Origin of the sequence: Paenibacillus sp. B1-35 (genome assembly GCF_050474385.1) — a bacterium.
Taxonomy (GTDB): Bacteria; Bacillota; Bacilli; order Paenibacillales; family Paenibacillaceae; genus Paenibacillus_B; species Paenibacillus_B alvei.
On sequence record NZ_JBCHVJ010000001.1, the window covers coordinates 230,687 to 692,059 of the forward strand.

Consider the following 461,373-nt stretch of genomic DNA (forward strand, 5'->3'; position numbering starts at 1 on the left):
ATTACTATAAGACATTGAACCAAATCATCCGTATGTTCTGCGACTGCATTACAATGGGCGGTAACATGCTGCTGGACGTTGGTCCAATGGAGGACGGTACCATTCCGAAGCGTCAAGAAGAAACTCTCATTGGTCTTGGCAACTGGATCCGTACGCACGAAGAGGCAATTTACGAGACGGATGAAGGCATTCACACTCGTTATTATTTGGGCGGCAGCACCGTATCCAAGGATCGTCAGACCTTATATTTGTTCGTGTACGATGATCCGAAGGAAAGCGTTTGCTTGAAGGGTCTGTCCAATAAAATTAAGAAAATTACGGTATTACATTCCGGCAAGGAATTAACATACGATATCCATGGCGGTGTGCCGTGGTTCAATATTCCGGGTACAACGTGGATACATATGACGCCGGAAGATGCGCATGAAAATGTAACTGTACTGAAAATTGAACTGGAAGGCGAGTTGGATATGTACGGCGGATCTGGTGCGGTTGTTACGCATAACTAAGCGATGATTGAATATTGAGGACTAACATGGAGAGAGGAAGACGACAGCATGAGCAGCAACAAGCTAATATTGGCCGGGTATGCTGGTGATTCTGTACTGCCGCAGGTAACGGCAGAAGATGCGAAGAAGCTAACCCATCTGAATGTGGCGTTCGGCCATGTGAAGAATGACCGGATTACGATTGAGCATTTGCAGAATTTGTCTCAATTGCGAGTATTGAAGTCTTACAATCCTGAGCTGCTCATTTTACTGTCTGTGGGCGGATGGAGTGCGGGAGGCTTCTCTGAAGCGGCCTCAACTGCAGAGGGAAGACGACAATTTGCAGAGTCCGCAGTGCGTGTGCTAGAGACAGCTTCGTTCGATGGGATCGATCTTGACTGGGAGTACCCATGCTACTCGGAAGCAGGAATTGCCTCCAGCCCAAATGATAAGCAGAACTTTACTTTGCTCCTCAAGGAGCTGCGCGAAGTGCTTGATGCCAAAGGGCAGGCAGATGGAAAACACTATTTGCTGACGATAGCTGCGGGCGCAGATCAGTACTATATCGATGGGACAGAGATGGATATTATCTATCCGTATTTGGACTTCATTCAGCTCATGACCTATGATATGCGCGGCGGCTTCCAAACTTTGACCGGACATCATACGAACTTGTATACATCGACAGGTGACTTGTTCCGCATCAGTGTGGATACATCTGTACGGCTGTTCACGGCTGCAGGGGTTCCGCGCGAGAAGCTCGTTATCGGTGCGGCCTTCTACTCTAGAATGTGGAAGGACGTTCCGAATACGAACAATGGCTATTTGCAAATGACGGCTGGATCGGGTGGATATGGATCGGATTACACGAAGCTGGATGCAGCGTATATCAACAAAAATGGTTTTGTTCGCCATTGGGACGATGAAGCGAAAGCGCCGTATTTGTATGATGGTCACAGCTTTATTACGTATGATGATCCAGAGTCATTAACGCACAAGTGCAAGTATGTGAAGCAGCAGGAACTTGCAGGCATTATGTTCTGGGAATATAGCTGCGATCATACGCATACTTTGCTTGAAGCGATGCATCGTGCCTACACAAGCTAGTTATGAATGATGAATAAAGAATCCCCTGCATACGAGCTGTATGATGCTCAAGCATGCAGGGGATTTGTCAGTTAGTGGATGTCGTTTTTCTGGAAATTGCCGCCGAGGACATCCGAAACGCTTTCGATCGCGATGAACGCCTTGCTGTCAATCTCTTGTACGATTGCCTTCAGCTTTGCCAGCTCCAGACGCGTAACTACACAATAAATAATTTGAGTATCTTCCTTGCTATAACCGCCTCTGCCATAGATGAAGGTTGTGCTACGGCCCAAACGGCTTTGAATTGCTTCCGATACTTCCTCATACTCCTGCGATATGATGGTTACCGATTTCGATTCATTCAAGCCCTCAACGACGATATCCATCACCTTCGAAGCAATATAGAAAGTAAAGATCGAGTACATCGCCGAATCCCAACCGAAGACAGATCCAGCAATAATAAAGATGAACACGTTGATAAAGAGAATGATTTGACCAACAGGAATCCGGGTCTTCTTGGATACGAGAATCGCTACGATCTCTGTACCATCTAACGAACCGCCAAAGCGAAGAACTAGGCCGACACCAAAGCCTAGAATAAAGCCGCCGAACAATACCGCCAATATTTTTTCATTCGTAAATGCACTCCAGGGATGCAGATAGAATGTCGTACCCGACATAACTATGATCCCATATAAGGTAGAGAAGGCAAATGTTTTCCCGATTTGTTTGTACCCCATTATGAGAAACGGAACGTTAATAAGGAAGATGAACACACCGAGCGGCAAGCCTGTAAGCTTGGACACTACGATCGAAATCCCTGTTATCCCGCCATCAATTACATTGTTCGGAACGAGGAATAATTCCAACGCGATACCCATTAAAATTGCGCCAGACGTAATGAAGATAAATCTCTTCAAGTAGTCAAAAAAGGACATTTTCTTATGAACTCTAGCCATGCAACAAATCCTCTCTGTCTATAGGATGATACTAACTTAAAGTATGTATATATCATAACATTTTCATGAATGATGAACAATAAAGTGAGAATTGTCATAATTTGAAGCTACTTGTGTCCTAAGGGTGGACATTCATTGTTGAAACTCGTGAATAGTAAGCTTGCAACAAGAAAATAATAATCGAACGGTATTCATTGGATAAAAAGGAGAACTTCATGTACTTGCGTCATCTATGGCTTGCTCTGTGGCTGCTGCATCCACCTGTCGCTGCAGATCAACTCCTTGTTGAACATCAGGGTCGGCAATTAGCAGCTGTACATCGTTCCGATTATTCACTGCCAGGCGTGACCGTCGTGGATAATCACAAATTGAATAAGCTCATGGATTCGCTGGATCGCCAAGTGGCTGTTGCACCGCTCAATGCGTCATTGAATGAACATGGGGGCATTGTATCGGGACGAAACGGTGTAAAGCTGGACAGAAATATGTTCACAGAGCAGTTGTATCGTTACATGTACAGGAAAGGCACTGTGAAAATTGAGGTGCCTATGCAGCTAGCCTATCCGAAAGTGGACAGCGAACTTTTGTCTCATATCCGCGAGAAACAAATCGGTCAATATACGACCTATTACAATACGAATAACAAAAATCGATCCATTAACATAAAGCTTGCTGCAGAAGCGATCAACAATCACGTCATATTTCCAGGGGAGACCTTTTCCTTTAATGAGATCGTAGGTCAACGTACAGTAGAAAGAGGGTATGTAAGCGCCCCTATCATCGTGAAGGGAGAAATGTCAGAAGGGGTCGGCGGGGGGATCTGCCAAATCTCATCCACCCTGTTCAATGCAGTTGATCGAGCAGGACTGCAAATCGTGAAGCGTTATTCCCACAGCAGAAATGTCACCTATGTACCGCCTGGTCGTGATGCGACGGTCAGTTGGAATGGGCCTGACTTCACCTTTCATAATCATTACAATCAGCCTATATTGATTCGAGCCTTTGCCTACGGGGGGACAGTTCACATTGGTGTATTTTCATCAGAAGAAATTCGCTACAAGCAGCGGGATATTCCAGGCGCCTCGAAGGAACTGCCTGAAGAAGTGACCGATATCAATGTAGACAAGGATGGGTAGGAGTAAAGTAGAAAAATAAGAGCATTACTGTAGTTCATGTGTAGTAATGCTCTTTTCAAGTTGTTAACAAATTAGGGAGTACAATCTTGATTTTTCAAAAACGGATTCATAATCATCTTCAATAGTTGCATGGACGAATACGGTATGATCCAAGATGAACAGCTTCATTCAAATCCTCTCCAAGATCGTTGGAGGGGTTTTTTATGTTTTACTTGATGAACGAATTCGCAGGGTAACACGTACTATAGCTGTTCAGATCCGATAGGGGAGGGGAACGAAATGGGGAGAGGTATAGCGGCTGTCCTTGCACTGTTTGCTAACATGTTGTTTTGAAATATTGATTTCCGCGAGAACAGCTAGAGAAGTTTACTCTGAATTATCCATACGGACTTGCGAAAGGCGAAATGGAAATCTTGGAGCTGAAAACGAGAGGGGGGAGTCTACTCAGGACTTTATGTTGTTGATATATGAATTCGATGTTAATATATGAGGGTATTTGGGTTTGTGGTACTATATTCCTATAAATATGAAGGCTGAGCACGATAGGAATGGGACCAAGTGACCTGTTTTATGTCTATGAACATTCGATATGATAATAGTAAGGATTCGTCGAAGCTTTGCTTTCGGCGTTTTTTTTCAGAGTGGAACGAAACATATGTTCGATAATTTGAGGCTTATTGATGCAGCAGCTTTGAACGGCAGGGAGGGTAAGATGGACAAGAAGGCAAAGCAAATCGTAATGAAAACATTCTGGAGCAGCGCGGGATGGAAGGACACTCGCAGCATTTCCTTTGCCGGTGATGAGTTTGAGTATGCAAAGAGCAAAGGGCTAATGTTCGATCCAGTGACGAAAAGTCATGACAAATGTGTGATGCGGATAGTCGAGCTGCATCAAGTGGTTACCAAGGAGATGGCTGTTCGAGCTTTTCTGCACAGCTTGTCTACACGGAAAGTGTACATGCGAAGCGCGCTCTCCAGTTGGGCACTCACGCATGCTATGAGTGTCCATATGTTTACGAGCAATATCGGCAGGTGTACAAGCAGCACGTATGCCATGTATGGGGATTGCTATGAATGTGATAAGAATGGGGTTGCCACTCTTGAAGCCTATACGAATGAAGATATAAATGTGCTGAACTTCGAGCGGATAAAATGGGGAGGTGTTCGACTTAACCATATGCTTTATTGCATATTGGATATGGAGCAGCTCCTTGCCGAAGGGACAGTTGACGTTATGGAAGAGGATGTGTCCATTCTTGAACATATACTTACAGCGATAAGAAGCTGTCAGCCGAACGATGCCGCACGCCAGTTGGAAGCGAAGCTTAGCAGTGTACTGCCATCCAATAAGCAGGAACGCGATGTGTTAATGGAAATTTTGGCTTACGCCGGTGTGCTGCGAGCCGGTTCGGAGAACAGACCGGGCAGGGGCGGGAGAAACGACTTCTTCGCTGTCGTAAACTGGCGCGGCGAGGATGGATATTGCGAGCAAGCGGTTGAGGATTACTTTGGAAAGTGGTTACATGGATCGCATACATAAAGGATAGATGATATTGGACAGATAGGAGGAATCACCATGATCGAAATTACAGAGTCATATGTAGATTCGTTGGCTCCGAACGCCTCGGCTATCAAAAACGCGCAGGGACTGGTCAAAAAACGTAGTTTCGTGCAGTTGAACAGTTCGGAAGATGGATCCCTTTTGTTCGGGGAATGTTCGGGCAGCGGGAAATCCAATTATCAATGCTCGGCAGACTTCATTCAGCCTGAAAAGCCGATACTTCGCTGCTCCTGCCCGAGCAGACAGCTTCCATGCAAGCATGCGCTGGGATTGCTGTATGCATATGTGGGGGGAGGAGCGTTCGCTGCTGCACCTGTGCCTGAGGATATCATCTCTAAAAGGGAAAAAGCGGAGAAACGGGAAGAGAAGAAGCAGCAGGCTGCGGAGGGCGCCGAATTGAAGCCGAAGAAGGTGAACAAGTCTGCATTGAAGAAGAAGCTTCAAGCGCAGCTTGATGGGCTTGAATCCCTGGAAAAGCTAGTGTTGTCAATTGTTCGAGGCGGAATAGGCACGGTAGATAAGAAAGCAATTAAGATGATTCAGGATCATGCCAAGCAACTGGGCAGTCAATATTTGCCCGGAGCGCAGCATGAATTGCGCAGATTAGCCTTATATTTATCCAATGATGGGGATATGGAAGATATTTATACTCATGCGATTGAGCAGTTGACCATCCTGCACGCCTTCATTAAAAAAGGTCGAAGTCATTTGACCGCCAGACTTGCCGATCCAGAACTAGCGCTGGATCATGAGTCGACTGTAGAAGAGTGGCTTGGCCATGCGTGGCAGCTTAGCGAATTGAAAGCATGCGGCATGATGAGCGAGGATGTGGAGCTCATTCAGCTCTCTTTCCTTAGCTATGATGACCCGGCCAGACAAGAATACATTGATCAGGGCTATTGGATAGAAAAAGCGTCGGGAGAGATTCATCGTACGATTCAATACCGCCCCTATAAAGCAGCGAAGCAGATGAGGGCCGACGACAGCTTCTTCGATGTTGCGCAGGTGAAGTCGCTTTATCGCTATCCAGGGGACATGAATCGCAGAGTACGCTGGGATGAAATGATCACGAGAGCGGTTGAGCCTAAGGATGTGGATCTCATATCTGGTCATGCACATCGTGTTTATACAGACGTATTGAAGAGCGTGAAGAATCAATTGAAAAATCCGCTGGGAGAGAAAAATCCGGTTGTGCTTCTGCACGTATCAGATATGAAACAGACGGATCAGGATGAATTTGTATTACAGGATGAGCGTGGTCAGCAGATCGTGCTGAGGGATATATGTGGTTTCCATCATTCTACGGTGTCCTTGCTGCCGCTACTGCCAACTGGATGGACACAAGATGCAGCGATGTTGGTTATGTTCGAACATCGGCTGGAAAGCGGACGACTGATTGCACAGCCGTTAACGATAATGAAGGATGCGGAAATGATCCGTCTCTTGTATTAAGGAGGATGGTTGATGAGTACAGCATTGTTGCAAGAGCTTCATCAAGAAGTGAAACGCCTATACATAGCAGGCAGCGAGTTGGCAGTCGGTGACTTCCGCTTGAAGCGGCTTCTGCCGCAGTTCCAGCAGCTTGGGGAGCGGGCGCCTGTATTCAAGCGGCTCGGTGAGGGGATTGCCGCATTAATCGAACCGCCTGCGGGGAAGGAACCATCCTCAGCCGAGATGCTGCAGGATATTGGCATGCTCCTTCATTCCGTCTTATACACACAGGGCAGCACAACTCCCACTGGTGAACTTACGGCCATAGATAGCCATCCGAGCAGTCTATCAACGAGATTGTCCTACCGCAAGTTGGCGGCAGTCCAAGAGGCGTTGACGACGACTGGTGGCGGACGCTTTGAAGTAATCGTTCAGGCCTTCGAAGATGGCATGTTTGCCGATATGCGCTTGCTGCACTACGCAATTGAGGCGCTTGGCGATCCATATACGGAAATTGCAGATATGGCCATGGAGAAAATTCTTCCATCCTATGGAGCGCAGATTGTTCCGCATCTGATGAAGACGTTCCGAGCTGATGGCGGCAAGCTGGAAGCAAGGAAGCTGCGCGTTATTGGCAAAGCCGGTGGAGACGAGGCTGCCGCATTCGTTTATCAAGCTGCACAAACCGGTTCGGATGAGGTTCGATCGACGGCAATTCGGCTTTTAGCGGGGTATGTTCAGTATGAAGAATCCGTACTTGAATGGACGAAGGAGAAGAAGAAGGCAATTCGGGAGGCGGCCTATCACGCACTGGCTGCAAATGGAACGGAACGAGCGGCGGAACGCTTGCATGAAGCTTTTTCAGGCAAAGATATCGAGATAGTTTCAGAAGCGGCGGCCGGATGTGATCATCCGCTGCTGAATGCTCGATTAGTACAGGATTTGGATCATAACCTGGATTTGGCGTTGGAGCAAGCGGACGATAAGAAAAAGCTAGAAAAGATTTGGGAGAGTATGAAGTTTGCAGTGCGATCATTGGAATTTAAGAAGTGCAATGAGCTTTTCGACGTATATGCGAAAGTCGTAAGCCGATTTCAAGATTTCGTATCATTTCAATGGATGGAGCTGCTCCACGCAGCGGCTCGATATATGGAAGCACATCATTCGGCGGAAGCCCATGCTTACTTGAAGGAAATGGAGCAACATGATGTCCGATTCATGTCCTATACTGTCCGTTCCTCATTCAATCAGCTCACGAAAGAGGACATGTATGAGGACTACGTGGCATCGATGCGCAATAAGTGGAAGCTGCAGACGAACAGAGACGTGCAAAAAAGAAAGAAAGCACTGTTTAGTGCCATAGAAGAGATTGTGCTATCCAGAGAATATAAGGAATATCCATCATTGTGGAATCATTCAACGGAGCTTACCTCCATTTATATGACTGTTATGCAGTCGCTGCCAATCATTTGCGATACGTGGGATGAGCGTTGGCTGGATTGCTTCATTGAACAGAACGAACTTGCGCTCGTATGTGCTTTTGCACGACCGGGACATGAGGCATGCATCGAGTTTTTGCGAAGCAAGATGGAGAAAAACCCTGAATTCCGCAATCCGTTCGCAGGCTTGATATTATGTGGATTGAAACGAGCCGGCGTTGATCAAGAAGTTCTATGGGAGGCGCTTGTGGCCGCCATCGAAGATAAGCGCAATACGAGTTGCTATGTCTTTGATGGATATGTGCTTGAACAGCTCTATGAGCTGCCATCATCGTATCATGATCGTTTATCCGCTGTGCTGCCTAAGTTCAGGTATACGGCTGGCGAACAGCTTCGTTACATCGTCGAACAAATGGAAGCAAAACAAGCTGCGGTTGCGGCAGAATCGGTATAGTTATTCCTTACGAAACTGCAAGAAGCGCTGGAGCAGCCTTACGTCTCAAAACGATAGAATGTCAGGAACGAGCCTAGATTACGTCATGGGAGATGATGAAATGGCAGTGAGCCAACAACAAATGCAGGATATAATGCGATTGCCTGCAGAGCGCTTGTATGAAGAGGAAATTGCGGCACTGCGAAAGGCTGACAAAGGAAAGGTACCGACTGGATGGCAAATGTCGCCGCAAGCGGTACTCACGTTCATTACAGGGGGCAAGGCAGGCAAAACGTCGATTACACCTAAATACATCGGCAATAAACGTTTGGTGGAAATGGCGATTGCAACACTTGTGACCGACCGGGCGCTACTTCTGATCGGAGAGCCCGGCACGGCCAAATCATGGCTATCCGAGAATTTGACGGCAGCCATTTACGGTCATTCCGGACTTGTTGTACAGGGAACAGCGGGAACGAGCGAGGAGCATGTGCGCTACTCATGGAATTACGCCATGCTGCTTGCAAACGGTCCGACGCCGGAGGCTCTTGTGCAAAGCCCGATTATGCGGGCAATGGAAGCGGGCGGGATCGCTCGGTTCGAAGAAATCTCCCGCTGTGCTTCAGAAGTGCAGGATGCATTGATCTCGATCTTATCGGAAAAGACGATTTCTGTGCCTGAACTCGGCAAGGAAGTAAATGCGCGCAAGGGTTTTTCTATCATTGCGACGGCTAATACAAGAGATCGCGGGGTCAACGAGATGTCAGCGGCTTTGAAGCGCCGCTTCAATATTATCGTTCTGCCTACGCCATCGGATATGAACACCGAGGTAGAGATTGTGAAGAAGCGTGTTCAGGAAATCGCCTCGTCATACGATTTGCAGTCAGCTGCGCCTTCCGACGAAGCCTTGCATAAGGTCGTTACGATATTCCGTGAGCTGCGGAGCGGCATGACGATCGACAGGAAGGAGAAGGTAAAGTCTCCAGCGGGCGTTATTTCAACGGCGGAAGCGATCTCTCTGCTCACGAACAGTATGGCTCTAGCAGCCAGCTTCGGTAGCGGAGAACTAAGCGACGAAGACTTAGCGGCAGGGCTCCAAGGGGCCATTGTAAAGGATGATGTCAAAGACAAAATCGTCTGGAAGGAATACCTCGACAATGTCATGAAGAAGCGCGGGGCGGAATGGCGCGGACTGTACACGGCTTGCAAGGAGCTGAACGAGTGATGAGCCTGACAGCGGCTTCTGCCGTGAACATTTTCGGAGTACGGCATTTATCGCCGGGTGGCGCGAAGCATATGCTGGATGAGCTTGACCGTATTCAGCCGACGGTGGTGCTTATCGAGGGACCCTCAGACGCGACAGCATCCATCTGTCATCTCACGAACGAGGTAACAAAACCGCCTATTGCCATACTTGCGTTTACCGATGATCTGCCTGTACGAACGGTCATGTGGCCGTTTGCTTCCTATTCGCCAGAGCTTCAGGCAATGAAATGGGCTGATCAACATGGCGCGGCTGCAGCATTTATAGACCTTCCATCCTCCGTCACGCTTGCCTTGCACGATAAGCGGCATCACACAGAATCGTGCTCTGAAGGAAGCGAAGTCAGCGAAGGCAGCAAGCCCGAGTCATTGGAACAAGAGATGGGAAAAGGCAGCGAGCGTTCCATTTACAATCGAATTGCTCAACTAGCAGGCGAGCCTGATTATGATACCTATTGGGAACGGAACTATGAGCACAACATGAATCCAGGTGCCTATCGCGAAGCCATACTGGCCTTTTCCGAACAGATGCGGCTGCTAACCGAGGAGACGGAGCGACTTCACGATCGTACTGAATACGCTTATAACGCAATCAGAGAAGCATATATGCGTCGAAAGATCGTTGAGGCGCTTAACGCCGGGCATGCGCCTGACAAAATTGTTGTCATATGCGGCGCGTATCATGCTTCCGCACTCGCTGATCTTACGGTGGCGATGACGGATGAAGAATTCGAGCTGCTGCCAAAGCGCAGCTCGAAGCTTACGCTGATGCCCTATTCCTATTTCCGCTTGTCCTCGCGTTCTGGCTACGGTGCGGGCAACAATGCGCCGGGTTACTATCAAATGATGTGGGAACACATGCTGGACGGCACATTGGATGATTTGAGCATGCATTACTTATCCGCTGTCGCCCGCTCACTTCGAGAGTCAGGGACTCACCGCTCTACGGCCGAGGTAATCGAGGCTGTACGAATGGCTGAATCGCTCGCGGCCCTCCATGGCGGAAGCGCGCCAACCTTGCTGGATTTGCGAGATGCGGCGCTTACGCTGCTTGGCCGCGGCGACCTGTCTGTTATCGCCGAAGCATTGGTCCGGATCGATGTCGGCACTGCGATCGGTATGCTTGCAGATGGTGTTAGTCAGACGCCGATTCAAGATGATCTGAATCGATGGATGCGGAAGCTGAGGCTGGAAAAGTACAAGACGACAGTGGCGACTGATTTGGCGCTAGATCTGCGGGAGAATCGCCGGGTTTCTTCTGAGGACGCAGCATTTCTCGATTTGAATCGCTCCTTCCTATTTCACCGGTTGACACTGCTGGGCATATCGCTGGCTAAGCAGAAGCCAAGCGGGCAGGAGCAAGCGGCGTGGGCGGAGCATTGGGTGCTGCAATGGACACCTGAGGTAGAGATTGAAGTGGTTGAATCGACACTTCTTGGCGAGACCGTTCAAGTAGCTGCCGCTTATGTCCTGCAACAAAGGCTAGATAGCTGCACAACGATAGACGAAGCATCTAAGCTGATACGCGTGGCTTGCGAATGCGGAATGCTGACGCAGATGGAAGCAGCGCGGCAAGCGCTTCAGCGGCTTGCGGTGGACAGCCGTGACGTCGTACAAATTGCAGCGGCAGCCAGAGATCTGTCTACGATTATTCGGTATGGGGACATTAGACGAATGGACATGACTCCGTTAATACCGCTCTTGGAGCAGTTGTTCGTCCGTGCTTGTCTTTTCTTGCTGGATGCGAGCGGCTGCAATGATGAAGCTGCAAATGCGATGATCTCGGCGATGAACGAGCTGAACCGTGTTGCCATAGATCATAGCGAACAGGTAGATGAATCGTTATGGCTGCAAGAATTGCTTCGCTTGGCTGAGCGGGATGATCGGAATCCACGTTTGTCCGGCTTCGCATGCGCCATATTGATGGAGCGCAACGTGATATCTCCGCAGCAATGCGCGGAAGAGGTGTCTCGTCGTTTATCCCCGGGCATACCGGCCGATCTAGGCGCAGGATGGTTCGAAGGATTGTCCATGCGCAATCGATATGCGCTGCTGTCCCGTATGACACTATGGGAGCAGTTGAATGAATATATTCTATCTCTCGACGATAACGAATTCGTGAGAGCGCTTGTCTTCCTTCGACGGGCATTCAGCACATTCGCTCCGCGGGAGAAGACAATGATCGCCGAGCTGCTGGGTGAGCTGTGGGGCGTGCAAGCTGAGCAGGCGGAGGAATTGTTGATGGGTGAGCTGAAGGAGGAAGAAGCGAGCATGATTGACGAATTGAACGATTTTGATTTTGGGGACATTTGATATGAACAAATTCGCTGAATCACAAGCACTGACGCGTTGGCGTCTTATACTTGGCCAGCCAGTCGAAGGGCAGCTTTCTAGCTATTCCATGAACGGCAGTACTCCCCTGACCGAAGAGGAGCTTATCATGGATCAAGCGTTGGCGTCTATTTATGATGAGACGAGTGATGCATCGGGCGGAAACGGATCAACAGCGGGGGGCAAGGGGGCTGGACTCGGGAAATCAGCACCGCGCTTATCGAAATGGCTTGGAGATGTTCGATCCTTTTTCCCTGATGATGTTGTGTCGATCATCCAGCATGATGCGATGGAGCGAAAAGGTTGGAAGCAGCTTCTGTTCGAGCCAGAGGTTTTGGCACAGGTGAAGCCCGACATACAGCTAGTAGGCACACTGCTGTCCTTGAAGGGGAAAATCCCAGAGAAGACGAAGGATACCGCAAGGATGCTTGTGCAGGCAGTTGTGGATGAACTCGTAAAGCTGCTTGAAAATGACTTGCGTCGAGCGGTTACCGGGGCGCTGAACCGTAGACAGCACACTCCGCTCCCATCCGTAAGCGGCATCGATTGGAAGAGAACGATTGCTCGCAATTTGAAGCACTATAACATCGAACGAAAGCAAATCATCCCGGAACGATTCTATTTCTTCGACCGTGCGCAGCGCAGCAAAGAATGGACGGTTATCGTTGATATTGATCAAAGCGGATCGATGGCGGATTCTGTAATATGGGCTTCCGTTATTGGTTCCATTTTCGCTTCCATTCCGGCGTTAGATACGCGGGTCGTCGTGTTCGATACAGAAGTTGTGGACTTGACAGAGCAATGCGCCAATGACCCGGTAGATATGCTGTTCGGGATTCAGTTGGGCGGAGGAACGGATATTAACAAATCAGTTGCGTATTGCGAACAATATATTACGGAACCAAAGAAGACATTGTTCATTATCGTCTCCGACCTGTATGAAGGCGGCAATCGGGGGGCTCTCATCCGCCGCATGCGAGAGCTTAGAGAGGCAGGGGTAAGGACGATGTGCCTGCTCGCGCTCTCCGACCAAGGTCAGCCCTTCTATGATGAGAATCTTGCGCGAGTGTTGGCGCGGGATGGCACCCCTTGCTTCGCCTGTACGCCAAGTCTGCTACCGGAGCTGGTGGAAGGTGCGTTGAAGGGGCATGACTTGGCTGAGCTGGCCAAGCGTGTGGGGACAAAGTGATACATCGCACATATATATTTGCTAAAAGTGAAAAGGACGGCATTTGCCGTCCTTTTTTGATGCCTATGGTGAAGGTGAAATGGTATTATCTTGACATCTGAAAATTTGACGAAAATGATGATCCATGTAGTCTTGAATTAGCTACTCGAGGGTATCAACCTATCTGCCAGGAAGCTTGCAGCGAGGGCTAAGATAGATTCATAAAGGTGCCACCAGGGGGAGTCGAATATTTCAAGAAGAGCTTGGATTTGATGGGGGAAATCATTAAAAACAGCTTTCAGTCTGAAAATTGAATTTATATTAAAATATACTCTTCCTTATGTAACCTAACAAACTGCCTGCGGCCCATTATTATCAGAAAAAGTCAACACCCCATATGAGCCGCAAGGATTCACTTCATTGAAGTGTCCTTACGGCTCAATGACATTGGTGAATGCATGGTAGTGCACGATGGGATAGGCAGCAACGACGAGAGTTGATATCAAGTAATTCCAACGGTTTACTTGGGTTAATCGTATGATGAATAATTGATCTAGCTACAGATAGATCAATTTATTAAGCGATTAAAATCATACATACTACATTCCGTGCGATTGTCAATGCACATATATGCTACCTGAAATAAATGCGCTATAAGTTTGCATTTGTAAAAAAGCACGAATTTGAGAAGTGTTATGCAGATCTCCGTTTGAGCAAAGCATGTTGATGAGCAGAGCGTAAATCACGAGGTTATACTGAGGGTGAAGTGGAGCTTTGAGGTGATTGGCGTCTAGACAGCTTTAATCTGTGGAGCAAGTAATAATCTACACCGAAGCGGCCTGCATTTGTATAAGCGACAAGTATGAACATCGTAAGAATAATCATGATAGGATTGCTGCTGATGGATCCGCTCAAAAGAAACGCTAAATTCATGACGATAGCGAAGAAAGCAGCGGTACGAGTAAGAGCGCCCAGAATGAGTCCGGTGCCGACGAGCAGTTCACCCCATTGAACCATAAAGCTGAACACTTGCGAATGCGGGATGGCGACATGTTGGAGGAAGGAAGCCCACCAATCTTGTACGATCGGCCGATCGCCGCTTGCTTTTTCCACGGCACCCTTTAAAAATCCACTTGCGTCAAAGCCACCTCCAAACAGCTTTTTCAGGCCTGCGGATACCCATACATAGCCTACATAGAGCCGTACAGCAAGGAGCAATGCAGCTGCCCACACGTTTTTCCTTAAAAAATCAATCATTAATCAATCCTCCTTTGGTTTTAGAGCATTCCCATATATAGGATGCATAAACACTTTATAGTGATCGGATCTATTTTGCAAGACCCTTTCGAGCTATTTATTGCATAAAAGATTGGATTTTTTGCATGATTATAACGAATATCATATCTTTATGAACAAATAAAAGAGCTCATGCGAAAAAATGACATGCCGATGATCCGAAGGCGAGTGCGATTGATGTGTTCACATCTGTGCCCTTATATTTTCCAACACAGACTCGGGCATCATCTTCGAATCCTAAAATTTTAATCTGATAGGATTAGTATGAATAATAGAGCAGAAGAGGAGAAATGTCAATATATTACTATGTAAACTTCAGAATGTAAGAATCTATTTCATTTGGACCCTCCTAGTTTAGGGACATTGCATTAAAACGGCAGAACAGTATGCCATTTAGGCTCAAATCATTGATTGATCAGGTATATACTGGTACAATTGGTTAATGTACAATTTAATCCAATTCTAATTACATACTGAAATGAGGGATTTTTTTGTTATACATGAGAATCGACTTAGATCAACTCCATGCAAAGTCTATATTATGGACATGAACGGTTGCTAGCCTGGAGTGTAATACCCGAACCGTTCACTTTCATTTTGACTTTCATGGTGAAAATACGTTTATAATGTAGGCTTTGCTTCCTTAGAAAAGTTCAAGATTTTTTAAGGAGCGGAGTAATCATGAAATATGTGAAGGCGAATGAATGTTTACCCGAGCATTTATTGCAGGAAATTCAGAAATATGTATGCGGAGAGTTTATATACATTCCTGCACCAGTGGGTTCTCGTAAAAGATGGGGCGAAAACTCTGGAATTCGAAGAGAGCTTCAACTGAGGAATGAGAAGATTCGGAAATGTTTCCGTGAAGGTGCATCGATTGATCAGCTATCGGAACTATATTGCTTATCCATAGATAGCATCAAGAAAATCGTATACAAAAAAGAATGATACTAGACCCGAGACCCGCTTTGCTTCATATGCAAAGCGGGTCTTTTTGCGCAAAATAGGTGCGGATACTGTAAGTAGTTCCTTTCCAGTCATTGCAGGTTACTGTAGCTGCTGAGTCAATAGAGGTATCTCCAGAGATAAAAAGTTGCGTAAGCCTCCCAGCCGCTCCAATTGACAGACATTGCTCGCAGTTCACTCTTAGTTGGCTTTCTGTCTGATGCGAGAACATGGCGAACGGCATTATGAAGCCCGACATCATCAATTGGGAATGCTGATGGCATTCGCAAACAGCGCATTAAGACATAATTGGCCGTCCATGGCCCGATTCCCCTGATTTGGGTTAACATCTCCTCTGCCTGCTTACAGCCGCCAGCACCAAGCAGCATTTCCTTAGTCAACTGCTTATTCGCAATTAATTGTGCAGTTTGGATAAGATACTCGCATTTCCGTTCTGTCATGCGCAATTGCTGCAAATCTTGAATCGACAAGGCTGCAATATCTTCCGCGGTTGGATAGATCCAGTAGGAACGGTCTTCACAAATAAGTTGCTTTCCAAATTGTTCTACAAGCCTTCTCTTTAACGTATACGCGTAAGTAAGATTAATTTGCTGTCCTATAATTCCCCAACTGAGAGCTTCAAAAAGATCGGGAATACCCATTATCCGCAAGCCGGAGAATGCATGAACGGCATCATGCAGCAGTGGATCTCGATGCGCAAGCTCATAAAATGGCGACAGATCAGTATCTAAGTCGAACCAATCACGGATGTAATGTTGAACAGCTTTATGCTCAGATGAATCAAGAGGAACCTCATTTCCGATATAGGCCATACGCAATGACTGATCCTGATTGGCGCTGATTTCGATTATGGGAGTTCGATTTCCGAGTGGGATGGCTTTGTATACCTTCTGATTGTGAATCTCATATAAGCATTCATTGGATGCACGAGATAGATAATTCAAGTTCTCGGTGAAGCTGAACTCGCGGGGCACATCTAGCTTGATTAGGTCGTAGGCATACTCATTCGTCATTCTTTTCCTCCCAACTCAATTGAAAATATCTTCTAATCTAGTTGTATCATAACTGGTTCGCTCTATGATTTCGATATGTTGCGTTTCTATTCCTGTTCACGTACATGGAGAGCTCTTACCGGTTATACTGGAAGTGGAGGTGAGTATTAGTGGGCAAAGTAGGAGATCAACAAGATATACGCACGGACTTGTCAGGTGATGAGAAAAAGCGGGATTCTGCTGATGGAATCATGTCAGAGGAACAATGGAATGCCATCCTTTATAATGATCCCACCTATGATCATCGATTTATTTATGCAGTGAAAACAACAGGAATCTTCTGCAGGCCTTCATGCAAGTCCAGGCCTCCGATTAGGGAAAATGTATGCACATTTTCAAATGCCGCACAAGCGCTCCTGGCCGGATTCCGTCCCTGTAAGCGATGTAAGCCAACGGGAGATCGAATGCCCGATCAGGAATGGGTTGCGCAAATCATACAATGTATCCAAAACCATTATGCAGATACGTTGACGCTTCACTCGCTAGCAGAATTATGTCATGGAAGCCCGTATCATTTGCAGCGCACATTTAAGCGAATTATGGGGGTTTCTCCAATGGAATATATCCAGCATGAACGTATAAATCGTGCTTCGGAGCTGCTGAGAAATTCGACGTTCACGATTAACGACATCGCACATACCGTCGGATTTCCAAGTACGCCCTACTTTATTACCTTGTTCAAAAAGATAACTGGCCATACGCCGGCAGTCTTCCGCAAAAGACATCAAATGCTTGATGCAGGAGCGGGAAAATGAAGGAGAGAACTAAAATGGTAAAGAAGCAGCAATATATATATTGGTCCATGTTGAATCGAGAGAATTGGCAGCTATACGTGGCAGCATCGAAACAGGGAGTGTGTTATATTGGAGGACAACACGAATCCTTTGACCATTTGAGCGAGTGGGTGGCTATTCGATACCCACAAGCAATGCTCGTACGGTCTGACGAACGCTTGCACCCGCATATTGAAGAATTGGCGGAATATTTGCAAGGAGATCGCAAGGGATTCACGATGCCGTTGGATATTCAAGGGACGCCATTTCAACGTGCAGTATGGAGAATCTTATGCGAGATTCCGTATGGGGAGACGAGAACCTATTCCGAGATCGCTGCTTATTTGCAGAAGCCTATGGCAGCTCGTGCGGTAGGTACTGCGATTGGCGCAAATCCCATTCTAATTACGGTACCCTGCCATCGTGTCATCGGCAAGAATGGGCACATGACTGGATACAGAGGCGGGCTTGATATGAAAAAACGATTGCTGAAGGTAGAGCACTTATCTTCTGATTAAACATATAGAATTGCAGATGAATTTCTTTACTCAGGAAGGAGTGAAGCGAATGGAATTTCAGTACACATCTCCAAAGTCCATGCTTAATAAGGGCACTGGTTTTTTGGCTGATTACACCCATACCTTGAATCCATATACAGGCTGCTCCTTCGCTTGTTCCTATTGTTATGTACGGCAGATGCCCGTAGCTAAGTTCCGCAAGACGGAATGGGGCAGCTGGGTTGATATTAAGCAGCAAGCAGCAGAGGTGCTGCGCAAGGAGCTGCGGCGAGCGAAAGCAAAAGGAAGGGTCACGATATTTATGTCATCCAGCACAGACCCGTATCAGCCAGTGGAATACAAGGAACGGGTGACACGCTCGCTGCTAGAGGCCATAGTAGAGGAACAGCCTGATTTTTTGCTTGTGCAAACACGCAGCCCTCTCGTTCAGCGAGATATAGATTTGCTGCAGCAAATGCAAAATTCCGTACGAGTCAGTATGACGATTGAGACGGACAGGGAAGACATACGAAAGTACTTTACACCCGGCGCACCTCCAATAGCTGCAAGGTTGAAAGCGCTGGAGCGATTGCAAACAGCCGGAATACCAACACAGGCGACAATTGCGCCAGTTTTGCCGAGCAGTACTGCTTTTCCGCAGAAGTTGATCAATATAACAGAGCGAATCTGTATTGACGATTACTTCATGGGGGATGGAAGCGGAGGAGCAAGAACTCGACAGTTAGGTATAAGCAAGCTGTATGGGGAGCTTGGTTTGCAGGAGTGGTATCAGCCCGATGCATTCCGAATTGTGCTAGAGCGATTTCGCAGCGTATTTCCGTCGAATTGCATTTATGTGAGTCAGAAGGGGTTTGCGCCATTCTAGAAAGGCATCGTAGAGACAGTTATCGTCATCGATAGCTGTCTATTTTTTGCCTCTATACAAATGGATGGAAATACGGTAATGTCTATATGACTAATAATGTTTATTTAGTCATATAGACAAGGGAGTGGATGACGATGCAAAATGTTCATGTTCAGGGCTGGGTGGCAGCAGGGTTCGAAGAAGTGGAGAAGGAGTTTGTGCGGAACTTTACGACGCGTAACGAAACTGGAGCGGCATGCGCCGTCTATGTTCGAGGAATGAAGGTTGTAGATTTATGGGGAGGAGTAGCCGACCCTTACCGCAGGACACCATGGGAAGAGCATACGATGGTTCCGGTATTTTCAAGTACAAAAGGCTTTGCTGCGCTGGCTGGGGCACTGGCTGTATCGCGTGGGCTGCTGGATTATGATGAGAAGGTTTGCACTTATTGGCCTGAATTTGCAGTTCATGGAAAGGAGGATATTTCGGTTCGGCAGCTGTTGTCCCACCAAGCTGGACTGTGCACGTTGGATACATTACAATTGGAGAAGTTTGATGATTTAGACACTGCTCAGGTTGCTCCTAAGCTTGCCCAATTGAAACCTGAGTGGACACCAGGTACGATGCACGGTTATCACGCTTGGACGTTAGGCTGGTATATTGGAGAGCTTATTCGGAGAGTAGATTCAAGAGGAAGAAGCTTGGGCCGATTTTTTCAAGAGGAAATTGCGAACCCGCTTGGAGCGGAATTCTTTATCGGGCTGCCAAAGGATGTGCCGGATACAAGGCTGGCTCAAGTAAGAGGCATTAACAGCCCTGTTCAACTATTGAAGCATTTACGTGGGATTCCATTCTCAATGCTGCTGGCTTTCATGAATCCACGCTCGTTGACAGCGCGCAGTATGGTAGATCCGAAGCGCTTAGTTGCGAATGATCATTTCAATCGCCGCGAAATGCTGGCCATTGAGTTCCCATCCGGCAACGGAATCGGAGAAGTGCGGGCAATGGCCTGTATATATGGGGAATTTGCTGCTGGGGGCAAGCAATTGAAGCTGTCCGAAGCAGCAAAACAAGCGTTAGAGGCACCGCCGAAGCTGCCGTCAACTGGCGTATACGACCATGTCAATCGGACGAAGCTGGCGTATTCTGTCGGCTTATGGAAACCGATTGAAGGGCATAAGTTCGGCAGCAGCCATCGAGCTTATGGACACCCAGGCGCTGGCGGATCATTCTGTTATGCAGATCCGGATTATGAGCTGGGCTATGCTTATGGATTAAATGTAATTGGTGGATATATGGATAATAATCCGCGTGAAAATGCGGTGCGCCAAGCGGTATATCGCTGTTTGAAGTAAAGGAGAGATTAATTATTCCAAAGTTCAGTGAAACCGAGAAAGAAGCCGTTCGTGCTTGTCTGATGACTACGGGCAAGAATCTGTTCATTCAATATGGATTGAAAAAAACGAGCGTAGATGAAATTGTAAAAGCATGCGGCATTGCAAAGGGATCTTTTTATGCTTTTTTCCAATCGAAGGAAGAACTATATTATGCCATTATGCAGGAGGAAGAGGCTTTCAAGGAGCAAAAGATTCAAGAAATGCTGGCCAGTGATCAATCTCCTAAGGAATTGCTAAAGGGTTTATTCGAGTTGTCCTTTGAGCTGCTGGAGACGAATCCTTTCCTGAAGCGGATTCAGCAACGAGAAGAATATGAACTGTTAATCCGCAAACTGCCGAAGGAAACGCTCGAATCCCATATTCAAGCTGATAATGATGCCGGCGCTGCCCTAATTAAGCAATGGCAACAGAAGCATGTAATCATAGATGAAGATCCAGAGGTGATTATCGGGTTGCTTCGGTCAGTCATGATGCTCTCGATGCACAGAGATGAAATTGGCTCTAAGTTCGTGCAGGTGAAGGATTTACTTTTGGAATGCGTTACAGAAGGACTGCTTCGTAAATAACGGCATAAGGTAAATCAGAGCGCAAGAAGGCCCCAAGATGATATCTCAGGGCTATCTTGCAAGTGCTGCGTCCAACTTTTATAGCAATTTATCTCTGAAAGGCGTTACCAGTTGTAATTCTGCGCGTTCTCGGAGATCCTGCATATTTCTTATAAGGTCCGTGCGATTGTTCTGAATGTAGCTTGCTGTTTCTAGCAATGCTGTCTCCATGTGAGCGGCATGGGTTGGGATGATGATCGTTGGTAGATTCATAGAGTGTACGAAGTCGTATGACTTGAATCGATAGCCTAAGCAGATGAATGGAATGCCAGCCGCTGCTGACAATACGTTGGCGTGCAGTTTGAAGTTTACCGTAAAGTCGAATTTTTGTGCTAATTTTAAATAGGCATCAAGCGAATGGAGCTCAGGATCGAATACAACATGTTCCGGAAATCCGATCTTTTGCTGCAATCGTTTTGTGGCTTCGCGATCTGGGCCCCATACAACATAAATATAGATTTTGTACCCCTCTCGAATCCAGCGCTGCGCTGCATGGGCAAGCTCATCTTCTAATGCTGCCTCATTCCGGCCATAAATGCGGTTGTAAGACGTTCCCCAATTGAGTCCGATCCAGCGTTCATCTGTTCGTTCTGCTTGATGGACGGAAGACGGGAGTGGAGCCAACATAGCAGGATCTCCGCTTATGGAGACCCGATCCATTGGTGCGCCGCTGTGTGACAAATATTCATGCGTCCATGGACCTCGTATGCCGCAATATGCCGCACTTCGGATAACTTCCTGCAGCATTGCACGATATACGGCACTATCAGCTGCAGGCTCAGGGCTGAAGGATCGGTCGTCATTGATCATTAATCGACTGAGGCGATCATGCCCGCTGCCCCAGATGATTGTCGTCTTGTTCTTCTTGGCCGCATTGTACATGATATCAACATATCCCGGAATAAGGAGAGATCCTCCCCCGAGCACAACGGTGTCATACGGGTCAATATCGTTCAAATCAACCCCAGGCAATGAAGGAATGATTTCATACTTATCCTGTTCGAGATAACGGCTGGACATATGCCGGAACATGTCCCACATCCACTCATCCCCAAAATTATTGTAACCAATCCATCCAAGATATAATATTTTTCTTTTCATTAACGACTAGCCTCCTGTCGGCAAGCTTGCAGGATGACTTTCTGATAAAGCTCTGCCAGCTGAATCACGATTTTGTGAATATCGAAATGTTCTAATGTCCATTGACGACCCTGAAAACCGATTTTGCGCAAAGTCGCTTTATGAGTAAAAGCCTGGCGCAGTGCATTGGCGATCACTTCCTCGGAAGGCTTGCACTTAGACGCATGGTCTCCGAAATACTGATCCCACGCTTGTGCATACGCTGCTGGAGTAACAAGACCGAAATATCCGTGGTTGCCGACAGCAAGCACCGGCTTACCGCAAGCCATCGCTTCCAAGGCTACTCTTCCTGTACCAACGACAATATCAGCCAGACTTAAATAATCGCGTACGTTTTTTTTGCTTCCTACCATATGAATGAACCTCTTGCCAATTTCATGTTCGATGCTGTTGGCCAACTCGTAAATTTCCTGATATTGATGTCCATCTCCGACGATGACAACATGCAGCTGTGAGCTGCCTTCCAAGTGCAGTCTTCTAGCAGCCCAAATAAGCATTGTACACACATAGGCCTTATCCCATGACAATCTGCTTGTGTATACGATGGTATCCGCACTGTCTGGTAAGCCGAGCTGGCTCCGAAGAGAGGAGGAGTCTACTTCAAAGAAGTCGTCTGGATTTACTCCGTTTGGAATGAGCTCGGATCGTATATTCATGCGCTCTAAAAATTGCTGCACAGGCTTGCTTACACTAATAATGGCGTCGCTATATTGATTCATACGCAATAATTGTTCTTCGGGATAATACATGCCATGAGCGGTGAATACAACGGGAATTCCCAGTTCCTTCGCAGCCATTGCAGCATATAGACCAGATGGTGTCTGATGGACGTGAACGACGCTAATTTTCCGCGATTTCATTACTTGTTGTAAAGTGGAGATGATTTTCTGGAGCCTGTAATCCTGCAAATGAAGAAGGACTCCTGGAGATACATCCACTGCATGAATTGGACAGCCTGCTCGGGCAAAAGCTCCATACATACTACCGCTTGCTCCCGCGTATATGGAATGTATTCCGAGTTTCCTCAGCGCTTTGACAATGCTCAGCACATGCGTTTCCGTACCGCCAACTGCTAAGCTGTCCATCACCATCAGCACGCGGATATGATTAGATTTCATTCTTAGGATCCTGCTTTTTTGAAAAATATTTTCGGGAACGTTGGTTTGGATGACTGCGGTAGTAATAGAGAACGTCGGGGAGATTTTCAATATTTAAATGGTTCGGATCCAGACAACGCGCAATAAATTCATAATCTTCTGCACCTTTTATACGTCTTGAATGCCCGCCCTTACGATCAAATAGAGCGCCACGCATCATGACCGTACCATGGCACACACAGTGTCCGCCGTTATTATAGGTTGTGCGGATATGCTGTCCATAGCGAAGCCATTTGGGCTTGGTCTCTATCTTATTCGGATCGTTTTCGAATACGTAATAGTTTGTTCCAAGCATTTCAATATTTTGATGTTCTTCAAGATAATTAATCTGCTTCTCCAGCCGTTCTGCATGGGAAATGTCGTCAGAGTCTTGGATTGCAATATATTCGCCTTTTGCCATAAATAAGCCTACCGTCATTGCTCCAGCATATCCAATATTTCGCGGCAGCGTCATTGTAAGAAAGGAATTATGATTGGGCAAATATGCGCGGTTGTTGAGAAGCCAGTCATGAATCTGTTGAATGGAATCATCAGTGGATCCATCATCAACCAGGATGATTTCCCAATTCGTATACGTCTGCTGAAGAATGCCGTTCAGACAATCCTGCAGGTAATTTGCACGGTTGTAATTCGGGATTACCACACTGACGAGCCCTTTTATTCGAGAATATGTCATGTTTATACCACTCCACCTTCATAATGTAGCCAAATAAAATTATATAATGCGAATATAAGATATGGATTTCAATTGAAATATGGCGTACTGGCCATTCTCATAGCCAGACACGCTTGACGTGCGCAATGTTAATTTGTTTTCATCCACCGATACAAGCGTACCGGTTGTTGTTTCCAACGCAGTCGCAACTTGCAGGTTAGAACCGATTAAAGGTCTAAGCTTGTCCATCATATTCATCACCTCCTTGCTCAGATTAACCGGCTTGCAGAGAAATCGCATTGGCCAATTGCACGATAACGACCATGTCATCCGTCTCCAAGATTTCTACATAATCGCTTCCAACTTCTGTGATTGTGCCTTCTACGATACCAGCCGGCGTATTAATAGATACGGATCGATTCACATATCTTTCAACCATTTCATGCAGGGCAGAGGCGGGTGTGGGCAATGGCATATTCAGCTTCTCTATTTCTTTTTTTACTTCTGCTTTGAGTCTTGTAATGATAGGATTATCCTCATTTGCATTGCTAAGCAGGGAATCGTGCAATGCTTGCTTGACGATGTTGCTTATTCCTCCTAGCAAAGCCTGCAGCTCTTTTTCATTTGCTCTAAACCACATAAGGTCTCACCTAATTTCTATTTAATCGATATCTTTTTGATCATAGTTTATACGCGTTGCAGAGCATTTGATTGAGCTAAGTTGCATCCTTTGTGAAAATGGTTTGTTTTTATGACAGTAAATGTCATTTATTTTCAAAAACTTTACGTTTCTTTCAAAGTAATATTGGCTTACATTTAGATATTTCCTAGAAAGAGTTGACTTTCCTCTTAGTTGTAACTATAATGGTTACATCAAGTGGGATATTTTTTTTTGCTAGATGTAACGGTTTATGTTACAGCGAGTTTATATACAGAAGGCGAGGAAACGATAATGACAGTAAAGATTAAAGCCTATTCTGATTTTATATGTCCATTTTGTTTTCTGGGCAAAGGACCATTGGATGAGATTGTAAAGGAAAAAGATGTTGAAGTAGAATGGATGCCGTTCGAATTGCGTCCGGAGCCATATCCGAAGATCGATCCATGGAACGAACCGGATAAGTTGGGATCATGGGATGCATTCATTAAGCCAACAGCGGAGAAATTGGGAATAGATATGCGTTTGCCGCATGTATCTCCACATCCGTATACGAATTTGGCTTTTGAAGGATATCAATTTGCGAAAGAGCAGGAGCTCGGCAATGAATATATTCATCGCGTGTTCACAGCCTTTTTCCAAGAAGAGCAAAATATTGGGGAAATCGATGTGTTGACGAAGCTAGCTGAAGAGCTTGGCTTGGATGCAGAAGCATTTCGCACGGCGCTCGTTTCTCGAAAATATCGTGAAGTGCATCAAGAGGCGATCAAGCATGCCTATGAAGCTCGCATTTCGGCAGTGCCAACATTCATCATCGGTGATCAGGTCATTCAAGGGCTGGCCAGCAAAGAACGGTTGGCTCATGCAATTGATCAGGCAGCAGCCAAGGAGCCTTTTGACTCTGTTGAAGGTATGCAGTGCGACCTCAATGGAAACTGCTAAGTTTATCTAGTATACAAATCAAATCATTCCTAAATGGAGGAAATTCCAATGACAACATTAAAAGAGGCAATCATCAACCGCCGTTCCATTCGCAAAGTAACTAAAAATCCAGCTATTACAGAAGAACGAATCCGCGAAATTTTGAAAACATCCTTGCATGCCCCAACGTCATTTAATATGCAAAGCGGCCGTGTGGTCGTATTGTTGGACGGTGAGCATGAGAAGTTCTGGGACATCGTGAAAGAAACGCTGCGTGCTCGCGTTCCGGCAGAGAACTTTGATGCGACTGTACAAAGACTGGCAGGCTTCCGCGATGGCGTGGGAACAATCTTGTTCTTCGAGAACCACGCAACGATTCAAAGCATGCAAGAAAATGCTCCTAGCTATAAAGAGCAATTCCCGTTCTGGTCTCATCAAGGCAGTGCGATGCTGCAATATGCAGTATGGACTTCGTTGGAAGCGGAGGGCATCGGAGCTTCCCTTCAGCACTACAACCCTATTGTAGATGAAGAAGTGAAGCGTACATGGAATATTCCACAAGAGTGGACGTTGATCGCGCAAATGCCGTTCGGTGAGCCGAATGAACAACCAGGCGAACGCAGCTTCCTGCCGTTTGAAGAAGTTGTAAGTTTCCATAAATAAGATTATGCATCCTATTGTTACAGTGGGAGGGCTGGATATGGAAAGTCAGCAAGCGAATGTAGACATTATCCGCCGCACCTATGAGGGACCTGAATTTCTGCTTGAAGCATTAACTGATAGCACAGTATGGACGGAAGCAGAAGGGTATCCGTACGGTGGCACGTTCCATGGAGCAGCCAGCATCAAGAGCAACGTATTTGATCGCTTAGGAACAGAATGGGACAACTTTGTTGCCACTGTACACACCTACCATGAGGTTTCAAGTCAAAAGATTGTAATTACAGAGGGCGTTTATACCGGAACATACAAGGCTACAGGGAAATCCATTCGTGCAGACTTCGCACATGTATGGAGGCTTGCTGATGGGAAGATAGCAGCATTCAAGCAATACGTTGATAGTCATATTGTTGTTCAGGCTATGTCTTAGCATGATTAATAGAAGAAGCATGTCTCTCCTCGCGAGGGCATGCTTCTTTGTGTGTGGAGCGCCGTCTCCTATTCATTATCCCATATCACTCATCAATTAACTCCAATAAATAATCCGTGTAATGCTCCTCATTCATTGTCGATATTGCGGTACGAAGTTCATCCTGAGCTTGATCAGGAGATAGAGCTTCATAGTCAGATACCTGCATATTTGTCATTCGTGCCTGAAAATCAGTTGAACTATGTTGTTCGATATATTGAATCACTTGCTGCATGGGCATTTTTTTGAGTGCCCATATACTGATGCTGCCACTCATTGAAGAAGCCTCCCTTGATTGATTGTATTCGTAAGATCGTTAATGTTATCGTGTCCGATTTCCTATGCTTAGATTCTCAATCTTGTTCGATGAAGTTGACAGTGCAGCAGCGGAGGAGTAGGATGGGTATATCAAGAATTGAACAACTGTTCAAAACGTTTGTTCAAAACAGTGATTCAATGAATGTGGCAAGTCAACTTAGCACTTATACATCAATAACATCATGAGAGGAGAACAGGTATGGTACAAAATACAAATGACGTGAAGGTGAAAATTCTCGATGCAGCGAAGAAGCTGTTTGCACGCAATGGATTCGAAGGCACTTCAGTGCGTCAAATTTGCGAGGAAGCAGGAGTGGCGATTGCGCTAGTTTCCTATCATTTTGGCGGCAAGGAGAAGGTGTTCTATGCACTTTTTGAATCGTTGATTCCCCACTATGTTACGACAACCTATACGTTGAAAGACCCAGTTTCGGATTTTACGCATTTCATCCATCAATTTGTCGTGCTGCGCCAGTCCGAGCCTGAACTTATCAATTTACTGCAGCAGGAGATCATTATGCAGAGTCCGCGCATGGAGAAATTGCAGGCTTATGTGTACACGTTATGGAAGCAGCTTCGCGACATAATAGAAGCAGGAAGAGAGCAGGGATGCTTCCACTTCACATCCTTGAAGCAGACACTGCATTTCATTATAGGAGCGCTAATCTTCACGCGGAATGTACCTGCACTTGATGATTTGTTCGAGACAACGGGGAAGGAAGAACACACAGAGAGTATGGAAGAGATTTCGGCTAGCACCGTTCATTTTCTATTGAATGGATTACAGTAAATTCTTATCGTTACCATCACGAATACTTGCAATTGCTTGAATGTTCCAATAGGGAGGACTACAATATGAATACATCCATTATTCTATTATTTTTATTTGCCTTTACGATTCACAATTTAGAAGAGGCAGTGTGGCTGACCAGACAATCTTCCGCAGCAGGGAAGGTTAAGCTGCATAAAGCAGTTTCTCAGGATCAGTTTTTGTTCGGTTTATTTTGGGTTACCGGATTAGCCTATTTGATTACGGCTCTCTATATCATCTATCCAGACATTTCGTTGTTCAAATACGCGTATTTTGGCTATGTGGGCGGAATGATCTTCAACATCATCTTCCCGCATTTGATCTCAACGATTATCGAACGCTGCTACTCGCCAGGTTTAGTTACTGGTCTATTGGTCATCATTCCGATTGATAGCCTCATTATGAAAGCGGGGCTTACTGCAAATGTAATTACAGCTAGTGAGCTTATTATCAGCACAATCATTGCCGGTGTTGTCATTATGACCAGTATTCCATTAAGCTTCAAGGCAGGCAAAAAGCTTATTACATACTAACCTTTTAAGCATATCAATACTTACGAAATTGAATACCGGATCGTATAAGCAGTATGCGCCAATCGGGTAGAAAAACTATTCGGTTGGCGCTATCTGTTTTTTATTTTGGATAGGTGTCACAAATCGTAGATTATGGTTGTTATATAGCTTGGAAAGCATCAAGGGAGGTGAACCTGTGGAACTATCCAGCCCGGGGGAACGACAACAAAAGCAGCAATTTATCGAAGCCATTGTTGTTAAAGTGCAAGAAGGAGATGCTGAGGCCTTTGCAATCCTCATTCATCATTTCGAAAAGCAGATATACAGCTATTGCTACTATCTATTAGGAAGTCGAGAAGAAGCAGAAGATGCTTTGCAGGAAATTTTCATACAGGCTTACCGCAATATAAAGCAATACATACGGAACACAAACTTTGCAGCATGGTTGTATAAAATCACTTATAACCACAGCATGAACGTACTGAAGAAAAGGAATCGCTGGTATCGGCTGCTCTTGCGCTGCAGAGAACTTGAACCTAGTTCTTCTCCAGCACATCAAGAAGCAATTGTTGAGAATCTGCTCGAACTGTTGACCGTGGAGGAGAGGCATATTTTGCTGCTCCGAGCGGTTGAGCAATACAGCTTTAATGAAATAGCGGATATTATGGACACCAACCCGGCCACGATTCGAAAGAAATATGAGCGGCTGCGCACGAAGCTTCGGAATAACGATAAGGAGGTCTTTGCGAATGGCGAAATGGTCCAATCGAACTAAGCTGACCGATCAAGAAATCAATCAGCTTGAACAAATCATTCACGATACCGAAATGCCGGTCTATACATACAGTCATCGGATCATGAATCGGATTCGGGAAGAGAAGGCAGCGAAGAAGAAATCGATCTGGAAGCCAGCATTGATCGCTACCTCCTTAGCAGCCGTTATTAGCGGCGGTTTAGTTGGAAGCGGGTTCGTCTCATCAACGATGGCGCATGCATTAAGCAAGCTGCCCTTCATCGGCGTCGTGTTCCAGCAAACCGGCGATTTTGGCCTTTCTTACGCGGTTGATAACAATTTGGTTACGAAAATCAATCAATCCATCACTCATGACGGGGTTACGCTTCGAATTAAAAACATAGTTTATGATGGCATCCGCTTGGCTTTTACGTGGGAGCGTGAAGGCGAAAATCTGTCTTCCTATCTGTTCAGTCCCTCTTTAACAGACGATAGGGGAGTAATTCGTCGAATTCGTTTCTTAGACTCTTCACTTGAGGAGATAACATACGACTTAAGTTTAAGTATGTACCAAATTCCTGGAGACCCAGATTCGGGTATTTCAGTTAGTTGGAGTGAACCCTCAGTAACGAGAAACGGAAATCTCAGCAGCGAGCCGAAACCGCTACCCGATGAGTTCAATATCCGCATGAATGTATCATTATCGGGAGTTCGGGAGGTGTTCATGTTCAATATTCCGGTGAAGAAAAATACGAAAAATATTAAATTTACAGAGAATATGACGAAATCTTATGACGGTCTTAGCCTGTCGCTTGAGAAATTGGAGTTAACCCCAATCACGACGCGAGTGATGCTGAGAGGAATAGGAGAAATGCAGCATGTACCCGATAAATTTATAGGTCCGAAAAAAGACTTTGGACTGCGCGATAACCTGCTGTTCAGTGCAGACGTGTTCGATGATCAGGGGAACAAGGCAAAAGGACTGGTAGATGCGGGCCTTGGAGGATTAGCTAATAAGTACGAAGAGTCGAATGATTATGGATTGGATTTGCTGTTCGAGCCGTTCCCGCAAAGGCCGAAGTCGATTACGATCAAGCCTTTTTTGTATGATTATGAATCGTTAGAAGCCAGAAAGGTAGAAAAGCATTATATGAAAGAGCTAGAGTTCACCATAGAGCTGGAGAAGGAATAACGTCGTAGGATCGAGGAAGGAGAGGCAGCAAGTATGGGGAAATGGAGAGTCGCGATCATGCTGCTTATGATCATCGCATTGATAAGCGGATGTGCCGGGAAGATGCAAGAGCAGGATAAGCCCATTCAGGAAAGTAAAATCAAGGTGCTGTATCAGGATGAATACGCGTACTACGTCGATATCGATAAAATAAAAATGATGAACTATCCACTGGATCAAATCGAATTTATTGTCCAGACGAATGAGTTTGCCAAGTTCAAGGATGGAAAATCACTCGATGAGTTTTACGAGGGGCAGAAAAAGTTTCTAGACAGGCACAAGCCGGATGTCATTGTTGTTGATGAGAACCTGTTCTCGGATACCGCGCGCGAAGGGAAGCTCTATGACATGGAGGCTGATCTGCAAGATGAAAGCTTTCATCTAAACGAGTTTATGCCCGGACTGATCGAGCGATTAAAAAGCAGAGGGGACGGGGAGCTGTATGGAATAGCCCCCTATTTCTACAGACAAGTCTTATTTTACAATAAGGACTTGTTCGAGAAGCATCACGTTGCGCCTCCGCGAAGCAATATGACATGGGATGAGGTGCTGGAGCTGGCTGGACAAATCTCCGATCCCGGTTCGGGAAAGCGGGATTTTCACGGCATTTATCATACATATTCCGCCGCCCCGGCGATGATGTACCAGATCGGTTCTTCTTCCGGACTGAGCTTGTTCGACGAGAAGGGGGAGAAGCTGCTGATCGATACAGACGGATGGAAGCATGTCATAAAGAAAATGACAGAAGCAGTGAGAAGCCGTGCGCTGCTCGTTCATCCGAAAGAGCGCAACATGACCCATGATGGGATTTTTTTAGATGGGGATTCTGCCATGTTGATCGGTGATCCATCCTTTATTCATAAAGATGTGATGCAGCCGGACGATAAGAGAAAATTACACAAAAAATGGGGCGCCCTGTCGCCGCCTGGCAATCCGAAGTTGGCAGAGGCGAATATGAAGCTGCCCTATGTGTATGCAGTAGCAGCAGATTCCGATAACAAGCAGGCCGCGATGGAATTCGTGAAATTCATCAATGGCAAGAAAACAATGGCGACACATTCCCAACGCTTTATGTATGACTATGCGCCGACGCGCATGGGCAATCTGAATGATTTTGATTCAACAGTAACAGAGCCGTTCTATCAATTGAAGCCGCAGAGGAAAGACGGCATATGGGACAACCGGAATGTACCTCGTGATTTCTTTCTCGTTTTCGAACCAATCTTGTCGGAAGAACTGCAAGCGGTCATTGACGGGAAGAAAACAGTAGACCAAGCCGCTGCCGAATTAAAGGAGAAGGGGCAAGCTGTATTACGCCGATTACGGGAGGACAAAGCGCGTTCGAGTGATCCAACTGCTAAGTAAACACATGTGCACCCATCTCGGTAAGTAGGCCTGTTGCGATAAATAGGTGAGAAGGAGAGTAGGAGGATATCTATGAAAAGGGTATGGAGAACGGGAATTTTCATGCTGACGATCTTATCCTTGCTGAGTAGTTGCGGCGAACAAAAAGAAGAACTCGAGCCACTTCAAGCAGGAACAATCAAGGTCGTCTATCTCGATGAGGAATCATTCTTTGAGGATTACGGGAAATACTTCAAATTACAATTTCCGCAAATTGACGTGGAAGTGATTAGCAAGTCGAAGCTCATTACCGAATTCAATCATGTCAATGATTATGAGGAAGCGACTAGGAAGTTCCTGAATACATACAATCCTGATGTATTGCTGTTAGATGAGGAGATGTTCAAAGCCTTCGTTGAGGAGGGCAAGCTGTATAACTTGGAGACAGCCATTCATCAAGATAACTTTGATGTGGATGGGTTCATGCCTGGACTTATCGACAAGCTCAAGGCATTAGGCAAAGGGGATCTGTACGGCCTTGTGCCGCGCGTCACCGTACATGCCCTGTACTACAATGAGGATCTGTTCAAGGAATATCAGGTTGAACCGCCGAAAAATAAAATGTCTTGGCAGGAGCTAATGGATTTGGCAGGCAGATTTACGGGTCAAGGCAGTGGCGGGCACGTGTACGGCTTGGAGGAAACCTATTCCGATCCCGGACGCGAGGTACTGAATATCGGCTTCGACTCTGGCTTACAGCTATTCGACGAGAAGGCAGAACAAGTGCTTATCAATACGGACGGCTGGAAAAGCGTTATGAAGCTCGTCACGGATGGAGTCCGCAGCGGGTCGATTATTTTACATTCTAATGGCAGCAAAAAACATTTTATGAACAAAGAAGCGGCAATGACGTTCGATTCGCCAGGTCTCATGCTGTCGCTCAAGCATACCGGAATCCATATGAATTGGGGCATCGTAACCATGCCCGTGCTTCGCAATGATGAGTCCGTGAATATAAATTCGCGTGAAATCTTCGCCATATCAGCCGATTCTCCCAATAAGCGGGCGGCTTGGGAGTTGGTCAAGCTCGTGAACGGAGCTGAAATGGCAAAAGCCCTTTCCAAAACATACAACGGGACATTGCCATCGCGGACAGGATATTTGAAAGAATATGACGGCAAAAGTCTTGAGGCCTTCTATATGCTAAAAGTGAGGGAAACAGCGAAAAAATGGGGGAACGCTCATGTTCCGGAGCCCTTTTTCCGCATGTACGTAGAGCCGCTGCGAGCAGAAATGCAGGCCGTGATAGAGAATCAAAAAACGATTGATGAAGCAGCCGCCGTGTTGGAGAAAGTTGGACAAAAGGTGCTGATGCAAGCACGCAACGAAACCAGAAAATAAGTAATCATTGATAGGAAGCTATAAGGCAGCATACAACATATGTGTCGTCCCAAAAAAGACAATAAAAGGTGAAAGTGAGAGAAATATGTATAAAAAATGGAAATTTGGACTCCTATTGCTGACAATCACGTCACTATTGGGCGGTTGCTTTGGTGGAAATTCAGAGATGGCGCCGTTGAAAGACGGCAAAGGGAAGCTCAGGATCGTGTATAAGGATGAGGAATCATTCAATCGAGATTATGGGAACTTATTTCTGATGAAATATCCGGATATTGAAGTTGAAGTCATCGCCCAGGATGAATTGTTTGAACAAGCTAAGAATTCCCCCTTTGACTTGAACGAGGAAAAGAAGAGAGTAATAGAAAAGTATAAGCCCGATGTATTGCTGCTGAACGAGAGCATGTTCGAAGCCTTTGCCCAAGACGGGAGGCTATATGATCTCGATATGGTCATTAACCAGGATAAATATGATATTGCCGGCTTCATGCCGGGACTTATCGACAGACTGAAAGAGAAGGGGAACGGGAAGCTGTACGGATTGGCACCCTATTTCGAGACTCCTGTGTTGTATTACAATCGTGGGCTGTTCAAAGAATACAATATCGAACCGCCGAGAGATAAAATGAGCTGGAAAGAATTGTTGGACATAGCGGGCAGATTCGCGAACGCAGGGGTATATGGACTGTATCAGACGGAGAAACCCGAAAAGCTGTTGTATGATATTGCGGCTGCCTCTGGGATCCGTCTGGTTGACAATAAAGGACAGAAACTGCTGATTCAATCCGAGGGCTGGAAGGAAGCTGTAACGATGACTGCGGATGCAATCCGCAATAAGTCCGTGTACATACCAGAGCAAGACGCAAACAATGAGCGCATGGATCGTTTTTACGAGCCTTTTCACCAAGAAAAAGCCGCGATGACATTTCAAGAGTCCTGGTTCACTGTTCGTTTGAAAGAAGTTCCGATGTATGAAAAAACGCCGAAGATTGATTGGGGCATCGTCACAACTCCGGTCGATCCGGCCAGCCCGAATGAATCAGCCTATGTACACTTATCGGAAATTTATGCGATATCCGCAGATTCAGAAAATAAGCGAGCGGCATGGGAATTTATTCAATTCGTAAATGGAACGGACATGGCTCAGATTGCCGCACTGGGGAATAACGGGAAGATGCCGACGCGCACGGGCTATTTTAAGGAGCTGGATGGCAGAAGCACGGAACCGTTCTATCTCCTAAAGCCGAAAGAAGGCAGAGGGCTGCTGGAAGACAAGAACATTCCTCACGGATTTTACGACTTATTTGACCCGCTGTTGTCAGAGGCATTGCAAGCGATCATAGATAAACAGAAGACGATAGAAGAAGCGCTCATGGAGCTGGATATGAAGGGGCAGCAAGCATTAATAAAAGCGCGTGAAGCGGCAGCGAAGAAATCGTAAGGTAATCTTATAATCTGGTTCTGTGCATGCGGAGCCAAATGCATAAATTTCACAGGGGAGAGAAGAGAATTGCGAGTGCAAAAAATCTGGAAAATGGGGATAATGCTCCTTCTCATCATGTCCTTGGTAAGCGGCTGTTTCGGGAACGACTCGGAAGCGGAGTCCGTCAAGAAGGTTAAAGGGACAATTAAAGTCGTCTACCAGGATGAAGAGGCATTTTATCGAGATTATGGGCAATTGTTCAAATTGAAGCACCCCGAAATTGACGTCGAAGTTGTCAGTAAATCGGAGCTGTATTCCAAGTTCAACCAGCCCGATTTCGATTTTGGGAAGGAGTCGCAAAAACTGCTGGATAAGTATCAGCCGGACGTATTGCTGCTGGATGAGGAAAAGTATAAAGAATTTGCCCAAGGCGGGAAGCTGTATGCGATCGACGGGGTCATTAAGCAGGATCGCTATGATATGGAAGGTTTTATGCCAGGACTTATCGACAGGCTCAAAGTGTTGGGCAAGGGGACGCTGTACGGGCTGACGCCCAGCATTGATACCTCTGTATTATACTACAATCGAGATATATTCAAGGAGCATAATATCGAGCCTCCTCGAAATCAAATGAGCTGGAAGGAGTTTTTTGAACTGGCTGCAAGAGTAACAAATGCAGGCAGTAAAGATAAACATTTATATGCGATAGACCAGGATATTGGTGGAGCAGACAGCCTGATGTATAGAATTGCTACTTCAACCGCCTTAAGGCTGTTCGATGCTAAGGGAGAGAAGCTGTTAATCGACTCGGATGACTGGAAAGAGGCCATTCGGCAGGCGACGGATGCGGCGCGGAGTAAGGCGCTGTATACTCCGACCCAAAAAGGCCCTCAACCTATTGAACCGGAAAAAGGGCTTTTCTTCACAGGACAGGCTGCGATGAAGCTTGGCAATCCATGGGATTTGAGGGTTCTAAGAGACAAGAAAGGTGTGAAAATCAATTGGGATGTCGTGACAACTCCGGTCGATCCTTTAACGCCCAACGAAACGGGAGATGTGTACTTTCGCGACATTTATGCGATCGCTGCAAATTCCCAGAATAAAGATGCCGCATGGGAATTCATTAAATTTGTAAACGGTGAGGATATGGCGAAGGTGACATCTCGGACGAATGTCGGCATGATTCCTTCTATTCCTTCCCGGCCGGAATATTTCAAAGAGCTGGACGGCAGAAGCACAGAAGCTTTTTATGCGTTGAAGCTGAAAGAGTTTTCTTCGATGGATGTACTGTGGGGCAACAAGAACGTCCCTGAAGAATATATCAGTTCTTTCCAGGCATTGCTGAATGAAGCGCTGCAAGCCATTTTGGACAATGAAAAGTCTGTAGATGAGGCGGTAAATGAGCTGCAAATGAAGGGGCAAGAAGCGCTTCGGGTTGCGCATGAACTGCAACAGAAGACGCGATTGAACGGAAAAAATAACAAATAAAATAGTCCGACATAGGTGGAAAAATCCGTTGAAGCCCAAACTTTAACGGATTTTTTTATTGCTCACCTCTTACGATTGATACCCGAATGACTTGCAACTGACTTACGTCAAGTATATGGTTCGTCGATCAGTTGACGGTCTCTGTTTCATTTAATTTTACAATGTGTCACATTTCACATCGCGAGGATTGTTATATATTAGGAGAGCTTCTAAGAGAGTAAATGTGAGAAGTGTTTCAACCCCGGGGAAAAAGAACAGAGATGGAGAAGAAGCATGCGCAAAAATTGGAGAATAGCAGTTCTACTTTTATTGGTCATGTCTCTCATCGACGGCTGTATTGGGAAGAAGGAAGTGCTGGAACCGATTAAGCCAAGCAAGATCAAGCTGGTCTATCAAGATGAGGACGCATTTTACCGCGATTACGGAAAGTACTTCCATATGAAATATCCGCAGATTGAGGTTGAAGTCATTCCGCAGGTTCAGGTGCTCAAAAATCTCGGAAAGATGATTCGCGCGGATGAATACGAGGCGGAAGTAAAGAAGCTGCTCGAAGAAGCGGACGCAGATGTATATATGCTGGACAGCAGGATGTTCAAGGAATTCGCCGCCGACGGCAAACTCTATGACATTGAAGAAGCCATCCGGCAGGACGGCTATAATATCGAGGAGTTTATGCCGGGGCTTATCGATTCGATTAAGAACCTGGGCAACGGCAAGCTGTATGGGCTGGCTCCCCAAGTAAGCGTTGGAGCGCTGTACTATAACACTAAATTGTTCAAGGACAATCAAATCGAACCGCCGACGAACAAGATGACCTGGGAAGAGGTGCTGCAACTAGCAGCGAGATTTTCTAATGTGAAAAATGGAAGCCGTCCTGTACATGGCTTGTACTTTTCGTATGGCCATGCAGGCATGTTGATGATGGATATCGCTGATACTTCCGGCTTAAAGCTGTTCGATCCGAAGGGGGAGAAGGTGCTCATCAATTCGGATGGCTGGAAAAAAGCAATGAAAATGGCTGCGGATGCCGTACGCAACAATGCAGTTCATTTCCGTCCAGAAGATCAGATGTATTCGTCAAAAAACGACTTCTTTGATGATGGTGTGGCTGCGATGACCGTATCCGGCCCTCCCGCCACATTTGTTGTTAGATTTAACGAGGGAGAGCCGGTAGATTGGGAGGTCGTCACTGTCCCAATTGAGCCGGGGGTGGAATCGACGAACGTTTCCTTTAATTCCCTTTTTGCGGTTTCTGCGAATTCTGCCAACAAGCGCGCCGCCTGGGAATTCGTCAAGTTTACGAGCGGATCGGAAATGGCTCATGCCCGTTCACGCACGATGACCGGAAGTTTACCTTCACGTACCGGTTATTTGAAGGAATTCAAGGGCAAGAGCATGGAACCGTTCTATATGCTGAAGGCCCAGCACAATAGCGTTTGGATGAATGAGTATGTCCCATTTCCCTTCTTCGGGATGTTCAATAAGACGCTGGAGGGAGAGCTTCAGGCCGTTATCGATAATAAGAAGTCAGTAGATGAAGCGGCTGCCGCCTTGGAGATAAAGGGGCAGGAGCTATTGCTCAAATTGCAAGAAGAATCAAAACAGAAGACAAAAGGAAACTCTTAAGTAAGGAAAAGGGTGAGAAAATATACATCACAAATGGAAAATAGCGATTCTGCTGCTAACGATCGTCTCCTTAATGAGTGGATGCTTCGGGAAGAAGGAAGTGCTGGAACCGCTGCAGCCAAGCAAACTCAAGGTAGTCTATCAGGATGAGGATGCATTTTACCGCGATTACGGAAAGTATTTTCATATGAAATATCCGCAAATTGAGGTCGAGGTCATTCCCGAGATGCAACTGCTTAAAAAGCTTGGGAAAATCATTAATGCGGATGACTATTTTGTAGAAAAAAAGAAGCTGCTGGAGAGCTCTGGCGCAGATGTATTTCTACTGGACGATTATGTATTCAAGATCTTTGCCCAGGATGGAAAGCTGTACGATTTGGAGGACGCGATTCGCCAGGATGAGTATGATGTCGATGGCTTTATGCCAGGATTGCTGGACAAGATCAAAAGTTTGGGCAACGGGAAGCTGTACGGACTGGCTCCATCCTTCAACAGGCAGGTTCTATATTATAACAAGGCCTTATTTAAGGAGCATCATATCGAACCACCGAGGAACAACATGACCTGGCAGGAACTATTTGATTTGGCCGCGAGATTTTCTAATGTCGGTGCGGGCGACAATAAAGTGCACGGCTTGTATGAAATTGTGGGAGACCCGGGCAGGCTGATGTATCAAATCGCTGATACTTCCGGCTTGAGGCTGTTTGATCCGAAGGGAGAGAAGGTGCTTCTGAATTCGGATGGCTGGAAAGATGCAATGAAGCTGGCAGTGGGTGCGGTACGCAATAAATCGGTCTATTTCCATCCTGAGAGCCAAATGTATACACAAAAAAGCTACTTTTTCAAAGGGAAAGCCGCAATGATGGTTGCGGATGCTTTCGTAATGATGGAATTGAAGCAGCGACCTACTTATGTGGAGGGAGAAAAGCCGATAGATTGGGGCGCGGTCACGGTGCCGATTGATCCTGCGGAGCCATCGCAATCCATTTCTCTTTTCGAAATCGCTGCAATTGCAGCCGACTCGCCGAATAAACGTGCAGCCTGGGAATTCGTCAAGTTCGTGAATGGAGAGGAAATGGCCCAATCTCGTTCAAGAACAATAAACGGCTCACTCCCTTCGCGTACCGGCTATGCAAAGGAGATCGACGGCAAGAGCACGGAAGCCTTCTATCTGCTGAAGGTCAAGCAGGGGAACACGGTATGGATGAATGAGCATGTTCCAGATGTCTTCTTCCGATTGTTCGATAAGCCGTTGCAGGAAGAGATGCAAGCCGTTATTGATAATAAGAAGTCAGTGGACGAGGCGTTAGCCGAGCTGGAGATCAAGGGGCAAGAGGTACTCCTAAAAGCGCGTAAAGCAGAGGAGAAGAAGCCTTGAAGAAGAAATAAAGAAGCTTCGTAAGGCGGAAGTAAAGAAGCTGCTCGAAGAAGCGGACGCAGATGTATATATGCTGGACAGCCGGATGTTAAATTTTACAATAGAAGAAATCAGGGTTCATTGTGAACTGCGCTTAAACAAAGAAGGAGAGCTAGAAAGATATGCATAATAGATGGAAAATAGCAATACTGATGCTGACGGTCATTTCTCTGATAAGCGGCTGCTTCGGCAAGAAGGAAGTGCTGGAGCCTTTGCAGCCAAGTAAAATCAAAGTGCTCTACCAGGATGAGGATGCATTCTACCGCGATTACGGAAAGTACTTCAATATGAAGTACCCGCAGATTGAAGTCGAAGTCATCCCACAGGTTCAAGTGCTCAAAAATCTCGGGAAGATGATTAGCGCGGAAGCTTGGGAAGCGGAGGTTAAGAAACTGCTCGAGAATTCGGAGGCGGATGTATACATGCTGAACGACACTACGTTCAAGCAATTCGCAACTGACGGCAGGCTCTATGGTCTAGATGAAGTGATAAGCCAGGACGGTTATGATATCGAGGGCTACATGCCGGGGCTCATCGATACGATCAAAAGTTTAGGTGACGGCAAGCTATATGGGCTGGCTCCATATGTGAGAATGAAGGCACTGTATTATAACACGAAATTGTTCGCGGAGAATCAGATCGATCCGCCTACGAACAAGATGACTTGGCAAGAGGTATTCAATTTGGCTGCCAGATTCTCTACCGTCAAGAATGGAGGCCGTCCGGTGCATGGCTTTTACCATACCTATGGCAATATTGGTGAACTGATGTATGACATCGCCGATACCGCCGGCTTAAAGCTGATCGATCCGACAGGAGAGAAGGTATTCTTCAATTCGGATGGCTGGAAACAAGCAATGAGGTTGGCGACGGATGCCGTACGCAACAATGCGGTTTATTTCCGTCCTGAGAGTCAACTGTACTCCTCACAAAATGACTTTTACGATGGCGTGGCTGCAATGACAATATCTGGGCCTCCGACTTCATGGGGCTATAAATATCAGGAGACTGTTGATTGGGAGATTGTCACTGTCCCAATTGAACCTGGGGAGGAATCAACAGGCGTGTATTTTGACGAGCTCTTCGCGGTTTCAGCCAACTCACAGAATAAGCGGGCGGCCTGGGAATTCGTCAAGTTTGCGAGCGGACCGGAGATGGCGCATGCCCGTTCGCGTACAATGGATGGCAAATTGCCAACACGAACTGGTTACTTGAAGGAATTTAAGGGGAAGAGCATGGAAGCGTTCTATATGCTGAAGGCCAAGGAAGGCAATAACATGTGGGGGAATGTTTCCAGATTTGAATTCTATCGAGTGTTTAATAAAACGCTGATGGAAGAACTTCAGGCCGTCATTGATAATAAGAAATCTGTGGACGAAGCGGCTGCCGAATTGGAATTTAAAGCGCAGGACGCACTGGTGCAGCTGCGTGAAAAGTCGAAAAAGAAGCCAACAGGCAGTTCATAACTCAAGATGGTTAAGGGGCACGTCATGCATGACGCTCGTAAATGTAAAGCCCGGTGAGCCGTTCGATCTCTCAAATCCTGAGGGAAGCGAGAGCACTATGGGGCAATAAGAACATCTAATAGATTGAGTGATATTGTTTATAACATAGACTAGGGAGAGTGTGAAATACGTGCTAAAAAAGTGGAAGATTTGTATAGTACTGCTGACAATGATATCACTTATAAGCGGCTGTTTCGGAGAGCGGTCAGAACTAGCGCCACTTAAAGATGGCAAGGGGAAGATCAGGGTCGTCTATAAAAGTGAAGATGCATTCTATCAGGATTATGGGAACTTCTTCAAAATGATGAGCCCTGATATTGACGTCGAGGTTATTAGTCAAGAGGAGATGTTCGGCGGTGCCGACAAAGAGGAATCATTCGATTGGAATGAAGAAAAAAAGAAGCTCCTTGATAAGTATAAGCCGGACGTGCTGTTTTTGAATGAAAGTATGTTTGAGACCTTCGCTCAAGAAGGGAGGTTGTATGACATAGAGCCGGCCATTAGCCAGGATCAATACAAGCTGGACGGATTCATGCCTGGACTTATCGATAGGCTGCGGGCAAAAGGGAACGGAAAGTTGTACGGGCTTACTCCATCCTTTGAGACAAATGTCATCTATTATAATCGCAATTTGTTCAAGAAGTATCAAATCGAGCCGCCTAACGGGAAAATGACGTGGAAGGAGCTTCTTGATCTGGCAGAGAGATTTGCGAGCGTCGAATCAGGAAAGAAGCAAGTGTTTGGCTTGTATCAAACGAAAGGGCCAGCAAGTTTGATGTATGATATCGCCGCTGCATCTGGACTAAAGCTTGTTGACGAGAAATCAAGCAAGCTGTTGATCGATTCGGATGGTTGGAAGGAAGCGATGAAGATGACGGCAGATGCCGTCCGCAATCATGCAGCCTATGCGCCTCCCCCGATGAAGGAGGGCGAACAGCTTGATGGATACGACGATAGCGACTTTGAGAAACATAGAGACTACTTGAAACAATACAGCCGATCGAACGAGTTGTTCTACATAGGTCAAGCTGCAATGACGATTCAAGCACCGTGGTTTGCTTCCTTTTTGCGGGATATTCCCTACTATTCGAAGACACCGGAGATCGACTGGGGCATCGCGGCCGCGCCTGTTAATCCTGCTAAGCCCGATGAATCAGCTTACGTGAAATTATCAGAGATCTATGCCATATCTGCGGATTCTCCGAACAAGCGGGCGGCTTGGGAATTCGTCAAGTTCGTGAACGGGCCGGAAATGGCGCAGGTTGCTGGGAAGGCAATGAACGATACGCTCCCCACGCGGTCAGACTATTTCAAGGATTTTAGAGGGCGGGAAACGGATGCGTTCTATCTGTTAAAGCCAATGCAGGCCAGTGGAGTGTCTGATAAAAAGAGTATTCCGGCGGGTTTTCATTCTGAGTTTGATGTTTTACTGTCGGATGTGCTGAAATCCTTGATTGACCAAGAGAAAACGCTGGATGAGGCAGTTGCTGAGCTTCAACTCAAGGGGCAAGAAATGTTGGATCGGTCACGGGAAAAAGCCAAGCAAGATCAATAAATGAATGAAAAAGAGATCAAGCTGAAAGATCGAGTGAAGGAAAAATAATTTATCAAGACCATCAAGACCTAATTTAATGGTATTAAAACACTGTCCCTAACATTTTAGACATATATAATATGTTAGGGGCTGTAGCTTTGAAATAAAGTCGTACCGTTTATAAAAAAGTTGTACCGTTTTATCCCTTTGGATTTTTACTTATCTAGGGAGATATTTTTATTAATAAAAGAAGATATATAAACTGAATATAAAAATGTTTTGATTTCCTGGAAAAATTCTATAATTTAATATTGCTTATGTATGGAATATTTTGTTTGTACGAAAGGGGGAATGGCATGGTTCTTACTATGAATCGCAAAGTAAACTCTTTAAATCATATAAAATAAGTAAATTAGTTACCAAAAACCATAATTTTTGCAACTTATTTAATCTGAATTAAGGTGCTCAGTATCAATTAATTATAGGATGGGTTATTTTGCCTGTGATTCGATCCATTTCTCTAAAAAAAGGAGAATAATAAGGATAGGACATTTTTATAAAAACCAATCTTAAATCTAATGGAAAAGAATCTATTTTGATTAATCTTTTTTCAAAATAGATTCTTTTTGTATTCCGTAAAGTAAGGGTGATGAGTCCCAGCAAGCAAGTAAATTGAATCGTCAATTCCAGCAATATGAAGCTAAACGCGTTGTAGTCAGCGACCTAACCTATGTCAAAGTCAAAAACAGAGTGCACTACATCTGTATGTTTGTCGATCTCTTTAATCGAAATTATTCCAGTGTGGGATCTAACCAAGATGCTGCACTAGTAGAGTAGCACGGACATTTGCTTCGAACAAGGTGATCTACGTCTGATTCAATTATTCCATACCGATCGAGGCAGTGAATTTAAGAACAAGCTGATCGATGAAACGTTGACTGAGTTCCTAATCGGTCAAGCATGAAAGGTTGTCCTTACGACAATGCCGTTGCTACAAGCCACATTTAAAATCATGAAAACGGAGTTCATTAACCAAATGAATTTTCATAGCCTTCAGCATCTGAAATTGGAGTTAAATGATTATGTGAACTGGTACAATAAACACCGATTTCACGGAACACTAGGCTATATGAGCCCAGTTGATTACAGAAAATTGGTCTAGTTTTGTGTGACAGTCCACGATCCTGACTGGAAATATAATTTAAATACGGGACAACTAACCATAACATGGAACCAGGAATAATATATTTTAGAAAAAAAGGAGGGGGAAACTTTGAGAAGACCATTATACAGCCAGCTACCTTTTTATCCATATCCAACATGGTACCCATCATCGCCATATTCTGTTCCATCTCTATTTGGATATGACGGTTCTTCAAGATATCAGGTAAACGGTAGTGTCAGGAATCGTCCAGTTACGACTGCCTATCCTGGGTCATCTTTAGCAACAGAACGACAGACTGAAGACCAGATTGATATTTTCTACGTAGACGATCAAGGCCGCGTAAATGTCATGTGGGTAGTCGGAACTGGGGCTTGGCAAGGGCCGGTTACTTTGACCGGTCCGAACTTCGCTCCACCTGGCGCAGCTTTAGCAACCGAACGACAGACGGCCGATCAGATCGACCTGTTCGTCGTAGATAATCAGGGTCGCGTAAACGTTATGTGGGTGGTCGGAACCGGGCCTTGGCATCCACCAGTCGCCCTGACTGGTCCGAACTTCGCCCCACCTGGCGCAGCTTTAGCAACAGAACGACAGACAATGAACCAGATTGACCTGTTCGTCGTAGATAATCAGGGTCGCGTAAATGTTATGTGGGTGGTCGGAACCGAGCCTTGGCATGCACCGGTCGCCTTGACTGGTCCGAACTTTACTAAACCTGGTGCACATTTAGCAACCGAACGACAGACGGCCGATCAGATCGACCTGTTCGTCGTGGATAATCAGGGTCGCGTAAATGTTATGTGGGTGGTTGGAACTGAGCCTTGGCATCCGCCGATCGCCTTGACCGGTCCGAACTTCACTAAACCTGGTGCACATTTAGCAACTGAACGACAAACGCCCCACCAGATTGACCTGTTTGTCGCGGATAATTTTGGTCGCGTAAATGTCATGTGGGTGGTCGGAACCGGAGCTTGGCAAGGGCCGGTCGCTCTGACTGGTTCAGTCGCCTTTGATGGAGTTTTTGCAACAGAACGACAGACAATGAACCAGATTGATTTGTTCTTCGTGGATAGTCAAGGGCGTATAAATGTCATGTGGGTGGTCGGAACCGGGGCTTGGCAAGGACCGGTCGCCCTGACCGGTCAGGACTTCGCCCTCCCAGGTGCATCTTTAGCAACTGAACGACAGGCAGGAAACCAGATCGACTTGTTCGTCGTAGATAATCAGGGTCGTGTAAATGTTATGTGGGTGGTCGGAACCGAGGCTTGGCAAGGGCCGGTTGCTTTATAGTCTGTATTATCGGTGTTTTACTGTTGACTACAACGAATGCGAGAAAGTAGACCTCTTACTAGCTTTCTAAGTTATGTTAACAAAATAAGGGGTAAACAAAGGGTGGTCATAACTCTGTCAAATAAACACAAAAAAAGAGACGCCTTTATGCTGCGACCGTTTCCCGATATTCTACCGGGGAGCGGTCGTTTAATTTCTTTTGGAAGCGTTCATGGTTGTAGAAGGAAACATGTTCTTAAATAGCTTGCTCTAATTCAGACATCGTTTGCAAATGAGTTAGATAAATCTTTTCTGTTTTAAGATGTGAAAAGAACGATTCAATGCATGCATTGTCAAAGCAGTTTCCACGTCTAGAATGACTGTCTAGTATTCCAAGCTTCGTGAGCTTGTTGTTAAAAGGCTTTGATGTATATTGAAATCCTTGGTCAGGAATGCAGGAGAACACCATTGAGATCCGTCTTCTCGCTAAGGATGTCCAAAGTCTTCGTAACGAGTGCGAGATCACGATCAGATAATTGCTTAGCCATAATCTCGTTATTGAAGAGATCCTGTATCGCGGATTGATATACAAAGCGATCTCCTACCCGAATATAGGTAATGTCGGTTACTAATTTACGCAGAGAGGCTTCTACATAAAACTTTCGTTCAAGTCGATTCGGATGAACAACAGATACCTGCTTGCCAGAATAACGACGTTTCTTTCGAATGACAGAGCGAATACCAAGTTACTTAATAATCCGATAAACACGCTTATGGTTAACATGAATCCCTTCGCGTTTCAAAGCAACGGTCATACACAGATAGCCAAAGTACAGATGTAGTCGGTATATGACCATTTCTAGTAACTGCGCTCGGTTAAAGACCTCACTACGTCTCCCGCTATGGGATACGTCCTCCGCCTAAGTATGCTCTATTTTCTGGATATTTTCTGAATATTATATACATATTGAACTGTATTTTCAGTATCTGTATAACTAATCTAATATGTATAAGAAAAGAGGATACATGCTCATATATTGAACATAATATCCTCTTCTTAGTTTAGTCTATTTAACGAAAGTTCTCGCATCCGATCTTTTTTATGTCTAGTATTGTACTTTTTTGCTGATTCCATATTGCTGACGACTCAAATGAAGTACAGCCAGAAAAGTTGTTGTTGCAAGGAAGAAAAAGGTTATGTATTATATTTATGGAAATCGTGGTTAAAAAAGTATCCCCGTCGTTGCTTCAAATGCTCCTATGTTTGCAATATACCATTCTATTGTTTGCTAATTATATCACTTACCGAACCAATAATCTTCACAATTTTTTTGATTTTAATGTCACATTTTCGGAATTCGCATCGTCATAGACGGTGAAAAGCACTTTTCGCATTGTAATCATACTCATTGAGGAGTTGAAATGCGTGACATTGAAGGAAAGAATACAAGAGCTCGATGCTTATCGGGCACTTGCAATCATGGCGGTTCTGGCGATACATGCGACATCGGAAGCGGTAGCATTAACGATAGGCACTCGTTCATATCCACTTTATTTAGTAGTGAATATCTTTAGTAAGTTTGCAGTACCCGTATTTATTTTCTTAAGTGGTTTCGTATTGTTTTATAATTATATGGACAAACCGTTAAGCGGCGGTGTCATCCGCCAATTTTACCGGAAACGATTACTTTACATTTTAGTGCCATACCTTGTTTTTTCTGTATTATACTTTGTCTTGCAGCTTTATCGTAATGGTGTGCTATTCCATTTATCGTGGTCGGTTGCTTATGATTTTGTGAGAGATCTACTGAGTGGAAGGGCATATACGCATCTGTATTATATTATTATTATCGTTCAGTTCTATGTACTGTTTCCACTTTTGTTAGCCATAATCCAAAAGATGCGCCAGGCCGTCCCAATTCTGTTCTTGGCCGCAGCATTGCTGCAATGGGGATTTATTATCGGCAATAAATACGGTTGGCAAATTCCAAGAGGAAATCTGGCAATCTCATATTTGTCTTACTTCATATTGGGGGCATGGATTGCCTTGCAATACGAATCGCTCCGTAATTGGCTCGTTCGCTTCACTAATGGATATAAGCAATTGTTGGGCTGGATTGTTTTATGGGGTGCGTGGATCATGCTCGGAATTTATCATGCATACATCTTTTACCGCGCGAATGTGAGCAAGATATTCGTCAACACGTTGTGGTATGAGCTCGTCTGGTATGTACATTCGATACTGTCGTGCATTATTCTTATTCAAATCTCATATGTACTATATTACTGCTGTGGGAGAAAAATATCTTCCTGGACGACCTCGTTGGGAGTTTGTTCTTTCGGTATCTATTTGCTGCATCCTTTGCTGCTCGCTATTTATCGAAAGATAGGTGTAAAAGGAAATACAATCGAGTATGCACTGTATATTGCAGGTGGCTGGATATTCGCGTTATTCGGCACTTGGTTCATCGTATATATCATATCGCGTGCAACTCCGTGGTCGTGGGTGGCATTTGGCGCTGTACCGGTTCATGGCAAGGAAAGCGGAAGTCGAATTGCAGGCAAGCCGCACCAAGAGGCGAATGCACCAAGCATATCGGAATAAATGAAAAGAGGAAGGCCTTCATCGCGAAGGTCTTCCTTCTTAATTTTAATGGTGGATTATGATTGAACGCTAGCTTCACGGGCGCCTGTTTTGTACATGAAAAAGGATTGAAGGAATAAACCTCCAACAAGAACCGCACCTGTAAAATAGGGGAGATTGGCAGGATTTTCATTCCGCTCAAGCAAGGCACCGAAGGACATTGTACCGATAGATCCTGCTAAATAGTTAATCGAACTAAGCAAGGCGATAGAAATTGTCGCGTGTCGAGGGCTGATTTCAACCAGTGTTTTTTGCTGGGTTGCAATGGAGGCCCACCCCGAAGCTCCCCACAGCATGAGCAAGAAACCGAGACCAGCCGCATATGGATGAACCATATCCATGAACATCATCGACAGCATTAACAGCATGATAAGAACAAGCATAATTGTTCTCGGACGCTTATATCGATCCATGATCGACCCGATGAAGAAGCTGCCGGCGATCCCGCCAAGCCCCCACAACCAAATGAACCAAATCGAATGCTCATATTCGAATGCAGAGATGATCTGATCCAAATACGTATACAGCCCTAGACTGCAAAAACTTAAAATTGCCGTAACGAGCATTACAAGCGTAATCTGTTTATTTTTGAACATCGACAATCTATCGCTCAATGTCGGCAAGCTGTTGCTCCGTATTTCTGGAAACCGGCTTGCGATTGCAATGATGCCAATAAGACCAACACATACAATTGACCACATTGTCAATCTCCAGTTATGCAGGGAAGAAATATAAATTCCAAGCGGCACACCGATTACCGTACCGGCACTCATGCCAAATAAGATCAAACTTAGAGCTCTGCCGCGATGCTGCTCGGAAGCGAGGTGAACTGCCGCAGAGGATGCTAATGGCGAATAGAGCCCGGCTCCGATTCCTGCAATTCCTCTAGATAGGAGGAAAATGGCGAAATTCTGCGTAACTGCAGTCATCATATTAGCAAGGGTGAACATCGATAGTGCAGCGATTAGAATATGCTTTGTGTTCGTTCGGCTCATCATGGCGGCGAATAGGGGAGCCGCGATTGCATAACACAACGTAAACGCGCTTACCGATTGCCCTGCTGTTCCAATCGATACGCCGAAATCTGCCGCAATAAGCGGCAATATTCCAGCCATGACATAGGCATCGACGCCTAAGGCAAACATGCCGAATAATAGTAATGTTATTTTTTTCATTTCAGCACCAACCTTTATATGATCTACATTTTTGCGCAATGAGCTGTTCAATGCCTATTGTAACGAGTATACTTATATTAGTGAAATTAATGTTTTGCATGGAAGGTATGAGGACATTTCATGACGATAGCACGCTATGAAGTATTCATGAAGGTAGTAGAGCAGGGGAATTTTACGAAGGCTGCTGAACAGCTCAATATGACACAATCTGCTGTCAGCCATGCAATTGCAAGTTTGGAGAAGGAGATCGGTTATGCGCTTCTGAATCGAAGCAAGCAAGCGAAGATAAGCACGACTGTACTGGCAGATCGTCTCATTCCGCACATGATGCAGATCCTGCGCAGCGAAGCAATTATCCGTGAGGAAATATCAGTGGAGAATCATCAACTAGAGGGGACATTAAAGATTGGCGCCTTTACAAGTGCTGCATCTCAATTACTTCCGCCTATGATCGCACAACTTAAAACAAATCATCCCTGTGTCAAGGTCGTCCTTTTTGAAGGTACCTATGATGAAATTCTTACATGGCTTACAAATGGAACGGTGGATATCGGGTTTGTAATGAATACGGAAGAGAAAGGTCACCTGCACAAAATTCTCATTCATGAGGATGAACTGGTAGTTGGTATGCCTCACAATCATCCATTCGCACAGTTGGAAGTGCTCGATATAAAGCAATTAGAGGGTATCGATTTCATCATGCCAAGGGCTTCCTATCAACGGCAAGTGCTTGCGTGCTTGACCGATCATAATGTGACGCCTAATGTGCTAATGGAAGTATTGCATTGTGACACGATTATCAATATGGCATCGCAAGGAATAGGAGTTACGATCGGGCCGAAGCTGCTGTTCCAGTCTTACGAGCAAATGCTCCATAAACCGCTCTTACAGGATACCAGTCGACCTATTTGTCTTGCCTATCGTATAGGCAGCCCCACGATAGAAGCTTTCCTTGTCAGTAATCAACTAGAATGCTAATCAAAGAACATATATACAGGCATGCAAAAACTCCCGCGAATTCCAGAATCCGCGGGAGTTCTGATTCATTTTTGTAAAGGCTGGCCATTACTAAATCGCTGCCGTGCATATCGATTAACTGATGGAAGCTTCGTAAATCGATTGGATGGAGCGGGACAATGTCTCATCGAATTGCTCCGATGTCTGCTGCGCAGTCAATCCAACGGACAAGGCGCGTGAGAAACTGGCAATTAAACCATGGTTGCGAGCCAATCTCTCATTTGCTTCTCCTTGATCGTAACCGCCTGACAATGCCACAACGCGGAGAACATGCGGATCTTCAATCAATTCACGATAGAAATCATCTGCTGTAGGGATGGACAGCTTGAGCATTACTTTTACATCTTGATCAAGCGCCGCCAATTGCTTAAGAAGCTCATTCTTCAAGATTTGCTCGGATTGCTGTTTATCAGGGCTATAGATATCGACTTCTGGTTCAATTATAGGTACAAGACCCATCGACCAGATTTGTTTGCCGACTTCGAACTGCTGCTCGACGACTTTACGTATTCCTACTTCGTTCGCTTCTTTAATGACCGAGCGCATCTTTGTCCCGAAAATATGTTTGTCAACTGCTCGCTTTAATAGGTCGTCAAGCTCAGGCATAGGCTTCATTAATTGAACGCCCTGTTCAAGATCAGCCAAACCTTTATCGACCTTCAAGAAAGGAACGATGCCTTTCTTTTCCCACAAGTAGTCTGCGGTAAATTGACCTTCGATCGTCCGATCCATCGTATTCTCGAATAAGATGGCCCCCAAAATATACTTCGAATCAAATGCCGAGCTCGTAATGATCCGTGTTCTCATCTCGTGAACGAGCTCGAACATTTCTTCGTCATTGGAGTAACGATCCTCTGTAATGCCATACTGCAGTAATGCCTTTGGCGTGCTTCCGCCGCTCTGATCTAATGCTGCAATAAAACCCTTTCCCGTATGAATTCGTTCCAGTTGTTCTTTGTTCATTGAAGATTCTCCTTCCTGTAAGTGGGATGGAGCTCTCAACGGAGTAGATGTTTCCATCCATCTGTTGAGGCTACAATAGAAACAGAACTTGACGCGTTCACATTAGCCTAGGACGGTCACACATATGCAGCCAAGCTGAATATAGGCTGTTGGGTTAGGCTTGTCCCGTACGTCAGGTAGAGTTTCCTTTATTGTACAACAAATTGTTGTATGACGCACGGTGTCAGATCAGAGCTGGCGGCATATTGCTTTAAAGAATGTTCTTATCGAATAACACGTCTAGCCGTAACAAAAGTTTTGTCCCAAGCGCTGCCTTTGAAGTTCGAGATCGTTACACCTACACCCTTTTTATAGGTGTGGATGACTTTGTTGTTGCCCATATATACAGATACGTGATTTATGACACCGTCACGATTTGTATCCGAGAAAATAAGGTCGCCAGGAAGCAATTTAGTTTTAGAAACCTTTGTGCCAACCTTGGATTGTTGTCTTGAAGAACGAGGCAGTTTTATACCGTTTTTCTTGAAAATATATTGGGTAAAGGAAGAGCAATCAAACGCAGTTGTTCTTCCAGTCTTTGCACCAAATACATAAGGAGTGCCTATATATTTTTTCCCTGTTTGGATTACTTTATTCGCTACTGAAGTAGAGTATGCGGCTTCTGCCTTCATAACGGTAGCGTCGCTCAGAATGCTCCCCGATAAGGCGACCGTTGAGCAAATCCCGATACTCAGCAATGTTTTTCCAATTCTTGTTGTCATTAATTTGTTCATAGTATCCTCCTTATGGATGAGAAAATAGTATTAGCCGAATGACTGGGACTAGCATAGCACACCAAATTCCACCCATAATCTTCTGCGAAATCTGCAAACCAGCATTACAACAGGAAAAACAGAGCTTTATGATAAACAGATGAGAATAAGATTAAAAATGCAGTTGATAATGATAATCAATATCTTTATAATGAGAATCGTTATCATAAATGTGATAATCATTCTCATATATTGAGTTATCAAGGAGGTATACATAATCAATGAAAGCTATACAGTACGGGGTCATTGCCCTAATGGTCATTGTGCTTGCTGCTTGCGGCAACTCGAACGGGGCATCTCCCGCATCAAGTCCGAACCCAGCGGCCGAATCTCCCGCAAGTTCATCACAAGATACGAATAGCCTAGCTGAGGAAAAAGGGGATCATGGAGAAGTAGGGAAGCTAATGCAGCAATTCGGCACGAAGAAGCCAGAGAAGATTGTGACTTTATCCGTGTCTATTACCGAAATCTTGCATGAAATTGGTGTTGTTCCAGCAGGAGTCCCTAAATCTAGCAGCAAGCTCCCAGAAGCATTCGAACATGTTCCGCGCATCGGTTCCTCTCACCAGCCTGATTTGGAGCAAATCGCTAAACTGCAACCGGATATTATCGTAGGACCAATGTCGATTAAGGACAGCATAGAAAAAAAGTTGAAGCCAGCATCAATTCCGACTGCCTATTTGCCTGCGGATTCCTTAGAGCAATTGAAGCTAAGCACAACCGTACTTGGACGTGTGTTTGGACACGAGAATAAGGCAAAAGCCTATTTGGAGAAGATTCACCGTGAGGAACAAGCGATACTTGCTTCGGTGAAGGGCAAGCCTGCACCGAAAGTCATGATACTATTCGGTTCTGCTGAATCATTAATGCTCATGAATGACAATACATTTGCTGGCAGCATTGCTCGCAATTTGGGTGCGACGAATGTGCTGTCTGAATTCATGAAGAAAGCAGAAGACTATGTACCAATCAATATGGAAAGTGTAATTGCGGCCAATCCTGACGTTATTTTATTGGTTGCACACGGTGATCCGAATGCAATTGCCAAGAAGTTCGAGGATGATGTGAAGAAGAATGGAGCATGGGAGAAAATGAACGCCTTTAAAAACGGAAAAATGAAGGCTCTGGATCCTCAACTGTATGGTATTGCGTCTATTGTGAAGGCTCCAGCAGCATATAAGGACATGGCGCACATTTTATTTGATAAATAAGGGGTTTCAGCTGCGTGAAGAAGAAAACATCAAGTTATAAATCCATTCTTCTCCTCTTAGCTGTTATATTGCTTGCCATTCTGACATTACTGTCCATCGGAATTGGAAGCGTACAGTTCAGTCCTAAGGAGACAATAGATGCCGTATTTGGAGCCGGAAATGACGTTTCCAATACGATATTGTGGGACATTCGAATACCAAGAGTACTGATGGCTTTATTTATAGGGGCTAATTTGGCAGCTTCAGGTGCATTAATGCAGGCGGTAGTCCTCAATCCACTTGCTGATCCAGGGTTGACTGGAGTATCAAGCGGTGCGGCTGTTACAGTATTGTTCATCATGCTGGCGATGCCAGGCTATTATTCGATGGTTCCAGTTTCCGCTATCATTGGGGGCAGTATCGCGGCGTTAATGGTGTATGGGCTAGCTTGGAAAAAGCATTTTGGATTAACTCCGGTACGGATCATTTTGTCAGGGGTTGCTGTAAATGCTGTCTTCGGGGGAATGATTGGCCTGCTGTCTATGATGTACAGTGATCGTCTTCCATCTGCCTTGCAATGGCTGAACGGCAGCCTATCGAGCACCGGAATGGCGGATGTGCTCGTCATTTTGCCATACTCCATAGTCGGATGGGCAGCAGCACTGCTTTGCATACGACATGCGAACATCTTGCGATTGGGTGAACAGGTAGCGCATAATTTAGGACTGAATTTGACTCATATTCGGATCATCCTATCTTTTGTTGCCATATACTTGGCTGCGATATCAGTGTCCACGGTTGGGCTTGTCGGTTTCGTTGGGCTTCTCGTACCGCACATTGCTAGAATTCTTATCGGATCTGACTATCGCTATCGTCTTCCGCTTAGCCTGTTTCTCGGTTCGATGGTGCTGCTCGTGGCAGATACCATTGGACGGACAATCTTCAGCCCGATAGAGATTCCTGCGGGTATTGTTATGGCCATGGTTGGCGGTCCGTACTTCTTATATTTGATGCGGAAAGGAGATGCCTGACTGATGCTGCAAGTGTCGTCTTTAAACATTAGGTATGGGGAAAAGAAGATCATTCGTGATTTTACACTAGATGTAAACGAGGGGGAGGTTCTCACGATTATCGGCCCCAACGGTTCCGGCAAATCTACCGTACTGAAGGCCATAACGAGGCTTATTCCTTGTGAGAGCGGCCGAATTTGTATTGCAAATCAGGAATTACAGCAATTCAACTCAAAACAACTGTCGCGTATCATGTGCTTGCTGTGCCAATCGAATATGAGTCCGGCGGATATGACTGTAGAGGAATTGGTAGGGTATGGGCGAATGCCGCACAAGAAATGGTATGAACGAATCAATGTGGAGGATAAGGAGATTATTCATTGGGCTATGGAGCTCACAGGCATGACTCTATTTCGTGAACGAAGATTAGTGACATTGTCCGGTGGAGAGGCGCAGCGTGCCTGGTTGGCAATGGCCTTGGCCCAGCGTCCCAAGGTGCTTTTGCTCGATGAGCCTACAACCTATCTTGATATTGCTCACCAACTAGAGGTACTGGAATTGGTTCGCACGTTGAATCGTGAGCTGAAGCTTACGGTCATCATGGTGCTGCATGATTTGAACCATGCCAGTGCATATAGTGATCGGGTGTGTGTGATAAAAGAAGGCGGGATTCGTATGTGCGGGACACCACGAACCGTATTCACTTCCGAACTAATAAGAAGTGTATATGGAGTAGATACAGATATTCAGGATTCTCCAGATGGAGAACATCCTCGAATACATGTGTTGAATAAATGGAATAAGGAAGCGAGGAATGTCAATGAAGCAGCAGGATAATGAAAAGATGAAGCGTCGATATATGGAGTTCATTGATAGTGTGCAATCCGTAACGCTCAGTACGATTGCAGAAGATGGAAGTCCGTTTGTCTCATATGCTCCTTATGTGAGAATGAAAGGCAAGCTGTATATTTACATAAGCAAAATTGCTCAGCATTATCGTTATCTTGAGGAAAATCCTCGTGTCGATATTATGATGATTGAGGATGAATCTAAGACCAACAATATGTTTGCGAGACAGCGTGCCCGGTTTGCATGCTTGGCTTCGAAGTTGGAGAGTGTAGCAGAAGATGCGATTTTCACACAATTCGAAACATCATTTGGAGCAAGCATGATTCAAATGCTTAGGGGACTTGATTTTTCATTATTTGAGCTGATGCCTACAGAGGGACGATACGTTGCAGGCTTTGGTCAAGCCTATAATATTGATTTGGAAGCTTTGCGATTTGATCATGTTGCTAGAGACGGGCATCAACAGGCTGATCAGATCAGCCCAGCATAAGAGGAGGCCAGGACGATGACTTATGATACTGTATCCGTCATATGGGAGACGATTCAGGAACGATTCTATCATATGGTGAAGGAATTAACGGATGATGAATTAAGCTACGGAGTGGGCAATGCTACGATTGGCTACATGATCAGACACAATGCAGAAGTGGAATATTTGTTTGCGGAATGGTACTTTGGTCAAGAATTGCCAATGAATATGGAAATTCGAACAAGTCGGGGCCCAGCGGGAGACCCGAACTCGTATACTAGCATTTTCGAAATGCTCCAGTTAATCCGCGAATCGCAAGAGCATATTGGCCATGCAATGCGTGCTCTGCCTGAACAATCGTGGCATGTTCCCGTGAAGTCTCCTATGGGTACGATCACACCGCTGCAAGCGGTTGGACGGCTGCTATATCATACGAGCCTGCATGCGGGACAAATTGCGCTGCTTCTCAAGCATACGAATCCGAACTCAGTTCCGGCAAGAAAGCCAAAAACCGTATCCACTACCTTACATTGAAATCAGCCTTACGGTTGATTTCTTTTCTTTGTGTGGAGTATGATAGCACCCGAGAGAATTGATCTGGAGGATGATGGTAAATGATAACGTACCACAATTGCTCAGAAGTCGATATTTCTCTGGCTTACAGAGCGTTTACAGTTGGTTTTTCTGACTACATCGTGAAAATGGATCATTCGCAAGATTTGTTCATATCACGCTTCTTTGGCGCTGAGGGGAACCAATTGGAATATTCCTATATTGCGATGGATGAGGACAAGCCAATAGGGTTAATTTTGGGCGGATTGAAACGGTATGAGGGTGTGCTGACGATGCGGTGCGGTACACTTGCAGTACATCCTGATTATCGCGGTACTGGGGTCAGCTCAAAATTGTTCGAGCTGCATAAAGCGAACGCGCTTGCATGCGAGTGTAAACAATTATTCCTTGAGGTTATTGTGGGAAACAACAGGGCAATTCAATTTTATAAGAAGCTTGGTTACCGCAAAGTATATGACCTTCGTTACTATACGCTGCACCAACCGTTGCGTTTGACAGAACGAAAGGTTGAGGGGCTTGTAATTAAACCAATTGCATTTGACAGCTTCGAACACTACGTACAAAACTTGCGCATCGAGCATATCAATTGGCAGAATGATTTGGACTATATGAAGCGGTCAGAAAATAATACCTATGCTGTCGCTTATCTGGACGATATGATCATTGGAACGGTATGTATGAGCGATTCTGGCAAGGTTAGTTTTCTATATGTAGATGCCGGTTATCGACACCAAGGAATTGCGACAAGCATGCTGGCAAAGCTTGTAGAGGAGAAACAGCCTGAACGATTATCGATATCATTCCCTAACAATCATCAGTTGGAAGGTTTTTTGCGAAGTCAGCGCTTCGAGAAAAATCAGCTTGAGCAATTTGAAATGTATTGCTTCTGTGAATGATAGGATAAATGACTTTCTCATAGAGCAGGAGTAGATAAGCCTAAATAAGGTCAATGAACTAAAGGCACCTGTACAGAATATGATGATCATACTATCACGTATGCTGTAAGGATGTGTAGATAATGTCATTCATATTGCGCTTCAGTACGATAACGAGAGGTGCGATTACGTTTACCGGGAACTCCCTCGGAATTAGCCGCGCCTCCAGATTTTCACCTGCTTGCACACCGGGTACGGCTGATGCGATCGGCTCCTTTATTATCAATAATCCGAACTCGGTGTGCGGCACAGTTCCGTCCAGTCCTGCGACTGGCGGGGGAACGACGAATATGTATATGATGAATTTTTCAACAAACTCGCTTGTTCTCACTCCGGGAAGTACGGTTGTATACGCTGAATTAGTATGGGGTGGAACCTATTTAATCAATACGCCAGGCGGGGAAGACTTATCAGCCCGCTTGAATGACCCCGTCAGATTCAGCACACCAACAGGCACGTTCAATATCCAGCCAGAGACATTCTTCAATTATGCGGTTAATATTCAAGGCGATTTAGGCTATGTTCGCTCTGCGAACGTAACAGCGCTTGTTGCTGGAGGCGGTGCGGGCACTTACGGGGCTGGCAAAATCGTTGGAACACTGGTTCCGGATCCGAATACGACTAGCTTCGCCGGCTGGACACTCGGGGTCGTATACGTAAATCCTGCATTACCATTCCGCAGCATGAATTTATATGTCGGGAACGTGCCGATTCAATCGGTATCTCCGCCAGTTAACGAGATGATTGGGAACTTCCAAACCCCTTCATTCGGGCCTATTACCGGGCGACTGCTCGTTAGCGCACAAGAAGGAGATGCTGGGATTACGGGTGACTTCGTACGATTTGGACCCACTCTGGCCAACCTTACTACGATCCCGCAGCCGGCAGGGTTTACGAATAACTTTTTCCAGTCGTTAATCTATGATGATAACGGGAATATCAATCCGACTGCTACATTCGGCGATCGCAATCCGATACCTGGGCAGCCAGGGACGAATATCATTGAAGGAAATCGCCAAGGATGGGATATTGCCAACGTAGACATTTCTTCCAGCCTTGTGAATGGGCAAACTTCAGCAGCCCTTCAATTCGGAACGAATGGCGACGGATATACCGTCAATTTGCTGGCGATTCAAATTGACAACATCCCGCCAACCTTGCTGGTAGAGAAGAACTCCTTCCCGGATACAGTAACTGTTGGAGAAGAAATTGTATATACCATTGTCGTCAGCAACGATGGAGATTCCCCGCTTGTGAACACCGTACTTACTGACCCGCTCCCTGCTGGTGTAACGTTTCAATCCGTGCAAACCACACAAGGTACGGCATCGTTTGCTGCTGGCACGGTTACCGTAGATATTGGGACGATCCCTGTTGGTCAGAGTGTAACCGTCAATATTACCGTGCTGGCAACAGCGGCTGGTCTCATATCCAATACTGCTTCAGCTCAAGCAAATCAGACCGGCATCATTTCCTCAACCGCAGTCAATACCGTAATTCCACTGCCGCCTCCAATTCTAGAAATTGAGAAATTGGACTTTCCCCCCATCGTCGCCGTAAATTCGGAGCTCGTCTATATTATATTTGTCTCAAATATCGGGGGGAGCACAGCAACCAACGTCGTCATGAATGATCCGCTGCCAGCAGGAACCACCTTTGTATCTGCTGAATCGGATCAAGGTACGATTTCGTTCGACGGCACGACAATTACGAATGACATTGGTTCACTAGCCCCAGGAGAGACAGTGGTCATTTTTATCGTCGTAATCCCAACGGTTACAGGTACAGTCTTGAACACGGCAACGACTTTTTCAGATCAGACTGAACCCCAAATCTCGACAACAGAAACTCTAGTTATCGAACAACCGATACTTGAGTTATTGATATCGAAGTTCGCTGGACCGGATCCCGCAACTGTCGGTGAGGAGCTTGTATACACGATCGTAGTGTCTAATGAAACTACAGATTTATTAACCGGAGTAGAAGTGGTGGATGTACTACCACCTGGCCTCGTCTTCGTATCTGCTGAATCTACACAAGGAACCGTAACTGAAGTAGCTGGCACGGTAACTGCATTAATTGGCGCCCTTGCTCCAGGTCAGTCTGAAATCATCACGATTACGGTTATTCCTACAGCTCCGGGCATCGTAACGAACACCGCTACAGCGACATCTGATCAGACGCCTCCAGTATCATCCATAATTGAGACGACTGTCAATGCGCTTCCTCCTGCTTTTTTAACTATTGAGAAGCTTGCCGAACCGGATCTAGTAACGCTTGGCAATGAAGTCACATTTCAAGTGACGGTGTGCAACATGGGAGAGACAGTGGCAACAAATGTGGTTGCAGTGGATACATTGCCTGCAGGCGTTGATGTCACTGACATCCAAGTATCTGAAGGCACATTTGTGCAGGTAGGGCAAACGATAACAGCGTCGTTCGGCAACATTGCCCCTGGGTCATGTGCAAATCTTACGATCGAAGCAATTGTATCTATAGTAGGAACATTAACGAACACAGCAGTGGTGACCGCAGATAATGTCGAAGACTCTGAAACAGCAACTGCAGACGTTACGGTATTACAGCCGCTCGCAATTTCGAAGCAAGCTTCAAGCAACCCAGCACTTCTCGGCAGTCCGCTGCAATATACAATCAGTGTCGCGAATTTAGGGGAGCTTCCTCTAACGAATGTAATCGTAAATGATGTCATTCCCCCTACGGTCGAATTTGTCAGTGTTCAATCTGAAGGAGGTACCTGTTCTGTATCTGGGCAGACCGTCACTTGTTTCTTGGGTACATTAGAAGGGCAGCAAGAACAGACGATTGTCATTACGGTCATTCCTTTGTTAGAAGGGACGGTTACCAACAGCGCTACTGCACAGGCAGATAATACGCCTCCTGTTACAGCTACGGTTACGACGCTCGTTGTTCGTACTTTAGAGTGTATTTCTGTCAGTAAACTGTTCGATTGGGTGGTCAATCGGAGTGATTTTGTCATTGAAGAGTCTATTCCGGAAGACTGCAGAGCTTTCGTAGAACAAGCAATTGCTGGCGGTAGGCAAGTGCTTGTGAGCTGCAATGTAGTGCCAGTTTCGGGAGAATGCAGCGTCACGGTTGTAAAGCGGCTGCCGCTGCCCATTATCGGATCGCAAGCAGCTATTGTATTGACCACGTGCTCTGCAGAAGTAACTATTACATTAACGGATAGCGGAACAGGAGAAACATGTACGTTTACACTATTAGTCAAGCATAACGAGAAAGTATCACTCTGCTTACCACTCCCATTAGATGAATCCAACATTACTTCTCAAATATTCGATATCCATTGTGATGCTCGACTCACTGACAGCTTAACGATTGAGCTGCAATTGGATTGGTGTTTGGAACTTGTAGTGAAATTTATAATACCGATGATGGTTGAAGCTACATTTTGTCAACCTAGAGCATTAATACCGATACCAGAGGTATGCAGCATCAGCTTTCCAAAACAATGCCCAGAAGTATTTCCGTTTGTGTAAAAGAATAATGGACTTACATTTTGCAGAAAACTCATGCTCGCATGAGTTTTTCTTTTGTTCAACAGGATTGAATCCGGAGCAGGATTCTGATTTTGCTTCTCATCTAAGTTCATATGATAAGTTCAAATCATACGCAGCGCTTGTGATATAATTATTGCTGCAGATTATAAAATGAGGAGTTGATCGTCATGCAGTATCGTCGTCTCGGCAAGAGTGGATTGAAGGTATCTGTGCTTGGATTAGGAACTAATGCATTCGGCAAGCGTGCAGACAAGCAGGCTTCGACTCGCATCATTCATCAGGCATTAGATTATGGCATTAACTTTATTGATACAGCTAATATTTATGCGGGTACTGAATCTGAACGTATTATTGGAGAGGCGCTCTCAGGAGTCAGGCATAATATTGTGCTCACAACGAAGGCCGGGTTAATTCGGGGGGAGGGGCCAAATGAGAGGGGTTCATCGCGTTTTCACTTGCAGCAGGAATTAGACAGCAGCTTAAAGCGACTGAACACCGATTATATCGACTTGTATCAAATACATACTTTCGATCCGCATACTCCGCTGGAAGAAACGCTTAGAACGCTTGATGATATGGTTCGTTCCGGCAAGGTTCGATATATTGGAGCATCGAATTATGCGGCTTGGGAGCTTATGAAGGCTATAGGCATTAGTGAGCGGCTAGGCCTCAATCGTTATGTGTCCATGCAGACGTGCTATTCATTGGCCGATCGAACCCCAGAGCAGGAGATGGTTCCACTTTGCAAAGATCAAGGAATAGGGATTATTCCGTATTATCCGCTTGCAGGGGGAATTCTGACCGGGAAATATCGTATTGAAGAGCAAAGGCCAATAGGATCAAGAGCAGATACTGATCCAAACTTCCACCGATTTTTCAATAAAGAACGTTTCGCATTAAGTGAGCAGGTGAATGAATTGGCAGCTGGTGCAGGATGTACCCCAAGTGCACTTTCACTAGCTTGGCTCATGCATCAGCCTTGCGTCTCGACCGTTATTGTAGGAGCGACGAAGGTGGAGCAGCTGCATGACAACATAAACAGTGTTGATGTTGAATTGAAGATGGAGCAATTGGATCGGTTGGATCAGATAAGTCGTCCATTCCGATTCGGTGAACCGTTTGCGGCTTATCGATTGCCTGAATAATTCGGGCTCAGGAACTCGTCTCTATTTTCTAGAGACGAGTTTTTTATATCAATGGGACTGACCCCATCATAATATGGAAAACTGTACCTTTTCAATGAGGCGCATTATTTGTAATCTTGAACACGAAAGAAACGGCGCCGTCAAGGCGGTTCAGATATGAAGGGGGTTAGCTTTGATTTATGGTACATTTACATCCAACACTTGATCTGTCAACAGAAGAACAGATGGAGTTAGGGAAATATGCGATCGATCAAATCTGTCATTATCTTGAACATACGGATGAGGTAAACGTATCTCCCGAGTTAAACCCAACAGACATTGTACAGTATGCGGAGCAAATCGATTTCCACAACCCAGTTACACCGAAGGAAGCTGTACATTACATTGTAGAAGGGTTGCGGAGATATCAGGTACATACGGCACACCCGGGATATTATGGCTTGTATAATCCGCGTCCGAACTTTATGGGAATCGTGGCAGATACGATAACGGCAGCCTTTAATCCGCAGCTGGCTGTTTGGAGTCATGCTCCTCTGGCAGTTGAAATTGAGAACTATGTATTGCGAGAGTTCGCTGTGCGATTCGGCTACCCGCGAGAAACGTCAAATGGAACATTTACGACGGGAGGAGCAGAAGCTAATTTGACAGCCGTACTTACAGCTCTCTGCGATCATTTCCCGGAATATACAACAAAAGGGCTTGCAAGCCTGGATAAGCCCCCTGTGATGTATGCTTCAAGTGAGAGCCATCATTCCTTAGTAAAAGCGGCTCGTGCCTGCGGATTGGGTACGGATTCTATCCGAAGTATACGATCGAATGCATCTTTGCAGATGGATGCGGAAGCGCTAGCCCTTCAAATACGGCAAGACCGCGAAGCTGGCTTTGCCCCTTTTTTGATTGTGGCTACGGCTGGAACGACAGGTGCAGGGGCCATTGACCCGATTGCGCATATTGCGGAGCTGGCTGAACAGGAAATGATATGGCTGCATGTTGATGCAGCGTATGGCGGTGCTATGATATTGGCGCCAGAATTGGCCAATTGGCTGCAAGGAATTAATAGGGCAGATTCCATTACATTCGATGCACATAAATGGCTGTCTGTACCAATGGGAGCAGGTATGTACTTCACCCGTCATCCCCATATATTGCAGCAGACCTTCCGAATGACAGCGGACTATATGCCCAAGGAAGGCACCGAATTGGAGACGTTTGATCCATACACCCATTCCATTCAGTGGTCACGCAGATTTATCGGGCTGAAGCTATATATGTCGCTTGCAACGGCGGGATGGGAAGGGTACCGGTTACTCGTACAACGACAGATTGAGAGCGGCAATTTTTTGCGGCAGGAGCTTGAACGATCGGGATGGTCGATTATGAATGATACGATAATGCCAGTTGTTTGTTTTAATGATCAGGCAGCATTAGCAAATCATGATATGGATTTCGTACGATTCATACATGAGAAGGTACTTGCTACAGGCAAGGCATGGATCTCGATTTTCACCATACAGGATACCCCGGCGCTTCGTGCTTGTATTACCAATTTTGATACGACCGAACAGCATATGAAAGAATTGATTCACCTACTGAACGAGGCTCGGCAGGAGTATATGACGCAAAATCCATCCTATAATGGGATGATTTACTAAGCAGTTCATATTGCTTAATTCGATGGGGTCAACTATAATATAACCTACAACTTTATAACTGGATGAAGTTTGCGGGAGATAGACAACACGTCTAGCCGAAGGGGTAAGCTCTCAGGCGCTTGGCATACCGAGCAGCAATTGCGAGTATGTATAAGCAGGACCGTAAATGGACAGGACTCTGGAGAGACTCCATCATTGGGGCACCGAAGGGGCAAGACGAATCGCATTGATCGAATCGTTAAAACTCTCAGGTAAAAGGACAGGGATGCAGATGCATAGGAAACATAAGTTTTATTTGGGTTGTATTATCATGTTCCTGGCGAAAGCTTTTTTAATTCTGCACGCATGTCCCCAGAGTCAAATCATACGATTTGGCTCTTTTTATTATTCAAGACGAGGGGAAATGATTTTGCAATGATTGAACATTGGTTAGACAAATTGAACAGTTTCGTATGGGGGGCGCCGCTTCTTATTTTGTTGGTAGGGACGGGGATATTACTCACAATTCGTTTAGGTGTCCTTCAATTGTTTCGCTTGCCGCTTGCCTTGAAGCTCATATTTAAGTCAAAAAACGAGGGGGCTGGTGATGTATCCAGCTTCGGTGCGCTTGCGACTGCACTTGCCGCCACAATCGGAACGGGGAATATTGTTGGTGTTGCGACTGCAATCAAGGTAGGGGGACCAGGTGCGTTATTTTGGATGTGGGTCGCTGCTTTCTTCGGAATGGCTACCAAATATGCGGAGGGGCTGCTAGCCGTTAAGTACCGCAATATTGATGATAATGGACAAATACTCGGTGGGCCAATGTACTATATTGAGAAGGGCTTAGGCATGAAATTCAAGCCTTTGGCTGTGTTCTTCGCCATTAGCGGCGTGCTGGTCGCACTTCTTGGAATCGGTACCTTCCCGCAAATTAATGCGATTGTTACCTCTACTGAGACGAGTCTTGGTGTGCCGGCAATTGTAACTGCGGTCATTGTTACAATTGTTACTGCCCTTGTTACAATCGGGGGGATTCAAAGTATTTCGCATGTGACGACTACGATTGTTCCTGTTATGGCTATCATTTACTTTATCGCTAGCTTCGTCGTGCTCATCACGTTTGCGGATCAGATTCCCCATGCAATGTCCTTAATATTCCATGGGGCATTCAATGCGACTGCAGCTGGAGGAGGTTTCCTCGGCGCCACGGTTATGATGGCGATACGCAACGGAATCGCGAGAGGGGTATTTTCGAATGAATCCGGTCTCGGAAGCGCACCGATTGCTGCAGCAGCTGCCAAGGTGAAATGGCCAGCCGAGCAAGGTCTTATTTCGATGACGGGGACATTCATAGATACGATTATCGTATGTTCGCTGACCGGCTTAACCTTGATCGTAACCGGAGTCTGGAATGGCCCTATGGAAGGTGCTGCTTTGACACAGGCTGCATTTGATGCAGCATTGCCATATGGTTCCTTTGTACTCACGCTATGCTTGATATTGTTTGCCTTTACGACAATATTAGGATGGAACTATTATGGCGAGCGCTGCATGGTTTACTTGTTCGGCGTGAAATCGATCCTGCCTTATCGGCTTGTCTTTATTGCAATCATTGGTTTTGGTGCATTTATAAAGCTCGATATGATATGGAAGCTTGCAGATATCGTAAACGGGTTGATGGCATTGCCGAACTTGATCGCACTGCTTGGGTTGTCTGGCGTAGTCGTTCATGAAACGCGTCTGTACTGGAAACATAAAGAGACGGAAAAATAAATGTTTACATGTAATACTGGTGAGAAAAAGCTGGCAAATGACACGAAAGTGAACATTTGCCAGCTTTTTTTTCGCGAAAGGAAACTTTTTGGCAATCTTATGCATCTAATTAACAGCTAGTCGCGTGTATGGGGTAAAGAAGGGAGAAGAAACGGCTTGTATACCGATATAGAAATCGATATAGAGACAGATGTGAGGTTGGCTAAGGAAGGAAATAAAGAGGCTTTCATTCGTCTCATCAAGAAGCATGAAGTCCAAATGTACAATATGGCCAGATCCATTGTCAGAAGGGATGAAGACTGTGCGGATGCAATGCAGGAAGCCGTGTACAAAGCTTACCGTGCGCTGCCAAGCTTAAATCATCATGCCTACTTTAAGACATGGCTTTTTCGTATATTGATCAATGAGTGCAATATGATCTTGCGGAAGCAGGCTCGTGTTATTATGTTAGCGGAGCTGCCGGAAATCGGAGAGGCTCCTCCGGAAATCAGTGATCGTCTTGATTTGCGTCAAGCGATTTACCGGCTTGAGGAAGTATCTCGAAATATTGTTATCTTGTTTTATTTTCAAGATTTGCCCATGCATCAGATTGCTGAAATGATGGACATGTCCGTCAGTGCGGTAAAGACCCGGCTGCACAGAGCCCGACATACTCTTGCAGATTGGCTGGATGACTCTGTAGAAAGGAAGATGAACGGATGAAACAGATACAACTGCCTATCGAGCAGCAGCTCGAACAACTTAGAGAACCATATAGGAATGAGCTGCCTGAATTCATTCGCAGCCGAATGGATCAGACGTATCATATCATTGAAGACATGCTTCCATTACGGAATCGGCGAAGACGGGCGAGCCGATGGCTGCGGCGAATGTTGATATCAACGGCAGGTGTCGCAGGACTCGGTGTTGTGTTGATTTTTTCAGGTCTTGCCTCTCCAGCGATTGCCCAGACATTGAAGCAGATTCCTCTGATGAACAGTGTGTTCAAGCTGGTTGGGGATCTTGGACTTCAATCTGCAGAGGACAAAGGGATGCTTACTTCCGTTAATCAACGCGTTACCCACAAGGATGTAACATTATCGATTTCGGAATTGATATATGACGGCAGCCGGCTCTCTATTGTACTAAGCAGAGAGGATAAGGAAGGAACTGCGGACTCTTTTTTTCAAAAATGGAACAAGCAGCGAATGCAGGGAACTCAGGGGAATAGTATCGATTTTTACATGCAAGACAAGCAGATAAATACATCAATGGGTCTGCAGCCAGGGGGAGAGCATGCTCCACATTCGATTATTGTTACGGCCTTGGATTCAGCCGATCTGGAGCTTCCTGATTCATTCGAGATGAAAATGGTTGTGTATTTAGCGGATGTTGATCAGAAATACGAGTTCCGCTTCCCGATTAAGAAAGATACTGCCCGCAACATCATTTTGAGAACAGCAGAGAAGAAATTGCATGATTCGATAAATATGAGTATAGATCGCGTTGAAATGACCCCCATCACAACCCGCTTGCTCGTCGGTGTCCACGGGGTAAGCGGAGACGAAGATTATCATAGCATGCTGGAAGCAATACCGGACAAATATAAGGTGGATGATTTCCTCAATCTCGAGTTCGATATCGAGGATGAGCAAGGAAATCTACAAAATGCGATTGCAGGAAATGCTTCAGGGGAGGGTAAAGGCATGATCTTTTCTACGTCATATGAGCCCTTCAAGGCAAAGCCTAAGCTGATCGTTATTAAACCATTTATTAGAAAAGGCTCGGATAAGAACTATATCCCAGAGCTGGAGTTCAGAATACCGGTCAAATAAAAATTGCAATCTTCGACCTTTCCTGTGTAACATAAATACAGATGGATAAATACCACTGAAATCTTGCACTTCAGTCAGAGGAGAATCGGCATAATGGAGATCTTGAATCAATTGGAACCAGGAATTCGAGAAATAGTGAAGCAATTTATTGAAGCAGGACGTCCTTCTGCAAGACTGCAGAGCTTCAATGAACGACGTCAAGGCTATTTGGACTCAGTTGCGCTCGCTGGTGCAGCGGAACCCGTAAGTGAGATCACGGATTGCACGATCGATTCTATCCCTTTACGCATATATCGTCCTTCGCACGAGTCGGATCTTCCCGTCATGATTTACTATCATGGCGGATGTTTCGTTAGTGGTGATTTAGAGACGCATGATCGCCAGCTCAGAGCGCTGGCTAATCTAGCGAAGATACTGATAGTAGCTGTTGACTACCGCTTAGCGCCAGAGCATGTCTATCCTGCTGGACATGATGATGCTTATAAGGCTGCGCATATTGTACGAGAGCATGCCAAGTCGTGGGGAGGAGACCCGAACGAGATTACATTGGCTGGCGACAGCGCGGGCGGACATATAGCGTTAATTACGTCCTTGCGGCTTAAGGCTCAAAAGGAATGGATGCCCACCAGACAAGTCCTGATTTATCCAATGCTAGACGCAAGCGGTTCCAGCAATAGCTATCAACGATACGGAGATGATTTCGTTATTACTCGGGATACGCTGCTTAGCGGGTTTGAAGCTTATCTGCGAAATATTCCAGTTGATCATCCGGAGGCTAGCCCGCTTCTGCGTAACGACTTGGAGGGACTACCTTATACGCATATTCTGCTTGCCGAATTCGATCCATTAGCAGATGAGGGAGAAATGCTGTATCGGCGGCTGCTAGAAGCGGGTGTTGGTGCGGAATGCATGAAGTACTACGGAGTCAATCATGGTTTTTTCCAGCTTGCCGGTATAAGCGGCGCTGCACGGACCGCAATCCATGACGTTGCCTCTCTTATAAAACATGCTCATCAATAGAATGATGGATCAATGAAAAATAAAACAGATAAATAAAACAGATAAATAAAACAGATAAATAAAACAGATATATAGAATATAAGATATAAAAAGGTGAAATGAGGCCTGGCTTCGTACAGCGGCAAGTAGAGAATAGATGATAAAAAACAACAGATATATGCCGCTGTACAGCTGGGTTACGGAATGAGAGGATTGCGATAACTCTTTTTCCACTTCCGAATCTTCGTCCGAAATGATGTGAACGGTGCAACAGAATTAATATGAATCCAGCGAGCCATCGGCCAATTCGGCTTGTCTCCCGTCCATTTGCGCATTCCTTGCGTAAATAATTCCTCTTCACTGCAACCATCAATCCATTCTATCCATTGTTTCACCGTCTCCTTTAGTTGAAAGCGTAATTCTGTTAAAGAGTATGGTGAAGATGCATCATAGAAAGATTGATATAAAGCCCCCAGTTGATTCCACTTGTATTCAGGAGAAGGCATTTGAACGATTTCTCCACTCTGTTCCTGTTTGTCCCACTCCATCACCAGATTCAGCCAGCCCAATTGGTAGGCGATAATTTCAGCAGGAGTTCGATCAACCCCCGTTATTCGGATGTCCCTTACATGATCCTCAATGTCATGATACTCCTTGTCGAGAAGCCCGTATCTTTTGTGAATTTCATCGATTAACGCAGCCTTGCTTGTATAACGAATCGCGGTCATGAATTCAATTCCTCCTTCACTTTCCTATTATTCATAGTATGCCATAGAGAACATGACAACAGTATGTCAACGATTGCAAACCATGATGAGGCGCAGCTTGAAGCACTGCTATTCGGTTTATTTCAAGGATGAGTGGGGGGTCATGGAGTTTAGAAAAAATCCACAATCGTCTATTGAGCGAATCTCTATGGGCCTGATAGAGTAAAGACAGCAATATAAAAATATAAGATGAAGATGCTGGTTCTATATCTTTAAAACAAGATAGAAAGGTGCCTGCATAAAATGAATAAATGGTGTGCCACATTAAGCGCGGTCATCGTATTGGCGTGCTCATTATTGGTATACAGGTTTGTTGAGGATACATCGTTAGAGAAGCAGATCGGCGCTCGCAGCCAATTGACGCTTCTTGATGCACTATATGTTGGCATGTTCGCGGCAAAGAAATGGAATCCCGAAGCCGTTCCCCTTTATTTGACAAGCGTGGATGACGATTTAGGAGAAGCAAGCGGACAAGAAGGAACGAGAGGCCGTTGGAACTTGCAGGTTGCTGCTCCAGGAGTCCAGCGCGCTGTTGTTGCTATTCGATATGGAAAGGTTGAGAGGATCATAACCGGAGTAGGGCCTTACAGACCTGAATATATTGTAGCGGCTGATCGGGTTAAAATCGACAGTACGACTGTGGCTGACCAAAGCAAGCGGGCAAGCAACCTGAAGCCTGGCAGAGGATGGGCAAATGGATATCACTTTATTCTTCAGGCCGTTGAGGGAGTTCCAATGATTACAATTGTCGGACAAGATGAACACAATCAGCTGAGGCAGATTGATTTTGATGCAGGGACAGGGAGGATATTGTCCGAATAAGGGGAGTGGTTCAGATGAAAAAATGAATGGCGACCATTATGATCTCAACTGCGCTACTTTCTACCGGTGTACCTTCAGTGAAGGCGGATGCGACATATGTAAATGAAGATTTTACCGCCTATACAGGGGCATCTGGGGATAACAAGCCTGTATTTGCTAGTGGCAAGGCTGCTTACATTGGTGGTGTTGCTGTACATCCGACTTCTTGGGGGACAGGGAACTGGAACAAGCCTGTTTATCCGTTCGGAACGATGATTGTACTCAATAATAACGAGCATATTACGATTCCTGGCGGAAATGTCCTGAATACATTTATTGTAGAAGACACAGGCGATCTGAAGAATACGGGCAAACTTTCCTATCGCTGGATTGATGTTTATTTCGGGAAGTACAGCGCGGCTAACCATCAGGCTGCAATTAACTTTGGTAAGAAGAAGTTTAGTTACACCGTTATTTCTTAATTCGTGGAATAGGATATTACCAAGCTTCAGCATTTCTCCGTATAAGGGTGAAATGCTTTTTTTCTATTTTCAAAAACAATCTTGCCTATGACGTAACGTCATGGTGTACATTGATGGTAATAGGGCGAGAGGAGATGTTCGAGTGAAACACATGTATACTGTTAAGGCTTTTGCAAAACTCATTGGTGTAACCGAACGGACGCTTCATTTTTATGATCGAAAAGGATTGCTTGCACCCTCCAGCTACAATGAACATGGGCATCGTCTCTATAGTAAGGATGACATTCCCACTATGCAGAAAATTATTACGTTAAAATATTTGGGGTTCTCGTTGCAAGAAATCTTGGATTACCTTGCGAACCATGATTCACATCAGATACGCGATACATTGCAAAAGCAGAAGGTTATGCTGGAGAAGAAACGCGAAGAGCTGGATTATGTAATCAATACGATAACACGGGTTGAGCGGATCATGCAGGATGAGGAGCTGGACAGTGATCTGTTATTAGCGATTATTCACTCGATTCATCATGAAAAGAAGCAAGAGGAGTGGCTATCAGCGCGATTACCCAAATCAGTGATCGAGCATGTCCTTCTACAGCATCTTTCCCCTCAGGAACGGCTCGAATTTGAAAGGGAGATGCTTACGATTGTGAATCAATTGCAGTATTACTGCAAGCAAGGTATATCACCAGTTGAAGAAGAGGTTCAGCGTGTAATCGAGCACATGATTAGCAGTATGAATGAACGTATTGCACCACATTATCAGCAGAAAATCGCAGAAATCGATCTGAATGATCATCCCCAAATAAATGTGTCTATCTTCTCCAAGGAAGTAGAGGAATATATCAAAGAGGCCGTAACCGATTTGAAGCAAATCAATTAAGCCTATCCCATGCAGAAAACAGGGTTTAGAGGAGGAGAGCCGTGTTAGAAGTGGGGGTATTGTTGTATTCACTATGTTTAATGGGAAAGGGGGGTTGAAGATGTCTAGCATCGTGTCGGATGCACGCCGTATGTTCTATTTTTCAATTGTGATCTGGATGTTAAAGCCGTCTAAGGAGCGGGGAGAGCTGTTTCCGTATCATCAACACTCTCAGTTCAAAACTATGGCCATTTTTTTGTCTATTTTACTTGTAATTGAAGGTGTACTGTTTCATTTTCTCGTCTTAATGTGGAGTCAACTTGCAGCATGGCTCCTTTCAGCTATAAATATTTACGGACTGTTCTATATGATGGCATTGTATAATTCAGCGAAATACTTGCCTCACTTAATCAAAGGAAATCGGATCATTATACGCTGCGGCTATCTAAACAGTATTGAAGTGGGTTTGGACAATGTTGCCGAAATACAGAAAGCGAAAGAAATAAATATGGGTGAGAAAATACCGAAAGATGTACACTATGCCGTCCTTATTTTTGATACTCCGCAATTTGAAATCGTACTCAAAGAACCTGTCGAGACAAAGAACTTGTTAGGGAAGACGATTTTAATCCGTTCTGTAGTGTTCAGATGTGACAATCCGGAAGCTATGCTGCTGAGGCTAAATCAAGGGATTCAACATACTGTTGAGGGGGGATGCATATAAGGTTAAATCATACATAAAGGGGAATAATTTGAACTTTTCTTATCGTTTATCCGTACTATATTTAAGTTTATAAATTGGGGAGGCGTCTAAGTGAAGAAAAGGTTATCCTGGTTGATGGCACTGTGTTTAATGGTAACCATGATTGTTCCGACAAGCGCGTTAGCTGCGAATGCAAAAGCGGACTTGAATTACGCGGCTACCAAAAAAGCAGCGGCCGAAAAGGCAAAGCTCCTGACGGAATCATTCGGCACAACAAGTGTACAGTATGCGCTCATTGATCATGGTAAGATCGTTGTATCCGGCCAAGTTGGAAAAAATGATGCATTGGGAAAAGTTCCTCTTACAAAAGACACCATATATGGAATTGGATCAACGAGTAAGGTGTTCACCGCTGCAGCCGTCATGAAGCTCGTTGATGATGGCAAGGTAAGCCTAGATTCGCCTGTTGTGCAGTACATTCCGGATTTCACGATGAAGGACGAACGCTATAAAAACATTACAATCCGGATGCTGCTTAATCACTCCTCTGGGTTGAGAGGCACTACGATGGGGAGTGCCTTCTTGCTTGGAGATAACGACTCGCAAGCTCATGATACGCTGTTGAATCAACTGCAAAAGCAAACGCTAAAGGCAGATCCTGGCGCCTATTCTGTATATTGCAATGATGGGTTTACGTTAGCTGAAATTGTCGTAGAGCGAGTCAGCGGCATGAGCTTCACCGAATTCCTTCATAAATATTTTACAGAACCGTTAGCAATGAACCATACGAAGACACCATTAGATCAGGTTGATTCCAAAAAATTCGCTGGAATATATCATCCGGCCTTTGAAGGACAACTCCCGACTGAAAATACGAACCTTATTGGTTCAGGCGGCATATATTCCACGGCTGAGGATCTTGTTCGCTTCTCGCAAATTTTTACGGGACAAAACGATAAAATCTTGTCTTCTGACTCTGTCAAGGCAATGCGTGCGGAAGAGTTCAAAAAAGGAATGTGGCCCGAAGGTGATGCTGACACAACACTCAACTATGGTCTTGGCTGGGACAGTGTGGAGCTGTATCCATTTAACAGCTACGGGATTCAAGCGGAAAACAAAGGCGGGGATACATTTATGTATCATGCATCACTTGTCGTGTTGCCAGAACAGAATATGGCAGCTGCGGTGCTGTCATCGAGTGGAAGCAGTATGACCAATACGATGCTGGCCAACGACATGATACTGCAAGCGCTGAAGGAGAAGGGAACGATCAAGGAGTTCAAGGCAGCAAAATCATTCGGCAAGCCTGTCAAGGCTTCAATGCCGGCTGATGTCGCAAAGCATTCAGGCTATTATGCAGCAAATGATCTTATTATGAAGGCAGCAATAACGAAGACAGGCGAGTTGTCTATTCGTTACAACCAAATGCCGGGTATGCCAGAAGAAAAGTATGTATATACCGCTGACGGATCGTTTGTAAACGCTGAAGGGACGGCAAAGGTTCGATTTGTTACGAGAGATAACGGACGCACTTATTTATGGGCAAGCTCGTACATGAATAGGCCAGGGTTCCCTCAAATGGCCGTGTCTCATTATTCAGGCGAGAAGATTACGGGGAATGAGATTTCCAAGGAAGTGGACGCCGCCTGGGCGAAGCGTACCGGGAAGAAGTATTTTCCGGTTACCGAAAAATATAATTCTGCTTTTTACTTGCTTGTGGATAGCATAAAAATGAAGAAGATTGACGGTTTGACTGGTTATGTTGACGGTAACGAAATTCTAGGGCCAGATTCAGCAAGCAATCCTGTACAAATCCCTGGAATGAACGGAAGAGACACGATGGAGTATAATTTCATTACGAATGATGGCATCGAATATTTAGACAGAGCTGGGACATTGTTCGTATCTGAAGATACGCTGAAGCCATTTTATCTAGGCTCGCAGTCTACGGTAACGATTCAAGAGAATGGATATGCAAGATGGTTCAAGCTGCCTGAAGCAGCTGCTGGCAAGAAGCTGACAGTTACATCAATGCCTAAGCATGCTTCATTTACGGTATACAATGAGTTGGGTCAGCCCGTACAATATATGATATCGTCGGCAGCTAAAAAAGGAATTGAGCTGCAAAGCAGCGGCACGATTGTATTCGCAGGCGAAGCGGGAGCAAAATTCGAAATCAAGATGAACTAGGGGACTTATAGCTTGGTAATCATTATACAAATATATAACTTAACCAATACAAAGCCGCTGGTGTGACTCCAGCGGCTTTGTTTGTTGTAAGACTAAGAAATTGTTGTTTTGCGGATCATGATGAAGGATAGTAAAGAGTAGAGAAGTGACAAGGCGAATAAGCAAGAAGCAAGTTGCGCAGCCGAATGGCTGCTGAACCACGTAAATATGCTGCCCCACCAGCCGAAAGATGTGCAGAGATAACTGAAGATGGAGAAAATGACAAGCATGACTGGGAACAAGATGAACATTCCCATACGGCCATAACGCCGGAAAAATATAGCAGTGACAAACCCTAAGGAGCAAAGATGTATAGCTGTAGCGAAGTAAGTCCACCATTGTTCAAATAGACTGCCGTCTGTAAGATACGGCAGGCTAAAAAAATGGAAATTCGCGCTTAAGCTATGTGTAATGCTACTTTCACTAATGGACAAAAGCATTACAATCGTGGCAACTGTTACGCTGGATAGCAGGAGCATCAAATTGGTTCCAAAATAGTAGTCTGTTCTGCGGATGCTAATGCCAAATGCGAAGGGGAAAGTTTGAGTTACGGCTACGATGCCGAGGACTAGTAGATAGATAAAAATGGAGACCATCCCACCGCTGTAGTATCCTTGTTCCGGTTTCAGCAAATAGCCGACCAACACATTAATCAGAAAACTAGGTAGCAATACAAAACACCACGGGGCAAGAAACCATAGTATGTGATCCTTGCTGTACATTTTCATAACGGTTGTTACTCGATTCATCGCGACTCCACCGCCTTGCGATCAGATTTTCTTTTTGTGAGGTGAACAATAAGCTGCTGCAGGGATACTGTTGAGAGATCAAGGCCTAACGATGCGGCTTGTTCCTGGATATGAGGAGTTAGATTGTCAAGTACGGTTGCAGACAATAGTCCGCCTAACGGCTGGCGATCGATGATTGTATGGCCAGCGATGAATGACTCGACAAGTTCTCTCTGTCCAACGACGGAGTAGGCACGGCCTCGCAAAGCATCACTTTCCTCATTCAAAAGGATCTTGCCCCCATCAATAACAATCACATGCTCTAAAAGTTGACTGACTTCATCAATTAAATGTGTGGACAGCACGATCGTTCGGGGGTGCTCCGCATAATCCTCAATCAAACGGTCATAGAACAAATTACGCGCTGCTGCATCCAGTCCAAGGTATGGCTCATCGAAAATGGTCAGCGGTGCCCGACTTGCCAATCCAATAATAATGCCAACGGAAGACAGCATGCCGCGTGACAGCTTCTTGATACGCCTCCTTAAAGGAAGATTGAAATCATACAGCAGTTTGCTTGCCAATTCCTGATCCCAATTCGGGAAGATGGAAGGACAGAGACCAATGACATCAATGACTCGAAAGCTGTCTGGATACTTCTGGCTTTCTTTAATGAAGCAAATCTTGCTCAAAACGCGATTATTCTCATAAGGGGCTTCTCCGAATACAAGCAGTTCACCGCTTGTTGGAAATAACTGTGCCGTCATCATATGCATAATCGTTGTTTTTCCTGCGCCATTGCGCCCAAGCAGACCATAAATTTTGTTAGCTTCGAGTGTAAAGCTTACATCGTGTACGACAGTTACATCACCGAATGACTTGGTTAATCCCTTAACTTCAGCAATGGTTCTCAATTCGTCCGATCTCCTCTCTGAATCATGTCTGTTAATTGTTCCTTGGAAATGCCAAGCTTCTCTGCTTCGCGAATCATGGATACCACATACTGTTCGTAAAAAAGTTCTTTCCGCTTTTCCATGAGTTTTGCTCTCGCTCCTGTCGCTACGAACATGCCTATCCCACGCTTTTTGTACAAAATGTTCTCATCAACCAGCAAATTAACACCCTTGGCCGCAGTAGCTGGATTTATCTGGAAAAATGAAGCGAATTGATTCGTTGAAGGCACTTGCGATTCTTCAGGCAATCGACCTTCGATGATGTCGTCTTCAATGCGTTCGGCAATTTGCACAAAAATGGGGCGGCTGTCGTCCATCTTGATTGTCATATCTACACCACCAAACTGGTTAATTACTCATGTAACTAACCATATAACTGATGGATAATCATGTCAACATGCATTTGCCTATTTCGGAATTTTGAACGAGTGACTCGTGGTTATAGTGGGGTTTGGAATTACGCTAAGCGCAAAAAACTCGCAGCCAGTTGGCTTGCGAGTCTATTGAAGGGGGACATGTGATGGGTTATTCATCGGCTAGATGGTGTTTCTTACGATATGCCATACAGAATCGAGAGAATGAAAGCAAATGATAAAAATGCGCATAGGGGTATATACAAGCAGGTGTCCATTTTCGAAAATGTTGTACTTCGATTTTTTTTAAACAAGCCTACATAGTTAAATTCACCGATGACTCGCAGTGCAAATATGCACGCACAAACCCATGCTCCCCATTGAATAATACTTGAGTCGATAAATGATGGAAGGAATGATGCACGCACGAGCAGAATGACGCCGGCAAAGGCAAGCAGTGCAGCGATGAGCAAGGTCATTCCGGAATGGGGTGAGAATACTTGCTTGCCATCTCGCTCTGGAATGACAGCACCCTTGCCCCATGTACCGTGGAATGCCCAGTACACATGCAGCAAACTGATGACGAATAGCATGCAGGCCGCAATAAAACTGATTGCTGACAACATTTTTACTTCCTCCTTTTATTGCTGAATAAACGAAGCGATTGTGATGAAGCAATGGTGTCTTTATTGCTGCTAATTGAATTAATGATAATAAAAGAGGTAGCATACGGTAATATAAGGTCATTAATTTCTGGAAATATGAGAAATAATTGCTAATTTGATTATAGATCCATTTGTCAATAAGGGAGAGGAACGTCAGCAATCAGTTGTTCTGTTGCTCTGCAAATCTATTGGATATCCTGAATCCCTGTCATATCTAACGGCTGCAAGGTTGTATGCTGAGCACAGGGCTTTATATCCACCTGCCATAATTCCAAGTGCAAGCACACCAGCTGCAATTGCCACCATGAAACCCATATGTACACCAAAATGATCCACCACCCAGCCAGCAATCGCAGAGCCAAGTGCAACCCCAATACCTAGTCCTGTAGTTGCCCATGTCATGCCTTCGGTCAACTGATGTCCAGGAACGATTTTTTCCACCAGTCCCATCGTAATAATCATCGTAGGTGCGACGGACATACCTGAGAAGAAGACGGTAATAGCCAGTGTAGTCAGATTGTTCACGATAAACAGAGGAAGCAAGGTTACCATCGAAAAACTAACTGCAATTGCAAACTGACGATTTAGCGGCATGCTGATTTTGAGTGTGCCGAAGATGAGACCTGCCAAGCATGATCCGATAGCGTAGACAGACAGAACGTAGCTGGCTGCAATTGTGTGCCCCTGCTGCTCGGCAAAGGCAACACTTACAACATCTACGGTTCCAAATATCGTGCCGATTGCAGCAAGCGTAAGAGCCAGCAAACGCAGTGCGCCGATTTGGAACACAGACCCCTGACTCGCGTTGTGCTGCGGCTGTACTGCCGGCTCGCTGCCCTTATGCAGCGTAAAAAGAACAATGCCAAATGCCATAAATAAGCAAGCAGCGAGAGGGCCGGCTTCCGGAAAAACGGACACGCATAATCCAACTGAAATGACAGGTCCGATAATAAAGCAAATTTCATCTACGACGGATTCAAAGGAATAAGCGGTGTGTAGTTTGGGCGATCCTCGATACAGTTCCGTCCAACGTGCACGCACCATTGCGGGCATGCTGGGTATGCAGCCAGCCATAACCGCAAACAGGAAGAGCGTCCAATCGGGCGCGCCCAATCGGGCACATAGCAGCAGAGCCAATATGGAGATTATGCTTAGCGCTGCTGCGGGGCGAAGAACTCGTGATTGTCCCATCCGGTCAACCAATCGGGATACTTGCGGGGCAAGCAGCGCCGAAGCCAAGGCAAAGGTGGCGGCGATGGCCCCAGCGAGGCCGTATTCCCCGCGCATCTGAGCAATCATGGTAACCAAGCCGATTCCAGTCATAGAGATCGGCATTCTGGCAATAAATCCAGCGGAAGAAAAAATAAACGAGCCAGGAGCGGTGAATAATTCTCGATAAGCACGTAACATATTACAATGATCCTCCTTGCTAAAAATAGAGTGATTCCCATTTACATACGAAGCGTATGCAAATATAATATTCACATACGTTGCGTATGTCAATAAAAAGATGAGGAAAAATACGGTATGAAATAACCCGGTTCTATAGTTTATCAATCTTGTTAATTTCAAATTTTGTTGTAGAATAGAACGAAATATAAAACTGAGCTAGCATCGTGCAAGCAGCAAACGGTGCAGGAGGGGACATGGTTCGAAAAGCAAGAAAAGAAATGATCGAAGAGACAAGGAGGAAACTGCTCGAAGCGGCAAGAGAAGCTTTCGGAACAATCGGATATGCAAATACGTCCATGGATGAGTTAACCGCTTCCGTAGGATTGACGCGAGGTGCGCTGTACCATCATTTTGGCGATAAAAAAGGCTTACTCGCGGCAGTTGTTGAAGAAATTGATCTAGAGATGGATAATCGTCTTCACGATATTTCGGAAGCGGCAGCAACGACATGGGAAGGCTTTGTAGGCCGATGCCGAGCGTATATCGAGATGGCAATTGAGCCTGAAATTCAGCGCATCGTCCTTAGAGATGCGCCTTCCGTCCTAGGCAATGGATTTACTCTTCCATCTCATTCTCAATGCTTGACGACAATGGCATCTATGCTTCAGCAATTTATGGACGAAGGAATCATTGCGGTCACGGATAGTCATGCATTAGCACGGATGTTGAACGGCGGACTTGTGAACACAGCCTTTTGGTTAGCTAATACTCCGGATACAGAGAAGGAGCTGGCCGTTGCGTTGCATAGCTTGGAAGTCGTATTGGGAGGGTTACGAATGAAACCAAGTTAGTCGCAACGATCACGTAAATCGATAGAATCTATGAAAGCAAAGCTGATTAGTAAATATTCCATGCATCATTCAATAAGAAGGGAAGAGCAGATCGTTTGATAGATAAACGATCTGCTCTTTTTCAATTCGATCAGAATGATGCCTATGCGCAATATGGAACGGGATAGCTGCCAATGCTGCAAGTAATGCTGATGATATCTCCGTTACGCCATACGGTTAGGCTAAATTGCTCATCAATCGCCAGTTCACGGATGGCTGCTTCCAAGTCTGAGTAGCTGGAAATGGTCGTGTTGTTGATGTTCACTATGATGTCATCAGGTTGGAGTCCAGCAGCAGCGGCTGGGGAAGAGCCCTTAACCGTCAATACTTTAGAGCCAGCCGGCTGCCCGTCTTGCGGATGGACGTCATATGCTGAATGCCGATCCATGTTCTCCACATCTTTTCGCGTGTTCCTGACCAGTCTCATATACGCACTTCAAGTTTTGAAGGAAAAGTAGAGTTCTAGAGCGAGTTAATTGCCCTGCTTCTGTTAATGCGCTCCATACCTTCTCAATGGGTGCTTCGATAAGCATATCTCTCTTCACGGATTGTAAGCTGTTCATTGGTTTATCCTCACCTTCAAATAATGTTTTGAGTCGAGTTAAGCGATCTCCTAATATGTACCCCATATCTTAAAAACAAGAGGGATTGATATTCAGATTGCAGCAAGGCTTGCTCCAAACGGTAAATTCGGTATTTCCCTTGCTTCTGCTCGCTGATCACTCCTTCTTCTAATAAAATTTGCAAGTGCTTTTTAACGGCGGGTTGAGAGATGTGGAAAAACTGAACAAAATCCGACTGCGTTCGATCACCTTGCGCAAGCATATGAAGAATCGTCCTCCGTGTCGGGTCACTTAGAACACGATAAATATCCGTAATACTCACCCCACATATAACCATATGGTTATATAATATTCAACGAAAAAGTCCTTGTCAGCAGAATTGTTAACAACATTTGCATTTAATTTGGTAATATATCACTTATATGTGGCTGTACCTGTAAAAGGCTTGTTTAACAATTAGATATTTTCAAGATAGATAGGCAGATTAAGAGGATTCCGTGTTGTTAGAAAATGATTGAAAAATCTTGCTCACAAGGGTGACCAGACGATGATTACAAAAATGCATGTGGAGAACATGTTGCAGGAGTATATGGAAGATACAGTTGAATCCTATCGATTAATTGATAATAGCTGGGAGGACGAACACCGATATGTCGCGATCGTTAAGGCGACGAGTGGAGAAAACATCGTTTTAAAGTGCTATAACAATTCGTATACGGATAGCAGCAAAATCGCGGGATGGGCCCGGTTAGCTTCCGTGTACCGCCGAAATGGCATTGCTACGCCACAATTTTTTTGTTCGAGGAATGGCGCTTACGGGTCTGTCATAACAATCGACAATAAACAGTTCCATTACTGGGCAGAAGAATTCATGCCTGCTAAGACATTAGATGATTTGGAGATCGACTTGGAGGATTTGGATCCCGAATTTCTACATCAAGTGGGAGCCTGCATAGGTAGTATGCATACTGCTGCGAAGCGTGAGGGGATCGAATATGCATGGGGCAGCCCGTATGTTCTGCTAGATCCAGATGAGGAAAATTATAGTGATGCGCTGTCGTGGTATGAGCAACTGAGGCATTCGCAAGCAGATGTTCGATTGGTAGAAGAAATATGGCAGATATACAATCACAAACGCAAGCAATTAGAGGCTATATTTCCATCTTTGCCTGCAGGCGGCGTACAAGGAGATTTCTCGACAAATAATATTTTAGTGAATGAAGAGAAGAGATTTGCAGGGATTATTGATTATAATTTAGCTGGTAATGATAAATTCGTGACGTATATGATGCAGGAGGGTATTTTTCTTTGCTTTGAATGTTACCGGGAAGAATGGCTGGATCGGGAAAAATGCGCATATATGGAGCAGCGCTTTAAGCATTTTTATAACGGCTACAGCCAGCAATACTCGTTAACAGATGTGGAACGGTCTGCTGTTAAAATGCTGTATAACATCATTCGGCCATTCCGTATGGATAAAGTGGACACAACGCTTCGCAAAGCAGAAGAGGGACTATGGCAAGAAGTCAACGAGCGGCTGCGCTGGATGCATTACGAGCTGACTCGTGACGATATATTGGCATGCTTAGAAAGCTAGCAGGAGGCGAGGGAGATCACAATAGATTACTCTATTGTTCTCCCTCGTATGTCGACAGCATATTTCGTATTTCGCTTATGACTTTGCCTCGCAGTTCTGCGGGTTCAAGAGCTACCATAGCAGCACCAAATCCAAGGATGATCTCGGCAGCTGAATCAAGCGTATGGAACTCCACATCAGCATAATACCAGCCTTGATGAGCAGGCTCGATTTGCAGTAATTTCGTGTATCGTTCATGCTTGAGTCGCTGAAGTAAATCATCTCTTACACGAATTCGTACAGGATAGCGAGGCAGGGTAGATGTAAATTGCTTCGTGGATTCCTCCCAATAGAGAGCCAGGTCGAACCCGTCAGGACGAGCAAAAGCTTGATTCAACATTTCTGCATCGCGTATCCGTGAGATGCGATAGCTGCGGTATCCGGCTTCTACTTGAGCTGCGACATACCATACTCCTCGTTTGGCAACTAATCCGAGCGGCATGATGTCTCGAACCACAATACTGTCATGCCGTTCATAAGTGATGCGCAGCTTATGCTGTATCCATACGGCCTCCTGCACAATTGATAAGTATTGAGCAGTATCTTCCGTTTGGCGCCATCCCGCGCCGTCAATGTGTATGCGTTCTCTGGCGATGTCGGCGTCTCTCCTCATTCCAATCGGACTAGCGGCAAGCAATTTGTGATAAGCATTGTCGAGTTCTTGTCGAAGACCGAGATCGTCCACTAATGACGAGGACTTCATTAAGAGCAATGACATCAATTCTTGCGGCTTCATTCCCGTTAATTGCGTTCGATATCCTTCTGACAACGACCATCCTCCGTTGGAACCACGCTCCGCATAAACCGGGATACCGGCTATACTTAGGGACTCCATATCACGCATAATGGTTCTTTCAGATACCTCCAGTTGCTGGGCTAGGTCTCGTGTTGTCATTTTGCCATAGCTTTGCAGCATGAGCATAATAGACATTAATCGATCGGCTCGCATGTGACAGCTCCTTTCTCTTATATCAGGTAATGTTTATCTGATCTATTTTAATATGACAGTGGTTGTCATATATCTTCCTTTACACTAAAGAAAAAGTCAAATCTAATGAGGAGGTAACTGCATGAAACCATTGCAGAATCAAATTGCGGTTGTAGCGGGAGCTACGAGAGGGGCAGGGCGCGGGATCGCGGCAATGCTGGGGGAAGCGGGAGCGACTGTATACTGCACAGGGAGAAGCACACGAGCGGTGCAATCCGATATGCAGCGAACGGAAACGATCGAGGATACGGCAGAAATCGTAGCGGCATATGGAGGAATCGGGATACCGGTACAGGTGGATCATACGAAGGAAGATGAAGTGAAAGCCCTGTTCGAAAAAGTGCGGAACGAACAAAATGGTCGCCTTGATATTCTGGTGAATGATGTATGGGGCGGTGATCCATTGACGGATTGGGGCAAGTCATTCTGGGAGCATTCACTTGAAGATGGATTGCTCATGCAGGAACGGGCGGTTCATTCCCACATGATAACGAGCTATTATGGCGCACCGCTGATGGTAGAACGGAAGCAAGGGCTTATTATCGAGATTACGGATGGCGTTGACTATCGTTATCGTGGAAACTTGTATTATAGTTTAGCAAAAGTGTCGGCGATTCATTTGGCAGCAGCTATGGCGGAAGAATTGCGTCCGCATGGGGTTACTGCTGTTGCGGTTACTCCCGGATTTTTGCGTTCAGAGGCGATGCTCGACCTTTTCGGCGTTAAAAAGGAGAATTGGAAGGATGCGGTGAAGCAGGATCCACATTTCATCATGTCGGAAACACCCATATATGTCGGAAGGGCGATTGCTGCGCTTGCGGCTGATCCGAAGAAAATGGAGAAAACGGGACAGACTCTCAGCTCCTGGGGACTTTCTGATTGGTATGACTTCGTTGACGAGGATGGGAATAGACCACACTGGGGCAACTATGCCACAAAACTTGGACTGTAAAGTGTTATGCAAATAAGGGATATCAAATAATACTTCCGTTATCCATGTATCTTAGCTAGGACAACCTGTAACTTTCTGCCAAGGCTGCAAATGAAGGGCATCCCGAACGAACTAGGATGTCCCTTGCAACCTAACCTTGTTTTTCAATGACAATGAGACAAGTCCTATCAGGGAATGGAACGGGTATCTTAATCTATCATATCGATTTCATTTGGATTGACGGTATTGGTACATATAGCGCATAGTAAGTCAGGTAGACATCGTGATGGAGAGAAGGTTATTCGCACATTCTATCAACAAGAATATCATGTCGCAGAAGGGAATGAGATCATGAGTAATGCCGTGAATGAGCAGACATGGAAGGAGATTCTCCAGTTATTCTTACACACAATCTAGGAATGGAATGGAGAGCGAACAATGACGAAGGACAAAATCAAACTAGCGATTGTCGGCCTAGGAAATATGGGCAGGTACATGATTCGAACCATTTCCAGTCCAGCGTTGGCAGAACAGGTGGAATTGGTAGCGATATGCGAGGCGAATTCTGAATCGCGAGAGCAGTATCAGCAAGATTACCCGCATGTGAAGTACTATGCTGATTATAGCAAGATGCTAGAGGAAATGGACATCAATCTTCTATACGTATCTGTTCCTCCTGCCTATCATTATGATATCGTATGCACGGCATTGCGCAAGAAAATCCATGTCTTCTGTGAGAAGCCGCTTGCTAACAATTTACAAGAAGCAGCTGAATTGCTCAAACTGGCAGAAGAAGCGAACGTTGTTCATGCTATTCATTTCTCGATGCCGCATGAGCCGTCTGTGAAACGAATGGAGCAGATGATCAAGGAACAGGCCATTGGAACGATCCGCAGCATGGAACTTATCCTGCATTTTCCAACATGGCCGCGCAGCTGGCAGCATAACAGTTGGATCTCGACCCGGGCGCAGGGGGGGTTCGTTCTAGAGGTAGGCGTTCACTGGATTCATGTTATTCAGAAGCTGTTTGGCACGATTACGCATGTTCAGAGCGAACTGGAGCTGCCAGCAGATGAAGAACGCTGCGAAACGGGGATACGAGCAAAAATGCTGCTGAACAGTGAAATTCCGATTTATGTGGATGGCTTATCGGGCATGGCAGGAGAGGAACGAGTTTCTCTCGTTATTTATGGCAGTGAAGGTACGATTTCTCTCGAAAATTGGAATCGGCTTCATGTTGGAGCAATTGGACAGCCACTGGCGAATGTCGCCGTAGAAGATATGGAGGAAGTTCCGATGGCGGCGCAGGTCATTCGTGCCATTCACGGAGAGCGGGCCGATTATTTCGATTTCCGAGATGGGTATGAAGCTCAGGCTGTTTTGGAGGCGTTACGACATCCTTCGTCAGCACAGCTTGCGGACATTCGGAAGGCAGCAGAATGAACAGCTTCTTTGAACTGATTGCGCTGAGCCCCGCTTATGTGCGACAGCGATGCAAACCGTTGGAAGCAAAGGCTATGACGGATTTGTTATGGCGTTAGTGGTCGAACCTTGAGTAAAAATGAAGAAAAGCCCTGCCCTCATGAACTGTGATCCATAAGAAGAACACTTAGAAAAAAAACGACCCTCTTATGGGTCGTTTTGCATTATACACTCTAGAATGAGGCTGTCATTGCTAAGGCAGGCTTCAAGCAATCCATGTCTCTTAGGGGGAATTGTTGGGACAATGCCTCAATGGAATGGCTCTTCGTCATATGAAAGACGAAGTCCATTTTATAGATTGTCAAACTATTAAAAGAATACATGTAAACAATGTGTAGCCCCTTATATTGCATCAATCACATACATTTTATGATCCTCGGGACCAGCTTGGATAGAACTGGGCTGAGCATTTAAATAGACAACTTCCGGTGTGGAGAAACCCTCTAATGTTCGTTTTTGCGGAAATATAAGGAATCCTGTCCCTGTTTGCCGTAGTTCGCCATTTAGTTCTATAAATATAAATTCATTTTTAATGACTCTACCCCATAATCAGTGATTACAGTCCTATAACTTTATTTCTAGCTATTCTTCGATTCAATCCTTTTTAACCGTGATCATTTGGCTTCATAATGCCATGAATTACACAAGTACTAATGTTCTGTTTTGAGCCTAAGAAAGGATTAGCACAGCATGTTTAAAAAAATAACATTCTCCGTTTTACTCCAAATGCTCATCTTTTTCTTTCTGGTGTCCGTCAGTCATACTGGTGCACTTAGTCTGAATGAAGAACGAGTAGAAGATTCGTTGCTTCGAAAGCTTCAAGAAGGGGGCTACATCCTTTATATACGGCATGGCGAGACGACGGGACAAGATAAACCTAATCTGTCTTTCAATGACTGCTCAACCCAAAAAAACTTGAACGAAATTGGAAAAAAACATGCAAAAGCGTTGGGCACCATTTTCGAGAAACAAAAGATTCCCGTTGACTATCCCGTTTTGACAAGTCCTTACTGTCGTACCAGAGAAACTGCCGAAATTGCTTTCGGAAAACAGAATATGGTGGTCAATGAGAATTTAGCTTACATTTATTATTTAGAAGATGGCCAATTAGATGATAAGCAGAAGAAAATAAAAGCAAACATCATTCAAATGCTTGAAACCCAACCTCGGCATGGCACAAATAAGGTAATTGTCGGTCACAGTTATCCATTCCATGAATCGATCAAGGGTGAAATTCCGAACGTAGGTACGGTTGTGTTAAAACCGAAAGGCCAGGGGAATGGGTTCGAGTTTGTTGCTCTGATCAAATTGGAAGATTGGATCAGATGGTCTGTCGATAATCGTTCCTGATCCGGAATGAAAGAGATCAAAAAAATCGGTAGTCCCCAAGGTGGGGGCTTCCGATTTTTTTTCTTGTACGCTCAACTGAGCAAATTCATCTTTAGGGTGCAAGTCCCACACGGGGGGAGGAGGCGAACGCCGACGCGTTCGTGCTAAGAGCAACGACAGCTGTTTCCCGCAAGGGAGCTGCCGACAATCAGGGTATGTTGGCGCGCCGAGTTCTTCGCAGACACAACTCTCCCCTTCCTCTCGCAAAGTCCATAACGACCTGCTGGAACGAATGCTCGGTACGTAATGCTAGAACTTTATATGATATAATGAGAAATGAAATTCATATCATAAAGTCAGTGGTTATTTGATCCATGGAGGAACGAATCATGCAACTTATACAACCAGATCGCGTTCAACATCAGCTGCAAAGCTTACAGGATAAGTTCTTATATGCGCATCTTGAGATGACAACGGGTGCTTATGCTGCACATCGGGATAAATCAAAAATGACGGCATCCGTATTTTTTAAAAACGCCCCCGTCCGCTATTCACATGGCACGTTAGCAGGAACAGGCCCCTATCGAATCGGTCTAAAAACAGAGCATGGGTGGATTTATGCGGAAGGTCTAACACATTGGGAAGAAAGCGATGAGCGCCGACTGATTATGGCGGGCCATGATTCGGAGGGACGATTGCTTGTCAGCTTCATGCTTAGTGAGCAGCCATTCTAAGCAAGGCGAGCCTTCTCACTGCTGATTGCGAATGATTCAATTAATAGAGACAACTGAAGAGGGGACATCAAATGGAATCACAACATCGCATTGTCGTCGTGCTGCCTCATCCCGATGATGAAGGGATTATGGCAGGTACATTGGCGAGACATATTCATCAAGGCAAGATCGTTACTTATGCATGCTTGACATTGGGAGAGATGGGACGGAACATGGGCAACCCTCTCTTTGCCAATCGGGTGACATTGCCGCTCATCCGTAAACAGGAATTGCTGGAGGCGTGCAAGCGGATCGGAATCGAAGATGTCCGCATGTGGGGGTATCATGATAAAACGATTGAGTTCGAGGAGCAGGATAAGCTGTCGCAGAGAATTGCTGAATTACTGCTAGAGCTGCAGCCGGAAATCGTATATACGTTCTACCCGGGGCATAGTGTTCACCCGGATCATGATGCGACCGGCGCTGCTGTTGTGCAGGCCGTGAAGAAGCTTCCTGTAAGCGGTCGGCCGGTCGTTCGGTGCGTCGCGTTCTCATCCAATCGCAAGGATGCTCTAGGTCAGCCGGATGTAGTGAATGACGTCAGTAACTATGTCGAGCAAAAGATTCATGCGATTCATGCCCATCAATCTCAGGTACGGTTTTTATTGAACAATGGAACATTGGATGACCCGGCTTTTCGGGCGAAATACAGCAAGGAAGTATTTTGGCAGTATCGATTCGATGATTAGAGAGCTCCAAAGATCCATTAGAAAGTAAAGTTACTGATATCGGAAAAATACAATGTGCAGACACTCGATTCATCAAGTGATTATCGCTTGTGAATCGAGTGTTTTTTGCATACGAATGATTCAGATGTGAATTCCTGCGAAAATGATTATTTTTGACTCTAACTCAATTACAAAGTAAAGAAGAGTGATTCCTTAAGAATCGCTCTCTTTCTGCTTAGCTGAATTCGAACCTGTGACTTGTTCACAATCTGTAGATTGGCAGTCAATTAATATTAGCGCTGAATACGACGGCAACTACGTGATTTGCTAGCAAGCTTCCCAGCGTAAATCCGACATCTGGATTTAATGTTGGCTGTACAACTCCGTTGATTTAGGTATCGCCTACATTGGCATAACTTTTGTCAACACTCTTCACATTGCTCAGTCTGACAACATTCACCTTTGTCATCATTGTATTCGTTGTGGCGGATACTTGAATATCTCGTGCAATGCTTGGATAGCTAGGCGAACCTCACTTTGTTCAGGTTGGGGCATAATCTTCGTCTGCTCCCAATAGCCCATCTGGTTTATGTCATACTGATAATGATAGGATACAGCAAGATGCTTCAAGATATCGTGATGTAGCGTCAATGAAGTGAGATGCTCAGGAACGTGAATGGATAGCTCGACCGAAGCAGTTTGACCCATATGAAGGACGGGAAGCAAGAGCTGATTGGAAAGTAAACGAACAGTCCCCGAAGCTGCAAACATCGTGCTACAGGATGACATATTATACAGCTTTGCTTGGGCAGGCAGATTCAGTGCAAGATTATAAGCTGTACCTCCGCCCACATTCATAATTGTTAAGGTCAGGAGAGCATTTCTCTTATTCTGATGAGAAGACGCTGCAAACTGCGATGAGATTTGCAAAGCATGGTTGTGGAGATGAACATACACTACATTGCCGTAAGCGTTATGCAGCGAATTCACTTCATGAAGCTTTGTGTGACAGAAATACAGCACCTTAATTTGATTCCTTAACAGTGCTGAGAGAGGCGGGTCTACCATTTTTGCTTCGTGATATAAAATAACTGCTTCTCCAGGCTTCAAGCATTCCAAGCATAATTCGCTGAGATGCGAAGGAACACATTCATCATTGACGGAGGTTGGGATAGGCATGGATTCGGACAAGAACCGCTTCTGAGAGGCCATAAGATCCTGCACACAAAGGGACAACGCGTCCATCGTGCCGCAATTGTGAATGATCGTTCGGAAACGCAGGACATCGCCAATTGCTGCTACTGTCTTATCAACCGTCGTATGCACCTCAAGTTTACTATAATGGATCAATGTCATTACGCTGTTGCTGAATGCTTTATGGATTTTAGCTCGGACTGCTTGCGAATAGCTGTCGATCCGATAGAGTGCCGTCGCTGTATAGATGAAGCAATTCGACACTGGTGGCGTGTACACTTCAATCTCAAACCGTACAGTTACACTTTCGCCAGAATGGATACGTCCAATTTTGATCTGATGTGCAGATGTTGGAGCAAGATGGCGCATGTCATTTTGTTCGAATCGACATGCACGGATAAGTCTGGCTTCGGCAGGAAGCGGGAGCATGAGACTGACCTGTTCGGCTGAAGAATGTCCGATATTGCAGATTATGAGCGTGTATTGGTTAGGCTCGCCACATTTGACATCTTTATGTTTACCACTCAGTCGCATGATTAACTTAGCTGGTTGAATTCTGTTCTTGAGAAGCGGAATACAAGAATTGGACAGGAAAGGAATGGCTTGAATGAGGACAGGATTAGCCTTTGAAATCCCTTGCTTGCATCCGCAAAATTTGGGAATCCGATACTGATAGTCTACTTCTGATTGAATGATGAAGCTTTTCGTTCTCGGGATACCATTCACATGTATCCGGAAAGATATCAATACCGTTGTTCGAGGAAAAATAGAACCGATATAAAATCCCCGTATGGGACATACTTCAGGCCAATGCTCTCCATTTACATGTACAGATCCGCTAACGATTCGAAGTTCATCGGGTATTGCGGTCGAGAACCACACCTCATCAGCAGTTGCCGTACCTGCATTCGACACGGCCGCCTCAATGACGTGCTCTTTACCGAGCGTAATGTATCGGTGTGACGAGGCTGCATGGACGATTATGCGTCCATGGTAGATATAAGTATGAACGGTATTGCTGCAGGTTCGACGTTTCATTAGAGAAGGCTGATCATGCGAAGGATAGCAATATTCAGCATCTGCCACGTTCGCTAACCATCCTGTTACAGGAGCTTCTCTGACTAGGCAGCGATATGAAATGACACGGCTGCAGCCAGGGTGAAGCGTGCCGAGATGGAGTTCGAGTGCATTTCTGCATACATATGCCTTTCCGTCAATGCGAAGACTGCCTGATAAGAAGGTAAGGACATCTGGTAGCAAGTGGATAAAGTGAATATCCCTTAATGGAACAAGCGCCGTATTTCGCAAAATAAATGTAAATGACTGTTGTTCTCCCAGTTGTACGCATTCTCGATCCACACTCATGTACATGTCTAAAAGCGTGGCTTGTACCATAATGCATGCCGTATTCGATAGCTTCGTATCATATTTGATATGACCCCCGTTATGGAACATAGTGGAGTAGCTTACCCAGGAGGTATGGCAGATAAGCTGGTTTACAGCAATATCCATCACTTCGGCCAACAGGCTTACATATGTCTTGCCGCCGGGCATGATCCGATGCAGACGAAATCCGCAGATCGGATCAGCATACGGCGCAGGAGCGCCGTCAATACGGACACTTGATGGTATCCAACGCAGCTGAGAAGGCAGCGGGTCAGCAAACCATGCATGTTCTAGTGTCACATTCCCTTGATTGTCAAGGCGATGATATAAACGAATGATCTCTCCTGGCATGGCAAGGCGGGTATTCGCATATTTGTACAAACTGACGCGATGATAGCGAACATACGTCTTGGTTTTGTTGCTGTAAGTGGTTCCCGTATGTATCCGGCAAGAATCGTGCTGCGTATAGTTGTAGGTAATCTTAGCTTGATTGCTGATATATCCGGAGATCGGCCTTGTGGTAATCAATGCGGTGAAGGTAACCATAATCACCGTGCCTATCAATAATCGGCCTAATGGATAGCCGCGCGCAAGGTTGCAATATTTACAAGGGATACCATTCACCTTAACTGAGCCTGGTAAAATGCTAATTCCGTTATCAACCCTATCGCGCAGCTCTGTATTCGTTACGGTCACACGGCCTTCATTCGCAATACGAATCGTATATATCAGATGATCGCCTACATCAGCATATCTGTGATCTACCATTTTCGTTATGTAAATGTTGAGATCATCATGATTGTGGGCCAGGATCATATTGCTTGGTTGTGATGTCGTGATAGATGGTCGATTTGGAGCAATTTGATATCTGTACGGAATGATCGCCTGATTGCCTACGATCTGTGTGCCATGTATTTCAACGATCACAGGATTACTATCAATGGTAATTTGGGGCCCTCTATATTTGCTCGAACGATAGACACTATAGGTCAAATCAGCTTTTGTTTCAAGGCGGCCAGAAGACGGAACATGATGCAAGTTCAATTCATATTGGATGACCCGGGGAGTAAGATCATGGATATCTTCTATGCAAAAGCCAACTAAGGGATCCTCTGGTGAGATCGGCATCCCGTTGACTGTTAATGTGCCGGGAACATAGCAGCATTCATTGTCTGCGATAACTCGAAAGGATAAGTTAGCAAGTCTTCTGTTGCTGTTCGGCGTAATCGTTGTTGTAAATGAAATTCGATCCTGCCAATATGCTCTCGACATCGAACATTGCTGCGTTACGATCACATCGCATTCAGTCGAGGGAAAAGTGACCTCTACTTGATTGGACTGTACGCGAGTGCGATACATATTAGATGGAGATGCAGGATCATATGTGACGGAAGCAATGCATACCACCTGATCTTGTGAAAGCTTACTTTTTTGAACAGCAGCGGCAAAAGTAATCGTGACCGTTGCATCCTGCGCCAAAGAAGGTATGATGAGCATTCCGCTCTTGCAGTTAACCGACATGGAATTGTGACAACTGTCTTGGACACAAATATATGGCTCAAGCAGCGTTGCCCCTTCCGACAAATAGAGCGTCACATATATCCGTTCAGCTGCCCTGTCTCCAATATTGCACAGTTGGAGGGAATAGAACACGGTATCGCTAGGTTGAAGCTCCTCACTGCCCTTGTATCCCTCTATGTCCTTCAAGCTTGCCTGTATTATCGCTCCTGAGCAATCGAGCTGTACAGCTATCGTATAAAGTTCTGAATGAGCTGAATCATCTCGGGCAGATAACGCACATATCAGTTGATCTTGAATGTAAGTAGAGTCAGTACGATCGAGGGATAATTCATATTGCCGGAACCCAGCAGATCCCGGAAAAGGATCTGCCTCGCACATCTGTGAACATGCAGAGTAATAAGACCCTGCCTTTCCGACTAGGGACTGTACATTGCTCGCGCAAAACCACAGCTTTATATGGACATCACTGTATGGAAGATTGAACCCCAAAAAAATATGGGGATAAGATTTCTGTTGATGAATATGTTCGTGACCAGCGGCCAATTGAATGTATTGCAAGGGCAGGGAGAAATGTTTCATGATGACGTGCAATACCCATCCGCATTGAATCATTTCTTTGCAGTGGACCCATGAAGGAATATGTAAGGAATAAGCACCAGCTGTCCATTCTTTTATTCGAATTGTAACGTCTGCGGTACATATCAATTGAGTTGCTTGTCCTTTCGCAACGCAGGTCGAGCAGTCTTGTGCTGACAATTCATACTCACCCGAAGGAGCATGCAAAATGACTTTTGCTTCTTGCGCCCAATACACATGCTCTTTTTCCAATTGCTGTTCAAATGTCCCGTACCATGTGAGCTCTGCATGCAAGATGTCACATGCTGTGATCAGATCCAGTAATCCAACACGATCGGTCAAGCACTCCGAGGAGCCATTCACAAATTGACCTGCAATTGATATAGCCGCTGTATCTATCGTGGAAAATCGGGGGATAAGCGGCATTGTTCTGCCCTCCATTTTCATGGTATCTCTTATAGAGTGTATGAAAGGATTTGCAGGTTATAACCTTTCGCGCATACACTTCGGCATAAGAAATGGCATGCAATAGCAATAGACATGAGGCCTTAGGAAAATTGATTTTTTCGTGATGAAGAATGGTTTCAGTGGCACACTAAGGGAAATGAGGAAGGAAGTGAGTCATGAAATCGTATATACATGCTTTATTTGTATTGTTGATGCTGTTCGTATGGGCTGCACCCTCAAGCGGATGGACAAAAATACAGCCTTATACAGCTGCATTTATTCGTGACAATGACCTGTGGATTACGAGCGGAACACAAGAGAAGCGGATTACAACCGGGGAGTATATACGGAATCCGAAATGGTCCTTTGACGGGAAATGGGTCGCTTTCACGAAGGGGAAGGAACAACAGGAGGTGTGGGCATATCACACCGTTACAAAATCTCTTAGACGGATAGGAGAAGGAGAAAATGTGCAGTGGTCGCCCAAGTACAGCATCCTTGCCTTTCAGACAAATAATACGCTTCGGATAGCTAATGTGGATACACCCGCTACCCCAATTATTACAACGATTGCAGATCAAATCGGCAACTATGCATGGAATCCAAGCGGAAACGGATTGTTAGTATCTACACTCTCCAAGCTGCTGCCTAATGGGAAGTGGGAGGATATCTATTTATACAACATAAGGCTTGAAGCGGGATCAAGTGCGCCCAATAAAGAACTGCTGTACCGGATTTCAAATCAAACCGATGATTTCTTCGCCGTATTAACCAGTACATTCAAATGGTCGCCCGATGGGAAATGGATCGCTTTCATCGCGATACCGACTGCGTCGCTATCCGCTGACGACAATACACTGTGCTTGCTGTCTGCAGATGGGAAAACCTTCATTAAAATCGGTAATATGCTTCACAATACCAATTGGTTCAATTGGGCTCCGAAAAGCGATAAGCTGGCTTACATAGCAGGAGTGGGAAGAGAAGCGACAAGCAACAAGAAGCTTACCGTAGTCAAGGAGCCATTCCCTCTTAATCAGCGTTCTTATACACCTGATGGGAGGGTAGATACTGATTTCACATGGCGGGATAATCATACGATAATTGCCTCAAGAGCAACCGAAGCTCAATGGACGAGCAATCCCGATAAGAGGCCGCTGCCAGAACTCGTGTTCATCGATCTCGATACCGGAGTGCAAGCGAAGCTCACTGCTCCTCCCACTGGGTTTGGGGACTATTATCCGTTATTCGTGGAAGATGGCCGCAAGCTTTCATGGATCCGAACGGACCGATCTACAGCAGAAGTCCTGCTGTCTTCACCCGATGGCAAGCACATGCATGTATGGATTCCGGATTTAACGCTCGGTACCAATTATTATGAACGTTGGAACTGGAGTGAAGTGTTTCAACCTTACAACACCAGTACAAATTGATAAGATTGGAAAAGTGCTGCGCAGCATTATACATGCAACATTTTGGATCTAAGAATAGATTGTTTTGTTTCAATAAGCCGACATTCAAGAAGAATGAAGGCTTTTTTATATCGATTGAATGGTACATGAATGTCTCAAAAAGAGATAGGGAATGTGCATTGCCAGAAGAAAAGTTGAATCGTAGAATGATAACGTATAAGTGATAATGAGAATCGTTATTATAAGCGGACTCGATTCACAATACTTATTATTTATTTCATAGAGGTGAAGGATTCATGATCGGGGGAACATGGAAGAAATCAGCTTGGCTGATTGTATTGGTAGCGGCAGTATTGGGCTTATCCGCTTGCGGCTCAACAGGGGCTCCACAGACGAAAAAGGAGTCTTCCACAGCGGCTGAGGCAACGGATCATTCCACTGCCAAGAGCGAAGCGGAAACGAAGGACACAGATACCCGTGTAGTGAAGGACGAGTTCGGGAAAGTATCGATTCCTGCAAATCCGAAGCGTGTGATGGGAGTGTATTTGCAAGATTATATGACTGCCTTAGGCGTGAGACCAGTCATGCAATGGTACCATCCTAGCTGGGGGAAGCAGGATTATCTAGGACTGGATGTACCGGCATTTGATATTACCGGCAGCATGGAGGCATTGCTGGCAGCCAGCCCCGATCTCATCATCGTTGATGGTGGTGTGGATGCTGCGAAATACGCGCAATACTCCAGGATCGCTCCTACTTATCGGCTCCAGGAAGGGATATTGCAAAATCCCCTAGAAATCTTAAAAAAAGTTGCTGATTTGCTTAATATGAAGGAAAAAGGGGACAGTGTGCTTGCACAGTACAACCAAAAGATAACAGAGACGAAGGACAAGCTACAAAAAGCGGTTGGAAACGAGACAGTTGCCGTAATTCGTTTGAATGTAGGCGATAAAACGCTGGCTCTATTTGGGATCGAAAACCGCTATATCGGCAGCATATATAAGGAAATGGGGCTGACTCCACATCCACTGGCGAGGGATATGAAGGAATTCCACGCGATCTTGTTGGAAGAGAAGCTTCCGGATTTGAATGCAGATCATATCATTGTGTTCCCGTCTAATGGTACATGATTCTCGGAAGAGAATAAAGAAGCAGAAAAGCTGCTTGACAGTACACTGTGGAAAGGGCTGCCTGCCGTGCAAAATCATTGTGTGCATGAAGTGGATTTTTTGACATGGATGAATTATGGGGTCATTTCCAACAAGAAAAAAATTGATGATGTACTTACGCTGCTCACATAGACATCAGTATCATCAGATGAATAAGTAGTAGCTTTGAGTTCATGAAAATGCCCTACGATTCCTTGCTGCATTATTCAATTTAGATAACGGACATGGGACTGATGCTCTGGTACAATATATAAAGCAAGATAGAACTGGGAGTTGAAGCAATGAAGCCAATTACGATCTTAATCGCAGAGGATGAACCGGAAATTGCCGATCTCATTGCCCTGCACATTCAGAAGGAAGGATATAACTATATACAAGTATTAGATGGTCAAGCAGCCGTTCAAGCCGTTCGCAAGCATCCAATTGATTTGGCGATCTTGGACATTATGATGCCAAAGCTCGATGGATATGAAGTAACTCGTCAAATTCGAGAGCAGCATACCATTCCGATTATTTTCCTTAGCGCAAAAGATTCAGACCTCGATAAAATTACCGGCTTGGTAAGAGGAGCTGATGATTATATGACAAAGCCGTTCAATCCAATGGAATTGGTAGCGCGCGTCAATGCACAGCTGCGCCGTTCCATCCAGCTAAATCAGCCGACGACAGGAACAGGCAAAAACGTGCTGCAGGCAGGTGGTCTTGTTATACATGCTGAACAGCGTACCGTCAGTCTGTATGGGGAAGAAATCGAGCTGACGCCAAAAGAGTTTGATATTTTATACTTGTTAGCGAGTTCTCCCAAAAAGGTATACAGCTCAGAGCTTATTTTTCAACAGGTATGGGGAGAAGCCTACTATGAAGGCAGCAATACCGTTATGGTTCATATTCGTACCTTGCGCAAGAAGCTAAAGGAAGACAAGGCCAACAACAAGCTGATCAAAACGGTATGGGGGGTGGGCTATTCGTTCAATGGGTAAGCTGCTGAGAAGCTTTCGCTTCAAAATGATCTTGCTGCTGGCATGCAGCATGCTGTTATCTGGAATCATTACATATTCGCTTTTTAAAGCAATGCAGCTCTATTATCATACTACGAGATTGGAGGATCCGTTCACAGTCGTCCGATATTTTATGCGCGATGTGGGGGACATCTATTTTTTCTTAATTATTTACATCCCCCTTACCATAACGCTATTCTTTTTGTTCACGAGACGATATAGTGCTTACTTTCGAGAAATTTCAACAGGCATTCGCTATTTGGCTGACGGGGATTTTACGAGAGAAGTCCAAATAACTTCCAACGATGAATTTGAAGAAATCGCCCGCGATTTGAATCAAGCCAGCTTAAAGCTGCGAGGGGCTTTAGAAAGAGGAGACTTTGCCGAAAGAAGCAAGGATCAATTGATATTGAATTTGGCGCATGATCTGCGCACCCCGCTTACGTCTGTGATTGGATATTTGGACTTCATTCTTCGCGAAGAGGCACTGTCAGATGAACAGCGCAGGCACTTCACTGAAATTGCATTTGCCAAGTCGAAGAAGCTGGAGAAGCTGCTTGAGGAGCTGTTCGAATTGACCCGAACGAATTACGGGAAGCAGTCGATAAGCAAAAATCAAATTGACGTTGGCGAGCTCCTGATGCAATTGAATGAGGAGATGTATCCGGTCTATGAAAATCAGCAGCTTATTTCCAGAATGAGTATAGATCCTCACTTGACTGTGCTTGGTGATGGAGATATGCTGGCCCGCGTATTTGAAAATTTGCTGATGAACGCAACTCGCTATGGCAGTGACGGTAAGTATATCGATATCCATGCACGCTCAGAAGCAGGTGAGGTAGTCATTCAAGTTGTGAACTACGGCGCATATATCCCGCCTGAGAAGCTCCCTCACATTTTCGACATGTTTTATATCGGTGACGAATCCCGAACGCAGCGTGAAGGGAGCACGGGACTGGGCTTATTTATTGCAAAGAACATTGTTGAGCAGCATCATGGATCCATAACAGCGCAAAGTGACGTGATTTGTACAGAGTTCAAGGTGTGCCTGCCCATGTATATAGCTCCCTCTCATGAAGCAGGCTCCAATGAAGTTGCTTCTAAATAATCCAATTTAAGAAAAACTTTATTTTTACCACCACTTCTTTTTTATTCGTGTTCCTTATCCTGATTACAGGACAAGAGAAGACCTTAGAAATGAAGTGGTTTTTTTATGTCGAATGATGAAGAGTGCAGCTATGAAATAGGATGGGAATGATGATGAATCGGAAGATGAAAAAATGGTTTCGCAAAGATGCCGCTGCAGCCCTGTTATTTCTTTTGCCTAGTGGAATCGGATTCGCCATGTTCTACCTGATTCCATTCGGAATGGGAGTCATGTATTCGTTTCAGGACAATGCGGTCAATGATCAATTTGTCGGTCTTACAAATTATCGTGATCTGATGGCGAGCGATTCCTTTCGCAAGGCTGCCATACATACTTTTTATTTTACTGCGCTAAGTGTTCCGCTAATGATTGCACTTTCATTAGGCCTGGCTCTATTGCTGAACAAAAATGTATATCTGAGAAAAGGACTGCGGACAGCTTATGTATTGCCGCTTGTCGTACCAACGGTATCCATTATCTTAATTTGGCAGGTGCTTCTAGACTGGAATGGGTCGCTGAACGCCTGGCTTAGTGCCTTTTCCTTCGAGCGCGTGGATTGGATGAAGTCTGATGCCGCCCGAATAGCCGTCATTGTTGTCTTTATGTGGAAAAATATAGGGTATAACATGATTTTATTTCTGGCAGGTTTGCAGCAGATTCCGAATGATTATTATGAGACGGCAGCGATCGAGGGGGCGGGTCGCATGCGTATGTTTAGCAGTATAACGCTGGTTTATTTGACTCCGACGATGTTTTTCGTTGTACTGATGTCCATCATTAACTCATTTAAAGTATTTCGCGAAACATATCTTGTCGCGGGTGATTATCCGCATGACAGCATCTACATGCTGCAGCATTACATGAATAATATGTTCATGTCTCTTGACATTCAGAAGCTGACAGCGGCGGCAACCATAATGGCGGTCTGCATACTTTTCATTGTCCTGGCACTGTATGCGATCGAGCGTCGGTTCCGACAGTCAATGGAATAAGAATGGAGGGAGTGAGTTGCACACAACGCAAAATAAGCTTCGCGCATGTCTGTTAACGATCGTCATGACATGCATCGCAGTCATCATGCTAGCACCAATAGTGATAACATTCACAAATTCAATAATGACAGCGCAGGAAATTGAGCGGAACTACGTTTTAATCGGCAAGATGAATGATGCTGCCGTTCCACATTCGCATCAGTTTGCCAATTTGAAGCTATTACCGGATCAAGTGTCAGCAGAACAGTATCTCAACATTTTGATAAAAAGTCCGAAATACCTGTCCATGTTTTGGAATTCCGTATTTCTGGTTGTGCCGATCATTGCTGGGCAAACAGCAATAGCAGCACTGGCAGCTTATGCCTTCTCCAAGCTGCGATTTCGCGGCCGGGAAGCGATATTTTTAATATACCTGTTGACTATGCTTATGCCGTTCCAAGTAACGCTTGTACCAAATTATATTATGGCGGATCGGCTAGGCTTGCTCAATCATTCAAGCTCCATTATTTTACCGGGAATCTTCGCTGCATTTGGTGTGTTCATGCTCAGGCAGTTCATGCTTCATATTCCGTATGCCTACATTGAAGCTGCGAAAATAGACGGGGCCAGTCATATGCGGATATTTTTCACCATTATTTCGCCGCTGGTCAAGCCGGGAATCGCGGGACTTGTCATTCTGCTGTTCGTCGATTATTGGAACATGGTAGAGCAGCCGCTCATTTTTTTCAATGATCCATTGAAGCAGCCGTTGTCGGTCTATTTGTCCAAAATCAACGAAGGGGCAAAGGGCGTTGCATTTGCCGCCTCCATGCTTTACATGGCTCCTATGGTGCTGCTGTTTTTATATGCGGAATCATACTTCATCGAGGGCATTCAATTGTCCGGCATTAAAGGGTAGCTTTCAGAGTAGGAGGAATAGCGAGTGTCAGTTGCTGGGCTGCAAGAAGATAACCATGATCGCAAACGCAAGCAGGTTGTAAAGAGGATATCCATATTTTTAATAGTCGTGTTGGCTGTACTCACCTTGTTCAGCAACACATTTGAATCACTGATGCTGCCCAAAGTGATAACCGAAAAGGCAGTAAGCGGCAGTCTTGACCATAAGCTGGTTGGGGGCGGCATACTGCGTCCTATTTTAGAAGTCAAGTTGATGAATCCTGCTGGCTGGAAAGTAAGTAAGGTATTGGTGAAGGAAGGTGCGCAAGTCAGAAAAGGGCAGACTTTAGTAACTTACGACAGCATCACTGCAGAGCGTGAATTGCTGGACGAAAAGGCGAATTTAGAGAAGCAGCACATTGAGCTGCAAACCATTCAAGATCAGTTTATTGCTTCTTCTACCGTAGATAGGGATGAGATGAAGCTCCGAAGCGCATCCCGAGATATACATACACGCAAGCTGGATATCGAGATTCAAACACGTAAAGTGAATGAACGAAGCAGACAATTGGCGAAGCAGAATCGTATTGCTGCCCCATTCGATGGGATCGTCACCAAAATTCATGCTGTTGAAGGATTGGCATCTGCAGGTGAGCCTGATGTTGTGGTTTCTAACAGCAGCGGCGGTTACTTTTTCGAACTTACAATGGATGCAGCGCGCTCGACAAACCTTGCTTTAACGATTGGCGACATCGTGCAAACTGAAGTACAGGTCACCCAACAGACTAAGAAACAGTCACGTCAGCTTGATGCTACGATAACGGAAATAAAGGATACGGCGGTAAGCTCTAACGATCCAGTCGCAGCGGGGAGCAGCGCGGGGGAGATATCTGTCCCACAGGTATATAAGATTGTTCGTCTTAAAATTACAGACAAGAGCTTGAGAGGCGGTGAAGAAGCACGAATTACGTTGATGAAGCGATCTCACCAAGAAGGAATTATCATATCCAATCAAGCGATTCATCGCGATCGGGAAGGAACGTATGTTTACGTCGTGGATGAACAGATGGGCCTGCTTGGCAATGCATTCACTGCACGCAAGGCCCTCGTTACGATTTTGGAAAGCAACGACAAGGTCACATTGGTTCAGCCTGACGGCATTTACGAGCAGGAACTGATTATTATGAATAGCAGTGAACCTATACAAAATGGCAACCGAGTTCGATTGCAATAATTTGCAATATGTCTGATGTCGAAAAAAGAAAGAGGAGGAGATAGCGGTGAAAAAACGACTACTGATAGTGTTGGCTTGTATGGCGCTATTGACAATGACAATGGCTTGCGGCTCTAGGGAGCAAGGGGAAAAGCCGAAAAAAACAAAGGATGGAAAGACGATCGTTACGATGTCAATGATGGGCACGGATTCGTTCTATAAGGCCGCTGTCAAAAAATTCGAACAAAAAAATCCGGACATTGAAGTGCAGCTACACATATATAAACAACCGAATGAAAAATGGGAGGAGAATGATCACGACAAATATGTGCAGAAGATAAACACAGAGCTGTTGGCTGGAAGCGGAGCAGATATTTTAGAGGTAGCGAGTCTGCCTGTCGGGAAATATGTAAATAAAAAGTTGTTCGTCAATTTGAACGAGTTCATAGATAAAGAGGAACTCCTGCAAAAAGGGGATTTATACCCCAATATTATTAATTCGATGAAAATCAACGATGGACTATACTCAATGCCGCTTACCTTTTACATGTTATGTTTTATTGGCGATGGAAATGTATTGAAGAAGGCTAATGTTCAGGTCGATGACAAGAATTGGACATGGCAGCAATTCGAACAAGTGGCTCAGCAATTGAAACAACATTCAAGTGATGATGGGGGGATCCGTTATGCATTGGCCAACTACCCGCCAGAGGATCTGCTGCTAGAGATCGTTAGCAGTCGATATGCGGAGTTTGTTGATAGTCGCATTCAAAAAGCAAGCTTCGATGCACCGCGCTTTATCGAACTGATGGAGCAAATCAAGAGCATGTATGATCATCAAGTTGTTACATCGAAGGAGGCGGAAATCGGCAAGCAGCTATTCTATTCCACTATGCTGATGTCTTCAGCTGACTTTGTCGAATGGCCGCATACTTTATATTCCAATCCAGTACTGATGCATCGGCCGCATACAGCAGAGCAGGACAGCGGCGTTAATTTTTATGCCCCCTATCAGCTTGCTATTTCAGCCAAGTCGCAAGTTCAGGAGGAGGCATGGAGATTCCTATCCTTTTTAGCATCCGAAGAAGCGCAATCCATGCAGGAGAGACGCGGGTTCTCCGTACTTGCCTCGGTGAATGAGAAGAAGTTCAGCGATGTACAAAGTAAAGTGAACAGTGGGGCATTCAAGCTAGAATCGGGAAAAACCGTTAAGGTGGCTGATGGGTATTTTGCCAAGGCCAAGCAGCTTCTGGCAGCAGCAAATGGCTACTCATCTGGCGATGACAAGTTGTTCTCAATTGTTAAGGAAGAATCGAAGTCGTATTTCAGCGGTCGAAAGTCAGCACAGGAAGCAGCAAAATTAATTCAGAACCGTGTGACCACCTATTTGAATGAATAATGAAGCGGAGAGAGGGGCAGCTATACGCTCCTCTCTTTTGATTGTGATTCATCGCAGTAACATCCATACATGAGAAGGTGAACTACATGCTCGTCGTATTTTTAGCCTCCGAACAAGCTTCCTTCATGAATGGCAGTAATCTTCGGGTTGACGGTGGATCGGTTGCGAGCATGTAACCAGTGAAAGGGAATCACGGTTTTTGACACTAACCTTGATGTAAGTACCTGAACTAAAAGTGCGTACTTACAATTTGATAGTGATCATCTTATACTCAAGAGGCACACCTATCTAAGGAGGTCAAATCGTTGAAAACTCTTGTAATCGTAACACACCCAAACCTTGAAACTTCCGTTGTCAACAAGCGCTTGGCAGAGGAACTTAAAAAGCATCCAGACAAATATACAGTTCACGAATTGTATAAGGCATATCCTGATGGCAACATCGATGTGCAGCAAGAACAACAGTTGATAGAGTCGCACGGGAATCTTGTATTGCAGTTTCCGATTTATTGGTTTAACTGTCCGCCGCTGCTAAAAAAATGGCTGGATGAGGTTTTCACGTATGGATGGGCTTATGGTTCAAACGGTGGAGACAAATTAAAAAATCGAAAAGCTGCATTGGCTGTGTCTGCTGGCATTAAAAAAGAGGATATTGAGGATGAGGGGAAATATCGTTATTCACTTGCACAAATTTTATCCCCATTTGAAATGAGCTTTCAATACTGTAAAGCAGAATATCGCTCATTCTATGCGTTTTACGGGGCAGAAAATGACCCTTCCGAAAGCAAGTTGGAACAAAGTGCTCTTGAATATGTGAATTTCATTGACAACCTGTAAGCAGTAATTTCTATTAGCAAAATATATAGTTTTCGTTGTGGTCGGCTAGGGATAGGATTAAAGTGAAAATGCGAATGTAAAGAAGACGAGGTGCTTGCTCCTCGTCTTTTGTGATTTTCCCTATTGTAATGCCTTTTATAAATCGTCATCACTAACAAGCATTTCGCTATTCTTCATCTTCATCTTCATCTTCATCGTCTTCATCGTCGAGATCGAGCTCCTCGCTGACATCTTCTTCATCATCGTCGAGATCGAGCTCCTCGCTGACACCTTCATCATTAACGTCGATATCGGGCTCTTCACTGACATCTTCATCATCAACGTCGATATCGAGCTCTTCACTGACATCTTCATCATCGTCTTCATCTTCATCGTCTTCATCTTCATCGTCTTCATTGTCGTCGTCATCGTAATCATCTTCATCATCTTCATCGTCGTCATCGTCATTGTCCAAATCTATGCTAGTCTTATCTCCATTCTCAAACTCGATCTCGATATCATCAACTTGTTCCCAGTCGATGTTTTCTAGAAAAGAATTAAGGTCGTTGCCTTCATCAGTATTGTACTCGACTTTCTCTCCGTCAACATATTCGATTTCGATGCTATCAATATCCGCTAACTCTTTGATCTTGTTCACATATTCATTCTTACTCACTCGGATCCATCCTCTCTAGATTGGATTAGTAACATTATGAACGTTCCTTCTATTTTATGTTTATATTTTAGGAAGGTATGGACAAATGAAACCGCTGTTGCGTGGAATTTTGACTATTTCTCTGTAGTTCAGATGGCAACCGTATATTTTCTCTATGAAGCTCCAGATGCCCTTACTAGGAAGAGTAGTCAGTCATATAGTGGTATATGGTTTTAACTAATAAAGGAGCGAGCATAATGAAGGGGTTAATCCTCAGTGCTGGCAAGGGTTCTCGGGTACAACCATTTTCCTTTACGACCCCCAAACCTTTGCTTCCCGTTGCAAATATTCCGCTTCTCTATTACTGCATCGGTAACCTTGTAGAAGTTGGGATTCAAGAAATAGGAATTGTGATCCAACCTGGACACCATACGTTATTTGCGGAACAGTTAGGACGAGGGGAACGTTGGGGAGTGGAAATAACGTATATATACCAACATATACCGCTAGGAATTGCCGATGCAGTTAGGCAGGCAGAAAGCTATATTGGCTTGAACGATTTTGTACTTATGCTTGGAGATAATCTAATTACCGAATCATTGGCAGGTCTCTGTGAAAGCGTTCTGCGAAAAAGGCACGACGCATGTATGCTGTTAGGAGAGGTAGCTCAACCGCAGGATTATGGAATTGTAGAAATATGCGATGATCAAGTAAAAGGGCTGGAAGAGAAGCCCGAGAATCCAAAATCGAATTTAGCGTCGCTTGGGGCATATGTGTTTACTTCTAACATATTCGAGGCAGTTCGTTCTATATCTCCGTCAGCGCGGGGAGAGTATGAGATTACACATGCTATTCAGTGGTTGATAGACCAAGGATATTCGATTGGTTATACGATTACGGATAAAAACCATACAGACATCGGAACGATAGGACGATGGTTAGAGGCGAACCATTGGGTACTGGATGATATCGGGGATGATAATCTTCGTGAATTGCACTTCCAGTATCCGGGATGTCGACTGATCCCGCCGGTTGTAATCGATCCGACCAGTGAATTGAAGGATTGCATCATTGGTCCCTATGTAACTGTCGGACCTAGAGCCAAGATCAGTCACTGCAGCATCAAGAACAGCATTGTGCTGCAGGATGTCAGCATTACAAATGCACAACTCAACAATGTGATCGCGAATCAACATGATATCGCTTCACCGTCGAGGGGGTGAATAGCATCGATATTTTGGTCATAGGTCTTGGATATGTCGGAACAACTACTGCTCTTGCTTTTGCTGAAAGTGGATGGAAAATTACTGGATTCGACACGGATCATCTCAAGCTCTGCTCCTTGGAGAAGGGAGAACTCCCCTTCTATGAGCCAGGCCTAGAAGAGCTGCTGCAAAATCATGCACAGCAGGGGAACATCAGGTTTGTTAGGGATGTAAAGCAAGCTATTGAAAATCATCAAATCTTTTTTATTTGTGTGGGCACACCGTCTCGAGAAGATGGAAGTGCTGATTTATCATATATACAACGGGCAGCAGAATGGATTGGCGAATATATGCAAGAACACAAAGTCATTGTTGTGAAAAGCACGGTGCCAGTAGGAACTCAGAAAAAAGTCGCAGCATGGATTGGCAGCAAACAAAGGAAACCAATATCATTTGATGTCGTATCTAACCCCGAATTCCTCCGGGAAGGCAGTGCACTTCATGACGCGCTTCATCCGGATCGAATTATTCTTGGTACCGATTCGCAAGTTGCGGCTGATGTTGTAAGCAGCCTTTATCGGACTTACACGGGGCCTATAATCCGGACACAACCCTCTACAGCAGAGCTTATCAAATATGCCTCCAATGCTTTTCTAGCGACTAAGATTTCTTATATGAATGAACTAGCCAGATTGTGTGATCAATGTGGTGTATCGATTTCTGATGTTGCACAAGGTATGGGGCTAGATCCCCGAATCGGTTCTTCTTTCTTGCGAGCAGGCATCGGATACGGAGGCTCGTGCTTCCCCAAAGACGTTAACGCATTGCTAAGCACAGCGGAGCAGTATGGCACTCATCTAAGCTTGCTAGAGAAAGTAGTACAAATTAATCAGAGCCAAGTTTCATATTTTCTAACGAAGCTGACAGCCAAGCTCGGTACACTTGAAGGAAAAAGGATAGCGATCCTCGGACTAGCTTTCAAGCCGGGAACGGATGACATAAGAGAGGCGCCTTCACTTGCTATCATTACTCAATTATTGAACAGTGGTGCCATCGTTAGCGTTCACGATCCCGTTGCTAAACTTCCTTTCAACGATCCAGCAGCTCGGTTGACTCAATATTCCCATATTTCAGATGCGCTGCAGAATACGGAAGCAGTCATCATTTGCACAGAATGGCCGATATATGAAGCGATGAATTGGAAAGAGGCCATTGATGTCATGCAAACTCCAATTCTGCTGGATGGCAGGAATATGCTGAAGGCAGCCGAGATGATAGAGTTCGGATACGATTATCTAGGAGTGGGCGGGCACAAATAGAGAGAAAAATAGAAGATTATTTTAAGCAATAGATAGGGAGGTGAGCACACAAATATGTATGTCTTGGTGACGGGAGCTGCTGGATTCATCGGCTCCCATCTGTGTGAACGACTGCTCCAGGACGAAAATGTACATGTAATTGGCGTTGATGGCTATATTGATTCATCAACACCGCGGCATCATAGGGAATGTAATCTCGACTCGCTGCGGAATCATTCAAGATTTACCTTTCACGAAGCAAATCTTTTAGAATCCAACAACGAATTGCTGCTGAAGGATGTTGATGTAGTGTGCCACTTAGCAGGCATGCCAGGAGTGAGATCAAGCTGGGGATCAGATTTTTATCATTATGCCTCTCATAATATCGTGGTAACACAGCGATTATTGGAAGCTTGCAAGTCGAACCCCGTTCGCAAATTTATTTATGCCTCGACATCATCTGTGTATGGAGAAAAAAACGGGAGAGTCGATGAAAGTGCAGTCACTGAGCCTTTGTCGCCTTATGGCGTCAGCAAATTGACCGGGGAGAACCTCTGTCGGGTATATTTGCACAATGACGGCATTCCGGTCACGGTGCTTCGCTTTTTCACTGTATATGGACCCAGACAACGTCCAGATATGGCCTTTCACCGCTTTATTCGTCAACTGATTCACGGTGAACCGATAAGCTTATATGGAGATGGCAGCCAAACTCGCGACTTTACCTATGTGTCTGATTGTGTAGAGGGGGTTGCAGCCGCCGTTCATGCGAACGGGATTCTAGGGGAAACCTTGAACATCGGTGGCAAGCAGCGCGCCTCCATATTGGAATGTATTGATTTTCTACAGAAGCTGATTCCACATAAGGTTCAGATTCAGTATATGGGCAATACCTATGGGGAGCCAAGTCATACATGGGCTGATATAAGCAAGGCGCAGAAGCTTCTTGGTTACAATCCGCAGGTAGATTTGCTTGCAGGGCTTGAGCAGGAAGTTGCATCGCTTCGACAAGTATATGGTTTATAGGTAAGAAGTGGCGTCGAAGATATCGACGCCACTCTTGATCAAAAGCAGTGACTCAGCTCCATACCTCCAATATTTCTTGGGCGACACGCTGCCATATGAACTGTTTCTCTGCAATTCGTCTTCCTCTTAACCCCATCTGTTTGCATTCTTCCATATTCGAAAGAAGATGGTTCAGCTTATCCGCATATTCGATCGGATTCTCGGGATCTTCAATCAGAAGCCCATTATTATGAAGAACTACTTCTGGATTACCACCGCGTGAAGTTGTGAGAAATGGAAGGCCTGCTGCCATCGCTTCATAATGTACTCTCGCCAACGGCTCATTCCATATTGAGGTACAAACGAATATATCCGCTGCACAAAACCATCGATGTACTTCGTTCGCCTGCACATATCCGGTCGTAATAACTGGAATAGGGGAGCGGGCCGCAATTGCTCTTACATATCCAATATAATCACTGACTTTATTATCGCTGTACCATGCACCGCCAACAATAACTAGCACGGCATCCGAATGTTTCAGATGCGACATCGCACGTACAAGCACGTGGGGCCCTTTTTTTCGAGATAGTCTTCCGACAAATAAAATGACTTTTTTTGAAGAAAGCTGATGCTCTGCGCGAAGGCTGTTGCGAGTATTGCGAGCATAATCGGACTCGACCCATGGTGCGAACAGAGAGGTGTCTGCTGCCGAATATATGGTTCGTATTTTTGTTGCGGCGTGAGGATGATATCTGCATATTTCCTGTCCAATATATTTGCTGATTGTAATAATGGTTTCCGTCTGTTCTACAACGGCTTTTCCTTCTTCCGGATGAATTTTGCCGGGGTGGAACATGTCATTGTGCATACTTAAGATGATTCGTGAATGAGGTGCTACACTCCGCACGGGGAGGACCAAGCGTGGGCGATTAAAGATATGAATTAGATCGTACTTCTCTCCATGCTGAGTGAGAAATCGAATAACTCCTTCGGCATAAAGCTCGAACAATCCCTCTGAAGGAAGACGTACATAACGAATTCCTTCAGCGACCTCAACATCAGGAAGCTCCGGATCTGATCGACCGAGTATCGTAAGGTGGTGCTTCCGGCTCAACAAAGAAGCTACTCCTCCGATATAAGTTTGAATGGCGCCGCCCCTTATATTCGGGACAGGAAGCTTCTCCGTACAGATCATTAATATGTTCATGCCGTATGTGTCCTCCTGTCTTATCCAGTTTTACGGAAGCGTAATTTTTTCCTGTTTTTGCGCAGCTTTGCTGAACGGAGCGATCTCTTCTTTCGACTGACCAATGAACGGAGCGCCCTCTTCTTTCGACTGACCAATGAACGGAACAATCTCTTTTTTCGGCCGACTATGGATATTGTTCGTTGGCCTAAAGATTTTCTTTTACGCTTGCGGCGAAGCGCAAGCTTTTTTTGTGACAACGCTCTATTTGTGCTGTGTCGGCGTGTTCTTCTACGCTTTCGACGAATAGTTTTGCTGCTGCGTTTTCTATCAAAGATCGCTTCAGGTGCGGAATCGGCTGCAGCTGCTGTTGGATTAGATGCTGTAGCATCGGTTCGATCAACGATATCAGAATCCGATATGATGTTTGATATCGTATCAGTTGCAGGTTTACCGTCTGGATGGAGTGCAGGGGCAGATACTGGTTGTATGGAGATAGAAGGAATTGCATTATATACGAATTCACCGCTAGCAAAATCACCGGGAGCATACTTTTCAATATCGCTGGCCAGCTCTTTCAAAGCCTGCCATTTGGTGCTTTCCGTAGCAAGTACGCGTTGCAGCACGCCTTCCAATTCCGTACTCATGAAGGTGGTTGGGTCAAACACGATTTCTTTGACATGCTTATAGAATTCGTTCGGAAATGCCATATCCAAGCAAAGCAGTTCGAACATTTCCCGATCCATTGGGTTGGCTTCATGGTAAGCACTTATCATTCCGCGTATCCAAGTTGTATCCCAGTATCCCATATCATCCATTGTACTCGTAATCAATTTTCGCAAATCGCGAAAAGGAAGATCGTACGCTACCCCATCTAGGTCAATAACCCATATTCCACCGGGTCCCATCTGGCCATTAGACCATCCGTAGTCTTGATGAACCAACCCCCAATATGGCTCTCCCATAGCCACCATGTTGGTGTATTTCGAAACGTTCAGTAATCGATCTAATGTCTCCTTCGCTTGATTCTGGAATTCATCAACAACAGCGAGCAGTTGCTGACTGACAGGGAACTCGCGATAGGCTGAGGCAATGTCCCGGAACCATCCGATTTTTGCAATGATTTTCTCGTAATAATCGGGCCATGTGTATAATCTTGAAGACTTGCCCGCACCTGCAGGAGGAACGTATCCCTTCGAGAATCGATGGAATTCGCCGAGACCGTAACATAGTGCAGCTGCTCCCTCTAAGTCAATCTTAGAAACAGGCTGCATTTGCTCTATCCAGTCCGTTACAATCCATAGCTTTCCTCCTGCTTCAACATATACCTTGTTTTCAACCGTGGAGATAAGTGCTGGTACGCGAGCTCCTTGATCAACCAGATACTGCTGTGCCCCGATACTGAACAAACTGCGAGCAGGGGTACGATGAAGAACCTTAAGGCTTCGTGAACCATGATTCGTTTCAATTCGCCAAATCGCGCCGCCCTTGTCAGGTTTAGAGGTTATCAGCACCATGCTGGATACTTGCATGTCATATTTCGTCATCACATGGCGCGCGGTCTCTTCCACCTCTGGAGGCACATACTGCTCAAGAATGGTTCCTGGCGGTACGGCATCAATTAGATGTTCCCACGGCTGTATTTGAAATGGATCCAACGGCATTCCCTCCACATTGATATTCGTTACTCATAGGAAAAAGGAATTGAATATACATTCAGCTTTTTGTGATTTGTACGGTATGAATCTGTGAATCATAGATGTTCGTCCGGACTGCCATTGCTTCTAATGTGATGCGCCCCGTATCTATCAAATAATTACTTATGCCATGCCCTCATTATTCAGTATTTCTCGATAGATGATGAAGGAATCGCTGGCTTGATGGGACTCTTGTTAGGCGGCTTTGTTCTAGGATTATCACGTTTTCCCTGATTCTTTTTAAGGTCGGTGTCTGTTTGCTTCTCTGTATTGGTGCTCGCCCTTAATAAGGGGATTAGCGCATAGTATATTGATATGTCATAGGAACAAAAGTGAAAGGTACAATCGTATATTTATGAAATCTGCTTGCTGATTGTTAAGCAAATAGAAGGAAACGGCTTCAATGTATGGATGAGTTTATAGTTCAAAGGGTGGAGACGAATTAAAAAATCGAAAAGCTGCATTGGCTGAATGTGAATATCATTGACAACCGGTAAGCAATTAATCCTTATAGCAAAAGAAGTATTGCCCTTATAGGGAAATACTTCTTTTCGTCATTTTAGCGCTCCACGGTATCTAAGGAAGGCAATCTGTTCTTTTCTCCCCAGTCGCACATCATATCTAATAGAGGAATGAGCGAAAGACCACGCTCTGATAAGCAATATTCTACTTTGGGAGGTACTTGCGGATATTCCTTGCGAATAACTAGGCCGTCCGCCTCCATTTCTTTTAACATGACACTTAGCGATTTAAATGATATTGTACCAATGCTGCGCTTCAGTTCATTGTGCCGCATCACCTTTTGTTGAGCCAGCCAGTACATAATGATCATTTTATATTTGCCTCCGATTAAGGATAATGTATAGCCGAAGGCGGTATCTTTGAGGTTCACGCCAGTCGGAACACAGGATTTTTGCAAAGGTCACACGCTCCTTCGTTATTCCGTTCTAATTGAGCCCTATAAGAAGATTAGTCCTCAAACCGCAGCGTAAAAAGAATGGCCTCTTCGATATTGCTCAACGATTCTGGTGACAAAACGGAAGTTATTATTTTGTGAGAACTTGTCATTTGCATACCCCATACCGGAATTGAATCCTTTGCAAGGAAGGATTTAGGGTTGCTGTATGACATAAGCGTACTTCCAACCTCCTTTTTCTTCGATGGATTTGTGAAAACGGTGTACAAGTTTGTACCGGATTCATGGGCTATCCCAACTTTAATCTGTTTCATATTACCTTGCTCGTTAATAGAACCTGACGTATCTATGGATATTATAAGCTCAATTTCTTTGTGTTCCTCTTGATTTGGGGTGAGGAATAAATCGCCAACGCCACCGACGGTTTCAACTTTCTTTCCATGCTTCCATATCTCAATATCCAGGTTTGCATGCGGTTTTTTTCCTTCATAGCGTAACGTAAATGCTCCTGTCATATTACCGAGAAAAGGCTTGAGTTTGGCTGCTTCTCCCTCAAATGGGTCTGCGGGAGTCAATGTTATTTTTGCAGGTGCAGATTTGCCATCTGGTAAGGTCTGCGTTGATTCTGCAGTACATCCTGAAAGCAGCAATACGATCAGGAGAACATATGTTAATCCTCGCTGTCTGTTCATCTTGTTCCTCCTTATGCGGTGCATACCATACCTGTTATTCGAAATGGAAAAGCTAGAGTAGGCATGTGATTATATTGTACTATGAACATGTACTTACATTGTACTTTGAGTTTGATTTGATCTTTGGCTCATGTGAGAAATGAAAAATAACAAATGACAAATAACAAATAACAAAGACAGAGAACATGCGATCGTATGCAGGAAGGAGTCATACATGAACATTTTAGAGAAAAGAAAAGCAGAGCTATATGCTTATTCGGCCGAGCGAACAGCGGCAGATGATTTTGAGCTTTTTTGGGAACGGACACTAGGGGCATCGCGGAATAAGCCGCTGAACGGGAAGCGTGAGGAAGCAGACACTTTGTCCCCGTACATGACAGCATACCAGATTACGTATGAAGGATATGATCATACCCCGATACATGGATGGTATGTACTTCCAAAATTCATGGATGCGGCGAAATTGCCCTGTGTGGTTATCTACCATGGCTACCATGGCAGCAAACGATATCCGGAGAGCTATGCCGATTGGCTTCTGATGGGTTATGCGGTATTTGCAGTTGATGTTCGGGGCCAGGGAGGCGACACCGGAAATGAGCTGTCTCATTCATTCGGCATGACAAAGGGCTGGATAACACAAGGCATACTTCATCCGGAAAAAAGCTATTATCAGGCCATCACCGTCGATGCGATTAAAGCCGTGGAGTGGGTGTTCCAGCAGCCAGAAATTGATAAGGGGCGTATCTATGTTGCTGGTGCCAGCCAAGGGGGAGGGCTGTCCTTGCTCGTATCTGCGCTAAGCGACATTCCTGCCAAGACAATTGCGGATATTCCGAACATGTGCCATATGGATTTCGGCATATTGCACTCCACAGGATCTCTGACTGAGGCAGCAGCTTTTATTTCCGCTTACCCAGAATATGAATCACAAGTGATGCGGACATTAAGTTACTTTGATGTTCTGAATCTAACGGATCGTCTCCGCAAGCCTGTCTTGATGTCTGTAGGGCTGAAGGATCCGATATGCATGCCGGAGGCGGTATTTGCGGTGTACAATCAAATCTTGGTGCCTAAGGAAATGCATGTGTACCCGTTCAACGGTCATTATACGACAGGCGATCATTTCAGAAAGCAAATCGAATTCTTGAGAAAAAGCATCAATTAACGATGTAAATCGATTACTGCATATTCAACATGTCCCTTTCATATTGATCAATGGAATAGTTGCGTATTCAGGGATGTTGATCTAGCGTGCATGTAGATTGCAGGGGGCTTAGAGACGCATCTGTTCCATTAATTTCAAGAAGGGAGCGGTAAAATCATCATGGTATGGAATGATTCGAAGCAAATGCAAATTCCGCAGCCCATCCGCGAAAGTGACGGCGCAGGCGCTACCGATCTTGGCCCACGCGATGTCATGCGAGATATGGAAAATCCAGATATGTTCGTTCCTCCGATAACGGATGCGGGTTTGATTCCCAATTTGAAGTTTTCATTTTCCGACGCTCATATGCAGCTTAATAGAGGCGGCTGGTCACGAGAAATAACGATAAGAGAGCTGCCAATTGCTAAAACGCTAGCAGGTGTGAATATGCGGCTTACCCCCGGCGGAGTGCGAGAGCTGCATTGGCATCAGCAGGCAGAATGGTCGTTCATGATATTGGGGCGGGCACGAATTACCGCCGTCGATCAGAATGGCCGTAATTTCATCGCCGATGTAGGCCCAGGTGATTTGTGGTATTTTCCGCCGGGTATTCCTCATTCGATTCAGGGACTTGAAGAAGGTTGCGAGTTCCTGCTTGTATTCGACGATGGCAGTTTTTCGGACTTAAATACGCTGTCGATCTCTGACTGGTTTGCCCATACACCGAAAGAGGTGTTATCCGCTAATTTTGGAGTGCCGATGTCCGCTTTTGACCAAATCCCTCGGGGGCAGGTTTATATTTATCAGGATCAGGTGCCCGGGACGATTGAGAGTCAGCAGGTGCCCGATCCGTTCGGCACAGTGGAGCCAACCTTCGTCTATCGGTTAATGGCACAGCCCCCACTTACCACGCCGGGCGGCTCAGTGCGCATCGTCGATTCCTCCAATTTCCCAGCATCGCGCACGGTTGCTGCTGCGCTGGTCGAGATTAAGCCAGGAGCCATGCGCGAAATGCATTGGCACCCTAACAATGACGAGTGGCAATACTACTTGAGCGGACAGGGGAGAATGACTGTTTTTGCGGGTAACGGCGCTGCACGCACATTTAACTATAGAGCAGGAGATGTAGGATATGTACCATTTGCATTCGGACACTACATTCAGAACACGGGAACAGATAGCCTGTGGTTTCTTGAAATGTTCAAAAGTGACCGTTTTGCAGACGTTTCCCTAAATCAATGGATGGCCCTTACGCCGAAGCTTCTTGTTCAATCCAACCTAAATGCATCGCCTGAATTAATGAGCGCCCTGCGGGCAACGAAATGGCCGGTTGTAAAATATCCCGGCATTCCTCCGGTTATAGAGTAAGAAGACCAATTGCGTGTGGTTCCACTTTCTTATATATTTCTACTTGGCGTCATGATAGACTTTCAATTTTAAAATTCAATCTGCAGGTGGACTTCAAATTGCAGTACTCAAAGCTCAATAACAGGTGTGATCGTGTTTCTAGCTGCTGTTCTCCTTCGATTGGCAGTTGGGTATTGGGGCAGAGAGCATGCTCTGGTATCAGTAAGTAATGCACTGGTCATGATTCCGCTCGGCAGTGTATGTGCTAGACGCTATTTTCGGTACTTGCGTTATCAGAATATGCAGGGCCAAAGGAGATTTTGATACGCGAAAATCTGATTCAGAAGGTAAGGCAATGAGCAGAGAACGGAAGAAACCATTCATACGATCGCACATGTAAAGCTGCTGCACAAATATAAGGCAGACAATGTGAATACTCATTTATCTTATAGCAAAGAGATCATGAATGAACTGATAACCATGGTCGATCATGCGTTTCAAGAAATGGGAGGCATCTACCAGGAGTGGCATAAGGCTGGCAGACGAGAGCAATTGGAATTATAAGCGAATCAGGTGACAGGTATCATGAAAAATGATACATACGAATGTGCAGCCAAGCCAGTTGTGAATAGATTCAATGGCTTGGCTGTATTCATTTTTTTCCACTATTCAGGTTTATTGCCTACATTCGGATTGGGGACATACGAACTCTTATAGTCTTTGTACGTAACATCGGTCACCATCCCTGCAGAAGCATGATGCAAGTCATGGCAATGGAACATCCAGTCTCCAGGATTATCGGCTTCAAATGCGATGACATATTGCTCCCCGGGTTTTACATTCAATGTATCCTTTATGATAGGTGAGCCCTGTAGTGGCTGGCCGTTTTTGCTCAATATCTGAAAGAAATGTCCATGCAAATGCATCGGATGATCATCAGTTGGCGATCGATTGATGAAAGTAACCATTACTTTGTCGCCCTTCGCGACTTTAATCTTGTCCGTATCCGGAAACACCTTGCCGTTGATGGTGTACACCATTTCCCCATTTTTCATTGCCGTATTCAAATTCATCGTTACCCTTTGATCATACGTCTGTTCAAGTGTAAATAATGATTTCGCTATTTCTCCATAAGCAGCCAGATTGAATTGTGGGAGGGTTTCGGCCGTGTCGGATTGGACAACCGATTTTGTGATGTCCTCATACTGAATGACGGCCCTCATATTGCGGACTCGCTCTTCTTTGCTATGCTCGTCCAACAGCCATGTACCAGGATTGTCTGCTATAAACTCAATATCGTAACGTTCGCCGGGCGCAATCGATAATACTTGATCTTGAATGACAGCTGGGTTGTTTATAGGCTGCCCATCCGTGGCAATTACCTTGAATTCATGTCCTTGCAGGTGCATGCGATGCGAGAGATATCCAGCGTTGATCAAGCGAAGCCGAACCTTATCACCTTGTTTGACCTTAAGCGGTTCTATCGCATCGCCTGATTTTCCGTTGATTGTATACAAATCATACATGCTCATATCGTGGCCGCCCATCTGCATGGTGTTGTGATCCATGCCGTTATTGCTGCTATTCGACATATTCATCTTTGAGTGATCCATTCCAGACATGTCTGAATAATCTTTGGGCTCGTTCTCATTCGTATGTTCTGTATTCATCGCTTCTGCACTCATCCATTCGTCGAGGACGAGCGTATAGTCACGATTATATTGTTCCTTTGGATCCTCGACAATGAGAGATCCGTATAGACCTTTATCCACTTGGTTGACACTGTCTTGATGGGAATGGTACCAATACGTTCCTGGAATTGTTGCTTTGAACTCATAGGTGAATGACTTCCCTGGAGCGACAGCATCTTGGGTGACGCCAGGAATGCCATCCATGCTATTCGGTACGGGATAGCCGTGCCAATGGATCGACACCGGCTCTGGCAATTCATTTTCAAGCGCAATCTTGACGGTATCTCCAACCTTCACTCGAATTTGCGGCCCAGGAACAGAATTATTAAATGTCCATACTGGGAGTACAACCCCATTGGAAACTTCCAAATTACTTTGTTGGGCAGTAATCGTTAACGATGTGCCGTCGACAGATGCAGCATGCGTTGTGCGTTTAACCGGTGAGGCATTTGACTCCAACTTCGATTTTTGGCTGTTCTCCATAGATGAATGATCCATATTTGTCTGATCCTTGTCGTTCCCTCCATTCCAGCATCCGCTTGTTACAAATGCGATTACTGTTGTGATGACCATGGTTTGCATGACTCGAAAGCGAGTTGTGAATAAGCTTTTCAATGCATTGCCTCCTCAATTATCATTTTTGTAGATTACATTCTCAGCATAAGCAACAATTATGGAGAAATGATGGAGATCCATAGAAAATACAAATTTATGCAGTACTTTTTATACTCAAAGGATTTAAGTAGGGAGGAGATTATGCAGAAAGGCAAAATACTGGTAATGAGGGACAATTCGAGCGCGACGGAGCATTTTGGAATTCGATACCGGCAGTAAAAAATCACCGAGTTTATGATGTGGATGGAAAGTACTTTTGGACGTATGATCCGATTGCAGTTCAAGCACAGGTACAAAAAGTGACCGAGATGCTTGTAGAAGGCAGCAAAGCAAAGAGTGAGAAATAATATTTGTACAATAAATCAATTTATTTTGTCCATTGCCACATGAGGAATAATGTCCTAAAATGAATATTGATGCAAATGATAATCAATATCAATTAAATTCAAGAATCAGCAAGGGTGGCATGTATGAGTCAAGTGGCTAAATCTTTACCTAAGGAAGCTGCATCGCGAGCAGTTGAATTTCGCTCACGTCCACTGGCAGCAACACTTATTCTTTTTGGCGGTTTCTTCGCATTAATGTTAGGGATCGCTATATCTGTATCGTTCGGTGCGGCAGATATTCAAGTGACTACGGTATGGGAGTCAATTTTTCGCTTCAATCCGGAAGTAACACAGCATCAAATTATTCAAGAAATTAGACTGCCGCGCGTATTGGGCGGGGCAATGGTAGGAGCCTGCTTCGCTGTTGCCGGAGCCATTATGCAAGGTATGACTCGCAATCCGCTGGCGGATTCAGGATTGCTTGGCTTGAATGCAGGTTCAGGGTTCATGCTGGCTATCTGCTTCGCATTTTTTCCAGGTCTGCCTTACATGTATTTAATTTTGTATTCTTTTCTTGGTGCAGGCTTGGGCGCAGGGCTAGTGTATGGAATTGGATCATTAGCTAGGGGAGGATTAACCCCTGTTCGAATGGTATTGGCCGGGGCGGCACTCAGTGCTCTCTTATCCGCACTGAGCGAAGGGATCGCATTATATTATCGAATTGGTCAGGACTTGGCATTCTGGTACGCTGGTGGAGTAGCGGGCACGAAGTGGCCGCAGCTAGAAGTGATGTTCCCGTGGATTTCAGTTGCTCTTGTAGGGGCGATTGTATTATCACGTTCGATTACAATGCTCAGTCTTGGAGAGGAGATCGCTAAGGGGCTCGGTCAGCGTACACGTCTTGTAAAACTGGCAGGCACAGTCATTGTGCTTATTTTGGCTGGTGCGGCCGTATCTGTTGTTGGAGCTGTTGGTTTTGTAGGCTTGATTATTCCACATGTTACCCGTTATTTAGTCGGTGTGGATTATCGCTGGATTATCCCTTGCTCTGCCTTGCTTGGCAGCTTGCTTGTTGTATTCGCTGATCTTGCTGCTCGCATGGTGAATCCGCCATATGAAACACCTGTTGGGGCATTAATCGCTTTAATTGGTGTCCCCTTTTTCCTCTTCTTAGCTCGTAAGGAAAGGAGGGGGCTGTAAGCGGTGACAAATCTATCTATCACGATGATTCAAAAACGAAAAAAGCAGCGAAGTATCGCGATTATGATCACGATAGCCGTGCTGATTGTCATTATGTTCATCATCAGCATGAATACAGGATTTATTCGCTTATCTCCCATGGATTTGCTGCGAACATTGTTCGGTTCAGGAACGAAGAAAGAAGAGCTAATTTTATTCGACTTCCGGTTGCCACGCATCGTTATTTCTTTGCTTATCGGTGCGGGTCTGGCGGTATCCGGATGTGTTATGCAGGCCATATCGCGCAATCCATTAGCTGATCCGGGGATTTTAGGCATTAATGCAGGTGCTGGACTTGCCGTGATGCTGTTCATCTCATTCTATCCGTCAACTGCACAGGCTCCAATCTATTTATTGCCTGTGTTCGCATGGCTCGGCGCTGGACTAGCAGCGGCGCTCATATGTTTGCTATCCTATAAGCGGCATGAGAATATATCTCCTACGCGATTACTGTTAACCGGTGTTGCTGTTGCTGCAGGTATCAGTGCTGCTATGATCGTATTGACATTAAAGCTTAGTCCAGAAAAATATCAAACGATGGCGACGTGGCTTGCCGGAAGCATCTGGGGTACGAATTGGAAGTATGTGCTTGCACTTCTTCCGTTCATCATTGTGTTATTACCCTACATATTCTACAAGGCTCGAATCATGAACGTTCTTAACTTGGGAGAACAGACGGCAACAGGGTTGGGAGCATTTGTATCAAGAGAACAAATTTTGCTGCTGGCAGCGGCGGTAGGCTTGGCAGGCTCATGTGTCGCAGTAAGCGGAGGCATCGGCTTCGTTGGGCTTATTGGCCCGCATTTAGCTAGACGGCTTGTGGGTTCCAAACACCAACTCCTGCTGCCAACTTCGGCTTTAGCCGGGGCCTTGCTTGTGATTACGGCAGATACGATTGGACGATGGATATTACAGCCATCAGAAGTACCTACGGGAATTGTCGTCGCTGTAATCGGCGCTCCTTACTTCCTATATTTATTAACGCGCTCGAAAGCATGATAAATAAAACTTCGGATTTTAAAAAGGAGGAAGGGAGATTTCCCATTGCTGCGCAGATTTTTTGCATACTATAAGCCGTATAAATGGCTGTTTGTCATTGATTTTTCCTCTGCTCATCATTCATGTGTATTTGAATCATGCTTCGAGGTATGCGCAGCACATGGTTGCGATCAAGGCGGGAACAGTTGTACGGGAAGGTTCGCCAGCCGAGGTCATGAAGATGAAGGTGCTGCGTGAGGTATTCTCCATTGAAGCAGATATTGTGCCTGATCCGCGAACTGGAGTACCTCTGTGTTTCCCTTACGAGTGAAGTACGGTGGTGGCTGCGGGTGCATAAATGAATGAACGGCACAGTCGATCGAATGTGCCGTTTTCCCTCGCTATCTTCCTTCAGCCTTATCTCCGCGCAGTACCATGCAAGTACTCGTTGCATAAGCAACCAGGCTGTTATTGTCGTCATATACATTACAATCAATAAGTCCAATTGTCTTACCCTTCTTCACACTCTTTGCTTCTGCTCTAATGGTTCCATTCCATACAGGCTTCATGAAATTGATTTTTAATTCAATCGTCGTGAAAGTCTCTTCCGGCAACAGAGTGGAGCCGAAGGCCATGCCCATTGTGATATCAGCAAGGGTACAGGTGATTCCACCGTTAAGCGTGCCTTGCGGATTGGAATGCTGCTGATCTACATCCATTTCAAATATGGCATGTCCAGGAACTACTTCGATCGCTTTTATCCCGATAAGCTGCTCTACTGGCGAAGGTTCCACAAGGCCTACGAGCACATTGCGGTAAAACTCTACTATTTTATTTTCCATAAGTCACCTCGTCTTAGCATAACTTGCTAAAAATGTGGAGCTAGCTCTCAACATGTTAGAATTCTCTTATACAAAATATAACATATGAACATGGGATATTATAACATACCATTGATTAAAATTTTCTTTCTTAAAAGCATGACAGCATAGTGTTGATTGCGAACAAAGCAATCTGGCATTCCCATTTCAATCATGCGATAATGTACATACTTCTGGAGTTATTTTCAGCTCTACGAATTGGATACGTGCGCATGTAAAGCTTAACATCAGGTGAGGAGTGCAGAAGAGAATGAAGAGCAATGTTGGAGAGCAGCAGATCAGATTCATGACTTTTAACGTCAAATATGACAACGCTTACGAAAAAGATTGCGAGAATAGCTGGAGCCGCAGGGCGGGGATGGTGGCTAGTATGATTCGATACCATCAGGTAGATGTGGTAGGAACGCAGGAGGCATTGAGGCATCAGGTTGCCGATTTGGAACGAATGCTTCCCGAGTTTGGCTGGATTGGGGCAGGCAGGGACGATGGTGCAGACACAGGAGAATTCGTTGCAATATTTTATCGCAAGGATCGTGTTAAGCCGCTAGAGCATGGAACGTTTTGGCTATCCGAGACACCCGAAATCCCAGGAAAACGAGGATGGGATGCCGCTTGTCCACGCATCCTGACATGGGTCCGGTTTTTGGACAAGTTGACAGGAACCAAGTTCATTCATTTCAATACGCACCTTGATCATATTGGAACCGTTGCAATGAAGCAGAGTGCCCATATGATCTTAAATCGGCTTCCCGAATTGGCGGGTAATGATCCAGTAGTAGTAACGGGAGACTTCAACTGCACGGAATCGTCCGAACCCTATCAGATTCTCACGACTGGCCAGGACGGTAAAGCAGTGCTGCGGGATGCGCGGTACGCCGCAAAGAACTCCCACTTTGGACCATCCTTCACGTTCCACGGTTATCAGCTGACACAATTAATCGACTGTCTATATTACAATGGATCAGTATTCAAAGGGGATAACGGAGAGGATCTAGATTCGCCTATCGATTATGTATTCGTGAACGAGCATGTTGACGTTTTTCAATATGCAATTCTTTCGGATCAGGTTAACGGTCAGTTTCCATCCGATCATTTGCCTGTGGTTGTAGACCTTTCATGGCACTAATTCTTCATATTTATACGGTAAATTAAAGGCCGCGTCAGCGCGGCTTTTTTCATGTCATTTTCGACGAAGGCTGTTCGTAAATGCGGCACAGTTCAAATAACCGGTGTATACGGAGGCAATTATAATTTATTTCCGCTCGGTGCTTTTTTTGCAAGAAATATTACACTAATAATGGGGCAAGCACCGGTTATTCATTATATGCCGGAATTGTACAACAAAATAGTGAAGGGAAGTTTTGATCCCACAGCCATCATTACGCATCAAATGCCATTGGATCAAGCAAGCCATGCGTACCGTATTTTCAATAATCATGAGGATGAATGCGTAAAGGTTGTATTAAAGCCGTAAGTGTTGCTGTAGATGTACCATGACTATGCTTTAAATCCGTTTAATTTTATCGGAATTAGAGAATAAAAAGTTTGGATAAGTGTAAAATAAATCTAAAATGACGTGGATATCCCACGGAGGTGTGCCCGAGTGCAAGCTGACAAACGATTTGACTTATTAGCACTTTCTTCAATTCCATTGATAATGGCTTTAGGGAATTCAATGCTAATCCCTGTATTGCCTGAAATCAGGAGACAGTTGAAGGTTAGCTCGTTCCAAACAAGTCTGCTCATTACTGTATACTCGGTCATGGCGATTTTCCTCATTCCTATTGCCGGCTATTTATCTGATCGCATTGGCCGTAAGGCAGTCATCATTCCCAGCCTTCTCATAACAGGCATTGGAGGCGGTGTGTGCGGTGCAGCGGCGGTCTGGATGGATCATTCTTATTCAGTCATTTTATTGGGAAGGGTTCTGCAGGGCATTGGCGCTGCTGGCGCAATGCCCATCGTTCTGCCTTTAGTAGGGGATATGTTCAGCAGTGAAAAAGATGTGAGCAGCGGTCTCGGCATTATCGAAACGGCCAATACATGCGGCAAAGTATTAAGCCCTATTTTGGGGACAGCCCTGGTAGCGATCGTTTGGCATCTTCCTTTTTGGGCCATTCCGGTATTGTGTCTAATTTCGATCCTGCTCGTTCTTTTTTTTGTCAAGCAGCCCAAAGAATCTGATTCTGAACCGATTCCCATTCGCGACTTTTTAAAACAAGTGATGCAGTTGATTCGAGAGAATTCGCGTTGGCTAATCGCCCTATTTGTTATCGGTGGATTTTGCATGTTCATGCTGTTCAGCTCGTTATTTTATTTATCAGAAACGCTAGAAGACAAGCATGGGTATAAGGGAATAATAAAGGGTTTGCTGCTAGCAATACCTCTGGCCGTATTAAGCTCTTCCTCTTTTATTGCCGGAAAATGCATAGGCAGTAATAAAATCGCGATGAAATGGATCATTGTGTGCGGTTTGGCTTTAACAGCGGCAGGACTTGGCATGTGCATCCTGATGACATCGGTTGTTCCCTTGTTCATTTGGCTAAGCGCAGCCTTTCTCGGAATAGGAGCATCCTTGCCATGTCTCGATTCCTTTATAACCGCTAGCATTGAGAAGAAGCATAGAGGCACGATTAGTTCCTTGTACAGCAGTATGCGCTTTGTCGGCGTGGCAGCCGGCCCAATGATTGCAGCACTGGTGATGAATCATGCACGGATCAATTTATTTCTGATCTTATGTGCTTGTGGGATAGTAGCCGCACTTTCCGGCTTGTTTGCAATCAGAGTTTCACGCGGTTCACAACAATCATAAAGTTAACTCTTACGGCAGTTCCCTTGGCTGAATTGATTTTCGGATAGCTGGCCGAGAAAACTGCCGTAGAGAAGTTGTTAATGAAGGTACAATTGATAGGTTGCAGAAATGTAAAGTGGTTCTTTTGAATTGCAAACTATTAAGATGAACGTGAAGCGGAGAACCGCAGTGTCAGTGACCAAAAAACAATTCCTATAGCACTAACTATGGCACCCAATATGCTTACGCCATTCCAACCCCAAATTGCATAAACATTCGTTGATGCGATTGATCCTAATGCACTGCCAAGTGAATAGAAAATCATATAACCGGCCGTCAAGCGACTTCGCGATTCGGGGCGAACGGCTAATATCATGCTTTGATTGGTAACATGAACGGCCTGAACAGCAAAGTCAAGCAGGATGATTCCGCCAATAAGCGCAAGCAAAGATTGATCTACATAAGAAATCGGCAGCCAAGATGCAAACAGCAGAAATAGTGCCGCCCCAGTCGTACGTTGACCTAATCCTCGATCGGCCCAGCGTCCTGCTTGTGCAGCTGCAATCGCTCCGGCCACACCGGCTAACCCAAATGCTCCGATTGCACTATGGGAGAGGGACAAGGGAGGAATACGCAATGGCAAAACAAGCGATGTCCATAAAATACTGAATGCTGAAAAAATGAGTAGGGCGAGTACGGCACGTATCCGTAATATCGGTTCCTCTTTAAATAAAGTGAGGACAGAATAAAGAAGCTGCTTGTATGACAGAGATGCACGAATGGAATCTTGTTGCGGTAGTATGTTGTATAACGTGATTGACATGATGAGCAGTAAGGCAGCAGACACAAGATAGACCGAACGCCAGCCTGCAATGTCGGTGAGAATGCCAGCTACACTCCGGGCAAGAAGAATGCCGATTACAACACCGCTCGTTACGGCGCCGACAACTTGCCCGCGCTCGAAGGATCCGGCCAAATTCGCCGCATAGGCAACAAGCACCTGTGTCACTACCGCTAACAATCCAACGCAAGCCATGCCAATAAACAAAATCGTGCTGTTCGGAGCAATCCCTACTGCAACAAGCGCTGCTACAGACAGAAGCATTTGTAAAGAAATCAACTTACGCCGGTTCATCATATCGCCCAGTGGCACCAATAACAATAATCCAGCAGCGTAACTAAGCTGCGTGATCGTAATGACGATCCCAATTGTAGAATGCCTAATGCTAAATTCACCAGCTATGGCGTCCAATAACGGCTGCGCATAATATACATTGGCAACGGCCAAGCCGCACGCTGTCGCAAGCAAAAGAACAATGGAGCGGGATAAAGAAACTTCAGATATTCGCGCACTCGTACCCATCATTGCAACTCCTTTTAATTATAATTTTTATTATGTACTGATCGGTATGTTATATAGCCGAAAAATACCATGCTAAAAAGTGAGTTGTCAATATTTTTCTGAAAATCAACTGAAAAATGCTCAATACATAGATCTTGAAATCATATTTCGTTTGACAGATCATGTCCTATAGTATATTTTTATTGTACCGTTAGGTATGATATATCTATTCTACTTCTATCATCATCGTGACAAAAAACGATCTGTAAATAGAGTTTAGAGAGTAAAGGAGGAGGGACATGGCCCGCCCGCGTGAATTTGATGAGGAAAAAGCACTGCATGCCGCGATGCAATTATTTTGGGAAAAAGGATATGAAGCAACTTCCTTAAGCAATCTAACCGCATATATGGGAATACAACGCCCAAGTTTGTATTCTGCTTTCGGGGATAAAATAGGTTTGTTCGAAGCTGCGCTGCGAACATATACACAAGCTCATGCCGCCCGCATTCGCGCGCAGTTGTTGAATAAGCCCTCTGTAAAAGAAGCGTTCCGGAGCATATTCGAAAGCATTGTTCAAGAAGGGAGCGATTTGCATGAGGGAAGCGGCAAAGGATGCTTTTGCATCAATACAATGGTTGAGCTTGCACCTCACGACGCCAAATTTGAAGTTCTGACAAGGGAGCATCAAATGTATCTCGCAGCCATTTTTCAGGAGTCAATCGAACGCGGAATACAGTCTGGGGAACTGAAGTCGGATATGAACGCTAAGGCAATTGCACAGGCTTTAGTCATTTCGCTGATCGGTGTCACCGTTATGATGAAATCTCGTCCGGATGAATTATTTATGCGCAATTCCTTACATGTTATCCTTCAAAGCTTAGAGTAATGATAGCTGCTGCGGTCATTTACATTAAAAGACGATAAAGAGGTGGCAAGACCAATAGAAGAGGGGATTGGTCTCGTAAGCCAGCGATAAAGCAACATCTATACCGAACGTGTATTTTTCGAATCTTGCGAAGTCATATGGCGTCGATTTGATCCTCTCAATCGCAATGATAACTCGTGGATTTTTGAAGGAGGTATGTTTTCAATCTTGATAATATATTTATAAATACCAGCACTTCAATTCAAACACACTATAGTTTATACATTGAATATAAGTTTTTTACACTTATGTAAGCGCTTCATTTCTAGTAGATTTAAGTTGTACTCGAATATAGCACCTCATGGTGCGAGGAGGAGACTTATAGTGGTCAACACGATGAAAAAGAAAATGAAGCTTTTACTCATCACCTCGCTTCTTGCTCTATCTACATTTGGGCCGATTATGGCTTCAACTGCTCATGCGGAGCAGCCGCGCACCTCTTATTGGCATCCGGCAACACTTCTAGAGTGGAGCCCTACAGCCGACAAGGATGCGAAGTTCAATCGGGGAACGATTCCGCTTGCAGAGCGATTTACCGGCCAGAAGGTGAATCCGAATGCACAGACCCAATCGCGGCTTGTTGCTTTGTCTGCGTTAAATGACAATACTAGCGGCGTTCCGTCTCAAGGATCCAGTCAATTCCGTGCGGATACGTTCGGATATTGGCAGTATGTCGATATGATGGTGCTTTGGGGAGGCTCGGCTTCCGAAGGACTTATCGTACCTCCGAGCGCGGACATTATCGATGCGTCCCATAAGAACGGAGTGCCGATTCTTGGAACTATCTTTTTCCCACCGAATGTATACGGGGGCAACTATCAATGGGTACAGCAAATGCTGCAGCAAAAACCGGATGGCTCCTTCCCGGTAGCAGACAAGCTGCTTGAGGCAGCAAGCTATTTTGGCTTTGACGGCTGGTTCATTAATCAAGAGACGTCGGGCGGCAATACGGCTGATGCTGCGAAGATGCAGCAATTCATGCAGTATTTGCAGACTCATAAGCCATCCGGCATGCATGTTATGTGGTACGATTCAATGACGAACAGCGGAAGTATTAGCTGGCAAAATGAATTGAATGCAAGAAATCAGATGTTCTTGCAGAATGGTGCGCAGAAGGTGGCGGACAGTATGTTCCTTAACTTCAACTGGTCTGCATCCATGCTGCAAAACTCCAAAAATAAAGCAGCCAGTCTTAATCGAGATCCGTATGATTTGTACGCCGGCATCGATACAGAAGCGAATGGCTACAATACGTACGTCAATTGGTCAGGGATTTTCCCTAACAATCAGGCACCTGCTACATCATTGGGCATCTATCGTCCGGATTGGGCATATCGCAGCTCTTCCAATAATGATGATTTCTACGCGAAGGAAATGAAATATTGGGTAGGACCGAATAGTGATCCGCGCAATACGGCGACTTCTTCCAATTGGAAAGGAATTGCGAATTATTTTGCAGATAAATCATCGATACAGCAGTTGCCTTTTACAACTAACTTCAATACGGGGCATGGCAGTCAATTTGCGGTTGATGGCAACATTATGAGCACGAAGGAATGGAATAACCGCAGCTTGCAAGACATCCTTCCTACATGGCGTTGGATTGCGGAAAGCTCGGGTACAGCGCTGAAACCAAGCTTTGATTGGAACAACGCGTATTATGGCGGAAGCTCCCTCAAAGTATCTGGTGCACTTAGTCCGCAGAATGCTACTCATTTGAAGCTGTATAGAACTAGTCTGCCTGTGTCTAGCGATACAGAAGTCTCCGTTACATATAAGACTGGGGAGTCAGCTTCAAATATGAAGGTTGGTGTATCCTTCGCCGATAATCCGGAGCATTTTGAGTTCTTTGATGTAGGCGATGGGGAAGCTTCCGCATGGAATACAAAAAGCATCTCGCTGGGCAGCTTTGCCGGCCGCACGATTGATGCGTTGTCCTTGAAGTTCGACAGTGGGAATGCGCTCAGCAACTATGCGATCAATATCGGTCAATTATCTGTTCGCAATGCTGGTTCATCATCAGCACCGGAGACTGTAACGGGCTTGGCCATTGAGGATGTTGATTTTTCTGGAAATACAGCAGATGCGCGTTTAAGCTGGAATCCTTCTTCAGGGGATAAGATTCAGGCGTATGAGGTCTATCGGGTGAAGCCTGATGGCACACGGGAATTCATAGGCGCAACGCCTAATACTGCGTATTATGCACAACCGATGAGCCGACTTGGAGGTGAAGAATCTACGACTCTGGAAGTGGTTGCGCTAGGGGAGAATGGGGCACGCAGTACAGCAGCACAAGTCAGTTTCCAATGGAAGCAGGCATCATCTAAGATGAATCTAGCACTGAATCAGACAGCGACTGCAGACAGCTTTGTGCCAGGCGAGACACCTGCCAAGGCATTCGATGGCACAACAGCGAACAACAGCAAATGGTGTGCAACCGGCTCCGAGCCGCACTGGCTGCAAGTCGACCTGGGTTCAGTCTATTCCATCGATCAATTTATCATTAAGCATGCTCAAGAGGGCGGTGAGTCATCGAGCTTCAACACGAAAGAGTTTAATATCCAGCTTAGCGAGGATGGAACCAACTGGACGGATGTTGTTCAGGTGACGGGAAATACGATGGGAAAAACAACGCATAGCATCGATCCGATGTCAGCGCGTTATGCGCGTTTGAATGTGACGAAAGCGACACAGGAATCCGATACAGCAGCTCGCATCTATGAGTTTGAGGTGTGGGGACAGCAGCTTCAATAATACAAGCGAGCCCTGACAACAAACAGGTTGTCAGGGCTTTGGTTAACGGTTCAGACGAATCATCCCAGAATCCTCTATCTGGACGCGGACGTCAATCCGTTCAAGAGAGTTGGGCGCGAGCTGCAGCAGGGAACCATTTTTGTTTTTTTTCCAAATGGAGAGGTACTTGCGATAAACATGATTTTGCAACGAATAAATGTCAAGGTTTCTATTCAACCCCTGTTGAAATGTTTGTTGTACATCATTCCTTACTTTTTCCTTTGCCGCTGCGATGATAGCTTCTTCGGTTGCATTATCGGCAATTTCTTCGACAGAGCTGCGGACATCAATTACGAGGTTGAACTTGGGGACTTCGCCATGCAGCGACACATTAACGGATACTTTATGTTTATTTATTGTAAGTATCGCATCAGGGCTGGTTGGACGCCCGACTCCTATATGTATATTATGAATTTGATTTGACAGCCACCTCAATCCTAATACTTCTTCCTGCGTCAACCAATTTTTGTACTTTCCGTTTTGAAGGACGAATACTCCATTGAGTTCGTGCTGACTAATTGTTTTTTTGTCCTTCATCCATTCCTCATTGTTGAGTGAAAGGCTGGGCAATAATACAGTACATCCCGGCTCATTCAGCAGTGCGACCATTTTTAGCAGCTGCAGCGGAGGAATGTTGGTCTGCTGCTTCAATATTTCATCCGGGGCATATAGCATAGACGCGATGGGCGACAAATTAAACGGAGGCGTTACCGCGAATAGGTCAGCGATCGGAATTTTGGTGCCGTACACCCATGGTGTATATCGAATTCCTGAAAAACGAAGAAGGGAATCAATCATCTTATTTACGTCCTTATGCAAGGCACGCTCACTGAAGATGAGTACAGTCGTATGATCCCAAATGACTTGCAGGGTAGAAGCGGCATATATGTCATTTACCGCTGAATCAAGTGTGTATCCTTCTCCCTTCCCGATCCATGTCGGCGGTTTGCTCGGGCTTCTGGTTCCTTCCTGCTTCGCTACATTGGTGAACTCCAGCGAGTTCGTGTACACGATATATTTACCATTAACATAATCAATGCCCAAAGCAGTAACATAGTTCATATCCTGGACATTTTTAATGTCCCAACAGCCTGCAAGTGGTAGAACCAGAGACAGGATGCTGACAAGCAGCCATAATCGTTGTTTTCTGCTCCTGTATAGAGATCTCTCTCCTTCATGATAAAATAAGCTCATTTTGGCTCCTTTCCTTCGCGAGTCTTGTCAGTTGTTCGGAGCATAATGGGACGTCGGTTCACAATCTTGACAGGCAATGCAAGAAGCGATTTCAGCATATCCCCGAAAATAGGCGGTGACAGTGGCGATAAGTAGGGCATGCCAAATGAATGCAGTGACGATAAATAGACCAGTATGGCCATGACAGAAATAAAGAAGCCGTACATGCCAAGTATGGAAGAAACGATTAGCACAAAGAGACGCAATATACTTACCGTGCCGCTCAGCGACTGGTTAACCAAAGTAAAGGTAGCTACAGCAGTAACTGCCGCTACGACAAGCGTAGTCGGAGAGCTGAGACCTGCTCGGATCGAAGCATCTCCGACAATTAGTCCACCTACGACGGCAATCGTCTGCCCAACTGCCTTTGGCAATCGAATGCCTGCCTCACGGAATATCTCAAATAGCCCAAGCATCAATATCATTTCCATAGGAGCGGACAGTGGAAGTCCTAAGCGAGAGTTCGTTACCGTTGCCAAAAGAGGGAACGGAAGCTGTTCTAAATTAAAGGCAATTAATGCAATCCAAAACCCAGGCATATAGATAGAGATAAGTAAGCCGATTATTCGCAGCAGTCTTTGAAATGCTACGAAAAAATACGGAAAATGAATATCTTCCGGCGATTTCAAGGTTAATACTAAGTTAGCTGGGCCAATCAGCACACTAGGCATTCCCTCTACAATAATAATGAATCTTCCTCTTACGAGGGATTGTACAGCGTAATCGGGTCTTCCAATGTAATCGAGCAAAGGGAACAAGGAATAAGGCGAGTCGCCAAGCGCTTCACCAAGCTGTGAGCCGCTTACGATTGCATCTGTATCGATTGCTTCGATGCGTTGCTTAATATCACGCATCATGCTTGGATTCGCTATATCCTCAATGTAGAGCAAGGAAACTTTAGTTTGGCTGCGGACCCCAATCACAAAGGATTCGCATTTCAAAGAGCGGGTTCGCAAGCGCTTGCGGATAAGCGCAATGTTCACCGCACAGTTCTCCGTAAACCCATCCTTCGGGCCTTTTATGGATATTTCCGTATTGGATTCTTCAGGAGCTCGATTGGGCGGATCTGCAATATCGAGAGAATAGTAGGCGCTCAATTCTTTGAATTCGATAATGAGATGCCCGGCAAACAACAATGTCTCCACGGCTTGCACACGATTCTTAGCATCGATAGGCTGGAGTGCCAATAAGTTATTGTGAAATAGATCGTGAAGCGAATTGGCACCCTCTAGATTGGCTTTTAACAGCGGAATCACATATTGATTCAACTGTTTAATGTCAGCCAATCCTTCGCAATAGATGAAGGATACAGTGTACGAACGAGTGCTTGATCCAAATGAATACGTTTTCTTCTGAACATCTGCGCAATTCTCCAATGATCGAAACAACTGTTGAAGGGTAAGCGGCTGGTTTTCAGTTGATTGAACATCAAGTTTCTGATTCAACGTTTTATTTGGTTTCACGAATGATCCCTCCATTGTATCTGTACTGTCTGTAGTAGGTGAGAAAAGCGAGTATTACGGACAGAAATACAAGTACATAAGTGACGCTTGGGAAATAGATGTTTCTTAACAGATTGACGAATTGAATGTCATCTCGATAAGCAACAACAGCAAAGCATAATAATACAGCCACCAATACACCAATACCAACTCTCGTGTGATTTTCGCGATGAGGAATGGTGTCTATAATGAGGAACAGGGCCAACGATATGCGGATGAATGAACCGGATATCCATTGATAGATCGATAAAAAATCGAGATGCTCAATGTACTTGCCCGCGGTTACAATTCTCCACTGCTCGAAAGCTGGATACCGCATGTAAGAAGCATTTTCAATTCCGAAGTTGGCTATTGAGCCTAGATAAGGGCCAATTGTAAGGCCGGCTAGAATGATCGCCAGTGTAGACATCCCCCAAAATCGAGGTTTATTTGACATATGCGGCAGTAAGAAGATAATAAGAAGCAGCTCGGCCATTCCAGCTCCAATTAGAATCAGCCCATTTATAATGGGAGTAAACCCATGCTCCAACATCGGGAAAATGAGGGAATAATCCTTGTATTGAAAATTGGCACTCATCACAACATATCCGAGAATGATGACGACCGGAAAAAGAATACCAGCGCAAATTGCAATTGATTGTATGCCAATTAAGGCGCTGAAGAGCGACAATAAAATCAATACACCTGCGATTACAGTTGTCGGGGTGGTGGGCAAATACGATATTTTAGTCCATGTTACTGTGTCTTCCAACGTAACAAATGCCGAAAAAAGCAAATACGCAATCATCAAAATCGTAACCAACCATGCAGCAAAGCTGCCACCCAGTGAATAAACCCATGAGAACAAGGGGAGGGGACGATCCGGTTTGGCTCGAACAGTAAACAGAAGGAGCGGAATCCAGCATAAGGTGAGTACGAGTGCAATCAGTACACTGACCCAACCGTCTTTGTGCGCTTCACGCAGCAGAACAGGAATGATAGTAACGTGATTCATTAGACCTGTTGACAAGATGACAATAAAGCAGGCTTGCAGAAAGGTGATAGAATGACGCGGCATGATGTTTGTTCTCCTTTGTTCGATCTCTAGTCAAATCTGTAGTCAATTCAATCATGTATAACCATTATTTTGAGTCATAGTTAAGAAATTCATCCATGTTTCCTCCTATGTTTAACCCTATATTATGAATGCGGTATCGGCGTTAAATAAGAAGCCTCCTATACCAGAAAAATGGATCCTGCCTGCACTGGAATGTCAGATTATAAAAAAACAGCACCGCCTTCTTATCTTTGCAGAAAGGCAGTGCTGTTGAACGTCCAACAATTTATAATTTAAGCTCCATCCCATCTTCAGCGATATAAAATGCTCGCTCCTGAACAAGATTCGTAAATGCGCTCGCTCGGTCGTTGACAGGATTCGTGTGATTAAAATGTGTAAAATAAATCTCTGTATGCTCCGCCAAGCCCTGCAATCGATCCATTGTTTCTGTCATAACAGGATGGGGGATTTCTTTATAATTGCGGCCCATGCGTTCAATCTCCTCGATCGAGTGGAACGTGCCATCTAATAAGCAAATATCTGCTTCCTTCGCCATGTCATAAATGTCGCGATCCCACTCATCCCAACGATCAATGTCTGGAATATATAGCAGCTTGCGAGTGGGCCCTTCAATCCAAAAACCGAACGTTTTAGATAGCTCATTGCGATGGGGAACCTCGATCGGCGTAATGCGAACAGAAGGCGACATCTGCTCCTGCTGTTCATGCTGGATAGGGCTCAATTGAATATTGTTCAATTCTACTAATTGTGACCATGGAGCATGGCTTTCCAGCATCTGCTTCATTTTCTCTCCACAGAAGACAGGAACATCTTTCGCGCCAATGGCTTCTCTTCCCAAGAACATTAATCCAGGATAGTGGCCGATATGGGCGTGTGTTAGCCAAATTGTATTCATAATCGTCCCTTGAAGATTGTACTTCCTTTGAATATGAGCCATCTGCTCACGCATGTCTGGTGTAGCATCAATAAGATGCCATTGCTTGCGCTCCGGTTCGATAATGGCTAAGGAAGCTGCATACCTGCGAGTCCCATGCTGCAATGCATTCATACAGTGCTGACAAAAGCAATTGGGATGCGGCACACCTGCATCTTGTGCAGTGCCGACGATATTAACGATGACTTCATTCATGACCGATTCCTCCTGCAGTCACATTCATTTGAACTGAGCGTACAGAGTATTCCTTCTTCACGATAGTCCAACCTGTTAATCCGTACAATAAATTGATAAGCGGGGCGAGGAACGCGAAGAAAATGTAAGGAATAAATTGCTCCGCGCTTACCCCCAGCATGTTGGCAGCAAATACGGCAGGTACGCCCCATGGAACTAAGGTGATGCCAACTGTGCCGGCTGCTTCTACACATCGGGATAAATTTTTCGTGTCAATGTTCATGTCCTTATATGTTTGTACAAAGGTTCTTGTCGGTAAAATAATCGCCAGAAATTGCGCTCCGCTGGCAAAGGCAACAAGGAAGGTGGACGCAAGTGTCGTCGCAATTAACGAGCCAGGTGTCTTGATCTTCGCAACGATGGGCCGAACAAGAGCATGAAAGATGTTTGTTCCTTCCAATAATCCACCTAGTGCAGTAGCAATAGTCAACAGACCAATCGTATTCAGCATAGAGACAAGCCCGCCTCGATTCAGCAAGGAATCAACGGCCTTCACTCCGGATTCCGCATGGAATCCATTCGTCATCGTGTTGATCATCGATGTGATTGTGTCTCCCTGCACAACAATGGAAATTACACCGCCAATAATGCCTACCAACAGCAATGTTGGCAGAGCCGGAAGCTTTTTGATCATTAAGAAAATCGTGAAAATCGGCAACAATAGCAATAGGGGATGAATAAGGAATGAATGTTGAATCCCTTTTAAGATCATATCGATATTGGCTGTATCGACCGCGCCCTCTGCCGTGCGTGTGCCAACTAGTGCGTATAAAGCAACGGCGATAGCAAATGCGGGGATCGTATCCCACAGCATATGGCGCACATGACTAAACAAGTCAGTTTCTGCCATAGCTGGTGCAATATTCGTCGTATCCGATAAAGGCGATAGCTTATCGCCGAAAAATGCTCCTGAAATAACCGCGCCCGCAATCAAGCCAGGGGAGAATCCCATTCCTTCACCGATGACCATGAATGCCAGCCCAATCGTTGCAATCGAAGTGAAGGAACTGCCAAGCGTAATGGCAATGATGCCTGTAACGACAGCTACAGCCGGAACGAAGAAAGAGGGATGAATAAATGATAAACCGTAGTAGATCATAGTAGGAATAACCCCACTTGCAATCCATGTCCCGACGATCATCCCAATGACAAGTAAGATGAATATCGCAGGCAAAGCTTTAGCTACGCCATTTACCATCATGTCCTGCAGCTCGCTCCATTTATATCCGCTAATCACCCCTACAAGAACGGTGAAGATGATGCCAATTATTAATGGGATGAACATGCCAGCTTTCCAAATAGAGATAGAGGCAGCTCCCGCAGCGATTAGCGCAAAAATAGGCAATAGCGCTAGACCAATGGATACTTGTCTTTTCATGTTCGTTTCACTCCTTTATATCGTAGATGTAATGGTTCATGTTCATAAGTCGACTTGTTGAACAATCTCTATAAAATAAAAAAGAACCTCCATCCCACATAGGGACGGAAGTTCCGCGGTACCACCCTGATTAACAAAAATAAGCTTTTGTTCACTTAATCTATAACGGCATTGCCGGACGCAAGTCAGCTCCCTAATTGTAATTCGCTGCATGCCCCGGCTTAGTTCGCACCAACCACCAAGTCTCTGATTTTCCGCCACAGACAGCTACTGTATTAGTTCAACGCTTTTTGATATTCTACTGTTTTGCTTTTTGACTTTCTTGCTTTCTTGCTTTTGGGCTTTCATGTGATAAATCACATTATAGTCCTCTTGAAACGTTTGTCAACCGTATTTTTCTGTTATCTTTGCTATAGCTCTGATTTCAATCGATTCAAAAAACGCTTCGCCACTTGTGAAATATGCTTATCCGAAGCGTGAACCCAGCCATAATAAAATCGCTCTATACTCGGTATTTCCAGCGCTAAGGGGATGATATGCAGACCATCTTCCTTGAAGGAGTAATCAATCCCGATGGTCACTCCAATTCCTTCTTTTACCGCATTATGAATTGCTTGTGTATTGTTGCTGATAAACAAGATGTCAGCCTCCCCGTACACTTCAATGAACTGGGTCATAAAGTTCCGAATATGCTCATCATCATAGAGAACGAACGTTTGATTGATCAGTTTTTCAGGTGTTAGAGCTTGTTCCCAACGCAGGGGAGATTGTTGATTGACACCTACGACCAGCTTACCTTCTAGCAGCTTCTGAAACGTTACATTGCGCTGCTGCTGGAGCAGGCTTTCCGATAATGCAATCAAGCCAATATCAATTTTATCCTGCTTTATGAGATCTAATATTTCTTTTGGTCCTTTTTCCATTATTTCGATTTTAACGCCCGGGAAATCACGCTTGAAGCTGGAAATGACGTCAATCAGCAGATGCATGGGGCCTGGGATGGTTGCAATTCGCAATTGTCCGCTTATCGTGTTGCTATAAAACTGCGCCTCTTTTTTTAACTCATTGATTTTCATGAGTGCTTCATTTGCAATGCGAATAATCACTTGACCTTCAGGCGTTGGAACCGCTCCTTGTCCGCGGGCACGCTGGAATAAGCGAATCCCAAGCTCTGATTCAAGCAGGGAAATAGATTGGCTGATTGCCGAAAGGGTTACGTGCGCTTGCTCTGCGGCTTTGGTCAGCGAGCCTGATTTGGCAACCTCAACAATGTTTTCCAACTGTTCGATATTCATAATCATGCACCTCAATTAAGTATTTCTTAATTATAGATTAAATTAAATAAATTTTAGTTAATAAATTACAATGATACAATATAGGCATAGCAAGAAACAACTGTCAATGAACAACCTCATATCTATATGTACATGAATAACAATCAAAAGAGGAGGAAACGAACATGACTGAAAAAAGAGTTGCTATTATTACAGGTGGCGCAAGTGGAATTGGGAAAGAGACGGCTTTGAAATTTGCTAGAAAAGGAGATCGTGTCATTGTCGCCGACTTCAATGAGCAAGCAGGCAATGAGGTCGTAAAGCTGATTACGGAGCAAGGAGGAGAGGCAATCTTCGTCAAAACAGATGTGTCCAAGCTGGAGGATGTAGAAGCGGTAGTGGACAAGGCTGTTGAAGCGTTTGGTCGTATTGATGTTATGTTCAACAATGCAGGGATTGGACGGATTACACCTGTACTTGATCAGAATCTGAAAGATTATCATGATGTCATTAATGTCAATCAGCACGGTGTGACCTACGGCATTATTGCTGCTGGGCGCAAAATGAGAGAATTGGGCATCAAGGGCGTCATTATTAATACTGCCTCTGTCTTCGGATTTTTAGCTTCTCCCGGCACATACGCTTATCATGCGACTAAGGGAGCTATTATCATGATGACAAAATCGGCTGCACTTGAGCTCTCTGCATATGGAATTCGTGTTCTGGCGGTTGCACCTGGCGCTGTCGACACGCCAATCATTCAAGGATACAAGGATAATGGCATGGTCGATGCGATGAAGGCAAAGGTCATTGGCAATAAGCTGACCCTGCCGGAACAAGTTGCAGATACGGTATACTTACTATCCCTCGATGAGGCCAGCGCGATTAACGGCAGTGTAGTCATGGCGGATGAAGGCTACGCTTCGTTTAAATAATATTTTGCGTTGACATGAGATGTTGATAAATGGACAAGCACCTCGCATCCTAAAATAAAGGATCAAGGTGCTTGTTTTGTTATTGAGAAGCGCTTGCGGCATGAGTTCAGGAATACACGATAAAAGGCGATGGTACAGCGAAAAGGAGCATAATTATCTTGTTTTTGGGAGATAGTTTCCTTGAGGTGATGACAATGAAAAAGAAGTGGCCTGCAATTGCAATCTCTTCGCTATTGCTCTTTGTACTTTTTATGCCTTTACAAACATACGCACACAATGGGCACGTCCCATCCAGTACTGATACTCTTTTGTATCAAGATATGCTGTTACTTATGCTGCTTCCGCACATCCAGAAAGCTGTCAACAACTATTACGATAAGATATTGACGACCAACCCCATCGTATATCCCTATGAAATCAACATTATAGAGGCAGCGAGAGCTTCAATGAACCGAAGGTATGACTTCCTTATTATGTTTGAGGTTCAACCGGTCGTTGGACCGCATATTGCGGTGGGGAAGGATCGAATCACCCTCGAATTGTCACCGCTCCTTCTGAGCACTGTAAAAATAAACAGTTATTCGCACATTGAAACGAACGAGCTTCCACCAAATTGGCAGCATATTTTACGAATAAAATTTAGTTCTACAACATCACTGTTGCAAAATAGTGATACGCACATATGATGTTATGATATTTGGTTGGTTTTGATTGGAGAGGTACTGCGAATGACAATTACACCTTTACAACGAATTGCTAGCAGCAATAAGAATGTTTTTGTCGCTGATTCTGTTGGCGAGGCTGTAGTATTATTAATCACTGGCACCCCCCCGAACGCTGTAAACATTGGAAATGTAAATGGCATTTGGCCTCAATTTGAATCCTTCAATAATGACAATAATGTGTGGTTTCAACAGGTTACGGGCCCAATGTTTGTTTGGGCCAAGCAAGGCGATAAGTCAGGGAAGGGATACAGTTTTGCCGCAGCATCTGTACCTTTACCTATTGTTGAAGGAACGGATGAACTTTCTTATCTGATTTTTTTTACTTTATTTTGTAATCAGCCTAGCAATATGCGCATTACGTTAATCGATGCTTTTGGAAATCCAGTGGTTCCAAATTTCCCGGATGATTTAAATGTTGAACTTGTGGCAATCCCCTCGGACTTGGAATCTATCAAGGAGGGGGTTCCTTGGCAGAATGTTCGATTTTATTCGGTTTCAGTGTCATTTAATCCTGAGTTTGTCCTTCCTGGCTCTCGTTTTCTGTTTACTTTCCAGGTTATGAATCATTTGCAGGGAGAGGTGGGTTTAGCCTTCGTTGCTGATATTTACCAAATAGCTGAATATTGGTATGACAATGGTGTGACGGGCCCAACAGGTCCAACTGGACCAACAGGCAGCACCGGAGCAACAGGAGTCGCAGGAGAACCGGGAGTGACGGGAAGCACCGGGGCGACAGGAGCAACCGGAGCGGCAGGAGAACCGGGAGTGACGGGAAGCACCGGAGCAACGGGAGCAACGGGAGCCGCAGGAGCACCGGGAGTGACAGGAAGTACCGGGGCAACAGGAGCAACTGGAACCGCCGGAGAACCGGGAGTGACGGGAAGCACCGGAGCAACGGGAGCAACGGGAGCCGCAGGAGCACCGGGAGTGACAGGAAGTACCGGGGCAACAGGAGCAACTGGAACCGCCGGAGAACCGGGAGTAACGGGAAGCACGGGAGCGACAGGAGCCGCCGGAGAACCGGGAGTGACGGGAAGCACCGGGGCAACCGGAGCAACAGGAGCCGCCGGAGAACCGGGAGTGACCGGAAGCACCGGGGCGACAGGAGCAACTGGGATTGCGGGTGAACCAGGAGTGACCGGAAGCACCGGAGCAACAGGAGCCGCAGGTGAACCGGGAGTGACCGGAAGCACCGGAGGAACTGGAGCCGCAGGAGAACCGGGAGTAACGGGAAGCACCGGAGCAACAGGAGTCGCAGGAGAACCGGGAGTAACGGGAAGCACCGGAGCAACTGGAGCAACAGGAGTCGCAGGAGAACCGGGAGTGACGGGAAGCACCGGGGCAACAGGAGCAACAGGAGTCGCAGGAGAACCGGGAGTGACGGGAAGCACTGGGGCAACCGGAGCAACTGGAGCCGCAGGAGAACCGGGAGTGACTGGTAGTACGGGAACGACTGGTGCAACTGGGGCCGCAGGAGAACCGGGAACGACCGGAGCGACAGGAGCAACTGGAACCGCAGGAGAACCGGGAGTTACGGGAAGCACTGGGGCAACCGGAGCAACCGGAGCCGCAGGAGAACCGGGAGTGACTGGTAGTACGGGAACGACTGGTGCAACTGGGGCCGCCGGAGAACCGGGAACGACCGGAGCGACAGGAGCAACTGGATCCGTAGGAGAACCGGGAGTGACGGGAAGCACCGGAGCAACAGGAGCAACTGGAGCCGCAGGAGAACCAGGAGTGACTGGTAGTACGGGAACGACTGGTGCAACTGGGGCCGCCGGAGAACCGGGAACGACCGGAGCGACAGGAGCAACTGGATCCGTAGGAGAACCGGGAGTGACCGGAAGCACCGGAGCGACAGGAGCAACTGGGATCGCGGGTGAACCAGGAGTAACGGGAGCGACCGGAGCAATAGGAGCAACTGGAGCCGCAGGAGAACCAGGAGTGACGGGAAGCACCGGGGCGACCGGAGCAACTGGAGCCGCAGGAGAACCGGGAGTAACGGGAAGCACCGGAGCAACTGGAACCGCCGGAGAACCGGGAGTGACCGGAAGCACGGGAGCAACAGGAGCCGCGGGAGAACCGGGAGTGACGGGAAGCACTGGGGCAACAGGAGCAACTGGAGAACCAGGAGTGACAGGAAGCACCGGAGCGACAGGAGCCGCAGGAGAACCGGGAGTGACGGGAAGCACCGGGGCAACAGGAGCAACAGGAGCAACAGGAGAACTGGGAGTGACGGGAAGCACTGGGGCGACCGGAGCAACTGGAGCCGCAGGAGAACCAGGAGTGACTGGTAGTACGGGAACGACTGGTGCAACTGGGGCCGCCGGAGAACCGGGAACAACCGGAGCGACAGGAGCAACTGGATCCGTAGGAGAACCGGGAGTGACGGGAAGCACCGGAGCAACAGGAGCAACTGGAGCCGCAGGAGAACCAGGAGTGACTGGTAGTACGGGAACGACTGGTGCAACTGGATCCGTAGGAGAACCGGGAGTGACGGGAAGCACCGGAGCAACAGGAGCAACTGGAGCCGCAGGAGAACCAGGAGTGACTGGTAGTACGGGAACGACTGGTGCAACTGGGGCCGCCGGAGAACCGGGAACGACCGGAGCGACAGGAGCATCTGGATCCGTAGGAGAACCGGGAGTGACCGGAAGCACCGGAGCGACAGGAGCAACTGGAGCCGCAGGAGAACCAGGAGTGACTGGTAGTACGGGAACGACTGGTGCAACTGGGGCCGCCGGAGAACCGGGAACGACCGGAGCGACAGGAGCATCTGGATCCGTAGGAGAACCGGGAGTGACCGGAAGCACCGGAGCGACAGGAGCAACTGGGATCGCGGGTGAACCAGGAGTAACGGGAGCGACCGGAGCAACTGGAGCCGCAGGAGAACCAGGAGTGACGGGAAGCACCGGGGCGACCGGAGCAACTGGAGCCGCAGGAGAACCGGGAGTGACCGGAAGCACTGGGGTAACAGGAGCAACAGGAGCCGCAGGAGAACCGGGAGTAACGGGAAGCACCGGAGCAACTGGAACCGCCGGAAAACCGGGAGTGACCGGAAGCACGGGAGCAACCGGAGCCGCGGGAGAACCGGGAGTGACGGGAAGCACTGGGGCAACAGGAGCAACAGGAGTCGCAGGAGAACCAGGAGTGACAGGAAGCACCGGAGCAACAGGAGCAACTGGAGCCGCAGGAGAACCAGGAGTGACTGGTAGTACGGGAACGACTGGTGCAACTGGGGCCGCCGGAGAACCGGGAACAACCGGAGCGACAGGAGCAACTGGATCCGTAGGAGAACCGGGAGTGACGGGAAGCACCGGAGCAACAGGAGCAACTGGGATCGCGGGTGAACCAGGAGTAACGGGAAGCACCGGAGCAACAGGAGCAACTGGAGCCGCAGGAGAACCAGGAGTGACTGGTAGTACGGGAACGACTGGTGCAACTGGGGCCGCCGGAGAACCGGGAACGACCGGAGCGACAGGAGCAACTGGATCCGTAGGAGAACCGGGAGTGACTGGTAGCACTGGGGCAACAGGAGCAACTGGGACCGCAGGAGCACCGGGAGTGACCGGAGCAACAGGCAGCACCGGAGCCACGGGAACAAGCGGAGTAACGGGAGCGACCGGAGCAACAGGCAGTACAGGAGCCACGGGAACAAGCGGAGTAACGGGAGCGACCGGAGCAACAGGCAGCACCGGAGCCACGGGAGCAAGCGGAGTAACGGGAGCGACCGGAGCAACAGGCAGCACCGGAGCCACGGGAGCAAGCGGAGCAACGGGAGCGACCGGAGCAACAGGCAGTACAGGAGCCACGGGAGCAAGCGGAGTAACGGGAGCAACAGGCAGCACAGGAGCCACGGGAGCAAGCGGAGCCACGGGAGCGACCGGAGCAACAGGCAATACGGGAGCCACGGGAGCGACCGGAGCAACAGGCAATACAGGAGCCACGGGAATAACCGGAGTAACGGGAGCGACTGGACCGGCCGCCTCGGTTTCTACAAAAGCTATTTTATTTGGGGGAGCCAACTCAGGGTTTCAGCGGATTTCCGGCTCTCCTGGCGCAGTATCCAATACAATTCCATATGTTGTACTCGGTACAGGAAATGTGTCTGGTTTTTCAGGTTCAATTAATGTAAACAATTTACAAGCAGGCGCATATTTATTTCAAATTTGTGTTGACGTTGCAAATAATGCTACTTCCCCATCTCCAAGTAATATCCTATCAACGATAACGATAACAACCACAGCACCAATAACTGGAACTGTCGTGTTTTCTATCCGATCTACAGATATTGGTTCACAACCAGTATACGTATATAACCCAACACTTTTAACGGCACCGGCAACAGTAACGTGGACTAGTGTAGTACCTGGTAATACAGTAGTAAGGAATAATGCGATATCACTCTACTCTTCGCCTAATATTACCCAAAGCGCTGTCTATACGGTTTTCTTCACAACTACTTCTTAAAAACACACTATTACTCCGTTGCATTAATTTTGAAAAGAATCTTATCTCAGATATGCTGAATAATAAATATAAGCCACTGTACTTGAACAATCAGTTCTTCTGTATAGTGGCTTTGCTTATATACAACTATTACGGTCCGGAATAGAGCCGAAAACCATCGAATCTGTCAGCAAGATTTTCTATTTGTAGCGGATGTATGGCACCAACAATTATATAATTGAATTGCCCGGAGAATTTCACAATGTATGTAGTGGGAAATACTTGCTTGATAGTCTTAACTATTGCTAAGAGCAGTGGTGAATCGGGTGTTGTCACGTTCACATTTAAGGCAATAAGTCCATTTGGACTTATATGCGACCGAAGAGTGCCACAAAACTGCACGGTCGATAAATGAGCAGGAATGTAAATTTGCTGTGAATAGCAATCGACAACGATGACGTCGAATGTGTTATCCGTACCGCTTATATCTACACGGGCCCCTGATTGACAATGTCAGCGTCTTCAACTTCAGCCCCATATATTGATAGCTGAGTTGTATGACCTCTGGATCAAGCTCTAGCCCGGTAACCTTCATATTTGAAAAATCCGCCGATCCAGTAACCAAGTGACAGTGATAGGAATATGAGACCAATCATATTGGCCATACAATCATAGAAGTTCCAAAATAGGGTGCCAAAAAGCGGGATGCCGCAATCTCAATCGCCATAATAGATGCGCCCGTAATACATACATAAACATACAAAAAACGGATTGCGCACTTGCTTGCCACGTTTAGACCTCAACTCTGCAACGATTGAAAAAATGGTTTCTATAGAGTAATCACATACACAGGGAAAATGATTGTACTGCAACAGTTTTCAGACAATTGATCCCTTCATACAGATCAGCAGTAAGTGCAAACTGAACTAAAAATCAGCGAGACAGGGCGAGCTTGACTTCACAGCGCGCATAAAATATCATTGTTCCATAACTATCAAACAATATGATTTTACATACAAGGAGGCTCAAGAATGAAGGGTGTAATCGTAACGAAACCAGGTGGACCTGAGCAATTGGAGCTGGCAAATTTGCCAATCCCCGAGCCCCAGGCAGGCGAACTGTTAATCGAAGTGCACGCAGCGGCTGTGAATCGTACAGATATTGTCACGCGGGAAGGCAAGTCTGGGTATGCGACCAATCCGATATTAGGGGTAGAAGTAGCTGGTACGGTCATTAACGTGAATGGTAAAAGCACCTTTTCAGTTGGAGACAAGGTAATGGGACTTGTCAATGGCGGGGGATATGCTGAGTATGCGGTCATGCCAATTGATCGCGCAATTCCTGTTCCAGATTCCTTCTCATTTGCTGAAGCAGCGGCGATTCCTGAAGTGTTCCTGACCGCATACCAGACGCTTTATTGGCTAGGCAAGCTTCAACAGGGAGAAACGGTTCTTATTCATGCTGGTGCAAGCGGGGTGGGGACAGCTGCCATTCAACTTGCCAAGCGAATTAGCAATGCCACTGTAATTGTAACGGCTGGTTCCGCCAAAAAGCTGGAGTTCTGCCGTGAGCTCGGTGCAGATGTGCTCATTAATTACAAGGAGCAATCCTTTGATGAAGAGGTGCTTCGTGCTACGAACGGGCAGGGTGCTGATGTTATTCTCGATTTTATAGGTGCGGATTATTGGGAGAAAAACCTAGCCAGCATCAAGAAGGAAGGCCGATGGGTGCTCATTGGCGTGCTCGGCGGGGTCAAGGTACCGCAAGTGAACTTATTTGCCTTAATGTCAAAATGTGTGCAACTTACAGGAACCTTGCTGACGCCAAGAAGCGATGCGTACAAGGCGAAGCTGACACAGGATTTCATCCTTAACATTATGAAGCACTTCGAAAATGGGAGCATAAAGCCGATTATAGATACTTCTTATCCACTCGAAAAAGTAAGCGAAGCTCATGTTCACATGGAGAGAAATCAAAATATAGGTAAAATCATTTTAAAGGTGAAATGATTAGCCTTTTTACCAAACAAATAAAATATATTCATGAAAATCGAGGGCCGCTAATATAAGAATAGCGGTCCTTTTTGCATGCCGCATGTGTAGGCAATATTTTATTTGTGTAAACAGGAGGGGAGAGGAGAATCTGCTTAATAACAGGCTTGGACGTGTTACCAATGCATAAAGACAATCATCAATAACATATGAAGGAAGGTAATGGCATGGGGAACAAAAAATGGTTGGCATTGCTTGCTTTATTAATAGGACTAACCAGTTTGATTTCGACTGCTGGCGCTTCTGAGGTCATTTCACCGCAAAAGCGATTGGCAATCTATTATGGCTGGCCTTCTGTCGTAAATGGTGCGGCTGGAAATGTGGCAACTGCATCGAACACCTTTGCACAGTTTGATATCATCGTGTTTGGGGCAGGTCTTGAAGACACGACACATGGAGATCATTCGAACACAGTTGCGATTATTAACAATTTAAATGCACTCGGCGGCAAGAAGGTGTTTGGGTACGTGAATTTAGGATGCACTCCGAACCCTGATACAACAGCGATTAAGCAAAAAATCAACAAATGGAGTGGTATGAACATATATGGTGTGTTCCTTGATTGTGCTGGATTTGATTATGGGGTAACAAGAACAATCCAGAATGATGTCACGGATTATGCGCATGGAAAGGGGCTCAAGGTGTTTATGAACGCCTGGAATCCGGATGATATTGGAGGAGATCTTAACGAAAAAGGAGTGTACCAGCCTTCCCGTATCGGTGCTGGTGACTGGTATCTTGCCGAAAGTTGGCTAATATCTAACAATTCGTATTTATCGATTTCTGACTGGTCAGCTAAAGCTGACAAATGTCTAACTTACAAACGTAACAAAGGCATTGAAACGGCGGTTATTGCCACGAACGCAGCAAATAGCGCACAACCAACCGATAATGGAACCGATAAGTTTAAAATGGCGTGGTGGGCGGCAGCCATGTACGGATTTCCGTTCCAATGGAGCGATATCTGGTATTCCGCTGGTAATAATGTGCTGAACCTTTATCCAACCCCAGTGAATTACGGCACGTCATTTACAGGAGATCCTGTTCATCATACAGGCCCAATCAGCAATTATCGCACAACAGACACCGGCACGATCTATGTGGTAGGTAATGGTGCTAGCACAGGGACAGGATACTTTACGGCGAATTAACAAATTCGCTATAAAGCCAATTTTTTGCTAGCCTACACCACTCTGTATTGTCCGTAGGTACGATTCGATTATAGAAAAGGAAGGGGTGTCCCAGAAGTTGAGAGCGACTAGGAACACCCCTATTAATGTAAGATGAGGGCTTAGTTTCTGCCTGTAATTAGACTTAATACCCCATATCCTTTAATATTTTGGATAACGTGCGCAGACGTTCGCCTATCATCTCATCGTCATTGCTTAACGCTTGGCTGAACAGCTTAATATCCTCATTAATTCGCTCATTGTCCGTACATACCGCCACGGTCATGGCATCTCCTTGCAGGCCAACTCGGTCGATGATAGGCTGCTCGGGATCATAAAGATGCTCATATCGATACGCTTCACGAAAATGTTCCAATGAACGACAAATCAGAATAGACAAATCAAGAACACGATGAAGAGGGAGCTCTTCGGATTGTCTGGACCATTTTTCTCCCGTGTATCTCCACACTTTGGCAGAAATATCGATCTTTCCTCTATCGTTCCATTGGGCCAATCCTAACGAAAGGCCTTTGGCATCTGTATTGGGAGCGAGTCGGCCGTCAATCTGCTCATAGTTTTCCGACACGACAACAGGTTTATGTTTTAACGTAGTAGGTATTTTCACGTTCTGACCCTCTTTTCATTTACTAATTTACTAAATGACTGTTTCATCTTATCTTGGATTTCAATGATAGTCAATCTGTCGGGTATACTGGGACATATAAGAAAACGGCGGGGAAGCTTCCCCGCCAATTGCAGTAAATTACGACAATAACTTAATTCTTAGGAGGCTTATTATACCCTTTGTCTCCATAGGGCTGCAATTTTTCAAGCCATGGCTTTATGATTTGCTTCACTTCCCAGCGTATGTCGGTTACCTTATCAGCTTCCTTCTGCTCCAGAATCTCATAGGTGAAGGCATCCGATCCGAACTCCTTCCAATCCTTTTGAAGCTGAGCATTTGCGAATCTGCCCATGTCCAGCTGCATTTGTATCGTAAGCCACTTATTTTTCAAATTAGGATAGCTGTCAATATAGATTTTGCCGTTGACGGTATTCTTAATCTGGACAACTCCCATGTAAGTCTTGATCTGTTTGAAAGCTTCAATAAGCTCCTTGCGCTTGTTCATATCCATGTTGTTTGTTCTCCTTTTCAAGGTTGAAGAGTGATGTGAATTATATATATCTAGTGATCATCCGAACTAACTTAGCAGGCAGCTCATGCAAATCCGAAATATCCAAAAAACGATCATTCCCGTAGATTTCCTGGATGATGTCCTTGTCTTGACCGATTGCGGCTGCAAGGAATCGAACTCCTCGTCGCTCGTATTCCTCAATCGTTTGCTGCATGTCGTTTACTGCATTATTCCCTGTGTAATCGTCCATTGCTTTGGGCTGTCCATCACTAATGCTAATGAGCAGCTTGGTTTGTTGAGGGGATACGGCTAATCGTTCCGCTATCATTCGCAGCGCCATTCCATCGCGATTATTGCTTCTGGCCTGGATGTTCATGAGCCTGAATCGGTCGCTAGGATCTGGCTTCTCAAAGTCGGTGTAAGCAAAGATCGACATTTGCTCCATCCTGGAAACATCTGCCGTGTCGCCGTAGATGAGTATGGGGATCTGGCAAATCTGACAATATTCATAGACTGCCATTACCGCTTGTTTAGCCGCTTTCAATCTGCCAAACGCAGACATCGATGCGGATTCGTCAATCCTGAGGCCAACCACTAGGGAAGGGGAATCAGATGGAGGGCGTTTTTTAGCAAAATACCGATAATCCCTGTAAGCCACACTATCCGCCTGAAATTTGCTTCCATAGTAACGATTCCTAACATATTCGGAAGATACCTCATGTTCCAGCAGCGGGAGTGTTTTTCGGGCAATCTCCCTCACGATTGGCATGAGTCCTTTGCTGAGACGATCGTATTCGTACTGATCTTCTAGCGTATAGTCTGGACGGTGAACGATAAGCTTCACCTTATCATGAATCGTATTGGACACTAATTCTCTGGCAGCACGATTTAGCTTTTTGCGAAAGTCGCGCTCTTTTTGTTGTTCATCCTCAGTCATTAGATCCGGATTTGCCTGATGATAGTGGGGGGAGCCGTCTTCACCGGTATCTGTACTTATCATTGTATCGTCGTGAGGATCCACAGATGTTCGTGATGAGCTATCCTCACTATCCGCAGACTTTCTCAGTGCTATGCCTCTTTCCTCAGTTAGGCTGTCAGCATCATAGTCAAGATCCGAGTTGATATCTCCCCATGTTTTGATTTCTATTGTATCACCGATTTTTTGTTTTTTTTTTACCTGATTCGCAGTGTCCTCTAAGGCAGCAAGCAATCCATGCTTCTCAAGTGCTTCTTCCAGAATCTTAATTTCTTCGTCATCGGTTGTTATTTTATAGATGACCTTATGATATAGGGACGCTTTGACGGAGGCTCCTCCAGCAACTGCATCTGTCCAGTAGAAAAAGGAACGCATTCCAGCCACGCCTTTGATCGCATTTACTCGGGCTGTTCGATCCAAAATGATAATGACATCTGCTAATAAGCTAAGCACCTTTTCATCCTGATAGCCTGTTTTGGACATCGCGCGTTCCATCATGACCTCTTTGCCGGGCAGATCCATCTTTTCCGAGTGTTGAACTCTGTCGCGTAGTGCTTCGTTTAACGGTCTGGCTCCCGCATAGCTTCGGTTTGTTGTGATGATTGCGATAAAGTCTGGGTGTCTGTGTATGATCTTAGTAGGGAGGTTCATGCTTCCATCCAGTTCCAGAGCAGAGTTTAACGCCATCAATACCGCTGCATCTCGAATCACATTAGGTTCTTGAATTTCTAGAAGATATCCTTTTTGAAACGCTCTAACGATCTCCGATGGGTAAAATCGATATTCAACAGTCTCTCCATCGGTATTTTCAACCGCACGCTTCATTAGCTGCTTCATTTGTAAGGTAGCCTGTTCCTGTGTAATCTCTAGGGCATCCATTAAAATTTCCGTTACGCGATGCATACTATCGCTCTCATAGATTGCTTGCCACATGCGTTGCTCCGCAGGTTCCACCTTCTCTAATTGCTCAGAAGGAATGACTGGCAAAATGGCGCCGATAATATCTGATTTATCCATATCGGCAAAGCAGGTTACTTTCGTATACGGCAATCCGAAATTAGCTGATAGCGCTTTGGCTAGTTGTGTTTTACCGGAACCGGCATCGCCTTCTAACAGAATATTGGCAATTTTCATTTCCCCGCGATTCCAGTTGCGCTTTACTTCTTTACAAATACGCTGTTCTTCTTCACTGATCTGATGAGAGGAAGGCTTCTTCCAAACCAGCGTTTTCTCTTCATCCGTCAGTTGTCTCGCAGGGGACAAGACATAGGTTTCTTGTACGTTCATTTCATGATTCTCCTTATCCATCATGATGCGGAGCTTCGCTTATCGTTTGCTTTTTTTCAAAAAGGAGAGGGGTGAGCAAAAGGGTCCCCGCAATAATCAATATACCGCTCAACACAAATACAGTAAGCAGAGAAAACATCTCCTTCAAATAACCGGATAAAAACATGCCCACGACCATCATGCCCATAAAAACAGGCGTGATCACGCCGGATACTCTGCCCATAAATGCACCTTCTGTATTGCGCACTATAAGTGTCTGAATGCCGCCATGAATACATGGGTAGAACAAGCCGCTAATTACTAAGAGAACAACGGTTAGCCAAATCATGGTAGACGCGCCAATGCCCATCGTACAGACGGCCGCGACAAGCAAGCCGATCATGAGCAGCAACTGCGGCTTTACCTTTTTAGCGATCCCCATGATGGCAATTCCGCCTGCGAACATGGCTGCTCCGTTGGCCATTACAAACCACTGTAAATCTTGTTTGTTCAATCCCAATTTCTCGATGACAAGGAAGATTTGAAGCGGTTGCGTCAGACCTGATGCTAATCCGACAGCCGCGAAGGTCATGCAAAGTGTGCGTAACGATTGATTCGACCCAATATAGCGCAGCCCGGCTGTCAGCTCCTTGATGAAGCTGCCTGCATCGTTTGATTGCGGTTCTTCCTCGTCACGTGGGAGTGAGGACAATATGAGCGAAGATCCCAGGAAGAAGACAGCCGTCAACATTAGAGATACGTGAATTCCAAACTGTATAAATAGAAATGTGCCGATAATCGGACCCAAGACCGTGAAGATGGCGACAAGCGTTTGGAACATCGCCATTACGCCTTGCAGTTGTTCACTTGGTACATGCCGCTTGAATAGTTTCATGGCCGAAGGCTGAGAAAACTGTGACAGACTGGCCGAAATAAATGATCCGATGAGAAGGGCAATCCATCCGTTGTTCAAAACAGCAATCAGCACAGCTACAACGGACAAGGCAGACAGCAGATCGCTCCATACCATCGTTCGCTTCGGCTTCCATCGATCGGCAAAGGTTCCGCCAATTAGTCCGAATAGAAAAATTGGAGCAAATTCCGCAACTGAAATTAGCGATACATAAATCGGATTATTGTTTGTCAATTCGGTAACATACAGCAGAACTGCATAATTCCGGATCCAAATTCCAAGTTGGAGCAGCACCCGGGAGAGAATCACGGTTCGAACATATCGATTGGACAACATGTCAATACCCCATATCCTTTAAAATTTTGGATAGATTGCGAAGGCGCTCGCTGATCATCTCATCATTGTCACTCAGCGCTTGACTGAACAATTTAATGTCCTCATTGATTTGCTTATTTTCCGTATTAATGGCCACGGTCATGGCATCTCCTTGCAGGCCAATCCGGTCGATGACAGGCTGCTGCGGGTCATATAAATGCTCATAGCGGTATGCTTCGTGAAAATGAGCTACAGAGCGGCAAATCAAAATGGATAAATCAAGCACACGATGGAGGGGAAGTTCCTCCGAATTCTGCGCCCCTTTCCCTCCCGTATGTCTCCATACCTTGGCGGAAAGTTCGACCTTTCCTCTGTCATTATGCTGAGCCAATCCCAGGGAAAGAACTTTTGCATCTGTGTTCCTGGCGAATGGGCCATCGACTTGCTCATAATTGTCCGACACGACCACAGGCTTGTGTTTTAACGTAGCAGGTATTTTCATTTTCTCCCTCTTTTCAATTTTGTATTTACTAAATTACTAATTTACTAAATTACTGCTTCAGTTTATATTGGAATGTAACGGGAGTCAATCTTTTTTTGCGCCCGTTTTTTTGCGAATTACGTGAACCTGATCATTTCTCTCGTGATCTAATGAACCGGAGAGAGTAGTTTGAGATCCACATTTTAGGAGGGAATCGAAATGAATGTGAAGAAATCAGTTGTCGCTGTAATGCTTGTAAGTGCACTTTCTGCAGGAGTTTTAACTGACGCGGCATATTTGCCAAGGGCTTTTGCCCAGCAAGCGAAGGCCAAAATCGAGGTTAGCGAAGAAATGATTGCGAAGGTGAAAAAGGCAATAAAGGATGCCATGCCAAATTCGGCTTATGAAATTGTCGATTATTTGCAGGTAGGAATGCCGGATTTGCCTGACGGGGAGTACATTCGTTTCGAGCTAAGGGACAAACGTGGAAATATAGTCGTCAATTCACAATCCGAAGAAATCGTGCTTTTCAGCCTGGTGGCGGATCTCAAGGATGTACCTTTGTCCATTCTAACTGCAGGCAAAAATAAACTGAAAGAATTGGATCCGAAGATGGCGCAGGTAAAAGACGCATCTAGAGGCAAGGATACGTGGACCCTGCACGGTATGAATTTAGCTACTTTTGTCACTATTGATGGAAAAAGCGGAAAAGTAACAAATGCAACCATTAGCTATGCGAAGGCACCAGATAAATCTAAGGTTGATATTGCGCGTAAAACGATGAAACTCTTAAACGGCGGACAGGATGTAAAGGTGCTTGATGGGGTGAACCTAAATTATAATCCTCAGAACAAGGAGGGAAAGGTGCTGAAGTTCTTTGATGAAGGATTGAAGAATTCTATCCTGCACAAAGTGCACATCGGAGCGGATACCGGGAAAGTATGGGGGGCCGAATTGCTTCGAGAAAAAGAATACTATAAATCCGACGATGAATATAAGCAAACGTTCGCCCAGCCGATACTCACGTCCGAACAGGCGATCACCAAGGCTGCGCCGACGGCAAAGCAGCTATTTGGCGTTGATTTGAAGGGATCGAAGGTAGCGATACAGCTCGACCGCTATACGTTCACGAAGCAAGGACAGCCGACCGTTATCGCGCTTGTCAATCCGAAAGGGACATTCCATACATTCGAGCAGCAGCCAATGAAGGGCCTGAAAAATTAACCTGCAAAAGCGATTGAAACCATAATAAGATCACAATAAGTTGCAAACAGAACAAAGGAGCTGTTGGAAAGGTAGAAAAACTACCGCTCGACAGCTCCTTTGTCAGATATGTATAGGTAAATGGATCGTCATACATTATCTGTTGTACAGTCCCTCATACTCCTCTTTCGTTATGCCGAAATAAATCTCGTCATAGTACCTGCCGTTCGTGTAAATCATGTTGCGCAGTCTGCCTTCCTGGATGAAACCCAACTTGCGATGCAAGTTCATAGAAGCTTCGTTGAAGGAGTAAATGCAAACGGTCGCTTTTTGATATCTCAGCTCGAAGAAATAATGCTTCAAAATGGTAAGTATCATATCGCTGGCGTAGCCCTTGCCCCGAAAAGCAGGGAAGACAGAAATCGCATAATCGAAGGTTCCGTTTTTTGAGTCGCAGCCATCGATCTCAATGGTACCAACAACGTTTCCCTGTTCGGCATCCTCGGCGATCCAGTAGAAATCATGGCTATTTTCATCAGCTCCCTGCGAGATTTGCTCGATCCATTCTTCCATTTGCGCTTGTGTCCGTGGAAATGCGATCGAGTCCATATTTTGCAGTATGCTGTCATCCAAACTGTCAAATATGATGATATCATCTGCAACAGGTGCGCGAAACCGAATACGCTTGCCTTTCCAATACGAAATCTCCATTTGTAAATTACCTCAATTCGTTAAAATTAGAATAAAATATGTTCTAGTAGCATCTGTTTTTTATTCGATTAATCTTCTTTTTCTCCTTTTCTATTTTCATTTTATAGTAACGCATGTCTTTCTTTTTTTGGAGCGCTTCACTGCATGCGTATACCTTCTTTAATAGATTTAAGTATACATGATTCGTTTTGCTGATCATCCATTTTCCATTTTCATAGCATAGGAGAGCATTCGTCACATCCTGCTCTTTGCACATGCCAAGACAGATATCGAACCAAGCCTCACTCATTGCTCGGCCCAGACCCGTTTCCCGCCAACTATCAAATTGCAATAATAGCTGTTCCCATTGTCGGGCAGATGCGAAAGCTTGGCTGCAGTCGTTATTCATCACATGCAGCTCGGTGATATTTAGGAGTGCAGATGCCTTCTCACTTGGGTCGCTGATAGACGCTAATTCCTTTTGTTTATAGGAAATGGCTTTTTCATATTTTTTTAACTCTTTTGCTCGGTAAAATAATGACGTTGTGTCAGCTCCAGCTTCCTGTTCAAGGATGGAAAACAGCTTATCAGCCTCTTCATGATCTTGAAAATCAATTGCTCTGGACAACAGACTATCTGTTGACTCCTTGTCGATGCTGTCGGGGAACCATGAGGCCATCCTTTGCAGGAACGCTTCAATTTCTTCCTCGGAATAAAGGGATCTCAATCGATCTTTCCTCTCGAATAAATAGCCGTTCGATTTCGTCAGCTCATATTCCTCAAGGTACTTGCACGTATTTTCGACTCCTGCAGAAAAGAGAAATTCATCAAAATAGCCGCAATAGGTATCAAAATTAGCGCATTTAGCTTTTTCATAGAGCCATACATGTTCTGGTTTACGGAACTTTGCCAACAAATAAGAAAGGAGCAGCAAGGAATCCCCGTAACCTTGAAAAGAATCATGGGTTCGGCTCTCTACTTCATTTTCCATCAAAAATCGAATGAACTCATAATCCTCATGCTTCCAGTCATATTGAATGGCGACTGCTGCCGCATATCGTTTGAAGTAATTTTCGTCTTTTTCTTGGTATTCGAACTCTTTCCATAATGGTTTGGAGTTTCTAATCGTTTCAATATTTCGAATGATTTCTTTAGGCTCCAACACATATCCCTCCAAATCTACATGTGAATGTAATCGATCAATCCATTTTAGTTCTATCCTCTATCTTAACAAAAATTAAGGCGAACCTTAACGTTTTGTTCAAGACAGACACTGTTGAAAATTGATAACGTTATAGGTGTCATAACGGGCTGCTCAACATTTAGAATTCATACCCATCCATGCAAATGCCTATTATTGAGAAGGCAAAGGGAACACCGAATCACAGAGGATTATTATGAGAAGGGGAGAACCGAATGAAGTTTACTACTTTTAAAAAAACATCAATTGAAGTATCAGAAATTGGATTTGGGACAAATGCGGTAGGTGGGCATAACAATTTCGCTAATGTAAATGAACTTACCGGTAAACAAACTGTCCAAGAAGCCATTGATCAGGGAATAACGTTCTTAGATACAGCGGATGCCTATGGATTCGGTCGTTCGGAACAATTGATTGGAAAGGTTATTCGAGATTGCCGGAATAATCTAGTGCTTGCTACCAAGGGAGGGATCGAGAAGCTCGACAACGGCAGCATACGCTTCAATAATGACCCCCGCTATCTAAGAAGCGCAGTGGAGGCGAGCATGAAGCGGCTTCAGACGGATTATATCGATTTATACTATCTTCATTTTATCGATGGGAGTATCCCGCTTAGTGAATCTGTCGGAGAACTTACTCGTCTGAAGTCAGAGGGGAAAATACGTGCAATCGGCATTTCCAATGCGACGATCGAGCAAGTAAAGCAAGCAAATGAAACAAATGAGCTCAACGTGCTGCAAAGCCCTTATCACATGCTGGATCGCTCAGCTGAACAGGAGCTGCTTCCTTATTGTATGGAACATGATATTTCCTTTATTCCGTATGGGCCTCTCGCGTTCGGCATATTAGGAGGAAAGTATCAATCCGATATGATACTGGACGATGGGGATTGGCGCAAGGATTTGGCATTGTTCCAGCCGGATATGTTCACGCGGCATCTAGCTAGAGTAGAGAAATTAAAAGCCATTGCAAGCGAGGAGCAGCTCACGCTGCCGAATTTGGCACTTGCTTGGCTGCTACATCAGCCAGGCGTCGACGCAGTCATTCCTGGCGGGAAGCGGGTAGAACAGATTCGCAACAATGCAGAGGCCAGCGGCATTCCTCTATCTGCATCAACTATGAATCAAATTAAACTCGTTCTCGAAGAATAACGTAAATATACACAAGCCCACACATTCTTCATGATGGAGGGCTTGTGTTGGCTCTGCCGCAGCAATTTACATAGCTTCTCTCCCTGTATACAATAGAATCTAGCGCTTCTATGGCGAACAAGGGGATAATGAAGAGAGGGAAGCGACATGGAATTATCCGTGTATACGAATAACCATTTTTTCTTTACATACGTCAGTCATTTATTCAACGACAAAATGAAGCTTACTCATATTCAAGATTGCCACAGGTTCCGTGAGGCAATCGCTTGCGCAACATCTCGCAGCGTATTCTTATTAGATGCGAATCAGATCGAGGACGACACATGCTTCACCCGCATGATGACAGAGACCAAGGTGCCTATTATGATCGTGAATCCAGAGGAGAAGGATACATTGAAGAAGATGATGATGTGGGAGCAATCCATTTCTGGAATGTTGGGTGACGAAAGCGAAAAAGAACACACAAGGAATTGTCATGCAATTGATAATGCTGTCGTGCTGGATGATAACCAGACATTATTTCAGGTAGCCAACCATTCCATTCAGAAGAACGGAGTAGAACATATATTGTCAACACTTGAATTTAAGCTGCTCTATCATTTGGTTCAACAAGACGGCCAACCGGTATCGGCTCACGAACTTGCTGATAGTTTGGATACTTCTGAAGGTGTGCTCTATATCTATATCAAAAAAGTCCGCGAAAAGATTGAAGAGAACCCAAGTCAGCCTACTATCTTGCAGCACATAAGAGGAAAAGGATACGTGCTGCACATAGCAGGATATTCAAAGATAGCACCCGTGGAATGGTAGTGTTCATTTCAAGATTTTAATAGCCACAGTGCAGGGACATTAGGCGGCTCCCATCCAGCTAGAGACGTATGGGCAACAAGCGCTTCATAGGTTTTGCCGTTATAAGTTACAAGTGCGCCTACGGCATATGAGGTATTAGCCGCCCAAGGAGAAGCAGTCGGTGCAGGTGAAGTTGTGACATTAACCGCATTGCCGCTCGGCGATACATTGCCCGCGGCATCGTAAGCAATAACCGTAAACGTGTAAGCCGTATGAGGTGTAAGTCCTGTTACCGTATAGGTCAAACCGCTTGTTGAGGCTGCCAATGTCGAACCATTGTATATTCGATAACCGGTGACGCCTACATTGTCCGTCGAAGCTTTCCAGGACAGCTTCACACTGGTTGAAGTAATATCCGATGCAGATAATTGAGCTGGGGCAGTTGGCGGTTCCGTATCTGGCTGCGGCGCCGAGGTTTGGAAAGAAGCGACATTGCTGCTAGTGGATTCATTGCCGGCTGCATCCAAGGCTCGCACGGTGTACGAATAGGATGTATTTGGCGTCAGCCCTGTCAACGCATACGTTACTGTGTTTCCGTTCGTGGAGCCAACGAGTGTGGAATCCTTGTAAATAGTATAGCCGGTAACACTTACGTTATCTGAGGAAGCATTCCACGATAATGTAGCGGTATATGCCGTAATGTTCGATACGGCAAGATTCGTAGGTGCAGTAGGCGGAGTAGGATCGACTGGGGAGCCGCCGCCGAAGTCAACATCTATAACATTGTAAAAGGCATTGGCTGTATCCGCGATTTCCCATACCGCTAATATTACTTGATATCCGGTTCGGCTAGGGACATTGCACGTATCGGAATAAGAATGTGGGGGCTGTTTGCCTTTATAGTCCACACTGCAGAACGGAGTTAAGTCGAAGGAGGCGCGGCCAAGCGGCGCATTTGGATTCCAGTCTTGCTTTGTCATGTAATATTTCCAGCTTGTCGTTGCATGGTTTGCTTCAATCGTCCAGTGGAAGGTAGTCGTTCCGGGCGTGATTTTCACCTTACTCCAACGTGTAGCTGATTGCTGATCCAATTCAGGAAAAGCGCCGTTCGCACTGGCAATCTTGCCATCTGAAGGCCCTGCTGCCGGAAAGCCCTTATGTGCTTCCAAGCTTTGTGGTTCATAAATGATGAAACCACAGTTTTTGTTTACCTTTCTCGCACACAAATCCGCTCTGCTGCTAGGCGAGTCGATATAGCCGTGAGCAAATGCGGTGCTAGAGAACAGGAGCAAGACAAATGCCATGGAAAGCATCATTCCGCCAATGACCAGCCATTTGCGCAAATCTAAATTCCACGAACTTTTTTCTGTCAAAATGAAATTCCTCCTTTAATTGGACACGTTCAAAAGCATGCAAATACTTGCTTACTATTCATGCAGCTACTGTGTACACACCTCCTTTTTGGAATCTGATTTCTCAAGTTGAAATGAATGTATAAAAACTCATTATGAGCCTATACCGGATGAAAAGGGGTTGGAGTCAGAACACAAAAAAATGTATACGCTTTAACTTCGAGTATGATGAGAAGAAAATTTTTAAAGCTTGACCCAAACATCCTTTGAACGCGCTTCTGCTAGGGCTGAATTCGGTGATTTCTTAATTTTAAGGAATAATTTAAGGAATAATTTAAGGCAGCGCTGCTCTCATTGTCCGAAATGTTCTCAGATATCATTCATTTACCTCTCTTGATTGCAAGCACGGCTTCATTGACAGTTCTGAACATTGAAGGTAAGATGCAGGAAGTAGAATATGTCCTCGTTAGGTGAGGCTCCTATACGAATATAGGCCACTGCCCGGAAACATCGAGAGATGCCAATGGGTAGAACAGGGATTGCCGGATTAAGGCTTTTCATAATGTGGCTAAGAGGCATGTGCCTCTTTACGTTGTATAGTGCCAAAACTGTACCAGGGGGAACGGTGCTTATTTGAATTGTGCGCAATTATAGCAGCCTTTTTCATCAACAGCTCTCCCGAGGAAGGGAGGGCTGTTTACTTTATTCAGAGTAAGTACGAATCCGATTCGTTACATAAGCAAATCGATTGGGGGAGAATTCGATGAATAAATGGACCAGCTCGATAGAGTCACAAATCCGCAATCATGTGCTAGTCGTTGAGGATGACAGTCATATACGCCGTTTTATTTCGATTAATTTGGAGCGTAATGGTTTTCAAGTGAGTGAGGCGGCAATGGGGATAGAGGCGATGAAGCAATTTACGGATAATCGGCCGGACGCTGTTGTTCTTGATATTATGCTGCCTGATATGGAGGGCTTCGATATTTGTCAACAGATTAGACAAATAGATGCGAATATCGTCATTATCTTTTTGACCGCTAAGGGACAGGACTTTGACAAAATTAAAGGGCTTGAGCTTGGAGCTGACGATTATATTGTGAAGCCGTTCAATCCGCTTGAGCTTGTTGCCAGAATCAAGACGGTTTTGCGTCGTACGAAACAAACATCTTCTGTATCAAATACCGTACTCGAATCTGGCCCGATAAGACTGGATAAGGGAGCAAATAAAGTGTTCAAGCACGGTGCAAAAATCGAGCTGACTCCAAAAGAGTTCGGCATGATCAAGGCATTTCTTGAGCATCCGGATAAGGCTCTATCAAGAGATGAGTTATTGAATTTAGCTTGGGGCGAAGACTTTATTGGCGATCCGAAGACGGTTGATGTTCATGTTCGCAAGCTGCGAGAGAAGATTGAGGATGATTGCTCGAATCCGAGACGGATCGAAACTGTCTGGGGGATGGGGTATCGTTGGAAGAAAGGAGAATAAAGATTGAGCATTCAACAACGGTTAGTTGGCAGTTATTTAGCTGTAATCCTAGCAACCGTATGCATATTAGAAGTCATTTTGATCACTTCAGTCAACTATTACTATCACTATAATGTTGAGCGGGCGCTGATGAATCAAGCTGAAATCTCGGCCTCATTCTTCCAACAATATTTCTCAGAAGAAGAAGTGAATGAGCAAGCGGAAAGGCTCGTTAGAGCATTTTCGCAGCATACTTCCGGACAGGTTCAGATCTTGGATGCCGCCGGACATATGATACAAGATTCATTTGGCGCTAGGTCAGGCATTTCGTTCATCAAATACGCTGACGTACAGCAGGCCTCTGGAGGTGCAGCAGGCACATGGCGCGGCGTTGATGGCGACACCAATGAGAATATAGTTGCCGTTTCTTATCCGCTCCAATCAAAAGGCAAAACAGTAGGCATCGTTCGCTTTATCAGTTCTCTCACGGGAACAATTGAAGCCATTCGTTATGTCTCCGGTCTAATTATTGTAGCGGGCGTGCTCGTTGTCCTCATTGTTGCGATGTTAAGTCTGTTCATATCGCGAACGATAACCAACTCCATAAAAGAACTGACAAAAGCCGCTGAACAGATGGCGGATGGGAACTTTTCTATACGAGCCAAAAAATATTATCGAGATGAGCTAGGAACGCTTGCGGACACGATGAATGCAATGGCGTCCAGAATCAGCCGCAACGATCAGCATAAAAATGAATTTATCTCCTCGGTCTCGCATGAGATTCGTACCCCGCTGACTAATATTAAGGGGTGGACAGTAACATTGAAGGCAGATGCAGCACGTGATGAGTCATTGGTGACGGAAGGACTGGATATTATTGAATCAGAAACAGATCGGCTAGCTCAATTAGTAGACGAATTATTAGACTTCTCCAAGCTGGATAATGGTAGGTTCGAATTGGTACGAAGCTCTATGCATGTTCCCGAACTGATCCAGCAGATTGGCATATTGATGGCTCCAAGGGCTGCGCGTTTAGGAATACGTCTTGATATTTATGCTGACTCCGATATTCCTAAGATCACAGCCGATGAGAATCGCTTGAGACAGGTGTTCATTAACCTGTTGGACAACTCGCTTAAATTTACGGATGCAGGCGGTACTATTGTTGTTCATGCCGAAGTTTGTCATAGAGAAGTTATGATTCATATTCAAGATACCGGCTGCGGTATAGCGGAAGAGGAGCTCAAGTTGGTGCTCCAGAAATTTTACAAAGGAAAGAACAGTCCAACTGGAAGCGGGCTCGGACTGTCTATCTGTCAAGAGATTATACGCCTCCATCATGGCAGGATGGAGATTGATAGTGAGCCAGGTGCTGGCACGACAGTTCGTATTTATTTGCCCATAAATGAGCAAGTCATTGATCGAGAAGAGGAAAAATGATTATGAATTTTAACGATTTCATAACCCTTTCATCCAATTGAAAATATACACTAATACATGGAGTACGATCAGGCAAGGAAGGTGGATATGGATAAATGAGAAGACAGAAGATGCGGCAAATATGGATATTGGGGTTGCTCATGTGGACAGTTGGTTGTGGAGTTCCAGCTGCACCTATCGACCTCATTCAGCCACCACTTCCCGCAAGTCATAGCCATGAAGCTGTTGTTCGGCGGGCACTGCCTGACGGCTCCCGATTATTAATCCCAAAGCATGGGGGAGGGAACACCGGTATATCGTATGGAGATGTCGATGGGGATGGCCACGATGAAGCTGTTATCGTGTATGAAGAGAATGTACGTAATGAGAAGACGCGCAAGGCGGCCTTGCTCAGATACGAAAATAAGCAATGGAACATCGTGTGGGATACGAAGGGCTACGGATACGGACTTGATTACGCTAGCTTGACTGATGTCAACAAGGACGGCTTGCCCGAGATTGTATTAGGCTGGACAATGGGCGGCGACGAAAATGGTCTTGATGTATATACATGGCAGGACCAGGCGTTGAAGTTATGGGACAAAAAAACATACAGTGGCCAGATTGATTTCGATGTAAATGCCGATGAGAAAGCAAGAAATCACATAAGAAATAGGGAATGAAAGAGAAAGGGGCAACAATGAAAATCAATAAAAAATGGATAATCATTTCGCTGGCATTTCTTCTCGTAGTGACAGCGACGGTGGGATATCTATGCCGCAAGCAGATTGCCCTCATGACCTTCGATATGTTTTTATCGAAGCAGGTGGAGAAGAAGCTGGAGGAAGCGTATAAGCCATTAACAATTAAAAATCCATTGGTGCAAGATGAGCCATTCTCGGTTCTGCTCCTTGGAATTGATCAGCGGGACAAGGAAATAGGCCGATCAGATTCAATGATTTATTCTGTCGTGAGGCGCAAGGAGAATCGGATTCTGTTATTGTCCATTCCACGTGACAGCTATACCGAAATTGTAGGAAAGAACAAACAAGACAAGATCGCCCATGCGTATGCGTTCGGCGGAGCCAAAATGAGCGTTGACAGTGTAGAGCATCTGCTGCAGCATCCCGTGACCCATTATGCAGCCATCAACTTCACAGGATTTAAGAATGTTGTGGATGCGCTAGGTGGGATTAAGTTACCGATAACAAAAGATATTGTCAATAAAAACTGGAATCATGACAAATTCAGAATTGAAGCGAACAAGCCCATTTACAACGGTCTCGAAGCTCTTAACTATGTAAGATATCGCGAGGATTCCGATATGGATCGCATGATGCGCAATCGAATTTTTTTACAGGCCGTAGCGGAACGTGCGGTTCAGTTGGATAAATTCAGCCATATTCCTGAACTGCTTGGCATAGCGGGCGAGCACTTTACAACAGACATTTCTCCATCCGATATGATTGATCTGGCCAAATCCATCTTCATGAAGGACACTCTCCCTCAATTCACAACCTATGCTTTAGATGGAGAGGGGATGATGAAGCACGATATTTGGTATTACAACCTGGACGAAGGGGATCTGGCATATGCGCGCGAGCTTATCGCGAATTGGCTCGATCCTGCGGTAACAGCTGAGAAGTTGACGGAGCCCCGATCCAAAAAGTAATTGAACTCACCCCCGTGCAAGAACGGAGGCATAGCTGATGGAACCGACAATGAAAAAAGGCCGCCCAGACTTCCTGTTGTTATTTACCGTCGTGCTGCTTGCATGTTTTGGCATGGCGATGATATTCAGCGCAAGCTCCGCATTGGGCAGCGTGAAGCATGATAATCCCTGGTATTATACATCCAAGCAAATCAAGTTTGCCTGCATTGGACTCGTCGGTATGTTCGTCATGATGAATATTCCCATTCGCGTGTGGAAGAAAACAGCGCCTTATTTGCTGCTTGTTTCTATTGTCCTTCTGCTTGTCGTTGTGGCGGCAGGCAGCAGCATGAATGGAGCGAGAAGATGGATTGTTGTAGCTGGATTTCAGTTTCAACCGGTTGAATTCACGAAGCTGGCACTCATCATGTACATTTCATCTCTAATTAGCAACAAGGGAGAGCGTATCCAAAGCTTTAAGAAGGGGCTGCTGCCCATTCTTATCGTAGTGAGCTTCATCTCATTGCTTATTATGAAGCAGCCCGACTTCGGATCTGTTCTCATGCTATTCTTTATTTGTCTAACTGTTATTATCATTGGCGGCGTTAATTTACGTCAGTTAGGCTTATTATTTATTGGAATTTCGCCTGTAATGATCTATTTGGCAGTAAGCCAAAGCTACCGCTTTAAGCGCATCGCGTCTTTTATGAATCCTTATGAGGATCAGCAAGGCTCAGGCTATCAACTGATCCAATCCATTTATGCTCTTGCTCATGGTGGAATGACAGGAACCGGATTCGGACACGGTATTCAGAAGCTATTTTATCTTCCAGAAGCGCATACTGATTTCATTTTTGCGGTCATCGGAGAAGAGTTCGGCTTTATCGGCGCATGTATGGTGGTACTCGGCTTTTTCATCTTGGTTGTAAAAGGCTTCATGACAGCGCTGCGAAGCGATGATCCCTTTGCCATTATGCTTGGAACCGGAATTGTCAGCATGATCTTTATTCAGGTTATGCTTAATTTAGGGGCAGTCACCGGGCTTCTTCCAATAACCGGTGTTCCGCTTCCCTTCATTAGCTACGGGGGATCTTCCTTACTTTTATGTATGGCAAGCACAGGCATTATCCTCAGCATTTCTCGTGATAACTATCGAAGACGGCAGCAACAGGGCTACGGTCGGAAAGGAAATCAAAAGGAACAGAGCTATGATCATATTTTTGCGCAAACTTAGTAAGATCGATAAGTTTACTCTAGTTATTGTAGGATGTCTTATTGCAATTGGTACAATTGCGGTATATGAGGCAACATTTCAAACGAAGCTGCATGGCATACATGTGAATAATATCGTGCTGTTTGGCGTATTTTGCATTCCAATGCTCTTGCTTGCAACCATTGACTACAATCTATTAGTTGGGAAGCTATCATATGTCATATATGGGTTAGGGATCCTGCTGCTTCTGCTCGTGATGTTCAAGGGTGAAAATATTAACGGTGCAGTTCGGTGGCTGAGCATTGGAAGCTTTCAGCTCCAACCGTCTGAAATGATGAAGATCGCAACGGTACTGCTAGCAGCGCATCTTTTGCAAAAGCGGGGAGGGGAGCAGCTCCGCTTGCTGTACGATATCGTGCCGTTTGCTCTGGTGTTCCTTCTGCCCACCGTTATTATTATGAAGCAGCCGGATTTAGGCACTGCGCTCGTATTTATTGCTGTTATGCTAAGCATGCTGTGGATGGGGAACGTTAAGGCTCTTTACATGGTCATTTGCCTGTCCGTGATCGCAATTGCAGTAGGAACGATTTGCTGGCTTTATTTTGCGGATTATGAGTTGCTCGCGAAGCTCGTCAAGCCCCATCAGATGTCAAGAATTCAGACCTTCCTTGATCCGACGAGCGATCCTGATAAATCTTGGCATGTGAAAAATGCAATGAGCGCCATTGGGACTGGGGGCTTAAGCGGGAGCGACGGGTTTTATATGGATAGAGGCTTCATTCCATATGCATATTCGGATTCCATCTATGTTGTCATCGGTGAAAAATATGGATTTCTAGGTTCATCTGTTCTGCTGCTGCTGTATTTTATGCTGATCTATCGTATCGTCCTCATTGCCAATACAAGCATGAATCTAGCGGGAGGTTATCTTGTAATTGGCTTAGTGGGCATGATCGTATTCCAAGTGTTCGTCAATATCGGCATGCATATCGGACTTGTCCCGCTAACAGGCTTATCTTTGCCATTTATCAGTTATGGAGGCAGCTCCATGCTAACGAATATGCTGACAATTGGCTTAGTGATGAGTGTGCACATTCATAAGGATACCGTCCCTCTCCAAATGTCTGGATAAGAAGCAGGTTTCAAACTTCGAAGGATTCTTTATGAGTGTTTAAGTGTTCATAAGTCAAGTTGCCCCCGCATTTGGGTATATAGTACGATAACAAGGAATCTAAGTGATGGGATATTGTAGCACATATTGAAAAGGATGGGGGCACATCTACATGCTAACGCCACTGAAGGATAAGACGGTTGTTGTGACCGGAGGAAGCAAAGGAATCGGCAAAGGAATTGCAAGAACCTTCGCTGCAAAGGGGGCGAACGTCGCAGTTGTTGCACGCAGCCTGACAAAAGCGATGGAAACCGTAACGGAAATCCAAGAAAATGGAGGCATTGCTCATGCTTTCGAAGGCAATGTCTCCGATTTGGAGTCGATGAAGTGTGTTGCGAACGAAACGGCAAGTACTTTCGGGGGGATTGACGTGCTTTGCGCCAATGCCGGTATTTTTCCGAATGCGTCGATTGAGGAGATGACCGGAGAGCAGTGGGATCAGGTGATGGACACAAATGCACGCGGGACGCTGTTTTCTCTTCAAGCTTGCTTGCCTTTTTTGAAGAAAGCGGAGTACGGCCGGATCATTGTTACCTCTTCCATTACGGGGCCGACCACCGGTTATGCCGGATGGTCGCATTACGGTGCGAGTAAAGCCGCTCAGCTTGGATTCATGCGCAGCGCGGCGCTTGAGCTTGCGCGTTACCATATTACAATTAACGCCGTCATGCCCGGTAACATCATGACGGAAGGCTTGGAAGGCCTTGGGGAACATTATCTGAATGCGATGACGGCGTCCGTTCCGCTCAAGCGGCTCGGAAGCATCGAAGATATCGCTTACGCCGCTCTTTTTTTGGCTTCGAAGGAGGCCGGCTACATTACGGGTCAAACCATCATCGTTGATGGCGGTCAGCTTCTTCCAGAGTGTCTGGAAGCGATGGGGCAGAACTGATAGAATTGGCAAGAACATACATGAAAAAAGACGCCTCCATTCCCACAAATTCAGTGGTTTCGGAGGCGTCTTTGCACGTCTATAGGAACCGAACTATCATTAATTCTCTAAATATCGATAGAGGGTCGACTTACTAATACCCGTTTCATTTTTAATGTCAGCCAAAGTATATTGCTTGCTCTCGTACATGGTAATGGCTCGTTTTACATTTTCATCAGGCTTGCGCGGACGTCCGGTAACTGCTCCATTGCGCTTCGCCTCATACATGCCCTGTCTTGTCTTCTCACTAATTACGTCACTCTGGAATTCCAGTAAATGCGCAACCATCAATCTGAAATTGGCACATGATTCCTTTCGTGTATCGATTTCTTCCTGCAATGAGCAGAAACACGACTGCTTTTCATCGAATAATTCGAGCATTTCCATGAGATGTCGCGTTGAATCTGCCAAGCTGTACAGCTTCGACACCATCACGGTATCACCAGGTTGTAGTTGATGTGCCATATCATATAATGCGACTCTTCTCTTGGCAGAGGAGTGCTCTTCCTGAACGATTCGATCACATTTGTCCTCCAGCAGCTTCAACTGTTCCTCACAGCTATCATCTTCAAAATAAGGCCTTATGTATCCGATTATCACCTGATTCGCTCCTTTATCACAGCTACTCTCATCATATCATATCTCAATTTTGAAATAAAAAAGTCCCAAAATGGTTCCATTTAGAGGCTTGTCGTGATACACTGTTGCTATTGTTTTATAAGTTGTTTCTAGATTTGTATTGAACATAAGTAAGAGGTGTGAAATTGTGGGGGAAAAAATAAAACAACAATGGTTTTCTAATGTAAGAGCTGATTTGCTGTCAGGAATCGTGGTCGCTCTAGCACTCATTCCGGAAGCTATCGCATTTTCGATTATCGCAGGTGTAGATCCGATGGTGGGCCTATATGCTTCCTTTTGCATTGCCGTCATCATTTCCTTTGCCGGTGGAAGACCAGGCATGATTTCAGCAGCCACAGGAGCGATGGCGTTGGTAATGGCGCCTTTAGTAAGGGAGTATGGCTTGCAGTATATGCTTGCTGCAACCATTCTAACTGGAGTTATTCAATTTATTCTCGGTATTTGTAAAATTAATAGACTTATGAAATTTATCCCGAGAGCGGTCATGATCGGGTTTGTAAATGCACTCGCCATACTTATTTTTATGGCACAGGTGCCGCACTTCTGGGGAATTTCAACGATGACCTATGTATTCGTCGGTATCACATTACTGCTTGTATACATGCTGCCTAGATGGATTAAATCCGTGCCGGCTCCCTTAATTGCAATTGTACTACTGACAGCCGTATCTATTTTCGGCCATGTTGAGCTCGGGACTGTTGGGGATCTGGGAAATATTCAGCAATCCTTGCCGTCCTTCCTTATTCCCGATGTGCCTTTTACGCTCGACACAGTGATGATTATTTTACCATACTCCTTTGCTATGGCCTTGGTCGGGTTATTGGAATCACTTCTAACCTCCACGATCATTGATGAAATGACGGATACGGGAAGCGACAAGGCAAGAGAAGCAAGAGGGCAAGGAATTGCCAATATGATAAATGGGTTCTTTGGAGGTATGGCAGGATGTGCCATGATCGGGCAATCGGTCATCAACGTCAAATCAGGAGGCCGCAGCCGATTGTCTACATTCGTTGCGGGCACATTTTTAATGTTCTTGATTCTCGTGCTCGGCGAGTTGGTCGTTCAAATTCCGATGCCGGTGCTAGTCGGCATTATGATTATGGTATCGATAGGCACGTTCGATTGGTCATCTTTTACGTATATGCGCAGGGCTCCTATAACTGATGCTGTTGTTATGGTGGCTACCGTCATCATCGTTGTAGCTACGCATGATTTATCCAAAGGTGTCATTGCAGGCGTATTGCTGAGTGCCGTGTTCTTTGTTGCGAAAATCTCTAAAATTAAGGTTGTTCAAGAGAACGATGGGCAGTCTACAAGAATTCAGGTTACAGGCCAACTATTCTTTGCTTCTACAACAAGCTTCGTGAAGGCGATTGATTTCAATTGCCAATCCAATCATATCGAGATTGATTTCACTTATGCACATATTTGGGATGACTCAGCCGTTCATGCAATCGATAAGGTGCTTAACAAGTTTCGTGAAAATAAGAAGCAAGTAATGCTGACGGGCTTGAACTCGTCTAGTCTGCATATGCTGCGGACATTATCTGGAGAGGCGCCTCTTCATGAGACATTCCAGCAAACAGCATAGAATCAACATGAAATTTAAAAGATAAGTATTCAGATAACTTGAGCGCTAACTAATGGAATGAAAGCTTGCCGATGCTGATTTGACTATTTCCAAATATAGCTTGTAAAATGATGGGTAGCTGGAAAATTGATGTTGTAATCGATTCGAATGGCAAAGGGAGAATGTGTGATGTCGTATATGGGTTGGAGCCGTGTAATTAAGATCATTAATAAATTAGGGAAAGGAGCGTGATAAAAAAATAGGAGGATTGTTTTATGAAATACAGAAAAGCGACAGAAAATGATCATGAGCTTATTTTGAATTTGTGGGATAGATCCGTAACCGCTACCCATCATTTTTTGAAACTCGAGGATAAGCTGGAAATTCGCGAAGAAATCCCTTTGTATTTTCCTCATCTTGATGTGCGTCTTTGGTTTGTTGAAGGCTCTTTCGTCGGATTTTCGGGTACTCATCAGAACCATTTGGAGATGTTGTTTTTAGATCCCGACAAGAGCGGAAGAGGGTACGGAACACAAATCATTCAATTGCTTATCAAGGAGTTTGGGGTAAATTCAGTTGATGTCAATAAAGATAATGAGCGTGCAAAAATGTTTTATTTGAAAAATGGTTTTTCGATCGTAAACGAGTCGCCAACGGATAGTAGCGGACGTCCTTATCCGATATTGCATTTGAAACTGCAGCAAAATCGCATTTCAAGGTAATCATTGGCATAATAGTACACATTACACATTTCATTTAGTGATAGGAAATAAGTTTTATAAAAGGATGAGTCATGAGAGGGTCATTTCCCTTGCTTAAAGACTCATCCTTGTTTGTTTTTAGTTAGAAAATATGCTTGGTTCTAGCATGCTGCACCTTAATTCAAGGATGATATAAATGATAATAGATGATAAAGAAATCAACATGAATGGTCTTTGTTATACGATTCGATCTGCGGTAAACAGCGATGCGACAGCGTTATCTGCGGCAAGAGTGCAAATTGATGGGGAGACCGAAAATATGGATCGCGAACAAGGTGAGGCTTTCATCGATGCCAGCGGATTTGAACAAATCATCAAATCGGACTCCGAGAGCTCAAGAAATTTGTTTCTCGTTGCTGTAGTGCAAAATCGTATCGTCGGTTTTTCCAGATGCGCGGGAACTTATTTGAAGCGATTCTCACACAAAGTCGAATTCGGAGTATGTGTATTGAAAGAGTATTGGGGATACGGCATTGGCAAAAACCTGATGCAGCAGTCGATTGCATGGGCAGAAGCCAATGGGATTAAGAAAATTACGTTGAATGTACTGGAAACGAATGAAGGTGCGATTCACCTTTATAAAAAGCTCGGTTTTGAGGTAGAAGGAATTTTAAAAAAGGACAAGCTCATGTCAGACGGCCATTATTATAACACGATCGTAATGGCACGATTCACAGACGAAAAACAGCCAAGCTAGCTATATCTGCTGCAATTGTATCGAATGAACCCTCTGTCAGAAAAGTATAAATAAGTACCAATACGATGAGGAGGAATGGAGATGCAAATAGCTGATCTGCGTTCGCTGAAACCAGAACGAGGATGGCTGTATGGCCTGATTTTTTTACTTGTGATTAGCTTAGCACCAACCCAAGCTTTAGCTTGGAGCAGCATTGCTGGGGAACCATTATCAGCAACCGTCAGGGGTGATGCGAAGGAGATAACTTGCAATACGACATCCTGTCTATCCAAGGCATTGAAGAGGATTACTCCAGGGAGCTCAGTCGTGCTTGCGCCGGGAATATATAAGGGCAGCTTTTCCTCAGACATTAACGGAGCATTTGGCCAGCCTATTGTAATTCGCAGTGCTGACCCTAGCAATCCTGCTGTACTATCCGGAAATTCAACCTCATCGGGTTATGCCATGCGGGTACGAGGCGATTATTGGGAGATACGCGATCTTAAATTCACGAATGCACAGAAGGGGATCATCCTGGATCATTCCAATTATTCGCTCATCACTGATGTAGAAGTGTACAATACGGGCATGGAAGGCGTCCATTTTCGAGACGGCAGCTCGTTCAGTACGATTCAGAATTCAAGCATTCATCATACGGGCAGAACTGCACCAGGATATGGGGAAGGGGTATACGTAGGTTCTGCCGACGGCGCAGGCTATAATCAAGCCACCCATCACAATACGATTCGAAATGTTGTGTTTGGCCCGCAAGTGACCGCTGAACATGTTGATATTAAGGAAAGAACGTTAGGAACAATAGTAGAAAACTGTATTTTTCACGGCGAAGGGATCAGCGGAGCCAACTATGCAGATAGCTTCATGGATGTGAAAGGCAATGATGCGATTATACGCAATAATGTGGGATATCAGGAGGGCAATCACACGATCATAGATGCATTCCAGCTTCATGAGGTTGTCACGGGATGGGGCAGCAACAATATCTTTATCAATAATAAAGTACATATGGACAATTCGGAAGCCTATGTCATTGCTGCCTACAATAATGCCAATGCCAAAGCTGCCAATATGATAAGAACGCCGTCTGGGAATATGTATAAAGGAAATATTACTGCATATGTAACCGATGTTCAATTGAAGTGAGAAGGAGAACGTTTACAGATAAATCTTCATGTGGTAAGGTGAATGTAAATATATGTAATGTATGCGATTGCATATAAACAGCAGGAGTAAAAACGATCGGATAAGTTAACAGCCCCTTAGATGCTGCTCCAAATTCCGATCTGCACAGCATGGAAGCGGAAACCTGTGTACGATGAAGCAAATAAGGGGGAAAGCAGAAATGGAGCAAGATCTTTTACAGGGTAAAGTGGCTATCATCACGGGTGGATCGTCCGGGATGGGGAAGGATATGGCCTTCTATTTTGCACGTCTTGGAGCCTCGGTCATGATTTGTGGCAGAAGTATGGAACGTTTGCGTCCAGTCGTTGAAGAAATCACATCGCTTGGAGGCAAGGCACAGGCCTATGAGTGTGATGTACGCAACCCCGAAATGGTGCAATCCATGGTGAATGAAACGGTGCAGACATGGGGCGGCATCGACATTCTCGTGAATAATGCAGCAGGCAATTTCGTGTGCAGGGCCGAAGATTTGTCCGTGAATGGTTGGAACGCGGTGGAGAATATCGTGCTCAACGGAACATGGTACTGCAGCCAGGCAGTTGGAAAACAAATGATTGCAGCTGGTAAAGGAGGCGCGATGCTTAATATTGTTGCCAGCTATGCATGGACAGGAGGCCCAGGCGTCGTGCATTCTGCTTCGGCGAAGGCTGGAATTATTGCAATGTCGCGCACGCTTGCTTCGGAATGGGGGAAATACGGAATACGCATCAACTGTCTTGCACCCGGTCCAATTGAAGGAACAGGTGGAATAGATAAGCTGATGGCCAATGAGCAAATGAAGGAAGCCGTAATTGATAACGTCGCACTGAAGCGATTAGGAACGAAGGAAGAAATCTCATCTGTCGCCGCATTCCTGGTGTCCCGATATGCTTCATACATAACGGGCGACGTGATAACCGTGGACGGCGGAAGCTGGCTGGATAAAGGCTTTCTTCACCAATGGGAACGTACTGGAGCAATGTAAGACATCATACCCTGCTGATCATGGAAATTAAAAACTGTTGGACGTATACAAAAGCGACTTCTTTATGGGGAAGTCGCTTTTTATTATGCCTGTCAGGAAGTGATCGATAGGGATGAATCAATATTGTGTGTATGTTAGAACACGATTTTTATTTGCATCTGATTTTCTATAAAATAAAGAATATGGAATGAAGAATGAGATTTAGCTCAAAGCGAAAGCAATGGAGGAGACATCGATGAGCAATCCGATATACGAACTCATTGAAACGGACGAGGCATTGCCCTTCGACGTTTCATTGCACAGCGTGAATTATGTGCCCAATCACTGGCACAACAGCATTGAAATCATATTCGTGCTGCAAGGCAACCTAGAGGTGACTTTGCACGATCAACAATATTCTTTATCGGAAGGCGATGTATTGGTGATCAATCAATGTCATGTACATGAAGTCATCGGGCTTGGCGTGAACATCATTGCCACGTTCCTTATTCCGCTAAAATATATAAAGAAGAATATAAACGGGATAGAAGGCATCAATTTCGCGTGTTATTCGCATAGCGCAAGCAAGGAACAGAAGCCCGCTCTGGATCGTCTTCGCCAATGCCTGGCGGAAATGGTTCAGTTGAAATATAAGAAGGGCGAGGGGTACCAGCTTGATATGCAAATATGCATGCTCGGCGTATTCTCCATTCTAATCAAGCAGTTCAAACGTCCTGTCTTGGAAGGGAAAATAAATGAGAAGTATATGGAACGCATGCTGCGGATCATTACGTTCATTGACGAGCATTACCAAGAGCCGATAACACTTCAGGCGATTGCAGAAAGAGAATATTTGTCAGTACCCTATCTTTCCAGATTTTTCGGCGATAATATCGGCGTGAACTTTCAGTCTTACTTAACCAGCATACGCTTGAAAAACGCGGTCGAGGAGCTGCTCCGCAATGATGATGCGCCAATAGCGGATATCGCCATGATGCACGGCTTTCCAAATGCGAAGTCCTTTTATGCGGCCTTCAAACAGAAATATCGTATGACTCCGAGCGATTATCGCAAACAATATCGGCCGCATACGGGAAATAAAGAGAAGCCTCTTTCATCAAACTATTTATCATTTAATCAATCAAATGCCCTTGGGATTATTAATCAATATTTGCGGCGCACTCCGTCCATTGGTACAGCAGAAATACGCAAGGTAGAGCATGAGACCTACGAGGTGGGTGCATCCGCTCTGGGTCGTCCTGTCCAGCATACATGGAAAAACCTGATTACGATCGGAAAAGCCAAAGAAGGACTTCATACGGATGTACAGGAGCATTTGCGTCACATTCAGCGCGTATGTCCTTTTCGACATTTGCGTTTTCACGGCATATTCGACGACGAAATGATGGTTTACGACGAGGATGATGCGGGCAGGGTTCACTATAATTTCAGATTTGTCGACCAGCTTTTCGACTTTTTACTATCCATTGGTTTGAAGCCGTTTGTAGAGCTTGGATTTATGCCATCTCTTTTGGCGGCCAACCCGAGCAAAACGGTATTTTATAAAAAGAGCTGTGTTAGCCCTCCGAAGTCGAACGCTATATGGTGCGAGCTCGTCGAACGATTCCTGCGCCATTGCATGAATCGTTACGGGTTCGAAGAGATGGCAAGCTGGAAGTTTGAATTTTGGAATGAGCCTGAGTTGCTGGCATTCTGGCCGGGAACCATAACCGAATATTTAGAATTGTACATGCGTACTTACCGGACGCTGAAGGGCGTATCTTCTCAGCTGCAAATAGGCGCCCCCGGCCGCATTATTACTTTTCGCTCGAACGAGCTGAACGATGTCTTTTTTGCATACTGCAGGAAACATGACTGCATGCCTGATTTTATTCCGCTACATTTCTACCCGCATGACAATCTGGAGGACATTCGCAGCAAGGAGCAGTTGGATCAACGGTGTCCATTGCAGACTTATCGCAAGCTGCTGGAGGAATTCAGGGGGATATCGTCCAATCCGGATTACCTGCGGGACATGCTATCTCGGGAAAAGCGATTGCTGGCCGAGCAAGGGCTAACCGACAAAAAACTGTACATTACGGAATGGAATTCTACTGCCTATCATCGGGAATTAACCAATGACACCCTATATAAGGCCGCCTATATTGTCAAGAATGTTATTGATAATTTGGACAGCATTAACGGTTTCGGCTATTGGGTACTGAGCGACAACATCGAGGAGACAGCGGCCTCGCCGCACATATTCCATGGGGGACTCGGTCTGATCGCTCAATTCGGCATTCCGAAGGCGGGCCTCATTGCATACGAGCTGCTATCGAAGCTGGGGGAACGTCTCATTGCACGCGGAAATGGGTATGCCGTAACAGCTGGGCGGGGCGGGTATCAAGTCCTTACCTTCAATTATTGCCATTTCGATGACCTATACGCGCTGGGAGATACATCCTTCATCGATATGACGAACCGATACAATGGCTTCAAAGATGAGAAAACGATCAAACTTAGCATTGTTATGAAAGGAATACCGAGCGGGAAATACCGAATGACAACCTATGCGCTCGATCGGAACAATGGAAGCAGCTACGACCGTTGGGTAGGGATGGGGGCGCCCGAATCGCTCACATCCGATGATATCGAATATCTGAAGGCCGGCTCTCGACCGCGGTTGGAGGTGCGGCAAATAGATATCGACGGCGGCTCGATAAACCATATCTCCGTATTGGAGCCTCATGGCGTAGAATTTATGGAACTTCGTCCGATTTACTGATGTTTGTGTTCATTTTTAACCTGCGCGGCATATCTCATGACAGCGTTACCAAAAAAGACATTAAAAATAGCTATAAAAGTCTGCAAAAAGCCACCTGCCTGAAGCCGGTGGTTTTCTTTATAATGATTTATGTAAGCGATTTCAAACATCTCTAGGAGGCAATAACATGACTGAACCAAGAGTAAAAGGGCAAGTCAGAACCCCGCTAGGCAGATTAACGTTTGGAATTATACTCGGATACGGCTGCATGATGCTTGGACTCATGACCCCCGCCATGCTGCTGTTAACCTTTAAGATGATAGAGATCGATCCGAATGGATACACATCATCTTATGGGCTGATTGCCGGAGTGGGCGCGTTTTTTGCCTTGATCGGCAACCCGTTGGGCGGGGCGCTTAGCGATCGGTCGAACAACGCTTTCGGCCGGCGGCGCACTTGGATGCTCATTGGGCCGCTTGTCGGCTGTGCCGCCTTATTCTGGGTCGGGTATGCGACGGAAGTGTGGCAAGTGATGATCGGCTGGGCGATCGCTCAACTATTTTTTAATTTTGGCATGGCTGCTTATACGGCACTCATTCCGGATCAGGTCAAGGAAGAAAGACAGGGTACGATTTCAGGAATCGTCGGACTTATCCTGCCTGCTGCCGTATGCATCGGCATGGTGCTCATGATTCTCATGAACGGCGCAACCTCTGACGTAAAGTGGTTGTCGCTCTCCATCATCGGCATCGTTGGTCCGATCATAAGTTTATTCGTCATTCGCGACGGGAAGGTTGAGATTATCCAGACCGAAAAACGAAAAGAAACGTTCGGCGAGAAAATAAGCAAAATTTATCCCAGCCCAAGGAAATTCCCTGCATTTACGTGGGCAATCATCTCGAAATTCCTGCTTATGATGGGTTATTGCAGCACGTTATACCTTACGGTCATGCTCGTGAACCGGATGGGTTACACGGAAAGTCAAGCAACGAACAGCGTCGGGACGCTCAATATTGTCTGCTTGATCGCTTCGGCTGCTACCAGCATTGTAGGCGGCATTCTGTCCGATAAATTCAAGAAACAGAAACCGTTCTTGTATGGTTCGGCTTTCATCATGGTCGTAGGCATACTGTTGTACGCCTTCATTCCGGAGTATACCGCTTATATAATCGCGTCCGCTATTATCGGACTGGGCTTCGGCTGCTTTAGCGCCGTCGATATGGCATTGGTCGCTCGGATTCTGCCGCGAAAAGAAGATGCCGCCAAGGACTTCGGCCTGATGAACGTTGCGAATGCACTGCCGCAGTCCATTGTGCCTGCGATTGCACCGCTGCTGCTAGGAGTGGGGGGCTGGACGTTCTTCTACATTGTATTAGCGATTTGCGTGGTGCTCGGCATGCTTGCCGTTAAGCCATTGCCTGAAGTCGGAAGTTCGAATGGTCGCATACAAACAGATAATCACATTACAGCACCGCAAATGGGAGGTTTATCGCATGAATAGAAATGTACACGACATCATAAAGCAAATGACGCTCGAAGAAAAAGCAAGCCTTTGTTCGGGGCTGAACATGTGGCAGACCAAAGCAGTAGAACGCCTCGGCATCCCATCCATCGTCCTGACGGACGGACCGCATGGACTTCGCAAACAAGCCGATCCTGCGGACATGTCGAGCAAAACGGTACCGTCGACATGCTTTCCAAGCGGAGCAGGTCTTGCCTCTTCTTGGGACAGACAATTGATTGAAGAGGTAGGTCAAGCGCTTGGAGAGGAATGCCAAGCCGAGGGCGTTCACATTATTCTCGGGCCGGCTGTTAATATTAAACGTTCTCCGCTTTGTGGACGCAACTTTGAATATTTTTCCGAAGACCCGTACCTCTCATCGGAAATGGGAACCCATCATGTATTGGGCGTACAAGGACAGGGGGTCGGAACCTCAGTCAAGCATTTTGCAGCCAACAACCAAGAGACACTGCGCAATTCCATTAACGCGGTCGTCGACGAACGAACATTGAATGAAATTTATTTGCGCAGTTTCGAAGGGCCGATCATCGACGCTAAGGCGTGGACGGTCATGTGTGCCTACAACCTGGTTAACGGCGATTTCTGTTCGGAAAATCCGTATCTGCTTACAGAGATATTGAAGGAAAGATGGGATCACGAGGGTTTTGTCATGACGGATTGGGGAGCCATTAATGAGCGGATGAAAGGATTGAAGGCAGGTCTAGAGCTAGAAATGCCTTACGCTGGTCCGGAACGCGATCAGATGATCGTGGATGCTATCCGCTCCGGCGAGCTGGAAGAAAGCGTGTTGGATGATGCAGTGGAACGGCTGCTGAAGGTTATCTTCCATACGATCGACAATAGGAAAGAAGGCTTCATTTACGATAAGGAAGCGCATCATGAACTGGCACGGAGAGCGGCAGGTGAGTGCATGGTGCTGCTTAAAAATGACAATGCATTGCTGCCGCTCAACACCAAGCAATCTGTTGCCGTGATCGGAGCATTTGCCGCAACTCCTCGTTATCAGGGTGGGGGAAGCTCGCATATAACGCCTACGCGTCTGGATGCAGCGCTGGATGCGATATCTGCGCTAGCCGAAAGGGGAGTGGCGTATGCGCCAGGGTATTCTCTGATGGAGGATGTCGTCGATGAAGCAATGATTGCGGAGGCCGAATCGATCGCGGCGCAACAGGATGTCGCCATCATTTTTGCAGGCTTGCCGGATGCGTTCGAGTCGGAAGGGCTGGATCGCACGCATCTTAATATGCCGGCTTCGCAGTGTGCGTTAATCGAACGTGTAGCAGCCGTGCAGCCGAACACGGTCGTTGTTTTGTCCAATGGCTCGCCGATCGCAATGCCGTGGCTGAACAAGGTGAAGGCTGTGCTCGAAGGTTATTTGGGTGGACAAGCAACAGGCAGCGCGGCGGCGGACGTGCTCTACGGTTTCGTGAACCCGAGCGGCAAACTTGCGGAAACGTTCCCTTCATCATTGGAGCAGACACCGTCTTATCTAAACTTTCCTGGCGGCAAAAACGAAGTATTCTACGGCGAAGGCATTTTTGTCGGTTACCGTTACTATGAAGCGAAAAAAGAAAAACCGCTATTTCCATTCGGCCATGGACTGAGTTATACGACGTTCGCGTATGAACGGATCCATATCGACAAACAGAGCATGAAGGATACGGATACCGTGACCGCAACTGTAACCGTGCGCAATACAGGCAGCCGTGCCGGAAAAGAAATTGTGCAGCTATACGTCAAGCCTTCGGAAAGCTCTGTAGTCCGTCCGGTAAAGGAGTTGAGGGGCTTTGCGAAGGTCAGTCTAGAAGCAGGCGAGGCAACGACGGTGAGCTTTACGCTCAATAAACGATCCTTCGCTTACTTCAATACCGATATCCATGATTGGTTCGCTGAAACGGGCGATTATGAAATCGTAGTCGGTCCGTCATCCGCAGACACGCCGTTATCGGCAAGCATTCATGTCCGTTCGACGGAAATTCCATTCTCGAAGGTAACCCGAAATACGAAATTTCATGAGCTGCTGGCAATTCCGGCTACGACTCAATTTGCCAAAGATGCGATGAAGGAGAGCATGGCGAGCTTGGAGCACATGGGAGCCGTCTTCGCAGAGGGCATGGGCGATGAGGGCATCGCACAACTGCTGAAAGCTATGAAAGAATGGAAGAAATATGATGGAATACGCTCTCTGACAGGAATGCTGGGGAGCGGCATGACGGATGCTCAGCTGAATCAGATAATTGGACAACTGAATGAGACCTTAGGGTTAAAGAACGCTTCGACGAAATAAATCCCTGTGGATGCTTGCTTAGCAGCGGTGGAATCAAATATAGAAAATCGCATGGGGATAGGAGAGGAATCGGATACATGAAAGATATAGAAACAATGGCTCATCAACATGGAAATGCTATTTCATATATTCAGAACGACGGCGGCCCAAAGCTCGGATATTGCATGCATTCGGGCGTAACGATTTTGGAACAAGACGGATACTTTTTCAAGGATTTGAACAAAGATGGCAAGCTTGACAAGTATGAAGACTGGCGCCTGTCTCCGGAGGAGCGGGCGCGGGATCTTGCTTCCAAGATGACGATTGAGCAAATCGCGGGATTGATGCTATACAGCAGGCACCAATCCGTTCCGGCAGCGAGCGGCGGATGGTTCGCCAGCACATACGGCGGGAAATCGTATGAAGATAGCGGAGCGAAGCCTTGGGAATTGACGGACGAGCAAATGAAATTTCTCTCGGAGGATCATTTGCGCCATATTCTCGTGACGAATGTGGAAACTCCGGAAGTGGCTGCCCGGTGGAGCAATTTGGTTCAAGCTTTCGCAGAAAGCACGGGGCTCGGCATTCCGGCGAACAACAGCTCGGATCCGCGGCACAGCTCGGACTCCAGCTCCGAATTCAATGCTGGAGCAGGCGGGGCCATCTCCATGTGGCCGGAGCCTCTCGGGCTGGCGGCAACGTTCGACCCGGCATTGACGCGCAAGTTCGGCGAAATCGCGGCTAAGGAATATCGGGCGCTGGGGCTGACGACCGCCTTGTCCCCGCAAATTGACATCGCTACCGACCCGCGCTGGTTCCGCTTCAACGGTACGTTCGGTGAGGATACCCGATTGGCGACGGACATGGCGCGTGCTTATATTGACGGGTTCCAAACCTCGTCGGGTGAATCAGAGCTTGCGGACGGTTGGGGTTATGACAGTGTCAATGCGATGGTAAAGCATTGGCCGGGCGGCGGTTCGGGCGAAGGCGGACGGGACGCTCATTACGGCTGCGGAAAGTACGCGGTATATCCGGGAAATAACTTTGCGGAACACATTAAGCCTTTCTCTGAAGGCGCATTTCGATTGCATGGCCGTACAGGCAAGGCTTCAGCCGTGATGCCGTATTACACGATCTCCGTTAACCAGGATACCGTGAACGGGGAGAATGTCGGCAACTCGTACAGCTCGCACCTGATTCGAGATCTGCTTCGCGAACGATACGGCTATGACGGCGTCGTCTGCACCGATTGGCTGATTACGGCCGACGAATCGGGAGGCAAGGATACCTTCCTGTCGGGCAAACCATGGGGGGTGGAGGAGCTGTCCGTTGCGGAGCGCCATTATAAGCTGATCATGGCAGGCGTCGATCAATTTGGCGGCAACAACGAAATCGAACCTGTACTGGAAGCGTATCGAATGGGTGTTGCGGAGCATGGTGAAACGTATATGCGAAACCGCTTCGAGCAATCAGCCGTGCGCCTCTTGAAGAACATCTTCCGTCTCGGCCTGTTCGAAAATCCATACTTGGATGTGGAAGAAAGTGCGCATATCGTCGGGAACCCGAGCTATATGCAGGCCGGTTATGAAGCGCAACTGAAATCGATCGTCATGCTGAAGAATAAGCAGCAAATCCTTCCTCTGCCGCGTCAAAGCACGGTTTATATTCCAAAACGGCATATGCCGGCAGGGAAGGATTGGTTTGGCAATCCAACGCCGGAGACGGTTGAGTATCCCGTGAATATGGAGGTTGTTGCTAAATACTTCAAGGTAACGGATAACCCGGATGAAGCCGATTTTGGCCTTGTCTTTATGAGCAGTCCGAAGTCGGGAACCGGTTATAGTCAAGAAGATGCGGACAACGGCGGGAATGGATATGTCCCTATCAGTTTGCAGTACAAGCCGTACACCGCTGAACATGCTCGCAAACAAAGCCTTGCAGGGGATGCGCGCCCAGATGAGGTTCTGAACCGAACTTATCTAGGGAAAACCGTGACAACGCATAACGAATCAGATTTGGATGCCGTTATGGACACGGCAGAGAAAATGAAGGGGAAGCCCGTCATAGTCTCGCTTTCATTATCTACGCCTATGATCGTGGGAGAGTTCGAATCACATGTCGATGGAATCATCGCCCATTTCGGCGTCCAGGATCAAGCCATTCTCGATATATTGACGGGAACTGCTGAACCATCTGGACGATTGCCGATGCAAATGCCGGCAAACATGGCGACCGTCGAATCGCAATTCGAGGATGTGGCGCATGACATGGAGTGTCATGTTGATACGGAGAACAATGTCTATGATTTTGGATACGGCTTGAACTGGAGCGGACTTGTTGAAGATGAACGTACGCGAACCTACAAGAAGAAGCAGTCTACAATAGTTTTTAGCACCAGTTCACTATAAACGGCAAGAGAGGAGACAGTGTCGGCGATGATGCTGTCTTTTTTTCGTATTTATCTTGCCTTCGTCAAAATATAGTATTCTTTTTTATGGTATTGTAAGACATAGTAGCAGGTATTACAGAGAGGAGCGGCAACATGACTCGCGAACAAGAACAAACAATGGATTGGGAAGACGAAAAGATTGATGACCCTGCGCATTTTTTGCTTCATCATGGGATGAGAGGAATCTTTGAGGCAGAGGAAATGGTAGAGGGGGACTGCATCGTTATCCCAGAATGGGAGCTTACGATACGCCCGCATGTGGCGAAGTGGACGGATCAGACTGTTATGCTTCAATTTCAAGTAAGCTCGCCTAAGTGGGATCGTGATATATATGAAACGACGGCTGGTATCGGCAGCAGCTTGAAAAATGCATTTGGTACGGCGATAGGCGGCTTTGCCTTTTCCTTTATGGAGGGAATCGCCTCCATGGAGCAGGAGCGAAATCCCGAGACGCTGCATTCGACATACGGAGACACGGTGCATCACTGGAAGGCTTATAAGAGCAATATCGTCGGTTTGGGAGAGTCGTCGCCTGAAATGGAAGAGTCCCCATACTGGGAAACGCTTAAGGACGAAATCGCAAAGCGGATCGGTGATCAAAAGCTTTGCTATATCAAAATTTATGCTGCGAAGCACGAGGACGACATTACCGGCGAGTGTCGCATTAATGATATTCCGAGCCCCGAGCTAGGACAAATCGTAGCGGAGATCGCAAGCAAGTGGCAGGTGGAAGGTTTTGCATCACAAAAGCAGTTTATTTTCTTGTTGCAGTCGGAGGAAACATATACACCGTATCCTTATTCTCCCGAGCATGTTGCGGAGGCGACGCATACAGCGGTTCGCCTCTTTATGGAGTGCGATACGCAGGAGAAGTACGATAATTTCACAGATATATTAGTCGAGCGATTGCAGGATAGCGATTTAGCTCAGGAGTTATACTCCTTTTTACCTGAAATCTGTGCAGAGCATGCCTTCGATATGCTTAGTTATAACGAAGAATTGCTTTTGTACAGGGGAGAGGAGTCTTTCAATGTATACCGGACTCAATTTGCCAGCTATTCGATGATTTCAAATGCATTTTTTGAAGGCTTTCGAACGGGAGAATTTGATGATGACGTATATAAGCAATACATAAGTGTCAGCTCTATTTACAACGTGATTTGCCAAGCGAGGGAGCAGGGAGCGGATTTGGTGAAGGACGGCGGCGTTTTGACGCTTTCCTACGGAATGTCGGAGCAGTATCGCTTTAGATGAGGAAGTGAGAGGTGTACGAATTTCGACATTACAAAAAATGTAACGTGGAAGGAAGAGGTAGGCGAGACTAGGTCCTAATGTACTTGTCTTTTACAGGAAAGGAATGCCATACTGTGTATATCAATCATGGGAGGTGTGTCAATGGAGCGTCGCGTGATTACAGCAAAAGATTTGTACCGGTTCGTATGGTTATCTGATCCGGCCGTCAATCCAGTAGACGGGACGATTGCTTATGTAGCGAAACAGGTGAATGAAGAAAAGAGCGGTTATCGATCGCGCATACATATTACGACAGCTGACGGGACGAAAAGCAAGGTATTTACACATGGAGAACAAGACAACGCTCCTATCTGGTCGCCTGACGGTCAAAAGCTGGCCTTTCTTCGCAAGAAGGGGAAGTACCAGCAAATCTGGCTAATGGCAGCTGACGGCGGCGAAGCGGAAGCTCTCACAGACACAGAGTTTGGTGTAAGCGCATTCCTGTGGTCGCCTGACGGTTCCCGCTTGTTGTATACCACGAGCACCAATCAAGCAGAGATTGAAAAAGTGAACGCGCAGGGAGACTGTGAGAATAAGCCTGGCAAGCAGGCAATCGTTGTCGATCGGTTAAAATGCAAGGCGGACGGCAAAGGATTGCTGGACAGCAAGCGTTCGCATTTGCACGTGCTTGATCTTCAATCTGGCTCGACCGTCCCCTTAACTTCTGGAGATTATGATATCCATGATTTTGCATGGTCACCAGATGGGGTTCATGCTGCTTTTTCAGCGAATCGCATCGAGGAAGATAGGGTCGACCAAGATCTGGTCTTCACGCAAGATATCTACATCGTGAATTGCAAAGACGGAGTATGTCGTCGTGTGACAAACTCTGGTCTTGTGATTGGAAATATTGCCTTCTCACCAGATGGGCAAACGATTGCTTTCCTAGGACATAACCGCCAATATGAGAACGCAACATTAATTCTTCTGTATACCGTGCCTGTTACAGGCGGAACAGCAGAATGTATACATCCTGACCTGGATCTATATCTCGATAATGCAGCCGTGACCGATATGAAAGCTCTCGGTTCTTCGGCTCCTGTCTTTACACCAGACGGCTCAACTATTTATTCGCTCGTATCGGCGGAGGGCAGTGTCCAACTCGCGCGCTTCTCCTTGAATGGAGACTATGAAATTCTGAGCTCTGGTGATCGTGAGATTACTCAATTTACGGTGGCACAGGACGGGAAGCAAATTGTCTTTATCTCAGCCGATCCGCTGCAGCCAGGTAATTTGTGCACGATGGATATGACCACAGGGCGAGAGCAGCGCTTAGTAGCCCCGAATGACAGCTTTCTAGCTGAGTTGAATCTGAGCCAGCCGGAATCGTTCTGGTTCCAGACGTCTGACGGCTGGAAGGTGCAAGCTTGGATTATGAAGCCGCCAGGCATGTCTGCAGGCGACAAGGTACCGACAATTGTTGAAATTCATGGCGGCCCGCATACGATGTACGCGCACTCCTTCATGCATGAGTTCCAACTGCTTGCCGCCCAAGGTTATGCGGTTCTCTATTCGAATCCGCGCGGCAGCCACGGCTATGGTCAGAAATTCGTTGATGCTTGTCGCGGGGATTACGGCGGGAAGGATTACGAGGATATTATGGAGACGCTAGATCAGGCGATTGCCCGCTACTACTTCATAGATAAAGATCGGCTTGGCGTTACGGGCGGCAGCTATGGCGGCTTCATGACGAACTGGGTTGTTGGCCATACGAACCGCTTCAAGGGAGCTGTCACACAGCGTTCGATCTCGAACTGGTTCTCGTTCTATGGTGTCAGCGATATCGGATACTTCTTTACCGAGGATCAGATCTGTGCACAGCCATGGGAAGATCCGGAGAAGTTGTGGAAGCATTCACCGCTCGCATATGTAGACAAAGTGCAGACGCCGCTCCTTATTTTGCACGGAGAGCAAGATCTGCGCTGTCCGATCGAACAGGCTGAGCAGCTATATGTGGCCTTGAAGCGCCTAGGCAAGACCACACAGTTGGTGCGATTCCCAGATGCGAATCATGATTTATCGCGAAACGGTCATCCAGAGCTCCGTGTAGAGCGGCTGAACCGAATTGTTGGCTGGATGAAGCAATATGTGTAGGGTCAACGAACAAGATTCCCTCTTGCAATAATAAAATCGATTAAGAAATGGATAAGAACAGATTGGAAAGGGGGAGCTTTCCATCTGTTCTTTTTTATATGATGAGATGAAGGCGATCGATTTTTTCAACTTAAATGTTAAGTCTCATTGCGAAATGAAACCTATATAAATTAACTAATTTAATTTTATAAACACATGTAACTTAAAATTTACGTATTTTATGTCATTTCATTTAAATATACCGATTAGTCACTATAATAAAATTAATCATTTTAAGAAGAAGGGTCAGTGGAGGAATGGATACAATTGATCGCTCAATTTTGAATGCGTTAAAAGAAAACGGCAGAACGACTGCTTCAGAAATTAGTAAAAGAGTGAATCTCTCAATTCCCGCTGTAACAGAACGAATAAGGAAATTGGAAGAAGCAAATATCATAGAAGCTTATACGATCAAAATCAGTCGTGAGAAGATGGGCTGCAACTTACTTTCCTTTATTTTTGTTACCATTGACCAGTCCAAGCATATCGAGGATTTCAGGAAAGCAATAGTCGCATGTAAATCTGTACTTGAATGTCATCATGTTGCGGGCCAATACGATTATTTATTGAAGGTGATCGTTGCAGATACGCAGGAATTGGAACATTTTATATCTCATACGCTGAAAAATATGATCGGTGTTCATAGCAGTAATACGATTATTTCCCTATCTTCTTTGAAAGAAAATATTAATCTATAGGAGATCGTACGATGTTAAAGAAGGGGTTTTTCTTTGGTATGACACTGCAGTTCGCTGTAGGACCGGTATGTATTTTTATCTTTCAAACAGCTTCGTTCCAGGGATTTCTAACTGCTGAGACCGCAGTGCTAGCTACTGTATTCATTGATCTTATCTTTATGTTAGCCGCCATTTTTGGTGTGGCAGCAGTAATAAAGTGCAAACGAATCAAAATGGGATTGAACCTATTTGGAGCTATCGTCTTGTGCCTATTTGGGATGAGCTTTGTTGCGAACGCGCTGGAAACTAATGATTATTACAGTATAGGCGATAGGGTTCATTCTCGTACAACTAGCGTCTTTTTGCCTGCTGTCCTATTGGTCGCTTCAAACCCGCTCAGCATCGTTTTTTGGGCCGGTGTATTTTCGACAAGGGTGCTTGAAGATGAGTTGAAGAAGATGGAGGTTTATGTATTTAGTTTGGGTGCTTTATGTTCTACACTTTTCTTTTTAACTATGGTTGCATGCATCGGAGCCTGGATTGGCAGCTTTGTGACACCTGCAATTATGCGAAGCATGAATATAATAGCTGGAATGTTATTAATCGGTCTTGGAGCTGAGTCTCTATTGAAGGTGTGGAACGTGAGGAAATCAATCTAATTTGGAGGATTGTCCTGGATTGACTGCCTCCTCATGTACTGTCCCTCATTCTGAATGATGAACACAAAGACAGGGCAGTCCCCGGTGAGGGAGCTGCCCAATCTATTTATTGCTGAGCGAGTCTATCTCTCCGTTCATGCTCAGGCTCAATATGAATCAATACTTCTGCACGCTCGAAGGAGCTCTGAATGGTATGTTCGATCTCATCACATAGATGATGCGCGGTGGCGATATCCATGCCAGAGGGTACCACGAGGTGAAAGTCTACGTATTCGACCGGGCCGGAGCGTCTTGTACGAAAATCATGAAATTCTATATACTTCTCCTTATGAAGGAGTATCAGCTGCTGAAGCTGCTGTTCTTCCTCTTCGGACAATCTAGCATCGAGCAGGGGAGGAAAGGATTCCTTCATAAGTGTAAATGCTTCCTTCATAATGTACATCGCAAGAAATATCCCGATAATCGGATCTAAGATTGTCCATCCCGTCAATGTAACAAGAAGCAAGCTTGCCCCTACGCCTAGCGATGTATATACGTCCGTGAGCAAATGCAGGGCATTAGACTTCATCGCTACCGAATGAAGCTCATCCGCCGTTTTGCGCACCTTTTTCGCAACAATAAAATTAATGGTCGCTCCAACAAACATGACAGCGATCCCCAAGTATGGCATTTCAATTTCCGCAGGCTGCATGATTTTATGGGCACATTCGTAAATAATCCAAATACCGGCTGCAAATATGAGCAGGGTTTCGATTGTTCCTGAAATATTCTCAACTTTCCCATGTCCATAGGGATGGTTGCGATCCGCAGAACGACTCGATATGCGTACAGAGAAACATGCAATAACTGATGCTGCTAAATCTAAAAATGAATGTATCGCTTCAGAAATTATCGCGATAGATCCCGTTAAGATTCCTACGATCAGCTTTAATATTACGACAGTCGTGTTGCTGAGCACAGACAGAAATGCAACTTTTTGACCGTTCAATATCATCACCCTTACTATTGTCATCGTTTGCTAATTCCAACATAGCAGATGAAAATCGTGTGGGTCTACAGAAACCTTTTTTCGTGTTTGCAGGTAAATAGTGCATGTTGAAAAAAGTTGATGGAATGCAAAAAAACCGAATAATCCCATCTTATACCATAATATTCTGTGTTGTGCGAAGATTGTGTGCTATTAAATGGATATCTGATCCAGCTTGTTAAGGAGGCAACCAGTATGTCTAACTTGATATCAAATGGCTCTCCTATTATGGGGATACCTGTCCCAAAAATAACAATGAAGGGTTTTCAAACCAGATAACCTGAAATGGCTGCATCGGCTCATAAACCAGCCATCGAGATAGAGAAGGCAATTGATTTTGCAGCCGATTTGCCGTTAAAGCCGTCTTCTACAAAGAAAATAAAGGATGAGCAGACCTAGCTAAATGGGTTGAAGGGAAGGAAGAAAAGCACTTTGGAGTTTGTATCTATTGCGAGCCTCCATACGAAATGGTAAAGGGAAGGACAGCATTCCCTTTTTGTGATACCTGTGTGGATATGGGAGAGCAACATTTCGAATATCGCCTTGTGCTATAACATAATGGATCAAATACACAAGGAGATGAGCTTATGAGCAAATTACAAGGGAAAGTCGCTGTCGTAACAGGTGCAAGCAGGGGGATCGGACGAGCCATTGCGCTGCGTCTTGCACAGGAGGGCGCTTTAGTCGCTGTACATTACGGGAAAAGACAAGAGCAAGCAGAAGAAGTGGTTCGGCAAATCCAACAATATGGAGGAGCTGCGTTCAAGGTAGGCGCTGATGTAAGTAATGTTAGCGGGATCAATCAACTTTATGAAGTTTTGGATGAGACGATTCGAGAATATACGGGGGATCCTCGATTTGATATTTTGGTGAATAACGCTGGAATTGGGCAAATTCTGTCCATTGAGGACGCAACGGAAGAGACATTTGATGAAGTGATGAGCGTCAATGTGAAAGGGCCATTTTTTGTTATTCAACAGGCGCTGCCTCGCCTAAACGATTATGGACGAATTATTAATCTCTCTTCATTTGTGACACGCGCGGCCTCCCCGAGCGTGTTCGCTTACAGTATGACCAAGGGGGCAATTAATACACTTACTATCGCCTTAGCTAAGCAATTAGGGTCGCGTCATATTACAGTAAATGCAATTCTTCCCGGTATCGTTAATACGGAGATGAATGCCAGGACTTTGGGAAATTCTCATGGACAGAAGCTGGCTGCCGGATTATCCACCTTTAACAGATGGGGAGAACCCGAGGATATAGCAGATATTTCCGCCTTTTTGGCCTCACCCGACAGCCGCTGGATAACCGGACAGTTGATTGATGCAAGCGGGGGATCACATTTGTAACAAATGTAACAATTATAGGGAGAAGGCCAGCCTTCTCCTTTTTGTTTTGTTGAATATCAACTTTCTTTATCTATTTATGCGATTTGCCGTTTATTTAAAATTTGATCTTGTAATGTGTGAGTGATAGGATTATGATATAATTGTTTCGTATGTAACAATTACATGACCACTTTTTGTACTCTCTTTAGATAACATTGTTCGATTATAGAAAGGAGGATTAGCGGAGTATGTGGTGAACTTATTTACAATCATATTGTTACATATGTAACAAAAATAGGTTGATGGATGTATTTTCAGTTCACATTATGCTCAAAGGAGTTGATAACATGGATTATCAAGCTATAATCGTCGGAGCGGGGCCTGTTGGATTGATGTTGGCCTCTGAGCTTGCCTTGTTTGGCGTGTCCGTTTGCATTGTTGAACGCTTGCCTCAGCCGGGAACATTTTCAAAAGCATTCAACCTGCATCCTCGTTCCTTGGAGATACTGGGAATGAGAGGACTTCTGAAAAGATTTATGGATGAAGGGCAAATCATACCGAGTGGTCATTTCTCTGCCTTGGAAACAAGACTGGACTTTTCAGTGTTGGATACAGGCTCGAATCATATGTTATTGATTCCACAGAGGACAACCGAACGATTACTGGAAGAGCACATTCGCAGTTTGAATGTTCCAATTTACAGAGGAATGGAAGTCGTGGCGGTTCGCCAAAATGATGAAATAGCCGAAATCGTTGCTGTAGGTACAGAGGGTATGATTTTACTCCAATCGCACTATGTTATTGGTACGGATGGCGCTGGCAGTATTGTTCGCAAGCAAGCGGGAATTCCGTTCGAAGGCACGGATAGCAATATCACGGCTGCCTTAGGCGATGTAACGCTTTCGAATCCACCTAGTGACAACCTATTATTCGTATTCAATCAACGCGGAAACGCATACATTATACCTTTGCCGGAGGACAAGTATCGAATTGTTGTTGTCGATCCGATGTGCACGCAGACACCTAAGGAAAGGCCTGTGTCCCTAATGGAATTAAGCACTAGTCTGCAGCAGATATGCGGCACGGATTATGGCATATCCGATCCGATATGGATGTCGCGCTTCGGCAATGCCACACGAATCGCGAAATATTATCGAAACGGCCGCATTTTACTGGCTGGCGATGCAGCGCATATCCATTTCCCGTCAGGCGGCCAAGGCCTAAATGTTGGTTTGCAGGAAGCTATGAACCTTGGTTGGAAACTGGCGGGTGAGATTCAGGGCTGGGCTCCAGCATGTCTGCTTGACAGCTATCATAGCGAGCGGCATCCGGTGGCAGAACAATTACTGCATAACACAGAGGTACAGACAAAATTAATTGACTTCAGCCCCGCTGGCTTAGAGCTTAGAAAAACGATGGCCGATCTGCTGAAATTCCCTGACGCTAATCGATACTTATCAGAACGGATATCTGCAATCGGTGTAAATTACGAACCAGACTCACAGCTGCCTATCCATCCTCTTCATGGGAAGAGACTTCCTGATTTAGACATCCTGTTAGCAAACCGGGAGGCCACATCCTTATACTCACTTCTTCATGCTGGTAGTTATGTATGCCTCTTGCTGGAAGATCACACAGATGAGTCTGCACATTGTGGCGCTTCCGCTCCACTCCAGATGATACATGCCACCATTGCTGAGCAGCGCTCTGAATGGGCCGATGTCCATGCAGCTCTGATACGTCCTGACGGACATGTCGCATGGGCATTAAGCAAGCAACAGCCAGATCTCCCTTCACTTTTGCAAAAAGCTATACATCGGTGGTGCGCACGATAAATTCTTCAATTGACCGAAGGCTGCGCATACATGATAAACAGTATCTATAGCTATAAATTTGGTTCGATTATAGTAGGATGCTATCAGCTCCCGATTCAGGAATGCCTATGTCTCCTGCTACTCCGCTGATGCAAGATCGGGTATAATAAAAGAATTAATTCAAGCGGAGGATAGGCATGGATCAGGTAAATTCTACTTACAGTAAGCATGCATTTTACGAATTATTTATTGATCTCATTCATCAACAAGAGCAGCACGAATTTATGATTCAAAAGCATATTGCTAAAGTGCTAAATAAGCTGGGGGATGAGTTTGATCAAGAACTTCAGTTGAATATTACAGAACTTCATGTGATATCCTGCATTGGGGAGCATGAACCGATCAATGTCACATCACTGGCCGAACGATTACGGATCTCCAAAGCGACGGTGTCACGAATTTGCTCCAAATTGTTGTCGAATGACATCATACGCAGAACCCAACTGAGCGATAACAAAAAAGAAGTTTATTTTCGTTTGAATCCAAAAGGGAAGCGATTGAACGTACTGCATGATCGAGCGCATCAAGAACTGGAGCAGCGATTTTCGGACATTCTGGATCAATATAACGAAGAAGAGCTTCTCATCGTACAAAGGCTGTTCCAAGATATATTGAACAATTGGCTGTATATCCATGAGACTTTGGAATCTAAAGACTAGCTTGTTTATTTTGCGCCCAGTCCATACTCGAACGGGCTGGGCGTAATCTCACACATGGATTTGTACGTATCAAGCGGGAAGAAGTTTATTAAAGCTAATTAGTTGGAATCATCCAGTGCTTTTCTGACTTTTCTAGCGAAGATTAGCGGTTTTTCTACCGCTTCAATATTGACATAAATCAAACGCGGACGTTCAAACAGCCATTCATTGTGAACAGAAGAGACGAGTATGCCCTGTTTGCGAATAGCAGATAGAAAACGATTGGTTTCGTTTTGCAAAAGAGCGATTCTTCCTAAGCATAAGGCTTTGCCTGTTATTTTATTTTTTGATTCAAACGAGAAAGAAGAGGTTACACGGAATCTTTTCCCCAAAATGAAAGTCCGTAGATGCTTTCGAGTTATCGTTGCCACGCACTTTCCGCCGGCGAATCCAGATTGTCCACCGATGATCAGTGCGAATCTCTTGCATAGGCGTTCATCATTGCTCATGTTAGACTGATCCCCCTTCCGAGAACATTCCCATGAAATCCCCATTACGTTAATTCAATACACGAATTGAAAACCGAAAAAGAAGTTGGTGGATGCATGTTAAGCATTCTATAGTCAACATAATTTATGTGTTATGGACTTCACTTGACTAGGCGCTTCCCTAAATGTGATGTAAAAGTCCTGACATTGAAGTCCGCTGTTGAGGCGATGTACACATGATGAACACATTGGATTTCTATAATAGCCTTTGTAAACCTGATTACAGGAGGCTATTGCCATGAACAAAGGTATAACAATATTATTTATAGGTGCGATGGTTACGATGTCTGTACTAACGAGTCAAGCATACTCTCATGAGCTGAAGACGCCACTCGGTATTGTAAAAGGGTTCACGGAGGGATTGCAGGACAATGTCGCACTAGAGAAACGAGATCGCTACTATCAGCATATTTTGTCTGAAGTGGATAAGATGAATGCCCTGATCATGGATATGATGGAACTGTCCAGATATGAAGCGAGGGCGATTCAACTTAAGCGAAGCTCTTATTCCATCAATGAGCAAGTACGAGGCGTTGTTGAAGCGTTCGATGTTCAAGCGGGCAGGAAACACTGCAACATAGCTTGGTGGACTGCGCAAGAAGATTTTCGTGTATCGGCTGATGCATGAGTTGTGTTTTATTTTTCATTAAATGAATCAGAGGGTGACAATATTGAACCTTGTTAAATTAAGCGGACTCATCTTATGCTGTGCAGCTATTCTAGCAGCTTCAGCGTGCGGAAAAAATGGAGAAATAAGCTCTAACGCAAAAAAACAGCCAGCTCCACCAGCGCAAATGCAGACTGAGCCTGAGGAGCCCATCTTAGTCGTTGTGGATCAGACGAAATATCCAGGCCAGCCAGAGCGGCATTTTTATTTCCAAGTCGAGCAAATCCCTAAAGGTTATTCTTTGGCCGAAATGAGATGGAAGTCAGATAAGACAACTGTTATCAATACAACAGAGCAAGCGATCGAACATGGCGGCAATGGAGAAGACGGGTTTTATATTAGTGGCAATGGCCAATTTTCCGGATTTATTTATGATGAAAAACGAAAGGGAGAGACTGGGGAAGTTACATTCGTATTCCGCAATGATTCAGGCAAGGAACGTACGTGGACCAAGAAGCTGACGTTACAATAATCAACTCTCATCGTTCTGTAAGTTGAGAAAATCGATTAGCCGGAGAGGGGAGGGACACCACCCCCTTGCTCCGGCTTCTTTATCTTGTTATAGCTGTAATCCGAATCGCTTTAGTTCGATGAAAATTCCTTCTAAGAGCTTGCCTTTGTCAGTAAGCGTATACTCGACCCGCGGAGGGACTTCGGGGTATACGTTCCTATCCACTATGCCGTGATCCTCTAGTTCCTTTAACCGCAGCGATAGTGTTTTCGGGCTGATTCCATCCATTGCTCTCAATAAATCGCTAAATCGCATTGTGCCTTCTATCAACAAATCCCGGATGATCAAAAATGTCCATTTTGTCCCAATCACATCGAGTGTTTTTGCTATCGGACAAGTTTGTCCGGGCGTTCCTTTGGTCAACGTAATAGAATCAGATGAACCAGTCATAACGAATCCTCCTAAAATATGACGATTTAGTCCCATCATATCACAATACTTCATTTACGGAAATAATGTGAATAAAATATCAGTACTTCCCTAAATGAATTAATGGAACATATAATGAGTTTGCAGCCAATACATCAAAATTAAGGAGCTGAATCCGATGAAAAATATTCTGATTATTAACGGTCATCAGCAATACCGTTCTGCGGAGGGAAAGCTGAACAACACATTAGTGGAGAACATGATTCGAGTGCTGAGTCCGTACAACAACGTCAAGACAACAGTCATTCAAAACGGTTACCACGCAGAAGAAGAACAGCAGAAATTTTTGTGGGCCGATGTAGTGATTTATCAGACACCCATCTATTGGTTCAGTGTGCCGGGACTGCTTAAAACGTATATGGACGAGGTCTATGCATACGGAACATTCTTCACTGGCGCGGATCAATACGGAACTGGTGGGTTGCTGACAGATAAAACATATATGCTCTCCACAACCTGGAATGCTCCGGCATCTGCATTTGAGGATGAGACTCAATTTTTCGAAGGGAACAGCTTGGACGAGGCGCTGCAGCACCTGCACCGGATACACAAATTTTTAGGTATGAAGCCGTTAAAAAGCTTTTCTTGCTACGATGTAGTCAAAAATCCAAACATCAAACAATATATTGCCAATCTTGAACAGCACTTGAAGGAGGCACTTACAAATGAACCAGTTGCAAAATAAAAAGATCGTAATTATCGGTGGCAGCTCCGGGATCGGACTTGAATCTGCAAAACAAGCGATTGCGCATGGAGCCGAAGTAGTCATTGCGAGCCGCTCTATGAACAAGTTGCAGCTTGCCAAGGAACAGCTTGGGACGAAAGCAGAGACACATCAACTTGACCTGACGATTGAACATGAGGTAGAGGCTTTCTTCCAGCATGTCGATGCATTCGATCATCTTGTCGTGAGTGCGGCCGAGACTTCTGGCGGCTCCTTCCTGAAGTCGGATACCAAGCAAGCGAGACAATTGTTCGAGAATAAGTTTTGGGGACAATATCATGCTGTAAAGTATGGCGCGCCTAAGCTCTCAACGAACGGCTCGATCGTTTTATTTTCTGGAGTTGTAGCCTATAAGGCTATGATTGGTTCGTCTATTCTTGGCGCAGTCAATGCGGCCGTATCCAACTTAGGCAAGACGCTGGCATTGGAACTTGCTCCAATAAGGGTGAACGTCGTATCGCCAGGCATCATTGACACTCCTTCCCGCAGCAAGATGCCGGAAGAAGCGCGCCAGCAGTTGTATGAGACAATTGCAGAGAAGCTTCCTGTACAACGCATAGGCAGTACTGAGGATGTCGCTCAAAGCGTGCTCTATTTACTTACGAATTCGTTCGTGACCGGAACGGTCATTCATACGGATGGTGGGCATTCGCTAACGTAATTTTTTCGACTGTATGTCGTTTTCATGCACATGAAGTAAACAGAAAGATAGGCTAGAAAACATAATAACCCCCAGCTGTTATGCTGGGGGTTTAATTGTATGTATATCGCTGTAAATAATAGGTATTGATAAATGATTAGGTATATGATACTATAGTGTGTGCTCTTATTTCTTACAGATCTAATTAAAATAAATCATATCATAGACCTTTTTCTTTGTCAAATATGAGTAATCCACGCATATTCCGTAAACTTAACGGTTCGATACGTACGCATATTTTTAGGGGGGCGACAGATTGACTAACGAAGAACGCAATGAGCAAACTCATTCAGATGCAGATATTGATTTACTACCTCCAGGAGTCAAAATAGATGACTCTGTGCGGATGTATCTTAAAGGGATTGGCCGAGTTGGTCTTCTCAGCACGGAAGAAGAAGTAGATTTGGCAAAACGCATTGCTGAAGGCGATGAAGAAGCGAAGAAGATGCTGACAGAGGCTAACCTTCGCTTAGTCGTTAGTATTGCGAGACGCTACGCAGGACGAGGCATGTCACTCCTTGATCTTATTCAAGAAGGGAACATGGGTCTAATTAAAGCTGTTGATAAATTCGATTATACAAAAGGCTTTAAGTTCAGTACCTATGCAACGTGGTGGATTCGTCAAGCCATTACGCGCGCGATTGCCGATCAAGCGAGAACGATACGTATTCCTGTACACATGATCGAGACCATTAATAAGCTTGTTCGTGTTTCCAGACAATTGGTGCAGGAGCTTGGCCGTGAACCAGAGGTAGAGGAGATCGCCAAGGAAATGGAATTAAGTGTTGAAAAGGTTCGCGAGATTATGAAAATTTCGCAGGATCCAATCTCACTGGAAACACCGATCGGTGAAGAACACGATACGAAGCTGGGCGATTTTATCGAGGATCAGGATGCGCAGTCTCCTGTTGAATCGGCAGCATATGAGTCGCTAAAGACCCAATTAGGGGACGTGCTTGATACACTAACCGAGAGAGAAGAGAATGTCCTTCGACTTCGCTTCGGTCTTGATGATGGACGTACCCGTACATTGGAAGAGGTAGGTCAAGTGTTCGGTGTTACACGTGAAAGAATTCGCCAAATCGAAGCCAAGGCTCTTCGAAAATTAAGACATCCGAGCCGCAGCAAGCGCTTGAAGGACTACATCGAATAACATTATCATATGTAAACGATCAAAGCCGCGTTACTCTAATCCGTTAGAGCGCGGCTTTTTTTGTATTTCTTAATAAAATATTCAGATTTACAGCGGAAAATCATTCATTGTTAATTTCATCTTCATATTATCTTCATATCTTTTTGATATCGTATTCGTGAAAGAAAACTCCCTAATCAAAAAAATGAAATTAACAACTTAGTCGGGGATAAGGATATGCGGAGGAATCATGGGATACAGCCTAGATCAAGTTCAAAAACAACTGCTTGCCGGAGATGAAGGCATATATATTCAATTATACAATGACTATCGAGGAGTGCTGCTGCAGCATGCCTATCGCTTTGTTCGCAATCAACAAGATGCAGAAGATGTGGTTCAAGAAGCGTACATTCGCATCATACGGAATTTGCATCGGTACAACTTTTCCTGCAAAATCATTACTTGGATGCAGATGATTGTGCGTAATTTATGCATTGATCTTATTCGACAACGCAAACGCAAGCCGACGAGCCACTTTGTCGAGTACATTGCTTACGACAATCAGGACCATCCCACACTGGAATCTCTACAGGATCAACATAACGGACCTGAGCAGCAAGTACTGGAGCAAGAAAATCAGAAACAGGTCTTGAACATGATGAACGGCCTGCCGGAGGCGTATCGGGACGTATTTCAGCTCCGTTACCTATCAGAGTATTCGCTTGCGGAAATATCTAGCGTGCTATCACTTGAAATCAATACGGTGAAGTCAAGATTGTTCCGTGGAAAGAAATACTTGCGGAAGCAATATGATTGCACCATCTGTTCCTAACGAAAGAAATTTTAGCATGAAAGTATTTTTGTTGATCACGATTGATTGGACTAGCGTACAATAAGAGGTGACAGCTCGTACATCATTTCACGGTCAAAAATGATATAGTGAGATTGGTGAAGGGCTGCCACTAATCATTTGGAGGTTCTTATATGATACGCAAAGCAATTCCAGAAGATAGTAAAAGCATTATTCCACTAATGATGGAGGCGATAGGCACTATTGCCTATGAGCTGTCAGGTACAACGAACATAGAGGATACAATTGAGATTTTGGAGCAATATTACTTACAGTCCGGCAATCGCTTGAGCTGGGAAAATTGCATTGTCTGGGAACAGGATCAAGTTCCTGTTGGGTATGGACTAGCCTATCCAGGCTATAAGCTTATAGAATTGGATCGTCCGCTGGAAGCGCGCTTGAGCGCAATGCAAGGCAAGCCTGTACAGCTCGTTAAGGAAACAGAAGGGGAAGAGTATTATTTGGATTCCTTAGCTGTTCATGCTTCCCAGCGAGGTATGGGCGTTGGAACCAAATTAATGAAGGCGTTTGAGGAGGAAGCAGTGCAGCTTGGATTCCATACAACTTCATTGATTGTTAACGTCGATAACACCCGAGCAAAGCAACTGTATGAAACACAAGGTTACGCAGCAGACGGCATCATTATTTCCATTGCTGGTGAAGATTATGAGCATATGGTGAAAAAGGTTAAGTAACGACCCTCGTCAAAAAATTACATTAGCTTCAGCACCTTGCACAGCTTTACAAGCACATGAACGCCAAGAAATTGTTGTTGATTTCGTTCATGAATGCTGCGGATGGCTTTTTCCGTCACTCTTTTGGCATGTTCAACACGATGATGGTCAAGAGCCTGTACAATTTCTTTCATACTTTTGAGAAAATAAATCGTACTGCGCAAGGTGCGAAGCAGCAATATTTTACGAAGGTGAAGCGGGCTGAACATCCGATATCCATTCTCAGGGTTGCGGTCTGGCGTAATGAGCCCTTCCTTTTCCCAATGGCGGATCGCAGAGGCAGCGACACCCGTATATGCAGCAGCTTCACCAATCGTCATATGTTCCTTTATCGCTTTGCTGGTCACTGAGGGCAGCTCAATCTGTTCCAGTATTGTTAGTGTTTGATCGGCAGCTTCCTTCTCTTGGTGCAGCTTGGCCTGCTCGCGGTTTACGAGCCAAAATGCATCATTTATTTCCTCTTTCTGAATATGCCTCAGAACATCACAAGTCAATCCGACACCAAACCCCGGAAACATCGTGCGCAGACAGCGAAAATAAGCCAAATGAGCATCTGTGTACAGCCGATATCCATTGTCGTCGCGAGCTGGGGAGGGAACAACGCCCCATGATTCATAATGCCTCAGCGCACTCGTACTAATTTGAAGCATCCTGGCTATGTCAATAGGTTTGTAGTGCTTCATCGCACACCCTCCTCTTATCATTTCGATTCCACTGTATCAGAACGTCTCAGCATGAAGCAAATCTTATAGTAAAACCTTAAAGCACCATGCTAAGGTTTCGTATCCCTCATATTGATATATTCACATGAATTATGAACTGCTTTAGCACTTGCATGAATGTTGTAAAGTGGATGATGTAACACGCATTTCACCATCATTATCAATATGGAGGGTGCTGTATGAAAGAAGTTATCCACATTCGAGGAGCTAGAGAGAACAACCTGAAAAATGTATCATTGGATGTTCCTAAGCATCAACTGATTGTTGTTACAGGTCCATCCGGGTCAGGAAAATCAACACTTGCCATGGATATCCTTCAGCGTGAATGCCAACGGCAGTATATAGAGTCCAGCGGAATATCGTCCGAGTCCATTTCCAAGCCCAATGTAGACTCTATTAACGGTTTATCGCCATCTATTTCCATACAGCAGCATGTAACGAACCGCAATCCTCGTTCAACAGTAGGTACGGTTACCGATATGTATACGTATTTGCGCATCATATACGAGAAGAAAGGTATCAGACGCTGTATGGCGTGCGGCGAGGAATTCCCCGCAGGCAATAATTCAGGAGAACAGGGAGTTACGATCTATTGCCCCGTTTGTTCACATCCCCATGCCCCTTTGACGAAGGCGAATTTTTCCTTCAATACGCCCTATGGGGCCTGTTCTTCATGCAGTGGATTGGGCTCGGTTGTCGATATCCAAGTGGATGCTGTATTTAATACGGCTAAAACGATCCGAGAAGGTGCTGTGAACATCTGGCATGATTCACTAGCTGAATACCAGGCCGGTATTATTGAAGCAGCAGGAAGGCATTACGGGTTGGATATGACCAAGCCTCTGGATACATTCAGTCCTGTTCAATGGGAACTGTTAAAACATGGAGTGGAGAGTGAAGCATTCGCTCGTCAATTTCCACAGATCGAGGCGCCTAAGCATGTAACAAAAGGCAGGTTCAAGGGCGTGCTCACCTCCATGTGGCAAAAATATAAAGAGAAGGAAGGGCAGTCAAGTGAAGCTGCCTATTTTCAGGCACAGACCTGTCCAGATTGCAATGGTGATCGGCTTAAGCTGGAGAGCCGACTGGTTACGATTGAAGGACGCACCTTACCCAGCTTGGCCCGGTGCACGCTTGATGAACTGTATAAGTGGCTGAAATCCGTACATGCAAAATCACAGCTAGAAGCGGATGTAATTCTTGATGCTGCGCTCCATGAGCTCATTGTGAAGGTAGAACGAGTCATCCTCGTAGGACTCGGATACTTGTCGCTGGATAGACAGACCGTATCTCTGTCTGGCGGAGAAACTCAGCGTCTGCGGCTTGCCTCAATACTCGGTTCAGGACTTACCGGCGTATTGTATATCCTTGACGAGCCTACTACGGGTCTTCATCCAAAGGATACCGACGGATTAATTCAAGTAATGAAGGAGCTCCGGGACATAGGAAATACAGTGCTTATGATTGAGCACGATACAAGGGTCATGCAGGAAGCGGATCATATCATTGATATCGGACCAGGGGCAGGCCGATTCGGCGGGGAAATCGTAGGGCAAGGGACTCTCCGGGAGATTATGGAACAGCCATCCTCTGTAACTGGAAAATATTTAAGAGAACAATCGACGTTAAAATCCAAAGGTCGAGCTGGCATTGGTGATGTGATTACGGTTCATGACGCCGAACTTCATAATTTGAAGCAGGTAACCGCATCATTCCCGCTCGGAATGTTGATTGCAGTGTCTGGAGCTTCCGGCTCCGGCAAGTCAACCTTAGTCTTTGACCTATTGGCGAATGCCGGTGGGGAACACTCTCACATTACAGGCTGCCGTGCAATTACTGGCTTGAATAAAATCAATCATATTGTAACGGTTGATCAGTCGCCCATCTCTCGAATGCAGCGGTCAAATGTCGCGACCTACACGGATTTGTATACGCTGCTGCGCAAGGTATTTGCTTCACTTCCTGAGGCCAAAAGGCTAGGGTTAAGTGACAAGCATTTTTCCTTCAATTCGCCAGGTGGGCGATGCGAGCGCTGTGAGGGATTGGGTGAAGTTGAAGTTGATATGCATTTCCTCCCGCATTTGCGCGTGGAATGTCCGGTATGCAATGGTAAGAGATTTCATAATGAGGTCCTGTCTGTAACATTCAAAAACTACACCATATCCGATATCCTAGAGCTAAGTATCGAGGAAAGCCTGTCACTGTTCACCGAACAAAAGAAGATATCTCAACTGCTAAAGCTGCTGTGCGAAGTAGGGATTGGATATCTTCAGTGGGGGCAGTCTGTCACAACGCTTTCCGGCGGTGAAGGACAGCGTTTAAGGCTAGCTCGCGAGTTAAGCACGCCAACAAGCGGCCATTCGTTATATTTATTGGACGAACCATCAACCGGCTTGCACCCAATTGATGTACAGAAGCTGTATATCCTGTTGGATAAGCTTGTTGAGGCGGGAAATACAGTTATTATGGTCGAACACAATACGGATCTTATTGCGGCAGCGGATTGGGTGATTGACATGGGGCCAGGTGGGGGAGATTCTGGAGGTCAGATCGTAGCGGCCGGTACACCAGAACAAATCGCTCGCTCTAAAGCGTCTTGTACAGGGGTCTTTTTATCGAAATAACTGTGCTTGAGTCATGTCTTATACGCATACATGCAATTGAATTGGACACGAAAAAGCCGGTCGGATCCATGATTCGATCTGACCGGCTTTTTTCAGAACCGTTGCAAAGTATGCTTTGCTATCACCTTGTATCGCAGCTTCTATACCTGCTCATGTCAGCAGGCTAAGCACAACCGACTTATTTCTTTACAGCCGTTTCTGCAAACTTGATCAAATCTTCTTTTGTGAGCGGGTTGCCCGGATTGGTTGTGATGCTATAAAGATGATCCTGATCTGACCAAATCAGCTTATTTCGAACCAGGCCAGGGATCTTCTTGCCTTGTTCGGCATCAACTTCAGTTGATTTCATGTACCGGTATCCGCTGCTGGCCGTATTTCTACCAAGTTTGTGCACGACTTGCATTTCTAAATTGTCTTTTCCATTTGCAAATGTAAGATTGATTTCGCCCATTTCGTTCCATTCGAATTTTTTGTAATATACGCTTTTTCCTTGAGCTTCCGCTTCCGCTTTCACTTCTTGTTGAAACTCTTTAAGATTCTTTGCAATCGGGGGTTGGATGTTTCCGTTCTCAAATTTATAACCTTCAGGCAAACCTTCAGGCTTTTGAAGCACAGGACCCTGTAGTTTGGCTGCCTGTTTTAAATAATCATCATAATTTGTGAATTTGAACATGTCCAGGTAATACAAGAATGCAGATCCGCCATTGAGACTTGGATCGCTTACGTACAAGAGGTACGTATCTCCTGTATTCTCACCATTATTTCCCCTTACTTTTTGGGAGAGTTCTGCTTTTGCCGCTTCAACAGCTTCCTTACCAACCGCCGGCGTTTTCGTTTCCATTTCCTGTGCGGAGTTATAGGTTGTTTGGATTGCAAATGCCTCTGTCATATTTGCGGTGCCAAACAGCATCGCGATACCCGTTGCTACAACGGCTGCCTTCTTTGCGTATTTCATGTGAATATGACTCCTCTCATTTCTGCATGTTTTTGATGTGAAGACTGGATTCTATCTTTTGGGATCCCTTTGTATCCAGCTTCAATGATATAAACACAGCCCAGGAAAATTTGGTTCACTCTTTTTGAACTATTTTTAAGAAAAAATATCAATTAGTTATATAATTTGCAAAAGTAAAGCTGCTAAGGAAGTCCACACGTACTATAAGGCCGCTCACGTCCACTAAGCGGTCTTCGTCATTTTTTCCAAAACTCTTGTGTGGCATGTTAAAATAGAAATAAACATATAAACGTAATAGAGATTATCGTCTACGCAACCGCTTCATGTGAGGAATACGATAAGTGAAAACCAATTGCAGAAAAGAGAGCTTTATTGTTTATTACTTGAAACGATTAGCTCTTTTGCCTCGTACTAATAAGTGATAGTAAGTATCAGTGCAATTCATGGGATACCGTTGACTGCTTGAAGGGATCAGGCAACATAAGATCGTCTATTCCGGAGAAGGGGTTACATCTTGCTTGCTGCTTCTGTAATGATTGCCAACATTACAAAGTGTAATCACTCATAGCCTGAGATCGGGTACAATGAGTACGTAGAATCAACGTATAGAAGAATTTTTTCCGGATAGGAGTAGGTTATGTTTCAAAATATCATTGATTTTCTAATGAACTACGGAGTGTGGGGGCTTGTCATTCACTCATTCGCAGATGCAGTTATTTTTCCGATACCAGCCTTCTTCTTGCAAGTGCCGTTAAGCTTGCTCGATCCGTCCAATGCATTATGGCTTGCGACTGCAGGGTATGTTGCTTGTCTATTAGGGACGCCTGTAGGTTACTTGATTGGTAAGGTATTAGGCCACTCCGTGCTCGAAAAGATCCTTAAAAAATCATGGATTGACGGCGCAAACCAAATGTTCAAAAAAAATGGGGAAGCCGCCATTCTAATTGGATCGTTTACACCTATCCCGTTCAAAGTATTCACGATTTTGTCCGGCTGCATGAACTTTCCGCTTTGGCGCTTAATCGGGTATGCGGCTCTTGGGAGAGCAGTAAAGTTTTATGCGGTGGGTCTGTTATTTTATCTATACGGAAGATCCGCTGAGGGAATGGTTCAGCACGTCTCGCTGTACATCTTCCTGATTGCTGTTCCCATTTTGGCTATCTACTTGATTATTCGCAAGCGGAGAAGAAACAAAGCTGCAGCGAAAGCAGAACATACGGAATCCAACACAACCTCAATCAGCGAATAAGAATCGTTAAGAAGGTCGACCTTTGGGGTCGGCCTTTTGTTTTCGTTCAATAACTTAAAGCAGAGCCGGCCTGAGTGATCTCAAATAAGGGGTATGCAATCAAATAGCATCAATCCAAATCAGGAGAAATCTTTTTCCGGTGTCCCTCCTGTTTGACCTCGTCGAACAGGTTTTCTATCTCTTTAGACTGTTTGGGAATTGGCTTATCCCAAGACTTTAGCAGTTTTTCCAATTCACCGATCGTTACCGGCTTTGCATGGCGCATCAATTCAAACCCGATATGTCCGCTCATCTCGATCGTAGCTGTTTTTACTTCAGTTAGGGAAGTAATCCCCTTCGTTCTTAATTTCGCCTCTAGCTGATCCACAGTTAAGCGCAGCTTTTTTAAATTCGCCTCTAAAATGGCTCCATTTTCGATTACAACTGTAGATCGCCCCATAACCAATTTTTCGACCCAATCAAACTTAATCGCAAGACGCTGCAAGGTAACCAGAAGTCCTACATAAATACATAGGGTAATCAATGTTTTAAAAAGCCCATAAGCGGATACGGCATGACCAATCATAGAAGCCATTGCGAGCAAAGTGATGATTTCCACACCCGTCATTTCGCCAACTGTTTTCTTGCCTAGAATTCGAAGCAGGGCATATCCAACGCTTAATACGATCAATGCTTCCCAAGTGAATTTCCAATCCATAAGTAGGCACCCCCGGCTCCTTTTCATATCTGAATTGGAGCGTAATTCATGGATTTACTGAACCTGATAGGGGTAGTATGCTTACTTGTTCAGAATTTACTCGAATGTAGCTTATAACAGCTTAATTTCCTTCAGACTGAAGAAACTGTTGAACGCAGCGCTTACATACGCAGGCTTTTCTGCGTAATTCTGACGGAATTTTCTCCAGTAGTGCTTTAGGTACGGATATATTCATGCACCAGCATTCCTGGGGCGGTCTGCCTGCCTGGTATGCGCATTGATTATCATTGCCGCAAAGGGGACATATTTTAGGATTTATTTCTGTAGTCATCCTCATACACCTGCTTTTTGTGAGTATAGTTGCAGATCACGCTCGCTCTGAAATAATCATAGCCCATGAAAGGATATTTACAAATACGAATTATCACATCGGGCCGCATCGTTTTATTTTTCCGGAGTCGTTCTACAACCGAAATATAATCGGCGAATGACGTTTTAGATGATAGCGAAAACTGTTTTCCACTTTCAAGCGTCTAATAGAAATGAAGAGTTTGCAAAGCTCCTTGAGTTATACAGCAGAGCAGTATCATCTCAAAGCTGTCGAACAGTTGTCGACGGCTTCTTTGTTTACCGAACGTCAGCACGCGAATGGTATCGCTTCATTTTCTTCACTGCCATAACGAAATGCCTGCTCCTATACATAGCAAACACTTTAGAAAAGAGGGATAAGTTGATCAAGCGAATCAAACTACGGACATTTTTGATTGGAGGTATATTTTCATTCTTTTTTCTTGTCATTATATTGAGGCTGTTCTGGTATCAGGTTATCAATCAGCCGTTTTGGATGGAACAGGCGAGAGACACGTGGGCTTTGAAAAAGGAACTGATTCCTGTTCGAGGTACTATTTATGATAAAAATGGGGATGTGCTTGCCATGGATGCCCCCGCATACACCGTTGCGGTGAGCCCAAGGATGATTCAAGAGCTGCGAAAAAATAAGGAGCTAAATGAGCAGCAAATCGATATGGAACGAATTATCGTGGACAAGCTTCACAGGGTGTTGAAAAAGCCCGAACAGGAACTATATGAGCTTACACGCAAAACGAGACGAAAAAATGATAAGGAAGAGTATTTATCCACAGGTTGAAGTTCGCAGCGAGGGTTGGAAGGTCGATGATGAAAAGGCAAAGCAGCTTCGTGAATTTATTCAGGATCTGAAGAAAGAAACAGAGTTGAACGATATAGGGCTTTACTTGCTTCCAGAGGTGAAACGGTTCTATGTGAAGGAATCGCTGGCATCGCATATTCTTGGGTATACGGATAAACAGAATAACCCGGTAGGTGGCATTGAACAAATGTATGACGAACAGCTTCGCGGCTCTGTCGGATTTCTGCAATATGAGAAAGACCGGCTGGGCAACAAGCTTCCGAGAGCAACGGAGGTCTTTACGCCATCTCGAGACGGAAGCAGCATCTACTTGACGATCGATCGTACGATTCAACTATACATAATAAATGCGATGCAAAAGGTGTACGACAAATATACACCTACAAGCATGACGGTTATTGCTGCCGATCCGAAAACAGGCGATATTTTAGGATTAGCAAATATGCCGGATTTTGATCCTAATACATATTGGAAGGCAAAAGATCTCTCCGCTTTTTATAATCATGCTGTCCAGTCACGATATGAGCCAGGTTCGACGTTCAAAATTGTGACACTCGCAGCTGCCGTTCAAGAAGGGCACTTTGACCCGGATGCCAAATTCGTATCAGGTTCCATTATAGCTGGAGGAGTCAGAATTCCTGACATTAATCAAACATGGGGAACGATCAGTTATTTAGAGGGGTTAAAGCGATCCAGTAATGTCGCGTTTGTCAAATTGGGTTATGAGATGCTGAAGGAAGAGAAGTTAAAGAGCTATATTGAAAAATTCGGATTTGGCAAAAAGACAGGCATTGAAATGCTTGGAGAAAACAGCGGTCTCATTCGTTTTCAGTATCCGGCTGACGTTGCTGCTGCATCATACGGTCATGGACAGGTGTTGGTTACACCAATACAGCAGGTAATGGCGGTATCAGCCGTGGCTAACGGGGGAAAGTTGATGAAGCCGCATCTCATTCGCAAGATGGTCGATCCGGTTGCCGGCGAAACCACGGAGCGACAGCCAGAAATCGTGCGCGAGGTCATCGATCAAAGCACCGCTAAGAAGGTGAGTGAATATTTAGAGCAAGTCGTAGCCGATCAAGAAATTGGTACGGGGAGACATGCCTATATTGATGGATATCGTGTAGCAGGGAAAACAGGAACTGCAATTAAGGTCATAGATGGAAAATATGATAATGACCGGGCTGTGGTGTCCTTTATCGGCTTTGCCCCTGTAGAGGATCCGCGCATCGTACTGCTTGTTGTTGTGGATGATCCGAAGGATTTTTATAAAGGCGGGGGCTTCGTCGCTCCTTACATGTTCAAGGAGATTGTATCGCAATCTTTGCGATATATGGGCGTCCCTTTGTCTTGGCAGCCGAACAGCGCAGGCGGCGACAAGCTGGGCTCTCGTCCGTCCGTGCAGGCACCGGATATGCAAAACGTGAAAGTACGCGATGCAAAGCAGCGGCTTGCGGAGCAAGGAAGGGTATTTGACACAATAGGAGCAGGGGATATGGTGAAGCGGCAATATCCGAGACCGGGTGAACCGATGGCTATTAGACAGCGCATTTATTTGCTGACAGATGAACCTGATAAACTGCCGCTGCCAGATTTCAAAGACAAATCGCTGCGTGACGTAATGGAAATTACATCATTGCTCGGTTGGGAAGTTCGAGTAGAAGGGGAAGGATACGTGACCGAACAGAAAGAAAGCAAAGAGAACGGTATGCGCATCGTCCATGTAAAATTGGAACCAAGGCATTCCGGCTGACACCTCAAAAACATACTCGCATAAATACTACCCGCTCTATGCATTTGAGGTTCACAAGAGAGATTTAGTCAATAACTTGTCAAATGGTTGATTTAGATGGTTAATAATTGAAGTAACAAGCTGGCTGTCGATTGTATACGACAGCTTTTTTATGTGGATTTTTATATAGAGGATTTGCATGATTTACATTATTATTGTGACATCTTTATAATGACATCAAAAGAGGAGGGGAGCGAATGGCTGCACCACTATCGAAGTCACAACGATCCGCACTGCATTATATCGCTACCTATGCGAGAGGCCGCAAAATGAACGCACAGCATACAATAGCGGAAATCTTGCAACGTTCCGCCATTTCGCAATACAAATATGATCAAGCCGTACAGATGATAAAGTCATATGCTAGAGTGGCCCTTCACTTCCACCCAGATAGACCTGACCCGAACATGAAAAGTGTCGCTGAGGCGCTTTTGGCACAAGGATTATACAAAAGTCAATTTGAAACGCGCCTGTCCAATGGAAGCGTTTCGGCTTTTCCCGGCGGTGAACGCGATCTTTGGGAGCAAAAGTTATTTGGCGGCGCCTATCAACGAGAAGGAGTGACCAATAGCGAGCGTCCCAAATATGGGGCGCTTAACCTGATGCTGCATCCTGATGGCCCCGCTCCACGTTTTGGGTCGTGTTACTTCCTTTTGTCACCCAAGGTTTCTGAACGTTGCACCTTCACGTACATGGATTCGCATCAAGGCCCGCCAGAAAAGGGGAATTATGACGAGTTAGATGATATATTGGCGGCACTCCTGACAGATGCGCATAGGAATGAATATGCACTTGGAGAAAAAAATCTCAGTTCTCTCAAGCTAATTGATCATTTGCGCTTCAATCTTGCAAAATCTTTTCCAGATCCTTCATACAGAGAGCCGAAACGCAATCTAGATTACTATATTGAAGCGCAAATTCATGGCGACATATCGCTTATGGATGACGTTGACATGCTAGTAGCTGATCCTTCTTTCCTCCATACCTCCATCGGCAGAACACTCGAGGATTTATGCCTGAAGTATGCAATTGATCTATACTGGCATAGGGGATTCTCTCTGTTGGCACATGAGGTTCCTACCGATTTTAGAGGTCCAGCGATGCCGTCTTTAGCGATGCGAATTGCTCGTAACAGCAGGGTGGATGCCAGCGTGATAGGGGAGGCTGCCATGGACTTGAGGCGCGAGCCCTCGCGCTGGATTGATCGTGGAAGCTACAAGGAAGTACTTCAGGAGTTTAAATTGCTATGGCATGTACTCGTGAAGTATGGGAAGCCGTTGTCGTAATGCCGTACAACGAAAAAGGCAATCAAAGTAAAGAGGAAGCAATTTAAGCTATCATAGGAAGTATTGGGATGGCAAGTAATTTCCTATAAACGGAAAATATTGTGTTCCTGTATGTCATGTTCTTCCGTATTTATGCATTAACAAATCTGTAGACATCAGCAAATATCTTGGATTTTGTTTTCTGTAGGTTTTGAGCGGACTCGATACAGACAAAAAATGAATAGGCATTTGGCTGATCCATTTAAAAGCGCGATAGAACGGATTATGAATCTGTACGATATCGAATCCCAAATGAGTGCATCCTCGATGCAGCATCGTAATCCCGATAATGGCTTTAATTTCAGAAAATTTTGGATGGGATTGAATGTATCTGCACACTCCGGGCAGGGACTGCTCTACCGCACGATAAATAATTCGTCCCTTCTTGACGTCGTTGTCCAGGGGGAGAATTTCCGTAAGCAAACGTACATTATGAAGATGTATTTTCAACAATAGATCGCTATGTTCGATGTGAGTTCCGTCAGACAGCATAATTGCCTTTCCGCGATATCGGAGTAATCGTACCCTGAAAATATTCGAAAGCGATTGATCGGGAAAGGTTAATCGGGTTAACGAATAATATATTGGATCAAACCTATTCCATACGGATATTATAAACATTTTTAGTTTCATATGTTCTGATTGCCCCTTAACTTGGAATACAGTCAATGATAATCTGGATTAGACAAAAGGTTTTTATTCGGCAACTGAAAGTAGAGCGGCATAAATCGAACAAGAAGCTGAGGAATTCAAATAACAAGTTGCGCCAGAGGCGGAATTTATTTTATAATGTTTACTGAACAGGGGAGGTGGCAAGGGATGGCAAAAAACTTTGCCAGAATCAGCAACGACTCATGCAAAGCCTGATTTAGGGGCGATACTTTGCATGGGGCTGGACAACACGAAGGAATGATTGTCGCCCAAGATCGCTTATATCGTTTCTAATAATGGGCTTTGCACCTTATTTAACTAACCATTCAAAATAAGGAGCTGTAAAGCATGACAACACCATTTATTAGAAACCACCAATATAACTTGATCAAGAAGCAAGCGACTTTGCTTCAACATACTTGTCAGACAGTAGCGGATCCGAAAATTGTTGACACGGTACGATACAGTGCGTATACCAAGATTACAGAGGCGTTCCCGCAGGCAGACGAGCACCAGCTGCAACTGCTCGAGCGGATTACAACCTTGGACAAAACGGAAGAATTCTCTCAATTCCTGCTTTCTCTGGAACCATATCTGATTGAGTTCGAACAGGTAACTGACAAGCAACTGAAAAAGCTCTTTCCGAAGAGTAAGAAGCTGAAGCTTCCGAATATGGAGGAATTGGATCTCCGCCATACGACGTATCTTGGATGGACGGACATTGGAACGAATCGCATGTATCTAATCCATCAGCTAGACGGGGGACTTGTCGGTATTGAGGGGAAATTCACCCAAGCAAAGAAGAAGAGTACGTGCTTCTTATGCAATCGTCAGGAAGAGGTGGCCTTATTTACGGCAGAAACGAAATCCAAACCTGCGAATGCTTCTTCTGATTATTACAAGGCCATTGGGAACTATATGTGCATGAATAGCCACGTCTGCAATCAGAACATTACAGACACGTCTGCATTAGAAATGTTCATTCGCACCATTAATGGCTAGATCGCAATATACGCAAAGAAGGATGCCAATACAGGCATCCTCTTTTTAATTATCTCACTTCATAACTTCAAATCAATAAACTTCGTTACTTTGGAGGAATACCACTTTTTAATACTGAAGCCACTTTTTTAAATTGGATATCTTCTTTGCTCATCTTTTCCATCTGATCCTTTAGCACCTCAGCAGTAATTCTTCCGCCGGCGCCTACATGACCAATTGCAATACATACATCATGACGACGAAAATGCTCGCGCATTAACATGAATTGCTTATGAACAGCCGCCTTCGTATGTACATCATCCAGGAAAATGTGATTTTCAAGGCTAGGCACTTGCATCTCGTTTGCCACCTTACCGACAATGCTGCGGAAATTGGTATGGCTGTCTACGAAGAATAGCCCGCGCTCTTTGCATACCTTCAATACATTACGCATCACCCGTTCATCTACAGTTGCCTTTGAACCCATATGATTATTCATGCCGATCGCGTGAGGAACATTATCAATCGCCGCATGAACCCGTTTTTGAATCTCGGCATCACTCAAATCTGTTGTAATCGCTCCAGGTCCAAGCCAGTGTTTTTTGCCTGACAATGCTTCCATAGGCATATGAACAATCACGTCATGCCCTGCGGCATGTGCACGTTTTGCGTCTTTCTCTGTACTTGGCATAAAGGGCATGACAGCAGCTGTCACTTTAAAGGGCAGCTCCATGATTTCCTTTGTTCCTTTGGCATTATTTCCAAAATCATCAATGATGATCATGGCTGTTTTTTGACCCTGCTGCTGAACCGGTAAGGAATGAATACCTTCAGGTAACATCGGCAGGATGAGAAATACCAAGATAATGCACAGTATTCTACGGACTAAAAAACGTTTTTTACGATTTCTCACATCAGCACCTGCTTTCTTGCTTCAATGACTTCCTTACTATCATTGTTCATCGGAATCGATAATTCCATGCTGATTATTTTTTAGCAGTATCAGTTATTCGATGCAGGGCATAGTAAGCTGAAGAGATTAGATAGCTATAGCTGAAATTCCATGCACGATGAAATAAATGGCAAGGGGTGATCAACGTTAACATGTATGGACGGCTGTGTACAGCTATACTGGTTATCGGTTTCTTCTTTGCTTCCATCGCATGGCAGCCTGTATGCTCGGCAGCTCAGCAGGTTGTTGATCAGGAGATCACCATGTATATACAGAAGCTGTTCGCGAATCGAGCTCAATATTTGCTGTCACAGAACGATGACGTGCTTCGAAATTTTTATTTGCCTGAGCGTTCATCAAGTATGAGAGCGATGAAGCATGAACAATTGCGAGCAAAATACGTACAAGCATGGGCCGAACATAGAGGGGTTCGCTTCGTGGAAGCCGGCAGTAATGCCAAGGTGGTTCGCATAAATAAGAGGGGCGATAACGTATTTATATCGGCGGTTGATTCCTTACGGCTCGCTTATTCTTACAAGGGGAGCTCCAATACGATTGAACAATTCGGGATTGGAACTCGTCATGCACTGACACTGACACGTAACAACGGAAACTGGCATGTTCTCAGAGAATGGTATTTGGATCCATTGGAAGAAAACCCAAAGTTGATTCCTAGTTTAAGCAAGAATATTCCTCGCACCGTATCTAGGCAGCATCATAGCTCGAAGGATATCAACCCTTCTAGCTCCGCCAAATCCACTAAAAGATACAATCGAATAAATGCGGTCCACTATGCCAACACATATGCAGGATTAGCATGGGGAGCGGGGAATAACAATCGGTACAACAAAAAATACCGTGATTATACCGGATTAGGCGGTGATTGCACAAACTTTGCTTCTCAATGCCTCGGCGACAAAGAAGGAGGCGGCTTGAAGATGAAGGGAGGGTGGCATCACTATCGTTCGGGGGGAAGCAGATTATGGGTTCAAACCGATGCTTTCAAAAACTTTCTGTTATATAGTGGATACGGAAAACTTATTAAGCGGGGAACTTTCTCGGACATTACAGAAGCGCGCAATAAGCATCCACAAGGAGCTTGGGCAGAGTTGCAACCAGGTGATCTTATCGCTCATGAGCTCGATGGTGATGTGGATCATTTTTCAATTGTGGTTGGCTTCGACGCCAACGGTTATCCATTAGTGAATTCTCATACTGCTGATCGCTATCGCGTTCCATTTGACTTAGGATGGGATCAATACACGGTTTACTGGCTCATTCATATCCGTGATTGAATTACTCACCTTGTAATAATCTTGTTCCAACACATACCCCGTCCGTTCTGCTCATACAATGATGAGGACAAGATGGATTGGTCGGTAGGTGAAAAAATGTTATCTTCTCTCGTGAAGCAAACGGCGCTGCGGAGCGCCGTACTCATCGTCGGAAAATGTATTGGACTAGCAGGTAGAGTTGGATTATCCAGAATACTTGGTGCTGAGGGCATTGGGTTATATCAAATGGCATACTCCTTCTTCGGTTTGATCTTAATGACCATTTCAGGAGGAGTGCCAACTGCACTTGCTTTATTTACGGCCAAGCAGCCAAATCGAGGGTGGAGAGCGCTTCAGCTTCTATCCGTGTATACCATAGTTATCGGATTAGTCCTCTCGTACTGGATGCATAATCATGCAGGAGATATTGCGGCGTTCGTCGGCAATCATGAATTGATTTGGGCGATACGCGCATTGTCTCCTGCTTTAATTGCTGTACCGCTGCTGCAACTGGCACGCGGATATATGCAGGGAGTTCGGAGCTATGAGGCTATTTCCGTGTCTGAATTGACCGAACAAGCTTTGCGTATCGCCATTTTGATCATACTTATAAGCCTACATGCATCTCAAGGGATTGGATATGCAGTAGGAATGGGACTATACGGAACAACAATCGCAGCAATCGGCGCATTTCTCGTATTAACGATTTTTGCGATAACCTCGAAGCAGTCTACAATGATGATTATTTACTCTCCGATGAACAAGGTTGGCCTGGGAATCATGCTCAGAACCTCAGTGATTATTGGCGGCACAAGAATGCTTGTCCCATTTTCTGATTTTATTGATTCTCTCCTTATTCCACACCGGCTGCAGGTTGCCGGTCACTCCTTATCAGAGTCAATTGCCATGTACGGCATTATCACTGGCATGGCTGCTGTTATTGTCTATATGCCCACCATGATAACCGCGGCAATTTCACATACCGTCACGATGAAGATAGCCGCGAACTATGAAGAAGGCAAGCAGAGCCGACGCGATATTGAGAAAGTGCTCCGATTTGTATGGACATGGGGAATCATAAGCGGACTATTTATTTTTATTTATGCAGAAGAAGCAGCTGGGCTTATATTTGGGGTAAAGGAAGCAGCAGAACCAATCCGCTACTTATCCGCTATCCCGCTAATCGTAGGCTTGCGGGAATTTACCACTAGTATTCTTTGGGCCCAAGAACGTAAGCATACCCCATTATTCGGCCTAGTTATAGGGATTTGCATATCTGTACTGCTCCAATACATTGTTATCGCAATTCCAGGGTTCGGCTATACTGGAGCCTCTATTGGCATTCTCTTGCTGGAAGCTATAGCAACGCTGTGGAATTTGCGTGCACTACACAATACGGGGTGCACCTTGTTTTCATTCAAGTGGGTCGGTTTGGATTTACCTTTCTTTTGCTGTGTTATGCTTCTCTTCGTTCCACCACTACTTCAAGGTGAACAACATCTCGTCACAATCGTGCTGACTGCGGTGTTTTTCTGGATATGTGCTTCACTTCTAATCGGAATGCGATACCGAAATAAGTAACTTACATAATCCGTAGCAGAAAGCACCCTATGCCTCCCCACTCGAACATCATTCAAGAGAATCAGCATAGGGACTCGTTATCCTGTTTTTGGCTACGAGGCTACAGAAAGAACGGGAGTAGGAAAAAATCTGCTATAAAGGGAAATGGGATACGGCGAAAAAAGAATCGGCGTCTAGGGAAAAATCCAGGGTGGAAGCCGAACTGTCTGTACGTTGACGTTTGAGCTGGCATGCCGCTCATTTGTGTCATCATTTGATCGCTTGGAATCGCAAGTGTTAAACCATCTTGATCAACATGAGCAATAAATCCATCATGACACATATTGTCCTTTGTCCGAATACCTACATAATTATTGACACAGTTCCAACTCACTTGGTGATAATAATTTGGATCCATAATAGCCTCCTTGGAAATAAATCTTCTCAGCATTAGTCTATCCGCGGATCCCTATATGGCTCACGGCAATAGCCCATTTCCAAAATAAATTTTTTGTCTTATGTCACAGTCATAGATGTTAATGTCATTGACAAGCAGCCGCACATCTCTGAAAAGTAATCATGAAAAATACACATAAAAAATCATACTAAAACGGATTGACAAAAAAGTAGTTAGGAACCATACTATATACATGACCAATCATCCAATAATCCCCAAATCCAATGATGCTGTACCTTCACTCATTCAGTCCAAGCGCCAGATCGAACGTTATAAACTGGATGCTGACGCACAAGCTATCCTCGTTGCTGCCAGACTGCTGGAGACAGGCGCCAAGCTGGGACAGGCGGCAGAGGTTCATTTCTCCCGCTTCGGTCTATCAACAGGGCGTTATCGCTTGCTGGCAGATCTTGAAGACAATGGCGGAGAAGAGCTGCCCTCTCAATTGGCCAACAATCTCGGTGTAACACGTGCGACTGTCACCGGGTTAATTGACACCTTAGAACGGGATGGTTTCGTATCACGCCGTGCAAGTGCAGTCGATGGCCGGCAAAAATCGGTCATGCTGACAGAGCAGGGAGCTAACAAGCTGCGCGAAATGGCTCCCGAGCATTTTGCAAGGTTGGAAGCCATGGTTGGCTTGCTCACAGTTGAAGAACGAAGTGTGTTTCTCGATCTGCTTGGCAGGGTAACACAAGGCATCTCAGCACTGACTGAGGAACCAAAACTGAATGTATAGGCACATGAGAAACGTATGAAAATGGGCTAGTGAAAAACTAGCCTTTCTTCACCCTATATAATTAGGAGCCTAATTATATAGGGTGAAGAAAAATACTCACAGAGAGGGTGCGCATATCACAGTGAACAAGCCGATGCGAACAAGCTGCATTGAAAAAGTCAACGACATGAAGCCTCATCCGTATGTACTATGGCGCGAGATGCTTGTAGCCTATGCTGCCCCTGCAGCAATGGCGGGAATCGGCGGCATAGTGAGCGGGGACAGGAGCCTATTCATCGCGGCTCTGACATCGATAGGCGGAACATCGGCATTTACAGCTTGGATCCTTAGTTATTGGTTGCAAAAGCGAAGTGTTCATTTGCGTTGGCTGTACAAATCGAAGCTTGTCATTGTAGCAATTGCCTTCGCCTTATTTGGCTGCTTAACAGGCATTGTAGTAGTCGTGGTTGTTTTTGGAATGCTGGGCCTAGTGTACACACCTGAACAGCTATCATGGCTGAATCGAATATGGTTCGATATTCCGCTTTCTACGACGATTGCCTGTATAAGCACAGCCTGTCGATGGCACTTATCCATGCAGAAACAGGTTTCAATGAAAAGGAGCGTGTCAAAATGATCGTGATCATAGGAGCAACGGGAACAATTGGAAATGCACTGCTCACTCAACTGGTTCAGACAAACACACCTGTTCGTGCAATAAGCAGAGAAACGGAGAAATTAAAAACACAATTAGGAAAGGTAAACCAAGCAGATATTGAGGTCGCACAAGCGGATGCTTCCGACATACATTCTCTGCACTGTGCTCTACAAGGAGCTGATCAGCTTTTTGTAGCTATATCCAATAGTCCGTTACAAGTCGAACTCGAAAGCAACGTAATTCGCACAGCAGCCGAAGTTGGGATTGAGCACATTGTAAAAATATCGAGTCCTGAATATCGTCAACATACACCTGTTGAAGTAGCCAGATGGCACCAAGAAATCGAGCAAATTCTTCATGATTCGAATATGCTGCATACGATACTGCGTCCGTACGCATTTATGCAGAACCTGCTGAGAATGAAGGGATCTATTTCCAAGCAAAATGCCTTTTACGGATCTATGGGGGACGCTGTGTGCAACTTCATCGATTGTCGCGATATTGCGGCCGTCGCTGCTGTAACATTAACGAATCGAGAGAAGGCAGGAAGAACCTACACGCTTACCGGCTCGGAATTATTCAATTATGAACAAATAGCGGCAAAATTTACAACTCTACTCGGACGAGCCGTCCGCTACATTGATCTGGATAGAGAAACCCATCTTCGCAATTTAATGGAATATGAACAAATGCCAGCATGGCTTGCAAATCATGTCGTAGAAATTCAAGCGATGTCGGCAGCCATTCCTGAGCAACCGACAAGAACAGTAGCTAACTTGCTCGGCCAGGAACCTCGAACGCTTGATGCTTTTTTACAAGAACATATCGGCCTGTTCCGGTAGTCGGATGGAGGAGGGAGAGTGCAGGTGTCTGACGGAACACAGTTGGATGGGGCATAAGGCTTTAAGGCTTGGGATATCATTATGCGTATCTATGAATATTAGCCGACAACATACGTGCAGTGACAAAAAAGTTTCGCTTCCATAGCATTTTTGCTAGTGGAAGCATTTTTTTATGAACGTATTCATAAAATTGGGCTTATTCACATAATCTTCGCATGAACATGCACTTCCATTAATACTTCAGTTGCATAATGATTTTTGAACGAAACGATTCTAATCCCAATAGTTCATGATGAGGAGGCGAAGAAGAAGTGAATATGCTTACAATGTTGAAGAGCAAATGGTTGAAGGTCGTACTTGCTGCCATGATTGCAGTACCTGTATTGTCTACTGGAGCAGGTTCACAAGCTTATGCAGAAGGCCCTGCCGATCCGGCGCCGTTTATTTCTGCCAAAGGTACACCGAACGGAAAGAAAGTATTGTTTGACAATACACATGGACAGACAGCAGGCGCAGCAGACTGGGTTATTGACGGCGGCTTCTCTGATTTTGCTAATGCGATTGCAAACAAAGGCTATGACGTAAAGGAACTGCGTAAATCAATGCCAATTACGTACAACGATCTGAAGGATTATCAGATATTTGTCATTGGCGAGGCAAACATTCCATACAAAACATCAGAGCAAGCAGCTATGCTGCAGTATGTGAACAACGGGGGCAGCATTTTCTTCATCGCAGATCATTATAATGCAGACCGTAATAAGAATCGTTGGGATGCTTCAGAGGTATTTAACGGCTATCGCCGTGGTGCATGGAGCAATCCAGCGCAAGGAATGAGCACGGAAGAAGCAAATTCATTTGCCATGCAGGACGTAGCCAACTCCGATTGGCTGGCAGATAACTTCGGTATGCGGATTCGCTATAATGCGTTGGGTGACATTAACGCGAATATCATCGTCCCTCCGCAGCAAGCATTAGACATAACGAATCAAGTAAATAGTGTAGCAATGTATGCAGGCTCGACAATTGCGATTACGAATCCTCAAATCGCTAAGGGCATTGTATATGTTCCGGCTCTTACCAGCAGCCAGAAATGGCCAAACGCAGTCGATCAAGGAGTTTATAATGGCGGTGGCGTAGCTGAGGGCGCTTATGTTGCCATCGCGAAGGTCGGATTGGGCAAGGCAGCAGTCATTGGTGATTCATCTCCTGTTGAAGATGCGACGCCTAAGTACTTGCGTGAAGAGAACGGCCAAAAGAAAAAAACATATGACGGCTTCAAAGAACAGGATGATGCCATCCTGCTAATGAATCTCATCGACTGGCTGTCGAATCAGGAATCCTATACCAATTTTACCCAGGTGCCTGGCCTTCAACTTGACACTTCGACAGCACTTCTTCCATTCGAAACACCGCAGCTAAGCACGGAACCGCAGCCTGAGCCTTGGGCAGCCCCAGCAGCAGGATATAAATGGTGGGATGCATCAACGTTCAAGAGTGGATCGTATGGTGCTTCAAGCGGCGGACAGAATCCTTCCGGCAATCCTTCCATGACACACCCTGCTTCCTTGACTGCCGGAACGCCATTCGACGTGACTATTTCAGCAAGCGGCTTAACACCGAACAGCACGATCACGCTGCAAATTGGAGTATACTTAACAGGCGGGCTGCAGGTAGGCCAAGTTCAACACCCGAACGGATCATGGCCGAGTGGATATGGATATCAGAATGTGACGCTTTCAGCCGATGGGAGCGGAACTGCGGTGCAAACGATTCAAATGCGCACACAGTCCGGTAAAAGCGGTGCAGCCAATATTCGTCTGCGCAAGGATAGCAGCAATGTGTACCAAACCGATTCGGTAACGATTACGCCTTAACCGATACTGCACGCAAACAAAACATATCGAGCAGCCCCCGCCGCTTCACGCAGCAGGGGCTCTCTGTGATTTCACTTATACAGCAAGAATGAGAAGGAGTTTGACGATGAACAAAGATATTTCGAATCATTCACAAGCAACTAATCTTACATTTCCATTCGCAATCATACATACGAGTGACATTCACGGCACTGTTATGCCGTACCGCTATGCCGATCAGCAACCGATCGAAGCAGGGCTAGCCAAAATCTCAACAGCACTTGACCTATTGCGGCAGCAATATTCGGATACGATTTATATCGATAATGGCGATCTGATTCAAGGTACACCGCTTTCGTATTATCATGCACGCATGCAGCCAGAGCTGCCTAATCCATTAATCGCCTGCATGAACATTATGAAGGCAGACGCTGCCGTGATCGGCAATCATGAATTTAACTATGGACTGCCTTATTTACAGCAGGCGATCAAGGAGTCTCACTTCCCATGGCTAAGCGCCAATTTGCTCCGAGGTGAGGAGGGGGAGCCATTTTTCGGCAGTCCCTACATCGTGAAGGAATGTGCAAATGGTCTGAAAATAGGTATTCTAGGCGTAACTACTCCTTATATTCCGAATTGGGAACTGCCGCAGAACATAGCGGGTATTTATTTTGAAGATGCGGTAACCGCTGCGAAGCGCTGGGTCGACATCCTGCGGAACGAAGAGCGGGTCGATCTCGTCATCGTATCCTATCACGGTGGATTTGAGCGAGACTTACACAGCGGAATGCAAGCAGAGGCTGATACCGGCGAGAATCAGGGGTACCGAATCTGTATGGATGTGCCAGGAATCGATATTTTGCTTACTGGACACCAGCACCGCTTGATTGTAAACGAGCAGGTGAACGGAGTATGGGTTGCTCAGCCGAGTTCTCATGCTCAAGGGATGGGTTACATGGAAATCAGCATGACCAAAACTGAGGAGGGATGGTCATTGGCAAGCTGTCGCTCTGAATTTATGGATGTCGATGGAGCGGCTTCTGACGAGCGGATTTTAGATGCTATTGCTGATACTGAACGTAAAGTGCAGGCCTGGCTGGATCAACCGATTGGCAGGGTAGAGGGAAGTATGGCAATTGACGATCCCGCACGAGCACGCCTTGCCGATCATCCCTTGATCACATTCATCAACCGCGTGCAGATGGAATACGGTCACACCGACATATCCAATACAGCCCTCTTCGATGACAGTGCGCCCGGATTCCTCGGCAGCATTACAATGAGACATGTAATGGCCAATTATATGTATCCGAATACGCTGCGGGTCATTCGCATTTCGGGTCAAGATATTAAGGACGCCCTGGAGCAATCTGCTACTTATTTTACGTTGTCAGAACAAGGTGACAGCATACAGGTGAGTGAATCATTTTTATACCCGAAGCCGCAGCATTATAACTATGACATGTGGTCAGGCATCGAGTATGAAATTCAGGTGTCTCAACCAATCGGGGAGCGCGTGACAAAGCTAACGGTCAGTGGGGCGCCAATTGAACTGCATGCATTGTATGACGTCGCCATGAACAATTACCGAGCAGGGGGCGGGGGGAATTACCACATGTTTGCCAATAAACCTGTTGTTCGCGATCTGCCGACGGATATGGCTGAGTTAATTGCGGATTATATTATGAAGCGAGGAACGATTACCGCTGTGCAATGCAATAGTTGGAAAGTTGTCATTTAGCTTATCACATTGGCTTGCGTTTAAAGGCAAATTGCTTGGAATATCAATGATTTAAAACCCCTCATACATCGAACGAGTCAGCGCCCATTTTTACACAATAGATGAATATGCACTATACCGTAGATAACAGGCACTCATAGTATATGATTAGTTCGATTATTTCCTTTTTTACACTTTAAAAATGTATGAGGAGTGATTGTATGTCTCAAGCGAATGTGCCAAATATAACGCCTGTAATAACCCTTACTCGTGGTGAAGCATTTAACCTGTTACTTGCGTCGATTGCGTTGGAAGAGTTGGGGCTTAGCCATATTATTAATGCAGAAGGGGAAAAGATTCAGTTCGCACTTGGAACATTACCGGGAGTTACCAGTCCGCCAGCAACCATTAGTAATATCCTGGCTGTAAATGCAAGTGTACAACAAACCATATCGGCCATTACTAAAAAAGAATTGGTACTGTTAGATAAGCTGGAAAATGTGCTAGATGCAATAGAACGTCTAGGTGGTTAACAGGTGCCAATTGGTAATGAAGTGGTTGAAGATTAAATTGTACAAATGCTAAAATCTTTCACCTCGTAAAAAATGCGTTAGTCATTCGTGCTATTTGCAACCGTACGAATGACTAACGCTTCATTCAATCTAGTAATCCCGGATCATCATGATATGGAGGCTATCCATTATTCGATCAATCCAAGATGAATATATATTGCAAATGTAACTACTCCATCCTGAGACAATTGATGATCTCGTTGGTAACGCTTAAGGGCAGAGGTAGTGTTAGATCTAAACTTGCCGTCGCACCTTCCGGTAAAATAGCCGGCACTCTGCAGACGGGATTGGATCAACTGCACATCTCCTCCAGCATCACCTTCCGCTAAGTTACGCGGATCATGCTTCAAGTCCCCTAACACATGACCCATGATGACCACTTTCGTGCCGATCGGAATCATTTCATATAATTCCATAACATCCTTATTGCGCATCCGTATACATCCGTGACTAACATGCCGACCTATGGAATGGGGCTTATTCGTACCATGAATTCCATAGTGCCCCCAAGACACATTTAAGCCAAGCCAACGCGGGCCGAATGATGGGCCCCAATTCTCTCCCTTAAAGATAATCCGAAATTCCCCAGCAGGCGTAGGAGTAGTGGGATTGCCGACAGCAATGTGATAAGACTTAGTGGTAATCCCGTTCTTCATTACGACAAGGCGGTGCAAGTGAGGGAATATGACAATTGAAAAAGCATTTGGATCGGACTGTACTGTACGTATAGGCTGGGCGCGGGCAAGATTATGGTCAAGCATATCTATTCCAAGATGGATAAGCAAAAAAATGGACAGTAATCGTAAGCATGTTATTTTCAATCGATATACACTCATTAACATCTCCATTCCCCAAACACTGAAAAATTTCCTTTCGGGTAGTTTCACCGAATCTGAACAATCTATACAAAATAACAACTAGGATAAGCATTTCGCTTTTACGCGAAATTATTAAAATATCCTTAACACAACGGCATATCACAGCTACAGGATCGAAGAAGTTTTTACGAATCGTTACGTAAGCAGTATACTAGTATCTTTCCAGTCTGTTGTAGGGAAATTCGCGCCGTATCCAGATGCCGATCTGTTTCTCTCTTCTCGTGATCATCCAATGGACATGGTGATGGCAATGAATTTGGGGGCTGATGATTATATGCAGAAGCCATTCCATATTGAAGTGCTGTTCGCTAAGGTTCAAGCCGTTCTGAGACGTACATATGCATACGGAGAAGAGACTGTCGATCTTATCGAATGGAATGGAGCGTCTGATGTTTTTCCGTTATGTAAACGAGATGAAGAGCTGAATTGGATTCTTTTTGGGCGCATTGTGCCTTTTTTGATCACATAAGTGTTTTATATAGCATTTAACGGCATACATAACGTATAAGGGACAGCAATTAATGCTGTCTTTTTTTTGCGTACAAATAATCATTTTACCACTAGAAATAGTAATGATACTCCCCTGTTTATTTGATTTATTTATAGCTACAATAAATTCAACTTCAGTAGTACACTTCAAACTTATTGATGCAAACAACATTAAATTAGGAGGAACATTTAATGAAAAAGTCATTAATTCTTATGACTGCGGCTGCTACGCTCTTGATGGCTATCCCAGCATATGCACAACCATCTATTTCAAATGTGACTCAAGCTAAAAGCTCTGTTAAAGCAGTAAATTACACGTGGGGTTTTGAAGTCAGAGCAGGTAAAACAGAGTCTTCTGGCTCATTCTATCCAACTGGTGACAGAATAACTTTACAGGCGAAGCAATCCAGTGACGGAAACACAAAAATTGAATATACGCTTTATGAAGAAACAAATCGTGATAGTGATACTGAAATAGCCAGTAAGACAGTGCGGAGAAACCATGATGAGAAACTTGTGTTTGAAGATGTTCTAGTTAATAAAAATAAGAAACACTATGTAGTGGCTCACAACTTAGGTGATAAAACAACTAAAGGAGTAGCATACATCTCCCGCTAAAATTAATTCTATTGAAGCCCGTTATCCCCTTTTGTGGGAAGCGGGCTTTCTCTTTGTTAATTACGCAATAAGGGGTGTTCAACGTAATGACACAGCCAATTGAGGGCAGCGAGCACGAGATAAAAGCATTTGTTCACGAACCGCGCGTAGTGCAGTATACAATTGGAATTACGGCTGCTGGACGAATCGGAGTTGTAATTGAAAGAAGCCCAAGGATCCCTAGGCTTTCTTTGTAATTGTGCTACAAGTCCGCGCCAGCTTTAAGATTTTTTTCTAAAAAACAGAAGAGAAATCAGGATAATTACTAGAATTGCTAAAATATTAAAGATCACTTGAAATGTTCCAACTTGTGTCCGAGAAATAATAAAACCCATAATAGCAATAACTAGAACCACTAACCCAAAAAAGATATTTTTTTTATTCAAATTAACCCCTCCTACCGGTGAAAAATATATTACAGAATAACATACTCATTAGTATAATATACGCTATATATTGGTAAAGTAGGGGAGTACACCCATGAATTATTTTTTCAAGAAGACTATTTCTGGGGCGTAGCTTTGGTGCTGTTGTTAAATTTAATAGGAGTTGGTTCAGCAAGTGCTAGTAACGAAAACACATACCAATTTAGCCAAACTGAATTTGCTGAGTTGGAAAAAAACCTATACCTAATTGAAGCTATACCTGATGAAGTAATTGAACAAGGATCCCAAACAACTGCCGAATGGCTGAGTGCTTACACAGGTGATATGTATATTACAGATGGAGAGAAATTCTATAATACATTAAAAGTAGAGACTTTAGGGGTAATTGGGTGTATTTCAGCAGTAGGACTGGCTATTGCCGAAAACCTGTTCTCATTTACAAAGATTGCAAAAAAATTAAAGACGTTATTAAAGCAGGTGGAGGAGTAACAAAATTTATTGGTAACTTGGTTCCTGCTTTTAAAGTTGCTAGAAGTGAGTGGGTTTACAGCATAAGTGAAGCAATTGGATATGCTGTTAAAACCGCTGCACAAGATGCAGGCCCTGAATTAATTAGTGCGGCAATTGGTTTTTTTAGTATAGGGGACATCTATTCTTCTTGCTTTGAATAAAAACTACCATTCAAAAGGAATTTGTATATTATTAATAAAGTAAAAACGAACTCAACACAAACAAAAAAGAGCTCTTTTCGAGTGTCGCGTGACCAGAAGGAGCTTTTTTTTGTGTTCAGTAAGGAGTTAACTTATCCCAGTCGTACCAGCGTCGTTGACACCACCCGCAGCGTGTGTTTTACGTCATTTGTTGGCTAGATCCCTAATCGTGATCATTCATTTACATATTTTGCGCGATTACATGCATCTATTTTATACAATTTAAAATAGGTGTCTCGTCGCGTCTAGGGTGCTTGAACAAAAAAAATCTCCAGACATATGTACCAAATGCCGGGATCTTGTGAAATAGTTTAGCCCTTTTATCGCTGTATTCTGGCAAATTAAGCCCTGAGCGGCGATTTTGCTTCCGTGGAACATCACAAAAAAACGGGTAAATCGCAACATTTACGTTCTCCCGTTTTCTTCGTATTTCTTTGATTTAGGTATTGATCCATTTTCCTTCAATGAATGAAATAACTTCTTCGGTCGATGATACATAATCCATATCCAAGCAAATCATGAGCGCAAACTTCCCGACCTTATATTCCCCTTGGGTCACTCGATGCACTTCGTACCGATCATCATTCCGGCTACTACTCCGCCGAACGACACGTTATCGCCCACATTCATCTGACGGATTTTCTCTTTCTCCACGTTACTCAATATCACGTTCCCATCTACTCACTTTCATCGTTCATGTCACACATTTGGGAAGCTGCCACCCAGCGAGGGAAATTACATATGTGTGTTATTGTCGTACACATCAAAAAACATAGTGTGTTATTGTGTGTGATTATAACACACTGGGATTTTAACCCCTTTGGCCGCGGCGGCAGTTTAATCAAGCCCGAATTCCTTGCGCAATCTCTTTTCATATTGCTCGTCCACATAATCCCGAACAAATCGATCACATGCTGCAGCTTGATTTTGTTGCTGGATGATGTGACCGAGTGCACGAATGATTTCATTCTGTTCGTTCACCGTTATGATCGTAGGTGCTCCAGTTGCAGCCAACACGTCCTCCACATCATCTATACTCTTACCGGCTGCATACGCTTCTCTAATCTGCACAAGAACGTCTACCGAAACTCTCCTGACTTCAAAATTATTCCTGATGCTCATATCTAGGGCAGGAAGGAAATACAAAAAACCGCAGCCATGCCACCGCGGTTAATGATCAAGTATTTTTTGATTCCTATTTGAGTTATTTACCTTGGTTAGAATCGAGTTGTTGCCTTCTGTCTTTTTTAACTGCACCTAATGCAGTACCAGCATCGACCTGAATCAGTTTTGATTTTGATACCTCGATGTGTTGGGACGTGTAGATTCCTGTATGGCCAGAAAATAAATAACTGACTAAGCTAGCAATAAACATATATATTGCGCCTTCCGAACCGAATAGCTCTATTCCCATCAGAAAACAGGCGATAGGCGTATTCGTAGCACCGCAAAATACAGCGATAAAGCCCAATGCCGCCAGAAAGGGAGCGTGCAGTTGCAGCAGGCCTGACAAGGCGTTGCCCAACGTAGCCCCAATCGCGAATAGCGGGGTAACCTCACCGCCCTGAAAGCCTGCTCCTAATGTGAAGGAGGTGAAAATGAGCTTGCCAAGAAAGGCGAAAGGGGATACGTTCTCCGTAAAAGAACTTTGAATTAACGGTATACCTAGACCTAAATAGTCACGCGATCCGACGATATACACAAATCCGATAATGACAAGACCGCCTACTGCGCTTTTTATCATCGGATTAGCAAACAGCTTGGTGTAGCCTTTTTTTAAAAAGTGAGTGAGTTGACTGAACAGTCGGCTTGTTAGTCCAAAGAGAACCGATGCTAGTATAACCTTACCTAGTACGATTGCCGACAACCCAGGAAACTCGTGTACCGCATAGTGAATATGAGTAATTCCCCATACATTCGAGGTGACGATATTGCCTACGAAGCTTGCTACAAATGCAGGGATAAGAGCCTCATGCCGAATAAGACCAATCGCAAGCACTTCAAGACCGAATACCGTACCTGCAAGCGGGGTGCCGAATATAGAGCCGAATCCGCCGCTTATTCCACATATGAGCAAAATTTTGCGATCTACTGCATCCACCTTCAACAACTTTCCAAGCCATTCTGACAAGCTGCCTCCCATTTGAACTGCCGTGCCTTCACGTCCAGCCGATCCGCCGAACAGATGGGTAACAAGTGTGCCAAAAAGAACTAACGGGGCCATGCGCAGCGGAATCGTTTCCTTGCCATCGTGAATTTGCTCCAGGATTAAATTGTTCCCTTTAGCACTGTTCTTGCCGAACTTCCAATATAGAAAGCTTACCAGCGCTCCGCCGAGCGGCAATAAGTACAATAACCAGGGATGCTCCAGCCTCGTGATTGTGACATAATCCAAACTCAATAAAAAAATCGCAGAAGCCGTACCTGATAATAGTCCAACAAGGCTTCCCAGTACAATCCATTTCAAAAAAGATACTATAATGGCGGGGTATGTAGTTGTTTCTAATAGCCGTTGCAGCTTGCCTTTCTGATTATTTACATACATAACTTCCTCAACGTCCTTTCCTCTCCTTCTATTGTGGACAAAAAAACAGACTCCTACCAGGGAAATGAAAATTCTCTGGTAGGAGTCATTAGCCTCATCGGCGGTTATGGCGAACTCCATCGCCTATTCATGCTAACGTAATTGTATTTTAATTCATGATTCAAGTCAAACCTATTCCATTACCATATTCGCGATTCGCGGATAGTTGATAGACGTTATTCCATAGGATTCATTTCCTTATTGAAACTCCAACAATTTCGAAGAAGGGAAGCACAAGGGAATTATACATATGTACAGTGCTCCTGATACTCGGAACGATATTATGCGTATTACTGGCCTTTTTATGTGCAGGTCACAAGTCTTCTGGGAACAGTCGCAATGATCTACCAACCGGTACTAGGCTTTATTATTTTATGTCTTTACCTCTCGATCTTTATCCAAGCCCTTTCTCCATATGTTCATATAATTATAGAGTGGTAGAAAATACAACTTGAGGGAGGGGTTTATTTGTCACAATCTAGTATACCCAACATCACTCCTACTATTTCAGTAACTAGAGATAATGCAATTAATTTATTGTTATCTTCTATAGCTTTGGAAGAGATTGGGTTAAGCCACATTATTAATGCCGAAGGTGAAAAAATTCAGTTTGCTTTAGGAACTCTACCAGGTGTTACTTCTCCATCTGCTACAATTAGCGACATTTTACTTGTAAACGAAAGTGTAAGAGATACAATACGAGACATAACAAAAAAGGAATTAATTCTACAGTCCAAACTAGAAAGCATCTTGTCTATACCGATATCTGTCGGACCAACAGGACCAACAGGCCCAACAGGTCCAACTGGCCCTAGTATTGGTATTACTGGAGCCACCGGAGCAACTGGAGCGACCGGAGTAACAGGAGCGACCGGTGCGACTGGAGCGGCAGGAGCTACCGGAGCCACCGGAGCAACCGGGGCGGCGGGAGTAACAGGAGCTACCGGAGCGGCAGGAGCAACTGGAGCGACAGGAGCGACCGGAGTAACAGGAGCGACCGGTGCGACTGGAGTGGCAGGAGCTACCGGAGCCACCGGAGCAACCGGGGCGGCGGGAGTAGCAGGAGCTACCGGAGCGGCAGGAGCAACTGGAGCGACTGGAGTAACAGGAGCCACCGGAGCGACCGGAGTAACTGGAGCGACCGGAGTGGCAGGAGTAACTGGAGCGACAGGAGTAACTGGAGCGGCAGGAGCCATCGGAGCGACTGGAGCCACCGGAGCCACTGGAGTGGCAGGAGCGACCGGAGCGACTGGAGTAGCAGGAGCTACCGGAGCAACTGGAGCGACCGGAGCGACTGGAGCCACTGGAGTGGCAGGAGCCACAGGAGCGACAGGAGTAACAGGAGCCACAGGAGCCACAGGAGCAACTGGAGCGACCGGAGTGGCAGGAGCTACCGGAGCGACCGGAGCAACAGGAGCGACAGGAGTAACAGGAGCGACAGGAGCGACAGGAGCGACCGGAGCGACTGGAGTGGCAGGAGCGACCGGAGCAACAGGAGCGACCGGAGCAACAGGAGCGGCAGGGGTAACTGGAGCGACCGGAGCCACCGGAGCGGCAGGAGTAACAGGAGCGACTGGAGCGGCAGGGGTAACTGGAGCGACCGGAGCGGCAGGAGTAACAGGAGCGACCGGAGCCACTGGAGTGGCAGGAGCAACAGGAGCGACTGGAGCCACAGGAGCGACAGGAGTAACAGGAGCCACAGGAGCCACAGGAGCAACTGGAGCGACCGGAGTGGCAGGAGCTACCGGAGCGACCGGAGCAACAGGAGCGGCAGGAGTAACAGGAGCCACAGGAGCCACAGGAGCAACTGGAGCGACCGGAGTGGCAGGAGCTACCGGAGCGACCGGAGCAACAGGAGCGGCAGGAGCAACAGGAGCGACTGGAGTGGCAGGAGCAACAGGAGCGACTGGAGTGGCAGGAGCAACAGGAGCGACTGGAGCCACAGGAGCGACCGGAGTAACAGGAGCGACAGGAGCAACAGGAGCGGCAGGAGTAACAGGAGCAACTGGAGTAACAGGAGCGAGCGGAGCAACTGGAGTAACAGGAGCGGCAGGGGTAACTGGAGCCACCGGAGCAACTGGAGCGGCAGGAGCCACCGGAGCGACCGGAGCAACAGGAGCGGCAGGAGTAACAGGAGCTACCGGAGCGACTGGAGTAACAGGAGCGGCAGGAGCGACCGGAGCGACCGGAGCAACTGGAGTGGCAGGAGCAACAGGAGCGACCGGAGCGACAGGAGTAACAGGAGCGGCAGGGGTAACTGGAGCTACCGGAGCGACTGGAGTAACCGGAGCGGCAGGAGCAACAGGAGCGACCGGAGCCACTGGAGTGGCAGGAGCCACAGGAGCCACCGGAGCAACTGGAGCGACAGGAGCAACAGGAGCGACAGGAGCAACAGGAGCGACCGGAGCAACAGGAGCGGCAGGAGTAACAGGAGCGACCGGAGCAACTGGAGTGGCAGGAGTAACAGGAGCAACTGGAGCGACCGGAGTGGCAGGAGCAACAGGAGCGACCGGAGCCACTGGAGTGGCAGGAGCAACAGGAGCCACCGGAGCGACTGGAGTAACAGGAGCGGCAGGGGTAACTGGAGCTACCGGAGCGACTGGAGTAACCGGAGCGGCAGGAGCAACAGGAGCAACAGGAGCGACAGGAGCGACTGGAGTAACAGGAGCGACTGGAGTGGCAGGAGCAACAGGAGCCACCGGAGCGACCGGAGTAACAGGAGCGGCAGGAGTAACAGGAGCGACCGGAGTAACAGGAGCGACCGGAGTAACAGGAGCGACCGGAGCAACAGGAGCGGCAGGAGCCACAGGAGCGGCAGGGGTAACTGGAGCTACCGGAGGGACTGGAGCCACAGGAACGACTGGAGCGACCGGAGCGACCGGAGCCACAGGAGCGGCAGGAGTAACAGGAGCGACCGGAGCCACTGGAGCAACAGGAGCGACCGGAGTAACAGGAGCGACCGGAGCGACTGGAGTGGCAGGAGCAACAGGAGCCACAGGAGCGACCGGAGCAACAGGTGTGGCAGGGGTAACTGGAGCTACCGGAGCCACTGGAGCGGCAGGAGCCACAGGAGCGACCGGAGCTACCGGAGCCACAGGAGCCACCGGAGCTACCGGAGCAACAGGAGCGGCAGGAGTAACAGGAGCGACCGGAGAGACTGGAGTAACAGGAGCCACAGGAGCCACAGGAGCCACAGGAGCTACTGGAGCAGCCGGAGTAACAGGAGCGACCGGAGTAACTGGAGAAACTGGAGCCACCGGAGCAACTGGAGCGACCGGAGTGGCAGGAGCCACCGGAGCGACTGGAGTAACAGGAGCGACCGGAGCGACTGGAGTGACAGGAGCGACCGGAGTAGCAGGAGCGACCGGAGCCACAGGAGCGGTAGGAGCCACCGGAGCGACCGGAGCCACAGGAGCGGTAGGAGCCACCGGAGCGACCGGAGCAACAGGAGCAACAGGAGCCACTGGAGCTACTGGAGCAGCAGGAGTAACAGGAGCGACCGGAGCGACTGGAGTGACAGGAGCGACTGGAGTGGCAGGAGCCACCGGAGCGACCGGAGCCACAGGAGCGGTAGGAGCCACCGGAGCGACCGGAGCAACAGGAGCCACTGGAGCTACTGGAGCAGCCGGAGTAACAGGAGCGACCGGAGTAACTGGAGAAACTGGAGCCACAGGAGCTACTGGAGTAACAGGGGCGACTGGAGTAACAGGAGCAGTCGGAGCGACCGGAGCCACAGGAGCTACTGGAGTAGCAGGGGCGACTGGAGTAACAGGAGCAGTCGGAGCGACCGGAGCAACAGGAGCTACCGGAGCAACAGGAGCGGCAGGAGTAACAGGAGCGACCGGAGAGACAGGAGTAACAGGAGTAACCGGAGTAACTGGAGAAACTGGAGCCACAGGAGCTACTGGAGTAACAGGGGCGACTGGAGTAACAGGAGCAGTCGGAGCGACCGGAGCCACAGGAGCTACTGGAGTAGCAGGGGCGACTGGAGTAACAGGAGCAGTCGGAGCAACAGGAGCAACAGGAGCTACCGGAGCAACAGGAGCGGCAGGAGTAACAGGAGCGACCGGAGAGACAGGAGTAACAGGAGTAACCGGAGCGACTGGAGCCACTGGAGCGACAGGAGCCACCGGAGCAACAGGAGTAACCGGAGCAACAGGAGCGGCAGGAGTAACAGGAGCAACCGGAGCGACCGGAGCGACTGGAGCCACAGGAGTAACCGGAGCCACAGGAGCCACAGGAGCTACTGGAGCAGCCGGAGTAACAGGAGCGACCGGAGTAACTGGAGAAACTGGAGCCACAGGAGCCACAGGAGCCACAGGAGCCACAGGAGCGACCGGAGTAACCGGAGCGACTGGAGAGGCAGGAGCCACCGGAGCGACTGGAGAAACTGGAGCCACAGGAGCAACCGGAGCCACAGGAGCGACTGGAGCCACAGGAGCGACCGGAGCCACAGGAGCCACAGGAGCGACCGGAGCAACCGGAGTAACAGGAGCCACCGGAGTAACAGGAGCGACTGGTTCTTCAGCAATTATCCCACTTGCTTCTGGTGTACCTGTACTGTTGACCACGCTCGCAGGCGGATTGGTAGGAACAGGCGGACTAATTGGATTTGGAAACTCTGCACCGACCACGAGTGCATTAGGTGCAACGATTGATCTTACTGGAGCGGCAGGTTTGCTTTTGAACATGGCATTCTCGATGCCGCGTAATGGCATAATTACGTCTATCTCTGCTTACTTCAGTACGACAGCGGCCCTTAGCCTTATTGGAGCAACTGCAACGGTACAGGCCCAATTGTGGCAATCGACTACACCGAACAACATATTCACTCCAATTCCAGGAGCTATCGTTACATTAGCACCATCTCTTTCTGGAGTAGTAGCAATTGGTACGATATCCCACGGAGTAACGTCAGGGTTGGCAATACCTGTAACAACAGAGACTCGCTTGTTAATGGTCTTCTCAGTTACAACAACAGGTCTTGCAGCGGGTACTACGGTTGCAGGATATGCAAGCGCTGGTGTAGCGATTTCATAATAACTAAGACGAAATAACAAAGAAGCGGCAGTCTTCACGCTTATTCGACGGTGAGGGCTTCCGCTTCTTTGTTTTGTTCATATTAATCAATTTCCAGTTCGGTTCATGTTTATATTGACTATATTCTTTTAAGGGTCATCATATCATTATTAAATTTGTAGATTCGTTCTCACCTACATATTGGACAGGGGTGAATATATAAAATGTTGGCTTCCTCAACTACAACGATTTCTCCTCAAGATCAAAAAGATCAAAAATAATCCGTTTTCCGGCATAATCAATCCGTCTTGCGGTAGCCGCAGCATTCCGATTTCTTATATCATCATAGGGAAACATTTGAAGCAGCTACTTTGGGAAAGGAGTGTCAGTCAAAATGGTTAGAATAAGGTTCAGCGTATTTTTCAGTGTTTTTGTCTCGATGGTGGCGTTAATGATTATTGCACCGGTCATGCCGCCGCTCATTCGTGAATTGGGGTTATGCGAGATGCATTCAGGCATCATCATTTCATTAGGCTCTGTCGCTATGGCCGTGATGGCTCCTGTATGGGGACGCCTCAGTGATCTCAAGGGGAGAAAGCCGGTCATACTATTCGGATTCATCGGAATGTTCGTCAGTTATGTCATATTCACTGCAACGATGTATGCTGGATTAAATGGGGCAATAAAAGGCAGTGTGCTTCTTGGATTGCTCATCGCGGCACGCGCCATGGTTGGATTGTTCATTCCAGCCGTCCCTTCATCCGCACAGGCGTATATGGCGGACGTTACCGATGTGAAGGAGCGTTCTTCAGGCATGGCCCTTATAGGTGCGGCTAATGGACTTGGTCTTGTTCTCGGTCCTGCAATCGCAGGTATATTCGCGTTAATTGGACTAATATGGCCTTTGTACGTTGGAGCGGTATTGCCGATCATCGCATTTCTTGTCGTGTTGCTGTTAATTCCGACTCATAAACCAATGATTCACACCAAGCCGCCTAAGGTAAGTCCGTTTCAGAAAGGAATCTCTCTCTATCTATTTGCAGGGCTAACTACCATGATTAGTATCGTTACACTTCAAGTGGTTGGCGGATTCTACTTTCAAGACCAACTGGCCCTCAGCACGCAAGAAACTGCCCGTATGGTCTCAATGGGTTTAATGCTGACAGGAATCGCAATGATATTGACACAGGGTATTCAAATGAAGTCGTCGAAGCTGAAGCCTAAGCAGTTGCTGCTCATAGGATCGCTATTGCTGCTATGCAGTATCGCCCTCTTCCTATTCATTAACAGCTTGATCAGCTTCTATATTGCGTTCTTTTTGTTCGGGGTAGGGGCAGGATTGTTAATGCCGGGCTTTATGACCGGCGCATCGCTTGCAGTATCAAGCGAACAGCAGGGTGGAGTTGCAGGGCTTATTTCAGCAGTACAGGGGATATCAGCAGTCATTGCACCCATTGTGAGCACGATGCTGTATCGTTTGGATAAGCATATTCCATTCGCAATCATTGGCGTACTCGTACTTCTATTGACCGTTACGTTGGCATCCGCATCGAATAAGCCAGTATTAAATCATTCAGCTATTGAGAAATAGGACAAGATAATGTCAAGAGAATAATCAGCAGCGCATCATCGAAATCGCAAAAAAGGGTGTTACGTTTTTTCATATTGATAATGATTATCATTTTCTTTAAGATAAAGGTATGTGCATGTACTTGCTTTCATCCAGCAAATGATTGAAGGATGGGATTACATGAACGCCAAATCTGATTAATGAAGATTGCAGCAGGATTACAATACAATTCATGGAAAATGGATTTTGAGAGTGGAGGAGAAAAACTTGAAACTGCACATCGAGTCCCGCGATTTAAGCGATGCATTCGGAGAATTCGTAGATGTCACCCCTTCACCACGAGCAAGTGCTCAGAACCGCATCTATTCCATTCCGGCACCAAGCGGATCAGGGCATCTACAGAGGTTTCTTATACGAAGAGGCCTTGAAATTAATTTCTTCAATGCAGAATTCCATCGTCCGGTAACTATGGACGTTGAAATCCACTATCCTCATCTTGAAATATCATATACAACGGCAGGCAACGGAAGCTGGTCGGCATCTTCGCAAGAGATCGCTATAACCCCAGGTATGTCAACGCTCATCTATGTTCAGGAGGCAAACATCTATGCGGAACTGTACCCTAACGAACAAATGCAGCATATGGAGCTACGGATTGATCTGCGCTATTTCGACAATAAGATTCCAGAGCTTGATCGCTTGGCCCGCATTCCCGTCTTCTGCAAGCAAATGGCGGGTTCTTCCCAAATTCCGCTGCTTGTAGAGCAAATGAAGCAATGTCCTTATCAAGGTTCGCTTCAACAACTCTATCTGGAAGGAAAGGCACTAGAGCTGCTTGCACTTCAATTGGATGGGGTAGATAAGGAGGTAGCCGCTCGGCAGGTCATTTCCAAACTGACTGCTGATGATATCCAATGTCTATATGAAGCGAAGGAAATCCTGTCGCATACATGGAAGCAGCCTCCTAGTTTGCTCGGACTGGCACGATTGACAGGACTTAACGATTATAAGCTGAAGCTTGGGTTCAAGGAATTGTTCGGAACTACTGTATTCGGTTACGTGCGGGGACTGCGCATGAACGAAGCAAGGCGAATATTGGAACAAGGTGAAGCGAATGTGAGCCAGACTTCTATCATCGTTGGGTATCATAATGTAAGCCATTTTGCTTCCCTTTTCCGCAAAACTTTCGGCTACAATCCAAGTGAATGTGGAAGGCCCACAGTCTCCGCTTCAAGCAATGCGCTTGTTGTCAAACAATAAGGCGAATTAAGATGGTAAGGGAAATCATTCATCATAAATTATGAAATCTGCAGATCATTTCACTCCTTTGAGCGAAATGATCTTTTTTAGCTAGTTTAAAAAGAAGAGCAACGCCCATAATTGAAATTAGGATGCACAAATGAAAATGATGCGGATATGAATCGAAGAGCTCGGAGGTGCATGTGTCTATGTTGGCTAGTATCGGAATCTTGATTGTTGCCGCCATCACCATCCTTATCGATTATCCAACTCGCTCGAGGAATGGCAGTAAACGCGAAGCAACCATATTTGTCATACTGCTGGCTTTAAGCACACTTATTGGAGTGTTACTGGCCCTTCATGTAAAAGTCCCAAGTCCACTTAATATTCTGGCGGCCATCTATAGACCGATAACTAACCTAATTTCAAGTATACTTCAAGGATGATGAATAGGAGCAATGATGAAGCCAATTGGTGAAAATAATGATATAAGCGTTCGTCAGTTTACCATTCTCGTCTTCTTATATTCGGTTGGTACTGCAATATTGGTTATCCCTTCTGGCCTCGCGGAAGAGGTTAAGCAAGATGCATGGATTGCAGCATTAATCAGTATTGGAATAGGTCTGCTGCTTGTCAAACTTTATCTTGCAGTAGGACAATTACATGCAGGATATACACTTATTCAATTAAATGAGAAACTATTAGGGAAATGGGTCGGTCGAGCGGCATCTATAGGGTTTGTTATCTTTACACTCATAACCGCAGCGGAATTGCTCTATTATATGGGGAGTTTTATGACGACGCAAATATTGCCTTCAACCCCGATGGAGGCTACCAATATTATATTTGCGATAATCGTTATAATGGGAGTGCGCTTGGGTCTGGAGGTTTTGTCTCGATCTGCAGAAATCCTCTTTGCATGCTTCCTGTTCTTAATGTTCATTCTCCTGTTCTGTGCGGCTCCAGATATCAAGGTTCACTACATTCAGCCTGTACTTGAGACAGGAATGAAGCCGCTCATGCGTGCAACGCTGTTGTTCACGTGTATTTTCTCACTCCCTGCAGTCGTCTTCTTAATGATCTACCCGTCATCCACCAATGACACACGCAAAGCAGCGAAAGGATTCTACATTGGCGTAATTCTCGCTGGTACCGTATTAACGCTTATTATTGCCTGTACGATTCTCGTTCTGGGAGCAGAGACAACCGCGCGACAACTATATCCAAGCTATACACTGGCGAAAAGAATTATGCTCGGATCTTTTATCCAACATGTCGAAGTGGTCGTTGCGATCATGTGGTTTATCACGATCTATTTCAAAATGTCTCTCTACTTTTATGCAGCCTGCCTGGGCTTATCACAGACATTTCGCCTTGCGAACTACCGAACGGTTGTCATTCCTTTAGGCATACTTATGGTTGTACTCTCTCTAATCGTTCATCCAAACACTGTTCACTATATTAATTATAATAAGACGACTTGGATTCCATTCGTTGCTACGTTCGGGCTCGTACTTCCAATCACGTTATTATGTGCTTCGGCATTTCGGCAACAGCGATCGCAATCAGCCGCAAATCATCCTCAGGAAGGCGAGTAAGCGTGACATTGTCTATTGGGGGGTCCATCTATTGTCATACTTGCAGATGCTTGTGCAAAATCAAGTGATTTATCAAGCCGGTTCTGCTGCTTTGCAAATGAAACACAATATGGAAAACTGCATTTTCGATCTGGGCAAGCAATATACGGGTAAACGTGTGCGAAAGCACTATATGCTGAAAAGTCCTCCTCACTCCTTAGAGGCGGTGGACTTTTATTTTCATTCCAAGCATATCTCCTTATCAAGAACCATTTTTCTCGAAAGGAAATGATCAAGCTTGAAGCTGAACCATCTTAACCTTACTGTCACGGATGTTGCCGCAGCCAAGCAATTTTTGCAGACCTACTTCGAACTTACTGACAGAAGCCCGAGCGGAAATCCAAGAGAACATTCCTTTGCACTTCTATCTGACGACAACGGCATGGTAATCACCTTAATGAAAGGAACAGAAGTTCAATACCCCAAAACCTTTCATATCGGATTCGTACAAGAAAGTGAAGAGAAAGTGAATGAACTGAATCAGCGGTTGAAGAACGACGGTTTCGAAGTATCTCCTCCGAAACGCTCACACGGCTGGACATTCTATATCAAAGCACCGGGCGGATTTACAGTAGAGGTAATGGCCTTAGAGAAAGGAAGTTAAATACTCATCGACTTATATTGCTGCTAAGTAACAAGCTCTTTCTGAGCACAAACTCAGAAAGAGCTTAGTTCGTTATTGCTACCTAGCGTGTCATTACGACTTAACGCGTCTGAACATCTTGTAAACGTTTCTTAGCTCTTAAGGGTTTCTCAAACAATTGCTTCAGGCTGTCGTAATTGACAATCGCTGTACCAATCAGAATCGTAATCGCTCCAACAGCAGACATCCATGTGAGTGATTCCCTATAGAATAGCACGCCAACGAAAAGCGCCAACATGGGGGATACATACAACCAAGTTGAAGCAAAGATAGGCGTCGTTTTTGCAATCAGCCAATAGAACAGACTGTGTCCAATCATGGAACCAATCACAATTAAGTAAAGCAATGAACCGAGCGCACGAGTTGACAGCATGTTCTGGAAATGCCATTGCTCCGTGAACGCAGAAAGGAGAAGCAATAAGGCGCCCCCATACAGCATCTGAGATGCATTTAATGCAATTGGTGAGATATCGGCGAAGCGTTTAGCAACTCGTTTGGAATAAATCGCGCCGCCTGCGTAGAACAACTCGCCAGCTATAATCACGATGCTTCCTATAAGCATCCATGAATGCTCAGAGACTGCCATGCTCGGAGCCATCATGATAATAACTCCAATAAACCCGATGACGCAGCCAATTAAAGAATGAACTGACGGCTTGTGGCGCATGATGGTGATCTGGATGATCAGAACCAGAATGGGGCCAGTTGCTGACAATACCGCCGCCATTCCAGATGATACATATTGTTCCCCCCAATATAATGCGGAGAATGTACCGAAAGTAAGACCGAACCCTGTAATCAACATTTCCTTATGGAAAAGCAGAGTGAGGCTTGCCTTTTTCCGCCATAGCATCCACATAAATAAAATAAGACCTGCAACGAAAAATCGTATGCCCCCGGATAAGAATGGTGGTGCTGACGCATCGACGCCAATTTTCACGGCAAGAAATGTCGTGCTAAAAATCAGACACATGAGCACATAATTGAACAAAACCATGGTTTCTCCTCCTTTTGAATTGATCATATACGTGAGGAGATAGAACAGTTTAAAAAGAGTAGAACAGATCGGGGATATATTTGGGAATTTATGTAGTACAATGAGGTTGAGGAAGATAGGAGATGTACCCATGCGATCCAAACAAATATACGACTACATCATAACGAATATCGAACGCGGCGAATGGGGTGCACACGACAAGCTCCCTTCGATTCGCTCTCTGGCTGTAGAGCTTAACGTGAATCGATTGACGGTGTTTAAAGCCTACCAATTGCTGAAGCAGCATGAAAAGGTTTATGTAAAGGAGAAGTCCGGTTACTATGTATGTCCGGATTGTGCTGGGACAGCTGCTGATGCGGTTCATCATACACCCAATGGGGTGTCTGCATTGCAGGTGACCAGCCAACTGTCCGACATTCACAGAATAGCGGTAGAGTATCAGTTTTCCCAGGCCATCATAGACCCCAACTTACTTCCAAATCTGTTTTTATCGGATTACGTCAAGAAAGTATTCGACATTTACCCCAAGCTTATGGGGAACTATTCCACACCGCAAGGCGATGAAGAGCTTCGTGATCTATTATGTCAATACTTCAAGCGCAGCAACCGAGTAGAGCTGAACAATGGCGAAATTGTGATTACGACTGGGGCGCAGCAGGCAATTGATCTGCTCTCGCGAATTCTAATCCGGCCGCTTGATGCTGTATTGGTCGAGCGCCCGACATACAGTGCTGCTATTGACATCCTCCGAGGACAAGGCGCGAGATTGATTCCAGTTGAATTCACGCCGGAAGGCTATGACTTAGAAGCGATAGAACGGCTGATGAAGCAGCATCGTCCAAGGATGTTCTATATGAATCCGACGTTCCACAATCCAACTGGATATATACTTCCCGCGTCCCAACGCAAACAGCTCGTGGAATTAGCCGAACGTTATCGGTGCGTCCTTGTTGAGGATGATGCATTTCATGACATGTATTTTCATGAACGACCGCCGCAGCCATTATTCATGTATGATACAGATGGCTGGGTTGTCTATTTGCGCAGCTTTAGCAAGTACGTTGCTCCAGGACTTCGCATCTGTGCCGTATTCGCCCGCAAATCGATGATTGAGCCGTTAATTGCGGCCAAATCACTGGCTGACAACGGGACTCCGCTCGTCACACAAAAGATATTCCTGCATTATTTTCAATCTGAGCGCATGCAGCAGCATCTAAAAAAATTGAGAACCGCGCTGCAAATTCGCAGAGACGTAATGGAGGAAGAACTGTCGGCTGCTTCGATCGATTGGCAATGGACAACTCCGCAAGGCGGATTGAACATATGGCTCCGTTTGCCGAATCATATATCTGCGAGCATGCTGCTGCAAGAAAGCCTTCAGCACTCGCTTTCCTTTGTTCCCGGGCATATCTGTGATCCCAATAACGGCTATCAGTCCTGGGTGAGGCTCAGTTATTCGTTAATGAACGAAATCCAAATACGCGAGGGCATGCGTCAGTTAACACAACTCGCGCAGCAGCTAGCAACACGATTCGATTTTCCGTCATACCAAAGGAAATAAAAATGGGAAGGAGAAGGGGACAATGAAAAACTTCATCATTTTCGGAGCAAGTAAAGGATTAGGAGACGCATTCGTGAGAGGCTTGCCTCAGCAGGGGGATCAAGTATGGGTGGTGTCCCGCAATCGCCCGAACAGCTTGGATGTGGACGACGGGGTGAAGCGAATATGGGTGAAAGCGGATTTGTCTCAGCAGGAAGCAGCCTCGAGTATAGCGCATTCGATTGGGGATGCAGCCATAGATGTATTGATTTATAACGTAGGGATATGGGAACAGAACGGGTTTGAGGACGACTACAATTTTGAACAAGATGAACCTGCGGATATCGCTAACATTATTCAAGTAAATATCACGTCAACCATTACTTGCATTCAAGCGTTGCTGCCGAACCTTCGAAAATCGGATGCAGGCAAAATCATTTTCATTGGCTCCACAGCTGGATTAGAACATACTAACAATTCACAGGTGTCGTTCGTTGCTTCTAAATTTGGATTGCGCGGGATTGCAAATGCTCTGCGCGAGCATGTTCGTAAAGACCAAATTGCCGTTACCTGCGTTAATCCGGGTGAACTGGCCGCAGAAATTCCTTATGAAGAGGGAGCTGAGAAGGCGCTTAAAGCCTATGACAGCAGCCGCATTCCCGTACAAGACATCATTTCACTGGTTACATGCATAATTGGCTTATCCAAAGCAGCCTGCGTAAAGGAAATCGATATTCCTGCAATGCAGGATACGAATGCTTAATCGAAAAGATATACACAACCGTGCCTTGCACGGTTTTTTTTTATACATTTTGGTCATATTCAATATTCATTTATCGTTGACATTTGTAAAAAAAGGAATATACTCCTCTATAACAGGAGATGATCAGATGAATTTGAATGCACCCAAGTTTTCTGCCGTCCCTCGCCGCAAACTGGTGGATCAAGTGCTTGAACAGCTGCACGATGCGCTTAACCACCACTATCGCCCTGGCGATCGCATGCCGACCGAGCCGGAGCTGATGGACATGTTCGGCGTAGGACGTTCGACGATCCGTGAAGCCGTCAAGATTCTGGTGCATGCCGGTGTGCTGGAAGTTCGACAAGGGGACGGGACGTATGTTCGTTCACGCCCCTCTGATTCTGACTCGTTGGAGCAGCGTCTGCTTAGAGCGGAGACCGCACACATTACCGAAGTAAGAAGCATGATGGATGCTCTGGCAGCGCGTTTGGCCTCAGAGCGGCGCACGGACAAGGAGCTTGAGCGGATGAAGCAGCTTCTTGAAGAACGAAAGAAGGCACTGGTGGTTGGCAATTACGCTGCCTATGTAGACCATGATGTGGAATTCCACTGTTCAATTGCAGAGGCGTGCCACAATCCTGTGCTAATTGACCTGTACCGCGCCTTCTGTAGTGCGCTTCGCGGTGAATTGAGCCATCTCATTGTAGACACGCAGCATTATGAGGATCGATCGGAGCTGCATGATCAATTGCTGCAGGCGATTGCGAACAGAGACGCTGATACAGCCGTTCGCTTGTCGATGGCTAATCTGGAGCCCCAACAGGGCCGCAGAGGCAATAAATAACTGTCGGATACACATAGGAGAGGAGAGAAGTTATGGTTATAGATGTTCGCGATGTTGCCTGGAAGAGGGACAAGAAGATGATTCTGGATCAGGTATCCTGGAAGGTAAACCCAGGTGAGCATTGGTGCCTCCTTGGGCTTAACGGTTCAGGGAAAACAACCTTATTGAATATGATTAACGGCTATATCTGGCCGACTTCAGGGAGCGTTTCTGTCCTTGGAAAGCAATTCGGCACGTTCGACCTGCGTGAATTGCGCAAGCAAATCGGTTGGGTCAGCACCTCTTTGCAGCAGAAGCTATATGGGCATGATACGGTGCAGAAGATCGTACTAAGCGGAAAATTCGCCTCGATCGGCATATACGAGAACATCGAGCAGGCTGACGAGGACAAGGCATTATCCTTAATCCGGCTGCTCGGGTGCGAGCGGCTGCTTGACCGCACCTATGATACATTATCGCAGGGTGAGCGGCAGCGCGTGCTCATAGGGCGAGCGCTGATGGCTTCACCGAAGCTTCTCATCCTCGATGAACCATGCACGGGACTCGATATCTTCGCTCGTGATCATCTTCTCCACATGATTCAAGCAATTGCACGCGAGCCTGATGCTCCGACGCTCATCTATGTTACGCATCATGTCGAAGAGATTATGCCCTGCTTTAACAAAACGCTGCTTATTAAGCAAGGAACTGTATTTTCATCAGGCAATACGGCCGATCAACTAACCTCAGCGCATCTAAGCGAATTTTTCGATTCGCCTATCGAGGTGCGGCAGGAGTTGGGCCAGCGCTACTCTCTTCAATTGCTATCCAACGAACTTAATTACAATAAGTGATAATAAAAGCGGGCGAATATGCCCGTTTTTTTATTTTGCAACCTGTAATGTAAAAATTGGATAAAGGTGTTGAAATATCGTAATAAATGATCTAAAATTATATCAAATGATAGAAAGATCTATCATTATAATTTAAATCCTACAAATGAGGATACTGCTATGAACAAAACGCGATCATCGAAAGAAGCGAAGCTCCATATGATTCTGGATGCGGCAACAGAGATCTTAGTCGAAAAGCCTACTGCTTCGTTGAATGACATTGCCGAATATGCAGGTATTGGCATCGCGACACTGCACCGTTATATCGAGAGTAGAGAGCAGCTTATGCTCCAGCTCGGTCTGCGTGCCGTTAAGGTCGTCGGTGAGACCATGGATCAGCTTGAGCGCTTGCAAAGTAACAATGAAGCGTACATTCCCCAGCTCGTGGATGCGCTAATCCCATTAGGGGACAAAATTCACTTTCTGACCCAAGATGCATCACTGTATTACAATGAGGAGATGGTTGCCGCAGAAGAGCAAATATTGCGGCGCTTACGACAATCCATCGAACAACTTCAACATAAGGGACAACTGCGTCAGGATATGAGCACGGATTGGATTGTCAATGTGCTGTACTCACTTCTCATCCTTGCTTGGCAGCAAGTGCATCAAGGAAATATCGCCAAAAATGGCGCAGCAAAACTAGTTGTGGACACACTGTACAACGGCGTGAACGCTTAAGCCTCCATGTAACTGTCCACTTTGCCCCCTGAAGCGCTACCTTCCTACTTACTTGCGGAAATAGACAATGGTTATCTTGTATCAATCCATTTGAGAGGATGTTGTATATGAGAGAAGCAGGACTCATTCCTGAACCAAAATCGTATGGACCGCTTGGCCACTTGCCCCTTATGGACAGCGACCAGCCAACGCTATCCCTCTGCAAGCTCGCAGAGCAATACGGCCCAATATATCGGCTAAGGCTCCCCGGATTCACGAGTCTGGTCGTGTCCGGTCATAAGCTTGTAGCGGAAGTTTGCGACATTACCCGATTCGATAAGAATGTGTACAATGATCTGCTCTTCGTGAGGGCGTTCAGTGGAGACGGGTTATTTACTAGTCATACGACTGAGCCGAATTGGAGAAAAGCCCACAATATTTTGCTGCCAACGTTCAGCAAGCAGGCCATGAAGGATTATCATCCCATGATGCTTGATATTGCGCTTCAGTTGATCCAAAAGTGGGCGCGCCTCAATCCGAACGAAAGCATTGATGTGCCTGACGACATGACCCGTCTCACCCTCGATACGATTGGAATATGCGGTTTTAATTATCGATTCAACAGCTTCTATCGGCAAGATCACAGCCCCTTTATCGTTAGCATGGTGCGGGCGCTGAATGAAGCAATGCAAAAAAGCTCCCGCCTGAAGATTCAAAACTTCTTCATGGTCAAAACAAAACGACAATTTCAATCGGATATCGATACCATGTTTACATTAGTCGACAAAATCATTGAGGAACGGAAAGCACAAGGAAATCAAGGGGAAACTGATTTGCTCTCTCGCATGTTGAACGGGATAGACCCTGACACAGGAGAGGGGCTCGATGATGAAAACATCCGGTATCAGATCATTACCTTCCTTATTGCCGGCCATGAAACGACGAGCGGCCTCTTATCCTTCGCGCTTTACTTTTTACTCAAGCATCCACAAGCATTGAAAAAAGCCTATGAAGAAGTGGAACAGGTACTGGTAAGCCCGCTCCCGACCTATCAACAAGTGCTTCAACTGAAGTATATCCGTATGATACTGAATGAATCGCTCCGCTTATGGCCGACTGCACCGGGATTTGACCTCTATGCAAGGGAGGACACCGTTATCGGCGGCAAGTATCAGGTGCGCAAAGGGGACAATGTCAGCGTGCTCCTACCACAACTGCACCGTGACAAGGAGGCATGGGGAGAGGATGCCGATGAATTCCGTCCCGAGCGATTCGCGGATCCTGCCAAGGTACCGAATCATGCCTACAAGCCGTTCGGCAACGGCGAGCGAGCCTGTATCGGCATGCAGTTTGCCCTATACGAAGCGATGTTAGTTCTCGGTATGATCCTCCAACATTTCAACTTGATCGACCATTTAAATTACCAATTGAATGTGAAGCAGACCTTAACTTTGAAGCCGGGAGATTTTCAAATGCGCGTACAGTTGCGTGATCATAAGCAGGTCGCGAGTATGACGACGGGTGCAGCTTCTATTGTACAGAATGAGGCGGAACAACACAGTTCAACGAATAAAGATGAATCAGCACCTGATGATCGTGCTCTAATAAATTCTGCCCATCTTACACCGCTGCTTGTCTTATACGGCTCGAACTTAGGAACGGCAGAAGGGCTTGCACATCAGCTCGTCAATCAAGCTCGCCTTTACGGATTCCGAAGTGAGGCAGCTCCGCTCCATGATTATGTTGGCAGACTGCCGAAGGAGGGTGCTGTTCTTATTGTGACCGCATCCTATAACGGAAGACCGCCGAAAAATGGAGCAGCGTTTGTAAAATGGCTGGAGGAGACGCAGCCTGGAGAACTCGAAGGTGTGCAGTATGCGGTATTGGGGTGTGGGGATCGCAATTGGGCGAATACGTACCAAAGTGTACCTAAATTTATCGACGAGCAGTTGGAACGAGCAGGCGGCAAGAGGCTTGTACAGCGAGGCGAGGCAGATGCAGGAGGGGAGTTCGAGCAGCTGGTTCATACATGGAAAGATACGATGTGGGTCAATGTAAAGCAGACTCTCGGCATTGAAGAGGACAATTCGTCGGATGACAGGGATCAAACACAAAGCGCGATTCACGTTCAAGTTGTAAGCAGACTATCAGCGATCCCGCTTGTTCGAAAGCATGACGCGTTCTTAGCTGTCGTACAACATAATCGAGTACTGCATATGACAAGCTACAAGACGTGCACGAGGCAGATCGAGGTTGCGCTGCCACACGGAATAATGTACAAGAAAGGGGATTTGCTCGGCGTACTGCCGGTCAACAGCCCAGCGATTGTCGAGCGAGTGGTAAGGCGGTTCCAACTGCAAGAAAATGACCAACTTTTCGTAACTGCGAACGGACATAATGAGGCTGACCATTTTCCACTAGACCGATCCGTCTCTATACAAGATCTGCTTCGCTACTGTGTTCAATTACAAGAGCCTGCAACACCTGCACAGCTTCGGGAATTAGCGGCTTATACGCGATGTCCGCCGCACAAGCGAGAGCTAGAAGCACTGCTAGATGAGAAGGCTTACCGCGAGCACATCCTGACCAAACGCATCACCATGCTGCATTTGCTCGAAACCTATGAAGCATGCGAACTGCCATTCAACAAGTATTTGCAGCTCTTGTCGCCTCTCCAACCTGGCTATTATCCAATCGGCATTGATTCAGAACCCACTTCTCAACAGCCGAGTATCGTAATCGATTACAATGAAGCCGCGTCTAATCAAAGAAAGATGGAACACAACAACGAGCTCACTTCCGCCTACTTATCCATTTGCAATCCGGGAGACGATATCCTTATTTTCATACAAGCAGAGAACCTTGCTGTTCAGCATATCTAAATAAAGATAGATCAACCTATAGAACAATAAAAAGCTGCTGCTAAGCGGTATCATCAGATAAAAGTCATGGGTTGTACACGATGCCCTGAATATCAACATCTCAGCATTTCATAACCGAGGAGAACTAGCATACTGGATTGGTAAGCCATACTGGGGCAAAGGATATGGTACAGAGGCGGCTCAAGCGACTCTACCTTATGGGTTCGAACAGCTTAAACTTCAAAAAATATTCGCTGAAGCATACACCTCCAATCCTGGATCGTGGAGAATCATGGAGAAGATTGGACTCAACTATGAAGAAACACTCAAGCAACATATGTGTCGATTCGGGCAATATCACGATTTAGCATTCTATGGATTAGTAAAAGACGAATATGGACAAAGAACGAGCTGATTGGGCTCGTTTTTTTGTGGCCAGATTTACAGTTCGTATAATAGTAAGGTCCCTGTCACAAAATATTCGTCTGTAATTGTTATATCCTGTCACAAATAGCCGATTTGAAATTGTTATATAGAGTAGAAACAGCAGTTATAAAACAAGAGAGATTGGAGTAGTGAAACAGAATGATCCGTAAAGAGGGAAATCATCAATCGAATGACAAGCTTAGTTTGATCAAAAAATCCATCATTGTCACTTCTACAGCAGTACTGCTTGGCATAGGAACAATCGGCTCCAGCATACCCGCAACGGCAGCACCGAGGATAGATGGCTTCAATGAAAAGGCTGCTATCGAGCAAGGCTACCTTTACAAGCCTAATTTGAGTGTCAAGCATGACGGGATTACCTTAACTTTGACCGACGTTCGTTACGATGGATCAACATTATCCTTCGCATTGCGTCCAGAAGGGGCGAATCTGGATTTTCCCTTTACCTCCGACCCGGAGAAAGAGAAAATCAAAGGCTACATCAAGCCAGATTGTGAGGTGCTTGCCGATGGCAAACCAATTACCTTCAGCAACACTGAGACAAATGGAGCAAACAAGAGTCTGCAATATTTTGCAAAAGGTGTGAAGCTCCCTGACGAATTCGAGCTTTCGATTAAGGCCGAAGTGACGAAAGTGAAGGAAGCTTTTGATTTTAAGGTGCCAGTGAAGTTGAAAAGCAAGCCGCTCGTCGTGAAGCCTGATGCATCGAAAACTTCCGGGAAGTTCACCTATACCGTCAAGCAGCTTGTGCTGTCGCCGTTCTCTACCCGACTTATCCTTGACAGCCAAGGGCCGGTTCCTGCTTCTGCCGAACAATCCGGGAAGTACCATGCAAGTCAGGTTTATTATGAGTTATTAGACAACAACGGCAACGAGATCGCGCCTGAAATGATTGGGTTTTTCAATAAAAAGCCGGAAACCAAGTATCATATCGATAAATTCTACTACCCGATGGACGATAAGGCGACATCTATCACGATCAAGCCATATACGTATACGATTAACAGCAAAAACTGGGCTATCCTCGAAGAGAAGGGGAGCAACGGGAAAATGACGAATAAGAAAACCTATTTGAAAGACTTGGAGCTCACGATTCCAATCAAAACGATAACACAAAAATGATTTACAACTAGAAGGGAAGATTGATAGAAATGAAACCATTCAAAAAAACGGCAATCGTCGCCTTATCCGTGGCAGCACTGCTTGGCATAGGGACAATCGGTTCCAGTATGCCCGCAGCGGCAGCATCGAAACTAGACAAACGCATCAATGAAATGACTGCAATCGAGCAGGGTTACTTGTACAAGCCTAATTTGAGTGTCACTCATGACGGAATCACCTTGACTTTGGCCGAGGTTATCTACGATGGTACAACATTGGCCTTCTTAATTAAGCGAGAAGGAGCGAATCTGGAACGTACCTTGTCCCCATATTACAGCATGGATGATCTAAAGAGAAATCCAAATAATGAGCATATCAAAAAAAATGTCGTTCCTGAGAAGGATCAGCTAAAGGGCTACATAAAGTGGGGGACGAAGGTGTTAGTCGATGGACAGCCGATAACACAGACCACTGGCAGTCACTCTGATCCTAAAGATGAATTTTATTATTACGCAAAAGGTGTCAAAGCGCCCGAAAAATTCGAGCTTGCGATTACAGCTGAAGTTACAAAGGTTAGTGAACCATTTGAATTCAAGATGCCTATCGAGTTGAAAAGCAAGCCGCTCGTCGTGAAGCCCGAAGCAACTAAAACGTCCGGGAAATTCAGCTATACCGTCAAGCAGCTTGTACTGTCGCCGTTATCTACCCGACTTATCCTTGACAGCCAAGGGCCGGTTCCTGCTTCTGCCGAGCAATCCGGGAAGTATCATGCAAGCAAGGTCTATTATGAGCTTGTCGACAACAAAGGGAAGGAAATAAATCAAGAAATGATTGGATTTTTCAATAAAAAGCCGGAAACCAAGTACCATGTTGATCAATTCTACTTTCCGATTGACGACAAGGTGACATCCATCACGATCAAACCATATACGTATACGGTGAATAGCAAGGATTGGAGCATTCTCGGAGCAAAACTGAAGGGCAGTGAAGGAAAGAGAACCTATTTGAAGGATTTACAAGTTACGATACCGATCAATCGATAATACAGTAATAGCAGGGGATTTCTAAAACGGCGAAGGCTTTGACTGGAACTGCCTATTAACAGGCATTTACTCGCATATCATCAGATGATGATTGCGGTAAATGTCTTTTTATTTTGCCTAAATAAAAAAAATTTAGAATGCCTGTCACAAAACCGCCTGTTCCGATTGTTATATATAATAAGTCAACATGAAAGGAGTTAAGCTCTTGCAATCCGACATCTCTGGGGAACGAGTTGTGAAACCTATGAATATTGAAGAGGTTGTAGCGCAGGTACAATCCGGTGATAAGCAGGCATACAGAGTAATTCTGCAACATTACGAACGTCAGATGTATACATACTGTTACTATATTTTAAAAAATCATGCAGAAACAGAAGATGCCGTTCAGGAAATATTTATCCGTGCCTATGAAAATTTATATCAATATAATAGGCGGGTTTCCTTTTCCGCCTGGCTTTATAAAGTCGCCTATCACCATTTGATCAATTTAAAGAAAAAGAAGATCCGATGGCTCAATCTAATTAAGCAGGTTGAGAAGCAGAATGAGCATTTAGAGATTGCCTTTTCCCAGCATGAAACGATAGTCAGTCAACTGTTGACCTATCTCACTGCTGAAGAGAGGCATATTTTGCTTTTAAAGGCAGTAGAACAGTATACCTTTGAGGAAATTAGTGAAATTATGGGCCTTAAGCCTGCTACTGTGCGCAAAAAGTATGAGCGATTACGCGCAAAATTAATGGATCGCATTTGTAAAAAAGGAGAGAAGGTCCATGGAGCATATGCAGCGCACGGATTACGCTGAAATGGATGGAATCGAGCAAATGATTCGTGATTCGTCGCTGCCTAATAGCCGAAGCGATGAAATTATGAATCACATTGAACAAGCAGGCTGGTCAAGAACACAAAAATTTTCGCGTAAGCCGAATGTATGGAAGAAAACTGTTTTAGTTGCTTCTATTACGTTAGTATTGGGAGCGGGAATCATCGCTATGGGGTATGTATCACCGGCAATGGCAGAAGCCCTGAAAAAAGTACCTATGATCGGACAATTATTTGCGGATATAAGCGAGGAATCTGCACAACTGGCGTTTGACCGCGGTATTGTAACACAGCCTAATCTGAGCGTGACTCACGATGGAATTACCTTGAAATTGGCTGAGGTTCTGTACGATGGCACTCGTTTGTCGATTCTTATCGAGCGCAAGGGGGATAATTTGCCCCAAAGCACCATCAGTTCATATATTATGGATAATGATACTCAGCAATTAAAAGGGAATAAACGAGAGAAATTAAAAAAGACGCCTGAGGAAGAAAAGGAAAAGGGGTATATCACGCTTCCCATTATTCTTGTAAATGGACAGCCTTTTCAATACGGATCAGCCAGTTTTGGAGACTATCCTTTAGAGGATGTTGCTTATCGTATCGAATATACGGAGGGTCTGAATTTGCCCGATGAGTTTGAGCTGAGCATGAAACTGAATGTCACCGGAGTGAAGGAAACGTTCGAATTCAAGGTTCCGGTGAAGGTTGAGAATAAATCCATTGTATTCAAGCCGAATATGACGAAATCCGATGGCAAATTCTCTTACACGGTCAAGCAGCTCGACTTTTCGCCTGTGTCCACTAGGCTCGTTCTGGATAGTAAAGGCGCTGTTCCGGCAACGCCGGAGCAAACCGGCAAATATCACGCCAGCCATGTCTATTATGAGATGCTAGATGACCAGGGACGCGTCATTGAGCCGCGAATCTTCGGTTATGTTCATGCAAAGCCCAAAACCGAATATCATGTTGATGAACTATACCTGCCTGTTGAAGGTATACCGAAGTCCATCACGATTAAGCCGTTCACGCTTACAATTTACAACAAAGGATTCATCGTGAAGGGGTTAAGCAAAACGAGTCAAGGGGATCGAACATACTTGAAAGATCTTGAACTCACCATTCCCATTCAGGATTAATTTTTATGTAGAGGGAAGTTTCTCAACTCCATGAATTCATGGCGAGGGGGCGACCCTCTCTATGTGTTTGCTCTGCTCTTCCAAATTTACATTGCCTAAAATTCATGCCATGAAATGGCTTGTCCTAATTGTAGACATTAAAAAAATGAAGTTTGAAAGGGGCTGAGCTCTTGCAGTCCATTACTGCCGAGGGATTAGAAGCAAATTGTATAGATATAGAAGCAGTTATCATACAAGTCCAAGCAGGAGATAAACAGGCGTATAGAAAGATACTCGACCAATATGAACGACCGATGTATACATATTGCTATTATATTTTAAAAAATCATGCCGAGACGGAAGATGCCGTACAAGAGATTTTTATCCGCGCCTTTGATAATCTGCATCAATACAAGAGGCAAGCATCCTTCTCCGCTTGGCTTTATAAGGTAGCTTATCACCATTTAGTGAATGTGAAGAAGAAAAGAAGCCGATGGTTTCGCATGATTGAACAGTGTAAAGAACGGGAATCGGAGCGGCAATTCTCCCAACATGAAACGCTAGTCAGTGAACTGCTGACCTATCTGACGGCTGAAGAGCGGCATATTTTGCTGCTTAAGGCGGTGGAGCAGTACACCTTTGAGGAAATTAGTGAAATTATGGGTATCAAGTCTGCCACAATACGCAAGAAATATGAGCGATTACGTACGAAGCTGATGGAACGTACTTGTCAAAAAGGAGATAATGCCCATGGAACCTATGTCCCATCAAAATAAATACGCTGAAATAGATGCTATCGAAAACATGATCAGAGACTCGTCGCTGACCAACAGCCGAAGCGATGAAATTATGAATATAATTGAACAAAGGGAAACCGCAGGAAAGCAAAAATTTAAGGATAAGCCCAACTGGATAAAGAGATCACTATTCATTGCTTCTGCTGCTGCAATTATCGGCATAGGACTCATTGGAGTCGGATATATATCTCCAACAATGGCGGAAGCTTTGAAAAAAGTCCCGGTTATCGGGCTGCTTTTTTCCGAGACGAGTGAAGATGCAGTTCTCGCAGCGATTGAACGGGGAATTATATCAACGCCAAACATCAGCATTACGCATGATGGAGTTACGCTAAGGGTGAGTGAAGTATTATTTGACGGCACGCGCTTGTCCATTCGTATTGAGCGTGAGGGCAAAAATTTGCCTGAGTATATTGGTTCTCCATATTTTGAGGGTATATCGGAAGAGGAAATGAAAAAGATCGTTAAAAAATACAAAGGGGTAAACGATCATATCGTGGAAGCCTTCGCTACTCCTGTTGAAAAACAGACCAAGGGATATGTTCGAGACCCGAAAGTTCTAATCAACGGTGAGCCTATCAAATCCTCTGGCCATCTTCAAAATTATATGATGGATGATACACACAAGCCGATCTATAAATTGGAATTCAGGCATGTCGCGACATTGCCGGATGAATTTGAGCTGACTGTTCGAACGACAGTAACACAGATCAAGGAAACGTATGAATTCAAAATTCCAGTGAAGGTTGAGAACAGAGCTATTATTCTGAAGCCGAATGTGACCAAGTCAGACGGCAAGTTCTCGTATACGGTCAAGCAGCTTGACATCTCTCCTGTATCCACTCGTCTAGTGCTGGACAGCATGGGCCCTGTTCCGGCCTCTTCGGAACAATCGGGGGATCATCATGCAAGCAGAATGTACTATGAGATAGTGGATGATCAAGGGCGTGTACTAAGCCCATCCAAACTCATCTATACGCCTGCTCTGCCAAAAACCGAGTATCACCTTAATGATTGGTATGCGCCGGTAGGGATGAAATCGAAATCGATCACAATCAAACCTTATAACTTTACAATAAGTAACAAGCACTTTAGTATGAAACGAACCGATAAGAAAGATTATGGAGATCGAACGTATTGGAAAAATCTTGAGGTTACGATCCCAATTCCGCAATCGAAAAGATAAATAGACAGGGTCGGCACTACGAACCATGAAATCATGGGGAAGAGATCGGCCCTGTCTCATTTTTGCATATAGAGGGATTTCTCCCTCTTTTATTGCAATTTATCCCTTATGATCAGCCCCTCTTTTCTAGATAATGATGTTGTAAGGCTGAGCCGCACAGAGCCTTGTAGATGCTCATGCAGGTGTTGTGTCATAAGTCCGGTCATGAAATAGGAGGGATAACCGAATCTTTTATCAACAAATTGCAAGCGCTATCATTATGGATTATAGGAGGATGATTACGTATGTTACGCACAGGGAATACATCCCACAGAAAATGGATGATTGTCTTACATGCTGCTCTAGCATTGTTGCTCCTGCAAGGCCTGGTACTCTGGGCGCCGCAAGCTCAAGCTGCCGTATCCAGCAAGACGATTGTAGGCTACTGGCACAACTTCGATAATGGCTCCGGGTTCATCAAGCTCCGTGACGTATCTCCTAAGTTCGATGTCATTAACGTCTCCTTCGCAGAACCAACGTCTGGCGTCACGAATGGTACAATCGGCTTCACGCCTTACAATTATTCGGATGCCGACTTCAAGGCTGATGTCGCTTACTTGCAGAGCCAAGGCAAGAAAGTCATTATCTCTATCGGGGGCCAGAATGGGCAGGTTCAACTCCCAAACGCCGGAGCCCGAGATAATTTCGTCAATTCGGTTATTGGGATCATTGAGAAATATGGCTTCAACGGACTTGATGTGGACTTCGAAGGACATTCCCTCTATTTGAACGCTGGCGACAGTGATTTCAAAAATCCCACCACTCCAGTTATCGCCAACCTCATTGCAGCTCTCCGTACAATTAATAATCACTTTGGAACCGATAACTTCTATCTTACAATGGCGCCCGAAACCTTCTTCGTACAGCTCGGATATACCTTTTATGGCGGAAGCTGCATTAGCTGCGACAGTCGTGCAGGAGCATATCTGCCTGTCATCTATGCAACACGCGATATTCTGGATTGGCTTCAGGTACAGAATTACAACTCTGGCCCAATTACAGGCCTGGATGATCAGTATCATACGATGGGAAATGCCGACTTCCATGTTGCGATGGCCGACATGCTCTTAACTGGGTTCCCGGTTGCCAAAAATCCAAACAACTTCTTCCCAGCGCTGCGCCAGGATCAGGTCGTGCTTGGATTACCTGCTAATGCAAATGCAGGAGGCGGCTTCACAACAGTTGCAGAGGTACAAAAGGCGCTTGATGCGCTTATTAAGGGCGTGCAATTGCCAAGCTACACAACGCGCGGCAGTTCAACGGGATATCCGAATTTCCGCGGACTGATGACCTGGTCAGTAAACTGGGATAAGTTCAATAACTTCGAGTTCTCCAATAGTCACCGCTCGTATCTGGATGCACTAACTCCGTCGCTTCCAAAGGGCAAAATTTAATTAAAATGTTGGAAACGAGATAGCGTAATACGATGAAATATCATATGACATTTCGTCACTATGCCGTATGACAATGAACAAGTATATTCATCCTGAGAGCCATCTGATTGATGTGCTACACATTAGAGTAAAGGGTGATTGTAATTGTTTAAGAACAGTGTCATCATGTTGATTGTAATCGTTCTATCGGGAATGTTGGCCCAGCCTGCCTTTTCCTTAATAGAACCACCAAATCCAAATATTAAGAATTGTTTAATTGTGCAGGACGTCACCATTGTGGATGTGAAGACAGGCAAGCTGAAACCAAATCAGTCGGTTGTCATTCAGGGCAACCAAATTACAGCAGTAGCTGATACGGTTGACGTTGATGTTCCTAACGATGCGCGTGTGATCAAAGCAAATGGGAAATATCTTATCCCTGGTTTATGGGATATGCACGTCCATATGGAAAATTACATGGATAATGCAGTCCCTCATTTTTTAGCAAACGGAGTGACAGGTGTTAGGGAGATGGGCTCTAGCCTCCACCATGTTCAAGTGACGCGCAGCATTAATAATCAGGGAATCGTAACTCCGCGCATTGTACATTCTGGTAAAGTTATTAATCTATCACCAAATAAAGAGGTTCCTTCGCATCACTATAGTTTAAAAAATAAAGCAGCGGTTCGTAAAGCTGTACAACAGTTGAAGACATATAAGATCGATCAAATTAAAATGTACTCCCACATACCTAAAGACCTGTATGCTGTGGCTATGGAGGAAGCAAAGAAGCTGCAACTTTCGGTTAGTGGTCATTTACCATTTACTGTACGTGCAGATGAAGCTTCTAACGACGGTATGAGGAGCTTCGAGCATTTGCATGGGATGCATATTGCTACAGCATCAAAGAAATCAGGTATTTTCAACAGCCTTGTTAAGAAAACAAAAGCGGGTATTATTAATAACGATCAGTTGTTGTATCTTGAATACGAAAATAAAGCTGCAAAGCATTATGATGCAAAAGAAGCCGGAACGCTGTTTGAGATCTTTAAACGGAACGAAACTTGGCAGGTTCCTACACTTGTAACGGTGACAAGCTTAAATAAGCAGGTGCCTGATGAAAGAGTGCGCTTCTTAGAACCTGCTGTTCAAAAGAAGTGGGCAGCATTAATAGAAAATTGGCACAAGGATAAAAGAGGGGCTGCTATCCATCAGGAACTGGAACAGAACAATTTGCAATTAGTTCGTAAAATGAATAAGGCTGGGGTACCGATTATGGCTGGCACTGATTCTACTTACATGATGCAAAATCTATATTACGGCTTTAGCCTACATGAAGAACTTCAACTGCTAGTCAAAGCGGGACTAAGTCCGCTGCAAGCCCTTCAGGCTGCCACGATTAATCCGGCTCGCTATTTGGAAAATGAGGATAAGCAGGGCACGGTAGAGGTAGGAAAGCTAGCCGATCTCGTCCTGCTAGACGCGAATCCGCTCGCAGATATCCGCAACACAACTCAAATCCATGCGGTCGTCATGAATGGGCATCTAATCGATCGGACAGCGATTCTCAAAAAGCTCAAAACGTACCCGATTAGTAAGGAGTTCTCTCGCAATCAGAAATAAACTGTGGTACGTGGTACGTGTCACGTACTACTATCGCTATGTTCAACTCGTAAAGCCTGAACCTAAAAGGATTCAACCTTTACGGGTTGTTTTTGTGGATTAATTACCCAAACTGCTATAAGGCCAACGACGAAGTTACTTATGCAGGAAAGACTTACTCATAAAGGACTTACTTATGCCGACAAGCGCATACTTCATTGCCAGGGGGGAAACCGTCCAACGCCCCAGCTTTGTGGCAGCTTACATCCTAAATCAAGTGAGACGAGGAGTTCTGAGCTATCAGGACTCCTTTTTTATGTTCGTTCAACTGCGTCGCTTCTCCTATTGACACCTGCCAGCTATTGCTTATAATCAAAAATATCGCTTAACATCACTTAACAATGCTTAACTTTACTTAAAGGGATAGGGGAGAGTTCATGTTTCAAGAAGAACGCTTGGCTGCCATTTTAGAGCACCTAAAGAGGAACAAGCGCATTGAAGTTGAACAAGTATGCGAACTGCTGTCTATATCGCGAGATACTGCGCGAAGGGACATAATCAAGCTCGAAGAACGAGGCTGCATCATTCGAACACGGGGCGGTGCCGTCCTGCCTACCATATCGAAGGAGATGCCAAATTACGGTCAGCGTCTGCAGAAAGAGACGACGTCTAAGCAGATGATCGGGCACGTTGCTGCAAGTCTTCTTCATGACGACGATTACATATATATGGATTCATCCACGACGGTAAGATATGTTGGAGAATACATGAAGACGAAGCGGAATGTTATCGTTACCAATTCGATTGATATGGCCGGCATGTTGGCAGAAAGGAATTTGGCTCGTATTCAGCTGCTTGGCGGTCTACTGGACAATAATCAACGCATGATTTATGGATCGCGGGCGATAGAGATGATGAGCGATTATCACTTCGACAAGGCGTTCCTTGGCACTTGCGGATTGTCTATGAATGGACTGACGACCGACTTTGAAGAAGAGACGTATCTCATTAGGCAAGTGATTCGCAACGCGGACCAAGTCATTATCCTTGCTGACCACTCCAAGTTCGGCAAGACGATGTTCCATCGTGTTGCCGGCTTAGAAGATATAGACTTTATCGTCACAGATCGTGAGCCAGATACGGATTGGCAGCGTCATGTAAATGAAATAGGCGTTGAAATTATCATTGCTAACAAAAGAGGTGCACCATGATTAACAGATTGATTTGGATGGGATGTCTATCGTACATAGTAACTGGGGTAACACTTGTCATGATGGGCGCAGTTCTTCCTGAACTGCTTCTGAACTATGGCTTGAATTATACGGACGGCGGAATACTCGTATTTGTCCAATTTGTCGGCGTGCTGCTCGGCGTTCTCAGTATGCCAGCTATTTCTCGAAGGTTCAGTCGAAAGCGGGGAGTAATGATCGGATTGCTGATGATTAGCGCCGAGCTGCTGCTGTTTTTCCTCCCGCCATGGCCAGTCGTTATTTTGTTAGCTGGATTTGCGGGAGCGGGAGCGGGGCTTGTGGAGTCAGGCATCGGTACAATTATCCTTGTCGCTGTCAAAGAGAAGCAAGCCATCGCGATGAGCAAGCTGGAGGTTACTTTCGGCATCGGCGCCTTGACGATACCATTCGTGGCAAGCTTCTTAATCGCACGCGGGATATGGACTTACTCTTTCCTTCTGCTCGGCATAAGTGCACTTCTTACTGCAATCGCTTGGCAGCGGATGTCGTTCGGCCATGTCGATGCCATGTTGACGCGGACAGTAAATAAGGGCTCTGAACCCAAACGTAAATCTTACTCAAGGAAGTCCATTCCTTTCCTTATTTTATGCACATTATACTTCATGCTCTATGGGGGGAGCGAGGTGTCTGTTGTTCACTTCTTTCCATCCATTTTTATTGAGAGATGGGGTGTTGCAACCTCTGATGCAACATTAACGGTTACGGTATATTGGCTGGCTATGGTTATAGGACGTGCAATGTGCGGAATTCTTGCTGAGAAGCTAACCTATTATCGCTTCTTATGGATGTCCACAACCATTAGTGTGCTCGCACTGCTGCTGATGCCTTTCAGCTCACACGCATGGGTCGGCTACCTAATTAGCTTCCTGCTAGGGTTGGGCATGGCTGGCATGTTCGCAATTATGCTTATTTATGCAAATAAAGCATTGCCTGGTATGACAGAGCGAACAACAAGCATATTGCTTGCAGCGAATGGACTCGGCGGTTCGCTCATGCCAATCGCTGTCGGCAGAATGATGGATATATGGTCAGTACATGCTGTCATGTGGCTATTTTTTGCTGTTATGCTTGTCATGCTGCTCATTGTGTTCGCTTCGAAGCAGCTACAAGGGCTGGCAGCACGTCCCGGACATTTCAAGCAAGAACAACGGGAAGCAACGTTGTGTGAAGAATCATAATTCTGTTGTGTTACACACTTTAGGATAATTTGTGAAAGTTTAAAGAAAAAGCAGTTCCTATCTTCGATTATGTGTTATTATCCCCTTGTAGTAGGCGATGGAAAATTAATCCATGATATCATGGATTAATCATTGTTGACCGGAGGGGATTTTTCATGTCTGCTGTTTACACCCACTCTACGGTTATTTCCGCATACATACTGCACTGCGCACAGGGGTTTCACACACTTCAAAAACATATGCAAACAACTTACGAGTCAGAACCTTATAAGCAGCCACTCAAGACGCGGAAACCGCCTTGAATAACGCGTGTATAGAATCATTTTTCTCGCATCTCAAAACTGAAAATCTGCACTTAGCCAAGCCAAATATAGAATCTAAGGTCGAATATCTTGTTCGCGAATGCGTCGCCTATTATAACCTAGATCGGTTACAGAAATAATTAGGAACCGATCACCGGTAGAATACCGGGAATCGATCGCCGTTTAAATTAACTCTTTTTCAACCGTCTACTTGACGGGGATACGACCAATGAAGGTGGAATTGCTTTTTTCATTATCATAGCAATGCTCCTTAAGCCATATATTTTGACCATTGGTGCAATATCTGAATACGCTTACGAACAATTTCCTAACGATTTGGGCATTTACACATTACTTTCTTGTGTTCATTGTAAATAGAACTTGTAATGAGGGAGGGAAAGTGATGCCTATACAGCTTCACTACACCATCGCTATTGTTGGAGCTGGAAGTGCCGGATTATCGGTTGCGGCACGATTGCTGCGGCAATCAAAAGCGTTTCAAGGATCTATTGTAATCATTGATCCGCAGAAGAATCATTACTACCAGCCCTTATGGACATTGGTCGGAGGGGGTGTCGTTAAAAAGGAGACAACAAGTCGCAGCTTGCAATCGCTTATCCCTAAGGGAGCAGACTGGCTGCAGGAAGCGGTCGCCCAATTTCAACCGAGTGAGAATCAAATCGTCACTGCTGAGGGAACAGTCATCAAATATGATGCGCTCGTCGTCACAGCGGGCATTCAAGTGAATTGGGATCATATTAAGGGGCTCAAGGAATGCATCGGACAAGAAGGGGTATGCAGCAACTACGATTATCGTTACGTGGATAGCACGTGGGAATCCATTCATCAATTCCGTGGCGGCAATGCAATATTCACTCAGCCAAGTACCCCTATCAAATGCGGGGGAGCGCCACAAAAAATTATGTATTTGGCTGACGATGCTTTTCGTCAGATGGGAGTCAGGACTAAAACCAACATTATTTTTGCTTCCGGGAACGCTTCGATATTTGCTGTTCCTAAATATGCAGCCGCGCTTGATCGAGTTGTGGAGCGCAAGGGGATTACGACCAAATACAAAATGAACCTGATCGAGATCCGTGCTGACAAGCGAGAAGCTGTATTTGAGCATGTCGATACAAAAGAACAAGAGACCATGAAATATGACATGCTGCATGTCGTACCGCCCATGTCCGCCCCATCATTTATTCAGAACAGTCCACTTTCAGGCCCGGGCGGTTGGGTAGAAGTCGATAAGCACTCTCTTCAGCACGTGCGGTTTGAAAATGTGTTCGCCCTTGGAGATTGCAGCAATCTGCCGACTTCCAAGACTGGGGCGGCTATCCGCAAGCAAGCACCTGTAGCGGCGCGCAACATTATCAATTGGCTGGCAGGACAACCGCTTGATGCCAGCTATGACGGATACACCTCTTGTCCGCTCGTAACGGGATATAACCGTCTCATTTTGGCGGAATTCGATTATCAATTGACACCGCGAGAAACGTTCCCCTTCGATCAATCGAAGGAACGGTACAGCATGTACGTGCTAAAGAAAGACCTGCTTCCAAAAATGTATTGGCACGGCATGCTCAAAGGCCGGATGTGAGCAAGTAGTACAACGTGCGAACATACGAGAATTGATTATATGAAAATTGATTAAATGGGAATTGATTATAGGAGAATTGCTTAGAGGAATCAAAATAGAAGGGAGGGGCAGTTTCATGCTGCTACGTTATTTTTATGATGAGAAACTGGCTCATGCATCGTATCTCGTAGGCTGTCAAGCAACAGGAGAGGCTATCGTAATCGACCCTGCTCGGGATATTGAACCGTATTGTACTGCGGCACGAGCCGAGGGGTTAGCGATTGTCGCAGTTGCTGAAACCCACATTCATGCTGATTTTGTGTCGGGTGCGCGTGAATTGGGAGTGAGGCAGGGAGCTACGCTCTATTTGTCCGGCGAGGGAGGCCCGGATTGGGCATACAGCTACGTGGACGATACAGGAAGCGGTAAGATCAAGTACCGAATTATTAAGGACGGCTATAAATTTCACATTGGCAACATTAGTTTTGAGGTGCTGCACACGCCTGGACATACGCCGGAAAGTGTGTCGTATTTAGTGACAGATAAGGGTGGGGGAGCCGATTGCCCAATGGGCATCTTCACAGGCGACTTCGTCTTCGTAGGAGATGTCGGACGCCCAGATCTGCTGGAGAAATCAGTTGGAATGGCTGGTACGGCCGAGCAAGGTGCACGGCAAATGTTCCGCTCTCTGCGACGCTTCAAGACTCTGCCTGAATATGTACAGGTATGGCCGTCACATGGAGCCGGCAGCGCATGCGGCAAGGCTCTTGGCGCAATCCCGTCTTCGACGGTCGGTTATGAGAAGCGCTTCAATTGGGCCTTGTCGTTTGATGAGGAACAATCTTTTATTACCGCCTTACTGGCGGGCCAGCCTGAGCCCCCTACCTATTTTCCGCGTATGAAGCATGTGAATCGAGACGGAGCAGTACTGCTCGATCAGCTTCCTGAGCCACAACAGATGGAAGGAGAAATCTCGGCTATAACCCGTCTTGCGGAAAATGGAGCCATTGTACTGGATACTCGTCCATCTTCCTCATTCGCAGCGAAGCATGTGAAGGGGACAATTAACATTCCATATCAGCGTTCCTTTACGACATGGGCCGGCTGGCTTGTTCGTGATGATCGCCCTCTATACGTGATAGGCGATACTGATCAATTCAGAAATATATTAAGGGACTTGCGGTCAATCGGAATAGATCGCATAGCGGGTACAATAAACACGACAGAGATGTGGAGCAACAAGCGAGGCGAGGCCGCATTGTCTGATTTACAATCCTACACGGAGGTCACGCCTTCCGATATCGTGGGCAGGGTTCGAGCGGATGAGGTAACAATAGTGGATGTGCGCTCAACAGCAGAATGGGAGGAGGGGCATCTGCCCGGGGCGAAACATATTCTACTGGGCACGCTGCCCGCTTGCATTCCAGAAGTCCCGTCTAATAAGCCAGTCCTCGTTCAATGCCGGACAGGAGCGCGCTCCGCGATTGCAGCGAGTATTCTGCAAGCGCACGGCTTTTCGAATGTTATGAATTTACTGGGCGGCATCATCAGATGGAAGGAAGAAGGACTTCCGACAGAGAAGCCGCTCGTTCGACTTGGAGAAAGTAATGGCAACTGATAAGTTTTCGGTTAGGGAGAGCAATCTACAGCGATATTCGTTCTAGCTAACATCTAGCTTACTAAAAAGAGCGGCAGGATCAAGAATCATCTTGAGCCATGCCGCTCTTGTTTTATGTGAAATTATGCGAATTCGTTCAACGCTTCCGGCGTCCAGTCCCTTACCCCGTTGTCTTCAATAATTCCGATTACAACGTCCGTAATATCGGGATCAGCAATTAGTTTATCTTGAACGCGGAATATGATATCGTCAGCATCGGCTAATGATAAGCCCTTGCGCGTTTCTATCATGGCATCTACGTGATAGTAACGTCCTTCTTGTGTAATTCGCAGATCGTTAATATCGGTTACATCCTGATCGGAAAGAATAATGAGCGCCACCTTCTCAGCTACATCGCGAGGAGCCGCCACGCCGATAAGTCCGACCATGTTGTCATACCCGACGCGAAAAGCAACACCAACCATTAAAAAGCCGATCAGAATCGTTACTACGCCATCCAACGCCTTGAATGCCGTCATGGATGTAATGACTACTGCAATCATGGCTAGAAGAGCACCCGATACCGCCACTAAATCCTCGTAAAAAACCAACCGGGTAGGCGGTGCAGAGCGTCCAACGTGCTTAAAGGATGCCGGGATAAATCCCAAGCCGCGCGTTTCAACTCTAGCTTCCTTGGTAATTTCCTTCATTGCTTTCAATAGGATTGCACCGTCAACCGCAAGATTAAAAATCAATGCAGCGATATTGATCCAAAATGCACTGCTGCTTGTTTGCGCGGGATGCTGGATTAAATGCCAGCCTTCGCGCACAGTTTCATAGGCCATAATCGTAACGACGATAACGGCCACCATGCAAAAAATATTAATGACTCGACCGAACCCAGTAGGGAATTGCCGAGTAGGCTTCTTTTCAGATAGCACGCTGCCGACAAATACGAAGCCTTGATTCACACTATCCGCCAATGAGTGCATGGAAGATGCGAACATCGCACCACTGCCGCTCATCGCAGCGCCTACGCCTTTCGCAGCTGCAATAAAGGCATTGCCAATCATCGCAATTGCAGAAGACTTGTTTCCTTTCTTAATAAGTTCTAATACTGTTTCTCGTTCCGGTTCGGGATCCATTGCTTCCTCCTAAGATCATGAATAAGTTAAATGAAATTGTTGACTAAGCTTACTTATTTTATTACAAGAAGCTTTATGCAATCAATTATTAATACGGCTAAATTAAAAAAAGTTTCGAGATTTCATTTTTGCATCTATCGTTGATATAATTACCAAGGTAGGAGATTGATAGAATTTCGCTTTAGTTGAGATTTGTTTTTTCGTTATAGCTACATCATAAATGGAAAAGCGCGGGAGGAGACGACACATGAGCGAAGAGACAAGCACCGCCGGTTGGGATGCAATTGATCATGCGTTAGCAAAAATTTATGGCAAACAAGAACCAAAGCATTATGGAACAATGATTCCGTATGCATTGGGCGGTGATGATCCTTTGGACGGAATAAGTGCATACAAAGCGGATTCACCATACCCGCATTGGCATTTTATAACCTATGGATTTTCAGAGCTTTATGATAAGGAATCAGATCACGCTGCATATAGCGGTTACGGGTTTGAGCTCACGTTCAGACTTGCCAGGCAGCCCGAGGAAGAGGAACCTCCCGCATGGGCGCTCAATCTGCTGCAAAATATGGGCAGATACGTATTCAACTCCGGCAATGTATTTCGCTCCGGCGATTATTTGGATGCCAACGGCCCGATATGCTTAGGTTCAGATACACAATTAACGGCCCTAGCTTTCATGCAGGATCTCGAATTGCCTGCAATTGATACCCCGAATGGCAGGATGGAGTTCATCCAGATGGTAGGGATAACAAAAGATGAACTTGAAGCTATGCAAGCTTGGAATACACTCGGCCTACTGAACGCTTCCCAATCGCATCTGCCTTATTACATAACGAATCTAGATCGGGATTCGCTTCTTCGCGTACCTGAAATTGTAAAAGCTGTCGAACGCGGCATGCAGGAAGAAGGCTCGAATACGGGATTCTTATTCGTACAGCAATTAGGATGGGAATCTGGAAAGAATGGCTGGCTGAGCAAGAAGCCGGCTAAGCTTCTTATCGGGGCGAAACAAGCCGCTATTATCGGAAAGCTGATACAGGGTCGGGTACTAAAGCGTAAAGAACTCACATTGGTAGGATCAGAAGTTCGAATCGTGATAAAGTCCAGTGATCATACCTCATATGAAACGATAGAAGATGAAATTCAGTTGTTCGTAGATGATCGTACGGCTGCTGAACTAAGCGCTAAGCTGGAGCCGAAGGCAGGCGTTATTGAACTTGCGTCTGTGCAAGGCATTGTCGTTCAGATCGAAAAAACGGAAATTAAGGATCAAGAAGGCAACGTCGTTGAGGTTATTGGATAAGGCAGGCACAAAAGATACAATGCACAAGGGGAGAATCCGACATTGAGCTGGTTAAAAGAAGAGATTGCGATGAAGTGGCGTGCGGAGGGCAAGCGATATGCCGCAGAAATTAATGAATTCGTACGCATCGGAATGGAAAGCAACTGGGAGCAGGCACAACAAGAGCCTGGGGAAGATCAGCGTTCGAGCATGGCGGCTGACATCGTTGATATGATAAGGGCTGCCAATCGGACAGGCGATACCGAACGGCTGCGGCAGGAGATTCCGCCAGCATCGTGGCCAATTACATCCGCTTTTCAGGAAAAGCAGCAGGCTGTTAAACCCATTGTCTGCTTGAACGATGGAACTATTCTTGTTAGTACAAATGGCGGAAACATATTTATCATCCAGCAGGATCGCATTACAGAGCTTTCAAACCTAGTTCATGTGGGCTGCTCTTCGGATGGAAACGATTTTGCGCTTATAACGGAACATGGAATACATACAAAACGGGGAACAGTCTCAAGCTTGGAAGAGTGCGAAGAGATTGCCGCATGGTCTTGGAAAGACATTCAGCAAAGCATTAAAGCCATTCTGCCTGATTGGGAATCTCTTGCCGACTCAGAGCATCCAGCAAGCCACATTGTGGAGGCGATTCCGTTTGACAACGGAACACGGCTTCTTCTCGTTACAGATTACGGCATCTATTTGATCCAAAAAGATGATGTTGTGCTGCTGCATCCTGAGCTTGCTGATATACAGGAATATGATTACGAGGATACACACATCGATATGGCTCACGGCGTTGTATCGCCTGATGGACGCTGGCTGGCGTACGGCAGTCAGTGTAGTGAGCATCTATTGCGAGATGTTGCGAGTGGAACGGTGCATACGTTCGAGCCGCAATCCAGTTATCCTCATTATGCGTCGTTCGCTAAGGATAGCCGTGCAGTTTGGTACAATGCATGTCATTTCTATAATGGGGCAACGATACAAGTTCCGCTTGATAACATTGGACAGCACCGACCTGAGACAGAATACGAATGGCCGCTTATGAATGATGAGATGCGCGTATATGCTGCTGCCGCATTGTCAGACGGGCATATTTTAGGTGATGCCTATGGATATTTGCGCAAAATAGACAGCACAGGCAAGGAGATTTGGCGATATTTTGTCGGCAGCACATTATACGGTATTGTCGCTTCGCCAGATGAATCTCGATTAGCGGTAGGTACATACGGAGGTATGCTTCATCTCATAGATTTAAAGAGCGGAGAGAAAAGTGCTTACAGTATCGGTACTGCGAATATTGTAGAGGTTGACCGCTGGATTTTGTGGCGGGATGAAGAGCCTCTGCGCTGGTAGTAGGCGTACGGCACAGAGAACTAAGCTGATTTGACAATGAAGATTGCAGACAAAATGGAATACCTGTTTTTCACTGAGGAAGTATTCGAACTTGCTATATTTTTTCCGAATAAAATCAATATGTTAAATTTCTTATTAAAGAAGGAAGGTCTACGATGAGCAAACGCTGCGCATGGGTAAAAGAGAATGAGCCTTTATATGTGGACTATCATGACAAAGAGTGGGGGGTTCCCATATACGACGACCGCAAGTTATTTGAAATGCTGTGCTTGGAAGGTGCGCAGGCAGGGCTCAGTTGGTGGACAATTTTACAGAAGAGAGACAACTACCGTGAAGCATTCGATCAATTCGAGGCGGAGAAAATCGTTCAGTATACGGAGAGCAAACTGCAATCCTTGCTTGATGATACAGGTATCGTACGCAACAAATTGAAAATTCAAAGCGTTGTTAAAAACGCACGCGCCTTTTTGCAAGTCCAGAAAGATTACGGCTCCTTCTCCAATTACATATGGGGTTTCGTAGATAACCAGCCCATTGTGAACCATTGGGCAACCATCAAGGAGGTTCCGGTTACAACCGCCATCAGCGATAGAATGAGCAAGACGCTAAAGAAAGACGGCTTTTCATTCGTAGGGAGCACGATTTGTTATTCATTCATGCAGGCGGTCGGCATGGTGAATGATCATACGTTGGAATGCTTCTGCCATCGGTCGCATCAAACGATTCAATCATAGACTCTGCGTACAGCTGTTATGTTTTCGGCTTGAAAGGAGGTGAGAAATCGATGAGTTCGATTCACATGCTGGCTGGCATACCGGGCAGCGGGAAAAGCCACTACGCCAAGGAGCTTTGCAAGCAGCACAAGGCTATTCATGTAGCAACCGATTCCATTCGTCAGAGGCTGTTTGGAGACGAGGCGAAGCAAAAAAATACGTATTTTGTATTTGATGAAGCGTTTGCCCAAATCGAGCAGGCATTGGCTTCAGGACGCAATGTTGTGTTTGACGCAACCAATGTTAGCCGCGACCGCAGACTGAAGTTTCTGAAGCGGTTCAAGGAGTTTCCGGTTGAATGCCATGTGTTCAGCACGCCCTATGATATCGCTATCCAGCGGGCACAATCAAGAAAGCGCAAAATCGACGAAGCTGTTTTGTCCAAGTTTGCCAAGCATTTTGAGTTTCCGGTTATTGGCGAAGGCTTCCAACAGATTCATATTGTGCATGCACCATCTGAAGTTTTGCTTGCGCGGTCGGAGCTGGAACAGCTGCTGGCTGACAATTCTGATCATGACGAGATGTTTGCATACTTGTCCAAATCCCCACATTTTCAATTGATGGTAGGGTATGACCAGCAGAACCCGCATCATTCGAAAACACTGTCTGAGCATACCTATGCGGTGCTTGAATATGTGCGTGTATGTTATGAAGGGGACAACATGCTGGCTATGCAGCTTGCAGCACTGTTTCATGATGCAGGTAAGCCATTCTGCAAGGTGTGGAAGCAAAGCCGGGGATACTACTCTTATTATGGACATGAACATGTATCTGCCGCGATCGCGTGCCATGTTTTGAAGCAAATGGGGTACGAAGAGGAGCTTATCCTGCAGGTCGTTAATTTAGTCAGCTTCCATATGGAGATCCTGCACGGCGGGGATGCCGGAGCATCCCATATTTATCATTTGCTAGGCGAGGAAATGCTGGCCCAATTGTATTTTTTTGCGGAAGCCGACACTTTCGCGAAATAAGGAGGTGACCGAAGTGAAAATCAAATATCCAAAAACGATGCACCTTCCATGGTCGAGAAGCTATACGAATGACGATAAAATATTGCGGAATACGAATCATTTTATCGGGCGCGAGGTTGTCGTTACAGAAAAGATGGATGGGGAGAATACGACGATGTATACGAATGGTATCCATGCTCGTTCACTGGACAGTAAGGATCATCCGTCTCGGCACATTGTTAAAATGCTGCATGGTGGAATTCAATATCTGATCCCGGAAGGCTATCGATTGTGCGGTGAAAATGTGTACGCGAAGCATTCGCTATACTATACGGATTTGCCGAGTTATTTCTTGCTGTTCTCCGTATGGAATGAGCAGAACATATGCCTATCGTGGGATGATACTCTCGAATGGGCTGATAAGCTTCAGCTTGCTGTCGTTCCGGTGCTGTATCGGGGAATATGGGATGAAGAGGCTGCTAAAAAATGCTATACGATGCAATCGCGCTGCGGTGGGGAACAGGAGGGCTATGTTGTCCGGCTTACGTCAGCATTTCAATATGATGCATTCAAGGACAGCGTGGCAAAGTTTGTCCGTCGCAATCATGTGCAAACCGATGAGCACTGGTTAAGCAAGCCAATCGAGCCAAATAGACTCATAATCCGATAATCGATTTTGCGATTTTTATACGATAAATGACTACAAGAAAGGAATGGGAATCATGTAATCCATAATGGAAGTACCCATCAGAAGCAGAAATACATAAGATCACAGCAAAAAACCAGCTTAACCTCCGTAACACGGCATGCAGCTGGCGTAGATTTCCTATATTATTTTATCTCTGCTTTTTCTTGCTCCAGGGCATACGCTGTGCTTCTTTCTACAAACTCCAATACCTCGTCGGATATCGGAAATAACCCCGTCTCACTGACTGGACGTTTCCTTACTTCCCAGAACTTTTCGATTAACTCCTCATCACCATCAAATGTGATCATCGACAGCTCATGCATCTCGTTTGCAATTTTATAGCCTTCATCGGATTCTGGCAGGATAGACTGTTGGATGCACCATTCAATCCGCCGCAGCAAGGACGCATACTGTTGAGTTAACGGGTCGCTGTTGCCGAGATTAGGTAGTGTACGGCGCAATAATTCGCTTTCTTCCTCTTCGAAATAATCCATCCACTGCTTCGAATTTGCAGGCGCGTTTTGCACAAGATTCGATACCTTCTCCCAAGAAAGATTTCCTTCTATATCAATCATATGTATGAGAGTGGCTGTATTGGAAATGCTCGTCTGCAGCGATGTTAACTGCTCCTGAAGAAGGTTATAATGTGCAGTTAAGATATGGCGGTAAGAGAGCTTGTCTATCAATTGCTGAATATCCTCCAGCGGAAGCGACAATGACTTCAAAAGCGTGATCTTCTCAAGTGTAAATAAATCTGTCTCCGAATAGTAGCGTCGACCGTTGTCTTCCTTTTGACTCGGCGTAAGCAGACCAATGACATCATAATAACGCAATGTTCGTACGGATACATTTCTCATCTTCGAAACCTGTCCTGTTGTCCAACGATTCATGTCAGTCCTCCTGAAAAAAGTGCTTGCAGGTTACGTAACGTCACCTAATATAGTTGGATTATAACACAGAGGATTGAGGGATGAAGTTTGAAGATAACAGAGATGTGGAAGAAAAGTGATCCTTGGACTTGGCGCGAAATGCTAGCTTTACTGGCACTTGAATTCGTATTTGTAATCGTTGTGATTAAATATCCGCTTCAGCAGTTGTACGTCGAATGGTTTGATAATACGCTATATGCCGGGACGCTAACGGGTCTCACCATTGCGATTACATTAATACTGGGCACCTATTTTATTGCTTTGCGACCAAAGTCTCTGTCTTGGCTAGATGTAGGTGTTAGAGCATTTCCTGCTAGAGTTTGGTGGAAAATCATAGGCTGGATCTTGTTACTTATCATATTCAGCTTGGCTGCAGTTTATCTAACCAGCCTGCTTGGGAATACGGTGGAAAACAGCAAAACGGAGAGTCTCAAGCAAAATGTCACATTATTTACGTTATTCCTTGGTATTGTATCGGCAGGGATTATTTCGCCTGTATATGAGGAAATCTTTTATCGCGGCTTCATCTATCGTTGGCTTCGGACACGTGTTGGAATGGGGGGAGCAATCCTTATTAGCGCGTTGATCTTTACAGCAGCGCACTACCCAACGACCAATGCTATGCCCGTTAATTTCATTGGCGGAGTCATTTTCGCTTGGGCTTACGAACGAACGGGTTCTGTTGTGCCCGCTATCCTTGTCCATAGCTTTACGAATACGATTGGTGTTCTATTAACGGTGACTGGGTAAATGATGGTTACCATAATCCTGCAATCATTAGACAACTTCGTTCTGGACGTAGTTGTCTTTTTTTGCATTTTCTGCTGACAGAATACTTATAAAGACAGGGTGAGATCAATTTGACACAGATATTTTAGAGGTATATAATTCAATGGTAAAATAAATAGATAGATAACCTAATTATTTGAATGCCTAATAGTTAGATGATCTAATATAGAGACGAGACTTGGACATATGTTCTAGAAACGATGAGGTGATGCGGAAATGTTTGATCCAGATACGACGGCTTATAAGCTTGTCCAATCGTTTATGCGATTCAATAAGGCAGAATGGAATCAGCGAATGAACGCTGGCAAGAAGCGCAGTGAAATGATGATGCTGTTCTGCATCAAGCGCCATGCTCAAGAAGGGGAGCCTGCAATGCGGGTGTCCGATATCGGCAGTCATTTACGGCTTACCTCACCTACGGTAACGCAAACATTGAACATGCTAGAGAAAAAAGGTCTTGTCGAAAGGTTTATGGATAAGGCAGACAGGCGCGCGGTTCGAGTAAAACTGACCGAAGAAGGTTACAAGACGACAGAAGAAGGTCAGAAACAATTCGAGGAACAGATTAATGGCTTGATTAAGCATCTAGGTGAGGAGGAAAGCCTTCATCTTGCGGATTTATTGAAGAAAGTATATGAATATTACGAAATGCGCAGCCAAGAAAGAGAAAAATAGAGTCACACGATGGAGATGGAGTTGAGGAAGCATGATGAAATTATTTCGGTATTTGAAACCATACCGAGTCCCAATTGGCATTGTATTAGCGCTTGTCTTCATACAATCGCTGTCGGAGCTGTATTTGCCGACGCTTATGTCTGATATAGTGAATTTCGGGATTTCGAAGGGGGATGTCCCGTACATTTGGAAAATTGGAGGCCTCATGCTGGCAGTAGCTATCGGAGGCACAATCTGTGCAATCGTGAGCAGTTACTTATCGGCCAAGGTTGCTATGGGCTATGGGAAATTGATGCGCGGAAAGGTATTTAACCATGTCCAGCATTTTTCCTTGCAAGAATTTGACAACATAGGTACAGCTTCGCTTATTACACGCACAACCAATGACATTACACAAGTACAGCAGGTGCTTGTCATGATTCTGCGCATGATGATCAGCGCTCCGATGATGTGCATCGGGGGAATTATTATGGCCGTTAATAAGGATGCCAAGCTTACGTTGGTGCTGGCCGTTGTCATTCCAATCTTGGCCCTAGCAATCTATTTAGTAGCCAGTAAAGGGATACCGCTCTTTAAGGCACAGCAGAAGAAGCTCGATAAGCTGAACCAAGTGCTGCGTGAAAGCTTGATTGGCATTCGGGTTATTCGTTCATTTAATCGGACGGAGCACGAAAAGGATCGTTTCAATGAAGCCAATACAGACCTGACGCAAACTGCGGTCAAGGTGAACCGCATTATGGCATCACTGATGCCTGTCATTATGCTTGCCTTTAACTTTTCGACGCTTGCGATTATATGGTTCGGTACAGATCGAATCCATGCAGGCAGCATGCAGGTCGGCGATTTGATGGCATTCATTCAGTATGCGGCTCAAATTATGTTCTCCCTTGTCATGGTATCGATCATCTTTGTTATGATACCGCGCGCCTCTGCATCAGCCACTCGAATTAACGAAGTTCTTGACATGGAGCCTGTCATTCGCGATCAAGAGCATGTCAAGAAAGCAGAAGGACTTCGCGGCTATATTGAGTTTGATCGCGTGACGTTCAGTTATCCGGGTGCAGAGAATCCGGCTTTATCCAATATTTCTTTCAGCGCACGTCCTGGAGAGACAACGGCGATTATTGGCGGTACAGGTTCCGGAAAATCAACACTGCTGAATCTGATTCCACGCTTTTACGATGTAGACAGCGGTCGAGTTCTTATTGATGGAATAGACATTAGAGAGCTGTCGCAAGAGGACTTGCGCGAGAAAATTGGTTATGTGCCGCAGAAGGCTGTACTATTCTCAGGCACGATTACAGATAATATCCGTTATGGCAAGCAAGATGCTACTGTTAAAGAGATTCAGCATGCAGCAGAGGTTGCTCAAGCTGCTGACTTCATTGCAGCAATGCCTGATGGGTATGAATCACCGATTTCCCAAGGGGGAACAAACGTATCAGGCGGCCAGAAGCAGCGCTTATCCATTGCGCGCGCATTAATCCGTAAGCCGGAGATTTATATCTTCGATGACAGCTTCTCAGCATTGGACTTTAAGACGGATGCCAAGCTGCGGGCTGCATTGAAGAGTGAAACAACGACAGCTACCGTCATTATCGTTGCCCAGCGTGTAAGTACGGTAAAGAACGCAGATCGAATCATTGTGCTGGAGGAAGGACGAATCGCAGATATCGGCACACATCAAGAACTGTTGGAATCCAGCGAAGTATACCGTGAGATTGTATCCTCACAGCTGTCAGAGGAGGAGATCGCATGAGTGAGCGAAACAAATCAGCACAAGCAGGCCGCAAGCATGGCGGCGGTGGTCCTATGGGTCCAGGTATGATGATGCCTGGCGATAAGGCTAAGGATTTTAAAGGCACATTAAAACGGCTGCTCGGTTATTTAAAACCTAGCCGAACGAAGCTGATTATCATATTTGTAATGGCAATTTGCAGCACCATTTTCTCGATTGTCAGTCCTAAAATTATGGGTAAAGCAACAACTAAGCTGTTTGAATTTACAATGGCGAAATTCAACGGGCTCCCAGCCGTCATGGACTTTGACTTTATTAACAATATCCTGCTGTTGCTCGTTGGCCTCTACTTGTTCAGTGCATTCTTCAGTTATATTCAACAATATGTAATGGCAGGCGTAGCGCAGAAAATCGTATTTGATATGCGGAAGCAAGTCAATGATAAGCTGAACCGTTTGCCTCTCAAATACTTTGATGCTCGAACACACGGTGAGATATTAAGCAGAGTTACGAATGATGTTGATAATATCAGTACAACGCTGCAGCAAAGTTTAACGCAGTTAATTACTTCGATTATTACGATTATTGGTGTAATCGTGATGATGTTAACCATTAGCCCGCTGTTAACCCTTATCTGTATGCTTACATTGCCGCTGAGTGCGATCGTCATTAAAATGGTTGCCTCAAGATCTCAGAAGCATTTTATGAGTCAGCAAAAATCACTTGGTGAGCTGAACGGTCATGTGGAAGAAATGTATACGGGCCATAATATTGTGAAAGCTTTTGGTCATGAAGAGAAGTCGCTCGAAGAATTTAACGAGGTTAATGAACGCTTGTACGAATCAGGTTGGAAGGCACAATTCATTTCGGGTATGATTATGCCGCTCATGAACTTCATCGGAAATATCGGCTATGTGCTGATTTGTGTGGTTGGCGGATTGCTCGTTACAAAGAAATCCATTGAAATCGGTGATATTCAAGCATTCATTCAATACGCACGACAATTCACGCAACCAATTGCGCAAACAGCCAACATTGCAAACGTCATTCAATCGACGATTGCGTCGGCCGAGCGGGTGTTCGAAGTGCTTGATGAGGTAGAAGAGGTTCCAGAAGCAGCGAAGCCACTCGAAATTGCACATCCAGTCGGACAAGTGGACTTCGAACATGTACAATTTGGTTATAAAGAAGATGAACTGCTTATTACTGACATGAATATTCACGTGAAGCCAGGTCAGATGATTGCGATTGTAGGCCCAACAGGCGCTGGCAAGACGACACTCATTAATTTATTGATGCGTTTCTATGAAATCAATGGCGGTGCCATCAAGATCGATGGCGTGGATATAACCGACATGGAACGCAGCCGCCTGCGGTCGATGTTCGGCATGGTGCTTCAAGATACTTGGCTTTTCAATGGCACTATACGCGATAATATTGCGTATGGTCGAAAAGGGGCTTCGGAGGCAGAAATCATACGGGCGGCCAAGGCTGCACACGCCGATCACTTTATCCGGACGCTTCCAAAGGGCTATGATACGGTTTTGAACGAAGAAGCATCCAACATCTCGCAAGGCCAGAAGCAGCTTCTCACGATAGCTCGCGCGATTCTTGCGAACCCATCCATTCTCATATTGGATGAAGCAACAAGCAGCGTCGATACTCGTACTGAAGTTCAAATCCAAAAAGCGATGAACGAACTGATGAAGGGGAGAACGAGCTTCGTGATTGCCCATCGTTTGTCGACGATCCGAAATGCAGACCTTATTCTCGTTATGAACAAAGGTACTGTGCTTGAGCAAGGTACTCATGATGAGCTGCTTAAACAAAAAGGCTTCTATGCTGATCTTTATAATAGTCAATTTGAGGCGACAACACCAGAAGCAATTTAACACGATAGTCCGAGCATACAAATCCTTGAAGGATCTCGTTGCTCGGGCTATTTTTCTTAACTTAATGTGGTTGCCTTATTTTGAACCGCGACAAAAAACCAGCTATTATCTTGTCATGATAGTAGCTGGTTTTTTAGTTTGCGCAATTTATAAGTTCAATCTTCTCTGCTTAGAACGATCTTACCTCGTGTGCGGCCTGTTTGATTGGAAAGATGAGCTCTTCTTACTCCATCGACCGTCATGGGATAGACTTCCCCTATAATCGGTCTAACTTTTTGAAATTCGACCAGTTCTCGAATATGATTCATGTTTTCCCCATCCGGACGCGTGAACACATATTCAACGTTCAGTTGACGCTCCACCTCTATTTTTTTTGTGGAATCAGGCCGAACTTCATTGGGCCCGCCGAATATTGTAGCCACCGTTGATTGAAGCTTCATACAGGTTAATGCTTCCTCGAATGAAGAACCCCCGAGTGTATCGAGCATAAAATCAAATTCTATTTCTGAATCTCGAATGCTTTCCTGATCGTATGCAATCACTTTATCTGCGCCTAATTCTTTTACAAAATCAATGTTTTTAGCGCTTGTTGTCGTTGTCACATGAGCCCCAAGCGCTTTTGCCAATTGAATGGCAAATGAACCAATTCCACCACTGCCCGCTAAAATAAGAACGCTATCGCCAGCTTGAACATTTCCCACTTCTACTAGAGCCTGCCATACCGTCAGGCCCACGAGCGGGAGTGATGCTGCTTCGACATACGTCAAATCACGAGGCATTGGAGCAACAAGATTTGCAGGAACAACAATTTCATCCGCGTACGTGCCTTGTTTCTCCATTTCTGGACGGAAGAAAACATTGTCTCCCACTTGAAAGTCTTTTACATCCGTTCCGCAAGCTGCTATTTTACCTGCCGCATCCCACCCCAAGATTAGAGGGAATTTATATGGAAAGCTTTCTTTCAAATGTCCTTCCCGTACTTTCCAGTCTACAGGGTTTACCCCACTAGCTTTTATTGAAATGAGTAGGTCGTTAGATCCTAATGGTTCTGTCGGAACATGAACCACTTTAAGCGCCGATTCATCTCCATAATTTTCAATACCGATCCCTATCATAATAAAACTCTCCTTCTATATTTATTACCGTAGGTCATTTTATTCTAGTATAGCTTCTTGTATGATGAAAATCCAAAATAGCCCTTAACGGATATATTTTATACTAATATAAAGAGTACATCATTAGTTTACATAACATATATTACGTGCCTTATTGATTGTGATATTTCGTGAATGCAGGCAGATAGGTGCGCTGCGGAAAATAAAATTTGACATTTAATGATTACATATGTAATCATTATGCGAGATATCAATTACATATGTAATCAACAGAGAGAGGGATGTAGAAATGAAAGAGATTCCGCGAATCTCAGAGGCTGAGTGGGAAGTGATGAAGGTCTTCTGGAGTGCGACTGCCAAGGCAACGGCAAATGAAGTCATCGAAAAACTTGGTGAAAACACGGACTGGAAGCCAGCCACCATAAAATCGCTTATTAACAGATTACTTAAAAAAAATGCACTCGGATATGAACAGGAAGGGAAGACCTATCAATATTATCCATTAGTTAGTGAAGAAGAGTGCGTCAGGGCAGAAAGCAATTCCTTCTTGCAGCGTCTATATGGCGGTTCCTTGAAGCCAATGTTCGTTAATTTCCTGAAGCAAGAGAAGCTATCCACGGAAGAGGTAGAGGAGCTTAAGAAAATACTTGATGAGGGGCAGCGCAGAAATGAATAGCTTTTTTACATGGTTAACTACGATCTTCGATTGGATTGCCAAGACTTCCTTAATGGCCTCAATCATTGCCATTCTTATCTTGTTTGTGAGGATTGTATGGAAGGATCGTCTACCGATAAAGTGGCAGTACTTGCTCTGGTTTGTACTGCTTGCCAGGCTGATGCTGCCTTGGGTACCTGAAAGCTCGATCAGCTTGTACAATTTATTTTCAATTGCAGATAAACCAATTGCGTTTCCTTTCTCGGCAGTTGAAGATGATATGACAAGATTATTAGCGGAACGTACAGCCGGCATGGACGGATCCAGCAGCATTCAGGAAAAAAGCATGTATGACACGAATGAGTCAAACGTCACAGATGACGAAAACCCTACATTCATTCAATCTGCATTGTCACTTGGCTGGTTAATCGGTGTATTGGCAATCACGATCTATGTGCTTCTCTCGAATCACAAATTTTCGCGCAGGATGATGAAAGAAGCCCATGCCGTATCCGATGAAGACAGCTTGCGCGTACTTCAGCAATGCCATGGAGATTTGAAAATAAAGAGAACACTGCCGCTTCTAGTATCGAATGGAGTGAACAGTCCTACACTGTATGGGATTTTACGACCAAAAATTTTGCTGCCAGGCAAGTACTTTGCGCAATTCAGCAGTGATGAACTAAGACATATCCTGCTTCATGAGCTTGTTCATTACATAAGAAAGGATATTATCACGAACTGGTTATTTACCATTCTACTTATTCTAAATTGGTTCAACCCGATTCTATGGTACGCATCTAAGAAAATGAGGGAAGATCAGGAATTGTCTTGTGACGATCGCGTCATTTCCAATTTGGAGGCGGATGAGGTCAAGCAATATGGATACACCATTGTCAAGCTGGTGGAAGCGAATATGGCAGGCCGCTTTCGACCTGTCGTTGCGACGAGCTTTACAAGCGACAAATCCCTCATTAAAAGGAGAATCAACATGATTGCTTTATTCAAACGAGGCTCGTATAAATGGACCGTGCTCGGTATTGCGATTATTACTATTTTTTCCTGTGTTGCCTTGACGAATGCAGCGGAGGAAGAACCAGGGGCGAAGAAATCCGAAATTCTAGAGCTGTATGCAAACGAGCTATTATTTAACCAGGTGAATGAAAAAATCCGAAATACAGTGAAGCAAACGGTTAGTGATGTCATGCAGCAACTTGGCAAGCCGCTTGCGCTCAAAAAGATCATGCCCGCAGAAGGAACGAAGGATTTGTTCCTAGAATTCAAAAGCTCACCAAGCGACGGTCCCGGTCATCGCTACATATGGGTAAGTTCGCAAACCGGCAAGCTTAGCAGAGTTGAGTTAGGTTTAAATCTTACACCTGAGGCCGTTGGCCCTGAAATACTGACGAAGGCTGCACAAGCACTTCAAGAGAATGGATACAAAGGAAATCCTAATTTTAAAATAAGTCGTACCATTTTTAATGATCCATACACGAATGAATTTACAGTTCAAACGAGATTGCTACAAAATCAGCACGATCAACGAGTTGAAGTGCTCTTTTTGAATGACAAAATTACTACGTCTTATGATGTGGGCCCTGATCAAATTTCGGAAGATGAAAATAAAAAAGGTCAATATATGCTTGCTGTTCTGCGGGGAAGAAAAGTTGATCAGCTCACTGCTGCATCTAAACTTTTCTCTGACAGCTACAATACCGTGTATTTGTCTTATGGCACTGACGGCGGTGTTAGCTTTGATCCGAAAACCTATAAGATTCGTCAAATCTATGATTCTTCATTATCGCGGTACCCAGTTGACCCCAAAGCTATCGAGCAACGCAATAAGAGGCTGCTTAACATCTCAGATGAAGAGTTAATGACAGCAGCTTTCCCTGTTGTTCCAGAATTGCTGGGTTATGATTTATATGAGTTTGAGATGAAGAGAAATCCAAAGGCTCCTGGTTCTGCTGAATTTATAAAAGATGGGAAACGTATATTTGGGATAGCGTACAACGAGAACGGTCAAATATGGATGATTAACGACTATACGAAATGAAGCAGTCAGTTCTGATTTACTGTATTCGAATTACGAGATAGTTGAGTTTAACAAGTATTGTATTCGTGCATTGAAGGAATCCTGAATCGTTAATATTCAGGATTCTACTATCTTATTCAATGGTTTTTTCGCTGGCCCCTCCATTACCTCACCGTCAATAGAAAACCTAGATCCGTGGCATGGACAATCCCAGCTCCGTTCACCGTGATTCCACTCTAGCTCACATCCCATATGGGTGCACGTCGTATCCACAATATGAAGCGTACCCTGTTCATCTCGATAAGCTCCAGCTCTTTTCCCATCAACAGTAACGACGGCGCCCTCACCATTTGGGACATCCTCGGGTTTGTTGTGAACTGTTTCAAGTTTGCCGCTGATCAGATGTTTGGCTACGTCGGCATTTTGAGCAAAGAAGGTCTTCACATCCGGATCAGCATGGAACCTAGAGGGCGTATACAATTCCCGATATGTGTTTTCTTTTCCCAATATCAAATCTCGAAGCAGAAGCGCAGCAGCAGTACTATTAGTCATGCCCCATTTTCGATAACCGGTTGCTACATAGATATTAGGGGATGTGGATGAAATTTGTCCGACATACGGCATTTTATCCAGCGTTATTAAATCCTGAGCTGACCATCGGTATGATATTTCAGTTGCACCAAATACGGATTGAGCAAAGGCTTGCAGTTCTTCATAATGCTTGATCGTGCAGATGCCCTGTCCTGTTTTATGACTTTCACCGCCTATAAGTATCAGGTTCTCTCCAGTATCCAGTGAGGCAGTACGGATAGACCGCTTCGGATTCTCTGCACTAATATACATACCACCCCAATGGTCGGTCTTGCTTGGAATCCCAATGACATAGGAGCGTTCAGCATGCATTCTTGCAAAATAAAATCCCATTCCATCATAAAACGGGAAGTGAGAGCATGATACGACATGCTTACAGGTCAGCCTGAAACCGTCCCTAGTGATGACAGTAGGTGTCTCAGCCTTCTCCACAGTGTCTACCGTAGTCTGTTCATGGATCACACCGCCGAATTGAATGAACAACTGGATCAGCTTGTCCACATACTTGAGCGGGTGAAATTGGGCTTGCTTGCGCATAACGAGAGCCCTTTTCATCGGTACAGGAAGATCGAAATGGGTGACCAGTTCTCCGGTAATTCCCAGTTTGTCATACGCAGCCAGCTCTTGTTCAAGCTTCGTTACATATTCATCTGAATTCGTGTAGATATAAGCATCCCGCTCACGAAAATCGCATTGAATACCATGTTCCTTAACTGTGTGCCTTATAAATTGCAACGCTTCGTCATTGGCTTGGTAATACAATCGTGCCTGCTCTTGACCGAAATGTTGAATAAACTCATCATAAATGAGATCATGTTGTGCCGTTATTTTCGCGGTCGTATGTCCGGTCGTGCCATTCAGCAGCTGCCCTGCTTCCACAAGCACAACTTGAAGTCCTTCCCTCGCCAAGAGATAGGCTGTTGTAATGCCGGAAATTCCGCCTCCAACTACAACAACATCGGCTTCCTTATGTTCCGCAAGTTTTGGGAAGGAGGTGATCTTCACTGAGTCCCGCCAATAGGATTCTGGAAACTGGGGCAGTTCTTGATTAGACGAGTGGTTATTAAACATGGAGCGATCCTCCTTGATTGCTTATCTTTGTCTATTCATTTCCTTATGAAAACGTATTTAATCCCGTGTAAGATTAAAATTGTACATTCGAAAAGCACGGTGCAAAGGTAGAATGAAATTTAGGAGGGAATAATTCAATCCCTAGGTAGTTAACATTGACATCTCCTCAATTTATAGATATCATAGACAAAATAAGTCTGTAATTAAAGAGGGTATATTCATGAAATTCACAAAGGCAACAAATTATGCACTGCACACCATGCTCACACTGATTGAGGCTTCCCCCGTAAAACCGGTAGGTGTACAACAATTGGCCGAAACCCAGGGCGTGTCTCCAACTTACCTGTCCAAAATATTAACAAGGCTTGTGAAAGCCGGCATGATTGAATCGATTTCAGGAGCGAATGGCGGTTATCGCTTGACTCGTAATCGAGACGAGCTCACATTTTTGGATATTATCCATGCCATTGAAGGGACTGCCTCCTTATTCGAATGTAATTTCGTTCATGGCGATGAATGTTTAATCCAGGCCGTAATGAAGGAAGCAGAAGCGAAAATGGAAAATCATCTCAAGAATAAGAAATTGGTGGATATTGCTCAACAAGTAAACAAGAATAAACACTCGTAAAGCCGTTAGGAGAGTGTTTATTCATTTAGAGTTAGATTTAACTTGTATTCGTAATAATACCAACGGATTTGGTATTGCAATTAGGGAGAGATGCTTTGGCGCTTTACCTGTTTTGTCTACATCGCAAAAATATTTTTTTATTAGTATCATAGATATAATTAGTCCGTAATATCTTAAATAAGGAGATGAGCATCATGATTTATGATTACGATTCCTGAATTTCGGCGCATTGCACATGGCGAGCTGCAGAGATATCCATCTGTCAGTCTGCTGAAAAGCGAAGCAGTTTCGGTTAGCAAAATTGAATCAAATGAATCAAACTTCGAGGTGCAAGATGCATCCGGAAAACGGATTCAAGCCAGAAAATTAATACTGGCGACCGGGGTAAAGGAAATATTTCCGGAAATTGACGGTTTTGCTCCACTGTATGGACGAAGTTTATTCAATTGCGTATATTACGATGGCTGGGAACTGCGTGATCAACCGCTTGTCATTGTTCTGAGCATGTTTCCGGATTCCATACAGCCAAATTGCTTTATCAATGGAGCAGGGATATCGTCGTCTGTACGAATGGACATTCAGTCCTATCAACGGATCAGAAGCTTCAACTGTACACAAAAGGAATAAAAATTATGGAGCAGAGAATCGCGTCGTTCATCGGAACAGACGGCTTGCTGGAACACATTCGATTCGAGGATGGAACGGAAATATCGAGGTCGGGCGGATTTGTTACTCCTAAGTTTATACAGAGTACATCGTTTGCAGAGCAATTGGGCTGCGAATTATCAACATCTGGCGGGATCATGACAGAAGGATTGGGAAAAACTACGATACCCGGTTTTACGCAGCTGGGGATGCGGTCTCCTCTTCACCTTCCCAAGTTGTCTTTGCCGAGGCCGATGGAAGTCGGATAGCAATGCGTGTAAATCAAGATCTATCGGAAGAAGATTTTGAACAGAATACGATATCAGATATCAATAAAGTATCTTCGAAAAATATGTAATTTTTATAGGAGGGGTTATGATGAACATGCCATGGAATGAGCGATATGATTCAACAGAATATTATTATGGGGAAGAGCCAAATGCATTTATACGAGAGCAGGCGTACCGATTAGACAGCCACAAACGCATCATTGCTTTTGCGGAGGGTGAGGGGAGAAATGCAGTCTATTTAGCGCGAGCGGGACATGAAGTGACGGCCGTTGATTACTCAGAGAAAGGTCTGGCTAAAACGCAGAAGCTGGCTCTAAAGCACAATGTCCATGTGCATACCAAGCAGATGAACCTTCTTACAGAAGATGTCCCTCAAAAAGAATATGATGCGGCGATCATGGTATTTGGTCATTTTCATCATAGTGATCAGCTTGTAGTTCTGAATAAGCTTAAGCAGGTTGTAAAGCCTGGCGGCATGATCATGATTGAGGTCTACTCGAAGGAGCAGATCCATTATCGAACAGGCGGACCTTCCGATATTGACATGCTTTACGAGCCTACGGATATCCTCGCTTGGTCTAGGGGATTAAAAGTGCTGCATTTCTTTTACGGAGAGCAGGAACGCGTAGAAGGGAAAGGACACACTGGATTAGCCCATGTTATTCAATTCGTGCTGAGGCTATAATAATTTAGCCTTTTGGAGAGATGCATTACTTTTAATTGGGTTTACTCTACATTTCAAAATAAATCAATTGTGTTAAAATTCCAAGGATTATATTGTAAACAAAATCTATGGGTGCTACTATTTTACAAAGTAGGGCGATTATAGTACCTCTGCCTTTTAGCCAAGACAAACTCCGAATTCGCTTAACCTACTATTACTTATGATAGGAAAACGAAACAATCAGGAGGACTGATGGCACCCACCATGGATAAAAAACTATTTCCTTTAACCCAGGCGCAACGAAGAATATGGTACACGGAGCTTTTATACCCGAATACAACATTAAGCATGATGGCCGGAACGATGGTAATGAGGGGAGCTATTGATGTATCCCTTCTTATGCAGGCTGTTCAAAAGCTCATCAAAGATCACGATGCATTTCGGATTCGCATAACCGAACAGCATAATCAACCCATGCAATGGTTTGAAGATGAGTCCAATATTCATCCCTCAATCGATTATTTGGAAATGGCGAGCCGCACGGAAGCCGAAAAATGGATGCAACGATTTTGCAGCTCCCCGATCAGCATGTTCGAAATCGACAAGTATAAGATTGCCATTATGAAAATCAATGATGAAGAATATTGGTTTAACTTGAAAGTCAACCATATCATTGCGGACGGCGTGTCCATGTATCAATTATGCAAGTTCATCATGAATAATTATACGGCATTAAAAAGCGGGATAAATCCGCTCCCTGTTCCAAAAGGCACATATATGGAGTACATCCATGCCGACCAAGATTATATGAAGTCGGAACGTTATCGAAAAGATAAATGTTACTGGATGAAAAAGTTCGAAACATTGCCGGAAGTCACTGGATTGAAACATTCTTCCCCTGATGAACCATTAACAGACGCAAAAAGGATCAGCGTCACCCTCACCGATGAACAATACTGTCGATTGCGAGCATTTAGCGAAGCAAGCAATATTAGTGCCTTTGTTTTTTTTCTGACCTCCATGTATCTGCTGCTGTACAAACATACGGGAAATGTCGATGTTCCCGTCGGTACCGTGTTTGCAAACCGCACAAGCAGGAACGAGAAAGAAGCCTTAGGAATGTTTGTAAGCACGGTTGCCACCCGATTGTCGTTTGACCCCGATCAAACACTGGAATCCTTACTCCATCTTGTATTCAAAGAGCAGCAAGCCTATTTCCGTCATCAAAAATACCCATACAACCACCTCATCCAAGATTTGCGGGATCGAGATGCGAAAAGAGATATGCAAGACCTGTTTCGCGTGTCCTTGAACTACACGCCAATTCGTTGGACGCAATATGGCGATATCTCTGTTCAACTGAACGCTAGATTTTGCGGCCATGAGACGAATGACTTTTTTGTACATATCGAGGATTTCTTAGATTTACAACAGATGAGCCTGCATGCAGACTATCGGATTCAATTATTTAAAGAACACGAAATTGAGAGAATTATGGAGCAATTGCTTATTATTGCGGATCAGATACTTTCAAACCCCCAACAAACTGTGCGCGAGTTGTCGATAGTCGGGGAAAGGGAGCTAAGCAGATTGTTGACGGAGTTTAATCCTCATTTTCTGCCGCATCGCCCGGAGCGCTTATTGCATCAAGCTTTTGAAGAACAAGCCAAGCAGAATCCCGACCATGAGGCCGTCATCTGTATAGACAAAAAGCTTACCTACAAGGAGTTGAATGAGAAGGGAAATCAGTTGGCAAGAACATTGCAAGCCCACGGTATAGGCAGAGCATCAATTGTTGGAATATTGGCCGATCGTTCCGTCGATATGCTCATTGGCGTTTTGGCTGTATGGAAAGCGGGAGGTGCGTATGTTCCGATCGATGCCGATTATCCTGAGGAACGCATTCAATTCATGATTGTTGATAGCGGGGCGACATTATTGCTGACGCAGTCGCATTTCCTGCAGCGTTCTCCAGTTCTTGGGGAACTGCCGTCCCTGCGAACCGTACTCTGCATGGACGACGAAACGATTAATAACGGAGACAATGCGAACTTGCCTAATCTGAACAAGCCATCTGATCTGGCTTACGTGATTTATACATCAGGCACGACCGGACGCCCGAAAGGCGTCATGATCGAGCATTCGGCCCTTACGAATACAGCCGAGGCCAATCGACGAGAATACGGTCTTGACCAATTCCCTGTAAAGCTCCTTCAGCTTACGAGCTTTTCTTTTGACGTGTTCGTCGGAGACATAGCACGAACGCTTTATAATGGCGGGACGATGATCATTTGCCCGGCAGAAGACCGGGTCGATCCGTCTCGGCTAGATGGCTGGATTCAGAAATTTGAAATTACGATATTCGAATCTACGCCCGCACTCATCATCCCGTTCATGAATTACGCATACGAGCACGATTTCAATATGAGCTCCATGCGCCTGCTGATCGTCAGCTCCGATAGCTGCAGTGTTAATGATTACCGGACATTGCAGGAGCGCTACGGCTCCCAATTCCGGATTATTAACAGCTATGGGGTGACGGAGGCGGCAATCGATTCAAGTTACTATGACGAGCCGCTGGATCTATTGCCGAAGACGGGAAGCGTACCGATCGGCAAAGCTTGGATGAATGCACGATTCTATATTGTAGATCGGCAGCTCAATCCCGTTCCGATAGGAATGCCGGGCGAACTGTGCATCGGCGGCCCGGGAGTGGCCAGAGGATATTTGAATCTCCCGGACATTAGTGAGGAAAAGTTCGTACCAAGCCCGTTCGTTCCAGGTGAACGACTGTATCGCACGGGCGATCTGGCGCAGTGGATGGTTGACGGCAATGTTGATCTCATCGGACGCATCGATTTTCAAGTTAAAATCCGCGGCTTTCGCATCGAACTTGGAGAAATCGAGGCAGCAATGCTAGCATTTCCAGGAGTTCATCAAGCAGTCGTAATCGACCGAATGGACAGCAGCGGGGAAAACTATCTTATTGCTTACGTTGTTTCCGAGTGCTCATTAGATATGAAAGAACTTCGGTGTTTCTTAAAGAAAACATTGCCGACCTATATGATTCCTGCGCGCTTCCTGCGTCTTGACCGCCTGCCTTTGACATTCAACGGCAAAATAAATCGAAATGCTCTTCCAACGCCGAAAGCTATCGAGCCTGTCGAAGAGGAACACGAAGTGGCGGAGACTCCATTGGAAATCAGACTTGTAGACATGTGGAAAGAAATGTTGGGAGTTGAACAGATCGGCGTTAAGCAGAATTTCTTTGATATTGGTGGACATTCTTTGCGCGCAACAATGCTGGTCAGCAGAATTAATAAAGAATTGCAAGTCAATCTCCCGCTGCGTGACGTATTCCGGTTCCCTACGATTAAGGCAATGGCCCAGGCGATAAGCGAATTGGAGCAGCGGACGCACAAACCTATTCCCGTAACGGAAAAAAGAGAATATTACGCGATCTCATCTGCTCAGAAAAGGCTTTATACCCTTCATCAGCTTGAGGGAGCAGATCAAAGCTATAACATGTCCGGCAGTGTGTTGATTTTGGGATCATTGTGTCGAAAACAATTTGAGAAGGCGTTTCGAGATCTGATTGCGCGACATGAAACGCTGCGAACCGGATTCGAGCTGGTTGACGGCGAACCTATGCAGTGCGTGCATGATGAGATCCATTTCGAAATCGAATATATGCATGCTGGCGAGGAAGAAGCGGCGGAAATTGAAAATGCCTTTATCCGGACGTTTGACTTAAGTAAACCTCCGCTTATGCGGGTAGGCTTGGCTGAATTGAAGGACGATCGGCATCTGTTTCTTTTCGATATGCATCACATTATCTCTGACGGCGTCTCGACCGCGATTCTGATCGATGAATTTTCCCGCTTGTACGGCGGAGAGGAACTGATGCCTTTACGCATTCAGTTCAAAGACTACACGGCATGGCAAATGTCCGAAGCACAGCAGAAAGAAGCGAAACTTCAGGAGGCATACTGGTTAAGCGTGCTGGAAGGACAATTGCCAGTATTGGAAATGCCGACTGACTATGCAAGACCTGCCGTGCGAAGTTTCGAGGGAGATACGCATCAATTTGAGTTGGATGCTGAAACGAGCAGGGCACTCGTACGATTGTCATCCGAAACCGGAACAACACTGTTCATGGTATTGTTCACTGTCTATGTGGTCATGCTTCACAAATATTCAGGGCAAGAGGACATTGTGGTTGGCACCCCGATTGCCGGCAGGACGCACGAAGACTTACAACCGCTCATAGGTATGTTTGTCAATACGCTAGCCATTCGCAGTCATCCGAGCGGGGACAAAACATTCCTGACTTACTTGGAAGAAATAAAGGAAACGACATTGGGAGCCTTGGAGAATCAAAGCTATCCTTTTGCGGAACTCGTAGAAAAGGTTCTTGTGGCGCCGGATAAGAGCCGTAATCCAATATTCGACACGATGTTTGTATTGCAAAACACGGAAGAAGCTGAAGTGAATATTCTCGGGTTGCGCTTGAAGCCGCAGCCAAGTTTGCGGCCGGTTTCAAAATTCGACTTGACCTTCCAGGCTTCGGAGGAAGAAGGCCGGCTTGCGTGCAGCATTGAATATGCGACAGCTTTATACAAGCAGGAAACCATAAAACGCATGGCAGGGCATTTCAAGCAGCTTGTCAGCCAGGTAATCAATCATCCGAAGGCAGATTTGGCCTCGCTGCAGATGTTAACTCCCGAAGAATCTGCGTTAATTTTGAGCAACTTCAATAGTACAGAGATGGAATATGCCAGAGAGAGGACGATACATCAGCTTTTCGAGGAACAAGCAGAGAAAACACCGAATTCTGTGGCGGTCGAGTTCGAAGGCATGCGGCTCACCTACCGAGAACTGAATGAAAAAGCGAATAGTCTGGCGCGAACGCTGCAATCGGCTGGTGTCGTGCCGGATGCACGAGTAGGGATCATGGTCGAACGTTCGATCGAGATGATTATAAGCATCCTGGCCATTCTGAAGGCAGGAGGCGCTTACCTGCCAATCGATCCGGATTATCCGCAGGAGCGAGTTCACTTCATGCTGGAGGATTCGGGAGCTCAAATCATAGTGGGACATCGCCGGTTGCTTGATTCAATCCATGTGCAATGCAAAATCGTGGCGTTGGACGATCCGCATCTATATAGCAAAGACATGACAAATTTAGAACCAGTTTCCACTCTATGTCATTTGGCATATGTGATCTACACGTCAGGAACGACGGGAAAACCGAAAGGCATTCTAACAACCAATCGAAATGTAGTGCATTTTGTGCATGCATCGAAATTTCTCGAAATTTCCGAAGAGGATCGTATATTGCAGCTTTCCAGCTTTTCATTTGACGGATCGATATTCGATATTTTCGGGACGTTATTGAACGGAGCCAGACTCATTCTTATCCCGCAAGAGTCGGTATTGAATATCGAACAACTTGCAGAACGGATTGAGCGGCAGCAGATTACGAGAATGGTAATTACAACTGCGCTATTTCATCTTCTCGTCGACACAAACCTGGAATGCCTGCGCCATGTGAAATCAATTCTAGTCGGAGGCGAGCGCGCTTCCGTATCTCACGTACGCAAAGCGCTGAACTGTCTCGGTCCCGGAATTATTAAAAATATATACGGTCCGACAGAAGCAACCGTATTCGCGACTTACCATGATATCAATGAAGTGGATGATAATGCCATAAGCGTTCCAATCGGAAAACCGATCAGCAATACGTCCATTTATATCGTCAATGAGCGCAACGGATTACAGCCTATCGGCATGACGGGGGAAATATGTATTGCCGGAGACGGGATCGCACGCGGTTACTTGAATCGTCCTGACTTAACGAGCGAAAAGTTCGTGGATCATCCATTTTCGAATGGGAATCGGATGTATCGAACGGGAGATCTGGGGAAATGGATGCCTGACGGGACGATAGAGTATGTTGGACGAATGGATGATCAGGTCAAAATCCGTGGCTTCCGCATCGAACTGGGAGAAGTTGAAGCCCAGTTATTAACAATCGATTCGGTAAGAGAGGCATTCGTCATTGCGCAATCTGATGAAAGCGGTGCACAACAGCTTTGCGCCTATGTAGTGGCGGACAGGGAATTAACGGGCAAAGAGCTGAGAGTCGCATTGTCGGATAAATTGCCGGCATACATGATTCCGTCTTATTTCTCGCAGGTTGCGAAAATGCCATTGACGACAAACGGAAAGGTAGACCGGAGAGCACTGGATGATTTGACAGTAAGCTTGCGGCATGACGAGGAACATGTAGCGCCGCGGACAGAAACGGAAATGCAGCTTGCGCGCATCTGGCAAGATGTGCTCGGGTTGCCTGGGAATCGCATCGGCGTAAAGGACAACTTTTTCGAAATAGGAGGCCATTCCCTGCGGGCAAGCACTTTAGTTAGCAAATTGCACAAAGAGATGCGCGTCCAATTGCCGCTGCGAGACGTGTTTCAGTACCCGACGATCGAACAAATGGCTGAAACGATTAAGCATCGGAAACATGCCGACTACGACACGATCCCGAGGATCGGGAGGAGAAATTATTATTCCGTATCTTCAGCGCAGAAACGGTTGTACGTTCTCCAGCAGTTGGAGGGCGGAGAGTTGAATTATAATATGCCGACCGCATTGGAAGTTATAGGGCTTATTGACAGAGAGCGTCTGGAAGCAGCGTTGCAGGCTCTCATCGCGAGACATGAGCCGCTTCGCACCTCTTTCCATATCGTGGATGGCAAGCCCGTTCAACGAATTCATGCGAACACAGAGTTTGAGCTTGCTTGTAAGGAGCTGATTGGAGAAAACACAGAGGAACTCATCCGTTCCTTTATCCGGCCATTTGATTTAGGACAGGCTCCACTGCTGCGCGCAGCTCTTGTAAAGCTTGAGCCGGAACGTCATCTCCTTCTCCTGGACATGCATCATATTATATCCGACGGTACTTCTGTCGCAGTGATAACCGAAGAACTAACTCAATTGTACGCGGGCAACACACTGTTGCCGCTACAGCTGCAATATAAAGAATATGCGGCTTGGCAGCAAACTAGTTTGCGCACGGAGACCATAAAGCAGCAGGAACAATTTTGGATGAAGCAGTTCACCGGGGAGATCCCAGTGTTGAACTTGCCGACTGATTTTCCTCGGCCGGCATTGCGCAGCTATTCGGGAGGATGCGTAAACTTCTTTCTGGATGAGGAAATGACAAGGAATGTAAAGCGTCTGGCAAGACAAACAAATACGACAATCTATATGGTGTTAGTGTCAATTTATGGATTACTGTTGTCAAAACTGAGCAATCAGGAAGAAGTTATCGTCGGAACGCCAGTAGCAGGCCGAAGCCAAGCAGACACGGCAAGGATGGTAGGCATGTTCGTGAACACGTTGGCGCTACGCATGTCCCCAAGCGCCAATCAATCATTCTCTGGCTATTTACAGGTTGTCAAGCAGTTCGTGCTTGGTGCGCTGGAACATCAAGATTATCCCTTTGAGGAACTTGTACAACGAGTTGCTCCGCCTCGGGAGTTGAGCCGCAATCCGATATTCGATGCCATGTTCATATTGCAGAACATGGAGAATGCGGAGCTCGCTTTGGATGGAGCCAGCCTTCGGCAGCACCATTTTGATTACTCGGCCGCTAAGTTTGATGTGACTTTGTCGATAACCGAAACCGAAAAGGGCTTACATGGAAATATGGAATATGCTTCGACGCTGTTCGCCAAGGATACTGCAGTTCGGTGGACAAACTGCTTTATTGAGCTGCTGAGGCAGGCCATTTCCAATCCTGACATAGAAGTAAGAAGCATGGGCCTGATGAACGACGAAGAGCAAAAAAGACTTTGCGCTAGGTTCGCTGGAAAGCAGGTAGCTATTCAGGACGAACAGACTATCCACGGCCTTTTCGAAAGGCAGGCAGCAATAACGCCTGATCAAATCGCGCTTATTTGCAATGGAGAGCAGATGAGCTACGAGGCGCTGAACCGAAAGTCTGCACAGTTGGCACATGCGATTCGATCACTAGGCGTTTCCCGAAATGAAGTCGTTGCAGTGCTTGCCGATCGCTCGATATTGCTAGTGGCAAGCTTGTTGGCTGTAGGCAAAGCTGGAGCCGCATATCTTCCGCTTGACCCGCTTCTGCCGGAAGAACGGATTGCGAGCATCATACACGATAGCGGATGTCGGGTGGTTGTAACGGATTCTGCGCATGTGGCGAAGATTCCTGATAAACAATTAACCGTATTGCTGGATCGGCTGCCTATGTCATGCGAAGAAGACTCCCTTGCATTCCCATGTTCATCCGTTAGCCCGTCAGATCTCGCGTATGTCATTTATACATCAGGCTCTACGGGCAAGCCCAAAGGGGTCATGATCGAGCATCGTTCGGTTCATAATTTGCTCGTGGGCATCATTCAAGAAATACCACTCGAAACGATAAACAATGTATTGTCTTTGACGACTGTCTCATTTGATATTTTCGTACTCGAAACGCTGCTGCCGCTCATGCTAGGTTGTACGGTGGTTATGGCAACGCATGAGGAACAAATGGAGCTTGAGCGACTTGCTCATTTATGCCAGGATCATCGGATCGAGCTTCTTCAAACGACGCCTGCCCGGCTGAGGATGCTGCTGGATAATACCCGCATGGCAGAAGCGCTGGGTTCGCTGCGCTATATGCTAATTGGGGGAGAGGCGCTGACAGAAACGCTATTGCATCGTGTCCGTACGATAACGAGCGCCCGTTTGTTCAATATGTACGGCCCGACAGAAACAACCGTCTGGTCGACCGTCAAGGAACTCACTCATGATACGCGCATTACGATAGGTCGGCCGATTGCCAATACAAGAATTTATATTATGAACGATCACGGCCTGATTCAGCCCGTCGGCATCGAAGGTGAACTGTGCATCGCAGGTAAGGGCCTGGCACGGGGTTATATGAACAATCGGAAGCTTACGGCTGAACGATTCGTACAAGAGCTGAATGGAGATCACGATGATGGATACGGAAAAATGTATCGTACCGGAGACCGTGCCCGTTACCTCAACGATGGAACCATCGAATATTTGGGCCGCCTGGACGATCAAGTGAAAATTCGCGGGAATAGGGTTGAACCTGGCGAGATTGCTGCCGCATTGTCCAACCATCCATCAATCCGTGCAGCGGTAGTCGTAGACGGGGAAGAGGCGGGCAACAGCACATATTTGATTGCCTATTATGAATCGGCAGAACCAGAACCGCTGCCTGTATCTAATCTCCGTGAATATTTAGGATGCCGTCTTCCTGCCTATATGATCCCGTCTTTTTTTGTGCAGTTAAACAGCATTCCTATGAACACAAATGGGAAGGTCAATAAGCATGCACTGTCTCTTCCGAATGCAACAAAATCTCCTGTATCCCGAGATGCCCTGCCGCGCAATGAAGGAGAACGAATTCTTGCTGACATGTGGAAGGAAGTGTTAGATGTGCGGGAAGTCGGACGAAATGATAATTTCTTTGAGCTGGGGGGACATTCACTGCATGCTGCGCTATTAGTTGAAAGAATCCGCAGGGAACGAAACAGCCAGATAAAGCTGACCGACTTTTTCATGCATCCCACGATTGCATCATTGGCAAGCCGCCTGTTCGAGCCGTCCGTTCGCAAAGAGCGGATTGCTGATGTCGAAGAAAGGGTGGAATCACGCAAATCACTGATGAAAAGGCAAAGAGATCTCAGAGGAAAAGCAAGAACATAAAATAAATAGGGGTGAACCACTTGTTACGAGATGAAACATTATGGGAGCAAGGAATCGCTGTCATCGGCATGTCCGGGAGATTTCCCGGAGCTGAGGATGTAGACGCATATTGGAAACTGTTAAGCCAGGGCGATCTAGGAGTTCGCTTCTATACAGATGAGGAACTGCTGCAAGCGGGGGTTCGGGAAGAAGTTCTACAGGATTCCCAATATATTAAAGCAAAAGGGGTGTTGGATGACCCGGTCATGTTTGATGCCGCTTTTTTCGGAATGAATCCCCGTGAAGCGGAATGGACCGACCCCCAGCAAAGGCTGTTTCTCGAATGTGCGCATGAGGCACTGGAGAATGCAGGCTGGATTTCCGACGGCTATCCCGGACGGATCGGGGTCTATGGCGGCTGCTCGCTAAGCACTTACTTGTTGAACCATATTATTGCTTACGGACTCGATCAAGGATTGGGAGATATCACCTCCATTGTATCAAGCAATGATAAGGATTTCTTGACAAGTCGCGTATCATACAAGCTTGATTTAAAAGGTCCTGCAGTGACCGTACAAACAGCGTGCTCCACTTCTTTGGTCGCTGTACATATGGCATGTCAGTCTCTTATGAGCGGGGAGTGCGACATTGCGTTGGCAGGCGGAAGCACCGTTACGTTCCCCAATCATTCCGGATACAAGTACCAGGAAGGCATGATTTTGTCTCCTGATGGAATCTGCCGCGCTTTCGATAGTGAGGCTCAGGGAAGTGTCCCCGGCAACGGCGTTGGGATCGTAGTACTGAAGCGTCTAGAAAAGGCCGCGGCAGACGGGGACTTCATCTATGCTGTAATTCGCGGTACCGCGATTAACAATGACGGTGCACTTAAGGCAGGTTTCACTGCCCCTAGCCCGGAAGGTCAGGCTGACGTAGTTGCAGAAGCCTTGGCGATCGCCGATGTCCATCCCGAGACGATATCATATGTCGAAGCCCACGGCACGGCTACTATAGTTGGAGATCCAATCGAAATCGAAGGATTAACGATGGCTTATCGGCAGTGGACAGATTTAATCGGATACTGCGCAATCGGTTCCGTTAAAACGAATATCGGCCATCTCGACTGTGCCGCAGGAGTGGCAGGATTCATCAAGACGGTGCTCGCCCTTCATCATCGCCAAATTCCACCTTCCCTCCATTTTAAAGCACCGAATCCGCAAATCGATTTTACGGAAAGCCCGTTCTACGTTAATACGGAACTGAGGGACTGGGAAGATGCGAGATATCCTAGGCGTGCGGGAGTAAGCTCTTTCGGCATCGGGTCAACGAACGCTCATGTCGTTCTGGAGGAAGCACCCCTGACAGAAAGCGATGCTTGCTTGCGGCCTTGGCACAGCTTGCTTATATCCGCTAAATCGGAGAAGGCACTTGCCGCAGCTTGCGAAAGGATGGCTGGCTATTTAACTAGAAACCCTTTTATACCATTCGAAGAAATTACTTATACAACGCAGGTTGGCAGAAAAGCATACCCGTTCCGCAAAGCCGTCGTTTGCCGAAATGCCGCCGATGCACAGCGCATGCTGGCCTTTAAACCGGATTCGGAAAAGATTCGGAGCACAGATGAACAACCAATGACTGTATGGATACTTCTCCCTTGGTTGGAGGAGAGCCTTTCCGGGTTACTAGAGTTGTACAGAACTGAACCGCTCTTCTGCCGCGAATTAAATGAAGCAATTGAAAAAGCTGAGTCTGTCAGCGGACTAGAATTGAAAGCCGTATTTAAAGGCTTCTTAAACGATGCCCACGCTAATCAGCAGCATCATCCACTGCAATTGAATTCACGCATAAAACTACTGATCTCAGTAGCGTCTTCTTACAGTCTTGCTTCAGTATTGAATCACATGGGGCAAACGCCCGATCGAATTGGGGGTAAAGAAGAAGGGGAGTATGCGGCCGCCTGCATCGCTGGGTGTTGTTCATTGGAAGAAGCCTTCAAGCTTACGCTTGCCCGGCAAGATTTTATAGAAAACGGAGACATCGAGAAGTTCGCCAATACAGTCAATGGCATACGCTTTGCTGCTCCCCGCATCCCAACCTTGAATGCGGAGATGAATATCGCATTATATAAAGAATCGGAATTGACGGCAAAAATCAGAGAACGGTCGCTAAGTTCAGAAATTACAGAAGCGCTCAAGGATGGGCGATGGAGAGCGATAGCGATCGGATCACCACTGCACACCTACACAAACGGGGATGAAAATGCTTTAAGCTGCTACGACTGTCATTCTTGGGCGGACACTTTGGCAGCAATTTGGGAAGCGGGCAACGAAATGAATTGGCAGGCGCGTTATGCGTTAGAGAAGAGAAGAAGAATGCCGCTGCCAACTTATCCATTTGAAAGACAACGCTATGAAATTCCAAACTCGAGAGGCTTCGACGCTTCCTTCCCGAACGCGAAAAGCAATGAAAGACAGGAGGAACCGGAATACCCGGCTCCACTAGAATACGAGAGCCCGCGTCAGTACGTGGAGCAGAAGCTTATTGTATTTTTCGAAGAGGTTCTCGGCATGCCGGAGCTGGACATACATGCTCCATTCTATGAGCTTGGGGCTGACTCTCTGAATAAAATGCAGGTTATATCACGAATTCGGGAGATGTACCCGATCTCGCTGAATGTGCAGGAATTGTATGCGGCTGAAACCATTTCCGAGCTTGCAGACATTATCGAACTAGCCTATATCGAACTGCTGGAAAAAGAAGAAGAGGAAGGAGAGGAAAAAACCCATGACCAATCGGCATTCGTTAGCACAACGTAGAGCGCAGTTATCGGACAAGCAGCGGGCGATGCTAGAAAAAATGCTTCAAGGGGACGTCAAAGTTGATCACGCTCCTTCCTCTGACAGGCATGAGATTCCGGTTCGCCAAAAAAAAGAAAAGCATCGGCTTTCGTACGCCCAACAGAGGCTATGGCTATTTTCTACCCTGGAGCCGGAATCAACGGCGTATAACTTGGTTTACGGCATGAGGCTGAGGGGAGATTTGCAGGTCGAAGCATTCGAGAAAAGCCTGCAGGAACTCGTAAAACGGCACGAGGTTCTGCGCACCGTATTTCACGAGGAGGACGGAAGTCCTTATCAACTCGTGCTGGATGACATGGATATGCCGCTGGAGCGGAAAGACTTGCGGGAAGTACCGCCAAGCGAACAGGATGAAGCGGTGAAACAGCATATGTCCTTGATTAGTAGGCCGTTTGATCTCACACATGGACCGCTGCTTAGGGCGATTCTTCTATGCCTTGCTGATAGGGAGCATGTACTGCTGATTTCCTTTCATCATATCATTACTGATGGTTGGTCCCACCATGTATTTGGCAAGGAGCTGCTGGAGTATTATCTTTCCTTCGTTAGCGGAGAGGCGGAGCGCATGCCCGCCCTTCGCGTGCAGTATGCGGACTTTGCGGAGTGGCAGCGGGAACGGTACTGCGAGAACGCGCTTCAAGAACAGTTATCGTATTGGAAACAAAAGCTGGCTGGAGCGCCGGAACTGCTTCAGCTTCCGACAGATCGCCCGCGCCCTGCACGGCAGCAATATACGGGAAAGAAGCTTAGCTTCGATCTTCCGCAGCAGTTATCGACAAGGCTTTTCCAACTCGCTGCCGAGGAGAAGGCCACTTCCTTTATGCTGTTAATGGCAGCATTTCAGACGCTTATGCATCGCTATACCGGTGAGGAAGATATTTGCGTTGGAACCGCGATATCAGGCAGAAACCACAAAGATGTGGAATCTATGATCGGTTTTTTTGTCAATACGCTCGTCATTCGTTCTGAGATCACTGCAAATTTGCCGTTCCGCGAGCTGCTTCGCCAAGTTCGAAAGCATGCGTTGGAAGCCTATGCATATCAAGATGTTCCGTTCGAGCTTGTAGTGGAGAAGGTGGCTGGGACGCGAAGCTTGGGTTATTCGCCATTGTTCCAGGTCATGTTCACGCTTCAAAATACGCCTGTAATTGATGTTGAAATAGCTGACCTGACATTCGAGCCTTTACACGTAAATACGGAGACAACTCTCTTCGATCTGACTCTTGAAGTGATTGAGAGGGGCGGGAGCTGGAAAGGAACTTTTACATACAATCAAAGTCTATTTGAAGAAGCAACGGTGAAGAAAATGATAAGGCACTTTCTGATGCTGCTTTCCAGTATTGCAGACCATCCAGACACCCCTGTCAAATCTTTGCCGATATTGCTGGAAGATGAGCGTAATCTGCTGCTGAATGTATGGAACAGGACCGAGCAGGAATTCTCCCCTTGCGAAACCCTTCACCGGATGGTGATCGCACAAGCTGAGGCAGAACCGGATCGGATTGCCGTTCAGAACGGAGCCGAAATTCTAACCTATATAGAGCTAGCGGCTCGCTCTGATCGTCTGGCCCATTACCTGATCAAGCAGGGCAGCGGGCCGGGGACGGTTACTGCAATATGTCTCAACCGTTCGCCTGAACTGGTCATTGCCCAATTGGCCGCGCTTAAAGCGGGCGGTGCGTACTTGCCCATTGATCCTGAGATGCCGGTGGAACGAATTGCTCATATCCTAGCAGATTCCAAGGCGTCTAATTTACTGACGAGTCGTTCTCTGCATGAGCATATCGCATCACGCTGTGAGACCAGAATCAAGATGGAACATGAAGGGATCGTTCTAGCTTCGCGGAATGGTTACAAAGAGGCGAGTCCACTGATCGACAAAGTCATTGGCAGTGACGCAGCTTATGTCATTTATACATCCGGTTCAACGGGTAATCCTAAAGGGACAATAATCCCGCATGCATCGGTTGTCAACTTCATGCACTGGTATAAAGACATTTCGGCATTAACGTCCACTGACCGCGTTTGCTTTGCCGTCGGTGTTGGCTTCGATATGTCCGTCGCGGAAATTTGGGGGTCACTGATCTGCGGTGCATCGTTATGGATTCCGCCCGAAGAAATAAGACTTCAGCCCGAGTTGCTGCGAGACTGGATGGTGGACAATGCGATCACGTTTGCCTTTCTTCCAACACCGATAGTCGAGCTATTAGTCAATATTCCTTGGCCCGAACATACCTCTCTGCGCCGTTTATTCACGGGGGGAGACAAATGGAACGCAACGCTTCCAATCGGACTTCCGTTTGATGTATATGAAGCATATGGTCCCACGGAGTGCACGATCGCCAGCACTTATCGCATCATTGAACCGGGACATGCGCATAGCCCCGCTCATATTGGTAGGCCGCTCGCAAATACAAAAATATATATTGTGGATAAAATGCTGCAGCCAACCCCGATAGGTATTCCCGGGGAACTGTGCATCGGCGGAATCGCGGTCGGCAGCGGTTATTTGCGAATGCCGTCGATGACCAACGAGAAGTTCATACCGGATCCGTTTTCGTTACGAGAGGGAGCGCGGTTATACCGCAGCGGAGACCGGGCCCGCTATTTGCCGGATGGACGTATCCAGTTTCTTGGGAGATTGGACGATCAGGTGAAAGTTCGGGGCTTCCGTATCGAGCTTGGTGAAATTGAAGCGGCGCTTGCCGCACAACCTTCTATAAAAGAAGCGGTCGTGATCCTGAGGGAGGATATCCCTGGAGATAAACGAATTACGGCTTACATGACAGGAAATACAAAGATTGCGCCGGACATAGAAGTCCTTCGTCGCGCTCTTAAAGAGCGTTTACCTGATTATATGATTCCAACGGCATTTGTTGCGCTTGATCGACTTCCGCTCAATAATAATGGCAAAATCAACCGGAAGGCGCTGCCGAAGCCGAATGAGGATAGCATGTCTAATGATCCGTCCGACGAACCACGCAATGATATCGAAAAGCTGTTGTGCGGTATAATGTCTAATCTGCTTGGACTTGGCAGGGTCGGAATACATCAGAACTATTTCGAGATCGGCGGCGATTCGATCAAGACGATGATGCTGATATCCCGTGCAAGACAAGCGGGTGTATCGATATCCCATGAGCAAATTTACCAATATCAGTCTGTTGCGGAATTAAGCGGAGTTATTGCCGAGTGCGACAAGGGAACGGTTGCTGCCCACGACGAAAAAGCAGTGCGAGAGAACGAAGCCGATGCGGGCTTTTCATTAGTAGGATTGAACCGAAGCGATGTTGCCGCTATTGCCTCCTTGGATCCTGAAGAGATTGAGGACGTATATCCGGTTACGCCGCTACAAGATTACATGCTTGATACCTTGCTGAACAATCCTGAACCGGCTCAGTTTTTTGTAAATATGGTCATGCGCTTTACGGACAAATTGGAGCCTGAACTCATGACACAGGCCTGGAATCGAGTGGCAAATCATTATGCATTAACGAGGACGTCCATCTTCCATGAAGGATTCGACCAACCGATACAGGTTATGCGGCGGAATGTTCGTATACCGGTTCACTACGCGGATTGGCGCGAATGGGATGCTGACCGTCAATTTCATGAACTGATGCGATATCAGGATGTTCAACTGTGTGCAAGCAATATTGCTTATATCAAACGGCCGACTACTTATGAAGTCATGTTTGCTCGGATAGGAGATCGCGAGCATTTCCTGGTTATGAGCTGTTCGTATTTGCTGATGGACGGGTGGAGTCATTTTATTGTCTTGGCCGAAGTGCTCAAATGCTATTACAGTCTGGTGGAGAGCAGGTCTTATCAGCTCCCGCCGGTACGCAATTATCGGAATTACATAGCATGGTTGCAGCAGCAAGATATAGAACAATCTAAGCGATATTGGATAGCGGAACTTGCTGGCTTCCGCCATGCGACCCCGCTTATCGAAAATGCTCCGCATAATCGGGGGAGGTCAGGAACTGGCGGCTTCGCAAAACAATACGTCGAATTCGAGGTCTCTGCTCCGCACACGGTGAAAGAGCTAATCCGTCAAAGTGGTGTAACAATGAGCGTAGTGTTTCAATTGTCTTGGGCGCTGCTTTTGGCTCGTTATACAGGTCAGCGCGATGTATTGTTCGGCGTCATGTCGACTGGCAGACACCCGGAATTCGAAGGGATTGAGGAGATAGTTGGTCCTGCAATCAATACGCTCCCCATGAGGATACGTTTGCTTGAAGACGAAAATGTATTGCAGATCCTCAAGCAAATTCAAGCGAAGCAGCTTCGATTGACGAAATATGATTATACACCGCTCAAGAAAGTCCGGGAGTGGAGCGGACTAGCGGATAATCAGATCCTGTTTGAGTCATACATGATTGTTCAGAACCTCGGATCATACTTTGATATCGCCATCGAAATGGATGAGGATGAGATTCCGTTGGTTAACGAGTATGGCAAGTCGCTTGCGATTTTCAACTCCGGTACGCCGCTGCGCATTGATGTCGTTGGGACTTTGGAGGGGAGCTGTCAAATTTATATGACCTATCTTAAAGCGCGTTTCCGCGACGAATCGATCTTGCAAATGCTCTCGGATCTTCAGAATATGTTCAATGACCTCTGCCTCCATCCGCATCAAAGCATTGCAAGCTTGATCTCTGCAACCCCTGAGCCTGCATTCATTTAAGTGAAGCAGAAAGGGGGGATGTGGATACATCCAATAAGAAGGTTGAAAAATTCATGCGAAGGAGCAGAATGCGAAAGCATCTGCTCTTTTCGTTTTTCTTTCAGCAGAAAGCTTCATTACATGCTAGATTTCATTGCACAAAATGAATTTTAGAACTATCGCATTCAGTTCTTGAATCTTCGACTCGCATGGTATATTATGTAAGGGAATGAACATTCATTCCGCATAAAGGGTGATACGATTGTCCACTAACAAAAGAGAAGACATTTTACACGCCGCATTACATCTATTTACCGCACGCGGGTACGATGCAACAACCGTACCAATGATCGCTGATCGGGCCAATGTTGGCGCTGGCACCATTTACCGATACTTTGAGAACAAGGAGGAGCTGCTGAATTCCTTATTCCAAGAATGTACTGAAAAATTTTTCCATGCCGTTTCACAAGGATTTCCTGAAGCTGCAACTGCTCGCGCACAGTTCCATCATATTTTTGTTCAGACCATTTATTTTGCAAAGGAAAATAGAGAGGCTTTTTCGTTCATAGATTCACATTTGAATCCTAGATTGCTGGATGAGAAAAGTCTGAAGACATTCGAAGTAGGAATGGATTTTATCCGACACTTTTTAATCAAAGGACAACAGGAGGGCACAATCTCCCCGTTGCCTCCCAATGCACTGATCTCCATTTTCTATGGGGCTCTTGTTAAATTATTCGAAACAATACGAGCAGAGGTGCTGGAGGAGACGAACGAGCTTCTTGCTGGCGTGGAGGAGTGCTGCTGGAATGCGATCCGAGTCCATTAACTCGGATGTCTTCTGCACATTACGGAATGAATATTCATTCCTATGATTTGAAATCATGATTTTTATTGCTGTCCTGCACAACACGGCATCTTATGAGCTACCTCTTACGAAATGTTAGATACCATCCGAGGAGGCAAAATTATATGTCAATTTCGATTCCACAGCCCAAAACATATGGCCCGTTAGGAAATGTACCTCAATTGAATCCAAATACTCCGATACTGTCATTCATGAACCTTGCCGAGCAATACGGTGAAATCTACCGGATGAAGCTCCCATTTGGAACGCTGCATGTTGTCTCTGGCTACGAGTTGGCTAAAGAATTTAGCGACACTGCGCGCTTCGGTAAAATCGTGGACAAAACAATCTTGAACAATGTGCGCGCCTACGCAGGGGACGGATTGTTTACCTCTGAGACCAACGATCCGAACTGGAAAAAGGCCCATAATATTTTATTGCCAAGCTTCAGCCGTACAGCAATGCGAGGCTACTTCGATAAGATGCTTGATTTAGCGATGCAGCTTATCCAGAAGTGGTCTCGCCTAAATCCCGATGATCAAATCGAGGTGCCAGAGGATATGACAAGGCTAGCTATGGATACGATCGGGCTATGCGGCTTTAATTACCGCTTCAACAGCTTCTACCGTGATCAGCCTCACCCGTTTGTAACGAGTATGGTTCGGGCTTTGGAGGAATCCTTGAATCAAGCGCAGCGGCTTGGCATTCAGGATATGCTTATGGTCAAAACACGGCGGCAATTCCAGCAGGACATTGATGTCATGTTCTCCCTAGTTGATAAAATGATCGCTGAACGCAAAGCTCATGATCATGAAGGGGCAAACGACTTATTAGCTTATATGCTGAAAGGAAGAGACCCTGATACGGGCGAATCATTGGATGATGCAAACATTCGATATCAAATTATTACGTTCTTGGTAGCCGGACATGAAACAACGAGCGGCTTATTGTCATTCGCCCTATATTTTCTACTGAACAATCGTGATAAGCTGCAAAAAGGCTATGAGGAAGTAGATCGTGTACTGAAGGATCCTGTTCCTACCTATACACAGGTCAAGAACTTGAAATATATCCGCATGATTCTCGATGAATCACTGCGCCTATGGCCGACAGCTCCTGCCTTCAACTTGCTTGTGAAGCAAGATACGCTGCTCGCGGATAGATATGAGATGAAGCAAGGAGATCGCTTGCTCCTTTTGCTCCCTCAATTGCACCGTGATCCTGCTGCCTGGGGAAGTGATGCACACGAATTCCGCCCAGAAAGATTCGAGGATCCGAGCCGAATTCCCCACGATGCCTACAAGCCGTTCGGCATCGGACAGCGTGCGTGCATCGGGCAGCAATTTGCTCTGCAAGAGGCGACGCTAATGCTCGGACTTATTCTCAAAAATTTTGAACTCATCGATCATACGAATTATCAATTGAAGCTAATGGAGTCGCTCACGATAAAACCCGAGGGATTTATGATGCGAGTTCGCCCGCGTCGCACTCGCAACGAAGCAATTTCCGTTCATGGCGGTCAGCGCGTTCAATCTATTTTAGAAACAACGGCCATTTCAGAATTGAATTCGAGCTTTCCTCACAATATTCCGCTCCTCGTACTGTATGGCTCTAATCTTGGCACAGCAGAGGGAATTGCCCGCGAACTGGCGGAGAAAGGCCGACAACTAGGCTTCAAAAGTAAAGTAGCGCCCCTTAACGATTATGCAGCGGACTTGCCCAAGGAAGGCATTACGTTTATTGTGACAGCATCATATAACGGTCAGCCGCCCAGCAATGCACGACGCTTCGTAAAGTGGCTAAAGGAAGTGGAGCCAGAATCATTGAAAGGAGTTAGCTATTGTGTCTTTGGTTGCGGCGATCATAACTGGCCTAGTACCTATCAAAGCATTCCCATATTCATTGATGAACAGCTCGCGGCTAAAGGAGCGAATCGTTTGCTGCCTGTCGGACATGGCGATGCCAGCGGTGAATTCGAAACCGAAGTGGAGGAGTGGCGCGATAAGCTGTGGCCAGCAGTTATGCGTTCACTGGATTTGAAATTTGACGGAATTGATGGAATAGAAAAATCGACAGCTTCTTCTTTAACCGTAGAGGTTGTAAACATATCGGTTGAATCGCCGTTTGCCGATGCATACAATGTCCATTGTGCAACGATCCTCGACAATCACGAGCTGCAAAGGGGTGGAAACGGGCGCAGTACACGCCATATCGAGATTGAATTGCCTGAAGGAGTGTCTTATCTTGAAGGGGATCATTTAGGCGTGTTCCCTATCAATGCGGATAATCTAGTCGAACGGGTAATCAGCAGATTTGACTTAAATGGAAGCGATCATGTGGTGTTGCGAACTACAGGGAATAGTCCTTCCCATTTGCCATTACATCGCCCTGTACTGATAAATGATCTTCTAAGCCGGAGCGTCGAACTTCAGGAGCCTGCCACTCGAGCACAAATTCGCGAGCTTGCCGCATTGACGGTATGTCCTCCGCACCGAATTGAATTAGAAGCACTGCTTGAGGCAGAGAGCTACAGACAGAACATCCTTGAAAAGCGAGTATCGATGTTAGATTTACTTGAAAAATATGAGGCTTGCTTAATGACGTTTGAGCGCTTTTTAGAGCTGCTCCCGCCACTAAAAATACGATACTACTCGATATCCAGTTCCCCTCGCGTACAGCCGAATCAGATTAGTCTCACGGTAGGGGTCGTACAGAGCCCAGCTTGGAATGGACGCCATGAATATCGAGGCGTTGCTTCCAATTTTCTTGCAGACAGACAACCAGACGAATCAATCATGATGTTCATTCAGCCGCCGCAATCCAATTTCCGGCTGCCGGAGGATCCGAGTACACCTATTATTATGGTAGGACCCGGAGTAGGGATTGCGCCGTTTCGTGGATTTATTCAAGCCCGGCAGGCCATGAAGGAGCAAGGGATTTCGCTTGGCAGCGCGTATCTTTATTTTGGCTGTCGAGATGCGACGGATCATATCTATGAGGAAGAGCTTAAGCAATATCAATTAGAGGGAATTGTTACGGTACACACCGCATTTTCTCGAATTGCGGGTCAACCAAAAACATATGTCCAGCATCTTATCAAGCAGCAACAGCACGAAGTGATCGGTCTCCTTGATCAGGGAGCAATATTCTATGTGTGCGGTGATGGAAGCGCTATGTCACCAGATGTGGAGGCAACACTTAAGCAGATGTATCAAGACGTTCATGGTGTTGGCGAGACGAAAGCGAACAGATGGCTGGAGCAGCTCGGGGCCGACGGGAGATATGTGAAAGATGTATGGGCAGGCAGAAAGCTTAATTACCAAACAAGTTGTAAATGAGTTGCAGGACAAGGGCGCCCTAGATGGGCGCCCTTTATCATTTGGATAGTTCAACTAGGTCATTCGTGTGATTGTGTTGAAAGGACAGGCTTTATATACTTGATTGGAGGTTGAAAGTAGTGGAGACCTTCTAGGATCAGAGACTAGTAGGGGGAATATCAATGATATATATTGAAGCTGCCGGGGTCGAGGAAGACGATCGGTACTATTTTGAGATAGACGAGAACGGAACGGCATATCGACAAATAAGCAAATATGGCGATTCACATTGTGAGGTTTCCACTTCGCCCGATTTTGTACTGTGCGATCAAGAAGTAATTGTTGAGGCGTACGATCGTATCCTTACGAAGGAACAATTTGAAATAGAATGGCAGCAAGCTATTGAGCCTAATCTAGCGGCATGGAAGCGAACGAAGAAGCAGTATCCACCGGGTAAACCAGTTAGCGGGGAAATTGCAATGTTTTATCCGCAAGGAGCGATCATCCGATTAAGCGATAATGCTTATGCTGTAACAGATTACAATAAATTGAGAGAACGAACGCCGGCACAATATTTATATCCAGGCTACTGGATAGAAGGGATTGTCTCACAATACGATGAGATCAATTTATGGCTGGTTATCAAGAACTGTAAGATAACGGGAGAAAACTCTTTGTAGGTAGTAGCAGCGCTATTGATACTAACTTTTGCAGAAGGGAAGAGGCAAGATGACGAAAGACGAGGCGCTATTTCTTCTCAAATGCCATGCCTTCCATCATGATGATATCGAGCACGAAAAAATGACGAATGGATTTTTAGGCATGCTGAGACCTTTTCGCGGTGAATTGATTGAAGATAATTTCCACGAGCTGATGAAGATCATTGAAGTTCTGGCTGATGAGTTCGCGAAGCCGCAAGTAAACAGAATCTTGATATCGTGCTTCTGGAGCATCTGCCAGCTATCCCGCGCATGGGCTTTATATCCTGACGGCATGCTGCAGAGCAATGGCCTGCTTTCCCAAGAACAGGTTCGAAAAATCGACGAATGGATAGACATGATCTCGTATGCTGTGATGGTTTTATTGGAAGGCGAAGATCAATTGGATGAAGCGTTATGGGGATATCGAGAATACTTGCGTCACCTAGAGAAATGAAAACCGTCGTGAAGGCGAATCAATGGGTTATCGAGGAAAATATAATGCATTTAGGAGAGTTATGGAAGCTGCAAGATGACCTTTTGTTCGATTACGTAAAAAAGTAGATGCAAGCGTTTTTTCTGAAGCAGTTAATGTTATGAAAGCAGTTATCGAGATAACCATTTTTCGATATTGCTTCGTATGAACGATGAAATGGAAGAGGTGACGTGCTTAAATAAATCAACAGCGAGTATAGCATGTACTACTCTTTTCGTTCATTGTCATGGATCCGTGCAGACAATCTACATTTTGGTATAATTTCATTTTTTCAGGAAATGTTACATCTGTAAATGATTTTATACAACGGAGGATGTACGATGATTGAACGAAACGAGTTGCTCACGAACGGAGAAGTCACGATCGAACCCGATATAAGCAACCTTCCGCAATGTGTTGAAGATGTCAGAAAGGCCGTTGTTTCTAATATTCCCGGTCCGCCCGATCCGACGGATTACCACCAACTGCGCGGCAGATTGGAAGCAGTACGCAGAAAGCTGCCTGTTCTGTACCGGGACGCAGTCGTCGAACCATTCCTTAAAGCACTGGATCAACTGGGTCCAGAAGGATTCACCGACATTTTAATTCACGATCCCCTGCGCAAAGGACCGGCTTTTCTGCTGTTCGATATCGCACAAACCATACTGCAGAACGGCGAAGGCTATAATGCGGATGCCACTGACGCTTTTCAGGAGATGGTAAGCGATCTGTACGACGGTTTCTTAAGCGCTGAGGACAGAGCGAGAGTGAAACGTCCAGACTTGAGCATGATACCGCCGCTCGTCAAGTGGGGGATGCCTGAATTCGGTCCGTATACCCTGCCTATTGACATAACAGACCAGATAGGCTTAAAAACGGGTATCGTAAGTCTTCCTCCCGCTCATGCCCGGCGGGGCCTCCTGGCCTGGTCCAGCTTGGGTCATGAAACGGGCGGGCATGATATTTTGCATGCTGATACGGGACTGCTTGAAGAATTGGCGGATACGGTACGAGCGGCTCTTCTCGCGAACAATCTCGGAAATGATTTAGCTGAGTATTGGGCTAAACGCATAGACGAGACGGCATCAGACGTCCTAGGGATACTCAATCTGGGGCCTGCGGCCGGGATCGGTTTAATCGGTTATTTCCGTGGAATCCGGGCGGCCTATTCGGGTATTCCCGCGCTCAAAAATATCGGTTCTGAGAGTGACGTCCATCCTGCTGACATTTTGAGAGGATATTTAGCCGCCTATGCCGTAGGTACCCTGCAGTTCGACCAGGCTAATATATGGGAGCGGCTCATCGAGACAGAAACGGACAAAGATCTGACCCACATCCGTCTGGAAGGAAAAGTTGTCGGCGCCGAGGAAGCCAAGCTGTCTGCAAAGATCGTGGCTGCCGCCATCATGACGACGAAGCTGCATACGCTGGAAAATCATAGCTTGGATCAAATTCAAAATTGGAGAAACCTGGACGAATCCTTCACTGCGCAATTACGGGCTTTGTTGAGCACCGCGGGTCCGCTGCCTGAACATTTGCAATCTGGATTCTACGCAGCTCACGTGGTCGCGGCCGCCGTGACGGGCGCCTTGGTGCAGCATGCGGATATCGACATGATTTTTCAGCGGATGATACTGCTGTTAAAATCGATGCATGATCATAATCCATCGTGGGGACCTTTGCTTGTTTTGCATCCCGGAGATATCGTGCGCCATCGCGTATACCAGGAAGACTGATTCTAGGAACGCTAGGAAGCTCCTCACCCGAGTTGGACTCGGTGGAGGAGCTTTCTGCCAGATGGGGGTTCTGCCCTATGCACCTGAATATGATCCACTATCGTTCTTCATCTATTATTACTATAGTTTTGACTTATTGAAGCAAGCGATGTCTACTTTTACTGCAATCAAGAATGGCAATCACCAGCTTGCTCCTACTATTGATGAACTGCTTCAGTTATTCACCAGCTAACTCATATAGAACCTTTCGTCGTCATTAGAACAATAGAGAAGGTGATGCGTAATTTCGATAATTTATCTACCTTTAGCTTAGCCGTATGCTTACCTGAATAGGTATAATAAATATACGTTAGCAAACCCTAACAGCACGATACATACGAAATAGCAGGAATGAAAAGGAGATACAATGAACGAGAGACCTTCTAATTTAGACGCAGGATGGAACTTCGACAACAGTTTCACCCGTCTTCCACATTCATTTTATTCCAAACTGAATCCAACTCCTGTACGAGCGCCGGGACTTAGTGTTCTGAATGAATCGCTCGCTGTCTCCCTAGGATTAAGTGCAGAAGCATTAAGAAGCGAGTATGGCGTAGCTACGCTTGCCGGCAATACGATTCCTGAAGGGGCAATGCCTCTCGCCCAAGCTTATGCTGGACATCAATTCGGTTACTTTAATATGCTGGGGGACGGAAGAGCGATTCTGATTGGCGAACAGATTACCCCATCAGGAGAGAGATTCGACATTCAATTGAAAGGCCCGGGGAGAACTCCCTATTCGAGAGGCGGAGATGGGCGAGCTGCGCTCGGGCCGATGCTGCGTGAATACATCATTAGCGAAGCGATGTACGGTCTAGGTATTCCAACGACTCGCAGCTTAGCTGTGGTGTCCACTGGTCAACCGGTAATACGCGAATCTGAACTTCCAGGTGCAATTCTCACTCGTGTTGCAGCAAGTCATCTGCGCGTAGGAACGTTCCAATATGCATCCAATTGGTGCGGCATCGAAGATCTTCGCGCACTGGCTGATTATACGCTGCAGAGACATTATCCGGAGGCAGACGGCAGCGAGAACCGTTATTTGGGGCTGCTTCAGGCAGTGATGAAACGCCAAGCATCGCTCATTGCGAAGTGGCAGCTTGTCGGGTTTATTCATGGAGTCATGAATACAGATAATATGGCGATTAGCGGTGAAACGATTGATTATGGCCCTTGCGCCTTTATGGATGTGTATCATCCAGATACCGTATTTAGCTCAATCGATAGGGAAGGCCGCTACGCCTACGGGAATCAGCCGAATATTGGGGGGTGGAACCTTGCCCGATTTGCAGAAGCAATCCTGCCTCTCCTTAATGACAACGAACTAAAGGCTGTGGAGATAGCGGAAGATACATTAGGTGAATATTTTGATCTATACCAACGCAATTGGCTTGATGGCATGAGAGCCAAGTTAGGTATACTCCATGAAGAAGAACAAGATGAGACACTGATCCAGAACCTGCTCAATCTGATGCAGCAGCATCGTGCGGATTATACGAATACGTTCCGCGCACTTACACTCGGCATATGCGAAGAACATTCATCCTTATTTGGCAGCACCGAATATGCACACTGGTATGAGCAGTGGCAAGCAAGACTTGAACGACAACAGCATTCCAAGGATGATGTACGTCAGCTTATGCGCAGAAGCAATCCTGCCGTCATACCGCGCAATCATCGAGTTGAAGAGGCATTGGATGCTGCTTCTCAAGAAGGAGACTACAGTGTGATGCAGCGCCTGCTGCAAGTTCTCTCAGAGCCATTTGCGTACTCGACTGAGCAGGAAGAATACACTTCACTGCCAACTGCATCAACGCGCCCTTACCGAACTTATTGCGGCACATGAATCGGAAACATTGCATTGACTTGACATGAACTTTCCCAGGATGATACGATGATTGCATAATTTTCTAGGGAGAGATGTTGATGTTGGCGGTCGTTCTTAACTAATCGAATTCCATATATGAGGAATATGTAATACCAGTGAGAAGTGTTGCTGCTTAGCAATGTTTATTTGCTGTGGATGTGCGTATCCTCGGAATTAGTTAAGAACAACGGATATCATACATGCCTTAGATGATAGGTATGCCTATTTTTTGAACCCGCATCCGTGCTTCTTCAAGCACGGATTTTTGCTTTATTGTGGGGCTTATTTAGGCATCAATCAAGAAGGGCGTAGAATGACGTTTGTTCATTCTGCGCCCTTTTTCTGCGCCATGAATGAACGTCATTCCGCCATTGAGGAGGGATTTACGAATGCGTAACTTTATCGAAATCGCAAACGAAAGCGTACGCCTTGAAGAAGGCATTTCCATCATCGAACAACTATTGTTGGAGTGTTACATGAACCCTGGTATATCCACCAAAGAACTGGCCCGTGCAGCACTTATTCCCATCCCAGTTGCGGCTGCCGTCAAACGGGAGCTTATCAAGGCTGGAGCAATCGAGCAGGATAAGGGAGCACGCTGCTCGATGAGAGGCAGAGTATGGGTTGAAGAGCAATGGGGCTATCGGGGAATCAACAAAAAACTGTATCAGGAGCTGATGGCTTGCGAAGACTTGTCTCATCCCGAGCTCCACAATCTGTTGGTCGTTCTGAAGGAAATTATGATTCATCGTCCGATGGTCGATGTGCGGATCGATCAATCCAAATGTACGCCGGAGACAAGCCTGAGAAGAGCACTTCTATGTCTCCGGCAGCAGACCTTAGTAGGCAAGCAGATATTATGCGTTGGAGATATGATTTGGTCAGTATCTCCATCGGCTTGCTGCTTCAAGTACTTTTCCCTAATGGAGGGCATTCCAAAACAATCGTACAAGTAATTGATGTGGATGAACGATTTCTACAATACATTCATGATGTAGCGCAGCTAAGGCAATTGCCCATTCAATGCGTCCATCACGACTTAAGGGAACAACTGCCTGCACGCTTGCACGGGCAATTCGATTGTTTCTTTACCGATCCGCCTTATACACTGCAGGGCATGAGCCTCTTTGTATCTCGAGGAATTAGTGCACTCCGGAAGAGAAAAGGATTGCCGATATTCTTATCCTTCGCCCACAAGTCACCTGACTTCATGTTCGCGATGCAGCGTGAATTTATAAGAATGGGAATAACAACAAGTGCAACATTGCCCCGATTCAACGAATACGAAGGGGCGGAGATTATAGCCAATCGAAGTCAGATGATTATTCTCAAGACGACCGAGCGTACTATGCCAGAATGTAAAGGGCGGTTCATGGATGCACTATACACTGGCGAAGTGAGACAAACGATACGCAAGTACCAATGTAAACGGTGCGGGAACAAGATCACGGTTGGCATCCAAGGGAAGATGGCTACAATAGAGCAGCTTAAGCAGCGAGGCTGCTTGTCATGCGGCAACGATTCGTTTCATTTGATTAGTAAGAAAAAAGTAAAATAAAGTAACGGAGGATGAATATGAACATTATGATCCGAAAAGAAACAGAGGAAGACTATCAAGCTACAGAATTAGTTGTGGAGCGCTCATTTGCAGCGATGGAGCACAGCGATGGGAAGGAACATGAGTTAGTATCCCGTATTCGACAATCAGATGGTTTCATCCCAGCGTTATCACTGGTTGCTGCCCACAATCATGGTCAACTTATTGGACATATCCTGTTGTCCCGCATTACCATTCAGGGAGATAAGCACAGCGTGCAATCACTCGCATTGGCTCCGGTAGCAGTCTTGCCAGAATACCAATCCCAAGGGATTGGGAAGAAGCTTATATGCGAAGCTCTGCGACAGGCTGCACAACTTGGATACGAGTCTGTAATCGTACTCGGTCATCCTCAATATTATCCGAAGTTCGGTTTCAAGCAAGCCACTACATGGGGAATAAAGGCACCCTTTGAAGTGCCGGATGAAGCATTTATGGCATTAGAGCTGCGAGAACATGCTCTGGAACATGTAGCAGGGGTTGTAGAATACCCAAGTGTATTTTTTGAATAAAAAGCAAACCAATTCCAAAATTTTCTTCCTTGGAGGGGGTGGAACGGGAATTAGATCATGGGAGATTCTATTTTGGGAGACAGAATCGTTGCATATGGTAAAAAGTATTATGATAATTGAGTAGATATTTGGCATCGCTCTATTCGCATGACACACGCACATTTTTGACAGAAGAAGATATTCAATTTTACCATAACATCATTTGTAATGACGTTAAGCGGCTGAGGTGTGGATCCAGTTGAATGAAAGCAGCGAAGCTAATGGCTTTATCGGACTTGATGGAACGAAGATAGAGATGTTGTTCGTAGATCCAGACAACCATGGATAGGGAATATGATGTTCAAGTCAGTCTCCTCAAAGGAGTGGCTTGAACTCTTTTTGTCTTGAGATTAATTTCACAATAATTCAAGATGATGGACGTCATATTTGGATTGTTCCATCATATGATCGATACTGACCGAAAGGTTAGTAAAAAGTGAAGGAGGCGAAGCTTTGCCTGTAAGGCTCTACGAAAGAGAAAAAGTGTTGAGGGCCTGCATATCCGTATTCGCGAGCAATGGTTATAAGAACACTTCGACCGGGATGCTGGCTGAAGCAGCCGGCACATCGAAGGCTTTAATATTTCATCATTTCACCAGCAAGAAGAAGCTGTATTTCAGCTTATTGGATCATTGCATTGAAAAGTTATCAAGCGAAATTCGAGCGGACTACATACTCGATAACGAGGATTTTTTTGAGGCTATAGATACGATCAGCCGCTTAAAACTCAATTACTTTCGCAAACACGCGAATGAATACAAATTGGTGTACGAGGCTTTCTATTTGACGCCTGATGAACTGAAAGAAGACATTGAGCTGAAGTATGGGCACGCAATTGCCCTCAGGTATCAAGAGTGGGAACGATTATTTGAAAAAGTTCAGCTGCGAGAAGGCGTTCAGCGCAAGCAAGCTTTTGAGCTGATCAAGATTACGCTAGAGCATTTCCAAAGGAAGTTTATTGAGGAGCTCAAGGATATAGATAACATTGAGGAAGAATGCCTTGATGTCTTGCTTGATGAGATGAAAAGCTTCTGCTGCATGATCCGTCATGGAATTGCATCGGACACGACTGACACGAATGCATGACCCAATGATTATGGAAACGGCGAATGTGAAAAGGAGCGAAAATATGAAGAGATTAACGAGTGACGACTTTATCACTACGGAACCAATGCACGATGTCGTCTCATTTTATTCGAAATTTTATGAGCAACATGAACCGCTGTACCGCCTTGATAATTTTTTTGGCATGGGGGAAGCATGGCTCGCATTTCGCCACGATGATGTTGTTGCAATATTGAAAGACCCGCGCTTCATCAAAGACATCCGCAAGCTGACACCAAGGGAACAACCCATAGAGGAGAACGCATCCGTGAATGCCTTGATGGAATGGGTGATCAACATGCCGAATATGCTCACTGTTGATCCGCCCGATCATACCAGGCTGCGCAGGCTGGTATCCAAAGCCTTCACCCCCAACATGATTGAGGAGCTGCATCCCCGTATTCAACAGATTGCCGATGAATTGCTGGATGCTGTGCAGGAGCAGGGAAAGATGGATCTCGTATCGGATTTTGCCTATCCGCTTCCTATCACCGTCATTTCGGAAATGCTCGGCATTCCCGTTGCTAAGCGAAGCCAATTCCGAGAATGGACGCGTACACTTGGGCAAGCCTCACTGGATCCGAAGGAAAGTGAGGCGGTTGTTGCCACACTGAATGAATTTATTCAATATATTCAATTACTTCTAACCGAGAAACGCAAAAATCCTGGAAACGATGTAATCAGCAGTCTCGTTCAGACCTATGACGAAGGTGATCAATTAAGCGAGAATGAGCTCCTATCGACCATATGGCTGCTTATCTCCGCCGGACATGAAACGACATTCAATCTGATCGCGAACGGCACGCTGGCTCTGCTTCAGCACCCAGATCAGATGCGTCTGCTCCAGAACGATTCCTCTTTGGTGCCTTCCGCAGTGGAGGAATTATTGCGTTTCGCTGGTCCAGTCTTGCTTGGCAGCCGCATTGCGGGCGAAGATATAGTGCTTCACGGTCAGACGATCCGCAAAGGCGAAATGATTGTGATCACGCTGAATGGAGCCAACTTTGATCCGCATAAGTTTGCGAATCCCGGTACTTTGAACATTACGCGTGAAGAGAATGAGCACTTAACCTTTGGCAAGGGAATTCATCACTGCTTAGGCGCCCCATTGGCCCGATTGGAAGGTCAGGTTGCTTTCCGCACACTGCTGCGACGACTGCCTAATCTGCGCCTCGCAATTGATCCCGAGCATCTGACCTATAACAAGGACTCAATGCGTTCACTTGCGAGCTTGCCTGTATTGTTTTAGGCTCTTCATCACAGTTCGCTGACTGTAATTCGACGTTCACATGTCTTCAGGTTTTGTCGTATCAATGATACGCAAGCTTGAGGACATTTCTTTTTTATAAACATAAAAGCCTTTAGCAAGATTGGAACAGCATCTATCCCACAGAACAGATACAATAAAGGGAACAACGAACGACTGCTAGAAGAAAGGACAGATCTCGCATTGGATTACAATGACGATATTCAGCGCAGTATCGAGTATATCGAAACAAACCTCACCAGAGAGCTTACCGCCATTGAGATCGCAGAGCATATCGGATACTCGGTATTTCATTTTTGTAGAGTGTTCAGTGTTCACCAAGGCGTGCCTCTGATGGATTTTGTGCGCAAGAAAAGACTGATTCAGGCAAGGAGAGCGCTGCTCACGAACCGCAAAATTATCGATATTGCCCTAGATTACGGGTTCGAAACAGCAAGCGGTTTTTCCAAAGCCTTCCGCAAAGAATTTGGCTACAGTCCGACCGTTTATCTTACTAAGTTCGAAGCATGGCATTCAAGCCATCTATACATTCATTTGGAGGGAGACAGGATGAATCCTATTTTTGTAACGAAATCCGAATTCAAAGTAGCTGGCTATGGTATTCACACGAATCTGGCGAACGGGTATACGAAAGACATCGCAGCCTATTGGGATACGTATATCGGTGACAATTTAGAAAGTAAAATGTATGCGCAATTAACTCCGCCGCAGCACGGTGAGGTGGGAATCTGTATCCCCTCATCCGATGAAGGGAATATTGTCTATTTATTTGGCGTCATCGTTGATGATTATAGCAAGGTTACACCCGACATGATCACTGTCGAAGTTCCTGAGGCGCAGTATGCCGTATTCACAACACCGTCAGTCGATTACTTCGGAAGCGAAGCAGCCTATAATGCAGATCCGCTGGCTGCTGCCGTTCAAGCAACCTGGACATATATTTTCGAAGAATGGTTCCCGAACAGTGAATTTGTATACGATGAATCCAAGCTCGATTTTGAATTTTATGATGAACGCTGCCACGGCCAGTGCAATGTCGTCATGGATATTTATGTCCCAGTTAAAAAAACTGCTCAGGGGGAATAGAGTATGGAGAAGCAATATTATGGAGAATTATGTTCCTTATTTTATGATTTGGATAAGCCGGAAGCGCCGAAGGAGCAAATGGACTTCTGGATGTCTTATGCTGATAAGACAATGAGAATATTAGAGCCTATGTGCGGGTCAGGCCGTTTTCTAGTCCCATTTCTTGAACAAGGCTATCAGATCGATGGATTCGATTTGTCTGCAGATATGATACATAGATGTATAGAGAAACTCACATCATTAGGCTTCAGTACACGTATTGATATATGTGATTTTAACAACTTTGATACGACTGCTGAAAAATATGATCTTATTTTTATTGCGGCTGGATCATTATCCTTGTTAACAAAGCGTGAAGAGGTGATCAAGGCACTGAAGGTCATGAAGAATTGCTTAACCTCAACCGGACGAATTGTGTTAAGCGTTGCAACTGATCTGTCTTATCGGGGAAGCGATCCATCAAGCGTAAACCAGGAACAATTGGAATTGGCAGCGTTCGAGGAAGGCAGGAGGGTAGGGAAGGACTCCGTAGAAGTTGCACTGCGAAGCAAGCATGCTTACGATACGGACAAACAAATTTTGTACTCGATGATTTCCTACGAGTTGTACATCGATAATAGGCATGTACGTACCGAATACGAGGATTTTCATTTGAGACTGTATCAGCCAAAAGAATTTGATCGCATCGCAGAAAAATGCGGGTTAGTGGTAGGACATAAATATGCCGACTTGGATAAATCAAATGTTGATTTTCAGAATGCAGAAGAAATTTATTACGTGCTTCATCAATAGTAAGGGAGGGCGGTTGTTAATCTACAACACGAAGCCGCCCTCTTGAATTCGTTATTTAGCAGATACCGGAATATGTGTAAAGCTGGAGAAATCAAACAGCCCCATATCCGTCAGCTTCAATTCAGGTATTACAGGCAAACATAAGAATGATAATGTGACAAAAGGATTGAATTCCTGAGAAGCTCCAATACGCGCTAAAGCCTCATTAAGCTGTTCCATGTCCTCGAGTACCTTTGTATAACCATTTATCGCCATCAGTCCGGCCAGTGGAAGCTCAATCGCGGCAAGCACCTTGCCACCACTCGTCACAACCAACCCGCCCTCCATCTGACGAAGCGCCTGAATGGCAGTTAGCATATCCCGATCATTGCTGCCGGCCACAACTAAGTTGTGGGAATCATGTGCCACGGTGGAGGCGATCGCACCAGATTGGATGCCGAACCCCTTCACAATGCCAAGTCCGACGCAGCCAGTATGATGGTGCCGTTCAAATACAGCGATTTTCAACTGATCCTTCTCTACGGAAGAACGGAAATATCCGTTCTCAATGTCAACTGCCTCTACAAGATGAGTCGTAATCAGACTATTTGGATTAATGCCGATAATATGACAGTGGCGCTCCTGATTGCCAAGTTCGATTTGCAAATCCCGCTCTGTAATATCCGGCAAATGTACCGTCTTCATTAGTTGAGATGGGATAACAGCAGAATGAAGCTGCGGTCCTGTATATTGTCCGTTATCGCCAACCCTATTGCCGGCTTTATATACCTGAGCAATCGTAAGATCATGCAGATTATCAAGCAGCAGGAAATCCGCCTCGTATCCAGGGGCAATCGCGCCCTTCGTATGCAATCCGAAGCACTCAGCTGCATTCAAGGAAGCCATCTGTATCGCCTGAAGCGGATCAAGACCGCAGCGGATTGCAAGACGGGCGTTATGGTCAACGCTGCCTTCATGGAGCAGCTCATCCAAGTGCTTGTCATCCGTGCAGAACACACAGCGGCGTGCATTGCTTGCCGTTACAGCAGGGATGAGCGCTTCAACATCCTTGGCAACCGATCCCTCGCGAAGCATCACATACATGCCTCTGCGCAGCCGCACTCTAGCTTCCTCGGCTGTCACGCATTCATGATCGTTGCGGATGCCGACTGCCCGGTACACATTGATAGCCTCCTCATCTAAACCTGCGCCATGACCGTCAATCATCCGACCATTCCGATGCGAAGACAGCAGCTTGTCCACCATATCGTCATCACCGCGTCTTACAGAGGGATAATCCATTACTTCCGCCAGTCCCAATACGCGAGGATGAGCGTAGAAAGGTTCCAAACTGCCAGCATCCAACTTAGCTCCTGCATGTTCGAACGGCGTACATGGAACGCAGGAAGGCAGCATGATATATACGTCAAGCGGTAAATTCTCAGAAGCATCAAGCATATATTGAATCCCGGCTGTCCCAACGACATTCGCGATTTCATGCGGATCAGTTATGACTGTTGTAACCCCGTGCGGAAGCACGACACGTGCAAATTCAGCAGGCGTGACCATAGCCGATTCAATATGAACATGAGTATCGATAAAAGAAGGAGCAATATAGCGGCCCTCCGCATCAATGACGCGTTCTCCTTCATAGCTGCCGCCAATACCTACAATCATGCCATCTACAATCGCGATGTCGCCTTCCATGATTTCCAGATTGAAGACATCGACGATTTTTCCGTTCGTGATGACAAGATCGGCAGGCTTCCTTCTGCCTGCTGCGGCAATTCGATTAATCCAATGCTGCTTGCTCCAATTCATTCGAAATCACATTCCTTTTCTCGTTGTATAAATAGTGTGGGAAAGTATTGCCCATATAAATACAAAAGCTTTAGTTTTTGACAACTAAAGCTTGACGGTAAGGAACAAGAAAAGCTTGTCCGTATCAGAAAGTCGATTAAACAGGCTCAAAACGACTCCTTGAGACAAGCGCTCTTATCCTCGTAGTCAAGCTGTTTACGGCAGCTCGGTAGAGACGATTGGACCCTATTTCCAAAGTTATACGAAGAAGTATGCGGTTGTAATTCTCTACATTGTATAGGGCGTCCTAATTCTCGTCAACCCTCGTGAAAAAAGTCAGGTTCTAATAGGATTTTCCTAATAGCAGGAAATGCTGTGGGGGAGGACTTCGTGAGGACTTCGTGAGACGGATTGGGCAGTAGAACAGAGGGAGCGAGGTTCCCTCTGTATTTTTTTGTGATTGATTGTAGAGCATGGATCATTAAGACATATCGGATTCCTTGCTCGGGACATTTAGCTGCTGCTGGTTGACTGGGAGTGTCATGACTGCTCCAGCGTGCAGGTTTAACAATGCGATCGTTTCTTTCGTATTCATACTGAATCCGCTTTGTGGGGAATGCAGGTAGTTGATAGCGACGGGCAGCTGATCGATTTTCGCTGTTTGAAAGCTGTCATTTTGCTGTGTTTCGCTCAATAACACCTTGCTGCCGTCAGGCCTAACGAGATACTGCCTGATGTAACCGTCTTCGCGAGCCGTGACGAGACGGCCTTTTTTGTCCCCTTCTTTTTCTTCTTCCTTGCTCGCGGTTTCTTTCATCGTATCTGCAAATAATGCCTCTTGGCCTCGATTGGTTCGGTTAGCAGCAGGCGAGAATCGGTAAATTGGCGATTCAATGCGCATTTTCTTTATTCACTCCTTCATTTATTAAAAAAGTATCGTCATTTTATGTATCGGAAAAGCAAGTCCGTTTCTTTAATCTTTGTATGGGCTTAATATTTGCACCAATTCATTCGATGAAATAAAAATCCGGCAGGTTGCGCAGCAACTTTCCTGTATATAAGGCTCAACACGAATTTAATAGATTAGTTGATTCACCAGCTTTAATCGGGAGTTTGTAGGGGGACAAACATTTTACTGAACGAGTGGCCTTTTCCTATATTGGAAATGTATTTTATTGGTTAATAGACAGTCCTATGTTGAAATATGATTTTTTTTGATTGAAACTACTAATAAATGGTTGTATCATATAACTCAAGTATGCTTATGGTATAAAATAGAAATTCAGCTATTTTATGCAGTCCTTCGTTCTTACAATTTATGATCCAGGTGGGTGATAAGGTGGAAATAGGACATGAGACGAAAAATCTGACTGGGCGCATTAGGGAATCGCCCTCCGTGCTAGTAAATGAACTTGTGTTGCGACCGCAATTCGAATACGAGCTTCAATACCTATTGCCTTATTACATCCGCATTGAACAAGTAATGGCAAGAGAATATGCGCGCTTAGGAGTGCTCTCCGAGAAAGACATGCTTGCTATCGTCAAACTATTGGAAGAGATTGAGCAGAAGCGTTCTATCGGGGCAGACCCTGAAAGCAATATGTCCGATATCCTGTTTGCACTGGAACAATGCGTGCAGAGCCGCATGAGCCGCATGCATCAGTCATCCTCGGAACTTTGGCATATGGATCGCAGCCGAAATGACGTACAGGCCACAGCGCAGTTGATGTTCGCGAGAGATGCACTAATTCGAGTGACAGAGCATTTGCTGGATTTCACTGAGGCTCTTCACTTTCTCGCTAGGAATACCGCAGATCTTCCCATGCCGGGTTACACTCACTATCAGCCAGCTCAGATTATAACGGCCGGCTTCTACATATCCGCTATGAGCGAACAACTGGGCAGAACAATTCGCCGGCTGCTGGCTGTATTCGACGACATCGACGAATGTCCGCTCGGGTCAGGTGCGATGGCTGGGTTGGAACTGGCATGGGACAGAACATGCTTGGCTCAGCAGCTTGGCTTCTCCCGTCCGGGACGACATGCGTTGTCCGGCGTCGCGTCCAAGGAATGGATGCTGCACATTGCCGCAGAATTATCGACCTTGGGCGTCGCATTGAGTCGATTCGCCACCGATTTTATCAGTTGGGGAAGCAGCGGATATCACTTCATTGATTTACCCGATTCCTTATCGGGTATCTCCTCAGCAATGCCTCAGAAAAAGAATTTTCCCATCTTGGAACGCATTAGAGGCAAGACAGCTCACATCTCTGCCTACTATACGGATTTTGTCATGATTCAGCGTAATACGCCATATACAAACCTGGTTGAAACCGCAAAGGAAGGAGGCCGTCATTTTCAGGATCTCATCGACGCGACCTGCCATACAGCGGCGTTATTCACAACGGTCATTCGCCAATTGAATTTTAAAGATGAACGTCTGCTCGGCATCTGTACGCAAGAGTTTTTCGGAGGGTTCAGCCTAGCCAACCTATTGGCTCTTAGAGCCAATATTCCTTATCGGACGGCGCAGGTTCTGGCGGGCAGGTATATTGTCGCCATGCTTAACGATAAGAAGCTTCCTCAAGAGGCGCCGGCTCCGCTGCTGCAGGAAATTTGCTCCGAAGCCGGATACAGCATAGACATTGGGGAAAGTGAACTTCGCATCGCTTTTTCGATTGATCACAGTCTGTGGGGCAAATGCACCTCAGGCTCAGTTCGCCCTTCCGAGGTTTTGTCGCTGCTGGACGAGCAAGTCAAGGAATGTTTTAGCCACAAAGAGCGATTGCAAGCAAACAAGCGGCGGATCGGCCGCAAATCGGGACTATACGAATGAGTACTTAGCGATATCAAAGATACAGGAGAGAGAGGAAACATGATGCAGCATCAAATGTCCATCATCTGCACGGGTTCGGGTAAGGCTTGCGGCACGTTCGGGGAACTGCTTCAGGGTGTCAGTGTGGACGGCAATGATTTTCTGGTTACAATGCCGATCAATCGTTTTTCAACTGCCACGTTTACCTCTTACGACCAGTGTTCGGATATTATGGTGTATCCGAGCTCCAAGCATAAATCGAAACAGTTGGCTGATTTAATCTTATCTCATTACAGACTTCCGCCAGGTGGAATGCTGGAGATCGAAAGCAATATTCCTGTAGGAAAAGGTTTGGCGAGTTCATCTGCTGATCTTGTAGCTACGATACGGGCGGTCAGCGATTGTTTCCAATTGAGGCTTGATGAACGGCAAACGGAATATTTTTTAAGGAAAATCGAGCCGACCGACGGCGTGATGTACAGTGGAATCGTATCCTTTTTCCATAGGCATGTCCAGCTTCACCGGTTCCTTGGCGAATCTCCTCTCTTGACTGTGCTGGGAATCGATGAAGGCGGCGAGCTTGACACCGTCGAGTTCAACAACAAGCCCAAGCCCTTTTCGAATATGGAGTGTCGGGAGTATGACGATATGCTGTGCCGAATGACAGAAGCGATTCGCGCCAAAGACGTCCGAACGATCGGCGAAATTTCGACGCGCAGTGCGATCATGAACCAGAAACTATGTGAAAAAAAACGGCTGGACGATGTCCTTGCCATCTGTCGACAGGTGGACGCACTCGGGGTTATAGTGGCGCACAGCGGGACTTTTATTGGCATTTTATTTACGGAATCCGATAAAAGACATTTTCAACAGCTTCATGCTGCGCGCCTCTCGTTGCTTCGCCTAGCGGATGAGGTGCACCTGTTCCATGCTTGGAATGAGGATAAAAAGAAAGGAACGGCTGGACGACAGTGCCAGAATGACGAATTTCCTGGCCGGAACGGGAACGGTGCAGTCCAGACAGTAGGTGCGGCGACGCTGCTATACGGCAATGATCAGTAAAGGAGGGACGCGAGATGCTGCATGAAAGCATGGTAGACGCGGTGGGACGCGTACCGCTCGTCAAGCTTAGGCTCGATGAGCAGTGCAGAGGTAATGTGTACGCGAAATTGGAGCTTATGAATCCCTTCGGCATGAAAGATCGCGTAGCCAAACAAATTATCCTAGAAGCAAAAAAAGCGGGGCAGCTCAAAGACGGCGCTCCGATCGTGGAGAGTTCCTCCGGCACTATGGCTTGCGGCATTGCGCTTGTAGGTACGCATTTGGGCCATCCCGTACATATCGTAACCGACCCAAGAATCGACCCGATTACGATGGCCAAGCTTACATCATTAGGATGCCGCGTATACATCGTAGATAAGATGAACGAAAACGGATGGCAGGGGGCACGTCTGGAGAAGCTGCAAGAACTGCTAAACCAATACCCTGACGCATATTGGCCGCGTCAATACGATAATCCCGACAACCCTCGCGCCTATAAGGAGCTTGCCGAAGAGTTGGTGTCAGATCTTGGTCATGTGGATATTCTGGTTGCTTCCGTCGGCAGTGGCGGCTCCATGTCGGGTACGGCTGCGGAATTGCGCAGACATAATCCCAACATGCGCGTCGTTGCAGTTGACGCGACCGGCAGCGTTATTTTCGGTCAACCGGATCGCAAAGACCGATTGCAAAGCGGATTAGGCAACAGTCTTGTAGCGGCAAATGTGAACCATAGCATTGTCGACGAGGTTCATTGGTTAAATGACGAAGAATCGTTTGCGGCCACATTGCAACTGGCGGAACGCGAGAAAATATTTGCCGGCAACAGCTCCGGTTCAGTATATGCCGTTGCGCGGTGGATCAGTACTCGAGTCAATCCGGAGACGAAAATCGTCGCTCTATTTCCGGATCGAGGCGATCGTTACGTCGATACCATTTATAGCGAACGGTATCGGCTTGAGAAGGGAATTCACCAACTAAGGCTTCCCGATGAGCCTTTACAGGTTTCGGAGCAGTGCGTGGTTCATTCCTGGTCTTATACCCAGTCGAAAGGAGCATATGCAGGTGTGCGATAAACTGGTGTTCATAGAAGCCAATACGACCGGTACGGGCATGCTGGCACTGCGCAAAGCTGCCGAAATGGGATGGGAGCCACTTTTTTTGACCAATTGCCCCGATCGATATGACGGACTTATGGAAACGGGCTGTTCCGTACTTGTATGCAACACTAATTCCATTCCTGACATCGAACAAATGCTGGGCTCGGAAATAGACCGCGGTGCAATTTGCGGCTTTGCAACTACAAGCGAGTTTTATATTGAAACAATCGCCACCCTGAGCCAGCGCTACCAGCTTCCGGGCAACTCACCCCAAGCGATCAAGACCTGCCGCAATAAACATATGACGCGCTTGCGGCTGGAGGAGGCAGGAATAAGGCAGCCCGAATTCGCCGTCGTTCGTTCGGTTCATGAACTCGGCCAAGCTATCGGTTGCATAGGATTCCCTTGCGTAATCAAGCCTGCAGACGATAGCGGATCGAACCACGTGAAGCTGTGTAGGAGCCGAGAGGAAGCAGAACAACAAATTCGATTGATTCTGGACGTACAGGTAAATATGCGCGGACAATCCACGTCAATGACAGCACTAGTAGAGCAGTATATTGACGCGCCTGAATACAGCGTGGAAATGCTTTGCTGGCAGGAAACCATGCGCTGTATCGGCATTACGGAAAAACAAGTGGGCGGCGCTCCATTTTTTGTAGAGAAGAGACACATTTTCCCCGCCCCATTGTGCAAGAAAAGCGAAATGGAGATACGATCCGCCGTGGAGTCAGCTCTGCAAGCTGTAGGCTTTCGAAACGGCGCCGCCCACGTTGAAGTCAAATTGACGGAACAAGGCTGCTCTATTATCGAAATTAATGCTCGCCTGGCCGGCGGCATGATTCCAGAATTGATTCGCTACACAACGGGAATTGACGTTCTAGAGCAGCATATTCGCTGCTCAGTAATGAAGCCGGAACCATGGAACGGAGAGATGGTTGGATTTTCCGGCATTCAATTTTTGACAGCGAAAGAAGCCGGGGTGTTGCGCGAAGTGCTTGGCAGAGAGCGAATCGAGCAGTTGCCGGGTATGCGGCAATTGACAATTACGGCCAAGTCCGGTTCCCGCGTAAGGCTGCCCCATAACGCTTATGACCGGTTAGGTTATGTAATCGTTACGGGACGGACATACGAGGAAGTCCGGGATACGCTGGATCGGGCATCCGAGATACTGGAAGTACGGCTGGAGGATGAGGCAGCCGCAGCAAGCATCAATCCTTAAGAGGAGGGTGTATTCGGAATGGAGCGAAAGGAAAAAGAATTCAAATGCGTCATCTGGGATCTGGATCATACAATTTGGGACGGCGTTCTCCTTGAATCTTCGAATGATGTGCGACTGCGCCCAGGAATAGCCGAGGTTATCAAGGAGTTGGATGCACGAGGGATTCTCCACTCGATTGCAAGCAAAAACGATCATGCACATGCATATGCGAAGCTGGAGGAATTCGGAATTGCCGATTATTTTCTGTACCCGGCAATCAATTGGAACGCCAAGTCGTCCAATATCGCCTGGATTCAATCTAAACTAAATATCGGCATGGATTCGATGCTGTTTTTGGACGATCAGCCTTTCGAGCGGGATGAAGTTCAAAGCTTTCATCAAGAAATTGCTTGCTGGGCTCCCGACGATATACAGGGGCTGCTGGTTCATCCAAGGCTGAACCCGGCTTTCATTACGGTCGATTCGGCTCGACGCCGGCACATGTACATGCAGGATCAGAAACGTAACGAGGAAGAACTTCAATTTGAAGGGCCCAAAGAAGAATTTCTCGCCTCGCTTCGCATGGAATTCATTATTTCGGAAGCCCAGCATGAGGATTTAAAGCGAGCCGAGGAATTGACGGTAAGAACCAATCAATTGAATTCTACGGGAATCACTTATGATTTCGAGGAACTGAACTATTATTGCACATCGGAGCAACATAAGCTGCTCGTATGCGAATTAACAGATAAATACGGCTCGTACGGCAAAATTGGAATGGCGCTGATCGAGATGGGGGACACAGCCTGGCATATGAAATTATTGCTTATGTCCTGCCGCGTCATGTCACGCGGGGTCGGAAGCGTGCTTCTCAGTCATATCATGCAAGAATGCAAAGCGTCCAATAAAGTGCTGCGAGGAGATTTTCGCAAGACGGGACGCAACCGGATGATGGAGATGACCTACCGATTTTCCAACTTCAAGGAAATTTACAATCAAGCTGATCTCATTGTATTCGAAAACGACTTGTCGATCATACAGCCGCTTCCTTCCTATATTCGAGTTCGAATTGGAAATCATGCGGGGATTTAAATGAAATAGAGCAGGGAGATGATGTTGCCATGCATAAGGCTGGCATTATTGGCGCAGGTACCATGGGCATCGGCATGACGGTAGATCTCATTTGGCACGGTATCCCGTCTGTGCTGATCGACGTGAGCGAGAATGCGCTTGCCGCAGCGAAATCTGAAATTTTGAAAACCGTGCGGCTTGCTCCGCTCATCAACCGATCAGCCCCCCGGTTAACGGCTGACCAGGCACTTGAACTGGTTACGTTCGACACGGAGATTTCGGCTGTTGCAAACTGTAATTTTATTGTCGAAAACGCAACGGAGAACGAATGCGTAAAAAAGGAGATTTACGGAACACTCGATCAAATATGTCCGACAGAAGTCTGCTTCGCCGCCAACACATCGTGCATCTCCATTACCCGCATCGGCAGCTTTACCGGACGGCCGAGCAAAGTAATCGGGATGCATTTCATGAATCCTGTCTATATGAAATCCTCCGTTGAGGTCATTCGGGGTTATCACACCTCTGCAGATACGATTGATCAGGCTCATCGATTTCTGGACAGCTTGGACAAAGAAGCCATTCTAGTCAACGATATGCCGGGCTTTGTATCGAATCGGATATCTCATTTGTTTATGAACGAAGCGGTTTATGTCGTTCAAGATCAGGTCGCTTCGCCCCAGGAAGTGGACGACATCTTTAAAAAGTGTTACGGACACAAAATGGGACCGTTGGAAACCGCGGATTTGATTGGGCTGGACACCGTATTGGATTCCCTGAATATCCTTTATGAAAGCTATCAGGATACCAAATTCAGGGCGGCCCCCTTGCTGCAGAAGATGGTGGATGCCGGTTTGTACGGCAAAAAAGCGGGCAAGGGCTTTTACAACTATAGTTAGCAAGGAGGCAGAACGATGGAATTCCGGCGACTGACGGACATGCTTCATGCTGTAAGGCGACAGGAGGATAGAGGAATTACCTTTATCCAAGGAGGTGAAAAGGAACACTTTCTTTCTTACAAAAACCTGTATGACCGGGCTCGGCACCTGATCGGTTATTTTCAGGAAAAAGGAATCGTGCCTGGAGACGAAATTTTATTCCAAATTGAAGACGAAGAGCTATTTATTCAAATGTTTTGGGCATGCGTGCTGGGCGGTTTCATTCCGGTACCTGTATCGGTTGGCAGCAATGATGAGCATAAAAGGAAATTGTTTCAAATATGGGACGTGTTGAAGCGTCCCGTGCTTTTGATAGCTGAAACCAGCTATTCGTACGTAGAAGCTTTTTCTCAAAAAGCGGACTACCAAGATCGATGGTCCGATATGAAGAAGCGCACCTTGTTTGCTGACAGCATTGATTTCGCATCCTGCAGGCCCGGAGCCGTCCATGAGGCAGAGCCGTCGGATACAGCTTTTATCCAATTCTCATCTGGATCGACAGGAGAACCAAAGGGAGTCATACTGACCCACGATAACCTGCTTAGTAATATACTTGCGATGATAAACCGCTCGGCTATAGGATCAGAGGATTCAACGCTTAGTTGGATGCCCTTGACACATGACATGGGATTGATCGGCTGCCATATGGTGCCAATAGCCGCACAAATTCAGCAGTATCTCATGCCCACTTCCTTATTCATTCGCCGTCCGACACTATGGATGGCGAAATGCAGCGAACACCGATCGACTATACTTTCATCGCCGAATTTCGGCTATCAATATTTCTTGGGAAAATTCAAACAAGAGGCGGCTTCAGCATGGAACTTGTCCCATGTGCGGCTCATTTTTAATGGAGCGGAACCGATTTCAGCAGAGCTTGCCGCCCGGTTTATGGCTGCATTGGCTCCATGCGGGCTGAAGCAAAATGCGATGTTTCCCGTATACGGTATGGCCGAAGCTTGTCTCGCTGTAACCTTTCCCCCTGTCGGAGATGAATTGAATACGATGCACCTGAATAGAAAGCATCTCTCACTCGGAAGCGTCGTCAAGGAAACGGAAGCCGGAGAGGGCGTGTCCTTTGTCGATGTAGGCAGCCCGGTTGATGATTGCTGTATATACATCGGGGACAGCTCTGGCACGGATTTGGCTGAGCTGATGATCGGCGAAATTTACTTGAAGGGAAGAAATGTCACTTCCGGTTATTACAACAACGAATCGGCGACAGCCGAACGAATCACGTCCACCGGTTGGCTTCGGACAGGCGATCTCGGTTTTATGCGCAATGGAAGGTTATACGTAACCGGGCGCGTTAAAGACATTCTGTTCGTTAACGGGCAGAACGTATATCCTCATGATATTGAACGAGTATGCGAAGCTGTGGAACCGATCAAGCTCGGCACGATAGCGGCCTGCGGAGTAAGCAATCCCGAGGCGGCCAGCGACGATTTGCTCCTGTTCGTTCTCTATCGCGGCAAGCTGGAGGATTTCGCTCCCCTGGCGGTAACGCTGCGGAGCCATGTTCAGCGTCAACTAGGTATCACTGTTGAGCATGTCGTTCCGGTTACCAGGCTCCCGAAAACAACGAGCGGGAAAATACAGCGCTACAAGCTTGGCGAATGGTATCGGCAGCAACATTTCGCCGAAATCATCGAGCAGGTATCCGAGTATGTTCAATTGCACCTGCAGGAACGCCAACTCGCGATGCCCGTTTCGGGGACGGAAGAACGGCTGCTGGAAATATGCTGCCGATTATTAGGAGTCAACGAGATCGGCACACTTGACAGTTTGTTTGATTGGGGCAGCAATTCCCTACAGTTGACCTATTTGATCGCAAACATCAGAGCAGAGTTCGGCGTAAAAATCTCTTTGCACGACATTTTTCATCAGCCGACAATTCGACAAATCGCCCATTTGATCGAACATGCTCAAGCGAGCGATGCGGATGAAGTCATAATGGAGGTCGATCCCTCTGAAAGATCGATATTCCCGACAACGCCGCCGCAGCGCCGAATATATGCCTGGCAGCAATTAAACAAGCAAGGAGTAAGCTACAATATTACCGCCGTCCTGAAACTGGAAGGGCCGCTATCCTTTGAGCAGGTCGAGAAGGCTTGGTCGGCAATTGTCAAGAGACATGGAGCGCTGCGCACTTATTTCAATTTTCAGGACGGAGAACCCGTGCAGCAAATCGCTGCCGTTTCTGACCTTGCTGTCAGACTGGACTACGAAGAAGTCTTTGGCGGCATCGATATCCAAAATTATGCGGACTCGTTCGTTCGACCTTATGATCTTCATCATGCGCCGCTTTGGAGGACAAAGCTGTGCAAGACTTCGGAAGACCAACATCTGTTCCTGATCGATCTTCATCATATCGTGATCGATGGAACATCCATGCACATCATCATGAGCGAATTCGTTCAGCTCCTGTTGAATCAGAGTCTCGGCCCGTCGCCCCTTTCCTTTGCCGATTATGCCTTGTGGCGGGAGAAACAGCCTTTATCTGAAGAGCATCAAGCTTACTGGCTCGCGGAAATGTCGGGAGAACTTCCCATACTTGAGATGCCGACCTGTTCTCCTCGTCCTGCCCTATTATCTGGTGCGGGCGACCACTACTTCGACAGGCTGAGTAAAGAGCTTGCGGAGCGCTGCAGGAGCTTCGCTCGCGAACAATGCGTAAGCGTCTATATGGTGCTTTTGGCAGCATACAAGCTTATGCTCGCCCAATGTACCGGACAGCAAAATCTTGTCGTCGGCACATCGTCTGCCGGGAGAACCATTCCCGGTACAGAACGAACCGCCGGCATGTTCGTACAAACGCTAGCGATTCGGAGTCAGCCGGAAGGCCATAAAACCGTATCCGAATATGTTCGGGAAATCAAAGAGAAGACGCTGCTCGCTCTTGAACATCAGGATTATCCGTTCGAGCGGTTGCTTGAGAAATTGCCAATCCGGCGGGATGCGAGCCGAAATCCGCTGTTCGATACAATGTTTGTCTATCAAAATATGGACAAAGCAGCCTGGCGGGAGAACGAGCTTCACATCGAACGCGTTCCTTATTCCGCGAAATCATCCAAATTTGATTTTTCGCTCATTGTGGAGGATTTGGACGATACATTCGCGCTCGATTGGGAATACAGCCTGGATTTGTACGAGCAGGGCATGATATCGGAGCTAAATGCTTACTATTGCGGGATTTTAAGTCAAATGTGCGAGAATCCGGAGAATCGATTATGCGAATTAAACGTCTTGAACTCGTCCCAGCAGGAGGAACTGCTGCGAATGGGGGCAGGCCCGGAAGCCGATTATCCGAAAGACGCATTCATTCACTGGCTGGTCGAGGATCAAGCTGCCATGACGCCCGATCATACCGCCATAGAGGACGGGCAACGTTCGCTAACTTACCGGGAACTGGACGAGCAGACCAATCGCCTGGCTCGCGTTCTTGTCGCTAATGGCTTGCAGCGGGACATGCTGGCTGCTATTTTGCTGCCTCCGTGCTTAGAGCAGATCGTCTGCATTCTGGCCGTGATGAAGGCAGGAGGAGCCTATCTGCCAATCGATTCCGATTATCCGGCGGAACGCATTGCTTATTTGTTGGAGGATAGCGGTGCGCAGCTTCTGTTAACAGGCGGTCATTTGCGCGATAAGCCGAGATTTTCAGGCAGAGTGGTCGATGTGCTCGATCCGTCCTTACTGGAAAAGAGCAGTCCCGAGCCGATAACGCGCTCTGGTTTACCTCGTCAGTTGGCCTATGTTATTTATACGTCAGGTTCTACGGGAAAGCCGAAAGGCGTCATGGTCGAGCAACAGGGGCTGGTCAATTATATATGGTGGGCACGAAAAGTATACGCAAACGGGGAGAAGGCTGATTTCCCTCTGTATTCTTCAATCTCGTTTGATTTGACCGTAACCTCTATTTTTACCCCTCTCGTAACAGGCGGTAAAATCGTGATTTACGGAGATGACGACAAGGATTTGGCCGTGCAGCGGATTTTCAAAGACAATAAAGTGCAAATCGTAAAGCTGACGCCTTCTCATCTCAAATTCATTAAGGAATGGGACAACCGTCATTCGATGGTAACGGCGTTGATTGTTGGCGGGGAACAGTTGGATATGTGTTTGGCCTCGGAAGTTTTTGACAGCTTTGGCGGAGAGGTTGCGATTTTCAATGAATACGGACCGACTGAAACCGTAGTCGGATGCATGATTTATCAGTTTGATGCGCAAATTCGGCGAGCGTGCGTACCGATCGGGAAAGCTGCCGATAATGTCCGCATCTACTTGCTGGATGGCAGTCAACGGCTTGTGCCGAAATTCAGCGTTGGTGAAATTTACATTGCCGGGGATGGTGTTGCACGAGGATATTTAAAACGGTCCGATTTAACGCGGGAGCGATTCGTAGAAGATCCGTTTGCCGAGCGCCTAGGTGCTGTTATGTACCGGACCGGGGATTTGGCTCGTTGGTTGCCGGACGGCAACATGGAGTATATCGGACGCGCTGATGATCAGGTCAAAATCCGCGGATATCGCATCGAACTGCAGGAGGTTCAGCATGAACTCCAGCAACTATCCGGAGTCCGTGAGGCTGTCGTGGCGGCGCAACAAGATAACGCCGGGCAAGCTTATTTATGTGCGTATGTGATCGCCTCCAGACCCGTTTCGATATCCGTCATTCGTAAAGAGTTGAACCACACGCTGCCGTCCTACATGCTGCCGGCTTACGTCGTTCAGGTCGAGCATATCCCTTTGACTGCGAACGGAAAAGTCAATTTCCATGCTCTCCCCAAGCCTCAAGACAACATTCGTACGAACAGGGTGACAGGGGCGCCGCGCAACGAGACGGAAGAAACGTGCGCGCGCATCTGGGCGGAAGTTCTAGATTTGGACGGAATAGGCATTCATGATGAGTTTTACGAATTGGGTGGAGATTCCATTAAAGCCATCCAAATTTCATCCCGGCTTAAGCAAGCAGGGATTTCGGTCGAAACGAAACAGATTTTGCAGCATCAAACTATCGGTTCGCTGTGCGAGAATCTGGATATGAATGCCGTTGCGAAGCATTATGAACAAGGCCTTATTTCAGGAGATAAGGAAATGTTCCCGATTGATCATTGGTTTTTTGAACAAAAGCTCCGGCATCCCGGTTATTACCATCAGAGCGTGCTGCTGAAAATGAAACAGCCGATCGTGCTGGAACGCCTCCGTACTGCGCTTGGGCAGCTCGTTTTGCATCATGACGGACTAAGGCTGAATTACCGGGCAGACGGCGGCGAATCCCTATTTTATCAAAATAAGCATGCGCATCTATCTTTTCCGCTTGAAACCTATGAACTGAAGCAGCAATCCGAAGAACAAAACATGCTTGAAATCGAAGCAGCAGCAAGAAGCTTGAAATCCAAATTGGACATCTATAAAGATCTGCTCATCCGAGCAGTCGCATTTACATCGCAACTCATAACCGAATATGTGCTGATTACGGCTCATCATCTTGTCATCGACGGAGTATCGTGGCGCATTTTGCTGGAGGATGTCAAGCTTGCATACGACCAGTTATCCGAGTCCCGGCCTGTCGCATTGCCGGCCAAAACAGCCTCTCTTCGCGACTGGCACGAAGGCTTGCGGCAATATGCGGAGCAAGCGGAAGTCAAGCAGCAAATCGACTATTGGAGCGCTAACCAACAGGCTCAGCACTGGTTCTTTCCTCAAGCCGCGGAAGTCAAAGATTGGACTTCTGGCCGCAGAGAATGCCATGTCACATGGATTGATGATGAATGTACCCGCACGTTGCTTACACAATCACATCGGGCATTCAACACCGAACCGGTGGACTTGATGTTAACCGCTTTTGCCAGAACCATGCACTTCTTTACCGGACATTCCTTGATCGGATTGGAACTGGAGAATCATGGGCGTCATTTGGAAGGCATTGACGCTTCACGGACGATAGGCTGGTTTACGGCGCTATTTCCGCTTAGGCTGGAACTGCCGCAGGCCTCTCTATCCAAGCAAATTCAATCAATTAAGGAGCAATTGCGTCAGATTCCGGATAAAGGAATCGGTTATGGAGTTCTTGCTTATATGAATAGAGATCTCCTCGAACGAAGCTGCGAACCTGCGCCGTTCCGCTTTAATTACTTGGGGCAATTCGGCAGGGAAGCGGATAATGACTGGTTTGAGCTGGTTTATCAAGAACATGCCATGGAATGTCATCCGGATAATCGAATGAGCGCCAAATTAGAGCTGAACAGCCTGGTGATGAACGGAAGGCTAAGGCTGGAATTGATGTATCACTGCGAGGCTTATGATCAAGAAACGATCGGGCATTGGATGAGCGTTTATGTACAGCAGTTGCAGGATATTATTTCTCATGCCACCAACGAGCGCGAGGAGCAATTTACTCCTTCTGATTTCGATACGGTCGAAATTTCACAGCAGCAGCTTGATATGTTGTTTAAATGAATTTTTTACTACGTGAACAAAAAAGGACGGAGTCGCATGGCGGAGGCAAAGCAAATCGAAAGGGATCAAGTACAGGACATTATCGGATTGACTCCTTTGCAAGAAGGGATGCTTTTTCATTATCTTAATCCGCAAGACAGGGAGCATTACTTTGAACAGCTCTGCGTATGGCTGGAAGGGGACGTTCAGGCGGATCTGGTTCAGCATGCCTGGAATCTTGTTATTGCAAATAACGAAGCGCTGCGCAGCGTATTTCGCTGGCAAAAGCTCAAATCACCACTGCAAATCGTCCTGAAGAAGTGGGATTTTACCGTTGCGCTTCACGATTGCTCCCAAATGACCGCTGAACAGTGGAGCAATTTTCTCCATCAATTGAAAAAAGACGACCAACGGCAAGGCTTCGACCTGACGGAAGTGCCGTTTCGGGTCACTCTCTGCAAAGAGAGCGAGCAGAAATACGTCATGATGATTAGTAACCATCATATTTTGTACGATGGCTGGAGCAACGGCATCCTCCTGTCCGAATTTCTAGATGCTTATCAGCACTTATACCGAAATGTTCCTTATGCTCCCGGCATCAAGACGAGCAATAAGGAATATCTCAAATATGTACAATCGCAAGGCAAAGCCGGGCAGGAGCACTATTGGCGTTCCTATCTTGCGGGGTTCGATACTAAATCGCTGCTCCCCGCGTTCCCATCTCCTTCCGAGAAGGAAGAAGCGCCCGGCATCCACAACTTCAGGCTACCGGCCGAACAAACGCTGGAACTGATACAGTGTGTCAGGTCTCTTAAAATAACGCTGGCTGCATTTGTATATACGGCCTGGGGGATTTTGCTTCAACGCTATACCAATTCCGCAGAAGCTTTATTCGGCACCACAGTCTCCGGCAGAACCGACAAAGTTCGAGGAATGGAGTCGATGGTCGGCCTTTATATTAACACGCTCCCATTCCGCGTAACTGCCAAGCCGGAGGAGACGGTTTCCGAACTTCTTGCGCGAATGGAAGAGGCGCTGCGTGTACGGAACGATTTTGAAGCGACTGCGCTGATCGATGTTTATGAATATAGCGACATCGATAAAAGGGAGGGACTGTTCGAATCTGTGCTCGTATTCGAGAACTATCCCTTGAACGCAGCAATGCAGGATGAAGAGCAAGTCATCCGCTTTACCGATTATGAAATGAGCGAGTCGACTCCATACGAAATGCTGCTTAGCATACATCCCGGGAACGAATTGAATTTTCAAATGCAATATGCGCTGCATAAATTCCCGCTAGAGCTCGTAACTCAGCTATCCAAGCACTTTCTTTGTCTTATTTATGAGATGATCACGCGTCCCGAAGCTTCGGTCGACGAACTTCATATTATGACGGAAGAGGATACGCATCGATTGTTGACCGATTTCAACGGAAGCTGCCAGCCCATCCCTATACAGCATACCATTCAGCAGCACTTCGAGATGCAGGCTGCATGCTCTCCTCAGCGCACGGCCATTATTTATGGACAAGCAGTCCTGACTTATGAACAGCTCAATAAGCGGGCCAATCTCCTGGCGCATCACTTGCGCGCCAAGCAGGTTGAACCCGAGCAAGTCGTTGGAATTCTCTTGGAGCGGTCAGCCGATGCGATCATAAGTATGCTGGCCGTGCTCAAGGCGGGCGGTGCCTATATGCCGATTGATCCGGAATATCCAGCCGATCGAATCAAGCATATGCTGGAAGGCAGTGGATGCAAGCACCTTCTTACTCAGCGGAATTGGTTGGAAAAGCTGGATAACACCGATATCGAAACGGTGCTTCTGTCCGAATTCGATTTCGAGAAATCCGATCCCGGCAATCCGGCACCCATTAACGAAATAAGCGACCTGGCGTACATCATTTATACGTCCGGCTCGACCGGGAAGCCGAAGGGCGTCATGGTGGAGCATCGCAATTTGAACAGCTTCATTTATTCTTTCATGTATGATCAGCTCCAGGCTGAAGACCGCGGGATATGGCAGTCATCCCTGTCTTTCGATACGTCCGTCGAGGAAATTTTTCCTTTGCTGCTGCGGGGCGGAACTTTGGTCATTTTGCCAAGAGCGGATGTACTGGATATCAATCGGCTAGTCCACTGCATTCAAGAACAACAGATTACGTTCATGTCATGCTCGCCGCATTTGATTCATCAGTTGAATGGGAGGTTGACCGATCATAGGCTGCGTTTGCTGATATCGGGAGGCGATGAGCTCAAATGGTCTTATTGCGACGATTTGCATGGCATGAAGCTGTACAATTCATACGGGCCCTCGGAAACAACTGTTGCCGTTACCTATTATGAATGCTTGAGTCCGACAAAAGGACGGATTCCAATTGGCGGGGCTATCGCCAACCATTATTTCGCTGTCGTGGACAGGCTGGGTCGACTTCAGCCGTATGGCGCCGAAGGCGAGCTATGGATCGCAGGGCCGTCCGTTGTCCGAGGATATTTGAACTCGCCGGAGATGACGGCGGAGAAATTCGACGAAAGTCCGTATTTCCCAGGAGAACGCATGTACAAGACGGGCGATTTGGTGCGCTGGCTGCCTGGCGGATTGCTTGATTATATGGGAAGGGTGGATCAGCAGGTTAAAATTAGGGGATACCGCATCGAACTGGCCGAAATTGAATGTGCGCTGCTGAACTGCTCCGGAATTCGAGAAGCGGCAGTGTTGGCCGTTGAGGTAAATAACGGGCATCGGACACTATGTGCTTACTATGTAGGCATTCAACAATCCGAATCCGCACTGCGATCCTATCTGCAGGAACGGCTTCCCGCTTATATGATCCCATCCTATTTTGTGCATATGGAGAAGATGCCGCTTACGGTCAATGGAAAATTGGATCGGCATTCGCTGCCGGCGCCGGCAATGCAAAGAGATAACGAAACGCGTTGTGTGGCTCCTTCCAATGAAATCGAGCAGCAGTTGCTGCGCATATGGAAAGAGCTGCTGCCGACAGAAAGAATCGGCATACACGACAATTTCTTCGAAATAGGCGGCGATTCCATCCTGCTGATGAGGATGCACGCACAAATCGACATGCTCCACCCAAATCGCGTAAGCATTACGGATTTGTTCGCTTATATGACCATATCCAAACTTGCGCAATTTATTGGGGAAGAGGGGGCACATATTCAGTCAGGGCAGGTATTCGAAGGAGTCGTGTTACCGCAGGTTTTCTTTACCCGCATGCCCAATGGGTCTGCAAGGCAAATCAAGCATTTTGAATGTGCCGAACCGCTATATTCCAAACTGAGAAAGCTTGCGCAAGGGGAAGGGCTTGAAACGCATGATGTCGCTTTGGGCATGTTCATGTATCTCCTTCAACAAGCGAGCGGTCAGCAGGCAGTGGAAGTACAATCCATTGTCAGCCGAACAGACACGGTTGTGCCGATAAGGGTGGATTTTAATGCGATCGAGGATTTCTTCCAGCTCTTTTCTTTTGTGAAGGAAATAAATAATGGAAAATGGATCAACGGATCTCATTCGCTCCAAACGGCAATTGTCGAAAGACGGGGGGGATTGCCGGATACGGCAATAGTGCCCCTTTTTGTAAAGTCCGGCCTGATATCCAACTATTCGGCGTTGACCCGAAGTTATGATCTTATACTCGAATTCCGAGAAACAAGGGATCGGTTGGAATTCTGCTATGAATACAGTAGAAAATTAAGCCAGGAGGGGCTCGATCATTTGGTTCTCGGCTACAATCAATTGCTTGCCGACCTTGTGGAGCAATATGAGCTGCTCGCATAAATCTCTTGCTTGGAATGGGACGAAAGGAGGCTTGCGAATGAAAAGCGTGAATGTAGCCTTGGAAGAAATGAAGCTGGCAGTAACGGGAGTGGGTGGCTTCTTGAAGGACGCCCGTGATTTTCGTGATTGGTGGAATTCATCCCCCATATCGATGGAAGAAGGTACAGCAATCGAAGAAAAAGATCGATTCGATGCCCGCTTTTTTCAGATGACCATTCAAGAAGCGGCAGAGATGCATTCGGCCGAACTCGATTTTTTGGAAGCATCGTGGACGGCTCTGCAGACTGCTGGGTGCACACGAGGTTTCGGCAGAAGAATTTGGATCTACGCCGATAGCAAGCTCATTCAACAGCGGACCGCAGCTCGATTAACGGCCGCTCTATCCTCACTACCGATTACGATCATTCACGGGAACAGTTTGCCGAACATGTTGCTGGATATCCGTGTCCGTCTGAACGGCAACCTGAACGATGTTGTACTGTGTGCGACTTTAGGGAGCAAGGGCGTGGGGACTTTTGTCATAAGTCCATGGAATATTGCGGAGCGGAAGCTGTTATCCATTACGGCCGTCCTTTGTGTGGATGGCGAGCATGTCCGCATAGAGACGGACGGGCAGCCGTCCTTGAATGAACTCGAAACCGTAATGCCCGCGCAACCACGTGCCGGAGAACTGCTCATGCTAGCGGCGGGAACAAGTTCGGCACTGGAGGTCTCAACGGATCAACTTGTCGGCTATCTCAATCAACACGTTGATGCAAATCTGGGAGATGTCGCCTACAGTCTGCATAACATGGCGGCATCACTCCCTGAGCGCCGCATTCTGGTGTCCTCCGGCATTCGTGAGGCCGTCGAGATTTTGCAGAACCGGGATGCGTGTCGATATTGGGACAGTTCATGCGATGCAAGTACTCGCAAGCTCGTTTTCATGTTTTCAGGTCTTGGAGATCATTATGAGAACATGGGACGCGACATCTATGAGCAGGAACCGATCTTTCGCGATACGGTCGATGGCTGCTGTAAATTTTTGCAGCCTCTCCTGGGATTCGATCTGCGCGAAAAGCTTTATCCGGTGCGTTCGGCCAAACACTCAGGCGGAGGAGAACAGCTTAGCACGGTGCCGGAACTGGACATTCGGCGCATCCTTCGCCGAGACTCGCCAGGAACTGCGGGCGAGCAACGGGAGTCGACGTCGTGGGCGCATCCAGCTTTGTTTACAGTCGAGTACGCGCTGGCACGCCTTTTGGAATCCTGGGGCATCAAGCCGCACGTCTTGATCGGCCACAGTCTAGGAGAGTATACTGCGGCCTGCATTGCAGGGGTATTTACGTTAGAGCAAGCGCTGACCATCGTCGCCAAGCGCTCCCAACTCATCAATGGGCTGGAGAAGGGAGCGATGCTCGCCGTCTCGATGACAGCAAGCGAGGTCTCGCCGCTGCTGCCGGAAGGCACGACAATCGCATTGATGAACAGCCCAGGGTCACTGGTCATTTCCGGCACCGCGGAAGGCATCGGCGAGCTGGAGCGGCGTCTTGCCCGTATGGGTGAAGTATCTGTCCGCATTCCGTCCGATCGTGCCTTTCACTCGCCGATGATGGAGCCTGCCGCCTCTGCACTGTCGGCACTGATCTTCGAGCATGAACCGAAGCCTCCGTCCATTCCCTTTTTGTCGAACGTAACGGGGACATGGATAACGGCAGAACAAGCAACAGACCCCGGATACTGGGCAGACCATCTGTGCCGAACTGTGCGCTTCAGCGACGGAATAAACGAAGTTATTCACGACGGGGATGCGATTTTCGTGGAGATCGGACCGGGGCAATCACTATGCAGCTTTGTGCGCCAGCATCCGTCTGCTGCAGATGGCGAGCGGCTTCAGACTATTCCGACCATGCGGTATGCTTACGAGCACGCTTCCGATCACCTCTTCCTGCTCCGAACTATTGGACAGCTATGGCTGAACGGGGTTGACTTTTGTGTGGACGCCTTTTACCGGAAAGGATGCCGGCATTTGCCGCTGCCGACATATCCGTTCGAGCGCATGCCTTTGACGAAGCGCTCCAAAACTATCAAGGGAGGATAAACCGATGGAAGTACAGCATAAGGAAAAAATTCGGGCTTTTTTGGCGAAATATTTCAAACAAGTCCAGTTGCACGACGACGATCAATTGTTCTCGCTCGGATTTGTCGATTCTCTTTTCGTGATGCAACTCGTCACGTTCTTGGAATCCGAGTTCGCCATCGTGCTTGACAATGATGATTTGGAATTCTCACATTTCCGCACCATTCAAAGCATGTCGGATTTGATTGAGCGCAAGCTCGCAATAAAACAATGACATTTGATTGGTGGTGAAAACGATGCATTTCAACCTGACTCCAGAACAGCAATCCCAGTATGAACAATTCAAGCATTTCGTAGACCAGGACATTGTGCCGATCGCAAACTCGTATGACCAACTGGAGAAAACGCCAAGAGCCTTAATTGACAAGCTTGCCTCGCTGGGCTATTTGGGCGCGCTTATCCCGAACTCATATCGCGGTTCTGGCATGGACATGATTACGTTCGGACTGCTGAACGAAGAACTGGGGCGCGGATGTTCGTCTATCCGCAGCCTGCTCACAGTTCATACCATGGCAAGCCAAGCCATCATCCGCTTTGGCACGGAAGAACAAAAAGAGACGTGGCTGCCCGCAATGGCAATAGGCCATACCATCGGCGCGTTTGCCCTGAGCGAGCCGAATATCGGCAGCGACGCTCGGCATATCGAAACGCAAGCCGTGCTTTCCGGAGATCATTACGTGCTGAACGGGACGAAGAAATGGATTACGTACGGACAACTGGCGGATGTATTTTTACTTTTTGCCCAGGTCAATGGTCAACCGACCGCATTTCTAGTCGAAAAAAATCGGCCTGGCCTTTCCATTGAGCCCATTAACGGTATGTACGGCACGCGCGCTTCGATGCTGGCCGAGCTGCGCCTGAACGATTGCCGCATTCCAAAAGAAAATATACTGGGCAAAGAGGGAACGGGATTCCCCTATGTGGCGCTGCATGTTTTAGAGTATGGCAAGTACAGTGTCGCATGCGGGGCAGTTGGTATTGCACAAGCATGTCTGGAAGATTCGATTCGGTATACGGAGAGTCGTATTCAGTTCAAACAACCTTTAAAAGAATTCCAATTGGTACAGGCCATGATTGCAGAAATGCTTGCAAATACAAAGGCCGCCCGCTTGTTATGTCTGAACGCGGGATTTATGAAGCAAAACAAAGCGTTGCAGGCCGGGGACGAGTTGAATGCCGCCAAATATTTTGCGTCGCAAATCGCGGTTAAGGCAGCGAATGACGCCGTTCAGCTTCATGGTGCGAACGGATGCAGCAACGAGTATTCTGTGCAGCGCTATTTGCGAGATGCCAAAATTACGGAAATTATCGAAGGCAGTACACAAATTCAGCAAATGAACATCGCGACATACGGTTATCTGGAGTATGGAACGAGAACCGCAGTCGCATCATGCAATGCCTGAGGTTCAGCAAGCCCTTGGCGCAGCAACGAAGTAGAACTGCCGGATTGTGCCGGCAGTTCTCACAAATTCCGGAGGGGAGCAGCTTATGCCTAATCTCGCCAAAAAGTCCGCTCCCTCATTTGTTACGAAGTGCTTGGCGTTAGCGGCGAGCGCGGAAAATAAGAATGAGGATGCCGGCGTATATGAAAAAGAAGTGATCGAGCTTTACCGCAAGCTGGAAGCAATGAACGAAACGTTGAACAGTGAAGGAAGAAGCCCTGGCGAGGAAGAAAAGCAGCAAGCGGCAGAGTGGCTGAAAAGAATATTGACAACCAAACAAATTCATCCCGCTGAACTGGCGGAACGAATGGATGACCTGTGGAGCTTCTCCCTTAACGCGCATTAACAGATGCATAGAATGCTAAAGGGGCAGAAAGGAAGTCGTTATGGTAAAGAAAAAGCTGGGGTTCGACAAAGTTACATTGCTGAAACGCGATAACATGTCTTCGCATGCCGAGCATTATGAAGCTCCATCTTCAAGAGATGTGGCCATTATCGGGATGTCTCTGCAAATGCCGCAAGCCAACAATCCGGATGCGTTCTGGCAGAACATCAGGGACAAGGTGGATAGTGTCAGGCTGCCTTCCGCAAGTAGACAAAAGCAAGCGAAACGCTATGCGGCGGTCGCATATGGAACGGACTATCAGGCGAAATTCTACAAAGGCGCCTGTCTCGACAATATCGATTCGTTCGATTACCGTTTTTTTAATCTGTCCCCCCGCGAGGCAAGCCTGATGGATCCGAACCAAAGGCTGTTTCTGCAGACTGTATTCTCCGCTATTGAAGATGCGGGATACGACGGCAGAAAACTGGCCGGAAGCCGTACGGGCATATATGTCGGTTACGGAGATGACGGGGAGTATTCGCGGATGTTGCAACTATTGGAGCCCGATGCAATGAGCGTGGCGCTGGCCGGAAATATCCGTTCGATTATCGCTAGCCGAATCTCTTATTTACTGGATTTGAAGGGGCCAAGCATGCTGATTGATACGGCGTGCTCTTCATCGCTCGTTGCCATACATCAGGCTTGCCAATCCCTGCGCGCTGGGGAATGCGACATGGCGATTGCCGGTTCGGTGAAAACCTATATTTTGCCGCTGGATACCTCGCAAAGAATCGGCATCGAATCATCGGACGGACGAACCCGATCATTCGATGACTATTCCGATGGAACTGGTCCGGGCGAGGGGGTGGCAGCGCTTATTTTGAAGCCGCTGCCTCAGGCTGTCAGGGACGGGGACGCGATTTACGCCATAATCAAGGGAAGCGCCGTTAATCAAGACGGAAGCTCCATTGGCATAACGTCGCCGAATGTATTGTCGCAGGAAGATGTTCTTATTCAAGCCTGGAGAGACGCAGGCATTGAGCCGCAAAGCATCGGTTATCTGGAAGGGCACGGTTCTGGGACGGAGCTGGGCGACCCGATAGAAGTCGATGCGATACAGCGCGCTTTTCGCCGATATACCGATAAAAATCAGTTTTGCGCATTGGGATCAATCAAATCGAATATCGGCCATCTCGATCACGCAGCGGGGATTGCCGGGGTTATAAAAGCGGTGCTGGCTCTTAAGCACAAGGAACTGCCGCCAAATCTCCATTTCGACAAACCGAATGCACGAATTGACTTTATCCGCTCTCCTGTGTACGTCAATGACCGCGTAAAGCCCTGGCCACGAGACGCAACGCCTCGTCGATGCGGGGTGAGCTCGTTCGGCATGAGCGGAACAAACTGCCACATCGTGTTACAAGAAGCTCCCGAACCAGGATCGACAAGCTATCCCGAAAGAGAAGAATTGCTGCTTTTGTCGGCCAAAACGCGCGAAGCGCTGCTTCATCTCGTTAAACGTTATACTGCATTTTTGCACGAACATGCGCCCATTCCGCTGACGGAGATATGCTACACCGCCAATACGGGAAGAATCCACCATCCATGGCGGCTGGCCGTACGGTGTTCCAGCATAAGCGATTTACAGTTAAGGTTGGGGGCAATCGAGGCACACGGTCTGACTCATCGCCCGGAGTATGGCCATTATTTTGGCATGGCGGCAGAGGCTGATGTGAAGGATAGCATCTATCCGGCGGATCGTGAGCTTTCTGAGCTGGCGGAGCTGTTCGTGAAGGGTAGCGAGGTGATATGGGAAGCCTGTTATCCATTTCACGTCAATAAGCGGAATTTGCCTACCTATCCATTTGAAGCAAGCTCATGCTGGCTGAATCTGCCCGTTCTTCCGGAGGAGCAGAAATTTCACACGCTCAAATGGATTCAAGAACAGCTTCCTGCTGCCGCGAACAAATCGGATATGGGTACAGTGCTTGCAATTATGGACAAGTCGGGTTTCGGGGCAAAGCTGGTGAAAAAATGGCGTTCGAAAGGGAGACGCGTCATTGAAGTCGAGATTGTACCGGATATCCATAACATGAAGCTGAACGATTACCGTTACGTTACCGACGGCTCGGAAGAAGGTTACCGGTTCGTGCTCAAAAGCGTGGAGGCGGAGCGTCTAACAAAAATCGTCCATATGGGCGGCTTGGACTGCGACCACCATCCCCGTTCACTCGCGGAATTGGAGAACACGCTCCATGCAGGCTTGTACAGTCTTTTTTCTTGTGTCAAATCCCTGGCAATGCTGCAGCGATCCCAGCCTATTGAGCTTATTTTGACCGCACGATATGCGCAAGAAGTAAATCAGCTTGAACCGCAGATTCATCCGGAGCATGCCGCGCTGTTCGGGCTGGGCAAGGTTGTCGGACTTGAAAATCCGCAGCTCAAATGCCGCGCCGTGGATTGGGACGATGAAACTCCACTGGCCACAATCCTTCAGGAACTGGACGTATCGTCCGATTCGTATCATGTCGCATTTAGGGGCGGAGAGCGTTATACGGAGCAATTCGCCCCGCTTTTGTTTGAGGAAGAGCCGGATGTTCCGCTGCAGTTGCATACTGACGGCATCTACGTCATTACGGGGGGGATGGGCGGCATCGGGCTGGAGACGGCGAAATATTTCGCGGCTAAATCACCGGTCAATCTCGCTTTGTTGAATCGTACCCCTTTGCCGGATCGTTCCATGTGGCCTTCAATATTGACTGATGCGAACCAGACAAGTACGGCGCGAAAAATCGCAGCGATTATGGAGATCGAGCAGCTCGGAGCAAAGGTTCATCCCTATAGCGCGGATGTAGCCGATTATGAAGCCATGCAGGAGCTTTTCGCCGCTCTACGTACCAAGCACGGCAGCATCAGAGGCATTGTTCACGGAGCCGCCGTAGGGGGATCGGGATTTCTTTTGAACCGCCAGGAAGCCAAGTTCCGCGAGGTCGTTCGACCCAAAATTCATGGGACATGGATATTGGATAAATGCACGCAGCATGACCAACTGGACTTTTTCATCCTCTATTCGTCCGCAACGACATTGACTGGCGGCCTTGGTGAAGGCGACTATACGGCGGCCAACGCTTATCTCGATGCTTTCCAAGCCTATCGCAATCGCCAAGGAAAGCGCACGCAAACTATCAATTGGGTATCTTGGGCGGAGACAGGAATGTCCTATGAACATGGGGTCGCCGATGACGATTTGTTCGAAAAGCTGACGAATGCTGAAGGCATCGAAGCGCTAGACACCATAATTCGCAAAGGAATTCGCCAATCATTCGTTGGGACAATTGCCTACCGCAGTAAATATCGCAATGAAAATCTTATGCAGCATGGCATACTGCCGTTCCGATTCGCGGACGAAATTGCGGCGAAGATGAACCAAGCACGTTCGACCTCAGTTACGGATGTTGTCCCTGGCGCATCTGATTTCGTTCAAACCGAACGCACCGAAGGGTTGAACCTGAAAGAAATGCAGCTTGCCGACATTGAACAAGCTACGGCTGAAATATGGAAACGGAGTTTGGGCGTTCACCATATCGATCCGGACGACAGCTTTTATGCTCTGGGTGGAAACTCGCTGATCGGGATGGAAATCATGCTGGAGCTTTCCAAAAGAACCGGCATTCAGTTGAACGTTGCCGTTCTGCTCGAGCATGAAACGTTAAGAAAATTGAGTCAGTATCTGGAATCGACCGCCAAAGGACATGATTCAAGGCCTAAAATGAAATCAATCCCGAAGGCAAAGACATTGTCGTAGCAAAAAACTTGGAATTGCAGCTTGCATGATAACCGCATTCAGAAAGGATTGATGGAACGTGAAAATGAATTTGGAGGCGGAAGCGGCCATCCACAAATACGAATTGTCTCATGCGCAAAAGCGGTTCTGGTTTACGGAACAGCTTGAGTTTGTGCAGGAGGCTTCCGTTCATGCCATGACTCATGTTTCAACCGCGTTTACACTCCAGGGTGCATTGAATGAAGCTCTATTCAAGCAAGCGGTTCAAGTTATAGTCGACCGGCACGATACGCTGCGCACCTGCTTTATGGAGGAGGACGGGAATCCGGTTCAACTTGTTCATGAGAAATTGCCATTCGAGGTTCAGCATGAAGATTTGAGCCGTTTGCCGGAGGAAACGCAATCCCAGGCATTGAATCAGCGAATTGATTCTGCGTTGAACCAGGCGTTCGATTTGAAGCAACCCCCTTTAGTAAGGGTATATCTGTATAGATTGGCCGAAAATGAACATTTATGCTTGATTGCGGCACATCATATTATTTCCGACGGATGGGCTGTGGATGTGTTCATGTCTGAGCTCATGGCCAACTATGCAGCTTTCTTGAATGGCCAGCCGTCGCCTCTGGAGCCTCTGGATGTGCAATATGCGGATTTTGCCCATTGGCACAATCACCGTCTTGCCGAAGGAGAGCTGGACGGCATGAAACGATTTTGGTCGGACAAGCTGGCGGGAGAACGAGCCGATCTGAACTTTCCGCTCGATTTCCCTCGTCCGGCCCTGCAATCCTTCAACGGAAGCACTGTCCCCGTCATTATTGATGGTGAATGGATGGAACGGCTCAAGCAGACATGCGAAAGTCTCGACGTCAGCCATTATATGTATTTGCTTGCCGTATTCAATGTGCTGCTCGCCAAGTATACGAGAAATGAAGACATTATTATCGGAACATCCCTGTCCGGTCGCGTTCATCCGGACGTCTTGCCCGTTATCGGCTGCTTCGTGAATACGCTGCCCGTGCGCAATCAGGTAGAGGGAGACGAGTTGTTTCAGGATTTTGTTCTGAGAATGAAGCAGACTGTGTCTGAGTTGCATGAAAATCAGGAATACCCGTTCGACAAAATTGTTGAGGATCTTGGGGTGGAACGAAGCCTTAGCCGCAACCCGATATTCGATGTGTTGTTCGAGGTTCACACCTTAAAAACGGATGCCGCAAGCAGCGTAGATTTAGGCAATGATATGACACTTGCTTACCATAAATCTTTAGACTACATCCGCTTTACCGGCTTCGATTTCGTATTCGAGCTGTACCAGAAAGACGGCTATATTGACGGTTATATCCAATACAACTCGGATTTGTTCCGCCCAGATACGATGCAAAGGCTCAGTCTTCATTTTATTCAGCTCTTGCAGCATGCACTAGAGACTCCTAACATCCGGATCGCCGATCTGGACATGCTCGTCGATGAGGAAAAAAAGCAGGTCATGGAAAAATTCAATCATTGGAAGCTGGACTTTCCGACCCACGAGCCGGTTCAAAGTTTATTCGAAAAGCAAGTAGAGGACACGCCGGATCAAATCGCGCTTTCATTTGAAGGCGTTGACGTCTCCTATCGGGAATTAAATGAACGCGCCAACAGGTTAGCGCATCTATTAAGAAAGCAGCGGGCGAACCGCAATCAATTCGTCGCCGTCATGAGCGAGCGCAACCTGGAATGGGTAGCGGCATTGATCGCAATATGGAAAAGCGGCGCCGCCTATGTGCCGGTCGACCCGAATTTGCCCGATGAACGGCTGTCTTATATTTTGGAGCATAGCGAAGCTGGTATTGTCATCACGCAGAGAGCGCTGCTTCAGCGCGCTAGGAGAATGTCCTCTCGCTCTGTGCGCACGATTGTCTGCCTGGATCAGCTCGATTCCTGCGATGATGCAGATTTCCAGATTCTTCATAAAGCAGATGCCGACCTTATGCCTTCCGACAATCCGCAGCATGTCAATGCAGCATCCGATATCGCATACATGATCTACACGTCAGGCTCGACTGGCAACCCCAAAGGCGCACTTGTTAGACATAATGGAATGATCAATCATTTATATGCGAAGATCACGACGCTTGGCGTTACGCATGAGGATGTCATCATTCAAAATGCATCCGTGAGCTTCGATGTATCTATCTGGCAAGCCATGACGGCGCTTATGGCAGGGGCCCAAACCTCACTCGTTTCCTTTGAGACATCCAGAGATCAAACGCTGTTGTTAGCGCATTTGAAAAAAAGCGGCGCTACGATTATAGAAACGGTTCCGTCCATGTTATTTGCGTTTATTGACACGGTTGGGCTCGTGTCCAAGGAAGAACGTCAATTGCCGAATTTGCGTTGGATGATTGCAAATGGCGAAGAATTGCCCGTTAAGCTCGTAAATTCTTGGTTTTCTCATTTTCCGGAAATCAAGCTCATTAATGCATACGGACCGACTGAGTGCTCGGACGACGTGACTCAAAAAGTGCTGGAGGGACCTATAACCGAACATCAGATTCGTATTCCGATCGGTCGACCTCTTCCTAATATGCAGTTGTACGTTATGGATAAGTACCATAAGCTTGCTCCCGTGGGCATGAAGGGCGAAATTTGGATCGGCGGGATTGGCGTCGGCGGCGGATATTGGAAGAACGACGAACTGACGGGAGAAAAATTCATCCCTGATCCGTTCAGCGACGATCCGGAGGCCCGCATTTACCGCACGGGGGATCTGGGCCGTTGGCTGCCGGAGGGCGAGCTCGAATTTTTCAGCAGAATAGACTTTCAAGTTAAAATCCGCGGGTTCCGAATCGAATTGGGCGAAATCGAGGGCTGCATCGGCAAGCATCCGGAAGTAGACGAGGTAGCGGTGATCGTCATCCCAGAATCCGACGGGGGCCAAGCGCTGGCTGCCTTTTATACAAGCCGAAATGGTCTGGAGCCGGACTCGCTCAGGAACCACCTACACCAGCAGCTTCCTTACTATATGGTACCGGCCCATCTTACTTGCATTCCGGGCATGCCGCTGCTTGCCAGCGAGAAGATCGACAGGCATGCACTAAGGAAACTGCGGGATACGCTAAAAGAAAACGAGCCCGTATTTGCTTCCAAGCCGCAGACTATGATGGAATCCGCCTTGATCGACATTTGGAAAGAGTCGCTTGAAGCAACCCAAATCGCGCCTGACGATAATTTTTTCCTCGTTGGCGGACATTCTATCAGCGCAGTCAAGGTGGTCAACCGGATTCGTGATCGGCTACGCATCCAAATTGCGCTGCAACAAATCTTTTTGACGCCTGTTCTCAAGGATCTGGCGGCTTTGTTGGATGAGCAGGTAGCGCGACAAGGGAAGTCGAACATCAGCGAATTGTCTCCAATTTTGAAAAGGCCGCCTCAGCATGCCTACGAACTTGCGCCGGTTCAATTGCCCGAATGGTACTTTCACGTTTTGGAACCAGACAATCCTTATTACAATGTCAGCTTTGACATTATGTTCGAGGGCCACTTGCAGCTAGATGCATTTGAGCGGGCATGGAGAATGCTTATTGAGCGTCATTCCGTATTGCGGGCATATTTCAGGATTGATGAAAATTCCGGAATTCCGTTTCAATATATTACACCGGTGGCGGATTTTCCTTTTCACTTATTGTGCGAGAATTATACGCACATTCCCGAACACCATGTGGAGGCGACCGTTAGGCGGCTTTCCCAAGAACATGCAAATCAAGTATTTTCATTCGAAACGGGGCCTCTTTTCAGCATTCGACTCGTCGAATTCAAAGGGAATCGTTACTTTTTCTTGTTTGCCACACATCACATCATTTGGGACGAGACTTCGTCCATTCAGCTTTTTAAAGAATTGAATGAACTGTATAATGCCGAAATGATGGGCCGATCGCCGAAACTGGCGGATTTGGAAGTAGAGTACACCGACTATATGCAATGGATCAACGAGGCTGTGCGAACCGGCAAGCTGGAAGAGCACCGGCAATATTGGCTGAAGGAGCTTGCCGATCCTCCTAACGGACTGCAACTGCCAACCGATTTCCCGCGCCCGCCGCAGATGACGTTCCGGGGCGGCACTATTTTGGGACGGTTCGATTCCGAATTGGAAAGCCGGGTTTATCGGTATTGCCAGGAACAAGGCCTTACCTTGAACATGTTCTTGTTAACGGTGTTAAATTTACAGTTGTACAGGCTAAGCAACCAAAAGGACTTTATTGTAGGCTCGCCGATTGCCAATCGTGACGACGTCCGGATCGAGCATGTGCTCGGCCTATTTGCCAAAGCGATGCTGCTCCGTTGCCGCATCAGAGAGGGAATGAGCTTCGAGCAGCTTGCCGCGCAGGTGAAGAAAACGTCGATCGAAGCCTATGACAACCATTTATATCCAAGCAATTTTATCATTGAGGAACTGCGTCCGGATACGGATTTGTCGCGCACCAAGATGTTTTCCATCATGTACGGTTTGCAAAACAATAAAAGAGAGATGTTGAGTCAACTGAGTTTTGAAGGCTTGTCTTATAAGGTGCAGCCATTTGATTTCGAAGAGATTAGCGCACGCTTCGATCTTACTTATGTTTTCGACGAACTGGAATCCGGTATTGAAATCAATCTGAATTATAATACGGATCTCTTCAAGAGAACGACTGCCCAGCGTTTGGTCGAGCAGTTCTTCTTGCTGACGGAGCAAGTGCTAAGCGAACCATCGAAGCCGCTGGAGACATTTGAGCTTGTGACTGCAAAGGACAAAATCACGCTGCTTGAGGAATGGAATCGGACAGACCACCCTTATAACGATGCAACCTGTGTTCACCGTTTGTTTGAAGCGCAGGCTCGCCGAACGCCCAATCATGCGGCTGTGACATTTGCAGACCGGACGCTTAGCTACCAAGAATTGAATTCCAGATCAAACCAATTGGCGCGCGCGTTAATTAGAAAAGGAGTGCGGCCAGAAAATAAGGTGGGGATATTGCTCGATCCGTCTGAGGACATGATTATCGCGCTCCTTGCGGTTTTAAAGTCGGGAGGAGCTTATATTCCGCTGGATCCCGATCTTCCCGATTCGCGTCGGCAATGGATTGCCGACCGGACAGGGATGTCCATCATCATTTCGGAAGGGCGGCTTGCACAAGATAAACAGCTTCCTTTCCAACAATGGATGCTCCTAGATGAAGAGGCTTCCGAGTTGGAAAAGGAATCTCCTGCTGACCTGCAACTGTCTCTTGATTCTAGAAATTTGGCCTATGTAATGTTTACATCAGGCTCGACCGGATTGCCGAAAGGCATTGAAATTGAACATCGCGGCCTCGTCAATTTGCTTGAGTGGACGCAGCGAACCTACCCGTTGACAGACCGCGATTCAACACTGCTGATAACGACCTATACGTTTGACTCTTCCATACCGGAGATTTTTTGGCCGCTTGCTTATGGAGCACGGATTGTAGTTGCCGGCAAGGAGGAACGCAAAAATCCGGTACAAATCGGTCAATTGGCTGCCCGGCACAGGGTTTCTGTACTGCAGATGGTTCCGATTATGCTGGAAGCTTTCGTAGACGCCCGCAAGCGTGGCGATTTTTCGGAACTTCCAAGCCTGCGCCACGTCGTGTGCGGAGGAGCAGCGCTTATAAAGGAGATCCGGGACAAGTTTTTCGAATGTTTTGCAAGCAGCCTGAGCAATCATTACGGTCCTACCGAAACGAGTGTGGATTCCGTCACCTATATTTGCGCGCGGGGGGCAGAGGGGAATCAAGTTCCGATCGGCCGCCCGATCAGTAATCACCGCGTCTACTTATTGGATGAGCATCATCAATTGGTGCCAATCGGGGTGCCTGGAGAGCTGTATATTGCTTCTCCTGCGCTCGCCAGAGGCTATCTTGCCGATTACGAGGAAACGTCCAAACGTTTTATTCCCAATCCGTTCTCCCGTGATCCCGAATCACGGTTGTATCGTACGGGGGATTTGGCCAAATATACAGAAGACGGAAATTTGTTGTATATCGGTCGGGTCGATTACCAAGTCAAGGTTCGCGGGAACCGCGTGGAGGTTGAAGAGGTTGAAAGTCGTTTGGCGGCTCACGAGAGTGTGGGCAAATGCGCCGTCCTTCATGTGCAAAACGAGAGGATGGATGGATTGGTCGCATATGTCGAGCTAAGTGATGCCCTGCAGCCATTCATCGTAAATAATGAACGTCTGAAATTGCACACCCTTGCACAGATCCCTTCTCTGAAGCCAAAAATGGATGCCGTTCATTTAGCGGCATGGCCCGAATTTTTTGAAGGAGATCAGGTATTCCAAGCCCTGTGGCCCGAAGTATTCGTTAAATTTCCGGAATACCAATTCGCCCTGACAGATTCCAAAGGTGAGGTAGCAGCAGTCGGCAACACCATTCCGATCTGCTGGGACAAGACCGACAGCGGGCTTCCCCAAGGGTGGGATTCAGGGCTTATCCAAGCTTTCGAAGATAGTGCAGCCAAGAAAGAGCCTAATACGCTGCTCATTCTTGCCGGAGTCGTAAATGAGAGGTACCAGGGGCGCGGATTGGCCTCCGTACTGCTTGGCGCTTTCAAGCATCTGGCACATGGACATAAGATGGAACGGGTTATCGTCCCGGTACGTCCGACAGGAAAATCAGATTTTCCGGAGCTAAGCTTTTCCGACTACTGCACGCTCAGACGGGAAGACGGGCACCTTCAGGACAATTGGCTGCGCACGCATGAACGGACTGGCGCACGCATGATTGGAATTGCAGTTCAATCTCAGTCTATCAGGGGCAGCATCTCGGATTGGGAAAAATGGACGGGCAGAACGTTCGAAAAGAGCGGACAATATCAGGTGAAAGGGACGCTTCAGCCCGTTCATATCGATCTTGAAAAGGGAATCGGAGAATATATCGAGCCGAGCGTGTGGATGGAGCACCCTTGCGACGCGGGTTCTGCGGCGGATAGCTGGGACTATTTAAGCGCAAATGCCTTGCGAACCCACTTAAAACACTCCCTGCCAGACTATATGGTGCCGGATCAAGTTATCTTCGTGCCGTTCATGCCAACTACGCCGAGCGGGAAGCTGGACAAGAAGGCACTGGCCGAATTGGACGTCAGTCCATTCACACAGCGTGAAATCATCCTCCCCGAGACGGATACAGAGCAAGTCATCTGCGGCATATGGAAAGAAATCCTCCAGCTTGAAAGAATCGGCGTAACAGATAATTTCTTCGACCTGGGCGGACATTCACTGCTGGCAACGCAAGTCATTACGCGAATTAGCAAAGTTTTCAGCGTTAAATTCACGCTTCGGGAGCTTTACGATGCAATGACGATTCGTGATTTGAGCCGAATCGTAGAAGCAAAGCGGAGTGATTCACCAAATTGAATCACCTGGACATAGTCATAAAAGCAGCAGATGAGCAATCATCTGCTGCTTTTGATCGAAACGATTTGAATTCAAGGGGGATATCGATGAGCAGTTCTTGGAAACGGCGGGGAAAGCAATTGATGACTGCCGTTATCATTTCATTCGTATCGTTGCTGCTTCTTATGCCCTCACACGCCGATCCCGCAGCTCAAGCAGGGGATGAGCATGCTCAAGAACAGCGGCTTGCAGCCATAAAGCAATATGTGCACGCTCAGATGCTTGCCAGCAAAATTCCCGGATTATCCCTGGCTATGGTTCATAAAGGGAAGATCGTTCTGGAAGAAGGCTTCGGATATGCGGATCTTGGGGCACAAAAGCCCGTCACGAGCAGGACGCTGTTCGAACTGGGATCGACAAGCAAGGCTTTTACAGGATTGGCCGTGCATCTATTGGAGGAAAAGGGGCTATTGAGGCAAAGCGATCCTGTCACTAGCTATATACCTTGGCTGCGGATGACCTATAACGGGAAACCGGCAATCATTACGCTGCATCAGCTTCTTCACCATACAAGCGGAATTCCGTTTGAATCCATCGGCCGTATCCCGGCAAGCGAAGCAGAAACTGCCATGGAACAGACTGTACGCGCACTCGTCGATCAACCACTGGCACGATTGCCCGGAAGCAGCTTCGAATATGCGACAATCAATTATGACGTGCTTGGATTTATCATCGAAAAAGCAAGTGGAATGCCCTATGAACAATTTATGAGACAGTCCGTATTTGAGCCTTTGGGCATGACCTCGACGGTGGCCGCCACAGTGCCCGTTTATACGCAGGATATGGCTGCGGGGCACAAGGTCTTTTTTGGCAGGCAGCGCAACTATCAGCCGCCAATATATCGCGGAAATACCCCAGCAGGCTATATCGTGAGCAGTGCCCGGGATATGGCGAGATGGATGCTATTTCAACTGCAGGATATAACATTAGGAGGCATCGGGCCTTCCTTGATAACAGCTTCACATGAACCGGATCGAACCGTGGCGCCGGATGGGGACGGCTCTTATTATGCAAGCGGCTGGAGCGTATATAGAGATAAACAAGAAATATCCCATGCCGGAAATAATCCTGCTTTTTCCTCATTTGTAGCGCTCTATCCCGCCGCACGGACGGGCATTGCCGTGCTTATGAATACGAACAGCGAACAAGGCGCACATATGGGGCGGGCAATCATGGATATCTGGTCAGGCAAGCATGCCGAGCTGGCAGATCGCAGCACCAATGGATTTCTTTTCGTCGATCAGGTAGCGATGTGGATTACGGGATTATGGGGGGGATTGTCACTTGTCCTGCTCTTTCTGACGGGCAAAGGGCTGATTGATATTCGAAATAGGCGAAGAAGACGAGTTCCATACAATCGGAAGCAAGGTTTCTTATTAGGTATGCACGGGTTATTTGTCGTCATCCTTGGTACAACCTACATCTTGCTGCTTCACCAATTAACCCGTGGATTGCCCTGGGAATTTGTTATCGTTTGGTCATCGGCTTCGCTGGCATGGGCCGCGTACGGCAGCATGGTGCCTGGGGTGTTGTATCTGCTGTACGCATTCTTGCTTGTCACTTTCAGAAGGGACAATTCTATCATCACGAAAACGATGCAGGATTAAGCAGGCTAGGGAAAGATTGGGGAAGGGAAGGCAAACCGGGTGCAAATTGGAGGTACGGCGCATGAAAGAAAAACCCGTACCTCCTACTGCTCGTCACGATCCATTAGGTGGAATCTACCTCTTTTGGCCGACTAACGTGAAGCTCATCGGGAGCTTCTGTTCTTTCTCTACATGAGCGTAAATATTAGAAATATCATGCTGATATTCCTTATATTCCGTAATATTGATGCCGCTTTGAATAATGGCGTTGAAAATGGATGCCAACGTATGACTAAAGCTGTAATTCGTTTTTGCCTCGTAGGTTGTCTTTCCAACATAGTCAATTCCGCTCGTGGAAACCCATGGATCGGTTTTAAAATAGGAAAAGGCAATTTTCAAAGGATCTTCAAATTCAGGCTCGTCTTCTAAGGGAAGCATGTTTAACAACGGGTGCATTTCATAAATGACGAGTTGACCGTCCTTCGCCAGCATATTGGCCGCGAGATTGAAAAATTTGCCCAGGTCAGGAAGCCAGGGGAGCGCGCCGATCGATATGTAGATCAGATCATATTTACCAGCATGCTCGGTCAGATCAACATCGTATACATCAGTGCGGACAAATGAGCATGGCAAGCCGGATATATCCGCCAGATCCTTTGCCTCCTGAATGGCGTGATCCGAAATATCGAAGCCAGTTCCGCTTTGCGCCCCAAGATTCACCAGTGACAACACTTCTCTGCCATTATTGCAGCAAAGCTGCGCCACATTTTTCTCTCGGAGACCCAGATCTTGAAGCAGTTCAGTAATTAGGGGGTCCAAAGTGGAATATCCTTCTTGCAAAAACGCTTCTTTCAAGTTCACGGGGTTATGTACCTGATGGATCGGATTCACTTCATTCCAAGCTTCACGGTTTGATTGGGTATACGTTTTGATATCCATAGAAAACAACTCCTAATTTTGGTATTTCAGAAATCCATCTTTATATTACCATAAATACTTGTTATTACCAACATAGATAGGCATTCCATTATTTTAATAGAGTATGTATTAACTAGAGAGAATATGGCATCTGAACACGAACTGCCGGGGGCCAATGAAGGTTGAAGTTTCGGGTATTTGGATTGATGGCTTCGGATTCATTTTATAATCACAGTAAAGTATCCTGTTCGGATCCGTTAAACGTAAGGGAACTTTGGTCGGTGCCTTTCTCAGGGTTAACTGACCAGAAACTCTTTTCATAAATATAATACGTATTTTAAAAAGCTATGTTTTGGATCTGACAGCACATGCAAAATGGGCGCATTTCAACTCTATTTCTAGCTGCTTGTACGCGTCACCTTTCATAATCTATTCTATTCATATGGTTATTTCTTACAGACGGAGCCTGCGTTTCAATATGATTGTCGGGGAAATGTATAGAAGATTAAAGAAAATACTATCATTGAATTTGAACATGATCCGCCACACAAAGTACCTCTATTCCAATCGAAAGAGGTACCTTTGTGTGGCGTAAATAATTTTCTGGTCGAGCAGAAGAAGAATCAGATTCGAAATGAATTAAGAATTGATAACCTGGATCCCTTTGATAATATTCCATACAAAGTAGTACACGCTAATCACACCGCATACACAAAACGCGATAATTGCACCGATTCCCCATGCGACACCGATGTCGCGAACGCTAACCCCAATTAAACCAAACAACATCACCGCAATAATGGCTGCGATACTAGGAATTAGATGAGTCCATAGAGCTCGTTTGGCATGGCTTCTTGTTTCCGAGTCACCTACAATCCAAGCAATAATGGGGAATAAGATTGGAGCAAATAGAACACTCCAGTAAGAAAATGCCGATATTAGTTTGTTTTCCTTCATTTATGTTCACCTCTAGTAGTCATTATTCTTGTCTTGTTCTTATACATAAATCATATAATAAGACCTTGGCCCTACCCATCGATCAAGCTTTCAATATCATTACGAATTTGTAAGCCTGGAGCAAGCTTCATCTTTATCAATTCGATCTTCTCGTTGTACATTTGATGACTGCTTACATGCATGATTCCTATAATTAGATCAAAATAATTCCTATTTTATCCACCAGATTGCAACGAAATAGCGAAGGTACAACTAGCGGTTGTGCGTTACCTTCGTTATCCGGTGAGAATGCAAATTGAAAGCGGTCATTGAACGGTGCTCGTTCCATGAGATTCCAGCAGCGCATCAATATGCGGACACAGATCGTATAAAGGGGAATGTCGTCATCAAGTACAAGGTTGTTCCATATAGTATGCACGAAGCCGAGCTCACCAGGAAAATGGCGAGTTCGGCTTCAGTGAAACGAATAGTAGGAGATTACATTTGTATGAATAGAGATTTGAGAATTATCATTATTGGTGCGGGAATCGTTGGCTCTGCAATCGCGTACTATTTATCCAAATAACATCCACAGGTCACGGTCATTGAAAGAAATCGATTTGCTGCTAGCGAAACAACCGACAAGTCAATCGCATGGATTCATTCAAGCATGCAGACATCCGCAATGTATCGACATTTATATGAGGATGCAATCGCAGAATATCACGCTCTGCAAGAAGAACTTCCTGACTTGAATATTGATTGGAGCGGTGCGCTGTCTTGGGGAGTTCCTATGAACATGGAAGGCTCGCGAGTACAACAACTGAATCGACAACAGATCATGAAGCTTGAACCGAATCTGAATGAGTATCCCGATGAAGCCAGCTTCGCTCAAGAAGAGGGGGGACTAGATCCCGTTGCCACAACAAACTTGTTGTTACAACAAGCCCAGGAAAATGGTGCAATTGTCCTTTACAATACCACGGTTACCAGCATTCAAGAACGAGATGCAAAGGTTGTAGGCGTACACACCTCAAATGGTTATTTGGAATCGGACATCCTTGTATTAGCCGCTGGTACAACAGCGCTTATCAGCCGATTCGCTGCTAAGGAAATTATCGACAATGTGCAATTGGAAAAATTACAAGCGTGTCGATTGGCTAGATTTAATAAAGAAGGCTGATCCTGTGCGATCAGCTACCTATGAAAATGGACAACTTGATCGCTCGTATCCTGTACTATTTGAGTATCTTGTCAATAATCCCGTATTCCAGTGCTTCCTCGGCAGACATGAAGTAGTCGCGATCCATGTCTTTTTCAATTCGTTCGACGGGCTGCCCAGTATGGTCAGCCATTAATTGCACAAGTCTCTCGCGCATTTTGAGAATGCGCTTGGCGCTGATGGCAATGTCGCTTGCCTGTCCTTGAGCGCCTCCATGGGGTTGGTGAATCATGATTTCGCTATTGGGTAGTGCAAAGCGCTTGCCCTTGGCTCCAGCTAGCAGCAGGATCGAGCCATAGGAGGCGGCTAATCCTGTACAAATGGTATGAACCTGCGGCTTAATGTACTGCATCGTATCATAGATGCCAAATCCTGCAGTGACCGAGCCTCCTGGACTATTGATGTACATATAAATGTCTTTGTCTGAATCCTCCGCTGCAAGAAGAAGGAGCTGTGCGACAATACTATTCGCAAGACTATCCGTAATTTCAGAACCGACAAATACAATGCGATCCTTCAATAATCGGGAATAGATGTCATAGGAGCGTTCCCCGCGGCTCGTTTGCTCAACAACATAAGGGATATAGTTTGACATGGTAATACCTCCTCTGTTTTTCCACCATGGAATATCAAGAAAACGAATGGATCGCAGCAGAAGATACGGTTCAGCGGACAAATGTTTTTTCACTGGGCAGCGTAACGCAATGCATGCTTCGTTCGTTTACTGATAAGATAAACCATAAGTGCCGCCATGAACGATTCATGTAAGGCATGAAGAAGAAGGCTGACGAAGTGGAAGCGAGAACGAATGAATGAAGGAGTTGACTGTGAAGGATGACCAATCCAGATCAAATCCAGAGCACCGAACAACCCAATCTGGAGCAGTTGAACAACGTACTGAACAGATATTGCCTCTCTCTCTCACATTCCAAATGGGATTCCGAGGATCTCGTACAGGATACGTGGGTTAAGATTCTAACCCGAAACAAGGAGATAGAGCACAACAATCCTGAAGCGCTGCTCCTGCGTACAGCCAGAAACGCTTGGATCGATCAAGTACGCCGAAGACATCGATTTGATCAAATTTTGATGAAGCAGCAACTTCAATCTCAAGAACACAATGACTCTATACAGAAGAATAGTACAATTGACATCGAAGCCGCCTTCCAATATATGATGACACACTTGTCTCCTCTGCAAAGAACCGTCCTCCTTATGCGCAGCGTACTCGGGTATTCTGTTGCTGATACTGCGAATAAGCTGAAGACAACAGAAGGGGCGGTGAAGGCTGCATATCATCGAGCACGAAAGATGCTGCACGATGTGAAGGAAGATGAATACATGGAAGAAGCGATCCTGCCAGATAATCCAGAAGCTCGAAGCCACATACGGGCACTTACTATTGCATTTGTCAATGGAGAAGTCAATGAGGTATTGAGACTTGTGCAGGGAGAACAGGATCTTGTTCCTGTATTGAATATGTACGCGATGTCGAATCAGATGCGCTATAAACAAAAGCAGCGGGCGTATAATCAGATGTTCCAACATTTCGAAGCCGTGCTAGCGGCATAAAGCCAAGATCATACAGGGATCAGCTTCTTTCATACCTTCTTCCAATTTGAATCCTCCTGTTACGACCAGTGGAGTAAAAATGATATTCCTTGCCTTATCAGCATAATCCAAGAAATAGGCTTAGTGCCCGATAGCAAGCCGTAGACAATCCCAACATTAGGAAGTAGACTGGCTGTATAGATATTTCGATCATGTCTAATTTTTAACGATGAGAGGAAATTGAAGATGACAGATGAACAATTACATCACATTTTACACCGTTTTCGCTTCCAAAAGCCTGAGATCACTTTCTTGAGGCATAATGAGAATCGGACATATAAAGTGAGCGAAGCTGACGGCAGTACTTATGTCCTGCGTGTTCATCAGCCGTTTAAAGCAAGTATGACAGGCTTGCAGCATACGTATGAAGGCCTGCTTGGTGAACTTCTCATGCTGGAAGCGTTGGCGAATGAGAGCAGCCTGCTGGTGCAGTCGCCGCTGCGCAATCAAGACGGGGAATTGATTACCGTCATCGAGCATGAAGGACAGCGATTGAACTGTTCGGTACTAACGTGGCTGGAAGGCAGGGATCTGCAGAAGGAGGACCTTCAGAATCCAGAATCGGTCAAGCAGCTCGGATCTCACATTGCTAAGCTCCACGAATTTTACCGCCGGTATCCGCTAGATCGTGTTAAGAATCGGCCTGAGCAAGGGATTGCATATAATGACGGTTTGATTCAAACCATACATAAAGGGTTGGAACTCGGTTTATTTGCGTCTTCTGATGTCGCGATCATCGAGAAGTGCATTCATCTCATCAACGATAAGCTTAAGCAAATCGGAACCGATACGGATAGATGGGGATTGATTCACGGTGATTTAGGATTTGGCAATATGATTATGTCTCCTGTAGGACGATTAAGCTTTATTGATTTCGGATTCTTCGGCCCAGGATACGATTTGACAGACATCGCCATGGGGGCGATGATGGTTCCTTCAGAACACCGTAAAATTTTCTTAGAGGGCTATTACGGAACTATGAACATAGCTGCGGAAGAGCTTGTTCTTATCGAAGGAATGATGTTGATTTCGATTATCGGATATTATGCGTTTCAAATGGGGAATGAGTCCGTACATAATTGGATGCGGGAGAAAATGCCTAAGCTTTGTGCGAATCATTGTTTGCCATTCCTAGCAGGCGAGCGAATATTTTATCAGGTATAGGTATAGGTATAGGTGAGACCTTTTTTAGGTGCACTCGATAAAAAGTAAATGAAAATAGATAGAATAGTAGAGAACCTCCATTTCAAACGAAATCGTTGAAATCGGGGGTTTTCTTATTTGATTTTTTCGGTCTGTCATTTTGGTGTCGTATTTAAGGGAGACCACGTAATTAGATTGAAATCAGCCTGTTAAAATGTGTTGGCAGGAAAGTGGCTTATGTATCTATTATGACTGTGCCGTCATAATAGATTTTTCCTTGTAACCTTTGTTTTATTTACCATGATCTAATGTTGGCAAATGAGAGACATAGAAAGCAGAAGATAAGGAAGGTGCAAAATTAGGTGGATATACATACAGATTATATTCGAAAGGCACAGGCAGGTGATAAGGAAGCCTTCATATATGTCATGCAGGAAATGGAGCTGCCCTTGTACCGAATGGCGCTCTTGATGTTGAAGCAGGAGGTAAACGCGAAAATAGGTAAACGTAAGTACATCACATGAAGTTGTTCCATTATGGAGCGAGAATTGGTAAAATAGAGAAAAAATATACAGGTAGAAGAAAGACGATATCACTTATAAGGAGGAGTTCCTATGCACGCGAAGAAAGTCCCTCGTTAAGCCCGCGGCCCTCCATTCATGAATCTGTATCCACTCATTCCAATCACACAAACCAAGGGAGAGATACACAGATGAACATGAATGGACCTGTAGAAATTTCAAGACATGAAAGACTGGCAACCTGTTATGAGCTCGCCAACCGCTTGCAGGAGGTATATACCAATCGAATTGTTGCAATCGGGGTGTATGGCTCCGTATCCCGAGGTACGGACGGGCCTTATTCGGACATTGAGATGTTCTGTGTGCTGAAGGACGCGGAAGAAGAGGTAGACTTCAGTTACGAATGGTCAGCAGGACCTTGGAAGGCCGAAGTGAATGTACGCAGTGTAAGCGTTGTTTTGAACGATGCTGCAACAGTGGAAGGGGAATGGGCTTTGACACACGGGCCGTTCTTCTCTCCGCTAAGTCTCTATGATCCAGACGGATTTTTTTCTAAGCTGAAGGAAGCGGCAGAATCGCCATCAAGTGTGGATTTCGCGAATGCGGTTAATGAAGTGCTTGTAGGGGAGATGTATGAGTTCATCGGAAAGCTCCGGAATGCGAGTCGGACCGGCACACAGACATATTTACCGTATTTGGCCATGCAATTCGCCAAATACGGCGCCATGTTGATCGGTCTTCACAATCGGAAGCTGTACTCAACAGGAGCCAGGGTGCTTCCGGAATCGTTGGAGCTCCCGCAACGTCCGAAGGGCTATGATATTGTCGCGAACATGGTCATGTCCGGACAGTTGTCTGAACCGGAACGTATCATTGCTGCGTGCGAACAATTATGGAACGGACTAGTCGCATGGGCTGCCGAACATGACTATAAGATTCACTCAGAACGCATTCCTTTTTAAAGAGATCCTTGGCTGCGTTCAAAAGACGATTGAAGAACGGGTTGTCAAATAAGCGCTTCGTTGAAAACAAGCTCTGCTCTTCGCAGAGCTTGTTTCTTATTACTGCTGGTAGTGAATCGGTGATTCGATCATAGAAAAAGGATCATTCATACTTGTTATTGAGATAAAACTTGTTTACGAAGTTGTATCCAACTGTTTGTTTTTCCCTGATTTGAAACTTGTCTCCCCATGTGAGATACTGTTCTCATCTGCATAAAAGGGGAGGTGAATACATTGCTGTTTGAATTCCAGGATCTGATGTCTTCTGATTTGATTCCGTATTTGATCTCGATCGGTCTTATATGTTCACTTACGTATGCTTACGCTGCACATCTGTATGTCGCGGTCGATCACTTCTTAGTGCCTGCATACAGGGGCCGAGTCGCAATTGTTCTTCCTCAGGAGCGGATCGTCGGTCGGACAGAAATTCATCACTGGTTAACCAGAAGTGTGAAGCGAAAAGAAGCGCCGGATGGAGATTCAGGTGACTGCCATTCCTTGATTGGAATCAGAACGTTATCCAATCAAGGAGGATTATTATGGAGCAGTTCAATGTATTCACCTACAAACGAAAATATATTCTAATCGGGGCACTGGTGATCCTCGTGTTGTTAAGCGGATGCGGGGTAAGCGGTTCTAATGCGGCGGTTGATGCTAATACGCCAGGCTTTTTTAACCATTACATCGTGTATCCGTTTGTGTATCTGATCCAACATTTCGCGGCATTTTTCAGTGGAAGCTACGGGCTCGCATTGATTTTGCTCACGCTGCTCGTACGATTATCGCTGATGCCGCTCATGATGAGACAGTATCGCAATCAACAGAAGATGAAACAGAAGATGGACGTATTGCAGCCTGAGTTGAAGCTTCTTCAAGACACATATAAGGATAAGAAGGATGCAGAATCAAAAGCAAAGATGCAGCAAGAAATGATGCAATTGTATCAGAAGCATCAGGTGAATCCGTTGGCAATCGGCTGCTTGCCGCTGCTTATCCAGCTGCCTATCTTATCAGGATTGTATTATGCCATTAAGTTCACACCGGAAGTAGCTGCACACTCGTTCTTATGGTTCCAGCTCGGACGACCGGACATTGTGCTCCCGCTGCTCGTCGGGATCATCTACTTCTTTCAATATAAAGTTACACAAATCGGCATGGATCCGATGCAGAGCAAGCAGTTTGCGTTTATGGGGTACGTGTCTCCAATCATGATGACCGTGTTTTCCCTGACTACTCCCGCAGTCATACCGATGTATTGGTGTGTAGGCGGCGTGTTCATTATTCTGCAGACACTGCTAGCGAAGAAGTTGTATCGTACGAAGGTAGAACCTGCCGCAACGGTTAGTAACAACTAATAAGCGTAACAACAAAGCAAACAAAGCTGTCCTGAATGAACTAGTGGGGCAGCTTTTTATATACTTGAAAATGGATAAGAAGATATTTAGACATTGGAGGGAATGGATGTGGAGTGCCTATCTAGCATATTTACACAGGAGCAAATCGATACGATTATAAAGCGATTTGGCAACACGTTTTATGAACAGATGCTGTGTCATATTGATGATTATGCCGAGAAGTGGTCGTTGTCCTCATTGCAGCTGATTCCATCCTTCTCTGCAAACATAGTGTTCACTTGCTATTCGGAACAGGATGGCCATACGGTACTAAAAATAGGACAGCCTTCAGAAACGATTTGGACGGAAGTTTCGACGCTGCGTCAATATGATGGGCAACGATTCTGTAAGGTGTATCGAGCAGATATCGATAACGGCGTTATCCTATTAGAACGTTTGCAGCCGGGTACTACCTTGCGGGACGAGGATTCGTTAAAGCGAAGATTAGATATATTTTGTTCCCTATATTCGAATTTACATATTGCGGCTGTTGAGGCAGAAAAATTCCCAACCTATGTCGGTTGGGTTGAGCGGATAACAGATTACATGAGTCAGCGTCACGATTGCCCTGAATTAACAAGACACATGCAATGTGCAAGAAAGATTTGCTTGTCCATTTCCTCGAACTATTCGCAAAATCTGCTGCTGCACGGTGATCTTCATCATGATAATATGCTGCTCGGCAGCAATGGGGAATACCTGATCATCGACCCAAAGGGTGTAATCGGCGATCCTGTATTCGATATTCCTCGATTTATATTAAATGAGTTTGATGAAAGCATTACGGAGGACTTATATGAGAAAATAGACGAAATTATAGGTATTCTCACCAAGAAGCTTTCGATTCCGAATGATGTCATAAGGAAATGTCTGTATGTAGAAACGGCAATGGGAATGTGTTGGTGTGTAGAAAGCGGCGCGACTCCAGAGGAATATGCGCATCTTCTGAAGACCGTTTCTTTTGCTGAAGCAATCATGAAAAAATAGAATCATGATAATAGCAGCCATCCTATCACAGGAAGGCTGCTCTATTTCACTCCATACTCAAAAACTCTCAATCTATTCTGATCGTATTCGATGCCTAGAGAGATAAATTTCATAGGCCTGCTCGACAAATTCTAACAGCTCCGGTTCCAGTGGATACAGTCCGATTTGAGCAGATTGTTCCGGGCATTTCCGGACTGACCACATTTTATCAAGAAATTCAGGTTCGCCTGAGAATGAATCATCGGCTTTTTCCAACATGCGCCTCAAGATACGCTGGGTTTGGGGATCATCCGGCCCAGCATCCATATTCTGCTTCAACTGTGCAATAAGTGCGATCCACTCCAATGAATCTGGATCATCGCTGGAAACGTTCGGCAAGCGCGATAAAAGCTTCTGCTCGTGTTCCTTGAACATAAGCTCCCGGTATTTCTTCCTTGTTTCCTTACTGTGGCCAGACAATTGAATCAACTTCTGCACGGCGTCACCTTTCGCCTTGCCTTCGAAGACCATGCTGTGCATTAATTCACGGAGATACTGCTCCATTTGCTTTAGTTTCTCTTGTTCTTCTAATATATACGTCAGTTGGTTGTTTAGGCTGGCGAACCAATCCCGATCCTGCATCGCTAATAATTCATCGATCTCCTGTAAACGAAAGCCCATCTGCTTCAAAAATTGGATATGCTTCAATTTCATTAAATCATCCTCAGAGTAGATTCGATGCCCGCCAGCCGTTTTGGCTGAAGGGTTCAGCAGCCCGATTTGATCGTAATAGCGCAGCGTGCGGACGGTTATGCCAGTTTGCTTGGTAACCTCTTGAATCGGAATCGTAGCGCAACACCTTCTTTGGAATATTCATGAACCTCCATTATACAAGATGACGCAACGTAACGTTCAACCGCTTTTTTCATCGGTAACTGAATTTTCTTTAAAAAACGGTTTTTAAAGACGAAAAACCATAATTTTTTTCATAGATTAGGCTTGAAAATGACGCAACGTCATCTTGTAGAATGAAAGCCGATAGGAAGGGAGGACACGTAATTACCAAAAACAGATAGCGAAAGGAAGGAGTAAAGTGAAGAAAGGCGATCTTATTATTTACGCTTGCACGATCATCGGAGCGGGAATTGGTCTATTGCTCGGAAATGCATTACCAGGTGTGGGAATTGGGGTAGGGGCAGGGTATCTATTCAAAACAATTTTCAAAAAAGAGGACTAGTTCTCGCGCTTAACCGTTTGAACAAGGAGGGGGATTATGACGATAGAATTGCTTCTTTCCGTTGGAGCGTTGTCACTGTTAGACACTCTCAGTCCCGCCACGCTGGGGGTTACGATTTATTTGCTTATTACAGTCAAGGAAGGACTTATCCCGCTTATTTTCTCTTACTTGATTACAGTAGCAGGATTTTATTTTGCAGTCGGCGTATCGCTGATGTTGGGCATTGATGCTGCCTTTGAAGCCGTATCCGGCATATTTCAGAACCGGACAATCAACTGGCTGATGACGATTATAGGGGCAGGATTGTTTATCGGCAGTTTTAAAATTCCTGAGAAGAAGACGACCGAACCATACCGGCCGAAATCCAAAAGCATCCATTCCATGATCGGACTAGGTTTTACAACATCATTAATTGAAGTAGCGACTGCACTTCCTTATTTTGCTGCGATTGGCCTTATGACCGCAGCTCATCTGCCAGCGAATCAATGGATTCCAGTCCTGGCAGCTTATAATTTCGTCATGATTGTTCCTCCGCTTGTACTGCTTGTACTGCATCTCTTATTCGGTCGTTGGATGCAGAAGCCATTGGAGAGAATTCGAGATAAGATTGCAAGCACGGGTTCGGCTCTTTCGTGGGTCATGTGTATTGCAGGACTTATTTTGGTACTTAACAGCATTGATAATTTATAGTGATTAGCTTTGAAACGTAATGTTGTTGACGGAGCTACCATTATGCGGTAGCTTTAAATGGAGTCCATTTGGCTCGATAGGCTTGAAACAAAGTAGGAGGGAAGATACGTGCAGTTTTTATTGTTCTATTAATACGGGCTTCTTCTTAACCAGATAGAAGCTCGTATCGATCCTATTCCTATGGCTATCGATACGAAATGAATATATTTCGGAGGTAGCATATAAGATGGAACACATTTGTTTTGAACTCGCAAACGTCGAAGTGACGTATTTAGATAAAGAGGTATTCAGGATAGACCGGTTAGCTGTACATCAGTTTGACCGTATTGGCATCGTTGGCAAGAACGGGGCAGGAAAGAGCACGCTTCTCAAGCTGCTTGCAGGTATTGTTCAACCCATGAGCGGAAACGTGAAACGGCATGTCGAGTTTGGCTTGTTTGAGCAAATGGAGGCGCCAGCAGATGCTGAAGCAGATCCAGCGTTACTAGGCAGATTGGCGGTTCCGAATTGTACTGAGGGGTTAAGCGGCGGGGAGCAGACAAGGCTGAAGCTGGCGCACTTGCTGACTCATTATTACGAAGCGTTGCTCATCGATGAGCCGACAACCCATTTGGATCAAGAAGGCATTGCATTCCTGCTCGATGAGCTGCGCTATTACTGCGGAGCGCTTGTCCTGATCAGTCATGACCGTGTCGTACTGGATGAGCTTGTTACTACGATTTGGGAAGTTCATGAAGGCAAGGTACGTGTGTACGCAGGGAACTACAGCGGTTACATCGAACAGAAGCGGTTGGAGCGCGAACAGCAGATGCAAGCTCATGAGCAGTTCATCAAGGAGAAGAACCGCCTAGAAAAAGCTGCACAAGAGAAAATGAAAAAGGCCGAAAAGATTGCGCAGGCAGGCAGCATGTCAAGGAAAGAGTCGAAGACACTGGCAAACCGCATGTTCGAAACAAAATCGAAAGGCACCAGCCAAAAAGCAGTCCATCGTGCCGCGCGCGCAATTGAACATCGCATGGAAAAGCTACAAAAAGTAGAAGCCGTGCAGGAAGACCGACAAATCGTGTTCCGCCAAGCGAAAGCATTGGAATTGCACAATAAATATCCCATTATGGCAGACAGACTAACACTCCAGATAGGCGATACTATTTTGCTAAAAGATGTAAACTTCCAGTTTCCGTTGGGAAAGAAAATAGCAATTACTGGAGCAAACGGCAGCGGAAAAAGCTCCTTATTGGAGCATATTGCAAATGCGGGGGCAGGCTTAACCATTTCTCCAAAAGCGAAAATGGGATGGTTCCGTCAAATGAGTTATCAATTTACAAGCAATGAGACCGTGCTGCAACTCGTCAAAAATGGCTCCGACTATGAGGAAGGATTTTTGCGAGGTGTGCTGCATGCTATGCAGTTCATCGGGACTGACATTCAGAAGAGTGTTCGATCCTTGAGCGGTGGGGAATCGATTCGTCTCCAGCTATGCCTGCTATTCCTAGGCGAGTATAACATTCTATTGTTGGATGAACCGACCAACTTTTTAGATATCTATGCTGTTGAAGCACTGGAACGGTTCATTTCCGGATATGAGGGGACGATCATCTTCGTTACGCACGACAAGAAGTTCGTGGAGCATGCAGCTGAAGTTCACTTCCATCTCTCGGATCACAAGTTGCATTTGATGTAAACGTAGTGAAGCATCTAAATAAGCCGCTAAGTTCGACTTGGCGGCTTATTGTTTTTTGTTCAGTTGTGTCCTCAGAAGCTCATCAGGACAATGCTTTTAAACCCGTAACCCCAATGATAATGGCGATGAGGCTCACGATCCGTGCAGGGCTTTTGCTTTCACCGAAGAAAATCATGTTGATAAGCACGGCTCCTGCTGTGCCGATCCCGACCCATACTGCATAGCTGATACTAACCTGAAGATACAGGAATGAAGTATAGAGGAGGGCGAATGAAGCACCGAATCCTCCTAAGAAGAATACTCCATTTTGCAGCGTTCTATGCTGGGAGTACTTCTTTAGTCCGACTACCCCGACCATCTCGCACATTGCTGCCAAGAATACAAACAGCCAACCCATCGTTACGCAACTCCTTTCTGTTGTTTATCCGAGCCAGCTTGATCCGCCAATTTAAGCCCAATTACGCCTGCAATCAGTACGATCATAAATACAATTTTGCCTGCGCTAAGACTCCCGCCAAAGAACAATACATCCATCAGTGCAGTACCGACTGTTCCAGCTCCTGCGAAGATCGCATAAACGGTACCGGTAGGAAGCTTCTCGCAAGCCTTTGCCAAGAAATGAAAATCTACTGTGATAATTCCGAGAATGATAGCCCAATGCCACCACGATGAAGCCACATTAAAACCGAAAACCCACAGCAGCTCGAACAGGCAAGTGAGTATGACATACATCCAAGAACGATTCATGTTTTACGCCCCTCCTAATATGAATGACATTCAGTCATTTTATAGACAAAAAGTTAGGCCCTTGAACTACAGGCCCTGAATCCCAAGTGCGTGAGTGACGAAGGCGTATACTTCTTCCGCTTGCGCTTGTATTTCTGATTCATCTGCTTGATCGAACAGATATACTTGCTCAGCTGCGGATTCAATAGCTCCAATTACAATCCGTGCCGTTCTAGCTGTATTTAGCGATTTCCGAATTGTGCCATTGGCTTGAGCCTTTTCCAATAGTGCAGAAACCCAATCATAGTAAGGCTTATAAATGGATTCCCATTCCTTTAAATGCTCACTGGAAGCCAATCCTGCATACAACAGCGCTAATTGCTCTCGGCCATCATGATGAAGCTGGAATACGGTTGCAATAAATGATTTAACCTGTTCATGAACGGGGGCGTCCTGATCAACCGAGCTTTGCAGCGCCTCAATAATCTTCTGCACCATGACTTCTGCAATGGATGGCATGACAGCCAGCTTAGAAGGGAAGTAAAGATAAAATGTGCCCTGTGCAATACCGGCTCCCTTCACGATATCAGATACCTTCGTCTTTTCAATGCCTTTGCTGCACAATACTTCTATAGCCGCACGAACAATACGTTCCTTTTTGTCTTCGATGAGTATGACCTCCTTCTAACTCGATCACAAATGACTGACTATCATTCATTTTATTCGAAAGGCGATCATTTGTCAAAGATGATGATTCATTTATACTTTTTTGAAGAAGGGAGTCATAATGTACATACGAACTCGGCACAACGATTCGGAAAGTGAATGATTTTCGTTCATAATGCGGCTAAGTGAATTTACGCTTACTTTTAAGCTCGATAACGTTTATAATATATCGAGTACAAAGAATAAAAGAAAAGGTGTCATGAATGAGCATATTAAACGTAGAACGACTCAGCCACGGCTTTGGAGACCGTGCGATCTTCAAGGACGTATCCTTCCGCCTGCTCAAGGGCGAGCACATTGGACTTATTGGCGCCAATGGAGAAGGCAAGTCCACTTTTATGAATATTATTACCGGCAAGCTGCAACCGGATGAAGGCAAAGTTGAATGGTCCAAGCGCGTACGCGTCGGCTATCTTGATCAGCATGCCGTACTTAGCAAGGGATTAACGATTCGCGATGTATTGAGAAGCGCGTTCCAATATTTATTTGATATGGAACAAGAAATGAACGATATGTATGGAAAAATGGGAGACGTAACTCCAGAAGAACTGGAGAAGCTTCTAGAGGAAGTCGGTACGATTCAAGATACGCTCACGAATCAAGACTTCTACTTGATCGATGCGAAGGTCGAAGAGACGGCCCGCGGACTTGGCTTGGTTGATATCGGCTTAGATAAAGACGTACACGACTTGAGCGGCGGTCAGCGTACGAAGGTGCTGCTCGCGAAGCTCTTGCTTGAGAAGCCAGATATCCTGCTCTTGGACGAGCCTACGAACTATTTGGATGAGCAGCATATCGAATGGCTCAAGCGTTATCTGCAAGCGTATGAGAATGCGTTCATTCTCATCTCACATGATATTCCGTTCCTGAACAGCGTTATTAACCTGATCTACCATATGGAGAACCAGGAGCTTAACCGCTACGTGGGCGACTACGACAAGTTCCAGGAAGTCTATGAAATGAAGAAGCAGCAGCTGGAATCTGCCTATAAGCGCCAGCAGCAGGAGATCGCTGACTTGAAAGACTTCGTTGCACGCAACAAAGCCAGTGTCGCGACACGCAACATGGCGATGTCCCGTCAGAAGAAGCTCGACAAGATGGAAGTGATCGAACTGGCAAAGGAGAAGCCGAAGCCGCAGTTCAACTTCAAGGATTCCCGTGCTTCCAGCAAGCTTGTATTCGAGACGAAGGACTTGGTTATTGGTTACAATGAGCCATTGTCCCGTCCATTGAACCTCCGTATGGAGCGCGGCCAGAAGATCGCCTTCGTCGGCGCGAACGGTATCGGGAAGACGACATTGCTTCGCAGTATCTTGGGCGAAATTCCTGCAATCTCGGGCTCCGTAGAGAAGGGCGATAACCTGGACATCGGATACTTCGAGCAGGAAGTAAAAGATACAAACTACAATACATGTATCGAAGAAATCTGGAAAGAGTTCCCTTCCTTTACGCAATTCGAAGTACGTGCAGCACTCGCTAAGTGCGGTCTGACAACGAAGCATATTGAGAGTAAAATTGCTGTGCTTAGTGGTGGGGAAAAGGCGAAGGTTCGCCTGTGCAAGCTCATTAACGTAGAGACGAACTTGCTTGTACTTGACGAGCCTACGAACCATTTGGACGTCGATGCAAAGGAAGAGCTGAAGCGTGCTCTTAAGGCATACAAGGGCAGCGTCCTGCTAATTTCTCACGAACCTGAATTCTATCGTGATATCGTGACAGAAACATGGAACTGTGAGTCCTGGACAACGAAAGTATTTTAACTGATAATGTAAAAAACCGACTCTGACGCTATATGACAGAGTCGGTTTTTTTATTGTATGAATTCACATGAAACACTGCTTTGATAGTCCTTTGGTAGTCATACGAGTGCCATATACACCAATGCTAAAACTAGCATCTGAGTTTGCTTCCCGTTGAGATACCGAGCAGTTTAGCGAAATTCGTGAAGAAATTGACTCGGTTCTCTACTGCGGCTGGATTTGAGCCGTTACATTCCTGTGTCCCATTAATGGAACGGATAGTCTCCCCGAAGCCTGCGCCGTTGACAATTGCATTATGTGGAGTCATCGTTCCTGCTCCGTTCTGTGTGTTCCAGAACCACAAGGCCGTTTTCCATGCTACTGAAGAATCCTGCGCGACCAAGTCTGGATTGGTCAGTAGCGGAAGTCCCAATGCAGCGCCAGCGGCACCATAGTTGTAGTTCCAGCTTATTTGGAGCGGGCCTCTTCCATAGTACTGCTTACCAGGAGCACATGGATACTGAACATTTTTGTTATCGCAATAAAACGGATAATTTGCCGTATCCAACTCGACGATGTATTTTAAATGTCCTGTTTCTTGGGCTACATTTCCTAGAAAAGCAGCAGCTTCTTGTTTTTTAATCGTGTCGCTTCCTGTATTGGCAAAGGCAGGGTAGGAGGACAGAGCGGATACAAAACCGGAATAAGTATAGAATGGATTGCGGTTAGGAAACATTTGATTGAATTGAGCCTCGGTAACGACAAAGCCGCCACCGGTACCGTCAGAAACAGGTTTGCAAGTTTTACTGGAGCTTTGCGGCGAAGTAGTAACAGGAGTTGTCGTGTCATTCTGTGCGGCAACGGTATACGTATAGGTTGTTCCGTTCGTCAATCCCGTATCGGAAAAGGACAAAGCGCTGGTCCATTTATACCAATCGCCATTGCGATAGACGTCATAGCCTGTAGCGCCATTGATAGCATTCCAGCTTAAGCTGCAGGTTCCATTCGATGCACGAAGCGATAAAGTAGGGGCGGGCAATGTGCTGCCGCCTGAGGCAGTCGGCGTGCAAGCTTTGCTGGTGCTTTGCGGAGATGTCTCTACAGGACTAGTTTTATCATTTTGCGCAGCAACTGCATACGTATAGGTTGATCCGTTGGTCAATCCCGTATCAGCGTAGGACAACGTATTTGTCCATTTATACCAATTGCCATTGCGATAAATATCATAACCTGTTGCTCCATTAATCGCATTCCAGCTTAAGGTACAAGCTGCATTCGATGCACTAACCGCTAACGATGGGGCAATTAGAGCAGCAAAAGCAGTAAAAGGAAATGCAAGAATCGTTACGATCACAATTGCCAGCATGAATACTTTCTTATCGATCATCTTTTTCATAGAAAGCCTCCTTATATAGAAAATAAGAAGAAATAGAATCAAACAATTAGCCTTTATCACTCCTCACTTGAGATAATCTCAGGTTTTTGATCTCAACCTGGAATTTAAAAAGCTCCCATTCTTAGTGTAATATGTCTTGCGTAAAATCAATTACATAAAGAACAGGAATATCTACATGGTAAATAATAACATAATTTCAATAAGGATCAATACGGATTTTTCTGTTTTCCTTAAACAAAATATCGCCATACATATTAGAAAACGACAATCAGCAAGTGTAAGATACTGCGGGATTGCCGTTTCTATTAAAATATGTTTCTCCATCAGCTCTAAGCTTTTTGCAAGATAGTTCCAACTATACAGCTAATTCATTCTTAGTATCTAAAAAGATAGAATAAAGACTAGTCATGCTGAAGTCGGAAAAAAGTCACTTTTGTCTTACCGGATAGAAGTTATTGGCCATCCTTGTACATAGCCTCTGATTCGAAGTTTATCGGTAAGGTCTGGCGGTAACGGTGTAGAAGATTTAGTCGAGAATGTTGCTTGCGGATATGTGTCAACCGCCGACAAAGCTTCGCGCTCCTTCACATGGCCATCTCGCTGGTATTTCCGGAATCAAGCGAAGCCATGTCGACGACTCCTTCACCGGACATGACCGCCATATTCATCAGATCGACATTCCATTTTCCGTTCGGCTCATTAGTCGAGAACGTCTTTCCTGCCGGCTTCGCAGCGGAGTCCGTTCCATCTGCATTCACTGACGCATTTGGCATTTCCATTACAATCTCGACCTCAGCATTGCTGCTCAAATAACGGTCAAGCGCCGCATATGTGCCGAATCCGTGCGCAACGACCAAAAAAGCTAAAACTAAAATAATATGCTTCTTTTTCATATTTAATACAGAACGAACAAACGACTCTTTCGCAATTTGCGTCAGAGTCGTTTTTACATGGGAATGTGATAGAAAGAATATATCTTTTTCAATAGAGCAGATTAGAACAATTTTCATTCATGTTGTATGAAATAAGGATGCCATTATACCGACGGCTTCTGTGCACGATAGGAGCGCATCGTACCGAAGATAGTCGCAAACTGACCGGTTTGCTGCACATTCTCAAATCCACTTTCCTGGTACAATTCAGGAAGAATACCGTGGACGTGATCCCGGGTCGTTATGAAGCCATCCAGCCATTGAATCGGGTAAAAGGCAAGACGCATCAAACTATTTTGCGGTTTATCAAAATCAATGATATTAATCGTCCCGCCAGGACGCAAGGTACGATGCAGTTCTTCTACCGTTAGGCGCTTCATTTCGAGGGTTAAATGGTGGAAAAAGAGACTTGAAAAAACTTGATCCAAATGAGCATCTGGAAAAGGGAGATCCGTGGACATTCCTTGCTGAAAATCAATGTCCACCTTATTCTGTACTGCCTTATTCTTGGCAATCGCCAATATCTCTGGGTCAGCATCAAGCCCTACAATTTCAGCTTCCCTCTGCGCTTGCTTCAACATTAGCGTTAATGTACCCGTTCCACAAGCCAAATCGAGAATACGTTGACCTGGCTTTATATTCCCTTGCTGAACCAAATGGGTCTTGAACTTGTTCTCTTTCATAGCCCATTTTAACACCGGATCATATACAGGGGTTAACCAATGGAACTTCATAGCCGGAATATACCCTTTATTTTTCATGAATGCACAGCCCCTTTACTCCTAAGTTCGGATGCAGAAGTATGTAAAATGTGTAATGTGGGATTCATCATATATCATTCTTATTCTCCGTACTATATTAACATATTAAGGTAATTATGTCTGATCGATTGTATTTCCTTCCAGTGAAAAGTTCATATACATGACCCGGCAAGGTATAATACAAACGAAACATTTCCACTAAAGCCACCCTCCTTAACAGGTTGCTACAATGATACAAAATAACGAATGACCATATATAGGGGAGGTTCATGACGAAAATGGATGTTTTCAATACGCTGATTAGTTTTGGGAAGAAACCTGCGACCGCCCAAATTGGAGGATTCCTTCCTGAAGACAGCAGACGGAGCTGGTTTGGCGGTCATTTTTACATCCATCCAGAGTTAGGTTGGCCGACTGATCAAGACGGGCCAATGGTTCCCGTCTTACAGATTTATGTACCCGAGATTCCTGGCGGGATTGCCGGTGTATGGGAGTGCAGCTAATTACAAGTTTTCCTGAATTTATCCTGAAAATTTGCAAAGACCATGTTAATATATTACATGTTCATATATCCATGTAGTTACATACATTAACAGGAGTGGTGAAACATCATGTTGTCGAACAAAAGGATCAAAAGATGGAGCAGTGCCGTGTTGGCAGTTGTATTCTGCTTGAGTGCTGTAACTAGCGTCGCAGCTAGTAGTGTAAGCAAACCGCTGCCGAAGCCAAGTTGGCAAAAAAACTTGTCTGAGATGAATCAATTTATTGAGGCGCCCTATCATATTCCGAATACGAAAACCGTATATTTGGCATCGAATACCTATATCGCCTCTCAAACGAAAGTATGGGAAGCAGGTGTTGTCACTGCCGTAGATGAGAGCAGCGGCAAGCCAAAATGGTCTTTCACATTCTATCAAAAAGGAACTCCCTATCCATGGGGGACGAAGATTGCTTATAGCAAGATCGGCTCGGTGTACGCTCTCGTAAAAGATGGTCAAGGGACTAAATTATTCTCCGTGAATGCCTCCGGGAAAAGCAATTGGACAATTCCAGTACCGAATGCCGAGGACGTGCATGTGATGAACGATGGTACGATTTTACTAATCGACCCTGATAAAAAGGTTGCACCTACAGCGAAAAGCAAACCGCGAGCATATGCCTATAGTGCTAATGGCAAAAAGCTTGCTGAAGTGGCACTGGGACAGATATATAACGTCATTGGCGGTCAATATGTTGTGTCTCAAATCGGGGAGATCGGGAATTCGAAGGTAGCAGTGTATGGTTCGAAATTAAACAAGGTGTTCAATTACAATCTCCCTAATGGAGCGGTAACCTATGTAGGTGAAGCAACCTGGGTCATTAACAACAGTGATATTCTTCTCCGTGTGAATATACCAAAGAGCGGAAATAAATTGATTGCCCTCAATGCAAAAGGAAAAACACGATGGGAACGAGTTATTCCAGGAAATGCGTGGATTCAATCCATAGGACAAAATTATGTCGTATATGCAGATGGCGTCATGAGCTTATACAATGCTAAAGGCTTAGTCGCCAACACTTCCATCAAGTCTAATCTTCCGATACCTGCCATTTCCGAGGCATTGGATCATCATATTGTAATGAATATTGAGAATGGGAATAAAGTGCTGAACGGCAAGACTTTAAAAGTTATGTATGAATATCCATATGATGAATCATCTCGAAAGTATTATTATGCCGGCGATGGATACTTATATACGGTGACTAAAGGGTACCAGCTATCTCAATACAAATTGCAGCACTTAAAGTAGCGATATTTATTAGCAATCGTCAGGAAGCAGTTAATGGAATGAATATGTGGAAGACTCACAAGCAAAGCGACGGCGTTCTATGCAACCGCCGTCGCTTTGCTTGTGGTTATTCTGTTTGCTGCTTCACTTTACGACTCCATATCACAGATATCATAAGGGCTGCAAGCAGCACGATGGATGCAAAGATATACGGGGTGTTGATATTCATATCGAATAAATAACCGCCAATAGCAGGTCCTGCTATAATGCCCAAGCTTGTGTACGTTGAGTTCATACCTGCAACAAAGCCTTGATTATCTCCGGCCATTTTGGACAGCAAGGAGGTGACAGCAGGGCGTAGGATGTCGCATGCGAAAAAGACGATGCTTGTCACAACCATAATCGCTACATAACTGCTTACGAACACCGTTGCCAATATAAAGATGGCCGCTGTGGTTAAAGATGCGTGAATGATCTTTTTCTCGCCGAATTTCGCCACCATCCTATCAAATAACAAGATCTGAGCTGCCACACCCAATATAGAGCCGATTGTAATAATGAAGGCAATATCTTTGGCAGTAAAACCGAATTTTACATCGACAAAAAGACTGAACATCATCTCGTATGCCGCCAATCCAAAGGCCAATACAAATACGATTAATAACGGGATAAAATAGTTCGACTGCACAGACTTCTTCATTTCAGCCAAAAAACGGACTCGAACATTTTCTGCACGGCTATTTTCCATCTGTTCCTTCGATAACGATTCCTGCAGCATGAACAAGTAGAATAAGCCCGCTATGAAAGCAAATGCTGCCGCGAAGAAGAAGGGAGCACGTATGCCTAATTCAGCTATGAACCCGCCAAGGCCAGGGCCAATAATGAACCCGGAGCTAATGGCAGCAGCTTGATATCCTAATACTTTCGCCCGATTCTCCATTGTCGTTCGATCCGCGATATACGCAATTACAGCCGGCATGATGAAGGCGTCGCTAATCCCGCCCAATATACGCGAGGCAAACAGAACCCATGCCTGTGTACCAATTCCGAATAGTACCTCGGAGAATGAGAAAAGCATAAGACCGAATACAATCATTTTTTTCCTGCCGAAGGTGTCCACCCACACACCGGTAAATGGGGATGCGAACAGCTGCGCAAACGCAAACGCCGATACCAGGTATCCTACAGTCTGGCCGCTTATATGCATCTCCTTTGCAATGGAGGGCATGACAGGTACGACAAGACCAATTCCGACATAGGCAATAAATAAATTAAAGAGCACTAATGCTAATGACATTTTTTCTTTTGTGACTGAATGCATAATTGTTCCTCACTGTTCTACATAACAACGGAATGCAATAACTCTAATAAAGATTGTAATTTCAATTTGATGTTAGCGTTTTGTAGTAGATTCCTGCATAATTCGATTAATTTTGTTCAGGGTTTGGAGCATTTGCTTCAAATCCGCAAGTTCAATTTGGGAGAATAAAGTCCTGACAAAGGTTTCGTCCGCCTCATCAATCCATGCAGCATATTGCTGTCCTTCTGCTCCAAGCAGAATAAACGATTCGCGCAAATTGTTCGGATTGCTTTCACGGACGATAAAACCACGAGACTCAAGCTTGGACAGTACTTGACTAACCGCACTTTTGGAAATCGCGAAGGCATTTGCAATTTCATGTGCGGTTGTTCGCTCATGACGCATGATAAATAGCATCACATTTTCTTGTTGAACCGTTAATTGATACGCATCAATTTTACCGGCCCCTTTATTGTAGACCGTATAGTAATCTTGTATGGCGTCGTTAATGTCATGAACAACTCTACGGTAATCCGAATTCATGATAAGTCTCCTTCCGAATCATTATTATGGCTTGCAACTGCGAATAATATATTAAGTTAAGTTAACTAAACTATATAGATCTAATGCCCAATTGTCAATCTACTCTTATCTGTTGCATGTTCATTAACAAAATGTATACGATCATATTCAGCAATATAATTGTATACAATTAAGGAGTGTCCATTCATGAGCAATGATCGATTCAAGGAATTGACAAAAGAAGGGCATCATCGTGAAGAACATCAACGAGGCGAGCGTCATCGTGGCAGGGGAGATTCCCGCCTTCACAGACCAAAAACGTTTCGACGAGGCAGAGCGCTAGTATTCTTGGAAATGCTGATCTGAAGCGTTCTACTCTCAAGCAGCAGCTGGATCAGCCAGAGTTTGATCAATTCGTCCCATTTTAGTCGGCGTGCTGAGGGCAATCGATATGGTCATTAACGAATTTGTACAATGATTTGAAATCCATGAAAATGAAGAAATCAACAAACACATTCAAGACAAGCGCTCGAAGAGTACTTCAGATAAAGAGAATAAGGAAGGGGCAGACAGTGATGAGGAGGAATGATCACCGGTGAAACAAATAAATAGTTATATCGATACTGTTTTTTGCAGTCAAGATGCTCTCTTGGAGGAAGTGATTGCGTCTATCCAAGTAAATGGGATGCCCTCTATCTCTGTACCCCCGTCCTCTGGAAAGCTATTGACGATGCTTGTGTCCATCTCCGGGGCCAAAAAGGTGTTGGAAATCGGCGCATTAGGCGGATATAGCGGAATCTGCCTTGCAAGAGGATTCGGAGATGAAGGAAGATTAACCTCTCTTGAATTAGAGGAGAAATATGCGCAGCTAGCATTCAGCCATCTCTCCAAGGCCGGCTTCGCACAGCAAGTATCCTACATGACTGGCGAAGCCTTGCACAGTCTCAAGCAGTTGGCGAGTGCCCAAAAGCGGTTTGACTTCTTTTTTATCGATGCAGATAAGCAAAATTATGAAAACTACTTGCAGTATTGCATCCAGCTAGCAGAACCGGGTGCTCTCATTGTTGCAGATAACGTGCTTGCAGGCGGAAGTGTAGCTGATACCGACCCAGATGCTCAGCCAAAACAATATACGGAAATTATGAAGAAATTCAATGTGACCGTTGCCAATCATCCTCAATTAGAATCGGTGCTGCTGCCGATTGGTGATGGGATGACGGTTTCGAGAGTGAAAAAATGAATAGGGAATACTCGAATAAGCATAAAAAAAGTGCCTATAGTCGCATAAGGCACTTTTTTGTGATAACCTTTGGATACATTATCCCAAATGTTCAATCAATTGAGATAAAGGAACATTTTGCTCCTCTTCAGGAGCGTCGATTGGAAACACTCTCGCTGTTTGGCTGTCTGCATCTACATGTTGAATGTAAATTTGCCTTCCATTATAGGTGACGTTAGCTAGCTTTGGCGAGTTTGCAATTTGCCTAGCTCGTTGTGCGTTCATGCCGATACCCCCCGTAGTCTTACTGCAATAGGTATAGTGTACGCAACAATATAGAAATTAATCGGCATGGACACGACACTCACTATTTTAGCGGCAGTCCTTCTTTATAATATAAGTGGGGGTTTAAAATAACAAAAAAGATGTGCACGCCTGGGTATCCCCGCTCTTTTAACATTTCGTTCAATCGAAACGCAACCTGGTCATGCGTCTCCTGATCTCGCTGAAACATCATAATTTCAACAGATAATGGTGTGTTCGTAATAATGTGGACATTGAGCACCTCAATTTTGACCTTTTCCTGCTCAATATGAACAATGGAGGCAAAGTTTTCTACAACCTCAGGTGTAATCTCTTCTACGAATGAATCTTGAAATCCTTTGAAACGAATGTATGGCATATAAATCCCTTCAATCTGTTCTAATATATAAGCTATTGTGATTTTAGGCGCAAAGCTGATAAAAAGTCAATTCCCATACTCTCAAATTCATCGGCAAACTTATTTACCATTCACAAAAAATGATGAACATCGAGACGCGGAAGAGATAGAATAAGTCAAAGCCCATCCCGTTGAGGATGTAACGTAAGAGAATATCGATATTTGAGATCCTGTTTGATAGAACAGAATATTTTTAATACACTAGAAGGAAGATTCATTGTTTTACATATACAGTAGCAGAGACACCAAGAGGAGAGAGTGTGTGCATACATGGAAAAACAACTATTGAAATCCAACCTTGCCAACATGCTTAGTGTGATTAAGCTGGGCGAGAAGCTAAAATATGAACTGAGACATAGCTGGCTGTCTAACGGCAGGCAGGAAAGTGTTGCTGAGCATACGTGGAGAGTTTCGCTGATGGCCTTGCTTATTGAGCCTTATCTAGATCAAAAAATAGATACAGCGAAAATGTTGAAAATGATCATTATTCATGACTTAGTGGAGGCGGAGGCAAAGGACATCCCTGCATTCGATACCATGCAAAATGAACAATTAAGAAAGCAAAAAGTGATTAACGAGATGAAAGCGATAGAAAAGATTCGGGATACATTAACCGGCGATTTGGGATTGGACGTGTACGATCTATGGATGGAATTTGAACGCAAAGAGACTTATGAAGCCAAAGTGGCGAATGCGTTGGATAAGCTGGAGGCTCAAATCCAACATAACGAGGCAGATATAAGCACATGGATTGATATTGAATACGAAATGAGCTTTTTGATGGGCAAGCATACCGATTTTAGCCCTGTGCTAACCATGTTCAAAGAGATGATTGAGGCGGAAGCAGAAAACAAATTGCGCAGCGTCGGGATTGAAGTGGATCGATTCAAGAAATAATGAATAAAAGACCTCAGCGTTTTTTCTGCAATTGATTGTAGATTATGAGGCAAGGGGGATATGAAGTTGAACGGAAAGCAGGCATTAATTGCTGGTGCTAGCGGATTAATCGGGAGAGAATTGCTAAATATTCTGCTGCAATCCGATACTTATGACCAGGTGTATGCGATTGTCAGGAGGCCGCTGGAGACAAAACATCCGAAGCTAACAGAGATCGTCTGCTCTTTCGATCAGCTTGAACAGGTTGCCGAGCAATTGGCTGTTGATGATGTCTTCTGTTGTCTAGGAACAACGATAAAGAAAGCTAAATCAAAAGTCGCCATGTACCAAGTAGACGTTCACTATCCAACATCGTTAGCCAAATTGAGTAAGGAACTAGGAGCACGTCATTTTCTCGTCGTTAGTTCCATGAATGCAAATATGAAGTCTCCGTTCTGGTATGCCCGGATGAAGGGCATGCTTGAAGAACAGTTACAGCATGTATCCTTTGAAGCACTTTCTATCTTCCGCCCCTCCTTGCTCTTAGGAGAGCGTCATGAATCTAGATTGTTAGAGGACTTGAGCAGCAAAGTTATTCGCTCCCTTTTTTCTTTGCTAGGCAGGCCTATACCAAGCCGACTCGCTATTGAAGCGAAAGTCGTTGCTCAGGCCATGTTTTACGTTGCGAATGAGAAGCGTGTAGGAGTGGCTATCTATTCTTCAAACCAAATCGAAGCAATTGCTAGTAGTACGAGCATAACATTTCGGAACAACTAATGACCTCACCGTTTTCAGCACATTGGTGAGGTCATTGCCATTTTTACCGCTTCTGGTACATACGCCGCAAATTTTATCTGTCAGTGTAAATAACGTTTTAATATATCGTTTACTTCACCGATTTAGCGTACGCCGCTGATTTCGTACCCGCTTGACGACCAAAGATGATGATCTCCGCGATTGAGTTGCCCCCGATCCGATTCTCCCCGTGCAAGCCTCCAGTTACTTCACCCGCTGCAAAAAGGCCCGGGATAGGGCGGCCGTCCTTGTCCAGCACTTCTGTATTTGTATTAATTTTTACGCCACCCATCGTGTAGTGAATGCCTGGGCCGATTTTGATCGCATAGAATGGAGCAGCAGACAATTCATGATCCATCCCTGTTTTTCTGTTAAACTCCGTATCTTTCTTATTTTTCACTGCACTATTCCACGTATCGACCGTTTTTTGGAGCTGTTCCGCAGGCATTTTAATTTCTTCAGCCAACGCCTTGACGGTGTCATTTGTTTTGACAAAGCCCATTTTTTCATACTGCTCAATCGCTTTAGCACGTGATCGGACACCAGCATCGAAAATGAGGAACGCATTTTTCTCCGTCAGCTTAGTAATGGCTGCTGTTACGCTATCCCGAGCAGCCATTTCGTTCACGAACCGCTTGCCTTGGCTGTTGACAAGTATAGCACCTTCGCCGCGTACAACTTCACCGATGAGATAGGAGTTCTCCTGCTGAACGGTCGGATGAACCTGTATTTGTCCCATATCAACCGTTGTTCCGCCCGCTTTCTCAATCATAGAAATGCCATCGCCCGTGCTTCCTGGCTGGTTTGTTGTCACATAACCCTTCAGATCCGGGCGAACTTGAGCAATACGATTCATGTTGGCGCCAAATCCACCGGCCGTCATTACCACCGATTTTGCTGCAATCGTTTTGTCGCCATGCTGACTGAATGCTACCTTAACTCCTGTCGCTTTTCCGTTTTGAATCGTAATATCTTTAACGTCTGCATTCACAAATATCGGAATCCCTTTTTCCTGCACATTCTTCAGTAATCCGGTGACAAGATATTGACCGACCGCAGATCCGTCCTTAGGTCGATGGGTGCGCTTCTCACTCATGCCCCCGGTAATCGTAATATTGTTGAGTGTAATACCAATGGAGTCGAGCCAGTCAATCGCTTTGGCAGAATTGTCAACGAAGAAGTGAAGCATATCTTTGTTGTTTGTGTTATGTCCACCCTTAAGGGTCTCCTCGTAAAACAAGTCATTTTTATCTGTAATGCCCTGTTCTTTCTGGAACTTCGTTTCTGATGCATTCATACCGGAAGATGCTTTGCTTGTATTGCCGCCAGCAACTGGCATTTTCTCAAGAATAACAGGATTCATGCCCGCAGCCTTCGCTTCAAGCGCAGCAGTCATGCCCGCGCCGCCCGCGCCAACAACTACGATATCATAGCTGTTCTTCAGTTCCTCAATTGGGGTATACTTCGCCATGGATGCGCCAGAAGTAGCATCTTTTTGGCCTTTATCTTTTTCTTCCTGAGCTTGGTTGTTCTTGCCTGCATTGTTCTCTTCTTTCTTGCTTGCGCCACCGCAACCTGAAATCATGAGCAGCAAAGAAAGGAAGAGAACGAAGAAAATTTTAGATTGTTTTTGCATGATGCAATCCTCCACGATGGAATATGTTCTTGAATGTCTTGTCGCTAGGATGAACATAGGGAGCTTTATGACAGGAACGGTTCATCACTTATAGCATGTCATTTTCGACTTCTTATTATTATGAACATCAACATCGGCATTCAATAGCGAGCACATAAGCAATAGCCTATTGACTTTGCCCTTAGGGGAAGTTGTACAGTGGGGTAGAGCAAGGAACAAGAGATAAAACATTTCTTATATTTGAAATAGGGGGAGTGCCACTTTGCTGTCGATAGGGGAATTCTCAAAGATTTGCGGAGTATCAACAAAAACGCTTCGCTATTACGGGGAAATCGGATTAATAAATCCAGATGAGATTAACTCGGAAAACGGTTACCGGTATTATTCCATTAAGCAGCTAAAGAAAATGCTCTTGATTAATCGCTTGAAATCTTATCAATTTTCACTCGATGAGATTAGAGCCATTCTGGAGTGGGAAGGGGAGAAATCTGAGGAAGAATTGTCTGCTCTCCTTTACCGCAAGCAAAGAGAAATACAACTTCAGCTGCATGCGCTTGGACTTACTTTAACCCAATTGAGTGGGGACATTTCAAGAGTAGAGAAGGGTATACCGATCATGTCGCACCTTGATCAAATAGAAGTACAGCTTGTCGAAACTCAATCTTTAAATATCCTGTATACACGCCGAATGATGACCAGCAATGACTACGCACAAGGGTACGGAACGTATTTTAGCAGGCTTTATGAACAGATCGCTGTTGAAAGACTCACCATGCTCGGCACCCCCATGACGATTTACCACAGCCCGGAGTATAATCCTCTCGGTAATGATACGGAGTTCGCCATCCCTATCAAAGAAACGGTGAAAGGAACAAGAGATTTGCCGGGCGGCCTGTGTGCGAGGTCTATCGTGAACGGTCCATATGCAGAATTGACATCGGTATATGCCAAGCTGAGAGAATGGGTCGAACATGAAGGGTATGAACTAGTCAATTCACCGTACGAAGTGTATATAACCGACCCTATTTACGCTGCATCACCTGAAGATATGCTTACAGAGGTCTATTTTCCTGTAAAGAAAAAATAGCAGCAGAAAGAGAGAGCGATATGAACAGAATCGATTGGACAACTGCAGAATGGCTAGTCGCAGCAGATCCGGAAGCCTTGCAAATGGATGCTGAAAAATTGTCAAAGCTTGACTCTATCCTCAAATCCGAGTATAGCAATATAAACGGCATCGTCGTTGCAAGAAATCGAGCGATTGCTTATGAAAGATATTACAACGGCTATGGGCCAAATGATACGCATCATGTGGCATCTGTCACGAAGAGCATCTTATCTGCCCTCATTGGCATTGCCATAGATGAAGGATATATTAAGCATATAGACCAGAGGGTGCTGGAGTTTTTCCCCGAACATGATCCTGATCCAACTGATAGGAAGAAACAAGAAATAACCATACGGCATCTACTCACGATGACCGTACCGTATCCATTCGAAGATTGGCAAGAACCGCTTGATCAGATGTGTATGCAGTCTGACTGGGTAAAATATACACTGGATATGCTTGGCCAAGGAGGAAGAATCGGAGATTTTAAATATTCAACCGCAGGAGCACACCTGTTGTCAGCGATCATTACGCGCAGTACGGGACAAAGTGCCCGTGAGTTGGCAAATGAGCGGTTATGCAAACCGATCGGCATGTCCCAAATTCCGGATTATGAGATGCAATCGTTCGGATTCGATGATTTATTCGGCAAGAATGTGAGAGGGTGGGTGAAAGATCCGAGCGGCAATTCAACGGGAGGATGGGGACTCACGCTAAGCCCGCGTGATATGGCTCGATTTGGTGCTCTCTATTTGAATCGGGGAGCATGGAACGATCACCAAGTTATTCCGGCATCATGGGTAGAAGAATCAACAGCGATGAACACTCATCATTACGGTTATTTATGGTGGCTGCGCGAAGAGGATGGAATATTTACATACGCAGCAATAGGAGATGGCGGAAATATCATCTGCTGCATTCCAGAAAAAAACCTCGTCATAGCCATTGCATCCGAATTTATTATGAATCCTCGCGATAGATGGAGACTGATTAAGGAATGCATTATCCCGGCAGTTATAGACTAATGGTGGAATGAAGAACGATTTTTCAGTAAAGGTGCAACTTTTAACAATGAAATGAGTCTATAGATCGAGTTATATTTTTCCATCCGGGAGCAAAAGTGTTTATATGCGAAGAAAAATCAGCACAAATAGATAAAAAATGGTTACATAAAGCTGCTAACGCAATCAACCAATTAAGAAGCAAAGAGGCGAAAATAAAAATTGTTCTCATATCTCGGGTAAAGGATGAGGTCGCCGACAGCTTCTTCTGGTATTTCGCCGATCGCTACGAACATCATCGCGTCAAGATTGACGGAATAACTAATCAAGTGTCAGAAGTCGATACGCTGAAAATCGATTGGACCAGCGACGAAGATTTTGCCAAATCCTTTGCTAAGCCTAAATACACCCAGAAGCAAGCGATTTCTGCAGCAAGCAGTAAGGTTATGTCCATATTCAATGTCAATTTGGCTGGATATAAAGTATCCGTTAAATGGAATGAATATACATTCAAGAAAGATAAACAGCCTGTAATCGTGGGCAAGATTAATAAGAAGGGGGAATTTTATTACTTTTCCCTCACTCCTTAAGCTGGAGCCCTGCTCCAATAACAAATCAAAAAAGCGAGCGACTTTTTTTGATTCTCTTGTGTGATACCTGGAATGCAAAGAGGAACCCGTTTATCGGATTCCTTTTTTTGCTTTTATTTAATCAGTAAAGTTAGCGGACATCTCTTAAGTCTGGAATTTGTGTCCGGTTACCTTTTAAGCTTCCTTTCCGTCTGGTCTCTTTATTAATAGCGGAGGCGGGATTAACCATCCTTTTTCTTTACTGATTTCGAGAGCCTTCAATCCTAGTGCTGTTTTCGTCATATGGTATTTCCCGAACAATGCTCCAATGTCTTCCCGAATGGATTTCCCCATTACTTGGCTGCAAGCGACCATGCCTGCTGCTGTATCAGCAGAAATTAACGGCGCAATTTCTTGATCCGCAAGTCGAGCTCCAATAGGTATTTCCTCAAGTTTAGATTCCGGCCTCTCAGCCGTTAATTAAATTCAATGAAGTAGTTGCAGCGTTAATGTCTACCTGCAACTGCTCGTGTACGTTATACGGATGATAAAATCCTTTTTCTACCATGTAGGAAGTTATTGCTTCATGGGTTTGAATAGCAGTGTCCAAATGCTTTTTAAGAACATTTCTAATTTCCGGCGTTGCGGCTTCTGTTATGGCAACCGCCAAATCTTTAACTCCGGATTTAGCCGTTATAAGCATGTCAGAGGCCACGATTTGATCGGACATCCCGTTCATTCCAGTAAGGTTTTTCAGCAAGTAATTCATCGTTCATTCATCCACCTTTCTGAGAAAATTCAATTTATTGTTGTATGCGAGACAGAATGTTCTTATAGTCGGCTATCGCTTGAGCTGAATTTTGAATGTCAGTTTCCATCAATTTTTTTAACTGTTCGCAGGAAACCAAATTGTACATGGATGCAGTTTTATTCATACAAGTGTTTTTGAAATTCATGAGCTCATGGACTTCCAATACCTCATGGGTGGCCAGTTGATTATTCAACAGAAAATCCTCCTATCTCGTTCATGTAAATTTAGATGCAGTTTTTGAATCTTTAAGTAATGTGCTCTAAAGCGGGGGTAATATTCACCATATCGAAAGCGTTGAATAATTATTTGGGATGCCACAAATGCTCGTCCGTGGTTATGCCATTTCTGTAACAGAGACGGCTACGCACGCTTTAAGAGCAGTAATGACCCGACAAATAAATACCGCCAGCTTCTTAAACTCAGGAGCATAACAACGTTTTACGCTTAACATTTTCTTGATAGAGCAGATGCTTAACGATGAAGCATTCATCCCTTGAATCATATAAAAATTGGAATTTAGGCATTCGCATAAACAACTCCCTCTAGCTGTTAATACACTGTTTGTAAACCCATAAGGAGGTTCAAAATGGCGAATGTTAAAGTAAGTCCTACATTTCGAAGATTATGCAATCGTTTTGCAGCGATTTTGGGAGGGGAGCATGAAATTGATCCGGGGCCTGTCTGTTTCGTAAGCAGAGCAAGAAATCTGCGCGCAACTATTTTAGGCAGACGAACAACTTCTCCACTTGTGCGGTATCAGTTGTTTTCGTTCGAATCTCTGGATAGACAGGGTCGCGCACTTTGCCTGGGAGAAACCGCAGTTTTCCAGAATCAAGCCAATCGATTGATTCGAAATCTACAGCGAAACGGCATAAAGGTAACAGCCCTTCACAATCACTGGTTAAATGATAACCCTCGATTAATGTATATCCACTGGGAGTCCATTGACAATCCGATCGCGTTTGCCAAAAAAACGAAACGTTCCATCGCTTTCCTAGGCTAAACAACTAATAAGCAACCGTTCTCCTTTATAGGCCAAAAGCTTATATTCACTGTAAAGATGACTAGAACAAGGGGCTGTCACACAGCCCCTTGTTGTCATTCTCCTTCCCATTCCAAGTATGTCTGTTGATTTTTTTTGCGTATTGGTTTTTTACACAATTGTTTCGCAATGGTATATCCGATGAGATACGCTGCCGAGGAAGTATTTCCATCGACTGTGAAAGGTACGATGGACGCATCTGCAACAATCAAATTTTGTACGCCATGTACTTCACCTCTACGATTGACGACTCCTCCCTTAGATAATGGAGCCATACGGAGAAATTCTTGTTGATGGTGATTATGATCGAAATTATCTTTAATAAATTGTTCGAGCCTGTCATCATTATCAATGATATCGAGCGTAGGCGATAGGAGTTTATAAGAGGAATCAATCCGTGCAAGCTCTTGAGCAATATTTCTTATATAAATTCGATAGATTCTTTTTATAGCCTCCATATCGTCTGGATCTGTGAGAAAGCCCTCGTCCGCCAATACAATATTCAGCGGATCAGGGCTTTGTATGCGGATCGAACCTCTACTCTTTGGCTGCAAGTACAAAATCGCGATTGTCAACCTGTCTTCGGATCCGATGCCAATAAGCTGAACCGCCCGTTGATCCGGATCGATTCCGGATGGATCAGGCAAGAAAGCTCCTCCCGTATATAGTGCGTTTGGATCGAGGTCAGGGAGGGGACGATCATTCGAATTGGCAGTGAATACGGCAAAATTCAAGGTATGGTTTTTTAACCGTTGTCCCACATTGGGATTATCAACGACGATAGGGATTCCCGCCTTTTTCAACACTTTAGCGGGGCCAATTCCAGATAGCATCAATAACTGCGGGCTATTAATTCCTGCCGATATAATTACCTTCTTGCGAGAATATGCACAGACACATTTACCGTCCTTCAAAAATTCGACTCCAATGGCACGTTTTCCGGAAAAGAGAATGCGGAGAGCCGTTGTCCGGAACATTACCGTAAGTTTGCGGTTATTAACACCCCGACCAGTCGGCGTCATAATATCCGGAGATAGGAAGGCAGTTGAAGAACTTTCCCTACGGCCATCGGGTTGTTGATATAATTGCCAACGGGTAAATGGCCCTAGCGGAGTATCGGGATCATTATAGTCAAGAATTGTGGGATACCCCGTAGCTCGCTCGATCGCTATCGTCAGCTTGCTTGCCATGGCTGTAGGCGTTTCAGGCGCTTGGCGAATGCTGATTCTTCCTCGATAGCCGCGTGCATTTTTATTGGTAGTTTTCCCGTTATAATGCTCTAATCTTTTGAATCGGCGTTTCGCTTTTTCAGGTGACCATAAGGGTCCAAGCAGTTGTTCCCACTTTTGGAGCACTTCCGTTGTCGGTCGTACATATTGCTCTCCATTAATTGAGGAACCGCCACCCAAGAGACGCCCTGTAGTCCACTCGAAGGAGCGGTCATCAATACCTTCTTGAGGAACGCCTTCTCCTTGCCAAAAGTAGTTCGGAAAGAAGTTTTCTTCAAGTTCCGGAGCAAAGGTCGAATCCATAATCGGTGTATCTTTATCATGATTTCCGCCTGACTCTAACACAAGTACAGAGGTTTGATGGTCGTCAGTAAGTGTCTTTGCGATAACAGCTCCAGCCGGACCTGTACCTACAACAATGTAATCATACGTTAAATTCTTTCTCATTAGTGATCTCCCTCTAACGATTTGACTTATTCAGCATATTATGTCGTTCCCACAAATGTGCCTATCTAAGCTAAGGAAGATTGCAACGATTTTAGGCATTCGCCGTGCTCTAGTATAAAAACACAACATAGACTACTGCTATATAGAAACAGGTAGAACGAACCTTCTTATTCAAAATGAGGGAGAGATAGATCGCAATGGAAATCCCAATTTCAGGGTTTATTTATGAGTCTGAAGAGAAGAACATGCATCATTCACATAAATTATATATTACATCTTGGAATGGAAGGCCTGTTCATGTACACGATTTTTCCGGGATTACCTCGGTAGATATTGGGCATCGCCATGAATATGCCGGAACAACAGAACCTGCGCCAAATGACGTGCAGCATACTCATGAGTACTATGCAGAAACCACATTTAATGACGGCCATACACATGTCATCAGCGGTAGAACGGGACCCGCTATTCCGGTTCCACAGGGAGGCCATATTCATTTATTTCAAGGAGTAACAACCGTAAACGGACGCATTCCTCATGCTCATCATTATAAAGGTCAAACAGGAATTGAGATTAATCGAAGAGCTTTTTGAAACTTACATCCCTGTTAAAGCCACTGCAATGCCAAAATGAATTGCTCGGTTATGGGCGATTCATTTTTTGACCAAGGTGGGACAAGCCATTTTAGACATTTAAATCGAAACAGCCTTAACGTTAACTTGTTGACATCACCTGCTTTCACAGGGAGGGGAGTAAGTAACCGAGATTATGGCATCGCTCGCTCAACACTACTTTGTGGCTACGAGTTTCGTTTTTATTGTTCAGGTTATGCTTTCATCCGAAGTTCGTTATAATGGATACAGTGCGTTAGGAAAGGAATGTATTCATGAAGAAAGTCATCGTAGTTGGAGCAGGAATTCTTGGAGCATCAACAGCATACCAGCTAGCCAAATTGGGGGCAGATGTTCTTATTGTAGACCGCAACGATAGTGGACAGGCTACGGATGCCGCTGCCGGCATTATCTGCCCATGGCTGTCTCAGCGGCGCAATCAGGCCTGGTACCGGTTAGCCAGGGAAGGAGCACGTTATTACCCTAAGTTGATTCAAGAACTTACAAGCGAGGGCGAAACCGATACTGGCTATGCCAGGGTTGGAGCGCTTTGTATTCATGATGATGTAGATAAGCTAAGAAAGATGGAGGAGCGGGCGTATAGTAGAAAGGAAGATGCACCAGAAGTCGGTAATATTACTCCGCTAAATGAAACAGAGACCCGTAAGCGATTTCCGCTGCTGGCAGGAGGCTATCATTCCGTTCATATTAGCGGCGCCGCCCGTGTTGATGGACGAGCGCTGCGCGATGCGTTGCTGCGATCGGCACAGCGTAACGGAGCTGCTATGATCCAAGGAGATGCCGTGCTTCAGTATAAATCGAAACGGGTGACAGGGGTGATGGTAGGCGATGAAAGCTTTGCATCTGATATTGTTATCGTATGTGCGGGGGCATGGGCCAATCCACTATTTAAGCCATTGAGCCTTCATTTTCAAATAAGCTACCAAAAGGCACAGATCATGCATCTGCATGTTCCCGATCAACAAGATACCGGCTCCTGGCCGTTAATTATGCCGCCAACCGATCAATACATGCTCGCATTCAATCAGCAAAAGATCGTAATCGGTGCCACTCATGAAAATGAGGTAGAAGGCTACGATACAAGAGTAACAGCAGGCGGAATGCAGGAAGTTCTGAATAAGGGCCTTACATTGGCACCCGCTTTAGCTAACTGTACCGTACAAGAGGTTAGAGTTGGATTTCGTCCCTTTACACCAGGTTACCTTCCGGTAATTGGCGCTGTGCCTGGTTGGGAGGGACTTTTGACGGCCAATGGACTGGGATCATCCGGTCTGACGGCAGGTCCTTATTTGGGAAGCCAGTTGGCAAAAATGGCACTCAACATGGAGCTGGATATCAATCTTGAGGATTATGATATTCGCAAAGCAATCGGTGAAAATGAAATCTAATAGTTTTCATGTAGTCCACATTTAAAAGAAACGCCGTAGCTTCTCAACTCGGGAGCAAAACGGCGTTTTTCACTTTACATACGTCTTGATAGGGCAGATGCTTAATGAAGAATCATCCATACCTATATCAGACAATGATGACTTTAGAAACTGCATCGATTGCGGTATCTTGTAATTATATTCAAATATTCTCGATAGCCCCATTTGATATAATGGATATTACTCTTTTCATGGATTCGATAGTCCGACTCTTTTGATGAGTACGGAAAATAAATTTATAATGTGGGGAACGCAGAGTTTGGAATCTAATCGCTTATCATTATTGAGAAACCAATGCCAGGGGAGAGCGAGGCTAATATATGGACAAGCCTAAAATACTGATCGTCGAAGATGAAGAAAAAATTGCCCGCGTGCTGGAACTGGAGCTTGCATATGAAGGGTATGAGGTTGGCAAGGCATTAGACGGTCTGGAAGGGTACCGCATGTTTCAGGAGCAGTACTGGGATCTGATACTGCTGGACGTAATGCTGCCCGGCATTAGCGGAATCGAGCTGCTGCGTCGCATCCGTTCCCATGACACGCATATCATGGTCGTGATGCTGAGCGCTAAGGACTCCGTAGAGGATAAAGTATCGGGCCTAGATCTCGGAGCCAACGATTATGTGACGAAGCCTTTCCAGATGGAGGAGCTGTTGGCACGCATACGCGCCTCGCTGCGCATGCGGCGTAAGACTCCGGCCGCCGAGATCCAGCCTGAGTGGATTACGGTCGCCGATCTGAGCTTGAGCGAACTTACGCATGAAGTAAAGCGCGGGGAAGACCGGATTGAACTGACACCTCGCGAGTTCGAGCTACTCGCATATCTGATGAAGCATGCCCGACAGGTATTGAGCCGGGAGCAATTATTGGATGGCGTGTGGGGATATGGCTATTACGGAGATACGAATATTGTGGATGTATATATTCGTTACGTTCGCCACAAGGTTGACAAGCCCTATCATACAACGTTGATTCATACTGTGCGCGGCGTAGGCTATGTACTGAGGGATCCGGGATGAAGCTTAGAAATAAAATAAATCTTTACACAGCGGTATTGTTCATCGTGCTCATACTGATCGTGAATACAGCCATTTATTATATGTTCAGCAACATGATTTTGAATAGCGAAGCGAACAGAGTGGCGGGAGAAGCGCAGCAGGCGTTAACGGGAATCAATCAGACAGGCACCTCAATACCGCCGGATGATCTATTGCGGGCCTATGTGCCGCTTCGCGGCATTCTCCAGATCGTCAATGCGGACGGAAGGCGGGGCGCGGCGGTTGCGGCGCCAGAACTGAAGGAGCTTCGCGAGTTTCCCGTTGCTTATTATCGCCAGGAAGAGCGCAGCATTGTCGACGTCCAGGGCATTCCGCATGTCTTCGTGTCGCTTCCAATTGTCTGGCAAGACGGCGAGGTAGCCAATCTGCAGGTCATGGAAAGCCTTAAGTCCACCGCTGATATGCTCCATATCTTGCGGGTGGTGCTTATTCTGGTGTCCGGGGTTGCCATCCTTCCTGTCCTGATTTCGTCCAAGCTGCTAAGCAACTTCATTACCCGGCCAATCTCATCGATGATTGCAACAATGCGGGATATTCAGCAGAGCGGGCGATTTAAGCGGATTCCGCTGCCGAAGAAGTCCAAGGACGAGCTCTACCAGATGGGTATCACGTTTAATCGTATGATGGATTTGTTGGAGGTCAATTACGAGAAGCAGGGCCAATTCATTTCCAATGCATCCCATGAACTGAAAACTCCGCTCACAATTATCGAATCCTATGCATCCCTGTTGAAAAGAAGGGGGAAAGAGCAGCCCGAGTTGTTTGATGAATCTGTTGAGGCGATACATTCGGAAGCCATTCGGATGAAGGATCTGACCCAGCAATTGCTGCTGCTGGCAAAGCATGACGAGATGTGGACGGTCACAGTAGAAACCATTGATCTGGGACAAATGATCGAGGAATGGGTTCGCGCTTTCCAGAAGGCCTACCAGCGCGAAATCTTGCTGCAGCAAGAATCAGACATAATCGTGGAAACAGATGTTCAAAAATGCAAACAGCTGTTTTATATTGTGATGGATAATGCTCGCAAATATAGCGAAGGATCAATCGGAATCAGTGTCACAAAAGCTGGGACAAAGGCGGTTGTCGAGATTAGCGACAGCGGGATCGGTATCCCAGCGGATTCGTTGGGCAAAATTTTTGATCGGTTCTACCGGGTAGATAAGGCTAGAACAAGAGCAACGGGCGGCTTTGGCCTGGGATTATCGCTGGCTAAGGAAATTGTCGAGGTTCTGGAGGCCGATATTCACATCGAAAGCATGGAAGGCCGCGGCACGAAAGTTCAAATTTCATTTAAGCAGGCACAATGAAGGGGAGTTTGTGACACTGCTGCTATCTTAACGATTTCTCGCGGTGCTCATTTATAGGGAGCAATTATCTTCGAGATATTCCGGAAATAGGGAGGCACATAATTGAGAAAAGCATGGCTAGGCACGGCCGTAATTGCGTTTTTTGCCATTGTGATCTGGCAGCTTGTTCGCCTGCTCTCCTTTGCCGAGCCTTTATCCGCCGTGGAGGCGGCCAGCAAGGTCAAAAATATGTACAAAGGGGAGATCGCGGGAGTCGTCGAGCTCTCTAGCGCCTACCGGGTTACGATGGTGCTGGATTCGGGAACATATGTAGTTAGTATTGAAAAGAATAACGGAAAAATTAAGGGTATGGCTAGGACAAAGAAAACCGCGCTTAAACCGGAGGCCAAGCCGCCTGCTGTGCAGTCGGATAAGCAGAAGCCTCCCACGGCGGCGAAGCCGGAGCCGAAAAAACGAATTTCAGAGAAAGAAGCGATCGCTATTGCGCTCAAGACAGTGAACGGGAAGGTCGATGACATTGATCTGATCCAGTCAGGCGGCATCGCTTATTATCTTATCGAAATAGATCAGGAAGACGGCGCGGATGGAACCGTTCAGATCAATGCAATAACCGGGGAAGTAAAATCCGTAACCTGGGATGATTGAGACCGGTACCGAATGTTGGCCGTTTCTCATCGATTTCTCATTTATCTTTTCTTAAATCCTCATTTTCGTTGTCTATAGTAAGGGTAACATCTATTGAAGGAGGCAACATAGTATGAAACGCAAAATTATTGCAGGCATTGCAAGTCTGCTATTGGTCGGAGGCGCCGTAGGTGCGGCCGCAGCCGCAGGCACGGCTAACGGTTCTATGAAGGATCCGTCACACGGAAGCCGGCAACTGCTGACATCGAAACAGGCGGAGGAGATTGCTCTTCGACAAGTAAATGGAGACGTGCGCAGCGTAGAGTTGAAAAAAGAGAACGGCCGGATGTTATTTGAGGTCGAAATCAGAACGGCAGGCAGTCAGGATGACGACGAAGTGACATTGGATGCCGTGTCCGGCAAAGTGCTCAAGGTCGAACGGGATGAAGACAATGATGCGAATGTGCGCCAGAGTGTACGCCGCCAAACGCAAAAACGCCAGGCTGCCATTTCGAAGGAGCAGGCAGTCGCCATCGCTCTTCAGGAAACGCCGGGCAAGGTCACTGAGATCGATTCCGACAAGAACGTTTACGAAATTGAACTTCGCAATGGAAATCGCGAAGTTGAATACAAGATTGATAAGTACACGGGCAAAATTGTGGAAAAAGAGGCAGATAACGCCGACGAGCATGAGTGGGACAATGATTAATAATGATCAGATGAAAGAGGGGACAAGTTCCGCTCTTTGCTATTTCCGAAAGATTCAATAACGCAGTGTGGTGCGAGACCTCTTTCAATGAAAAGCGTTGATATGATCTGGCATATAGCAATATTTATTCGATGCTTCAACTGACGCAATCGCCAAGTATTGTTCGATCAAAAATGAAATCCCATTGAAAAGGTCATCGCGTCTCGCGCACCATAACGCCAATCGATGTATTGCACATTGCACATCGATTGGCGTTTTTTGGGGGAATAAGCATGAATTTAAGCATTCGCTGTCTCCCAAAAATAACGAAACATAAACTGATATTATATAGAAACATGCTTGAAGGGGATATTGATATCCATAGAAACCTCAATTTCAAGGTTTATTTTTGAGTCCGAAGAGAAGAACATGCACCATGCCCATAAATTATATATTCCATCTTGGTGTAGACAACCTGTTCACATTCACGATTTTTCCGGGATTACCTCGGTAGATGTCGGCCATCGCCTTGAATACGGCGGAACAACAGTAAACGGACGCATTCAATCCTCATATTTATCATTATAAAGGCCAAACAGGAAGTTAGAGGCGAAATGCTATTTGGTGCTTCATCAAGAGACGAGAATCTCTGGCTATGAAGTAGCCAAAAGGGTATCCGTATCCCGAACAAATGTATATGCAGCGCTCCGGTCGTTAACGGATAAAGGAATATGTCGTATGATCGAATCCGATTCCGTCATGTATGATGCCGTGCCAATCGATCAATTATCACCATCTTTTTACAGTTGGCAAGGGAGAAGTGCAATCGAGAGCGCAATTCGACGGCTCGCTGCCAACGCGACTAAGAGCATAGTCGTTGATGTGTGGGCCGAAGACATTCATTGGGTAGAAAATGCTCTAATCAAAGCAGAGCAAAGGGGAGTAGCCGTAACTTTGATTTCGATCGGCGCAGTGAATAGCAGTCTAAAGAATGTACTCGTTCATAAACGAAACGACGAATGGATAACGTAGAATCAAGAAAGTTTTCCATGCTCTGCGATAATTCAGCTGCACTTCTCGGAAGCTTTGGTCAGAAATTTGCGCCGTCGCTGCTGGAAACCAACCATCCCTCGCTCACTGAATTACTTCAAAATGCCTTCTATCATGATATTATGATGGAACGAATCGAGCTCGACTTTAACCGAGAACTGTCCCAGAAATATGGAGAACATTATGAGCAAATCCTTCGCATATACAAATCATATTTTTAAACGTCATCGTATGTTAACGTAGGCTGCCCTCATCTGCGAAGGCAGCTTTTTCTCGTTTAAAAGTGCCCCGGCAAAATACGTAACCCAAAATATTCTTGTACGTATAATGATAATAATTGTGAAGTCATGCATATTGAACAATCTTATCAAAGTCGAGGGAAGACATCTGATGAATGAAGCAATCATTGATCATGCCAATGCAGCGTATCAGCATGCTGAGGAGAAAGCAGCACAATATTTTGCAGTACTCCATGAACAGTTAAAGAAGAAGACTTACATCACTAGTTTATCCGAAGATATTCGATTGTGGAAAAAGAACCATTTTCCTCGTCATTCATGGTTGTCCATCTTTTCAAAGACCAAGAAAAAGCCGTCTACGAAGGAATATCACCGATATATTCAATGGCTGGATCAGTCAGGTAAATTAGAAAATTACTTGCATCGCAGTGTATCTTATATGTATATGAGAGATCTCGGCAAGACTCTGGATTCTCCTGATACACAGGCAAAAATCACACGTTTCGTTGCCGATATTAAGCAGCAGCTAACTAAACCTATCCGTAATCGTGATGAGATTCAGCCAGAGTTGATGAGCGTGGCTAGATTATATCGATGGGCTCAGAAGGAAGGTATTGAAGAAGAAATTATATGGGTCATCAACAAGCTTGACGCTGTATCCTCCCATATTCCGAAGGAAATGAATGCAGAGCATGCCCAGCGTAAGCTGATTAAAATCATAATCGGTGTTGTCCTTCATATGAAGGACAATATGGACGACAACACTCCAGCATTAGAGCGTGCCAAGCAACTCGGCGAAGCCATCAGACTGGGATATAGCTATGGACTGACCTATCCGTTCATTGACGATCTTCTAGATTCTGGAGCATTAACTACCGTAGAACAAGAACAATACTCTAACATGATTCGAGAGGCGCTGCTTACAGGAGTGGTACCGGATATCGGGGAATGGCAGGGGAAGTACAACGAAATCATTCATTTTATTCATTCCGAACTGCGGGAGGCATTCAAATATATTAAGGAATATCAAAGACCTCAGACTGAACCCCATTTTTTTGAGCAATCCTATGTGTTTTTTTGTGCCCAGAACATAGATCGTGTCAAGGATCTGGCAAATGCAAATTATACAAATGAAGAGCTTTATATACCCGTCATATTAAAATCATCATCTTCACGCTTGATCGTCCGCTCTGTTATTCGTGCGCCTGAGGATGCAGGGTTTGAACAGCGCACCTTTTATTATGGAATTTATAATCAACTGGCGGATGATTTTGCAGATATGCTCGATGACTTGCAAGAGGGAGCGGTAACGCCCTATACCTATTATGTAAAGTACCGTCAACAACGAACGGATCTCATTAACCCATTTGAATTATACTGGACAGTTATCTCCCACATCATTCATCATGTTCATCACTCTGACACCGCTACGCGTGAGGTAATATTGGATCGGGCAATCAATAGCTTGAAGCGCTGCAAGGAGCGTGTCGGTGCCGCAAAGTATGAAGAAATTATGGATATTTTCGCAGTTGGAGATTCAGCCTTTCATCTACTTATTCAACAAATGGTGCAACAGGCAGATGACGTGGATTTCTTCGACAAGCTGCTTCGAGATCAACTCGTTCTTCAGCTTGCGAATAACCGGAAAGAAAAGGAACATTTCCAGGCTTTGATTGCAACGATTCGGAAAGAGATTGACAGCATACTGCACTTGTCCAAGCCTAGCTCGCTTCCGATAGAGGATCCGCTATTTGATGCGGCCAATTACAGTCTCAATGGAGATGGAAAACGAATACGTCCGATATTGACTTGGGTAATGGGCGTGAATGAGTATGGGCTGCAGCCGGCGGCACTCGTGCCCCTGCTAAGATCATTGGAATTTATGCATACGGCTTCCTTGATCTTTGATGATCTTCCGTCACAGGACAATGCAGCTACACGAAGAGGAAGACCAACCTTGCACCGTGTATATAACAGCGCCACAGCGGAGCTTACCGCTCTATTGTTAATTCAAAAGGCTATTCAGGAACAATCATCTTTAGACAACTTTGATGCTGCGACCGTCCTGAAGCTAATTCAGTATTCGGCACGCAAAGCAGAAGAATTATGCAGGGGCCAATCCATGGATCTGCAATCAAAAGGCATGCGGCTGACCTTAGAGCAAATGAATGCGATTTGCTACTATAAGACAGGTGTTGCCTTCGAAGCATCCCTAGTTATGCCTGCTATTCTTGCCAAGGCTCCAGAAGGCGAGGTTGCCGTATTGAAGAAATTTGCCTATCATGCAGGCATTGCTTTTCAAATTAAAGATGATTTGCTCGATATAGAAGGGGATATGAACGTGCTTGGGAAACCGGTTGGACAGGATATGGAGAACAACAACTCGAATTTTGCATCCATCCTAGGTGCAAATGAGGCAAGAAAGATGATGTGGGAGCACTACTGTCTGGCCGCGGAAGCGTTGCATGAATTGCCGCGAAATATTGCTTTCCTGAAGCATCTGTTACATTATCTCGTAAATCGATTACGATAATAAAGGGTTTCCCCAGAATCTAATTCTATGTAAATGATAAGAATCTGGGGAACTATTTGTTTTACCACATGAAATAAGTTATATGATTTCGATTATTCTTCTTATCATTCCGCACTCGCAACCTTCTCGACATCAGAAGCTTTCACGAAGGCGAAGCGGTGGTTGAAATAGATTCGGTAGAACATTTCTTTGCCTTTAATGTGCTTATTGGTTGCATAAGGGTCTTTCGTGAATACTGGGGCGTCGTAATAATCGCCATTGACCTTTTCAACGGCAACATAGGACTGCCCCTGGGCAATCGAGTATTGCAGTGGTGCCAGCTCATTCGGCTTCATATCAGCAGCATAAGCCGCTGCTTCCGGGTAGGCCGCACCATAGACCGGAATAGAAGCCGCGCCTGCTTTTGGAGTGATTAGCTCTCCTATGCCCGCAACTGCATTGTTTCCTGACGGGTTATAGAACCATGCCTTCTGTCCGCCGTACCAGATTGCAGTCCAATTTCCAAGCTCGCCTGCGAGCGAGAAGGTTTGCCCTGTCGTTGCTTTAGCGCCTATGCTGAGTCCGTCTTTCTTGTCTTGAACGGCAAGGGCAGGGTCATCAAGGAGATCAGCGTCAAATTTAGGCTCCTTGTATAAATAAACGAAGTTCGTCGGCTGAAGAGGCGCATCCTTGACTAATGGCAAATTACTCTTAAAATTAGGCTTGATTGTCACGATGTCCTTGAGGCGATGCACGGTGCCGAGCGGTGCTCCAACCAGCTCCATGTAGTGCTCCCAATCCCAGAATGGGCCAGGATCCTGATGCATTGCCGCTGTTCGCTTCGGAGTAAGCCCCGGTATTTCATTGTGACCAATAATATGAGCGCGATCAAGCGGAATATCATATTTTTCGCCTAAATAATGAACGAGTGCGGCAGAAGAACGGTACAGCCTTTCAGTAAACCAGGTCGCTCCTTCCATCGCATATCCTTCATGCTCGATGCCAATGGAATGCATATTGAAGTAGTAGTTGCCAGCATGCCATGGGACGTCTTTGTTATTGACCATTTGTGTAACATCGCCATCGAAGGAACGAACAACATAATGGGCGGCAACACTCTTTTTGGGATTTGCAAATATACCAATTGTATCGCGGTACGTTTCTTCGGTGTCATGAATGACAATATATCGGATATCAGGTCCGAATTTAGGACGATCTGCTAGATCATAGTTGGAATAGTCTGACGAGTCAATCCCGTTCTGCTGATAGGCTGCAGGAATAGATCTGCATGGAAGAAGGCGAGGGCAGTCCGCATTTTTCGTTATCGTTGAACGCAGGTGCAGGGTTTGAATCGTTTCAACGTTGGGCTTGACATTTCTGGCTGGCATCCGAAGCGATTGTCCTTCTGGCGTCTTTCGCGAAAGCCCTTGCTGAATCGAATGGTAGACTTGATCCGCAAAATCCTGAGCGTAATACAACTCTTGTGAGCCGCTGTATTTGGCAATAGCACCATACCAATCGGAATCCGATACAGGCAGTTTGCCTGCGATGTCCTTCGCATACTTCGCCAGCAGAGCAGCTCCGCCTCGAATGTTCTCTACAGGATCCTTCTTTAGAAAGATTGGATTTATTTTTAGGAGTTGGGCTGCTTCAGGGAGAGTATGATGGCTCGAATCGTCTATCGATTCTAGTGTACTCCCTTGGTCAGCGGTTCGATTCTGTTCTTCTGGCTGCTGTTTCGATACATCAGTCAAATGCATAATGCCGAACCCACCCGATGTGCTTGGCTCGCCATTATGATGCTCCCACCGCGTAAGGTTATAGGAGACTGACATCAAAATTTCCACCGGTACACCGAATTCCTTAGCCGCAGATTCGAAGGCTTGTTGCAGCGAATTCGACATGTCTTGCTCCGCATAGACAGAAGGTACAGCACTGAAAGGAACAGGTAGTGCAGGCGTGAATCCTGCGGTCGCCAACGAGGCGACAGCGAGTGTAAGCGACAGCTTTCTCCATTGGATTGTGTGAAGTAGTTTCAATTAATTCCCTCCCATAACATAATCATCATAAAACTGTGACACCGCTTTCAAAAAACGATGGGCATCCACATATCGGTTTTCCTTCTATATCACCACCATTCCATATATAGGGATTGGTAACTATTATATTGTCTTTCAATTAAAATTTTCAATATATTTTTAATTCGCGAAATATTTGACTCCGATGTCTTCAGTGATATCGTATCTCATACTAATCCGTTACACGGAGGCAGAAGTCAAGTAGATTGATAGTGTGCATAGTATATATATACACTAAATACTATATTGACACCAATTGAAATAATGTATATATTGTATATGCACACTAGATATTATAAAGACAAGAGCATTGAGGTGAGAAATCCTGAAAATTATTATTTCCAACGCATCAAACGATCCGATTTACATCCAAATATTGAACCAAATCAGGCAAAGCATTCTGAGCGGAGAGCTACGTGCAGGGGACAGTCTTCCTTCCATTCGGCAGCTGGCCAAGGATTTGCAAGTCAGCGTTATCACAACCAAGCGTGTATATGAAGAGCTGGAGAAGGAGAAGTTAATCGACTCAGTTGTAGGCAAAGGGTCTTTCGTATCAGGGGCCAATAAAGACTTCATTCGGGAGCAGCGTATGAAACAATTAGAAGAAAAAATGATAGAGATCATTCGTGAAAGCAAGGAATTAAGCATGAGCCAACAAGAAGTAATTGATCATATAAAGCTATTGTTCGAGGAGGAACACACACCATGAATGCAATCGAGATACGTAATTTATCGAAATCATACCCTCATTTCACCGTTGATCAGATATCTTTGGATGTGAAACAGGGCTACATTACCGGTCTGATTGGTCCCAATGGTGTAGGGAAGAGCACCTTGATCAAGATGATGCTTGGCATGATTCGACCTGATGCCGGAAGCGTAAAGATACTCGGCTGTGGGATGCCTGGGCAAGAAATAGAAATCAAGCAGCGCATCGGCATCGTGTCGGATGATTGCTTCTATTACGAACACCTTACGATTCATGACATGAAGAAAATGATTGCACCTTTTTATAAAAAATGGAACGAACAGAAGTTTAACAGCTATCTAGAGCAGTTCGAGCTGTCCCCGAAAAAGAAGATTGAACAGTTATCCAAGGGGATGAAGGTGAAGTTTTCCCTAGCTGTTGCGTTATCGCATGATGCCGAACTCCTCATCATGGATGAGCCAACCTCTGGACTTGATCCTATTTTCCGCAGAGAGATGCTCGATCTGCTTGCAGAGATGATGCAGAATGAGAGAAATTCGGTTATTTTCTCCACCCACATCACAACCGATCTGGATCGGATTGCCGACTACATTGCTTTCATTAATCGAGGAAAACTCGTATTTAATGAAACGAAAGATACGGTATTCGAGAGATACGCCATTGTAAAAGGCGACCTAGAGCTTCTTGATTCCGATATTCGCAATAAATTTATCGGGATTCGCGAGACATCTGTCGGCTTTGAAGGATTAGTAGATAACAGAACGGAGGCCGAGCATTTATTCGGAAATTATGCCCTACTAGATAAGCCAACCTTAGAAGACATCATGTATTTCACGGCCAAGGGAGGATGTGTACATGCTTAACTTGCTTCGGAAAGATTTCATCGCTTTGAAAAGCTCACTGTGGACAACTCTCATGTATCTTGTTGTATTCAGTGTTGTTTTTATACCAAAGCATTCATCATCAATCCACCTCGTGGGTATCTATACGGCTTTCGGTACACTCAGTCTCGCTACGATGATCGACATCAAAAACCATAACCATAATTTCCTGGTTACATTGCCGGTTAGCCGCAAGCAAATCATCAAAGCGAAATACATTACGGCCATTATATGTACACTTTTTGGAGTTATTGCTTCTTATAGCATTCATTCGCTTGTTCAAATGACATACCCAGGGCTTAACAAGCCTGACTTAACGGTCATGGATATACTAGGACCAGCTGCCATCGTAATTGCCATGACTGCTATTTATTTGCCGCTTTTTTACTCGCTAAGCAAAAAAGGAACGTCTATTATCAATGGTGTTTTCTTCTTAATCCTAATCTTTATAGCGCAGCCGACAGCATTGATGATGAATATGATCCACGAGAACGGTTTACAAAGTAATCCAACACTATACCTTATTCTGACCGGCATCTTTCTGTTGTTCATTGCTTCCTACTTCTTAACTGCAGCGATGTTCACGAGAAAAGACTTATAAGAGACTTTGCTGTTACTTTACTCCCATCCGCACTAATGGGTGCGATAAAGGACGTCTTTTCAAGAAAATAAATCTACTCCTGTTCGAAATGAAAGGACTGAAACGTAATGCACGCGAGAGAAAATCAAACTAGGAAATGGTTGGGTTTGTTGCTCGCCGGATGGGCAACAGTAGTTGCTGCTCTGTTTCTAGCTTCATCTTCCGGTGATGTTACTTTACAGTTGTTCGGTCCATCAATGCATGCCCAATATGTGGTAAAGGGTCTTGTAATGAGCGGGCTTGTTGTTCCTATTATTTTGTATTTATATCAGTATGTCTATCGGATGACTGGTATGAAACCCCAGACGCCGGTATATGCCTGGAGAAGGGGATATCACTTTATAACTGGAGGTCTCTTGGCAATTGCATTGGCTGCATTGAGTCTTATTATTGCCAGTGCTCAAGGGTGGATTGTCTTTGAAAAATGGCAGGCCCCCGATCAGTGGTTTGTTGCGCTGCTCATTAATGCATTATATGCATTTTTATATGAAGCTTTGCCAGAAGAACTAGGGCTGCGAGGGTTCCTTTATGATGTTTTGCGTCATCGATTCCCAGCTTGGCTGTCCGTATTATTTCAAACCTTACTATTTGTGTCTGTTACGACAGCGGTTGCCTTAATTCAAGCGTTCGTTGGGCTTGCACCAGGTGTATCGCTTGACATCTTTTACATCGTAATCATTTTTTGTTTTGGAATAGGCTTGCAGTTGCTCCGTTTATGGACCGGAAGTCTCTGGGCGTCAATTGGTTTTCACCTTACATACTTAGAAATTATGCGATTTGTCTTTCTCCCGGATGCATATCGCGTACCACCAATCTTAACCTACCAAGAATCAGAACCTGGACTCGGCGCTCTATTCGCTATCGCCACGCTGCAATTCGGGAGCATTATCATATCGCTCGTTATACTAAGTACGATTCATATCATACGGAAAAAGCATATCACTCGAACAGGTGAATTGAGCAAATGAAATTTATGATATGTATAGATCTGATCCGCTTACACGATTATTTAGTATTCAAATCAAATGGTTAGATTGCATATACAAAAATCATACAGTTAAAGAGAGCGAACTACGCTCTCTTCATTTTTTTCTGGGACTTACATTCCTTATTTTCCAAGGTGAAAAAACGGATTCCCTTGCAAATTCAAATCGAATGGCAACGCCTTTTTCTGACAAGTTCTTCTTTTTTATGAGAACAGGTAGTTCTAATACTGCAGTTAATAGATCCCTGTTGTCTGTATCGGGAGCTTCTTTTCTTTTCATCATCCGATATGTCGCTCCGCTCTCCATCTCCTGTAGAAAGTAGTTTACCGTTTCAGAACTCGCACCTTCAGACACTGCTGTAAGGAGGTTAAAATCACGTTGAGACAATGCTTCAATAAATACTTCCGAGAGCATCTCGGGCGACAAGCTATGTAAAAAATCCTCTATTTTTCCAGCGGCCGTGTAAACCATCACCTGATGCAATAAGTCTGGATGAATGGATCGATGCGTACTGCTGCCTAAAAAATGTACGCAGAAGTGTCCGGAAAACCCATTATCTGGAATCCCGTCGCCGCCATGAGGCATCCCATTCATAGAAGCAGCAATTTTCCTATTGTCATCTGTAACGACTACTATTGCTTTCCGATTCCAGCTCCAATGATCATCATACACCTGCTTCATTGTCTTCGTGTCCTCTTTGGTTAGCGGCTGCACATCGGCATGCCTGCTTCCCGCACGACGCTGGACACGAAATTTCAATCCTTTCTCCATATCAATAATCGAGAACATGCTTTTTCTCGGAAGGAGTGCTTTCGCTTCATTCCAAGGGATGATCGTCCCATAATGACGTTCTCTTAATGAATCAGCATGTGCCAGTAACTGCTTCGTTGCTTTGGGAGTAAGAATAAGACGTGTTGATTCAGCTTCATTCCATAGGACACCAGATCGCTCCATACGGAAATTTCTTGTCCTATTATTTTCTGTGATCGTTACATAAATGTCGGAGTATATAGGGCGATGTTCTGTTTTTTCTTCCATGCTATCCTGCCATAAACGAATGGCTTCCTTACTTTTCAAAACCATTTTATGTTCATATGTTGCGGAGGGGCTTGTCCTTACACTTATGATCATTTCTGTAGATGGCGCCTTGTAGTCAGCACGGACGATCATGCTGCTATCCGAAAAATAGGTAAGGAGGAGAAGCAATATCATGGAGCGGGTCACGATTGAGATCATTTTCAAGCCTCCAAATAACTGATGTTTGTGAAAATTAATCTTTCTGGATCTTCATCCTGAATAACTAGAAATTGGATGATGCATGTGTAGAATTCTTCTTATTTAGGATTTTTATTCAACCATCCTTTATATACAGTAGCACGGCGTATATTTTAATAAAAAAATGATAAACTGAGCGATCACATATACACCTCAGCCAATTCAATACTATTGAAAAGTTCAACAAGGGCGTGAAGTACCTACAGTAAATTAAAAAAGTCGATTCCTTATCATCGGGCCGGAAACGACTTTTCCTTTCTTCCACTGTTATAGGCGATAAACCAACGGGATACAAAGGGGAGTCTGCTGAAAAAATTTCAGCAGACTCCACATGTTCCACCATTCATGTTTTGCTTGCGTAAATAGTTTCGGTATTGACGCATTCGATTTCTTTTCTAATTGTCGACAATAACTGCTCTGGATGAGCGTGCAAGAAAAAGTGTCCTCCCGGGAGCAGCTTGCATGAAAAATCGGCGTTGGTCAAGATCCGCCAGGATGCCAACGATTGTTTGGACAGAAATTCGTCGTCTTGTCCGCCTAATGCAACGATGGGACAAGGTACGGTGCCTCGTGTATATTCATAAGTTTCGCAAACCGAAAAGTCGGCCCTCAGGGAAGGGGACAAAAGATCCAGCAACTCCTCGTCATCAATCAGCTCTTCTGGCATTCCCCCGTTCAGACGAAGTCGCTTTCGGAATTCTTCCTCGGTCAAATCATGAATGGGCGATACCGGACTTTGTACAAACGGAGCATTCAATCCCGCGACAATAAGCTTGAGCGGAGGACGATTCAAACTCCTCGATAATAAGATCGACAATTCATATGCCAATAAGGCTCCCATACTGTAACCAAACAGAATATACGGTTTATCCAATAAAGGCCTCATCGCATGCGAGACTGCTTCCAACAGCGACGGCATGCTTGTGTGGGCAGGTTCGCGCAGTCTCGCGCCTCTGCCCGGATACTGAACTGCACAAACCTCAGCGAATGCTGGCACATATTCATGCCATGATCGGAAAATGGACGCGTTTCCTCCAGCATAAGGCAAACAAAACAGCCTTATTGCGGCTTGCGGATTCTCTTTTTTGCGAACGAACCATTTGCTACTTGTATCAAACGCGCTTGCATCGTTCATCTTCAGCTCGTTTACAGATGTATGGCATTTTGATTGCTGGCATAATTCAATCAAGGTTCGAAGCTCTCCTTCGAACCTTCGAGCTAGATTTTCGATCGTTTGCTTATGGTGGACATTTTCACTGTAGGACAAGCTTATGTGCAGGCAGCCTGACGTCACCATTGCCGCCACGTCAATATAGTGAACCCGTTCGGAATCTGGCGCAATATCCTGTCCTGCCGTATCCGCTACCAGCGTGAATAAAGCTTCCTCTCTCTTGCTCCATTCAACATTGAATTGCCCCAAATAATTAAAGCTTATCATTGGTCGTGGAAGCTTGCGAAGCTGATTCGAAATACCGTCATTTTCGGTCATATAGCGCAGTAAGCCATAGCCGATTCCGCGATGAGAAATTCGATGAAGCCGCTCCTTTACCGCCTGAATATCCGCGTTTATATCTGCGCTTTCTTTCACTTCGAGCATGAATGGATACATGTTCGTAAACCAACCTACTGTACGCGAGATATCAATGTCCGTGACTAATTCTTCTCTACCATGCCCCTCCATATGGATAAACAACTTTCTTTCTCCCGACCATCCCGAGACAGCGCGGCCGAGCGCAGCCAACAAAATAGCGTCAATTTGCGCGCCGAATGCTGATGGAGCCTCCTGCAACAGAATCCGTGTTTCATCAGAAGACAAATTTGATACCGCAACTGCCATAGATGCTGTCGTATTTGCTCCGTCTGGGCAATCAAGCGGAATTAGGGGAAGGGGGGAGTTGACTTGATGTAACCAGTATTCCAGCTCTGCCCGCAGTTGATCCGTGTCGGCAAGAGCTGCAAGGCTGCGTGCCCAATCTTGATATGAAGCGGTTTTCGCCGGCAAGGATACGGATTCGCCGGCTATTAATTGCTGACAGCTCGTGCATAAATCATCAAGCAAAATGCGCCATGAAACGCCATCTATCGCCAGATGATGGATAATCAATGCCAGCTTTCCCGCCTGTCCGGCGCCACAGTCAAAATAGATGGCCCGCAGCAGCATGCCTTCGCTTAAATCGAAGCCGGTTTGAGCCTCTGAAATCGCGGCTGAAAAAGCATCTGCCTGTAGGCTCGCAGGCTGATTGCGAAGATCGATGCGCTTCAGAGGCGATACGTCCGTAAAAGCGGCATATGCCTGTTCCCAACCCGATCGGCCCATCGTAAATCGGAGGCGCAGCGCATCATGGTGAGCCACTACATGGGCGAGCGCTCTCTGCAGGACTTTATAGCTTATTTGGGAATTTACGGACAAAATCAGGGACTGATTGAAATGCTCGGGAACGGACATCTCCTCGAATAACCAGCGCTGAATCGGAGTAAGCGGCAGCGAGCCCGCCACTTCTCGCTGCCCGCAATCGCGCGGATCGGGCGACTTCAGTGCTTCCAATACGGGAGCCAGCTCCGCGATCGATTGATATTGAAAAAGATATTTAGGCCTCATTTCGAGTCCCACTTGACGTACTTTGCCTGCAATTTGAGTGCTTAAAATGGAGTCGCCGCCCAAACTGAAATAATTATCATGGATGCTGATGGGTTCAATACCGAGCACCTGCGACCAAATGTCAGCCAACTTTTTTTCGGTCCGCGTTCGGGGAGGTACATATTCCTCTTTGTCTGTGAAATTCGGCGACGGCAACGCATTGCGATCCACTTTGCCATTAGGCGTCATAGGGAGAGCCTCCATAACGACGAAAGCCGCAGGAACCATATATTTTGGAAGCCGGGTCTGCACATGCAGCCGAAGCTCGTTTAAATCCAATCCGTGAGTGGTATTGGCTGACGGGATCACGTACGCAATCAGCCGTTTTTCCTCTGGTTGATGCTCCTTTACCGCAACGATCGCCTGCTCAACGGCTGGGTGGAGCGTAAGTGCCGCCTCGATTTCGCCAGGTTCAATGCGATATCCTCTTATTTTTATCTGATCGTCGGCGCGTCCCATAAATTCAATCGAGCCGTCTGGCAAAAAACGGGCAAGATCGCCAGTTCGATACATTCGTTCCCCTGGAAGAGAAGGAGCGTACCCGAACTGCTCGGCCGTAAGTTCGGGCCTTCGCAGATAACCGCGGGCCAGACCGTGGCCTGCAATGTATAATTCGCCGACAACGCCGACAGGAACGGGATGGTGCTGCCGATCCAACAAATAAATTCTCATATTTGCGATCGGGCGGCCAATAGTCGGTGCTGTAAGCTCCGCGGAAGACCTGGATTTTGCAGGCACTTGGCATGATGTGGCGACAACGGTTCCTTCGCTTGGTCCGTAATGATTGAACAGGAGAAACGGCAAAGTTTCTGGCGGAAAATAACGCAGTCTATCCCCCCCGGTAAGCATACATCGCAGCGAGCACGCGTCAGGCCAGTTCAAAGAGACAACCGCCTCAGCGAGCGGCGTGGGCAAAAAGCTGACGGTAATGCGCTCATTCACGAGCCAGTCACGGAGGCGATCCGGATCCAAGCGGGTTTCCTCGTCCGGAATATGAATAGAGGCGCCGCTGGCCAAATAGGGCCACAGCTCCCAGACGGAAGCGTCAAAAGCGGGACCGGCCAGCATTGTCGCCCGATCGCTGCTGGATATGCGATACGCGCTCTGATGCCAAGACACTAAATTAAGCAAGCTGCGATGTTCGATTTCGACTCCCTTAGGGCGACCCGTCGAACCGGAAGTGTAAACGACATAGGCCAAATTGCCGGGTGCAGCACCGCTGTCGGGAGCCAATTCATCGTCATCTTGCGGAATGATGCCGAATCCGTCCAACAGAAGAACGGTCATATTCGTGTGCCGAACCCGAACCCGCTCTGCATGCCGCTCTTGAGTCAACAGTACATGAATTTGGGCATCTTCGATCATATAAGCGATCCGTTCGTCAGGGTAAGCCGGATCGATTGGTACATAGGCCCCGCCGGATTTCAATATTGCGAGCAATCCGATCATTTGCTCGGCTGAACGGTCGGCCAACAATCCTACCAGTACTTCCGGACCAATGCCCAGCCGCTGCAGATGGCGGGCCATCCGGTTCGCGCGAATGTTGACATCCCGATAGGTGAACTGCTCGGCGCCGGATGTCACCGCAATCGCATTCGGGAATAAGGAAGCTTGTTTCTCTACAATTTCATGGATGCACATATCGCTCGCATAAGCGGCTTCTGTCCGATTCCATGTCGATAACAGAAGCTGCCGCTCGCATTCGCCCATAATCTCCAGGCTGCTTACGGACAAGTCGGGATTGAGCACGATGCTTTCCAATAGATGTTGAAAATGCTCCAGCATCCTCTCTATGGTCTGCGAATCAAAAAGATCCGTGTTGTACTCCAGTTCGGCAGTGAGTCCTTGATCCCTGATATGGCTTATCGTCAAGGAGAGATCATATTTCGATGTCTTATCGACGATCGGAAATAGCTTTATCTGCAGCCCGTCCGATTGCACCATATGCTGAAACGAATCGTCATTCATCGCGAACATAACTTGGAATAACGGACTATGGCTCGTTTCGCGATCGGGTTGCAGCGCATGCACCAGTTGATCGAAGGGAAGATCCTGATGCTCATATGCGCCCAGCACCTGTTTCTTAGTTTGTTGCATCAGTTCGCGGAATGTCGGGTTACTGGAAAGATCGCTTCTGATTACGAGCGTATTTACGAAAAAGCCAATCATTCCTTCTATTTCCGACATTCCGCGATTGGCTATTGGAGTGCCGATGCAAAAGTCGTGCTGTCCCGAATAGCGATAAAGCAAAGCTTGAAAAGCTGCCAACAATGTCATAAACAATGTTGAGCCCTCCCGACGGCTCAATTGCAGGAGCGGCTGCACTACGGCTTCCGATATGCACAATTTAGCGGCATCGCCCCGGAACGTTTGCATAGCGGATCGGGGACGATCCGTGGGCAGCTCTAATGCCGAAGGAGCATGATGCAGGGTCTTCAACCAATATTGCAATTGCTTATCCAATTCTTCTTCCGTCAACCAATTGCGCTGCCAAATCGCATAATCCGCATACTGGAAGGGAATCTCGGGCAGAGGAGACGTCTTTCCCTGCGAGTAGCAGGAATAAAGCGTTAGCAGTTCCCGTTGAAATACACCCAGTGACCAACCGTCGAACACGATGTGATGGAAGGCAAACAGGAGAAAATTCTCCCATTTGCCGGCTTTGATGAGCAAGCCCCGGCACGGAGGCCCGTGCTCCAAGTCGAACGGCCTGAAAGCCTCCTCATCGATCATGCGGCGAGCTTCCCGGTATTTGTCCACGGCTCGGTCATCTGCATACAGATCGCATTCTCTCATTGGTTGAACGGCGTCGATCGGTTCAATGATTTGTACCGGTGCATTTTCCATCGCTGCAAAGCGCGTTCTCAACGATTCGTGGCGGCGGATGACTTCGATCCATGCCCGCTGTAAGGCCGGTATGTCCAACTCTCCGATAAATTCGAACGCTAACGGAATATGATAATGATTCATGCCCGGTTCAAGCTGATAAAGCAGCCATAATCTTTGTTGAGCAAATGACATAACGGATCCCGCCAGGTTCCTTGACTGCGGTTTTATGGGCGGTTTACGAGGTGTTTTGTCCTTGGCGAGCCGGTCTGCCAACACTCTTTGCTGCTCGGGAGTCAACGAGGCTAAACGATCCCGCAAATCTGTCATACCCAAGCATCCTCCTTATGAGGCAGTTCACGCATAACAGCTTCCCGTTCTTCTTCGGGCAAGTTTTCCAGCTCAGTCAGCAGTTCGGACAGGAGAACCGGATTCAAATCCATCCCCGTTATTCCCATGTCTTCAAGCTTGGAGGTTAACCCAGCAACAGTAGGCAAATCGAACAGGGCATACAAAGGGAGCTCTGTCTGGAATACTTCCCGAATGCGGGAGAGAAGTCGGGTAGCGAGCAAAGAGTGGCCTCCAAGCTCGAAAAAGTTATCTTCCACTCCCACTTCTTTTATTCCAAGCACTTCTTCCCAGATCGCGGCCATTTTCATTTCAGCCGGATTGCGCGGCGCCACATAGGTCGGCTGCAGATCCGTTCTTTCGTAACCAGGCTGCGGAAGCGAATCGCGATCGATTTTACCGTTATGGGTAAGAGGCATTGATTGCAGCCTCATAAAGAGAGAAGGGATCATGAAAGCAGGCAGCCTGCTTTCAAGGTGCTCCCGCAGCGCTGGCACGATATCGCCCGATTGATCCGTTTCTACATAAGCAATCAGCCGCTTGTCTCCATGCGGATCATCGACCGCAATAACGACAGCTTCCCTTACGGAAGGGTGTACCTTCAGAGCTGCTTCGATTTCTCCAGATTCGATGCGAAATCCTCGTATTTTTACCTGATCATCCGCACGCCCCAGATATTCGAGTTCACCATTATGGCGTATGCGTGCCAGATCGCCGCTTTTGTACATGCGCGCATCAGGATCATTGGAAAACGGATCGAGAACGAAGCGCTCCCTATTCAATTCTGCCCGGTTCAAATACCCTGTAGCGACTCCAGCTCCCCCTACGTACATTTCGCCAGGCACGCCCGGAGGTACAGGCTGCATATGGCGGTTAAGCACGTACACCTTCATGTCCGGAAGCGGAATTCCGATTAAGCTTCCCGTGTCTGGCCCGATATCATCGGCTGTAATTCGGCGGTAGGTAACATGTACCGTCGTTTCCGTGATGCCGTACATATTGATAAATTGGGGTGAACGATCGCCGTGACGAGCGAACCAAGGCTTTAATGATTGTAAATCCAGCGCTTCTCCGCCAAAAATAATATAACGCAGGCTTAATTTGGACGAGTCTTGCGAATCCTCGTATTGAGCGAATGGCCGAAATGCCGACGGTGTCTGGTTGAGGATGGTAACCTTGTGCTGTTCCAGCAAGTGATATAAGGCAGCCGGCGAGCGGCTCGTCAGATGCGGCACGACCACCAACCGTCCGCCGAAGAACCAGGCGCCCCACATTTCCCAAACCGAAAAGTCAAAAGCATAGGAGTGAAACAAGGTCCAAACATCCTCTTCATGAAAACCGAAATAGGGTTCGGTGGACGTAAACAATCGAACGACGTTCTCATGCGAAATCATTACGCCCTTTGGCTTCCCGGTGGAACCAGAGGTGTAAATCACGTAAGCAAGACTGGTGGAAGACAGTTCCGCTTTCAAATCTTCGCCGGATAATTTTTCTATCGTTTTCCGCTCTTCATCCAGGCACACCGTTGCGAGGCCATGCTGCGGCAAGGAGCGCAATAGATGAGACTGGGTAAGGAGAACGGCCGGCGCTGCGTCTTCCATCATAAAGTGGATGCGTTCCGCAGGGTATGCGGGGTCAATTGGCACATAAGCGGCGCCCGCTTTGAGCACGCCGAGGATGCCAACGAGCATGTCCAGAGAACGCTCGACTAATATTGCTGCCAGCACGCCAGGCCCTGCACCGAGCGTACGCAAATGACGCGCGAGCCGATTGGCCCTTTCATTTAATTCTCCGTAGGTTAGCTGCTGTTGATCATATACGGCGGCAACAGCATTGGGCCTATGCCGAGCCTGGGTCTCGAACACTTCATGCAGGCAGCGATGATCGCGCGGAAGCTCCGACGGTTCTCCGCCAAAAAGCAACTGTTCCCGATCTGCTTCGTTAAGGAGAGGAACCAGCGCGATTGGCGCATTTTCGGTGGACGGTTCAATAATGGCTTGCAATATATTTTCGTAATAGGTTAAAAAACGTTCGATCGTATCTTTTTGGAACAGATTCGGATCATACGTCAGATCCAAAAGAATATTTCGGTTGAATTCCATGACGTTGAGACTGAGTTCATATTTCGATGCCGTAATGGGAGTAGGGATGATATCGACGACAATATCGCCAGCCTCCGAGATATTGACTCTTCGTTCATAGTTAAAAACGACTTCAAGAGGTGCTAGCCGATGAGAGGCATCGGGATTCCGGAATACGCTGCTGAATGAAAATTCGCCGTGCTCCTGGGCCTCCAAAATTGAAGCCTTCACCTGACTTAGCAAACGCGCAAAATCAGAATGTTCATCCAATTCGATGGATATCGGCAATAATGTGATGGCATATCCAACATAGCTGGATCCGCCAGACAGAGCTCGCTGGGCATAAGGTACCCCAACGGTCAGATCCGTTTGATTTGTCAAACGATTGAGAAGCAAAGCAAAGGCGCTTAAAAACGTTACGAAAGGAGTGACCTTGTTGCGCTGCGAAAAGCGGTTCAGCCGATCGGCAAGCGCATGATCGACCATATGCCGGACAATGGCGCCACTATAGCTTTTTTTATGCGGCCGCCTTCTATCAAGCGGCAAATCCAAGGGCGCTTTGCTGCCTATTTTGTTCAACCAATACAGGTTATTGGCTCGACGCTCCTCGCTGCATTCCAACTCTTTTTTCCATGCCAAGTAACTTCTTAATTGTAAAGGCTCAGACAAATGAACGAGCTTGCCTTTCAACAATGAGGAATAGGCGGCGAACATTTCTTCAAGAATAATGCCAATAGAGTATCCGTCCACGATGACGTGACTTGCGGTAAATACGAAATAATGCCATTCGGGCGTCAATTTTAGCAGCGTGCAGCGATACATGCTTTCCGATGCAAATAGGCGCTCCGTGTCATCGCGAATCCAATCTATTGCAGCAGATTCTGGGCTCGAATCCGTTTCGGAACTCAGATCCAGTACCGGCATATCGACCCGAATTCTCTCCCGAATTGGCAACATATTACCTTGATGATCGAATGTTACCCGCAAGGAATCATGTCGCGCCACGACCCTGTTCAGTGCCTCTATCAACAGAGAATGGCGGAGCGGGCCTTTAAGGGAAAGTACCACGGTTTCATTGCATGCGAGGGCTGCCTGATCGCCTAGCTGCGAAAGCACCCATAACTCCCTCTGATCCTCGGAAACGGGGATGAGTTCCTTACCGGAGGCATGCTGCCCAGTTGGAATACAGGCGCCAGGAAACATTTGGGCGTCAATAAGCTCCGTCATCGTATCCTTGATAATCCGGATTAACTTTCGGATGTCTTCGTCGGAATGCTCCGTCGACAGGAAGCAGTTGCGTCCTTCCCAGATATAAACGCCCTTATCCAGCAAGCCATAGAAAAACAAATCCATGTTCACTTGATAGACGAACCGGAAAAGGGAGCCGAAGTGAACCATTTTCATGGGAATATTCGCGGATTCGAAAAAATCGTTCAACTCGCGCACCAAGTAGGCTGTCTTATCATTGACGTTCTCTTGTAATTCCGGGCCGGATTCCAGCAGATGATGCAGAACGGCATACGTACAAGCCATCGTAATGGGATGCTTGCAGAACGTGCCCGCGATTAAGGTTGTTTCGGCTTGCGGGAAAGAGCGGTCACCAAAATTCCATTGCCCTCCGTCCACGGCATCCAAAAACTTCGCACTGCCGGCCACTACTCCAATATGCATGCCTCCGCCAAGGATTTTGCCGTACACGCACATATCCGGTCGAATCCCCGATATGCCCTGGAACCCAGCAAGATGAACTCTGAAGCCGGTAATCACTTCATCAAATATCAGCGCCGTATTACTGCTCCGCGTGATTTCGCGAAGCTCTTCCAAAAACGCTATGGGCACGACGTCAGGACGACGGCTTTGAACAGGCTCGACCAGTACTGCTGCCAGCTCGCCGGACATGGATCGGATAATCTCCAGCGATTTCGGATTATTATATTCAAGAATCATGACGTCTTCCGCAATCCCGGCAGGAACGCCTGGCGCCATAGGCGAAGCTCCGTTAGATCCGGGACGATTGAACATGCTGGCCAGTACGCCGTCATACGTGCCGTGATACGATCCCGCGAACATGGCGATCTTATTTCTGCCAGTTACGGCGCGCGCAAGCCTGAGGGAAGCCATTACCGCTTCCGTCCCGGTATTGCAAAAGGTGCATCTGTTCATACCGGTAATCTGGTGAATGAGCTCGGCTACTTCTCCCGCGATCCCGGATTGCGGCCCTAGTGCATATCCGTTTTGGAGCTCGCCCTTAATAGCATCATCGATAAACTCGGGAGCGTGACCGAAAAAATTTACCCCGAAGCCCATTGTTAAATCGATATATTCATTTCCGTCCATATCCCAAAAACGCGAACCTTTCGCGTGATCGACAACCGGCAAATAATGAACTTCTTTTGTGGAAAACCTGAATCCCGATGCACCGCGATAATCAGCGAACACGGGGCGATGCTTGGCTATCCACGCTTTCGATTTTTTTGTTTTATCGGCCAATCGCGCCACAAGCTCTCTGGCATACTGTTCTTGCATGCCCGTTACGCTTTCTTCTTTCTGATCCTGCCATCTTTGAAAGGGAACCCAGGCTTTTTCAGAGATTGCCGGCAGTGAAGGTGTGGCTGGGGATTCTGGCAAGATTCCCGGCGTGCTTGGATGAACAGTCGATGTACTTGGATAAACAGTCGTTCCATTTAGCGGTTGATTCTGGATGAAGGATAATTGATGTTGAATGATGCGCTCCATGGAGGCCAGTTGTTCGCTCATTAACCCAAGTAGCCCCGTTTCATTGTGCATCGAATTGGAAAGCGCCGGGGACGGCGAATCGACGGCAGTCGAAATAGAGAGTGTCGGAGATGGCAAATCAATGGCTGTCGGGCTCGTCAACTGTTCGCTCAGCGCTGGCGGCGCTTCGTCCGGCATAACCGATTCGATGGCTGCGCATAGCTTGGAAATACTCGTGATTTCGGTGAAAAAATCGCGCGCTGAAAAGGTTACTCCATATTTATTTTTTACCCTTTGAATCACTTCCATCAGAATGAGCGAGTCGGCGCCCATTTCCAATAAAGGCAGATTCTCATCGATTCTTGCAACGTCTTGATTCAACAGCTCAGCAAATATTCCCTTGATCTCCATAACAATAGCAGTTCCGATTTTGCTTTCTGGGGTTGTTTTCACCAACTCTTCCTCCTTTGGCGATTTCGGATTCATATGACCGCCTAGCCAGCAATTTGAATAATCAAATGGATAATTCGGCAATTGCGCACATTCATGAGCGTCCAACGGGTAGAGCGCCTCAAATTGGACTTGACCGCCAGCGACATACAGATTGCCTACAGCTTCGAGCAGGGCAAATTCATCATCCCTTCCTTTTAAGAGAGAAGGAATCCATTTACAAACGCCATGATTGAATTCCCGCTGTCCAATCCGGGACAGTATGGCATTTGCACCGATTTCCAGAAAGATATTGCACCCGTCATTTACCAATGTATATAAAGCGTCTTTGAACCGAACAGCTTCCCGCGTATGCCTGATCCAATACTCGGCGGTGATTGACCCGATAAATTCGCCAGTTACGTTAGAGACAAGTGGGATTTGGGGAGAATTACATTTCAATCCTTTTATGAGATCGTAATAGTCTTGCAGCATTGGCTCGACTAATCGTGAATGAAATCCATAGTTCACCTCAACAGGTACGGTATGGACGCCTGCTCGTTGCAGGTGATCTGTTGCTTCGGCCACATGATTCGGCGCACCTGCAATGACAAAGTTATTACTGTTATTAATGGCGGAGATTTCAACGTTCGGATGGGCGCGAAGCACGCTTTCCAACTCCTCCGTATCTCCCATGACTGCCGCCATTGCTCCAGGATCGCACTTCTGCGCCATGAGCTTTCCTCGCTCGGCAACTATAGCCAAAGCATCATCAAGAGAAAATACCCCTGCAATGCATGCCGCCACATATTCGCCCACGCTGTGTCCGACAACCGCGGCTGGTTCGATTCCAAGCGATAGCCATACTTGTGCTAAAGAGTACTCGATCGCGAAAAGAGCGCACTGCGTATAGTCTGTGCGATGTAGAAGGGCTGCCGCAGATTTATTTTCTATATCATAAATGACATCCAGTATAGAGTAATCCAAACGATCCTTTACTAAATCGGCGCATCGATTCATGTTCAAGCGAAACACATCTGAGCTTTCATACAAGCCGCGGGCCATGTTTGCATATTGACTCCCTTGTCCCGTAAACATGAAGACGATTTTCGGAGAATGGACAAGGCTTCCTGCAATGCCGTCGACCTCGCGAACGGAGAAGCTCCGGACTTTCTCTTGTATCTCTTTTCGTGTGCCGCCAACAAATGAAGCTCTGTGCAGGAATGCTGTTCGGCGTGTATTGGCCGTTCCGCAGATAGTGTTTAATTGCTCCGAGGATGCATGCTGTAAATAGGAATCGTATGTGGAAGCAAGTCTACCCAGTCCTTTAAGAGTAGGGGATGATAATGTCAACAGATGCGCTCTCGATTTCATGGCATTGTCAGGTCGCTTATCGGCACGGGCAGGCGCCTCTTGCACAATAATGTGTGCATTCGTACCGCCAAATCCGAACGAGCTGACCCCGGCCGCTTTTACAGGCTTGATCCAGCTTTCCGTTTCAACAGGGATGCGGAGGCGGGAATGATCGAGACTAATGTATCGATTTAGCTTGGTCATGTGTAAATGGGCAGGAATTTCGCCGTGCTGAATCGCCAGCACCGTTTTGATCAGTCCGGCAATGCCGGCAGCAGCTTCAAGATGTCCGATATTCGTTTTGACGGAACCGAGGTAGCAGACGTCGCCGCTGTACCCGGCAGACGGACAACCATAAATCTCTTTAATTGCTTCTGCTTCGATGGGATCGCCCAGAGGGGTACCGGTGCCATGAGCCTCTACATAGCCGATGTCCGCAGGTTTCATCTGTGCCTGCTCGATTGCTTTGCGTATCACTTGTCTTTGTGCAATTCCGTTAGGCGCGGTTAAGCCGTTGCTGCGTCCGTCTTGATTAACGGCCGTTCCTTTAATGACAGCGTCAATCCGGTCTCCGGCTGCAATCGCGTCCCTCAAACGCTTTAAGATAACGACCCCGCAGCCTTCTCCGCGGACATAACCATTGGCCCTGTCGTCGAACGTCTTGCATGTCCCGTCCTCTGACAGCATTTTAGCTTCCTGCAATCCTTCCGTGATGCTAGCGGAAAGCAATAGGTTTACCCCTCCGGCAACAGCCGCATCGCATTCCCCGTTCAGCAGGCTTTGGCATGCATAATGAATGGCTACTAATGAGGACGAGCAAGCAGAATCGATACACATGCTCGGACCCTGGAAATCATAAAAATACGAAATCCGATTGGCGATTATGCTCAACGCTCCGCCCGACACATGATACGGCTCTTTCGCATTCGTATCGCTTGGCTTTGGCAGATAGAGATAATCGGTGGAACTGGCCCCTATAAATACGCCTGTTGCCCCGCCCTTGAGATGAGCCGGATTGATGTTGGCATTTTCGAATGCTTTCCATGTCACCTCCAGCAACAGCCGTTGTTGGGGATCCATGCATGCCGCCTCTCTTGGGGAGATGGCGAAGAATTCACTGTCGAATAGTTCGATGCCCTCTAGAAATCCTCCGAACATGCGAAATTCGGGATTTATGCCGCACAACGTTTTCCTTTTGTCGCTCATGTCGGAAATCGCGCTTTTTCCGCCCTTCAAGAGCTCCCAATATGCCGCGATACCGTCCGCCCCAGGAAATTTCCCTTCCATGCCGACGATAGCGATTGAATCCTCGATCGATCCGCGATCCGCATCTGGCTCTTGGACGGAAGGCTCGCTTGCGATCGTGTCTAAGTATTGTGCAAGCTTATTCGGCGTCGGATAGTCCCAGATCAAGGCAGGGGACAGTGCCATGTTTAACCGATCGGCAACATGATCGATCATTCTGACGGCTTCTAACGAATCCAGGCCGAATCTGACAAAAGATTCATGTTCGCTCAGGTTGGTCTTGGCATTGCAATGATGATGCAAATAAGCCATGATCAGCTCCAGGCATGAAGATTTTCGCTCTGTCGAAGCAGGGGCAGGGCTCCTGCGGTTGTTTCCCTCCACCTGTGAAGCGGCATAATTCTGGGCCAATTTGTACCTCTGCACTTTACCGCTTGTCGTTTTCGGCATTTGCCGAATCGGTATTACCCGCGCGATTTTCCAGCCTCCACGCTGAAATAAATGGTCTTCCAGACTTTCGGACAACGAGTCGAAGTGCGTATCTTTTTTTTTGCTGACGACAAATACGACGATATCATCCTCGCCTCTATCTTTGTTGTATATGCCGCAGGCGGCGATTTTCCCTAATTCCACGCCCGCGACTTCTTCTGCTGTCCGTTCAATATCATGCGGATAAATATTCTGGCCGTTCACGATAATCATATCTTTGTAACGTCCGGTAATAACCAGCCTTCCATCTACGGAAAAGCCTAAATCTCCCGTTCTGACCCATTGATCCGCCGTGAACATGTCAGCAGTCGTTTCCCGGTTATTGTAATAACCGGCAGTTACATTTTTCCCTTGTATTTGAATATGGCCGATTACCTTATCTGGTAGAATGCGATCATGATCATCGCAAATTCGGATTGCACAGTCATCAACTGCATGTCCAACCTCGACAAAGGTAAGTGTTTGTTCAGAGGCTTTCTCCGATATGGCAATCTCTTGACCAATGTTCAACAAGCTGCGATCCAGGTGGATAGGCGCAAATTCAGTGTCGCCATCTGATATGGAGACGGCAACCGTTGCCTCGGCCAGACCGTAAGCCGGCCTCATGCTTGTCCGCTGCAATCCGTACGGCGCCATCTGATCCAAAAACTCATTGCACAGCTCTGACGAAATGGGTTCAGCGCCATTTAAAATAATTCTCAGTCTAGATAAATCCCACTCGGCGGCAATCTCGGGCTTGAACATTTTCAGAAAGTATTTGTATCCGAAATTAGGGGAAGAAGTGATGGTAATGTTGTGGTCATTGATTTTTTTGAACCAAAGCGTCGGTCTTCGTATAAACACGGATGTAGGCATAATACATTGATTTACGCCTTTGATGAGCGGGGTGATATGGAAGACGATTAGGCCCAGGTCGTGAGTTAACGGCATCCATGACAAAAATGAGTCGTCATCCCTTGTCCCGAACCGGTTATTGATCGCTCGCGTGTTGATGTATACATTTTCATGGGTCACAACGACTCCTTTTGGATTGCCCGTCGATCCGGAAGAGAACTGAATAAAGGCGATCGAACGGGACGAGCCTTGATGAATCGTTCCGTGAGCGGGGAGGGAGCCCCTCAACGTTTCCAGATACACGGTCTTATCGGCTATCATGTCCATGTCACGCAATCTTTGTCCGTTACCTGCGGCGTGCGTGCGCAATCTTTCCACAACAGGCGAAGAAGCCGCTAGATAGGGGTTTTGGAGTGTATCCCAGATTTTAAAAAACTTGTTTTTATGTTCCGCATTGCTGCCGACCGAAACAGGTACGGCAATGATTCCGCCGAGTATGCAGGCCCAGAACAAAAAAATAAAGTGCTCCGATTCGTCGTCGTTCAATTGAAATACAAGCTCGTCGCCGGCACGGATACCGTGAGCTTGCAAGGTATGCAAATACATAAGGGCATTATCAAAGATTTGCTTGTAACTGTAAAACCGTTCTTGCCGATCTCCTGTAATGAGCGTGACTCCATGTACATGGTTCTCGCGGACGTCTCTTACTGCCTGAATTAGCGCAGATTTGGATTCGTTCATTGAATATCCTCCTTTGTGAAAGTAAAAGGGACTTTTGCGACGACGGAAATCTTTCTTTTTCAGTAAATTGAATGTAAACCATGAAATGGTTATCATCATTTACAACCCTTATTCTAGTTTATGATACAAAAAATGTATATCAATGATTATGTCGTAATTTGAATTTTTATGTCAAAATAAACATAAATTTTTCTTAAGCATAATATTAATCTTGCTAATTAAGCATGAAACCTCTTCCCATCAGAAAATGATAGAGTATATAATGTCGTCGACAACAAGATGAAAGAATGAATTTAATCATAGAGTAAGGATGATCGATTAATGAAAATATTAATTGTGGAAGATGATAAAACGATCGCGACTGGACTGGAATACTCACTGCAGCAGGATCATTTTGATACCGCTTTGTGCCATGATGTCGCATCGGCTAAGAAAATGCTTCGTGAAGACATTGATCAATTTGCGTTATGCCTGTTTGATTTGTCGCTTCCAGACGGAAGCGGATATGAACTGTGTAAAATGGTGAAGGAGCGGCAAGATATTCCGGTTATCTTCTTAACTGCAATTGACGATGAAGTCAATGTCGTCATGGGGCTGGATATAGGAGCCGATGATTATATTACGAAGCCTTTTCGAGTTCGCGAGCTACTGTCACGGATCAAGTCTGTGTTGCGGAGATACCATAAACCATCCAATGCAAAAACAATCATTGATATCGGAAATGTACGCATCAATACGCTGGAAGGCAAAGTGTACAAAGAGCGGGCTGAAATCCTATTGACCGCATTAGAATACCGGTTGTTACTGATCTTTGCCAATCATATCGGGCAGGTTCTTACGAGAAATCAGCTTTTGGAGCAGATTTGGGATGTGGCAGGCGAATTCGTGAACGATAATACGCTTACCGTGTATATCAAGAGACTGCGGGAAAAGCTGGAGGATGAGCCGCAGCAACCGACGTTGATTAAAACGGTCCGCGGATTCGGCTACAAGGTTGGTGATTAGATGCTCCGCAATCGAGAAATACAACTCCTATTGGCAGTCATGGGCACAATCAGCGCAGCAGCGATCGCTGCCGCCGCTTTTTTATCGCCTGCTTCATTAGCACTTGTTGTCATCCATTCACTTCTGCTGATGGGAAGCTGCTTGGTATTTACAAGATGGAGATACCGCGAGCTTGAGAAGCTTTCTGTCTATTTGCGCGAAATCAGCAGCGGCAATGATTCGCTCGACGTACGCGATAACCAAGAAGGCGAGCTCAGCATTTTAAAAAACGACATATACAAAGTGACACTTATGCTATCCGAGCAGCGATCGCTGCTGCAGCGAGACAAAATGCAATTGACGGACGCCATTTCAGATATTTCGCATCAGCTCAAAACGCCGCTTACCTCTATGACGGTAATGGCGGATTTGTTAAGCAGCGCTGATCTGCCGCCAGTCAAAAGAATGGAATTCACCCACAATATTCGGATTCAGTTGGAACGGATTGATTGGCTTGTATCGTCACTTTTAAAGCTATCAAAAATTGATGCCAAAACAATTCTGTTCAAAAAAGAGCCAATATTGGTCAAACAACTGATCCAGAAGGCGTTAGAACCCGTCCTGATTCCGATGGATATTAAGGAACAGACGGTTACGATCAACGGAGATGACAACGTCTCATTTATTGGTGATTTCAATTGGACATGTGAAGCGGTCATTAATATTTTGAAAAATGGAGTCGAGCATACGCAGGAAGGCGGAGCAATCGCCATTTCATTTACAGAAAATGCGCTATTCACGGAAATTATCATTGCCGATAACGGCAAGGGCATCCCGAAAGAAGATTTGCCGTACATTTTTAAACGGTTTTATAGAGGGAAGCATGCAGGAGAGGGGAGTATCGGCATCGGTCTAGCTATGGCTCATAGTATTATCGCAAGCCAGAGCGGAGTGATCGATGTGATGAGCGACGGTAAAAACGGTACTGCGTTTCGGATTAAAATTTATAAGCAGGTCATTTAACCGAAAGTGACTAAATCGTCACTTTCACAGTCACTGGATAGTCATGTTGGACAGATAAAATGATATCCATCAGCAACGCTATGGAGGTTATAACATGGAAATTTTACGAATCGACCATCTGTCTAAACAATATGGGAAAGGCGAATCGGCAGTCACAGCACTTGATGATGTATCTTTTTCCGTGCGGAAAGGGGAATTCGTCGCGATTATTGGACCCTCTGGGTCGGGAAAATCGACACTTCTGCATCTGCTGGGGGGTGTGGATCGGCCGACTAGCGGCAAAGTGTTCGTTGAGGATACAGACATGTATGCCTTGGACGAAACGCAGCTGGCCATCTTTCGGCGGAGGCAAATCGGCCTGATTTATCAGTTTTTCAATCTCATTCCCGTCCTGACCGTGGAAGAGAATATGACGCTGCCGCTTTTGCTGGATAAACAAAAGGTAGACAAAAAGCAATTGGACGTGCTTGTTGGGACATTGAATTTAAAGCATCGGCTAAACCACCTGCCTAACCAGCTATCTGGCGGACAACAGCAAAGGGTCTCGATCGGCAGAGCACTCATTAGCAATCCTGCGATCATGCTTGCAGATGAGCCAACGGGGAATTTAGACAGCAAAAATAGCAGTGAGATCGTTGACTTGTTAAAGATGTTAAATAAGGCCTATCAGCAGACGTTGATCGTGATTACACACGACGAACGAATCGCCTTGCAGGCCGATAGGATCATTTCCATTGAAGACGGAAGGATTGCCAAGGACGAGGTGATCCGCCCATGAATATCGTCAATACACTCACGATCAGACATTTGATGCAAAATAAACGGCGTACACTGGTCACGATCATAGGCGTCATCATTTCGGTTGCTATGGTGACGGCTGTGGCAACGCTTGGCTTTTCTTTTTTGGATCTCATGAAAAGGCAAACCATCGCAGATGGTGGAGAATGGCATGTCCTTTATCAAAATGTAAGCAAAGAACAGCTTGAAGCCATTCAGAACGATGATGCAACCAAAGTCGTCACGATCACCCAAGATCTCGGCTATGCTCCGTTAGTAGGGAAACAAAACTCAAGTAAGCCCTATTTATTTATCCAGGCGTATAATGCACAGGGTTTCACGCATTTTCCCATTCAGTTGAGCAAGGGACGACTGCCTCAAACAGACAAGGAGGTCGTGATATCGGAAGCCATCGTGAAGAACGAAAAGGTCAACTATAAAATTGGCGACCACTTAACCTTGTCAGTCGGCGAACGATTCGAGAAGGGCAACGAGAAACCGCTGGATCAATCAGAGATGTTGCGATATGAAAATGGAAAATTGACTGAATCCTTACAGCTAATCACGAATAAGGAATACACGGTGGTAGGCTGCATCAAACGTCCCGTCATGGAACCGGCATGGGCGCCTGGACATACCATCATAAGCTATATCGATGAAACCAGTATAAAGGCAACAGATCGAGTCAATGCGGCAGTTGTCCTGAAAACCGTTGATCGTTCTTTGTTTGAGCATGCAGAACAGCTGGCGAATAGCAACAACATCGAGAACGTCCTATATAATCACGAGTTGCTTCACTATTATGGCTTGTCGAAAAACAAAGCCTCTAGCAGCATGTTGATTTCTTTATCAGTTATCATTATGGCGGTCATCATCATCGGCTCGATCTCGTTGATCTACAATGCATTTGCGATATCCGTCTCAGAGCGTTCCCGTCATCTAGGGATGCTTGCAAGCGTCGGGGCGACCAAGCGGCAGAAGCGGAATTCGGTGTTCTTTGAAGGTGTCATCATAGGAGCAATCAGCATTCCCATCGGGATCCTCTGCGGTCTTGCCGGGATAGGGATAACCTTCTTGTTCATCAATCCCATCATGCAAGGGGCACTTGTGACTACGGAAAAATTAACACTCATCATCACGCCAATGTCGCTCCTGATTGCCTGCGTTGTTTCGATGTTGACGATTTTCATTTCGACATTTGTCCCGGCAATAAAAGCTTCCAAGATCTCTGCTATTGACGCAATTCGCCAAACTGCCGATGTGAAACTTACAAGGAGAGCCGTAAAAACGTCGAAGCTCATGCGCAAGCTATTCGGCATCGAAGCCGAGATCGGATTGAAAAATATAAAACGAAATAAACGAAGATACCATGCCACCGTATTTTCAATCATAATCAGCATCGTCCTGTTTTTAACGGTGTCATTTTATACCGCCAATCTCAAGCAATCTCTAGCACTCTCACTTGAAGGTGTTAATTACGACATTCACATCTGGTACAACAATGGGAATCAAATGGACGATACGACGGTTCAATCGATTGTATCCCTTGACGGTGTGACCGAATACAATGTGACGGAAATGTACAGGGTTAACGCCTGGATCGGAGAAGCTGCAATCGCCAATGAGCTGCAAGAAGCGGTCAAGAAGGATAGGAGTGTACTGAAGGAAGGGAAATACCTTTATGACATAAATATTAATGCCATGAACGATTCGAGCTTGCAAGCCTATGCCAAAGCGGTTGGCGCAAATGTCGAACAGCTGATGAATCCAGATCATCCCGCCGCGATCGTGGTGGATACGATTCAATATAAGGACGAGGCGACCAATAAATTTGTGCAAACGAAGAATATTCATGCAAAAATCGGTCAAAGTCTTCAGTTGAGCTATATAAGCGAAGAAACAAATAAAGAAACAGATTTAAAAGAGGTAACCATCGCTGCGAAGACGGATCAATTGCCTATGGGGATACGTTCATCAGCAGTAGGCGAGTTAGATATTGTCGTATCAAAACGTGTCTTGGAGCGACTCATTGATGAAAAGATTGGGGCATACGGTCAGTCTCAATTATTTTTAAAAAGCAAAGATCCTTTGAAGACACAGCAGGAGATTGAAGAATTCAGAGATTCTAATCTGTCCTTTTTGAATGAATACCAGTCCAGAGCCGTGGAAGAACAAAGGATTTTGATCATGTCCGTCTTCTCGTATGGCTTTATTGTTTTGATTTCAGCTATTTCAATCGCGAACATCTTCAATACAATCTCAACGAGCATCTCGCTGCGGAAACGGGAATTCGCGATGCTGAAATCAGTTGGTATGACACCTAAGGGCTTTGCGAAAATGATGAACTACGAAAGCATTTTTTATGGAGTGAAATCGCTCTTGTTCGGCCTTCCTCTAAGCTTCGTTGTCATGTATCTCATTCATAGCGCATTGTCGCAACGCTTTCATTTTGAGTTTGCTTTTTCTTGGGTGAGTATTCTCTCGGTCATTGCTGCCGTATTTATCATCGTCGGTTCAGCCATGTTATATTCCAGTGCCAAGGTAAAGAAAGAGAACATTATCGATGCATTGAAGCAGGAGAATATATAAAAATGAAGCCATGCGGCTTATCCCTGAAACATTGGCTTCTCGCGAGTGAAATTCAACAACGCATGATGTAATGAAATAAAATCTTATATTATTTTTCAATTGCAAATAGCCAGTCGTCGATAATCAATCTACGGCTGGCTGTATTATTTCCCGTGAATGTAAATGAAGTGAGGTGGCGACAGGCATACGTAAGTAGAACATCATATCATGTCTCTAGGCATATACTTAGAACAGGGGAGAGCCGAAGTTGTTAACCCTGTTAAGAATACCATGCTCATAAGCAACTGATCGACTTGGACATAAGAGAGGAATTATTAATATGGGATCTTCTTTTCATAGCAAGACAGCAATCTTGCTTGCTGCTATGTGCTATCAGACGTATCCATTGTACTTAGAAGGAACACTTGTCTTGCCATCGGAATATAAGCTTGTCTATACGATTCATGCATTCGCAAATGTTGAGAATCCTACAGAAATCGTGTTTGGTTTTATTGCAGAGTCCTCAGATCAAATCATTATCGCTTTCAGAGGGTATGCTGCCTATCCGGCAGATTTGTTAGCAGCGTATGACATCCTTCAAGTACAGTATCCATTCGTTCCAAATGCGGGGAAGACCTCTCGTGGATTCACCTGTATTTATCAATCAACCCGAACAAAACTAATCGAAAAACTGAATCATCTGTCTGCGGCAAAGAAACTATATATTACCGGCCACAACTATGGTGGAGCTTTGGCTACGTTAGCCGCTTTAGACATTGCCGTAAACACGAAGTTTAAGAACCCTATCGTATATACGTACGGCAGTCCTCGTATTGGAGACCCGCGCTTTGCCAGCCGGTTCAACAGCGTGGTTGCCAATAAGGTTCGGATTGTGAATATACACGATTCATTTCCCACGTTTCCTGCTCGGCATTATCCGCCTCCGTTTACGAAGCAGGGGATACGATATCAGCATGTCAAAACCAAGTACCCGCTCGCATTTCAACTGAATACGGTTACCCGAAATGACAACATTGCATGTTACTTTACATCCCTCAGCAAGAAGAGCCCTGTTTTCGCCGAGATGTTATGCAGCAACAATCCAGGTTTTTGCCCCAATGCCAACATGTGCGTTCCGTTTGAGGGAACATGCTAAGAGGATAGAGACTTGATTCGTAAAGGGAGCTGCCTAGATGAAAGTATCCAAATTAGAACATCGTTTTGACGCAGAAGACGCCATCTTGCTATCAACCATGATCCATCAAGCCTATCAACTTTTTGAAGAAGAACCATTTGTACTCCCCAAAAGATTTTCCGTTTCATGGATCATTCGAGCTCTTGCTGGCGTTGAAGAGCCGGAAGAGGAAGTGTTCGGTTATATTGCACAATCGAAGCGTCGAATTATCGTCGTCTTCAGAGGAACCCGAACATTCAAGGACAATGAGTCGGATCAAGATTTATATCAGATTCCTTATCCGTTTGTCCACGAATCTGGATGTACTCATCGCGGATTCACATGTATCTATCATTCCGCAAGGGAAGCGTTGATTAGAGAACTTAGCAAGCTTTCTACATCGAAAACACTGTTTGTGACAGGCCATAGTTTAGGAGGAGCCTTAGCCGTGTTGGCTGCTTATGATATTGCAGTTAACACTCCCTTTACGAAACCTATTGTATATACGTACGGCAGCCCGCGTGTCGCAAGCCCTGTGTTTGCATCAAAATTCGATCAAACGGTTAAGAACAGCATTCGCATTTTCAATATTCATGACATTATTCCAACCTTGCCGGAACAATCGTATCCGCCTCCGTTTACGAGAGACGGGTTATTCTATGAGCATGTTAAAACGAAATATCCGGTCTCATTTCAATTGAATAGTTTGGCCAATCGTAATCACGAGATTGTCTGTTATTTTAAAAATCTCAGCAAAAAGAATCCTTATTACGCTAGCTTACTTTGTGAAGAAAATCCAGGTTTATGTCCGGATACAAGTTGGTGCGTACCGTTTAAAGGAATATGCAGTCCAGTGGAGGAGGAAGGGTAAGCCGATATCAGCCGACTTGAAAGACGGGAAGTTTCCTCAGAAACTGCTCGATCGCATCCATATAACCCGGGATCGTAATTTGTCTTGGAGCGAATAGACTAATCAATAATGCCCGCAAATTCGAATTCGCTGTTTGCTTGCTCAGCATAGAATGATCCGCGTCAGGGAAGACAGCAACGGTCAACAATCCAGGCTTCACAATGTCTCGATAGACCCGCTCCGTATCCTTCACATCGACCTGCAAATCTTCTTCACCTAGAATCAGCAGTACAGGCGAGTTGAAGTTGCGAAGATCATCCGTGGCATCCGACAAGAAATTTTTGCCGGCAAATATCCATCTGTCTCTCGACATCAAGCTATTTTCACGTGCGATTTTGGCATACTCTTCATAGGAAGCATGTTTCTCTAACAACTGTCGCACTTGTCGGTTATAGGCCAGTCTGTCTTGAATTTCTGCTTCCGATTTCCCTACAGCCAGCATTTCCCTGCGTGTATTGTATTGCCCTTGACTAATCCAGTTGATCGCAGGGGATAGAAGAAGGCTGAAAGCGAGCTGCTCCTGCTTGGCAAGCTTCGGAATGACCCAGCCCGCCTGACTCGCTCCCCACACCCCAATCTGCTTTTCATCAATCATTGGCTGCTGTTTTGCCCAGGCAATCGCCTGACGGGCTTCTTTCACTCGGTCATCTATGCTTTGATGCTCCCAATTGCCTTCCGAACCGTTAATGCCTCTTTTGTTAAGAGACAAAGAAGCATATCCAAGGGAAGCCAGCCGTTCCCATAGCGGCTTATAGCCGTCCTCGTGTGTAGCGTCAATAGGGCCGTCCCCATGAATGAATAATACAAGTCCAAGTTTGTTCGTGTAGCTCTTAGGCAGGACGAAGCTGCCTGTTAATTTGCCTTGAGGCGTCTGGATTTCAACAGCCTGTTCATCCATATCAAAATCGTACTGATTCAAAATATATAGTCCAGTACCGCCAAAAATCAAAACAATCAATAGTAAGGATATCGCTAGTTTCTTTTTCATCTTATTTTCTCCTTGTGAATAGCTCTCTATGATTTCAATCTTCGGGTCATATAATTCCATGTTCCTTCATTGAAAAAGAAGTGACGCAGAATACTATATTCTTGTTTATAGGTAGAGAAGGATAACTGCTCATACAACTGTTTTGCCCGCGGATTTGAACCTGCGACGTGCAAGCTTAGTAAGCTCAGGCCTAGTTCCGCTAGGGCAAACTGCTGCGCCCATTCCAACAGCAATCTTCCAACTCCTTTGCTTCTATGATGGGGGTGGACAGCCACGTCAGCAATATAACATTCCTTAGCTAACGGCTTATGTTCTAGTAGGGATAATCCAATTACCAGTATAAGGAGGTTCCATTTTCCAATGTAATTAACATCCTTCCACACGGGAAGCTTGCTCGTTGTTTCCTGAACTTCTGCACTTGCACCCCATTTGATCGATAACGTACCGATCATTTCTCCCGCTTGCAGGGCGACAATTCTACAGCTTGCCGGTTCAGAAGGGGATTGCTCCAACAGCTTCTCGAAAAAGAAAGCAAGATTCTCCTCACTCAACTTCGTTAGGTGTTGAAATTTCCCGCGGAACCCATGAACGAGCAATCGGCCAACCTGTGCATTGTACTTATCTTGCATCGGTTCAATCGTGATTTGTCGCGCAGTCATGATCATTGCCTCCTTTAGAATTGGCTATAGGCTCTACCAAGATTTGCAGCTCGTAGTGCAACTTGTTGTTGCTAAATAAAGATAAATATGATTTTTCAATCAGGATTAGAGGGCCTGAGAGAACATAAGATTGCGCAGCCGCATATTGATAAAACTGTTCAATGATTTCATCAAGTTCATCCTCTTCTTCAATGACGCACTGCTGTGTTAAATAATCCCCCCCAGGTAGAGCAAAATCCCCAACGCCAGGGTTCTGTGCTTCCAAACATAAGCTGTGGCTAACATCATCATGATAAATATAGTGAATATCCATTTCGAACAAGTTCGGAATGGGCTTTGATTGCTCAACCAATTGTTTGGCAGTAAGCTTTGTAAGGGAATCCGTCTCTATCCAACGTGTGAAATAGGTGATATCTCGTCGCTTGATAGGATAAGAATTGGACTTTTCCATTTCGTATCGCTGCTCCTGCAGCACTTTTCTGATGAACTGTTGCGTCTCCTTAAGCCGCCGTATTTCCGCTTCGATATCGCACAGGGAAGAATGAAGCAGCTGTCGATATTGATCCGCAGAGAAGGAAGTCATACACTCCTTAATGGATGAAACAGGCACTTCAAGCTTGCGAAGCAGCAGAATTTGCGCCAACTGGTACACTTGCTCCATGTCATACATGCGATACTGGTTGTTAGCTGTGTAGCTGGGGTGAAGAACGCCTTTCTCTTCAAAGTAACGTATTTGATGGACTGACACATTCATCAGCTTCGCTAATTCACTAATTGTAATTTCACTTTTCATCATGTTCACTCCTAAGGGAATAGCTTGGAATATCTCAACGATATACCTTAGGTTTGACCTAAGGTCAAGTAACAATTTTAAAATGCTGATAAAAATGGAGCAGCTTGCTCTATAAATGGTGTGTTATGTTGTTCACAATAAAGGGCTTCGATTGTAAATGTGACATTTGATCTATTTACCATGCCAATATACATAGAAAAAAAGACGCAACAAATAGGATAGATGTATCTTTTCCCATATCATTGTGAGGGATAGGTTGATTGCTGACTTCCTTTACTCGCATACTAGCCATAATCAGGCATGGAACCCCTTGCTGCTTAACGATCACTGAATCACGGAGGTTCTTTAACTCCTGATTATTTTTTTTACATGGTAAAAAGGACATATCTCTAGAATGGACTTGATTGGAATTGGAAGGGAGAAGATATAGGGTGGAAAAACGCTGAAGGCACAATTTTCCCAGGCACAATCGCTAGAATGGAAGAGACAGGAACCTACATAAACAACCAGCCGCTAGTTCGCTTTACCGTCAGGTTCACGGATGAAGGACAGACAAAAGAGGTAGCGATCAAGAAAGTCCTATCATTCTTGAACGGAGTGAAGGTTGGGGATCCGGTCGTCATCAGCTACAATCGGAGGAAGAACAGCGCAGTATTTGTCACGGAGGATAACATTCCGGAGCAAGATGGACTGAAGATGATCAAGGATGCTGTCTTAAGTCGGATCGAAGAACGCGGGCAAATCAATCGCAGCCGGGTATTACAGCTCCACTTTACGGCTGACGGCCGGGATTATGCTGTGCCTGCATTGGAGCTCTCTGGGTTTGCATACCGCATTGGGGAGAGGGCTAACCTCGCATTGTCTCAAGATGCGGCTAGAATCTACAGCTATGGGAATGCAGTAAGCTTCGAAGACAACAAGCAAGTGACCATTCAGGGAGAAGTGATCCGCATCGAGGAATTCCAATACGATTTCGGATCGTCAACTGATGATGCTGGAAACCATTCTGACCGATGAAGCAGAACGGCTGTGCAAGTCGAACAGTCTCTTCGTCCCGAAAGGTTTTCCTGTGAAAGCCGGTGTGGTCATTCCGGTTGTCATGCGAAAAGACGATTACGAGAAGGAGCTCCGTTTGCAAAAAGGGAAGCAGGGAGCTGCCGTCGTGACCTCTGTACGGTTTGTAGGCACGCTCGGAGAACGTCCATTGGCGCAGATTACGGTGGAAAGAGCCGGAGGCAGCTATCATATTCACCAATCTATTGAGCCGTTATATGGTGTAGAGATTGGAGACGAGTTGTGGATCGCCCTATCCGGCCCACTTGGCCAGATGGTTGGCGATCTTCTTGACGTTCTGGCTAATGGCGGTCATGCCTGTTGGTTAAAGGGGTTACATATCATATCGAAGTCTCGCCTGTTAGTTCGAGGGCTTCGAATGTTGTATGAATGTCCCTGGATTGGGGATTAATAATCGGTATAAATTATTAAATTCGGGAGATTTCCTTATGACACGTATTACTCAGCGGTTTTTGAATTCATTCCTTAAAAAACGGGCCAAGAGGGAAATTGTGCTGCAAGAAGATGCGTGCCTTCTGAATCAGCAGTTCACTTTTGATTTACAACAAAATGAGCAAATGATGAACGAGCTGTTCCGAAACTGTTCGGATGTTGTATATCGTTCAGTTCAGCTTCATGGGCAAATGCAAGCACTATTGATCTATGTTGATGGGATGATTGACAGTGTAAGCTTGGAAGAAACCATTCTGAAGCCGCTAATCAACCCGGGATTGCCGAATGAGTTGAGTAAACTGGAATGCTTGGGAGAATTGATAGCTAATCAAGCTGTCGCTACCCGGCAAATCAAGCTAACAGATCGTGTATCAGAAACAGTACAGGACATTTTAAGTGGCCACGTCGCCGTGTTTGCAGCGGGGGAGCACCAGGTTTTGCTCGCCGATCTTACTAATTTTGAAAAGCGTCAGGTTACTGAACCGGAAACCGAATCCGTAGTACGCGGTCCCCGTGAAGGATTTACCGAATCCTTACGAACGAATACGAGTTTGCTGCGTCGAAGGTTAAAAAGCCCAAGGCTGAAAACCGAAGCGGTAACCATCGGTGCATTGTCTCAGACGGATGTGGCCTTGGTGTACATTGAAGGCATTGTAGAAGATTCCATCCTGGACGAGGTCCGAAAGAGAGTTAGCCGGATTGAGATTGATGCAGTACTGGATTCCGGATTCATTGAAGAATTTATCGAAGATGCTCCCTTCTCCCCATTTCCAACCGTGCAGAACACGGAACGGCCTGATGTTGTACTTTCAAGTTTGTTGGAAGGCAAAATCGGGATTATTGTTAACGGTTCCCCGTTTGTACTTATCGTTCCCATGACCTTTTGGTCGGCCCTTCAGGCGGCAGAAGACTATTATGAGCATTTTATCTATTCCACAGCCATTCGATGGCTGCGGTTCACGTTGCTTTTCATTTCGATACTCCTTCCTTCCCTTTATGTTGCAGCTACGACGTTCCATCCGGAGTTAGTACCAGCAGAATTATTGCTGAGTATCGCCGCCGCTCGCGAAGGCGTTCCTTTTCCGGCCGTTGTAGAGGCGCTCTTGATGGAATTTATGTTCGAGGCATTAAGGGAAGCCGGGATTCGTTTGCCCAAACCGATCGGTTCAGCGGTTAGCATGGTTGGAGCATTGGTGATTGGAGAATCTGCAGTCAATGCGGGGATCGTTGCTGCTCCTCTGGTCATTGTTGTCGCATTTACTGGCATCGCATCATTTTCTATTCCACGATATAATGTTGGGCTCGCCTTTCGACTCGTTCGGTTTCCTCTTCTGATCTTGGCGGGGGCGCTGGGTTTATATGGAATTGGCCTTGGATTGATTGTACTGCTTATTCATTTAGTAAATCTGCGTTCTTTTGGAGTGCCTTATCTCACTCCGGTTTCCCCCGAGATTCCCGGAAATTCAAAGGATATTTTTATACGAGCGCCGCGATGGGCTATGCGAGATCGCCCATTTTTTGCAGGAAGGGATAAAGAGCGCATTCCGGAAGGTCAAAAGCCTGATCCGCAACGTGGGAAACGTACATAAATAGATATTTACACACCAACATGAATTGCATTGGATAGGAGCAAGTCTTATGAAAATCTCCGGACTACAGCTCTTTTGGCTGATAGTGAGTACTGAAACCGCATCAGGTATACTGTTTACGTTGACTCCAGCGATCGCTGAGGCCAAGCAAGATGCTTGGATTTCCGTTTTACTTTCGGGAATCATCGGGCTTGGCGTAGTATACCTTGCTGCTAAGATAAGTCTGCTATACCCGGATCAAACCTTTATCCAATTTAGCCAAACGATACTGGGAAAATGGTTGGGAAAAATCATTGTCCTCCCTTACTTTGTGATGTGGTATTCGGTAGATGGAGTAATCTTGCGCGACTCCTCGGATTTTTTACACCTAGCATTATTTGAGAAAACACCGTTAACAGTGCTATTGTTCACACAATTGATCTTAGCGGTTTATGTTATTTATACAAGCGGTATTGAGGGCATCGCCCGTTGCAGTGAAATTGTGGGTCCTATTATAGTCCTAATGGTTTTGGGTACCTGCGTTCTTAGCTTGAATCATCTGGATTGGCAGCAATTAACTCCAGTTTACGCCGATTCCGGGTTAGGGCCGATTTTGAAAGGGGCACTCCCAACCGCTGCTTATTATAGTGAAACGGTCATATTGATGATGGTGTTTTGCTTTCTATCCGATACCCGCCAAGCGCTCCCACGGGCAATGTGGGGAATGGCTGTCCCGTCTTTATTGGTTTTTGTGGCGGGAGCGGTGGCTATTATGACGTTTGGGCCGTTACTTTCTTCGCGGATGTGGTTTCCTTTCTATGATATGTCACGTTTTATTTCCGTTTTGGGTTTCATTCAAAATGTTGATATCCTGGTTGTGGTCGTCTGGATGTTCTCTGTTTTTACCAAGCTTTCTTTATTCCTGTTTGCCACTACTTACGGAACCGCACAATGGTTGAACATAAAAGATTGGCGAAAGTTAATCTGGGTCGTTGTTCCGATCGTATTCGGTTTTTCACTATTGCCAAAAAACATCGCACAGGCCATGATCGATTACCCACAAAAATTTTGGCTGCCCTATGTCATGCCGATTAACGTATTCGGAATTCCTCTTTTATTATGGATTGTCGGGACGATCCGTAAAAAGAGATCCAACAAGAAGGTGAGGCAACAATGAAACAAAACAGGGTGATTTTTCTTATTTTCATTTTGCTCATGCTGTTGACGACAGGTTGCTGGGATCGCAAAGAATTGAATGATCGAGCCATTATTATCGCGTGGGGATTTGATCTGAACAAAGATGGAACGTATCGGGGGACGACACAGTTTGCGCTCCCATCGAAAATGGGCAGCGGTAAATCGGCAAGTCAGGGCAACAAGGCTTTTGTTACTGTCTCGGGAACTGGTAAAAATCTGTACGAAGCCGCTAGGGATATGCAACTTAAAGTTTCCCGTACATGGTTTTCCGGGCATCGCAGGGTAATTCTGATTGGGGAAGAGTTAGCACGACATGGTCTTGCAACAATTTTGGATCAATTAAGCCGGGATCCCATTGTACGGCTGCGAGCAGATATGTTCGTTTTGAAAGGCGGATCGGTGCAGGATTTTCTTGAATTACCCTATCCGTTGGAACGCCTTTCGGCGAATGCTCTTGTCAAAATGCATGAGGCTGCTGGGTTAAATCCAGATCTCACCTTGCGAAACTTTTTGATGGCCGCTTCGAGCGAGGAAAGTTGCCCCATTTTGCCTGCCGTTGAAAAAACGGACAGCCCTTCTAAAGAAGGTTCGGAACAAACAGCTCCTGAGATGAAGCTAAGGGGCTTCGCTATTTTCGATAAGGAAAACCGTCTCGTTACCTATTTGCCGATGAAGGAGAGTTTCATCCGGCAATGGATCGTAGGGAAATTAAATTCCAATGTCTTCACCGTCAATATTCCTGGGGAGAAGGGAAACATTTTAGTTGAGTTAGACCATTTGAAGAGAAACATCAAAACATCCCAGCGCGGCAATAAGGTTAGTATTACCGTTACACTTGGCGGAAAAGGTACAATTCGGGAAAATAACACGCGACTAGACTTAAGCGAGTCTAAAAACGTGATATTGGTACAGCAAGAGCTAAATAGACAAACCGGCAAATTTGTTCAAAAGGTAATCCAAGAAGCACAAGCCCTCGGTACAGATATTTTTGGATTCGGGGAAGCCTTTCACCGGCAACATCCTTATGCATGGAAAGGGATAAAAAAGGAATGGGCTAACAAATTTGCCGATGCGGAGGTTATCGCTTCATTACATCTGCAAGTTTGGGAAGAAGGGAAACTGGGTCCATCGGGAATTCTGAAGGAAAATGAAATGAAAAGATGAAAGTTCGTAAATCTGCCAATAATCGCACAAAAAAGGCCTTATTTTAGCCATAAGGTCTTTTTTTGTACTAAAATATACGAATGAGAACTTATAACTCCGCTTATTTGCGATAAGGAGAGGATTACTTTGGATAAGCAGTCATACGCAAGATACCTGCTCCATCTCATGGATGAAGAAGTAGAAGCCGATGAAATGATTGATGAGGACTCGCTCTATGGATATTTTCAAATGTATATGCCGAGCGGTAAAGGGGTGGAGGCTACCTTTGCGCCGCTGCAAGATGGAGACGCCTATTTACAGCGAATTGTACAAATGTATGACATCCTCGATCCCGCGGATTTTGGCGGTGACACGGTGCCAGGCTATTTTACTAGTAAGGTTGCAGATGTGCCTCAAGATGTGCTGAGGAGACATGGCGAGCAGCTAGGTTGTGAGTGAGCACAAGGATTATGATGCACCGATTGAAATTCTAGACGAGGCCTATTACTCGATTGCCTGCGATTATTGGATTTCTTATTATTTGCAGTGGCACCGCTACAGACTTAAGGGCGACCCGTTCGCATCGTATTTCGACTTATATAGACTGGGATATTCCGCAACCTTCTCAGAGCACGCGCTGTATATCGGATCGTGAACGGAAGGTGAATGTTGAGGTTAGGTTGATTGACGAATAAATTTGATAGAGGCGGGATTCCGTTGAAAACAGCAAATGAAATTTTTACTATCATCCGAACTGACGGCTTTTTTGAAAAAGTCTTTTTTGTAGAAGGGGATTGGGATTCAGAATTAGACGCTCGAGAATCATCTGCATTCGATGCGGCATGGAATGCTAGCTATGAAACATTACATAAGAAAGACCCCACTGAAAGTGCGACAATTCGAGATATTCGAGAATATGCATTCAAGCAAACGTTTCGACTCACGCAAAATTCCGAGCTGGCCAGTTATGTATCTGATGACTTTGGTCTCATTGCCAAGGCCTTCGACAGCAAGCTCGCCAATGCATTTGTCAGTAGACTCTGGAGTTCCTATCTTAAAGGACATTTTCCAAAATGAACCGAATCGTGATTGTTAGATGAAAGAACAACATATGGAGGGTACTCAACTATGGCAGAACGCATTCCATGCAAAACGGAAGGCTGCAGCTCGACGATCCTGCCGACTACGGCGACTAAAACAGGCGGTATCTGCATGCCCTGCCAACAGGAACAAGAACGGAAGAAACGGCAAGCGTATATTAATCAGCATCGCAAAACGGTGAATTTGTATGAAGGCTTGACGAACCCGATAGACATTTTGAAGGTTATGCATACGCAAAGAACATATAATCCGCTGATTCAATATGTTGCTTACCCGTATAGTAGAGAACAAATCTATGTATCTTTAACAGTTGCAGAGGCGGGGCAAATGCTAAAGTATGCGGTGGAGCAATTGGATGCAGGCCATGAGGATGAAGCAGAACAAATCCTATTATCGCTCGTGTGTTACCGGAATGATGATATTTCAGAAGTTCTGCCCAAGCTTATAGAGCGTGACCTATATCATTCCTCGATCTTATTTAAAGATGCACCGTCCGAAATACGGGATCGCCTGCTCCAGCAAGTGGAATGGGACGACGACAACCGCAATCATATCCTACTCATACTGAGCTGGATTGGTGACTCAGAGGTTGTGAGACAATTTGAGGAATGGCGGCTGCATCCGCCGAAGTGGGCGGGACAGTTGTTCGTCAATCCTGACGTGTATGCCTTAGAGGGGGGCTGGGAGCTCTCATCGAATGGGGAAAGACGTGATTTGATCAGTAATTTATGCTACGCGATTCGTGCAACGGATGAACAGCAGGTAGATTCAGGAGCGGAGACGTCTGCTGCGCACTTCCTAATGACCAGCAATTCCCATTGTCCATGGTGCGAGAGAAAGCTCACTGTCTTGATGGACGCGGATACCACTCATCCATCCTTGTCGTATCTCGGCCTGTCTACAGAACGCCTGCAAGTAGCAACATGCGAGCACTGCGGAAGCTTCAGCACCATTTACATGGAGCTCGATCAACAGGGGGAACCGGCCTGGAGTCAATTCAATCAGAAGCCCGATTATTTGCCTAGTCTGGATGATGAGGACATCAGCGTTGCAGTTGAAGATATGAAGCTTAGCCTAGCATCTGAGCCTCACTCTCCGTACTATGCTTCATCTTGGACATTGACTCAGCAAAACTCGCAAATCGGAGGCCACCCAAGCTGGGTGCAGGATGCCGACTATCCGCATTGCCCTTGCTGCGCCCAAAGAATGCGGTTTTTCGGCCAGATGAACTGGGCTGATTTTGACCAATATGGTGAAGGAATTTTCTATATGTTTATTTGTGTTGAAGATAGGTTGACGGCTACATTATACCAACAGAGCTGATCCACGCTCGCAACAAACGCGGCTCGTAGTGATCAGAACATTGCAGATCTGCTTCTCGCTACGGAAGGAGCGGTTCGTCTATCGTTGACGGCGCAAGAAGAGGGAGCTGTTGATGAAATTTTATATGAAGAGTCACTGAGCAGTATGAGTGAGAAGATTCGTCTCTTAGATTCACCAGTTCTGCTGCATGCAGTCGTGAACGGCTATAACTGGGATGATGGTTCAGAGCCTATGCTGTCCGCCTTCGAGAATCCAGACACCCCCGAGATAACGCTGATGGATATGTACGAACTGATGGAAGGGGAGTACTGGCTGGAGAAGGACGAGTCTGAGCTCCGTAGAACGGCGGAGGGAATGCGCTGGAAAGAGCTTGCCACAAGGTTGAAGGAAAGATTGGAGCAGGGCCCTTTGAACAGGGGTTAGCTTTCATTAGCAGGGCATGTGAACATCAAAACAGTAGGCAGGAGCATATTTATTTCTTGGTTGGGAGGAAAGAACGTTGAATCAGGCTGTACAAGCTTTTCTGAATGATGTGTGGGAAGAAGTCACTTCGATTTACGCAAAAGAGAGCAAAAGGCTGAGCGAATTTAAGGATAAAAGAAGTTTACAGGCTGGAGTGAAGGATTATCTTCGAGTCGCATGGAGAAAAGGCAAGTTTACATGGGCAAATGGAAATATTCATATCGATGTATACAAGCCATTATCCTGGAGTGACAGTTCGTATAAAATAAATGCGGATGCATACATAACAGAGTTAACCGATGAACTTCTCATTGAGGAATTCTTTCCTGCCTTGTGCGAACAGGTAGAGCGACTGTTCCGCTCTGAGGAGCTGGGGATCCGTTTCTTTGATTATAAGTTTGAAGTAGTATTGGAGTTTGAATGGGAACAGTCTACATTATCACTTAACCAACCGTTCATCAATGAGCCAAAGTTAAGTCAACTGAAACAGACCCTGGAGCAATTTATTCAATCAAAGGTATTATCTGATCCACCGGTGCTACCAGCAAAAGATGACTATTTCTTTTTTGCCAGTCATTTGGTCAATCCTGATTTAATGAAGCAGGAAGTAGAAGAAATCGAGCCGTTGATCCGACGACTCAATGATAAGCTGAAGCAGAACCAAGAACGCAAAAAAGAATGGACCAGCCGATATACTTATACCTTCAAACGCTGGGCGGAGGATTACTTTTTACCGCAGCATTTTAACCAAACCGGTTATTATCGAAACGAATGGGTGTTGAAGGAGGAAGCGATTCCTTCTTCCGCAGATGCTGGAGAATTGGAGTTCTTTATTTATGCAGCCGTACAAATTGGCTTCACCGAGCCGGATAATCGGCTGAAGTACCTGGGACTTGCGGCGCAATTGGGTTCAAAGCGGGCAGCAGATTATTTGAAAATAGGCAGCGGTAAATTTGTGAGCACCTATCGAGGAGAGAAAGTAGAGGCCCACAACAATGATGTGACGAAGACAATCGACATCCGGATTCTCTCTGAAGAGGAGGCAGCATACGCTGAAGCGCTCGATTATATCATCGATCTGTTGCGGCAGGGTTTCCCCAAAGAATACAACCTAAAGCTGAAAAGCAGCCAAAAGCATATCCTTCCGTATAAAAAGCTGGCGAAGTCCAAGCTGCATCGTTTTTTTGCCAATGCACTCAGCTATCCGGCGCTGTTCCCCAAAGTGGCAGAATATGCGGAGACGGCAATGGAAGAGTTCGCATGGTACAGCGATGTGGAGCCCAGCGAGAAATCGGCTATGCCGGGCACTTATGCTGTACTAGGCCTCGGCTTATATAGCGAGGATTATTTCCCATTGGTATGCCGTTATATGGGCATGGTGGATACAGAGCACCAAATGGTGCAGGATGGATATCCGCAGGCATTTATCGAGGCGCATGGCGTCAAGCCAGAGCATATGCCAGTGATCGTATCTATGTTGCTGGGAGGCATTGACGAGGGGACGAAGGTAAAAAATCTGACTATCGACCGCCCTGAACTTGCAGAGGCGCTTATCGAGGCATTGCAAGACAAAGAGAATTATCAATGTGAGATGGTTGTGTGCCGAATCTTTGGAAGCGTAAAGAAGCTGGAGGGAACAGCACGAAAAGCAGAGTCGCCGCTTAAAGAAAGACTGGAGCAGCTATTGGCTCTTTCGCAATGTTAACTCTATTGAAAATTAGCCTAATAAATAGACAGGAAAGCAGCGACATTGTGTGTATAAATGATGTTCTGATCCATAAGGTCTACACATTAAAGGGGGAAACAAAATGGAGAAGACGGATATCTGCGACATTTGGTTCGATTTTGCATCGTCCTTTGTGGATAAGAAGAATGATTCTGGCTGGGATGCCTTACCCCCAGAGGAACAAGAGATCACTGCCTTGTGGCTGCTGGAAGCTGACCTCTATAACGGCGGGTTTATTCAATTTTTCTGCAATTGGGGAGAAGCGGCATATCTCCATGCGGTTCGAGCGCTACAAGCGATTGGGGCGGTTCATGCACTCGAAATTATACAATCTGGATATGCCTGTATCGAACGGTTGTCAGGAGACAAGCGCCTTACACAGCTATGGGATATTCCGCAGTTCCTTACTGAGGAAGAGATAGAGAGACTGGATAAGTTGGACGAGCAATTTTGGGAAGACCCGGATAAAATCGCGGAAAAAGCACATCGATACTACGTGGAGCAGTTGGGAATACATACTCCGTAGAAGGGTGTTTTGTGACGAGATCGACTGTAATTACCTTACTGTTCAGTGGAAATAACGGATTAGACCAGAACCCTTTATCATATAAGGAGGCTCGGCCTTCTAAATCATTTGATATTTGAAAATTAGTTTTAGACTCAACATCCGAATAAAGGAATTCATGGATATAAACTGGATAATAAATAATTACATGCGATTACTATAATTGAGAGGAGGCGATGTATTGGATAAACGGGACTATATCAAAAAAGGATTTGAAGCTTATTATCGCCGATATGACCAAGTAACAGAGGATGGATTTTGTAGATGGATGGTACCAGACGTTCCGGGTGAAATGAAGGCTACCGACTCTAATGAGGAGTGGTCGATATGGAGATTAGTTCCTTCTACCGTAACTGATGGCGACATTTGTGCGCTGGAAAAAGAATTCGGGCTGGACTTTCCGGAATGGTATCAAGCATTCATTTCAACCTATCATCACTATTTCGGCATCGTACCAGAACAACCGATCGATAAGCCGTTACGCAACATTCAAGATATGTATAATCCAATCCTGTGCAAGTGTGGTTACCTTCCATTCGCCTGGGACTCCGAGTATGGTCACATATTATGCATGGATCTTACTGGCCCGGATGAGGAGCACTATGCAATCTATGAGATTGACCATGAAATATTATTTGATTTTGATGAAGAAAAGACCGGGCGCGATCAACTGAAAGCGTCAATGAAATTTTTGTATCCCAATTTTAAATCGTTTTTTGACTATGCTTTTGAATTGAAATAGTCTTTATTTTCTTCTGACAGAAGGAAATATTCTTGTCCCTGCTGTATAGCGAATCTCCCATTACTAAAAAGAAGAAGAGCCCTCGTCCGAACGTGGGCTCTTCTGATATTGGTTGCATGATGCTTGCTCGGTCTTGTTAGGCCTCTTGCAGTTGTCGAACCAACTCCTCCGCATACTGCTCTGTAAACCGAAGGTGGCCATTCACCTGTACGATCCGTCCTTCATGAATGCGGCGATCCAACCAGTCTGAAATAAAGGATGGGGCATAGCCGCCTTGACCGAACTCGCCGCCGAAGGCGATCATTTTCTCATAGATACCCAGGTACTGCTCACGGCCGGTCTCTGGATATGACTTTGTATATAACCAAAACTGCACATCATACATCAAATACGAGCCTTCATCTGCATGAAAGGAAAAATGGCCTTTCGCTTCGACAATCTGTGTACAGAACCGGCGGATTTTCTGCTCAATCTGATCCACTTCGATTACGTTAGCGCATAACTCCTCCAGCAACGGAGAAAATTTGCCGTGAGTTACCCTGTAAAGGTCTGCTAGCTTATCCTCCTCAGAGGTATCATAGTCCTCTTCGCTCACCAAACCTTTAATAAACGCTTCGAAATTATCGGCTAGGAACGTAATTTCATAATCACCCTCCTGATCGACATGAATCACTTCCGGTTCGCCATCTCTACCGCAGGCTCGGTAGTCCAGCATGACCACGTCATGGCCTGCCGAAGGACAGTCACAGATCACAACGCCAATGTCAGGATATCCCCAGTCCTTAATCATAAACGGACTTCCAAATTCCCCGCAAAGCGAATAGTTCTTCTCTCGGCCGATTCCCAGAATTCCTGAGATTGCGATATGATCCTCCGCCCAAGAAGTAGCATCCTCGGTCGGAAAGCAGGTGTTCTTTGGAACTCCGCCATTGCGGTGCTTCATCAGTGCGATATAGGAGGACGGGAGCTTATATCCCAATTCTTCCTCGATTGAAGCGATCAGCTCATCTGTAGGCGGCTCGGATAGATATGCCTCTCTTGCATACTCGCTGTCGTCCCAAAAATCGTCAAGCGACATATCTGAAAATGGCGCATCTACTGATAATCCTGCTGATCCATTCTCTTTCAAGGCTGCTTCTTTCTTCGCTGCAATACGGCGTTCTTGTTTTTGCTGTTTTTCCGCTTTTTGCACACTTAACCGCATTAAGTATTCGACATCTTGATCACCAGGATGTAATTGATTAGCGGTACGCAATGCCTGAACTGCTTCCTTATAGCGCTTTACATAATAAAGAGCAAAACCTACCCGATAGTGCCACAGCGGATCGTTCTGTCCCGCTTCAGCGATGCTTTCAAAATGATGGAGCGCTTCTTCATAGAGTTCCAAGTTATTATAAGCTCGGGCCAGTCTACTTATTATGTCGTAATCCCGTTCGTTCTCGGGTATGGCTAACAGTGCATCCACAATTCGCTGGTGTTCATCATCTTCATGCCATTGATTCAATTGATCGATATGTACTTGGTTCATCGCTGCCTCCATGAATTCTATAAATTGTACGTCACTTTATACCGTCAGCCATGCGGTACCACCGCCCGCGATCGCCAATAGAGCACCCGCTGATATGATCCATATACGCTTTTTATCTAATTTCACTTCTCCAATGACCCGAGGCAGTAGCCATATAAAAGCAATGGGCGCGTAAGCACCCTGTACCGTGCCCCAAAGAACCATTTGCTTGGCTTGCGCCAGATAAGCACCGGTCGAATCTGGTCGGTCGAAAGCTAAGGCTCCTGCGGTTCGTACGTTCCAATAGGTAATAATCGCGTACAAAATTAAAATGGACAAGGTAAAAGAGACCGTTAGTGTAAACTTAATTTTGTCATGCGAGAACCTTTTTTGCGAGGAATTGGTTGGAGCCAACCCAACTAGGTAAAAAACAAAGCCTACAAAAACAACGCCCCCTATAAACACACATTGAATCGTATTTACAGCGGCCCCCGCCATCAACAGTAAAAACGTCATTTCACCCTCCAACTGTTTGGATTAACAAACATCACCCTATCTGACGATTAGAAGTTTCACAAGTAACGATATCGGAGTATTGACTCCAATTGTTGAACGCCTTATATGCGAACAAGTATAAATCATGGTATCTTCTACCTTTCTAAATAGTAACATCAATACATAGTTGTGTACATTTATAAGAGCACGATCAGGGGGAGTGAATGGGGAGCATGCTCAGTTCATCGTATGAGAGTTCATTAATCTTGCATGCAAAGAATTCCTCTCCCTTTCTATATGTTACAATTGAATTTATGTATGGCAATTTTGGATTCCGAATTAGTAGATATCCCCGATATATAAGGAAGGTGTAGATCATGTTAAGCGAGAACAACAAGAAGAAGCTGGAACGAATTGTTCGGGAACATCACTTCGAACACGCGTTGGATTATTTACAGCATTCTGTGCGCCAAGGGATTCGTCTGTCCAAAAAGGGGCCAGAGAATGACAAGGAGATGTGCTCTTCCCGCATTGGGGGCGATCCGGATCTGCCAACTGACGTAGAGTGGCCGCTTGATTCTAGCGGAACCGCCATGACGTTCCTGGCTCAACTGCGTCTAAGTGATTTGGCGGCTGTTGATGAGACATCCTTACTTCCGGTGAGCGGCATGCTTTCCTTTTTCGTTGGCGTAGATGAACCTGCCTATCATATTGAACACAAGGTATTCTATCTACCGGAGGAGAAGATGCAGGATGCCAAGCGGCGTCCTTCGCCAGAGGTAACTACGCTTGAGGAGAAGTTTACCGGTTACAAGGTAACTGCCAGATCCACGATTGAGCCTCCCAATTTCGGCTATGTGGATTACGAGCAAGTAGAGGATGATGAGCATGATTTCGAGCAATACGAAGAACTTTGCTTCGAATTGAATGAAGAGAGCTCCAACGATCTCGCCCTTATGTTCGGTTATCCCGCAACCCAGCATGGCGATTGTGAATATGAAGCGGCGCTTCGACTGTTGACCGGCAAAGCGTACAACTATTCCGTAAAGACGGCCCTGAAGGAGATAACGGCTCATTTGAACGCGGATGCTGACAAAGCGGAGCGTGAAGTCCGCGATACGCTGTTGCTGCTGGCACTAGATTCAGATCAGGATGTTGGATTTTGCTGGTGGGATGCAGGCGAGCTGCAATTTTTTATTCGAAAGGAAGATCTGCTGGCAGGGAACTTTGCACATACGTATTGCTCCCTGTATTCGAGTTAGACAATCATTGAGTATTTCCAATACATCCTTAAAATGAAAGTTAAGGCACATTCATCGTTATGATATATGCAAAAAACCTCTTCCTGCAATGAATCAACCTTGTCTATGAGCCAAAGGCGTTTGTGAAGGAAGAGGTTATATTGAAATAGGATTCAAGACATTTTCCATGCGGAACGGATCGATGGGAAGGGCAGTGGACTAGCGGTTGGCCCATCGCATATGGACACCATGGTTTTCCCGCAAACTGCATGTACCCCTATTCCCCGTACAGTATGGCTTCTGCCGAGATCGTTCCCATACATAGATCTAAGAACGTTGAAGCAACTTGCGCGCTGTCCGCATAGCCTAAATTTCCCGAGTGAGACACAAGAATGGGATATTCATTTTCTTCCGAGCTGCTGCGCATATCCCAAGCATAATGAATACCGCAGCCATCCATGGCAAAGGGGATCGACTCTGGCATATACTCGGGAAATTCATAGGCTAGCATCATTGCCCTGAACTCATCAGCGCTGAAAAACTGAAAATGACGTGTACCATTCCCGAATTCACCGCCATTGGAATAACGAAGGAAATCAAGATAAGCGGCGGGGAGACGCTTGTTCGGAATGAACCATTTTGCCGGATCGAACGGCTGGTATAGCTGATGTAAAGGATCGGTTACAGGAAAGGGATTGCGCTGCCTTCCCCGTATTTCCGTAATCTCCTCCTCAGATAAAGGTTTGTTCCAATGGCTAATGAAATGTTGCGCTTCTAGCTCCGTTAAACCGGGATGCTTCTGGTAGCACACTTCGAATACAGACGCCCAATTCATCCGAGCATTCCTCCTTTTGACCTGTCGATTGATAACATATGAATATTTCAGGGGAAAGTATCACTAATAATGAATTGATTACTAGGATTTTTATTCTTTACTAGGAAAAGGGGCGATTACTTTTTGTTCATAAGAAGATAACACGATATTTGTTGAGGGCGTACCATATTGCATGGAATCATCAATAAATTGTTCTAAACTCTCTACAGAATAGGTTGCTAATTTGACAATATAGCTAATTTCCCCTGCTACCCTGTGACACTCAAGTACATCTGGATGATTACGGCAAAAGTTTGCTAATGATTTACAATCCTTTGACTCAAACAATATAAGTGCAGAAATTGGACGGTTCATTTTTTTTAAAGAAACACGTGCATGGTAACCCTCAATAATTTGTTGCTCCTCTAACTTTCTTACTCGCTCAGTGACGGATGGAGAAGATAAGTGAACAGCCTCTGCTAGATCCTTCATGGAGATTTTCGCATTCGACTGTAATATTCTCACGATGTTTTTATCAATTTGATCCATAACGTATCCAACCTTTTTTTATAATATAGAATAACTAAAATAATTAATAAATTAAAGCCAAACAATAAAATATCCTTTTCTAGCTTGTTTATGAGCCTTCTATATTTTTATAAAATAAGGATATCAGGAGGTAATTTGGGATATGAAAAAGATATTATTATTATTAGCTAACGGATTTGAAGCAGTAGAAGCTAGTGTGTTTACAGATGTACTAGGTTGGAATAAATGGGAGGGAGATGGATCAACTGAGGTCGTAACAGTTGGTCTTCGGAATCAATTAACCTGTACATGGAATTTTACTGTTATACCTGAAAAAACGGTCAATGAAATTCAACTGGATGAGTTTGATGCACTAGCTATTCCAGGAGGATTTGAAGAAGCTGGATTTTACGAGGATGCCTTCAGTACGCCATTTTTACGTGTAATTCAACATTTTTATTCCAATCAGAAACCGATTGCTAGTATCTGTGTTGCATCATTAGCACTTGGCAAAAGCGGAATTCTTAAAGGAAAAAAAGCTACCACATACAATCATTCAACGAGTAAACGAAAAGAGCAGTTACAGAAATTCGGTGCAGTTGTGCAAAATGATTTCATTGTTCAGGATGGAAATATTATTACATCTTCAAATCCAGGCACAGCTTTTGATGTTGCATTTTTATTACTCGAAAAACTAACATCTAAAAAAAATACGGAACATGTAAAGGAACTTATGGGATTTTAGGCATTGGTTCGATCAAAACGGGTATTCTTTTATGCTTATCAACTCATAAACATGCTTCATATCCGAAACCGCATGATAATGCGGTTTTTTGTTTTTATCAAACCTATTATTTCCGTTCGAAGCACTTTATGACCACAGGAGGAAATTCCAAGATGAGAATCAGGGGTCATCTGCCGCAATATAGCATTGCCAAACCATATATTCCTCTACAACGTACCATTGCTTGTTATAGCAAAAACGTTAAGAAACGGATCATGCTATAATGGAATTATTTGACGATAGGATACTCAAAACTAATCATTTCGATTTTTAGGAGTTGGCGAATGATCCGGTTGTTACATCTGAAATGTAATTTACGGTTGAAGATGATTTTGCTCATCAGCCTACTGATTATTGGAATCTGTTCGATTTTCGGGGTGTTTTTGGAACACTTCATAGGGAAGATAGTAGAAGATCAGACGGGAAAAAGAGCATTGAGTCTGGCGCAAAGCGTCGCGAATATCCCCGAAATACAAAGCGCTTTCCGCTTGAATAATCCTTCCGTCGTGATACAACCGATCGTGAAGCCGATACAGCGGGAATCTGGCGCGGAATTCATAGTTGTCGGAGATACGCGGGAAATCCGGCAATCGCATCCCAATGAAAGCATTATCGGGGCGAAAATGGTCGGAAGCGATAATGACAGGGCCCTGCATCATGGCGAGTCGTACGTGTCCAAAATGGAGGGGACGCTAGGTTTGTCGATTCGAGGGAAGGTTCCCATTTTCGATGAAGGGAAGATCGTAGGGCTCGTGTCGGTCGGTTTTCTTACTAACAATGTGCACCGCATCGTAGCGGAAAATAGCAAATCCCTCTGGCTCACCTTGAGTCTCATTGTTCTGTTTGGCATCGCGGGAGCGGTCTTTATTGCTTCTCATATTAAAAAATTATTGCATAATATGGAGCCCGAGGAGATTTCCCATCTGTATCTGCATAAGGAAGCGATACTGCAGTCCACGCATGAAGGAATTATCGCGGTGGCTAATGATGGCGCAATATCAGCAATGAATAAAGCGGCCAAGGATATTCTTTTCACAGACACGGAGCAGAAACTATTGAATTATGCAGGAGCATCCATTCATGAGATTGTCCCTTCCTTACACAGTGACGCACAGTACAAGGAGAGAAGCCGCTTGGTGAACCGAGAGATGGTGCTGGGCGAAGACATCGTACTCGTCAATCAGACCCCCATTGTAAGGGAAGATGCCGTCACGGGGAGCGTCTACACGTTTCGCAAGAAAACGGAACTGGAGACAGTGACAGAGGAGCTGTCCCGTATTAAGCAATATGCGAATGCGCAGCGGGCGCAGACGCATGAGTACTCCAATAAGCTGCATATCATCCTGGGGCTGGTGCAGAACCGGCGACTACAGGAAGCGATTGATTTTATAAAAAAAGAAAGCAATATGCAGCAGGCCAGGTTAACATTCTTAGCGGAAAAAGTAGCCGATCCTCTGCTTCAAGCCTTATTTCAAGGAAAATTCAATCAAGCGAATGAACTGAATATCTCCATGGTCATCCATCCCGACAGCCGTTTGGAAGGCTCATTTGCAGATGAGAAGCAAGATGCGCTGTTAACCGCCCTGGGCAATATCATTGAGAATGCATTGGAGGCGGTAAGGCAACAGGAAGAGCGTCAACGTAAGGTTGCCATCTTTTTTACGGATATCGGAGAGGATTGTATTTTTGAGATTGAAGATTCAGGAATAGGGGTGGCCGAGGCGGATATCCCCCGTATATTTCAGCAAGGATTTTCAACGAAGCAGGGCAGCCATCGGGGAATGGGTCTGGCACTATCGAAGCTGATGCTCAATGCAGTCGGCGGGGAGATATTGCTGGAGGCAGGGGAAGGTGAGCTCGGAGGAGCTTGTTTTATGATTATGATACCGAAGGACGAGAGGAGATGCTATGAAGGACTTGTTTTCAGTGTTGATCATCGAGGATGACTTTCGAGTAGCGGATATTCATCGGCATTATGTCGAAAAAACGACCGGCTTTGCCGCTCCATACATGGCCAAGAACCGTAAAGAAGCGTTGGATTATTTAGAAAGCGGTGACGCGGTTCCGGATCTGATTCTATTGGATATATATATTCCTGACGTGGAAAAGATGAATCTGTTATGGGAGCTTCGTCAGTCCTGTCATGATGCTGATATCATTATCGTCTCGGCGGAGAAGGATGCCAAGGCGGTTCAGGAAGCGCTTCGCGCCGGGGTGTTCGATTATATTGTCAAGCCGGTAGACGAGGAGCGCTTCAGCCTTACCTTGGCAGAATATAAGGAATATCGGAGCATGATGCGCTCCACCAAAGAAATGAAGCAGAGTGATATCGACGCTTTGTTCGGCTTGCATCGCGTGTTGAGTTCCGTCCGGGCGGATGCGGCTCTCCCGAAGGGGATTGATTCTATCACACTAGAAAAGATTTACTGCGTTTTCACGCAGCAAGTGATCGGGGGAATTACGGCTGTTGAATTAAGCGCCGAGCTTGGCATTAGCCGATCAACGGCGCGGCGTTATTTAGAATATTTAGTATCCTTGAAGAGAGTACGGACGATGCTTATCTATGGCACGGTGGGAAGACCGGAACGCAGATACATCCTTTGTGAAACTTATGAACAAAATCGATAAAATGAATTCTATCGTTCTTATGGCTGCAATATTTATCGCCCGATTTATCCGTGATAAATTTCATAGTAAGCAAAGCGGGTGTTTCGTTCATAGCGAATTGTAAACGCATTCATCCATTGCGGAATACGGAATGGTGAGCAAAGCCGCGATCACGGAAAGGGGATATCCTATTGAGTCTGAGCTTGATTGGTCTAATTACAATTTTAATTATCGTCGCCTTGCTTATTAGCGGCAAAGTGACCCCGATTGTTGCCATGGTGATACCGCCGATCCTTGGCGCATTACTCGCAGGGTATAGTTTTTCGGAAATTGGCGTTTTTTTTGGAAATGGCGTCAGCTCGGTTATCCAAGTCGCGATCATGTTTATTTTCGCGATCATCTTTTTCGGCATTATGCAGGATGTCGGACTCTTTGATCCATTAATCAATAAAATGGTCGCTTTTTCACGCGGAAGCGTCATCACGGTATGTGTCGGAACGGTTTTGGTGGCCGCGATTGCCCATTTAGACGGTTCGGGCGCCTCGACTTTCTTAATTACGATACCTGCGCTGCTGCCCGTGTATAAACGCTTGCAGATGAATCCGTATCTGCTGCTCCTCTTGGTCGGAGGGAGCGCAAGCGTCATGAACATGATTCCGTGGGCGGGTCCGTTGGGCCGAACGGCTACCGTACTGAAAGCGGATGTCACCGAATTATGGCAGCCGCTCATCCCTGTCCAGATTATCGGCATGGTGCTCATGCTTGGATTGGCCACACTTCTCGGCATTCGGGAGAAGCGGAGAATCATCCGCAAATATGGATCACGGGAGGAGGCGGCCACGCTAGAGGCGACGGCGGCAGGAGCGGCTGCTTCGATTTTAGTCCAGTCCGAACAAGTGAAAGGTCTCGCTCGCCCCAGACTTCTGTGGGTCAATGCCTGTCTCGCCTTATCGGTGATTGGCGTACTTGTAGCTGGAATTATCCCGGCGGGCCTAGCTTTTATGATCGGGGTAAGCATCGCCTTGCCGCTTAACTTCTTCAAGGTGAATGAGCAGATGGAACGATTGCGTGCCCACGCGCCTAATGCGCTCACGATGGCCTCAATCATTCTTGCGGCCGGCTTATTTTTGGGCATTCTGAACGGAACCGGCATGCTTACGGCCATTGCCAACGACGCCGTGAAGATACTCCCGAGCAGCATTGCGCCTTATCTGCATATTATCGTCGGCTTACTGGGCGTTCCGTTCGATTTAATATTGAGCACGGATGCGTATTACTTTGCCCTGCTTCCCGTCGTCGATCAGATTGCATCCGGCTTCGGCGTCGCTTCGTTGTCCACTGCGTACGCGATGGTCATTGGTAATATCGTCGGTACATTCGTGAGCCCGCTGTCCCCGGCCTTGTGGCTGGCGCTCGGATTAGCGGGTCTGGAGATGGGCCGCCATATCCGCTACTCACTGTTCTGGATATGGGGCATAAGTATTGTTCTCGTCGTCACTGCTCTATTGATAGGAATTATATAGAAATAAATAGCCAGAAATAATTCTTCTACATCAACCTTGATTGGATTATCCCCAGTCAAGGTTTTTTTGTTGGTTCTGCTATGTTGTTCGCTGCCAGTAATCCGTTATGACAGACGATATTTTTTTATATAAAATGGACTTTTCTGACCCCTGCAATCTCTTATCTATGAAAAGGGGAGTGAACATGAGAGTAAGCCATCTTGTCAAACAAGCCAAAAAAGGCAACAAAGAAGCATTATTACAGCTCATTATGGCCGATAAGGCCGCTTATTCGTCCATCACCTTTTATTGCCCAAAACAAAATGGAGAAGTTGTCAGATTTTAGGTAGAATATATGAAAGCCCGGAGACACTTGCACTAAGGAGTGGATATTCGCCGGGCTTTTATTTTTTGCACACAACAAATATCGCGTGCATTGTATAACGAAATACCTAAAGTCGATATAGGGATTATATTTCTTATCTGTTCGGAGTTGGCACTAAACAAGTTAAGGACTTCATACTGTATACAGTTTAATAAATAACTCATGCTGCAACCCCTGAAATATGGGATGGTAAAAATAATTTGACCCTGTATAATCAAGAATGTTTATTAATTCAAATTTTACAGGATATGGTGATAAAGATGCATGCAAAAGATGAGTTACTGGTCATCAGCGGCAACGGCCATGTAGGGAGTACCATTTGCGTAAAACGGGGGCAGGTTATCATGTTCGACAGCCGACAAGTCGCTCTTCCGCTGAAAGGGAGGGAAGTTTGTTGAGCGTTTCCGCACTTGAAAGCCCCGGAACAGCTGACAACCAGCGGGCATGGATGATGACAGCAATTTGCCTCAGCGCGTTCTTGTCTCACTTTACCGCCGGGGTAGTGAATGTGTCGCTCCCCCGATTCGTCACCGTGTTTCAGTCCGATATTGGGACAGTGCACTGGATGACGACGGGGTATCTTCTCGCCATTACGTCGCTACTTCCCTTAATGGGCAAGTTAGGCGATCGCTGGGGGCATCGCCGCATCCATAACTGCGGCATAGCCCTATTTACAATTAGCTCTGTTCTGGTAGCGATCTCGCCGAATCTTACTGTGCTCCTCCTTATGCGTATTGTGCAAGCAACTGGCGCGGCAATGTTTCAAGCAACGAATATGGCAATCATCACGTTTCATATGCCGGGCGCGATTCGAGGGCGGGCTCTAGGGTTCGTGAGTACCGCTGTTGCTTTGGGGGGCATGGCGGGACCGGTTGCAGGCAGCTTTACCGCGGCCTGGTTGAGCTGGCAATGGGCGTTCCTGATTCATGTGCCTGTGGCAGTCGCGGCAACCGGGTTAGCGCTGCGCTTCATCCCTGCTGATCAGAAGAAAGAAACGAGGAAAGGCTCATTGGACATAGTTGGAGCCATTTTGTTCATGGGCAGCATCGGCATTGGAATCTACGCCATTGTGAACGGAGGCGCCATAGGGTGGGGATCTTCAAATATGCTTCTACTGTACGTAGTCCTGCTAATTCTTTGGCCTTTGGGCTGGTTGTGGCAGTCCCGACAGAAAGAGCCTTTTCTGCCACTCACGGCTTTCCGTATTCCAGCCGTAGCCTGCGGTCTCATCATTAGCTGCGCATCTTTCCTGATGGCCAATATTGCATTAGTTCTCATGCCATTTTATATTTCGGGTATCACTTCGGTATCCACGGCGGATACAGGCTATGTTATGCTGGCGTATCCGCTTCTCCTGGCTGTAATCGGTCCCGTCGCAGGGCACTTATCTGATCGGATAGGATCACGCCGCTTAATGGGACTTGGACTATGCGCCATGGCAGGCGGGTTCATGCTGTTCTCCGGGGTATTCGGCGTATTGCCGTTGTGGGCAGTTATTTGTACGCTGGCCTTGATCGGTTCGGGGATGGGGCTGATCGCCTCGCCGAATAACAGTTTCATTATGAGCCACGCAGTGAAGGAAGACGCAGGGGCGCTCGGAAGCATGATTGCATTGACCCGTAACATTGGCTTGGTGCTTGGTGCCGCGCTGGGACTGGGATTGATAGACGACGGCGATCCTGCCAAACCTTTGGACGCATATCTGAATATCTTTGGATTCGGCGCTTGGATCGGCGCTGCCAGCCTGCTTCCGCTCGGTTACAGTTGGTACGTGCGGAGAAGGATGGTAAAGCGGCAGCATCGTATCAGTGTGGAAAAATGACGGTAAACTGCCAGCGGACACCGGGGGATGTCATTATGTAGTATAATTGGGGAAGGTCCAATTGGGCTTAGCATATGTTAATTAAGGATTGTATCTCAACGCATTCATCCCTTTGGGAGCGGATGCGTTTTTTGTGCAACAGCCCCATCAACAAAACAGTGAGTCACCAGGATTTAGTTGAAATCATTGCAGTATGCTTTTTCGGGCTTTACGGGATATATATGCAGGGGCTTGTAACCGTTAAACATCGATTTCGTTGGAATGAGATTGAACCATGCAGAGAAGACCACACAAACAGGGGAGAAGTGGCGAGAGTATGAAAAAAGAGAGGATAAAGCGGCTCTTCGATTCCTCCACTGAACCATCACCATGGTAGGGGACGAATTATAAGAGCCGCTTATGTATGACGATGTAAGAAATTGTTAGCGAACCGTATTAGTTCGGGTCCCTGCAATAGTCAAGGAATTCTGTCTCCACCCATTCTTTTCGATCCGTTTTGCCATTATCATACAAGCAGGTTTGACTGTAGTGTCTTTTAATAATGGTTTTTCCATTGAAGCAATTTCTTTCGGTGTAGTCTAAAATTTTTTTGCCGCACGAGGCTGCTTGGGACGGGCTTGGCACCGCAACGAGGAATACAGATGCACACACAACAACTGCCATCACTTTTGTTATTTTGCTCATATAATCACCTCCTAATATAAACTTATTTCACTTATTATTGGATTATTCTCCTTTATTATGGAAATGTAATAATCTAATTTCCATCTCGCGACAATTATCAATTAAAACGATATGCAAACTAGGGTCATGAAAAGAAGGTTTATTCTAAACTATCAAGAATTATTGATGAAGCGCGATCAACAGTTCAGGCAGTTCGTCCCGCAAGTAACAATAGCTGCGGAACAGGGGAGCAGTGTAGCAAGGCGTGTATACCACCGCGCTGCGGAGCAGATGCGACTGGGAATTGAGCTTGTCGGGTCTGACGACTAGCAAGAATGCTTACATCACTTTGCTGATAAGGAGCTGAAAAACGTGGAAATTTCGAATGACCTATACATGCTTGAGCTGAACTTTCACGAGAATACCATCCATCCAACTCTTTTGTGGGATCAGGAAATGGCGGTATTAATAGATACCGGGTTTCCAGGACAAATCGAAGATCTAAAAGCGGCTATGAAGAAAGTAGGAGTCTCACTTGATCAGATTAACGTTGTAATTTTGACACATCAGGATATTGATCATATTGGATGTTTACCTGACATTTTGCGAGAGTGCAGCGATCATGTTCAAGTATACGCACACGAATTGGATCAGCCTTATATTCAAGGGGAACTCCCTCTCCTCAAAGATGGACAAATTAAAAATCCCCCCAAAGGTAGGGTAGACAACACGGTAATCGACGGTCAGGAACTTCCCTTTTGCGGGGGAATTCAAATCGTTCACACTCCTGGACATACTCCCGGTCATATCAGCTTGTATGTAAAAAGAAGTAAAACATTAATTGCTGGCGATTCGATGTATAGTGTAAACGGAATACTCACAGGCATTCATGAGCCAACCACTCTCAATATCGAGGAAGCTCGATTATCGGTGAACAAGTACTTGGAGTTTCACATTGAATCTGTTATATGTTATCACGGAGGACTGAGCAGGGGAAAAATAAATGATCAAATTCGAATGTTAAAATAGAATGACATCCCATTTCGCAAAATAGTTCAAAAACGATATCATGATTTACAGCATAGAATATGTATGTTAGCTCCATGGAGGCAATCGAGCCTATATCCTTAATATCTCAGGGGGAACACCTATGAATACAGATGAAATCAAACAGCCCGGATATGCTGGGCTCCGTAAAGTAGAAATATCCGATAATGCTCTGAGCATATCGTTTCCAATGTGGATCATGTATCCTACAGGCACTGCAGAACAAACTATTCAATTAGGGCCTTATCCGACCGAGCTAGCAAGTGATGCGGAGGTCTTGGAAGGAACGTTCCCGTTAGTGCTGATCTCTCACGGTACTGGCAGCACTCCTTTCGCATATCGCATGTTAGCCCAGCATTTAGCGCGTAATGGCTTTATCGTAGGATTGCCGGAACACCCCTTCAATAACAGAAATGATAATAGCTTGGAAGGTACGATGCAAAATCTTGCGAACAGACCAAGACATATTCGGATGGCCATCGATTGGTTTTTTGAAAATGAGAGCTTTGCAGAAAAAGTTATACCAAATGATGTTTCGGTTATCGGTCATTCGCTCGGGGGATACACTGCTTTGGCAGCGGCAGGCGGCGAGCCAACCTCATTTCCACATGAGTCACCGGATGGTCAACCGCAGCGCATTGAGGTTATGCCGGATCCCCGTATTCAGTCGCTTGTACTGCTTGCGCCAGCATCGGTATGGTTTCAATCCGAAGAAGCGTTACGCATGATCAACATTCCGATCTTAATGCTTGATGCCGAAAAAGATCCGTTCACGCCTGCTTTTCACGCGCAAATTATTATGAATGGAGTTGCTGACCGAGATAAGGTTCAATATAGAACCGTGCAAAATGCCGGACATTTTTCCTTTTTGAGCCCATTTCCAGCTTCGATGGTTTCGCCATCATTTCCCCCTTCACAAGATCCTCCTGGCTTTGATCGAATACAGTTTCAAGAGGAGCTTTATGCTGAAATTACGAGATTCTTGAAGAGTAAGTAATCATTTTGCAATTCTGTAAGAATGATTTCGCTAATACGCTAAGGGATAACTGAGTTAGACATCTTATTTGATGTATGGGAACATTTTTGAGCAGACTGTTCGGGCTAACGCATTTCGCGTCGGCCCGTTGGTTTCTCTTCGATTTACCGCATCCTGCAGAGACAGCGATTATACGGATTCCGCTGGTTTCTGGTACCAGAAAAGAGCATAGTCGTGCATGGCCGATGCGTGATCCAACTGACGCAGCATTGTTGACAAGTTGCCCCTATGATAGGTTCCGTGGTTGACCACATGCAGTACAATTTCTGATAAGCGTATTTGGCGAATTCCAGCAAATGGATTGTCTAGCAATATCGTTTGTTCCAAATCAGCTTGGCTTCGGAAGGTTTCTCTATATTGTTCCGATAACTTGGCATAGATTTCAGCGTATTCCTCCACAGAATTCAGGATTTTCTCATTTAGCGGTATGCATGCTGGCAGCGCCTCCCTCATATCCGTACCTGTTAAAATCATGTACCACATCTTATCAACCGTATAAATATGACTAAGGGCATGGGCGATGGTGGGAAAGGAGCTATTCACTTCTTGACTTAGTACAGAAGACGGAAGTTCATTGATTCTATTTAGGATCGTTTGATTCGCCCATGTGTGGTAGTTATACATTTCTACTGGAAGATTCCTCATTCAAATCGTCTCCTTCAAAGATAGTGAGATTGACTAGAATCATTAGCATCTGTACAATAATGGACAAATAAGATCTATAATATCTTTTTAATAGCTTTATACGCTCAAAAGTAATGGCTAAAGCAAAAACATAACGGTAAATTGGCTGCACTTAGTCCTAATGTGGATTTCCATGTTGTAATTACAGATATTGAATGTCTGTAATATATATTAATCATTTCGCATAAATAAAATACAGAGGAGATAAATATGACAGAATTTTGGGAAGCAAGCTTTATAGAGAAACAAATGATGTGGGGATTAGAACCTTCTAACTCCGCTATTTTGGCAAAGAATTTTTTCCTTGAAAAGAAAGTTAAGGACATATTGATACCTGGTTTTGGTTATGGGAGAAATGCAAAGATTTTTTCAGACAACGGAATTCAAGTAACAGGTATTGAGATATCAAAAACTGCGATTGATCTAGCTAGGAATAACGGGGTTACTGCTAATATTTATCATGGTTCAGTGACGAATATGCCATTTGATAACAAACGATATGACGGCATATTCTGTTATGCTCTGATTCATTTACTGAACAGTTGTGAGCGGAAAAAATTAATTCAAAATTGCTATAATCAGTTAAATCCCAATGGATACATGATATTTACTGCTGTTACAAAAAAGGCTCCCATGTATGGCAAGGGCAGAGAACTGAGTCAAGATCGATTTGAGATTATGGATGGCGTCAAAATGTTCTTCTATGATTCGAATTCAGTAAAACGAGAATTTGGGAAGTATGGACTAATCGAGTTTTCAGAGATTGATGAGCCGAATAAAGTGATGGAAAATAAGCCTGCTATGAATTTTGTAATGATAAAATGTAAAAAGGGAGCTAGATAAAGTTCGTAATAAATGATTTTTGGAAAAGGAGCGGAGGGAACATGGTAACACAGCCACTTGCGACAGAGTATGGGGAAGCATTTGCAAATTACATTGGCCAGGTGCCGGCAGGGGATCTGCGGGAGATGCTAGGTAAGCAGCTAGAGCAAACGACGAAACTCATCTCGAACCTCTCGAAGGAGCAGGGGGAGTATCGCTATGCGCCAGGCAAATGGTCTATTAAGGAAGTGCTCGGTCATATCGCTGACACGGAACGCGTCATGGCATACCGGTTGTTGCGCATTGCAAGAGGGGATCAGACTCCTCTGCCGGGATTCGATGAGAATCAGTTCATGAACGGCTCCGCATTCGATTCAATGCCAATGTCCGAGCTGCTGGAGGACTATCAAGCCGTCCGCCATGCGACGTTGACGCTGCTGCGTAGTCTTACCGATGAAGCTGCGCTTCGCACAGGCACCACGAACAACATGACGATATCCGCTCGTGCGCTTGCTTATACGATCGCAGGGCATGAGCTGCATCATTTGCGTGTGCTGAAGGAACGGTATTTGGAATAGGCACGTGATAATTTTATCTTGAAAAAAAGGAGACGATAGCTCTATTTAAAACATTACGAGGCTGCCGCGGGAACAATCGGGTGGCCTCGTTAAGCTGCGGAAGGGATAATCATTAGCATTAATTCATTCCGTGCAATCACGGAGGTCAGTCCCTACCCCTCCTGAACTTTTATGTTCGATTCCAGATTCAAACAATCGCATTCCTTTGCAATCTGCATAGCCCTATCGCCATTATTTTTGTCAACAATTGCAGTGAGTATGATATCAAAGCCAGATACCATCGTCCCACCAGAACTCATACCGCTTGCACTTGTACTTGTGGCAGCTAAAATACCGGAATCGCGTCCAAAGTTGCCGTTGAGTGTAATCGAACCCAAACTTGGAATATCTCCAGTAATAGGGTTATTGGGGTCATACCCACTTCCAGGGTACCCGTCAAAACGATCAATTTCGGACTCGATTACTTCAAATTCGCTCTTCATTTGATCCAAAGCTTTCTTCGCTTGTTCCGGTGATTTAAAGTAAACAATAATCGGTTTTTCAGTCATAAGGATTCTCCTTACCTTCATTTTCAAATAGCTTTACCAGTACTCAGTAAATTACTCATAGAGAGTACGATCATGTTCTAAAAAGAAAGGCCATCTGGCAAAGGATGGCCTTTACACATGTCGTTACAGACAGCTCGGGAACGTGCCGCAAGTAATGACCTTAAGGGCGTGGAAAGACGCCCCAAGGAGGGTATATACTAATGGGAGGATTATTCTTAATAGAGGTGTGTAAATATCTTCCTTCTAAAAAAGAGACGATTCACCATAATGTAGGCAAACCGTCTCTTTTTTAATGGCGTTCTATACGATTAATATTACGAATTGCCTTGGCAATGTCTGGGAGGCTATTAGCTAGAGCAGTTTCAGCCCGTTCAAATCTCCCAAGGGAAAGAAATCGCTTTGCTGCTCGTAAATCCTTTATCGCGCCATTGATTGCAGTCTGGGCATACTGTGAACAGTCTAAACAAAACGGCGGTCTTCGCTGTGAAATAATTGCAATACCTTTGCGTGTTTTAGCGATTTTCCTGTTATTAGAATTCATGGTTATTCCCCCCTTTGTCAAGCAATATATGCTAATCTAATTTCATTTGCCTAGGTTCGTATCATGTAAGTGAAAAACGCTTCTGATATCGAGTATAAGATGAATGGAAATGGAGGATGGCAAAAGAAACAAGGGCTACTGAACTGCTAAGTCGTCGGGTTGCAAGGACATTATTTGATAATGAATGAAGCAACTCCAACTTTATACTTTCCTTAGAAATTCCTGTTACGATGACTTTGCAAATAAAAGAGTAACGAGAATGGATTTCTAAGGAGGAGTATTTTCATCATGCAAGCAGTACAACGATTAAAAGGATTAATAGCTCTAGGTATGGCGTTTACGCTCATTCTATCCCCGTTTAATGCCTCAGCGGCAGCGCAAAAGAATGACGGAGTGAAGGGAAATATAAGGGAGATTACATCGACCACGTCATCGAATTATAAAGATTTAGAGTTTCTGAAGCCGATCTTGAAGGACAAGACGGTCGTCAGTCTCGGTGAGAATTTCCACCGTGTTGCAGAATACAGCAGCATGAAGACAAGATTGATCAAGTATTTACACGAAGAGATGGGGTTTGACGTGATCGCATTTGAATCCGGACTTGGGGATGCTTTCATGACGAGCGAGAATGCCCGCAACTTGACCCCGAAAGAGATGATGCAGCGTTCTATTTTTCCAATTTGGCATTCCAAGGAAACGCTGAATCTGTTCGAATACATAAAGAAGTCGCAGGGAACCAAAAACCCGCTCCATCTCGCAGGTTATGACATGCAATTCACCTCAGGTTATCTTACACAGTTTATTGCCGGCTGGATTTCCAAGGTGGACAAGGAGCAAGGCCAGCAGTATTTCAACTTCGAGATGCAAGCCATGACGGATTTGTATAAGGTACTTAATGAATATGGCATGGAAGATGGCCATCCAGAGGCAAAGGCAGCCGTTAAGAAGGTCAAGGAAACGTACGAGCCAAAATATAACGCTTTGATCCAATTCATCCAAGAGCACAAGAAGGAGCTCGCAGCGGCTTATCCAGCCAACCCGAATATGGTGGATATTGCGATCAAGACGCTCGGAGATCGAGTAAAGTTCATCGAGATGGGGATGTGCAATACGAAGGAAAGCTATGAATTCCGCGACCGAATTATGGCTGACAACGTCGAATGGCTAATGAAGGTGATGTATCCCGGCAAAAAAGTGATATTATGGGCACATAACGATCATTTAGCGAAGAATACATCTAAGATTCAGACCAAAGAGCAAGGAAAATGGATCGGCAGCTTCACCAGCATGGGCGAACTGCTCCATAAGAAGCTGAAGGATAAAGCTTATGTCATTGGGCTCTATATGAAAAGCGGCAAGGCAAGCACCATTACGACGCAGAAGCTCTTCGATATTAAGCCAATGCCGAAGGGAAGTCTGGAAGAGTTGATGATGCGAAGCGGGTATAAAATTGCATATGCCGATCTTTCCAAGCATAAGTCCCCGAAGCAGAGCAACTCATGGATGTTCAAGCCGATTTATGCAGCGGAGGATGGTATGACGTCGGAGATTATTGAGCCGATGTCAATGCGATTCGTTCCAAAAGAACAGTTCGACGGTATCATCGTCTTCGATAAAGTGAAGGAACCTACAACCAAGTTCTAATCCGTCTCTATATAGAGGCGATAAATTTAAATATTATAAATAGAAAGTGCCTAGAGCTCATATAGGCACTTTTTTCTATTTTAAAAATAAGGATATTTTCAGCCTCATGTCATCCATAAACTCGTTTACAATCCATATCTAGGCAGATAGAATTGTAATTCTAGGGAACGCTTGTTAAGCTGGTAATAACTACACATCTTATAATCAACACGATCAATGTGGTGAAAACAAATGAATGGAAACAAACTAGGGAAGGTAGGGATCTTTTTGAAACATACCAGAATACGAAAAATAGCGCTTTTCGTCGGAATATTATCTTTGTCTCTTACAAATGTCAACTTGTTTACTGGGGTATCCTTACAGGCAGAAGCAAAAGAAAAAAACGACCAAATACCCAAGCCTGCCAATCAAGCTCATCAGCAATTCGTTCAACTTGAGAAAAAGTATGATGCTCGACTGGGCGTTTATGCGATCGATACAGGCACGAACCAGACAATCACTTATCGTTCAAATGAACGGTTTGCTTATACGTCTACTTTCAAGGCTTTGGCAGCAGGAGTTCTACTACAGAAAAACGAAATTGAGCAGCTTGACAAAGTTATTACGTATACAAAAGATGATCTTGTTGAATATTCACCGATCACGGAGAAGCATGTGGATACGGGAATGACACTTGGGGAACTTGCAGAGGCTGCCGTTCGTTTCAGTGATAATACGGCAGTCAACCTTTTTCTTAAAGAACTAGATGGACCAAAAGGAATCGAAAAAGCGCTAAGACAAATTGGTGATCAGGTTACTCACGCGGATCGTTATGAAACAGAATTAAACGAGGCTACTCCTGGAGACATTCGCGATACAAGCACACCTCAAGCGCTTGCTGATGATCTGAAGGCTTTCACAGTCGGAAATGCGCTCCCGGCCGATAAACAAAATCTCCTAATGAATTGGATGCGCGGAAATGCTACCGGAGACAAGCTTATTCGCGCTGGCGTTCCAATAGATTGGGAAGTTGCCGATAAATCAGGAGCAGGAGGCTACGGAACACGAAACGATATCGCCATCGTATGGCCACCAAATCGAGCGCCTATTATCATTGCAGTTCTATCCAGCCGCGATAAGAAAGATGCTGCCTATCATAACGAACTGATTGCAGAGGCTGCTAAGGTTACAATGAAAGCTCTCCAGTGACCCCTTTGCTGCTCCATTCCTTATAAAATGCTATCTATTATGGTCGCACCTCATCGTATCAGACTAAAAATACACAGCGCCGACAAAGGCGCTGTGTTTTTATTTTCACAGGGTTCCTGTTGAACATCCCCCGTTACTGTAACCGTTTGAATATGATTCTTTTGCAATGATTAAGATCTGAAGCATTTCAAATGACTATATTTTTTTTGCATCGTTACTATGCACTATTTGTATTTCACGATTGGAATGGCAGTATGTAACATAAAGGAAACCGCAGTATGCAGCGGCACAATTGTCGGAGGGATACGATATGAATAACATCGGAAATGGTCAAGTCCAGAACCGGCACCAAGCACTGGGGTTGTCAGATCAGCAGGTTCTTGAAATGTATCAGCATATGGTCTTGGCGCGGAAAGTAGATGAACGGATGTGGCTGCTGAATCGTGCGGGAAAGATCCCTTTTCTCGTTTCTTGCCAAGGTCATGAAGCAGCACAGATAGGGGCCACATACGCGTTGGATCAAATGAAAGATTTTCTGTGTCCCTATTATCGGGACATGGGTATGGTTATTGCTTTCGGCCTGACAGCACAGGAATTAATGCTTTCCGCTTTCGCAAAGGCAGGAGATCCAACGAGCGGCGGACGCCAAATGCCGGGTCATTACGGGAGCAAAAGCCGGAATATTCTCTCGGGCTCTAGTGTCGTGTCGAGCCAAATTCCGCACGCAGTTGGAATCGCTTTATCTGGAAAAATGCAAGAAAAAAAGCTAGTCGCATTAACAGCCTTTGGGGACGGCGGCAGCAACCAAGGGGAATTTCATGAAGCGGCGAACTTTGCGGGGGTGCACAAGCTGCCTGTCATTTTCTTGTGCGAGAACAACAAGTACGCCATATCGGTTCCGTTTTCCAAGCAGGCGGCTTGCGAAAGCATCGCGGATCGGGCAAAGGGCTATGGGTTTCCTGGCATCAGTGTGGATGGAAATGATCCATTAGAAGTATACAAGGTCACGAAAGAAGCGGTCGATCGGGCAAGAAGAGGAGAAGGGCCTACGCTTATCGAGGCGGTGCTCTATCGTTTAGTCCCGCATTCAAGCGATGACGATGATCGATCCTACCGTTCCCGCGAAGAAGTGGAAGAGGCCAGGAAGCAGGATCCGCTCGTATCCTTCAGCAATTATCTGAAACATTCGGGACTGTTGGATGAACATACAGACAGGGAGATCCATGATCGAATACTCATGGAAGTCGATGAGGCTACGGAATATGCGGAGTATGCCCCGGATTCAGCTCCGGAAGATGCCCTTAAGCACGTTTATGCAAAATAAGGGGAGTGAGGAGAAATGGCCGTAATTTCTTATCTTGAAGCAGTGTCCCAAGCTCTTCGAGAGGAAATGCAGCAAGATAGCAGGGTATTTGTATTAGGAGAAGACGTCGGAGTGCGTGGGGGCGTATTTCGGGTTACACAGGGATTCCATGAGGAATTCGGGGAACAGCGGGTTATCGACACGCCGCTATCGGAAGCGGCCATTGCAGGCGTATCGATTGGAGCGGCTGCTCATGGAATGAGGCCAGTTGCAGAAATTCAGTTTGCCGAATATATCATGCCTGCCGTCAACCAAATTGTGAATGAAGCAGCCAAAATGAGATACCGCTCCAACGGAGATTGGAACTGTCCCTTGGTTATTCGTGCCCCTTATGGCGGAGGGGTTCGCGGAGCCCTCTATCATTCACAAAGCGTAGAAGCGATGTTTTGCTGCATTCCTGGCTTAAAAGTGGTCACGCCCTCCACTCCGTATGATGCCAAAGGCTTGCTTAAGGCGGCCATCCGCGATGAAGATCCTGTTATTTTCTTCGAGCATAAGCGATGTTATCGTTCGATCAAAGGAGAAGTGCCGGCCTCGGATTACACGGTGCCGATCGGGAAGGCGGATATTAAGCAGCAAGGGGAAGACATCACCGTTATTTCTTACGGTCTAACCTTGCATTTTGCGCTAAAAGCGGCAGAGCAGCTATCCAAAGATGGATACAGCGCTCACATTCTGGATCTGCGCACCCTATATCCTCTGGACAAGGAAGCTATTGTAGAGGCTGCTCGCAAAACCGGAAAAGTGCTCATTATTCATGAAGACAACAAGGAAGGCGGCGTTGGTGCTGAAGTCGCGGCGATCATCGCAGAGGAATGCCTCTATGAACTGGATGCTCCGATCAAACGCCTTTGCGCTCCGGACGTCCCCGCTATGCCTTACAGCTTGCCAATGGAAAAGTTCTTCATGCTCAACCCGGATAAAGTATATCAGGCCATGAAAGAATTGGCTGAATTGTGATCCGACGGGAGGAGAATATGGCTGAGAAAATCGTTATGCCCCAGTTAGGTGAAAGTGTAACGGAAGGAACCATTTCCAAGTGGCTCGTCAACGTTGGGGATAAAGTCAATAAATACGATCCTGTATGCGAAGTGCTGACAGATAAAGTGACTGCGGAGGTTCCTTCTACTTTTAGCGGCACGATAACCGAAATTGTCGTTCAAGAAGACGAAACGGTAGCAGTAGGAACTTTGCTCTGCTGTATTGAGGAGGAAAAACAAGCGGTCATACCGGGTGAATCCAAGCCAACTGCCGCCGACCCATATGAAAAAACCGTTGATACTACCGTACAATCAGCCAGGCAGCAGCGCTATTCGCCAGCCGTGCTCAAACTGGCGCAAGACAACAACCTCGATCTTTCCCGTATAGAAGGATCAGGCATTGCGGGACGCATCACCCGGAGAGACATCATGCAAATCGTACAAGGAAAGAAACAACCCAAAGACTCCCCAGTTTCGCAAAAAGAATCTCCATCTCAGTCGTCATCACAAGCGGCACCATCAATTCCCGCTATTTCACTGCCGTCCGAATCCATTGATGCATGTTCTGTCTTACATGCTACCATTCATCAAACCGACGAGATGATCCCGGTTACCGGCGTCCGCAAGACGATAGCCAAACGAATGGTACAAAGCAAGCAGGAAATCCCGCACGCATGGCTTATGGTAGAATGCGATGTCACGAATCTGGTTAGTTATCGGAGCCGGATCAAAGACGAGTTTAAGAAAACAGAAGGACTCCATCTCACTTATTTGCCATTCTTTATTAAGTCAGTAGCGGAAGCTCTGAAGGAATTCCCTATTTTAAATTCGCAGTGGACAGACAATCACATCATCGCCAAAAAAGCGGTTCATATCTCGATTGCCGTGGCCACCGAGAATGCCTTATTCGTTCCGGTCATTAAGGACGCCGACCAGAAAAGCATTTTCGGTCTAGCCAAAGCGATAGACGAATTGATCACGAAAACGAGAGAAGGCAAGTTAACGCAGGCGGATCTAACTGGCGGAACGTTTACCGTGAATAACACAGGCTCCTTCGGCTCCGTGCTTTCAGCCCCGATCATCAATCCACCGCAGGTAGCCATTTTAAGTATGGAAGCCATCGTCAAACGACCGATCGTCATCAATAACATGATTGCCGTTCGCGATATGATGAACATTTGTCTTTCCTTGGATCACCGGGTTTTGGACGGTCTTGTGTGCGGCCGCTTCTTGAAGAGAGTCAAGCAAAAGATTGAAAGTTACGGCACGGACATTGGACTTTATTAAAAAGGAGCGATGAAATCATGCATTTTGATTTAACCGAAGAACAGGCCTTGATCAAAAAAATGATGCGCGATTTTTCGGAGGGTGAGGTTGCACCGGGCGCGGATGAACGGGATCGTACGAAGCAATTTCCGAAGGATGTCTTCGATAAATTAACGAAGGTAGGCGTCATGGGTCTTCCTTTTCCCGAACAGTATGGCGGCGGGGGAGCGGATACCATTAGCTTTGCTATCGCTGTAGAAGAATTAAGCCGGGTCTGCGCATCTACGGGTATTACCTATTCCGCTCATATTTCATTAGGCGGAGCACCAATCCATTTATTCGGAACGCACGAGCAAAAGAAAAAATACTTAACTCCTCTTTGTACAGGGGAATACATGGGCGCGTTTGGACTGACGGAACCGAATGCAGGCTCCGACGCAGGCGGAACCCAAACGACAGCGAAGTTGAATGGGAGCCAGTGGATCATTTCCGGTTCCAAATGCTTCATTACCAACGCAAGCTTTGCCAAAAACCTGTCGCTCACGGCCGTCACCGATCGCACCAAAGGGACGGATGGAATCAGTGCGTTTATCGTGTCTACAGATGCGCCAGGATTTACGGTCATTAACAATTACGAAAAAATGGGGCTGCACGCTTCAAATACAACGGAATTAATTTTACAAGATGTAACCGTTCCCAAAGAAAATCTTCTAGGGAAAGAAGGACATGGATACAAGCAATTTTTAGCTACGCTTGACGGAGGCCGAATTGGTATCGGAGCGATGGCGGTTGGAATTGCCCAAGGGGCTTACGAAAAATCACTCCAATATGCTAAAGAAAGAAAACAGTTTGGACAAAGCTTATCCTCCTTTCAAGCCATCCAATTCAAGCTGGCCGACATGGCCATGAATATTGAACTGGCACGCACTATGGTGTATAAAGCGGCATGGCTTAAGGATAAAGGCAGGAAGTTCAAGAAGGAAGCGGCAATGGCCAAATTATTTGCTTCGGAAATATGCATGAAGGCGTGCGATCAAGCCGTTCAGATCCATGGCGGTTATGGATATATGAAAGAATACCAGGTTGAGCGGTTCTTCCGGGACGCCAAGCTGCTTGAGATCGGGGAAGGAACTTCGGAAGTGCAACGAATGGTCATTGCACGCCAGATCGGTTGTTAAAGGGGATCGTGACTATGTTCAAAAAGATTCTAATCGCCAACCGAGGCGAAATTGCAGCTCGAGTGATCCGCACTTGCAAAACGCTGGGCATTGCCACCGTCAGCATCTACTCGAAAGTGGATAAAGAAGCCCCTCACGTCAAAATGGCGGATGAGGCCTACGAAGTCGGAAATCCCAAAGTAACAGACAGCTATTTAAAAATTGACAAAATTTTAGAAATCGCCCTTCTTTCAAAAGCGGATGCGATACACCCCGGCTACGGACTTCTTTCGGAAAATGCGGAATTTGCACGCCGTTGCGAGGAAGCCGGTATCGTATTTATCGGTCCATCAGCAGATGTCATTGCCCGTATGGGCAGTAAAATTGAAGCCCGAAACAGCATGGAACAGGCAGGCGTGCCTGTTGTCCCCGGCATTTCCTGCCCGTTAGCGGATGCGGAAGAAGCGGCACAGGCAGCCAGCCGTATCGGCTATCCGGTTATGCTGAAAGCCTCGGCCGGCGGTGGCGGCATCGGCATGCAAATCGTAAATAACGAATCGGAGATGAAGCAAGCATTTGAGGGGAACCAGAAGCGTGCTGCTAATTTCTTCGGAGATGGGGCCATGTATCTAGAGAAAGTCGTGGAAAATCCTCGGCATATCGAAATTCAGATTTTGGCTGACGCCCAGGGGAATACCGTCTACTTATGGGAGCGGGAATGTTCCATTCAACGGCGTCATCAAAAAGTCGTAGAGGAAGCTCCTTCTGCCTTTTTGGATGAACTCATGCGAGAAAAAATGGGAGAAGCGGCGGTTAGGGCGGCTAAATCGATTGGATACCGGAATGCCGGAACGATCGAATTTTTAGTCGACGAGCACAGAAATTTCTATTTCCTTGAAATGAATACTCGTCTGCAGGTGGAGCATACGATTACAGAAGAGATTACCGGCTTGGACTTGGTTGCAGAGCAACTGCGAATTGCGGCAGGACATTCTTTGAACTTTGGTCAATCTGATGTGAAACGCGAAGGCCATGCGATTGAAGTTCGGATTTATGCGGAAGATCCGAAGACGTTCTTCCCATCTCCAGGAGTAATTACAAAGTTTTCTACACCTGAAGGAGAAGGAATCCGCCATGAGCTGGCTGTACACGATGGTTCTGTGGTCACGCCCTTCTATGATCCGATGATTGCAAAGCTGATCGTCAAAGGGAAGGATCGCAATGAAGCGATTGATCGGCTTCAACAGGCGCTGGCCGAGTATCAGGTTGAAGGCATCAAGACAAACATCCCAATGCTGCAAGAAGTCCTCGCGCATCCGGCATTTCGTTCAGGCAATACAACAACAGGCTTTGTTGCGAAATATGTACTGAAGCAGACATGACTTGATTGGATAAGGCCTCGGCGAGTTACCGAAAGGCTATTCGTAAAAAAGGAGGTTATTCAGATGAGCAAAATCGTGGCGGTTATGGCGGGGAATGTATATAAGATTCTTGTCAAGCCTGGGGATCAAGTCGAGGCAGGACAAAATGTGGTCGTGTTGGAATCGATGAAAATGGAGATTTCCATTACATCTGGCACCGGAGGGACGGTAAACAAGGTCAACGTGAGCGAAGGCGACTTTGTTGATGAGGGAGAGCTGTTGATCGAGTTGGATTAAACGGATGCTGGGGGTTGGGGGAGATGAACTGGCCGGCGAGTGTGACGATCAAAGAGGTGGGTCCAAGGGACGGATTGCAAAATGAGAAGGTGTTCGTTGCAACAGAAGATAAAATCGCTTGGATCAACCAATTGTCCGGTACCGGAATGAAATCCTTAGAAATCACTTCATTTGTGAATCCGAAGTGGATTCCAGCGCTGGCAGATGCCGCTGAAGTTGCAAAAGGAATTAAGCGTATGCCTGGCATTACGTATTCGGCGCTCGTTCCGAATCGGCAGGGCCTAGAGCGAGCACTTGAAGCCAACGTGGATGAAGCGGCCGTCTTTATGTCTGCCAGCGAGACCCATAATCAAAGGAATATAAACAAGTCAATAAACGTTACTTTTCCCATTCTGCGAGAAGTTGTGCAAGCTGCTCTTTCCGCAGGTAAGTCAGTCCGCGGTTATGTATCAACGGTCTTTGGCTGTCCTTATGAAGGTCCTGTTTCTATCGACGAGGTCATCCGAGTATCGGATACGTTGTTCGAAATGGGGATAAGCGAGTTATCTCTAGGGGATACAATCGGCATTGCAAATCCAAAGCAGGTACAAGACGTATTGGATATGCTTCTAAAGCGTTTTGATGCCAAGAAACTGGCTCTGCACTTTCACGATACACGTGGAACGGCACTGGCTAATATTCTGGTGTCCATGGACATGGGGATCACAACATTCGATGCCTCTGTCGGAGGACTGGGAGGGTGCCCGTATGCCCCTGGAGCCTCCGGCAATGTCGCTTCGGATGATTTGCTTTTCATGCTGGATGCGATGGGGATTCAGACGGGGGTAAATCAGGAAAAGCTGCTCTCCGCGGCGCGCTTCATTCAGGAGAAGATCGGAAGAACGTTGCCGAGCCGGAATCTACAGGTCGACAGCTCGAACGAATAAGCAGGTGCATGATTTGGTTCAGGGAAGGAGGAGCGATCATGGAAAAAGCCGTATTAGTTTCTAACAGGGGAAATGGAATTGTGCTCATCACGTTGAACCGGCCGGAAGCCGCCAATTCGTTATCAATCAAGATGCTCGAACAATTGCGTGATGCGGCAGCGGCATGTAAATTGGATCGGACTGTTCGCTGTATCGTAATCACGGGCGCTGGCGAGAAAGCATTTTGCGCAGGGGCCGATTTAAAAGAACGCGCAGGCATGGACATGAACCAGGTACGCAAAACAGTTTCTTTGATTCGCGAGACCATCAATGAGGTAGAAGCCTTGCCCCAGCCTGTCATTGCCGCTATGAACGGAGCCGCTGTTGGCGGGGGAATGGAAGTGGCGTTGGCCTGTGACATTCGGATTGCCTCTACAACCGCCACATTCGCCCTTGCGGAGACTTCGCTCGGGATTATTCCCGGCGCTGGAGGAACGCAACGGCTGCCGAGGCTGATCGGGAAGGGGCGCGCGAAGGAACTCATTTTCACGGCAAGAAAAATCGATGCCGAAGAAGCAAGAAACATCGGGCTGGTAGAGGCTGTGACTCCGCCTGAATTCCTGCTCGATAAGGCCTTAGAAATGGCGGGCCGTATTGTTCGAAATGCTCCAATCGCTGTGACCCAGGCCAAATTTGCCATCGATAAGGGATTGGAAGTGGGGCTGAACACCGGGCTGGCGATTGAGCAGCATGCATATGAAGCGACGATTCCGACAAAGGATCGCTTGGAAGGACTGCAGGCGTTCAAAGAGAAACGTCCTCCCATATTTAAGGGCGAGTAACAAGCATGTCGCAGATAAGGAGGAATAGGGGATGTCCATCGAATTCAATCCGGAGGAGCTGCAGGAACGTGTTTCACGAATTCTCAAAGGAGGGGATCCGTCTTATCATCAAAAGAATGCAGATAAAGGAAAGCGATTTGTGCGCGACCGGTTGAAGCTATTGTTTGATCCGGGTTTCGAGCTGGAGGATGCATTGTTCGCTAACTGCGCTGCAGAAGATCTTCCGGCGGATGGCGTCGTTACGGCGATTGGAAAGATGAACGGGAGAACCGTGTGTGTAATGGCCAATGATTCTACCGTAAAAGCCGGTTCTTGGGGATCGCGTACGGTAGAGAAGATCATTCGAATCCAAGAGACGGCGGAGAAAATGAGAGTT

General features: G+C 45.9%; 379 protein-coding genes, 9 pseudogenes, 4 riboswitches and 1 other annotated feature (2 of these 393 only partly in view). Of the genes and pseudogenes, 286 read left to right on the forward strand and 102 right to left on the reverse strand.

Annotated features, from left to right (window positions below):
• Together ACQ5BJ_RS01135 and ACQ5BJ_RS01140 are read left to right on the forward strand one after the other, a co-directional pair.
• Positions 1–509 carry the final stretch of an alpha-L-fucosidase gene (locus ACQ5BJ_RS01135; protein WP_430107942.1) on the forward strand. 781 nt of this gene lie to the left of the window's left edge, so the window shows 509 of its 1,290 coding nt (coding positions 782–1,290); its start codon lies off the left edge, out of view; the stop codon is at positions 507–509.
• A 48-nt stretch (positions 510–557) separates the two neighbouring features.
• A complete protein-coding gene (locus ACQ5BJ_RS01140; protein ID WP_430107945.1) occupies positions 558–1,595 on the forward strand; it encodes a glycoside hydrolase family 18 protein in 1,038 nt (345 codons plus the stop codon).
• A gap of 71 nt (positions 1,596–1,666) precedes the next feature.
• Here ACQ5BJ_RS01140 and ACQ5BJ_RS01145 read toward each other — a convergent pair whose 3' ends face one another.
• Positions 1,667–2,533 (reverse strand): YitT family protein, encoded by an 867-nt coding sequence (locus ACQ5BJ_RS01145; RefSeq protein WP_005549409.1) that lies wholly within the window; start codon positions 2,531–2,533, stop codon positions 1,667–1,669.
• A gap of 215 nt (positions 2,534–2,748) precedes the next feature.
• Here ACQ5BJ_RS01145 and ACQ5BJ_RS01150 point away from each other — a divergent pair, with 215 nt between their 5' ends.
• The 7 genes from ACQ5BJ_RS01150 to ACQ5BJ_RS01180 all read left to right on the forward strand — a co-directional run bounded on the left by ACQ5BJ_RS01150 (position 2,749) and on the right by ACQ5BJ_RS01180 (position 13,316).
• Positions 2,749–3,669 (forward strand): VanW family protein, encoded by a 921-nt coding sequence (locus ACQ5BJ_RS01150; protein WP_005549408.1) that lies wholly within the window; start codon positions 2,749–2,751, stop codon positions 3,667–3,669.
• Between the two features lie 712 nt (positions 3,670–4,381).
• Positions 4,382–5,209 (forward strand): hypothetical protein, encoded by an 828-nt coding sequence (locus ACQ5BJ_RS01155; protein ID WP_005549407.1) that lies wholly within the window; start codon positions 4,382–4,384, stop codon positions 5,207–5,209.
• A gap of 36 nt (positions 5,210–5,245) precedes the next feature.
• Positions 5,246–6,682, forward strand: a complete 1,437-nt coding sequence (locus ACQ5BJ_RS01160) for an SWIM zinc finger family protein (protein WP_268600295.1) — start codon at positions 5,246–5,248, stop codon at positions 6,680–6,682.
• A gap of 12 nt (positions 6,683–6,694) precedes the next feature.
• Complete coding sequence (locus ACQ5BJ_RS01165; RefSeq protein ID WP_268600296.1) at positions 6,695–8,554, forward strand: HEAT repeat domain-containing protein; 1,860 nt, start codon at positions 6,695–6,697, stop codon at positions 8,552–8,554.
• Positions 8,555–8,654: 100 nt separating this feature from the next.
• The gene (locus tag ACQ5BJ_RS01170; protein ID WP_005549404.1) at positions 8,655–9,758 is read left to right on the forward strand and encodes an AAA family ATPase; all 1,104 of its coding nucleotides are present in this window, start codon (positions 8,655–8,657) and stop codon (positions 9,756–9,758) included.
• On the forward strand, positions 9,758–12,109 hold the full coding sequence (locus ACQ5BJ_RS01175) for a DUF5682 family protein (RefSeq protein ID WP_005549402.1): 2,352 nt from the start codon (positions 9,758–9,760) through the stop codon (positions 12,107–12,109). The genes ACQ5BJ_RS01170 and ACQ5BJ_RS01175 overlap by 1 nt, the downstream gene beginning before the upstream one ends.
• Before the next feature lies 1 nt (position 12,110).
• Positions 12,111–13,316, forward strand: coding sequence for a VWA domain-containing protein (locus ACQ5BJ_RS01180; protein WP_268600297.1), 1,206 nt, complete (start codon positions 12,111–12,113; stop codon positions 13,314–13,316).
• Positions 13,317–14,045: 729 nt separating this feature from the next.
• On the opposite strand, the gene ACQ5BJ_RS01185 is transcribed toward ACQ5BJ_RS01180, so the two are convergent.
• Positions 14,046–14,552: a DoxX family membrane protein gene (locus ACQ5BJ_RS01185; protein ID WP_005549398.1), complete on the reverse strand. Its 507-nt coding sequence runs from the start codon at positions 14,550–14,552 to the stop codon at positions 14,046–14,048.
• A 720-nt stretch (positions 14,553–15,272) separates the two neighbouring features.
• Between ACQ5BJ_RS01185 and ACQ5BJ_RS01190 the strand changes: the two genes are divergently transcribed.
• Complete coding sequence (locus ACQ5BJ_RS01190) at positions 15,273–15,539, forward strand: CD3324 family protein (protein WP_163976323.1); 267 nt, start codon at positions 15,273–15,275, stop codon at positions 15,537–15,539.
• A gap of 116 nt (positions 15,540–15,655) precedes the next feature.
• Here ACQ5BJ_RS01190 and ACQ5BJ_RS01195 read toward each other — a convergent pair whose 3' ends face one another.
• On the reverse strand, positions 15,656–16,570 hold the full coding sequence (locus ACQ5BJ_RS01195; RefSeq protein ID WP_289355365.1) for a DNA-3-methyladenine glycosylase family protein: 915 nt from the start codon (positions 16,568–16,570) through the stop codon (positions 15,656–15,658).
• 149 nt (positions 16,571–16,719) lie between these two features.
• On the opposite strand from ACQ5BJ_RS01195, the gene ACQ5BJ_RS01200 reads away from it, so the two are divergent.
• The 5 genes from ACQ5BJ_RS01200 (at position 16,720) to ACQ5BJ_RS01220 (ending at position 20,707) form a co-directional block, all read left to right on the forward strand.
• Positions 16,720–17,364 (forward strand): bifunctional transcriptional activator/DNA repair enzyme AdaA, encoded by a 645-nt coding sequence (locus tag ACQ5BJ_RS01200; protein ID WP_289355366.1) that lies wholly within the window; start codon positions 16,720–16,722, stop codon positions 17,362–17,364.
• On the forward strand, positions 17,361–17,900 hold the full coding sequence (locus ACQ5BJ_RS01205; protein ID WP_430107952.1) for a methylated-DNA--[protein]-cysteine S-methyltransferase: 540 nt from the start codon (positions 17,361–17,363) through the stop codon (positions 17,898–17,900). Before ACQ5BJ_RS01200 ends, ACQ5BJ_RS01205 begins: the two co-directional genes overlap by 4 nt.
• A gap of 49 nt (positions 17,901–17,949) precedes the next feature.
• Entirely contained in the window at positions 17,950–18,765 is an 816-nt protein-coding gene (locus ACQ5BJ_RS01210) for an SPL family radical SAM protein (protein ID WP_005549389.1), read from the forward strand.
• Positions 18,766–18,899: 134 nt separating this feature from the next.
• Complete coding sequence (locus ACQ5BJ_RS01215; RefSeq protein ID WP_430107956.1) at positions 18,900–20,099, forward strand: serine hydrolase domain-containing protein; 1,200 nt, start codon at positions 18,900–18,902, stop codon at positions 20,097–20,099.
• A 62-nt stretch (positions 20,100–20,161) separates the two neighbouring features.
• Positions 20,162–20,707, forward strand: a complete 546-nt coding sequence (locus ACQ5BJ_RS01220; RefSeq protein ID WP_262866779.1) for a TetR/AcrR family transcriptional regulator — start codon at positions 20,162–20,164, stop codon at positions 20,705–20,707.
• Positions 20,708–20,785: 78 nt separating this feature from the next.
• Here ACQ5BJ_RS01220 and ACQ5BJ_RS01225 read toward each other — a convergent pair whose 3' ends face one another.
• From ACQ5BJ_RS01225 to ACQ5BJ_RS01245, 5 genes are read right to left on the reverse strand one after another with little or no spacing between them, the layout of a single operon-like run.
• The gene (locus ACQ5BJ_RS01225; protein WP_289355368.1) at positions 20,786–21,847 is read right to left on the reverse strand and encodes a polysaccharide pyruvyl transferase family protein; all 1,062 of its coding nucleotides are present in this window, start codon (positions 21,845–21,847) and stop codon (positions 20,786–20,788) included.
• Positions 21,847–23,004: a glycosyltransferase family 4 protein gene (locus tag ACQ5BJ_RS01230; RefSeq protein WP_262866778.1), complete on the reverse strand. Its 1,158-nt coding sequence runs from the start codon at positions 23,002–23,004 to the stop codon at positions 21,847–21,849. Before ACQ5BJ_RS01230 ends, ACQ5BJ_RS01225 begins: the two co-directional genes overlap by 1 nt.
• A complete protein-coding gene (locus tag ACQ5BJ_RS01235; protein WP_005549376.1) occupies positions 22,994–23,719 on the reverse strand; it encodes a glycosyltransferase family 2 protein in 726 nt (241 codons plus the stop codon). The genes ACQ5BJ_RS01230 and ACQ5BJ_RS01235 overlap by 11 nt, the downstream gene beginning before the upstream one ends.
• A gap of 39 nt (positions 23,720–23,758) precedes the next feature.
• The gene (locus ACQ5BJ_RS01240) at positions 23,759–23,950 is read right to left on the reverse strand and encodes a hypothetical protein (protein ID WP_005549374.1); all 192 of its coding nucleotides are present in this window, start codon (positions 23,948–23,950) and stop codon (positions 23,759–23,761) included.
• A 22-nt stretch (positions 23,951–23,972) separates the two neighbouring features.
• Positions 23,973–24,338: a DUF2642 domain-containing protein gene (locus ACQ5BJ_RS01245; RefSeq protein WP_262866777.1), complete on the reverse strand. Its 366-nt coding sequence runs from the start codon at positions 24,336–24,338 to the stop codon at positions 23,973–23,975.
• 312 nt (positions 24,339–24,650) lie between these two features.
• On the opposite strand from ACQ5BJ_RS01245, the gene ACQ5BJ_RS01250 reads away from it, so the two are divergent.
• The 3 genes from ACQ5BJ_RS01250 to ACQ5BJ_RS01260 are packed head-to-tail and all read left to right on the forward strand — an operon-like array spanning position 24,651 to position 26,367.
• A complete protein-coding gene (locus ACQ5BJ_RS01250; protein WP_040736425.1) occupies positions 24,651–25,298 on the forward strand; it encodes a DsbA family oxidoreductase in 648 nt (215 codons plus the stop codon).
• 48 nt (positions 25,299–25,346) lie between these two features.
• Complete coding sequence (locus tag ACQ5BJ_RS01255; RefSeq protein WP_289355369.1) at positions 25,347–25,940, forward strand: nitroreductase family protein; 594 nt, start codon at positions 25,347–25,349, stop codon at positions 25,938–25,940.
• Between the two features lie 37 nt (positions 25,941–25,977).
• Positions 25,978–26,367 carry a nuclear transport factor 2 family protein gene (locus tag ACQ5BJ_RS01260; protein WP_005549364.1) on the forward strand — a complete coding sequence of 130 codons (390 nt, stop codon included), beginning with the start codon at positions 25,978–25,980 and terminating at the stop codon, positions 26,365–26,367.
• Between the two features lie 85 nt (positions 26,368–26,452).
• Here the strand turns inward: ACQ5BJ_RS01260 and ACQ5BJ_RS01265 are convergent, their stop codons facing one another.
• The gene (locus tag ACQ5BJ_RS01265) at positions 26,453–26,683 is read right to left on the reverse strand and encodes a hypothetical protein (RefSeq protein WP_289355370.1); all 231 of its coding nucleotides are present in this window, start codon (positions 26,681–26,683) and stop codon (positions 26,453–26,455) included.
• A 240-nt stretch (positions 26,684–26,923) separates the two neighbouring features.
• Here ACQ5BJ_RS01265 and ACQ5BJ_RS01270 point away from each other — a divergent pair, with 240 nt between their 5' ends.
• The 14 genes from ACQ5BJ_RS01270 (at position 26,924) to ACQ5BJ_RS01335 (ending at position 44,201) form a co-directional block, all read left to right on the forward strand.
• The gene (locus ACQ5BJ_RS01270; protein ID WP_268600303.1) at positions 26,924–27,514 is read left to right on the forward strand and encodes a TetR/AcrR family transcriptional regulator; all 591 of its coding nucleotides are present in this window, start codon (positions 26,924–26,926) and stop codon (positions 27,512–27,514) included.
• Positions 27,515–27,579: 65 nt separating this feature from the next.
• Entirely contained in the window at positions 27,580–28,068 is a 489-nt protein-coding gene (locus tag ACQ5BJ_RS01275; RefSeq protein ID WP_289355371.1) for an HXXEE domain-containing protein, read from the forward strand.
• A 175-nt stretch (positions 28,069–28,243) separates the two neighbouring features.
• Positions 28,244–28,822, forward strand: coding sequence for an RNA polymerase sigma factor (locus ACQ5BJ_RS01280; protein WP_005549357.1), 579 nt, complete (start codon positions 28,244–28,246; stop codon positions 28,820–28,822).
• On the forward strand, positions 28,797–29,972 hold the full coding sequence (locus ACQ5BJ_RS01285) for a DUF4179 domain-containing protein (protein WP_289355372.1): 1,176 nt from the start codon (positions 28,797–28,799) through the stop codon (positions 29,970–29,972). Before ACQ5BJ_RS01280 ends, ACQ5BJ_RS01285 begins: the two co-directional genes overlap by 26 nt.
• 33 nt (positions 29,973–30,005) lie before the next feature.
• Complete coding sequence (locus ACQ5BJ_RS01290) at positions 30,006–31,376, forward strand: ABC transporter substrate-binding protein (protein WP_289355373.1); 1,371 nt, start codon at positions 30,006–30,008, stop codon at positions 31,374–31,376.
• 72 nt (positions 31,377–31,448) lie between these two features.
• Positions 31,449–32,756: an extracellular solute-binding protein gene (locus ACQ5BJ_RS01295; RefSeq protein WP_430107965.1), complete on the forward strand. Its 1,308-nt coding sequence runs from the start codon at positions 31,449–31,451 to the stop codon at positions 32,754–32,756.
• Between the two features lie 166 nt (positions 32,757–32,922).
• Complete coding sequence (locus tag ACQ5BJ_RS01300) at positions 32,923–34,194, forward strand: ABC transporter substrate-binding protein (protein WP_430107967.1); 1,272 nt, start codon at positions 32,923–32,925, stop codon at positions 34,192–34,194.
• Positions 34,195–34,269: 75 nt separating this feature from the next.
• Complete coding sequence (locus ACQ5BJ_RS01305) at positions 34,270–35,664, forward strand: ABC transporter substrate-binding protein (protein WP_430109392.1); 1,395 nt, start codon at positions 34,270–34,272, stop codon at positions 35,662–35,664.
• A gap of 273 nt (positions 35,665–35,937) precedes the next feature.
• Positions 35,938–37,290 (forward strand): ABC transporter substrate-binding protein, encoded by a 1,353-nt coding sequence (locus ACQ5BJ_RS01310; RefSeq protein ID WP_430107969.1) that lies wholly within the window; start codon positions 35,938–35,940, stop codon positions 37,288–37,290.
• A gap of 100 nt (positions 37,291–37,390) precedes the next feature.
• Positions 37,391–38,668, forward strand: coding sequence for an ABC transporter substrate-binding protein (locus ACQ5BJ_RS01315; protein WP_430107971.1), 1,278 nt, complete (start codon positions 37,391–37,393; stop codon positions 38,666–38,668).
• Positions 38,669–38,829: 161 nt separating this feature from the next.
• Positions 38,830–40,173, forward strand: coding sequence for an ABC transporter substrate-binding protein (locus ACQ5BJ_RS01320; protein WP_430056081.1), 1,344 nt, complete (start codon positions 38,830–38,832; stop codon positions 40,171–40,173).
• Positions 40,174–40,342: 169 nt separating this feature from the next.
• A complete protein-coding gene (locus ACQ5BJ_RS01325; protein WP_262866774.1) occupies positions 40,343–41,767 on the forward strand; it encodes an ABC transporter substrate-binding protein in 1,425 nt (474 codons plus the stop codon).
• 961 nt (positions 41,768–42,728) lie between these two features.
• A complete protein-coding gene (locus ACQ5BJ_RS01330; RefSeq protein ID WP_353961236.1) occupies positions 42,729–42,908 on the forward strand; it encodes an IS3 family transposase in 180 nt (59 codons plus the stop codon).
• Positions 42,909–43,019: 111 nt separating this feature from the next.
• A complete protein-coding gene (locus tag ACQ5BJ_RS01335) occupies positions 43,020–44,201 on the forward strand; it encodes a hypothetical protein (RefSeq protein ID WP_289355379.1) in 1,182 nt (393 codons plus the stop codon).
• Positions 44,202–44,346: 145 nt separating this feature from the next.
• On the opposite strand, the pseudogene ACQ5BJ_RS01340 reads toward ACQ5BJ_RS01335, so the two are convergent.
• Positions 44,347–45,037, reverse strand: a pseudogene (locus ACQ5BJ_RS01340) (IS3 family transposase); the annotation flags it as partial.
• A 569-nt stretch (positions 45,038–45,606) separates the two neighbouring features.
• Here ACQ5BJ_RS01340 and ACQ5BJ_RS01345 point away from each other — a divergent pair.
• Complete coding sequence (locus ACQ5BJ_RS01345) at positions 45,607–46,785, forward strand: acyltransferase (protein ID WP_005549343.1); 1,179 nt, start codon at positions 45,607–45,609, stop codon at positions 46,783–46,785.
• 56 nt (positions 46,786–46,841) lie between these two features.
• Here the strand turns inward: ACQ5BJ_RS01345 and ACQ5BJ_RS01350 are convergent, their stop codons facing one another.
• Positions 46,842–47,999, reverse strand: coding sequence for an MFS transporter (locus tag ACQ5BJ_RS01350; protein WP_430107973.1), 1,158 nt, complete (start codon positions 47,997–47,999; stop codon positions 46,842–46,844).
• Between the two features lie 120 nt (positions 48,000–48,119).
• On the opposite strand from ACQ5BJ_RS01350, the gene ACQ5BJ_RS01355 reads away from it, so the two are divergent.
• Positions 48,120–48,977, forward strand: a complete 858-nt coding sequence (locus tag ACQ5BJ_RS01355; RefSeq protein WP_005549338.1) for a LysR family transcriptional regulator — start codon at positions 48,120–48,122, stop codon at positions 48,975–48,977.
• A gap of 114 nt (positions 48,978–49,091) precedes the next feature.
• Here ACQ5BJ_RS01355 and ACQ5BJ_RS01360 read toward each other — a convergent pair whose 3' ends face one another.
• Entirely contained in the window at positions 49,092–49,979 is an 888-nt protein-coding gene (locus ACQ5BJ_RS01360; protein WP_268600311.1) for a fructose bisphosphate aldolase, read from the reverse strand.
• Positions 49,980–50,242: 263 nt separating this feature from the next.
• On the reverse strand, positions 50,243–50,752 hold the full coding sequence (locus ACQ5BJ_RS01365) for a C40 family peptidase (protein WP_197268325.1): 510 nt from the start codon (positions 50,750–50,752) through the stop codon (positions 50,243–50,245).
• Positions 50,753–51,012: 260 nt separating this feature from the next.
• Here ACQ5BJ_RS01365 and ACQ5BJ_RS01370 point away from each other — a divergent pair, with 260 nt between their 5' ends.
• The 13 genes from ACQ5BJ_RS01370 to ACQ5BJ_RS01430 all read left to right on the forward strand — a co-directional run bounded on the left by ACQ5BJ_RS01370 (position 51,013) and on the right by ACQ5BJ_RS01430 (position 66,742).
• Positions 51,013–52,002 (forward strand): helical backbone metal receptor, encoded by a 990-nt coding sequence (locus ACQ5BJ_RS01370; protein ID WP_430107977.1) that lies wholly within the window; start codon positions 51,013–51,015, stop codon positions 52,000–52,002.
• Between the two features lie 14 nt (positions 52,003–52,016).
• Positions 52,017–53,012 carry a FecCD family ABC transporter permease gene (locus ACQ5BJ_RS01375; RefSeq protein WP_430107980.1) on the forward strand — a complete coding sequence of 332 codons (996 nt, stop codon included), beginning with the start codon at positions 52,017–52,019 and terminating at the stop codon, positions 53,010–53,012.
• Positions 53,013–53,015: 3 nt separating this feature from the next.
• Positions 53,016–53,828: an ABC transporter ATP-binding protein gene (locus tag ACQ5BJ_RS01380; protein WP_005549329.1), complete on the forward strand. Its 813-nt coding sequence runs from the start codon at positions 53,016–53,018 to the stop codon at positions 53,826–53,828.
• Positions 53,806–54,330 (forward strand): HugZ family protein, encoded by a 525-nt coding sequence (locus tag ACQ5BJ_RS01385; protein ID WP_430107982.1) that lies wholly within the window; start codon positions 53,806–53,808, stop codon positions 54,328–54,330. The genes ACQ5BJ_RS01380 and ACQ5BJ_RS01385 overlap by 23 nt, the downstream gene beginning before the upstream one ends.
• A gap of 15 nt (positions 54,331–54,345) precedes the next feature.
• Entirely contained in the window at positions 54,346–54,843 is a 498-nt protein-coding gene (locus ACQ5BJ_RS01390) for a DinB family protein (protein WP_005549326.1), read from the forward strand.
• An 80-nt stretch (positions 54,844–54,923) separates the two neighbouring features.
• The gene (locus tag ACQ5BJ_RS01395) at positions 54,924–55,778 is read left to right on the forward strand and encodes a GNAT family N-acetyltransferase (RefSeq protein WP_005549323.1); all 855 of its coding nucleotides are present in this window, start codon (positions 54,924–54,926) and stop codon (positions 55,776–55,778) included.
• Positions 55,779–55,900: 122 nt separating this feature from the next.
• Positions 55,901–59,335 (forward strand): DUF11 domain-containing protein, encoded by a 3,435-nt coding sequence (locus ACQ5BJ_RS01400; protein WP_430107985.1) that lies wholly within the window; start codon positions 55,901–55,903, stop codon positions 59,333–59,335.
• 188 nt (positions 59,336–59,523) lie between these two features.
• A complete protein-coding gene (locus ACQ5BJ_RS01405; RefSeq protein WP_005549319.1) occupies positions 59,524–60,501 on the forward strand; it encodes an aldo/keto reductase in 978 nt (325 codons plus the stop codon).
• Between the two features lie 179 nt (positions 60,502–60,680).
• Positions 60,681–62,153 (forward strand): pyridoxal phosphate-dependent decarboxylase family protein, encoded by a 1,473-nt coding sequence (locus ACQ5BJ_RS01410; RefSeq protein ID WP_430107987.1) that lies wholly within the window; start codon positions 60,681–60,683, stop codon positions 62,151–62,153.
• Positions 62,154–62,321: 168 nt separating this feature from the next.
• Positions 62,322–62,426, forward strand: a riboswitch (glycine riboswitch).
• Between the two features lie 141 nt (positions 62,427–62,567).
• A complete protein-coding gene (locus ACQ5BJ_RS01415; protein WP_005549314.1) occupies positions 62,568–63,908 on the forward strand; it encodes an alanine/glycine:cation symporter family protein in 1,341 nt (446 codons plus the stop codon).
• Positions 63,909–64,064: 156 nt separating this feature from the next.
• Positions 64,065–64,610, forward strand: coding sequence for a sigma-70 family RNA polymerase sigma factor (locus ACQ5BJ_RS01420; protein ID WP_005549312.1), 546 nt, complete (start codon positions 64,065–64,067; stop codon positions 64,608–64,610).
• Positions 64,607–65,722, forward strand: coding sequence for a DUF4179 domain-containing protein (locus ACQ5BJ_RS01425; RefSeq protein ID WP_430107990.1), 1,116 nt, complete (start codon positions 64,607–64,609; stop codon positions 65,720–65,722). The genes ACQ5BJ_RS01420 and ACQ5BJ_RS01425 overlap by 4 nt, the downstream gene beginning before the upstream one ends.
• 93 nt (positions 65,723–65,815) lie before the next feature.
• A complete protein-coding gene (locus ACQ5BJ_RS01430) occupies positions 65,816–66,742 on the forward strand; it encodes an alpha/beta hydrolase (RefSeq protein ID WP_430107992.1) in 927 nt (308 codons plus the stop codon).
• A 176-nt stretch (positions 66,743–66,918) separates the two neighbouring features.
• Here ACQ5BJ_RS01430 and ACQ5BJ_RS01435 read toward each other — a convergent pair whose 3' ends face one another.
• The gene (locus ACQ5BJ_RS01435; RefSeq protein WP_430107994.1) at positions 66,919–67,449 is read right to left on the reverse strand and encodes a ClbS/DfsB family four-helix bundle protein; all 531 of its coding nucleotides are present in this window, start codon (positions 67,447–67,449) and stop codon (positions 66,919–66,921) included.
• A gap of 282 nt (positions 67,450–67,731) precedes the next feature.
• Between ACQ5BJ_RS01435 and ACQ5BJ_RS01440 the strand changes: the two genes are divergently transcribed.
• From ACQ5BJ_RS01440 to ACQ5BJ_RS01460, 5 genes are all read left to right on the forward strand, one after another.
• The gene (locus ACQ5BJ_RS01440) at positions 67,732–68,310 is read left to right on the forward strand and encodes a hypothetical protein (RefSeq protein WP_430107997.1); all 579 of its coding nucleotides are present in this window, start codon (positions 67,732–67,734) and stop codon (positions 68,308–68,310) included.
• 26 nt (positions 68,311–68,336) lie between these two features.
• A complete protein-coding gene (locus ACQ5BJ_RS01445; protein WP_289355390.1) occupies positions 68,337–68,771 on the forward strand; it encodes a hypothetical protein in 435 nt (144 codons plus the stop codon).
• 151 nt (positions 68,772–68,922) lie between these two features.
• On the forward strand, positions 68,923–69,657 hold the full coding sequence (locus tag ACQ5BJ_RS01450) for a MerR family transcriptional regulator (protein ID WP_430109395.1): 735 nt from the start codon (positions 68,923–68,925) through the stop codon (positions 69,655–69,657).
• Between the two features lie 100 nt (positions 69,658–69,757).
• The gene (locus tag ACQ5BJ_RS01455; RefSeq protein WP_289355392.1) at positions 69,758–70,360 is read left to right on the forward strand and encodes a hypothetical protein; all 603 of its coding nucleotides are present in this window, start codon (positions 69,758–69,760) and stop codon (positions 70,358–70,360) included.
• A gap of 90 nt (positions 70,361–70,450) precedes the next feature.
• A complete protein-coding gene (locus ACQ5BJ_RS01460) occupies positions 70,451–72,529 on the forward strand; it encodes a serine hydrolase domain-containing protein (RefSeq protein ID WP_289355393.1) in 2,079 nt (692 codons plus the stop codon).
• 92 nt (positions 72,530–72,621) lie between these two features.
• Here ACQ5BJ_RS01460 and ACQ5BJ_RS01465 read toward each other — a convergent pair whose 3' ends face one another.
• The 5 genes from ACQ5BJ_RS01465 to ACQ5BJ_RS01485 form a co-directional block, all read right to left on the reverse strand.
• On the reverse strand, positions 72,622–73,317 hold the full coding sequence (locus ACQ5BJ_RS01465) for a hypothetical protein (RefSeq protein ID WP_262866768.1): 696 nt from the start codon (positions 73,315–73,317) through the stop codon (positions 72,622–72,624).
• Entirely contained in the window at positions 73,314–74,210 is an 897-nt protein-coding gene (locus ACQ5BJ_RS01470; RefSeq protein WP_005549288.1) for an ABC transporter ATP-binding protein, read from the reverse strand. Before ACQ5BJ_RS01470 ends, ACQ5BJ_RS01465 begins: the two co-directional genes overlap by 4 nt.
• Positions 74,207–74,578 (reverse strand): GntR family transcriptional regulator, encoded by a 372-nt coding sequence (locus ACQ5BJ_RS01475; RefSeq protein ID WP_005549286.1) that lies wholly within the window; start codon positions 74,576–74,578, stop codon positions 74,207–74,209. Before ACQ5BJ_RS01475 ends, ACQ5BJ_RS01470 begins: the two co-directional genes overlap by 4 nt.
• A gap of 221 nt (positions 74,579–74,799) precedes the next feature.
• Positions 74,800–75,228, reverse strand: a complete 429-nt coding sequence (locus tag ACQ5BJ_RS01480) for a DUF3995 domain-containing protein (RefSeq protein ID WP_430108003.1) — start codon at positions 75,226–75,228, stop codon at positions 74,800–74,802.
• Positions 75,229–75,420: 192 nt separating this feature from the next.
• Complete coding sequence (locus ACQ5BJ_RS01485) at positions 75,421–76,677, reverse strand: MFS transporter (RefSeq protein WP_430108005.1); 1,257 nt, start codon at positions 76,675–76,677, stop codon at positions 75,421–75,423.
• Between the two features lie 236 nt (positions 76,678–76,913).
• Between ACQ5BJ_RS01485 and ACQ5BJ_RS01490 the strand changes: the two genes are divergently transcribed.
• Positions 76,914–77,510, forward strand: a complete 597-nt coding sequence (locus ACQ5BJ_RS01490; RefSeq protein ID WP_430108007.1) for a TetR/AcrR family transcriptional regulator — start codon at positions 76,914–76,916, stop codon at positions 77,508–77,510.
• A gap of 142 nt (positions 77,511–77,652) precedes the next feature.
• Here ACQ5BJ_RS01490 and ACQ5BJ_RS01495 read toward each other — a convergent pair whose 3' ends face one another.
• A complete protein-coding gene (locus ACQ5BJ_RS01495) occupies positions 77,653–77,937 on the reverse strand; it encodes a PDZ domain-containing protein (RefSeq protein ID WP_005549282.1) in 285 nt (94 codons plus the stop codon).
• Between the two features lie 191 nt (positions 77,938–78,128).
• Positions 78,129–78,374, reverse strand: a complete 246-nt coding sequence (locus ACQ5BJ_RS01500; RefSeq protein WP_430108009.1) for an ArsR/SmtB family transcription factor — start codon at positions 78,372–78,374, stop codon at positions 78,129–78,131.
• Positions 78,375–78,659: 285 nt separating this feature from the next.
• On the opposite strand from ACQ5BJ_RS01500, the gene ACQ5BJ_RS01505 reads away from it, so the two are divergent.
• Positions 78,660–79,709 carry a phosphotransferase enzyme family protein gene (locus ACQ5BJ_RS01505; RefSeq protein WP_268619764.1) on the forward strand — a complete coding sequence of 350 codons (1,050 nt, stop codon included), beginning with the start codon at positions 78,660–78,662 and terminating at the stop codon, positions 79,707–79,709.
• A gap of 31 nt (positions 79,710–79,740) precedes the next feature.
• Here ACQ5BJ_RS01505 and ACQ5BJ_RS01510 read toward each other — a convergent pair whose 3' ends face one another.
• Complete coding sequence (locus ACQ5BJ_RS01510) at positions 79,741–80,697, reverse strand: helix-turn-helix transcriptional regulator (RefSeq protein ID WP_430108012.1); 957 nt, start codon at positions 80,695–80,697, stop codon at positions 79,741–79,743.
• Between the two features lie 121 nt (positions 80,698–80,818).
• On the opposite strand from ACQ5BJ_RS01510, the gene ACQ5BJ_RS01515 reads away from it, so the two are divergent.
• From ACQ5BJ_RS01515 to bshB2, 6 genes and pseudogenes are all read left to right on the forward strand, one after another.
• The gene (locus ACQ5BJ_RS01515; RefSeq protein WP_430108015.1) at positions 80,819–81,688 is read left to right on the forward strand and encodes an SDR family oxidoreductase; all 870 of its coding nucleotides are present in this window, start codon (positions 80,819–80,821) and stop codon (positions 81,686–81,688) included.
• A gap of 417 nt (positions 81,689–82,105) precedes the next feature.
• The gene (locus tag ACQ5BJ_RS01520) at positions 82,106–83,110 is read left to right on the forward strand and encodes a Gfo/Idh/MocA family protein (RefSeq protein ID WP_430108018.1); all 1,005 of its coding nucleotides are present in this window, start codon (positions 82,106–82,108) and stop codon (positions 83,108–83,110) included.
• 22 nt (positions 83,111–83,132) lie between these two features.
• A pseudogene (locus ACQ5BJ_RS01525) lies at positions 83,133–83,222 on the forward strand (O-methyltransferase); the annotation flags it as partial.
• Between the two features lie 617 nt (positions 83,223–83,839).
• A complete protein-coding gene (locus ACQ5BJ_RS01530; protein ID WP_430108020.1) occupies positions 83,840–84,499 on the forward strand; it encodes a histidine phosphatase family protein in 660 nt (219 codons plus the stop codon).
• 368 nt (positions 84,500–84,867) lie between these two features.
• Positions 84,868–85,212 carry a YojF family protein gene (locus ACQ5BJ_RS01535; RefSeq protein WP_005549264.1) on the forward strand — a complete coding sequence of 115 codons (345 nt, stop codon included), beginning with the start codon at positions 84,868–84,870 and terminating at the stop codon, positions 85,210–85,212.
• 71 nt (positions 85,213–85,283) lie between these two features.
• Positions 85,284–85,940, forward strand: a complete 657-nt coding sequence (bshB2, locus tag ACQ5BJ_RS01540; RefSeq protein ID WP_005549263.1) for a bacillithiol biosynthesis deacetylase BshB2 — start codon at positions 85,284–85,286, stop codon at positions 85,938–85,940.
• A gap of 447 nt (positions 85,941–86,387) precedes the next feature.
• On the opposite strand, the gene ACQ5BJ_RS01545 is transcribed toward bshB2, so the two are convergent.
• On the reverse strand, positions 86,388–91,037 hold the full coding sequence (locus tag ACQ5BJ_RS01545; RefSeq protein WP_430108023.1) for a hypothetical protein: 4,650 nt from the start codon (positions 91,035–91,037) through the stop codon (positions 86,388–86,390).
• A gap of 182 nt (positions 91,038–91,219) precedes the next feature.
• Between ACQ5BJ_RS01545 and ACQ5BJ_RS01550 the strand changes: the two genes are divergently transcribed.
• The 9 genes from ACQ5BJ_RS01550 to ACQ5BJ_RS01590 all read left to right on the forward strand — a co-directional run bounded on the left by ACQ5BJ_RS01550 (position 91,220) and on the right by ACQ5BJ_RS01590 (position 101,082).
• Positions 91,220–92,473 carry a PD40 domain-containing protein gene (locus ACQ5BJ_RS01550; protein ID WP_005549258.1) on the forward strand — a complete coding sequence of 418 codons (1,254 nt, stop codon included), beginning with the start codon at positions 91,220–91,222 and terminating at the stop codon, positions 92,471–92,473.
• 275 nt (positions 92,474–92,748) lie between these two features.
• Positions 92,749–93,582, forward strand: a complete 834-nt coding sequence (locus ACQ5BJ_RS01555; protein WP_430108025.1) for an ABC transporter substrate-binding protein — start codon at positions 92,749–92,751, stop codon at positions 93,580–93,582.
• 320 nt (positions 93,583–93,902) lie between these two features.
• Entirely contained in the window at positions 93,903–94,601 is a 699-nt protein-coding gene (locus ACQ5BJ_RS01560) for a response regulator transcription factor (RefSeq protein ID WP_005549254.1), read from the forward strand.
• Positions 94,594–95,727: an ATP-binding protein gene (locus ACQ5BJ_RS01565; protein ID WP_430108027.1), complete on the forward strand. Its 1,134-nt coding sequence runs from the start codon at positions 94,594–94,596 to the stop codon at positions 95,725–95,727. Before ACQ5BJ_RS01560 ends, ACQ5BJ_RS01565 begins: the two co-directional genes overlap by 8 nt.
• Positions 95,728–95,891: 164 nt before the next feature.
• Complete coding sequence (locus ACQ5BJ_RS01570) at positions 95,892–96,758, forward strand: carbohydrate ABC transporter permease (protein ID WP_430108029.1); 867 nt, start codon at positions 95,892–95,894, stop codon at positions 96,756–96,758.
• Positions 96,759–96,822: 64 nt separating this feature from the next.
• On the forward strand, positions 96,823–97,656 hold the full coding sequence (locus ACQ5BJ_RS01575; RefSeq protein WP_430109398.1) for a carbohydrate ABC transporter permease: 834 nt from the start codon (positions 96,823–96,825) through the stop codon (positions 97,654–97,656).
• A 24-nt stretch (positions 97,657–97,680) separates the two neighbouring features.
• Positions 97,681–98,868 (forward strand): efflux RND transporter periplasmic adaptor subunit, encoded by a 1,188-nt coding sequence (locus ACQ5BJ_RS01580; RefSeq protein ID WP_430108031.1) that lies wholly within the window; start codon positions 97,681–97,683, stop codon positions 98,866–98,868.
• 46 nt (positions 98,869–98,914) lie between these two features.
• The gene (locus ACQ5BJ_RS01585) at positions 98,915–100,246 is read left to right on the forward strand and encodes an ABC transporter substrate-binding protein (RefSeq protein WP_268600321.1); all 1,332 of its coding nucleotides are present in this window, start codon (positions 98,915–98,917) and stop codon (positions 100,244–100,246) included.
• A 305-nt stretch (positions 100,247–100,551) separates the two neighbouring features.
• Entirely contained in the window at positions 100,552–101,082 is a 531-nt protein-coding gene (locus ACQ5BJ_RS01590; RefSeq protein ID WP_268600322.1) for an NAD(P)H-dependent oxidoreductase, read from the forward strand.
• Between the two features lie 166 nt (positions 101,083–101,248).
• Here ACQ5BJ_RS01590 and ACQ5BJ_RS01595 read toward each other — a convergent pair whose 3' ends face one another.
• The gene (locus ACQ5BJ_RS01595; protein WP_430108034.1) at positions 101,249–101,737 is read right to left on the reverse strand and encodes a hypothetical protein; all 489 of its coding nucleotides are present in this window, start codon (positions 101,735–101,737) and stop codon (positions 101,249–101,251) included.
• 236 nt (positions 101,738–101,973) lie between these two features.
• Here ACQ5BJ_RS01595 and ACQ5BJ_RS01600 point away from each other — a divergent pair, with 236 nt between their 5' ends.
• The 3 genes from ACQ5BJ_RS01600 to ACQ5BJ_RS01610 are packed head-to-tail and all read left to right on the forward strand — an operon-like array spanning position 101,974 to position 105,245.
• On the forward strand, positions 101,974–102,939 hold the full coding sequence (locus tag ACQ5BJ_RS01600) for a sugar phosphate nucleotidyltransferase (protein ID WP_430108035.1): 966 nt from the start codon (positions 101,974–101,976) through the stop codon (positions 102,937–102,939).
• Positions 102,936–104,240, forward strand: a complete 1,305-nt coding sequence (locus ACQ5BJ_RS01605) for a UDP-glucose dehydrogenase family protein (protein ID WP_309145460.1) — start codon at positions 102,936–102,938, stop codon at positions 104,238–104,240. Before ACQ5BJ_RS01600 ends, ACQ5BJ_RS01605 begins: the two co-directional genes overlap by 4 nt.
• Before the next feature lie 54 nt (positions 104,241–104,294).
• The gene (locus tag ACQ5BJ_RS01610) at positions 104,295–105,245 is read left to right on the forward strand and encodes an NAD-dependent epimerase/dehydratase family protein (RefSeq protein ID WP_289355407.1); all 951 of its coding nucleotides are present in this window, start codon (positions 104,295–104,297) and stop codon (positions 105,243–105,245) included.
• A 52-nt stretch (positions 105,246–105,297) separates the two neighbouring features.
• On the opposite strand, the gene ACQ5BJ_RS01615 is transcribed toward ACQ5BJ_RS01610, so the two are convergent.
• The 4 genes from ACQ5BJ_RS01615 to ACQ5BJ_RS01630 all read right to left on the reverse strand — a co-directional run bounded on the left by ACQ5BJ_RS01615 (position 105,298) and on the right by ACQ5BJ_RS01630 (position 109,718).
• Positions 105,298–106,434, reverse strand: a complete 1,137-nt coding sequence (locus ACQ5BJ_RS01615; RefSeq protein ID WP_268600324.1) for a glycosyltransferase family 4 protein — start codon at positions 106,432–106,434, stop codon at positions 105,298–105,300.
• Between the two features lie 20 nt (positions 106,435–106,454).
• A complete protein-coding gene (locus tag ACQ5BJ_RS01620) occupies positions 106,455–108,071 on the reverse strand; it encodes a CotS family spore coat protein (RefSeq protein WP_430108038.1) in 1,617 nt (538 codons plus the stop codon).
• Between the two features lie 598 nt (positions 108,072–108,669).
• A complete protein-coding gene (locus ACQ5BJ_RS01625) occupies positions 108,670–109,029 on the reverse strand; it encodes a winged helix-turn-helix transcriptional regulator (RefSeq protein ID WP_005549235.1) in 360 nt (119 codons plus the stop codon).
• 50 nt (positions 109,030–109,079) lie between these two features.
• Entirely contained in the window at positions 109,080–109,718 is a 639-nt protein-coding gene (locus tag ACQ5BJ_RS01630; RefSeq protein WP_268619753.1) for a hypothetical protein, read from the reverse strand.
• 214 nt (positions 109,719–109,932) lie between these two features.
• On the opposite strand from ACQ5BJ_RS01630, the gene ACQ5BJ_RS01635 reads away from it, so the two are divergent.
• Together ACQ5BJ_RS01635 and ACQ5BJ_RS01640 are read left to right on the forward strand one after the other, a co-directional pair.
• Entirely contained in the window at positions 109,933–110,883 is a 951-nt protein-coding gene (locus ACQ5BJ_RS01635) for an acetylxylan esterase (RefSeq protein WP_268600328.1), read from the forward strand.
• Positions 110,884–111,042: 159 nt separating this feature from the next.
• Positions 111,043–112,230, forward strand: a complete 1,188-nt coding sequence (locus tag ACQ5BJ_RS01640) for an oxalate decarboxylase family bicupin (protein WP_430108040.1) — start codon at positions 111,043–111,045, stop codon at positions 112,228–112,230.
• A 644-nt stretch (positions 112,231–112,874) separates the two neighbouring features.
• Here ACQ5BJ_RS01640 and ACQ5BJ_RS01645 read toward each other — a convergent pair.
• Positions 112,875–114,482 carry a multicopper oxidase family protein gene (locus ACQ5BJ_RS01645; protein ID WP_430109401.1) on the reverse strand — a complete coding sequence of 536 codons (1,608 nt, stop codon included), beginning with the start codon at positions 114,480–114,482 and terminating at the stop codon, positions 112,875–112,877.
• A gap of 503 nt (positions 114,483–114,985) precedes the next feature.
• Between ACQ5BJ_RS01645 and ACQ5BJ_RS01650 the strand changes: the two genes are divergently transcribed.
• The 3 genes and pseudogenes from ACQ5BJ_RS01650 to fecE all read left to right on the forward strand — a co-directional run.
• Complete coding sequence (locus ACQ5BJ_RS01650) at positions 114,986–116,041, forward strand: FecCD family ABC transporter permease (RefSeq protein WP_005549228.1); 1,056 nt, start codon at positions 114,986–114,988, stop codon at positions 116,039–116,041.
• A gap of 24 nt (positions 116,042–116,065) precedes the next feature.
• On the forward strand, positions 116,066–117,079 hold the full coding sequence (locus ACQ5BJ_RS01655) for a FecCD family ABC transporter permease (protein WP_289355429.1): 1,014 nt from the start codon (positions 116,066–116,068) through the stop codon (positions 117,077–117,079).
• Positions 117,080–117,206: 127 nt separating this feature from the next.
• Positions 117,207–117,389, forward strand: a pseudogene (gene fecE / locus ACQ5BJ_RS01660) (Fe(3+) dicitrate ABC transporter ATP-binding protein FecE); the annotation flags it as partial.
• Positions 117,390–117,459: 70 nt separating this feature from the next.
• Here the strand turns inward: fecE and ACQ5BJ_RS01665 are convergent.
• Positions 117,460–117,900: a PaaI family thioesterase gene (locus ACQ5BJ_RS01665; RefSeq protein WP_268600331.1), complete on the reverse strand. Its 441-nt coding sequence runs from the start codon at positions 117,898–117,900 to the stop codon at positions 117,460–117,462.
• Positions 117,901–118,189: 289 nt separating this feature from the next.
• Here ACQ5BJ_RS01665 and ACQ5BJ_RS01670 point away from each other — a divergent pair, with 289 nt between their 5' ends.
• From ACQ5BJ_RS01670 to ACQ5BJ_RS01680, 3 genes and pseudogenes are all read left to right on the forward strand, one after another.
• The gene (locus tag ACQ5BJ_RS01670; protein WP_430108044.1) at positions 118,190–119,065 is read left to right on the forward strand and encodes an endonuclease/exonuclease/phosphatase family protein; all 876 of its coding nucleotides are present in this window, start codon (positions 118,190–118,192) and stop codon (positions 119,063–119,065) included.
• A 51-nt stretch (positions 119,066–119,116) separates the two neighbouring features.
• Positions 119,117–119,413: pseudogene (locus tag ACQ5BJ_RS01675) on the forward strand (glutathione-dependent formaldehyde dehydrogenase); the annotation flags it as partial.
• Between the two features lie 129 nt (positions 119,414–119,542).
• Positions 119,543–120,751, forward strand: a complete 1,209-nt coding sequence (locus ACQ5BJ_RS01680) for an MFS transporter (RefSeq protein WP_430108046.1) — start codon at positions 119,543–119,545, stop codon at positions 120,749–120,751.
• A gap of 139 nt (positions 120,752–120,890) precedes the next feature.
• On the opposite strand, the gene ACQ5BJ_RS01685 is transcribed toward ACQ5BJ_RS01680, so the two are convergent.
• Entirely contained in the window at positions 120,891–122,093 is a 1,203-nt protein-coding gene (locus tag ACQ5BJ_RS01685; protein WP_430109404.1) for an MFS transporter, read from the reverse strand.
• A 278-nt stretch (positions 122,094–122,371) separates the two neighbouring features.
• Here ACQ5BJ_RS01685 and ACQ5BJ_RS01690 point away from each other — a divergent pair, with 278 nt between their 5' ends.
• Positions 122,372–122,959 (forward strand): TetR/AcrR family transcriptional regulator, encoded by a 588-nt coding sequence (locus ACQ5BJ_RS01690; protein ID WP_430108048.1) that lies wholly within the window; start codon positions 122,372–122,374, stop codon positions 122,957–122,959.
• A 363-nt stretch (positions 122,960–123,322) separates the two neighbouring features.
• The gene (locus ACQ5BJ_RS01695; protein WP_289355415.1) at positions 123,323–125,752 is read left to right on the forward strand and encodes an endo-beta-N-acetylglucosaminidase; all 2,430 of its coding nucleotides are present in this window, start codon (positions 123,323–123,325) and stop codon (positions 125,750–125,752) included.
• A 42-nt stretch (positions 125,753–125,794) separates the two neighbouring features.
• On the opposite strand, the gene ACQ5BJ_RS01700 is transcribed toward ACQ5BJ_RS01695, so the two are convergent.
• The 6 genes from ACQ5BJ_RS01700 to ACQ5BJ_RS01725 form a co-directional block, all read right to left on the reverse strand.
• Positions 125,795–126,985, reverse strand: coding sequence for a Ger(x)C family spore germination protein (locus ACQ5BJ_RS01700; RefSeq protein WP_430108051.1), 1,191 nt, complete (start codon positions 126,983–126,985; stop codon positions 125,795–125,797).
• On the reverse strand, positions 126,982–128,487 hold the full coding sequence (locus tag ACQ5BJ_RS01705; RefSeq protein ID WP_430108053.1) for a spore germination protein: 1,506 nt from the start codon (positions 128,485–128,487) through the stop codon (positions 126,982–126,984). The genes ACQ5BJ_RS01700 and ACQ5BJ_RS01705 overlap by 4 nt, the downstream gene beginning before the upstream one ends.
• A complete protein-coding gene (locus ACQ5BJ_RS01710) occupies positions 128,474–129,583 on the reverse strand; it encodes a GerAB/ArcD/ProY family transporter (RefSeq protein WP_005549208.1) in 1,110 nt (369 codons plus the stop codon). Before ACQ5BJ_RS01710 ends, ACQ5BJ_RS01705 begins: the two co-directional genes overlap by 14 nt.
• Before the next feature lie 265 nt (positions 129,584–129,848).
• Entirely contained in the window at positions 129,849–130,712 is an 864-nt protein-coding gene (locus ACQ5BJ_RS01715; RefSeq protein ID WP_005549207.1) for an MBL fold metallo-hydrolase, read from the reverse strand.
• A complete protein-coding gene (gene nhaC, locus ACQ5BJ_RS01720; RefSeq protein WP_430108057.1) occupies positions 130,705–132,129 on the reverse strand; it encodes a Na+/H+ antiporter NhaC in 1,425 nt (474 codons plus the stop codon). Before nhaC ends, ACQ5BJ_RS01715 begins: the two co-directional genes overlap by 8 nt.
• 97 nt (positions 132,130–132,226) lie before the next feature.
• Positions 132,227–132,422, reverse strand: a binding site (T-box leader).
• Between the two features lie 117 nt (positions 132,423–132,539).
• A complete protein-coding gene (locus ACQ5BJ_RS01725; RefSeq protein WP_005549205.1) occupies positions 132,540–133,424 on the reverse strand; it encodes a LysR family transcriptional regulator in 885 nt (294 codons plus the stop codon).
• A gap of 164 nt (positions 133,425–133,588) precedes the next feature.
• Between ACQ5BJ_RS01725 and ACQ5BJ_RS01730 the strand changes: the two genes are divergently transcribed.
• The 3 genes from ACQ5BJ_RS01730 (at position 133,589) to ACQ5BJ_RS01740 (ending at position 139,533) form a co-directional block, all read left to right on the forward strand.
• Complete coding sequence (locus ACQ5BJ_RS01730) at positions 133,589–134,338, forward strand: SDR family NAD(P)-dependent oxidoreductase (RefSeq protein ID WP_430108060.1); 750 nt, start codon at positions 133,589–133,591, stop codon at positions 134,336–134,338.
• 194 nt (positions 134,339–134,532) lie between these two features.
• Positions 134,533–135,024, forward strand: coding sequence for a DUF3888 domain-containing protein (locus ACQ5BJ_RS01735; RefSeq protein ID WP_268593595.1), 492 nt, complete (start codon positions 134,533–134,535; stop codon positions 135,022–135,024).
• Positions 135,025–135,066: 42 nt separating this feature from the next.
• Positions 135,067–139,533 (forward strand): collagen-like protein, encoded by a 4,467-nt coding sequence (locus tag ACQ5BJ_RS01740; protein ID WP_430113380.1) that lies wholly within the window; start codon positions 135,067–135,069, stop codon positions 139,531–139,533.
• A gap of 129 nt (positions 139,534–139,662) precedes the next feature.
• On the opposite strand, the pseudogene ACQ5BJ_RS01745 reads toward ACQ5BJ_RS01740, so the two are convergent.
• A pseudogene (locus tag ACQ5BJ_RS01745) lies at positions 139,663–140,001 on the reverse strand (spermidine synthase); the annotation flags it as partial.
• A gap of 542 nt (positions 140,002–140,543) precedes the next feature.
• On the opposite strand from ACQ5BJ_RS01745, the gene ACQ5BJ_RS01750 reads away from it, so the two are divergent.
• Positions 140,544–141,521 carry an NAD(P)H-quinone oxidoreductase gene (locus tag ACQ5BJ_RS01750; protein WP_005549201.1) on the forward strand — a complete coding sequence of 326 codons (978 nt, stop codon included), beginning with the start codon at positions 140,544–140,546 and terminating at the stop codon, positions 141,519–141,521.
• Positions 141,522–141,730: 209 nt separating this feature from the next.
• Positions 141,731–142,714 (forward strand): hypothetical protein, encoded by a 984-nt coding sequence (locus ACQ5BJ_RS01755; protein ID WP_430108066.1) that lies wholly within the window; start codon positions 141,731–141,733, stop codon positions 142,712–142,714.
• A 163-nt stretch (positions 142,715–142,877) separates the two neighbouring features.
• On the opposite strand, the gene ACQ5BJ_RS01760 is transcribed toward ACQ5BJ_RS01755, so the two are convergent.
• The 5 genes from ACQ5BJ_RS01760 to ACQ5BJ_RS01780 all read right to left on the reverse strand — a co-directional run bounded on the left by ACQ5BJ_RS01760 (position 142,878) and on the right by ACQ5BJ_RS01780 (position 147,840).
• On the reverse strand, positions 142,878–143,357 hold the full coding sequence (locus tag ACQ5BJ_RS01760) for a DUF6530 family protein (protein WP_005549197.1): 480 nt from the start codon (positions 143,355–143,357) through the stop codon (positions 142,878–142,880).
• Between the two features lie 151 nt (positions 143,358–143,508).
• Entirely contained in the window at positions 143,509–143,868 is a 360-nt protein-coding gene (locus ACQ5BJ_RS01765) for a GIY-YIG nuclease family protein (RefSeq protein ID WP_005549195.1), read from the reverse strand.
• A 40-nt stretch (positions 143,869–143,908) separates the two neighbouring features.
• Positions 143,909–146,131: an AAA family ATPase gene (locus ACQ5BJ_RS01770; protein WP_430113381.1), complete on the reverse strand. Its 2,223-nt coding sequence runs from the start codon at positions 146,129–146,131 to the stop codon at positions 143,909–143,911.
• Between the two features lie 13 nt (positions 146,132–146,144).
• Complete coding sequence (locus ACQ5BJ_RS01775; RefSeq protein WP_430108072.1) at positions 146,145–147,359, reverse strand: MFS transporter; 1,215 nt, start codon at positions 147,357–147,359, stop codon at positions 146,145–146,147.
• A 1-nt stretch (position 147,360) separates the two neighbouring features.
• Positions 147,361–147,840 (reverse strand): DUF6530 family protein, encoded by a 480-nt coding sequence (locus ACQ5BJ_RS01780; RefSeq protein ID WP_005549191.1) that lies wholly within the window; start codon positions 147,838–147,840, stop codon positions 147,361–147,363.
• A gap of 198 nt (positions 147,841–148,038) precedes the next feature.
• Here ACQ5BJ_RS01780 and ACQ5BJ_RS01785 point away from each other — a divergent pair, with 198 nt between their 5' ends.
• A complete protein-coding gene (locus ACQ5BJ_RS01785) occupies positions 148,039–149,043 on the forward strand; it encodes a hypothetical protein (protein WP_430108075.1) in 1,005 nt (334 codons plus the stop codon).
• A 135-nt stretch (positions 149,044–149,178) separates the two neighbouring features.
• On the opposite strand, the gene ACQ5BJ_RS01790 is transcribed toward ACQ5BJ_RS01785, so the two are convergent.
• Together ACQ5BJ_RS01790 and ACQ5BJ_RS01795 are read right to left on the reverse strand one after the other, a co-directional pair.
• Entirely contained in the window at positions 149,179–149,733 is a 555-nt protein-coding gene (locus tag ACQ5BJ_RS01790) for a GNAT family N-acetyltransferase (RefSeq protein ID WP_005549187.1), read from the reverse strand.
• Between the two features lie 43 nt (positions 149,734–149,776).
• The gene (locus ACQ5BJ_RS01795) at positions 149,777–150,874 is read right to left on the reverse strand and encodes a hypothetical protein (RefSeq protein WP_430108078.1); all 1,098 of its coding nucleotides are present in this window, start codon (positions 150,872–150,874) and stop codon (positions 149,777–149,779) included.
• Positions 150,875–151,128: 254 nt separating this feature from the next.
• On the opposite strand from ACQ5BJ_RS01795, the gene ACQ5BJ_RS01800 reads away from it, so the two are divergent.
• Both ACQ5BJ_RS01800 and ACQ5BJ_RS01805 read left to right on the forward strand, forming a co-directional pair.
• The gene (locus ACQ5BJ_RS01800) at positions 151,129–152,064 is read left to right on the forward strand and encodes an aldo/keto reductase (protein WP_430108080.1); all 936 of its coding nucleotides are present in this window, start codon (positions 151,129–151,131) and stop codon (positions 152,062–152,064) included.
• Between the two features lie 147 nt (positions 152,065–152,211).
• Positions 152,212–152,874 (forward strand): winged helix-turn-helix domain-containing protein, encoded by a 663-nt coding sequence (locus tag ACQ5BJ_RS01805; RefSeq protein ID WP_262866759.1) that lies wholly within the window; start codon positions 152,212–152,214, stop codon positions 152,872–152,874.
• 8 nt (positions 152,875–152,882) lie between these two features.
• Here the strand turns inward: ACQ5BJ_RS01805 and ACQ5BJ_RS01810 are convergent, their stop codons facing one another.
• A complete protein-coding gene (locus ACQ5BJ_RS01810; protein ID WP_005549180.1) occupies positions 152,883–154,226 on the reverse strand; it encodes a lytic polysaccharide monooxygenase in 1,344 nt (447 codons plus the stop codon).
• A gap of 434 nt (positions 154,227–154,660) precedes the next feature.
• Positions 154,661–154,833: riboswitch (M-box (ykoK) riboswitch) on the forward strand.
• A gap of 135 nt (positions 154,834–154,968) precedes the next feature.
• Between ACQ5BJ_RS01810 and ACQ5BJ_RS01815 the strand changes: the two genes are divergently transcribed.
• The 7 genes from ACQ5BJ_RS01815 (at position 154,969) to fabG (ending at position 162,019) form a co-directional block, all read left to right on the forward strand.
• Positions 154,969–155,694 (forward strand): response regulator transcription factor, encoded by a 726-nt coding sequence (locus ACQ5BJ_RS01815; protein ID WP_005549178.1) that lies wholly within the window; start codon positions 154,969–154,971, stop codon positions 155,692–155,694.
• Positions 155,695–155,697: 3 nt separating this feature from the next.
• The gene (locus tag ACQ5BJ_RS01820) at positions 155,698–157,113 is read left to right on the forward strand and encodes a sensor histidine kinase (RefSeq protein ID WP_005549176.1); all 1,416 of its coding nucleotides are present in this window, start codon (positions 155,698–155,700) and stop codon (positions 157,111–157,113) included.
• 95 nt (positions 157,114–157,208) lie between these two features.
• The gene (locus tag ACQ5BJ_RS01825; protein WP_005549175.1) at positions 157,209–157,775 is read left to right on the forward strand and encodes a hypothetical protein; all 567 of its coding nucleotides are present in this window, start codon (positions 157,209–157,211) and stop codon (positions 157,773–157,775) included.
• Between the two features lie 17 nt (positions 157,776–157,792).
• Entirely contained in the window at positions 157,793–158,764 is a 972-nt protein-coding gene (locus ACQ5BJ_RS01830; protein ID WP_430108085.1) for an LCP family protein, read from the forward strand.
• A gap of 37 nt (positions 158,765–158,801) precedes the next feature.
• Positions 158,802–159,977, forward strand: coding sequence for a putative lipid II flippase FtsW (gene ftsW, locus ACQ5BJ_RS01835; protein WP_171419395.1), 1,176 nt, complete (start codon positions 158,802–158,804; stop codon positions 159,975–159,977).
• Complete coding sequence (locus ACQ5BJ_RS01840; RefSeq protein ID WP_268600347.1) at positions 159,952–161,088, forward strand: FtsW/RodA/SpoVE family cell cycle protein; 1,137 nt, start codon at positions 159,952–159,954, stop codon at positions 161,086–161,088. Before ftsW ends, ACQ5BJ_RS01840 begins: the two co-directional genes overlap by 26 nt.
• A 151-nt stretch (positions 161,089–161,239) precedes the next feature.
• Positions 161,240–162,019, forward strand: a complete 780-nt coding sequence (fabG, locus tag ACQ5BJ_RS01845; protein ID WP_005549168.1) for a 3-oxoacyl-ACP reductase FabG — start codon at positions 161,240–161,242, stop codon at positions 162,017–162,019.
• A gap of 99 nt (positions 162,020–162,118) precedes the next feature.
• Here the strand turns inward: fabG and ACQ5BJ_RS01850 are convergent, their stop codons facing one another.
• Positions 162,119–162,658, reverse strand: coding sequence for a recombinase family protein (locus ACQ5BJ_RS01850; RefSeq protein ID WP_005549167.1), 540 nt, complete (start codon positions 162,656–162,658; stop codon positions 162,119–162,121).
• A 166-nt stretch (positions 162,659–162,824) separates the two neighbouring features.
• On the opposite strand from ACQ5BJ_RS01850, the gene ACQ5BJ_RS01855 reads away from it, so the two are divergent.
• The 13 genes from ACQ5BJ_RS01855 to ACQ5BJ_RS01915 all read left to right on the forward strand — a co-directional run bounded on the left by ACQ5BJ_RS01855 (position 162,825) and on the right by ACQ5BJ_RS01915 (position 181,613).
• Positions 162,825–164,291: a SulP family inorganic anion transporter gene (locus ACQ5BJ_RS01855; protein WP_430108089.1), complete on the forward strand. Its 1,467-nt coding sequence runs from the start codon at positions 162,825–162,827 to the stop codon at positions 164,289–164,291.
• 254 nt (positions 164,292–164,545) lie between these two features.
• Positions 164,546–164,992, forward strand: a complete 447-nt coding sequence (locus ACQ5BJ_RS01860) for a GNAT family N-acetyltransferase (RefSeq protein ID WP_268600350.1) — start codon at positions 164,546–164,548, stop codon at positions 164,990–164,992.
• 175 nt (positions 164,993–165,167) lie between these two features.
• The gene (locus ACQ5BJ_RS01865; RefSeq protein ID WP_430108091.1) at positions 165,168–165,728 is read left to right on the forward strand and encodes an N-acetyltransferase family protein; all 561 of its coding nucleotides are present in this window, start codon (positions 165,168–165,170) and stop codon (positions 165,726–165,728) included.
• Between the two features lie 81 nt (positions 165,729–165,809).
• Entirely contained in the window at positions 165,810–166,868 is a 1,059-nt protein-coding gene (locus ACQ5BJ_RS01870; RefSeq protein WP_430108094.1) for a right-handed parallel beta-helix repeat-containing protein, read from the forward strand.
• Between the two features lie 199 nt (positions 166,869–167,067).
• Positions 167,068–167,871: a 2,4-dienoyl-CoA reductase gene (gene fadH / locus ACQ5BJ_RS01875; protein WP_430108096.1), complete on the forward strand. Its 804-nt coding sequence runs from the start codon at positions 167,068–167,070 to the stop codon at positions 167,869–167,871.
• A 235-nt stretch (positions 167,872–168,106) separates the two neighbouring features.
• Complete coding sequence (locus tag ACQ5BJ_RS01880; RefSeq protein WP_430108099.1) at positions 168,107–170,635, forward strand: GH39 family glycosyl hydrolase; 2,529 nt, start codon at positions 168,107–168,109, stop codon at positions 170,633–170,635.
• A 166-nt stretch (positions 170,636–170,801) separates the two neighbouring features.
• Positions 170,802–172,115 carry an MFS transporter gene (locus ACQ5BJ_RS01885; RefSeq protein ID WP_005549154.1) on the forward strand — a complete coding sequence of 438 codons (1,314 nt, stop codon included), beginning with the start codon at positions 170,802–170,804 and terminating at the stop codon, positions 172,113–172,115.
• Positions 172,108–174,423, forward strand: coding sequence for a beta-glucosidase (locus ACQ5BJ_RS01890; RefSeq protein ID WP_430108101.1), 2,316 nt, complete (start codon positions 172,108–172,110; stop codon positions 174,421–174,423). Before ACQ5BJ_RS01885 ends, ACQ5BJ_RS01890 begins: the two co-directional genes overlap by 8 nt.
• Before the next feature lie 77 nt (positions 174,424–174,500).
• Positions 174,501–176,810, forward strand: a complete 2,310-nt coding sequence (locus ACQ5BJ_RS01895; protein WP_005549149.1) for a glycoside hydrolase family 3 protein — start codon at positions 174,501–174,503, stop codon at positions 176,808–176,810.
• A 134-nt stretch (positions 176,811–176,944) separates the two neighbouring features.
• On the forward strand, positions 176,945–178,105 hold the full coding sequence (locus ACQ5BJ_RS01900; RefSeq protein WP_430108104.1) for a DUF6348 family protein: 1,161 nt from the start codon (positions 176,945–176,947) through the stop codon (positions 178,103–178,105).
• A gap of 141 nt (positions 178,106–178,246) precedes the next feature.
• Complete coding sequence (locus tag ACQ5BJ_RS01905) at positions 178,247–180,238, forward strand: prolyl oligopeptidase family serine peptidase (RefSeq protein WP_430108106.1); 1,992 nt, start codon at positions 178,247–178,249, stop codon at positions 180,236–180,238.
• A gap of 296 nt (positions 180,239–180,534) precedes the next feature.
• Positions 180,535–180,975, forward strand: coding sequence for an Lrp/AsnC family transcriptional regulator (locus ACQ5BJ_RS01910; RefSeq protein ID WP_268600359.1), 441 nt, complete (start codon positions 180,535–180,537; stop codon positions 180,973–180,975).
• Between the two features lie 11 nt (positions 180,976–180,986).
• On the forward strand, positions 180,987–181,613 hold the full coding sequence (locus ACQ5BJ_RS01915) for a LysE family translocator (RefSeq protein ID WP_430108109.1): 627 nt from the start codon (positions 180,987–180,989) through the stop codon (positions 181,611–181,613).
• Between the two features lie 106 nt (positions 181,614–181,719).
• Here the strand turns inward: ACQ5BJ_RS01915 and ACQ5BJ_RS01920 are convergent, their stop codons facing one another.
• Entirely contained in the window at positions 181,720–182,625 is a 906-nt protein-coding gene (locus ACQ5BJ_RS01920; protein WP_005549143.1) for a cation diffusion facilitator family transporter, read from the reverse strand.
• 602 nt (positions 182,626–183,227) lie between these two features.
• On the opposite strand from ACQ5BJ_RS01920, the gene ACQ5BJ_RS01925 reads away from it, so the two are divergent.
• The 3 genes from ACQ5BJ_RS01925 to ACQ5BJ_RS01935 all read left to right on the forward strand — a co-directional run bounded on the left by ACQ5BJ_RS01925 (position 183,228) and on the right by ACQ5BJ_RS01935 (position 186,504).
• Positions 183,228–183,992 carry an SDR family oxidoreductase gene (locus ACQ5BJ_RS01925; RefSeq protein ID WP_430108112.1) on the forward strand — a complete coding sequence of 255 codons (765 nt, stop codon included), beginning with the start codon at positions 183,228–183,230 and terminating at the stop codon, positions 183,990–183,992.
• A 326-nt stretch (positions 183,993–184,318) separates the two neighbouring features.
• The gene (locus ACQ5BJ_RS01930) at positions 184,319–185,806 is read left to right on the forward strand and encodes a monooxygenase (RefSeq protein WP_430108116.1); all 1,488 of its coding nucleotides are present in this window, start codon (positions 184,319–184,321) and stop codon (positions 185,804–185,806) included.
• Between the two features lie 176 nt (positions 185,807–185,982).
• Entirely contained in the window at positions 185,983–186,504 is a 522-nt protein-coding gene (locus ACQ5BJ_RS01935; RefSeq protein ID WP_430108119.1) for a MarR family transcriptional regulator, read from the forward strand.
• A 98-nt stretch (positions 186,505–186,602) separates the two neighbouring features.
• On the opposite strand, the gene ACQ5BJ_RS01940 is transcribed toward ACQ5BJ_RS01935, so the two are convergent.
• Positions 186,603–186,992, reverse strand: coding sequence for a DUF1259 domain-containing protein (locus ACQ5BJ_RS01940; RefSeq protein ID WP_430108122.1), 390 nt, complete (start codon positions 186,990–186,992; stop codon positions 186,603–186,605).
• A 277-nt stretch (positions 186,993–187,269) separates the two neighbouring features.
• On the opposite strand from ACQ5BJ_RS01940, the gene ACQ5BJ_RS01945 reads away from it, so the two are divergent.
• Both ACQ5BJ_RS01945 and ACQ5BJ_RS01950 read left to right on the forward strand, forming a co-directional pair.
• Positions 187,270–187,659, forward strand: coding sequence for a histidine kinase dimerization/phospho-acceptor domain-containing protein (locus ACQ5BJ_RS01945; RefSeq protein WP_430108124.1), 390 nt, complete (start codon positions 187,270–187,272; stop codon positions 187,657–187,659).
• Between the two features lie 43 nt (positions 187,660–187,702).
• Positions 187,703–188,170, forward strand: a complete 468-nt coding sequence (locus ACQ5BJ_RS01950; protein ID WP_430108126.1) for a hypothetical protein — start codon at positions 187,703–187,705, stop codon at positions 188,168–188,170.
• 87 nt (positions 188,171–188,257) lie between these two features.
• On the opposite strand, the gene ACQ5BJ_RS01955 is transcribed toward ACQ5BJ_RS01950, so the two are convergent.
• Positions 188,258–188,599: a winged helix-turn-helix transcriptional regulator gene (locus ACQ5BJ_RS01955; RefSeq protein WP_171419233.1), complete on the reverse strand. Its 342-nt coding sequence runs from the start codon at positions 188,597–188,599 to the stop codon at positions 188,258–188,260.
• Between the two features lie 157 nt (positions 188,600–188,756).
• On the opposite strand from ACQ5BJ_RS01955, the gene ACQ5BJ_RS01960 reads away from it, so the two are divergent.
• From ACQ5BJ_RS01960 to ACQ5BJ_RS01980, 5 genes are all read left to right on the forward strand, one after another.
• The gene (locus tag ACQ5BJ_RS01960) at positions 188,757–189,323 is read left to right on the forward strand and encodes an NAD(P)H-dependent oxidoreductase (protein ID WP_289355460.1); all 567 of its coding nucleotides are present in this window, start codon (positions 188,757–188,759) and stop codon (positions 189,321–189,323) included.
• Complete coding sequence (locus ACQ5BJ_RS01965) at positions 189,304–190,023, forward strand: SDR family oxidoreductase (RefSeq protein ID WP_430108130.1); 720 nt, start codon at positions 189,304–189,306, stop codon at positions 190,021–190,023. The genes ACQ5BJ_RS01960 and ACQ5BJ_RS01965 overlap by 20 nt, the downstream gene beginning before the upstream one ends.
• A 295-nt stretch (positions 190,024–190,318) precedes the next feature.
• Positions 190,319–191,215, forward strand: coding sequence for an RNA polymerase sigma factor RpoD (gene rpoD / locus ACQ5BJ_RS01970; RefSeq protein WP_005549130.1), 897 nt, complete (start codon positions 190,319–190,321; stop codon positions 191,213–191,215).
• 229 nt (positions 191,216–191,444) lie between these two features.
• Positions 191,445–192,026, forward strand: coding sequence for an RNA polymerase sigma factor (locus ACQ5BJ_RS01975; protein ID WP_005549129.1), 582 nt, complete (start codon positions 191,445–191,447; stop codon positions 192,024–192,026).
• Between the two features lie 152 nt (positions 192,027–192,178).
• Positions 192,179–192,739, forward strand: a complete 561-nt coding sequence (locus ACQ5BJ_RS01980; protein WP_430108134.1) for a GNAT family N-acetyltransferase — start codon at positions 192,179–192,181, stop codon at positions 192,737–192,739.
• A 17-nt stretch (positions 192,740–192,756) separates the two neighbouring features.
• Here ACQ5BJ_RS01980 and ACQ5BJ_RS01985 read toward each other — a convergent pair whose 3' ends face one another.
• Positions 192,757–193,461 carry a MerR family DNA-binding transcriptional regulator gene (locus ACQ5BJ_RS01985; protein WP_430113382.1) on the reverse strand — a complete coding sequence of 235 codons (705 nt, stop codon included), beginning with the start codon at positions 193,459–193,461 and terminating at the stop codon, positions 192,757–192,759.
• Positions 193,462–193,679: 218 nt separating this feature from the next.
• On the opposite strand from ACQ5BJ_RS01985, the gene uvrA reads away from it, so the two are divergent.
• The gene (gene uvrA, locus ACQ5BJ_RS01990; RefSeq protein WP_268600367.1) at positions 193,680–196,124 is read left to right on the forward strand and encodes an excinuclease ABC subunit UvrA; all 2,445 of its coding nucleotides are present in this window, start codon (positions 193,680–193,682) and stop codon (positions 196,122–196,124) included.
• Between the two features lie 178 nt (positions 196,125–196,302).
• Here the strand turns inward: uvrA and ACQ5BJ_RS01995 are convergent, their stop codons facing one another.
• Positions 196,303–197,079, reverse strand: a complete 777-nt coding sequence (locus tag ACQ5BJ_RS01995; protein WP_430108137.1) for a hypothetical protein — start codon at positions 197,077–197,079, stop codon at positions 196,303–196,305.
• Positions 197,080–197,716: 637 nt separating this feature from the next.
• On the opposite strand from ACQ5BJ_RS01995, the gene ACQ5BJ_RS02000 reads away from it, so the two are divergent.
• The gene (locus ACQ5BJ_RS02000; RefSeq protein ID WP_197267011.1) at positions 197,717–198,328 is read left to right on the forward strand and encodes a YqaA family protein; all 612 of its coding nucleotides are present in this window, start codon (positions 197,717–197,719) and stop codon (positions 198,326–198,328) included.
• Between the two features lie 109 nt (positions 198,329–198,437).
• Here ACQ5BJ_RS02000 and ACQ5BJ_RS02005 read toward each other — a convergent pair whose 3' ends face one another.
• Entirely contained in the window at positions 198,438–199,025 is a 588-nt protein-coding gene (locus ACQ5BJ_RS02005) for a DUF421 domain-containing protein (RefSeq protein WP_005549116.1), read from the reverse strand.
• Between the two features lie 121 nt (positions 199,026–199,146).
• Complete coding sequence (locus ACQ5BJ_RS02010; protein ID WP_306416477.1) at positions 199,147–199,362, reverse strand: cysteine-rich CWC family protein; 216 nt, start codon at positions 199,360–199,362, stop codon at positions 199,147–199,149.
• Positions 199,363–199,755: 393 nt separating this feature from the next.
• Between ACQ5BJ_RS02010 and ACQ5BJ_RS02015 the strand changes: the two genes are divergently transcribed.
• The 3 genes from ACQ5BJ_RS02015 to ACQ5BJ_RS02025 all read left to right on the forward strand — a co-directional run bounded on the left by ACQ5BJ_RS02015 (position 199,756) and on the right by ACQ5BJ_RS02025 (position 203,271).
• The gene (locus ACQ5BJ_RS02015) at positions 199,756–200,172 is read left to right on the forward strand and encodes a hypothetical protein (RefSeq protein WP_430108140.1); all 417 of its coding nucleotides are present in this window, start codon (positions 199,756–199,758) and stop codon (positions 200,170–200,172) included.
• Positions 200,141–201,946 (forward strand): penicillin-binding transpeptidase domain-containing protein, encoded by a 1,806-nt coding sequence (locus tag ACQ5BJ_RS02020; RefSeq protein ID WP_430108143.1) that lies wholly within the window; start codon positions 200,141–200,143, stop codon positions 201,944–201,946. Before ACQ5BJ_RS02015 ends, ACQ5BJ_RS02020 begins: the two co-directional genes overlap by 32 nt.
• A gap of 236 nt (positions 201,947–202,182) precedes the next feature.
• Positions 202,183–203,271 (forward strand): DUF3626 domain-containing protein, encoded by a 1,089-nt coding sequence (locus tag ACQ5BJ_RS02025; protein WP_005549110.1) that lies wholly within the window; start codon positions 202,183–202,185, stop codon positions 203,269–203,271.
• A 114-nt stretch (positions 203,272–203,385) separates the two neighbouring features.
• Here the strand turns inward: ACQ5BJ_RS02025 and ACQ5BJ_RS02030 are convergent, their stop codons facing one another.
• Positions 203,386–203,943, reverse strand: coding sequence for a YkoP family protein (locus ACQ5BJ_RS02030; RefSeq protein ID WP_430108146.1), 558 nt, complete (start codon positions 203,941–203,943; stop codon positions 203,386–203,388).
• Positions 203,944–204,309: 366 nt separating this feature from the next.
• On the opposite strand from ACQ5BJ_RS02030, the gene ACQ5BJ_RS02035 reads away from it, so the two are divergent.
• Positions 204,310–204,963 (forward strand): FusB/FusC family EF-G-binding protein, encoded by a 654-nt coding sequence (locus tag ACQ5BJ_RS02035; RefSeq protein ID WP_430108148.1) that lies wholly within the window; start codon positions 204,310–204,312, stop codon positions 204,961–204,963.
• An 85-nt stretch (positions 204,964–205,048) separates the two neighbouring features.
• On the opposite strand, the gene ACQ5BJ_RS02040 is transcribed toward ACQ5BJ_RS02035, so the two are convergent.
• Positions 205,049–205,783 (reverse strand): divergent polysaccharide deacetylase family protein, encoded by a 735-nt coding sequence (locus tag ACQ5BJ_RS02040; protein WP_289355478.1) that lies wholly within the window; start codon positions 205,781–205,783, stop codon positions 205,049–205,051.
• 263 nt (positions 205,784–206,046) lie between these two features.
• Here ACQ5BJ_RS02040 and ACQ5BJ_RS02045 point away from each other — a divergent pair, with 263 nt between their 5' ends.
• Complete coding sequence (locus ACQ5BJ_RS02045) at positions 206,047–207,189, forward strand: amidase domain-containing protein (RefSeq protein ID WP_430108150.1); 1,143 nt, start codon at positions 206,047–206,049, stop codon at positions 207,187–207,189.
• Between the two features lie 72 nt (positions 207,190–207,261).
• Complete coding sequence (locus ACQ5BJ_RS02050) at positions 207,262–208,749, forward strand: oligosaccharide flippase family protein (RefSeq protein ID WP_430108152.1); 1,488 nt, start codon at positions 207,262–207,264, stop codon at positions 208,747–208,749.
• Between the two features lie 100 nt (positions 208,750–208,849).
• Here the strand turns inward: ACQ5BJ_RS02050 and ACQ5BJ_RS02055 are convergent, their stop codons facing one another.
• Entirely contained in the window at positions 208,850–209,146 is a 297-nt protein-coding gene (locus ACQ5BJ_RS02055) for a hypothetical protein (RefSeq protein ID WP_005549100.1), read from the reverse strand.
• Positions 209,147–209,378: 232 nt separating this feature from the next.
• Between ACQ5BJ_RS02055 and ACQ5BJ_RS02060 the strand changes: the two genes are divergently transcribed.
• The 6 genes from ACQ5BJ_RS02060 (at position 209,379) to ACQ5BJ_RS02085 (ending at position 215,512) form a co-directional block, all read left to right on the forward strand.
• Positions 209,379–209,924, forward strand: coding sequence for a MarR family winged helix-turn-helix transcriptional regulator (locus ACQ5BJ_RS02060; protein ID WP_430108155.1), 546 nt, complete (start codon positions 209,379–209,381; stop codon positions 209,922–209,924).
• A gap of 82 nt (positions 209,925–210,006) precedes the next feature.
• Positions 210,007–210,540: a hypothetical protein gene (locus ACQ5BJ_RS02065; protein WP_430108157.1), complete on the forward strand. Its 534-nt coding sequence runs from the start codon at positions 210,007–210,009 to the stop codon at positions 210,538–210,540.
• The gene (locus ACQ5BJ_RS02070; RefSeq protein ID WP_430108159.1) at positions 210,537–211,403 is read left to right on the forward strand and encodes an NmrA family NAD(P)-binding protein; all 867 of its coding nucleotides are present in this window, start codon (positions 210,537–210,539) and stop codon (positions 211,401–211,403) included. Before ACQ5BJ_RS02065 ends, ACQ5BJ_RS02070 begins: the two co-directional genes overlap by 4 nt.
• Positions 211,404–211,720: 317 nt before the next feature.
• Entirely contained in the window at positions 211,721–213,280 is a 1,560-nt protein-coding gene (locus ACQ5BJ_RS02075) for a DNA-binding protein (protein WP_430109407.1), read from the forward strand.
• Positions 213,281–213,386: 106 nt separating this feature from the next.
• The gene (locus tag ACQ5BJ_RS02080; protein WP_268600374.1) at positions 213,387–215,000 is read left to right on the forward strand and encodes a bifunctional metallophosphatase/5'-nucleotidase; all 1,614 of its coding nucleotides are present in this window, start codon (positions 213,387–213,389) and stop codon (positions 214,998–215,000) included.
• 200 nt (positions 215,001–215,200) lie between these two features.
• Positions 215,201–215,512 carry a hypothetical protein gene (locus ACQ5BJ_RS02085; protein ID WP_005549089.1) on the forward strand — a complete coding sequence of 104 codons (312 nt, stop codon included), beginning with the start codon at positions 215,201–215,203 and terminating at the stop codon, positions 215,510–215,512.
• Positions 215,513–215,679: 167 nt separating this feature from the next.
• On the opposite strand, the gene ACQ5BJ_RS02090 is transcribed toward ACQ5BJ_RS02085, so the two are convergent.
• Positions 215,680–216,387, reverse strand: coding sequence for a L,D-transpeptidase family protein (locus ACQ5BJ_RS02090; RefSeq protein ID WP_268600375.1), 708 nt, complete (start codon positions 216,385–216,387; stop codon positions 215,680–215,682).
• 213 nt (positions 216,388–216,600) lie between these two features.
• Here ACQ5BJ_RS02090 and ACQ5BJ_RS02095 point away from each other — a divergent pair.
• Both ACQ5BJ_RS02095 and ACQ5BJ_RS02100 read left to right on the forward strand, forming a co-directional pair.
• A pseudogene (locus tag ACQ5BJ_RS02095) lies at positions 216,601–216,814 on the forward strand (DNA-binding response regulator); the annotation flags it as partial.
• A gap of 296 nt (positions 216,815–217,110) precedes the next feature.
• Positions 217,111–217,536: a hypothetical protein gene (locus ACQ5BJ_RS02100; protein WP_005549085.1), complete on the forward strand. Its 426-nt coding sequence runs from the start codon at positions 217,111–217,113 to the stop codon at positions 217,534–217,536.
• Positions 217,537–217,796: 260 nt separating this feature from the next.
• On the opposite strand, the gene ACQ5BJ_RS02105 is transcribed toward ACQ5BJ_RS02100, so the two are convergent.
• A complete protein-coding gene (locus tag ACQ5BJ_RS02105) occupies positions 217,797–217,961 on the reverse strand; it encodes a hypothetical protein (protein ID WP_289355472.1) in 165 nt (54 codons plus the stop codon).
• Between the two features lie 138 nt (positions 217,962–218,099).
• Between ACQ5BJ_RS02105 and ACQ5BJ_RS02110 the strand changes: the two genes are divergently transcribed.
• Complete coding sequence (locus ACQ5BJ_RS02110) at positions 218,100–218,450, forward strand: hypothetical protein (RefSeq protein ID WP_430108163.1); 351 nt, start codon at positions 218,100–218,102, stop codon at positions 218,448–218,450.
• A gap of 1,058 nt (positions 218,451–219,508) precedes the next feature.
• Here the strand turns inward: ACQ5BJ_RS02110 and ACQ5BJ_RS02115 are convergent.
• Positions 219,509–219,742: a hypothetical protein gene (locus tag ACQ5BJ_RS02115; RefSeq protein ID WP_430108165.1), complete on the reverse strand. Its 234-nt coding sequence runs from the start codon at positions 219,740–219,742 to the stop codon at positions 219,509–219,511.
• Positions 219,743–219,875: 133 nt separating this feature from the next.
• The gene (locus ACQ5BJ_RS02120; RefSeq protein WP_430108167.1) at positions 219,876–221,216 is read right to left on the reverse strand and encodes a voltage-gated chloride channel family protein; all 1,341 of its coding nucleotides are present in this window, start codon (positions 221,214–221,216) and stop codon (positions 219,876–219,878) included.
• A gap of 72 nt (positions 221,217–221,288) precedes the next feature.
• Positions 221,289–221,349: riboswitch (Fluoride riboswitch) on the reverse strand.
• Positions 221,350–221,723: 374 nt separating this feature from the next.
• Here ACQ5BJ_RS02120 and ACQ5BJ_RS02125 point away from each other — a divergent pair.
• The 5 genes from ACQ5BJ_RS02125 to ACQ5BJ_RS02145 all read left to right on the forward strand — a co-directional run bounded on the left by ACQ5BJ_RS02125 (position 221,724) and on the right by ACQ5BJ_RS02145 (position 231,324).
• Positions 221,724–226,295, forward strand: a complete 4,572-nt coding sequence (locus ACQ5BJ_RS02125; protein ID WP_430113383.1) for a collagen-like protein — start codon at positions 221,724–221,726, stop codon at positions 226,293–226,295.
• 373 nt (positions 226,296–226,668) lie between these two features.
• A complete protein-coding gene (locus ACQ5BJ_RS02130) occupies positions 226,669–227,865 on the forward strand; it encodes an MFS transporter (RefSeq protein ID WP_430108172.1) in 1,197 nt (398 codons plus the stop codon).
• 246 nt (positions 227,866–228,111) lie between these two features.
• Entirely contained in the window at positions 228,112–229,104 is a 993-nt protein-coding gene (locus tag ACQ5BJ_RS02135; protein WP_430108174.1) for a helix-turn-helix transcriptional regulator, read from the forward strand.
• 437 nt (positions 229,105–229,541) lie between these two features.
• Positions 229,542–230,681, forward strand: coding sequence for a GerAB/ArcD/ProY family transporter (locus ACQ5BJ_RS02140; protein WP_238555920.1), 1,140 nt, complete (start codon positions 229,542–229,544; stop codon positions 230,679–230,681).
• Positions 230,682–230,958: 277 nt separating this feature from the next.
• Complete coding sequence (locus ACQ5BJ_RS02145; protein ID WP_430108176.1) at positions 230,959–231,324, forward strand: VOC family protein; 366 nt, start codon at positions 230,959–230,961, stop codon at positions 231,322–231,324.
• A 100-nt stretch (positions 231,325–231,424) separates the two neighbouring features.
• Here the strand turns inward: ACQ5BJ_RS02145 and ACQ5BJ_RS02150 are convergent, their stop codons facing one another.
• Complete coding sequence (locus tag ACQ5BJ_RS02150) at positions 231,425–232,360, reverse strand: DMT family transporter (protein WP_005550959.1); 936 nt, start codon at positions 232,358–232,360, stop codon at positions 231,425–231,427.
• A 130-nt stretch (positions 232,361–232,490) separates the two neighbouring features.
• On the opposite strand from ACQ5BJ_RS02150, the gene ACQ5BJ_RS02155 reads away from it, so the two are divergent.
• The 20 genes and pseudogenes from ACQ5BJ_RS02155 (at position 232,491) to ACQ5BJ_RS02250 (ending at position 255,334) form a co-directional block, all read left to right on the forward strand.
• Positions 232,491–233,921, forward strand: coding sequence for a PLP-dependent aminotransferase family protein (locus ACQ5BJ_RS02155; RefSeq protein ID WP_268620285.1), 1,431 nt, complete (start codon positions 232,491–232,493; stop codon positions 233,919–233,921).
• A gap of 22 nt (positions 233,922–233,943) precedes the next feature.
• The gene (locus tag ACQ5BJ_RS02160) at positions 233,944–234,663 is read left to right on the forward strand and encodes an SDR family NAD(P)-dependent oxidoreductase (RefSeq protein WP_005550957.1); all 720 of its coding nucleotides are present in this window, start codon (positions 233,944–233,946) and stop codon (positions 234,661–234,663) included.
• A gap of 127 nt (positions 234,664–234,790) precedes the next feature.
• On the forward strand, positions 234,791–235,486 hold the full coding sequence (locus ACQ5BJ_RS02165) for a FadR/GntR family transcriptional regulator (protein ID WP_005550956.1): 696 nt from the start codon (positions 234,791–234,793) through the stop codon (positions 235,484–235,486).
• A gap of 32 nt (positions 235,487–235,518) precedes the next feature.
• Entirely contained in the window at positions 235,519–236,319 is an 801-nt protein-coding gene (locus ACQ5BJ_RS02170) for an ABC transporter ATP-binding protein (RefSeq protein ID WP_289355485.1), read from the forward strand.
• 159 nt (positions 236,320–236,478) lie between these two features.
• Entirely contained in the window at positions 236,479–237,039 is a 561-nt protein-coding gene (locus ACQ5BJ_RS02175; RefSeq protein ID WP_268600026.1) for a TetR/AcrR family transcriptional regulator, read from the forward strand.
• A 107-nt stretch (positions 237,040–237,146) separates the two neighbouring features.
• Positions 237,147–239,900, forward strand: coding sequence for a cytochrome P450 (locus ACQ5BJ_RS02180; RefSeq protein WP_430108181.1), 2,754 nt, complete (start codon positions 237,147–237,149; stop codon positions 239,898–239,900).
• Between the two features lie 97 nt (positions 239,901–239,997).
• Entirely contained in the window at positions 239,998–240,294 is a 297-nt protein-coding gene (locus tag ACQ5BJ_RS02185; RefSeq protein ID WP_430109409.1) for a GNAT family N-acetyltransferase, read from the forward strand.
• Positions 240,295–240,464: 170 nt separating this feature from the next.
• The gene (locus ACQ5BJ_RS02190; protein ID WP_430108184.1) at positions 240,465–241,448 is read left to right on the forward strand and encodes a DUF4179 domain-containing protein; all 984 of its coding nucleotides are present in this window, start codon (positions 240,465–240,467) and stop codon (positions 241,446–241,448) included.
• Between the two features lie 29 nt (positions 241,449–241,477).
• Positions 241,478–242,470 carry a DUF4179 domain-containing protein gene (locus tag ACQ5BJ_RS02195; RefSeq protein ID WP_430108186.1) on the forward strand — a complete coding sequence of 331 codons (993 nt, stop codon included), beginning with the start codon at positions 241,478–241,480 and terminating at the stop codon, positions 242,468–242,470.
• Between the two features lie 205 nt (positions 242,471–242,675).
• The gene (locus tag ACQ5BJ_RS02200; RefSeq protein WP_430108188.1) at positions 242,676–243,272 is read left to right on the forward strand and encodes an RNA polymerase sigma factor; all 597 of its coding nucleotides are present in this window, start codon (positions 242,676–242,678) and stop codon (positions 243,270–243,272) included.
• Complete coding sequence (locus ACQ5BJ_RS02205; RefSeq protein ID WP_430108190.1) at positions 243,241–244,428, forward strand: DUF4179 domain-containing protein; 1,188 nt, start codon at positions 243,241–243,243, stop codon at positions 244,426–244,428. The genes ACQ5BJ_RS02200 and ACQ5BJ_RS02205 overlap by 32 nt, the downstream gene beginning before the upstream one ends.
• A gap of 170 nt (positions 244,429–244,598) precedes the next feature.
• A complete protein-coding gene (locus ACQ5BJ_RS02210; protein WP_005550947.1) occupies positions 244,599–245,183 on the forward strand; it encodes an RNA polymerase sigma factor in 585 nt (194 codons plus the stop codon).
• Positions 245,158–246,390 (forward strand): DUF4179 domain-containing protein, encoded by a 1,233-nt coding sequence (locus ACQ5BJ_RS02215; RefSeq protein WP_430108192.1) that lies wholly within the window; start codon positions 245,158–245,160, stop codon positions 246,388–246,390. The genes ACQ5BJ_RS02210 and ACQ5BJ_RS02215 overlap by 26 nt, the downstream gene beginning before the upstream one ends.
• Positions 246,391–246,674: 284 nt before the next feature.
• Complete coding sequence (locus tag ACQ5BJ_RS02220) at positions 246,675–247,823, forward strand: chitinase (RefSeq protein ID WP_430108194.1); 1,149 nt, start codon at positions 246,675–246,677, stop codon at positions 247,821–247,823.
• A gap of 144 nt (positions 247,824–247,967) precedes the next feature.
• Positions 247,968–249,425, forward strand: a complete 1,458-nt coding sequence (locus tag ACQ5BJ_RS02225; protein ID WP_430108197.1) for an amidohydrolase family protein — start codon at positions 247,968–247,970, stop codon at positions 249,423–249,425.
• 173 nt (positions 249,426–249,598) lie between these two features.
• Positions 249,599–249,676, forward strand: a pseudogene (locus ACQ5BJ_RS02230) (hypothetical protein); the annotation flags it as partial.
• A 165-nt stretch (positions 249,677–249,841) separates the two neighbouring features.
• Complete coding sequence (locus ACQ5BJ_RS02235) at positions 249,842–250,615, forward strand: DeoR/GlpR family DNA-binding transcription regulator (protein WP_430108199.1); 774 nt, start codon at positions 249,842–249,844, stop codon at positions 250,613–250,615.
• Positions 250,612–251,832: an MFS transporter gene (locus ACQ5BJ_RS02240; RefSeq protein WP_289355494.1), complete on the forward strand. Its 1,221-nt coding sequence runs from the start codon at positions 250,612–250,614 to the stop codon at positions 251,830–251,832. The genes ACQ5BJ_RS02235 and ACQ5BJ_RS02240 overlap by 4 nt, the downstream gene beginning before the upstream one ends.
• 705 nt (positions 251,833–252,537) lie before the next feature.
• Positions 252,538–253,737, forward strand: a complete 1,200-nt coding sequence (locus tag ACQ5BJ_RS02245; RefSeq protein WP_278000068.1) for an FAD/NAD(P)-binding oxidoreductase — start codon at positions 252,538–252,540, stop codon at positions 253,735–253,737.
• A gap of 115 nt (positions 253,738–253,852) precedes the next feature.
• Positions 253,853–255,334, forward strand: coding sequence for an MBL fold metallo-hydrolase (locus ACQ5BJ_RS02250; RefSeq protein ID WP_289355495.1), 1,482 nt, complete (start codon positions 253,853–253,855; stop codon positions 255,332–255,334).
• Between the two features lie 122 nt (positions 255,335–255,456).
• Here ACQ5BJ_RS02250 and ACQ5BJ_RS02255 read toward each other — a convergent pair whose 3' ends face one another.
• Complete coding sequence (locus tag ACQ5BJ_RS02255; protein WP_005550938.1) at positions 255,457–256,458, reverse strand: cation diffusion facilitator family transporter; 1,002 nt, start codon at positions 256,456–256,458, stop codon at positions 255,457–255,459.
• A gap of 247 nt (positions 256,459–256,705) precedes the next feature.
• Here ACQ5BJ_RS02255 and ACQ5BJ_RS02260 point away from each other — a divergent pair, with 247 nt between their 5' ends.
• From ACQ5BJ_RS02260 to ACQ5BJ_RS02280, 5 genes are all read left to right on the forward strand, one after another.
• Positions 256,706–257,767 carry a suppressor of fused domain protein gene (locus ACQ5BJ_RS02260; protein ID WP_367667872.1) on the forward strand — a complete coding sequence of 354 codons (1,062 nt, stop codon included), beginning with the start codon at positions 256,706–256,708 and terminating at the stop codon, positions 257,765–257,767.
• 42 nt (positions 257,768–257,809) lie between these two features.
• Positions 257,810–259,111 (forward strand): WD40 repeat domain-containing protein, encoded by a 1,302-nt coding sequence (locus ACQ5BJ_RS02265; RefSeq protein ID WP_430108203.1) that lies wholly within the window; start codon positions 257,810–257,812, stop codon positions 259,109–259,111.
• 155 nt (positions 259,112–259,266) lie between these two features.
• Positions 259,267–259,845, forward strand: coding sequence for a DNA-3-methyladenine glycosylase I (locus ACQ5BJ_RS02270; RefSeq protein ID WP_005550935.1), 579 nt, complete (start codon positions 259,267–259,269; stop codon positions 259,843–259,845).
• Between the two features lie 50 nt (positions 259,846–259,895).
• Positions 259,896–260,855: an AAA family ATPase gene (locus ACQ5BJ_RS02275; RefSeq protein ID WP_430108206.1), complete on the forward strand. Its 960-nt coding sequence runs from the start codon at positions 259,896–259,898 to the stop codon at positions 260,853–260,855.
• Between the two features lie 37 nt (positions 260,856–260,892).
• Positions 260,893–261,504, forward strand: coding sequence for an RNA ligase family protein (locus ACQ5BJ_RS02280; protein WP_412071004.1), 612 nt, complete (start codon positions 260,893–260,895; stop codon positions 261,502–261,504).
• 161 nt (positions 261,505–261,665) lie between these two features.
• Here ACQ5BJ_RS02280 and ACQ5BJ_RS02285 read toward each other — a convergent pair whose 3' ends face one another.
• Entirely contained in the window at positions 261,666–262,412 is a 747-nt protein-coding gene (locus ACQ5BJ_RS02285) for a MerR family transcriptional regulator (RefSeq protein WP_430108209.1), read from the reverse strand.
• An 87-nt stretch (positions 262,413–262,499) separates the two neighbouring features.
• Here ACQ5BJ_RS02285 and ACQ5BJ_RS02290 point away from each other — a divergent pair, with 87 nt between their 5' ends.
• The 4 genes from ACQ5BJ_RS02290 (at position 262,500) to ACQ5BJ_RS02305 (ending at position 267,545) form a co-directional block, all read left to right on the forward strand.
• Positions 262,500–263,201 carry a CPBP family intramembrane glutamic endopeptidase gene (locus ACQ5BJ_RS02290; protein ID WP_430108212.1) on the forward strand — a complete coding sequence of 234 codons (702 nt, stop codon included), beginning with the start codon at positions 262,500–262,502 and terminating at the stop codon, positions 263,199–263,201.
• A 255-nt stretch (positions 263,202–263,456) separates the two neighbouring features.
• Positions 263,457–263,915 (forward strand): MarR family winged helix-turn-helix transcriptional regulator, encoded by a 459-nt coding sequence (locus ACQ5BJ_RS02295; protein WP_005550930.1) that lies wholly within the window; start codon positions 263,457–263,459, stop codon positions 263,913–263,915.
• 31 nt (positions 263,916–263,946) lie between these two features.
• A complete protein-coding gene (locus tag ACQ5BJ_RS02300) occupies positions 263,947–265,674 on the forward strand; it encodes an ABC transporter ATP-binding protein (RefSeq protein WP_005550929.1) in 1,728 nt (575 codons plus the stop codon).
• On the forward strand, positions 265,671–267,545 hold the full coding sequence (locus tag ACQ5BJ_RS02305; protein ID WP_005550928.1) for an ABC transporter ATP-binding protein: 1,875 nt from the start codon (positions 265,671–265,673) through the stop codon (positions 267,543–267,545). The genes ACQ5BJ_RS02300 and ACQ5BJ_RS02305 overlap by 4 nt, the downstream gene beginning before the upstream one ends.
• Positions 267,546–267,700: 155 nt before the next feature.
• Here ACQ5BJ_RS02305 and ACQ5BJ_RS02310 read toward each other — a convergent pair whose 3' ends face one another.
• Entirely contained in the window at positions 267,701–268,660 is a 960-nt protein-coding gene (locus ACQ5BJ_RS02310; RefSeq protein ID WP_005550927.1) for an NADP-dependent oxidoreductase, read from the reverse strand.
• A 289-nt stretch (positions 268,661–268,949) separates the two neighbouring features.
• Between ACQ5BJ_RS02310 and ACQ5BJ_RS02315 the strand changes: the two genes are divergently transcribed.
• Positions 268,950–269,336, forward strand: coding sequence for a BlaI/MecI/CopY family transcriptional regulator (locus ACQ5BJ_RS02315; RefSeq protein WP_005550926.1), 387 nt, complete (start codon positions 268,950–268,952; stop codon positions 269,334–269,336).
• Positions 269,329–271,371, forward strand: coding sequence for a M56 family metallopeptidase (locus tag ACQ5BJ_RS02320; protein ID WP_430108218.1), 2,043 nt, complete (start codon positions 269,329–269,331; stop codon positions 271,369–271,371). The genes ACQ5BJ_RS02315 and ACQ5BJ_RS02320 overlap by 8 nt, the downstream gene beginning before the upstream one ends.
• Positions 271,372–271,467: 96 nt before the next feature.
• On the opposite strand, the gene ACQ5BJ_RS02325 is transcribed toward ACQ5BJ_RS02320, so the two are convergent.
• Complete coding sequence (locus ACQ5BJ_RS02325) at positions 271,468–273,012, reverse strand: FAD-dependent oxidoreductase (RefSeq protein WP_430108221.1); 1,545 nt, start codon at positions 273,010–273,012, stop codon at positions 271,468–271,470.
• A 220-nt stretch (positions 273,013–273,232) separates the two neighbouring features.
• Here ACQ5BJ_RS02325 and ACQ5BJ_RS02330 point away from each other — a divergent pair, with 220 nt between their 5' ends.
• The 21 genes from ACQ5BJ_RS02330 (at position 273,233) to ACQ5BJ_RS02430 (ending at position 307,871) form a co-directional block, all read left to right on the forward strand.
• A complete protein-coding gene (locus ACQ5BJ_RS02330) occupies positions 273,233–273,640 on the forward strand; it encodes an Rrf2 family transcriptional regulator (protein ID WP_005550923.1) in 408 nt (135 codons plus the stop codon).
• A gap of 201 nt (positions 273,641–273,841) precedes the next feature.
• Positions 273,842–274,267 carry a hypothetical protein gene (locus tag ACQ5BJ_RS02335; RefSeq protein ID WP_430108224.1) on the forward strand — a complete coding sequence of 142 codons (426 nt, stop codon included), beginning with the start codon at positions 273,842–273,844 and terminating at the stop codon, positions 274,265–274,267.
• Positions 274,268–274,272: 5 nt separating this feature from the next.
• Positions 274,273–274,554, forward strand: a complete 282-nt coding sequence (locus ACQ5BJ_RS02340; RefSeq protein WP_430108226.1) for a hypothetical protein — start codon at positions 274,273–274,275, stop codon at positions 274,552–274,554.
• 106 nt (positions 274,555–274,660) lie between these two features.
• Positions 274,661–275,260: a class I SAM-dependent methyltransferase gene (locus tag ACQ5BJ_RS02345; RefSeq protein ID WP_268620274.1), complete on the forward strand. Its 600-nt coding sequence runs from the start codon at positions 274,661–274,663 to the stop codon at positions 275,258–275,260.
• Positions 275,261–275,491: 231 nt separating this feature from the next.
• Positions 275,492–284,992, forward strand: a complete 9,501-nt coding sequence (locus tag ACQ5BJ_RS02350) for an amino acid adenylation domain-containing protein (protein WP_430108229.1) — start codon at positions 275,492–275,494, stop codon at positions 284,990–284,992.
• Between the two features lie 20 nt (positions 284,993–285,012).
• The gene (locus ACQ5BJ_RS02355) at positions 285,013–287,784 is read left to right on the forward strand and encodes a beta-ketoacyl synthase N-terminal-like domain-containing protein (protein WP_430108231.1); all 2,772 of its coding nucleotides are present in this window, start codon (positions 285,013–285,015) and stop codon (positions 287,782–287,784) included.
• Positions 287,753–292,516, forward strand: a complete 4,764-nt coding sequence (locus tag ACQ5BJ_RS02360) for an amino acid adenylation domain-containing protein (protein ID WP_430108234.1) — start codon at positions 287,753–287,755, stop codon at positions 292,514–292,516. Before ACQ5BJ_RS02355 ends, ACQ5BJ_RS02360 begins: the two co-directional genes overlap by 32 nt.
• A 241-nt stretch (positions 292,517–292,757) precedes the next feature.
• Positions 292,758–293,324, forward strand: a complete 567-nt coding sequence (locus ACQ5BJ_RS02365; RefSeq protein ID WP_430108237.1) for a TetR/AcrR family transcriptional regulator — start codon at positions 292,758–292,760, stop codon at positions 293,322–293,324.
• Positions 293,325–293,467: 143 nt separating this feature from the next.
• A complete protein-coding gene (locus ACQ5BJ_RS02370; RefSeq protein WP_430108239.1) occupies positions 293,468–296,680 on the forward strand; it encodes a bifunctional cytochrome P450/NADPH--P450 reductase in 3,213 nt (1,070 codons plus the stop codon).
• Positions 296,681–296,841: 161 nt separating this feature from the next.
• Positions 296,842–297,339, forward strand: a complete 498-nt coding sequence (locus ACQ5BJ_RS02375) for a hypothetical protein (protein WP_430108244.1) — start codon at positions 296,842–296,844, stop codon at positions 297,337–297,339.
• 49 nt (positions 297,340–297,388) lie between these two features.
• The gene (locus ACQ5BJ_RS02380) at positions 297,389–297,814 is read left to right on the forward strand and encodes a hypothetical protein (RefSeq protein ID WP_005550913.1); all 426 of its coding nucleotides are present in this window, start codon (positions 297,389–297,391) and stop codon (positions 297,812–297,814) included.
• A 332-nt stretch (positions 297,815–298,146) separates the two neighbouring features.
• On the forward strand, positions 298,147–299,568 hold the full coding sequence (locus ACQ5BJ_RS02385) for a hypothetical protein (RefSeq protein ID WP_268620271.1): 1,422 nt from the start codon (positions 298,147–298,149) through the stop codon (positions 299,566–299,568).
• A gap of 61 nt (positions 299,569–299,629) precedes the next feature.
• Complete coding sequence (locus tag ACQ5BJ_RS02390; protein ID WP_367668747.1) at positions 299,630–299,800, forward strand: hypothetical protein; 171 nt, start codon at positions 299,630–299,632, stop codon at positions 299,798–299,800.
• Positions 299,801–299,974: 174 nt separating this feature from the next.
• Entirely contained in the window at positions 299,975–301,453 is a 1,479-nt protein-coding gene (locus tag ACQ5BJ_RS02395) for a protein adenylyltransferase SelO (RefSeq protein WP_430108248.1), read from the forward strand.
• A gap of 410 nt (positions 301,454–301,863) precedes the next feature.
• A complete protein-coding gene (locus ACQ5BJ_RS02400) occupies positions 301,864–302,430 on the forward strand; it encodes a bis-aminopropyl spermidine synthase family protein (protein ID WP_430108250.1) in 567 nt (188 codons plus the stop codon).
• Positions 302,352–303,032, forward strand: coding sequence for a bis-aminopropyl spermidine synthase family protein (locus ACQ5BJ_RS02405; protein WP_430108253.1), 681 nt, complete (start codon positions 302,352–302,354; stop codon positions 303,030–303,032). The genes ACQ5BJ_RS02400 and ACQ5BJ_RS02405 overlap by 79 nt, the downstream gene beginning before the upstream one ends.
• 17 nt (positions 303,033–303,049) lie before the next feature.
• Positions 303,050–303,583, forward strand: coding sequence for a GNAT family N-acetyltransferase (locus ACQ5BJ_RS02410; protein WP_268620268.1), 534 nt, complete (start codon positions 303,050–303,052; stop codon positions 303,581–303,583).
• A 492-nt stretch (positions 303,584–304,075) separates the two neighbouring features.
• On the forward strand, positions 304,076–304,708 hold the full coding sequence (locus ACQ5BJ_RS02415; protein WP_430108256.1) for a TetR/AcrR family transcriptional regulator: 633 nt from the start codon (positions 304,076–304,078) through the stop codon (positions 304,706–304,708).
• A 43-nt stretch (positions 304,709–304,751) separates the two neighbouring features.
• Positions 304,752–305,975, forward strand: coding sequence for a cytochrome P450 family protein (locus ACQ5BJ_RS02420; protein WP_268620266.1), 1,224 nt, complete (start codon positions 304,752–304,754; stop codon positions 305,973–305,975).
• A 201-nt stretch (positions 305,976–306,176) separates the two neighbouring features.
• A complete protein-coding gene (locus ACQ5BJ_RS02425; RefSeq protein WP_262866742.1) occupies positions 306,177–307,079 on the forward strand; it encodes an AraC family transcriptional regulator in 903 nt (300 codons plus the stop codon).
• A gap of 3 nt (positions 307,080–307,082) precedes the next feature.
• Positions 307,083–307,871 (forward strand): class I SAM-dependent methyltransferase, encoded by a 789-nt coding sequence (locus ACQ5BJ_RS02430; protein ID WP_040736841.1) that lies wholly within the window; start codon positions 307,083–307,085, stop codon positions 307,869–307,871.
• 51 nt (positions 307,872–307,922) lie between these two features.
• Here the strand turns inward: ACQ5BJ_RS02430 and ade are convergent, their stop codons facing one another.
• Positions 307,923–309,671 (reverse strand): adenine deaminase, encoded by a 1,749-nt coding sequence (gene ade, locus ACQ5BJ_RS02435; protein ID WP_005550904.1) that lies wholly within the window; start codon positions 309,669–309,671, stop codon positions 307,923–307,925.
• Between the two features lie 163 nt (positions 309,672–309,834).
• Positions 309,835–309,936, reverse strand: a riboswitch (purine riboswitch).
• 195 nt (positions 309,937–310,131) lie between these two features.
• A complete protein-coding gene (locus ACQ5BJ_RS02440) occupies positions 310,132–310,551 on the reverse strand; it encodes a hypothetical protein (protein WP_289355515.1) in 420 nt (139 codons plus the stop codon).
• A 438-nt stretch (positions 310,552–310,989) separates the two neighbouring features.
• Between ACQ5BJ_RS02440 and ACQ5BJ_RS02445 the strand changes: the two genes are divergently transcribed.
• The 15 genes from ACQ5BJ_RS02445 (at position 310,990) to ACQ5BJ_RS02515 (ending at position 344,749) form a co-directional block, all read left to right on the forward strand.
• Positions 310,990–312,486 carry an argininosuccinate lyase gene (locus tag ACQ5BJ_RS02445; protein WP_268620264.1) on the forward strand — a complete coding sequence of 499 codons (1,497 nt, stop codon included), beginning with the start codon at positions 310,990–310,992 and terminating at the stop codon, positions 312,484–312,486.
• Between the two features lie 39 nt (positions 312,487–312,525).
• Positions 312,526–313,527, forward strand: coding sequence for a kinase (locus ACQ5BJ_RS02450; protein WP_262866741.1), 1,002 nt, complete (start codon positions 312,526–312,528; stop codon positions 313,525–313,527).
• A gap of 14 nt (positions 313,528–313,541) precedes the next feature.
• The gene (locus ACQ5BJ_RS02455; protein WP_268620262.1) at positions 313,542–314,579 is read left to right on the forward strand and encodes a cysteine synthase family protein; all 1,038 of its coding nucleotides are present in this window, start codon (positions 313,542–313,544) and stop codon (positions 314,577–314,579) included.
• The gene (locus tag ACQ5BJ_RS02460; protein ID WP_289355517.1) at positions 314,569–315,825 is read left to right on the forward strand and encodes an ATP-grasp domain-containing protein; all 1,257 of its coding nucleotides are present in this window, start codon (positions 314,569–314,571) and stop codon (positions 315,823–315,825) included. The genes ACQ5BJ_RS02455 and ACQ5BJ_RS02460 overlap by 11 nt, the downstream gene beginning before the upstream one ends.
• 18 nt (positions 315,826–315,843) lie before the next feature.
• Positions 315,844–316,896, forward strand: a complete 1,053-nt coding sequence (locus ACQ5BJ_RS02465; RefSeq protein ID WP_005550896.1) for an HAD-IIIC family phosphatase — start codon at positions 315,844–315,846, stop codon at positions 316,894–316,896.
• Positions 316,897–316,925: 29 nt separating this feature from the next.
• Positions 316,926–317,774 (forward strand): 3-hydroxyacyl-CoA dehydrogenase family protein, encoded by an 849-nt coding sequence (locus ACQ5BJ_RS02470; protein WP_005550895.1) that lies wholly within the window; start codon positions 316,926–316,928, stop codon positions 317,772–317,774.
• Between the two features lie 15 nt (positions 317,775–317,789).
• Positions 317,790–324,272 (forward strand): amino acid adenylation domain-containing protein, encoded by a 6,483-nt coding sequence (locus tag ACQ5BJ_RS02475; protein ID WP_430108262.1) that lies wholly within the window; start codon positions 317,790–317,792, stop codon positions 324,270–324,272.
• Between the two features lie 36 nt (positions 324,273–324,308).
• Positions 324,309–328,046 carry an amino acid adenylation domain-containing protein gene (locus tag ACQ5BJ_RS02480; protein ID WP_289355519.1) on the forward strand — a complete coding sequence of 1,246 codons (3,738 nt, stop codon included), beginning with the start codon at positions 324,309–324,311 and terminating at the stop codon, positions 328,044–328,046.
• A 37-nt stretch (positions 328,047–328,083) separates the two neighbouring features.
• On the forward strand, positions 328,084–330,126 hold the full coding sequence (locus tag ACQ5BJ_RS02485; RefSeq protein ID WP_430108265.1) for an acyltransferase domain-containing protein: 2,043 nt from the start codon (positions 328,084–328,086) through the stop codon (positions 330,124–330,126).
• A gap of 4 nt (positions 330,127–330,130) precedes the next feature.
• On the forward strand, positions 330,131–330,379 hold the full coding sequence (locus ACQ5BJ_RS02490; protein ID WP_005550891.1) for an acyl carrier protein: 249 nt from the start codon (positions 330,131–330,133) through the stop codon (positions 330,377–330,379).
• 22 nt (positions 330,380–330,401) lie between these two features.
• Positions 330,402–331,568 (forward strand): acyl-CoA dehydrogenase family protein, encoded by a 1,167-nt coding sequence (locus ACQ5BJ_RS02495; protein ID WP_430108269.1) that lies wholly within the window; start codon positions 330,402–330,404, stop codon positions 331,566–331,568.
• A gap of 85 nt (positions 331,569–331,653) precedes the next feature.
• On the forward strand, positions 331,654–331,953 hold the full coding sequence (locus ACQ5BJ_RS02500) for a hypothetical protein (protein ID WP_005550889.1): 300 nt from the start codon (positions 331,654–331,656) through the stop codon (positions 331,951–331,953).
• Between the two features lie 40 nt (positions 331,954–331,993).
• Entirely contained in the window at positions 331,994–335,737 is a 3,744-nt protein-coding gene (locus ACQ5BJ_RS02505) for an SDR family NAD(P)-dependent oxidoreductase (RefSeq protein WP_430108271.1), read from the forward strand.
• A 64-nt stretch (positions 335,738–335,801) separates the two neighbouring features.
• On the forward strand, positions 335,802–343,103 hold the full coding sequence (locus tag ACQ5BJ_RS02510; protein ID WP_430109412.1) for an amino acid adenylation domain-containing protein: 7,302 nt from the start codon (positions 335,802–335,804) through the stop codon (positions 343,101–343,103).
• A gap of 86 nt (positions 343,104–343,189) precedes the next feature.
• Positions 343,190–344,749 (forward strand): serine hydrolase domain-containing protein, encoded by a 1,560-nt coding sequence (locus tag ACQ5BJ_RS02515; protein WP_430108273.1) that lies wholly within the window; start codon positions 343,190–343,192, stop codon positions 344,747–344,749.
• Positions 344,750–344,863: 114 nt separating this feature from the next.
• On the opposite strand, the gene ACQ5BJ_RS02520 is transcribed toward ACQ5BJ_RS02515, so the two are convergent.
• Together ACQ5BJ_RS02520 and ACQ5BJ_RS02525 are read right to left on the reverse strand one after the other, a co-directional pair.
• Positions 344,864–345,667, reverse strand: coding sequence for a class I SAM-dependent methyltransferase (locus ACQ5BJ_RS02520; protein WP_268620251.1), 804 nt, complete (start codon positions 345,665–345,667; stop codon positions 344,864–344,866).
• A 618-nt stretch (positions 345,668–346,285) separates the two neighbouring features.
• Complete coding sequence (locus tag ACQ5BJ_RS02525) at positions 346,286–346,603, reverse strand: DUF4870 domain-containing protein (RefSeq protein WP_005550880.1); 318 nt, start codon at positions 346,601–346,603, stop codon at positions 346,286–346,288.
• Positions 346,604–346,898: 295 nt separating this feature from the next.
• On the opposite strand from ACQ5BJ_RS02525, the gene ACQ5BJ_RS02530 reads away from it, so the two are divergent.
• A complete protein-coding gene (locus ACQ5BJ_RS02530; RefSeq protein ID WP_430108276.1) occupies positions 346,899–347,168 on the forward strand; it encodes a hypothetical protein in 270 nt (89 codons plus the stop codon).
• An 18-nt stretch (positions 347,169–347,186) separates the two neighbouring features.
• Positions 347,187–347,765, forward strand: a complete 579-nt coding sequence (locus ACQ5BJ_RS02535) for an NAD(P)/FAD-dependent oxidoreductase (RefSeq protein WP_430109414.1) — start codon at positions 347,187–347,189, stop codon at positions 347,763–347,765.
• 55 nt (positions 347,766–347,820) lie between these two features.
• Here ACQ5BJ_RS02535 and clpP read toward each other — a convergent pair whose 3' ends face one another.
• Positions 347,821–348,399: an ATP-dependent Clp endopeptidase proteolytic subunit ClpP gene (gene clpP / locus ACQ5BJ_RS02540; protein WP_005550878.1), complete on the reverse strand. Its 579-nt coding sequence runs from the start codon at positions 348,397–348,399 to the stop codon at positions 347,821–347,823.
• Between the two features lie 239 nt (positions 348,400–348,638).
• Between clpP and ACQ5BJ_RS02545 the strand changes: the two genes are divergently transcribed.
• The 7 genes from ACQ5BJ_RS02545 (at position 348,639) to ACQ5BJ_RS02575 (ending at position 354,461) form a co-directional block, all read left to right on the forward strand.
• Complete coding sequence (locus tag ACQ5BJ_RS02545) at positions 348,639–349,376, forward strand: RNA polymerase sigma factor (RefSeq protein WP_430108279.1); 738 nt, start codon at positions 348,639–348,641, stop codon at positions 349,374–349,376.
• Between the two features lie 225 nt (positions 349,377–349,601).
• Positions 349,602–350,579 carry a phosphotransferase enzyme family protein gene (locus ACQ5BJ_RS02550; protein ID WP_430108282.1) on the forward strand — a complete coding sequence of 326 codons (978 nt, stop codon included), beginning with the start codon at positions 349,602–349,604 and terminating at the stop codon, positions 350,577–350,579.
• 341 nt (positions 350,580–350,920) lie between these two features.
• Positions 350,921–351,082, forward strand: coding sequence for a hypothetical protein (locus tag ACQ5BJ_RS02555; protein ID WP_005550874.1), 162 nt, complete (start codon positions 350,921–350,923; stop codon positions 351,080–351,082).
• A gap of 188 nt (positions 351,083–351,270) precedes the next feature.
• Entirely contained in the window at positions 351,271–352,041 is a 771-nt protein-coding gene (locus tag ACQ5BJ_RS02560; RefSeq protein WP_430108285.1) for an ANT(4')-I family aminoglycoside nucleotidyltransferase, read from the forward strand.
• A 273-nt stretch (positions 352,042–352,314) separates the two neighbouring features.
• Complete coding sequence (locus ACQ5BJ_RS02565) at positions 352,315–352,665, forward strand: hypothetical protein (protein WP_430108287.1); 351 nt, start codon at positions 352,315–352,317, stop codon at positions 352,663–352,665.
• On the forward strand, positions 352,620–353,435 hold the full coding sequence (yidC, locus tag ACQ5BJ_RS02570; RefSeq protein WP_430108289.1) for a membrane protein insertase YidC: 816 nt from the start codon (positions 352,620–352,622) through the stop codon (positions 353,433–353,435). The genes ACQ5BJ_RS02565 and yidC overlap by 46 nt, the downstream gene beginning before the upstream one ends.
• A gap of 102 nt (positions 353,436–353,537) precedes the next feature.
• On the forward strand, positions 353,538–354,461 hold the full coding sequence (locus tag ACQ5BJ_RS02575; RefSeq protein WP_430108291.1) for an aminoglycoside phosphotransferase family protein: 924 nt from the start codon (positions 353,538–353,540) through the stop codon (positions 354,459–354,461).
• Between the two features lie 72 nt (positions 354,462–354,533).
• On the opposite strand, the gene ACQ5BJ_RS02580 is transcribed toward ACQ5BJ_RS02575, so the two are convergent.
• Positions 354,534–355,286, reverse strand: a complete 753-nt coding sequence (locus ACQ5BJ_RS02580) for a MerR family transcriptional regulator (RefSeq protein ID WP_040736834.1) — start codon at positions 355,284–355,286, stop codon at positions 354,534–354,536.
• 247 nt (positions 355,287–355,533) lie between these two features.
• Here ACQ5BJ_RS02580 and ACQ5BJ_RS02585 point away from each other — a divergent pair, with 247 nt between their 5' ends.
• The 3 genes from ACQ5BJ_RS02585 (at position 355,534) to ACQ5BJ_RS02595 (ending at position 358,048) form a co-directional block, all read left to right on the forward strand.
• The gene (locus ACQ5BJ_RS02585; RefSeq protein ID WP_005550863.1) at positions 355,534–355,677 is read left to right on the forward strand and encodes a hypothetical protein; all 144 of its coding nucleotides are present in this window, start codon (positions 355,534–355,536) and stop codon (positions 355,675–355,677) included.
• A gap of 36 nt (positions 355,678–355,713) precedes the next feature.
• The gene (locus ACQ5BJ_RS02590) at positions 355,714–356,367 is read left to right on the forward strand and encodes a GAP family protein (RefSeq protein WP_005550861.1); all 654 of its coding nucleotides are present in this window, start codon (positions 355,714–355,716) and stop codon (positions 356,365–356,367) included.
• Between the two features lie 226 nt (positions 356,368–356,593).
• Complete coding sequence (locus ACQ5BJ_RS02595; protein WP_430108294.1) at positions 356,594–358,048, forward strand: Msr family ABC-F type ribosomal protection protein; 1,455 nt, start codon at positions 356,594–356,596, stop codon at positions 358,046–358,048.
• A gap of 82 nt (positions 358,049–358,130) precedes the next feature.
• On the opposite strand, the gene ACQ5BJ_RS02600 is transcribed toward ACQ5BJ_RS02595, so the two are convergent.
• The 3 genes from ACQ5BJ_RS02600 to ACQ5BJ_RS02610 form a co-directional block, all read right to left on the reverse strand.
• Complete coding sequence (locus tag ACQ5BJ_RS02600) at positions 358,131–358,445, reverse strand: DMT family transporter (RefSeq protein ID WP_005550857.1); 315 nt, start codon at positions 358,443–358,445, stop codon at positions 358,131–358,133.
• A gap of 2 nt (positions 358,446–358,447) precedes the next feature.
• A complete protein-coding gene (locus ACQ5BJ_RS02605) occupies positions 358,448–358,795 on the reverse strand; it encodes a DMT family transporter (protein ID WP_005550856.1) in 348 nt (115 codons plus the stop codon).
• A gap of 66 nt (positions 358,796–358,861) precedes the next feature.
• Positions 358,862–359,443 carry a TetR family transcriptional regulator gene (locus tag ACQ5BJ_RS02610; protein ID WP_040736833.1) on the reverse strand — a complete coding sequence of 194 codons (582 nt, stop codon included), beginning with the start codon at positions 359,441–359,443 and terminating at the stop codon, positions 358,862–358,864.
• A 260-nt stretch (positions 359,444–359,703) separates the two neighbouring features.
• Here ACQ5BJ_RS02610 and ACQ5BJ_RS02615 point away from each other — a divergent pair, with 260 nt between their 5' ends.
• On the forward strand, positions 359,704–361,260 hold the full coding sequence (locus tag ACQ5BJ_RS02615; RefSeq protein ID WP_005550852.1) for an ABC-F family ATP-binding cassette domain-containing protein: 1,557 nt from the start codon (positions 359,704–359,706) through the stop codon (positions 361,258–361,260).
• 130 nt (positions 361,261–361,390) lie between these two features.
• Here the strand turns inward: ACQ5BJ_RS02615 and ACQ5BJ_RS02620 are convergent, their stop codons facing one another.
• From ACQ5BJ_RS02620 to ACQ5BJ_RS02630, 3 genes are all read right to left on the reverse strand, one after another.
• A complete protein-coding gene (locus tag ACQ5BJ_RS02620; RefSeq protein WP_430108298.1) occupies positions 361,391–362,635 on the reverse strand; it encodes a glycoside hydrolase family 19 protein in 1,245 nt (414 codons plus the stop codon).
• Positions 362,636–363,219: 584 nt separating this feature from the next.
• On the reverse strand, positions 363,220–363,528 hold the full coding sequence (locus ACQ5BJ_RS02625; RefSeq protein ID WP_268593691.1) for a hypothetical protein: 309 nt from the start codon (positions 363,526–363,528) through the stop codon (positions 363,220–363,222).
• Between the two features lie 143 nt (positions 363,529–363,671).
• On the reverse strand, positions 363,672–364,328 hold the full coding sequence (locus ACQ5BJ_RS02630; RefSeq protein ID WP_289355532.1) for a class I SAM-dependent methyltransferase: 657 nt from the start codon (positions 364,326–364,328) through the stop codon (positions 363,672–363,674).
• Positions 364,329–364,597: 269 nt separating this feature from the next.
• Between ACQ5BJ_RS02630 and ACQ5BJ_RS02635 the strand changes: the two genes are divergently transcribed.
• Positions 364,598–364,831, forward strand: a complete 234-nt coding sequence (locus ACQ5BJ_RS02635) for a hypothetical protein (protein ID WP_268620240.1) — start codon at positions 364,598–364,600, stop codon at positions 364,829–364,831.
• Positions 364,832–364,939: 108 nt separating this feature from the next.
• Entirely contained in the window at positions 364,940–366,118 is a 1,179-nt protein-coding gene (locus ACQ5BJ_RS02640) for a PQQ-binding-like beta-propeller repeat protein (protein ID WP_430108301.1), read from the forward strand.
• 106 nt (positions 366,119–366,224) lie between these two features.
• On the opposite strand, the gene ACQ5BJ_RS02645 is transcribed toward ACQ5BJ_RS02640, so the two are convergent.
• The gene (locus ACQ5BJ_RS02645; protein WP_430108304.1) at positions 366,225–367,418 is read right to left on the reverse strand and encodes an MFS transporter; all 1,194 of its coding nucleotides are present in this window, start codon (positions 367,416–367,418) and stop codon (positions 366,225–366,227) included.
• A gap of 72 nt (positions 367,419–367,490) precedes the next feature.
• Positions 367,491–367,940 (reverse strand): MarR family winged helix-turn-helix transcriptional regulator, encoded by a 450-nt coding sequence (locus ACQ5BJ_RS02650; protein WP_005550844.1) that lies wholly within the window; start codon positions 367,938–367,940, stop codon positions 367,491–367,493.
• Between the two features lie 186 nt (positions 367,941–368,126).
• On the opposite strand from ACQ5BJ_RS02650, the gene ACQ5BJ_RS02655 reads away from it, so the two are divergent.
• Together ACQ5BJ_RS02655 and ACQ5BJ_RS02660 are read left to right on the forward strand one after the other, a co-directional pair.
• A complete protein-coding gene (locus tag ACQ5BJ_RS02655; protein WP_430108307.1) occupies positions 368,127–368,285 on the forward strand; it encodes a hypothetical protein in 159 nt (52 codons plus the stop codon).
• Between the two features lie 229 nt (positions 368,286–368,514).
• Positions 368,515–369,159 (forward strand): O-methyltransferase, encoded by a 645-nt coding sequence (locus ACQ5BJ_RS02660; protein ID WP_005550841.1) that lies wholly within the window; start codon positions 368,515–368,517, stop codon positions 369,157–369,159.
• A gap of 78 nt (positions 369,160–369,237) precedes the next feature.
• On the opposite strand, the gene ACQ5BJ_RS02665 is transcribed toward ACQ5BJ_RS02660, so the two are convergent.
• Together ACQ5BJ_RS02665 and ACQ5BJ_RS02670 are read right to left on the reverse strand one after the other, a co-directional pair.
• On the reverse strand, positions 369,238–369,423 hold the full coding sequence (locus ACQ5BJ_RS02665; RefSeq protein WP_005550839.1) for an H-type small acid-soluble spore protein: 186 nt from the start codon (positions 369,421–369,423) through the stop codon (positions 369,238–369,240).
• A gap of 82 nt (positions 369,424–369,505) precedes the next feature.
• Positions 369,506–369,820, reverse strand: a complete 315-nt coding sequence (locus ACQ5BJ_RS02670; RefSeq protein ID WP_005550837.1) for a DUF1904 family protein — start codon at positions 369,818–369,820, stop codon at positions 369,506–369,508.
• A 309-nt stretch (positions 369,821–370,129) separates the two neighbouring features.
• Here ACQ5BJ_RS02670 and ACQ5BJ_RS02675 point away from each other — a divergent pair, with 309 nt between their 5' ends.
• Positions 370,130–370,756, forward strand: coding sequence for an HD domain-containing protein (locus ACQ5BJ_RS02675; protein WP_268620239.1), 627 nt, complete (start codon positions 370,130–370,132; stop codon positions 370,754–370,756).
• A 60-nt stretch (positions 370,757–370,816) separates the two neighbouring features.
• Positions 370,817–371,512, forward strand: a complete 696-nt coding sequence (locus ACQ5BJ_RS02680) for an NAD-dependent epimerase/dehydratase family protein (RefSeq protein ID WP_268620238.1) — start codon at positions 370,817–370,819, stop codon at positions 371,510–371,512.
• A gap of 109 nt (positions 371,513–371,621) precedes the next feature.
• On the opposite strand, the gene ACQ5BJ_RS02685 is transcribed toward ACQ5BJ_RS02680, so the two are convergent.
• A complete protein-coding gene (locus tag ACQ5BJ_RS02685; protein ID WP_005550834.1) occupies positions 371,622–373,166 on the reverse strand; it encodes a flavocytochrome c in 1,545 nt (514 codons plus the stop codon).
• A 262-nt stretch (positions 373,167–373,428) separates the two neighbouring features.
• Between ACQ5BJ_RS02685 and ACQ5BJ_RS02690 the strand changes: the two genes are divergently transcribed.
• The 3 genes from ACQ5BJ_RS02690 (at position 373,429) to ACQ5BJ_RS02700 (ending at position 375,865) form a co-directional block, all read left to right on the forward strand.
• Positions 373,429–374,253: a MerR family transcriptional regulator gene (locus tag ACQ5BJ_RS02690; RefSeq protein ID WP_430108314.1), complete on the forward strand. Its 825-nt coding sequence runs from the start codon at positions 373,429–373,431 to the stop codon at positions 374,251–374,253.
• Between the two features lie 20 nt (positions 374,254–374,273).
• Complete coding sequence (locus ACQ5BJ_RS02695; protein WP_430108317.1) at positions 374,274–375,299, forward strand: serine hydrolase domain-containing protein; 1,026 nt, start codon at positions 374,274–374,276, stop codon at positions 375,297–375,299.
• A 95-nt stretch (positions 375,300–375,394) separates the two neighbouring features.
• Complete coding sequence (locus ACQ5BJ_RS02700; protein WP_268620234.1) at positions 375,395–375,865, forward strand: hypothetical protein; 471 nt, start codon at positions 375,395–375,397, stop codon at positions 375,863–375,865.
• Between the two features lie 174 nt (positions 375,866–376,039).
• Here the strand turns inward: ACQ5BJ_RS02700 and ACQ5BJ_RS02705 are convergent.
• The 3 genes and pseudogenes from ACQ5BJ_RS02705 to ACQ5BJ_RS02715 all read right to left on the reverse strand — a co-directional run.
• Positions 376,040–376,315, reverse strand: a pseudogene (locus ACQ5BJ_RS02705) (DUF3231 family protein); the annotation flags it as partial.
• Positions 376,314–376,613, reverse strand: a complete 300-nt coding sequence (locus ACQ5BJ_RS02710) for a spore coat protein (protein WP_005550825.1) — start codon at positions 376,611–376,613, stop codon at positions 376,314–376,316. The gene ACQ5BJ_RS02710 and the pseudogene ACQ5BJ_RS02705, both read right to left, overlap by 2 nt.
• Before the next feature lie 34 nt (positions 376,614–376,647).
• Positions 376,648–376,848 carry a spore coat protein gene (locus tag ACQ5BJ_RS02715; RefSeq protein WP_241734733.1) on the reverse strand — a complete coding sequence of 67 codons (201 nt, stop codon included), beginning with the start codon at positions 376,846–376,848 and terminating at the stop codon, positions 376,648–376,650.
• Between the two features lie 393 nt (positions 376,849–377,241).
• Between ACQ5BJ_RS02715 and ACQ5BJ_RS02720 the strand changes: the two genes are divergently transcribed.
• Positions 377,242–377,658 (forward strand): DUF1259 domain-containing protein, encoded by a 417-nt coding sequence (locus tag ACQ5BJ_RS02720; protein ID WP_268620233.1) that lies wholly within the window; start codon positions 377,242–377,244, stop codon positions 377,656–377,658.
• A 95-nt stretch (positions 377,659–377,753) separates the two neighbouring features.
• Here the strand turns inward: ACQ5BJ_RS02720 and ACQ5BJ_RS02725 are convergent, their stop codons facing one another.
• Complete coding sequence (locus ACQ5BJ_RS02725; RefSeq protein ID WP_430108321.1) at positions 377,754–379,373, reverse strand: GMC family oxidoreductase; 1,620 nt, start codon at positions 379,371–379,373, stop codon at positions 377,754–377,756.
• 197 nt (positions 379,374–379,570) lie between these two features.
• On the opposite strand from ACQ5BJ_RS02725, the gene ACQ5BJ_RS02730 reads away from it, so the two are divergent.
• From ACQ5BJ_RS02730 to ACQ5BJ_RS02765, 8 genes and pseudogenes are all read left to right on the forward strand, one after another.
• On the forward strand, positions 379,571–379,966 hold the full coding sequence (locus tag ACQ5BJ_RS02730) for a YmaF family protein (protein WP_268620231.1): 396 nt from the start codon (positions 379,571–379,573) through the stop codon (positions 379,964–379,966).
• 293 nt (positions 379,967–380,259) lie between these two features.
• Entirely contained in the window at positions 380,260–381,393 is a 1,134-nt protein-coding gene (locus ACQ5BJ_RS02735; protein ID WP_268620230.1) for an NAD(P)/FAD-dependent oxidoreductase, read from the forward strand.
• A 359-nt stretch (positions 381,394–381,752) separates the two neighbouring features.
• A complete protein-coding gene (locus ACQ5BJ_RS02740) occupies positions 381,753–382,451 on the forward strand; it encodes a response regulator transcription factor (protein ID WP_430108324.1) in 699 nt (232 codons plus the stop codon).
• Positions 382,448–383,800, forward strand: a complete 1,353-nt coding sequence (locus tag ACQ5BJ_RS02745; protein WP_430108327.1) for an ATP-binding protein — start codon at positions 382,448–382,450, stop codon at positions 383,798–383,800. The genes ACQ5BJ_RS02740 and ACQ5BJ_RS02745 overlap by 4 nt, the downstream gene beginning before the upstream one ends.
• Before the next feature lie 102 nt (positions 383,801–383,902).
• The gene (locus ACQ5BJ_RS02750; protein WP_268600005.1) at positions 383,903–384,445 is read left to right on the forward strand and encodes a PepSY domain-containing protein; all 543 of its coding nucleotides are present in this window, start codon (positions 383,903–383,905) and stop codon (positions 384,443–384,445) included.
• Between the two features lie 112 nt (positions 384,446–384,557).
• Positions 384,558–385,133 carry a PepSY domain-containing protein gene (locus tag ACQ5BJ_RS02755; protein ID WP_430108331.1) on the forward strand — a complete coding sequence of 192 codons (576 nt, stop codon included), beginning with the start codon at positions 384,558–384,560 and terminating at the stop codon, positions 385,131–385,133.
• Between the two features lie 600 nt (positions 385,134–385,733).
• Positions 385,734–386,383 (forward strand): annotated as a pseudogene (locus ACQ5BJ_RS02760) (TrmB family transcriptional regulator).
• 169 nt (positions 386,384–386,552) lie between these two features.
• Positions 386,553–388,934 carry a polyprenyl synthetase family protein gene (locus ACQ5BJ_RS02765; protein ID WP_430108334.1) on the forward strand — a complete coding sequence of 794 codons (2,382 nt, stop codon included), beginning with the start codon at positions 386,553–386,555 and terminating at the stop codon, positions 388,932–388,934.
• 104 nt (positions 388,935–389,038) lie between these two features.
• Here ACQ5BJ_RS02765 and ACQ5BJ_RS02770 read toward each other — a convergent pair whose 3' ends face one another.
• Positions 389,039–390,952, reverse strand: coding sequence for an N-acetylmuramoyl-L-alanine amidase (locus tag ACQ5BJ_RS02770; protein ID WP_430108337.1), 1,914 nt, complete (start codon positions 390,950–390,952; stop codon positions 389,039–389,041).
• 364 nt (positions 390,953–391,316) lie between these two features.
• On the opposite strand from ACQ5BJ_RS02770, the gene ACQ5BJ_RS02775 reads away from it, so the two are divergent.
• The 4 genes from ACQ5BJ_RS02775 to ACQ5BJ_RS02790 all read left to right on the forward strand — a co-directional run bounded on the left by ACQ5BJ_RS02775 (position 391,317) and on the right by ACQ5BJ_RS02790 (position 394,189).
• The gene (locus ACQ5BJ_RS02775) at positions 391,317–391,700 is read left to right on the forward strand and encodes a GntR family transcriptional regulator (RefSeq protein WP_430109417.1); all 384 of its coding nucleotides are present in this window, start codon (positions 391,317–391,319) and stop codon (positions 391,698–391,700) included.
• Positions 391,697–392,563 (forward strand): ABC transporter ATP-binding protein, encoded by an 867-nt coding sequence (locus tag ACQ5BJ_RS02780; RefSeq protein WP_430108339.1) that lies wholly within the window; start codon positions 391,697–391,699, stop codon positions 392,561–392,563. The genes ACQ5BJ_RS02775 and ACQ5BJ_RS02780 overlap by 4 nt, the downstream gene beginning before the upstream one ends.
• Entirely contained in the window at positions 392,556–393,182 is a 627-nt protein-coding gene (locus ACQ5BJ_RS02785; RefSeq protein ID WP_430108342.1) for an ABC-2 transporter permease, read from the forward strand. The genes ACQ5BJ_RS02780 and ACQ5BJ_RS02785 overlap by 8 nt, the downstream gene beginning before the upstream one ends.
• Positions 393,183–393,289: 107 nt before the next feature.
• Entirely contained in the window at positions 393,290–394,189 is a 900-nt protein-coding gene (locus ACQ5BJ_RS02790; protein ID WP_430108345.1) for a CPBP family intramembrane glutamic endopeptidase, read from the forward strand.
• A 114-nt stretch (positions 394,190–394,303) separates the two neighbouring features.
• Here the strand turns inward: ACQ5BJ_RS02790 and ACQ5BJ_RS02795 are convergent, their stop codons facing one another.
• From ACQ5BJ_RS02795 to ACQ5BJ_RS02805, 3 genes are all read right to left on the reverse strand, one after another.
• Positions 394,304–395,443: a hypothetical protein gene (locus tag ACQ5BJ_RS02795; RefSeq protein ID WP_430108347.1), complete on the reverse strand. Its 1,140-nt coding sequence runs from the start codon at positions 395,441–395,443 to the stop codon at positions 394,304–394,306.
• 382 nt (positions 395,444–395,825) lie between these two features.
• A complete protein-coding gene (locus ACQ5BJ_RS02800; RefSeq protein ID WP_430108350.1) occupies positions 395,826–401,276 on the reverse strand; it encodes an amino acid adenylation domain-containing protein in 5,451 nt (1,816 codons plus the stop codon).
• Positions 401,273–411,181, reverse strand: a complete 9,909-nt coding sequence (locus tag ACQ5BJ_RS02805; protein ID WP_430108353.1) for an amino acid adenylation domain-containing protein — start codon at positions 411,179–411,181, stop codon at positions 401,273–401,275. The genes ACQ5BJ_RS02800 and ACQ5BJ_RS02805 overlap by 4 nt, the downstream gene beginning before the upstream one ends.
• Positions 411,182–411,502: 321 nt before the next feature.
• Here ACQ5BJ_RS02805 and ACQ5BJ_RS02810 point away from each other — a divergent pair, with 321 nt between their 5' ends.
• The 6 genes from ACQ5BJ_RS02810 to ACQ5BJ_RS02835 all read left to right on the forward strand — a co-directional run bounded on the left by ACQ5BJ_RS02810 (position 411,503) and on the right by ACQ5BJ_RS02835 (position 418,578).
• A complete protein-coding gene (locus ACQ5BJ_RS02810; protein WP_430108356.1) occupies positions 411,503–412,186 on the forward strand; it encodes a response regulator transcription factor in 684 nt (227 codons plus the stop codon).
• Positions 412,187–413,188: a sensor histidine kinase gene (locus ACQ5BJ_RS02815; protein ID WP_005550786.1), complete on the forward strand. Its 1,002-nt coding sequence runs from the start codon at positions 412,187–412,189 to the stop codon at positions 413,186–413,188. It begins immediately after the preceding gene.
• Positions 413,189–413,282: 94 nt separating this feature from the next.
• Positions 413,283–413,966: an ABC transporter ATP-binding protein gene (locus ACQ5BJ_RS02820; RefSeq protein ID WP_005550785.1), complete on the forward strand. Its 684-nt coding sequence runs from the start codon at positions 413,283–413,285 to the stop codon at positions 413,964–413,966.
• The gene (locus tag ACQ5BJ_RS02825; RefSeq protein ID WP_430108362.1) at positions 413,963–416,554 is read left to right on the forward strand and encodes an FtsX-like permease family protein; all 2,592 of its coding nucleotides are present in this window, start codon (positions 413,963–413,965) and stop codon (positions 416,552–416,554) included. The genes ACQ5BJ_RS02820 and ACQ5BJ_RS02825 overlap by 4 nt, the downstream gene beginning before the upstream one ends.
• 319 nt (positions 416,555–416,873) lie before the next feature.
• Complete coding sequence (locus ACQ5BJ_RS02830; protein ID WP_430108364.1) at positions 416,874–417,689, forward strand: lipase family protein; 816 nt, start codon at positions 416,874–416,876, stop codon at positions 417,687–417,689.
• 37 nt (positions 417,690–417,726) lie between these two features.
• On the forward strand, positions 417,727–418,578 hold the full coding sequence (locus ACQ5BJ_RS02835; protein ID WP_430108366.1) for a lipase family protein: 852 nt from the start codon (positions 417,727–417,729) through the stop codon (positions 418,576–418,578).
• A gap of 7 nt (positions 418,579–418,585) precedes the next feature.
• Here the strand turns inward: ACQ5BJ_RS02835 and ACQ5BJ_RS02840 are convergent, their stop codons facing one another.
• The 3 genes from ACQ5BJ_RS02840 to ACQ5BJ_RS02850 are packed head-to-tail and all read right to left on the reverse strand — an operon-like array spanning position 418,586 to position 421,060.
• Positions 418,586–419,605: an alpha/beta hydrolase family protein gene (locus tag ACQ5BJ_RS02840; RefSeq protein ID WP_430108368.1), complete on the reverse strand. Its 1,020-nt coding sequence runs from the start codon at positions 419,603–419,605 to the stop codon at positions 418,586–418,588.
• Between the two features lie 26 nt (positions 419,606–419,631).
• Positions 419,632–420,264 carry a GNAT family N-acetyltransferase gene (locus ACQ5BJ_RS02845; protein ID WP_289355676.1) on the reverse strand — a complete coding sequence of 211 codons (633 nt, stop codon included), beginning with the start codon at positions 420,262–420,264 and terminating at the stop codon, positions 419,632–419,634.
• Positions 420,239–421,060 carry a MerR family transcriptional regulator gene (locus ACQ5BJ_RS02850; RefSeq protein WP_430108371.1) on the reverse strand — a complete coding sequence of 274 codons (822 nt, stop codon included), beginning with the start codon at positions 421,058–421,060 and terminating at the stop codon, positions 420,239–420,241. The genes ACQ5BJ_RS02845 and ACQ5BJ_RS02850 overlap by 26 nt, the downstream gene beginning before the upstream one ends.
• Positions 421,061–421,534: 474 nt before the next feature.
• Here ACQ5BJ_RS02850 and ACQ5BJ_RS02855 point away from each other — a divergent pair, with 474 nt between their 5' ends.
• The 13 genes from ACQ5BJ_RS02855 (at position 421,535) to ACQ5BJ_RS02915 (ending at position 432,390) form a co-directional block, all read left to right on the forward strand.
• Complete coding sequence (locus ACQ5BJ_RS02855; protein ID WP_430108374.1) at positions 421,535–422,074, forward strand: hypothetical protein; 540 nt, start codon at positions 421,535–421,537, stop codon at positions 422,072–422,074.
• On the forward strand, positions 422,046–422,522 hold the full coding sequence (locus ACQ5BJ_RS02860) for a hypothetical protein (protein WP_430108377.1): 477 nt from the start codon (positions 422,046–422,048) through the stop codon (positions 422,520–422,522). The genes ACQ5BJ_RS02855 and ACQ5BJ_RS02860 overlap by 29 nt, the downstream gene beginning before the upstream one ends.
• Positions 422,523–422,559: 37 nt before the next feature.
• A complete protein-coding gene (locus tag ACQ5BJ_RS02865) occupies positions 422,560–424,152 on the forward strand; it encodes a spore germination protein (RefSeq protein ID WP_430108380.1) in 1,593 nt (530 codons plus the stop codon).
• 49 nt (positions 424,153–424,201) lie between these two features.
• Positions 424,202–425,308: a GerAB/ArcD/ProY family transporter gene (locus tag ACQ5BJ_RS02870; protein ID WP_268620220.1), complete on the forward strand. Its 1,107-nt coding sequence runs from the start codon at positions 424,202–424,204 to the stop codon at positions 425,306–425,308.
• On the forward strand, positions 425,305–426,492 hold the full coding sequence (locus ACQ5BJ_RS02875) for a Ger(x)C family spore germination protein (protein WP_430108385.1): 1,188 nt from the start codon (positions 425,305–425,307) through the stop codon (positions 426,490–426,492). The genes ACQ5BJ_RS02870 and ACQ5BJ_RS02875 overlap by 4 nt, the downstream gene beginning before the upstream one ends.
• Positions 426,493–426,618: 126 nt before the next feature.
• A complete protein-coding gene (locus tag ACQ5BJ_RS02880; protein ID WP_430108387.1) occupies positions 426,619–426,930 on the forward strand; it encodes a hypothetical protein in 312 nt (103 codons plus the stop codon).
• Complete coding sequence (locus tag ACQ5BJ_RS02885; RefSeq protein ID WP_430108390.1) at positions 426,923–427,126, forward strand: hypothetical protein; 204 nt, start codon at positions 426,923–426,925, stop codon at positions 427,124–427,126. Before ACQ5BJ_RS02880 ends, ACQ5BJ_RS02885 begins: the two co-directional genes overlap by 8 nt.
• 62 nt (positions 427,127–427,188) lie before the next feature.
• The gene (locus tag ACQ5BJ_RS02890) at positions 427,189–427,548 is read left to right on the forward strand and encodes a hypothetical protein (RefSeq protein ID WP_430108393.1); all 360 of its coding nucleotides are present in this window, start codon (positions 427,189–427,191) and stop codon (positions 427,546–427,548) included.
• 51 nt (positions 427,549–427,599) lie between these two features.
• Positions 427,600–428,895, forward strand: coding sequence for a DUF1963 domain-containing protein (locus ACQ5BJ_RS02895; RefSeq protein ID WP_430108396.1), 1,296 nt, complete (start codon positions 427,600–427,602; stop codon positions 428,893–428,895).
• Between the two features lie 84 nt (positions 428,896–428,979).
• The gene (locus ACQ5BJ_RS02900) at positions 428,980–429,318 is read left to right on the forward strand and encodes a DUF4274 domain-containing protein (RefSeq protein WP_430108399.1); all 339 of its coding nucleotides are present in this window, start codon (positions 428,980–428,982) and stop codon (positions 429,316–429,318) included.
• A 76-nt stretch (positions 429,319–429,394) separates the two neighbouring features.
• Positions 429,395–431,062, forward strand: a complete 1,668-nt coding sequence (locus ACQ5BJ_RS02905) for a DUF6138 family protein (protein WP_430108401.1) — start codon at positions 429,395–429,397, stop codon at positions 431,060–431,062.
• Positions 431,063–431,165: 103 nt separating this feature from the next.
• Positions 431,166–431,609 carry a DMP19 family protein gene (locus tag ACQ5BJ_RS02910; RefSeq protein WP_430108404.1) on the forward strand — a complete coding sequence of 148 codons (444 nt, stop codon included), beginning with the start codon at positions 431,166–431,168 and terminating at the stop codon, positions 431,607–431,609.
• A 220-nt stretch (positions 431,610–431,829) separates the two neighbouring features.
• A complete protein-coding gene (locus tag ACQ5BJ_RS02915; RefSeq protein ID WP_430108407.1) occupies positions 431,830–432,390 on the forward strand; it encodes an SMI1/KNR4 family protein in 561 nt (186 codons plus the stop codon).
• Between the two features lie 136 nt (positions 432,391–432,526).
• Here ACQ5BJ_RS02915 and ACQ5BJ_RS02920 read toward each other — a convergent pair whose 3' ends face one another.
• Both ACQ5BJ_RS02920 and ACQ5BJ_RS02925 read right to left on the reverse strand, forming a co-directional pair.
• On the reverse strand, positions 432,527–433,918 hold the full coding sequence (locus tag ACQ5BJ_RS02920; protein WP_430108411.1) for an SMI1/KNR4 family protein: 1,392 nt from the start codon (positions 433,916–433,918) through the stop codon (positions 432,527–432,529).
• A 36-nt stretch (positions 433,919–433,954) separates the two neighbouring features.
• Positions 433,955–434,413, reverse strand: a complete 459-nt coding sequence (locus ACQ5BJ_RS02925; RefSeq protein ID WP_430108413.1) for a hypothetical protein — start codon at positions 434,411–434,413, stop codon at positions 433,955–433,957.
• Between the two features lie 356 nt (positions 434,414–434,769).
• On the opposite strand from ACQ5BJ_RS02925, the gene ACQ5BJ_RS02930 reads away from it, so the two are divergent.
• Positions 434,770–435,654, forward strand: a complete 885-nt coding sequence (locus ACQ5BJ_RS02930; RefSeq protein WP_430108415.1) for a YwqG family protein — start codon at positions 434,770–434,772, stop codon at positions 435,652–435,654.
• A 256-nt stretch (positions 435,655–435,910) separates the two neighbouring features.
• On the opposite strand, the gene ACQ5BJ_RS02935 is transcribed toward ACQ5BJ_RS02930, so the two are convergent.
• A complete protein-coding gene (locus ACQ5BJ_RS02935) occupies positions 435,911–436,468 on the reverse strand; it encodes an SMI1/KNR4 family protein (protein ID WP_430108418.1) in 558 nt (185 codons plus the stop codon).
• A 90-nt stretch (positions 436,469–436,558) separates the two neighbouring features.
• Positions 436,559–436,996: an Lrp/AsnC family transcriptional regulator gene (locus ACQ5BJ_RS02940; RefSeq protein ID WP_268599918.1), complete on the reverse strand. Its 438-nt coding sequence runs from the start codon at positions 436,994–436,996 to the stop codon at positions 436,559–436,561.
• A gap of 142 nt (positions 436,997–437,138) precedes the next feature.
• Between ACQ5BJ_RS02940 and ACQ5BJ_RS02945 the strand changes: the two genes are divergently transcribed.
• From ACQ5BJ_RS02945 to ACQ5BJ_RS02970, 6 genes are all read left to right on the forward strand, one after another.
• Complete coding sequence (locus tag ACQ5BJ_RS02945; protein WP_005550754.1) at positions 437,139–437,720, forward strand: DJ-1/PfpI family protein; 582 nt, start codon at positions 437,139–437,141, stop codon at positions 437,718–437,720.
• Positions 437,721–438,043: 323 nt separating this feature from the next.
• Positions 438,044–439,705 (forward strand): ATP-binding protein, encoded by a 1,662-nt coding sequence (locus ACQ5BJ_RS02950; protein WP_430108423.1) that lies wholly within the window; start codon positions 438,044–438,046, stop codon positions 439,703–439,705.
• On the forward strand, positions 439,668–440,387 hold the full coding sequence (locus ACQ5BJ_RS02955) for a response regulator (protein WP_367668292.1): 720 nt from the start codon (positions 439,668–439,670) through the stop codon (positions 440,385–440,387). The genes ACQ5BJ_RS02950 and ACQ5BJ_RS02955 overlap by 38 nt, the downstream gene beginning before the upstream one ends.
• A gap of 170 nt (positions 440,388–440,557) precedes the next feature.
• On the forward strand, positions 440,558–441,889 hold the full coding sequence (locus ACQ5BJ_RS02960) for a CitMHS family transporter (RefSeq protein ID WP_268620212.1): 1,332 nt from the start codon (positions 440,558–440,560) through the stop codon (positions 441,887–441,889).
• A 184-nt stretch (positions 441,890–442,073) separates the two neighbouring features.
• Positions 442,074–442,214: a hypothetical protein gene (locus ACQ5BJ_RS02965; protein WP_412070999.1), complete on the forward strand. Its 141-nt coding sequence runs from the start codon at positions 442,074–442,076 to the stop codon at positions 442,212–442,214.
• A gap of 433 nt (positions 442,215–442,647) precedes the next feature.
• Positions 442,648–444,075, forward strand: coding sequence for an MFS transporter (locus ACQ5BJ_RS02970; protein WP_430108427.1), 1,428 nt, complete (start codon positions 442,648–442,650; stop codon positions 444,073–444,075).
• A 435-nt stretch (positions 444,076–444,510) separates the two neighbouring features.
• On the opposite strand, the gene ACQ5BJ_RS02975 is transcribed toward ACQ5BJ_RS02970, so the two are convergent.
• Complete coding sequence (locus tag ACQ5BJ_RS02975) at positions 444,511–444,759, reverse strand: hypothetical protein (RefSeq protein WP_289355659.1); 249 nt, start codon at positions 444,757–444,759, stop codon at positions 444,511–444,513.
• Between the two features lie 126 nt (positions 444,760–444,885).
• Between ACQ5BJ_RS02975 and ACQ5BJ_RS02980 the strand changes: the two genes are divergently transcribed.
• The 3 genes from ACQ5BJ_RS02980 (at position 444,886) to ACQ5BJ_RS02990 (ending at position 446,782) form a co-directional block, all read left to right on the forward strand.
• Positions 444,886–445,068 carry a hypothetical protein gene (locus ACQ5BJ_RS02980; protein ID WP_430108430.1) on the forward strand — a complete coding sequence of 61 codons (183 nt, stop codon included), beginning with the start codon at positions 444,886–444,888 and terminating at the stop codon, positions 445,066–445,068.
• Positions 445,069–445,134: 66 nt separating this feature from the next.
• The gene (locus ACQ5BJ_RS02985) at positions 445,135–445,767 is read left to right on the forward strand and encodes an MBL fold metallo-hydrolase (protein ID WP_430109419.1); all 633 of its coding nucleotides are present in this window, start codon (positions 445,135–445,137) and stop codon (positions 445,765–445,767) included.
• Positions 445,768–445,888: 121 nt separating this feature from the next.
• Positions 445,889–446,782, forward strand: a complete 894-nt coding sequence (locus ACQ5BJ_RS02990; protein WP_430108433.1) for an alpha/beta hydrolase family protein — start codon at positions 445,889–445,891, stop codon at positions 446,780–446,782.
• 168 nt (positions 446,783–446,950) lie between these two features.
• Here ACQ5BJ_RS02990 and ACQ5BJ_RS02995 read toward each other — a convergent pair whose 3' ends face one another.
• Positions 446,951–447,466, reverse strand: coding sequence for a DinB family protein (locus ACQ5BJ_RS02995; RefSeq protein WP_430108436.1), 516 nt, complete (start codon positions 447,464–447,466; stop codon positions 446,951–446,953).
• 249 nt (positions 447,467–447,715) lie between these two features.
• Between ACQ5BJ_RS02995 and ACQ5BJ_RS03000 the strand changes: the two genes are divergently transcribed.
• Entirely contained in the window at positions 447,716–448,348 is a 633-nt protein-coding gene (locus ACQ5BJ_RS03000; protein WP_268620205.1) for a class I SAM-dependent methyltransferase, read from the forward strand.
• Positions 448,349–448,389: 41 nt separating this feature from the next.
• On the forward strand, positions 448,390–448,905 hold the full coding sequence (locus tag ACQ5BJ_RS03005; protein WP_268620204.1) for a DinB family protein: 516 nt from the start codon (positions 448,390–448,392) through the stop codon (positions 448,903–448,905).
• Between the two features lie 152 nt (positions 448,906–449,057).
• Here the strand turns inward: ACQ5BJ_RS03005 and ACQ5BJ_RS03010 are convergent, their stop codons facing one another.
• The gene (locus ACQ5BJ_RS03010) at positions 449,058–449,453 is read right to left on the reverse strand and encodes a hypothetical protein (RefSeq protein ID WP_268620203.1); all 396 of its coding nucleotides are present in this window, start codon (positions 449,451–449,453) and stop codon (positions 449,058–449,060) included.
• 289 nt (positions 449,454–449,742) lie between these two features.
• The gene (locus tag ACQ5BJ_RS03015; protein WP_430108440.1) at positions 449,743–449,994 is read right to left on the reverse strand and encodes a hypothetical protein; all 252 of its coding nucleotides are present in this window, start codon (positions 449,992–449,994) and stop codon (positions 449,743–449,745) included.
• Positions 449,995–450,282: 288 nt separating this feature from the next.
• Here ACQ5BJ_RS03015 and ACQ5BJ_RS03020 point away from each other — a divergent pair, with 288 nt between their 5' ends.
• The 11 genes from ACQ5BJ_RS03020 to ACQ5BJ_RS03070 form a co-directional block, all read left to right on the forward strand.
• Positions 450,283–451,638 (forward strand): erythromycin esterase family protein, encoded by a 1,356-nt coding sequence (locus ACQ5BJ_RS03020; protein WP_430108443.1) that lies wholly within the window; start codon positions 450,283–450,285, stop codon positions 451,636–451,638.
• Between the two features lie 231 nt (positions 451,639–451,869).
• On the forward strand, positions 451,870–452,826 hold the full coding sequence (bla, locus tag ACQ5BJ_RS03025) for a class A beta-lactamase (RefSeq protein ID WP_289355651.1): 957 nt from the start codon (positions 451,870–451,872) through the stop codon (positions 452,824–452,826).
• 310 nt (positions 452,827–453,136) lie between these two features.
• Positions 453,137–454,150 (forward strand): thiamine pyrophosphate-dependent dehydrogenase E1 component subunit alpha, encoded by a 1,014-nt coding sequence (locus tag ACQ5BJ_RS03030; protein WP_268622983.1) that lies wholly within the window; start codon positions 453,137–453,139, stop codon positions 454,148–454,150.
• Positions 454,151–454,165: 15 nt separating this feature from the next.
• Positions 454,166–455,149, forward strand: coding sequence for an alpha-ketoacid dehydrogenase subunit beta (locus tag ACQ5BJ_RS03035; RefSeq protein ID WP_268622982.1), 984 nt, complete (start codon positions 454,166–454,168; stop codon positions 455,147–455,149).
• 17 nt (positions 455,150–455,166) lie between these two features.
• Complete coding sequence (locus ACQ5BJ_RS03040; protein WP_268622981.1) at positions 455,167–456,456, forward strand: dihydrolipoamide acetyltransferase family protein; 1,290 nt, start codon at positions 455,167–455,169, stop codon at positions 456,454–456,456.
• A gap of 17 nt (positions 456,457–456,473) precedes the next feature.
• Positions 456,474–457,613, forward strand: a complete 1,140-nt coding sequence (locus ACQ5BJ_RS03045; RefSeq protein WP_005550123.1) for an acyl-CoA dehydrogenase — start codon at positions 456,474–456,476, stop codon at positions 457,611–457,613.
• 14 nt (positions 457,614–457,627) lie between these two features.
• Entirely contained in the window at positions 457,628–458,974 is a 1,347-nt protein-coding gene (locus tag ACQ5BJ_RS03050) for an acetyl-CoA carboxylase biotin carboxylase subunit (protein ID WP_430108448.1), read from the forward strand.
• A gap of 63 nt (positions 458,975–459,037) precedes the next feature.
• Positions 459,038–459,250, forward strand: coding sequence for an acetyl-CoA carboxylase biotin carboxyl carrier protein subunit (locus tag ACQ5BJ_RS03055; protein ID WP_005550125.1), 213 nt, complete (start codon positions 459,038–459,040; stop codon positions 459,248–459,250).
• Between the two features lie 23 nt (positions 459,251–459,273).
• Positions 459,274–460,176, forward strand: coding sequence for a hydroxymethylglutaryl-CoA lyase (locus ACQ5BJ_RS03060; protein ID WP_268622979.1), 903 nt, complete (start codon positions 459,274–459,276; stop codon positions 460,174–460,176).
• 38 nt (positions 460,177–460,214) lie between these two features.
• On the forward strand, positions 460,215–460,997 hold the full coding sequence (locus ACQ5BJ_RS03065) for an enoyl-CoA hydratase (RefSeq protein WP_268622978.1): 783 nt from the start codon (positions 460,215–460,217) through the stop codon (positions 460,995–460,997).
• A 31-nt stretch (positions 460,998–461,028) separates the two neighbouring features.
• On the forward strand, positions 461,029–461,373 hold the beginning of the coding sequence (locus ACQ5BJ_RS03070; protein ID WP_430108451.1) for an acyl-CoA carboxylase subunit beta. Its footprint extends 1,194 nt past the window's final position; only the first 345 of its 1,539 coding nucleotides appear in the window; the start codon lies at positions 461,029–461,031; its stop codon lies beyond the right edge, outside the window.

What these genes read in the sequence shown, in the direction of transcription:
- ACQ5BJ_RS01715 (WP_005549207.1), bottom strand. Translation starts at nt 130,712, where the DNA reads ATGAATGAAGTCATCGTTAATATCGTCGGCACTGCACAAGATGCAGGT.
- ACQ5BJ_RS03040 (WP_268622981.1), top strand. Translation starts at nt 455,167, where the DNA reads ATGGCTGAGAAAATCGTTATGCCCCAGTTAGGTGAAAGTGTAACGGAA.
- ACQ5BJ_RS02550 (WP_430108282.1), top strand. Translation starts at nt 349,602, where the DNA reads ATGACAGATGAACAATTACATCACATTTTACACCGTTTTCGCTTCCAA.
- ACQ5BJ_RS02005 (WP_005549116.1), bottom strand. Translation starts at nt 199,025, where the DNA reads ATGGATTGGAAATTCACTTGGGAAGCATTGATCGTATTAAGCGTTGGA.
- ACQ5BJ_RS02240 (WP_289355494.1), top strand. Translation starts at nt 250,612, where the DNA reads ATGATTAACAGATTGATTTGGATGGGATGTCTATCGTACATAGTAACT.
- ACQ5BJ_RS01985 (WP_430113382.1), bottom strand. Translation starts at nt 193,461, where the DNA reads ATGAAGCACTACAAACCTATTGACATAGCCAGGATGCTTCAAATTAGT.
- ACQ5BJ_RS02830 (WP_430108364.1), top strand. Translation starts at nt 416,874, where the DNA reads ATGGGATCTTCTTTTCATAGCAAGACAGCAATCTTGCTTGCTGCTATG.
- ACQ5BJ_RS03060 (WP_268622979.1), top strand. Translation starts at nt 459,274, where the DNA reads ATGAACTGGCCGGCGAGTGTGACGATCAAAGAGGTGGGTCCAAGGGAC.
- ACQ5BJ_RS01830 (WP_430108085.1), top strand. Translation starts at nt 157,793, where the DNA reads ATGAAAATCAATAAAAAATGGATAATCATTTCGCTGGCATTTCTTCTC.
- ACQ5BJ_RS01730 (WP_430108060.1), top strand. Translation starts at nt 133,589, where the DNA reads ATGACTGAAAAAAGAGTTGCTATTATTACAGGTGGCGCAAGTGGAATT.
- ACQ5BJ_RS02730 (WP_268620231.1), top strand. Translation starts at nt 379,571, where the DNA reads ATGGAAATCCCAATTTCAGGGTTTATTTATGAGTCTGAAGAGAAGAAC.
- ACQ5BJ_RS01755 (WP_430108066.1), top strand. Translation starts at nt 141,731, where the DNA reads ATGGGGAACAAAAAATGGTTGGCATTGCTTGCTTTATTAATAGGACTA.
- ACQ5BJ_RS01400 (WP_430107985.1), top strand. Translation starts at nt 55,901, where the DNA reads ATGTCATTCATATTGCGCTTCAGTACGATAACGAGAGGTGCGATTACG.
- ACQ5BJ_RS01465 (WP_262866768.1), bottom strand. Translation starts at nt 73,317, where the DNA reads ATGAATCGAGTAACAACCGTTATGAAAATGTACAGCAAGGATCACATA.
- ACQ5BJ_RS02275 (WP_430108206.1), top strand. Translation starts at nt 259,896, where the DNA reads ATGAGTTCGATTCACATGCTGGCTGGCATACCGGGCAGCGGGAAAAGC.
- ACQ5BJ_RS01980 (WP_430108134.1), top strand. Translation starts at nt 192,179, where the DNA reads ATGATACGCAAAGCAATTCCAGAAGATAGTAAAAGCATTATTCCACTA.
- ACQ5BJ_RS01165 (WP_268600296.1), top strand. Translation starts at nt 6,695, where the DNA reads ATGAGTACAGCATTGTTGCAAGAGCTTCATCAAGAAGTGAAACGCCTA.
- ACQ5BJ_RS02140 (WP_238555920.1), top strand. Translation starts at nt 229,542, where the DNA reads ATGATGAAGCCAATTGGTGAAAATAATGATATAAGCGTTCGTCAGTTT.
- ACQ5BJ_RS03005 (WP_268620204.1), top strand. Translation starts at nt 448,390, where the DNA reads ATGGTAACACAGCCACTTGCGACAGAGTATGGGGAAGCATTTGCAAAT.
- ACQ5BJ_RS02485 (WP_430108265.1), top strand. Translation starts at nt 328,084, where the DNA reads ATGAAAAGCGTGAATGTAGCCTTGGAAGAAATGAAGCTGGCAGTAACG.
- ACQ5BJ_RS01665 (WP_268600331.1), bottom strand. Translation starts at nt 117,900, where the DNA reads ATGGAAAATAAAATAGTAGAGTTTTACCGCAATGTGCTCGTAGGCCTT.
- ACQ5BJ_RS01350 (WP_430107973.1), bottom strand. Translation starts at nt 47,999, where the DNA reads ATGAAAAAAATAACATTACTATTATTCGGCATGTTTGCCTTAGGCGTC.
- ACQ5BJ_RS01385 (WP_430107982.1), top strand. Translation starts at nt 53,806, where the DNA reads ATGTCAATGAAGCAGCAGGATAATGAAAAGATGAAGCGTCGATATATG.
- bshB2 (WP_005549263.1), top strand. Translation starts at nt 85,284, where the DNA reads ATGGAATCACAACATCGCATTGTCGTCGTGCTGCCTCATCCCGATGAT.
- ACQ5BJ_RS02030 (WP_430108146.1), bottom strand. Translation starts at nt 203,943, where the DNA reads ATGAAACTAAAAATGTTTATAATATCCGTATGGAATAGGTTTGATCCA.
- ACQ5BJ_RS01800 (WP_430108080.1), top strand. Translation starts at nt 151,129, where the DNA reads ATGAAGTTTACTACTTTTAAAAAAACATCAATTGAAGTATCAGAAATT.
- ACQ5BJ_RS02520 (WP_268620251.1), bottom strand. Translation starts at nt 345,667, where the DNA reads ATGGATATCAAAACGTATACCCAATCAAACCGTGAAGCTTGGAATGAA.
- ACQ5BJ_RS02330 (WP_005550923.1), top strand. Translation starts at nt 273,233, where the DNA reads ATGAAATTCACAAAGGCAACAAATTATGCACTGCACACCATGCTCACA.
- ACQ5BJ_RS02865 (WP_430108380.1), top strand. Translation starts at nt 422,560, where the DNA reads ATGACACGTATTACTCAGCGGTTTTTGAATTCATTCCTTAAAAAACGG.
- ACQ5BJ_RS02055 (WP_005549100.1), bottom strand. Translation starts at nt 209,146, where the DNA reads ATGGATCCAAATTATTATCACCAAGTGAGTTGGAACTGTGTCAATAAT.
- ACQ5BJ_RS01290 (WP_289355373.1), top strand. Translation starts at nt 30,006, where the DNA reads ATGGGGAAATGGAGAGTCGCGATCATGCTGCTTATGATCATCGCATTG.
- ACQ5BJ_RS01965 (WP_430108130.1), top strand. Translation starts at nt 189,304, where the DNA reads ATGAACCAGTTGCAAAATAAAAAGATCGTAATTATCGGTGGCAGCTCC.
- ACQ5BJ_RS01880 (WP_430108099.1), top strand. Translation starts at nt 168,107, where the DNA reads ATGAGCAATCCGATATACGAACTCATTGAAACGGACGAGGCATTGCCC.
- ACQ5BJ_RS02215 (WP_430108192.1), top strand. Translation starts at nt 245,158, where the DNA reads ATGGAACCTATGTCCCATCAAAATAAATACGCTGAAATAGATGCTATC.
- ACQ5BJ_RS02645 (WP_430108304.1), bottom strand. Translation starts at nt 367,418, where the DNA reads ATGCATTCAGTCACAAAAGAAAAAATGTCATTAGCATTAGTGCTCTTT.
- ACQ5BJ_RS02910 (WP_430108404.1), top strand. Translation starts at nt 431,166, where the DNA reads ATGGAGAAGACGGATATCTGCGACATTTGGTTCGATTTTGCATCGTCC.
- ACQ5BJ_RS01865 (WP_430108091.1), top strand. Translation starts at nt 165,168, where the DNA reads ATGATAATAGATGATAAAGAAATCAACATGAATGGTCTTTGTTATACG.
- ACQ5BJ_RS01395 (WP_005549323.1), top strand. Translation starts at nt 54,924, where the DNA reads ATGATAACGTACCACAATTGCTCAGAAGTCGATATTTCTCTGGCTTAC.
- ACQ5BJ_RS02795 (WP_430108347.1), bottom strand. Translation starts at nt 395,443, where the DNA reads ATGATCTCAATCGTGACCCGCTCCATGATATTGCTTCTCCTCCTTACC.
- ACQ5BJ_RS02655 (WP_430108307.1), top strand. Translation starts at nt 368,127, where the DNA reads ATGAGCAATGATCGATTCAAGGAATTGACAAAAGAAGGGCATCATCGT.
- ACQ5BJ_RS02815 (WP_005550786.1), top strand. Translation starts at nt 412,187, where the DNA reads ATGCTCCGCAATCGAGAAATACAACTCCTATTGGCAGTCATGGGCACA.
- ACQ5BJ_RS01320 (WP_430056081.1), top strand. Translation starts at nt 38,830, where the DNA reads ATGCATAATAGATGGAAAATAGCAATACTGATGCTGACGGTCATTTCT.
- ACQ5BJ_RS02450 (WP_262866741.1), top strand. Translation starts at nt 312,526, where the DNA reads ATGATGCAGCATCAAATGTCCATCATCTGCACGGGTTCGGGTAAGGCT.
- ACQ5BJ_RS02150 (WP_005550959.1), bottom strand. Translation starts at nt 232,360, where the DNA reads ATGGTTTTGTTCAATTATGTGCTCATGTGTCTGATTTTTAGCACGACA.
- ACQ5BJ_RS01495 (WP_005549282.1), bottom strand. Translation starts at nt 77,937, where the DNA reads ATGGATCGGCATTCAGCATATGACGTCCATCCGCAAGACGGGCAGCCG.
- ACQ5BJ_RS01170 (WP_005549404.1), top strand. Translation starts at nt 8,655, where the DNA reads ATGGCAGTGAGCCAACAACAAATGCAGGATATAATGCGATTGCCTGCA.
- ACQ5BJ_RS01860 (WP_268600350.1), top strand. Translation starts at nt 164,546, where the DNA reads ATGAAATACAGAAAAGCGACAGAAAATGATCATGAGCTTATTTTGAAT.
- ACQ5BJ_RS02160 (WP_005550957.1), top strand. Translation starts at nt 233,944, where the DNA reads ATGAAAAACTTCATCATTTTCGGAGCAAGTAAAGGATTAGGAGACGCA.
- ACQ5BJ_RS02475 (WP_430108262.1), top strand. Translation starts at nt 317,790, where the DNA reads ATGGAATTCCGGCGACTGACGGACATGCTTCATGCTGTAAGGCGACAG.
- ACQ5BJ_RS02090 (WP_268600375.1), bottom strand. Translation starts at nt 216,387, where the DNA reads ATGAGTGTATATCGATTGAAAATAACATGCTTACGATTACTGTCCATT.
- ACQ5BJ_RS02510 (WP_430109412.1), top strand. Translation starts at nt 335,802, where the DNA reads ATGAATTTGGAGGCGGAAGCGGCCATCCACAAATACGAATTGTCTCAT.
- ACQ5BJ_RS01825 (WP_005549175.1), top strand. Translation starts at nt 157,209, where the DNA reads ATGAGAAGACAGAAGATGCGGCAAATATGGATATTGGGGTTGCTCATG.
- ACQ5BJ_RS01925 (WP_430108112.1), top strand. Translation starts at nt 183,228, where the DNA reads ATGAGCAAATTACAAGGGAAAGTCGCTGTCGTAACAGGTGCAAGCAGG.
- ACQ5BJ_RS01190 (WP_163976323.1), top strand. Translation starts at nt 15,273, where the DNA reads ATGAAATATGTGAAGGCGAATGAATGTTTACCCGAGCATTTATTGCAG.
- ACQ5BJ_RS02040 (WP_289355478.1), bottom strand. Translation starts at nt 205,783, where the DNA reads ATGTTACCTGAAGGTATTCATTCCTTACCGGTTCAGCAGCAGGGTCAA.
- ACQ5BJ_RS02070 (WP_430108159.1), top strand. Translation starts at nt 210,537, where the DNA reads ATGATCGTGATCATAGGAGCAACGGGAACAATTGGAAATGCACTGCTC.
- ACQ5BJ_RS01380 (WP_005549329.1), top strand. Translation starts at nt 53,016, where the DNA reads ATGCTGCAAGTGTCGTCTTTAAACATTAGGTATGGGGAAAAGAAGATC.
- ACQ5BJ_RS01765 (WP_005549195.1), bottom strand. Translation starts at nt 143,868, where the DNA reads ATGGATATGAACAAGCGCAAGGAGCTTATTGAAGCTTTCAAACAGATC.
- ACQ5BJ_RS01630 (WP_268619753.1), bottom strand. Translation starts at nt 109,718, where the DNA reads ATGAACAGACAGCGAGGATTAACATATGTTCTCCTGATCGTATTGCTG.
- ACQ5BJ_RS02560 (WP_430108285.1), top strand. Translation starts at nt 351,271, where the DNA reads ATGAACATGAATGGACCTGTAGAAATTTCAAGACATGAAAGACTGGCA.
- ACQ5BJ_RS02430 (WP_040736841.1), top strand. Translation starts at nt 307,083, where the DNA reads ATGGAGAAGCAATATTATGGAGAATTATGTTCCTTATTTTATGATTTG.
- ACQ5BJ_RS02740 (WP_430108324.1), top strand. Translation starts at nt 381,753, where the DNA reads ATGGACAAGCCTAAAATACTGATCGTCGAAGATGAAGAAAAAATTGCC.
- ACQ5BJ_RS02340 (WP_430108226.1), top strand. Translation starts at nt 274,273, where the DNA reads ATGGAGCAGAGAATCGCGTCGTTCATCGGAACAGACGGCTTGCTGGAA.
- ACQ5BJ_RS02035 (WP_430108148.1), top strand. Translation starts at nt 204,310, where the DNA reads ATGACAACACCATTTATTAGAAACCACCAATATAACTTGATCAAGAAG.
- ACQ5BJ_RS02975 (WP_289355659.1), bottom strand. Translation starts at nt 444,759, where the DNA reads ATGAGCAAAATAACAAAAGTGATGGCAGTTGTTGTGTGTGCATCTGTA.
- ACQ5BJ_RS03045 (WP_005550123.1), top strand. Translation starts at nt 456,474, where the DNA reads ATGCATTTTGATTTAACCGAAGAACAGGCCTTGATCAAAAAAATGATG.
- ACQ5BJ_RS01140 (WP_430107945.1), top strand. Translation starts at nt 558, where the DNA reads ATGAGCAGCAACAAGCTAATATTGGCCGGGTATGCTGGTGATTCTGTA.
- ACQ5BJ_RS01685 (WP_430109404.1), bottom strand. Translation starts at nt 122,093, where the DNA reads ATGGGTACGAGTGCGCGAATATCTGAAGTTTCTTTATCCCGCTCCATT.
- ACQ5BJ_RS02190 (WP_430108184.1), top strand. Translation starts at nt 240,465, where the DNA reads ATGATCCGTAAAGAGGGAAATCATCAATCGAATGACAAGCTTAGTTTG.
- ACQ5BJ_RS01410 (WP_430107987.1), top strand. Translation starts at nt 60,681, where the DNA reads ATGGTACATTTACATCCAACACTTGATCTGTCAACAGAAGAACAGATG.
- ACQ5BJ_RS02180 (WP_430108181.1), top strand. Translation starts at nt 237,147, where the DNA reads ATGAGAGAAGCAGGACTCATTCCTGAACCAAAATCGTATGGACCGCTT.
- ACQ5BJ_RS02990 (WP_430108433.1), top strand. Translation starts at nt 445,889, where the DNA reads ATGAATACAGATGAAATCAAACAGCCCGGATATGCTGGGCTCCGTAAA.
- ACQ5BJ_RS02985 (WP_430109419.1), top strand. Translation starts at nt 445,135, where the DNA reads ATGCTTGAGCTGAACTTTCACGAGAATACCATCCATCCAACTCTTTTG.
- ACQ5BJ_RS01735 (WP_268593595.1), top strand. Translation starts at nt 134,533, where the DNA reads ATGAAAAAGAAGTGGCCTGCAATTGCAATCTCTTCGCTATTGCTCTTT.
- ACQ5BJ_RS02670 (WP_005550837.1), bottom strand. Translation starts at nt 369,820, where the DNA reads ATGCCATACATTCGTTTCAAAGGATTTCAAGATTCATTCGTAGAAGAG.
- nhaC (WP_430108057.1), bottom strand. Translation starts at nt 132,129, where the DNA reads ATGAAAAGACAAGTATCCATTGGTCTAGCGCTATTGCCTATTTTTGCG.
- ACQ5BJ_RS02855 (WP_430108374.1), top strand. Translation starts at nt 421,535, where the DNA reads ATGGAAGAGACAGGAACCTACATAAACAACCAGCCGCTAGTTCGCTTT.
- ACQ5BJ_RS02100 (WP_005549085.1), top strand. Translation starts at nt 217,111, where the DNA reads ATGAAAAAGTCATTAATTCTTATGACTGCGGCTGCTACGCTCTTGATG.
- ACQ5BJ_RS02420 (WP_268620266.1), top strand. Translation starts at nt 304,752, where the DNA reads ATGAAGAGATTAACGAGTGACGACTTTATCACTACGGAACCAATGCAC.
- ACQ5BJ_RS01155 (WP_005549407.1), top strand. Translation starts at nt 4,382, where the DNA reads ATGGACAAGAAGGCAAAGCAAATCGTAATGAAAACATTCTGGAGCAGC.
- ACQ5BJ_RS01805 (WP_262866759.1), top strand. Translation starts at nt 152,212, where the DNA reads ATGGAATTATCCGTGTATACGAATAACCATTTTTTCTTTACATACGTC.
- ACQ5BJ_RS01905 (WP_430108106.1), top strand. Translation starts at nt 178,247, where the DNA reads ATGGAGCGTCGCGTGATTACAGCAAAAGATTTGTACCGGTTCGTATGG.
- ACQ5BJ_RS02895 (WP_430108396.1), top strand. Translation starts at nt 427,600, where the DNA reads ATGGCAGAACGCATTCCATGCAAAACGGAAGGCTGCAGCTCGACGATC.
- ACQ5BJ_RS03055 (WP_005550125.1), top strand. Translation starts at nt 459,038, where the DNA reads ATGAGCAAAATCGTGGCGGTTATGGCGGGGAATGTATATAAGATTCTT.
- ACQ5BJ_RS02375 (WP_430108244.1), top strand. Translation starts at nt 296,842, where the DNA reads ATGATATATATTGAAGCTGCCGGGGTCGAGGAAGACGATCGGTACTAT.
- ACQ5BJ_RS01615 (WP_268600324.1), bottom strand. Translation starts at nt 106,434, where the DNA reads ATGAACATATTAATGATCTGTACGGAGAAGCTTCCTGTCCCGAATATA.
- ACQ5BJ_RS01195 (WP_289355365.1), bottom strand. Translation starts at nt 16,570, where the DNA reads ATGACGAATGAGTATGCCTACGACCTAATCAAGCTAGATGTGCCCCGC.
- ACQ5BJ_RS01740 (WP_430113380.1), top strand. Translation starts at nt 135,067, where the DNA reads ATGACAATTACACCTTTACAACGAATTGCTAGCAGCAATAAGAATGTT.
- ACQ5BJ_RS02755 (WP_430108331.1), top strand. Translation starts at nt 384,558, where the DNA reads ATGAAACGCAAAATTATTGCAGGCATTGCAAGTCTGCTATTGGTCGGA.
- fadH (WP_430108096.1), top strand. Translation starts at nt 167,068, where the DNA reads ATGGAGCAAGATCTTTTACAGGGTAAAGTGGCTATCATCACGGGTGGA.
- ACQ5BJ_RS01600 (WP_430108035.1), top strand. Translation starts at nt 101,974, where the DNA reads ATGAAGGGGTTAATCCTCAGTGCTGGCAAGGGTTCTCGGGTACAACCA.
- ACQ5BJ_RS02620 (WP_430108298.1), bottom strand. Translation starts at nt 362,635, where the DNA reads ATGAAAAAGATGATCGATAAGAAAGTATTCATGCTGGCAATTGTGATC.
- ACQ5BJ_RS02965 (WP_412070999.1), top strand. Translation starts at nt 442,074, where the DNA reads ATGAGAGTAAGCCATCTTGTCAAACAAGCCAAAAAAGGCAACAAAGAA.
- ACQ5BJ_RS02605 (WP_005550856.1), bottom strand. Translation starts at nt 358,795, where the DNA reads ATGAATCGTTCTTGGATGTATGTCATACTCACTTGCCTGTTCGAGCTG.
- ACQ5BJ_RS02120 (WP_430108167.1), bottom strand. Translation starts at nt 221,216, where the DNA reads ATGTATGTAAATAATCAGAAAGGCAAGCTGCAACGGCTATTAGAAACA.
- ACQ5BJ_RS02945 (WP_005550754.1), top strand. Translation starts at nt 437,139, where the DNA reads ATGAAAAAGATATTATTATTATTAGCTAACGGATTTGAAGCAGTAGAA.
- ACQ5BJ_RS02305 (WP_005550928.1), top strand. Translation starts at nt 265,671, where the DNA reads ATGAGTGAGCGAAACAAATCAGCACAAGCAGGCCGCAAGCATGGCGGC.
- ACQ5BJ_RS02300 (WP_005550929.1), top strand. Translation starts at nt 263,947, where the DNA reads ATGATGAAATTATTTCGGTATTTGAAACCATACCGAGTCCCAATTGGC.
- ACQ5BJ_RS01530 (WP_430108020.1), top strand. Translation starts at nt 83,840, where the DNA reads ATGTTTAAAAAAATAACATTCTCCGTTTTACTCCAAATGCTCATCTTT.
- ACQ5BJ_RS01885 (WP_005549154.1), top strand. Translation starts at nt 170,802, where the DNA reads ATGACTGAACCAAGAGTAAAAGGGCAAGTCAGAACCCCGCTAGGCAGA.
- ade (WP_005550904.1), bottom strand. Translation starts at nt 309,671, where the DNA reads ATGAATTGGAGCAAGCAGCATTGGATTAATCGAATTGCCGCAGCAGGC.
- ACQ5BJ_RS02825 (WP_430108362.1), top strand. Translation starts at nt 413,963, where the DNA reads ATGAATATCGTCAATACACTCACGATCAGACATTTGATGCAAAATAAA.
- ACQ5BJ_RS02395 (WP_430108248.1), top strand. Translation starts at nt 299,975, where the DNA reads ATGAACGAGAGACCTTCTAATTTAGACGCAGGATGGAACTTCGACAAC.
- ACQ5BJ_RS02955 (WP_367668292.1), top strand. Translation starts at nt 439,668, where the DNA reads ATGAAGGACTTGTTTTCAGTGTTGATCATCGAGGATGACTTTCGAGTA.
- ACQ5BJ_RS01265 (WP_289355370.1), bottom strand. Translation starts at nt 26,683, where the DNA reads ATGAGTGGCAGCATCAGTATATGGGCACTCAAAAAAATGCCCATGCAG.
- ACQ5BJ_RS01275 (WP_289355371.1), top strand. Translation starts at nt 27,580, where the DNA reads ATGAATACATCCATTATTCTATTATTTTTATTTGCCTTTACGATTCAC.
- ACQ5BJ_RS02270 (WP_005550935.1), top strand. Translation starts at nt 259,267, where the DNA reads ATGAGCAAACGCTGCGCATGGGTAAAAGAGAATGAGCCTTTATATGTG.
- ACQ5BJ_RS01655 (WP_289355429.1), top strand. Translation starts at nt 116,066, where the DNA reads ATGATTCAAAAACGAAAAAAGCAGCGAAGTATCGCGATTATGATCACG.
- ACQ5BJ_RS01185 (WP_005549398.1), bottom strand. Translation starts at nt 14,552, where the DNA reads ATGATTGATTTTTTAAGGAAAAACGTGTGGGCAGCTGCATTGCTCCTT.
- ACQ5BJ_RS01555 (WP_430108025.1), top strand. Translation starts at nt 92,749, where the DNA reads ATGATCGGGGGAACATGGAAGAAATCAGCTTGGCTGATTGTATTGGTA.
- ACQ5BJ_RS01840 (WP_268600347.1), top strand. Translation starts at nt 159,952, where the DNA reads ATGATCATATTTTTGCGCAAACTTAGTAAGATCGATAAGTTTACTCTA.
- ACQ5BJ_RS02950 (WP_430108423.1), top strand. Translation starts at nt 438,044, where the DNA reads ATGATCCGGTTGTTACATCTGAAATGTAATTTACGGTTGAAGATGATT.
- ACQ5BJ_RS01690 (WP_430108048.1), top strand. Translation starts at nt 122,372, where the DNA reads ATGGCCCGCCCGCGTGAATTTGATGAGGAAAAAGCACTGCATGCCGCG.
- ACQ5BJ_RS02175 (WP_268600026.1), top strand. Translation starts at nt 236,479, where the DNA reads ATGAACAAAACGCGATCATCGAAAGAAGCGAAGCTCCATATGATTCTG.
- ACQ5BJ_RS02745 (WP_430108327.1), top strand. Translation starts at nt 382,448, where the DNA reads ATGAAGCTTAGAAATAAAATAAATCTTTACACAGCGGTATTGTTCATC.
- ACQ5BJ_RS02060 (WP_430108155.1), top strand. Translation starts at nt 209,379, where the DNA reads ATGACCAATCATCCAATAATCCCCAAATCCAATGATGCTGTACCTTCA.
- ACQ5BJ_RS01455 (WP_289355392.1), top strand. Translation starts at nt 69,758, where the DNA reads ATGTCTAGCATCGTGTCGGATGCACGCCGTATGTTCTATTTTTCAATT.
- ACQ5BJ_RS02205 (WP_430108190.1), top strand. Translation starts at nt 243,241, where the DNA reads ATGGAGCATATGCAGCGCACGGATTACGCTGAAATGGATGGAATCGAG.
- ACQ5BJ_RS01700 (WP_430108051.1), bottom strand. Translation starts at nt 126,985, where the DNA reads ATGAGCTTATTTTATCATGAAGGAGAGAGATCTCTATACAGGAGCAGA.
- ACQ5BJ_RS01210 (WP_005549389.1), top strand. Translation starts at nt 17,950, where the DNA reads ATGGAATTTCAGTACACATCTCCAAAGTCCATGCTTAATAAGGGCACT.
- ACQ5BJ_RS01510 (WP_430108012.1), bottom strand. Translation starts at nt 80,697, where the DNA reads ATGCGAGCCGATCGATTAATGTCTATTATGCTCATGCTGCAAAGCTAT.
- ACQ5BJ_RS01365 (WP_197268325.1), bottom strand. Translation starts at nt 50,752, where the DNA reads ATGAACAAATTAATGACAACAAGAATTGGAAAAACATTGCTGAGTATC.
- ACQ5BJ_RS02020 (WP_430108143.1), top strand. Translation starts at nt 200,141, where the DNA reads ATGATAAGGAAGAGTATTTATCCACAGGTTGAAGTTCGCAGCGAGGGT.
- ACQ5BJ_RS02325 (WP_430108221.1), bottom strand. Translation starts at nt 273,012, where the DNA reads ATGTTTAATAACCACTCGTCTAATCAAGAACTGCCCCAGTTTCCAGAA.
- ACQ5BJ_RS01920 (WP_005549143.1), bottom strand. Translation starts at nt 182,625, where the DNA reads ATGACAATAGTAAGGGTGATGATATTGAACGGTCAAAAAGTTGCATTT.
- ACQ5BJ_RS02765 (WP_430108334.1), top strand. Translation starts at nt 386,553, where the DNA reads ATGAATGAAGCAATCATTGATCATGCCAATGCAGCGTATCAGCATGCT.
- ACQ5BJ_RS02835 (WP_430108366.1), top strand. Translation starts at nt 417,727, where the DNA reads ATGAAAGTATCCAAATTAGAACATCGTTTTGACGCAGAAGACGCCATC.
- ACQ5BJ_RS01270 (WP_268600303.1), top strand. Translation starts at nt 26,924, where the DNA reads ATGGTACAAAATACAAATGACGTGAAGGTGAAAATTCTCGATGCAGCG.
- ACQ5BJ_RS02220 (WP_430108194.1), top strand. Translation starts at nt 246,675, where the DNA reads ATGTTACGCACAGGGAATACATCCCACAGAAAATGGATGATTGTCTTA.
- ACQ5BJ_RS01235 (WP_005549376.1), bottom strand. Translation starts at nt 23,719, where the DNA reads ATGACATATTCTCGAATAAAAGGGCTCGTCAGTGTGGTAATCCCGAAT.
- ACQ5BJ_RS02735 (WP_268620230.1), top strand. Translation starts at nt 380,260, where the DNA reads ATGAAGAAAGTCATCGTAGTTGGAGCAGGAATTCTTGGAGCATCAACA.
- ACQ5BJ_RS02400 (WP_430108250.1), top strand. Translation starts at nt 301,864, where the DNA reads ATGCGTAACTTTATCGAAATCGCAAACGAAAGCGTACGCCTTGAAGAA.
- ACQ5BJ_RS02615 (WP_005550852.1), top strand. Translation starts at nt 359,704, where the DNA reads ATGAGCATATTAAACGTAGAACGACTCAGCCACGGCTTTGGAGACCGT.
- ACQ5BJ_RS01285 (WP_289355372.1), top strand. Translation starts at nt 28,797, where the DNA reads ATGGCGAAATGGTCCAATCGAACTAAGCTGACCGATCAAGAAATCAAT.
- ACQ5BJ_RS01915 (WP_430108109.1), top strand. Translation starts at nt 180,987, where the DNA reads ATGTTAAAGAAGGGGTTTTTCTTTGGTATGACACTGCAGTTCGCTGTA.
- ACQ5BJ_RS02235 (WP_430108199.1), top strand. Translation starts at nt 249,842, where the DNA reads ATGTTTCAAGAAGAACGCTTGGCTGCCATTTTAGAGCACCTAAAGAGG.
- ACQ5BJ_RS02380 (WP_005550913.1), top strand. Translation starts at nt 297,389, where the DNA reads ATGACGAAAGACGAGGCGCTATTTCTTCTCAAATGCCATGCCTTCCAT.
- ACQ5BJ_RS01975 (WP_005549129.1), top strand. Translation starts at nt 191,445, where the DNA reads ATGGGATACAGCCTAGATCAAGTTCAAAAACAACTGCTTGCCGGAGAT.
- ACQ5BJ_RS01770 (WP_430113381.1), bottom strand. Translation starts at nt 146,131, where the DNA reads ATGAACGTACAAGAAACCTATGTCTTGTCCCCTGCGAGACAACTGACG.
- ACQ5BJ_RS02665 (WP_005550839.1), bottom strand. Translation starts at nt 369,423, where the DNA reads ATGAACGCACAACGAGCTAGGCAAATTGCAAACTCGCCAAAGCTAGCT.
- ACQ5BJ_RS02390 (WP_367668747.1), top strand. Translation starts at nt 299,630, where the DNA reads ATGGGGGTTCTGCCCTATGCACCTGAATATGATCCACTATCGTTCTTC.
- ACQ5BJ_RS02590 (WP_005550861.1), top strand. Translation starts at nt 355,714, where the DNA reads ATGACGATAGAATTGCTTCTTTCCGTTGGAGCGTTGTCACTGTTAGAC.
- ACQ5BJ_RS02790 (WP_430108345.1), top strand. Translation starts at nt 393,290, where the DNA reads ATGCACGCGAGAGAAAATCAAACTAGGAAATGGTTGGGTTTGTTGCTC.
- ACQ5BJ_RS01895 (WP_005549149.1), top strand. Translation starts at nt 174,501, where the DNA reads ATGAAAGATATAGAAACAATGGCTCATCAACATGGAAATGCTATTTCA.
- ACQ5BJ_RS01870 (WP_430108094.1), top strand. Translation starts at nt 165,810, where the DNA reads ATGCAAATAGCTGATCTGCGTTCGCTGAAACCAGAACGAGGATGGCTG.
- ACQ5BJ_RS02635 (WP_268620240.1), top strand. Translation starts at nt 364,598, where the DNA reads ATGACGAAAATGGATGTTTTCAATACGCTGATTAGTTTTGGGAAGAAA.
- ACQ5BJ_RS02470 (WP_005550895.1), top strand. Translation starts at nt 316,926, where the DNA reads ATGCATAAGGCTGGCATTATTGGCGCAGGTACCATGGGCATCGGCATG.
- ACQ5BJ_RS01250 (WP_040736425.1), top strand. Translation starts at nt 24,651, where the DNA reads ATGACAGTAAAGATTAAAGCCTATTCTGATTTTATATGTCCATTTTGT.
- ACQ5BJ_RS02710 (WP_005550825.1), bottom strand. Translation starts at nt 376,613, where the DNA reads ATGAATTACTTGCTGAAAAACCTTACTGGAATGAACGGGATGTCCGAT.
- ACQ5BJ_RS02720 (WP_268620233.1), top strand. Translation starts at nt 377,242, where the DNA reads ATGGCGAATGTTAAAGTAAGTCCTACATTTCGAAGATTATGCAATCGT.
- ACQ5BJ_RS01940 (WP_430108122.1), bottom strand. Translation starts at nt 186,992, where the DNA reads ATGAGCAATGATGAACGCCTATGCAAGAGATTCGCACTGATCATCGGT.
- ACQ5BJ_RS01295 (WP_430107965.1), top strand. Translation starts at nt 31,449, where the DNA reads ATGAAAAGGGTATGGAGAACGGGAATTTTCATGCTGACGATCTTATCC.
- ACQ5BJ_RS02725 (WP_430108321.1), bottom strand. Translation starts at nt 379,373, where the DNA reads ATGAGAAAGAATTTAACGTATGATTACATTGTTGTAGGTACAGGTCCG.
- ACQ5BJ_RS01815 (WP_005549178.1), top strand. Translation starts at nt 154,969, where the DNA reads ATGAATAAATGGACCAGCTCGATAGAGTCACAAATCCGCAATCATGTG.
- ACQ5BJ_RS01515 (WP_430108015.1), top strand. Translation starts at nt 80,819, where the DNA reads ATGAAACCATTGCAGAATCAAATTGCGGTTGTAGCGGGAGCTACGAGA.
- ACQ5BJ_RS02195 (WP_430108186.1), top strand. Translation starts at nt 241,478, where the DNA reads ATGAAACCATTCAAAAAAACGGCAATCGTCGCCTTATCCGTGGCAGCA.
- ACQ5BJ_RS01215 (WP_430107956.1), top strand. Translation starts at nt 18,900, where the DNA reads ATGCAAAATGTTCATGTTCAGGGCTGGGTGGCAGCAGGGTTCGAAGAA.
- ACQ5BJ_RS01390 (WP_005549326.1), top strand. Translation starts at nt 54,346, where the DNA reads ATGACTTATGATACTGTATCCGTCATATGGGAGACGATTCAGGAACGA.
- ACQ5BJ_RS01425 (WP_430107990.1), top strand. Translation starts at nt 64,607, where the DNA reads ATGAAACAGATACAACTGCCTATCGAGCAGCAGCTCGAACAACTTAGA.
- ACQ5BJ_RS02525 (WP_005550880.1), bottom strand. Translation starts at nt 346,603, where the DNA reads ATGAAGGAAAACAAACTAATATCGGCATTTTCTTACTGGAGTGTTCTA.
- ACQ5BJ_RS01930 (WP_430108116.1), top strand. Translation starts at nt 184,319, where the DNA reads ATGGATTATCAAGCTATAATCGTCGGAGCGGGGCCTGTTGGATTGATG.
- ACQ5BJ_RS01310 (WP_430107969.1), top strand. Translation starts at nt 35,938, where the DNA reads ATGCGCAAAAATTGGAGAATAGCAGTTCTACTTTTATTGGTCATGTCT.
- ACQ5BJ_RS02500 (WP_005550889.1), top strand. Translation starts at nt 331,654, where the DNA reads ATGCCTAATCTCGCCAAAAAGTCCGCTCCCTCATTTGTTACGAAGTGC.
- ACQ5BJ_RS01995 (WP_430108137.1), bottom strand. Translation starts at nt 197,079, where the DNA reads ATGAAATACGCAAAGAAGGCAGCCGTTGTAGCAACGGGTATCGCGATG.
- ACQ5BJ_RS01175 (WP_005549402.1), top strand. Translation starts at nt 9,758, where the DNA reads ATGAGCCTGACAGCGGCTTCTGCCGTGAACATTTTCGGAGTACGGCAT.
- ACQ5BJ_RS02575 (WP_430108291.1), top strand. Translation starts at nt 353,538, where the DNA reads ATGGATGTGGAGTGCCTATCTAGCATATTTACACAGGAGCAAATCGAT.
- ACQ5BJ_RS02820 (WP_005550785.1), top strand. Translation starts at nt 413,283, where the DNA reads ATGGAAATTTTACGAATCGACCATCTGTCTAAACAATATGGGAAAGGC.
- ACQ5BJ_RS02870 (WP_268620220.1), top strand. Translation starts at nt 424,202, where the DNA reads ATGAAAATCTCCGGACTACAGCTCTTTTGGCTGATAGTGAGTACTGAA.
- ACQ5BJ_RS02370 (WP_430108239.1), top strand. Translation starts at nt 293,468, where the DNA reads ATGTCAATTTCGATTCCACAGCCCAAAACATATGGCCCGTTAGGAAAT.
- ACQ5BJ_RS02875 (WP_430108385.1), top strand. Translation starts at nt 425,305, where the DNA reads ATGAAACAAAACAGGGTGATTTTTCTTATTTTCATTTTGCTCATGCTG.
- ACQ5BJ_RS01145 (WP_005549409.1), bottom strand. Translation starts at nt 2,533, where the DNA reads ATGGCTAGAGTTCATAAGAAAATGTCCTTTTTTGACTACTTGAAGAGA.
- ACQ5BJ_RS02600 (WP_005550857.1), bottom strand. Translation starts at nt 358,445, where the DNA reads ATGGGTTGGCTGTTTGTATTCTTGGCAGCAATGTGCGAGATGGTCGGG.
- ACQ5BJ_RS01785 (WP_430108075.1), top strand. Translation starts at nt 148,039, where the DNA reads ATGAATGTGAAGAAATCAGTTGTCGCTGTAATGCTTGTAAGTGCACTT.
- ACQ5BJ_RS02465 (WP_005550896.1), top strand. Translation starts at nt 315,844, where the DNA reads ATGGAGCGAAAGGAAAAAGAATTCAAATGCGTCATCTGGGATCTGGAT.
- bla (WP_289355651.1), top strand. Translation starts at nt 451,870, where the DNA reads ATGAATGGAAACAAACTAGGGAAGGTAGGGATCTTTTTGAAACATACC.
- ACQ5BJ_RS02650 (WP_005550844.1), bottom strand. Translation starts at nt 367,940, where the DNA reads ATGAATTCGGATTACCGTAGAGTTGTTCATGACATTAACGACGCCATA.
- ACQ5BJ_RS02480 (WP_289355519.1), top strand. Translation starts at nt 324,309, where the DNA reads ATGGCGGAGGCAAAGCAAATCGAAAGGGATCAAGTACAGGACATTATC.
- ACQ5BJ_RS01520 (WP_430108018.1), top strand. Translation starts at nt 82,106, where the DNA reads ATGACGAAGGACAAAATCAAACTAGCGATTGTCGGCCTAGGAAATATG.
- ACQ5BJ_RS01545 (WP_430108023.1), bottom strand. Translation starts at nt 91,037, where the DNA reads ATGGAGGGCAGAACAATGCCGCTTATCCCCCGATTTTCCACGATAGAT.
- ACQ5BJ_RS01430 (WP_430107992.1), top strand. Translation starts at nt 65,816, where the DNA reads ATGGAGATCTTGAATCAATTGGAACCAGGAATTCGAGAAATAGTGAAG.
- ACQ5BJ_RS02045 (WP_430108150.1), top strand. Translation starts at nt 206,047, where the DNA reads ATGTATGGACGGCTGTGTACAGCTATACTGGTTATCGGTTTCTTCTTT.
- ACQ5BJ_RS02545 (WP_430108279.1), top strand. Translation starts at nt 348,639, where the DNA reads ATGACCAATCCAGATCAAATCCAGAGCACCGAACAACCCAATCTGGAG.
- ACQ5BJ_RS02840 (WP_430108368.1), bottom strand. Translation starts at nt 419,605, where the DNA reads ATGAAAAAGAAACTAGCGATATCCTTACTATTGATTGTTTTGATTTTT.
- ACQ5BJ_RS01560 (WP_005549254.1), top strand. Translation starts at nt 93,903, where the DNA reads ATGAAGCCAATTACGATCTTAATCGCAGAGGATGAACCGGAAATTGCC.
- ACQ5BJ_RS01635 (WP_268600328.1), top strand. Translation starts at nt 109,933, where the DNA reads ATGAACATTTTAGAGAAAAGAAAAGCAGAGCTATATGCTTATTCGGCC.
- ACQ5BJ_RS02335 (WP_430108224.1), top strand. Translation starts at nt 273,842, where the DNA reads ATGATTACGATTCCTGAATTTCGGCGCATTGCACATGGCGAGCTGCAG.
- ACQ5BJ_RS02640 (WP_430108301.1), top strand. Translation starts at nt 364,940, where the DNA reads ATGTTGTCGAACAAAAGGATCAAAAGATGGAGCAGTGCCGTGTTGGCA.
- ACQ5BJ_RS01935 (WP_430108119.1), top strand. Translation starts at nt 185,983, where the DNA reads ATGGATCAGGTAAATTCTACTTACAGTAAGCATGCATTTTACGAATTA.
- ACQ5BJ_RS01725 (WP_005549205.1), bottom strand. Translation starts at nt 133,424, where the DNA reads ATGAATATCGAACAGTTGGAAAACATTGTTGAGGTTGCCAAATCAGGC.
- ACQ5BJ_RS02130 (WP_430108172.1), top strand. Translation starts at nt 226,669, where the DNA reads ATGGTTAGAATAAGGTTCAGCGTATTTTTCAGTGTTTTTGTCTCGATG.
- ACQ5BJ_RS01670 (WP_430108044.1), top strand. Translation starts at nt 118,190, where the DNA reads ATGAAGAGCAATGTTGGAGAGCAGCAGATCAGATTCATGACTTTTAAC.
- ACQ5BJ_RS03035 (WP_268622982.1), top strand. Translation starts at nt 454,166, where the DNA reads ATGGCCGTAATTTCTTATCTTGAAGCAGTGTCCCAAGCTCTTCGAGAG.
- ACQ5BJ_RS02345 (WP_268620274.1), top strand. Translation starts at nt 274,661, where the DNA reads ATGATGAACATGCCATGGAATGAGCGATATGATTCAACAGAATATTAT.
- ACQ5BJ_RS01240 (WP_005549374.1), bottom strand. Translation starts at nt 23,950, where the DNA reads ATGATGGACAAGCTTAGACCTTTAATCGGTTCTAACCTGCAAGTTGCG.
- ACQ5BJ_RS02845 (WP_289355676.1), bottom strand. Translation starts at nt 420,264, where the DNA reads ATGACTGCGCGACAAATCACGATTGAACCGATGCAAGATAAGTACAAT.
- ACQ5BJ_RS01960 (WP_289355460.1), top strand. Translation starts at nt 188,757, where the DNA reads ATGAAAAATATTCTGATTATTAACGGTCATCAGCAATACCGTTCTGCG.
- ACQ5BJ_RS02850 (WP_430108371.1), bottom strand. Translation starts at nt 421,060, where the DNA reads ATGATGAAAAGTGAAATTACAATTAGTGAATTAGCGAAGCTGATGAAT.
- ACQ5BJ_RS01890 (WP_430108101.1), top strand. Translation starts at nt 172,108, where the DNA reads ATGAATAGAAATGTACACGACATCATAAAGCAAATGACGCTCGAAGAA.
- ACQ5BJ_RS01255 (WP_289355369.1), top strand. Translation starts at nt 25,347, where the DNA reads ATGACAACATTAAAAGAGGCAATCATCAACCGCCGTTCCATTCGCAAA.
- ACQ5BJ_RS03065 (WP_268622978.1), top strand. Translation starts at nt 460,215, where the DNA reads ATGGAAAAAGCCGTATTAGTTTCTAACAGGGGAAATGGAATTGTGCTC.
- ACQ5BJ_RS02685 (WP_005550834.1), bottom strand. Translation starts at nt 373,166, where the DNA reads ATGCAAAAACAATCTAAAATTTTCTTCGTTCTCTTCCTTTCTTTGCTG.
- ACQ5BJ_RS01485 (WP_430108005.1), bottom strand. Translation starts at nt 76,677, where the DNA reads ATGTTACGTGCTTATCGAGAATTATTCACCGCTCCTGGCTCGTTTATT.
- yidC (WP_430108289.1), top strand. Translation starts at nt 352,620, where the DNA reads ATGGAGCAGTTCAATGTATTCACCTACAAACGAAAATATATTCTAATC.
- ACQ5BJ_RS01500 (WP_430108009.1), bottom strand. Translation starts at nt 78,374, where the DNA reads ATGCTTGCGCAAGGTGATCGAACGCAGTCGGATTTTGTTCAGTTTTTC.
- ACQ5BJ_RS02785 (WP_430108342.1), top strand. Translation starts at nt 392,556, where the DNA reads ATGCTTAACTTGCTTCGGAAAGATTTCATCGCTTTGAAAAGCTCACTG.
- ACQ5BJ_RS01750 (WP_005549201.1), top strand. Translation starts at nt 140,544, where the DNA reads ATGAAGGGTGTAATCGTAACGAAACCAGGTGGACCTGAGCAATTGGAG.
- ACQ5BJ_RS01480 (WP_430108003.1), bottom strand. Translation starts at nt 75,228, where the DNA reads ATGTTGTCAGCAATCAGTTTTATTGCGGCCTGCATGCTATTCGTCATC.
- ACQ5BJ_RS01475 (WP_005549286.1), bottom strand. Translation starts at nt 74,578, where the DNA reads ATGACAATCAAGATGGACGACAGCCGCCCCATTTTTGTGCAAATTGCC.
- ACQ5BJ_RS02925 (WP_430108413.1), bottom strand. Translation starts at nt 434,413, where the DNA reads ATGACGTTTTTACTGTTGATGGCGGGGGCCGCTGTAAATACGATTCAA.
- ACQ5BJ_RS01225 (WP_289355368.1), bottom strand. Translation starts at nt 21,847, where the DNA reads ATGAAAAGAAAAATATTATATCTTGGATGGATTGGTTACAATAATTTT.
- ACQ5BJ_RS03000 (WP_268620205.1), top strand. Translation starts at nt 447,716, where the DNA reads ATGACAGAATTTTGGGAAGCAAGCTTTATAGAGAAACAAATGATGTGG.
- ACQ5BJ_RS01300 (WP_430107967.1), top strand. Translation starts at nt 32,923, where the DNA reads ATGGCGCCGTTGAAAGACGGCAAAGGGAAGCTCAGGATCGTGTATAAG.
- ACQ5BJ_RS02495 (WP_430108269.1), top strand. Translation starts at nt 330,402, where the DNA reads ATGCATTTCAACCTGACTCCAGAACAGCAATCCCAGTATGAACAATTC.
- ACQ5BJ_RS01360 (WP_268600311.1), bottom strand. Translation starts at nt 49,979, where the DNA reads ATGAACAAAGAACAACTGGAACGAATTCATACGGGAAAGGGTTTTATT.
- ACQ5BJ_RS02025 (WP_005549110.1), top strand. Translation starts at nt 202,183, where the DNA reads ATGGCTGCACCACTATCGAAGTCACAACGATCCGCACTGCATTATATC.
- ACQ5BJ_RS01370 (WP_430107977.1), top strand. Translation starts at nt 51,013, where the DNA reads ATGAAAGCTATACAGTACGGGGTCATTGCCCTAATGGTCATTGTGCTT.
- ACQ5BJ_RS01355 (WP_005549338.1), top strand. Translation starts at nt 48,120, where the DNA reads ATGACGATAGCACGCTATGAAGTATTCATGAAGGTAGTAGAGCAGGGG.
- ACQ5BJ_RS01245 (WP_262866777.1), bottom strand. Translation starts at nt 24,338, where the DNA reads ATGTGGTTTAGAGCAAATGAAAAAGAGCTGCAGGCTTTGCTAGGAGGA.
- ACQ5BJ_RS02170 (WP_289355485.1), top strand. Translation starts at nt 235,519, where the DNA reads ATGGTTATAGATGTTCGCGATGTTGCCTGGAAGAGGGACAAGAAGATG.
- ACQ5BJ_RS01180 (WP_268600297.1), top strand. Translation starts at nt 12,111, where the DNA reads ATGAACAAATTCGCTGAATCACAAGCACTGACGCGTTGGCGTCTTATA.
- ACQ5BJ_RS01440 (WP_430107997.1), top strand. Translation starts at nt 67,732, where the DNA reads ATGAATAAATGGTGTGCCACATTAAGCGCGGTCATCGTATTGGCGTGC.
- ACQ5BJ_RS02515 (WP_430108273.1), top strand. Translation starts at nt 343,190, where the DNA reads ATGAGCAGTTCTTGGAAACGGCGGGGAAAGCAATTGATGACTGCCGTT.
- ACQ5BJ_RS01445 (WP_289355390.1), top strand. Translation starts at nt 68,337, where the DNA reads ATGGCGACCATTATGATCTCAACTGCGCTACTTTCTACCGGTGTACCT.
- ACQ5BJ_RS01945 (WP_430108124.1), top strand. Translation starts at nt 187,270, where the DNA reads ATGAACAAAGGTATAACAATATTATTTATAGGTGCGATGGTTACGATG.
- ACQ5BJ_RS01220 (WP_262866779.1), top strand. Translation starts at nt 20,162, where the DNA reads ATGACTACGGGCAAGAATCTGTTCATTCAATATGGATTGAAAAAAACG.
- ACQ5BJ_RS02455 (WP_268620262.1), top strand. Translation starts at nt 313,542, where the DNA reads ATGCTGCATGAAAGCATGGTAGACGCGGTGGGACGCGTACCGCTCGTC.
- ACQ5BJ_RS02255 (WP_005550938.1), bottom strand. Translation starts at nt 256,458, where the DNA reads ATGGATCCCGAACCGGAACGAGAAACAGTATTAGAACTTATTAAGAAA.
- ACQ5BJ_RS02085 (WP_005549089.1), top strand. Translation starts at nt 215,201, where the DNA reads ATGTCTCAAGCGAATGTGCCAAATATAACGCCTGTAATAACCCTTACT.
- ACQ5BJ_RS01405 (WP_005549319.1), top strand. Translation starts at nt 59,524, where the DNA reads ATGCAGTATCGTCGTCTCGGCAAGAGTGGATTGAAGGTATCTGTGCTT.
- ACQ5BJ_RS01550 (WP_005549258.1), top strand. Translation starts at nt 91,220, where the DNA reads ATGAAATCGTATATACATGCTTTATTTGTATTGTTGATGCTGTTCGTA.
- ACQ5BJ_RS01710 (WP_005549208.1), bottom strand. Translation starts at nt 129,583, where the DNA reads ATGCCGCGTCATTCTATCACCTTTCTGCAAGCCTGCTTTATTGTCATC.
- ACQ5BJ_RS01570 (WP_430108029.1), top strand. Translation starts at nt 95,892, where the DNA reads ATGAAAAAATGGTTTCGCAAAGATGCCGCTGCAGCCCTGTTATTTCTT.
- ACQ5BJ_RS01775 (WP_430108072.1), bottom strand. Translation starts at nt 147,359, where the DNA reads ATGTTGTCCAATCGATATGTTCGAACCGTGATTCTCTCCCGGGTGCTG.
- ACQ5BJ_RS02250 (WP_289355495.1), top strand. Translation starts at nt 253,853, where the DNA reads ATGCTGCTACGTTATTTTTATGATGAGAAACTGGCTCATGCATCGTAT.
- ACQ5BJ_RS02155 (WP_268620285.1), top strand. Translation starts at nt 232,491, where the DNA reads ATGCGATCCAAACAAATATACGACTACATCATAACGAATATCGAACGC.
- ACQ5BJ_RS02440 (WP_289355515.1), bottom strand. Translation starts at nt 310,551, where the DNA reads ATGCGCATTGAATCGCCAATTTACCGATTCTCGCCTGCTGCTAACCGA.
- ACQ5BJ_RS01160 (WP_268600295.1), top strand. Translation starts at nt 5,246, where the DNA reads ATGATCGAAATTACAGAGTCATATGTAGATTCGTTGGCTCCGAACGCC.
- ACQ5BJ_RS01490 (WP_430108007.1), top strand. Translation starts at nt 76,914, where the DNA reads ATGGTTCGAAAAGCAAGAAAAGAAATGATCGAAGAGACAAGGAGGAAA.
- ACQ5BJ_RS01415 (WP_005549314.1), top strand. Translation starts at nt 62,568, where the DNA reads ATGATTGAACATTGGTTAGACAAATTGAACAGTTTCGTATGGGGGGCG.
- ACQ5BJ_RS02320 (WP_430108218.1), top strand. Translation starts at nt 269,329, where the DNA reads ATGAATAGCTTTTTTACATGGTTAACTACGATCTTCGATTGGATTGCC.
- ACQ5BJ_RS02260 (WP_367667872.1), top strand. Translation starts at nt 256,706, where the DNA reads ATGAGCGAAGAGACAAGCACCGCCGGTTGGGATGCAATTGATCATGCG.
- ACQ5BJ_RS01230 (WP_262866778.1), bottom strand. Translation starts at nt 23,004, where the DNA reads ATGAAATCTAATCATATCCGCGTGCTGATGGTGATGGACAGCTTAGCA.
- ACQ5BJ_RS01910 (WP_268600359.1), top strand. Translation starts at nt 180,535, where the DNA reads ATGGATACAATTGATCGCTCAATTTTGAATGCGTTAAAAGAAAACGGC.
- ACQ5BJ_RS02805 (WP_430108353.1), bottom strand. Translation starts at nt 411,181, where the DNA reads ATGAACGAATCCAAATCTGCGCTAATTCAGGCAGTAAGAGACGTCCGC.
- ACQ5BJ_RS01205 (WP_430107952.1), top strand. Translation starts at nt 17,361, where the DNA reads ATGAAGGAGAGAACTAAAATGGTAAAGAAGCAGCAATATATATATTGG.
- ACQ5BJ_RS02350 (WP_430108229.1), top strand. Translation starts at nt 275,492, where the DNA reads ATGGCACCCACCATGGATAAAAAACTATTTCCTTTAACCCAGGCGCAA.
- ACQ5BJ_RS02625 (WP_268593691.1), bottom strand. Translation starts at nt 363,528, where the DNA reads ATGAAAAAGAAGCATATTATTTTAGTTTTAGCTTTTTTGGTCGTTGCG.
- ACQ5BJ_RS02780 (WP_430108339.1), top strand. Translation starts at nt 391,697, where the DNA reads ATGAATGCAATCGAGATACGTAATTTATCGAAATCATACCCTCATTTC.
- ACQ5BJ_RS02930 (WP_430108415.1), top strand. Translation starts at nt 434,770, where the DNA reads ATGTTAAGCGAGAACAACAAGAAGAAGCTGGAACGAATTGTTCGGGAA.
- ACQ5BJ_RS03030 (WP_268622983.1), top strand. Translation starts at nt 453,137, where the DNA reads ATGAATAACATCGGAAATGGTCAAGTCCAGAACCGGCACCAAGCACTG.
- ACQ5BJ_RS02860 (WP_430108377.1), top strand. Translation starts at nt 422,046, where the DNA reads ATGATGCTGGAAACCATTCTGACCGATGAAGCAGAACGGCTGTGCAAG.
- ACQ5BJ_RS02980 (WP_430108430.1), top strand. Translation starts at nt 444,886, where the DNA reads ATGAAAAGAAGGTTTATTCTAAACTATCAAGAATTATTGATGAAGCGC.
- ACQ5BJ_RS01435 (WP_430107994.1), bottom strand. Translation starts at nt 67,449, where the DNA reads ATGACCGCGATTCGTTATACAAGCAAGGCTGCGTTAATCGATGAAATT.
- ACQ5BJ_RS02675 (WP_268620239.1), top strand. Translation starts at nt 370,130, where the DNA reads ATGGAAAAACAACTATTGAAATCCAACCTTGCCAACATGCTTAGTGTG.
- ACQ5BJ_RS01790 (WP_005549187.1), bottom strand. Translation starts at nt 149,733, where the DNA reads ATGGAGATTTCGTATTGGAAAGGCAAGCGTATTCGGTTTCGCGCACCT.
- ACQ5BJ_RS01955 (WP_171419233.1), bottom strand. Translation starts at nt 188,599, where the DNA reads ATGACTGGTTCATCTGATTCTATTACGTTGACCAAAGGAACGCCCGGA.
- ACQ5BJ_RS02630 (WP_289355532.1), bottom strand. Translation starts at nt 364,328, where the DNA reads ATGAAAAATAAAGGGTATATTCCGGCTATGAAGTTCCATTGGTTAACC.
- ACQ5BJ_RS02940 (WP_268599918.1), bottom strand. Translation starts at nt 436,996, where the DNA reads ATGGATCAAATTGATAAAAACATCGTGAGAATATTACAGTCGAATGCG.
- ACQ5BJ_RS01565 (WP_430108027.1), top strand. Translation starts at nt 94,594, where the DNA reads ATGGGTAAGCTGCTGAGAAGCTTTCGCTTCAAAATGATCTTGCTGCTG.
- ACQ5BJ_RS02385 (WP_268620271.1), top strand. Translation starts at nt 298,147, where the DNA reads ATGATTTTATACAACGGAGGATGTACGATGATTGAACGAAACGAGTTG.
- ACQ5BJ_RS02695 (WP_430108317.1), top strand. Translation starts at nt 374,274, where the DNA reads ATGAACAGAATCGATTGGACAACTGCAGAATGGCTAGTCGCAGCAGAT.
- ACQ5BJ_RS02360 (WP_430108234.1), top strand. Translation starts at nt 287,753, where the DNA reads ATGACCAATCGGCATTCGTTAGCACAACGTAGAGCGCAGTTATCGGAC.
- ACQ5BJ_RS02595 (WP_430108294.1), top strand. Translation starts at nt 356,594, where the DNA reads ATGGAACACATTTGTTTTGAACTCGCAAACGTCGAAGTGACGTATTTA.
- ACQ5BJ_RS02080 (WP_268600374.1), top strand. Translation starts at nt 213,387, where the DNA reads ATGAACAAAGATATTTCGAATCATTCACAAGCAACTAATCTTACATTT.
- ACQ5BJ_RS02000 (WP_197267011.1), top strand. Translation starts at nt 197,717, where the DNA reads ATGTTTCAAAATATCATTGATTTTCTAATGAACTACGGAGTGTGGGGG.
- ACQ5BJ_RS01650 (WP_005549228.1), top strand. Translation starts at nt 114,986, where the DNA reads ATGAGTCAAGTGGCTAAATCTTTACCTAAGGAAGCTGCATCGCGAGCA.
- ACQ5BJ_RS01450 (WP_430109395.1), top strand. Translation starts at nt 68,923, where the DNA reads ATGTATACTGTTAAGGCTTTTGCAAAACTCATTGGTGTAACCGAACGG.
- ACQ5BJ_RS01150 (WP_005549408.1), top strand. Translation starts at nt 2,749, where the DNA reads ATGTACTTGCGTCATCTATGGCTTGCTCTGTGGCTGCTGCATCCACCT.
- clpP (WP_005550878.1), bottom strand. Translation starts at nt 348,399, where the DNA reads ATGTCAAACTATATCCCTTATGTTGTTGAGCAAACGAGCCGCGGGGAA.
- ACQ5BJ_RS02050 (WP_430108152.1), top strand. Translation starts at nt 207,262, where the DNA reads ATGGATTGGTCGGTAGGTGAAAAAATGTTATCTTCTCTCGTGAAGCAA.
- uvrA (WP_268600367.1), top strand. Translation starts at nt 193,680, where the DNA reads ATGAAAGAAGTTATCCACATTCGAGGAGCTAGAGAGAACAACCTGAAA.
- ACQ5BJ_RS01645 (WP_430109401.1), bottom strand. Translation starts at nt 114,482, where the DNA reads ATGCAAACCATGGTCATCACAACAGTAATCGCATTTGTAACAAGCGGA.
- ACQ5BJ_RS01535 (WP_005549264.1), top strand. Translation starts at nt 84,868, where the DNA reads ATGCAACTTATACAACCAGATCGCGTTCAACATCAGCTGCAAAGCTTA.
- ACQ5BJ_RS02310 (WP_005550927.1), bottom strand. Translation starts at nt 268,660, where the DNA reads ATGATAGGGATCGGTATTGAAAATTATGGAGATGAATCGGCGCTTAAA.
- ACQ5BJ_RS02010 (WP_306416477.1), bottom strand. Translation starts at nt 199,362, where the DNA reads ATGAGGATGACTACAGAAATAAATCCTAAAATATGTCCCCTTTGCGGC.
- ACQ5BJ_RS01505 (WP_268619764.1), top strand. Translation starts at nt 78,660, where the DNA reads ATGATTACAAAAATGCATGTGGAGAACATGTTGCAGGAGTATATGGAA.
- ACQ5BJ_RS01330 (WP_353961236.1), top strand. Translation starts at nt 42,729, where the DNA reads ATGCCGTTGCTACAAGCCACATTTAAAATCATGAAAACGGAGTTCATT.
- ACQ5BJ_RS02995 (WP_430108436.1), bottom strand. Translation starts at nt 447,466, where the DNA reads ATGAGGAATCTTCCAGTAGAAATGTATAACTACCACACATGGGCGAAT.
- ACQ5BJ_RS02920 (WP_430108411.1), bottom strand. Translation starts at nt 433,918, where the DNA reads ATGAACCAAGTACATATCGATCAATTGAATCAATGGCATGAAGATGAT.
- ACQ5BJ_RS02505 (WP_430108271.1), top strand. Translation starts at nt 331,994, where the DNA reads ATGGTAAAGAAAAAGCTGGGGTTCGACAAAGTTACATTGCTGAAACGC.
- ACQ5BJ_RS02285 (WP_430108209.1), bottom strand. Translation starts at nt 262,412, where the DNA reads ATGAATCGTTGGACAACAGGACAGGTTTCGAAGATGAGAAATGTATCC.
- ACQ5BJ_RS02280 (WP_412071004.1), top strand. Translation starts at nt 260,893, where the DNA reads ATGCACCTTCCATGGTCGAGAAGCTATACGAATGACGATAAAATATTG.
- ACQ5BJ_RS03020 (WP_430108443.1), top strand. Translation starts at nt 450,283, where the DNA reads ATGCAAGCAGTACAACGATTAAAAGGATTAATAGCTCTAGGTATGGCG.
- ACQ5BJ_RS02410 (WP_268620268.1), top strand. Translation starts at nt 303,050, where the DNA reads ATGAACATTATGATCCGAAAAGAAACAGAGGAAGACTATCAAGCTACA.
- ACQ5BJ_RS02245 (WP_278000068.1), top strand. Translation starts at nt 252,538, where the DNA reads ATGCCTATACAGCTTCACTACACCATCGCTATTGTTGGAGCTGGAAGT.
- ACQ5BJ_RS02490 (WP_005550891.1), top strand. Translation starts at nt 330,131, where the DNA reads ATGGAAGTACAGCATAAGGAAAAAATTCGGGCTTTTTTGGCGAAATAT.
- ACQ5BJ_RS03015 (WP_430108440.1), bottom strand. Translation starts at nt 449,994, where the DNA reads ATGAATTCTAATAACAGGAAAATCGCTAAAACACGCAAAGGTATTGCA.
- fabG (WP_005549168.1), top strand. Translation starts at nt 161,240, where the DNA reads ATGCTAACGCCACTGAAGGATAAGACGGTTGTTGTGACCGGAGGAAGC.
- ACQ5BJ_RS03010 (WP_268620203.1), bottom strand. Translation starts at nt 449,453, where the DNA reads ATGACTGAAAAACCGATTATTGTTTACTTTAAATCACCGGAACAAGCG.
- ACQ5BJ_RS01575 (WP_430109398.1), top strand. Translation starts at nt 96,823, where the DNA reads ATGACATGCATCGCAGTCATCATGCTAGCACCAATAGTGATAACATTC.
- ACQ5BJ_RS02315 (WP_005550926.1), top strand. Translation starts at nt 268,950, where the DNA reads ATGAAAGAGATTCCGCGAATCTCAGAGGCTGAGTGGGAAGTGATGAAG.
- ACQ5BJ_RS01260 (WP_005549364.1), top strand. Translation starts at nt 25,978, where the DNA reads ATGGAAAGTCAGCAAGCGAATGTAGACATTATCCGCCGCACCTATGAG.
- ACQ5BJ_RS02680 (WP_268620238.1), top strand. Translation starts at nt 370,817, where the DNA reads ATGAAGTTGAACGGAAAGCAGGCATTAATTGCTGGTGCTAGCGGATTA.
- ACQ5BJ_RS02935 (WP_430108418.1), bottom strand. Translation starts at nt 436,468, where the DNA reads ATGAATTGGGCGTCTGTATTCGAAGTGTGCTACCAGAAGCATCCCGGT.
- ACQ5BJ_RS01780 (WP_005549191.1), bottom strand. Translation starts at nt 147,840, where the DNA reads ATGAAAATACCTGCTACGTTAAAACACAAGCCTGTGGTCGTGTCGGAC.
- ACQ5BJ_RS03050 (WP_430108448.1), top strand. Translation starts at nt 457,628, where the DNA reads ATGTTCAAAAAGATTCTAATCGCCAACCGAGGCGAAATTGCAGCTCGA.
- ACQ5BJ_RS02295 (WP_005550930.1), top strand. Translation starts at nt 263,457, where the DNA reads ATGTTTGATCCAGATACGACGGCTTATAAGCTTGTCCAATCGTTTATG.
- ACQ5BJ_RS01640 (WP_430108040.1), top strand. Translation starts at nt 111,043, where the DNA reads ATGGTATGGAATGATTCGAAGCAAATGCAAATTCCGCAGCCCATCCGC.
- ACQ5BJ_RS01610 (WP_289355407.1), top strand. Translation starts at nt 104,295, where the DNA reads ATGTATGTCTTGGTGACGGGAGCTGCTGGATTCATCGGCTCCCATCTG.
- ACQ5BJ_RS01900 (WP_430108104.1), top strand. Translation starts at nt 176,945, where the DNA reads ATGACTCGCGAACAAGAACAAACAATGGATTGGGAAGACGAAAAGATT.
- ftsW (WP_171419395.1), top strand. Translation starts at nt 158,802, where the DNA reads ATGGAACCGACAATGAAAAAAGGCCGCCCAGACTTCCTGTTGTTATTT.
- ACQ5BJ_RS02075 (WP_430109407.1), top strand. Translation starts at nt 211,721, where the DNA reads ATGCTTACAATGTTGAAGAGCAAATGGTTGAAGGTCGTACTTGCTGCC.
- ACQ5BJ_RS02800 (WP_430108350.1), bottom strand. Translation starts at nt 401,276, where the DNA reads ATGACAGATTTGCGGGATCGTTTAGCCTCGTTGACTCCCGAGCAGCAA.
- ACQ5BJ_RS02810 (WP_430108356.1), top strand. Translation starts at nt 411,503, where the DNA reads ATGAAAATATTAATTGTGGAAGATGATAAAACGATCGCGACTGGACTG.
- ACQ5BJ_RS02165 (WP_005550956.1), top strand. Translation starts at nt 234,791, where the DNA reads ATGAATTTGAATGCACCCAAGTTTTCTGCCGTCCCTCGCCGCAAACTG.